This window comes from Thermoactinomyces vulgaris (assembly GCF_005886755.1).
In the GTDB taxonomy this organism is placed as follows: domain Bacteria; phylum Bacillota; class Bacilli; order Thermoactinomycetales; family Thermoactinomycetaceae; genus Thermoactinomyces; species Thermoactinomyces vulgaris.
Map to the genome: position 1 here is coordinate 1,026,779 of NZ_CP039710.1, position 461,373 is coordinate 1,488,151.

Genomic DNA, 461,373 nt, shown 5'->3' on the forward strand with positions numbered 1-461,373 from the left:
CACTGATTTTGGAGAGGGAAGTAAAAGGCGTTTCCTATGTCGATATGCTTTATGAAATATGCCCGGAGTTAAAAGAATGTCCGCCCGGCCGGTTAAAATCCAAGAGATTGCCCAAATTGAAAAATGTCATACTGCTCGATGATGAACCGGCCCCCGGGATGTTTTGCTGGAAGGACCTGATTGAAATGGGGAGGGAGGTCCGGGAGGAGGAAGTCAAAGCCCGTCAGGCATCTTTGCATCCGGATGATGTGATCAACATGCAGTACACGTCCGGCACCACCGGATTTCCAAAAGGCGTGATGCTTTCTCACCACAATATCATCAACAACGGGCGAAATATCGCAGAGTGCATGAAATTGACGGAGAAAGACCGCCTCTGTATACCGGTGCCTTTTTTTCATTGCTTCGGGTGCGTCCTGGGCACCCTAGCCGGCATCAGTGTCGGGGCGGCCCTGGTTCCCTTGATCACCTTTGACGCCGGAAAAGTGCTGGAGATTGTGGAAAAGGAAAAGTGTACAGGCCTGCACGGGGTGCCCACCATGTTTATTACCGAATTGAATCATCCGTCCTTCCGAAAGAAAAAGTACCCCCATTTGCGAACGGGGATTATGGCCGGTTCCAATTGCCCGATTGAAGTGATGCGCAAAGTGACCGAAGACATGGGGGTCCGCGAAATCACCATTGCTTACGGCCAAACGGAGTCTTCACCGGTCATCACCCAGACCCGGACGGATGACCCTTTGGACGTGCGTGTGGCCACCGTGGGAAGGCCCTTGCCGCATGTGGAAGTGAAAATCATTGACCCCGAAAGCAACAAGCCGTTGCCTCCAGGAAAGCAAGGGGAGCTTTGCACCCGGGGTTACCATGTGATGAAAGGCTATTACAAAATGCCTGAGGCGACCCGGGAAGTGATTGATGAAGAAGGATGGCTTCACACCGGTGATTTGGCAGTGGAAAATGAAGATGGAACCTACCGGATTACCGGACGTTTGAAAGATATGATCATTCGCGGGGGCGAAAATATTTATCCGCGGGAGATCGAGGAATTTCTCTATACGCATCCCAAAGTTTTGGACATTCAAATTGTGGGAGTGCCGGACGAAAAGTATGGTGAAGTTTCGGTGGCTTTCATCCGGAAGAAAGAGGGGGTCGATTGTACGGAAGAGGAAATCATTGAGTTTTGCAAAGGGAACATTGCCCGGTACAAAATCCCTTCCCAAGTCATTTTTGTGGACAAATATCCGATGACCGCCAGCGGAAAAATCCAAAAGTACAAGTTGCGGGAAGCCTTTATCCGAAAGGACTTGTCCGCCTATCAACAAGCGGGCGGCAAAGCTTGACCCTTGTCTTTTTTCCGGCTTCCCGGTACATTTAGAATGAATATCATCGGTCTGTATGGATTACAGCAAGAAATGGAGAGTCAAAAATGGAGCGAATCCCTCCGATCTTGATGGATTTTCCGCATTCTTTCGAAACCGAACGTTTATGGATTCGTTTGCCTTTGCCGGGAGACGGGGAAAAAGTGTATGAAGCCATGGTGGAAACCGAGGAGCTTTTGCGCCAATGGATGCCATGGGCGCAAACTCCCCCTTCCAAAGAACAAGCCGAAATCAATGTCAGGCAGGCACACAGCAAGTTCTTGGAGCGAACCGACTTGCGTTTCCATTTGTTTCACAAAGAGACCAAGGATTTTGTCGGGAGCAGCGGACTGCACCGGATTGACTGGAGCGTACCGAAATTTGAAATCGGTTATTGGTGCCGCAAGTCTTACATTAGACAGGGGTACATCACTGAAGCGGTCCGGGGGTTGTCCGTATTTGCTTTTGAAATTTTAAAAGCCAACCGGGTGGAGATCCGCTGTGACCAACGAAATGTACGCAGCCGGAAAGTGGCTGAACGTTTGGGGTACCGGTTGGAAGGGATCCTGCGGAATTTCCATGTGTCCCCGGATCGCCAATTGGAAAATACGTGTGTATATGCAATGATTGCTGAAGACTTCCACAGTCTTTCATTACGGAAAAGCGGCGGTGCATCAATGTAGATGCTTGCGCTGTTTTTTTTTGCATATTAATCTATAAATGACAGATTATTTTATAAAGGAGGAATATTCTTACATGAGCGATTTTTTCCCAATCCATGATGTAGACTATTTAGAGTATTACACAGGAAATGCGAGGCAAGCTGCATCTTATTTTTGCCAGACGTTTGGATTTCGTCCGGTTGCTTACAGCGGATTGGAAACCGGAAACCGCGAAACCGTTTCGTATCTGGTGGAACAAGGGAATGTGCGCTTTTTGATTACCGGGGCTTATTCTCCGGAGCATGAGATTTCCTCCTTTGTCAGGCAACACGGTGACGGAGTCAAAGATATTGCCCTTTTGGTGGACGATGTGGAAAGCGCTTTCAAAGAAGCGGTTTCCCGCGGAGGCATTGCCATCAAAGAACCGTATGAATTGAGGGATGAACAAGGGGTTTTGAAAAAAGCTGTCATCGGCACCTATGGGGACACCGTCCATACGCTTGTGGAGCGGAAAAATTACAAAGGGTTGTTTGCGCCGGGCTTTATCCCGTGTGAAATGAACCTCCCCGTGCGGAATGCCGGCATCACCGGTGTGGACCATGTGGTGGGCAATGTGGAAAAAATGGAGACATGGGTGGCTTATTATGAGAAAGTCATGGGCTTTAAGCAGTTGATTCATTTTGATGACGAGGATATCAGCACGGAGTATTCGGCGTTGATGTCCAAAGTGATGCAAAACGGATCGGGAAGAATCAAGTTCCCCATCAACGAACCGGCGGAAGGAAAGAAAAAATCACAAATCCAGGAGTTTTTGGAGTTTTATCACGGTGCGGGCGTTCAACATGTGGCGCTCCTTACCGATGACATTGTGAAAACCGTGGAAACGATGCAGAAAAACGGCGTGGAGTTTTTGGACACCCCGGATACGTATTATGAAGATTTGTTTGAACGCGTCGGCGACATTGATGAAAAGCTGGATGATTTGAAACGGCTCCGGATTTTGGTGGACCGGGATGATGAAGGATATCTGTTGCAGATCTTCACCAAACCGATTGTGGACCGTCCGACCTTGTTCTTTGAAATCATCCAGCGCAAAGGCGCCAGGGGATTTGGTGAAGGAAACTTTAAAGCTTTGTTTGAGGCGATTGAGCGGGAGCAGGCCCGGCGAGGCAACTTATAAAGAGAAAATCATGAGACCCTGAGATGACAAGACGGCTTTTCTCTGTCATAAATCCTCAATATTAAGGTCATCCTATGGAAGAATCCAATTGACCAAATTGAGGTGACACAGATGAAAGGCCGTGTTTTTTCGCTCGTTCTCTCTTTGATTTTCGCCTCTTCGGTTTTGACCGGAATGGCGCCCCGTGTCAATACAAGGGAAGGGGTCGCTTATGCGGACCGCCCTTTTTATCAGATGGATACAACCTTTTATCCGGAAAAGGATGAGTTGACGGGACATATGGTGGTCACTTTGCCGGAAAAAAGAAACGAACCGCAAAATGAAGTATATTTCAGGCTCTATCCCAATGCATTTCAAAATTGGAAGCACAAAGCCTCCAAACCGGAAAAACCGGGTTACATCCGCGTTTTTCATGTGAAAGTGGATGGCAAAAGCGTGCAGCCCGATATCAAGGAAACGGTGATGAAAGTGCAGTTGCCCCGTTCCCTTCAAGACGGACAATCCGCCCGCATTGAGATGGATTTTTTATTGCATTTGCCCCGTGGAGGGATGCGGCTGAACACTTTCAAAAACACGGCCTTTTTGGCTCAGTGGTACCCGATGCTGGCCGTCAGGGATCAACACGGATGGCATACCGAACCGTACACCACGACCGGCGATCCCTTTTACTCGGTGATGTCTGATTTTGAAGTCACTTTCCGTCTCCCCGAAGGTTACCGGGTGATTTCCACGGGAAATGACAAAAATCAACCGGTACGCTCCAAAATCACCATCAAACAGGATCAAGTCCGCGACTTTGCAGCGGTTTTGACCAAAGATTACCGGTCGGTAAGCGGAAAGTACAAAGATATTCAAGTCAACCTTTGGTATATGAACGGGATGGAGGATGTGGCCAAACCCTTGTTGGAAGCAGCGGTATCCGGAATGAAATTTTACAGTGAAAAATTCGGACCCTATCCTTATGAAGAAGTCGATGTCGTGTTGGGGGAAACCGGTGAAGGAATCGCCGGGATGGAATATCCGGGCCTGGTGACCTCCATTCCAAAAATCGGGACCAAAAAAGGGATCCAACCGGCCGTCAATGTGGTGGTGCACGAGCTGGCGCACCAGTGGTGGTACGGGGTGGTCGGCAACAACCAAGCCAAAGAACCCTGGCTGGATGAAGGGTTGACCACCTTCTCCGAGTTTTTGTATATGGAAGAGCAGATGAAAGAAGATGAACGGGAGCTTTTGAAGAAAGCATCGGAAAAAGCCGATGAAATTCATCAAACGGTGGGGATCAGTTCGGCTCAACCGTTGTATGATTACCCGGAACCGGTGTACGGTCTGATGGTGTACATTCGTCCGGCAGCCATGTTGTATGAACTGATGGACGAAATCGGAAGAGAGAAAGTCCTGGAGATCTTAAAAACCTATTATCACCGTTATCAATACAAAGTCGCCACCACCCGGGATTTTATCCGGACCGCAGGTGAAGTGGCCGGCAAAGATTTGACTCCTTTTTTCCAAAAATGGTTGTACTTCAAGGAAGCTTAAATTCGAGGGGGAAGGAACCGAAAACAACCAAGCGAAGGAAGTGATGACCCGTCACTTCCTTCTTTGCTGTCCGGAGACGGCTCAACCAAACCGGTTGCTTTTTTGTTTAAAGGGTTCGTGCTATTATTCTAAGAGGCGTAAAGGTCTAAGTTTCAAGGGGGAGGGAAGAGGTTGTCGGATGATCCAATTGTCCTGTCGGCGCGCCTTCAGAAATTGACGGAATGGATCCCTTCCGGGGCGCGGGTGGCAGACATCGGCGGAGATCATGCCTATTTGCTGATTCATCAGGCCAAGGCCGGTTGTTTGTCACATGGAATTGTGGGAGAGTTAAACAAGGGGCCGTTTGAAAATGCCCGCCGCACCATCCGCATGGCAAAGGTGGAAAAGATGGTGGAAGTCCGCCTCGGAGACGGATTGTCAGTGTTAAAGCCGGATGAAGTCGATGTGGTTGTGATCGCCGGAATGGGCGGGGCTTTGATTGCTCAGATTTTAAACGAGGGCAAAGAAAAACTGCACGGTGTGAAAAGGTTGATTTTGCAACCCAACATCGGCGGCCACAATGTCCGCAGGTGGTTGAAAGAAAACGGATTTTGCCTGGTGGATGAATCATTGGTGGAAGATGCCGGCATCTTGTATGAGGCGATGGCGGCCGAACCCGGTGAGGAGAGGATTTATCACGAAATGGGCGGGGAGTTTTCGGAATCCACCTTAATGGAAGTGGGGCCGCTGCTTTTTAAGAAAAGGCATCCGCTTTTGAAAAGAAAAGTGATGCAGGAATGGGAATCGAAACAAAAGGTGTTTCGTTCATTGAAAAACGCGAAATCGGCGCCAGCTGTCACCAAAAGAGAACAACTGGCGGAACAATTAAAAGAATGGGAGAAGGTGAAAACATGTCTGTTCGCGGAGTCGACCTGATCAAAGCGATGGAATCGTATGCCCCTTCCGCTTTGGCTGTCGAAAAAGACCGGATTGGTTTACAGGTGGGGGATCCGCAAGGGGAAGTCCGGAAAGTGCTGGTCACCCTGGATGTGAATGAAGAAGTGGTGGATGAAGCGATTCGCATCGGGGCCAATTGGATCGTGGCTCATCATGCGGTGATTTTTCATCCGTTGAAAGAAATCCGGACCGATGAGCCGGCAGGCAGAATGTTTGCCAAGTTGCTGGCACACGGCATCCATGTTTACATCGCGCACACTAATTTGGATGCGGCTGAGGGTGGAGTGAATGATGCCTTGGCCGACCGTCTCGGGCTCACCGGCACCAAGGTTCTGATCGGCTATAAACAGGATGCATTGAAAAAACTGGTCGTCACCGTGCCGGTGGCTCATCATGAAGCGGTGCTGAATGCCATCAGCAGGGCCGGGGCCGGATGGATCGGGAACTATAGCCACTGCACGTTTAATGTGGAAGGAACCGGAACCTTTTTGCCGCGCGACGGGGCCAATCCGTTTATCGGCCAAACGGGGGAACTGGAAAAGGTGAAAGAGATCCGTTTGGAGACCATCATGCCGGCATCGATCGAAAAACGGGTGCTTGAAGCCATGTTCAAAGCCCATCCATATGAGGAAGTGGCTTATGACATTTATCCGTTGGATTTGAAAGGCGAGCCGCTCGGGTTCGGACGAATCGGATCCTTGCCGGAAACGATGAAATTGGATGAATTTGCCCGTTTCGTCAAAGACGCTTTTGAATGTGACGGGGTTCGTGTGGTGGGGGACCCGGAAAAAGAAATCCGGAAAGTGGCGATTTTGGGAGGATCTGGCGGCCGTTACCTTCGCGATGTCAAACGGCAGGGGGCCGATGTTTACATCACGGGGGATGTGGATTATCATACGGCGCAAGAAGCCATGGATTTGGGAATTTCACTGGTGGATCCGGGACACCATGTTGAGCATTGGGTGGTTCCGTATGTTTGCAAGGAGCTGGAAAAACGGTTGAACCGCCAGGTTCCGGTCGAACCGTCGAAAGTGAACACCAACCCCTTTCGGTTTTGTGTTTGAGCAAGTGGAAAGAGGTTCCTGTTGATATGACCCTGCTCCATTGTTATAATTAAATTTACTGTACAAAGGAAAGTAAACAAGGCAATCGCCGGTGGTGTACCGCAAGGTCCCACGGGAGGAAAGTCCGGGCTCCACAGGGCAGGGTGCCGGCTAACGGCCGGTGGGGGCGACCCTAAGGCTAGTGCCACAGAAATGCAGACCGCCGATGGGGACGAATTTCGTCTCACAGGCAAGGGTGCAACGGTGCGGTAAGAGCGCACCAGCAGCATGGAGACATGCTGGCTAGGTAAACCCCACCCGGAGCAAGACCTGATAGGAGATCAGCATCTTTGGATGCAGCTGTGGCCCGCAGTGATCTCGGGTAGGTCGCTGAAGTTGTGTAGCAATACACAATGTAGATAGATGATTGCCACTCCAATGGGTGGGAGACGTTCAAGCCGTTGCTTGGACCACCCGGAGAACAGAACCCGGCTTATTGTTTGCTTTCCGACAAATCGCTTGAGAAAAGACGCGAACGCGTCTTTTTTTATTTTTACGGACTTTTGCGGACTTTGAATAGGAATGAAAGGGAAGGCCATGCTAAACATAGAATCTTTCAAAATGAGGTTGGTTCAGATGAACGGGGACTTTACATCTTACGAGGCTTATTTGGAGCGTTATCAGACTTTTTACGATGAAGAATTGGATGACCGCCCTCCCGTGTTGGATCGTGAGCAATTCACCCGCTTGTTTCAGTTGCTGAAAGAAAGTTACCAAACCTATGAGGAAATGCTGCGCATGGGAAAACAGGAGCAGGCGGGGCAGTATTACCGCAGTGTGATTAACGGTTTGGAAAATCAATTGGCCATCAGTGATGCTTCTGACAATTTCCGTATACAACTTCTTCATTCAATGTAACCGGCCGGGAAAAACGATGGCTTGTTTTCAAGCCATTGTTTCTCGGGTGATATTTATCGGAAAATTCACGCGAAGAGAGAGGGTTTTGGCGGGCAATTGCCGGTGTTGTGAATTTTTGCCGCGGAACAGGCCGGACCGGGGTATAAATCGCAAAACGTTGCAAAACTTAACAAAAGATGAACATGAAGGAGGATATCTATGCAGCTGTTGAAGGAACTTACCGAAGCCAACGGGGTATCCGGGTTTGAAAAAGAAGTCCGCGAAGTCATGAAAAGGGAACTGAGCAAAGAAAATGTGGAAATTCAAACCGACGGGCTCGGAGGCATTTTCGGGATTAAAAAAGGGACAAGTGACCGGCCGCGTATTTTATTGGCCGGACACCTGGATGAAGTCGGCTTTATGGTGACCGAAATCACCAAAAGCGGTTATTTGCGTTTTACTCCGCTCGGGGGATGGTGGAGTCAGGTTCTGTTGTCACAGCGTGTTTTGATCATTACGGAACAAAGAACCTTTACGGGGGTCATCGGTTCCCGGCCGCCGCATGTGTTGACACCCGAAGAAAAAGGAAAATTGATTCCGATTCGCGAAATGTTTATTGATATCGGTGCCCACAGCGATGAGCAGGTGAAAGAATGGGGGATCCGCGTCGGAGATCCGATTGTGCCGGTGTGTCCGTTTGAAATTTTGCCGGATCGCGACACCATTCTGGCTAAAGCGCTGGACAACCGTGCCGGTTGTTATCTGGCTTTGGAAGTGTTAAAACAATTAAGTATGGCGGATCATCCCAATACGGTGATTGCCGGGGCCACGGTGCAGGAAGAAGTGGGCCTCAGGGGAGCGACAACCGCCCCGCGCCTGCTGAAGCCGGACGTTGCGATTGCTCTGGATGTGGGGGTTGCGGAAGATTCCCCGGGCAGTGAAGGACAAAACAAAGCCAAGCTGGGCAAAGGCCCGTTAATCACATTTTTGGATGCGACGATGATTCCCAATCTGTCCTTGCGCAATTATGTGGTGAAAGTGGCCGAAAAACATGGAATCCCTTTCCAAATCGACACGATGACCGGGGGTGGAACCGATGCCGGACAGTTCCATCTCTACGGCAAAGGCGTTCCGTCGATCGTCATTGGTGTGGCGGCACGGTACATCCACAGCCATGTTTCCATGATCAGCAAGAGTGACTTGGATCATGCCGTCCGCTTGCTGGTGGAAGTGGTCAAAGGGTTAAATCAGGACCAATACAATGAATTCATTCAATATGTCTGACTTGTACCCATCATGGGACGGTGACTCCATACCGTCCTCCTTTTATGCTATGATGGAGAAAGATCAAAAGGAATGGGGGAAATACAGCACGGTAAAACGAAAGGATTCAGGCGGGATGGATGAAGTTCAGGGAGCTTGCCGGCCAGGATGAACCGGCGGACAAAAAGCAGTATTTTTCAGCATCGGAATTCGTAAGATATTTTTAGAATGAGACGTGTCCAAAAACGGGGTTGAGTTATGGAACAAGCATTGTATATCTTGCAGGAATACGGGTATATAGGAATCTTTCTGTTTCTGGTGTTGGGGCTGATCGGACTTCCGTTGCCCGATGAGATTATGTTAACTTTTCTTGGTTATTTGACAACCATCGGACAATTGAATTTTTACCTCACCATCCTTTGTGCGTTTCTCGGATCGGCGGGTGGAATCACCATCAGTTATTTGCTCGGCATTTGGTTGGGATACCCGTTTTTGAAAAAATACGGGCCCAAGCTTTTCATTACCCGCCGGCGATTGCGAATCACGCAGTTGCTGTTCCGTAAATACGGAAATTGGCTGTTGTTTGGCGGGTATTTCATTCCCGGCGTCCGCCATGTCTCGGCCTATCTGGCGGGGATAACCCGGATTTCTTATTGGCGTTTTGCCATACATGCCTATGCAGGCGCCGTTTGCTGGTGCACTGCTTTTATCGGTTTGGGGCATCTTCTGGGAGCCAATTGGGAATGGGGGTTTTTTCTGTTGCACAAGTATGGGACCCGGATTTTATTCATTCTGTTGCCGGTTGCTCTGGTTTTTGGCGGATGGTATTTTTGGAGTCAAAATAAATCGTTAAACACAAAATAGAAAGTGGCGAACGGTACCATCATCCCCAAAAAAGTTGGTGGTGGCTTTTCTTTATGGAATCCGGTGATTGCTTGTCAAAGGTGGAGAGATAAAGATATAGTGGAAGAGGTTAAGGAGGGATGGGGATGACGATACAAATTTTGTCGCTCATGGATGATAAACATCTGATCCAAATCTTATCCACACAGCAAGCGGCGTACCAGGTGGAAGCAGAGCGAATCCGTTCCTACAATATTCCCACACTGAAAGAAACCATTCAATCCATGCGAAAATCGAAAGAAACGTTTATCGGTATATATAAAAAAGATCAATTGGCCGGTTTTTTATCGTACATAAAAGAGAAAGACCGGATGACGATCTGCCGTCTGGCGGTTCATCCGGACTATTTTCGGCAGGGGATTGCCTCCCGGTTGTTGACGGAGGTTTTAAACCAACCCGGGATCAAAAGCTGGGTCGTGACCACGGGAAAAGAAAATGAGCCGGCCATTCGATGTTATGAAAAGCACGGATTTCAGAAGCAGGAAGAAATCATGACAAGAGAAGGGATTCCCATCGTGCGAATGTTTAAAAAAGTTGACGGGTAGATCATTCTATGTTTAGAATAAAGAAGATAACATCATATTGAAATTATCCACTAGGGGTGCACGGACGTGCTGAGAGGAACATGGTTCCAACCCTTTGAACTTGAACTGGGTCATGCCAGCGAAAGGAAGTGGGGAAGGTTCGTTATGACTTGATGATGCATAAAAACCGGTATCCCCATGGATGCCGGTTTTTTTGATGGGGGATTCGTGTATGGAATTGCATGTGATATCCAGCCCTTGTCAAACACTCAGTGGTTTGATCGAACAATGGACCCGTTTGGCTCCTTATGCCGATGCTTTTCATCTGCGCTACAAAGAAAAAAGCGAAGGGGAAATCTTGGAGATGGCCCGTCTGCTTTTGCAAGAAACCCCGATTGAGGCGAAATCGTTGATCATTAACCGGCATGCCGCTGTGGCGGAAGAATTGGGGGCAGGGGGCCTGCATCTGACCGAACATCAAGTGATTTCCCGGGAAATGTTGCAACGGTTGCAACGAAAAATGCGGGTGGGACGTTCCGTTCACTCTGTCCGCCGCGCGGTTGAAGCAAATCAGGAAGGCATGGATTATCTGATGGCAGGGCACATTTTTCCTTCCGCTTCCAAACCGGGATTGCCTCCCTTCGGGGTGGAATCGTTGCGGCGATTGGTACAAGCCTGTTCGCTGCCTGTCATTGCCATCGGCGGGATCGGACCGGCCAATGTGAATCAAATCCGACAAACGGGTGCTGAAGGAGTGGCTGTGATTTCAGCCGTCGCACATCATCCTTCCCCTGAAGAAGCGGCAAAGGAAATGAAAAGAAGGTGGGTTGATGAAGCACAGTGATGTTTTAATTATTGGCGGAGGGATCATCGGCAGTTCCATTGCTTATCACTTGGCCAAAGCAAAAGTAAAAGTCGTTATCCTTGAACAAGACCGGGCAGGCGCTCATGCCTCAAGGGCGGCCGCGGGAATGTTGGGGGCCCAGGTGGAGATGCATCATCCGGGGCCGCTGGCCGATGCTTGTTTAAAAAGCAGGTCCATGTTTCCTGAACTGGCGGAAGCATTGCGGGAGCAGACCGGGCTGGATATTGAATTGAACCGTTCCGGGTTGATCAAACCCGCCCGGTCGGAAGAGGAAGCGGCCGGTTTAAAAGAACGGATGAAATGGCAAAAAGCCATATGGCTGGATCGCAAGGAATGCCTGGAGAAGGAAAGAGGGCTGGGCGAAGAAGTGATCGGCGGCTTGTTTTTTTCTGAGGAATTTCAAGTTTCTGCCCCCCGGTTGACCCAAGCTTTGATCCGGGCTGCGCAACAGCAGGGAGCGAAATTGATCGAAGATTGCAAAGTCATTGATTTTTGCGTTGAAAACGGACGGATCCGGAAAGTGGTCACCCCGCATGAAGAATGGGCGGCGGACACGGTGGTGCTCGCTGCCGGTGCTTGGACGGGGATTGCTTCGCGGCGGTTGGGATTGAACCTGCCGGTCTATCCGGTCAAAGGCGAGTCCTTTGCCCTGAAAACCACCCGTCCTTCCCTGAAACACACGATATTCGGCAATGATGTGTACATCGTGCCAAAAGCAAACGGTGAATGGATCATTGGCGCCACCGAAAAAGAACATCAGTGGGATCCCGGCGTGACAGCCGAAGCGGTTTACCGGCTTATCGCCGATGCCTCCCGTTACTTGCCTGGTGTCAAAGAATTAAACATCAGCCGGATGTGGGCAAGCGTCCGTCCCGGAACGCCGGATAAGCTTCCTGTGATCGGCCGGCTGGAAAACATCGATCATTGCATTGTGGCCACCGGTCATTTTCGAAATGGCATTTTACTCAGCCCTTGGACCGGTCAAGTCGTGGCCCGTCTCATTTTGGGAGAAACAGAAGAAGAATGTCTCCCGTTCAGTCCCCGGAGGTTTACCGGATGAAAAGGAGGGTGTTCCGTGCAAATTCAGTTGAACGGGGAGATGCAAACGGTCCCCCCTCATCTGAAAACGGTGGATGATCTCATCAAACACTTCAAACTAAACAACAAAATTCTTGTGGTGGAACACAACCGCCATGTATTGACAAGGGAAATGCATCCCACGACCCGGTTGTCGGATGGCGATTGCATTGAAATTGTTCATTTTGTCGGAGGGGGATAAGCCGGTGTTGAAAATCGGAAAACATACTTTTCAATCGCGTTTGTTTCTCGGCACAGGGAAATTTTCCAGTTTGGATGTACAAAAAAAAGCGGTGGATGTTTCCGGAACCGAGGTGTTGACTTTTGCGGTCCGCAGAATGAATCTCTTTGATCCGGAGCAACCCAACTTTTTGGAAATGCTTGATTTGAAAAAATACAAACTGCTGCCAAATACAGCAGGGGCCACAACTGCGGAAGAAGCCGTACGGATCGCCCGTTTGGCCCGGGCCTCCAACTTGTGTGATATGATTAAAGTGGAAGTGATCGGCGATTCCAAAACCTTGTTGCCTGATCCCGTTGAAACGTTAAAAGCCACCCGGATGTTGGTGGAAGAAGGATTTACCGTTCTTTCTTACACTTTGGATGATCCGGTTTTGGCCCGCAAATTGTGGGAAGCCGGGGCCCATGCGATCATGCCCGGGGGGTCGCCGATTGGTTCGGGGCAAGGGTTATTGAATCCCCTTTATCTGAAGTGGATCATTGAGAATTCGCCGGTGCCGGTGATTATCGATGCCGGAATCGGTTCGCCGAAAGATGTTGCGGAATCCATGGAATTGGGAGCGGACGGGGTGTTGCTCAACACGGCCGTATCTCAGGCGAAAGATCCGGTCAAGATGGCAGAAGCCATGAAATATGCCATTATTGCGGGAAGAATGGGGTATGAGGCCGGAAGGATCCCAAAACGGGAATATGCCAGTGCCAGCAGTCCTTCCGAGGGATTGCCGGCCAATTAAATAACTCTTTCAACGAAAAATCCCCTGGCCGGATGAATCCGGCCAGGGGGATTTCTTCTAACTATGTACCTGATGAATGGTGGGTGAGGAAAATTTCACTTTGCTTTTTACATTCCGGTAGCGGGAGATGTTCAGCAAAATGCCCAACGACACCAACTTAAACACCAGTGCCGTTCCCCCGTAACTGATCAGCGGAAGCGGAACTCCGGTCACCGGAAGCAATGCCGTGACCACGCCCAAATTGAAAATCGTTTCGATTGCAATCAAAGTGACGATCCCTGTTGCCATCAAGGTTCCAAACTGATCCGGTGCCTGGAGGGCAACCAAGATGCCGCGTACAATGAGCAAGGCAAACAAAGCGATAATGATGAACCCTCCGATAAACCCGAGTTCTTCGGCAATGATCGAGAAGATGAAATCGGTATGGGATTCCGGAAGGTAAGCCAGTTTTTGAATGCTTCTTCCAAGTCCCACTCCCGTCAAGCCGCCGGGGCCGATGGCCATCAGTGATTGCATGATTTGATACCCGTTTCCGGTCGGATCACTTAACGGATTAAGCATCGATTGAATCCGGTCGACGCGGTAGTCTCCCAACAACATGACGCCAATGAGAACGGGAAGGCCGGATAATGCCAACAAAAAAAGATGTTTCAGCCGGGCGCCGGCGCAAAAAATGATGGTGAAACATATTCCCATGATAATCACCGTTGCGCTAAAATGAGGCTGTAACATTAAGAGTCCCAAGATCAGAAACAGGACGATCAGGGGAGGGAGCAAACCACGCCGAAATTGATGCAAGACCGGTTGCTTTTTGACCATGATGGAGGACATGTAAATGATCATCCCCAGCTTGACAAATTCCGAGGGTTGAAAAGAGATGGCCCCGTAACCCAGCCAACGTTGCGCTCCGTTTCTGACCAGACCGATCATCGGGACGAGGATTAAAAAAATGAGCGAAAGGAGCAAGATCGGGCCGACCCATTTGCGGTAGGTGTGATAGGGGATATTGGAAACCGTAAAAAATAAAATCAAGCCAATCAGGGCATAGATGGATTGCTTTTTGAAAAAGTAATAGGAATCATGGATGCCCGGATCGATATATCCATTGAAATAACTGGCGCTAAAAACCATGACAAGTCCAATTCCCAACAGCAAAAAGGTGAGAAAAATCAACCAAAAGTCTGGTTTGCCACGCTTCATAGTAAAAAATCTCCTTCTGCAAAAGGTTTTGATGTTTCATGCATTATGATAGGATGAAATCCGAGCAGAGAAAAGGAGAATGGAAATCGTGATGAACAAGAAGCACCAAATACAACAAATTGATTTTGCCACCGTGTTGATCTTCATCCTGCTTGCGGCTATTAGCATTGTTGCCATATCGAGTGCGACTTACACCGGAAACCAGGATTTTTACGAAAAACAGATCATGTGGTACATAGTCGGGTTTCTCTGTATGTTCGGTGTTCTCCTGTTTGACTATAAAATTTTGTTACAAGGGAAACTCTTGTATATTTTATACGGGATCGGCATTTTCTTAAATCTGCTCGTCATGATCCCGGGCATCGGCCAGGAAGTGAACGGTGCGCAATTGTGGATCCGGATTGGCGGTTTTTCCCTGCAGCCGTCGGAGTTGATGAAAATCTTTGTTATCTTGATATTAGCAAAAATGATGTCCCGGAAAAAAGGGGAGATGTGGGAGGATTTTCATACGCTCGGAAAGAGTTTGCTGGCTGCGGGCGTCCCGTTTCTGATCATTTTGATGCAACCCGACTTGGGTACGGCACTGATCTTGTTGGCCATCACCGCAAGCATTTTACTGGTGGGCGGCTTGCACTGGAAATGGTTGGTTGGCGGCCTGACGGTGATTGCAATCATCGTCGGCTCGGTCGTTTTTCTTTACCTGACGGATTCTCCTTTGCTCCACCTCTTGTTGGCGGATCACCAAATTGAACGGATTCAAATCTTTTTGGATCCGGCATCCGACCCGACGGGAGCGGGATATCAGGCAACCCAGGCCAAAATCGCCATTGGTTCGGGAATGCTTTTGGGAAAAGGCTATCAGCAGGGAACGCAAGCTCAGGGCAACTGGATTCCGGAGCCCCACAATGATTTCATCTTTGCGGTGATTGCCGAAGAGTTCGGCTTTTTGGGTGCCGGTTTCCTGCTTGCATGTTACTTGATGTTGCTGTACCGCTTGATTCGCATTGCATTAAAATCAGCCAATTTGTTCGGAACCTGCATCGTCAGCGGAATCGTTGGTATGTTTGCTTTCCAAATATACCAGAATATTGGAATGGCGATCGGTTTGATGCCGATTACCGGTATTCCGCTTCCGTTCATCAGTTACGGAGGCACTTCCATTGTCACGCAAATGATGGCGATCGGTTTGGCATTGAATGTAGGAATGCGTTCCAAGGCGGAACAATTGCAATTTACCATTCATTAAAGGGAGGCGAATCCATGAAAATCACTTCTTTGTCACTGGATATCCGGGAAAAGGATTTTGAAGAGTATGAGGAGACTTTGATCCAAAGAGGATGGAAAAAGGTGAAAGGCCAGCACATTTATCAAAAAACATTCGGCGAGACGGAAGTGGAAATCCGGGAACATATTGCCGCATTCAGTGCCGAAGTCACGTTGAAATTGACGGCGCGAAACGAGCAGGGAATCAAACTGGACCGGATCATCCAATTGCTGCAAGAGTTGGACAAAGCTGATCACACCCCGGATCAAGAGTAAAAAAGCCGCCCTTTTCGAGGCGGTTTTTTTGTACTTTTTTTGCTTTTTGTCCCATAGAATCATAAGGGGTTCAGGAAGAGGCGGATTTTTTCTCCGGCTTTGGCAAAAACACCTTTAAAAGCGGCGGAGTCAAAACGGTGGTGATCAAGATTACTGCGACCATGACCGGAAACAGGGAGGCCGGGAACAGCTTGTTGTTTAAACCGATGCTTGCAATGATCAGCCCGACTTCTCCCCGGGCCACCATGCCGGCACCGACGGCGAAAGAATCCTTTGCCGGGAAACCGCCCAATTTCGCCCCGATGGCACCGCCAGCCAATTTGGTCAATACCGCGATGACGGTAAACACAATGATCTGAATCAAAATGGTGGCATTGACGGACTCAATTTCGGTCATTAAGCCGATACTGACGAAGAAGACCGGCACAAAAAAGGAAAAAGAAATCGTCTCCAGTTTCGGGAACAGTTCGTCCTGAAATTTGCTCGTGCTGAGTATGAGTCCGGCAAAGTATGCACCGACAATCCCGGCCAGCCCGAACATTTCGGCAAGAAAAGCATAAACGAGCGCCACGATGATGCCGATGGTCAGGATGACTTCTGTCGTCATCATTTGGTTGGCCCATTGAAATATTTTCGGAAGCGGCTTGCGGCTCAACCAGATGAATAAAAAGAAGACGATGATTTTCACAATCAATACCGGAAGCGACGGGCTGTCGTCCCCGTTTTTTCCCACAAAGCCAATGACAATGGATAACGTGATGATTCCGAGAATGTCATCCAGGACGGCCGCACCCAAAATGGTGTTGCCCGCTTTCGATTTTAAACAGCCCAATTCGCGCAACGTCTGAACCGAAATGCTGACGCTTGTCGCCACCAATGCGGTTCCGATAAAGATGGACGTGGCAAACCGGTAATCAAACCAGAGACCGCTGGCCAGTCCGCCGAGAAACGGAAAAATCACCCCGATGACCGCCACCATGGTGGAGGCAAAAGCGGCTTTTCGGAATTCCTTTAAATTTGTTTCCAGCCCGGCCAAAAACATCAACAAAATGACACCGATTTCGGCCGCTTCTTCAATAAACGCATTCATATGGATCCAGTCGAGCACCATCGGCCCTAAAAGGATGCCGGCCAAAAGTTCCCCCAGCACGGAGGGTTGCCCCCATTTTTTGCTCAGATGCCCCATGATTTTTACTGCCAGCAGGATGATTCCCAGCTCATACAAGAAGCCGAATTGTTCCAGTTTGCCGAAGTCGAAGAATTGATCTGCTAACATGGTAACCCTCCCTGTTGTTAGGATGGATTTTTTTGTTTATAAAAATACATAGGTGCCCGCTTTTTATCGCTTAGTTTTCATTTTGGTTTTTGTTAGAATAAGAGTGGGTATAGTTATTATGTGTATACAGGCTTGAGTTGAGGAGTGAAGGGTCATTGTTTGGATTATTTCTGTTGCTGTCTTTAGCCGGTTTGGTCTTGACCTTATGGGCACAGGCCAAAGTGAGGGGAAATTATTCTAAATGGTCAAAGGTGCCTGCACGATCCGGATTGACCGGTGCAGAAGTGGCGCGGCGCATTTTGGACCAAAACGGATTGTACAATGTGGCGGTTGAACCGGTACGCGGGATGTTGACGGATCATTATGATCCGGTATCCAGAGTGGTCCGGTTGTCGGAAGGAGTATACAGCTCCAGTTCCATTGCTGCCATTTCGGTGGCCGCGCATGAGTGCGGGCATGCCATTCAACATAAAGAAGCTTATGGCGCGCTTGTCCTGCGCCATCGGATGGTTCCTGTCTTAAACATCACTTCGGGATTGGCTCCTTTCTTGTTGATGGCCGGTATTTTCTTTAAAATGACGGGCATGCTTTTGCTCGGATTGATTTTCTTTTCCGTGGCTGTTTTGTTTCACCTGGTGACATTGCCGGTTGAGTTTAATGCCAGTTCCCGGGCCAAGACGATCATGGTCAGGGAAGGATTTATTAACGGAGCCTCGGAAGAAAGAGGCGTCCGCAAAGTCTTGGGAGCGGCGGCGCTCACCTATGTGGCCGGTGCGGTTGTCGCCTTGGTGGAACTGTTGCAATATGTTGCTTTATTTTTCCTGCAACAGGACGATTAAAGAAAAAACCCTCTTCGGAGGGTTTTTTTTGTGAACGGTTGATCATCTTTTCCTGTTTTTCCCTCTTTTGCCGTCTTTATGACAGAAACCGGGTACATAGTTTGAGGGCCGGATAACAATAATAATGGCAAATCAAAAGCAAAAGGGGGGAAAACAAATGAACCGAATGGCCTTGTGGATGCGTAGCTTCATGAGTTTATGCCTGGTTTTTGTATTGAGTGCGTGTGCCACTTCCCAAGAGCAAGGAGTGGACCGGGACACGCTGAGGGATGACGTGACAAGAATTGCCAACCGAAACAACATGAACGAACGTGCACAAAACTTTACCCGGATGAATGATACGGATGACAACAACTTGGCTCGTGGTGTCCGGGTTTCGGATGAAGTGGCCGGCGAAGTGGCCGGTTTGCCGGAAGTAAAAAGTGCCGCAGCTATAGTGATGGGCAAAACGGCTTATGTGGCGGTGGTTCTGGATAAAAAACGCGGAGACGGAAAGGTGACGGACCGATTAAAAGAAAAGATCACCAAACACGCCAGAGCCGTGGATCCCACTTTGCGGGATGTGTATGTTTCCGCCAACCCGGATTTCGTCAAACAAATGAATAATTATGCCAATGACTTGCGGAACGGACGTCCGGTCAGCGGATTGATCAAAAATTTAAATGATATCATTAAGAGAACATTCCCGGAAGCCAAATAAGCCTTTTTACGGATATAGACCTCTTTTGAGGTCTGTTTTTTTTATATATAATTAGGACAAAGAAGGAAATTGAAGCAGGGAGTGTCGGTTTGTGAAAAGGTTAACGCCCATGGAGATTTTCAATAAAGATTTCAAGCAATCGTTGCGGGGTTATGACATCGAAGAAGTGAACAAATTTTTGGATCAGGTGATTGCAAGTTATGAAGATGTATTGCAGGAAAATGAATATTTGAAGGAAGAAATCAAGAAGTTGAAAAGCGGTGGAAAAAAGGTGTCCCAGGCAACGGGCCGCAATGCCGCCGTTAAAAACGATGACGTGATCAGTGACATCCTCGCCCGGTTGGATCGTTTGGAGAAAATCGTCCTTCGCTAATACATAAAAACAAGTATGAAAAATGGCTGGCATCCGTATCAGATCAAAATCAATCGGTTTCCTTCGCTTTCGTCATGGATATATATTTTTATTAAAAATAATAATCAAACCTTCTTCTAAGGAGGTTTTTTGAATATTTTGCTGAATTAAAAAATAGTTTGATGAAAAAAGGGGGGCATCGATTGAGAAAAATATTGACGATGGGGATGGCAGCCATTTTTCTTTTGGCTGTGATGCTAAGCGGTTGCAGTTCAAAAGCGGATCAAGGCGACCAAACGTTGAATTTGAATATCACCGGCGAACCGACTTCCTTGGATCCGGCGCAAGCTTTTGATGAAGATTCCCTGGATATCACCCATAATCTGTTTGTCGGGCTGATGCGCCTGGACGAAAATCATCAACCGCAGCCTGCCATTGCGGAGAAAGTGGAGACCAGTGAAGACGGACGGGTCTATACCTTTACGTTGAGGCAAACCAAATGGTCCGACGGAAGTCCGCTGACCGCCCATGACTTTGAGTTTGCTTGGAAACGGGTGTTGAACCCGGAAACGGCTTCAAAAGCGGCTTTTCTGCTTTATTTTATTAAAGGAGCGGAAGCGTACAATCAAGGAAAAGCCGGTGTGGAAGGAGTCGGAGTTCAAGCGTTGGACGATGACACGTTGCGGGTGGAGCTGGAAAAGCCGACGCCTTCTTTCCTCGAACTCACTGCCTATCCGGTTTATGCCCCGGTGAGCAGGCAGGCATATGAAAAAAATCCCGACATGTTCGAAAATACCCAAAACTATGTGAGCAACGGCGCTTACCGGTTGGCTGAATGGAAGCACAACAATTATGTGAAAATAACCAAAAACGAAAATTTTTACAAAGCCAATGAAGTCAAACTGGATGGAATTCATTTTTCGGTGATTACGGATAACCAGACCGTTTATCAAATGTTTCAAACCAAAAAATTGCATGTGGCGTCCAAAAGTTCCATCCCCGGGGAGATGTTAACCCGGCTGATCGGGGAAGAGAAAGTGAAAACCATGGAAGGAAGCGGGCTTTCCTTTTTTCGGTTTAACGTGAAAGAGAAACCGTTTACCAACAAGAAGATCCGTCAAGCGTTTGCGCTGGCGGTGGACCGCAAATTGATCACGGAACAGATTGTGGGAAGCGGGGAAGAGCCGGCATACGCTTATGTCGCTCCTTCCGTGCCGGACAATTTCCGCAAGGAAGGGGGAAATCTGATTTCGGACGGCCAGTATGAAAAGGCACGGCAACTCTTGGCTGAAGGGATGAAAGAAGAAGGATGGGACCGGTTGCCGACGGTGACGCTTATGTACAGTAATGCCACTGACAAAAACAAAAAAGTGGTGGAAGCCGTACAGGAAATGTACCGCAAACATCTGGGCGTGGAAATTCAATTGCAAGCCAAGGAGAAAAAGGTCTATTATGCCGATCAGGAAAACACCCGGTTTGTGATGAGCACCTCCAGTTTCTTGGCAGATTACAACGATGCTTATAATTACTTGGAAAGTTTCCAAACAGGTCATCCGATGAACCGAACCAATTGGAGCAATGAAAAATATGATGCGCTTCTCAAGCAGGCTTCCGAAACGGCTGATCCTGAATCAAGAAAGAAACTGCTGCATGAAGCGGAGGCGATCTTGTTTGAGGAAATGCCGGTATTCCCGCTTTACTATTACAACACGGCATATATGGAACAGCCGGGAGTCAAAGGAATCATCCGCCATCCGGTCGGCCCGAAAGATTATACGCATGCCGAAGTGAATTAAACCCTCTTGGCATCCGGAAGTCCCAAGTGGATTTTTTTTACAAAGTAATTTTGCTTGAAACACACATACTAAGGACAGATCCGGACCGTTTGGAGGGTAATGATGGAGAATCGAGACAATCAATTTCAAAAGCAAGAAGAACGTCAGGAAGAACGTATGGAAAATCGCACCTATCAGGAAAACAATCACAATCCTCAGCTGGATGAAGAGGTGGCACAGGAGGTTGCTCCCAATCCGGCTCTGGCGAAGGACAGAAGGGAGAACAATAAAAGAAAGGAAGAGGCGGGAGGATTCGGCATTGGTTTAACCGCCTTGATTCTGTCCGTTCTTTCATTTTTTGTCTGGCCGTTTGTTTTATCCATTGCCGGGATTATTGTAGGGATTTTTGCCGTTCGGAGAAGAAGTGCTTTAGGATGGTGGGCGATTGCAGTCGGGATCGTTGCCCTGATCGTCGCACTCTTTTTATTTCCGTTCCGACTACTTTTTTAATCACGTCCGGATCAGGTGAACAAGCCTTTCTGAAAAAGAAAGGCTTGTTCTTATGATAGGAATATGTTATAATTTAAAGTGAAATTAGCGGATGTAGTTCAATGGTAGAACACTAGCTTCCCAAGCTAGGAACGCGGGTTCGATTCCCGTCATCCGCTCCAGTTTATTTTCTGAACGGACTGGAAGCGCTTTTAGGAAATGCACAAAAAAGAGGGAATTATCCTGGAACCCCCTCCGAAATAAAAGCAGAGGCATTACTGTTTTCAGTAGTGCCTTTTTTATTTGATTTCAGAAAAAGTAGCCAAGGGTGCGCCCGATCGAATAAAATAATAAAAATAGCGAAGAAGGAGGGGCTTGCATGCAGGAAATACAATATATCCGTGAGCAATTTACGCGTGAAGAAGATGAAGTGCTCAAGTCGATCAGCGCCGGGTTAGAAAAACAAGGGTTCCCGCAAATATCCGTGCCGCCGGAAGTCGGAAAAATGTTACATATGCTTGTTAAGATTTCCAATGCATCCTGTATTTTGGAAATCGGTGCATTGGGGGGCTACAGCACGATCTGGATGGCCAGGGCGTTGCCGGAGCATGGGAAAATTATTTCGTTGGAGTTAAAGGAGGAGCATGCACAATTTGCCCGCGAGAATATTGCCAAGGCGGGGCTCAGTGAACAGGTTGAATTGATCGTCGGCGATGCTTTGGAAAGTTTAAATCAATTGGAGAAAGAACAAAAACGGTTTGATTTCTTTTTTATTGATGCGGACAAGCTGAATTACCCGAACTATCTGGAGAAAGCCATCCGTCTGTCAAATCCGGGGGCCGTGATCACTGCGGACAATTTATTTCTTCGCGGCCGGGTGTTTGATGAGAAAAATCAGGCGCCTTCTCCGGTGACCATGCGCCGGTTTCACCAGCAGATCGCCTCGGATGACCGCTTGGAGTCCCTGATTCTTCCACTGGGTGATGGTTTGGGCGTTTGCCGGGTAAAGGGGTCCCGTTAAAGTTAAAAAAGGAACCCGAATTTTCCGGATTCCACGGTTTCTGTCTGATTCTAATTTTTCTGTGCCGAGCCGGACTTCACAAGAAAACGAGCCATCCATTCATCTGATTTTCGGGCGATGTTCGGATATCGTTTCCGAAGTTTGAGTACGATTCGTGCTGCCCAAGGAGTGGTTTTGGAAAGCAATGCCAATCCGATAAATGTGAACAAAAATCCTTGGAGAAATGGTGCGAAAAAACCAATGATTCCCAATATTAAAAAGGTCCAACCGAGAATGTTTGTCCAAAGTGTTTTCATGTGATGTTCAAACCCCTTCAGCCCGTTAATATATTTTTAGTATATCCCAGACCTCCGGGAATCAAAATGAAGTTTTTTTGGCAAATGTAACATAAATATGACCGTGACGAAGGGGGCAAAATGATGAGTTGTTTGGAAGAAATTTTGTCATATAATGAGAGGTTTGTAAAAAATAAACAATATGAAAGTTACACCACGGACAAATATCCCAATAAACGGTTATTGATTGTTACTTGCATGGATACCCGGTTGACGGAGTTGTTGCCCAAAGCCCTGAATTTGAGAAACGGGGATGCCAAAATTCTCAAGACGGCCGGTGCATTCATATCGGAACCGTATGGAAGCCTGATGCGAAGCCTTTTGGTGGGCGTAACGCTTTTAAAAGTGGAAGAAGTGATGGTGATTGGTCATCATGACTGCGGGCTGGTCGGTTTGACGGGCGAGCGGGTGCTTGAAAAATTAAAAGAGAGAGGAATCACCGAAGAGAAAGCGGATGAAATAGAAAAACAAGGAGTGGATGCCGCGAAATGGTTGTCCGGCATTCAAAGTGTGGAAGAAGGCGTGATGGAAAGTGTCCGTTTGATCCGAAACCATCCTTTTTTTCCCCGGGATGTGTTGATCCATGGCTTAACCATCGATCCCGAAACGGGAAAATTGGAAGTGGTTGATGACGGTCGGAAAAAATAATCTTCTTCTTTTCAGCAAAAACTGATAAAATATGTGGTAATTAAAAGGAGGCACTGCTTATGGCACTGGCTACTTTTGGAGCTGGATGTTTTTGGGGGGTTGAAGAGGTGTTCCGCCAAATTCCCGGTGTGAAAAACACCACTGTGGGTTACATGGGTGGAACCACGGAAAACCCGACGTATGAAGAAGTTTGCACGGATCAAACCGGCCATGCCGAAGTGGTTCAGGTCGAGTATGATCCGGAACAAGTCACCTATGAAGATTTGCTGGATGTATTCTGGAATAATCACAATCCGACGACACTGAACCGTCAGGGCCCTGATGTGGGAACCCAGTACCGTTCGGTCATTTTTTACCATACAGATGAACAAAAGCAGGCTGCGGAAGCGTCGAAAAAACAATTGGATCAATCCGGCAAATGGAAAGATCCGATTGTGACACAGATTGAACCAGCCGGCACTTTTTGGCGTGCGGAAGAATATCATCAACGTTACTTGCAAAAACGCGGCTTAAATGCCTGCCATTTATAATCAGAGAGAAAAGGCGCTGACATCGGGCGCCTTTTTCTGTAAGGAAGTGAAGCGTGTGAAAGAAATGGTTGTCAAAGGCAAAGTCGTGGATGGTATGACCCGTTGTATCCATTACCATTCGGAGTTGGATATCATAGCGGTTAAGTTTGCCTGTTGCGGGCAATACTATCCATGCTATTTTTGTCATCAGGAAGCGGAGAATCATCCGGTCATTCGCTGGTCGGTCCGCCATCTGCATGAAAAAGCGGTCTTCTGCGGTGTGTGCCGGCATGAAATGACCCTGAAGGAGTATTTGCAGGGGACGGGAGCTTGTCCCTCTTGCCGCGCCAAGTTTAATCCGGGTTGCCGGAAACACTGGCAATATTATTTCGACAGGTCTTTGCTATCTTGTATCCGAACAGAAGTTTGAACAAAACAGGCGGATCTCCCGGCACCTGAATGGATGGCAGGTGTTTTGTTTTGTGTTAGAATGATGGAGTTATGAAAACAGGCATTCTTGTACAGCAGAAAGGAGGGGGGATCGGTGGTTTATTTGGATAACAGTGCAACGACCCAAACCGATCCGGCTGTGATTAAGGTCATGGGGGATGTCATGCGCGAAGTGTACGGAAATCCCTCTTCATTGCACGGTATCGGAGTGAAAGCCGAGCGGTTGCTGCAGCAGGCGCGCAAAGTGATTGCCGATCAACTCGGCGGATCGCCGCAGGAAATCATTTTTACTTCGGGAGGAACCGAAGCCAATAACATGGTGATTCGCGGAATTGCCGAATCTTACCGCAACCGGGGAAACCACATCATCACGAGCCAGGTTGAACATCCGTCTGTGTATGATGTTTTTCAGTACCTGAAACAAAAAGGGTGGAAAGTCACTTTTCTGCCTGTGAATGAAAAGGGGCAAGTGAGGACCGAAGACGTCAAAGCCGCTTTGACCGATGAAACGGTTCTGGTTTCCATCATGCATGTCAATAATGAGACGGGAAGCATTCAACCAGTCGGGGAAATCGGGGAATTATTAAAATCTTATCCCAAAGTGATGTTTCATGTGGATGCGGTCCAATCTTTCGGGAAGATCCCGCTGAAACCGGCCGATGCCCATATCGACTTTTTAACCATGTCCGGCCACAAGATTCACGGACCGAAAGGCATTGGTTGTTTATATAAACGGAAAAACCTGACCCTTCCGCCGCTTTTGATCGGCGGGGGACAAGAACAGGGATTTCGCTCGGGAACCGAAAATGTCCCGGCTGTTGCCGGCCTGGCCAAAGCGGTGGTGATGGCTGGCCAATCGGAGAAAGATTTTATCCAAAAATGCCAACGATGGAAAGAAATGCTCTTGGAGCGGGTGAAAGAGTTAAACGGTGTGAAAGTGAACGGAGATACGTCTTCCCGCGGTGGAGCCCCGTATATTTTAAACTTGTCTTTCCCTGGACTGAAGTCCGAGGTGGTGGTTCATGCCTTGGAAAAAGAAAAGGTTTATGTCTCCAGCAAATCAGCCTGCTCCTCGAAAAAAGAAGAGCCTTCCAGAGTGTTGAAAGCGATGGGGTTGACCGATCTGGAAGCGATCGGTTCCATCCGGATCAGCATGGGGAGGATGAACACGGACGAAGATATCCGCCGATGCGGCGATGCACTGGTGCGTGTCATCCCGGAATTACAACAAGTCATGAAGGTGCATAAAGGATGAAAAAGAACTGTATATTGTTGCGATATGGAGAGCTTGCATTAAAAGGCAAAAATAAAAAAGAATTTGAGAATCAGTTGGTGAACAACATCCGCCAAAAAGTGAAACGGTTTCCGGGCACGGTGGTGACCAAAAGTCCGGGCCGGATTTATATTGACCTGAGTGAAGAACACTTCGAGCCGGTCATTCAGGCTTGTTCGGAAATTTTCGGTCTGGTGGGGATCAGTCCCGCCATCCGGGTGGAGAAGGATTGGGAAAAAATCAAAGAGGCGGCATTGGCGCTGTTGAGTGAACAAAAGGAACGGGTGCACACGTTTAAGATCAATGCGAAACGGGCCGATAAGCAATTTCCCATCCCCTCCCAGGAGATGAATCACCGGTTGGGCGGATTTTTGCTGGCCAAGCTGCCGCATTTGAAAGTCGACGTCCACGATCCGGATCTGACATTGTTTGTGGAAGTGCGGAAAGAACATGCTTATGTATATGGCGAGGATCTCCCTGGCTTGGGCGGTTTGCCGGTTGGAGTCAGCGGAAGGGTTTTGTTGATGCTCTCCGGAGGGATCGACAGCCCGGTCGCCGGATATCTGGCGCTGAAACGGGGCGTGGAGCTGCAGGCAATTCATTTTCACAGTTATCCGTATACCAGCGAACGGGCCAAACAAAAAGTGATCGACCTGGCCAAAATCTTAACCCGTTACGGGGGACACATCCGGTTGCATGTGGTTCCGTTCACCGAGATCCAAACGGAGATCAACAAGCATTGTTATGAATCGTACAGCATCACCATTATGCGCCGCTTTATGTTCCGCATCGCGGAGCAAATCGCCAAAAAACACAAAGCGTTGGCGCTGGTGACCGGAGAAAGTCTCGGCCAGGTGGCCAGCCAGACACTGGAAAGCATGCAAACGATTAATGCCGTAACGACAATGCCCGTACTAAGGCCGCTGGTGGGGATGGATAAACAGGAAATTATGTCCATCTCCAAGCGTATAGATACTTATGAAACTTCCATTTTGCCGTATGAAGATTGTTGTACGGTTTTTCTCCCGAAAGCACCGAAAACCAAGCCTCATCTGGACGTGGCCGAAAGGCAGGAGCGTTTGCTGGATGTGGAACGGTTGATCCAAGAAGCCGTGGAAAACACGGAAATCATCGACTTGCGCCCGGAAGATGAAGAAGAATTTTCCTACTTTTAAGGTTGCGTTTGGCATGCGGTTTCCGTTCCGCATGCCAAACGGTCAAAACAAACATGACCGAAACGGGGGTCCGATGTATGATTCCATTTCAAGAGGAAGTATACCGATTGACAAAAAAATTGGTTGAACACCCCAGTATTGTCGGAACTTTCGGTGAACGGGACATGGCTTATCTGATTTATGAAATATTGCAAGAGACCCCTTATTTTCAAGAACATCCGGAGTATTTGCAGATGACGCCGACCCGGCAGGATGACCTGGAAAGATATAATGTGCTCGCTTTGCTGAAAGGCGGCAAAGAGAATGAAAGCGAAACCGTGATATTGATGGGGCACATGGATACGGTGGGAGTGGAAGATTACGGGAAGTGGATGAATCTTGCTTTTTCGCCGGAACAATTATTGGAAGAGTGGAAAAAGAGCAAACTGCCGGAAGAAGTGAAAAAAGATCTTGACACCGAAGATTACATCGGCGGACGCGGGGTGCTGGACATGAAAAGCGGGATTGCCATTCATTTGGCGATTGTCCGGTACTTTGCCCGGAACCGGCATTTATTGAATGGGAATTTGCTGTTTGTGGCCGCTTGTGATGAAGAACGGAATTCGCGCGGGATCCTGTCTGCCCTTTCCGATATCTTGAAATGGGGAAGGGAAGAAAATCTTACTTATATTGCGGCAATCAATTCGGATTACACATCGCCCCGATTTCCGGGGGATCGCGACCGCTATATTTATCTGGGGACGGTCGGTAAATTGTTGCCGGCTTTTTATATCGTGGGCAAGGAGACCCATGTGGGGCAGGCATTTGAAGGATTTGATCCCAACTTGATTGCGTCGGAGTTAACGGCGCGAATCGATTACCAAACCGATTTGTGCGATGAAATGTTTGGCGAAATTACTTTGCCCCCGGTTTCATTGAAACAAACGGACCTAAAAAAACAATATGATGTGCAAACGCCCAAAACCGCACTGGTCTACTATAATTTTTTCGTTCACAGTTGGTCGCCGAGGGATGTGCTGGAAAAGTTGAAGCAGGTGGCTATTGACGCCTTTGAATCAGCCGTCATGAAGTTTCGGGGCCGGTCGCGCCGGTATCATGAATTGAGACGCCGTCCGTACCGGGACATTGACTGGAAGCCGCGTGTTTATACATATGAGGAGTTTTACCGGAAATGCCGGGAAAAACACGGACAGGAATTCGAACAGGAAGTCTTGCGATTGACCCGTAACATGCTGAATCAGGAAAACATGGATGTCCGCGAGCATTCGCTGCGGATGGTGGAGGAGTTGTGGAAATGGGGCGGCGACGATGAACCGGCGGTGATTCTTTTTTATGCGGCTCCTTATATTCCCCGTGTGGTTTTAAATGAAAAAGATCCGCGTGATCTCCGCCTGATCCGGGCCGTAGAAAAATCGGTCAAAGAGATTGAGCCTTTGCAGGAGAAAAAGATCAAAGTGCGCAAATTTTTTCCGTACATTTCGGATATGAGCTTTGTGGCAATGAGCGATGATGAACGGGAAATTCAAACGTTTGAAAAAAACATGCCGGTGTGGGGGGCAAAATACCATATGGACATGGAGGCCATCCGGCAGCTGGATGTCCCGGTGATCAACATCGGCCCTTACGGAAAAGACGCTCACAAAAAATGGGAACGGTTGGAAATTTCCTATTCGATGCAATGGGTCCCCAACTTGACCGTGCGTGTGATACGGTATCTTTTCAATTCTGTGGATGCTTTTTGACAACGTCTCATCGGATGAAAATTTGTGTTATCGTATAAAGGAGCAGATACCGAAAAGGAGAGTCGACATGGATACGAGTTGGATGGAGCCTGCCTTATGGCTTGCTTTTTTTAATATTATCATCATCGATTTGATTTTGAGCGGGGATAACGCGGTTGTGATCGGGATGGCTGCACGCAAACTGCCGCCGGCACAAAGGAAAAAAGCGATCGTGTTCGGTGCGGGTATCGCCGTGTTGTTACGGTCCACCCTGACGGTCGTGGCCGCATATTTGTTGAACATTCCTCTGTTGATGACCGTGGGCGGAATCTTGTTGATTGGCATTGCGGTGAAATTATTGGTTGAGGAAGATGACGGAGTGGATGTCCATGCCGGGGACACTTTGAAAAGTGCCATTAAAACCATCATCATCGCTGATGTGGTGATGAGTCTGGATAATGTATTGGCAGTTGCCGGCGCTTCCCACGGGAATGTTTTTCTCGTATTGATGGGACTGGCATTGAGCATTCCGATCATCATGTGGGGAAGCAATATCATTGCCGGATTGCTGAACCGGTTTCCCTGGCTGCTCTATGTCGGAGCCGCCGTACTCGGGTACACGGGCGGACAATTGATCGTGGAAGACCCGTTCGTTCATCAATTGCTGGCCGGGCTGGATGTCTTGAACATGATCATCCCGGTGGCGCTGGCAGCGATTGTCGTTATCAGCGGCTATGCGTGGAAACATAGAACCAAAACAGTGTAAATCAAAAGCCGGCTTGTCCGTTGTTGCGGATGAGCCGGCTTTTTCCGGTTAAAAGGAGCCAATCTTTTTTGGCTGGGGAAGCAGGATTCGAACCTGCGCATCACGGAGTCAAAGTCCGTTGCCTTACCACTTGGCTATTCCCCATTGCTTTCATTCTTAGAATGGATCCATCCGGACCGTTTTATACATCGCACAAGGCATAAAAGAGAAAAAAATCGAAAACAAATAAAATCAAAAAAATGACAAAATTCAGGAGGATATTCCCTTTTAAAGGGGAAATTGTAAAAATATGTCGTTTGCATGGGGAAAGGGGTATTCAGCGTGGACATAGCTTCTTACATCAATCAATTGTTGCATCAGGCCGTGCAGCTCCGGGCAAGTGATGTCCATATTGAACCGCAACAGGATGCATTGCGCATCCGCATGCGGGTGGACGGACAATTGACGGAGACCGGAAGGGTGGATCTCTTCCATGCGACAGCGATTGTCTCAAGGATCAAAGTGATGAGCCGGTTGGATATCGGGGAAAAACGCCTTCCGCAGGACGGGGTTTTTGTTTTTGAGCGGAACAAACAACCGCTTGAGATCAGGGTATCCACCCTGCCGACGATTTACGGGGAGAAAGTGGTGATGCGGCTTCTTCGCCTTCGCGAGAATCCTTTCACCATGGAAGAGTTGGGGATGGAGAGCGACCAGCAACAAAAAGTGAGGCATCTGTTAAGCAAGAACAGCGGCCTCATGGTTGTCACCGGCCCCACTGGCTCAGGCAAAACCACGACGCTTTACACCTTGTTGCAGACATTGAATCAAAACCGGACCAACATTGTTTCTTTGGAAGATCCGGTTGAATTGCAACTGGACGGGATCAATCAAGTGCAGATCCATCCCAAATCCGGCCTCACTTATGCCTGCGCATTGCGGGCGGTGATGAGGCAAGATCCGGATGTGATCATGATCGGGGAAATCCGGGATGAGGAAGTGGCAAAGATTGCCGTGAGTGCCGCATTGACCGGCCATCTGGTTTTGACGACGTTACACACGCCCGATGCGGCGGGAGCCGTGATACGTTTGCTTGATTTGAAAGTGGAACCGTACCGCCTGGCCGCATCGCTCATTGGGGTGATTGCGCAAAGGCTCGTGCGGCGGATCTGCACCGGCTGTGGCGGTGAGGGGTGCCATCATTGCCGGCAAACCGGGTACCAGGGAAGAACGGGAATCTTTGAAGTGCTGGAGATGAGTGATGATCTGGCCGGGCAGATTGCCCGTCAAAATACATGGATGAAAATTCGCAAGACGATGAAAGATTCGGGGATGAAAACGCTGGAAGACAGGATGAAGGAGTATGTCCGTCAAGGCGAAACGACACTGGAAGAACGGGTGAGGAAGGTCGATGGGGATGTTGTGGATAAGGAAACGGTGGAATGCGGAGCAGTACATGGTGTTTAGCCAACAAATGGGACATCTGTTGGAAAGCGGAATACCATTATTGGCCTGTTTGGAATTGCTGGCGGCACAACGTTTGATCGACGAACCGGTTTATCAACGGCTGAACGGGTTGCTGCAAAAAGGGCAATCGTTGTCCGCTGCTTTGAAAAAACTCAATTTTCCGCCGATTTACATCGCCTTTGTGCGGGCGGCGGAAGAACACGGGGATTACGTATCGGGGTTTAAGCGCTGTGCTTCTTACTATGCAACTAAAGCCAATTGGCAGCGGGAAGTCAAAAAAGCATGCACTTATCCGGCGATCGTTTTTCTCCTTGCCGTTTGCGCTTTTGTCTTTATGTTTGCAGTGGTGATGCCGAGGTTTTCCCATCTGTATGCATCCATGAATATTTCCATGCCGCTGGTTACACGCCGTTTGTTTCGGGTTTATGATGCGATGCCGCAGCTTTTGGCAGGGGGGATGCTTCTCATCCTTCTGGTGGTGGCCGTGGGTTTCATCCTTCGGTTGAGCCCTTTTCCGGTCCGGGTTTGGTGGGGAGCCTGCTGGATCCGTTTGCCGTTGGTCCGGCAGATTTGCCGGTACCGGCACACTCATTTTTTGACCATTCAGCTGTCTTCTCTTTTAAAAGCCGGGGTTTCGTTGGTGGATGCCCTGCAGTTGATCCAAAAACACACACCATGGCCGGTGCTCGTTCACTACCTGAACCGGGTGAACAAAGAACTGTTGACGGGGAAATCTTTTGCTGGTGCCTTGAGCCAAAAGGGCAAATATTTCTTTTTGCCTTCTTTGCCCCGGTTGGTTGCCATTGCCGAAGAATCGGGGAAATTGGTGGAAACCTTGACCAATCTGGCGGACGGGACCGAAATGATGATCCGTTACAAGTTGGAACGGGTGGCCAAAAGCATTGAGCCTGTTTGTATTTTTGTGATCGGCCTTATGATTGCAGTCTCGGTGGTTGCTTTGTTTTTGCCGGTTGTAAAACTGGTGCAGGCGATCTGAAAAAACGAAAGGGGGAGGAACATGAATGTTCGTCGTTCGCATGGAGAAAACGGGTTTACTCTGATTGAAATGTTGGTTGTCCTGTTTATTATCGGTTTGATTTTGGCAATTGCCATTCCCAATTTGAAAGCGGCGGGATTAAAAGCACAGGAGAAAGCGGATCTGGCCAACCGGCAAATGATTGCGGCCCAAGCGGATCAGTATTTTTTGGAGTACGGGGAATATCCGACGGTTGAAGAATTGGTGAAAAGGGGTTATTTGCGTTCCATCCCTCCATGTCCGTCCGGAAACGGGAAATATGTGATCCATCCGGAACCAAATCTTCCTTTTGAACGGAGAGTCACTTGTCATGCCAAATGACGGAAAGTCGGGCGGCCAAGCGGGATGGACGCTGATCGAAGTTATTTTTGCTTTGTTTTTGTTTGGATTGTTGGCCGCTTTGTGTGTTCCCGCCGTCATGTCGCTGGGGGAGCGGGTGGAAAGAAAGCTGTTGATCGAGGAGCTTGCGACCCAACTGCAACTGGCGCAAATGGAAGCTGTCACGAGACAAGCGGAAGTGACAGTGCAGTGGGAAGCAAAGGAAGTGAAAGTGATCGAGGATGGGACGATATTAAGGAAAATGGATATCCCTCCGCCATACCGGTTGGACAGCAACTATCCGGGGCAACGGCTCACTTTCCGGGAAACGGGACAGGTGCGCGGTGGCACGGTCACTTTTTATGTAAAAGACAAGCCCGTCGGCCGCATTGTGATTCAAGTGGCTTCAGGACTGCCGATGATCGAGGTGTTCGTCAATGCCGTCTGACCGTTTCAACAGCTCAAGCGGATATTCGCTGGCCGAACTGGTCAGTGCCGGCTTTGTCCTGGGGGTGTTTGTGTTTTTTGCTTTGCCTGTGATGAAAGAAATGCGGATGCACTATGCTTCACAAATGTTGCAGATGGAGATATCAGAGGCCATGCAAAGCAAAATGGAAGAGCTTCAACATGCCGATCCAGGGCAATGCAAGGGGCAAGAAAAAGTAAAAAGCCGCAAGATCCCGCAAAAAGAAATCCTTATGCGCTGGGATTGCAAAAAGGTGCAACCTTTCTTATATCAATTGGAGTTGAAGGCTGAATGGGAAGGATTCGATGGAAAAACCGAAAACCGGCGATGGTTCACCCACCGGTTTTACCCGTGAAAAAAGAAGCCGGATTTACATATATTGAATTTTGTATTGTTTTGTCCGCTTTGATCGTTTTTCTGCCGGCCTTGTTTTTTGTGTCCTCAACCACCGAGAAAGAAATCAAAGAAATGATTCATCACTCCCGGTTGGAGATGGATTACCTGTCTTTTCTGGTATGGCTGGAAAAAGACGTCCAAAAAGGAGTTCATTTTCGGGAAACGGATGGCGTGTTATACATTGAGCAGGATCAACAAGTGATGATTCGCTACATGCTGAAAGACCGGCGCTTGATCCGAAGCGTCAAAAAGCCGGAAGACAAGGGTTTCAGGGGCACGACCATTGTTCTGAACCATGTTTATTATGCGCATTTTTTACCGGATGGAAACGGGGTGAAGTCGGATGTCGGATTGCAAAACTGGTATGCCCATCAGGAATTTCAAACGTACTTTTCAAAACGGTCACAGGAGGCAGACCCATCCCGGTGAGTGCGGCATGGCTCTGCCGGTCACCCTCATGGTCGTGACGTTTTTATTCACGCTGATCATGCTGTCGGTTTCGCAAATGGTTCAGGTGAGAAAGATGCAAACGCTGTATCAGGAAAGAGTGAAAAGCCGGTATGTGGCTGAAAGCGGGATCGCCGTCGTCCAGCAACAATTGCGGTTGAACGGGCAAAACCGGGCAGACGCGCCGGATGAAACCATGATTCAGGTGGAGGACCGGTATGTCTTGGTAAAAGTGGAAGTCAAGCCGTCCCGTGTCCATGTACAAGCCACCACGTGGGGGGAACAGGGAGTGGTGCAAACCGTGGAGGCCTTTCTCCATCCGGACACCTATGCTGTTTCGCGGTGGATCCGGTAAACCGGTATTTCCTGGTTTAAAGTTTTTTGTGCCGGGTCATGCTAAAGGCTGAGGTGATTCAATGTCATTCAGGGATTGGTTTACCTATTTGTTGGAAAGATTCATCTGGTATCTCGAAACCCCCCGGACCGAACGGAAGAAATTGAAACAATCGCGAAAAGAGCCTTGGAGTGTCCGCTGGTTTGGATTGATCCCTTTCTCGATGAAAATGACCATTGACAAACAACGAAGCAGATTGCGAGGGAAGCAAAGTGGAAAATAATTACCGGTTGATGAATTTGAAACAGGAGCCGAAGTTGTTGGAGCAAATTCAAAAATGGGAACGGGAACTTCATGAAAAGACCGGAAGCCATGTGGCCCTGATTGCTTACGAAGAAAAGCAAACGGAACAACTTCACAAAAAGGAGCGGGAGTGAAGCTCCTTTTCTTTTTGTTCTGTGTTATACTTTATAATTGAGTTTCGACCTTATTAATCGATTATAGATTTACCTACATTTAAAAGGAGCGAATCCTTGATGGTACATCGTACAAAAACCCGACCGGTAAAAGTGGGAAATATCCAAATCGGGGGAAACGACCAAGTTGTGATACAAAGCATGACCACAACCAAAACCCATGACGTCAAAGCAACCGTTGAGCAGATTCAGAAGCTGGAAGAAGCCGGATGCCAGATTGTGCGCGTGGCTTGTCCCGATCAGCGTGCGGCAGAGGCCATTCCGTTGATTAAAAAAGAAGTGAATGTCCCCCTGGTTGCGGATATTCATTTTGATTATAAGTTGGCATTAAAAGCGATTGAAGGCGGGATTGACAAAATCCGTATCAATCCGGGAAACATCGGCCGCCGCGAAAAAGTGGAAGCGGTCGTCAAAGCCGCCAAGGAACGAGGGATTCCCATTCGGATTGGTGTGAATGCCGGATCTTTGGAAAAACGCATCTTGGAGAAATACGGCTACCCGACGGCAGAAGGCATGATTGAGAGCGCATTGTACCATATCGGCATTTTGGAAGAGTTGGATTTTCATGATATTATCGTTTCGTTAAAAGCCTCGGATGTCCGGTTGGCGATTGATGCATATAAATTGGCGGCCGAAACATTTGATTATCCTTTGCATTTGGGAATCACTGAATCGGGAACGTTGTTTTCCGGAACGGTGAAAAGTTCGGCCGGTTTGGGTGCACTCTTGGCAATGGGAATCGGAAACACTATTCGGATCAGCCTGAGTGCCGATCCGGTGGAGGAAGTGAAAGTGGCCCGCGAATTGCTGAAATCGTTCGGATTGGCAGCCAATGCCGCCACTTTGATTTCTTGTCCCACCTGCGGCCGGATCGAGATCGATTTGATCTCCATTGCCAACGAGATTGAAGAGTACATTGCAAATATCCAAGCGCCCATCAAAGTGTCTGTGTTGGGATGTGCCGTAAACGGTCCGGGTGAAGCTAAAGAAGCGGATATCGGAATTGCCGGGGCCCGTGGAGAAGGATTGCTGTTCCGTCACGGCAAGATTATCCGCAAAATTCCCGAAGAGAAAATGGTTGAAGAACTTAAAAAAGAAATCGACAAGCTCGCGGAAGAGTATTATAAAAAACAAGAAGCAGAGAAACAAAACGTTCTCAATGCTTAAAGAACAGCCATCCTTAAAAAAGGATGGCTTTTTCATTGCACGGAAAACGGGTTTCCGGCATTTTTCCAATTCCATGTATAAATCCCGCTTTTTTTTGTGATACTATTGCTGATCCCAAGTTAAAGGAGGGACCTCATGAGAAAATTAGCTTTGATCTTGGTGATTATTGGCGCATTAAACTGGTTGTTGGTAGGACTTTTTCAATGGGATTTGGTATCGGCCATTTTCGGAGGCGAAGCTTTCAGGGAATCCTCCTTTCTCAGCCGCATCATTTATGCCCTGGTCGGGATTGCGGGGATTTATGCGATTCGCTTCCTCTTTGACGACCGTACAAAAGCCGAATCCCAATAACATGAGTGAAACTCCGGGCAAATCCGTCTGGAGTTTTTTCGGGGATAAAAAATTTGATTCTTTCGTAAAATCAGGAAATAAGTTAAGATCAAAAAAGAAAGGGGGAGGCAAAAATGAAACCGCTCATCGGACTGACGATGTCTTTGGAAAACGAGATCAAACAATATCTTTCCAAAGCTTACAGTGATGCGGTGTTTGAAGCCGGAGGGATCGCCCTGGTCATTCCCTATACCGTGGAAGATCACGTGATTCAACAACTGAGCTTAAAATTGGATGGATTGATTTTGACCGGGGGAGGGGATATCGATCCGACCTTGTTTGATGAAGAGCCGCATCCCGGATTGGGTGAAATCGTTCCGGACCGCGATGAGATGGAGATCGCGTTAATTGAACAGTTCATGGAGCAAAACAAGCCCATCCTGGGGATTTGTCGCGGTTGCCAGATCTTAAACATTGCGCTCGGAGGAGACATGTACCAGGACCTTGCCGCCCAAAAGCAAACCCTTTTGCAGCATGCACAGCGGGCGCCAAGGGATCATGCTTCCCACACCATTACCATTGTGGAAGATACCTTGCTCCAATCGATTTATCAAAAAGGGCTGGCCAAGGTGAACAGCTTTCACCATCAAGCGGTCCGCAATGTCGTGGAACCTTTTCGTGTTTCGGCCGTGTCTAAAGACGGGGTCATTGAAGCGTTCGAAAGCAAAGAACACCCTTTTATGATGGGAGTGCAATGGCATCCGGAGGACATGGTGAAAAGGGATGCCGATGCACACCGTCTCTTTTGTGCTTTTGTGGAGGCTTGCATCAGAAGAAAAAGGGGGGAAACCTGAATTCGACAACCTCCGGTTCCTGTGTTAATATGCGGAGTATGGTGATGATTTTATTGATTCTTGCTTGGATGATTTTAAACGGATTTGGTTTTTTGCTGATGGGATGGGATAAAGCCCAAGCCATGAAACGGAAATGGAGGGTCAGAGAAAGCGCCTTTTTTTTGCTGTCTTTTTTTGGAGGGGCCACCGGGGTTTGGATGGGGATGAAAGCTTTTCGCCATAAGACCCTGCACCGGTCTTTTCGCATCGGGGTTCCTGTGCTCTTTGCATGGAACTTGTTTTTTCTTTATGTTTTGTGGGAAATCATCTAGCCGTTTTTTCATACCCGCCTCCTTTTTGATGCAAACTATGGATCAAAAAGGGGGTTTCATTTATGAAGCGAACTAAACCGATTTTTCTCTTTATTCTTTTTTTGTCAAGCTTGTTTTTCTTTCCGGAAGCGGCATGGTCTTTTCAGGAAAAAAAGGATCCGGAAGTCCGGTTGATGGTGAGGTTTGGCGAAAACGAGTGGAGTTTGGATTTGCGTGAAATCGGTTTTGACGGGATCGACCCGACCACTTTGAATCAGGATGCGCTCATGAATCAAATCCGTGAGACTATCGAAAAAGAGGTGAATCGCAAGCCTCAACCGGCATACTACAAGGATCGCAAGGTGGTTCCTCATCAACTTGGAGTCAAGGTGGACCGCCAAAAAATCAAATTATGGTTTGACGAAATTCATGATTACATCAATCGCCCGGTTGATTTGCCCGTTCAGTGGTCCATGCCGGAACTTACCACGAAGGAACTATTGCAATTAAAAGAAAAAGTATTGGGCAGTTATACCACATTTTTTAATTACAGAAATGTAAACCGCTCGCATAATATCTATTTATCCGCCAAAGCCATCGACCATCATGTGCTGATGCCCGGGGAAACCTTTTCCTTTAACAAAGTTGTCGGAATTCGTTCCAGAGCGCGGGGATACCGGATGGCGAAGATCATCGTAAAAGGGGAATACAGCGAAGGGGTGGGCGGCGGCATTTGCCAAACTTCATCCACTCTGTTTAATGCCGTTGATATGGCGGGGCTTGAAATTGTTGAACGAAACAGCCACAGCCGCCGGGTGGCTTACGTGCCCAAAAACCGGGATGCCACCGTATCCTGGGGAGGGCCAGATTTCAAGTTTAAAAATACGCTTTCCAAACCGATTTTGATTGCAGCCGGCGTCAGGAAAGGAATGTTGACGATTCATATTTATGCTCCGAGCGATGCCCGTCATTTTCCGCGTGAAGTTCCCGAGCCTCCGAGTGAAAAAGAATCCATTCGGGAGGAAGTGAAAGAAAAAAAGGCGAATCTTGGATAAGCCGGCGACATATCTTTAATAAAAATGGGTGATTATTTGACAAAAGTTGGTGACTCGTAGATCATTCCGGGAACATTTGCTATAATCAAGTCATTGTTTCAGGCTCACCGAAGGAGGTATTGGATGAACAAGACCCTTCTCAGCAGCCTTGCGATGATTTTTCTCCTGCTGGCAGGATGTTCCGGGTCTTCCCAACAAGTGGAAGTCACGTTCAGTGACCAATCCAAAATGATCAAGCTTGAATCAAGTGATCATACTTTGGCAGAGGCGTTGGAGGGGGCTGGTTTGAATGTGGCGGAGTTGAAACGGAAATATTCGCCGAGCATTCAGTGGAACCAACCTCTTAAAGGACATAACCAAGTTCAATTGATCTGCAAATGTGAAGTCTCGCTTCAAGTCGGCGGAAAGGACATGGGAACGTTCGAGACTTCGAAGACGACCGTTGGTGATGTCTTGGAAGAAAAAAACATTCAAATTTCCGAGTGGGATGAAGTCAATCAGCCTCTGAATCAGAAAATCAAAGACGGCGTGAAAATCGTCGTGGATCGTTATGAACAGCGGATTCAGAAAAAAATAGAACTGGTGCCTTATAAAACCAAGGAAGTTGAAGATAAAGAATTGGCCAAAGGCGAAAAAGAAGTGGAGCAAGAAGGGAAAAAAGGGAAGAAAATCTACGAAGTCGCCATGATGTATAAAAACGGGGAGCCCATGGAGGAAAACGGGAAACAAGTGGTGAAGCAAAGATTGGTGGATACGGTTCAGCCTGTCGAAGAAATTGTAAAAATTGGCACGAATGAAGAATTGGCTGAAAAAGAAGACACCCAATTGGCGTCTGCCGGCACATTGACCGTTCAGGCCACTGGTTACACCCATACAGGCAGCAGAACCGCAACAGGTACATACCCGCGTCGTGGAACCATTGCCGTGGATCCGGATGTGATTCCTTTGGGAACAAAACTGTATGTTCCGGGTTACGGTTATGGAGTGGCGGAAGATACCGGAGGAGCAGTGCAAGGCCATATCATCGATTTGTTTTTTGAAACAAGAAGTGAAGCGATCCAATGGGGAAGAAGAACGGTAACGATCAAGATTTTAAAATAAAATAGAAAAAAGTGGACCTGCAATCAAAAGAATTGCAGGTTTTTTTTGTTGAATAGGGAATTATTTTTATAGCAGGGAGTTCTTCTTGGGTGAAGAGACATCGTTTCCTTCGCAATGATCTCCAAACGGCCCCGGCTACACCATCCTTCCATGAAGCATTCAAACCATCCGATCATGCCGTCACATTTTGGTTTAAATTTCCTCAGATAGAGGAATATTGTTAGTGAGAATAAAGTGATGTATGGGGGAAATGCAAGCAGATATTTGGTATATTTTGTGATATTTTCTTTGTTTTCGGTAGCTGATTGAGCTATACTTGAAAACAAGGAATCTTTCATCCGAGGTGTGACGATGGTAGGTCGGAATGAATCCTGCCCGTGCGGCAGTGGAAAAAAGTACAAAAAATGTTGTGAAAGGGTAGTGACTCTGTCTGTAGCTGAAAAAGCAAGAGAAGATCGGGAAAGTCAACTGAAGAATGATTTGCTGCATGAGTTTAATCAATGGTTCCATCGACACATGCCACCAGAAATGCAATTGGATTGGGTCGACCGTTTTAAGCAGTTGCTGAACATTCCGCCTGAAAAGCCGATTCCGCACGACATGTCCGCTTTCTTCCGATTTTGGCTGTTGTTTGATGCACCCAGCCTGAATCATAAACGTCCCGTAGAGATCTGGGCCTCCACACTTTTGAAAAAAAATCCCTACCAAAAACGACTTGCAAAAAGCTTTTGCCAATCCCGCTTTACTTGTTACGAGTTGTTGGATTTTGATGAACAAAAAGCGGTCTATCGGATGCTGACGGGCGGCGGGGAGATGACGGTGAAGCATCCGGCAGGAGAATATCCGCCGGCACCTTTGATTTTCGGGCGGTTTGTCCGAATCGGCAATCATTATGAACTGATTGGCCCTTATACATCCTTCTTGCATGAGATGAGAGGGGAGATACTTTTGCAACTAGAGAAATACAACCACTTGGAAGAAGAAAATAAGTATACGACTTGGGAGAACGGTTGGAGAGTTTTTGGTTGGTCCATTCAACGTGCAGAAGAAATGGAAAATTCAAAATCTGTTCAAACAGGGCCAAAAGTTTCAGAAGAAAAAACCTCCGGATGGCCTGTCTTGGAGGAGAAAAATGAAACGTTGCCTTTGTATGTCATGCAGCAATTTGAACAATTTTTCATTCAATATGTTTCTTCTTTCCAAAAAGGGACGCAAGCTTTGTACAGCCAATCGATCGATAAATTGTACCAATACCTGTCCTCCCGGTTCGGAAACCGGTTTCGCTGGGAGCATTTGGATGAAGAGGCGTTTATTCATTTTCTCAGTAAATGGTATTTGGATCAGGGAAAATGCACACCTCAGGGTTCCCGCGTTTTCCTCAACACACTGAAGTATTTTTTCCGCTGGTTGGAAAGCGAAAAGATGGCTCACGTTTATCCGGTGTTCCGGAAAGTTTACATTTATTTGATCCGTACCTTGCCGGTTGCGGTTGAAGTGCGTAAATGGCTTTTGGATCATGGCATTTGTCAGGCTGAAAAGAATCCGGAAACGGTTGAAGAGAAACAGGAAATGTCGATGTTTACTTTTTCTTCTTCCGGACCGGTGGTCTATCTGGAAGGGAAATGGAAACCTGTCCATCTGTCGGCGGTTCCCTCGTTTACAACAGAACAGCGTTTTTGGATCCGGGGAAAGCTTGCAAAAAATGAAACGGGTTGTTATTTTACGCAGATCGACGGGGTCTATCCGGTGGTGGTTTTTGACAATCCGGCACAACTAATAAGTCAGAAATGATAAAAAGAAGCCATAGCAAGGGGTGGCTTCTTTTTTGTATGCAAAAGAACAAAAAAGAAAATAATAAGCATATCACTCAACCAAAAGGGGGATCTTCGAATGTTCCGCTTTCTCAACCAATTATTTGGACGGGAAAAAGATCAAAAACAACAACGCAACAATCAACAAGGGCAAAATAAAAAACAGGTCGAAGAACTGATGAATGAAGTGGGTCGTGAGTTGGGTGTGAATGAAAATACGCGTTCAACCAATCAGGACCCGAAGCAATTGGCGGAACGGATGAAAGAGGAGATCAAAAAACGGAAGTAAAAGGTGTTGAGTGAGGAGAGTACCCGGTCTGAAGCGGGTACTCTTTTTTTGTACTACAAAATTCAACGGGCCTGGATTCCTTTGTCCGGATGAAAATCCTGCCCGCAGGAGGGATTGAAATGCGTTGTTTGCCCCTGGACATGCCTCCATCGAGTTTGATTTCATGCCGGACTTCGTGTTTGATGTTACAGAGGGAGTGAATCCGGATGCATTCCAATTCCAACCATGAAATGATTCACTTTACGAATTGGCGGGAGCAATGGCAGCGGCAAAAAGAAAAAGAGTTTCAAACCATGCTTCAAGAAGTGGAGCAATGGGCCCGGCGGTTGATTTCCATCCGGGAAAAGATGCGGGCTCTTTATTGGTTTCAGCGATGTACCGGTTACCAACGCACCAAAGAATCAACAGCGGACATTCTCCCCGAACAAATATTTCAGCAGTGGTTTTTGTATGACTATTTTAATGTCAAACAGGAAAGGATGGTGGAATTCGTACTGAAAGAAGCCAAGCTTCATGATTATTGGGAATATGCTTCCAAGTTGATTGCGTCTTATTATTCGTTATATGAGATGCAACAAGAAGGCCAAACGGTGAAGCTTCGCTCTTTGCTGGAAGATGCGACCGAATGCCGTGTTGAGTGGTCCGGGACGGATGGACCGGGGACAGGGTGCACATACTATGCCTTGTTGAGGCCGGTCAAGGTGGGAGTCAGGTTTTATCCATTAAAGCCGGTTGTTTTTTTGACGAAAGAGCAGGCACAAAAGATGCAGGCATGGTCTTTTGAAAAGCGGAAGAACCGGACGGTTCCGGTGCGGATCTGGATGAAAGGCGAAGGGATGGGGCTGTTTCGGTTTGTTTTTTGAATCAATGAATGGAGGGGTTTTGCATGGGGAAAGTGGATTTACATGTGCATACAACGGCTTCGGATGGCTTGTTTTCTCCCGCCGGTGTGGTGCAGCTGGCGGAGGAAGCCGGGTTGAAAGGGATCGCCATCACCGACCATGATACCGTCGAGGGAATCGAAGAAGCCCGGGCAGAAGGAAAAAAACGGGGAATTGAAGTGGTGCCCGGTGTGGAAATCAGTACAATGTGGCAGGGGAAAGAAATTCACATGCTGGGATACCATATTGATATGTATGACAACCGTCTCCTCAAAATATTAAAGAAACAGCAAGAAGCCCGGCATCAACGCAATTTGAAAATCATCGACCGTTTAAACGAATTGGGGATTCCGGTTACTTATGAGGAGGTCATCGCCAAAAAGAAAAGAAATGCCCGAAAAAATCCGGGGAGGCCGCATATTGCCGAAGTATTGATCGATAAAGGCGTCGTAAAAACGATGGACGAAGCGTTTGATCAGTATTTGGGGAAAGATGGGAAAGCTTATGCGGTGGTTGAGCGGATTTCTCCGTTTGAAGCGATTGAATGCATTCATCAAAGCGGAGGAGCAGCCGTCATTGCTCATCCCGGTCTTTATGAGCAAGACGACTTGATCCCGCTCTTGGTGGAGAAAGGATTGGATGGCATAGAGATGAACCATCCTGATCATCCGGCCGATCAAAAAAGACATTATGAGGAGTTGGCGGATCAACTGGGAGTGCTGAAAACAGCGGGCTCGGACTTTCACGGGGAGCGAAACGGTTCCATGTATCACGCGCCGCTGGGCACATGCACAACAGACATCTCCGTCATAAAGGACTTGAAAAAACATCGCCTTTATCTTTAGAAAATTTTTTCCATCCGCATGTGTAAGATCCCGGCATCTTCAAACGGGGTGCCAAAAGCGACATAACCCAACTTCTCGTAAAAGGGCAACGCGGAGACTTGCGCATACAGCAAGACTTTTTTGGCCCCTTTTTGCCGGGCGAAGGTTTCCAATGCCTCCATCAATTTCGTGCCGGCACCGGTTTTTCGGTACTCTTTTAAAACGGCCACTCTTTCCGCTTTGCCCGTATCATGGTCAATAAAACGGAGGCGGCAGGTTCCGACGGGAATGTCTTCCAGCCAGGCAAGGAAATGGACGGATTTTTCTTCCCATTCGTCCATTTCCAAGTCTTTTGGCACTTGTTGTTCCTCGATGAACACCTTGGTCCGGATCGAATAGACAAGCTCCATTTCTTTGGAGCCGGTCGCTTGTTTTACGGTGGTGTCTGCCAATTGCATACCTTCCTTTCTCAGTCCTTGGCCAGCAGGAAAGATTGATGAATGCTCCAAGAACCGTTTTCCAATTGGTACATCAAATGAAAACGGTCAATTTTTGATTCCATTTGCACATTTTTCATTCGCAAGCTTCCGTAAACATCATGCAACTCATCTTCCGCCATTTTTTGCCCGATCGTGAGATGAGGGATGTATTTGTAGGGAGCTTCGACGCTTTCAAACACCTCGCTGATTTTATTGTGCAATTTGACCAAAGGCTCTCCATTTTCAATGGCATAATAGATGGTGTTGCTGGTGGGATGAAAGTGGCTGATTTTATGGAATTTAATTTGAAACGCTTTGACTTCTTTGGCGATTCTCTCCAGATCTTGAACCGCTTTCTCGAGTTTGTCGTCAGAAAGTTCGAATTTCTCTTTTAAAGTGATATGCGGGGGAATTAAGGAATAATGCGGATCATAGCGTTTTCGTAAAGCGTTTACTTTGTCTTGGACATGTTTCTGTGGAAAGGCAACAATGCCGTAGTACATCTGAATCCCTCCTCAAAATAGTGACTCCTTTTATTATAACTTTTATTTAAGCAGAACGCATCTGTCTGCAAAGAATAAGACAGGCCGCAAAGATCCGGCCTGCCTGCTCAGAGGAGGGAATGTAGAGGTGTTGCAATGGTTGTTTTATTTTATGCGTTTCACATTGAACGGTTATGAAACCAGGCAAAAATATGCGTTTATCCAGGCATGAAAAGGAAGCGCCGCGGAAAAAATAGACATACAAGGAGGGTGTGAAAAATGACAAAGTGGATTTATTGGGCCAAATTGTTTGACAGTTCGTTTCAAGCGCGCTGCCTGGCAACACGCATGCAGGAAGATTGGTGGCTGTATGGTTACGACAGCCCGGAGGAAGTGGAAGTATTCCGCTCCAAAAAAGGGAAATACGGGGTGCGGTACATTTGGAGAAAAAAATTTTAAAAAACCCCTTGCATGTTCCAGAGAATTATTGTATATTAAAACATGTCGCTGATGACAAAGCGGAAAACGACGCGGGGTGGAGCAGTCAGGTAGCTCGTCGGGCTCATAACCCGAAGGTCGCAGGTTCAAATCCTGTCCCCGCAACCAAATGTGGAGCTGTGGTGTAGAGGCCTAACATGCCTGCCTGTCACGCAGGAGATCGCGGGTTCGAATCCCGTCAGCTCCGCCATCTTTAATGGGCCTATAGCTCAGTTGGTAGAGCAGTCGGCTCATAACCGATCGGTCACAGGTTCGAGTCCTGTTGGGCCCACCATATCACTTCCTTTTCTATTCACAAACTATTCAAAACTTGGGCAGTTAGCTCAGGGGGAGAGCGCTTCCTTGACACGGAAGAGGTCGTTGGTTCGATTCCAATACTGCCCACCAAATCGAACCCCTTCACAAAAGAAGGGGTTTTTGCTTGATAAACGGATACGCTGTGTCAGATCCGTTTCAAAATTGACGCCGGCCGGAGCCCGCTTCTTTTCATGGGGGGATTTCCATGAGGGGAGCGGGCTTTTTGTGTCTTCATCCAATCCCGGTTGTCCGGTCCGGACAAAAACTTTTGATTTCAATACGAATGAATTATCCGGAGACCAAGGTAAGGAGGGATTGGATGAAGCGATGGATCTTATGGGGGGCAACGCTTTTGTTCGCAGGGGGTGTGTTGACGGGTTGCTCCACGCAAGGACAAAAAGCGGAGCCGAAAGCGAAAAATCTCGCGGCGGTCAGTGAGGAAAAAACGGATGCCGAGGAGAAACAAGAACCGACCAAAGAGGAAAAAGTGTTTCAAACCGGTGAAACCGCGGCTGTTGACGGGCTGGAGATCACCGTCCAAAGCGCCGTTTTAAAAGACGGAAACAAATATATTCCGCCGGAGAAGGGAAAAGTGTTGGCGGTTCAATTTCAGTTGGCCAACCAGAAGGATGAACCGGTGAGTGTGGGGGTAGAAGCGTTTAATTTATATGATGAGGACGGGAACGCATTGCAAAGTTATTTTTCCTATGATGACGGGTTTATGAAGGCCGATTTGCAAAAAGGGGAGACGAAAAAAGGCGTCCTCTATTTTGATGTTCCCCAAAAAGAAAAATATGTGCTCCTTTATAAGCCTAATCTTACGGATGAAAAAGAAATCAAATTTGAAGTGGCATTGCAACACTCCTGATGACAGCTGATGATCCGGGCAGGGAGAAATGGAAGCACCGTTTGCCCGGTTTTTTTGATCCACTGTGAAAGCGGATTTATCAGCGCAAAGGAAAATGGTTTAATAGGAGTAAGTGGTCATACAGCCTGTCCGGATCAAAATGGAACGCCTGTTGTTTTGTTGCATGGGGGAGGCATCGATTCCGCCCGCCTGTCCTGGGGAGTACTGGCGCCGTTGTCAAAAAATTTCAGGTGTATGCGCCGGATCTTCCCTTGGCGATCTTTGAAAAATGCAAGCATTGGCCGCAAAGAGAACAGCCGGACAAATTCGTGCGGACTGTTACATCGTTTCTCAATCAAAAGGAATAACATTTACAATCGGGTGATTCAATGAAGTATCATTATGAAATCGAAAAGAAAGATTATCGTGATTTTGCAAGCGGACGGGTGTTGTACAATGTCCCCGGTTCCGCGCCGTTTCCCGTCCGGTTGGCAAGCGAAATTTTTTACCGGGCGCAATCGTTTTTAAATGAAGAAAAAAACGGGTTCAAGCTCTATGATCCGTGTTGTGGTTCGGGTTATCTGTTGACCGTGTTGGGTTTTTTGCATGCTTCCAAGATCCGTGAAATTGCGGCTTCGGATGATGATGAAAAAATGGTGGCGTTTGCGCGGAAAAATCTGTCCTTGCTTTCTTTTGCAGGGCTTCGTCGCAGAGAAGAAGAAATCCGGAAATACGTTAAGGAGTATGGAAAACCTTCGCATATAGAAGCGTTGGACAGTGTGCAGGTGTTAAAAGCTTATTTGAAGAAGGAACCCATCCAAATCACTTGTTTTCAAAGGGACATCACGAAGCCGGATGAAAACCCGGTCCAACGGGTCCAGGTCATCATCACCGATCTCCCATACGGGAATCTGGTTTCCTGGCGTGGAAATGATGAAAATCCGGTCCAATCCCTGTTTGAAAATCTGTGGAAAGCGATGGACTTAAACAACTCCGTCGCCGTCATTATTACCGGTCAGAAGATAAAACCGGAGCATGAGGGATTCAACCGGGTTCATCATTTTAAAGTCGGCAAACGGCATGTTTCATTTTTTAAACCGGTATCCTCATGAATTTTTTCAGCCGCTGATCAAAAAAAGCTGTCTGTGATTTCACAGACAGCTTTCGACTTCATTATTGAGAGACAGATTTTGCGGCATTGACACGGCCGTGTGCCCAATATTGGCCGGTTCCGGAGATTTGGTCAGCCGTTCCTTCGATGGCTTGACGGATTTCACTGGCACTTTTGCCTTGGGAGGCGAGCAATGCTGCCTGACCGGCAACCAGCGGTGTGGCCATGGAAGTTCCGGAAGCCGTTTGGTATCCCCCGCCGGGAACCGTGGATAAAATGTTTACCCCCGGAGCGGCTACATCAACCCAGCTTCCATAGTTCGAGAAGGAAGCGATTTTATCGTTGGAGTCGGTTGCGGCAACTGCGATGGCTTTTTCATAATAAGCCGGATAGCTGGGAGCGCTGGTGGATTCGTTCCCGGCTGCCGCCACCACAACAGCTCCTTTGCTTGCGGCATAATTCACGGCATTTTCCAATGTTGAAGCGCCTTGGGGAGATCCCAAGCTCAAGCTGATCACGTCAGCACCTTGGTCAGTGGCATGGGTGATTCCTTGTGCAACGGAATCCAGGGTGCCGGATCCGTTCGCATCCAAAACACGTTCTGCCAGAATTTTCACTTTCGGAGCCATACCGGCAATCCCGACGCCGTTGTTGGTCAAAGCAGCCGCGATTCCGGCACAGTGCGTTCCGTGCATATTTTCATCCATGGGGTCGTCATCGTTGTCAACGAAGTCTTTTCCTTTGATCACTTTTCCTTGCAGGTCGGGATGGTTGTAGTCAACCCCGGTGTCCACGATGGCCACCGTCACATTGGAAGAACCTTGGGTCACATCCCAGGCTTCTTCAGCACCGACGAGTTGAGGAGCATATTGCTCGCTGTATCTGGGATCATTCGGAGTGAAAAAGGCATGCACTTCATGGTTGGGTTCCACATATTCCACATTGGGGTTGGATTGGTATTGTTTCAGTACGTCTTCCATGTTTTGACCTTCGTTTACTTTCACCACTTGATAACCCAGTTGTTTATTGGTGGAAGTGATGGAGGCTTTTGCTTTGGCATGCAAGGCGGAAACGTCAGAAGATGTTGCGTTTTGTTTGAATTTTACGATAATTTCCTGAGGCTGTTTTTGAACCGTCTCCGCGTTGGCGTTGGATACGGTCGGAATGGACATAAACGTTCCCAATGCAAAGATGGCCGCCAGAGACAATACACGTTTCAGCAATGGGCTCATCCTTTCTATACTATACTAAAATATTTTCAGTTAGGATTCTATTTTCAATTTGTTACAAAAGTTTAACGAATTTTATTCATTATTGTAAAAATGAATTTATATTAAAAAATAATAAAAATAACCTTTCGGAAAATAGAGCGTTGCCGGAGTTCCCGTCGAAAAATGCGGAAGTGTTTTCTTGTCCGCTTGACCGAAAGACGGAAGGAATCTTCTTTTCATCGTATGAAGGCGGCGAAAGATGAGTTCCGGATTCCATCCGTGCTATAATGGGCGTGACGAATTGATGATGGGTGAAAATATGGACCAAACAAAACTCAAGATGTTGATACAAGCAGCCAAAATGTATTACCAGGAGGATTACAACCAGCAGGAAATCGCCAACCAGTTGGGGGTTTCGCGTCCGACTGTGTCGCGCCTTTTGCAACAGGCCAAAGAAGAAGGAATTGTGCGGATTGAAATCGTGGATCCTTCTCTTCGTTTGGATCAACTTGCAGCTGCTTTAAAAGAAAGATACCGGATGAAAAAAGTGTTGATTGTACCGGTTCACAACTATGACGAAAAAACGGTGAAAAAAATGCTTGGCAGGCAGGCGGCCTTGTACTTGGACCAAATCGTTGCAGACGGGGATTTGATCGGTGTTGCCTGGGGGACAACCTTGTATCAGGTTGCGCTTCATTTGAAGCACAAGCCGGTCAATCATGTGCATGTGGTGCAATTAAAAGGAGGCGTCAGTTATTCGGCGGAGCATACTTATGCCTCGGAAATCATGCAAAGGTTCGGGCAAGCTTACGGAACGATTCCGCATTATCTCCCGCTTCCCGCCATTGTCGACAAGGCGGTGGTGAAAGAAGCAATCGAAGCCGACAAGCACATTCAAAAACTGCTGAAAATGGGGAGACAGGCCAATATTGCGGTTTATACCGTCGGGGAAGCGTTGTCCGATTCCCTGTTGTTCCGGTTGGGTTATCTGAACAAGGAAGAGTTGGAACTGCTCTCCGCCAAAGCCGTCGGGGATATTTGCTCCCGTTTTTATGATGAAAACGGCAAGATTTGCGATGAACGTTTAAATCAACGAACCATCGGCATTGAATTGGACGAATTGAGAAAAAAGGAGCACTCCGTTTTGGTGGCGGGGGGATTGAATAAAGTGAAGGCGATCCGCGGGGCTTTGCAGGGACGGTATGCCAACGTGTTGATCACAGATCAGCACACGGCCCGATTGCTTCACGAACAAAGCGGCGGAGAAAACGAATGAGCGACGATACGGGGCATTCGGATTGAATGCTCTTTTTTATTTTCCGTTTCGCCGATCATAATAAGGAGAAAGAGGATTGGAAAGATGTTGGTTTTACATTTGTTAATATTTTAATTTACATATGTTCACCCCTTTGATATATTTGCTTTGAAGGCAGGAATGGAATAAGTCGGATGGCTTTGTGCGATAAAGAATGAAGGGAGTCGTTAGGAAAATGCGGATGATCGATTTGATCGAAAAGAAAAGAGATAAAAAGGCGTTGACCGAAGAAGAGATTCGGTTTTTGGTGCAAGGTTACACCCGGGGAGAGATTCCGGATTATCAAATGGCCTCCTTTTTGATGGCGGTTTATTTTCAAGGGATGACTCCTGAGGAAACCGCTCATTTTACCATGGAAATCGTCCGCTCGGGAGAGCAGATCGACTTGTCTTCCATTGAAGGGATCAAGGTGGATAAGCACAGTACCGGAGGCGTGGGGGATACCACCACATTGGTGCTGGCGCCGCTGGTGGGTTCGGTCGGTGTGCCGGTTGCCAAAATGTCCGGCCGCGGGCTGGGGCATACCGGCGGAACGATTGATAAACTTGAATCCTTTCCCGGATTTCATGTCGAGGTGGATAATGAGCAATTCATCCGGCTGGTGAATCAAAATAAAGTCGCCGTCATCGGCCAGTCCGGAAAGCTGACGCCTGCCGATAAAAAGTTGTATGCCTTGCGGGATGTGACCGGAACCGTCAATTCCATTCCGCTGATTGCCAGTTCGATCATGAGCAAAAAAATTGCTTCCGGTTCGGATGCCATCGTATTGGATGTGAAGGTGGGAGCCGGGGCTTTCATGAAGAGCATGGAAGATGCGCGGCAACTTGCCCGGACCATGGTGGAAATCGGCGGCAATGTGGGAAGAAAATCCATGGCGGTGATCTCGGATATGAGCCAACCGCTCGGTTTCGCCGTCGGAAATGCCCTCGAAGTCAAAGAAGCCATTGACACGTTGAAAGGAAAAGGGCCGAAAGATCTGGAAGAGCTTTGTTTGACGTTGGGCAGCCACATGGTTTGCCTGGCCGGCAAAGCCCAAACTCCGGAAGAAGCCCGATCATTGCTCAAAGAATCCATGAACAACGGAAAAGCGCTTGAAACCATGAAGCAATTTATCCGGGCGCAAGGCGGGGACGACCGGTATGTCGATCATCCGGAGCAGTTGCTGACCGCAAAGTATACGATGGAAGTGAAAGCGAAAGAGGACGGATATGTCTCCGAAATCACAGCCAATGAAATCGGAACGGCCGCCATGATGCTGGGAGCCGGACGGGCCACCAAAGAATCCGAAATCGATTTGGCGGTGGGATTGGTGTTAAACAAAAAGATCGGCGATTCCGTCCGCAAAGGAGAGACACTCGTCACCATTCACAGCAACCGTTCGTCGGTGACAGACGTCATTGAAAAAGTGGAACAGGCTTATGCGATCAGCCAAAAACCGGTTCAACCGCCTGCTTTGATTCACGACATTGTTCAAGGATGACAGGAGGAAGAAGAAATGGAAAAAAGTCAAATTGCCAAACTGATCGATCACACTTTGTTGAAACCGGATGCAACCAGGGAACAGATTGTCCGTCTGGCGGAAGAGGCCAAAAAATATGATTTTGCGTCCGTATGCGTCAATCCGGTTTGGGTTCCGCAGGTCTGTGAAATTTTAAAAGAGACTGATGTGAAGGTGTGTACGGTGATCGGATTCCCGCTCGGGGCAACCACACCGGAGACCAAAGCCTTCGAAACCCGCAACGCAATTGAAAACGGGGCGACGGAAGTCGATATGGTGATCAATATCGGTCTGTTAAAAAGCGGCCGGTATGAAGAAGTGGAAGAAGACATTCGTGCAGTGACCAAGGCGGCCGAAGGAAAAGCGTTGACCAAAGTGATCATTGAAACCTGTTTGTTGACGGATGAAGAAAAAGTCCGGGCATGTGAAATCGCTGCCAGAGCCGGGGCGGATTTCGTCAAAACGTCGACCGGTTTTTCAACAGGAGGAGCCACCGTGGAAGATGTCGCACTGATGCGCAAAACGGTGGGAGACGATCTGGGCGTGAAAGCATCCGGAGGCGTACGCAGCCTGGAGGATCTGATGAAAATGGTTGATGCCGGAGCCAACCGCATTGGAACCAGTTCCGGAGTCAAAATCATGGAAGCAAAATAAGCATTAAGCAGAAAGGTTGAGATCCATGGACCGTGACCAACTGATTGAGGAAGCCAAAAAAGGGATGGAACGGGCTTATGTCCCTTATTCCAAATTTAAAGTCGGCGCCGCTCTTTTGACCAAAGAGGGGAAAGTGATCCGCGGGGCCAATATTGAAAACGCTTCTTACGGACTGACCAATTGTGCCGAACGGACCGCCATCTTTAAGGCCGTTTCAGAAAACGAACGTTCTTTTTCCGCCATGGCCGTGGTGGCGGATACAGACGGGCCGGTTTCGCCTTGCGGGGCGTGCCGCCAGGTGCTTTCAGAGTTTTGCGATACGGACATGCCGGTTTATCTGTCCAATTTGAAGGGGGATGTCATGGAGACGACCGTTGGAAAACTGCTTCCCTATTCATTCTCCAAAAAAGACTTATAGATCCACGGTCTGTTGAGCCTTGCGAAGCCGGTTTCGCAAGGTATTTTTAATTAAAAGAAAATTAATAATTTTATACATATATTTATTGACATAAAATAGCGTTTTTTCTAATATTAAGAGGAGCACCCTGAATGTCGGGGGTTCATGAATTTGCTTCATTTATCGGTGTTTTGAGATCCTCAAGAAGACAGAAAAAAGGGGGAAACAATTTGAGTATACTGATTTTCAACCGATTGCCCCATTATGATGTTCCTTATAACCAATGGTTGAAGGAACTGAATGAGGATCTGTATCTCATGACAAACACCACTTATGCCAAGGATTTTACTCAATATGCCCAAGTTTTTGCTTTTGAAAATTATGATTATAATTCTGCCATTGAATTTCAAGCTTTGCAATTGTACCGCGAACATCCGTATCACACCATCATTGCAACGGCCGAGAGAGATATCCTGCGGGCAGCCAGGCTGAGGGAATATTTGGGGATTGAAGGGCAATCCTGGGAAAGTGCCATCGCGTTCCGCGATAAAGTCAAAATGAAATCCATTCTAAGCGAGGCACGCATTCGGGTTCCTCAATATGCCCGTTTGAATTCAGCCATTGATTTGTATGCGTTTATTCAGGATCATCATTATCCGGTGGTGGTGAAGCCGGTTGACGGAATGGGGTCGAGGAACACCACCGTTCTGGAGAATGACCGCGACACCATCCGGTACCTGACCAAAGGCTTGGAGCATAATCTGGAAGTGGAACAATTTATTGAGGGAGAAATGTATCATATTGATGGTTTGATTCTAAACGGCGAAATCGTTTTATGCTGGCCGTCCAAGTATTTGAATGATTGCTTGGCTTTTCACGAGGGCAAATATTTGGGAAGTTATTTGTTGTCACCGCAAAATCCGCTGACGGCGCGTATGCAAGAGTATGTTTGTTCCGTTTTGAAAGTAATGCCGACGCCTGAGCACACTTCTTTTCATGCCGAAGTGTTCCATACACCGGATGATGAATTGGTCTTGTGTGAGGTGGCTTGCCGCACCGGGGGATCCCGGATTTGCGAAGAGTATCGCCAAGCTTTCGGGGTTGATTTGACGAAATTTTCTGTACAAGCCCAGTGCGGGATACCGGTTCAGCTGCCAAAACGGTTGCAGAAAGAGAAAAAACCAAAAACCCAATTTGGTTTTGTCGGGATTCCCCCGAAATACGGCACGTTTGTAAAGGGACCCAAAGCGGAAGAATTGCCGGAATGGATCACGGAATACCGGTTGCTCGCCAAACCGGGGCAATCTTATGCCGGAGCCAGCACGAGCGTGGATTACGTCGTGACCATGGTGATTACCGGACGGACGGAACAAGAAGTGCTCAGCCGGATTGAAGAGGCGGTCGAAATGGTGAACAGAAAAACGGAGTGGAAGTAGATCAGTATCGTCTTGGATATTTTTATCCAAGACTTTTTTTATTGAATGTATGATAATGGTGGAAAAGCAAAGAGTTTGAAAAGGAGGAGTTGGATGAATCAAGATGCATGGATCACCAGCCCTTTGGGAGTGGGGGCCGTAATCACTTTACTTATTTGGTTTTGCTTTTGGCTGGATCAAAAATACCGTTTTTTCTCTTTTCTCGGAACCGCGATCCTGGTGATCACCGGCGGGGCGGTTTTGGTCAATTTGCATGTGATTCCTTCTTCTTTGGGGGAATCAAATCCCGTTTATCAATTTGCCGGAGATTACGGTGTACCGCTGTCCATTGTCCTGTTACTGTTATCCACGGATTTTCGAAATTTGCGCCGATTGGGAAAACCGGCGTTTATCGCTTTTGGCCTCGCCGCCATCGGTACCGTTTGCGGGGCAGTGTTGGGAGGGCTTTTGACGGCCGGCCGGATCGGGGAAGAGAGTTGGAAAATCACCGCCCAATTTGCGGCCAGTTACATCGGCGGCGGGATTAATTATGCGGCGGTGGGAAAAGCGCTTGAAACATCAGAAACCATGTATGCGACCGGAGCTGCCGCCGACAACATCATGACCAACGTCTGGATGGTCGCGACAGCCGTGATTCCGGTGTTATTCCGCCGCTTTTACCCTTCGGTTCAGGACAAGGGAGAGAAAGGGGAAAAAGCCGGTGAAGGTTTCTTCCAACCCAAAAAAGTGACGATTTTTGATCTGGCGGCAATGCTTGCGGTTGCCTTTTCCATCGTGGCAGTCTCCGAATGGGTCACGCCATGGATTCAGCAAGCCAGCGGCCTTGAAATTCCAAGTGTGATCTGGTATACCACATTGGCTCTGTTGTTGGCCTGGTTTACGCCGGTCTCCCGGTTGCAAGGGGGAGAGGCGATCGGGAATTATTTGCTTCATCTGTTTTTTGCCACCATGGGCGCCGGGACTATCTTGAATACATTGGTGGAAAAAGGACCGGTGGTGTTTCTATTTCTCGTTCTTGTCATCGCCATACATGCACTGATTGTTTTCGGTGTGGGGAAATGGTTCAAACTGGAAGTGGAGATGTTGGCGGTGGCCAGCCAGGCGGCCATCGGAGGGCCATCGACGGCCCTTGCGCTGGCATCGTCCAAAGGTTGGGCTTCATTAATGACTCCCGCCGTGTTAATGGGGATCTTCGGTTACGCGGTGGGCAATTATATCGGGATCATGGTGGGGAACCTCATGAGAATGATTATCTGAGATTTTTGGTTTTCGGTCAAAGGGACTCCATCCTTGGGCAGCCGGTGCGTCGCCTGTCTGTGTCTGCCCAAGGAACACCCCGTTATGTGTTGAACCACCCGCCCGTTTCCGGCCGGATCGGTTTCACCACATGATAAAACCTGTTCCACGGTCACTCCCCCTGATCCGTTAATTCATCCGTTTCGGGATCGGCCGGAGTCGGGGGGATGCTTTTGGGTTGGGGCAGGTTTTCCACTTTGTTCAGTTTCTTTTTCATGGTTTCCGTTTGCCGGCTCGCCTGGCCGATGGTTTTTCCGGCTTCTTCAATTTTTCTTTGTGCTTTGGCCAGGTAGTCTCCGAACCGGTACAAATCATTTTTTAAAATGCTGAGCCATTCCCAAGCTTCATGGGTATGCTTTTCAATTGCCAAAGTGCGAAAGCCCATTTGCAAACTGTTTAAAAAAGCGGACAATGTTGCCGGCCCGACAATGGAGACACGGTATTTGCGCTGAATGCTTTCCCATAATCCCGGACGGCGCAAGATTTCGGCATATAAACCCTCCAAAGGCAAAAATAAAATGGCAAAGTCCGTTGTTTTCGGGGGGGATATATATTTTTCGCTGATCTTTTTGGCTTCTTGTTTGACCCGGTTTTCCAGGTTTTTTCCGGCCTGGGCCATTTGATGGACATCTCCGCTTTCCTGCGCTTCCAACAGGCGCTGATAATCTGCGAGGGGAAACTTGGAGTCGATCGGAAGCAATACAAATTTCCCTTCTTCCTGTTTCGAAGGCAGTTTGATGCAAAATTCCACATTTTCCTTGCTGTTTTCTTTGACACGCACATTTTTTTCATATTGTTCTGAAGACAACATTTGTTCCAAAATATTCTCCAGTTGAATTTCGCCCAACACCCCGCGGTTTTTGACATTGGATAATATTTTCCGCAAATGGTCCACACCGGTGGCCAGATTTTGCATTTCCCCCAAGCTTTTATGTACTTGTTCCAGACGTTCGCTGACCAATTGAAAGGATTCACCAAGACGTTTTTCCAAGGTGTTGTGCAACTTTTCATCCACCGTTTTGCGCATTTCCTCCAGTTTTTTCTGGTTTTCGGTTTGGATGGCCGCCAGTTTTTCTTCGACTTGGGTCCGGAGATGATCAAATTTTTGTTCGTTCATCCGGGTCAGATCATTCAGTTGTTTGGAAAAGCTGTCCAAGAGATCTTTTTGTTGCGATGCCGATTCGCGTAGCGTGGATAAAGTGGCTTTGGTCAACGTGGTGAAAGACTGCTGCAATTCTCTCCGGTTTTCCAGTGAAGACGTATTCCACTCCTGACGGTTGTACCCCATTTCTTCCCGCACTCTTTTTTCCAATTTTTCTTGCTGGGCTTGGAGCGTTTGCAGCTGGTAAAAAAGATCGTTCCAAGGATTTTCTTTCGTTTTCGTGAGCGATTGCCGGTACAAAAAATAGAGAACCCCCCCGTTCAGAAGAAGAGAGAGGATGGCGATCAGTGTACTCACTCTGCATCCCACCTTTTTGTCTTTGGTTAAAAATTCCTTATCTTATTATAGCGATCTTTTTTTCTTTCGTCTCCGGGAGCGGAAGATCAAGGATCGGATTTGTCGTTTTTTTAGGTGTTGGAAAAAATTTAACAGTTTACCGGACCTGAATGTTTGTTTTCCACAATTGTGACCAGATTGATCCATGTTGTTCAATAAATCTTATAGAATACAAGCCGTGGAATCTTGACCCTCTCCGTATTCCTTTTTAAAATGAAAACACAGGACGAAGCGTTTTAATATAAGGAGTGAAAAATGAACAAAACGTCTTTTTTGATCATCGTAGCTTCTGTCATGACTCTGATCGTACTGATGCCACCAAGCAATAAAATATGGCTGAATCATTGGGAAATGCTGCTTCAGTCGGGAGGAATCGAAAAAGGCGTTTCTGCTGAGAAAAATCCGGAAAAACAAACCACCCTGTGTTGTTACATAAAAGAACGGTTGGAAGGGTTGGCGACGGAATGATGGATATATCCTTTTTGGAAGAGTTGCACCATGGCAATCACCAATGCTGAAAACGGGTGTTAATCTTCTCCCAAGATTAACACCTTATTTACTTTTTCTTTTTATCGTTTTTCTTCATCAGGGGTGCTGAGACAGACGGAGGTGAGGTCTGATGAAAAGTTTGACATCCTGGTTGTCCCGATCGGATCAATTTTTGATCCAACTGGTGAATTGCCATTTCAAGTGTCGTTTGTTGGATTGGCTCATGCCCCGGGTGACCCATTTGGGAGGGGCCACGGCGACCATCGTTTTTTTGTTGGGCTGGCTTCTTTTTATGCCCAAGCCGGTGAAAGGATGGGCGTTGGAGGCATTGATTGCGCTGGGGACAAGCCATTTGGCCGTCCGGTTTTTGAAAAAGTATAAGCCAAGAATCCGCCCTTATCTGAAATTAACGCATTTGCACACATTTCCAAATCCGCTGACGGATTATTCTTTTCCTTCCGGCCATACCACAGCCGCTTTTTCCATTGCCATGACGTTTGCCCTTCATTCGTCCGTCATGATGATGATTTTGATTCCATATGCCATGATCATTGGATTCTCCCGCATGTATCTGGCTTTGCATTATCCGACCGATGTGTTGATCGGAACCTTCTTGGGAAGCAGTTTTGCTTTCATCGTGGTCAATCTATTTGAGAGGATATAAAGGGAGAGAATTTCCTTTTTTTGATTCATTCTTTTTTCTTTTCAAAAAAATATGGTAGAATAAGCGTATCTAAATATTTAATTACCCCATAAAATGTTGGGGTTTTTTCTTTCTTCAGGGGATGTTTGGGTGCTTTACCCCGTCATGACATAAAAATTAGCTGAAAATTTTATATAGTGTTACATATGTGGTGAAATTTGATCAGGTGTCAGGGATGGTGAAGAACGTGGACTATATTCATCCAATTCAAATCGGGGAATTGCTCCGAAAAAGGAGAAAGGAATTGGGACTGAGGCTGGAAGATCTGGCCGACGATTTCATCTCTCCTTCCACGATCAGCAATATCGAACGGGGGATTACTTATGTCAATGAAGAAAAAGTGCGGTATATTGCGGAAAAGTTAAATGTGAATCTGGATCGGGCCCATGATTTGTTGGCCAAAGAAAAACAAGAAGAAGAGCAAATGGTTTTAAAGTTGACCGCCATCGAGAGCATGGTGGATTTGATGAATCCGGACAAGGGATTGGAACGGCTTCGCAAATTGGATGTGCCCGCCAATCATAAGCTGGCCGGCATGATTCATTATTTGCGGGGGAAAATTTATTTAAAGAAGAAAAACTGGGTGAAGGCCAAAAACTACTTTCTGGAAGCGATCCGGATCATGGAACAACGGGAAGACCGTTCCATGACCAACATCAAAGCAGCCAGTTACCATGAATTAAGCCGCATTGCTTATGAAAACAGAGAATGGAATCAAGCATTAAGCTATATCGAGGAAGGAATCAGCCACTTTAAGGAAGAGGGACAACGGAGCCATTACAAATATCTTTTGCAGGTTTCACGCATCATCTATCTGAATGAAGCCAACCGTCTGGAAGAAGCGTTGCGCCAAATCGAAAAATTCTGGAAGGAGATCAGCTGCATTGAGAGCGTTGATACTGTGTTGGAATTATACATGGTTCGCATCAAGGTGTTAATGAAGTTGAAGTTGCATGACGAGGCCATCCGGTATGCCATCCAAGGAATCGAACTGGCGCGGATCAACGGGAAAGCGGGAAAAGCGTGCAGGTTATGGCAATTGATGGGAAAGGTGTATTTGTTGATCAAAAAATGGGAAGAGGCCGAAGACTGTTTCCTGACGGTATTGAGCCTGCAGGAAAGACTGAAAAACGATCTGTTAAAAATCCGGGGGCAAACGCACCTGGGCCTCAGTTATTTGGGGCAAAACCGATGGAGCGAAGCGGAGGAAGTCTTGAAAGAAGCCGCTTTGGGTTGCGAACGATCCCGGCAGACGGAAGTGAGCCGGGAAACGTACATGGCTTTGGGCGATTGCTACCTGCAACAAGCCAGATATCAAGAAGCCATTTTGTATTATGAAAAAGCGCGGGAGTTGGCGGGAAAGGAAGGCGACCGGGAGGAGGAACACAAAATCATTTTAAAACTGGCACAGTGTTATGAACGGGTGGATCTCAACAAGTTTCAGGAGTATGTGACCGAGCTTTACAAAATCGAGATGGCCGTGGAACAAGAAAAAGAATTGTCCGTCCATTGATTGTTTTAACCGTTTTCCTCCACCTGAAGGGACAAACAGGTGGAGGAAAAAAATTATTTCCGGTTGTTGTAATACATGACCCGGCCGTTAAACAAGTGGAGTTCTCCCTTTAACTGTTTGGCAAAAAACTTGGAAAACTCATTTCCTTTGGCAAGGTCCCCGTGGGATGCATTGGCAGGAAGAACAATTTGGATATAATGGACGCCCGACGCTTCTTCCTTGCTTGTTCCAATGATTAAGCCGTTATATTTATCCGGGCTTTTGCCTTTGAGGTATAGATAAGAAATGCCGTCTTGCTCCTCGTGGCTCACCTCATAAGGAAAAGCCGCCGCTTCATAAGACCACCCCAATTGTTTTCCCGTCAGACCGGTCATTTCGCAGTAGGTGTCGAGCAATTGTTTGACCCCGTCCAAATCAATGGTTTCTTGTTTGGAACCGGGAACCAGTTTTATGTATGCGCTTTTACTCACGGCGATCGCTCCTTCATATCAATACTTCTTTCGTTATATTAACATGTGTATGAATATTTCATCAAATTGTTTGATGTTTTGTTGGCTTGATCAATAAATTTATGTTTGAGCATGATAATATACGGGTATATATTATTTATCTTCTGTATTTTAGGATTCGCGTTTGAAATGATATTCTTCTAAATTAAAGCGAGGAGGAGATAAGATGAGCCTTTATGAACGTTTGTATGACGAGGCAGAAAAGGCCAAAGTGCGATTTGTCGGTTTTATTTCGGATAACGGCCGTTATGATTATGGCATCGTCTACACCAATCTGTTCTTTGGAAAGCCGTTAGTGGTTTGTATGCAGACGGGACGCTCCTCGTTGCTTTCTTTAGAAGACGCCGAAAATTTAGATTATTTGAAAAGAATTTTCCATCTCCGATCCATGGATGAAGCGAGAGAAGTTTCGATCTTTTTGAAAAGCTGTCTCCCGGCATTGGGGAACCAGGCCGAACGGGAATATTGACAGAAAGAGCAAGTCTCCGGATTTGCTCTTTTTTAATGGAAAAATGAAGAATATGACATCCCATCCTCTCCTTTGACAAAATTAGTATATCATAATATACTATTAATACATCATAATTGAATCGTTTTCACTCTTTATGAGATGTTATTGGAGGGGGTTCCTGTGTTGGAAGTCATCGTATGCCAAACCTGCGACAAAGTGATTGCTTATGTCGAATCAGAAAAAGCAGGCACCTTGTACGGTTCCTGCCAAGGTTGCGAAGATCATCCGTCCAAATCGTCTGAAAAACAAGTGGAAGGCGTGGCTTAAAGATAAAGAAGGACAAAGGTGGGTATAAAAAAAGGCCGCATCAAGCGGCCTCTTTTTTATTCAATCACCCGGATCATTTTTACGTTCGGATCTTCCGTTCCTTTGACAGGCAATCCGGCGTGGATGTGCTCTTTGATATAGTCGATGTTTTCTTCCGTGATCCGTTCACCCGGCGCAAAAACAGGGATCCCGGGCGGATAAATCATGATGAATTCGGCACTGATTCTTCCGGCGGCTTCTTCCAGCGGAACCGACACCGTCGGGCTGTAAAACGCCTCGCGCGGCGACAAAACCAGTTCCGGAATTTCCGGGGTTTGAATGGGAACATGATTGGAACGTCCAGGCTGATAAAAATGATCGGATAAATCCTGAAGGGCATCTATTAACGGAAGAATCGTTTCTTCGCTGTCGCCCGGCGTGACCAGACACAAAATGTTGTATAAATCGCTCAATTCGACTTCAATGCGATGATGTTCCCGCAACCATTTTTCTGCATCATATCCGGTGATGCCCAAATGTTTTAAATGGATGAGCAGTTTGGTTTCATCGATGTCATATAATGCATCGCTTCCCAGCCATTCTCTCCCGATGCAATGCAGCCCGGGGATTTCATTGATCCGTTTTCGTGCCGTATCGGCCCAATATAATGTTTGTTCAATGATATCACTACCGTTTACGGCCAGATAACGGCGGGCGGTATCAAGGGATGCCAGCAAGGGATAGGAAGTGGAGGTGGTCGTCAACATGCTGATAATGGATTGCACCCGGTGGGGATTGACCAGTCCTTCCCGTAAGTTGAGCACCGAGCTTTGCGTGAGCGATCCGCCCAATTTGTGGACACTGGTTGCGGCCATGTCCGCACCGGCATCCATAGCTGACAAAGGTAACCGGTCATGAAAATGGGTGAGCACGCCGTGTGCTTCATCCACCAAGACGGGAATGCCGTGCCGGTGGACAACCTCGACAATTTCGCGCAGATTTCCGGCGATTCCGTAATAAGTGGGATTGATGACCAGCACCGCTTTGGCATCCGGATGTCGGTTCAACGCTTTTTGAACCTGACTGGCGGTGATGCCGTGGGCGATTCCCAACCGCTCATCCATTTCCGGGTGGACAAAAACCGGGTAAGCACCGGCCAGAATAATGGCTGTAATCACTGATTTGTGCACGTTTCTCGGCACAATAATTTTTTCCCCCGGATGGACGACGGACATCACCATGCTCATGATTGCTCCGCTGGTTCCCTGAACGGAAAAGAAGGTATGGTCGGCCCCGAAAGCTTCGGCAGCCAGCTCCTGAGCTTCCTTGATCGCCCCCTTGGGAAGATGCAAATCATCCAACGGCTCTATGTTAATGAGGTCGATCGACAGGATGTTCGACCCGACAAACTGGCGAAATTCCGGATCCATTCCCTGCCCTTTTTTATGGCCGGGGATGTGGAATTGCAATGGATTTTTTTGTGAGTGTTCAATCAGCTTGGAAAACAGTGGTGTTTGATATTGTCTTTGGTTCATTGCTGTTGCCTGCCTTTTCGAGTAAATCATGCACGACCGTTAGTATAACAAAAAGCATTCTTAAACAAAAGAAAAAAATCCATAAAAAAACCTGCAAAACCCTCAGGATTGCAGGCAAGAATCAAGGTCAGGAAGAAACTGCCAACCGGTACAAAGGATAAAGCGTTTGAAAGACCGATTCGCTACGTTGGATGATGTCTTTACCTTTTAGGGAAACCGCTTCATCCCGGGGGATGAGAATTCCGCACAAAAACTCGGCTTTTTTCACCTTTTCCAGCCGGTCCAGCCCTTTTTCCACATCCCAATCCTTTTTGGGAGTGGTTTCAGGAACGGTGTGATCTTCCGAAATGTGGAAGTGGTCAGGAATCGCCGGCCAGATCTCGTCCAATTGCATACGAAGGTTGCGGGCAAAACTTGGTTTGCGTCCGCATTCATAAATCAAAGCAAACCAGATGAAAAGATGCGTGTCGCGGATTCCCAGTTGAAAATGCGGATGGGCTTTATACCCGCGTTTGTTGGCGGCCCAGGCCATCCAAGTTTCATCCGGCGGATTCACGGTCCGGCGGGCATGTTTTGCAATATGCAGATAAAACGGTTCTCCGATCATTTGCTCAAGAAACGGAGTAATTTGTTCCCCGATGCTTTCAAACTTCGGCCGGATCCGTTTCTTTAACTCTCCCATGCGTTCTTCAAGGCCGTTTACTTGAAAGACAGCAAAATCTTCTTCCGTAAATGAAGGAATTGCCATCGATTTTCACCACCCTTTTCCGTTTTGATCACTATCTTACCACAAGGCAGTTCCATTCTGAAAATCATCCACTTTGTCAAGTGTCGTTCCGTTTGCAAGTTTTTAAGCATAGATTATAGAAAATCAGAACCGGAGATTTCGAAGGGACAAAACGTTTTTCCGGGCAGGTTTATTTCTTGAAAAACAGGCAATGCTGTAGCCAAGCAACAAGATGGCAGGCATCCTAAGATACCCGATTAAAAAATAAGGGGTGTAGCGGAACCATGGAGGATTTGATGAAGGCTTACCGTTGTCGGGATGCGGAAGAAAGGATCCTGGTGTTGAGAATGGAGTTGGATTATGAGCTGTTAAACCTGTACGATGCTCTCAAAGAAAACCATCCCCATAAAATCGACCAATGCAAAGCGCGACTGGAGGAAATCAGAAAAGAGATGATGATGCTGGAAGCGTTATGATCTACATCCGGACCCGCTCACGTGGGTCTCTTATTTATGGCGATAAATTATTTAAATATTATAAAAATTAAAAGGGATGAGAATTATTGATCGTGCGAAAACCGGCGAAAGAACAAACATGCCAAAGATGTATATAAGTATATATATTGTATATATTCATATTTCAATCCGCTTGATGCTTAGTTGTGTCTGTTATAAAACAATTTCGTCTATTTATCCAAGACAGGAAACGGGTCTGATTTTGTCGAAACTGTTACATGCAAGAATTTTTACAGAGATAATGCACTTTTAATTTAAGACATCCAGAAACCGATTTGGGGAGGCGTTTGAATGGAATGGAAATTGACGAGAGAACCGCTTGCTTCATTGTCTGCGGATGCGATTGTGGTTTTTCATTTTCAAAAGCGCGAATCTTTGCTGGGCGTTACCCGGGAAATCGATGAAGCACTCGGTTTTCGGATTTCCAATCTCATTTCGCTGGGGGAAATCACCGGAAAGTTCGGTGAGATTACGACTCTTCACAATTGGGGGAAAATTCCGTCCGGTCGTGTCTTTGTCGTCGGTTTGGGCAAAGAGGGCAAACTGGATTTGCCGGCGTTTAAAGATGCCGTGGCGGCCGTGGCCCGCACCGCCAAAAAGAAAGGCATTGACAGTTTGGGAATCGGTTGTCCTTCCATTGTCATTGAAAGGTACAATCCGGTTGATGTCGTACAATCGGTCGTTGAAGGCATGGAATTGGGTACTTATGAGCATCACACCTATAAACAAGAGCAATCGAAAAAGAAAATCAACGCTGTGTGGATTTCCGACGCAACGCTCCGGGAATCGGCGTTTGAAGCCGGAAAACAACGCGGCCAAATCTTTTCCAAGGCCACCAATTACGCCCGTTATCTGGTACATGAACCGGGCAACCGCATGACTCCGGACCAATTGGCCGAAGAAGCAAGACAAATCGCCGAAAAACGCAATTTGAAAGCTGATATCATCACCACCGGCCGGTTGGAGGAGCTGGGGATGTACGGGTTATTGAGTGTGGCACAAGCCGGAGCCCATGATCCGTACATGCTTGTGCTGACGTATCAAGGCGCGCCGGACAGCCAGGAAGTTCTGGGGCTGATTGGAAAAGGAATCACTTTCGACTCCGGCGGATTGCAAATTAAACCGGCACGCTTGATGGGGGAAATGAAAGACGACATGGCCGGGGGGGCAGCGGTCTTGGCGGCGATGGATGCCATCGGTGAATTGCAGCCGCACTTTAATGTATGCGCTGTCATTCCGGTGTGCGAAAACGGAGTGGGTGCGAAAGCATACCGTCCCGGCGATGTGATTTCCACTTTTAGCGGCAAAACGGTTGAAATCCAACATACCGATGCGGAAGGCAGAGTGGTGTTGGCTGATGCGATCGCTTATGCGAAACGGTTGGGAGTGACCCGGATTGTTGATGTTGCGACGTTAACCGGGGCGGTCCAAGTGGCGTTGGGCTATGAGGTGACCGGTTTGATGAGTAATGATGAGAAGTGGGCAGAGGAAGTGAAAGCAGCTGCACGCATCGCGGGGGAAAAGGTGTGGGAGCTTCCGCTGTACGAAGAATATGATGAATATCTGAAAAGCGATATTGCCGACTTGAAAAATGAAGGAGGTTTTCCGGCCGGAGCCATCCAGGGGGGCATGTTTTTAAAAGCTTTTGCCGGAGACACCCCGTTTGTCCATTTGGATATCGGCGGAACGGTTGAATCCCCCAAAGAAAAAGGGATATTCGTCAAAGGGGCAACCGGCGTGATGACGCGCACGTTGATCCAACTCGCCGTCCGGTTGGGATGAGGGCATCTTTTTTCCCGAATTGACAAGAAATGCCAAAGCGGCGTGTGGAAATCAACAGGAAAGAACGAAAGTATTGTGGGTGGAATCGGTGAGTTTGACCAAAGTGTTTGCCCACCGGGGCTTTTCGGGGGCGGCTCCGGAAAATACGTTGTCTGCCTTTGAAAAAGCCGTGGAAGCCAAGGCGGACGGCGTGGAGTTGGATGTGCATTTAAGCCGCGACGGGCATGTGATTGTGATGCATGATGAAAAAGTGGACAGGACCACCGACGGAACCGGATGGATCAAAGACATGACGCTGGCAGAGCTGAAACAACTGGATAATGGAAGTTGGTTTCATCCATCCTTTCAAAACGAACCCGTTCCCACATTGGGTGAAGTGCTGGAAAGGCTCGAAGGGGTTCCTGTTGAGATCAACATCGAGCTGAAAAACGGCATCATCCGGTATCCCGGATTGGAACAGAAAGTGATTGCAGAAGTGGAGCGGTTTCACGTGCAGGGCCGGGTCATTCTCTCTTCTTTCCGGCATGAGTCGCTGTTGGCTGTGAAACAAGCCCGTCCCGGCATGCAAACCGGTGCGCTTTACGCCTGCGGCATGGTCGATCCTTGGGTGTATGCAAAGTATCTGGGGGTGGATGCGGTTCATCCGCATCATCTGGCCGTCACCGCCGGGATGATTGACGGTTGTCACCGGCATGGAATCCGGGTCCGTCCGTATACGGTGAATGAGGAAAAAGAGATGAAACGGTTGATGGATGCCGGGGCGGACGCAGTGATCACCAACTATCCGGACCGGATGAGAAAGTTGCTATCGCCAAAGGAAAAGTGATAAAATATGAACGTGAACGGCGCCTTTACCTCAGGCGCTTTTTGTCTTTACAGGAGGAGAAGTCCATGAAAATCGGTTGTCATATCAGTGTTGCCAAAGGTTTTTACAAAGCTGCGCAAAAAGCCCGCGAATTGGGAGCGGATTCGTTTCAGGTGTTTACGAAAAATCCGCGTGGCTTACGCCCCAAAAAATTAAATCACACGGATGCCGGGCGGGGAAGGCGATTTTGTGAAGAGCACGGCATTTCGTTGGTTTGCCATACACCTTATATCACCAATTTGTCCACCCCCAAACCGGATCTTCATGAAGTGACCATTCGTTCCATCAAGGAAGATTTAATGATTGCCGAAGCTTACGGCGCTGTCGGAGCGGTGGTTCATTGCGGAAAACATGTGGGGGAAGGGGAAGAGTACGGTCGTGAAAGAATGGTGGAGACACTGAATAAAATTTTGGCGGATTATGAAGGAAACACCAAGCTGCTGCTGGAAAACACCGCCGGGCAAGGCAGCGAATTGGGACTTACGATTCAGGAGCTTGTCGACATTCGGGAAGCCACCGATGCGCCGGAGAAAATCGGATTCTGTTTTGACACATGTCACGGGTTTGCCGCCGGGATCTGGACGGAAGAAACCTTTTCAGATCTTGTGAACGAAATGGAAAAGACGAAGTATCTTGAAAATTTGGTGGCGATTCACTTTAATGACAGCAAAGCCCCGGCCGGAAGCCGGAAGGACCGGCATGAAAAAATCGGCAAAGGGGAAATCGGGGAAAAAGCCTTGTCCCTGTTTCTGAAAGAACCCCGTTTTGAAGGATTGCCCGTGGTTCTGGAAACGCCGGTGGAGGATGAACAAGAATACAGTGAAGAGATGAAATATCTCCATCAATTGAAAGGATAAAAGGGGTGTAAGATGTTGGCATGGCTCAATAACTGGTTGAATTCTTTACCGATTTCAGGCATTTATCTCGTGATTTTGGTGTTAACGGCCGTGATTTACAAAACGGCATTTGCGGTCCGGCTGCCCGTGTTAAAAACGGTGTTGGTTTACATTACTTTGGCTGTCGGCTGTTGGCTGCTCGCCCTTTTTCATCTGATGGGACTGCCCATCGTTCCCGCGCTGCTGGTCACGGTGGTGTTGATTGCAGTGACGCGGTTGCGGCTTTATCTGGTGCGAAAGAAAGAACAAGACGAAAAAATGGCATGAAATCAGGGAGAGATGACCATGCAACTCAAGGATGCTCTGTTTAACTGGCTGCAAATTCAAGTGGTTCAGGATGCAAGGCCCAGCGATCGTTCTGCACGGGACACCGTGCAGTTTTTTGAGGAAATGTTGCGGGAAGATCACCGCGTGGAAAATTTGGAAAAGAGAAAAGAAAAAGACCGGTATGTGGTTTGTTATCAGGTGGATGGAGAAGAAAAAGAGGAGATTTTCCCAAAAGACACGGCGGAACAATTGCTCCGCGACATCATGGCGGAACCAAAGTACAATCAAGTCTTTGAAGATTGATTTTTTTTCCGTTCCGTCACTTGTTTGGTGATTCGTTCGTGACATTGCGGACAAATTTGAATCCGGTGCGGATGCTTTTTGATTTTTTTCTCTGTGAGCGGGTCCGGACGGAAAACTTGGTCACACAAAATGCAAATCACTTTCATGAGGCATCTTCCTTTAACGGATCAAATAGGCTATTTTCTAGTATACTATATTTTATGAAAGCGGAAGGCAAACAAGTTTGATCAATTGATTAACAAAAGAAAAAGAAGAAAAGCAAACATGGGAAAATCCCGATGTTTGCTTTTTTATTTCAGCCGCTGTTGATCTTCCTTCGAGGGGGGGTGTTCGTTTTTCTCGGTTTCCCTGGAAGGTTGCGGAACGATACGGGCTGCGATTTCGGCCAGTTCTTCCATCACTCCTTGAACCGGACGGCCGTTTTGAAGATCTTCATTCAGTTCCCGGATCCGCTGTGTGATGTCGGGGTCCGCGGTGACCAGTGCATTGGCTCCTTGCGGATCTTCTTTCAGGGCTTGGGCCACCGTATATTTGATGGTGCCGGTTCTTCCCCGGTCCAGGGTCGGATCCAGGTCCACCCCGACAATGGTGTATTTGCCAAGCACGATGGCGGAGGCCCCTTTGACGTTCGGGACGTTTTGAGCAATGGTCACCAGGCGGTTTGCAACGGCCTGGGACGACTGGTCTTTCTTTTCGTTCGGAGCGGTCTGCCTGACTTTCACAGTTTGCGGTGACTGATTGGGTGAAGGCGATGCATTGTCCGCCGGAGGTTCATTTTTTTGCGAACAAGCCGAAAGAATCAAGACAAGGCCGGCAAGACCGCTGATGGTTTTCAGAAGTGTGTTCATCCGGTCCCACTTCCTTTCCGTATATTTGTGTTTATTTTGTCCGAAAACGGAACTTCCATGTACCGTTTTGCTGAAAAGCGCATTTTCAGTGTAGAATGAGCATAAATCCGATGAATGAGATGGGGTGAGAAGATGAAGGTGGAATCTTTTGTATTGGGGCCGGTGATGGTCAACACTTGGTTGCTTTATCTTCCGGATGAAAAACGCGGTGTGGTGATTGACCCGGGCATGGAACCGGCACCATTGGTTGAACGGATTCAGGAATTGGAACTCAAGATTGAAGCGGTGCTGTTGACGCACGCTCATTTTGACCATATCGGCGGGCTGGAAGAGGTTCGTTCATTGACCGGGGCTCCGGTCTATGTCCATGAGGCGGAAGCGGATTGGCTGACCAATCCGGATCTGAACGGCTCCTCGTTTTTCGGGTTGCCGAAAGTGCAAGCGAAACCGGCGGACCATTTGCTGAAAGGCAAAGAGGTGCTGACTTTGCTCGGAAAATCATGGGAAGTGATACATACGCCGGGCCATTCGCCGGGCAGTGTGACTTATGTGGTGGATTCCCTTTTATTGAGTGGTGATGTCTTGTTTCAAGACTCCATCGGGCGAACGGATTTGCCGGGAGGGGATCACGAGACCCTGATGCGCACCATTCACGACATCATCATGGAGTTTCCCGAAGAAACCCGTGTTTTGTGCGGACACGGACCGGAAACCACGATCGGGAGGGAACAGATGCATAATCCGTTTGTGACCGGAATGCTGTAAATAAGGTTTAAAGAATCCGGCCGTTGACATATACTTTGGACAACGAAGCAATGAGTCCATCATCAAAGGGTGTTTGCAATGAACAAGCGACAAACCGTTATTGCCGCGGTTTTGGCTGCAGCGGTGGCAGGAGCCGTCTTCATGGCCGTTGACAAACCAAAAGGAAATTCGACTTCCGTGATGAACCGGGTGGTGTGCCAAGGGGAACCCAAACCGGCACAAGGATTTTGTGCGCCCAATTTTAAGTTGCCCGTCTTATCCGGTGAAGAAGTGGAGTTATATCAAAACCAGGGGAAACCGACCGTCGTGAATTTCTGGGCTACCTGGTGCCCGCCATGCAAGGAGGAGATGCCTTATTTCCAAAAATTGCATGAAACATACGGCGAAAAGATCAATGTGATCATGGTGAATGAAACCGCGATGGAGCGCGATGAAAGCGATGTCAAACCTTATCTTGACAACCACCGGTACACGTTTCCGGTCGCCCTTGACCGGGACCGGAACGGGACGGTGGTCGGTGTGGACCAATATCAATTGTTCAGCATTCCCGCCACGTTTATCATCAATGAAAACGGAAAAATCACCCATCACTTTATGGGGGCCGTTTCGGAAAAACAGCTTTTTTCTGCGGTGCAAGAACTGATGCAATGAAAAAGGGAGGGAAGAAATCATGGTTGAGCAAGTCAGCTGGTGGTTGGCTTTTGGAGCGGGGGTGCTTTCCTTTGTCTCTCCGTGCTCTTTGCCGCTGTATCCGTCCTATCTTTCCTACATCACGGGAATTTCAGTCAACCAGCTGAAGGAAAAACGCCGGATGCGGGAAGTCATGTTGCATACCGTTTTTTTTCTTATCGGTTTTTCCATGATTTTTTATGCCATTGGATTCAGCGCAAGCTGGTTTGGCGCTTATTTTAAAGAATACCAGGATCTGATTCGGATGCTGGGGGCCGTTCTCATTGTGGCGATGGGTTTGTTTATGCTGGGGATTTTTCGGCCCGCTTTTTTAATGCGTGAGTATAAATGGCAGGTGTCCAAAAAAAATGTCAGCTATTTGGGTTCGCTGGCCGTGGGGATCGGTTTTTCCGCCGGATGGACCCCCTGCATCGGCCCGATCTTTGCCGCCATCATCACGCTTACGGCTTTGAATCCGGAAATGAGATTTGTTTATGTGACGGCTTATATTTTAGGATTTTCGATTCCATTTTTGCTGATGGCATTTTTCATGGGAAAAACCCGTTGGATTTTGCGGTATTCGGAAAAATTGATGAAGGCCGGCGGGGCATTGATGGTTTTGCTGGGGGTTTTGTTATATACTGATCAGATGACGGTTTTCACCGCCTGGCTGGCAAAAGTCACAGGTTTTCAAGGATTTTGATTTGAGGTACATTGGATTAGAAAGTCGGGTGAGGCCATGGACAAAAAAACGAGGTACTGGGTGCGGCGCATCTTGTTTCTTGTGATGGTGGTTTTAATTGGTTATGCTTTATATCAGGCCGTGACCCAGGATTCAAAAAGCGGATTGCAGGAAGGAGAACCGGCACCCAACTTTACCCTGACGACATTGGACGGGAAAACGGTGCAGCTGAGCGATTACCGGGGAAAAGCCGTTTTACTCAATTTCTGGGGGACATGGTGTGAACCTTGCCGCACAGAAATGCCGGCGCTGCAAAATGCTTATGACCAGTACAAAGACCAGGGGTTTGAGGTGTTGGCCGTCAATATTGCGGAAACCGATGTGGCTGTTTCTTCTTTTGTGGAGCAATATCAATTGAATTTTCCGGTTTTGTTGGACCGAAATCGTGAAGTCACTGAGCTTTACGGCATTGTTCCGATTCCGAGCTCTTTTTTCATTGATAAAGAGGGAAAAATCCGCAAGATTGTGGAAGGTCCCTTGAACCTTGACCAACTTCGCATTCATATTTTACCCATTTTACCAAAGGAGTGACCGGTGTGAGCAAATATCAGGATATTGAAGCCAAAGAATTAAGCAAGGCTTTTGACCCGGAGCAATATGTGGTGGTGGATGTGCGCACGGATGAAGAATATCAAGAAGGGCATATTCCCGGAGCGGCCCACATTCCATATGATGAAATGGAAAACCGTTTTCATGAATTGGAACATGCCAAAGACAAACCGATCTTGCTGGTTTGCCGGAGCGGCCGGCGGAGTGTGATCGCGGCAGAGGTTTTGTCCCAAAAAGGTTTTGAACAATTGTTTAATTTAAAAGGTGGAATGTTGGAATGGAACGGACCCGTCAGCAAAGAGTAAGCGTTGCGGAAAATATTTTGGAATTGGTGGGCCGGACCCCGATGGTCAAATTAAACCGTCTGGTTCAGCCGGACTGGGCGGATGTGTATGTGAAGCTGGAAAAATTTAATCCCGGTGGAAGCGTCAAAGACCGCACGGCGCTGAACTTGATCCTGGATGCGGAAAAACGGGGAGTCTTAAAACCGGGGGCAACCATTATTGAGCCCACCAGCGGCAACACCGGAATCGGATTGGCACTGGTCGGTGCCGCGCGCAACTATGAAACCATTTTGGTTATGCCGGACAATATGAGCCAGGAACGGATTAAACTCTTAAAAGGCTACGGGGCCAAAGTGGTGTTGACACCGGGCAGGGAAAGGATGCCCGGGGCAATTAAGAAAGCGGAAGAACTGGCCAAAGAAATTCCGAATTCCTTCATGCCTTATCAGTTCCAAAATGAGGCCAATCCGGAAGTTCACCGCAACACGACCGGACCGGAAATCTTGGAGCAGATGGAAGGAAAGATCGATGCATTTGTGGCAACGGCCGGTACGGGAGGAACCATTACGGGAACCGGAGAATATTTAAAATCTCATTTGCCGGATTTATTTATTGCGGTGGTCGAACCCGAAAACTCCCCCGTCCTGGCGGGCGGCAAACCCGGACCGCACCAAATTCCGGGGACAAGCCCCGGGTTTATCCCGCCGGTGTTGAATCAGTCCATTTATGATGAAATTTTTCATGTCAGTGATGAAGACGCCATTGAAACCACACGCAAGTTGGCCAGCCAAGAAGCCCTGCTGGTCGGCCCTTCATCAGGAGCATCGGTGTGGACGGCTCTGCAAGTGGCGAAGCGGTTGGGAAAAGGCAAGAAAGTGGTTTGCATGGCTCCGGATACCGGCGAACGGTACCTGAGCGCCAATGTGTTTGATTTCTCATAAGGGGAGCTTGTCATGAGTAATTCTCTCTTGGACGGGTTGATTCAAGAAATTGAATCGACCCGCCTCCGTGCCATCGGGTTTCCCCGGTTTATGGAACAGGCGTTGTATCATCCGGTATGGGGTTATTACGCAAAAGAACAGACCAAATTGGGGAAAAAGGGTGATTTTTTCACCAACGCGCACGTGGGTGACCTGTTTGGCAAGGTGCTCAGCCGTTTTTTTGCAGACTGGCTGAAAAGAAACCAAATCCGGTCCCGTTGGACGATTGTTGAATGGGGAGCCGGTGACGGCCGCATTGCCGAACAGTTTGCGCAAGGTTTGATGGAGCAGGGTTTTTCCCCGGAAGAGATCTCATTTTACTTAATCGAAACCAGCCCGTATCATCGCCGTTTGCTGGAAGAACGTTTCGCCTCGTCCCCGGTCGGTTTTCGGACCGTCAACCGCTTGAGCGACATTCCTGCACGGCCTTTCTCATTTATTTACAGCAACGAGCTGGTTGACGCTTTTCCGGTTCATCGGATAAAAAAAGATCAGGGCAGATGGACTGAGGCGTTTGTGACCACCATGAACCGGAAGCCTTATTTGAAGGAAAAGTGGATTCCTTTGTCTGAAGACAGTCCCGTCCGTCAACAAATGGAAAGTTGGCTTATGAAATTAAAAGAAGGCCAAGAGATGGAAATCTGTCTGGCGGCGCGTGACTGGCTGCAGGAAATTGCCGGCTGGATGGAGCAAGGAGTGCTGGTTACCATTGACTATGGCGGGACCGGCGAACAATTACTGCAAAAGGGAAAAACCATCCGCGCCTATCAAGCGCATCGGGTTTGCCATGATTTCTATTCGGATCCGGGTGAAAAGGATCTTACATATGACGTGAATTTTTCCCATTTGATCGAATGGGGCCGGGAGGCCGGGTTTACGGGGGAGCAGTTATGGTCCCAGTCCCGGTTTTTGATTGAGGCGGGCGTGTTTGACTGGCTGCCTGAATCCCCCGGGAGGGATCCGTTTGGCGAGGATGCAAAGCGGCTTCGGGCCATCAAGCAGCTCATTCATCCCGAAACCATGGGCGAAGCATTCCAAGTGCTCATCCAGACTAAATCCACTGGTGAAAAAAAATGAATGAAAGAGGATGAAAGATGATCATTAAACCGAAATTTCGCGGCTTTATCTGCACAACGGCCCATCCGGACGGTTGTGCGAAGCAAGTGCAAAATCAAATCGATTATGTCAAAAGCAGGCCCAAAATTGACGGGCCGAAAAAAGTGCTGGTTATCGGTTCTTCAACCGGTTACGGACTGGCTTCGAGGATAGTGGCGGCTTTTGGTTGCGGAGCCGACACCATCGGGGTGTTTTTTGAAAAACCCAGTGTGAAAAACCGGACGGCCACGGCAGGCTGGTACAACACGGCGGCTTTTGAGAAAGAAGCCCGTAAAGCCGGATTGGTGGCAGAGAGCATAAACGGGGATGCATTCAGCAAAGAGATCAAAGAACAAACGATCCAAAAGATCAAAAACCGTTTGGGGGGCAAAGTGGATATGGTGGTTTACAGCCTGGCGGCCCCCCGGCGAGTCCATCCGGAAACGGGAGAGACCTTCCATTCCGTTTTGAAACCGATCGGAAAACCCTTTAGCAACAAAGCGGTGGATTTCCACAGCGGAAACGTGTCCGAAATGACGATTGAACCGGCCACCGACGAAGAGGTTCATGACACCATTCAAGTCATGGGCGGGGAAGATTGGCAGATGTGGATGGACGCTTTGAAAGAAGCGGATGTGTTGGCAGAAGGCGTCACCACCATTGCCTATTCCTATATCGGTCCGGAATTGACTTTCCCCATTTACCGGGAAGGGACCGTCGGAAAAGCCAAAGACCATTTGGAAAAAACCGCTCATGAACTGGACGCAAAACTGAAAGACTTGGGCGGACGGGCATTTGTGTCTGTCAATAAAGCCCTGGTGACGCAATCCAGTGCCGCGATTCCGATTGTTCCGCTTTACATTTCCATCTTGTACAAAGTGATGAAAGAAAAAGGGTTGCACGAAGACTGCATCATGCAAATGTACCGTCTCTTTTCGGAAAGACTTTACCAAGGCGGAGAAGTGCCCGTGGATGAAAAAGGGCGCATCCGGATTGATGATTTGGAAATGATGCCGGAAGTGCAGCAGGCGGTGATGGAGCAGTGGGAGTTGATCGACAGCGCCACTTTGGAAGAAATTTCGGATATTGAAGGATATCGCCGCGATTTCTTCCAGCTGTTTGGTTTTGAAACAGAGGGCGTCGACTATGATCAAGAAGTGGATCCGGCCGTGAACATTCCAAGTATCGATGAAGCATGAAAAAGAGCCGTCAAAAAAGACGGCTCTTTTCTTTTGCTTTCACCACAAAGAAAAGAGCCGCCGGGATGAGGTTTTTTAAAGTGAAAACGCTTTGCAATCTTTTCGTAAATATTACATCATGAAAGTGGCATACCCAACCATACCGATAAAGGAAATAAACATATAACCACCAAACAGATACATATATGTTTTTTCCGTGAAACGCATGTAACCCAATACCGTGAAGAGGATGGTTTGCGCGATGAAAAGGAAGGCCGGGATGTACATTTGGCCAGCCAGGAACATGAGGGCGATCGCAAAAGCCCAGAAACCGAGAACACGAAACATGCGGTCCATGGTCCCACTCCTTTCTATGTACCCTGATACGTTGAGATCTCAGAAGACGATGACAGATTTATTATACCCTCAGTGTCATGCGGCTATCAAGCAATGAAGAAAGGATGTTCCATGATGGAGACAATTCAAGTGAAAAAAACGGGGAAAACCGGATGGATCCGTTTTCACCGGCCGGAAGTCCGAAATGCAGTGAATCAGAAGATGATGGAAGAGTTGGAGTCCGTATGGAATGAATGGGAAAAGGATGAACAATTGCAGGCGGTTGTGTTTTACGGCGATGAGAAAGCTTTTTTATCCGGAGGCGATGTGGGGGAATTTCACCAAATGACCAAAACGGAAGAAATCCGGCCCGTCATGTTGCGGATGGGAAAATGCCTGGAACGGATTTACCAGTCGCATTTGCTTTCGATTGCGGCGGTGGAGGGGCCTGCCGTGGGAGGCGGGTGTGAGTTTGCCACCAGCTGCGACCTTTGTGTGTCTTCGGATTCGGCACGGTTCGGGATGATCCAGGTGAATTTGCATATTACTTCCGGGTGGGGAGGCGCCAGCCGGTTGATGAAAAAAATCGGACCGGGACGGGCCTTGCCGGTTTTGTTGTCCGGAAAAGTGATGGAGGCAAGAGAGGCTTTTGAGACGGGACTGGTTGATCGGGTATGGGAGCGTGACCGGTTTTGGGATGAAGTCAAGCGGTTTGTTGATTCCCTGGTGAAAGGTTCTCCGGAAGTCACTGCCCGATATAAATTGCTTGCCAAAGCAGTCCGGGAGGGCAAAGACACTGCGGAGCTTTTGCATCAAGAGGCGGAAAATTGTGCCGCTTTGTGGGAAAGCGAGAGTCACCATCGGGCGGTTTCCGATTTTTTTAAGCGTACCCGCACGAAATGAACAAAGGAAAACCGTAACTTCGATTTCTTTTATTTCGCCCTGCTGGGGTATACTTCTACATTCGGATGGTAATAAAAATTAGTAGATCCATATACTATGATTTATATCAATTGCATATAGTAAGGATAAGGAAGTTGACCTTGTGTGAGAGGGGCTTAAGAGGGATAGGAGGTACGGTTTATGGCAGTGAAACGCCAGGATGCTTGGACTCCTGACGATGACATGATTTTGGCGGAAGTGACTTTAAGGCATATCCGGGAAGGAGGAACACAATTATCCGCGTTTGAGGAAGTGGCCGAGAAGTTGGGGAGAACCCCGGCTGCTTGCGGATTCCGATGGAACAGCACGGTACGCAAAAAGTACGAATCCGCCATTCAAATCGCCAAGCAACAGCGGCAAAAAAAGTTACAGGAACGGGGCAAAACCGGTTACCGTTTCCGGCCGGATTCTTTGTCTTCCGAAAACATGGTTCAGTCCATCGATAAGATCATCCGCTTTTTGCGTCAATATAAAACGGAAGTGAGTGAACTGCAAAGGCAACAACAACAATTGGAAAAGGAATTGAAGGAACGGGAAAACCAGATCCGGAAGCTGGAAAAAGAAAACCAAGAGATGAAAGAACAACTGAATGATGTAAAGAGCGATTACCGTCTTGTCAATGATGATTACCGCACCCTGGTGCAAATCATGGAGAGAGCCCGCAAGCTGGCGATTCAAGGGGATGGGGAATTGCAAGACAAGAGCCGGTTCAAACCGGGGGAAGAATCCCTGGAGCAGATCGACAAGTAAAAAAAAGACCCGCATATTGAAACATGTGGGTCTTTCCGTTTATGGGTGTGAAAATCCCTCAATCTTTTAAAGCGACCCCTTCCGGCAACCAGACATAGGGACTTTCGCCGCGGTCGCGTTCCGGGTGGTATTTGACGGGGATGAAGCCCATTTTTTTCCAAAATTCATCCGTCCGGCAGCGGGCATTGGTTTTGACCGGCAATCCCAAACTTTTGGCGTAGGAGACCAGCGCTTTTCCCATGCCTTGTCGGCGAAACGGGGGTAACACTTCCAACTTCCAAATTTCATAATAATCCTGAGCGGGTGAAAAATAGCGGTCATATTTGGCATCCACCCGGTATAAGCTGATTCTGGCCGCCAGTTTTCCATCTTGGTATATGCCGTAAAAAGGGGAATGGCTGTTGTTTTCCACCATATTCTCTTGCAGATCTTCCAACATGGATAATTCCGGAAGTCCGAACTCATGGAATTGTTGGAATTCCTCGAATGTTTTATAATTAATTTTCAATCTTTCGACTTTTAAAGCATTCATGGTTCCTGCCCCCTGAATTTTTAAGATTTTTATTCTTGTTCCCCCTATTTTACCACAAAACTTTGATTTATTTGAGAAGGAGTAAAAACCGTTTTTGTAGAACAATTTAAAATATAATCATTAATAATGATTATATTTATTTTAGAATAAAGAGGTGAATTATGTCGATAAAAAAGGTACTTGTTGCAAACCGGGGAGAAATCGCCTGCCGTATCATCCGAACGTGCCGGGAAAAAGGGTTAAAAACCGTGGCGGTCTTTTCCGAAGCGGATCAGGAAATGCCGTTTGTCCGGATGGCGGATGAAGCCGTCTGCATCGGTCCACCCCCGGTTCCCAAAAGCTATCTGAATATGGAAGCGATCTTGGATGCCGCTTTTCAAACCAAGGCGGATGCGATTCATCCGGGTTACGGCTTTTTATCGGAAAATGCCGTGTTTGCCGAAAAAGTGCAAGCCAACGGGCTGATTTGGATCGGATCGGATCCTTCCGTCATTTCGCGGATGGGCGATAAAGTCGTGGCCAGAAAAACCATGAAAAAAGCGGGAATTCCGGTCATTCCGGGCTCCGACGGTTTGTCCCGCCCGGATGACGCCGTCGCCGTGGCCGGGGAAATGGGTTATCCGGTTTTGGTCAAAGCAAGCGCCGGCGGGGGCGGAATCGGGATGCGAGTTTGTTTGAGTGAAGAAGAGCTGAAAAAGCATTTTCAATCGCTGAAAAGCCGGGCCAAGGCTTATTTTGGCCATGACGGTTTGTTTATCGAAAAAGTGATCTCTCCTGCAAGGCACATCGAAGTCCAAATTGCCGCAGACCAACACGGAAATGTGGTTCATTTGTATGAAAGAGAGTGCTCGGTGCAAAGACGGAATCAAAAAGTGATCGAAGAGGGATTATCGCCGTCCATTCATGAATCCACCCGCGAAAAATTGAGAAAAGCGGCGGTCCAAGCAGCCAAAGCGGCACAGTTTACCGGAGTGGGCACGGTTGAATTTTTGGTGGATGCATCCGAACAATTTTATTTTTTGGAAATGAACACGCGCTTGCAGGTGGAACATCCTGTCACGGAAGCCATCACCGGTGTTGATTTTGTGGACTGGCAAATCCGGCTGGCGGAAGGAAATTGCTTGCCGCTAAAGCAGGAGGAAATTTCGTGCCGGGGCCATGCCATGGAGTTTCGCATCTATGCTGAGGATCCGAAACGTTTTTTGCCTTCGCCGGGTAAAGTGACCCGACTCTCTTTTCCCGAAGGAGAAGGTGTGCGCGTGGATACGGGGATTCAGGAAGGAAACGTGGTTTCGCCCTTTTATGATCCCATGATTGCCAAGTTGATTGTAAGCGGTTGCAGTCGGGCGGAAGTGTTGGAAAAAGCCGGAGAAGCTTTGCGAAAGTGTAAGGTGGAGGGGATCCAAACCAATCTTCCGCTCTTAAAAAGCGTGTTGGAGAGCGAACTGTTTCAGCAAGGGAATTATGATACGAAATTGATCCAAAACATTTTAAAATGAGGTGAGTCAAATGGCCAAAGTGGAAGCGACCATGGCGGGAACCGTCATGCAAGTATTGGTGGCCGTGGGGGACAAAGTGGAGGCCGGACAGGATGTGGTGATTTTGGAATCGATGAAAATGGAAGTGCCGGTACAGTCGGAATATTCTGGCGTTGTCAAAGAAATCAAGGTGGAATCCGGTTCCTTTGTCAGTGACGGAGATGTTTTGATCGAGCTTTCTTAAAAACTCTGATCCGAGGTGGCGTAATCCAAGTGGATGTCAAAATTGTGGAAGTCGGCTTGAGGGACGGGTTGCAAAACGAGCCCGTCACGTTGGCAACCGAAGTGAAGCAGGAACTTATCGAGCGCTTGTTTCAATCGGGGGTAAAGCATCTGGAAGTGACTTCGTTTGTCCATCCCAAATGGATTCCCCAATTGTCCGATGCCGATCGGTTGGCTTCCGGTCTTCCCCGTTTGCCGGTGACCTATCGAGCGCTCGTTCCGAATCTGCGGGGGTTGAAGCGAGCCCTTGACACCCGCGTCGATGAGTATGCCGTGTTTTTGTCCGCGAGCGAAAGCCATAATCGGAAGAATATCAATAAAAGCATCCGGGACACGATTCCGGTTTTAAGGGAAGTGGTTCAACTCGCACACCAACATGGGAAGAGGGTGCGGGGGTACGTTTCCACCGTCTTCGGATGTCCGTATGAAGGGGATGTTCCGCTTCAAAACGTGGTTCACATTTGTGAACAGCTTCTGGATATGGGGGTTTACGAAATTTCATTGGGCGATACGATCGGGGTTGCCGCGCCTCTTGAAGTGAAAAAACGGTTGAAAGACCTTTTGACAGCGGTTCCAGCTTCGAAACTGGCCGGTCACTTCCATGACACCCGCGGGACCGGATTGGCCAACGCCTATGTTTGTCTGGAAGAAGGAATTCACACCCTGGATACTTCCTTCGGCGGCTTGGGCGGTTGTCCGTACGCACCGGGAGCGGCGGGGAATCTGGCCACCGAAGACCTGGTTTACATGCTGAAGAGGCAAGGTATCGACCCGGGAATCGATCTGGACCGGCTGTGTGAAACCAGCCTGTATGTGCAGAAGTATTTGGGAAAAACGTTGCCCTCCAAAGTGTTGCAAAGTTATGTGGCCAAGAAAAAAGAAAGCGGGGGAGGGAATGAAGATGGCACCGGTGGTCACTGAGTGGAAAGAGCATACGGCCATTGTCACGATCAACCGTCCTGAAGTACACAATGCCCTGAACATGCCGGCACTTCAGGCATTGCAGTCGGCGATTGAAACGTTGACCGATCATCCGAAGGCACGGGCCGTGATTATTACCGGAGCCGGAGAAAAAGCTTTTTGCGCGGGAGCCGACCTCAAGGAGCGCCGCACGATGGATGACAGGGAGGTTCGCCGTTTTATCCGGTTGATTCGGGATACCTTCACCCGCATCGAACAAATGCCGCAGCCCGTCATTGCCGCCATCAACGGGTTCGCTTTCGGGGGCGGGACGGAACTGGCTTTGGCCTGTGATATCCGGATTTCCGAACAACATGCGGTGATGGGGCTGACGGAAACGTCGCTCGGGATCATTCCGGGAGCAGGGGGGACACAGCGCCTTCCACGGTTGGTCGGAAAAGCAAAGGCAAAGGAATGGATATTCACGGCACAAAAAATCACCGCATCCGAAGCGGAAAAACGGGGTCTCGTCAATGAAGTGACGGAGAAAGGAAAAGCTTTGGAGACGGCTTGCCGGTTGGCCGGACGAATCGGAGAAAATGCACCGCTTGCGGTCCGGCAGGCCAAGCTGGCCATTGATCGCGGATTGGAGACTGATCTCATGACCGGGCTGGCTCTGGAAACATCGGCTTATGAAACGCTGATTCCGACAAAAGACCGGCAGGAAGGGCTCAAAGCATTTGAAGAAAAAAGAAAACCCCGCTATACCGGGGAATAAACCGGGAGGGATGGTTTGTGAAAGAATCCGTTGTCGGGCAATTGCGCAAAAACAAAGAAACCGTGCAAAAAGGGGGTGCTCCCAAATATCATGAAAAGCTGAAGCAACAAAACAAGCTTTTCGTGCGGGATCGATTGAAACGGTTGTTTGATGACGAGTTTCAATTGGAAGACGGGTTGTTTGCCAACTTCATGGCCGGTGATCTCCCGGCGGACGGTGTGGTGACGGCGATTGGAAAGGTCAACGGCCAAACGGTTTGCGTTATGGCCAATGACTCCACTGTGAAAGCCGGTTCCTGGGGAGCGCGGACCGTGGAAAAAATCATACGAATTCAGGAGACGGCCATGAAATTGAAAGTCCCCATGATTTACCTGGTGGACTCGGCCGGTGCCCGGATTACGGACCAAATTGAAATGTTTCCCGGCCGGAGGGGAGCGGGCCGCATTTTTTACAACCAGGTAAAAATGTCCGGAATGGTTCCGCAAGTCTGTCTTTTGTTCGGGCCTTCAGCGGCCGGCGGAGCTTATATCCCCGCTTTTTGCGATATTGTGATCATGGTGGACAAAAACGCGAGCATGTACTTGGGTTCCCCGCGCATGGCGGAAATGGTGATCGGGGAAAAAGTTTCCCTGGAAGAAATGGGCGGAGCGCGGATGCACTGTACCGTGAGTGGATGCGGGGATGTGCTGGTTTCGTCGGAGGAAGAAGCGATTCAATCCGCACGAAAGTATTTAAGTTATTTCCCGGCCAACTACCAGACAAGCCCGGAGCCTGTTGAAGCGAAGGAACCGTCCCCAAAGGCGCGTCCCGTTTCGGAAATTGTCCCGGATCACCAAAACACTCCTTTTGACATGATGGAAGTGATTGAAAGCCTGGTGGATGAAGGGTCGTTCTTTGAGATCAAAAGCTTGTTTGCCAAAGAATTGATCACCGGATTGTCTCGGATTGACGGGCAGGTTGTCGGGATTGTGGCAAACCAGTCAAAGGTCAAAGGCGGGGTTTTGTTTGTGGACTCGGCGGACAAAGCAACCCGTTTCATTAACTTATGTGATGCTTTCCATATTCCGTTGTTGTTTTTGGCGGACGTCCCCGGTTTCATGGTCGGGACGCAAGTGGAGCGGGCCGGGATTATCCGGCACGGAGCAAAGATGATTTCCGCCGTTTCGGAGGCGAGCGTGCCCAAAATCTCGGTCATTGTCCGGAAAGCATATGGCGCCGGATTGTATGCCATGGCCGGCCCGGCCTTTGAACCGGATTGTTGCCTGGCCCTCCCGACGGCACAAATTGCCGTGATGGGGCCGGAAGCGGCTGTCAACGCGGTGTACAGCAACAAAATCCGGGAGTTGGAAGAACCGGAGAGAACCCGTTTTGTCATGGAAAAGCGGGAAGAATACAAGCAAGACATCGATATTTACCGTCTGGCCGGCGAAATGGTGATTGACGGCATTGTGGAGCCGGATGAATTGCGGACGGAATTAAGCCGGCGCTTCGAGGCTTATGCGAGCAAACAGCTTCAATTCAGCCAACGGAAACATCCCGTTTACCCTGTATGAGAAAAAGGTTATGATAGAAAATGAAGACGTTTACGAGCCATGATCCCAATGGCTCTCTTTTTTTAGCCAAAGTGAGGGATGAAACGGTGAGAATAGCAGTATGGGGAGGCGGAGCGCTGGGATTGTTATGGTCTGCACGCCTTGCACCCCGAACCGGTCCGTTTTTGCTGGTCACCCGTACGGCCGGTCAGGCCCGGCAAGTGAACAATACGGGAATCACCTTGACAACGTTGTCGGGAGAACGGAAAAAAATCCGGGTAAAGGCCCGGCCGGCCGGTTGGATCCGGGAAGACCCCCCCTTTGATGTCATTTTGGTGATGGTGAAACAACACCATTTGCCATCGGTTATTCCCCTGTTGAAAAACGTGATTCACCCGGAAACACAGGTGTTGTTTTTTCAAAACGGATGGGGTCACCAAAAATGGTTGGAACAGTTGTCTTCCCGTTGCGAAACCTATTTGGCGGTTACGACGGAAGGCGCATTGAAAAACGGCAATCATGTGAGGCATACGGGAAAAGGAACGAGCTGGATCGGCTCTTATCCCGATGGGGATAAAAAAACGTCGCCAGCACTCAGGTCTTTGCTGGAAACAGCGGGAAAAGACCTTCTTCAATATGATGAAGACATCCGGCAAAGGCTTTGGGGGAAGTTGGCCGTCAATTGCGTGATCAATCCGATGACTGCTTGGTATGAAATCCGAAACGGTGCGTTGTTACACCCCAAATATGATGCGGAAAAAGAGGGGATTTTAACAGAAGTGGCGGAAGTGGCGTCACTGGAAGGGATTTCGCTTCCGTTCCGGCAGATGTGGGAACAAATTCATGAGGTTTGCCGGCGGACTTCCGCCAATTTTTCTTCCATGCTGCAGGATGTGAAACACCACCGGCCGACGGAAATTGATTATTTAAACGGGGCGATTGTCCGTTTGGGGGCCAAACACCAAAGAAATTTGCCCGTCAATCAACTGTGGACCGGACGGATTCGGGAGAAAGAAAAGTTCATGCTATAATGGGAAGACTGAAGACAATTATGGATAGGAGTACTGTGGGGGGATTGGTTTGTCTCGTCCCAAATCGTTGTCATTTGATACGTATATCATCAGCATGGTTTTCAGCACATTCGATTTGTTGACGGTGGTGCCCGTTTTATCTTTGATTATCCAGGAGTACCATTTGTCGATGAATTGGGCGGTGTGGGCCGTTTCACTCCATTTGGCTTTTTTTGCCTTTTCTTTGCCCATGATGGATAACTGGGTGGCTTCCAAAGGGAAAATGGAAGTATTGTGGACGGCTCTCACTTTCTTTGTGCTTGGAACCTTGCTCGCCGGATTGGCCGTGGAGTGGGTATGGTTCATGTGCGGCCGTGTCATTCAGGCCATCGGAACCGGCGGCATGGTGCCGGTTGTCTCCTCGCAAAGCCGGCGCAAACTCGGCAAAATGCCCAAAGGCAAACGCAGTTTGATCATGCTGGCATTTGCAGTCACATGGTGTTCAGTTCCCTTGGCATCCGCCGGGCTGGCAGGAGCCCTGGGATGGAAATCGGTTTTTATTTTGCATATTTTGTTTGCTTTTTTGGTGCTGTTGATATCCCAAACGTGGAAAATCGTTGATCAGCCGAACCGCAAAGGGGTCGGCGGCGAATCCATCGTATTTTTCGGGTTGATCGTCTTGTTTTTGATGATGGCCGTCACCAGCACCGATTTTTCCGGAGGGATCTCCTCAGTCTTGCATAAAGAAGTGTTGCCGCTTTGGATTGTGGCCATTGGAATGGTGGTTCCTCTGTTGATGGTTGAACGCCAGGGAAGCTATCCGTTTTTTGAACCGCATCTGTTTGCCAATTGGCGTCTGTGGATTTTATATATACAGGTCACTTTGCAAGGGTTTCTGTGGACGATTCTGACCTTGCTTCCTTTTTGGTTTGCCCGGCAGTATGAAACCGGGACATACGGCACAGCGGTCTGTTTGAGTTTGATTGTGACCGGTGCCATGATGGCGCTATCTGTCATCGGTTTTTTGTCCAATCCTGTGTATGTGCACCGTCTGGCTTATACGGCTTTTTTGCTTTCGGCCGTCACTTGTGCGGGTTTGATCTGGGTCCCGGACAGCCGGTGGATGCTTTTTGCGTTCAGTTTCTTGGGATGGTTTCTGAGCTTTGCAGTGGCTGATCCCGTTCACCGATATATGTTCAAATGGGTATCGCCCCGCCGGATCCGTTCAGGATTGATGGCTGCCGGCATGTTCAGGGCGGCCGGGGGAGCGCTGGGATTTGTGACGGCGGCCCGCTTGTTTGAACCCGGTGTGCTCATCGGTGAAGAGGTGCGCATCTTTTTGTTTGTTGCAGGAGTTTCTTTTCTGGGATTTTTGTTTAGTCTGTTTTTGGGGACAAAAAAAGTTAGCCACTATAATAATTGAAGTGATATACTTTGTAACGGTGGAGCATCAGACTTTTCTTTTAAAGAGGAGTTATATATGAGGTTACAAAAGATAGCAATGACCAAGAAATCCAGTATATTTGATGAATTTCTTCACGACCGGGAGTTTGCCGGTTCGTTTTATCAGTACCATCCTTGGCAGGAGGAAAGCATTTACGAACGCGCCCGCGATTTGAAAACATCGAAACCGGCCGTTTCGCGTCAGGAATTGGTCAGGGTGCTCCGGTCTTACCATCAGCCGGATTTGTTGCATCCCGAAGTGGAGCGAAATTTGAACCGGTTGGCCAAAGAGGACAGCATGGTCGTGATCGGGGGCCAACAGGCCGGTTTGTTGGGCGGACCGTTATATACTTTTTATAAAGCCATCACCATTATCCGGTTGGCAAAACAGGCAGAGGAACAACTGGGACAGCCGGTGATTCCCGTTTTTTGGATTGCCGGTGAGGACCATGATTTGGAGGAAGTGAACCATGTATGGGTGCAAAACGGCGAGAAAGAACCGGTGAAACACCGGTTTGCAGTGAAAGATCAGCGGAAAATCCCCATTTCCCGGCGTAGGCTGGATGAAAAACAGTACCGGGACTGGCTGGATCAATTGGCCAAGATCCTGCCGGACCGTCCTTACAAAGAAGAATGGCTGGCACAGTGCCAAAAGTGGGGAATTGGCACACGGTCATGGACCCGCTTGTTTGCCAAAGTGTTCCATCATTTTTTCGGCCCGTACGGATTGTTGTTGGTGGATTCCCATGACGAAAATCTGCGCCGGCTGGAGGTGCCGGTTTTTAAAAGCATGATCCGGCAAAGCCAAGCGATTGCCCGGGCGGTGCAGAACGCTTCCGGCCGTCTGGCTGCAAGGGGACTGGAAGTTCCGGTCGATTTAAAAAAGGATCAGGGAAATTTGTTCATTCAAGTCGATGACGAGCGGCAGCTCCTGTTTCAAAAAGGGGGGCAGTGGACCACCAAAGACGGCCTGAAAAAGTGGTCGGAAGATGAATTGATGTCATTGGTCGAACAAGAGCCTGCATTGTTCAGCAATAATGTGATCACCCGTCCGCTCATGCAGGAAGCCTTGTTCCCCACCCTTTACTTCGTGGCCGGACCCGGTGAAATTGCGTATTGGTCCCTGTTGAAAGAGGCGTTTTACGAACTCGGCCTGAAAATGCCGATTGTGATTCCGCGCGTGTTTGTCACGGTGATGGACCCGGCGTTGGAAAAACGGATGGACGAGTTTGCTTTGGGGCTTGAGGAACTGGATAACTTGAATCAGAAAAAATTGAAGTGGATTGATGAGCAACAGCCTCCGGATCTGACCGACCGGTTTCAGGAAGCGGTGGATGCCATCATAGGGCATCATGAGCAGCTGGTTGGTTATTTGCACCAAACCATCGGCATGAATATGAGGGAAATCGGAAAAAAAAATGAAGAAAAAATCAAAGCGCAAATCGATTACTTGCACCGTTTTGCCAAAAAAAGCCTGGAAGAGAAACATCGCGCATCGTTACGGAAATGGGACGAACTGATTCACGGAATTTATCCGAACGACAAACCCCAGGAAAGGGTTTACAATATGATATGGGCATGGAATGAACACGGGATGGATTGGGTTGACTTTTTGCTGCGGGCGCCTTCTTACGAAGTGCGGCTGGATGGTTCCGTCCATGTCCTGTTGATTTAGTCTTTTTCCTTTTGGAAGATAATCGTGTATAATAACCACGATTATCGGATTTACATATGGGAACAGGGGGATTTATATGTCAGCAGAAAACAGCATTGTCCGTGATATGAACCTGGCCCCGCAAGGCCGCTTGAAAATGGATTGGGCTTGGGATCATATGCCGGTGCTGAGCCGGTTGCGGGAACGGTTGAGCTCGGAAAAGCCGCTGGCCGGAAAAAAAGTGGCGATTTCCCTGCATTTGGAGGCAAAAACGGCTTGCCTGGCTGAATTGATTCGGGATGCAGGAGCGGAAGTGGCCATTACGGGAAGCAACCCGCTTTCCACCCAGGATGACATCGCCGCAGCCTTGGCTGATTCCGGCGTGACAGTGTTTGCCAAATACAACCCGTCTCCGGAAGAATATAAAGACCATTTGATCAAAACGCTTGAAACGAAACCGGATTTGATCATTGATGACGGCGGGGACCTGGTCAGCATTTTGCACTCGGAACGTCCGGACCTGTTGGAAAATGTTTTGGGCGGATGTGAAGAAACCACCACCGGGATTTTGCGTTTGCGCTCCCTGGAGAAAGAGGGGACATTAAAATTCCCGATGGTGGCGGTCAATGATGCTCATTCCAAATACTTGTTTGACAACCGGTACGGAACCGGGCAATCTGTTTGGGACGGAATCAACCGCACAACCAACCTGGTCGTTGCCGGGAAAACCGTGGTCGTTGTCGGCTACGGATGGTGCGGACGGGGTGTTGCCATGCGCGCCAAAGGCTTGGGTGCGAAAGTGATCGTCACCGAAGTGGATGCTGTCAAAGCAACGGAAGCATACATGGACGGCTTTGAAGTGATGCCGATCAAGGAGGCGGCCCGGCACGGAGACTTCTTCATCACCACCACGGGGAATAAAGGAGTCATTTCGGGTGAGCATTTCCAAGTGATGAAAAACGGAGCCATCATGGCCAATGCAGGCCACTTCAACGTCGAAATCGACGTGGAACAGTTGGAAAAAGCGGCCGTGAAACAACGCGTGGTGAGAAAAGACATCGCGGAGTATGAGATGGCTGACGGACGGAAACTTTACCTGTTGGCCGAAGGGCGTCTGGTGAATCTGGCCGCGGGAGACGGGCATCCGGCCGAAATCATGGATATGACCTTTGCCCTGCAGGCGCTTTCCCTGCTGTATGTGCATGAACATCATGGCGAATTGGGACCGAAAGTGTTGGATGTGCCTTATCAGATCGACGAGCAAGTGGCCCGCTATTTCCTGGAAGCCAATGGAGTGGCGATCGACCGCTTGACGGAAGAACAGGAAAAATATCTGGCAAGCTGGCAGTTGGATTGATTGGAGATGAAAGGAAATATACGGTTGAATCCTGCACATTGCGTGCAGGATTTTTTATATTCCGTGTGGTATAATTACCAGTGTGGTGGAGAGTGGTGGAAAGTGGTGAGGAAGGGAGGCCAGAGGGGAGGACAGCGGTATGTTCATGGGTGAATTCAGGCATAATATCGATGATAAAGGGAGATTGATCATCCCTGCGAAGTTTAGGGAATCATTGGGATCTTCTTTTGTGATCACCCGTGGCTTGGACCGCTGTTTGTTTGCTTATCCTCCTTCCGAATGGACGCAACTGGAACAAAAATTAAAAGCTCTTCCTTTTACCAAAGCGGATGCACGTAAATTTACGCGCTTCTTTTTTTCTGGAGCAAGCGAAGTGGAATTTGACAAACAAGGCAGAATCCATATTGCTCCCCATTTGCGGGAGTATGCTCGTTTGAAAAAAGAGTGTGTGATCATCGGTGTCTCCACCCGTGTTGAGATTTGGTGCAAAGAACAATGGGAAGAGTATTACTGTAACTCCGAAGAATCGTATAATGAAATCGCAGAAAGTTTGATTGATCTGGATTTGTAGCAAAGGATGAATGAAAGTGTTTAAACATGAAACGGTATTAAGAGAAGAAGCAGTCCATGGACTTTGTATCAAATCGGATGGCATCTATGTGGATTGTACGCTGGGCGGAGGGGGACACAGTCAGTTGATCGCCGAGCAACTGTCTCCATCAGGAACCCTCATCGGATTAGACCAGGACAAGCAAGCATTGGATCATGCCAAAAATAAATTAAAAGAACACACATGCAACTTGCATTTGATAAACACCAACTTTCGACATGTCAGGAAAGTTGTGAATGAACTAGGTTATGAAAAGGTCGACGGCTTGTTGTTTGATCTGGGTGTTTCATCCCCCCAGCTCGATCAGGGAGAACGGGGCTTCAGTTATCACCAGGAAGCTCCGCTCGACATGCGGATGAATCAGTCACAGGAATTAAGCGCCTTTCATGTTGTCAATGAATGGCCGGAGGAAGAATTGGCTCGCATCTTGTTTGAATATGGCGAAGAAAAATTTTCCCGGCGAATTGCCGGCGAAATTGTCCGGACGAGAAAGCAAGCACCGATTCGCACCACTTTGGATCTGGTGGACGTGATCAAGCAGGCGATTCCCGCTCCTGCACGCAGAAAGGGGCCTCATCCGGCACGTCGTTCGTTTCAGGCGATTCGGATTGCCGTCAATGATGAATTAAACGCTTTTCAAGAGGCGTTGAAAGAAAGTGTGAAATTGCTCCGCCCGCAAGGGCGCATCAGTGTGATCACCTTTCATTCTCTGGAAGACCGGATTTGTAAACAGTTTTTCAAGGAACAATCCCGGGGATGCATTTGTCCTCCTGATTTTCCTGTCTGCACGTGCGGCAGAAAACCGGAATTGAAGATGATTACAAAAAAACCCGTCCTGCCGAGTCCGGAAGAAATAGAGAGAAACCAACGGGCCCGGTCCGCAAAATTGAGGGTCGCGGAAAAAATATAAAAATGAAAGAAGCAGGTAGTGTGAGGAGGATTTATATATGAGAGCGGATCGTTTTCATGGTTCGGCTGCAAAACAGCTCCATAAGCCTTACAGAGTGGAGCGGAAGCAAAAAAGGCCAACCCCTTTTAAAGCGTTTCCGACCGGTGAAAGACTGCTTTACCTGTTCAGCGTTATTTTGTGCGTTGCTTTGGCTGTTCTGGTTTTGTCGCGTTATGCCAAAGTGTCGGAGTTAAATGTGGCGATTCAAAATACGGAACTTGAAATCGAAAAGGTGGAAAAAGAGAATCTCCAATTGGAAACAGAAGCCAACAAATTAAGAAGTGTGGAGCGTATTCGCAAATTTGCTGAACAGAAAGGATTAGAGTTGACAGCACCAAAATACTTACCTTCAACCAGCCCCTGATGCCGAAATAGACACAATATTTGTCAGAGAGATGGGAGAGGCTTGACATGGGTTCGATGTTTAAGAAGAGCAAACGGCGTTCTCTTCTGATCGGGCTCGTTTGGATCGTGGGATTCATCATTGTGATTGGAAGATTGTTTTGGCTGCAAGCGGTGGACCATAACAAATTGCTCGCGGCGGCCAAAGAAACGTGGATCAAAGAAGATGCACTTCGCCCCAAACGAGGCACTGTTTATGACCGGACCAAGCAGCAGCAATTGGCATGGGAAGTGGACGCTTATTACTTTGTCGCAGACACCCGGCAGGTGAAAAATCCTGAAAAAACCGCAAAGTATCTGGCACCGGTGTTGAAAATAAAAGAAGACGAGTTGGTCAAATTGCTGTCGAAGGATTCAGACTCTGTGGAACTCCGGTACAATGGGAAGTACAAGTATCCGGAAGAGACACTCAATCAGGTGGAATCCTTAAAAAAGGACGGGCTTATCCAAGGCATTTATGCTTTTCCCACTTTCATGAGGCAGTATAACGGAACCATGGCCGCTCATGTTTTGGGATTTTTGCGGTATGATGACACAGCCGTTGGCGGCATCGAAAAATATTACGATAAATGGCTCAGGGGAAAAGAAGGTTACATCAAATACCTGAAGGCCAGAAACGGTGTGATGGTCACGGATCAGCCGGAAAAAAACCAGCCTCCGGAGCATGGGAAAGATCTTGTCTTAACCATTGATTCGCGCATCCAACATCAAGTGGAACTGGAGTTGGACGAAGCGATCAGTGCTCATGAGGCCAAAGGGGGAACGGCGATTGTCGCTGATCCCAATACGGGAGAAATTTTGGCCATGGCATCCCGCCCGACTTTTGACCCGAACCGGTATGCCGAGACCCTGAGTGACGAAAACAGTATCAACCGGGCCGTGCAAGGACAGTTTGAACCTGGCTCCACCTTTAAGATTGTGACTTTGGCCGCGGCGATTGAAGAAGGCATATTCAATCCGGATCAAACATTCCCGTCCGGCTCGATCCGGGTGGATGACCGGGTGATCCATGATTGGAACGGAAGCGGATGGGGAAACATCACGTTTCGGGACGGAATCAAGCTGTCCAGCAATGTCGCTTTTGTCATTCTGGGGCAAAAGTTGGGCGCACAGAAATTAACGGATTACATCAACCGGTTTGGTTTCGGAAATATCACGGAGCAATACGGGAAAAAAACCGGAATCGACCTGCCGGCAGAGGGAAGGGGATACTTTTTCGGACGGAACCTGTATGCCACGGAATTGGCCACCACCTCATTCGGACAAGGGATTTCGGTCACACCGATTCAGCAAGTTGCAGCCGTGAGCGCCATTGCCAACGGCGGTGTCTGGAAGACCCCCCATATCATGAAATCGATATGGGAACCAGGGTTGAAAAAAGAAGTGAAATCTTTTCAACCCGAAAGCCGTCGGATCGTAAAAGAATCCACGGCAAAACAAGTGCGGGAGTTATTGCGTGGGGTGGTACAAAACGGAACCGGTGTCGAAGCCGATTTACCGGGCTATGGTGTGGCCGGAAAAACGGGGACGGCACAAAAACCGGATCCGGACGGGGGATACATGGAGAATCAATACATCGTATCCTTTATCGGTTTTGCCCCGTATGACAAGCCTGAAGTGGTCGTATATGTCGCCATTGATGAGCCGTCATCGTCCAAAAATGCCACCGGGGGAACAGTGGCCGCTCCGATCGCCAGGGAGATCATGAAAAAATCGCTGCAAATCAGGCAAGTACAACCAAATGACAAATTCGCCGAGACGATTAAATAAAGGGATGGAAAGACCCGCTTTTAAAGTGGGTCTTTTTTTATGGAAGAAGACAGGCTGTGTCATTTTTTTCCGGCGGATTTCATAGTTTTAGAGTAAGAGATGGGAAGGAGAGGAAGGGGAAGATGCACGGCCAACAAATCACCGTTCGAAAACGATTGTTTTCTTTGTTTTTGATTTCCGTATTTGTATTTATGGTTTTGATGGCACGGCTTGCTTACGTCCAATTGATTGCGGGCGGGGAATTGGCGGAAAAAGCCAAAGACCTGTGGAGCCGGAATATTCCTTATGAACCGAAACGGGGAAAGATATTGGACCGGAATCAAAAGAAGCTGGCATACAACATCAGTTCCCCTTCCGTCATGGCGATTCCGGCCCAAATCAAAGATCCGGCCAATACAGCAAAGCAATTGGCCCGTATTCTCCAGGCACCCGAACAAAAAATCTATGAAAAAATCACACAGCGGCAATTGATTGTTAAACTTCATCCGTGGGGGAGAAAGATTTCGGAAGAGAAAGCACGGCAAATTCAAGGGCTCAGGCTCCCGGGGATTGCCATTGCAGAAGACAGTAAACGGTATTATCCCCATGGCAGTTTTGCCGCCCATCTTTTGGGATTTACCGGGATCGACAATCAGGGGCTGGCCGGGTTGGAATTGATCTATGATGAAAAATTGAAAGGAAAAAAGGGATATGTTTCGTTCAGTGCCACCGCCAGCGGGGACAAATTGCCGGGAGGGGTGGACCGGTTTATTCCCCCTCAGGATGGTCTGGACTTGATGCTTACCCTGGATTACCAGATTCAAACCATCATCGAACGGGAATTGGATCAGGCGATGGCCCAGTATCAACCGGAAAATGCCTTGGCCATTGCCATGAACCCCAATACCGGTGAAATTCTGGGGATGAGCAGCCGTCCCACTTTTCACCCGGATCAGTATAAGGTGACCGACCCGTTGATTTATAACCGGAATCTGCCGATCTGGAAAACATATGAACCGGGATCGACTTTCAAAATTATCACTTTGGCCGCGGCACTGGAAGAAAAGAAAGTGAATTTACAGGATCACTTTCATGATCCCGGTTACATCAAGGTGGGTGGTGCCCGGTTGCGTTGTTGGAAATCGGGAGGCCATGGACATCAGACATTTTTGGAAGTGGTGGAAAACTCCTGCAACCCGGGATTTGTCACGTTGGGACAGCGGCTGGGAAAAGAAACATTGTTTTCCTATATCCGCAAGTTCGGGTTTGGGGAGAAAACCGGGATTGACCTGAATGGAGAAGCACGCGGAATTTTATTTGAGGAAAATCAAGTGGGGCCGGTTGAATTGGCAACCACGGCATTCGGACAAGGGGTTTCAGTGACCCCGATTCAACAGGTGGCTGCCGTTTCGGCCGCGATCAACGGCGGGAAGCTGATGGTTCCCCACATCGCCAAGGCATGGGTGGATCCGGAAACCGGAAAAGTGGTGGAAGAAGTCAAACCCAAAGTCAAACGGCAGGTCATTTCCGAAGCGACTTCCGCCCAAGTCCGGCAAACCTTGGAGAGTGTCGTGGCGAAGGGGACGGGACGGAAAGCGTTTGTGGATGGATACCGGGTGGGCGGAAAGACCGGAACCGCACAAAAGGTGGGACCGGATGGCAGATACTTGCAAAATAACCACATCGTCTCGTTCATCGGCTTTGCGCCGGCGGATGATCCGCAATTGGTCGTCTATGTGGCAGTCGACAATCCCAAGGGAATTCAATTCGGCGGAGTGGTTGCCGCCCCCATTGTCGGCAATATTTTGGATGACAGCTTGCGGTATTTAAAAATCCCCAAACGAACCAAACAAATCCCGCCGGAAAACGGACCGGCAGAAATCCCGATTGTCCCGGCACCCAATTTGGTCAATCAAGACATCGATGAAATTCGTTCCAGTTTATATTCCTTTCCGCTGCAAGTTTATGGAAACGGGCAAAAGGTGATTGATCAAATGCCCAAGCCCGGGCAACGTGTCAAAAAAGGAACGACCATCAAAATCTATTTGGGGGATTCATAGAAAACCCCCGATTGGCTCGTCAACCAGCGCTTCTTTGTTACTTAAATGCAAACAATTTGCAAACAAAATGCAAACATTTCTAAGGGGATTCAGTGGCTTGATTTTGCTCACTCCTTGAATTCTCGGGGGTTTATCCGGTAATTGCAGGAAAGTGCGTACTTGCCAAGGAAAGTGACAAATGATAGAAAGGAGATTAAAATAGGGTATGTGAATAGACCATGCCAGGAATACCCCTGGCATTTTCTGTTGTCTTTCTGTTGTCGAAAAGGAGGAAGAAGATGCGAATATGTGAGTTAATCCGGCCGTTAATGTTGTACAAGACGACAGGGGATCTGATGACCGAAATTCATGGCATCCAAATCGATTCCCGTCAGGTTCAGCCGGGAGACTTGTTTATTGCTCTGAGAGGGACGAAGGTGGATGCCCACCGTTTTGTCGAGCAGGCGGTGGCCAACGGCGCCGCGGCGGTCATGGTGGAAAAACCGGTTGATTTGCCGGGCATTCCCGTGATTCAAGTGCCTGACACACGCAGAGCGATGGCCGTGGTGGCTGCGAAATTTTACCACTATCCGACGCAAGAATTAAAGCTGATTGGAGTGACGGGAACAAACGGAAAGACAACCACGACTTATCTGATTGAACAGCTTCTCAGACACAAAGGTTCTCTAACCGGCGTGATCGGAACCATTCAGACAAAAATCGGAAAGAAAAAGTTTGCAACCAAAAATACAACTCCCGAAGTGACAGATTTGCAAAAAACGTTTCGAATGATGAAAGATGAGGGTTGTGAGTATTCTGTCATCGAAGTTTCATCGCATGCTTTGGACATGGGAAGAACCAGAGGTTGTCAATTTCGGATCGCTGTTTTCACGAATTTGACGCAAGATCATTTGGATTATCATGAGACGATGGAAAACTACCGCGAAGCGAAAAGTTTGCTGTTCAGTCAATTGGGAAATGCTTATGCGGAAGATTTAGAAGATAATGCGTTTGCCGTTTTCAACGCGGATGACAAAGCTTCCGGTTATTTCATGCAACGGACGCCGGCGCAGGTGATTACCTACGGCATCGAGCAGCCTGCTGACGTCACGGCGGAAAATATCCGGTTTTCATCTTCGGGAACGACCTTTACGTTAAAGACATTTCGCGGAGAAGTTCCCATCCGGTCAAGATTGGTCGGCAAATTTAATGTATATAATGTATTGGCGGCCGTTTCCGTCGCGCTGATTGAAGGCATGGACCTGAAACAGATTCAGTCGGCCTTGGCCAAAGTGGAAGGAATCAGCGGACGGTTTGAACCGGTTGATTTGGGACAGCCTTATTCGGTTCTTGTGGATTACGCCCACACACCGGACAGCCTGGAAAATGCGTTGACCACCATTCGCGAATTTGCCAAGGGTCGGGTGATTTGCATTGTGGGTTGCGGTGGGGACCGCGATCGCAGCAAGCGTCCGCTGATGGCGGAGATTGCGGTGAAAAACAGTGATTTGGCCATTTTCACCTCGGATAACCCTCGTACGGAAAATCCGGTCACGATTTTGGAAGATATGTTGGTCGGGGTGGATCAGTATCCCAAAGACCGTTATTTGGTGGTTGAAAACCGCAAGGAAGCGATTTATGAAGCGGTGGCCAAAGCCAAACCGGAAGATGTGATTTTAATTGCCGGAAAAGGTCATGAAACCTATCAGGAAATCAACGGCGTACGCCATCATTTTGATGACCGGGAAGTGGCCGCCGATGCCATTCGATCCATGTGGGCAAAGTGAGGAATGATGAAATGCAACGTACATGTCAATGGATTTTGGAAACAACCGGCGGAAGCTGGAGGGGAAGCCCTGTCGATCTTCACCGGCTGGTGTGCGGGGTGTCGACAGACACGCGGAACATCCGGGCCAATCAGCTTTATGTTCCGCTTGTTGGCAAACGTTTTGACGGGCATCAGTTTGTAAAGGATGCCGGAGAAAAAGGGGCGGCAGCCGTCTTGTGGCAGCAGGACCGGCCGTTTCCGGAGCTTCACCTCCCTGTCATTGTGGTTGAAGACACGTTGAAAGCATTGCAACAACTGGCTGCCGGATACCGCGCGGAATGTCAGGCCAAAGTCGTAGCGGTGACGGGAAGCAATGGAAAAACCACCACCAAGGATCTCATCGCATCTTTGTTGGCTGAAAAATATGCGGTGCATAAAACGAAAGGAAATCTTAATAATCATATCGGTGTGCCTTTAACCTTGTTATCGATGCCGGAGGAAACGGAAATTGCGGTGATCGAGATGGGAATGAACCATCGCGGGGAGATTTCCGTCCTTTCGAACATTGCCCGTCCGGACGTCGCGGTGATCACCAACATCGGCGAGTCCCATATCGAACATCTGGGGAGCCGGGAAGGAATTGCGAAGGCAAAATTGGAAGTTAAAGATGGACTGTCCCCGACGGGGGCACTGGTGATCGACGGAGATGAACCGTTGCTTCGGAACTTGTTGAAAGAGGAGTCCAGGCTGTTGATCAAAACCGGATGGGAAACCGATTCTGACGAATCTCCGGAACAAATAGAGGTCAGGGGAACCGAGGGGGTTTCTTTTCAATCCCGGAAAACCGGTACCCGTTTCACTTTGCCGTTATTGGGAAGGCACAATGTCAAAAACGCGTTGCTTGCCATCGAGGTGGCCCGGTATTTTAAACTTCGGGAAGAGGAGATTGTCCGTGGCCTGGCAAATGTGACCCTGACCGGCATGCGTTTGGAGACGAAGATGGCAAGAAATGGAATGTTGCTGATCGATGATGCCTACAATGCCAGTCCCACATCCATGAAAGCAGCATTGGACTTGTTGGCAGAGATTGAGCCGGAAAAAGAGAAATGGGCTCTTCTGGGAGATATGCTTGAAACCGGAGAACAAGAGGAGCATTATCATAGAGAGTTGGGGGTGTATGCCATGGAAAAAGGCATTCACCGCTTATATACGATTGGCGAACGGGGCCGGTGGATTCATGAGGGAGCTATGAAAGCAAAAGCTTGTGACAATCAAGCCCTCGTTCATTTCCATACGCCGGATGAAGCTGTAGAAACATTGCTCCGGGAAGGACATCCAGAGACCATCCTCTTAGTCAAAGCTTCACGTGCAGCGAGGCTCGATCAGATTGTCAAAAATATGACTGAAGGAGCGTAGGGGAAGAACTATGGGGAATCTAGAATTTCGATTTATTTTAATTCCACTTGCAGTTGCTTTTGGTATTGCCGTCATCCTGGGACCGATGATCATTCCGGTGTTAAAACGGTTGAAATTTGGTCAAAGCATCCGTGAGGAAGGGCCGCAAGCCCATTTGAAAAAAGCGGGAACCCCGACGATGGGCGGAGTGATTATCCTCACCGCGATTGTGTTGACGGCCGTTCCGCTCAGCAGTTTGACCTTGTTGAACAACAACGATGCCATTATTAACGCAGACCTGTTCTTTTTGGTGTTTGCGACATTGGGTTACGGAATTCTCGGCTTTTTGGATGATTATATTAAAGTGGTTATGAAACGGAATCTCGGACTGACCGCCAACCAGAAATTACTCGGTCAGCTGTTTATCGGTTTGGTTCTTTTCTGGGTGCTTTTGGAAGTGCGGACAGGCGGTCCCAACAACTATATTTTCAGCTTGGACATTCCGTTTACTGATTTGACCATTCATCTGAATTGGTTATATCTGCCTCTTCTCTTGTTAATGATGATCGGTGCTTCCAATGCCGTGAACCTGACGGATGGTTTGGATGGCTTATTGGCCGGAACAGCAGTGAGTGCGTACGGCGCTTATGCCGTGATCGGGATTTTGCAAAGCAACCCGACGGTGACGATTTTTTCCGTGGCCGTGGTCGGAGCGCTTCTGGGATTCTTGGTGTTTAATGCCAATCCGGCTAAAGTGTTTATGGGAGATACCGGTTCATTGGCTCTCGGCGGCGGCATTGCAGCGTTGGCCGTGATTACGAAAACGGAATTATTGTTACCCATTATCGGTGGAATTTTTGTGATTGAAACATTGTCTGTGATGATCCAGGTGACTTCATTTAAATTCCGTGGCAAACGGGTGTTTCGCATGAGCCCGTTACACCACCACTTTGAATTGTGCGGCTGGTCTGAGTGGCGGGTGGTGACCACCTTTTGGTTCTTCGGTCTGGTTCTCGCCGGTTTGGGTGTCTTCTTGGAGATGTGGTTGTAATGAAAAATACCGGAATTTGGGCGGGCCGCCAGGTGGTTGTTTTGGGGCTGGCCCGCAGTGGAGTTGCTGTTGCAAAATGTTTGCATGAGTTGGGCGCCAACGTGGTGGTCAATGATTTAAAACCGCGGGAAGCATGTCCCGAAGCCGAAGAATTGGAAGGAATCGGGATCCCGGTTCTTTGCGGAAGTCATCCGGATGATTTGATCCATGATGAAGTGGATTGGTTGGTGAAAAATCCGGGCATTCCTTATCATGCCAAACCGGTGGCTCAAGCATTGGAAAAGGGGATCCCCGTCATAACGGAAGTGGAGATCGCCGGACTCCTTTCCGATTCGCCGGTCATCGGAATCACGGGTTCCAACGGAAAAACCACCACCACAACCCTGGTGGGGGAAATGTTGACCAAAAGCGGAATCCAAAATCAGGTGGCCGGAAACATCGGACAAGCATTGACGGAAGCGGTCCGCTCCAACCCGGACAACGGGTGGCTGGTTGCGGAGCTCAGCAGCTTTCAGTTGAAAGGCACCCGCACATTCAAACCTGACATCGCTTGTCTCCTGAATGTTTATCCGGCGCATTTGGACTACCATTCGAATATGGAAGATTATATTGCTTCCAAAATGAAATTGTTTCAAAATCAGACGCCGGAAGACATCGCCGTCCTGAACCGGGATCATCCGGTATGTCAAGAGGCGGCCGGACAAATCAAAAGTGAGGTTTGGTGGTTCAGCCGGAAGGAGGAAGTGCCGGAAGGAGTGTTTGTCCGAGAGGGCATGGTGACCGCCCGGATCGGGGACAAAACGGAACCCGTCCTTCCGGTGAATGACATTGCCCTGCGCGGTGAATTCAACCTGGAAAATGTACTGGCGGCCACCGCGATGAGTCTGGCAGCCGGATCGGACGTGTCTGCGATCCGTGAGGTGCTGAAAAACTTTCGCGGGGTGGAGCACCGCTTGGAATTTGTGGCTGAGATCAACGGAGTCCGTTTTTACAATGATTCCAAAGCGACCAATCCGCAAGCGGCTTCCAAAGCCTTGGAATCCTTTCGTGAACCCGTCATCTGGATCGGGGGAGGATTGGACCGGGGCATCGACTTTAAAGAGTTGATCCCGGTTTTTAACAAAAGGGCGAAAGCGTTGATTGCATACGGCCAAACCAAAGAGATCCTGACCCGGCGGGGAAAGGATGCCGGGCTGAAAGATGTGTATTCCGTGGACGGTTTGGAAACGGCTGTGAAACGGGCATTTGACCTGGCCCGGCCCGGGGATGTGGTGTTGCTCTCCCCGGCATGTGCAAGCTGGGACCAGTTCACCTCTTTTGAGGAAAGGGGAAGCATATTTAAGAAGACTGTGCATAATCTTCAAGTATAAGAGCTTGCCCAAATTTTCAAGAGGTGAAAACGCCCATGAATCCAAAGAGCCAAACACCCGATATCGTCATTGTGGTTGCGATCGTTTTGCTTTTGACCATCGGTGTATTGATGGTGTACAGCGCAAGTGCCGCTTTTGCTTATCATAAATACGACGACGCGTTTTATTTCGCCAAGCGGCAATTCTTGTTTGCATCTTTGGGTGTTTTCTTGATGTTTTGGATTGCAAAACTGGACCCGGAAAAGTTTCGTGAATGGGCGAAACCAGGGATTGTGATATGTTTCATTCTGTTGTTGATCGTCTTGATCCCCGGGGTTGGAATTTTGCGTAACGGTGCAAGAAGCTGGTTGGGAATCGGGGCTTTCAGCATCCAGCCTTCCGAGTTTATGAAACTGGCCATGATTATGTTTTTGTCCCGCATATTTTCCAACCCCGACTATGACATCAAACATTTTACCCGGGGTTTTTTACCTGCACTTCTGTTGTTGGGGCTCGCTTTCGGGCTTATCATGATGCAGCCGGACCTGGGAACGGGCACCGTTTTGATGGGAGCCGGAATTATTTTGATTTTTGCTGCCGGAGCCAGAAAAAAACATTTGGCTTTCTTTTTCTTATTGGGTGTGGTCGGATTCGTCATGCTGATACTGGCTGCACCTTACCGTATTCAACGGATTGTCGCTTTTTTAAATCCGTGGCAGGATCCGCTTGGTGCGGGTTATCATTTGATCCAGTCATTATATGCCATCGGCCCCGGCGGGCTCATGGGGCTGGGGCTTGGCATGAGCAAACAAAAACACCTGTATCTTCCCGAACCGCATACGGATTTTATTTTTTCGATTTTAGCCGAAGAGTTGGGTTTTTTGGGAGCGGCCACGGTGATTTTGCTGTTTGCCGTCCTGGTATGGCGCGGCATCCGGGTGGCCATGGGTGTTCCCGACATGTTTTACAGCTTGGTGGCAACAGGGATCACGGCGATGATCATCATTCAGGCCGTGATCAATATCGGGGTTGTCTCCGGGGTTTTTCCAGTGACCGGAATCACATTGCCTTTTTTGAGTTACGGAGGTTCTTCCCTCACATTGACATTAGCAGCCGTAGGAATATTGATGAATTTATCGCGGTTTGTACGTAAATCCAAATAATCAGGAGGAAGGATCATGAAACGAATCTTGTTATCCGGTGGCGGAACCGGCGGGCATATTTACCCGGCTTTGGCAATTGCCCGGGCAGTCAGAAAAAAATTCCCGGATGTGGAAATCGCTTATATCGGTACCAGTGAAGGATTGGAATCACGAATTGTTCCCAAAGAAGGGAACATTCATTTTTATACCGTGGAAATCCAAGGGTTTAAGAGAAGCGTTTCTTGGGAAAACGTCCACACCTTGCACAAATTCATCAAAGCCGTTCGCAAATCCAAAGAATATATGCGCGAATTTGAGCCGGATGTGGTGGTGGGAACCGGCGGTTACGTCAGTGGTCCGGCTGTGTATGCGGCCCATCAGATGGGAATTCCGACCCTGATTCATGAGCAAAATGTCGTGTTGGGCTTGACCACCAAATTTTTATCGCGGTTTGTGGATGTGGTTGCCATCAGCCTGGAGGAATCGCAAAAATATTTGAGCCGTGCCAACCGCATTGTATTCACCGGCAACCCGAGGGCGACCGAAGTGGTACAAGCCAATGCCGCGAACGGGAGAAAATCTTTGGGAATCACGGATGCCCACAAACCGATTATCTTGATTTTCGGGGGAAGCCGGGGAGCCAAAGCCATTAATGAAGCGGTTCTCGAAATGATCCCCCGCATGAAAGAAATGCCGGATGTCCATTTTGTCTATGTGACTGGCGAAGTTCACTATGATAAAATTCGTGAAATGGTTGAAACCGATGATATCCCCAATCTGGATATCAAGCCGTTTATCTATAACATGCCGGATGTGCTGGCAGCCACTTATCTGGTGGTTGGACGAGCAGGGGCTTCGACGCTGGCCGAGTTGACAGCATTGGGTTTACCCTCTATTCTGATTCCGTCCCCTTATGTCACCAACAACCACCAGGAAGCCAATGCAAGATGGCTGGAGGAACAAGGGGCATCCAAAATGCTTCTGGAAAGTGAATGCACGGGCGAAAACTTGTGGCGTGAAGTGAAACGGCTGATTGAAAATAAAGAGGAACATCATGCGATGAGTGAAGCGGCCAGCCGTCTGGGGCGCCCCCATGCGGCGGAAGTATTGGTCAGCGAGTTGGAAAAAATTGCAGTTACCCATGAATGAGAAAAGTAGGGTCTCTACCAATTAGACGTTCGTCACAATCAGTACGGACCGGCATAAACTATGTTAAGCCAGTGGTTGGAGGGACTCTTTCGGGGTAGGCGAGGAGGGACGATCAAGTGGAACAAATCATACAAGAGATGAAAAGCATCGGAATTCAGGATGTGCGAGTCAATGAACCTTTGTCCCGCCATACGACGTGGAAAGTGGGAGGCCCTGCCGATCTCCTGATCTATCCGCGCAATAAGGAAGAATTGGAACAGGCGATGCAGGTGGTGTACCGGCATCAGATTCCTTGGAGAGTGATTGGCAGAGGGTCCAATCTGTTGGTGCGGGATGGTGGAATCCGGGGTGTGGTGTTCAAATTGGATGAAGGGTTTAACGAGTTGAAAGTGGATGGAACCCGGGTCACCGCCGGCGGCGGGTATTCCACCATCTTGCTGGCAACCATGACCTCCAGACAAGGGCTGACCGGATTGGAGTTTGCGGCGGGAATCCCCGGTAACGTGGGGGGCGCCGTCTACATGAATGCGGGTGCGCATGGTTCTGACATTTCTAAAGTTCTTCATTCCGCGACTGTGCTTTTGGAAACCGGTGAATGGGTGACATTGTCGAATGAAGAGATGGAATTTCGCTATCGTACTTCCGTGCTTCAAACCAAACTGAAAGGAATCGTGACCGAAGCTTCCTTCACATTGGAGTACGGTGAACGGGATGAGATCATGTCGCGGCTGACTTCTTATAAAGACCGCCGGAGAAAGACACAGCCATTACAATATCCTTGCGCTGGTAGTGTTTTCAGAAATCCGCCGGGGGATTACGCCGGCCGCCTGATCCAGGAAGCCGGTTTAAAGGGCTTTCGGATCGGGGATGCCGAAGTGTCTACCACGCATGCGAACTTTATTATCAACCGGGGTAATGCCACGGCCAAAAATGTTTTGCAATTGATCGAGCACATCATTCAAACCATTGATGAGAAATACAATATCCGTCTCGAACCGGAAGTGCAGGTGGTGGGTGAAGAGTAAACGGAGGTGACACATTGGAACGGTTTGTGATTGAAGGTGGCAAACCTCTGTCCGGATCTGTTCGTGTCCAAGGATCAAAAAATGCAACCTTACCCATCCTGGCTGCTACGGTTTTAGCCGAAGGAATTCACCAAATCGAAAACGTTCCCGGACTGACCGACATTTTTGCAATGTGTAAGATTTTGGAGTCGTTGGGGGCGGAAATCGTTCGTGAACGGTCGACGTTGTATGTGGATACACGGAACATGGAAAGACATTGCATTCCGGAACATCTAATGAGGCAAATCCGGTCATCGGTTTTTCTGATGGGGCCGTTGCTTTCACGCCTTCAGCGGGTTCGTGTGACCAAACCCGGGGGATGCAATATCGGTGCACGGCCGATTGATCTCCATCTCAAAGGGCTTGCCATGTTGGGAACGGAAATTGTGGAGACGGATGGGATCATTCAGTGCGAAGCGCCCAAACTGACCGGCACACACATCCCGTTGGAGTTTCCGAGTGTCGGCGCCACGGAAAACATCATGATGGCGGCGGTGTGTGCCGAAGGGGAGACCATCATTGAAAATGCAGCTTGTGAGCCGGAAATCGTTGAGTTGGCAACATACCTGACCAAAATGGGAGCTCAGATTGAAGGAGCCGGCACGCCCGAGATTCGGGTCATTGGGGTCGATTATTTGACAGCCGCTTCCCATCAGGTCATGTCCGACCGGATTGCCGCGGGCACTTTCGCAATTGCCTCGGCAATCACCGGGGGAAAATTGGTTATGAAAGGGATCAAGGAAGCTGAGATGGAAGGGCTCGCCGAACATCTTGAGCCATTGGGGGTTCATTTCAGTCGGGATCCGGAGGGCATCCGGGTAAAGGCGGGTTCATCCATCCGGCCGGCTTCTGAATTGGTGACAAAGCCGTTTCCCGGATTTCCGACCGATATGCAACCACAAACCATGGTCCTGCTTGCGCTGGCGGAGGGCGAAAGCCGGGTGACCGAAAACATTTTTGAACGGCGCCTGAAACATGTGCATGAATTGAAGAAAATGGGAGCGGATATGCATTTGAACGGGCGTACGGTCACGATTCGCGGGGTAAAAAGACTGAAGGGAGCGGAAGTGTTTGCATCAGATTTGCGTTCCGGAGCGGCATTGGTGATCGCCGGATTGGCGGCTTGCGGCCGGACCATTGTTCATGGCGTTCATCATATTGACCGGGGTTATGAGCCAATGGAGGAAACATTCGGACAATTGGGAGGAAATATCAAACGGATCAAGAAGGATGCTGAACAGTAGCACAGATTGTGCCGCTGTTTTTTTGTGCGAAAACCTTTCAACATCCCATATTTGTGGTAATATATAGGGAAGATTATATTTTTTGCATCTTGGTCAGTCAGGCGAAAGCAGAGGAAAGGAGTATCATTTGGTGGATGAACGCATTCCTCCCTTTCGCAATTGGATTGGCAAAAAACGGTCCCCGTCACCATGGATTTTGGCATTTATCTTTTTGTTTTTTATGGGAGCGTTGTTTGCCATATTCTTGCGATCGCCGCTGAGTAAAATCAAAGAGATTCAAGTGTCCGGAAACCAATTGGTATCAACCGAAACGATTTTAAAGAAAGCGCAGATACAGGAAGGGGTTTCTTTTTTTGGTGTCCAACCCGACGAAATCGCAAGTCAAATCCGGACCATTCCCGAAGTCCGTCACGCAGAGGTCAAAAAATCGTTTCCGGATAAAGTGACCATTTTGATTCGGGAAAAACCGGTTGTCGGTTGGTTTGAAACCAAAGATCAGAAACATCTCCCCATTTTATTGGACGGTACTATTTTACCTCACCGGCAGCTTTCATTCAAATCTGACCGGATTTTATTTAAAGGATGGGATCTTGCCCATCCCATGCTGCAACAAACAGTGAAAGAAATTGGAAAAATCCCTCCGATGATTCAACGTTCCATCAAAGAAGTCCGACCCGTTTCCAAACACCAGGATCAAGTGGAAATTTTAACCGGTTATCATCACCGCATTTTTGTGCGAGTGGAAGATCTTTCACAAAAAATGAATTACTATCCCTCGTTTTTTAAACATCCGCAAGGTACACTGTATTTGTTGGAAAGCATCTGGTTTATTCCGGATGACGGAGCGGAGCCGGCAACCTGATATGAGGTGGAAGATTGTTTAAAAAGAAAAACATGGAAATAGGAATATAAATAAAAATGTTTTGCTTTAGAGGGGATCACTCTGTGATTGTTGAATATGGTTTGTAAGAGTTTCCTCCCTTTTCCTTAATATATTTTCATTCTAAAATGGATACCCATACATTAAGACTGACTCCCGGGCAAGGAGGTGCCCAGAATTGAGCAATGAGGATTTCGTTATCACTTTGGATATTGGATCTTCACAAGTTCGTGTCATCGTAGCCGAAATCAACGCAGACGGAACACCACACATTGTGGGAGTAGGGACGGCAGAGTCACAAGGAATGAAAAAGGGAGCCATCATCAATATTGATCAAGCCGTACAATCAATACGTGAAGCGGTGGATCATGCTGAACGCATGGTTGGCATAGAGATTTCCGAGGTGTTTGTCGGAGTGTCTGGACACCATGTCTCTTTGCAGCCGAGCCATGGTGTTGTTGCTGTTTCCAGTGAAGACAGGGAGATCAGCCTTCATGACATTGACCGTGTGTTGCAAGCGGCGCGTGTGATTGCGTTGCCGCCGGAACGGGCAGTGATTGAAGTCGTTCCAAAGCAATTTATTGTTGACGGCCTCGATGATATCAAAGATCCAAACGGAATGGTCGGTGTCCGGTTGGAAGTGGATGCGATCATTGTCACCGGGACCAAGACGATATTGACCAATCTGCTTCGCTGTGTGGAGCGGGCGGACTTAAATATCGCCGGAATGGTGTTTTTGCCGCTGGCCGTCAGTGAGCTTTGCCTGTCTGATGATGAGAAAAATCTGGGTGTCGTCATGGTGGACATGGGTGGCGGAACCACGACACTGACGGTTTATCAGCACGGTCACCTTGCAGGAACTTCCGTCATTCCGATTGGTGGGGAATACATAACCAATGACATTGCGATAGGACTCAGGACACAGACCAGTTCAGCCGAGGAAGTGAAATGCAAATACGGGGTTGCCTGTAAAGAATTTGCGTTGACAGACAAGATGTTTAATGTGCAAACGATTGGAACGAGCAGAGACCGGATTGTAACCCAACTGGAGTTGGCGCAAATCATCGAACCCCGGCTGGAAGAAATGTTTCAGTTGATCCGCCAACAGGTCAAAGCCATGGGCTTTTCGGAAGAACCTGCCGGTGGTTATGTGTTGACGGGAGGAGTCATGGCAACACAGCATATCCTGCATGTTGCGCAAAACCAATTGGGCGGAGCCGTACGGATTGCCACTCCCCAAAATATTGGCGTCAAAGAACCCTCATACACCGGCGGAGTCGGCATGATTCACTACTTGCATAAACGCGGGGCTTTCCAAACCGAGTCGCATCGAACCTCCCATCACCCTCCTCGCCAGAAAAAGCAGCGTGGACCGTCGGCTTTTGAAAAAATGAAAAACTGGTTAAATGAATTCATTTAAAAAGATTTTGGTAAGCTTTTGTATTGGAGGGACAAGAATATGTTGGATTTTGATCTTGAAATGGAACAAATTGCCCAGATAAAAGTCATTGGTGTCGGTGGTGGCGGAAGCAATGCAGTCAACCGGATGATTGAGGCGGGCGTGCAAGGGGTCGAATTTATTGCCGTCAACACGGATGCACAGGCTTTAAACCGCTCCAAGGCGCCTGTCCGCCTGCAAATCGGGGAAAAATTGACCAGGGGGCTCGGAGCCGGAGCCAAACCGGAAATCGGAAAAAAAGCGGCTGAAGAAAGCCGGGAACAAATCGAAAGCGTCTTAAAGGGAGCCGACATGGTGTTTGTCACCGCCGGAATGGGTGGAGGCACCGGAACCGGAGCGGCACCGGAGATTGCCGCGGTGGCCCGTGAATTGGGGGCGCTGACTGTCGGTGTGGTCACCAAACCGTTTACTTTTGAAGGACGGAGAAGAGCGAATCAGGCGGAACAAGGGGTTGCGGCATTAAAGGAAAATGTGGACACGTTAATCGTGATTCCCAACGACCGGCTGTTGGAAATCGTTGATAAAAACACCCCGATGCTGGAAGCGTTCAGAGAAGCGGATAACGTGTTGAGACAAGGGGTTCAAGGGATTTCCGATTTGATTGCCGTCCCGGGGCTCATTAACCTTGACTTTGCGGATGTCCGCACCATTATGACGGAACGGGGTTCGGCCTTGATGGGAATCGGTTCGGCCAACGGGGAAAACCGCGCTGCCGATGCGGCCAAAAAAGCGATTTGCAGTCCTTTGCTCGAAACCTCGATCGAAGGAGCCCGCGGTGTGTTGATGAATATCACCGGAGGCACCAATTTGAGTTTGTACGAAGTATATGAAGCGGCGGATATTGTGACCCAGGCTTCCCACTCGGAAGTGAACATGATTTTCGGGGCTGTCATTAATGAAGATCTCAAAGATGAAATTTTGGTCACGGTGATTGCCACCGGCTTCGATCATGAAGAGCAAGAGAAAAAGAGCGCCAAACCGCAATCACAGGGAAAACCTTCATTTGGCGGAAGGGAAGATAACAATTTGAACCCGTTCCAACGCTTGCAAAAAGACCCTGCCCCCAAAAAACCGGATGAAGAAAGCATCATGGATCCTTACGGCAACTTGGAAGTGCCCACTTTCTTACGCAACCGCAAAAACAAATGAACGCCTGTTTGTTGCAACCGGACTCCTTCGGGATTCGGTTGCTTTTTTTGTGCATGCCGTGCGGATGGAGCCTGCATGTTGTTTCCCGGTTCGACGAAAAAAGTCAAATGGGGTTGGCAAGTTTAGACAGACTTTGAAATATAGATTAAGATATACTATTCTCACCCCGATTTGGAGAGAGAGCTTATGACAGTGTATGCGGATGTGATTTTCTTTCTCAACAGCGCAATTGATTTTTTGCTCCTTTGGCTTACTTCCGGGATCCGGAAGCAAAAGGCTGTCTGGTGGCGGTTATTGCTTTCTGCCCTTCTGGGCGGGTTTTACTCGATGTTGCATCTGTGGCCGCAATTTTCCATCGCTTACTTTTTGCCGGTGAAAATCATTGTTTCCATTTTTATGATTTGGATTGCTTTTGGTTTTAAGGATCCGGTTGCTTTTTTCAGGAATTTGGGAATGTTTTATCTTATTTGCTTTATTACGGGAGGAGCGATGGTTGCTTTTCACTATGTCATGACCGGTGACAGCCAGGTGGCCGGAGGCATTTTTTACACGGAGTCCCAACATGGTTGGGGATCCCCGGTCTCATGGGGGCTGATCATTTTCGGATTTCCGTTTGTGTGGTTGTACACCCGCTTGTCATTGCGTTCGTTGGATGAGCGGCAAATGTTTCACCAATTCACAGCCGATGTGAAAATCCGTCTGAAGGATCAAGAATTGTGTTGTGTGGGATTGGTGGACACCGGAAATCAATTGCGGGACCCGATCACCCGCGCGCCGGTGATCATGGTGGAATTGGAGCAGTTAAAACCGCTGCTTCCGGAACCTTTGTGGAAAATAGCAAAAGAGCCGGGGTTTGAAAAAGACTGGGATGAGCTGCCGGCGGATTGGATGAATCGCATTCGCCTGATTCCTTATCGGGCGGCCGGAACAAAGAATAATCTCCTGATGGCCCTCAAACCGGATTATGTCATCATTTCGCAAGGAGAAAATGAGAATAAAATCAAGAAAATTCTCATAGGTATAGATGTCGGAAGTCTTTCATCCGACGGGACTTACCAGGCGATCATTCATCCATCCTGTGTATCAGCCGTTTAAAAGAGGGGGTAAATGGGATGTTTGCCAGATGGAAAATGGCGTTTCAATTATTTTGGTATCGTATTTTAATTCATTTCGGGCTGAAGGGAGAAGAAATCTATTATATCGGAGGCAGCGAAGCCCTTCCGCCGCCGCTGAGCAAAGAAGAAGAAGCCCATTTGTTAGAACGGCTTCCAAGCGGGGATTCGGCCGTCCGGGCCATCCTGATCGAAAGAAACCTGCGCTTGGTTGTGTACATCGCAAGGAAGTTTGAAAACACCGGGATCCATATCGAGGATCTGGTTTCGATCGGAACCATCGGTTTGATTAAAGCGGTGAACACCTTTGATCCGGAGAAAAAAATCAAATTGGCCACCTATGCTTCCCGTTGTATCGAAAATGAAATTTTGATGTTTTTGCGCCGCAACAACAAAGTCCGGTCGGAAGTTTCGTTTGACGAGCCCTTAAACACGGATTGGGATGGAAATGAGTTGCTGCTGTCTGATGTATTGGGGACGGATAATGACATCATTTGCCGCGACATAGAAGAAGAAGTGGATAAAAAAATTTTGCGGACGGCATTATCGCATCTATCAGACCGGGAGCGGAAAATTATGATTTTGCGTTTTGGTCTGGATGGCGGTGAAGAAAAAACACAGAAGGATGTCGCGGATCTGTTGGGAATCTCTCAGTCCTATATTTCCCGTCTTGAAAAAAGAATTATTAAGAGATTGCGTAAAGAATTCAATAAAATGGTTTAATTTCATTTTCATTATAAATTCTCCTTCGCAGGACATACTGTAAGTTAGTTCCATCCTGAGGAGGAGAATTTTTCATGGCACGAAACAAAGTGGAAATCTGCGGTGTGGATACATCAAAACTCCCGGTCCTGAAAAACCAAGAGATGCGTGTATTGTTTCAGAAATATCAAGCCGGAGACCTTGAAGCGAGGGAAAAATTGGTCAATGGGAACCTGCGCTTGGTATTGAGTGTGATTCAGCGTTTTAACAACCGTGGAGAATGCGTGGATGATTTATTCCAAGTCGGATGTATCGGATTAATGAAAGCCATTGATAATTTTGACCTCAGCCAAAATGTTAAATTCTCAACCTATGCCGTGCCGATGATCATCGGAGAGATCCGTCGATATTTGCGGGATAACAATCCGATTCGCGTATCCCGGTCGCTGCGGGATATTGCATACAAAGCACTGCAGGTTCGCGATCAACTAACCAACCGGCATTCCAGGGAACCGACGATCTATGAGATATCGGAAGCATTAAATGTCCCAAAAGAAGATGTAGTGTTTGCACTGGACGCAATTCAAGACCCGGTTTCGTTGTTTGAACCGGTTTATCAGGATGGCGGTGATCCGATTTTTGTCATGGATCAATTAAGTGATGACAAATCCAAAGATATGCAGTGGATTGAAGAGATTGCGCTGAAAGAGGCGCTGAACCGGTTAAACGGAAGAGAAAAAATGATTTTGTCCATGCGTTTTTTCGAGGGAAAAACACAAATGGAAGTCGCGGATGAAATCGGCATTTCCCAAGCTCAGGTTTCACGCTTGGAGAAAGCAGCCATACAACAAATGAATAAATTTATTAATTAAAATAAACCGGAGCTTGCCAACGGGTGGAAATGGCAAGCTTTCTTTGTTACGGAAAAAGTTCCACTTAAAAAAGGGATGTCCCAATTACATTTTCCAGCCTGTTTACATATATATAATAAAAATGAAATGGCAAACGGAGGGCATCTTCCCATGAAAATATCCGAGTTGCAGGAAAAAGATGTGGTGAATATTGCAGACGGGCGCAAGTTGGGACAAATTTATGATTTGGAGTTGGATATGCAAAAAGGCGTGATCCAAGCCATTGTGGTTCCCGGGGAAACGAGATGGTTCGGGCTGGTTTCCGGGGGGCATGAGTGGGTGATTCCATGGCGTCACATTGTAAAAATCGGTTCGGATGTGATTTTGGTCCGGTTGGACAGCGGCCGCTCCTCCCCGATGGCACCCCCTTCCCATTCCATGTTACCGGACGGTGATGAGTACCGTTAATCGGTTTGTTCCGGTGTGAAGATATGGTAATATGGTTGGAAGGGAGGGTGTATATGGAGCCTTTTCGTTATCAACAGAAAAGTGGCGTGCCTTATTTTACGGTGGATGCATGGGAAAACGCATTTCCTCATCTGACCGTGGGTTTTAGCGCCAAAGATCACAGAGAAGATAAATTTTGCCGAAATTACGCACTTCATGTCGGTGATCAACCAAAACAAGTCGTATCCAACCGGAAAGAACTGTCTTCTGTGCTTCAGATGCCTTTTTCCGCCTGGACTTGCGGCGAACAGATCCATGGTGTCCATATCGAAACGGTGGAAGAGAAACACCGGGGATATGGAAAAGACGCGCGGAAAACCGCTTTCCAAGACACCGACGGTATGGTGACAAACGAAACCGGAATCTTGTTGGCGGCCTACTTTGCCGATTGTGTTCCGCTTTATTTTTATGCCCCCGATGTCGATTGGATCGGGATTGCGCATGCCGGTTGGAAAGGAACGGTCGGGGGAATCGGTTCAAAAATGGTCAGACGTTTGCAATCGCTTGGAGCAGATCCCGGAAAAATCCGTGTCGTGATTGGTCCGTCGATCGGCTCCTGTTGTTATGAAGTGGATGAACGGGTATACCGGCCGCTGGAAAACATATTGTCTGATGAAGAAGCCGTAAATGAAGTCGCAGTAAGTCGGGGACGGGGCCGCTGGCAACTGGATTTGAAAAAAGCCAATGCTAAAATTTTGGAAAAAGCCGGCGTCCATCCGCGACATATCCTTTTGTCCCGATTTTGTACAAGCTGTGATAAAGATTATTTTTATTCCCATCGTCGCGATCAGGGAGAAACCGGACGAATGGTTGCATACATCGGAAAGAAGGAAAGGGGATCGGAATGAACGAATTTGCTAACCGGTGGGAAAAAGTGAAACAACGAATCGAGCAGGCGTGTCAGCGTTCCGGCCGGGATCCAAAGGAGGTTCATGTGCTTGCGGTCACTAAATATTTAGATACAGAAGCGACTAAAAACATATTGGACCTGGGGTTGGAGCATGTCGGCGAAAACCGGGTGCAAAACGCCCTTCCCAAATGGGAGGAGTTAAAGGACCGGGGAACTTGGCATTTTATTGGCCATTTGCAACGGCGGAAAGCAAAAGATGTGGTTGGCAAGTTTTCCTATATCCACTCGCTGGACCGTTTTTCCCTCGCGGAAGAAATCAACAAACGGGTTTTGCAAGGCGGATATCCGCCGCAACGTTGTTTTTTGCAAGTCAATGTCTCGGGAGAAGAATCAAAATATGGAATTTCTCCTCAAGAATTAGAAGAATTTGCCCGTGAGGTGGCGAATTTAAACACCATTGACATCACCGGCCTGATGACCATGGCACCCATTGCGGACAACCCCGAAGAAGTGAGGCCTGTCTTTCGTGAATTAAAACGATTGCAAGGAAAATTACAACGGTTAAACCATCCCCGTTTGCAAGTACCTCATTTATCCATGGGCATGTCCCAAGATTTTGAAATTGCCATTGAAGAAGGAGCGACTTGGGTGCGATTGGGCTCTGTTTTGATTGGGGGTGAAAAACGGGGTGGCTAGCCTTTGTGTCGGGAGGCGATTTCCTAATGACATTCATGGATCGGATTATGGGTTTTTTCGGCGTGACCGATGAGGATTTGTACGAAGAAACGGAAGAAGAGCAAGGAACTTCCAGCCCGAAGGGACGAAACAATGTGGTTTCGCTCCATACACAAAAAAACATTCGTATGGTATTATTTGAACCGCGCGCATATGAAGAGTCGCCGGAAATTGCGGATCACTTGAAAAGCCACCGCCCTGTGGTTGTCAACCTGCAAATGGTCCGCCGCGAACAAGGGGTGCGGATCATCGACTTTTTAAGCGGTACCGTCTATGCTTTGGGAGGAAACATTCAAAAACTGGGTGAAAATATCTTTATTTGCACACCGGCGAATGTGGATATCCAGGGATCGATCACAGATCTGTTCAAAGAGGAAGAGGCAAAAAATTTGAGGTGAAGTGGAAAAAATGATTTACTCCATTGTGAACCAGTTTTTCAATATCTATTCGATTGTGCTCATCATTTATGTTTTGTCTTCGTGGTTTCCCAATTTCAGGGACACTCCGGTGGGCGTTTTTCTCGCGAAAGTTTCCGAACCGTATTTGAGCGTGTTTCGCCGCTTCATTCCACCGATCGGCGGGATGATTGACATTTCCCCCATCGTGGCGCTTTTTGTTTTGCATTTCGTAGAATTAGGCGTTTATACAATTATCGGTTGGGTGCTATAATTCTGTGATGTCAAAAGAGAATATTTTTATGCATTTTCGTCCGGAAGAACGCCCTTTTGTGGAACGTTCTTTGGACTATGTGCACCGCGCATCCGACAAAAACCAATTCGTTGTCACTCCATTTTTGGATCCGAGAGAGCAGTTTATTCTGACGTCGGTTGTCAAAAGGGAGCCGGCTCTTCTCTTCTGTCTGGATGGCGGGTATCCGGAAGCAGAGCGAAAGCGCGCTTTGATTGCTCCCGATTATTACGGGGAAAATCCGGAATGGACGGATTTGGTTTTTTACAGACTTGAAACAAAAGATTCAAAAGAACTGAAACACCGTGATGTATTGGGAGCTTTGACGGGTTTGGGAATCAAACGGAACATGCTGGGGGACATCCTGCCACACGCAAAAGGATGTGATATTATCGTTGCCGGCGAGATGGCGGAATATATTTTTTTGGGTATTGGACAAGTCGGACGCCATCGTGTTAGTATAAGGAAGATTAATCGCGCGGAACTGACTCTTCCCGAAAGAAACGGAAAGATCCGGACGGCTTCTGTGGCCTCGATGCGTGTCGATGCAGTAATATCAGAAGGTTATCGGGTCTCTAGAACAAAGGCTGCGTCCATGGTGAAAAGCGGTAAGTGCAAAGTGAATTGGAAATTAGTGGATCAACCGGATTATCCGGTGGCGCCGGGCGACTTGATTTCACTAAGAGGATTTGGACGTTTGGCTGTAGAAAGTATTGAGGGACATAGCAAAAAAGGAAGAATATGGATAAAACTGAGTGCTTATCATTGATGGGAGCCCGGATGGATTTTTGCAGGCTTTCGGAAGGACGTTTTTTCATTTTGTAGAATAAGAATGCGTGCAATTTTTTCAGGAGGTGCGAAAGATGCCATTAACACCTTTAGATATACACAATAAAGAGTTTAAAAGATCTTTCCGTGGATATGATGTTGATGAAGTGAACGATTTTCTTGACCAGATTATTAAAGATTTCGAACTGCTCACACGGGAAAAACTGGAACTGGAACAACAAGTGGAAGAGTTACAGGCAGAGATTGAGCGTTTGATGGAAGACGAGTCCATGTTCCAAACCGGGCCGCAGCAAATGCAACAACAGCAGCAAGCCGCACAACCGCCGGCGCCGGCACCGGCACCGCAACCGATGCAACGTTATCCGGAGCCTGTTCAGCATCCGTCGCCTCAAGCATTGAGCTCGATGGAACAAAGCATTCACAAGTCGATCCGTGTGGCTCAGGAAGTGGCCGAGGAAGTTCGCTTAAACGCCAAGAAAGAAGCCGAGTTGATTGTTCAGGAAGCAGAGAAAAATGCCGACCGGATCATCAACGAAGCATTGCAAAAGGCCCGTGCCATCCACAGCGAGCTGCTTGATTTGAAACAAAAAGCCACTGTCTACCGTGCACGTTTCCGCACACTGGTGCAATCGCATCTGGACATTCTGGAAAACTCCGATTGGGAATCTTTGGAAGAGTTGGAGTCCGGTTTGGAAGAGCAAGGTAAGAAACTTGAACAATATGCGGAACAGGATCAATCCCGGGAGATGTTGATGGATCAAAACACCCAGGAGTATAAAGACTTCAACACCCAGGAGTATCAGGATTTCAACACCCAGGAGTATCAGGATTTCAACACCCAAGAGTACCAAGATTTCAACACGCAGGAATTCCAGGATTTCAATAACATGAACAATGTCGAAGATAATGCCGTCATGGACGAAGTCGCCGCTTCTTCTTATTATGAAGAAGAAGAACCACGCCGCGAGTTGCGCAGAACATCCAGAAAACTGAAGAAGAAAGCCATGTTTTAATGGACACGCCGATGTTCTGGGAGATCAGTAAAAGAGAATCAGGGCTAATGGTAAAGAAAGGGAAGAGTAGATAGGTAAACTCGTGTTTGCAGCGAATTAGGGATGGTGTAAGCCTAATCCGAGTTTCTATCGAAAATCACCCTGGAACTGTCACCTGAAATTGGAGTAAGGTCGACCGCGTCATCCACGTTAAGGATGGTTGAGAGGTTTTGTCTCCAATTCAAGGATACGAAGCCAGTAGGGTGGTACCGCGGGAAACCTTCTCGTCCCTAGAGGATGCAGAAGGTTTTTTTATGTTTTTAGAAAGGATAAAGGAGTGATCACACATGCCGGACTACCGTCAAACATTAAACCTGCCGAAAACCGATTTTCCAATGCGCGGGAACTTGCCCAACCGTGAACCGGAAATGCAAAAATGGTGGGATGAGATCGACATTTATCAGCAAGTGCTGGAAAAAAGAAAAGGAGCCAATTCCTTTATTCTGCATGACGGCCCTCCTTATGCCAACGGGGATTTGCACATCGGGCATGCTCTGAACAAAATTCTCAAAGATTTCATTATCCGGTATAAATCGATGAAGGGATATTATGCTCCTTACATTCCCGGTTGGGATACCCACGGTTTGCCGATTGAGCATGCCATCGTCAGCAAGAAAAAAGTGGACCGGAAAAACGTGGATCCGGTCAAATTCCGGGAAATGTGCAAAGAGTATGCTTTATCCTTTGTCAATAAACAAAAAGAACAATTCAAACGCCTGGGGGTCCGGGGTGACTGGGACAACCCTTATATTACGTTGAAACCGGAATATGAAGCCGAACAGATCCGTGTGTTCGGGGAAATGTTGAAAAAGGGTTATATTTATCGCGGGCAAAAAGCCATTTACTGGTCCCCGTCTTCCGAGACGGCACTGGCCGAAGCGGAAATTGAATACCGTGATAAACGCTCGCCGTCCATTTATGTTTTGTTCCCGGTGAAACGGGGCAATGATGTGCTTTCGGATGACAACACCTATGTGGTGATCTGGACCACCACGCCTTGGACGATTCCCGCCAACCTGGCCGTTGCTTTGCATGAGGATTTTGAATACAACCTGGTTGAGGCGAATGGACGCAAACTGGTGGTCGCCAAAGCATTGTTGGAGAAAGTGATGGAAGAGGCCGGCATTTCCGATTACCGGGTGCTGTCAACTTTTAAAGGGAATGAGCTGGAAGGCGTCATTTGCCGGCATCCGCTGTATGACCGGGAAAGTCCCGTCATCTTTGGAGATCATGTCACTTTGGATGCAGGGACCGGTTGTGTTCATACGGCTCCGGGACACGGGGAAGAGGACTTTTATGTCGGACAAAAATACAATTTGGGAGTGCTTTGCCCGGTGGATGAGAAAGGGCGCATGACGGAGCAAGCTCCCGGCTTTGAAGGATTGTTCTATGACGATGCCAACAAAAAAGTGACGGAAAAGCTGGAGGAAGCCGGTTACTTATTAAAATTGGGCTTTATCACCCACCAATATCCCCATGACTGGCGGACCAAAAAACCGGTTATTTTCCGGGCGACCGAACAATGGTTTGCTTCGATTGACGGATTCCGTGAAGCAATGTTGGAAGAGATCCGGAAAGTCAAATGGACACCGTCCTGGGGAGAAATCCGCCTTCACAACATGATTGCCGACCGTGGAGATTGGTGTATCTCGCGGCAGCGGATTTGGGGCGTCCCTTTGCCGATCTTTTATTGCACCAAATGCGGCCATCCTCATGTGACCGATGAAACCATTGATTATATTGCCAATCTGTTTAAAGAACGGGGCTCTTCAGTCTGGTATGAAAAACCGGTTGAAGAATTGATGCCGCCAAATTCCACCTGTTCCGAATGCGGTCATGACAAGTTCCGCAAAGAAACCGATACGATGGATGTGTGGTTTGATTCCGGCAGCAGTCATCGTGCGGTTTTGGGAGGACGGGAAAACTTGCAATGGCCGGCGGACATGTATTTGGAAGGATCAGACCAATATCGAGGCTGGTTTAACTCGTCTCTGTCCACCGCCGTGGCAACCAAAGGGCAAGCTCCATATAAAGAAGTGCTGAGCCACGGATTTACCTTGGACGGAGAAGGGCGGAAAATGTCCAAGTCCCTGGGGAACGTGATTGCCCCGGCCAAAGTGATCCAACAATATGGTGCGGATATCTTGCGCCTGTGGGTGGCTTCTTCGGATTATCAGGCTGATGTGCGGATTTCGGATGCCATCTTGAAACAAACAGCCGAAGCTTACCGGAAAATCCGGAACACGTTCCGCTTTTTGCTGGGCAACTTGAACGGATTTGATCCCGATTCGGATCGTTTGGCTCTGAATGAACTGACCGAATTGGACCGTTATGCGCTCATCAAGCTGAATCGTCTGGTCGAGCGGGTGAGCAACTCTTATGATGAATATGATTTTCACCAAGTATACTATGACATCCACCATTTCTGCACGGTGTTTTTAAGCCAGTTCTACCTGGATGTGTTAAAAGACCGGCTGTATGTATTGCCCACGGATTCGGAAGTGCGCCGTTCGGCACAAACCGTGTTGTATGAAGTCTTGCTGACACTGGTGAAAATCATCAACCCCATCCTGCCGCATACGACGGAGGAAGTCTGGAAATACATTCCGGGCGATCGTGAAATCAGTGTGCAACTTTGTGATTTCCCGGTTGCAAGAGAAGATTGGTATGACGAAGCTTTAGAGAAAAAATGGGATGAATTGTTGACCATCCGCGATGTGGTCTTAAAAGCGCTGGAAGAAGCGCGGGCCGAAAAATTAATCGGAAACTCGCTGGGAGCGACTGTCGAAATCACACCGAATCCGGAAGCCGGGGAGTTGCTCAGGTCGACAGATCATTTGGATCAACTGTTTATTGTCTCCGATGTCGTCCTGAACGAAGCTTCTTCTGAAGTGACGGCGGAGGAGAAGGTGAAAGTGACGGTTCGTACGGCGGAAGGAGAAAAATGCGAGCGCTGTTGGGTGATTTCCCCGACTGTGGGTCAAGATGCCGACCATCCGCATCTGTGCTCGCGCTGTGCCACCATTGTGAAAAAATTGGGTGTCGATTTGAGCGAATAAAACAGAAAACGCAACAAATCAAAGCCCCCTTCTCAATAAAGAGAAGGGGGCTTTGGATTTGTCGTGCGTAAAATCAAGAAGAAGAGTCGGGCAACGGCTGATCCGCAAGGCCCGATTTGAACCGGGCCGCGCAAAACAGTACGATCATCATGGACAGGAAGACCATGCTGTTAATAATGTTATCCGGATTCAGCAACAGTGTGATGAAAATCACTGACAATACGGCCAGGGTGAAACCTGTCAAATACGGGTATAAAGGAATTTGGAAAAAAGGTTTTTCCTTGTATTGCTTCCGCAATTTCAACTGAGAAAGGCAAATGATGATCCAAAGCATGATGGTGGTGTAACCCGGAATTCCCATCAGATATTGAAACACGCTCTCTTCAGCCGCCATGGCGACAACCGACCCCAGAAGCAGGCTACCGGCGCACAGAATGAGGCTGTAAATGGGCACGCCGTTTTTGTTCAACCGGCTGAAAATCGCAGGGGCCTCTTTTTGTTTTGCCAACGAATACAGCACCCGGGAGCTGGAGTAAATCCCGGTGTTGGCTGCCGAGGTCACGGCGATCAGCAGGATAAAATTCATGATGTGCGCCACGCCTTTTAATTCCAAAGCGGAAAAGACGGTGACAAACGGGCTTCCTGCCTCGCCGACCTGATTCCAGGGCACCAGTCCCATGATGATAAACAATGGCAATACATAGAACAGGCAAATCCGGATAATGATATCTTTAATCACTTTGGGCAAGGATTTTTCCGGATCTTTCATTTCGGTGATGGTGAGCCCGATCATTTCGGTTCCACCATAGGAGAAGATTACAATCAAAAGGGAGGAAATCACGCCTTTCCATCCGAGGGGCAAGAAACCTCCGTGTGCCGTCAGATGGGTGAGATACGGCGGATTTTCCGTCGGAAACCATCCAAACATCAATCCGGAACCCAAAATGACAAAAGCCATCAGTGTGAACACTTTGATGCCGGTCAACCAAAATTCCACTTCTCCGAACAGGCCGACACTCAAAAGGTTTAAACCGACCAGCACCAAAGCGACCATAAAGCTGAGCAGCCAGACCGGAAGGCCGGTAAACCAGTAATGCAAAAAGGTTCCGGCGGCCACGATTTCCACGGCCATCACCAAAATCCACATGATGAAATAAATCCAACCGACCACAAATGAAACTTGGTATCCCAATGCTTTATAAATGAGTCCCCTTATGTCCAATCCTTTGTTGGCCAGCGCCATTTCCGCAAGCGATCCCATCACGATAAACAACAAAACTCCGGCGATCAGATAAGCGATCAGTACCCCGGGGCCGGCGGATTGGATCGTTTCTGCACTGCCCTGAAAAATTCCCGCTCCGATTGCGCCTCCCAAGGCAATCATTTGAACGTGGCGAGGGCGTAATTTTCTTTGCAATTGGCTCATTCGATGTTTTCACCCCACTTTATTACCCAAAAGCATAACAGTATAAAAGTGAAAAAGAAAGGGGTTTAATAAATTTGCGTTTATTCGAAATTATCAAATCGTCAACGGATGGGATACATGAAAAGGAGGTCAGGCGGAGAAGATATTGCTGACTCCATCAAACAGGAGGTGAAATGTAAAGTGGCAAATCCGGTTGTCCAACAAAGGCTGCGTCAAAAATTGGAACAGGAAAAAAGCCAAATTGAAAAACGGTTGAAACAAAACGATTCATACAGCATGGATCAAAGCATGAACGGATCGATCGGCGAATTGTCCGGTTATGATAACCACCCGGCCGATTTGGGGACGGAGATTTTCGAGCGGGGCAAAGATTTGGCCCTGAATGAAAATGATGAGCGCCGGTTGAAGGAAATTGACAAGGCGCTGGAGAGGATGAATCAGGGAACCTACGGGATCTGCAAAGTTTGCGGCCAAGAAATCGCGGAAGACCGGTTGGAAGCGGTGCCGACCACAGAGTATTGCGTGAATCACCATCCGGAGCAACATTCCTCCATCAGGCGTCCGGCGGAAGAAAAAGTGATGGATTCCGGCGGACGCAATCAGGACCAAAGTGACAAGAATTTTTACGATGGAGAAGATGCCTGGCAGGATGTGGAACAGTACGGCACTTCCAATCCCCCGGATTTTTTTGTGGAAGGAAGAAATTATAATGAGTTGATGATTGATTCGCATGAGCACCGGGGGTATGTCGACTTGACGGAAGGGTTTTCGATTACGGATTTATCCGGGAAAACGGATGAGATCACAGAAATCACCCACAATGATGCCTATGCTCAAAAAGAGCGGGAAGAACGGGAAGACGACCCGTTGTCGTAAGCTTGTGAGAAGACTCCGGCCTGTGCTACAATCGGAGGGATAAAAGGATTATCGACGGTGGGGGACAGGAGGAGGACTCTTGAGATATTATTTGATTGCGTTACTCATTCTTTTATCGGATCAAACCACAAAATGGCTCGTTGAACATAAAATGAATCTGTATGAATCGATTCCGGTGATTGACGGTTTTTTCTATCTGACCTCGCACCGGAACCGGGGAGCCGCATTTGGCATTTTGCAGGATAAAATTTGGCTGTTTGTCTCCATCACGCTGATTGTCATTGGCTTTGTGGTTTATTACTTATGGCTGGTCAAAGATGAAAAAAACCCATGGATGCCGACGGCGTTTTCCCTGATTTTGGGCGGTGCCGCCGGCAATTTGATCGACCGGATCCGGTTGGGAGAAGTGGTGGATTTCCTGCATTTCCAATTCGGTGCTTATCAATTTCCGATCTTTAATCTTGCGGATTCATCGATCGTGGTCGGCGTTTTTCTGCTCGTGGTGTTGACTTTTGCCAGTCCCGCGGCAGAAAAAGAGCCTTTAACCAAAGTGAGGGACACACAATGAACGAGTCATGGGAAAACATGGAGCATTATGAATGGACAATCGATGATTCTGCAGACGGGGAGCGGTTAGACAAATTCCTTCCCCAAAAAAATGAAGAATGGTCGCGTGCACGGGTTCAAGAATGGATCCGTGCCCAATTGGCTTGGGTGAACGGAAAAAATAAAAAAGGAAATTACCGTTTGAAGCAAGGGGATGTGGTCACCCTCAATGTCCCGCCGGTCACAGAGGCCGAAATCCGCCCGGAACCGATTCCCTTGGACATCCGTTATGAAGATGAGGATGTCATTGTGGTGAATAAACCCCGGGGGATGGTGGTGCATCCGGGACCGGGAAACAACTCGGGAACGTTGGTTCATGCGCTTTTGGCCCATTGCGGGGATGAACTGTCGGGGATTGGAGGGGTTGCCCGCCCCGGAATCGTTCATCGCATTGACAAGGACACCTCCGGGTTGTTGATGGTGGCTAAAAATGATCTGGCACACCAGTCGTTGGCGGCACAATTGAAGGAGCACTCGGTTGAGCGGGTGTATGTTGCTTTTTGCCATGGCGTGATTCCGCACGATCACGGCACAGTGGATGCCCCCATCGGAAGGGATCCCAAACACCGTCAGCGAATGGCTGTGATCTCTCAAAACAGCAAACCGGCGGTGACGCATTTTTTTGTGCGGGAACGATTTCAACAGGCGACATGGGTGGAGTGCCGGCTGGAAACGGGCCGGACGCACCAGATTCGGGTACATATGAAATATATCGGGCATCCGCTCATTGGGGATCCGGTCTACGGTCCGAAGAAAAATCCCTATGCGATTGAGGGGCAAGCCCTGCATGCACAAGTGCTCGGCTTTACGCACCCGAGAACGGGCCGGCGTATCCGTTTGGAAGCGGAGTGGCCGGAGGATATGAGAAAAATTTACAAGGCATTAAAGCAGCCGTTTTGTTGACAATCACAAAACCAACCGGTATGATACAGATAAGTGAAAAGGAACCTTTAAATCCAGTCCAGTGAGGCTGGCAAGGGCACGGAAATGTAAAAAAGGGTTGGTATGCCCTTTTTCAGGAGGTCTTTGTCTGCCGTCTGGCAAGACAAAGACTTTTTTTGTGCCGCCGAAATCAAAGAAGGGAGTTCTTGAAAGCATGGGAAAGGAAAAAGTGATCTTGGATGAAGCAGCGATTCGCCGGGCGTTAACCCGAATTGCACATGAAATTTTGGAGCGGAATAAAGGCGTGGATGACTGCGTTCTGATCGGGATTAAAACCAGAGGGATTTATCTGGCTGACCGGCTGAAAGAACGGATCCATCAGATTGAGGGAAAATCCCTTCCTTGCGGTGAGTTGGATATCACGCTTTATCGCGATGATTTGACGGAAAAAAATGATCAACCCGAAGTGCGGGAAACCAACATCCCGGACATCAACGGAAAAAAAGTGATTTTGGTCGACGATGTTTTGTTTACGGGAAGAACGGTTCGGGCCGCCATGGATGCTTTGATCGACCGGGGACGGCCGCAGATGATTCAATTGGCTGTCCTCATTGACCGCGGGCATCGCGAACTGCCGATCCGCCCCGACTATGTCGGCAAAAATGTTCCCACCTCCCGGGCGGAAGTGGTTTCGGTTTATCTCTCGGAAGTGGATGAGGGAGAAGAACGGGTCAGTATCCGACAACAAAATCAAGGATAGCATCAATCCCTTTTAAATCGGTCCAGTGAGTCCGGCAAAGGGATGCGGTTGACAAACAAGCGCTGTATTGTTTTACTGCGTCTCTTTGCGTATGGGCAAAGAGACGTTTTTTTATCCTCAACAAAGGAGTTAAGGCCAATGAGTTCACAAAAAATTGTCATGGATGTGCATGAAAAACCCAAAGCTTTGTCATGGCTCTTTCTCAGCTTTCAACATTTGTTCGCCATGTTTGGCGCCACGATGCTGGTGCCGTTGTTGACGGGGATGAATCCGGCCGTCGCACTGTTATCCAGCGGAATCGGGACGCTGGCCTATTTGATTGTGACACGGGGCAAAATCCCGGCATATCTGGGGTCTTCGTTTGCCTTCATTGTTCCGGTGATCACCATTTCCCAAGGAGGAAAGCATCTGGGTGAAGCGTTATTCGGATGTTTCCTGGTCGGGATTGCCTACGGAGTGGTGGCCCTGATTGTATACCAGTTTGGCGTGAAATGGCTGGATCATTTGCTGCCCCCGGTTGTAATCGGCTCGGTGGTGATTGTCATCGGCCTTTCGCTGGCAGGCACGGCGGTGGACATGGCCAGCAAAAAAGAAGTGATCGTGGACATGCCGCAAACCGCAAGCGGATGGGCGGCATTGGACGGAACCATTCAATCCGTCGATCCGGAAAATGAAAAGGTTCAATTGCAGGTTTATTCTTTGGAGAACTTTATCGTGGCACTTGTCACCTTGGGAATCGCCATCACGGCCAATTTAGCATTCAGCGGATTCCTTCGCTTCATCCCGATACTGCTTGGGCTGATTGGCGGATACCTGACGGCTTTGATGATGGGGATGGTGGACTTTGCCACGGTGAGGGAAGCCCCGTGGTTTGCCGCTCCTGAGTTGACGGCACCGGTCGTTTCGTGGCATGCGGCTGTGGTGATGTTGCCGGTGGTGTTGGTGGTGTTGGCCGAACACATCGGACACTTGGTGGTACAAGGAAACATCATGGGCAGAGACTTGGTGAAAGATCCCGGATTGCACCGTTCTTTGTTGGGGGATGGGCTTGCCACCAGCATCGCTGCCCTGGTCGGCGGCCCTCCGGCCACCACTTACGGGGAAAACATCGGGGTGATGGCCATGACCCGCATTTTCAGTGTCTGGGTGATCGGAGGAACGGCTGTCCTGGCTGTCATGTTCAGTTTCGTGGGAAAAATATCGGCACTCATTCAAACCATTCCCACTCCGGTGATGGGCGGCGTTTCGATCCTGTTGTTTGGTGTCATCGCCTCCAGCGGGTTGCGGATGCTGATTGAAAATCAAGTGAACCTGGATAACCGTCGCAACCTGGTGATTGCATCGGTCATTCTGGTGATCGGAGTCGGAGGGGCGTTGCTGAAATTGGCCAACATCCATCTGGAATTGGAAGGGATGGCGTTGGCAACCGTCACCGGCATTCTGCTCAATCTGGTCTTGCCTGAAAAAGATTCGCGGCAAAAAGAGTTGGCGGAAGCAGCCTGACAGACAGGAGGGATTCAGTTGACTGTGACGAAGCGAAGGTTCGCCCCCAACCATTTGTTTGATACCAAGGATTTATCCAGAAATGAAATACAAACGCTTTTGGACCGGGCGCAGTATTGGGAGGAGCATTGGCAACCGGGACATGCACCGTATCAAGGGCGGTTTGCGGCAAATCTGTTCTTTGAGCCGAGCACCCGGACCCGCTTTTCCTTTGAAGTGGCCGAAAAAAAGTTGGGAATGGAAGTGATTCATTTCTCTCCGGAAGTTTCCAGCACGGCCAAAGGAGAGTCGCTGTATGACACGGTCAAAACCTTGTCTTCGCTCGGAGTCCGTGTCGTGGTGATCCGGCACGCCGACCCCTGTGTTTTTCAGGAATTGGCCGACCGGCTGCCGGAATGCGCGCTCGTCAATGCCGGAGCCGGATGCCTGGCCCACCCGACACAAGCCTTGTTGGATTTGTACACCATGAGGAAGCATTTTAAAGAGTTGGAAGGAAAGAAAGTAGCGATGATTGGCGATATCAAGCACAGCCGGGTGGTGCGTTCCAGTCTCTGGGCGTTGTCCCGGTTTGGCATGGAGATCATGGTGAGCGGTCCGGATGGAATGCGGGATGAAGAGATTGAACAACTGGCGCCTTATGTGCCGTTTGAAGATGCTCTCCGGGAAGCTGATGTGGTGATGATGCTGCGGGTGCAGTTGGAACGGCATGACCAAACGCTGTTTTCTTCTGCACAAGCGTATTTCAGGCAATTCGGGCTGACCCGTAAACGGGCCCGGCTCATGAAGCCGGATGCCATCATCATGCATCCGGGACCGGTCAACCGGGGCGTGGAAATTGCAGATGAAATGGTTGAAGATCAGCGTTCGAAAATTTTCGAACAGATGAAAAACGGAGTTTGGGTGCGGATGGCGGCCTTGGAAAGAGCGATGGGAGGGGATTTTCGTTGCGTATCCTGCTGAAAAACGGGAACTTGTTGGATCCGGAAAGCAAAGAATTGGTGCAAAGAGATTTGTGGATTGACGGGCAAAAGATCCGGGCGATTGCCCCGGAGATCCGTCCCGATGAAGAAGTGACGGTGATTTGGGCCGACGGAAAACTGGTTTGCCCCGGGCTGATTGATATGCATGTTCATTTGCGCGAGCCCGGATTTGAGCAGAAAGAGACGATCGAATCGGGATGCCGGGCGGCGGCGCGCGGCGGATTCACAACGATTGCGCCGATGCCGAACACCAACCCTGTCACCGATTCGCCGGACAAAATTAAAGAAGTGATCAATCGCGCAAAGAAAACCGGTTTGGCCCGGGTTTTGCCTTATGGTGCCATCACCATCGGACAGCGGGGAGATGAATTGACCGATATGGCCGGCATGAAGAAAGCCGGGGCAATCGGTGTCACTGATGACGGGGTCGGCGTGCAAAGCGCCAAAATGATGAAAGAAGCGATGAAGAAAGCCGTGGCGGCAGACCTTCCGGTGGTGGCCCACTGTGAGGATGACACGCTGGCCAAAGGCGGATGCGTCCATGAAGGCGTGTTTGCAAAAAAGCACGGCCTGACGGGAATCCCTTCGTCTGCAGAAGCGGTCCATGTGGGGCGGGACATTTTGCTGGCGGAAGAGACAGGGGCGCACTACCATGTTTGCCACATCAGCACCAAAGCGTCCGTCCGGCTGGTGCGGGAGGCCAAAGCCCGCGGGCAAAAAGTGACGGCCGAAGTGACTCCGCATCATCTGTTGTTGTGTGACGAAGATATCCCCGGGCCCGATCCCAATTGGAAAATGAACCCGCCCCTCCGCTCCAAAGAAGACCGGCAAGCATTGATCGAAGGTTTGAAAGACGGTTCGATCGATTTCATTGCAACGGATCATGCCCCGCATACGGCGGAAGAAAAACAGGCGGGAATCGAACAGGCCCCGTTCGGCATTGTGGGTTTGGAAACGGCATTTCCGCTGCTTTATACGCATCTGGTCATAAAAGGTGTGATTACGTTGCACGAATTGGTGGACAAGATGACCTTGAAACCGGCGGAAGTTTTCCGGTTGCCTTACGGCCGCCTGGTGGAAGGGGGACCGGCCGATATCACGGTCATTGATCTGGACCGGGAAAAAGTGATTGATCCAAAGGACTTTGCTTCCAAAGGCCGCAACACCCCGTTTGCCGGTTGGAAATTAAAAGGGTGGCCGGTTCTGACCATCTTGAACGGAAAAGTGACATGGCAAGATGACGATTGCCTGATGTAGTGGAAAAGGAGGAGCGTCCGTGAAAGCAAGATTGCTGTTGGAAGACGGTACGTTATTGGTTGGCGAATCATTCGGGGCAGAAGGGTTTAAAAGGGGGGAAGTGGTGTTCACCACCAGCATGACCGGTTATCAGGAGATTTTAACCGACCCTTCTTATTGCGGGCAAATGGTGGTCATGACATACCCGCTGATCGGCAACTACGGGATCTCGCGCGATGACAACGAATCCCTGCGCCCTTACGCTCACGGTTTGATCGTGCGCGAGTATGCCGAATATGCCAGCAACTGGCGCAACGAATTGCCGCTGGGAACGTTTTTGAAGGAATACGGATTGATCGGAATTTCCGGAATCGACACCCGGATGCTGACCCGCAAAATCCGGATGCACGGAACGATGAAGGGAATCATCACCACCGGCGAAGAGAGTTTGGAGGAATTGAATGAACAGTTGAAGTTTCCGTTGATGCGTGACCAAGTGGCGCGTGTCAGCACCAAAAGCATTCATATTTCCCCGAACAAGGGAAAACGGGTGGTTTTGATGGATTTCGGAGCCAAACACAACATTGTGCGGGAGTTGGTGAAGCGCAACTGCGAGGTGATTACCGTTCCCTACAGTACCTCAGCCGAAGAAATCATGCGCTTCCGGCCGGACGGGGTGATGTTGTCCAACGGTCCCGGGAACCCCAAGGACGTGCCGGAGGGAATCCGAACGATCCAACAATTGATGGGGAAAGTGCCGCTGTTTGGCATTTGCATGGGCCATCAGCTGGTCGCGTTGGCCGCCGGAGCCGACACGGAAAAAATGAAGTTCGGGCATCGCGGCGGAAACCATCCGGTGAAGGAGCTGGCAACCGGACGCACCGTGATCACTTCGCAAAATCATGGGTATGCCGTCACTTCTGACTCGGTGAAAAACACCGGATTGGAAATCACGCACATTGCGTTGAACGACGGGACGGTCGAAGGGCTCCGGCACAAAACCCTGCCGGTGTTCACCGTCCAATATCATCCGGAATCGGCACCGGGCCCGCTTGATTCGGGTTATCTGTTTGACCGTTTTCTTGAGATGATGGAGTCTTTTGCACGGAAGGGAGAGACCGTCAATGCCTAAAGATTCGACCTTGAAGAAAATTTTGGTGATTGGTTCGGGGCCGATTGTGATCGGCCAGGCCGCGGAATTCGACTATGCCGGGACGCAAGCGTGTCAGGCGCTGAAAGAAGAAGGATTGGAAGTGGTTTTGGTCAACAGCAATCCGGCCACGATCATGACCGATACCAACATGGCAGACCGCGTCTATATTGAACCGCTGACTGCCGAATTTATCACGCAAGTGATTCGCAAAGAGCGTCCGGATGGTCTTTTGCCCACCCTGGGAGGGCAAACCGGCTTAAACTTGGCGGTGGAATTGGCCAAACAAGGGGTTCTAAAACGGGAAGGCGTCCGTCTTCTGGGAACCGATCTGCAAGCGATCACCCGTGCAGAGGACCGCGATTCGTTCCGGGCATTGATGCAAGAGCTGGGAGAGCCGGTTCCGGAAAGCGCAATTGTGCACACGGTCGATGAAGCGCTCCGGTTTGCCGGAGAAGCCGGCTATCCCGTGATCGTCCGGCCCGCTTACACACTGGGCGGAACCGGAGGGGGCATTGCCAAAGACGAAAAAGAATTGCAAGAGATTGTTGAAAACGGGCTCCGTTACAGCCCGATCACCCAATGCCTAATTGAACAGAGCATCGCAGGATACAAAGAAATTGAATATGAAGTGATGCGCGATGCCGCGGATAACGCCATCGTGGTGTGCAACATGGAAAACTTTGATCCGGTGGGCGTACACACCGGGGACAGCATCGTGTTTGCCCCGAGTCAGACCTTGACGGACCGGGAACACCAGATGCTCCGGAATGCGGCGTTGAAAATCATCCGCGCCCTGGATATTCGTGGCGGATGCAATATCCAGTTTGCACTCGATCCGCACAGCTTCCAATACTATGTCATTGAAGTGAATCCGCGGGTGAGTCGTTCCAGTGCGCTGGCTTCCAAAGCGACGGGATATCCGATCGCCCGGGTGGCTGCCAAAATTGCACTGGGCTACACACTGGACGAATTAAAAAATCCGGTGACCGGACAAACCAGTGCTTGTTTTGAACCGGCCATCGATTATGTGGTCTGCAAAATTCCCCGCTGGCCGTTTGACAAATTTGTCTCGGCAAACCGGGAATTGGGAACCCAGATGAAAGCAACGGGGGAAGTGATGGCCATCGGGCGGACATTGGAAGAATCGCTTTTAAAAGCGGTGCGTTCGCTGGAAATCGGGCAGGATGATTTGAACCTGCCGGGAGCCGGGGGAATTCCCGGCGACAAGTTGAGAAAACGGCTGCAAAAACCGGATGATGAGCGGCTGTTTTTGCTGGCGGAATGGTTCCGGCGCGGACACAGTCTGGAAGAAGCCCATCAACTCACCCGAATCGACCGTTTTTTCCTGCATAAAATCGGACGCATCATCCGGATGGAAAAAGAGTTGCAAGCATCCGGTTCCCTTGCCCCGGAGTTGCTCAGAAAGGCCAAGCAATTCGGGATGACGGACCTGGCGATCGGCCGCCTTACAAACCGGACGGAAAAAGAGGTTCGCGCGTTGCGGAAACAACACCACATTGTCCCGGTTTATAAAATGGTGGACACCTGCGCCGCGGAATTTGCCGCAAATACCCCGTACTATTACTCGTCTTATGAATCTGAAGACGAAGTGGCGGTAAGCAAAGCAAAAAGCATTGTGGTCCTCGGCTCGGGGCCGATCCGGATCGGTCAGGGAGTCGAGTTTGATTATGCGACCGTGCATGCGATCATGGCCATCCAAAAAGCCGGCTATGAAGCGGTGATCATCAATAACAATCCGGAGACGGTCTCGACGGATTTCAATATCTCTGACCGTCTGTACTTTGAACCTCTCTTTAAAGAAGATGTTCTCAACATCATTGAAAAAGAAAATCCGCTCGGGGTGATCGTGCAATTCGGCGGGCAAACCGCTTTGAATCTGGCGAGGGACTTGCAGGATGAAGGCATCCGGTTGTTGGGCACCTCTTTGGAGGAAATTGACCGTGCGGAAGACCGGAAAAAATTTGAACAGTTGATGAGCGACCTCCAAATTCCACAGCCTCCGGGAACGGCGGTCACTTCGGTGGACGAAGCGGTAAAAGCCGCCCGGATCCTGGGATATCCGGTGTTGGTCCGTCCGTCCTATGTGCTGGGAGGGCGTGCCATGGAAATCGTCCATAACGAAATGGAACTGCGCTCTTACATGGAGCAAGCGGTCAAAGTGAATCCGGAACATCCCGTCCTGATCGACCGTTACTTGTTGGGCAAAGAGGTCGAAGTGGATGCGATTTGCGACGGGGAAAGAGTCCTCATTCCCGGTATCATGGAACACATCGAACGGGCAGGGGTCCATTCCGGGGATTCGATTGCTGTTTATCCCCCGCAAACCCTGACCGGGGAGCAAAAAGAGCAGGTTGCCCGGATCACGGAAAAAATCGCCAAAGCGCTTCACATCAAGGGAATCATCAACATTCAATTTGTTCTGTATCAAAATGAACTGTACACCTTGGAAGTCAATCCGCGGTCATCGAGAACGGTTCCCTTCTTAAGCAAAGTCACGGGAATTCCCATGGCGCAAGTGGCCACCAAAATCATGCTCGGAGTCAATTTGCGGGAGCAAGGATATGATCAGTCCGGATTGTGGCCGGAAAGTGAGTTTATTTCAGTGAAAGTGCCGGTCTTCTCCTTTGACAAGCTGACGAAGGTGGATATCGCCCTCGGGCCGGAGATGAAATCCACCGGGGAAGTGATGGGAAAAGACCGGGATTATGCCCGGGCGGTTTACAAAGGCCTGATGGCCGCCGGCATCCAGATGCCGCGCTTTGGCACAGTGGTGGCAACCATCGGGGACAAAGAAAAAGAAGAAGCACTTCCCTTGATGAAACGTTTCTATGAGTTGGGTTACCACATTGTCGCCACCCAAGGCACGGCGGAAGTTCTGGAAAAAGCCGGCTTGCCCGTGAAGCGGTTGAACAAGTTGAAGGAAGGATCGCCCTACATTTTGGATTGGATCCGCCAGGGAAAAGCCGATTTGGTTGTAAACACTTGGACGCGGGGAAGAACGCCGGAGCGGGACGGTTTCCGAATTCGCCGGGAAGCGGTGGAACATGGCGTTGCTTGTTTGACCTCGTTGGATACGGTGCAAGCTCTTTTGGAAACCTTGGAATCGATTCAATTCCATGCGGAACCGCTCAAAAAGCCGGATTTCGCCCGAGTGTTGGTGTAAAGGAGGAAGGAGGAGGAACCATGGAAAATCCGCAAAATCGTATCTTTCTCGCGTTGGATGTTCCGGATGAGAAGCAGGCAGACCGCTTGCTTTCCCTTTGGGACCCGGGCGAACGGCCATTGATCAAAGTGGGGTATCAGCTGTTTTTCTCCGCGGGACCCCAATGGGTGGAGAAACGAAAAAATGCCGGCGATACCATCTTTTTGGATTTGAAACTTCACGACATCCCCAATACGGTGGCCAAGGGGATCGAATCGCTCAGCCGGTTGGGGGTGGATTTTGTCACCATCCATGCTTCCGGCGGCAGAAAAATGATGGAGAAAGCGCGGGAGATTGCCGAGAAACATGCCGGTGGATCCCGCCGGTTGAAATTGCTGGCGGTGACCCAGCTGACAAGCACGGATCAGAGGATGTTAAACCAGGAACTCGGCATCCCGGGGAATGTACGTGAGTCCGTGCAGAAATTGGCGTCGTTGGCCTGCGATGCCGGGATGGACGGGGTGATTTGTTCGGGGTTGGAAGCCCGGTGGGTCAAACAAGCGGCCGGACCGGGATTTTTGGCGGTGACACCCGGCATCCGCCCCCAAGGCTTTTCAAATAACGATCAGAAACGAATCGTCACTCCCCGGGAAGCTGTGTTGAACGGAGCCGATTACCTGGTGGTCGGCCGGCCGGTGACACAAGCGCCGGATCCGAAAAAAGCCTTTCAGTCCCTGGTGGAAGAGATTTGTTAAAAAAGGAGTGGAACAGATGGCTTGGTCCTTGGAAAAAGCGATGAAACGAAGAGAGGTGCTGAAAGAAGGACACTTCCTTTTGTCCTCGGGTCGCCACAGCGCCCGGTATATGCAATGTGCACAGCTTTTGATGCATCCGGATGATGCCGAAAAAACGGGACAAGCGTTGGCCAAAAAATTTGCAGGCATTTCCGTGGATCTGGTGGCCGGGCCGGCACTCGGTGGAGTCATCATCGCCCATGAGGTGGCCCGCGCCCTGAATGTGCCATGTATTTTTGCTGAGAGAAAAGACGGGGTGATGCAACTTCGGCGCGGTTTTGAAGTCGCTCCCGGCCAAAAGGTATTGGTGGTGGAAGACGTGGTGACCACCGGAGGATCGGTCAAAGAAGTGATCGGGCTCTTGGAAGAAAGAAAAGCAGACGTTGTGGGCGTCGGTTCCATTGTGGACCGGACCGGCGGGCAAAATCCGTTTCGCCAGCCTTACCTGGCTTTAAAGAAGGTGGAGATCGAAAGTTTTGACTCCAAAGATTGTCCCCTGTGCAAAAAAGGGATCCCCGTCACAAAACCGGGAAGCCGCGGAAACCGATGACGATCGCGGCCCCAAAGGCTTCGCCAAGGCGGGGCCTTTTTGTTTTGCAAGCCGGTCGGGGGAAAACCCGGAAAAAGCATGGAGCAAGAGCGTGTTCATTTTTCTCATTTCATCATCTGCTAAACCGGTCAACTGCCCAGGTGACCAAAGACCAAAATCCACCGGGGCGCTCAGGCGGCTTGATCCGGAAAAGTGATCCATGATGAAGGGGCAGGCTGCATCCTGTTATTAATTGCGTTTTGCAAAATTTAAGGAGTCAGAGGAAATCTGACTCCTTTCTTCTGTTATTTTAGGTTTTGATTGTTTAAAAGCCGCATAATCACTTCTTTTTCCGGCGTGACATAGATCGTTTGTTGATGATCGTAAGTGACAAAGCCGGGGCGGGCGCCGGCCGGTTTTTTGACATGTTTGATCTGTGTGTAATCGACCGGCACTTGGGAGGAATCCCGGGCTTTGCTGAAATAGGCGGCCAACATGGCGGCTTCCAAGAGCGTTTCGTCCCGGACCTGGCTGGCGCGAATGACGACATGCGAACCGGGAATGTCTTTGGTGTGCAGCCAGATATGGGAGGAAGCGGCCAGCTTGTGGGTTAAATAGTCGTTTTGTTTGTTGTTCTTCCCGATCAGAATCGGGGTTCCGTCACTTGCCGTCGCCTCATAAGGGACGGGAGCTTCTTTTTTACGCGGCTTGTTTTGCCGGGAAGTTTTTTTCAGCCACCCTTCTTCCGCCAATTCTTCCTGAATCTGCTCAATATCTTTTAACCCGGCATTTTCGATTTGGGTAAGGACCGATTCAAGATATTCGATGTCGGCCCGGGATTTTTCGATCTGTTCTTGGTTCCATTTTAGGGATGCTTTTAATTTGTTGTATTTTTTAAAGTATCGTTGCGCGTTTTCCGCCGGGCTGAGGGTGGGATCGAGTTCAATTGTCAGGGCCGGGGCATCCGGGTCGTAAAAATTGATCACCTCAACCGTTTTTTCCCCCCGCTTGATTTGGTGCAGGTTGGCTGTGACCAATTCTCCCAGAATGCGGTAATGGTCCGCTTTTTCTGCTTGTTTCAATTCTTTTTGCAAGATCTTGATCTTTTTCTTGTTTTTATCCACTTCGTTTTTTAACTTGCGCATCAGCTGGGAGGTTTGCTGGCGGATCCGGTCGCGTTCGGCTTTGCCGTAATAAAAATGGTCCAAAAGTTGGCTGATGGAATCCGTGCGATAGACGGTTTCTTCCATATGGGAAAGCGGCCACACGGAAAATACGGTCTTTTTCCCTGTTTGCATGATCGCGGGGGCATACTCGTGATTCTTGGCCTTCTCCATCAATCGGGAGAAAGCTTCCCACAGTTGGTCACGGCTGCCCAATCCGGCCCGGTGAATGATTTCTTTGGCAATGAGCGGGCTGATTCCGGTGAACCGCTGGACGATTTGTTTGTCCAAACGGCCTTGGTTGTAATCAAACCCGGCGATAAACCGCTCTTTTGTCACTTCCAGCGGATTTTCCTTGTTTTGCGATGGCGGTTCCGTGTAGGAAGCCCCCGGATAGATTTGCCGGTATTGGCTCATGGCATGGCTGACCCGTCGAATTCCGTCAAGGACGGTGCCTGTGTCAGGATCCACCAAAATAATATTGCTGTGCCGGCCCATGATTTCGACGACCAGCTTGCGCGAAACGAAGTCCCCCAATTCATTTTTGGCGCGAAGATGGAGGTGGACGATTCGTTCCAATCCGATTTGGTCCACGCTTTCTATGATTCCGCCGTCCAGGTGTTTCCGGACCAAACGGCAAAACATCGGAGGTTCTTTGGGATTCTCGTAAGAAGACCGGGTCAGTTGGACACGGGGATAGGCCGGATGGGCCGAAAGCAGACATTTATGATTTTTTCCTTGCGAGCGAATCACCAAAAGCAATTCAAATTCACCCGGTTGATAGATTTTGGTGATTCTGCCGCCGGCAAGTGCCTGATTGAGTTCCTTCACCACAGCCCGGGTGACCAATCCGTCATATGACATAGGTTTCATCCTTTATTCCAGTTTCAAAAGTCATCACACTTTTCCATTTTACAATATCTTGGTTCCGACGGAAATCCGATTGTCCGGTTCAGGTATGTTTGACAGCTCGTCTGAATACATTGAAAGTAATCGTTCCGGAAAAAGGAGGAAGAATCTTGGCAGAGCAAGGACGTTGGATTGACTGGGAGACAGAGGATGTTGCTTCTCACTTTCAGGTGAATCCATCCGTTGGACTCCATGACAAAGAGGCGCAAGAACGACTTAAGCAGACCGGACTCAATCAGTTGTCGGAAGGGGAAAAATCTTCCCTTTTTGCTTTGTTTGTCGATCAATTCAAGGATTTCATGGTTTTGGTTTTATTGGCGGCGACGTTGATTTCCGGATTGCTGGGAGAATACACCGATGCCGTCGCCATCATTGCAATTATCATCTTAAACGCGGGACTGGGATTTTTTCAGGAGATGCGTGCGGAAAAGTCCCTGCAGGCTTTGAAAAAATTATCGGCGCCGGTTGCCAAAGTCAAACGGGATGGGGAGTGGAAAAAAATCGAAGCTTTCCGGCTGGTTCCCGGGGATATCGTGTCGGTAGAAAGCGGGGACCGGATCCCGGCCGATGTGCGCTGGATCCATACGGAAAGCTTATACGTTGAAGAATCAGCCCTGACCGGAGAATCGGTTCCGGTTAAAAAACAAAGCGAAGCGCTCTTGCGGCAGGATGTGGCCATCGGTGACCGGAAAAACATGGGATATATGGGGACCATGGTCGTGCGGGGGAGTGGAACGGGCATTGTCGTTTCCACAGGAATGGCCACGGAGATGGGAAGAATCGCCCATTTAATCAAAACGGCCGAAGGGACGGACACTCCATTGAAGCGCCGGTTGGAGCAACTGGGAAAAGTGCTGATTGTTGTGTCCCTCATTTTGACCGCGATGGTTGTTGTGACCGGAATCATTCACGGGCATGATGTGTATCAGATGTTCCTGGCCGGGGTTTCATTGGCGGTTGCCGCCATTCCTGAAGGGTTGCCGGCGATTGTGACGATTGCGCTGGCCTTGGGTGTGCAACGGATGATCAAACGGCAGGCTATCGTCCGCAAACTTCCGTCGGTGGAAACTTTGGGCTGTGCAACGGTGATTTGCTCGGATAAAACCGGAACATTGACGCAAAACAAAATGATGGTGACCCACATTTGGGCGGATCAGGTGCTGTTTCAAGTGACCGGGAACGGTTATGCTCCCGGGGGGGACATTTTGTTGGAGCAGAAAAAAGTGGATGTCCAAAAGTGGGAGTCCTTGAAAAGGCTGATGGAGATTGCGGCCTTATGCAATAATGCGTCATTTATCCAAAAAAGTAAAAAAGGGTTGTTAAACAAAAAGAGTCAATGGGAATTGGACGGCGATCCCACGGAAGGAGCGCTGCTGGTTGTTGCGCAAAAAGCGGGATTTGACCGGAAACATTTGGACAAAAAGTGGGAACGGGTAAAAGAATTTCCTTTCGATTCCGAGCGCAAGATGATGTCGGTCTGGGTAAAACAGGCGGGGAAACATTTTCTTTTTTCCAAAGGGGCGCCGGATGTTCTGTTGAATAAATGCACCCATCTTCTGACGGATGGGAAAGTGGTGCCTTTGACGGAAGCCAAGCGCAAAAAAATCATGCAAATGAATGAGCAATTGGCAGCCAAAGCATTGCGGAATCTCGCCTTTGCCTATCGGGAAATCAAACCGGCCAACCCGGACTCAATAGATTGGCAAATGGAACAACGCTTGATTTTTGTCGGGCTGACGGGCATGATGGATCCGCCCCGTCCCGGCGTGAAAGAAGCCATCCAGCAGAGCCGGCAGGCCGGGATCAAGACGGTCATGATTACCGGGGATCATCAGGCGACGGCCGAAGCCATTGCTGCTGAGCTGGAGATCAAGCGGCCCGGCGGTTTGACACTGACCGGACAAGATCTTTACAATATGAAGGACGAAGAGTTTATCAAGATTGTCAATGATGTGGATGTGTATGCACGCGTCTCGCCCGAACATAAATTGCGGATTGTCAAAGCATTGCAGAAAAAAGGACATGTTGTCGCGATGACGGGCGACGGAGTGAATGATGCCCCGGCGATTAAAGCGGCGGATATCGGGATTGCCATGGGAGGCATGGGGACGGATGTGTCCAAGGAAGCCTCTTCGCTCATCCTGGCCGATGATAATTTTGCCACCATCGTAGCGGCCGTGGAAGAAGGCCGGAATATATACGAAAATATCCGGAAATTCATCAGTTATTTGTTGGCAAGCAATGTCGGGGAGATTTTGATCATGTTTTTGGCGATGCTGGCAAGTTTGCCTTTGCCGCTTGTACCGATCCAGATCTTGTGGGTGAATCTGGTGACGGACGGATTGCCGGCCATGGCCCTCGGAGTGGATCCGGCGGAGGAAAATGCGATGCAGCGGCCGCCGCGCGACAGCCGGGAAAGCATTTTTGCCCGCGGCGTCGGATGGAAAATTGTGACCCGCGGTCTGCTTATCGGATTTTGCTCTCTGGCCGCTTTTTGGATTTCTTATGTCGAAACGCCGGAGAATCTGGTGCGGGCACAAACGGTTGCCTTTGCCACACTGGTCTTTTCCCAGTTGATTTATGTGTTTGATTGCCGTTCGCAAGGGACGATTTTCCAACGCACGCCGCTGGATAACCCCATGTTGGTGTTGGCTGTGTTGTCTTCGGCTGTTCTCTTGCTGGGTGTGATTTATTATCCGCCGCTCGGGCCGGTCTTCCACACGGTCCCGCTCGGTCTCAGGGAATGGATCCTTGTAACGGTGACTTCCACGATGCCCGTCATTCTGGCCGGATTGCTCGATGTCCTGCGCACGGTTTTTTACCGCAAACCGATGAAAACCGTCGTACAGCGATGATGGGAAGGAGAAAAGAACGACATCATGAATTTCACGAAAATGCACGGACTTGGAAACGACTTTATTCTCATCCACCAGACCCAAAAGCCGTCTTTTGATGAATGTTCGGCGTTGGCACGGAAGATGTGTGACCGACACACGGGAGCCGGTGCGGATGGCCTGGTGGTGATGTATCCGTCCGATCAAGCGGATCTTTCCATGCGGATCTTTAATTCGGACGGATCGATGGCGGAACAATGCGGCAATGCCATGCGCTGTGTGGCCAAATATTATTATGAAAAAATTTCAAGCCGGAAAAATACGTTTGCGATCGAAACCAAAGTGGGGGTGCAACCGGTTTGGACGGATGGGAAAAACGTGAGGGTGGATATGGGGAAACCCGTTTTGGCACCAGCGGAGATTCCCGTCCGGTTGAGCGGGGAAAAAGCGGTGAACCAAACGATTGAAGCGGACGGGGTCTCATTTCGGTTTTCGGCCGTGTCCATGGGGAATCCTCATGCGGTGATTGAAGTGGAGGATTTAGACAAGTTTCCGGTCGAAAAGTGGGGACCCGTTCTGGAAAAACATGATATGTTTCCGCAAAAAGCAAACATCGAGTTTGTCACGTTCCAGTCGCCACAAGAGGTATGGATGCGTGTGTGGGAGCGGGGCGTCGGGCAAACCATGGCTTGCGGCTCCGGCGCTTGTGCGACGGTCGTGGCGGGGGTGCTTGCCGGCCGCCTTGACCGGACGGCCCGGGTAAAGCTTTTGGGAGGCGAATTGCTCATCGAATGGAATGAACAAGATCAACATGTTTATATGACGGGGCCAGCTGAATTTGTTTATGAAGGGGTATGGCTGGACTGACGCCATACCCGTGGCTGATTACTTTCGGTTGTCCCAACGGAAGGAAACGGGAGGTTCTGTTGTGGAATCTCCTGTTCTTTTTTTGCTGCGGCGCATGCGGATCCCCAAAATGATCCCGGCGACCAAACCGATGATGGCGATCAGCAAAATCACACTCCATGTATAGGGATTGGGAATGACATAAACAACATAGACAGGATTGGGCTTGGCCGGATCGATCTGCCATGTCAAGGTTTTTCCGCCGTTTTCCACGGAGGTTGCGTTATGTTCGTCCGCTTGAAGCGGAGTGGTGAGATGAAAACGGAAATTCATTTGTTCCAGAATCCATTCCGCCAGGTCTTGCCGGGGCATTTCATCCGAAAAGTCGATCACATCCCGATAAATGATCTGGGAGGTGAAAAATTGATGTTCCACGTTTAAACCGCCGTCGTCTTTTGGCCCCGATGCAGGTGCAGAGCCGGTCGGTTGCAGAGACTCAAAGGTTTTTGATGGTGGTTCCTCGATCACGCTTTGGACCCTTTTTTCGGCCACAAAGCCTTTTTGGGATCCTTCTGAAATCTCCCGCAGCTGAAATCCTTGCTGCTTCAGCCGGGTTTTGACATTGCCCAGATTGGTGAGGATCAAATCATTGGTGAGGATTTTCACTTGGTAGGTTCCGGATCCGTCGCGGTGGATGTCCACATGAATGTCGGCTTGGACACATCCGGTGAAGAACAGAAAAAAAGACAGACAGATCAGCGTCAGGATCAGATGATTTCGTCTGTGCATAACAATCCCCTTTGACTTTTTTCTGGATTATACACGGAATCATCATTTGCTTCAAATGAACCGGAACAAATCGGGGAAATGTAGAAATGGGAACGCTTTCGTTTGAACATGCTCCTTGATTGTTTTTTGAAATGACTTATCGGTTACATTAAAATGAAGATTGGTTTATTCATGGAAAAACCGTAAAACCAGGAATCGGAGAATGAGGGTGAAAAAACATGAAAAACGTGATTACGTTTGATTACACCAAAGCCAAAGCTTTTTTCAGCGGGCAGGAAATCGATCAGATGGCTCCGGCGGTCAAAATGGCGCACGAATTGCTACATACGGGCACCGGAGCCGGATCTGATTTTCTCGGTTGGCTGGAACTGCCGGAAAAATATGACCGCGAAGAGTATGAGCGGATTAAAAAGGCGGCGCAAAAAATTCAATCCGACTCGGACGCCCTGGTGGTGATCGGGATCGGCGGTTCCTATTTGGGAGCGCGTGCAGCGATTGAAATGTTGACCCATACGTTTCATAACCAATTGGCGAAAACCGGGCGAAAAGTGCCGGAAATCTATTTTGTGGGCCATCACATTGCTTCCACTTATGTGGCGGATCTGTTGGAGGTGCTGGAAGGAAAAGAAGTCAGTGTCAATGTGATTTCCAAATCCGGAACCACAACGGAACCGGCCATTGCTTTCCGGATTTTCCGTGAGTACATGGAGAAACGCTACGGAAAAGAAGAAGCCCGTCGCCGGATTTATGCCACCACCGACCGGAAAAAAGGCGCTTTGAAAAAATTGGCCGATGAAGAAGGATATGAAACATTTGTCATTCCGGACGATGTGGGCGGACGCTACTCGGTGTTGACCGCTGTCGGGCTTTTGCCGATTGCCACGGCCGGAATCGACATCGATGAAATGATGGCGGGAGCCCGGGCCGGGATGAAACGGTACGGGAATCCGGAGTTGGCGGAAAATGAGAGCTACCAATATGCATTGGTGCGAAATGCGTTGTACCGCAAAGGAAAAACCACCGAGATTCTTGTCAACTATGATCCGTCTTTGCAATATTTCAGCGAGTGGTGGAAACAGCTCTACGGGGAAAGTGAAGGAAAAGACCAAAAAGGAATTTTCCCGGCATCAGTCAATTTCACCACCGACCTGCATTCCATGGGGCAATACATTCAGGAAGGCTTGCGCAACATTTTCGAAACCGTGGTGTTTGTGGAAAAATCCCGCAAATCCGTCACCCTTCCGGAAGATGCCGGTGACTTGGACGGACTGAACTACCTGGCGGGCAAAGAACTGGATTTTGTCAATCGCAAGGCTTTTGAAGGAACCATGCTGGCCCATACGGACGGCCATGTGCCCAACCTGGTGGTCTCCGTGAGCGAGCACAGTCCGTATGCATTCGGACAACTGGTGTATTTCTTTGAAAAAGCGTGTGGAATCAGCGGGTATTTGTTGGGGGTTAATCCGTTTGACCAACCCGGGGTGGAAGCTTACAAAAAGAACATGTTTGCCTTGCTCGGAAAGCCAGGGTTCGAAAAAGAAAAAGAAGAATTGCTCAAACGGTTGAATTTCTGAAACGTTGCCACTTGGTTTGGACCCATCCGGTTTCATCCTTCCGATGAGCCGGATTTTTTTATTTGCAGGCTTTTTAAGCATGAAAACGCGAGCGGGATGGAGAACCATCCAGAAGTTGATTGACAAATCCGTTTGGAGGCGTGCGGAGCGATTTGCTCTGTTATTGCATATATTATAAATTTTATGTGATAATGAAAAAATAAGTCATTTTTATCGATCCATCACAGAGGCTATAAAGGCAGGAGGACAGATTCTATGGACGCTTTGCAAAATTTGATGGAGGAACTGGTCAATGCCAAAGGGGTTCCAGGAAATGAAAGAGGAGTCAGGCAAGTGTTCCAAAAACATTTGGAACCGTTGTCGGAGGAGATCCTGACCGACCGTCTCGGGGGACTGGCCGGGAAAAAAACGGGAGATGCCGCCGGACCCAAAATCTTGCTTGCCGGGCATCTTGATGAAATCGGTTTCATGGTTACATACATTACCGAGAAAGGCTTTTTAAAGTTTCAACCATTGGGCGGTTGGTGGGCACACAATATGTTATCCCACCGTGTGGTGGTTCAATCCCGCAAAGGCGAATACTTGGGAGTGATCGGTTCGAAACCGCCTCATGCCTTAAAAGCGGAAGAACGGAAAAAAGTCATGAACATCAAGGAAATGTTCATTGATATCGGTGCGAAAAGCCGGGCGGAAGCCGAAGAAATGGGGATTCGTCCGGGAGACAGCGTGGTTCCGGTATCCGATTTTTTCACCATGCAAGACGGAAAGATTTGGGGAGGAAAAGCGCTGGATAATCGCGCGGGTTGTGCGCTGGCCCTTGAGGTGTTGAGGCAACTGAAAGATGAGGCGCATCCCAATGTTGTCTACGGCGGAGCCACCGTGCAAGAAGAAGTCGGCGTGCGGGGAGCGGGAACGCTCGCGGAATTGGTGAAGCCCGACATTGCCTTTGCGTTGGATGTCGGGATGGCTTATGACATTCCGGGCTTTGAAGGACATCCCGGGGAAGCGGCGATGGGGGAAGGCCCGTTGATGTTTATCATGGATTATACCATGATCCCGCATACCGGATTGAGAAATTTGGTGATGGATACCGCTGAAGAGTTGGAAATTCCATTGCAGGTGGATGCTTTGATGGGCGGCGGGACCGACGGGGCAAAATTCCATTTGCACGGAACCGGATGCCCGACGGTGGTGATCGGTTTCCCCACCCGGTATGTACACAGTCATAATTCATTGATGTCCAGGCATGATTTTGAACAGGCTGCCCGGTTGTTGACGGCCGTCATCAAAAAATTGGACCAAAACACGTTGGACAGCTGGTTATAATTACCGGCGGAGATTGGCTGGATACCGTTTATCCGGCCAATCTCCGCTGAAACCGCTTACAAAAAGGATCCTGTTTGTGAAGCCATTTCCTCCAAGTTATACCAAAAATATTTTTTATTAGTTGAAAATAACAAGCAAATTAATTAATATATAAATAGTTTTATTTGAAATCATATTCGTGTTTTTTGTTCCAAAAAGGATGAATTGTTGGAAAAATGGCTAAAGTCGATCAAAGGGAGAGGTGGTTCGTTTTATTTCATCAGTGTATTTTGAAATATTCAAATAAAAAAACAATGGCGTTTTTGTGATGGTTGACCGATTTCGGGACAAAATGAAAAAAGCTGTGACGATTAGTTGATTTGATTGAAATGGACGCCCTATATACAGGAGGAGAGACAGGTGAATTTATTCCGGAAAAAAGACATTTCCAATGCACTTGCGGAGTCGCAAAAAGGAGGAAAATTAAAGCGGGACTTAGGCGCCTTTGATTTAACCATGCTTGGAATCGGGGCGGTCATCGGCACAGGCATCTTCGTGCTGACGGGAGCCGGTGCACTCAAAGCGGGTCCGGCCCTTGCCGTTTCCTTTGTCATTGCCGCCATCGCTTGTGCGTTTTCGGCACTGGCTTATGCTGAATTCGCATCGATGGCTCCGGTTTCAGGATCCGCTTATACGTACAGTTATGCAACCTTGGGAGAAATTATCGCATGGATTATCGGTTGGGATTTGGTGTTGGAATACATGTTCGCAGTCAGTTCGGTTTCGGTGGGTTGGTCGGGTTATTTCCAATCCTTGCTGGGTGGTTTTGGTATTCATTTTCCGGATGCACTGACCGCGGCACCCGGAGCGGTGGAAGGAGTCACCACCTATTTTAATTTGCCTGCATTTTTGATTGTCATGATCATTACGTTTTTGCTCTCGCGCGGAATCACGGAGTCGAAAAAGGCCAATAATATCATGGTGATCATTAAAGTGGCTGTGGTTCTGCTCTTTATCATCGTGGGGGCATTTTATGTGAAGCCGTCCAACTGGGAGCCGTTTGCCCCGTTTGGATTTGAGGGGATTTTTTCCGCAGCCGCTCTTGTATTCTTTGCTTTTATCGGGTTTGATGCGGTTGCCGCAGCTGCAGAAGAAACACGGAATCCCAAACGGGATTTGCCGATCGGTTTGTTGACCTCGCTCGGGATTTGCGCGTTGCTGTATGTGATTGTAACACTGGTGATGACGGGGATTGTTCCGTATCAGGAGTTTGCCAAAGACCTTTCTCACCCGATTTCGCTGGCCTTGCAGAAAGCGCAGCAAGATTGGTTTGCCGGTGTAATCGATCTGGGGGCAATCATGGGGATGACCACCGTGATTTTGGTAATGCTTTACGGGCAAACCCGGATTTTCTTCTCCATGTCCCGGGACGGTTTGTTGCCAAAGGCGTTTTCCTGGGTTCATCCCAAATATAAAACACCGTACACCAGCACATGGATTATCGGAACCATTGCGGCTTTTGTCGGAGCGCTTCTGCCTTTGGAGAAATTGGCGGAACTTGTGAACATCGGAACGCTCTTTGCGTTTACGGTTGTTTCGCTCGGCGTGATTATCCTGCGTTATACCCAGCCTGATTTGCCGCGTCCGTTCCGTTGCCCGGGAGTTCCGGTGATTCCGGCAATCGCCATTTTTGCCTGTTTGTTCTTGATTTCCAATCTGGCTGTCTTTACCTGGATTGCCTTTGCAGTCTGGTTTTTGGTCGGACTTATCATTTACTTCACGTATTCCCGGAGGCATTCTTTGTTAAATCAACAATAAGACAAAATAAAAAAGGCATCTTCAGTTTGCGAAGATGCCTTTTTATTTTTTTATGCAGTGATCCCCGGTTTTTCCGGTCTCAACAGCCCGGTTTTTTTCAGGAAGGACAAAATCAGATGGCCCTTGGGGAGTAGGCGGATTTCATTTTCGCCGATGGTTCGCGTCATCAACAAGAAAATGCCGTAGATGAGAACGGCCAAAATCCCCAAAACAACGCTCAGCAAGGCGTTCGATATACGCGAAATGTGCAAGGGATCAAACCATCCGGTTGTCAATGTATACAAGCCGATTAAAAAGATCCCCATCAATCCGCTGCACAGGGCCGGTTTGACAAACTGACGCGTGACATCGACGTGGATGCCGGTTTTTTTGACCACCATCCAAGTGTTTAAAAAGCAGACGATGATATATGCCAAAACCATGGAGACGGCAGAACCGGTAATGCCAAACCACGGCACGAAGACGAAATTTCCGGCCATTTTGCAAACCGCTCCGATCATCAAATGGCGAACCGGCAATTTATTGTAGCCCATTCCCTGAAGGATGCCGGAACTGGTGACCGCCAGGGTGCTGAAAATGGCGGAGAAAGCCAGAACGGACAAGGTCAGGGTTCCGCTGTCGTTTTGATACATCATGATATTTAACGGCCGGGCCAAAATGACGAGGCTGATGACGGACGGCAAGCTGACGATCAAGGTCATCAACCAGGCTTGTTTGACTTTGTGCTCGACCGCTTTCATCTCCTGTTTGGCAATATGGGCGGAGATGGTGGGAATCAGCGCCAAAGTCAACGAAGAGGAAAAGGTCGAAATCACATTGACAAAAGGTTCCCCGCGTCCGTAAATCCCGAACAGCGTGTTGGACATGCTTTCCGAATATCCCATATTCATCAATAACCGCGGGACGGTGAAGGAATCAATCAAGCCGATCAACGGCAGGACCAGGGAACCAAGTGAGATCGGCAAAGCATAAAGGACGATTTGCTTGGCCAGCCGGCCCAAGGGCTCTTTTGGTTTGGAGTCTTGCTCCGTGGTGACGGGTTCCTTTTTGAGTTTCTTTACGTCCCGGAAGTTATACCAAAGCACGACGGCCAGCCCGCCCAGCGCCCCGGCAAAAGCTCCGGAAGTGGCTCCGGCGGCGACCAGTTCTTGCGAAAATTGTGCTTCAACCATCCAGTATGTAAGACCGATCACCACACCCACGCGAACGATTTGTTCCACAACTTGCGAAATGCCGGTTGGCATCATTTGTTGATGTCCTTGGAAATATCCACGGTAAACCGCCATCACCGGAACAATCAAAATGGCCAGGGCCAAAACTTTCAAGGAAGACTCGGTCGGCGGGTTGTCAAGCAACACATGGGATATGAATTTTGCTCCGAAAAATAAAATGCAAAAGGCGACCAATCCGGTCAGGCTCAAAATGATGGAAGCCGCTTTTAATACCCGCCGGGCCCCCAAACGATCCCCTTGGGCCAGCCGTTCCGCAACAAATTTGGAAACGGTGATCGGGATTCCGGCGGAGGCGATCATGAGCAAGATCGTGTAAAATGGGAAAGATATGCGATAAAGACCAACGGTTTCGTCCCCGGCAATATTTTGAAACGGGGCCCAGAACAAAGCACCGAGAATTTTGGTGAATAACGTTGCAATGCTTAATATAACGGTTCCTTTGACGAGTTTATTTGCCATTTTCCTTCTTCCTTTAATTTTAAAATTTATATGGATTTATTCTATCAGGAATCCGTCCGGAAGCATACAATCGATTGGGCGAGAATCGTAAAATAAAATGAAATTCTGCGTCCATCCTCCGTTTGATTTCACCAGAGCAAGTTCATTATCATTAAGATGAACAATGAGATGGAGAGGGCTGGATAGATGGGTACGATAACAAATGCAGTCAGTATGACAGGATATGGACGCGGCGAAATCGAAAGGGACGGAGTCCGGATTGTCACCGAGATTCGCACGATGAACCATCGTTTCCTCGATATGGTGATCCGCATGCCAAACAGGTGGATGGTACTGGAAGATTTGATCCGGAAAAAAGTCCAGCAAGTGATCCGCAGAGGCAGAGCGGACATTTTTGTCACCATCGAAGGGATGAAGCCCCCCGAACGAAAAGCGGAAGTGGATTGGAACCTGTTGGAGAGTTTTATTTCTGCCGGCAAAACTTTAAATGAAAAATGGGGGATTGCTCCCGGATTGACCATGGCGGATTTGATCAACAAGCCGGAGCTGTGGCTGATTGAGGAAGTGAAGCCTTCGGTGGAGGAGTATGAAGAGTCCGTTTTGGCTTCGGTGGAGACGGCTTTAACGTCTTTGAAAAAAATGCGAAGACAAGAAGGCATCCATTTGAGCCGGGATCTGATGAAGAGAGTGGACTGCCTGGATGAGTATGTGGAGGAAATGGAAGAGCTCGCTCCCGAGGTGAGCCGGCATGTCGGAAACAAATTGCGGAAGCGGCTGGAGGAATGGCTGGGTCATTCTGACATTGATCCCGACCGGATCTTGACGGAAGCGGCGATCTGGGCGGAAAAAGCGGATATCACCGAAGAGTTGATCCGGTTGAAAAGCCATATGGACCAATTTCGAAAAACGTTGGAAAAAGAAGAACCAATCGGGCGGAAACTGGACTTTTTGATCCAGGAAATGAACCGGGAAGTCAACACCGTCGGCTCCAAAGCCAACTTAAAGGCGATCAGCAAGTATGTCATTGAATGCAAAAGTGAACTGGAAAAAATGAAAGAACAGGTGCAAAATATTGAGTAATACATTGATTATTAAGGGGAAACGGTCTAAAATAGCGTAGTAGGCAATCAATGGTTTAAGAAATTCAGGCTCTTTCCCAACGAATATTGAACATGGGTGAGGAGGCACTTTGATTTGGGTATTAAATTAATCAACATTGGATTTGGAAATATTGTATCTGCCAACCGTATTGTATCGATTGTCAGTCCGGATTCGGCTCCCATCAAACGGATCATTCAGGAAGCGAGGGAACGCGGTGTCCTGATTGATGCTACATATGGACGCCGGACCCGGGCGGTCATCATCACGGACAGCGACCATGTCATTTTATCCGCGGTTCAGCCGGAAACGGTGGCTCACCGTTTGGCGAACAAAGAGCAACATGAAGAAATTGTGGAGTAGGAAGGGCTTTGAGATGAAAGCAAATTATGTCAATGAAGGGCTTTTGGTTGTGATTTCCGGACCTTCCGGTGTCGGGAAAGGAACGGTTTGCAAAGCATTGCGTGAAATGATGCCCGAACTGACGTATTCGATTTCCGCAACCACCCGTTCCCCCCGTGAAGGAGAAGTGGATGGAGTCAACTATTTTTTCAAGTCCGTCCAAGAGTTTGAAAAAATGATTGAAGAAGATGAACTGATTGAATGGGCTCAATATGTGGGAAACTATTACGGCACGCCCCGGCACTTCGTCGAGGAGACACTGGCAAAAGGCCGGGATGTCGTTTTGGAAATTGAAGTGCAAGGTGCCATGCAGGTGAAGGAAAAATATCCGCAAGGCATTTTCATCTTTTTAGTTCCCCCTTCGTTTGAAGAGTTGCGTCAACGGATCATCCATCGGGGAACCGAAAGCGAATCGGTGTTGAACCTCCGGCTTGAAGCGGCAAGCGATGAATTGAAACAAATCAATCAATACGATTATGTCGTCATCAACGATGAAGTGGACAAAGCTTGCGAACGGATCCGCGCCATTGTGATGGCGGAACATTGCCGGACGGATCGGTTGAAAATCAGTGAAGACGCGTAGTGGATGGAGGGTTTGATCATGTTATATCCATCGATCGATTTATTGATGCAAAAAGCGGACAGCAAATATTCATTGGTGGTGTTGGCGGCCAAACGGGCCCGGAGCCTGTTGGAAGGTGAAAGCACGCAATTGGAGCCCAAATCCCAAAAATATGTGGGAATGGCGTTGGAAGAGATTGCAGCTGATATTCTCGTCCCGACATCACGCGAATGAAAAATAACAACCTGTACAGGTTGTTATTTTTCTATGTGGCACTCATCCTTCATTTCACCATTCATTCCCAGCGGTTGTTTGGATTGGAACAGGCGAAGGGATGTGGTGGCAGAGGGCGAAAGAGCGTATTGATCCGGTGCACCGTGTCACACGGTGCACGGCGTTTGTGGTCCCGATTGCGGACGGATCGAAGAGAGGAGGAAACATCATCGTGAAGGGAAAACGAATTGGATTGGGCATCACCGGAGGCATTGCAGCTTACAAAGCGGCGACCGTGGCAAGTCAGTTGACCCAGCGCGGAGCGGATGTCCGTGTCATCATGACCGGGTCAGCGACGAAGTTTATCACTCCTCTCACTCTGCAGGTGTTATCGCGGAACCATGTAACGGTGGACACGTTTGACGAGCACCGGCCGGAAGTGGTAAATCATATTGACTTGGCGGATCATGCCGATTTGTTCGTGATTGCTCCGGCCACGGCAAACATCATTGCCAAAATGGCTCACGGCTTGGCCGATGACATGTTGTCCACCACGTTACTTGCGACCCGGGCGCCCGTTGTTTTGGCGCCGGCAATGAATGTCAATATGTATGAAAACCAGGCAGTGCAAGAAAACATCGCGATTCTGAGAAAAAGGGGCATTTTGTTCATTGAGCCGGGCGAAGGACAACTGGCTTGCGGTTACGTCGGCAAAGGGCGCATGGCGGAACCGGAGCAGATTGTCAAATGGGTGGAGCACTTTTTCTCCAATCGCCGGCTTTTGGCGGGAAAAAAGGTTTTGATCACGGCCGGCCCCACGTTGGAACCCATTGATCCGGTCCGCTATATCTCCAACCATTCTTCGGGAAAAATGGGATTTGCCTTGGCGGAAGCGGCCCGTGAGGCAGGAGCGGAAGTGATTTTGGTCACCGGCCCGGTCTCCTTGAAAACGCCTCTCGGGGTCCGGCGGGTGGATGTCCGGCGAACGGGCGAAATGAAAGAAGCCGTCCGGAAACATTTGCCGGAGGTGGATGTGATTTTCAAGGCGGCCGCCGTTTCGGATTACCGTCCCAAAGAATTTATGGAACAAAAAATGAAAAAAACCAAAGACGAGATGACGTTAAACCTGGTCAAAACGGAAGACATCGCCAAATGGGTCGGAGCGCACAAAAAGCCGCATCAATTATTTGTGGGCTTTGCCGCCGAAACCGAAAATCTGGAAGCTTATGCAAGTGACAAATTAAAACGAAAAGGGATGGATTACATTGTGGCCAATAATGTAACCATGCCCGGAGCCGGATTTGGCAGCGACACCAATATTGTCACGGTGTATGACCGGCACGGAAAAGTTTTTTCCCTGCCCCGGATGAGTAAATTGGAGGTGGCACGGAAGTTGATGACCTTGGTTGGGGACTGGTTTGCAAATGATTGCTGAAGTGATCGTGGATGTGCCGGCTCAGGCCGCAGACCGCCCGTTTGATTATTTGATTCCAAAAGAGCTGGAACCGGATATCCGTGTGGGCAGCCGGGTCCATGTTCCTTTCGGGAACCGCAAGCTGATCGGATATGTTGTGAAAATCAAAGAGAAGGCGGAAACCAAGCGGGTGAAACCGGTTATCGAAGTGATGGATTTCATCCCGCCTCTTACGCCTGAACTGGTTGAGCTGGCCGCCATGATGGCGGAAGAATATATGTGCCACACGATTACCGCTCTGCAATCCATGGTGCCGGCGGTTTTGAAAGGAAAGTACCAAAAAGTGGTTCGTTATGCGGATAATCAGACGGACGAGATCGCAGACGATCTGTCTCTGATTGATTGCGAACCTTTTTTGACCCGGTTGAAAGAGAAAGGCGAGTGTACCTGGGATGAGGCGTTATCGCTTGGCATGAGTGCCTCCCGGTTGCGAAAACTTGCCGCCGTCGGACGGATCATTCTGGAAGAAAGAGTGGGAGACCGGGTGACCCGGAACAAGGTGACCTGGGTGTTTCCCAAAAGCCGGGAAACCCTGCTCCAAGCTTTGGAAGGATTGAGCAAAAGGGCAACGCGCCAGCGGGAAGTGCTCCGATATTTTTTGGCTCAAGAAAGCGAAATTCCGCTTCCCCGGTTGCTCAGTGAGCTTCAAGTATCCCGTTCGACGATCCAAAGCCTTGTCCAAAAAGGAATTTTGATGGAAGAGGAGCGGGAAGAATTCCGGGATCCTTATCGGCATCAACAATTTCAAAAAACCAAGCCGCTTCCTTTAACCGGCGAGCAGCAGAAGGCTTATGACGCCATGATGGAATCCATCCGTGAGAACAAGCCCCGTACCATCTTGTTGCAAGGGGTGACCGGAAGCGGAAAAACCGAAGTTTATCTTCAAGTGATTGCGGAAGTTTTGCGGCGGGGACGGGAAGCAATTGTGCTGGTTCCGGAGATCTCCCTCACCCCGCAGATGGTGGAACGGTTCAAAGGCCGCTTCGGTGATCAGGTGGCGGTTTTGCACAGCCGTCTGTCCGGCGGCGAACGGTATGATGAATGGCGAAAAATCCGCCGCGGGGAAGTGAAGGTGGCCATCGGTGCCCGGTCCGCCATTTTCGCACCGTTTCAACAGCTTGGATTGATCATTATTGATGAAGAACATGAGTCTTCCTATAAACAAGAGGAAAATCCCAAATATCACGCGCGGCATGTTGCACAGTGGCGGATTCAAAAACACGGGGCAACCTTGGTATTGGGTTCCGCCACGCCGTCGTTGGAGAGTTACAAGCAAGCTTGCGAAGGGCATTTTCACCGGGTGGAGTTAAAAGAACGGGTTCACGGACGCCCCTTTCCGGAGATGAAAGTGGTGGATATGCGAAAGGAGCTGGCCGACGGCAACCGGTCGATGTTCAGTGCATGTTTGCGGCAGGAACTGACCCGGTGCCTGGACCAAAATGAGCAGGCGGTGTTGTTTTTAAACCGGCGCGGCTTTTCCACTTTTGTCATGTGCCGGGAATGCGGCGAATCGGTGATGTGTCCCCATTGTGACATTTCGTTGACTTATCACCAGACGAACCGGACGGTGCGTTGCCATTATTGCGGATATGCGGAGCGTGTGCCGGAAGTTTGTCCGTCATGCGGCAGCAAATATATCCGCCATTTCGGTGTCGGAACGCAAAAAGTGGAGCAGGAATTGGTCCGCCATTTTCCCGGTATCCGCGTGATCCGGATGGATGTGGACACCACCAGTCGCAAAGGGGCGCACGAACAGCTCTTGAGCCAATTCGGGAGAAAGCAGGCGGATGTTTTGCTTGGAACCCAGATGATTGCCAAAGGGCTGGATTTTCCAGATGTTACATTGGTGGGGGTCATTGCGGCGGATTCGATGCTTCATTTGCCCGATTTCCGCTCGGCGGAACGCACATTTCAATTATTGACTCAGGTCAGCGGCCGGGCAGGACGGCATGAAAAGCCGGGAAAAGTGGTGATCCAAACCTATAGTGCCGATCACTACAGCATCCGGATGGCAGTCCGCCGCGAGACGGAACGTTTTTACCGGCAGGAAGCGGAAGTCCGCAAAAAACATTTTTATCCCCCTTATTGCGGATTGTTTTCTTTTTTGATCAGTCATCCGGACCGGGTGAAGGTGATGCGTGCGGGGCAAGAGCTGGCTTTTCACCTCGGAAAGGATTTTCCGTCCGATTGTGAGCTCTTGGGACCGGTACCGGCTCCCATTCCGCGGATCAAAGACCGTTACCGCATGCAAATGTTGATTAAATATCCGCCCGGCAGCCCGTCCGTTCAGTGGTTGAAACACCGGGTGAGAGAAATGCTTTATTCGATGGAGGATCCCCAATTGAAAATCAGTTTGGACCGGGATGGAATGGAATCGTTGATTCCGGCCACTGCTTTATAAAGAAAAGACAGGAAAGGAGCTTGATGATGGCAATTCGCAACATTGTTCAATACCCGGATCCGGTCTTGAAGAAAAAAGCCCGGCCGGTTCAAAAATTCAACGCACGGCTTCACAAACTGCTCGATGACATGGCAGAAACCATGTATGATGCAAAAGGTGTCGGGTTGGCGGCTCCGCAAGTCGGGATATTAAAAAGAGTGATTGTCGTCGATGTCGGGGAAGGGTTGATGGAAATCGTGAATCCCGAAATCGTTGAGAAGAAAGGGGAACAACTTGCTCCGCCGGAAGGGTGCTTGAGCATTCCCAATCTGTTGGGGGAAGTGCGGCGGGCACAATGGGTGAAAGTCACCGGGCAGGACCGGGACGGAAATCCGGTTGAAATCGAGGCGGAAGGTTATTTGGCCCGGGCATTGCAACACGAAGTGGATCATTTAAACGGTGTATTGTTTATTGATATTGCTGACCGCGTATTCCGTCCGGAGGAGGAATTGGATTGAGCAAAGCCAGAGTGTTATTTATGGGCACGCCGGATTTTGCTGTGCCCTCTTTGCGTTTGTTGCTGGAAGAGAAGGATCAGGTGGAAGTGATCGGGGTGGTGACCCAGCCGGACCGCCCCAAAGGCAGAAAAAAAGTGTTAACGCCGCCCCCGGTCAAGGTGGAAGCCATAAAACATGATCTGCCGGTGTTCCAGCCGCAAAAATTGAGATCAGAAGAAGCCATCCGTCAGGTTTTGGAACTTCAGCCGGACTTGATTGTGACCGCGGCATACGGACAAATTTTGCCGGAGCCGGTTTTAAATGCCCCCAAATACGGATGCATCAATGTTCATGCCTCGTTGTTGCCCAAATACCGGGGAGGGGCTCCGATCCACCATGCCATTATCAACGGGGAAAAGGAAACCGGGGTGACGATCATGTACATGGTCAAAGCGCTGGATGCCGGGGACATGCTCTTGCAACGGGCGATTCCGATCACCTCCGGGGATAATGTGGGGACCATGCATGATAAATTGGCAAATCTTGGCGCAGAATTATTAAAAGAAGTTCTTCCTTCCATTCTGGACGGCACGGTGCAGGCCGTTCCTCAAGATGATGAGCAGGCGACTTTTGCCCCCAATATCACCCGCGAAGATGAAAAAATCGACTGGGAACGAACTGCTCAGGAACTGGATTGTCAAATCCGCGGCTTGTGCCCGTGGCCGGTGGCCTATACATTGTGGAAGGGAAAACCGTTTAAAATTTGGAAGGCTTCGGTGGTGAATGAAGAAACCCAAGGCGAGCCCGGCACGGTAATCCGGCTTGATAACAATGGCATTGTGGTGGCCACCGGCAAAGGATTGCTGCGATTGACGGAGGTACAGCCTTCCGGAAAAAAACCCATGCCGGCCAGGCAATTTATCAACGGCCGGCAGATGAAGGCAGGAGATCGGTTCGGTGACTAAACAAAGGGAGGTCAATGCCCGGGAAACCGCTCTTTCCATTTTGGAGAAATGGGAAGAAAGACAAGCATACAGCAATTTGCTTTTGAATCAGGCGCTGCAAGCGTCCCCGTTGAATGAGAAGGACAAGCGCCTGGTGACTGAACTGGTTTATGGAACGATCCAACGGAAAAACACACTGGATTGGATTTTGAACCAGTTGGTGAAAAAAGGTGTCGGCTCTTTGGAACTCTGGGTCCGCCAATTGTTGCGGCTCGGGATTTATCAATTGCTTTATCTGGATAAGATTCCGGAGCGGGCGGCGATTTACGAAACGGTGCAAATCAGCAAAAAGAGGGGGCACCGGGGCATCAGCGGCCTGGTCAACGGGGTGTTGCGTTCTTTTTTAAGGAACCGGCACCGGTTGACACCGAAAAAGAATCCGCAAACCCTGGCGGAAAAAGCGGTTTCGTATTCCCATCCCGAGTGGATAATCGAACGGATGGAACAGGCATACGGGGAGGAAGAAACGAAAGCGGCATTGCTTTCCAATCACCATCCCCCCCGGGTGAGTGTCCGGGTGAACAGGCTGAAGATGGATCCGGATGTATTCATCAAAGAGTGGAATGCAACCGGAACCGGCCAGGCAGAGGCATCCGGAATCGCACCGGAAGGGGTCACGATTTCAGGCGGTGGAAACCCGGCGTTCACCCCGTGGTTCCGGGAAGGGTATTGCACCATTCAAGATGAAAGCTCGATGTTGGTGGCGCGAGTTTTGGCGCCGGCACCCGGAATGAAGGTGTTGGATGTCTGCGCGGCTCCCGGAGGGAAAACGACGCATTTGGCGGAATTGATGGGGAATCAGGGACACATTGTGGCCTGTGATGTCCATGACCACAAACTTTCCCTGATCCGGTCCAATGCTTCGCGACTTGGAATTGATATTATTTCCGTCCGGCAACTGGACGGGCGGAACCTGCCCGGACCCTTTCAACCGCATACGTTTGATGCCATTTTGCTCGATGCCCCCTGTTCCGGATTGGGAGTGATCCGTCGCAAACCGGATTTAAAATGGGGCAAAGAAGCGGAAAATATTGAGGCGTTGGCACAATTGCAAAAAGAGTTGCTGGATGCGGCCGCCCCGTTATTGAAACCGGGCGGGGTTCTCGTGTACAGCACCTGCACATGGGAATCGCGTGAAAATTGGGAGCAGGTAGAGTCCTTTTTAAAAAGGCATCCGGATTTTTCCGGTGACAACACCTGGAAGGAAAAATTGCCGGACCCGTTGAAAAACCGGGTCCATTCGGGGGACGGTTGGATTCAAATCCTGCCGCACGATTTTTTAAGTGATGGTTTTTTTATTTCACGGATGATCAAACATTGATAATATGTTCAGGGTGGAGTGCGCCCATGTGCCATGAATCAGCGGGAACAACATCCCGCTGATTTTTTATTTCAATCCACGATGCATGATTTCCCGGGCTTGGTGGGAAGTTATGGATGGTGATGCTTGATGAGAAGACCGAATCGTTTCTTAAAAAGGGAATGCAAAAAGAAACAGAAGTTGGAAGAACATAATGAGCAACAATTAAATAAAGCAGTAAAAGAGGAAACACCCGTCTATCCGGATTTGGACCAAAACTTGGAATTTATCAAAAATGTTCTGGGTGATTCTTCAGATTTGGTGATTCGCGAATTCACGATTGACCAACCCCGGAAGAAAGCGGCCGTGATCTTTTTTGATGAGTTAATCAATAAAGAGTTGATCCAAAATTTTTTAATCCGGCCACTGATCAAGCTGGAAAAAACCGGGGCAGAGTTGTCGGATCCGTGGAAAGCGGTTGTCAACGAAGTGGAGGCCGGAGAGACGGAAGAAGTCGATCAGATGAGAAAAGTCTTGGAAGGTGTGTTGGGAGGGGACACCGTTTTATTGGTGGATGGTTCCGAAAAAGGGTTGATTGTCGGCTCGAAAGGTTGGGCCACCCGGGGTGTCGATGAACCACGGGCGGAACAAGTGGTGCGAGGGCCCCGTGAAGGATTGAGTGAAACCCTGAATTTCAGTTTGTCCATGATCCGCCATCGTCTGCGGGATCCATCCTTGCGTGTGAAGTATATCCCGGTGGGAAAAAGGACAAAGACGACGGTTGCCGTCTTGTATATTGAAGAGATCAGCGAAAAATACATCGTGCAAGAAGTGGAAGAGCGGATCAAACGCATCAAAATCGACGGGATTTTGGAAGCTGGTTATATTGAAGAGATGATTCAGGATCAAATGTGGACGCCGTTTCCGCTGTTACAAAACACGGAAAGGCCGGACACGGTCGTCTCGCATTTGTTGGAAGGGAAAGTGGCCGTGCTGGTGGACGGAGCCCCCCAAGCGCTGATTGCCCCGGCGGTATTCAGCCAGTTTTACAACAGTCCGGAGGATTATTACGAACGTTATTTGATATCGACGTTCCTGAGGCTTATCCGTTTGCTCAGTTTGTTTATCGCATTATTGTTGCCGGCGCTTTACATTGCTTTCATTTCGTTTCATCCCGAAATGATCCCTTCCGACCTGATGCTTGCGATGGCTGCGGGGCGGGCCACCGTGCCGTTTTCGGCGATTGTGGAGGCATTGATCATGGAAATCAGTGTGGAAATTTTGCGGGAAGCAAGCATTCGCCTCCCGGGACCAATCGGGCCGACCATCGGGATTGTCGGGGCGCTGGTCATTGGAAACGCGGCGGTGACCGCCGGATTGGTTTCCCCCGCCTTTGTGATTGTGGTCGGTTTGACGACAATCAGTTCGTACGCCAATCCCAATTACAACGCAGCCATTTCGATCCGTCTGCTTCGCTTTCCGTTCATGATCGTCGCAGCGATGTTCGGGTTATTTGGCATCATGATCGGATTGATGCTTTTGCTTTTGCATCTGGTCCAGCTCCGGTCTTTTGGCGTTCCGTACATGTCTCCGTTTGCCCCCTTGAATTTGCGGGATCTCAGAGACTCCCTGATCCGCATCCCGTGGCCGTGGATGAAAAAACGACCGACCATCTATCAGCCACATAATAAAATCCGCTTGAAAGAGGGAGGGACCAAAGATGGATCGTAAAACCGCATCCAAACAAGTCATCACTTCCTATCAGGCTTTCACGCTTCTTTATTCAACCATTTTTGGAGCCGGTGTCTTGAGTTTGCCAAGGTCGGTCGGGGAATCGGCCGGAAACGATATGATTTGGGTGATCCTTTTGTCCGGGGTGGTCGTGGCGATCCTAGTGTATTTGATAACCAGACTTTGTCAGCGGTTTCCCGGAATGACACTGGTGCAGTTTGCCCCTTACATTTTGGGATCCCGAAAAAGAAAGTGGGTCGGATATGTCATCAGTTTTCCCTTTTTGTTGATGGTGGCACTTTTTTTTGTCATGGGGACGGCGTCAGTCGTGCGCATTTTTGGGGAAACCGTCGTGACGACCATGTTGCCGCGCACCCCCGTGGAAGCCGTGATGCTTATTTTCCTTTTGGCGGCGGCTATTGGTGCGGGAAGTGATCTCGGAGTGATTGCCAAATTGAACGAGTTTTTGTTCCCGATCACGTTGATCCCTTTTTTGTCCATGATATATGCCTTGTTTCAAAGCGGGGAAATCACCAACATTCTGCCACTCTTTCAACTGGATCCGATGGTCTTGCCGAAAGCGTTGATGGGAGGCGCTTTTGCTTTTGCCGGATTTCAAGTGGTGATGATTTTTTCCGGGTTTTATCAACAACCGGAGAAAATGAAAAAAGCAAATATGATTTCCATCCTCGCCATCACCATTTCGTATTGGTACTTGTGTGCCATTTCCTTAAGTGTTTTTGGAATTGACGAGGTGAATAATTTGATGTTCCCCGTCTTGGAAGTGGCCAAAGTGGTCAAGATGGAAGACATTTTATTTGAGCGGATCGAATCCGCCATTTTATCAATTTGGCTGGTTGCGGGTTATACATCGGTGGTCAATTTGTTTTCGGCTTTGGTTCAAATCATCATCGAGTATTTTCGCCTCTCCGAACGGTACCGCCGCTGGATTGCTTTTCTCGCCGTCCCGGTTTTTTTGTACTTGGCATTGATTCCGGAGAATACACAGGAAGTGGGGATTTATGCCGATCGGATCGGGCTTTATGATGCCGTCATTTCCGTCATCATTCCGGTGGTTTTGTTGTTGGTTGCCGTGATTCGCAAAAAGAAAGGAGAAGTTCGCGATGAAATTTAATCTTCTCCAAAGAAAAAGATGGGTGATCATTCTTTCAGTATTCTCACTGCTGTTGACCAGCGGATGTTGGGATGCGATCGAAATTGAAAAACGGGCCGTTGTGGTGGCATTGGCGGTGGATCAAAGCCCGTTGGGGCATAAAGTGTCAATCCAAATCCCGAACCCCCGCAAAACCGTCGGCGGCGGTGGCGGTGAAGACGATGGGGGTGGAGGCGGAGGAGCCGGAGCTGTCGAATTATTTTCGGAGGAAGGACGCACCCTCCAGGAAGCATTCATGCAAATCGAGAATGAAACCAATTTCCCTTTGTTTACGGGACACACTCAAATTTTGTTGATCGGTGAGGAGTTGGCGAAAAACGGGACCAGGGATTTGATTGAAGGATTGAGGCGAAATCAACAAATCCGGCGCCATTTGTGGCCGGTGATCATTCAAGGCGAGGCGAAGAATGCCTTGGACGTTCAGGTTCGTCTCGAAGAAATTCCCATTGATTATTTGCGGGAATCGATCGAAACCGGAATCAAAAATGGGCGTTTTCCGTCGATGGTTTTGGGGGAGTTTTTTGAGGAATTGTCCAATCCGGCCAAACGGGCACCGATCTTGAATGTTTTCCGCGTCTCCGATAACCGCTATGTTTGGAACGGAATCGGCATTTTTAAAGATGACCGCCTGCTCGGGGTTTTGAAACCGCCTTTGGTCAATGCATTGCTAAATGTCCGGGAACACAAACCCGGATGGCCGGTGATGATCGATTGCCCCCAACAACAGAAAGGGCAAATTGTGTTTTACCCCAAATCATCCTCCAGCAAAATTCACATTTCGGACAAGGAACCGGCGATCGATGTGAACGTGAGCGTGGAAGGAGAAATTACCGTCAAAGAGTGTACTTCGTATAAGCTGGATCAACCGCAAAAATACCAGATGCTCAGTAATATGGTTCAACATGAATATGATAAATCTGCGAAAAAGCTGATTGATCTGGCCCAAAAAGAGTACAATACAGATATCTTTGCCTTCGGCAAATTTGTGAATGCATACTACCCGAAACTGTATCACCGGTTGAACTGGGAAAAAGACTTTTCCAAAATACCGATCCGCATCCATTATGACGTGGACTTGCGAAGAGCCGGGTTGGAGTCGAAGTGACACAGGGGGGAGGAGAAGCCGCAATATCTGTCAGAAAGGACACAAAAATCTTCACGAGCTGTCCCTTTTCTTTCATTAGGACTATGATATAATAAGAAAAGTTTTGAACAGGCGTTCCCTGTTCAAGATGGATGGCTAGTTAGGAATTGGTGAGATCATTTATGAAACCTTTTGCATACGATTTGACTTATGAAATGTGGATGGAATGGATGAAAGAAAGGAATCAACCGGCATTCCGGGCCAAACAGGTGATGGATTGGCTTTATGTGAAACGCGTTGATTCATTCCGGGAGATGACGAATCTTCCCAAAACGTTGAGGGAAACCTTGGAGGAGCATTTTCATCTGGCACCGCTTCAAATCATCACCCGCCAGGTTTCCAAAGACGGTACGGTGAAATTCTTGTTTGGTTTGCATGACCAACATGCCATTGAGACCGTGGTCATGCGGCACAATTACGGAATCAGCGTTTGTGTGACAACCCAAGTGGGTTGCCGGTTGGGATGTACGTTTTGTGCATCCACACTGGGCGGATTGAAACGGAACCTTTCCAGTGGTGAAATTGTCGCGCAAGTGATGATGGCTCAAAAATATTTGGACCAAACGAATGAAAGAGTAAAATCGGTTGTTGTCATGGGTTCCGGTGAGCCTTTTGAAAACTACGATGCCACCATGCGTTTTGTTCGCACGATCAATGATTCGCATGGTTTAAATATCGGGCAAAGACATATTACCGTTTCCACCAGTGGAGTGGTGCCAAATATTTATCGGTTTGCCGATGAAAATTGGCAAGTGGGTTTGGCCATTTCTCTGCATGCGCCCAATCAGGAATTGCGCAAGAAATTGATGCCCATCAGCCGGAAGTACCCGCTCGCTGAACTTTTGGAAGCGTGTTGGTACTACATCAATGAGACCGGACGCCGACTCACTTTTGAATACGCCTTGATCGGCGGGAAAAACGACCAGGATGAACATGCCCACGAACTGGGGCAACTGCTTCAAGGGAAAAATTGTCTGGTCAATTTGATTCCGGTTAACTACGTTCCGGAACGCAATTACACCCGGACGCCGCGGGAACAAATTTTTGAGTTTAAACGGATTTTGGACTCATATCATATCAATACAACCATCCGCAGAGAACAAGGACATGACATTGATGCGGCATGCGGACAATTGCGGGCCAAACACAACCAGTCAAAATGAAGAATTTTTCGGGCGGCATGCAATCGATTCCCGAGGAAAACGCGAAGGTTGAGAAACGTCATTTCCTCTTTATTGCATTTCAACCAAGGGAAACTGAAAGGGAAAGGGGTAACCGGAATGGAGCTAGCTCGGCGCACAGACATCGGACGTGTGCGTGATCTGAACGAAGACAGCACAGGTCTGATTGTGACCAAATCCGGGGCTGTGATTGCCATTGTTGCGGATGGAATGGGCGGGCATCAAGCTGGAGACGTAGCCAGCAGCAAAACCGTGGAAACCATTGAACAGGTGGTCTCAGCCCAACCCTTGGATATATCTACGGATGAAAAAAGTGACTTACTTCTTCATGCAGTAGGAAAAGCGAACGAAACCGTATATAATATGGCAGCTGAGAATAACCAATATAAAGGGATGGGTACAACGGTGATCGCATCCATTGTGGACACCAAAGAAGTTGTCTTGGCCCATGTTGGGGACAGCCGGGCATATATGCTGCATAATGGCGGGCTCTATCAATTGACCGAAGATCATTCCTATGTCAATCTTTTGAAAAAACATGGGCAAATCACCGAAGAAGAAGCGGCGAATCATCCGCAACGCAATATGATCGTCCGGGCAGTCGGAACCAGTGAAGAAGTGGAAGTGGATTTGATCAATACACCGTGGAATCAGGGAGACACGTTGCTCCTTTGCTCAGACGGACTGACTACAATGGTTAGCGAGAGGGAAATCGGGCTTGTCTTATCTTCCAGAACCATGTCCTTGGATGAGAAAGCGGATCAGTTAATAAAAATGGCGTTGGACGCCGGCGGAACAGATAATATTTCCCTTATCTTACTAAGGCATACAGGAAGGTCAGCGACATCTTAATCGGGTGCAAGGAGGAACGAGGTGACCATGCAGATGGAAGGGAAGAAGCTGGGGGGACGTTATGAAATCGTCAGCCGCGTCGGCGGCGGAGGGATGGCCGTTGTATACAAAGCAAAAGATGTGCTTTTAAACAGATATGTCGCCATCAAGGTTCTGAGTGAATCCCTCAGTAATGATTCGGAATTTATACGTCGATTCAGCCGGGAAGCCCAGGCTGCTGCAAGTTTGTCTCACCCCAATATTGTCAATGTTTATGATGTGGGGCGCGATCACTTTACGCATTACATCGTGATGGAATTGGTGGAAGGTCCGACCTTGAAGCAGTACATTCAGGAGCGCGGTCCACTGCCCGTTCAGGAAGCGGCAACGATTGCCGTTCAGATTTGTGACGGATTGGCCCATGCCCATGAGAATCAGATTGTGCACCGGGACATCAAGCCCCACAATATTTTGCTCGGTCCCAACGGGCGCGCCAAAGTGACAGACTTCGGAATTGCCCGTGCCGCCAGCTCGTCCACGATCACCCAACAAGGATCGGTGATGGGGTCGGTTCATTACTTTTCACCGGAACAAGCCCGGGGCGGGGTGATTGGCGAAAAATCGGACTTATATTCGTTGGGAATCGTATTGTATGAAATGTTGACCGGAAGAATTCCGTTTGACGGGGATTCAGCCATCAGCATTGCATTGAAACATTTACAGGAAACACCTGAAGACCCCCGGAAATATAACTCGAATATTCCGGATAATGTTGCGGAAATCGTCATGCGGGCCTTGAGCAAAAATCCGGAAGACCGGTTCGAATCAGCCCGTGACATGATGAAAAGCATCCAGTATGCGGTCCAATTGACGCCTCATATGGAAGCCAATTGGGTGAATCACCAACGGAATCAAGGACAGGAAATGTTCCAGACGATTCCGTTGAATGAAGAATCGTCGAACAATGACGAACAATATGAGTCGCCGGTACAGCGTCCGGAGATTCGCTCCGGCAAAAAAGAACCGTCCCCGCAAAAGGGCCAAACGCAAGGGCTCGGGGAGCGCACGCTGACCAATCTGGAGCGGCTGAAGAATGTTTCCGGTGACAAAGAAAAAACGGTCCTGCAACGGACGGTTGTCTGGCTCGAAAATGTGCAAGCCAAGTTGCCCTGGTGGCAAAAGCTGTTATTTGGCCTCTTTACCATTGCAGTCATCGTCATGTTGAGCATCTGGGGCTTTACCACCGTTTGGGGACTGTTTACCGGGGATGGAAGTGATTCGGCCGGTAAACATCAGGAGCAATTGGTGGCCGATGATTTTGAAACATTGGATGAATTGAATGCTTTTATTAAAGAGCACGGTCTGCCAGAGGCTCAGGTTTCTTACGTATCCGGAGATTTAAATAAAATTGTGGAGCAAGAACCAAAAGCCGGAGATAAGATTGATTCTTCGACAGTGTTTAAGGTGAAAGTGGGCGCTGGCGATGTGACGGTTCCAAATTTTTTAGGTAAGTATGAATCGGCACTTCGTCAGTATAAAAATGCCAGTGATTTTAACTTTGAGCTTTGGAGATGCCCTGATTCCGGCGGGAAACCGGCTGATCATGCACAAGTGTATGATCAGGATCCCAAACCGGGCACGCCGATCGAAAAAGGGGCCACTGTGAAAGCATTCACTTATATCAAGACAATGCCTGAATGCAGAAAAATTGATTCTTGGTAAATGATGATGGAAAAAGGAGGTCTCCGATGCCCTTTGGACAAATCGTAAAAGCAATCAGCGGGTTTTACTACGTGCGCACGGATGAAGGGAAAGTGATTCAATGCCGGGCGCGTGGCGTTTTTAAATTTGAAAAGAAAAAGCTGACTCCGCTGGTTGGCGATTTGGTGGAAATCGAACAAACGGGGTTGGACGAAGGCGTGGTGACCTCCGTTCAACCCCGTTCTTCTGAATTAGTCCGTCCGCCGATCGCCAATGTGGATCAAGCGATTGTGGTGGGTTCCCTCAAACGTCCCCGTTTTCAGCCCATGCCGCTGGACCGTTTCCTGGTTCACGGGGAACGCGAAGGGTTGAAGATGGTTATTGTTTTGACTAAAAAAGACTTGGTGAAAAATGAACAAGAAATTGAAAAAATCCGGTCGGTATATGAACCGGCAGGTTATCCCGTTATTGAGACGAGCATCAAAACCGGAGAAGGAATTGATGAACTGAAACAACACCTCAAAGGAAAAGTCTCCGTTTTCGCCGGTCAATCCGGTGTCGGAAAGAGTTCTCTGTTAAATGAATTGCTGCCCGGGCAAAAGCTTGAAACCGGGAAGGTGAGTGACAAAATCGGGCGTGGGCGCCATACTACCCGGCAAGTGGAGCTGCTTTCTTTGCCGGAAGGAGGTCAAGTGGCGGATACGCCCGGTTTTAGCCAACTCCATTTCAAAGGCATGGAACCGGCTGAGCTGGGGGATTGTTTTCCCGAGATCCGCCAGCGCGCTCCGGAATGCCGGTTTCGAGGTTGCCTGCACATTAATGAACCGGATTGTGCGGTCAAAGAAGCGCTCCGTCAGGGACAGATGGACGAAAAGCGGTATCAGCACTATACACAGTTTTTGACAGAGATTAAAGAGGCATTGGAAAGGAGATATACCTGATGATTAAGATTGCCCCCTCGATATTGTCCGCGGACTTTGCCAATTTGAAAAAGGAGATTCAGGAAGTGGAAAAAGGCGGAGCCGACTGGATCCATGTGGATGTGATGGATGGGCATTTTGTGCCGAATATCACGATGGGGCCACTGGTTGTCGAAGCGATCCGCCCCCATACCGGTTTGCCCTTGGATGTCCATTTAATGATCGAAGAGCCGGACCGGTATATTGACGATTTTGTCAAAGCCGGGGCCGATTTGATCTCCGTTCATCAAGAGGCCTGCCGGCATTTGCACCGGACGGTTTCTTATGTGAAAGAACGGGGAGTGAAGGCCGGCGTGGTGATTAATCCGGCAACGCCCGTGCAAATGCTGGAACCGGTTTTGCCGGAGGTGGATCTGGTTTTATTGATGACGGTGAATCCGGGGTTCGGCGGACAACGGTTTATTCAAAATGTGTTGCCGAAAATCCGGGAGGTCCGGAAAATGTTGGACGAGCAGGGCCGGATGCATGTGGATATCGAAGTGGATGGCGGCATTCAGCCGGAAACGGCCCGCTTGGCGGTGGAGTACGGAGCCAATGTGTTGGTGGCAGGTTCGGCAATCTTCGGACAGAAGAAGCGGGCAGAGGCGATCAAAGCCATCCGGCAGGCGGCTGAAAAATAAACAAAAAGGTGGAGAAAATGGCGGGCAAAAAACTGGTCACAATGATTGAAATCGCAATGATGGCTGCAATTGCCATAGTACTTCATAAGTTGATGATTCCGTTTCATTTATGGCCCAACGGTGGTTCGGTGACCTTTTCCATGGTTCCGATTGCGGCAGTGGCTTTTCGCCGCGGGGCCAAAGCGGGGGTCATTTGCGGAGGAATCACCGGGTTGTTGTTATGGATGTTGGGAGGCACTGTGATTCATCCGGCTCAGGCCGTTCTGGACTACCCGCTTGCTTTCGGGGCCTTGGGGGTTGCCGGATGGGTCCGGATGGGTGAAGCAGCGAAAAGGCCATTGCTCTTCCTTTCTTTGGGACTTCTCTTGTCCGGCGGATTGCGGCTGACGGCCCATTTCCTGTCCGGGGTTATTTTTTTCAAAGCATTCACTCCCGCCGGCCAATCCGTCTATCTGTATTCGCTGGTGTATAACCTGTCGTACATTTTGCCGGAAGTGATCCTGACCTTCCTCATCATGGCGGGAATTTGCCGGTCGGCGCCGCAACTGATCAGAAGACAGGGATAGATGGTGAAGAGATTGGAAAAAAACAGGGTGGTTGTGATTGCCGGCGGTGATTTTACCCGTTTTGAGGCGGGACTCATTCGTCCGGAAACGGATCTGATTATTACGGCGGATGCAGGGGCCATGAGCCTGGAAGCACACGGATTGGTTCCGGATATTGCCGTGGGGGATTTTGACACCACGGGCATTGGCTATATCGAAACGTTGAAGCAAAAGGGAGTGCGGGTTATTCCGCTTCCCGCCGAAAAAGAAGTGACCGATTTACATTTTGCTCTCCTTTGCGCCATCCGGCAAAAACCGAACGAAATTTTGATCCTGGGAGCGCTGGGCGGAGACCGGGCGGACCATATGCTGGCCAACATCGGATTGTTGGAATGGTTAAAGGAAGAGGGCAAAAATGCAACCATGCTTCATCCTGCGAACCGGTTGCGGTTGCTTTCGGGACCGGGAAAGATGAGGATAGACAGCAAAGATTTTCAATATGTTTCGTTGCTTCCGGTTTCCCGGAAAGTGACCGGGATTGAGACGGACGGATTGAAATATCCGCTCAAAAAGGAAACGTTGTACCGGGGACGAACCCGGGGGATCAGCAATGAGTTGGTGAAAGTGCCGGCTTTCGTTTCGGTTGAAAAAGGGATTTGTTTGGTGGTCGAAAGCCGGGAATAAACAAAACCTGCGGTGTGCCGCAGGTTTTTCTTGTTTCGGGAAGAAAAATTCAGGCTCGTCTTTCAGGATTTTTCCGGAGGTTCTAGGTACACATTCTCATCTATAGAATATAAATAAGTTGAAAAATAGGGTATTCTTCCTTTTGTCGATCCTGGTGAATTGTTGAAATGAGGGGTGATCCTGGTGAAATTTTACACGTTTAAATTGCCGAAGTTTTTGGGCGGGATGGTAAAAGTTATCCTGGCCGCTTTTAAAAAAGATCCGCAATAAAAAAAGAAACCACAAAAAAAGCACCTCTTCACGGTGCTTTTTTCCTGGCATTATACACGGGTAACCTTGCCGGATTTCAATGCGCGGGTGCTTACGTACACGCGCTTTGGTTTTCCGTCTACAAGAATGCGGACTTTTTGGACATTGGCGCCCCATTTTCTCCGCGTTTTGCGGTGAGAATGGCTTACTTTATTTCCAGCATGCCCTTGTTTTCCGGTTACAAAACAACGACGAGCCATGTCGACACCTCCTGTTTCTCACTCGTTCCAACCGATGAAACGTTACCAACCGGTAACTTTATGGACTAAACACCTGGTCATTTTAGCATACCTCCCCGCTGCTTGCAAGGAGTTGACAGGTTCAGTATGATGAATATTATTGCTCTTTTATTCGTTATGTTAATATTGTACAATTGACCTAGCTGGAATAAGTACCTCATTTGGGAGGAATCAAAATGAGCGTTGAAATAGCCACACAACTTGGACAGATTGAAGTGACCAATGATGTGATTGCCACGGTTGCCGGGATCGCGGCAATGGATTGTTACGGATTGGTCGGCATGGCATCACGCAGTCAATTGAAAGACGGGATTACGGAATTATTGCGAAAAGAGAACTTGAGTAAGGGAATCGAAGTCCGTGAAGAAAACGGCGAGATTGTGATCGATCTGTACATCATTGTCGGCTACGGCACCAAAATTTCGGAAGTGGCGAGTAATGTGCAGTCAAAAGTGAAATACACGCTCAGTGAAATTATTGGAGTCAAAGCCAATAAAGTGAACATCTTTGTACAAGGTGTTCGACTGGTGAATGAAGAGTAAGGAGGAGCATTGTGACAAAGCAACAAATCCATACATCACAGTTTTTACAGATGATGCGGGCGGGTGCCAGGGCACTCAACAAAAACGCAGAAAAAGTGAATGCATTAAACGTCTTCCCCGTGCCTGACGGTGATACGGGAACCAACATGAGTTTAACCATCAGTTCCGGTGTCAAAGAGATGGAAAAAGCTTCTGCAACCGCCGGGACCGTTGGGGAATTGGCGCAAGCGCTCGCAAAAGGTTTGTTAATGGGAGCACGAGGAAACTCCGGCGTGATTCTTTCTCAGCTATTTCGTGGTTTTTCCAAAGCAGTGGCGGATAAGGAGTTTATTTCGTCTCACCAGCTGGCCGATGCGTTTCAGCGAGGGGTCGATACGGCTTACAAAGCAGTGATCAAGCCGGTGGAAGGAACCATTCTGACCGTGGCGCGCGAAGCGGCAGAGGCTGGAAAGAAACAGGCGCTTGCGGCCGATGATCCGTCCGTTGTGATGAATACCGTTTTAACCGAAGCAAAAAAAGCGTTATCAAAGACCCCGGAGTTCTTGCCCGTGTTAAGGCAAGCCGGGGTGGTGGATGCCGGTGGACAAGGCTTGGTCTATATTTATGAGGGAATGCTTGCCGCCTTGAGAGGGGAAGAGGACGATGCTTCCGAAGTCCTCCCGGATGATCTGTCGTCCATATCGGATCTGGCTCATGAGTCGGCGCAGTCCAAATTGGATCCGGCTGACATTCAGTTCGGATATTGCACCGAATTTATGGTGAACCTGATGACGGACCGCCGGGAAACCGAAGTCTTTGAGGAGGCGGAATTCCGACGGGCATTGGAGCAATTTGGGGATTCCATCTTGGTCGTCTCCGATGACGAGCTGGTGAAAGTCCACATTCACGCCGAATATCCCGGAGACGTGCTGAACTTTGCAATGAAATTCGGCGACCTGAAAAAAATCAAAATTGAAAATATGCGCGAGCAATATGACGATGTGGTCAACAAAACACCGGCACCGAAGGCCAAAGCGGAAGAAAAGCCGGCTGAAAAGACTCCATATGGCATTGTGGCCGTCGCGTCCGGGAAAGGAATTGCGGACATTTTCCGTTCGATGGGCGCGGATGTGGTGATTGAAGGCGGCCAAACAATGAATCCGAGCACGGAGGATTTGGTTCGTGCCGTGGAACAACTCCATGCAGAGCATGTGATTATCCTCCCGAATAATAAAAATATTATTTTAACCGCAGAACAAGTGGGAGAAGTGGTGGGCCAGCCGGTGCATGTTTTGCCGACACGCACGATTCCGCAGGGGATGGCAGCGTTGTTGTCTTTTGATGCAACCGTTTCGCCTGAAGAAAACAAGGAGAATATGACGGAAGCTTTCCAAGAAGTGAAATCGGGCGAAATCACCGTGGCTGTACGTGATTCCCAAGTGGATGGGTATCAGATTGAGCAAGGAAATTATCTTGGCATCCTGGAAGGCAAAATCGAAGTCGTCGACAAGGACTTAAAGCAAACGTCCTTGGCTTTGCTGGCTGACATGATTGAAGAGGACACGGACATTGTGACGATCTTCTATGGAGAAGCGTTGGAAGAAGCTGAGGCACAAGACCTGGTGCAAACCTTGGAAGATCAATATCCCGATGTGGAAATCGAATTGTATGACGGCGGTCAGCCGGTTTATTACTACTTGTTTGCGGTTGAGTAAGGGGAGGATCAAATGGGGAACGTTAAAATCATTACAGACAGTACGGCAGATATTCCCAAGTCACTTGCAAAAGAATTGGACATCACGGTCATCCCGATCAATGTGCATTTGGATGGGGAATCTTATCAGGACGGAATCAACATCACTCCGGATGAGTTTTATCTGAAAATGAGCCGGACGGATCAATTGCCAACCACTTCACAACCTTCTCCGCTGGATATTGTCAGCGCGTTTAAACGAGCCGTTTTTGACGGGGCCAAAGAAATCATATCTTTTCATATTTCATCGAGAATGAGCGGGACTTATCAATCTGCTTTGCTGGCAAAATCAATGGTGGAGGAAGAATATCCCGATGTCAAAATTGAAGTGGTTGACACCAAAACCGTCACCTACTGTTTGGGGGTGATTGTCGTTCTGGTGGCGCGTGCCGCCAAAGAAGGCAAGCCGTTTTCGGAACTGTTGTCCATGGCGATGAAGATCCGGCAGGAACAAAAATTGCTTGCTTTGGTCGATACCCTGGAATATTTGCATAAAGGCGGCCGGATCGGAAAAGCGGCTGCCTTTGTCGGTACCTTGTTAAACATCAAGCCCATCATTACTGTCAATGATGACGGGGAAGTGGAAGCTGTTGATAAGGCGCGGGGAAATAAAAAGGCGGTCCAAAAAGTGTTTGACGGTTTGAAAAAGAAAGCGTCGGGCCGTCCGGTTGCCTTGGCGGTGATCCATGCAGCCAAAAGAGAGCAAGCGGAACAATGGATGGCACGGGCTCAGGAACTGTTTGACATCCGGGAACAACATGTAGTGGATATCGGGCCTGCCGTGGGGACACATGCCGGGCCCGGAACCATCGGCTGCATCATTGTGCCCCTGGACCGGCTGTGAGCCGGGAAAGCAGTCTGAAGAGGTGGAGTTTATGAAATATCGGACGGTTTTTGATATTATCGGCCCGGTGATGATCGGGCCGTCCAGTTCCCATACGGCAGGTGCAGCCCGTATCGGCAGAGCGGCACGGACCATTTTCGGACGAAAACCGAGCCGGGCAGAGATTACATTGTACGGCTCCTTCGCCAAAACTTACCGCGGCCACGGGACGGATGTCGCTTTGGCAGGCGGATTGCTCGATTTTGACACTTTTGACAAGCGGATGGTGCATGCGCTTCAAATCGCCGAACAAGAAGGCATAACAATCCGCTTTCATGAATCCGATGAAATCACGGACCATCCCAACACGGCCCGGATCCGGCTGGAGGACGAAGCGGGAAGTCTGGAAATCGTTGGGGTATCCATCGGTGGCGGAAAAATGGAAATTGTGGAATTAAATGGTTTTGAACTTCGTCTGTCAGGGAACGGGCCGGTTTTGTTCGTATTGCATCAAGACAAATACGGAGCGGTCGCGCGTGTTGCCGGTGTCCTTGCCGAGCATCAAATTAACATTGCATTTATGCAGGTGTCGCGCAAGGAAAAAGGTTTGCAGGCACTGATGTCCATCGAGACGGATCAACCGGTGGACGAAAAGGTGCAAGCGGAAATTCGCGACTTGGAGGATATCCATGCTGTAACGGTTTTATAGTTTCACCACCGCCGTTTCTTCACAGATGACGGCGGTTTTCTGTGAAAAGGGGGTTTCGTTGATGAGATTTCGTACCGTGAGGGAATTGACAGAAGTGGCTCAAACCCTGAAAATCCCGATCTCCGAAGTGATGATCCGGCATGAGGAGGAAGTGATGAATCGTCCGCGGGCAGAGATCGTGGAGGAAATGGGAAAAAATCTGGATGTGATGACAGAAGCGATCGAACGGGGATTGACGGAAGAAATTCGGTCTCACAGCGGCATTACCGGTGGCGATGCGAAAAAAATCCGGGAATACCGGAAAAAAGGCGTGTTTTTATCCGGCACCACGGTTTTGGATGCGGTTTCAAAGGCCACGGCCGTGTCCGAAGTGAATGCCGCCATGGGAACGATTGTCGCAACCCCAACTGCCGGAGCTTGCGGGATTTTACCCGGAGCCATTCATGCAGCGGCTGACAAATTGCAATCGGACCGGGAAACGATGGTTCGCGCTTTATTTACAGCCGGGGCCATCGGATTTTGCATTGCCAATAATGCATGTATTTCCGGAGCCGCCGGGGGATGTCAGGCTGAAGTGGGTTCAGCGACCGCCATGGCCGCCGCCGCTGTGGTGGAGATGGCCGGAGGAACCCCTTCGATGTCGGCAGAAGCGGTTGCCATTGCGTTAAAAAACATGTTGGGGCTGGTTTGCGATCCGGTTGCCGGTTTGGTGGAAGCGCCCTGTGTGAAACGAAATGCCATGGGGGCTTCCATTGCGCTGGTTGCGGCAGATATGGCGATGGCCGGAGTGAAGAGTGTGATTCCTGCCGACGAAGTGATTGATGCCATGTACAAAATCGGCCAATCCATGCCGGCCGCCTTGAAGGAAACGGCTCTGGGAGGGCTTGCGGACACTCCGACGGGAAGGGCATTGGAACAGCGGGTTTTCGGGAATTCCGGAAAATGAAGAAACTGAAAGAGATTTCCGTGGAAGTTCTTCCCGGAGTGGGGAAACAGAAAAAAGAAGCCCTTGCCGAGTTGGGGATCCATTCGATCGCTGATTTATTGTCCTATTTCCCATATCGTTATGAAGACTATCGACTGAGCGACTTGTCTGAAGCCCGGCATGAAGAGCGGGTCACGGTGGAAGGGCAAGTTTACGGGCAACCAAGTGTTCGTTGGTACGGAAAGAAAAAATCAAGAATGACGCTGAAACTCCTGGTTCGAGGCATTCCCGTCCAAGTGGTTTGGTTTAACCAGGCGTTTTTAAAAGATAAACTGCAAGCCGGCAAAACGATTGTCGTCTCCGGAAAATGGGACCGGAACCGGATGCAACTGACAGCGGATCGCACGTGGATCAGTCCGTCGGAAATCGAAAAATATGCCGGCCGGTTTGAACCGGTTTACTCCGTCAGCGGAAAAGTCAAGGTGAACTGGCTCCGCAAATTGATTCATTCAGCCTTTCAAGCGTACGGACAGGAGATCGGGGAGATTTTGCCGCATGCATTAAGGAACAAGTACCGGTTGATTCCGCGGGCCACCGCCATGTATTATCTGCATTTTCCCAAAGGAAAAGAAGAAGGGAGACAGGCGCGGAGGCGCATGGTTTACGAAGAGCTGTTTCTGTACGAATTAAAAATCATGTGGTTGCGCCGGATCCACCGGACGAAGGGAAAAGGGCTGGCGCATGCGTTTCCGGATGAAAAAGTGGAGCAATTCATCGCCGGACTTTCCTTTCCCTTGACCGGAGCCCAACAAAGGGTGACACGCGAAATTCTCAATGATCTCCGCGAACCGGTTCAGATGAACCGCCTGCTGCAGGGGGATGTTGGTTCCGGAAAAACGGTTGTGGCCGCCATCGCGTTATATGCCAATTATTTGAGCGGGTATCAGGGGGCAATCATGGTGCCCACCGAAATTTTGGCGGAGCAACACGCTTCTTCGTTGCAGGGGTTATTGTCTCCTTGGGGGTTAAATGTGATTACGCTGACGGGAAGCATGACGGCGCGGGAAAAAAGAGAGGCGCAAGGCCAAATCAAGATGGGGCTTGCGGATGTGGTCGTGGGGACCCACGCTTTGATTCAGGAAGTGGTGGAATTCCGGAAATTGGGCTTGGTTATTACCGATGAGCAACACCGTTTCGGGGTGAAACAGCGGGCGATGTTCAGGGAAAAAGGGGAAGTGCCGGATGTGTTGCACATGACGGCAACGCCCATTCCGCGGACGCTGTCCATTACAGTGTTTGGCGAAATGGATGTTTCCACGATCGATGAGATGCCAAAGGGAAGACAACCGGTCGATACGTATTGGGTAAAAAAAGAATTGTGGCCGCGCATCGTGAATTTTATCCGGAAAGAATGCCAAAACGGGCGGCAAGCCTATGTGATTTGCCCGCTGATCGAAGAATCGGAAAAACTGGACCTGGAAAATGCGCAAGAAGTGTTTGAACAGCTTGTGACCGAGTTGGCGCCCCTTCGGGTCGGATTGTTGCACGGGCGCATGTCGCCAGCGGAAAAAGAAGAAGTGATGCGTTCGTTTGCCGAAAATGATGTGCAGGTTCTTGTATCCACCACCGTGGTGGAAGTCGGAGTCAATGTTCCCAATGCTACCGTCATGGTGATTTATGATGCCGACCGGTTCGGGCTGGCTCAGTTGCATCAGTTGCGCGGCCGTGTGGGCCGGGGAGGGGGGGCTTCCACCTGTATTCTGGTGGCCAACCCCAAATCGGAAACCGGCAATGAGCGGATGCGGATTATGACCGAAACCACGGATGGATTTGAGATTTCCCGACGCGATTTGATGCTGAGGGGGCCCGGCGATTTTTTGGGGGTGAAGCAAAGCGGGCTTCCTGATTTTAAAGTGGCGGATCTAAACCAGGATTTGACCGTTTTGGAATACGCCCGCGCCGATGCGGCGGAATATGTCAGCCGCGATGATTTTGCGACCTCGGAAGAAACCAAACCTTTATATGAATATCTGTGTGCACAAAACCTGACGGAAGTCAATTTTGACTGAAACAGGTCTGAAACCGGTCATGGATGGCCGGTTTGTTTTTTTATCACAAACTTTTTCTTGCCGAAGACATAAGATATATTGTTCGAAACCGATCCGCCGACGGGTAAAGGTGGTGGATATCACGGCAGGAGGAGTGTTTTATGAATCAGCGTGACGCTTTTTATGTGGAGCTGGCAGAGGAGATCAACCGGACAGTCGGCAGAAATGCCGTTTCTCCCCAAAAAATTAAATCCTTGATCAAACAGGCCAAACAAATTCGCAGATCTTACGGCAAGATGGGGCTTTGGGCTTTTGCCCGGGAATTGCCCTGGCAGATCTTCACCCCCCGGGAAATCGACCGTTTGCAACGTTCGCCGCGTTGGCATGAATTATCCAACCGTTTTGTGGATGCGATGGTGATGGAAGGGGTCATTACTCCGGTTGAAGCCAACATGATCCGCCGTTATTTGTAAAAAAGCATGGGCCTTTCAATCAGACGGATGCCGGGGTGTTGTCATATCGTATAGAGAAATCCGAGTGGAAAGGAGGAGAAGGATGGGAAAAAGAAATCGGGCAAAGAAAAAAGCGATTCGCAAGGCGAAGGCCCCTTCCGACAAAGTTGACAATCTGAAGGTCGAAGAAAATTGGGATGATCCCAAGCCGGAAGAAGCAGCCCCGGTGGCTGTCAACGAATGGGAAGAGGACTGGTTGTTCGGGGATTTGTTTTTGCAACCGGAAGCAGATGAGCCGGCAGAACGCAAAGACTTCGAAGAAGAAAGATAGGATCGTTTCCATGCAAAAAAAAATGGCTCGCCTCAATAGCGAGCCCCATGTTTCTTACGCATCCATGCGTAAGTCTTCAATGGGAGAGGAGAAACCGGAGGAAGAGCTTATTGGGGAAACGTAAGTCTTCTCCGCGGTTGACAGCATCGCAGCAGATGCTGTCATCATTTATGATTTCCATTTTTCGGGCGTTCATACCTCTTCTTTGAATGTTTTTTACAGATTTTCTTTTGCCGGTTCTTTATGGTAGGATAAGAAACGTAATGCATTCATAATCCATTCATAAAGTCAGGTGTAAAATGATATGCGAATCATTGCTGGAAAAGCCAAAGGAACCCGTTTGAAAATGGTTCCCGGCAAGCATGTTCGCCCGACGGCAGATCGTGTCAAAGAATCCTTGTTTCAAGTGATCGGTCCTTTTTTTGATGGCGGCATGGCCCTGGATTTGTTTGCGGGCACCGGCGCATTGGGGCTGGAAGCTTTGAGCAGGGGATTGGATAAAGCCGTTTTCATCGATTCTTCGCGGACAAGCTGTGATGTGATCCGGATGAATGCCGGTGCTTCCAAATTAAGCGATTCCGTTGAGGTTTACCGGAATGACGTCCAACGGGCGTTGCCGCTTTTAAAAAAACGCCGTTTACAATTCGATTATATTTTCTTGGATCCTCCTTATAAAAAAAATTTACTGGCTCCCACGATTGAAAAGATTTCCAAGCACGGGTTGTTAAAAGGGGATGGCTTGATTGTTGCCGAACATGAGGCGGAATGCGTTCCCCCGGAAGAGATAGGGGCTTTCCGACGTTATCGCTTGCTAAATTACCGGGATACATCGATTTCTTTATACGAATGGGGTGAGCCGAGTGAAAGTGGCAGTATATCCGGGAAGTTTTGACCCGATTACGTATGGCCATTTGGATATCATTGAGCGCGGAAAAAAAGTGTTTGACAAGATCATCGTGGCTGTCCTGATTAATTCTTCGAAAGATCCATTATTTTCAGTAGAAGAAAGAACGGAAATGATCCGGGAGGCGACCCGGCATCTTTCCAATGTCGAAGTGGACAGCTTTAACGGCCTGTTGGTCGATTACTTGAAAAAAAGAAATCCCCATGCCATCTTACGCGGCCTTCGGGCGATTTCCGATTTTGAGTATGAATTGCAGATTGCCTCCATCAACCGAAAATTAAACGACAAGGTTGAAACCTTTTTTCTGATGACAAGCAACGAACATTCCTTTATCAGCTCGTCGATGGTCAAAGAAGTGGCCCGATACGGGGCGGATGTCAAAGATTTGGTTCCCGGGACCGTGGAAAAAGCGCTCAGAAAAAAATTCAGTGAAAAATTTGCCCGCTGAAACCAGGATCAGCGGGTTTTGTTGTAACGGAAGGATTGGGCGACGGCTTTCGTTTCCTGATAAACCAGCGCCAAAAACCAAATCAGGGTGACGGTGACCGCAAAACCCTGTAAGATTCCCCAGACGGAAAAAGCCACTGGGGAGGTGACCGGGTGAAAGACGGAAAGAATGGTTGTGTCATTTTGCAGAGAATAATTGAAAAACGGAAAAATGATGATGGTGATCAGTGCCGCAAGGAACCCGTGCAGGATTTTGGCGGCAAAGTAAGGATAATACCGGATGTCTGTCCGGCTGATCATGCTGGCGATTTGGGCATGGATGGAAAGGCCGTTCCATCCGATGATCAAGCTGACAATGGCCAATTTATAAAGAATCGGGACGGACGGGTCGACGGAACTGGCAACTTGCGAACCGACGGTGATTTCAAACAACCCGGCTAAAATGGATTCGGACAGTTCCGGCGGAAATGAAAAAAAGGTCAACAGATTGGAGATGCCTTTCAATAGCGGTGCCGTGACCCCCACATAGTTGATCAGATGGGTCAACACGGAAAACATCATGATAAACCCGCCGATTAAAAGCAAGGTCTGAATGGCAGATGTGACGGATTGCCCGATGAGTTGCCCCAGTGTCCGGCCGTCTTGAATCCGGGCCCGGTGCATTGCCGCCATGGCACGGGTCAAAATAAACCCTTTCTTGATGCCGGGGGGAGGGGTCGGCGTGGCTTGTTTTTCATAAAAGCGCATGGAAAATCCGACGATAAATGCGCTGATGTAGTGGGCAACGGCCAGGATCAAGCCGACGGATTTATTTTCAAAAAAACCAACAGCCACCGCTCCGAAAATAAACAAAGGTCCGGCGGTGCTGGTAAAGGATATCAAACGCTCCCCCTCTTCTTTGGAAACCAGATTTTGTTCCCTTAAACGGGCGGTCAGTTTGGCGCCCATGGGGTTGCCGGAAATCAAGCCCACGGCCATGACAAAAGCACCGGCACCCGGAACACGGAAGATGGGGCGCATCAAAGGCTCCAACAATACGCCGAGAAAATGGACCACTCCGAAGCCCATCATCATTTCCGCCGTGATAAAAAACGGCAACAATGCAGGAAAAACGACGTCCCACCAAATATGTAATCCTCTTAATGATGATTTCACGGCTTGCTCCGGGTACATGACCAGGATCACCGCGATGAATAAAGCGACGGATGCCAGCAAAACGGTTTTTAATTGACTTCGGAGAAGGGCTGGATTCATATGCATTCTCTCCTCACAGTAGCTGCATCAATACCATGTCTACGCAACGGGATGGTGGATTAGACCGCTTTGTCCAAATGTTTCGGAAATGCAGATGAGAAAGAAAGGTGGGAAAGGGATGACCAGACCCAAAATCGGATTGGCTTTGAGTTCGGGAGGGGCCAGGGGGTTTGCCCATTTGGGCGTTTTGAAAGTCCTGAAAGAAGAGGGTATTCCCGTCGACTGTGTGGCCGGAAGCAGCATGGGAAGCATCATGGCTGTTCTTTTGGCCAACGGCCTGGATCTTGACATGTGCGAAAAACTTGCTTGTTCTTTAAAAAGAAAATATTGGCTTGATTTTACGGTTCCGCGAAAGGGATTTGTCCCGGGGGAAAAGGTGAAAGCGTTGATTCGCCTGCTTGCACATCATAAGAAATTGGAAGAATTGCAGATTCCGACCGCGATTGTGGCCACTGATCTCGTTACAGGGGAACCGGTTGTGTTTACCGAAGGGCCTGTCGATCAAGCGGTTCGGGCCAGCATTTCCATTCCGGGCATTTTTGAGCCGGTGATCCGGGGAGATCAGGTGCTGGTCGACGGAGGGGTGGCGGACCGCCTGCCCGTTTCGGTGGTGAGAAAACTGGGGGCTGATTTCGTGATCGCCGTGGATGTCATCCCGAGGGCGCCGCAAGCTGAGATCCGAAATATTTTTGATGTAATTACACAAACTTTAATTATCATGGAAAAACAAATAACCGGCCAAAAACGGTCAACCGCCGACTTTTTGATCCATCCGGATGTAGGGGACATCCAAGTGACATCTTTTTCCAGAGTGGAAGAATGCATCCGGCGGGGGGAAGAAGAAGCCAGAGCCCAAATCGACAAATTGAAAGAACGAATCCATCACTGGCAAGGAGAGAAAGCATTGAATGAATTCATGGACTAAACGGGAACGGATTCCTGTCATTGCCTTCATCGGACTGGTGGCGGTCATCGGAGCCCTGTTTCTTGTTCCCATCCCGTATTACACGATTTCGCCGGGATCGGCCGAAGATGTGAGTCCGTTGGTGAACGTAAAGGGGCATCCGCCTGATGAGCAGGGGGATTTTTATCTGACGACGGTCTCGATGAAGGAAGGGGTCCTGGTTGATTATCTGTACAGTTTCCTGTCCGGGAATGTGGATTTGATTCCCGAAGAGAAAGTGCTGGCCGAAGGCGAGTCGGACGAAGACTATGAACGCAGGCAAGCGGAAAGCATGCAAATGTCACAAAATCATGCTGTGATCGCCGCTTACCGGTATGCCGGGAAACCGGTCACGGTCCGTGTGCGGGGAATTGAAGTTTTGCGTTTGATCGACGGGTCCGGCGGGCTTGAGGAAGGGGACCTGATTACGCAGATCGACCGTCAACCGGTCCGGTCGGTGGAACAGTTGACCGGTTACCTCAGCCGGAAGAAAGCCGGGGAGAAGGTTCATGTCCGTGTCGTCCGCCAACAAACCCCCCGGGACCTTCTGGTCCGATTGACTTCCCTGCCGGCAACGAAAGGAAAAGAAAAAGCCGGCCTCGGCATTGTGCCCGTTTTAAAAACCGAAATTCAAACCGATCCTTCTGTCCGGATTGACAGTGCAAAAATCGGAGGGCCTTCAGCCGGGTTGATGTTTTCCCTGGAGGTGTTAAACCGGTTGATGCCGGAAGATTTGACCCGTGGTTACCGGATCGCGGGCACCGGCACCATCTCGCCGGACGGGCAAGTCGGGCAAATCGGGGGCATTGAGTATAAAATCACGGCGGCGGCCGAAAAAGGGGCGGAACTCTTTTTTTGCCCCGCAGACAAAACCCCTGCTGACCAAAATGAAAAGTTGGCAAAAGCGACGGTGAAAGCAAAGAAATTTCCGATGAAAGTGATCCCGGTCCGTTCTTTAAACGAGGCCGTGGAGTATTTGAAACGGTTGCCAAGTCAAAAACATTGACAGAGATTGGTTTGATATCTTATAATAACCCTGTTTTTACACAAGGAGTGGAATTATGCAGATTTCTCTGCACCAATTAAACCAGGCAAAAGATGGGCTGTTGTTTGTAGAGGATACGATTCACTTGACATTGGATGAAGAAGTATCCGGACTTGAACAATTAGCGCCGGTTGACGTGAAAGCCCGTGTGGAGATGGTTGATCCTCATTTTTTTGTTGCCAAAGGGGAATTATCAACCACCGCTGTGTTTTCTTGCGCCAAATGTTTGAGTGAATTCAAGCAGGAAATCAAAGCGAGCTTTGAAGAACATTTTACAGATGATCCGCACCGGGCCGTGGAATCCGAGGAGCAGGAAATTCATTTGGCCGATGAAAATAAACTGGATTTGACTCCGTTTATTCGGGAAGCCTTGTTGCTCCAATTTCCTTATATTCCTGTGTGCCGGGAAGATTGCAAAGGGCTGTGTCCGGAATGCGGAAAAAACCGGAACACTGAATCGTGCCGGTGCCGGGTTGAAAAAATCGACCCCCGGCTTGCGGTTCTGGGGGACTGGTTTCAAAATAATGCGTAACAGTATATGAAACTTCCCGGGCTTGTGTTACATTCTTAGAGGGGGTGAAACAAATGGCAGTACCTTTTCGGCGTACATCTAAAACGCGTAAACGCAAACGTCGTACTCATTACAAACTTTCTGTACCGGGTATGGTAAATTGCCCGCAATGCGGAGCACCCAAATTATCCCACCGCGTATGCAAAGAGTGTGGATATTATAAAGGCTCTGAAGTGGAAGGAGTCGTGAACGACTGATTCACGGGCTCCAAAGACAACAGGACTGGCGCTTTGGTTCGCCAGTCTTTTTTTGTTGTCAAATGACTCTTTTTTTTATATACTGAATTAGTACCAGGTATTAATAACTGATCATAAAAACGGGAAAGGTGGTGACTCCGTTATGCGGTTATCCAAAAAAGAACGGCAACAGCAAGTGATCCGGGCTTTTGAAGACGAACCGTTCCTGACGGATGAAGAATGTGCCAAACGATTTGGCGTGAGTATTCAAACCATCCGTTTGGACCGGTGGGAGCTGGGGATTCCGGAATTGCGCGAACGTATCAAGCACATGGCTGAGAACCATTTGGATCGTGTCCGGTCCTTGTCGTTGGATGAAGTGATCGGTGACGTGGTGGATTTGCAGCTCGACCATAGCGGAGTTTCCATCCTTGAAATAAAAAAGGAGTATGTTTTTGCCCGCAATCACATTGCGCGGGGACATATTCTGTTTGCTCAAGCCAATTCACTGGCCATCGCCGTTGCCAACGCGGAAGTCGCCCTGACCGGGGCGGCGGGAATCCGTTTTGTCAGACCGGTTTATCTGGGGGAAAAATGCATTGCCAAAGCCAAGGTCGTCAAAAAATTATCTTCCCGGTTGCAGGTGGACGTGCTGACAAAAGTGAACGGCGAAACCGTTTTTCAAGGCACATTTGATGTGTATTGCCTGGAAGATAAGGAGCTTGTTAAGGAGGAGCTTTGATGCGGATAGCAATTGATGCACATGGAGGAGATCATGCTCCGGACGCAGTGGTGGAAGGGATCAGACAGGCGAAAGAAAAATGGCCGGATTTAAAGATCATTTTAATCGGCCTGAAGGACATGGAAGATCAATTGGCCTTGGATGGCGTTGAGTTCCGGCCGGTGACGGAAAAAATCGAACCGGAAGACAAACCGACCCAAGCCGTTCGGCGGAAAAAAGATTCTTCCATCGTTGTGGGTTGCCAGATGGTCAGAAAGAAAGAGGCCGATGCGTTTATCAGCGGGGGAAACACCGGTGCGCTGATGGCGGCGGGTTTTTTCCACGTCGGCCGGTTGAAAGGAGTCGACCGTCCCGCACTGGCTCCCGTTTTTCCGACCCTCAACGGAAAAGGAATTCTCGTGTTGGATGTCGGCGCAAACCCGGAGGCCAAACCGGAGCATTTAAGGCAGTATGCGACGATGGGAAGCATTTATGCCGAAAAGGTGTTGGGTTTTGAGTCTCCGCGTGTCGGGTTGCTCAATATCGGGACCGAAGAGGGGAAAGGAACAGAACTTACCCGGGAAGCCTATGCGCTGATCGAAAAAGATTTGGCAGCCCGGTTTGTGGGAAATGTGGAAGCCCGCGACATTTTGGAAGGGCCTTGTGAAGTGCTCGTCTGTGACGGTTTTACCGGAAATGTGCTTCTGAAAAACACCGAAGGGGTGGCCAAAGCGGTTTTTGGCCGTTTGAAACAGGAACTCACGGCCAATTTGATGACAAAGTCCATGGCGGCCTTGTTGAAACCGCGCTTGAAAAAGTTTGCCCAAGCGATGGATTACAAGGAGCATGGAGGAGCTCCGCTTTTGGGGCTTAAGGGGCCCGTGATCAAAGCGCATGGTTCTTCCGATGCCAGAGCCTTTTGTAATGCCATCCGGCAAACACGCCGTTTTTTGCAACACGATGTGATTTCGCGGATGGAAGAGGAATTGTCTTAGGAAGAGAGGAGCTGGAAAATGAGGTCAGTGGGTATATTGGGAACGGGATCCTATTTGCCGGAAAAAGTGTTAACCAATGCCGATTTGGAGAAAATGGTGGATACCAATGATGAATGGATCGTAAGCCGGACAGGCATTCGTGAGCGCAGGATTGCGGCTCCGGAAGAAGCTTCTTCCGATTTATCCGTCAAAGCGGCGGAAAAAGCACTGAAAAAAGCCGGGATCCGTGCCGAGGAGCTTGACATGATCATCGTCACGACCGTGACACCGGATATGAATTTTCCGGCGACGGCTTGCTTGGTGCAAGACCGGCTCGGTGCCAAAAAAGCAGCCACGTTTGATTTGTCGGCCGCATGCACCGGTTTTATTTACGGAATATCAACAGGTGCACAGTTCATTGCAACGGGTGTATACAAATATGTGCTGGTGATCGGGGTGGAATGCCTGTCGCGCATTGTTGACTGGACCGACCGGAACACTTGTGTGTTGTTCGGCGATGGTGCCGGAGCCGCGGTGCTCGGTCCGGTGGAAGAAGGATATGGCTTCTTGTCTTTCGAATTAGGAGGAGACGGTTCGGGAGGCAATTTGTTGAATTTGCCGGCGGGAGGATCCCGTCTTCCGGCTTCTGAGAAAACCATCCGGGAGCGCCTTCATTATGTGCATATGTCCGGACGGGAAGTGTTTAAATTTGCGGTGCGCGTGATGGGAAATGCCACGGAAGAAGCACTGGCCAAAGCAGGTTTGTCAAAAGAAGACATCGATTTTCTTGTTCCTCACCAGGCGAATATTCGCATTATCGATTCTGCAGTGAAACGGCTGGGCCTGACCGAAGACAAAGTGGTTGTGAACCTGGACCGCTACGGGAACATGTCATCCGCCTCGATTCCGGTTGCTCTCGATGAAGCGGTGGAACGCGGACTGATTAAAAAAGGGGATACGATGGTTCTCTGCGGTTTTGGCGGCGGCCTGACCTGGGGGGCAACCGTTTTGAAATGGGCGTTGGATTAAAGAAGAGGGAGGAATCCGAGTGAGCAAGATCGCCTTTGTTTTTCCGGGCCAAGGTTCGCAAAAAACCGGCATGGGATTGGAAATATACAAGGCCACGGAGACCGCGAAACAAGTATTTGCCGATGCGGACAAAACGTTGGGGTATGCCTTGTCGCAACTTTGCTTTGAAGGGCCGGGAGAACAGCTTCGCTTGACGAAAAACACACAGCCTGCCATCCTCACGACAAGCATCGCCTTGTGGAAAGTGCTGGATGCGCAGTTGGACCGAAAACCGGATTTTGTAGCCGGACACAGCTTGGGGGAATATTCCGCATTGGTGGCTGCAGGCTCCCTTTCTTTTGCGGATGCCGTTCTCACTGTACATAAACGCGGAACCTACATGGAAGAAGCGGTTCCGGCCGGTGAGGGGGCAATGTCTGCCGTAATGAACCTGGATCGCGACAAACTGGTGGAAATTTGCAAAGAAGTGTCGCACGAAGGACACGTGGTGGAACCGGCAAATTTCAACTCCCCGAACCAGATTGTGATTTCCGGTCACCAAGCGGCGGTCAAAGAGGCAGGGGAAAAAGCGGTGGAAGCCGGGGCGCGCCGTGTGATTCCGCTTTCGGTCAGCGGACCGTTCCACTCTTCGCTGATGCAACCGGCCGCAGACCGTTTGGCGGACCACCTGGCATCGGTTCCGATCCGCGAGGCGAAAGTGCCGGTGGTGGCCAATGCCACGGCACGGGGAGTGACGGATTCCGAAGCGATTCAGCAACTGTTGGTGCAACAAGTGGCTTCCCCGGTTTTGTGGGAAGACAGTGTGCGATACATGCTGGAGGAAGGGGTCACCGTCTTTGTCGAGATCGGAGCCGGAAACGTATTGTCCGGACTGATCAAAAAAGTGGACCGGAAAGTCAAGACCCTCTCCGTTCAGGATCCGGAATCGTTAAAACAAGCGGTTGAAACCTTACAATCTCTCAAATAGGGAAGGAGAGACTGCGGATGTTGACAGGGAAAATTGCATTTGTGACGGGCGGTTCGCGCGGGATCGGACGAGCCGTGGCGCTGTCTTTGGCCGATGCCGGTTGCGACGTGGCCGTCTTTTACGCGGGAAACCATCAGGCTGCGGAAGAAACGGTGGCGGCCATCAAAGAAAAAGGGCGCAATGCCGTGGCGGTTCAAGTTGATGTTTCCAAAGCGGATCAAGTGGAACGCGCTTTTAAGGAAGCGGAATCCACTTTGGGGAAAGTGGATATTTTGGTGAACAATGCCGGCATCACGCGGGACAACTTATTGATGCGCATGAAAGAAGAAGACTGGGAACAGGTGATTGACACCAACTTGAAAGGAGTCTTCCTGTGCACCAAAGCTGTTGCCCGCACCATGATGAAGAAGCGGAGCGGCCGGATCATCAACATCAGTTCCATTGTCGGCATTGTCGGCAACCCGGGACAAGCCAATTACGTCGCGGCCAAATCCGGAGTGATTGGGATGACCAAAACGATTGCAAAAGAACTGGCCGGCCGCGGGATCACCGTGAATGCCGTGGCACCGGGTTACATCGATACCGACATGACCAGCCGGTTGGATGACACGATCAAGGAGCAGATGTTATCCGCCATTCCGCTGGGCCGGTTTGGCAAACCGGAAGATGTGGCGGAAGTCGTCAAGTTTTTGGCTTCCGATGCCGCCGCTTACATCACCGGTCAAACCATTCAGGTGGATGGCGGCATGGTCATGTAATCCGTTGATTGCTTGTCCACAATCAAATGCGTATAATACGAAAGGGAGGTGAAAGAAATGGCAGAAACAACGTTAGAACGAGTGAAAAAAATCATTGTGGAAAACTTAAGCGTTGAACCGAGTGAAGTAACGTTGGAAGCAAACATCAAAGAAGATCTCGGTGCAGACTCTCTCGATGTGGTGGATCTCATCATGGAACTCGAAGATGAGTTTGACATGGAGATCTCCGATGAAGAGGCTGAAAAAATCGCCACGGTCGGAGATGTCGTGGAATACATCGAAAAAAACCAACAATAAGCATTTTTTGTACTTATTCTAAAGTCCCGTATCATGCGGGACTTTACACACCTAATCGTATGAATGAGGAAAGGCGGTGGACCAGATGAACCGGGTTGTCATCACTGGTCTTGGAGTCATTTCTCCTCTGGGCAATGATATTGATACCTTTTGGAATCATTTGATTCAGGGAAAATCCGGAGTGAGTACGATCACGCGGTTTGATACTTCGGATTTTGCAGTCAAGATTGCTGCGGAAGTGAAAGATTTTAATCCATTGGATTTTATGAATAAAAAAGATGCCAAAAGAATGGACCGCTTTGTCCAATTTGCCGTGGCCGCATCCAAAATGGCTCTTGAGCATGCCGGACTGGACATGGACAAAGTGGAAAAAGAACGGGTCGGCACTTACATCGGCTCGGGAATCGGCGGACTGGAAACGTTGGAGGAACAGCACAAAGTCATGATGAAACGGGGACCGCGGCGGGTCAGTCCTTTCTTCGTTCCCATGATGATTGCCAATATGGCATCCGGTATCGTTTCCATTCAAATCGGGGCCAAGGGACCCAACAGCGCGGCCATTTCGGCATGTGCCACCGGAACGCACTGTGTCGGCGATGCTTTTAAAATTTTGCAACGCGGCGATGCAGACGTCATGATCGCGGGTGGAACCGAAGCCACCATTTTGCCGATGGCAGTTGCCGGTTTTTCAGCGATGGGGGCATTGTCCACCAACAATGAGGCTCCGGAAAAAGCCAGCCGTCCGTTTGACAGGGACCGTGACGGATTTGTCATGGGGGAAGGCGCCGGCGTGTTGGTTCTGGAAACCTTGGAACATGCACAAAAACGTGGAGCCAACATCATTGCGGAAGTTGTCGGATACGGCATGACTGCGGATGCTTATCACTTGACAAGTCCTGATCCGGAAGGGGACGGGGCAAAACGCAGCATGCTGATGGCTGTCAAAGATGCCGGACTGGAGCCGGAAGATGTGGACTACATCAATGCACACGGCACGTCCACCGATTACAATGACAAATTTGAAACCATGGCGATCAAAGGCGCATTTGGCGAGCATGCCAAACGTTTGGCCATTAGCTCGACCAAATCCATGACCGGCCATTTGCTGGGGGCAGCCGGCGGCATTGAAACCATTGCAACGGCACTCGCCATTAAAGAAGGCATTGTTCCGCCGACCATCAACTTGGAAAATCCGGATCCGGATTGTGATTTGGATTATGTTCCGAATGAAGCGCGGAAAATGCGGGTGCGTGCGGCCCTGTCCAATTCGCTCGGATTCGGGGGGCATAATGCAACCATTGCCTTGAAAGAATATCAGGAGGCATAAGGAAAAGGGGTGAAACGGAATGGATCTGGCACGATTGGAGCAAATCACCGGATTAAAGTTTCATAACCGAAAACTATTCCAACAAGCGTTCACCCATACTTCATTTACGCATGAGAAAAAGGCGACCGGCGTGCATCCGGATAATGAGCGGTTGGAATTTTTGGGGGATGCCGTTTTGGAATTGGCGGTTTCAGAGTATTTGTTTCAACGGTATCCCAAAATGAGCGAAGGAGACTTGACACGCACGAGGGCCCGTGTCGTGTGTGAAGCTTCATTGGCCTCCTTTGCCAAAGAGTTGGGATTTGGTGAACATGTCCGCTTGGGAAAAGGAGAAGAGATGACCGGAGGACGTTCACGGCCATCTCTTCTGGCTGACGTGTTCGAAGCGTTTATCGGAGCGCTCTTCTTGGACAGCGGGCTGGAGCAGGTGAAAAAGTTTTTGGAGCGCGTTGTGTTTCCAAAAGTGAATAGTGATTGGCTGAAAAACATGCTGGATGCCAAAAGTCAATTGCAGGAAGTCGTTCAGCAAGGACGGCTGGGAACTTTGGAATACCGCATTGTGGAGACAAAAGGTCCGGCTCATGACCGCCATTTTGTCGTCGAGGTGTGCTTGGACCAAAAACCTATCGGGAAAGGGACGGGCCGGTCCAAAAAAGAGGCGGAACAACGTGCTGCTTCAGAGGCGTTGGCAAGATGGAGAACTTAAGCGTATGAACCACCGCAAATATACATTACGGTGGTTTTTGTTTTTGATAAGAGGGGGGGAGAAACATGGAAGTGATTGCGCCTGTTTTTTTTCAAGTTTTTTCAATCATGGCCATCATTCTCCCTGTTTCCGGGGGGATTTTTGCTTTGTTCCTGTTGTACAGAGGGGTGAAAGCATTGGAAGGGATCCGGGACACCTTGGAAAAGTTTGCAGGTGGCCAAAACCCGAAAAATGAGGAGCACCCAGATGAACAAAACTGAAAAGGGGATAGACCTTTCCGTTTGCATCCATTATAATTGATAATAAATATCATTTTCAGCAAGCGGAAAGGGGTTTTCAACATGCCCCCTGTCAGTTATGCAGTGGATATCTTACCGACGCAATTTCATATTGTCTTTCCGGAAGAAAATGATTCCTCTTTCATGTTGCTTTCCGGGCGGGAACTGTTGAAACATGAAGTGTGCGTTCGTTTGTTGGAAGAGTGGTCGGAACGGATGAAGGTGAATTCCTTGAGCGTTGTGGCTTCTCAATTTTCCAAACATTACAGTTTTACGGTTGTGGTTCCTGCTTTGTATGCGATGAGCGCATTAAATGAACGATTGGATTTTTCGCCGGACAATGTGCGGATTCAAACCACTTGGCAACATCAGCGTTTGAACATGCAATTGCAATTGCGCGATTGGAAAGCACAACCGATGAGGGAGAAAAACCGGAAGTTTTTGCGTGAGCAATTATTGACATCATTATTTACTCATCATATTGCTCCCCTTTGGCATCAATTGCACCGTCTGACCGGCATTCCTTTATCGATTTTGTGGGAAAACCTCGCCGGATATATTTATTGGTTATATGAATCCAAATTAAAAGAAGATGACCAGGTGAATCCGTCCTTGGCCCAAGATGATTTTCATTATTTGCTTTCCGGGGCGGAGGCCGGCATGTTTCGCGAAAAAGTTCAACCCATTGGCCGTTACTATGCCGGTGCTCAGGCAAGAGTCCGAAAAACTTGTTGTTTGTATTATCTGGCCAGTGAAGATCAGGTTTGTTGCCAAAATTGTCCGCGCTTACAACAACGCGGCCCGGCAAATGGATGAAACAAGGACGATATTTCAGGAAAAGCCGCTTCGACATTTACCGGGAGGCGGCTTTTTTTTAGAGGAAATAGCGGTTAAACCGGAAAATCAAGTAATAAGCGGTCTGAAAGGAGAGGAAGGATCATGGATTTTTGTTCGTATCAGGACTTTCAAAAAGTGGAACTGAGGATCGGGCAAATTGTCAAAGTTGCTCCTTTTCCCAAAGCCAAAAAACCCGCCTACCAATTGTGGATCGATTTTGGCGAAAAGCTGGGAGTGAAAAAAAGCAGTGCCCAAGTGACAAAACGGTATCAGCCGAAAGAGCTGGAGGGCCGGAAAGTGGTCGGTCACCAATTTGCCGCCCAAGCAGATCGCCGATTTTCAATCGGAAGTGTTGGTGCTCGGAGTTGATTCGGTCCAAGGCGGGGTGACACTCTTGGACAACGATCATGAAGCTCCTTTGGGAAGCAGGGTTTATTGACAGACGGATGTTGATGAATCTGTGATCAATATGAAAAAAATCAATCCCGCCCGTTTTTTTGTGCTAAAATATATCAGTTCATCCACTTTGTAAGGGTTGTGCTCTTTCTTTACAGACATGAGAAGAGCATTATTTTTTGGGGAGAGGAGGGCTGTTTGTGTATTTAAAACGACTGGAGATGAATGGTTTTAAATCCTTTGCCGACCGGACGGAATTGGAATTTGTTCCCGGGATCACCGCCGTGGTCGGGCCGAACGGCAGCGGAAAAAGCAATGTGACCGACAGCATCCGCTGGGTACTGGGGGAACAAAGCGCCAAATCCCTGCGCGGCAATAAAATGCAGGATGTGATTTTTGCCGGCAGTGACACCCGGAAACCGGTCGGTTTTTGTGAAGTCTCGATGACGTTTGATAATTCGGATCACCGCCTGCCCCTGGATTATTCCGAAGTGACTATCACCCGGAGGGTTTACCGTTCAGGGGAAAGCGAGTATCTCTTGAATAAACAACCCTGCCGGTTGAAAGACATTCATGAGCTGTTCATGGACACCGGAATCGGGAAAGATGCCTACTCCATGATTGGGCAAGGCAAGATTGATGAAATTTTAAGCTCAAAATCCGAAGACCGCCGCATTATTTTTGAAGAGGCGGCCGGGATTGTCAAATACAAAACGAGGAAAAAAGAAGCCGAAAAAAAACTGGAGGACACCGAACAAAACCTGGCGCGCATCCATGATCTGATCCATGAAATTGAAAGCCAGGTGGAGCCTTTAAAAGAACAGGCCGATAAAGCCCAAAGATTTAAAGAATTGAAAGAAACCTTGAAAAATGTGGAGATCGGCTTATATGTACATAAAATTGAATCGTTGCACGATGAATGGGAAAAAGTGACGACGCAAGCGAAAAAATTGAAAAATACACAGGTTTCACTGGCGGCCGAAATCACAAAAAAAGAAACCGCTTTGGAAGAATTAAAACAAACACTGCACGAAGTGGAGACCCAATGGGAACAGGTCCAAACCCGTTTGATCACCATCAGCGAAGAGCTGGAAAAAGCGGAAGGACAAAAAGAAGTGCAATTGGAGCGGGTGAAAAACCGCAAAGAAAACAGACAACAATTAATTGAACGGATTTCCCTGTTGAAGGAAGAATTAAAGCGGTTGAAAAGCGAAGAAGAGCAGGCAGCCGGGGAACTGGAGCGGAAAAAACAAGAATTAAAGGAAAAGGAAAAAGAGCTTGCGGTATTTAAATTGCGACTGACGGGAGTCACCGGTGATGAGGGCGAGCAACTGCAATCATTAAATGAGAAGTGGCAGGCCCATGAGAAAAAATTGGTGGCTCTTTCCAGTGAAAAGCAATATACGAAAGATCACCTCAAACAGTTAAAAGAACGGGCCCGGTCGCTCGGTGAGACGAAAAAGCAATTGGAGAAAGAGGAAGAAGAACACGAAAAGCAATCGGAACAATTGGCCGCTTCAATCCATGAAGTGGAGCAGGCATTGAAACAGGCGGCGGATGAAGTGCGCACCCTTGCGGAAGAACGCGAACGGTTGGAAGAAGAAGAGAAAAAATGGACGGGGGAATTGCGCCAGGCCGAGCAGGTGTTTAACCGCCTCCGCTCCCAGTTGGAATGGATGAGGGAAGTGGAAGCGGAGCATCAAGGGTTTATGCAAGGGGTGAAAGAAGTTTTGCGTGCCCGTGACCGGGGCGTTCCTTCTTTGAAGGGGGTTCACGGGGCGGTGGCCGAACTCCTTCAGGTGCCGGAAGAATATGAGGCGGCGCTGGAAACCGCTTTGGGAAGTGCATTGCAACATATCGTCGTGGAAGATGAAGCCACCGGACGCGGCGGAATCCGGTATTTAAAAGAAAGAAGATTGGGACGGGCCACTTTTTTGCCGCTTTCTGTCATCAAGCCACGGAACATGGAGTCATGGGAATTGGACAGTTGCCGCCGGGTGGACGGTTTTGTGGGCGTCGGGTCCGACTTGATTCAGTATGATCCGCGTTACCAAGCATTGTTTTCTTATTTGTTGGGCAGAGTGGTTGTGACACGGACCCTGGAACAGGCCAATCAACTGGCGCGGATTTTATCTTACCGCTACCGGGTGGTGACCCTGGATGGAGACGTTGTCAATCCCGGGGGATCGATGACGGGAGGAAGCCGCAAACAAAGCAAAACCAATCTTCTGGGCCGAAACCGCCAATTGGAAGAATTGGAAACCCGTTTGAAAGATGCCGAAACAAAGGTGCGCCAAGTACAGCAGACCTTGGATGAGATCAACCGCCGCAAGCAGGAATTGGAAGACAAGTGGGAACAGGTCCGCAAACAAGGAGAAGAGCGGAGGCTGAGAGAACAGGAGCTGCGCAGCCGAGAACGCGAATGGTCTTTGGCCCGGCAAAATGTGGTGCAGAAAAAAGAAGAAATCCTGGCAGAGATCGGGCAGGTGCAAAAGCAAAAAGAAGCTTACCGTGCGCAGTTGGAAAACATCGACCGGGAAATCGCCGCGTTGCAAAAAGAGCAGGAAGCTCTTGAACAACTGCTGAAAGAGTCGCAGGAAAAAGCAAAAGAGCAGGCCCACACCCGGGAGGAAGTCAGCGAAAAAATTACGGAATTGCGCATTCAAGTGGCCCAAGTCAGCCAGGAGATCACAAACTTGGAACAAAACTTGCATCGCACGCGGAAAGAAATCAAGCGGGTCACCGGTCAAAAAGAAGCGGCCGCCGGGGAACTGGAGGCGCTCGAAGACCATCAGGAGAATAACCAGGTTCAAATGGACCGGTTGGAAGAAACCATCCGGCATCTCAAAGAAAACAAAGAGCAAGTCCAGATGCAATTGAATGAAATCCGCAAGCGGCGTGAACAGATGTTGCTCATGCGGGAGAGCCAGGAAAAAGAAGTCAGACAGATGCAACAGTCGCACCGGCAACAGGAGCAAGATTTGCATGAATTGGAAGTGCGCGGCAACCGCCTGGATGTGGAATTGAATCACCTGTTGAACAAGTTGGCGGAAGAATATGAGATCAGTTTCGAACGGGCCAAGCAACAGTATCCCGTCCCGGAAGAACCCAAACAGGCGGAAAAGGAAGTCCGTTCACTGAAAGGAAAAATCGCCGCCCTCGGCGATGTCAACCTGGGAGCGATTGAAGAGTATGAACGGTTGAAAGAACGTTACGACTTTCTGAAATCGCAAGAAACCGACTTGCTGGAAGCCAAAGAAAAACTTTTTGAGATTATCCATCAATTGGTTGAAGAAATGGGCCGGCGGTTTGAAGAAAGTTTTGAACTGATCCGCATCGAGTTTCAAGATGTGTTTGTGAAAATGTTTGGCGGCGGCCGGGCCGATTTGAAACTCAGCGAGCCGGACAATCTCTTGGAGACCGGCATTGACATTATTGCACAGCCACCCGGAAAAAAATTGCAAAACCTGAATCTGCTCTCCGGCGGGGAAAGAGCCCTTGCGGCGTTGGCACTTTTGTTTGCGGTGCTCCGGATCAAGCCGGTTCCGTTTTGTGTGCTGGATGAGGTGGACGCGGCTTTGGATGAAGCCAATCTGACGAGATACACGCAATATATGCAGGAATTTTCGGGGGAAACGCAGTTTATTATTATCACCCATCGTAAACATACCATGGAAGGTGCCGATGTGTTGTATGGAATTACCATGCAGGAATCGGGCGTATCCAAACTGGTATCGGTGAAGCTGGAAGAGTATGATGATAAAGTGGAAGTTGCCGCCACAAAGGAATAATGCAAGAGATGGGAGGAACAGTATGAGTTTTTTCCGGAAATTAAAGGATCGCGTGTCCAAAAAAACGGAGACGGTCACCCAGAAGTTTGTGACCGGATTGAGCACGAGCAGGGATCAATTTGTCGGGGCCATCTCCAACCTGTTCAGCGGACGCAGCAAAATTGACGAGGATTTGTATGAAGAATTGGAGGAAATTCTCATTGGCGCCGATGTGGGGGTCCAAACCACGATGTACTTGGTGGAGCGTCTGCGCGATGAGGTGAAAGAGCGGAAAATCAAAGACCCCGTGGAATTAAAACCGCTGTTGTCGGAATTGATCGCCGAGATTCTCACGAAGGATGAAGAGGAACAGGGATTGCGGTTTAATGAAGACGGCCTGACGGTCTTTTTGTTCGTGGGAGTCAACGGTGTCGGAAAAACCACCACGATCGGAAAACTGGCACACCGGCTTAAGAATGAAGGGAAGAAAGTGGTGTTGGCCGCGGGAGACACCTTTCGCGCCGGGGCCATTGAACAACTGGAAACCTGGGGCCGACGTGCCGGGGTGGATGTGATCAAACATCAAGCCGGTTCCGATCCGGCGGCGGTCATTTATGACGGCATTCAGGCGGCCAAGTCCCGCAAAGCGGATGTATTGCTTTGTGATACGGCCGGCCGGCTGCAAAACAAAGTGAATTTGATGGAAGAGTTGAAAAAAGTTCACCGCGTGGTGACCCGGGAGGTGCCCGGAGCGCCGCATGAGGTTTTATTGGTGCTGGATGCCACCACCGGACAAAATGCATTGGTACAAGCGAAACAATTCCGGCAAGCCGTCAATGTTTCCGGAATCGTCCTGACCAAACTGGACGGCACGGCCAAAGGCGGAATCGTGATTGCCATTGACCATGAGCTGGGATTGCCCGTGAAATTGGTCGGGCTGGGGGAACAGGCGGATGACTTGCAGGAATTTGATTCTGAACAATTTTTGCACGCCTTGCTGCAGGACATGATGGAAGAGGAAGCTTCCGAAGGCTGAAAAATTTTCTCTTGCAAGGAAAAATCCTTGACATCGCTTTGGGTCTCCGATATATTATACAACCGTAAAGGTTATTGCCTTGACGGCGTTTGGGGGGATCACTCCCGTGTTGGATCAAACTACCCAAATGAATTTGCTTTATGATTTTTACGGCACGTTGTTGACGGAAAAACAACGTTCGTTGCTTGAACTATATTATGTGGAAGACTGGTCATTGGGTGAAATCGCTGAGCATCAGGGAGTCTCCCGACAGGCAGTCTATGAGGCGATTAAGCGAGCCCAATCCACCATGCTTGATTTGGAAAAAAGTTTGGGATTGGTGAAAAGTCACCTGAAACGGCAACAATTGATCGAAACGATCAAGAGCCGGTTAGATCAAATGCCAGAAGCAGCCAAAGCAATCGGGCCGTTGATCCGGGAGTTGGAGAAGCTCGATTAATCAGCCATGTGAGGAGGGGGCCATCATGGCGTTTGAAGGTTTATCGGAAAGACTGCAATCCGTCATGCGGAAGTTGCGTGGCAAGGGGAAAGTGACTGAAGCGGATGTAAAAGAAGCGATGCGGGAAGTCCGCTTGGCATTGCTCGAAGCGGATGTGAACTTCAAAGTCGTGAAACAGTTCATCGACCGTGTGAAAGAGCGGGCGGTCGGACAAGAAGTGATGAAAAGTTTAACCCCCGGCCAGCAAGTGATCAAAGTGGTGAATGAAGAGTTGACCCGGCTGATGGGGGGAGAACAAAGCAAACTGCATCAAGCCCAGAAGTCACCGACGATCATCATGATGGTTGGATTGCAGGGTGCCGGTAAAACGACCACTTCTGGCAAATTGGCCCGCTATCTCAAAAAGCAGAATCGCCGTGCCCTCTTGGTGGCGGGAGACGTTTACCGGCCGGCGGCGATCAGACAATTGGAAGTGTTGGGGGAAAGTTTGGACACGCCCGTTTTCTCCATGGGAGATCAAGAAAGCCCCGTGGTGATCGCGGAGAAAGGCGTCCAAAAGGCCAAAGAAGAAGGCTTTGATTATGTCATCATCGATACGGCGGGGCGCCTGCACATCGATGATGAGATGATGGACGAGTTGAGGCAGATCCGCGAAAAAATTTCGCCGCATGAAATCCTGCTTGTGGTGGATGCGATGACCGGGCAGGATGCGGTCAATGTGGCAGAACACTTTCATCAGCAACTGGGGCTGACGGGTGTGGTTCTGACGAAGCTGGATGGCGACACCCGCGGAGGAGCGGCTTTATCCGTCAAAGCGGTGACCGATTGCCCGATCAAATTTGTCGGAACGGGGGAAAAAACGGATTCGCTTGAACCGTTCTTCCCGGACCGGATGGCATCCCGCATTTTGGGAATGGGCGACGTGCTGACGTTGATCGAAAAAGCCCAGTCTGCGGTGGATGAGGAAAAAGCCAAAGAGATGGAACGGAAAATGCGCACCTTGTCTTTTACTTTTGATGATTTTTTGGATCAATTGCAACAAGTGCGCAAGATGGGCCCGCTCGAGGACATGCTTTCCATGTTGCCGGGAGCGGGGGCGATGAAAGGTTTGAAAAACGTTCAAGTGGATGAAAAACAGCTGGTGAAAGTCGAAGCGATCATCCGTTCCATGACGCCACAGGAAAAATCCCATCCGGAAATCATCAATGCCAGCCGGCGCAAAAGGATTGCACAAGGCAGCGGTACCACGGTGCAAGATGTGAATCGCCTGTTGAAGCAATTTAATGACATGAAGAAAATGATGAAGCAATTCTCCCAAATGGCAAAAGGCGGGAAGAAGAGAAAACGCAGAGGTTTTCCTTTCCCCTTTATGTGATAAACATCATTCTTGACTTTGATGAGGAGGTGAAAAGTGATGGCAGTGAAAATTCGTTTGAGAAGAATGGGAGCCAAAAAAGCACCATTTTATCGTGTGGTCGTGGCTGATTCCCGCGCTCCCCGTGACGGACGTTCCATTGACGAAATCGGATACTACAATCCGATCACGGAACCGGCCACAGTGAAAATCGACGAAGAAAAAGCCCTCTCTTGGTTGGCCAAAGGTGCGCAACCTTCCGACACGGTTCGCAACCTGTTCAAAAGAGAAGGGATTCTGAAAAAAGTTCACGAACAAAAACATGGCAAATAATGAAATGGTCTTGATCCGACAGGAGGACCAAGATGAAAGAACTGAAAGAACTGATTGAATACATGGCGGCGCCACTGGTCGACCATCCGGAAGAAATCCGGGTGGATGAAGTGGAGAAAGATGATGTCATCATCTACCGATTGTCCGTCACCAAAGAGGATTTGGGAAAGGTTATCGGCAAACAGGGACGGGTTGTGCAGGCGATCCGTTCCGTGGCCAAAGCTGCTGCCTGGAAGGAGAAGAAACGGGTATGGGTGGAAATCATGAATACTTAAATGTGGGCCGGATTGTCGGAACACATGGCATTCGCGGGGAAGTTCGTGTCCAATCCAACACGGATTTTCCAGAAGTCCGTTTTGCACCCGGCAGCCGGCTGATCCTCCTTCCTCCGCAAGAAGAGGAACCGATGGTGCTGACGGTGGAAAAAAACCGCATCCATCAATCCGTTTATTTGGTCAAGTTCCGCGAATGGGACAATATCAACCAAGCCGAACCTTTCAAAGGAGGACGATTGGTGGTCCATAAAGAAGATCAGGTGCCTGTCGATGAAGAAAGTGGAGAATATTATTTCCACCAGATTGTCGGCCTGACGGCTGTCACGACCGATGGACAAGAACTGGGCCGGGTCAAAGAAATCTTGCCGCTTCCGGCCAATGATGTTTGGGTGATTCAGCCGGCCGATCAGAAAAAAGACATTTTGATTCCTTATATTTCCGAGATTGTCAAAGATGTCGATCTCAAGGAAAAACGCATCACGATTGAGTGGATGGAAGGACTGGCGTAACCTTGGCACACATTCATTTCGATGTTCTCACCCTTTTTCCCGAGATGTTTGAAGGCTTTATGCAAACCAGCATGATTGCTAGGGCTCGTGAAAAAGGTTTGATCTCAGCGAATCTGGTCAATTTTCGTGAATATGCAACAGACCGGCATCGTACGGTGGATGACACGCCGTATGGTGGCGGCGGCGGCATGGTCTTAAAACCGGAACCGCTGTTTCGTGCCGTCGATGATCTGACACAAGGCTCACCACGTCCCCCCATCCTGTTGATGTCACCGCAAGGTGAAACCTACACGCAAAAAAAGGCCGAGGAATTGGCACAGCACTCCCGGTTGATTATCCTTTGCGGTCACTATGAAGGATTTGACGAGCGAATCCGGGAGCATCTGGCCACCAAGGAAATTTCCATCGGCGATTATGTTCTGACCGGCGGAGAATTACCGGCGATGATTTTAATTGACAGCATCAGTCGTCTGGTTCCCGGAGTACTGGGGAATGAAACTTCAGCGGTGACCGATTCTTTTTCCACCGGGTTGCTGGAGTATCCCCAATACACGAGGCCGGCGGATTTCCGCGGTCTCAAAGTGCCTGAGGTGCTGTTGTCCGGGCATCATGCCAAGATTGAAAAATGGCGGCGTGAGCAGTCATTGCTTCGGACTTGGCAAAGAAGGCCCGATCTTCTGGAAAAAGTCCCATTAACCGAAGAGGATCGCCGCTTTTTAAAAAAGCTGTCGGATTAGGATGGCGAAATTGTATTCAATTAGTGGCTGTGGTAAAATATCCCCGTTCTGGTCGTTCGACGGCATTGGACGGAGAGACTGATGAAAGGAGGTTTGGATGAGATGCGTCCAATCATTCGTGAAATTACCGAAGAACAACTTCGTAAAGATATTCCTCAATTCCGTGCAGGGGACACCCTCCGTGTTCACGTGCGCGTTAAAGAAGGACAACGGGAACGGATTCAGGTGTTTGAAGGCGTTGTGATTCAACGTCGCGGCGGAGGCATTTCCGAAACATTCACCGTTCGCAAAATTTCTTACGGGATCGGTGTGGAACGTACCTTCCCGTTACATTCACCGCGCATTGAAAAAATCGAAGTGGTTCGCCGTGGTAAAGTTCGTCGCGCCAAATTGTTCTACTTGCGTGAACGCCGCGGAAAAGCCGCTCGTATTAAAGAACTTCATCAAAAATAATAAGACAGAAGAAAAAGGGCTTGAGGATCAAGCCCTTTTCTCACATTGACGAGCCAATTGGGGGAAATCCAATGACCTCATATGTCCCTCGTACAGAGAAAAACAATCAGGAATACGGGAAAGGCGGAAAAGTGCTGGATTGGGTTCGTGCATTTCTGATCGCCGTTCTTTTGGCGGTGTTGATTCGTATCTTTGTTTTTGAACCTTTTGCCGTATCCGGTCCGTCGATGGAAGAAACGATGTATACCGGAGATCTGGTTTTGGTCAATAAGTTGATTTACAAAATGAGAGAGCCTGAACGAGGAGAAATCGTTGTTTTTCACGAAAGTAAAGACAAAGATTTCATCAAACGGGTAATCGCCTTGCCGGGGGAGACGGTCGAAGCCAAAAACAATAAAATTCTGATCAACGGGAAGATCGTGGATGAACCTTATCTTTCCGACCATATGCGCACCATGGATTTTGATGAGGTGCAAGTGCCGCAAGGCAAGGTTTTTGTTCTGGGGGATAACCGGTTGAACAGCACGGACAGCCGGGTGATCGGAGCGGTTTCGATGTCTCAACTGGTGGGAAGGGCGGAATTTATTTATTGGCCCGTTTTTGAAATGAAATGGTTGTGATTTTTTCAATTGAAGGAGCCTTTTTGAAAGCTCCTTTTCCATTTGACACCGATTGGAAAAATCCCCCTGTTGGCAACAGGATAGAAGAGGTGTGACGTACATATGACCATTCAGTGGTTCCCGGGACATATGGCAAAGGCGCGCCGGCAGGTTGAAGAGAAACTGAAGTTGGTCGACATCGTGTTTGAATTGTTGGATGCGCGTTTGCCGTTATCCAGTCGAAATCCCATGATGGATGAAATTCTGAAAGACAAGCCCCGTCTCATTTTATTGACCAAATGCGATTTGGCGGATGAACAGGCGAATCAGGCTTGGATGAAATATTTTCAAGCCCGTCGGATGCCGGTGCTTCCGGTTGATGCACAAACAGGGAAAGGGGTCCAACAGATTATTCCGGCGTGTGAAAAAATCCTGGCCCCGCTGTTCCAACAAAGAGAGAAAAAAGGGATTCAGTCCCGCAAATTTCGAGCGATGGTGACCGGAATTCCCAATGTGGGAAAATCTTCGTTGATCAACCGCCTGGCCAAACGTTCCGTTGCCGAAACCGGTGACCGGCCCGGGGTGACCAAAGCACAGCAGTGGATCCGGGTCGGAAAAACCATGGAACTGTTGGACACCCCCGGGATTTTGTGGCCCAAATTTGACGATCCCGTCACCGGCTTGCGTCTGGCGGCAAGCGGCGCCATCAAAGAAACGATTTTGCCGATCGATGAAGTGGCTTTGTATGTATTAAATTATTTAAAAGACCGGTATCCGGATCGTTTGAAAAAACGGTACAAACTGGAGCAAACGGAACAAGACGGAGTCACGTTGATGGAGGAGATTGGGAAAAAACGGGGGTGTTTGTTGCGGGGCGGAGAGATTGATTATGAAAAAGTGGCTGAGCTTTTGTTGCATGAGTTGAGAGTCGGTCGTTTGGGGCGGATTTCTTTTGAATTTCCGGAGGATTGGATCGGAAAAGAGGAGATGGGAAATGCAGGGGACGATCGCGGAAATTAAGAAATGGTTGGAGAAGAAAGAGAGGCTGAGCCCGCAGGAATTGGCGGAACTTCAAAACGATTCGCGGGCGGGTGTGCAAAAATTGGCGGCCCAATATATCAGAAAACAGGAACGAAGAAAAAAAGAAGAAGAACGCTTGGAACAAATGTGGCATTACGAAAAGAAATATCGCCAACAAGGAATCCGGATGATTGCGGGGGTGGATGAAGCCGGACGGGGGCCTTTGGCCGGTCCCGTGGTGGCGGCGGCGGTGATCCTGCCGGAATCGTTTCCCGTGGAGGGGTTAAATGATTCCAAACAAATGACACCGCAAAACCGGCAACGCCTGAAGGAGCGCATTGAGTCCGAAGCGATTGCCATTGGTGTGGGAATGGCGGATGAGCTTTATATTGACCGGCACAATATTTTGCAAGCCACGTACCATGCGATGCGAAAAGCCATCGAACAATTGCCGGTGAAACCGGACATGGTGTTGGCTGACGCGGTGACCATTCCGGATCTCGGCATCCCGCAACAAGCGATCATCAAAGGAGATGCCAAAAGCCATTCGATTGCTGCTGCATCCGTCATTGCCAAAACGGTTCGTGATGAGTGGATGATGCAAATGGCCGAAAAGTATCCAGAATACGGGTTTGACCATCATATGGGATATGGAACGCCGGAACATCTCAAGGCGCTTGAAGCGTTCGGCCCTTCACCCATTCACCGGAAAAGCTTTGCGCCGGTCCGCTCGTGTATGAAAAACACCGCCCGTCTTTTGTTGCAAGGAGAATCACGATGAGAAAAGACAAAAGAAAACAGGTCGGCCGGCTTGGGGAAGAGCTGGCGGCCCGGTTTCTGTCGGAAAAAGGGTATATCATCTGGGACCGGAATTGGGCAACCCGGATGGGAGAACTGGATATCATTGCGATGAAAGACGGGCAACTGGTGATTGTGGAAGTCCGGACGACCCGGAGTGCCAAATTTGGTTACGGTCTTGAGTCGGTCGGTTTCCGAAAACAACAAAAACTGCGACGTTTGGCGGTGCTGTATGTGAGCCGGCACCGTCTGCACCATTTGCCGCTTCGTTTCGATGTCATTTCCGTATTGTGGGATGAAGAAAATCCGCAACTGAATCATATCGAAGGCGCTTTTTAAATAATGAAAACCACCACTTTTCACGGTGAAAGCGGTGGTTTTTGTCAAACAAAGAGTCAGATTAACAGATGGAACAGGCGCGGATCGTTGTTGATTTCGATAAACGGGAACCCTTTCTTTTTCATCCGCTCAATGAGTGAAGGATAATCCTCCCGGTATTTCAGTTCGATTCCCACCAGTGCCGGCCCGTTGTCTTTGTTGTTTTTCTTGGTATATTCAAAGCGGGTGATATCATCATTTTCGCCGAGGACATCATCCAAAAACTCGCGCAAAGCGCCGGCCCGTTGGGGGAAGTTGATAATGAAATAATGTTTTAACCCCTCGTAAATGAGAGAACGTTCCTTGATTTCTTGCATCCGGTCGATATCATTATTGCCGCCGCTCATGATGCAGACGACATTTTTTCCGCGAATGGCTTCCCGGTAAAAATCCAGGGCGGATATGGCCAATGCCCCGGCCGGTTCCGCAATGATGGCATTCTGATTGTATAAGTTCAAGATGGTGGTGCAAATTTTTCCTTCCGGAACCAAAACCACCTCATCGATATTTTCCCGGCAAATTTGAAAAGTGAGCTCGCCGACATGTTTCACTGCCGCTCCGTCCACAAAAGGGTCGATTTCTTTTAATTCAGTAACTTTTCCGTTCTCAAAAGACGTTTTCATCCCCGGGGCCCCGGCAGGTTCCACACCGATCACCTTGGTTTGGGGATAAACGCTTTTTATGTAAGAACTGATCCCGGCAGCCAGTCCTCCGCCGCCGATGGCGACAAAAACATAATCCGGGGGTTGGTTCAGGTCATTCAGGATTTCGATCCCGATGGTTCCCTGCCCGACAATGGTGCGGTAATCGTCAAACGGATGGATAAAAGACATGTGATGTTTTTTGGCATAAGCCACGGCTTGATGATAAGCGTCATCAAAGGTGTCCCCGGTCAAAACCACTTCTACAAATTTGCCACCGTAATGTTTGACTTGATTGATCTTTTGCCTCGGTGTGGTGGTCGGCATGAAAATTTTGCCGGGAATTTTTAAATGATTGCATGAATAGGAAACCCCCTGGGCATGGTTTCCTGCACTCGCGCAAACCACCCCTTGTTGCCGTTCTTCCTCCGGGAGGCTGATGATGGTGTGATAAGCCCCGCGGATTTTAAAGGAACGGACCACTTGCAAATCTTCCCGTTTCAAATGGATTTGACAGCCGTATTTGTCGGACAAAAGGGGATTGTGCTCCAAAGGAGTATGCCTGCAAACTTCTTTGAGCCGCTGATTGGCAATGAGGATGTCCTCCACTTTGACCCGTTCGGTTCTCAGATCCAACACTTTGCTCATCTCAACTCATCCTTTGGCTAAGAAGTATTTAATGAAGTATTTTAGCACAATCCTCTCATTTTTGGGAATATTAAACGAAAATTTTAAAGAGGAGGACAGAAAAAAGAAAAAGCGCCGATGATGCGGCGCTTTCCACCGGTTAACAATGTTTGCAACGAAGCAGAACGGCTTCACCCGGTTTCAGACAAAGACGGTGGACTTTCCGGCATCGATCCGGGTGCCCGCAGGTGACCACCGCTTTGCTGTGTCCACAATGAACTTTGACGGCTTCTCCCCGTTCCAAAACACAAGTTTTGGTATGGTGTGCATGGTGGCAGCATTTGATCAGGACGGATTGCCCGCGTCTTAAATGGACAAATTTTCTTTTTCTTTTCTCCGGATCCAGTACAACCCGCCTTCTCCGGTGATGGCATGAACATGAATGGCTCATCATCTCTTCCTCCTTGTTGGAATTTGGATCCTTCGGATCCTCTATTAAGTTATGAAAAAACAGAAAAATTCGTTTGTATTCTTGTGGAGAAAGACGAAAGAAAGCGATGGATTGTCAAAATATAGTAAAATATGAAAAAATAGAGTTGGTTTGTCGCAAAGTGAGAAACAGGGCGGGGGTGAAAAAATGTACAGCAAATTATACAGTGCCAGTTTGATGGGCATCGACGGGTTGATTGTCGAAGTGGAAGTGGATATCAGCAACGGGCTTCCTGTCTTTGATATTGTCGGGTTGCCGGATTCTTCCGTTCGCGAGTCCAAAGAACGTGTCCGGGCTGCGTTAAAAAACAGCGGGGTTTCGTTTCCGCTGCAGCGGATCACCACCAACCTAGCCCCGGCTGACGTGAAAAAGGAAGGGGCCGGATTTGACCTGGCGATTGCCATTGGTGTGTTGGCGGCCAGCGGTCAATTGGAAGGGAAGCAACTGGATCGCTTGTTATTGATCGGCGAGTTGTCATTGGAAGGAGGGCTTCGCCCTTTGAGTGGGGTGTTGCCGATGGTTATGGCAGCCAAAAAAGCGGGTTTTACGGAAGTGATTCTGCCAAGCCGGAATGCGGGGGAAGGGGCACTGGTGGACGGGATGAAAATCGTGCCGGTGGATTCCTTGAAGCAGGCGATCGGTTATTTGCGCCAAGAATGGAGCCCTCCGGAAGTGTCCGGCGAAACAGAAGAAGAACCGGAACATTTTTTGGCTGACTTTTCGGATGTCCAAGGGCAGGCCCATGTGAAAAGGGCCATGGAAGTGGCCGCTGCCGGAGGGCATAACCTGATGTTGATCGGTCCGCCCGGTTCAGGCAAAACCATGCTGGCCAAAAGAATTCCCACCATTCTGCCGCCGATGGATTTGGAAGAGTCCTTGGAAGTGACGAAAATATACAGCATTGCCGGATATATCAAGGAAAAGGGAAGATTGATCCGCTTTCGCCCGTTCCGGTCTCCCCACCATACGATTTCCAGCGCCGGTTTGATCGGTGGCGGAGCCGTTCCCAGGCCGGGAGAACCTAGCTTGATGAAACAACACTAAGACAGTTCATAATCCGTTATGATGGCCTTGCTATTATTGCCAGACCCTTCTTTATTCACCACAATCCGCTTAAAAATCGAGTGAAGCAATTCTTTTCTTTCGCCTCTGGTAGCATGTTCCCAAACCTTGCTTATATCCTTTATCGCTTGTTGAAATTCTTCTTTTGATATATGGGCGACAGGTAAGCGCTGAGAAATCATTAATAATTCTTCTTTTAATTGTTTCTCCCGTTCACCATCTTCTTTTGTTCGTTCCCTCAGTTCATCCAGCGTGATGACATCGGCAGCAAATGCCTCTTGCCACTTTTTCCGCCTCTTTTTAATTTGTTCGATTTCCTTTTCAATTCGTTCCATTTCTTTTTTAGGATCATTGTCTGTTGGCTCAGGCGGTTCCGGTATTTCTTCTATGATCATTTCTAGTGAATTGAATAATGCTTTTTCTATTTTTGTTTCAGAAATGCCGGGAGCATCACATATTCCGGTGTTGTATCTGCCAGCGCATCGATAATAGAACACGTGGCCGCTGGCCGTCCAACTCATGTGGTGTTGATGACACATGGGCGGGTGACGGGTGCCCTCGATGCCATCAATGGGGTGACGTATAGCGGTTATTGGAAGGCGACCCACAATCTTGAGATTGAAGGATATGAACTGCTTACCAAAGAGACGTTGGCCGAAGCTCGCATCAATGAATTCCACCACGCTTGCGGGCAATTGGGGGTTCCTGTTGAGAACCGCCACATTGAATATCTGGACGATCCCACGACGGGGGAAACATTGACCTATGACGAAGCCAAAGCGGTCATCGAAAAATATATCGATCTGTATCCAGACGCTGACCACTATACCCTGAGCTATCATGACATCCACCCAGACCATGCCGCGGTAGGGCAAGCCCTCTTGGATCTGTACAATGACGGACGTATCCAATACAATGTTCGATTCATCATCAGTATGGCGACGCGGACGGACTATGAAAACCGCGGGGCAGCAATTCCAGACGGTGGATGGAAGGATGTGCCCACGGACGACACAATCAAACAGAAGGCCATCAACGCTTGCCGCTGTTACGCTGCCTGGGCGCCGAGTCTTGGAGCGTATGCGGTTGGCTATCACTCGGTTGCCGGACAGTTTGACAAATTCACGGCGAATTCGTTTCACTATCTCCATTTAGCGAATCAATGAAGGATGTGATCAAATTGGAAGCTGCCAATATCATTAAAACCTCAATCGCTTTTGCGGGTGGGGCGTTCTCATATTTGATTGGAGGATGGGATATGTCCACAAAAGCCCTGCTCATCTTTGTTATGATTGACTATGCGACAGGGATCATTGCGGCAACATCGGAGAAACGGCTAAACAGCCGTGTGGGTTTGCAAGGGATAGCGCGAAAAGTGGGTATTTTTTGTGTGGTGGCCGTGGCTCATATGGCGGATCAAATCTTAGGTGGCGGTAACGTCTTTAGGGACGGAGCCGTCACTTTCTATTTGGTCAATGAGATTCTTTCTATTTTGGAAAACGCGGGGAAAGCCGGAGTTCCTTTACCTGATGGGATGAGGGAAGCGGTTCAAGCTCTCCGCGAAAAATCTAACAACAAAAACAACTACCTCAAGGAGCGTGATCACTGATGGCATACTTGATCGCATTGTGTGATGGTCATGGTCAAGAAACACCTGGAAAACGCACGCCGCCGATTCCGCGATTGGGCGGTCGAGTCATCAAGGAAAATGAATTCAATCGCGAAGTAGTGAAGTTTTTGGATGTGGAGCTGCGCCGCTGTGGGTTCCGCACTCTCTTGGTCGCACCAACCGATGCTGACACGCCATTGAGCGAACGGACTAGAAAAGCAAACAGCGCCGGGGCACATCTCTATGTGAGCTGCCATTACAATGCCGGAGGTGGGGAAGGTCTTGAAACCTTCCACTACCCCAGAAGCACCAAGAGCCAGAAAGCTGCCCAAATCATCCATCGCCACTTGATGGCATCCGGCGTAAAGCGTAAAGACCGCGGCGTGAAAACCGCCAACTTCCATGTCCTGCGTGAAACCCGCATGTCTGCCGTATTGATTGAGTATGGTTTCATGGATGATCCGGGATTGGACGAAGCGGCGCAAATGATCGATCCGAAAGTGCAGAAAGCCTTTGCGGTCGCGACGGCCAAAGGAATTTGCGAGTATTTCGGCGTGCGCTATGTTCCCGAGACCCAGCCGCAACCGAAACCGATGTATCGTATCTTTGCAGATGGAAAATTCGTTGTAGATACTGCTTATGTCTCGAAAATCACACAAGCTGTCGAAGATGCTGTAAACAAGCAAGTGAAGAAGATTGAAATGTTTCAACGAGATTAAGTGTGATTCGAATTACTCCCGTTGACAATTGTGCGATCGAATAGCACATTGAAGAAAAATAAATCAGAAATAGCTGGCCACTACGGCTGGCTATCTTCTAATAAAGAAAGAAGAAAATCCTTGTTACACAAGCGCAGAATGGTAAGGAGCGATCGGATTGAATTGGCCTCAGATCATTATTTTGACTCTTGGTATTTTTTTTATGTTATACGGTTTTATCTATAATGAAAAAAAACATAGGAAAACTAGAAAGTACGGTTATACTTTTGGCGATATCTTATTGGCTTTGTTAAAAGAATTGCCTTGGTATTTTACAAGTATCTTCTCAATTGTGATTGGGCTCGTATTAATTATTGTTGCGATTTTCATTATCACAAACTAAGAACATTGTTCAAAATTTATGGGCCTCCCTTCGGGGATGGCCCTTTTTTTATTTGCTCAAACAAACATTCGCAAGCAGAAAGGAAGGGGATTATCGTCAGAGTCTGCGTCTAAAAGCAAAAAGACTCACACAGGGTGATCGGAGAGGGTCTTAACCTAATGTTTTTTAATGGGCATTTGCAATCCGCTCGATAAGATTTCTTGTGTAACGGAAAAGTCTGTGAACCTCCAATATATACAATAACCATAGGAGGTTTTGTGGTTGGAGCTTCTCATGGGAGAAAAGTGGGCAAGCGGAAGAAAGTATCGTGACATGACCGAACAACTAGAATGGGGGAAAGCTAAAGAAAAACCCCGACCCAAAGTCATACGCATCGGTTAAGCGCCGACTTTTCTGACCGAGGTAATTTACACGGGATTTCGTACTAGATTCATTTCATTTTAGTTCAATCAAAAACCCCCGCTTAACTGAACAGTGGTTCATTCGATTATGTTTCCAAATTCAAGCGTTTCAGATCTTCCAATGTTTGCTTAATGTTTGAAGCCAGATTCTTCTTTTCCTCTTCTGGCAACCACTTTTCCAAATTCTTGTCAATCGTGAATTCCATTAGTTCCTTTTGAATTTCTCCTAAGTAGTGAACGGCTCGATTTCCATGTTTCATCAGCCAACGAGCCAACTCAACCTTGATCATGATCTCTTTGCTGGAAGTATGACTGTAATCTCTTAATCGCTCCAAGATGTAGGTGACCAATTTTTCGACCCTTTGGCCTCCTGCGTCATATTTCATCACTTCGTTCGTTATTTTTTCCTTAAACCACTCGCGATCAAATTTTTCCAAGGCTTCATCCTGGATATCAATTGGAGGTATATCACGAAGAATTCGCGCAGAATTTCGAGGCCACTCAGAAGACCCACACATGAGAAAATTTTCTCTGTAACTAATTCTCCCGCCCCTTTCATACAATTTTATGATTGGTTCATACAGATCATAAAATTTAAGGGCTACGGGCTCCTCTTGGTCTAACAAGTAAGCCCATTCCAGATAAAACGTACAAACTGAATATGCAGTCCCATATATTTCGTTTAATTCCGTGCAGTATTCTTCAATATCTATAGGCAAATTAGCGTCTATTGCATCAGATGCACTAAAAACCGCAATTCTTCGATCAGGATTTTTATTAATAAAATCCAAAAACTGATTACCTCTTCGGATATATTCCTTAAGTAATAATTCATGTGAAGGCCTATATACATCTTCATAATCCCAATTAATCATACGAATTCGACTTCTCGCAGCTTCAAAGAATTTCCCCATTTTCTCCCACCTCAAAATATCAATCTTAAATTTGGTTTAAATCCTGGAAAATCTCCTGGTTGGGCTGGAGCCAGATCATGAGCACCTGGTGGGTTTTTGGTAAACCCTTTACCAGGCTCAAAAGACTGAATATCCCGATAAGGCATCCCTTCTTGCATCATTTTGCTTTCTGCCAGTTCATGATCAGCCAATTGTCGGAACCAAGCTTTTTCATCTGGTGTCAGTTCCCTTTTCAGAGCTTGTTCCCACCCATATGCAATGTGAATATCTGGATTAAAATATCCTTTGTAATAATACTTCCCGTTCTCTTCTGCCAAGTTGACATGTTCCGTCAAAAACAAGTGTGATTTTAATTGTTTTGCCTCTTCTACACTAAGTCCTGTATTTTTAGCAAATGTATCGATCTCCTCCTTATCCAATCCGGTCGACCTTAATCTTTCATAGGTCTTCAGCGCGATCTCTTCCTGTTTAAATTCAGGAAACCATTCAGGTTTAGGGCCCCTGGGATCAATTTGCTTAGGTGTTTTGACTTCAATCGTATATTTTTCCACATTGGGAGTCTCTGGTCCTTTGGATCCACTACCTTTACCATTCGATGCAAACTTCTGTAACCAAGCACCGAACTGGGTATCTTCTATCTTGGTTTGGCCAAATTTTATCGAAGGGAATGGTAGGTTGCTACCTGCGGATGCTAAAACTTGCATCTTGACAGTCGGCAAACTGATTTTGTTAATGCTGGTCACAATCGAATCAAAGTTATTTGAGAAGAGCCATCCTCCGTATGAAAGCAGCCCGCCGACACCAATTGCGATTAACGTATTTTTAACGTTGATTTTTCCTGTTTTAAAAAAATCAAATACGCTTTGCTCAACTCCCGCGCCCACAGATCCTTTAACTACAGTAGGCAGCCACGGGATTTTGCTGCCGAGCCAAGTTACGAAACGGGCACCGCCGATCAGCTCTCCAAAAAGTCCCCCGATTCCTCCGGCAATGCATCCAAACAATGTATCGGTCAGCATCTCCATGCTCATAAATTCATTGCCCGAAAGCCATGAAGTGAGTCCGCCAAAACCCCCACCAAGTAATATTCCATAACCAACGAAGGATAGAATTTGGGGGGAGATCGTAAAAGACAAAATGGTGAGTGATGATCCGGCTGCAATTAAGGCAGCTGCTGTTGAAATTAACCAAACGGCAAAAACAACCAATACGATGATTAATAGCAGCACAATGATTTTTTTGTAATTCGCTTTGATCCAATCCCAAGCGGCGGCGAGGGTATCCACGACCACTTCGGTGATCTTGGACAACACGCCCACAAACCAATCCCTCAGGGCGGACGTTTTTTCCTTCGTCCATTCCCATGAGTCGGAGATCTTGTCCGTTGTCCATTCCCACGCGCTTTTGAATGGCTGGGTGACTTTGTCCAAGAAACCTTGTTTTTCCTCAACGGATGGTGGAGAGGGAAGTTCCTGCTTTTGGGGTGGGGTTTGCTTGAACTGATCGAATTGATCGTTTACCTCTGGAACGTCAAAGCCACCTGTGGCATGTACCGTTCCAACACCCAAAATACCCAATCCCACGTAAGCGATCAACAAGATGATAAGGGTTCGATAGAATTGACGCATAGGTTACGCTTGGGAACAAGCACCGATTGGCTTCGTTACCCAAGGCGACTTCTCCTCCCTTCATTAAATTAATTTGGAAGAAAAATAGGACAGGAATGGCAGAAGCCAACACTGTCCCAAAACCTATTGACTCATCTACTTTTGGTATTATAGTTGGATTCTTTTTTTAATTTCAAGTTTTTTAGTCTAGATTATAACTGGAAAATTTGTTACATTTAGAAATTGATCTTCGTAATACTACAGTTAAACTGGTTGGCGAATGGCTTTGTGTTGATAAAGTGTTATTGATGAACATATTTATACCTACTTGGATTTATTGGTTCTAATAAAGTCAATAATTTCTATTTTTTCTTGCCTCGCTAATTCGGATAACAATTGGAGATTGAATTCATCTGTTATGTTTTTCTTATAAATAAGGATGGCGTCTACTTCGTGTATCATATTTATGATTTCAAATAGTCCGTCGCTAGAATTTAAATTCTCAACTACACCCGTTACTAATTCCCAATTTTGTTTCTTAACATATTCAATGAGTTCGTTTATAATAATTTCTACATTTTTTTGTTGCTGACAATAAATAACCACTCTCTTCATCCTATCACCCAATTAGATTACACGTCACAAACCCTTTATACAATTTACCATATAGTAGGGTTTTCATAAAATTGTTATGTTATAATAGACCAAGCAGTGTTTTGGAGGGTATAGTATGTTCACATTTATAGATTTGTTTGCAGGTATTGGAGGTATAAGAATCGCATTTGAAAGGGTAGGAGGACGTTGTGTATTTTCATCCGAGTGGGATGTTAAAGCACAAGAAACTTATTATGCTAACTTTGGCGAGAAACCTGCTGGTGATATTCGCGAAGTTCATGATCAGATTCCTGAACATGATATTTTATTGGCAGGCTTCCCTTGTCAACCATTTTCGATTGCAGGTGTTTCAAAAAAGAAATCACTGGGTCAAGCGCATGGATTTGCAGATGAAACACAAGGTACATTGTTTTTTGAAATTGCCAAAATTATTCACAATAAGAAACCTAAAGCATTTTTTCTTGAAAATGTAAAAAATCTGCGTTCACATGACAAGGGTAGGACATTTCGTATTATTATGAATGTGCTTGAAAATGAATTAGGTTATACAGTCTATCATGAAGTATTGGATGCAAAAGGTCTAGTCCCTCAACATCGTGAAAGGATTTACATAGTTGGTTTTAGGGAACCAATTCATTTTGAATTTCCGAAATTACCAAAAGAGGGGCCATCTATTAAATCAATTCTGGAACCAGAGGTTGATGAAAAATATACACTATCTGATAAGCTTTGGTCATATTTGCAATCATATGCTGAAAAACACCGTGCAAAAGGCAACGGATTTGGCTATGGACTCGTAAATTTGGATAGCTACTCTAGAACTTTATCTGCTCGTTATTATAAAGATGGTTCGGAAATATTGATTCCTCAGGAGGGAAAGAATCCTAGGAGGCTTACTCCAAGAGAATGCGCCAGATTGCAAGGTTTTCCGGAAGATTTTAAAATAGTGGTATCAGATACTGCTGCATATAAGCAGTTTGGGAATTCAGTAGCTGTACCAGTTGTTGAAAAAATAGCAAAAAACATGATAGATGCTTTACAAAAAAACATTAACATTATAAAAGACAGAAAGGAAAAAGAACATAATGCATAATGTTAATGTTGCTATTGAAACGGCTGAAAAATTCGGCCGATTTTTTTGCAAATTTTTAGCATTAAACGATGTAGGATTAAATCCTAGAAGTCATCAGGAAGGAATATACATACCAAAAAAAGCCGCCCCTCTTTTTTTCGATAAAGAGGGGCGGAAAGGTGAAAATAAAGACAGATTAATTAACATTTTTTTAGAAGGCGATTATCCACCGATACAAGCAAGGGTTATTTGGTATGGGCGTGAAACAAGAAAGGAATACAGGATTACAAGATTTTGGGCTCATTCTCCGTTTGACAGAGCAGAAGAATTGGGAAATCTTTTTATAATGGTAAGAGCATCTGAAGATGACTATTATGTATTTATTTTGAAAAAAGAAGAAGATATAGAAACATTCCTGAATACTTTTTCAATATCACTAACTCAAAACAATGCTGTATTTGGTGTAGATGAAAACGAAGAAACTCAGTTAGAAAAGAAAATAAATTCATTTGCTAGTTTGTTTACTGAGTTTCCACCTACTATTGAAGTTGCATTAAAGTCAAGGGAGTTTTATCGTGAAAGGCGTGATGATCCAGATAAAACATTGATAAAATGGGTTGAAATCGAATACAAAATATTTAATGCATTAGAGAAAGTCATATATAAGAAAGAATTAACGACACCTTTTTATGATATTGATCAACTGATTTCATTTGCAAATACTTTATTAAATCGTCGTAAAAGTCGGGCCGGGAAATCACTAGAACATCATATTGATTACATTCTTAGGCAATATAAAATACCTTTTGATCATCCAGGCAAAACTGAAGGAAATAAAAGACCAGATTTTATTTTTCCATCTAATGATGCTTATGCAAATATCATGTTTGATGAGAAAAAACTTACTTTTCTAGGAGCTAAAACAACCTGTAAGGATAGATGGAGACAAATTCTTAATGAAGCTGATAGAATTCCAGTGAAACATTTACTAACTTTGCAACAAGGTATTAGTAAAAATCAGTTAGAGGAAATGAAGGCGGAGAAGGTTCAATTAGTAGTACCCAAATATTTGCATGGCAATTATCCTATCGAATATAGAAGTTATTTAATTGATTTTAAAACATTTATTGAACAGATGAGGGAGAAATACGAAGTCTAATATGTAGATATTGTCTACTATCTATTACTTAAACTTAGCTAATTATCTTCCTAAATAAGTCGTCGACCTCCAGTAGTGCAAAAATCCTTGGGGATCGACGACAATAATTTTTTAGTTTTATCAAGGGTTTGGAGATTTTCTTTCATTTTGGTATAAAAAAGGGTAAAATGAGAAACGTAGAGTTTTTGCGGAGTTTAGGGGTTTATAAACTACCTATAAGGTATTGAAACTGTACCCAGATTTCGTGGCTTCCCTTGCCCTGACGCTGTTTATGAACTACCTATAAGGTATTGAAACAATGACTCCGATTCGATCCGCCCGGTCGCATTGTCCAGGTTTACGAACTACCTATAAGGTATTGAAACCAAAAGGTTCTCCATCATATTCCGAAACCGCCATTTGGTTTATGAACTACCTATAAGGTATTGAAACTGACAAACTCAAAAAAGGCAACCATCACGCTTTTGCAGCGTTTATGAAATACCTATAAGGTATGAAACATCTCTCTAAAGCCTCCAAAATATTCTTTCGCTTTCTGTTTATGAACTACCTATAAGGTACTGAAACCCCATCGCTAAGTTTAGAGGAGCTATACTAAACGGCGTTTATGAATTATCTATGAGGCATTGAAGAACCATCAAATAAATGAAAGCAGCCCATTAGGTTTTTGGGCTGCTTTTTAATATGTTCAAGTATCGATTCAAAGTGTCCATATTCTCGCTAGTCGGTTTCACTTAAAGCCAGAAGTATTTTACTTAATCAAATAAGTCGCTTCATCGAGGAGGGAATGAGAATTGATTTTGGAAAAAAGTATAGGTAAGAGTCGGACTTGCAGCAAAAATGATGTTCGGCTTTTTAAACGTCCGTTGTTCTTTGTGTTGTTTCATAATGCTTAGTGAGATCAGCTTGTCGCACCAGGGTGTTCTTTTCCTGGATGAATTGCCGGAGTTTTCCAAAACGGTGCTGGAAGTGCTCAGGCAGCCCTTGGAAGACGGGACCGTCACCTTGGGAAGGGCAAGAGCGGTTTACACTTATCCGGCGGAATTTATGCTGGTCGCTTCCATGAACCCGTGTCCATGCGGTTTTTTTGGTTATGAAGAGGATCGCAGTTGCACCTGCACCCCGCACCAAGTGCAGCGATACCGGTCCAAAATTTCCGGTCCCTTGCTGGATCGGATCGACATTCACATCGAGGTACCGAAGGTGGATTTTCAAACATTGAGCAAAGGGGAAAGCGGAGAATCCTCCGCTTCCATCCGAAAACGGGTAAACCAGGCGCGAAAAAGACAGCAGGAACGTTTCCGGGGAAGCGAAACGAAAACCAACAGCACCATGAGCACAGCCGATATCCGCAAATACTGCAAGTTGGATCCGGCGTCGCTCCGGCTGATGAAGCAGGCTTTTGAAACCCTCGGTTTGAGTGCCCGGGCACATGACCGTATCCTCAAGGTGGCCCGCACCATTGCCGACTTGGCAGGAGAAGAAAACATCGGGCCTGCCCATATTGCCGAAGCGATCCAGTACCGGAGCCTGGACCGGAAGTTTTGGGAGTGATTTATCTTAGACAAAGGGATTATGCGAAAAAAAAGGCTTATCGCGTGTCCGGGGATTATCAGTGAACAACGAATGACGGCGGGCTTCCCAAGCCGAATTCTCAAAAACTCGTGTGCCTCAGTTCGATGAACGTCGGATGGAGAGCGGAGTTGGGTGTCTGTTTTGACACACTCTCCGCTTGTTAATCAAAGCGGCTCCATATCAAAGCAAACTCACAAGCAATTCAAGCCGGCTGGGGTGCCACCTCATGTTGCAACATCATAAAAATCCTGCTCTACCATCCAGGAGCACAAAAGTGGTTTGATGGATTTGGCCAATATAAATATGGAATGGAAATAAAGCAGAGAGGAATGAATCATGCAGATACCACCAGAAATGCAATTGGCACCGGAGATCAGGGCAGCATTGGAGAAGATTGATTTTATTAACAGGTACAAAAATATGTCTGCGAAATATGACTTTGACGAAGAATTTGATTATGATAATGAATTGGGTTATCCGGCCCGTAACGATAAAAGGGAAAATTTCTTTCAAATTGTGGAGGAATACCCTCCTTTTCAATTTAAATTCAATATTTCTCTCAGCTATGCTCTTTTGGATTTTATCCGGTGGTCCGAATGGATGGGGAGTTGCTGATTGGTGATCCATGGGACTAGGTTAAAGCAGTTATTGGATGGTACAGACGAACGTTTCAGAGCAGCCGGATTCCGCAATTATGATGATTTAAGGGAAATATTGAAAGAAGCATTTGAGATGGATGAGGATTTCAAACGGACTTTAATGTAAATGCTCTGATCCGGAAAGAGGATTTTGTTGGGCGATAAAGAGCTATATCGCCCTTTTTTGGTTCTTTTATATCTTAGCGTTTGGATTTCACAAACCCATCATCTTCAGCGGGAAAGATAAAAATTGAGGAGGAAAATTTTTTGGAGAAAAAAGGATATGTATCCATGTTCATTGGTGACGTAAGTTCGTTTGAAGAGCTGGAAAGCTATGTGATGCAAAGTTATACAGAGGACGGGGATTGGGTTAATTCGCAATTTGAAAAGGATTTTAGCATTGAATATTACGATGAAGATTTTTTAGAAGTGGAGTTTTACAATGAACCATCAAATGATTTGAGAGTTATTCTTAAGGGGTTTTCATATGATGAAAAGATAATTCCTGGATTTATCGGGATTTGCGGTGAGTATCTGGATCAAGAAGTGAATTCAGTTATTTTACTTTATAACTTTGCCTATGATGGAACCGTAAAAGAAACAAATCGGTTTCGGTTTTTGGGGGCGTTACCATATATGTAAATGAATAATGTTCCCATTTAAAGCATTGTGATTCCGTTTACAGGGACAACCCCAACACCATGGATCACTTCACATGGAAAGGAATTCAAAAGGCGTTAACCTTGGATGTGAAATAACAATTTTCCTGGCGGGTAAGATATGCCACGAAGTTGCTGAAATATGGTCTTTCGGGTAACGATTTGGGATCAGAAGGAGTAAGAGACTTGGATGAAGAGGATCCCACTGAAAAGTGGATTAAAGAAGTTTGTGATTTGACTGTTCATTGAAACCCATAATCAACTTTTACCCTTTTGCAATGGTTAGAACTTAAAAGGCTTAGAGGATTATTGGGAATTATTAGAAGAAGATGTCTTTCAGGATATCACCATCGATTTATGGTTATGAAGAATTAGTTGTTGTGTCGTTTGGTATAGAAGAGTCAAATTACGCAATCCGGTACCTCAAGCCTCTTATTGACTGGTACCATTAGCTCTGGGGTTGATCGACCTGTTAGATTATAGAAAATTTTTTCAATTCGCTTTCGGGGCCGCTTTGGGGAGGTGTCGGTCGGGTTTATTGCCGCTTGGTTAGGCATTCCCTCCTTTTCCTATCCGGTTGTGTTGGCGGGACCATGCTTTTTTGTCTGCGGGGGTGGTCCTGCTGGGGGTCATCAGCGGTTTGATCACCAGTATGTTGACCCCTTTTTTGCCGGTGATCATTAAAAACAGCGGATTCTCCATTACCAGTGTCGGGGTCCTCATGGCGGTGATCACGTTGGTTTGGGTGATCGTCTCTCTTTTTATTAGTGGAGAAAAAATCCATCACAGAAAAGTCCTGTTGTTTACCGGATCCCAAATTTTGACCGGTGTGGTGGTTTTGCTTTTGATGGTGAAATTCCCGCCCCTTGTGGTCATTGCCATTTTGGTTTTACGATCCGTTTTTTTATCCGTCTCAATCCGCTTTTTTCGTCGGAGATGCACTCGGGGGATCGGTGGGAGGATGGCTGTACAGTTATCACATGAATGTTGCCATTCTCGTTTGCGGGGGGCTGACTTTGCTGAATGCGCTGTTGGTGCCTTTGTTGTTTGCAATCGTCAAAGCCAAAGAAAAACACCGGCTGGTTCATGATCAGTCTTTTCATAAGAATGTGTGAACTCCATGAAACCGCACAAATGTTGCGGGAGCCGGGTGCACCTTCAGACGTGAAAAACATATGATAAAAAGAGACACCAGCACGGTGTCTCTTTTTGAGAGAAGAAAAAAGGGTGTTGAGAATGTGATCTATGTGAGTTGTCCGTCCATACAGAGATGGTTGTCTTCGATGTTCAGAATGGATCTCTTATGTGATGTTGCTGAAAACGGTACTTTGCAAGTGCCGCTGCGATATTTCCACAGCGATGGCAGCAATCAATATCTGTCCGTATTTCAGAATCAGTAAGAGAGATCGGCAGTGGACCAGGTTTTGCATTTGGGGCAGCGGACCATGCTGCCGGGAAGTGCTTTGCACACTTCGGTTTTACATTTGTGGCAAATCACTGTGACGAGCTGGTCTTTTTTTGAGTGCATGCTGCTTCCCCCCAATCGGGAACGTGACTCCTAACATCGATTGTACATATTTTTATCAATTTGTAAATAATATTATAATTTTTCAGTAACCTGGTGGGGGGTTCGTAATTGGGTTTTACATTCGGTAAAATAAAACAGGCAATTTGATTTTAAAAGAAAAACAAATAGGCTGTCCAAAACGGTCGGCCCATTTAAGGAGGGGTGATGAAATGGATGAGAAGTTGATCCGGGTGTTGCTTCATGCGAGCATCTGGTTTGCTCCGATTTTGGTGCCGTTGATTGTGTTTTTGTTTGGAAGTGACCGGGAATTAAAAAGATTGGCTTTGCAAGCGGTGGTTTTTCATGGTTCCGTTTTGTCGCTGTTATGGATTTCTACAAATTTATTGTGGATTCTGATCGGGTTCCCGTTCATCGTGGTTTTCGGACTGGCGGCTTTGTTTGTCCCGTTGACGGGCATTATTCGTGCGTTGCAAAATCGTCCGTTTCAATATCCGATCATTAAGAAGTGGATTTAAATTTTCTTTACCGAATTTGATTTTTAATCGGGAGTGTGGTAATTTAGAAAAGAAGTACAAATGGAAATATATACAGTTGGATCATGAAAAAAGGAGTAGGAATGGTGAGGAGTTTCAAAAAGCTGTCGATTTTGGGTTTGTTGGTTGCGTTGCTCATGGCTGCCGGCTGTGGAAATGATGAGAAAGTGGAAGTGCCGAAAAAATCCGTCACCGTGATTGACGGGGACACGATTAAAATCAAGTTGAAAAATAAAGAGGAGACCGTCCGGTTGCTGTTGGTGGACACGCCGGAAACCAATCATCCTCAGCTGGGAAAACAACCGCTCGGAGAGGAAGCCACAGCATTTACCAAGCAATTGATCGAAAAAGCCAATCAAATTGAATTGGAAAAGGAAGAGAACAAAAGAGACAAGTACGGGCGTTTCCTTGCCTATGTCCATGTGGACGGCAAACTGTTGCAGGAAGAGTTGGTGAAAAACGGTTTTGCCCGGGTGGCCTATGTGGATGATCCAAAAGCCAAGTATCTGGAAGACCTGAACCAGGCCCAAAAAGAGGCGGAACGTAAGAAAGCCGGCATTTGGCAATGGGATTCGTATGTCCAGAAAAACGGATTTAAAGTTGAATCTTTACAAGATGAAACCAATATTTTTGTTGCAAGCAAAAACAGCGATGTTTATCACCCGATCGGATGTGAAGCGGTGAAAGACATCAAACCGGACAATATCATTTATTATTATTCCGAGCAGGATGCAATGAAAGACAAGCGCAAACGCAGTCAGGTGAAAGAATGCTGGGATCGGTATCATGAATTGATGATGGGAAGGTGATAAAAAGTGTTGAAAGATCTGATGGCCCGGTTTGGCAAAGGGGCTGCAAAGGTGGATTTGGTGCTGGATGAGAGCCGGTTCCAATTGGGGGACACAGTGGAAGGAAAATTGCTCATTCATGGTGGCGAGGTTGAACAAAAGATCAACAAGATTGATGTGAAGCTGGAAGTCATCATCCGGCACGGGGATACGGATCATGTTCATACCATCACATCGATTCCTTTTTATGAATCATTTACCATCCGCCCCGGCGAAACCAGGGAATTTCCGTTTGCATATCAATTGCCTTATGACCTTTTGATTTCAGGAAACTACGTCACCTATTATTTTCACACTGATTTGGATATTGCCGGCGGGGTGGATCAAAAGGATCGCGATTACATAGAAATCCTTTGTCCCGCGCCATTGCAAAAAGTGCTCGACGCTTTGGGCCAATTGGGTTTCAGGGAAAAGCATGACTCCCGGGAGTTTAACGGACGGGTGCAGGAATTTGAACTTTTCCCGACCGGTTTCTTGCAGGGGCAAGCGGAAGAATTGGAGTTTGTCGCCGCCGTTCAGCCGGACGGAATCAGGTTGTTGCTGGAACTGGAACTTTACTCTTCTTTTGGAGGCAAACAAGAGATCAAGCGGGAAGTTTTCATTTCCAATGAAGAATTGGAGCCTGAGTCTGAGTTGGTCGGGCGGTTGCAGCAAATTTTGAGCGAAATGGCGGAGGCCCAAGGTGGATATCATGGAAGCTTTTCTCATGAACCGGTTTACCATGAACACAGTCACGGTCACAGCCACAGTCAAGGTTCTTCCGGGTTGGCCGGAGCCATTGGCGGCTTTGCTGCCGGCATGATCGGCGGGATGATCATGAATGAAGTGATTGATGGATTGATGGATGATGACGATGATGACGACGATGATGAAGCATTGGAAGCATTGGAAGATTTCTTTGAAGATGAAGATTAATCCAAAAAGTGGTGAATGACCCGATGGTTATTCATCACTTTTTTTATTTTCGGGCGGTTCACAGTGGAAGAAATCGAAAGAAAGAATATTATAAAATGATAATGATAGAATTTAAGATTAACAGATTCCAATTGGAGTAGAAGGGTTTATTTTTTGTTATGAAGAATTAATTCTAATGGAGAATGAATTATCTGAATATTGTGGTTGTCAATCTGTTTCAGGGGGAATGTCGATGAGCGTGTATGTTGTGATTGACCCGGGGCACGGCGGGAAAGACCCGGGAGCAAGTGCCCATGGATTGGCGGAAAAAGACGTGGTTCTTCAAATTTCCAAAAAAATGAATGATTATTTTGGGGAGTATAAAGGGGTTACTGTTTCCCTGACCCGTTGGGATGACCGTTATCTGGATTTGAATGAGCGGTCCGATTTTGCCAATGCAAGAAACTGTGATCTCTTTTTATCAATTCATATCAATTCGGCCAGCTCTTCGCAAGCAGAGGGATTCGAAACGTATATTCACCCCAATGCCGCTTCCAAAACCAAGAATTATCAAAATCAACTGCATTCGACCATCACCAATTATTTATCCCAATACCAAATAAAGGACCGGGGAAAAAAGCAAGCAGACTTTGCGGTGCTTCGCAATACAAAGATGGCGGCCATATTGATTGAAAATCTCTTTGTCACCAATGAAAGGGAAAATCAATTATTAAAAGACGGCAAGTTTATTGATGGTTTGGCCCAATCCATTGTGGAAGGGGTTGCCCGTATTTACGGATTGGAAAAGAAAAAAACGGAACCGAAACCAATGTACCGCATTACGGTGAATGGAAAAGTGGTCTATGACACAGCGTATGAGTCTAAAATCACGGAAGCCATTCTCGAGGCGGTAAGAAAAGGAGCCGATGAAATCCAATTGAACAAATTGAATTAAAGAAAGGGAAGGAGGATGTATTCCTCCTTCTTATATTTTATTCACCATATCCAAGCGGTATTCTGAATAAAAATAACTATATTTATTTTGCATATATAAGATCTTTTATAATAAAATATTTTAAAATATTGAAAGAGAAAAGAGATCCATTGGACAAGGCTTCGGATGAAGGATGGAGCAATTGTTCAGACAGGGGGGTAGTGGAGGTGTACCGGATGAAGAAATTGTTGAAAAATATGACTTTTCAAGTTCTGTCAGCCATTTTTATCGGGATCTTGCTGGGAGTCTTTGTTCCGGATGTAGCCAAAATGATGAAACCATTGGGAGAAATGTTTATCAACATGGTAAAAATGGTGATTGCACCGTTAATATTTTTTACCATCGTGCTTGGCATTGCCAAAATGGGAGACATGAAAAAAGTGGGCAGGGTCGGGGGAAAAGCGCTGATCTATTTTGAAATCGTTACCACTTTTGCTTTGGTTATCGGACTGATTGTTGCCAATTTGGTGGAACCCGGTGAAGGAGTGAACCTTCAAGCAACCCAAGCCGAAAGCGACCAAGTGAGTGAATACGCCCAAGAAGGGGAAAAAATGAAGCTGTCCGATTTCATCATTCATATCATTCCGTCCAATGCAGTGGAAGCTTTCGCGAAGGGGGATATTTTGCAAGTTGTTTTCTTTGCGGTTTTGTTCGGGTTTGCCCTGGTTTCGCTGGGAGAGACGGGAAAGCCTGTGATTGATCTGTTTGACCGGATTTCCAATGTATTCTTTAAAATCGTCAACATCGTGATGAAAGCGGCTCCGGCGGGGGCATTCGGGGCGATGGCTTTTACCATCGGAAATTATGGTTTGGCGACGTTGGTTCCGCTTGGTAAATTGATGTTGTCGGTTTATGCAACCATGTTTTTGTTTGTGTTCGTGATCCTGAACCTGATTTGCAAAATGTACGGTTTCAGTCTCCTGAAATATTTAAAATTTATTAAGGAAGAATTGTTGATTGTGCTCGGCACTTCTTCGTCGGAATCGGTCCTGCCGCAAATGATGAAAAAAATGGAGAAGGCAGGGTGTTCCAAATCGGTGGTCGGCTTGGTCATGCCGACCGGCTATTCCTTTAATTTGGACGGAACCAGCATTTATTTGACCATGGCGGTTGTGTTTTTGGCACAGGTCAGCGGAGTGGATTTGACCCTGACCCAAGAGCTGACCATCCTGGCCATTTTGATGTTGACGTCCAAAGGTGCCGCCACCGTAACCGGGGGAGGATTCATTGTTTTGGCTTCCACCCTGAGTGCCATGCAAGTGATTCCCATGGAAGGGTTGGCGCTGTTGTTGGGAGTGGACCGGTTCATGTCTGAAGCACGGGCCATCGTCAATATGATCGGAAACGGGATTGCCACCTTGGTGGTGGCCAAAAGTGAAAAAGAGTATCATCCGGACGGAGAATATAATTTGGAATGACAGAAAAACCACACCTTTAAAAGGTGTGGTTTTTTATTAAAACCCGTCAGAAGAGAGGGAATCAGGGGATGTCGGATCGAATGTGCCGTTTTTGGCCCGGGACAATATCTCGATGCGGACGTTAATTTGTTTTTCGGCAAAGCGCCGGAGTTTTTTCATATCCACTCCCAGCGGGCTGACACCTTCCTGGTATCGGGATACGATTTCCAAACCGTATGGCGCCAGTTCTTCCATTTTTTTGACGAACTGGTCAAACAGGGAAGGTTTTTCGTGAATCAACCGCTGCAAGAGATAGGTTCCATAGCTGATGTGGCGCGATTCGTCCAATTTCAAATAACCGATTCCTTCCATCAATCCCGGCATCAAACCGGATTTGTCCAGCCCTTCATGGAAACTGGTATAACCGGTTTCCGCCAACACGCCTTCCACAAACATGTTGTAAATGGTGGCGGCATCCACAATCGCTTCGGGCGAAGCATCATGCAACAAGCGGTTCAAGGATTCCGGAAGCATTTCGTTGAAAATTTTGCGGTATGCGGGGGAATGGTATCGGGAAAGATCGCCGGTTTCCCCGATAGCATTGAGAAACAGTCGGAAAAATTCGGTATGTTTGGCTTCATCGAATAAAAATGTCGTCAGATACAATTCCTCTTCCAAACGCCCTTCTTTGGCGATGACCATGATCAGAGGCAGCAAATCAATGGTGACCGCTTCTTCTCCGGCCAAAAAACTGGACGACCGTGCCCGGATTTCTTCTTTTTGTTGTTCGGTCATCTGTTCCCAATCTTTTTTGTCTTTTGAAAAATCGATGGATTCCGGGTTCCATGTTCCTGCACGTTTGGCTTTTTGATAAAGCTGATATGGAAATGAATCAAACCGGAGACCTCCCGGACGGGTTGACTGAAATTCTTTGCGCATGTGTTGCATCGCCTCCTCCGCATTTCAAGTGTTGATGGATTGGTCAAAAACTTCACGAACGATCCTTAAGATGGTCTCATCAGGAATCGGATAAATTCCTGCCGGATCCTGTTTCACCAGCGAGACCAATTCCTGCTCGAGTTCAGGGGTGAAATGCCAATCAGCAAATGTATCCGGCAATCCCACGTTTTTTCGGAATTCTCTCAGGAACCCGGTGACTGCATCGATCGCCGGTGGAATTCCGATGATTTTGGAAAATGACTCGATTCGCGGCTGATAGAATGAGGGCAGGCCTTCCATGACAGTGGGCAACAAGACCGCATTGGCCAGCCCGTGCGGAATCCCGAACCGGGCGCCGAGGGCGTGGGACAAATTGTGAACGGGGACGGCCGTCAACGAGAAACAAAAAGCAATAATGGCCATTGAACTGGCAATCAGCATTTGTTCACGGGCTTCGAGATTGTTTCCATCTTCCACCGCCACAGGAAGGTGTTTTAAGATCATTTGCATGGCTTGGATGGCAAAAGCATCCGTATACGGATGAGCGGTCGGTGAAAAAAAGGCTTCCACTGCATGGGTGAGTGCATCCATTCCGGTTGCAGCTGTCATTTCAGGCGGCAGACTGACGGTCAGCTCCGGATCGAGAATCGCAATATCGGCAGCGATATAGGGATGAAACAGATTGGCTTTTTTCTGATATTTCTCATGAAAGATGACAGCCACCGGAGAAACTTCGGATCCCGTGCCGGCCGTGGTCGGGATGGCGATATGCGGAATCGGAATGGGTTTTGCTTCCGGCAGGGTTATTTGTTCAACCGGTTTAAGGGATTCGTGAATATCTTGTTTTCCCAAATGCAAAAGCCATTTGACCCCTTTGACGGTATCCAGGACACTCCCGCCTCCCAAAGCGATGAGTGCATCAGCTTGGCGGTCACGGAAAAATTGGGCCGCACGATTGATTTTTTCTCCCTTGGCGTCTTGCTCGATTTCATCGAATATTCCGACCAATTGCACCGGTTTGACCGTCTGGTCCAGGAGCTTTTTGATTTTTTCCGTGATGCCGGCTTGGGTTAAACCTTTGTCAGTGAAAAGGACCACCCGTTTTCCTCCCAGTCCGTGCACGAATTCAGCCAAACGGGAACAAGTCCCTGAACCGCTGTGGACTTGGGAATGGAGAAAAAATTGGAAGGAAGAAAAAGTCATTTTTTCACCCCTGTATATGTTATATTGATAAAAACAAATGAATATTTACAAGGATCGGTCGGCCTGTGGCTTATAAAAGCAACCTCCCTATTTTATTATACAATGTTTTCTTTTTTGAAAGCGATTAATATTAATAAGATTCTAATTGTCTTACATTAATATTTGTGAGATATTTAGAAATATATTTGTTTAGATTATAATGTTTGTAATGGAGAGGTTAGACTTTTTTTCGCGAAAGGAGTACAGGTATGAAGCATTTTTCGAAAGTTTTAGTAGCCAATCGTGGCGAAATTGCTACCCGGATTTTTCGCGCTTGCACCGAACTGGGGATTCGCACGGTCGCTGTCTACACCGAGCAGGACAGCTTATCCCTCCATCGTTACAAAGCGGATGAAGCTTATCTGATCGGCGAGGGAAAAGGCCCGATTGAAGCGTATTTGGATATTGATGCCATTTTGGAAGTAGCAAAACGCCATGATGTGGATGCTATTCATCCCGGTTACGGCTTTTTGGCGGAAAATACCGAATTTGCCAAACGGTGCGAAGAAGAGGGGATTGTATTTATCGGTCCGTCCCCGGAGCATATCAAAATGTTTGGCGATAAGGTGGAAGCCCGTGACATGGCTGTTAAAGCCGGGATTCCGGTCATTCCTGGTACCCCTGATCCGATTCAGTCACTAAAAGAAGCGCAAGAGTTTACAGAAAAGCACGGATTTCCGGTCATCATCAAAGCAGCTTCCGGTGGAGGCGGCCGCGGGATGCGGATTGTCCGCAAGGCGGAAGAATTGAAAGACGCGGTCGAACGTGCCCGGTCCGAAGCGAAATCCGCTTTTGGAAATGCCGCGGTTTATATCGAGAAATATTTGGAAAATCCGAAACATATCGAAGTGCAAATTTTGGCAGACTCTTACGGGAATGTCATTCATCTTTATGACCGGGATTGTTCCATCCAACGCCGCCATCAAAAAGTGATTGAAGTGGCGCCGAGTGTGTCGTTGGATGAGAATTTGCGCGAACAGATTTGCGAAGCGGCTTTGAACCTGATGAAAAAAGCCGGTTACATCAATGCCGGAACGGTTGAATTTTTGGTCACCGGCGATCAAAAGTTTTACTTTATCGAGGTGAATCCGCGGGTGCAGGTGGAGCACACCATTACGGAATTAATCACCGGTGTGGACATCGTGCAATCCCAAATCCGGATTGCGGAAGGATATGCTTTAACCGATCCGGAAGTGGGCGTGCCGGCGCAGTCGGAAATCACCACCCGCGGGTATGCGATTCAATGCCGTGTGACCACCGAGGATCCGGAGCGCGATTTCCTGCCGGAAACGGGAAAATTGCTTGCGTACCGGTCCGGAGGCGGATTTGGCATTCGTTTGGATTCCGGTAACGCGTATCCCGGGGCTGTCATAACACCGCACTATGATTCCTTGCTGGTGAAAGTTTCTTCTTGGGCGATGACTTATGAACAAGCAGCCCAAAAAATGTTGCGCACGTTGAGGGAATTCCGGGTTCGCGGAGTGAAAACCAATATTCCGTTTATGGAAAATGTGGTGCAACATCCGGTGTTTTTAAGTGGGAAATATGATACTTCGTTCATTGACACAACACCGGAATTGTTTGAGTTTCCAAAGCGGAGAGACCGTGGAACCAAATTATTGAATTATATCGGTCAGACGGTTGTCAACGGGTATCCGGGATTGCCCAAAGACAAAAAGCCCAATTTTCCCGAACCACGTGTGCCCGTTGTTCCTTATGACCGGGAATATCCGTGCGGAACGAAACAAATTTTGGACGAGCAGGGAGCCGAAGGACTGATTGACTGGATTAAAAACAGCGAGCGCCTTTTAGTGACGGATACGACCTTTCGCGATGCCCATCAGTCTTTGTTTGCAACCAGAATGCGCACCTATGATTTGTTAAAAATCGCTGAAGCGACGGGAAAACTGGCTCCGGGATTATTCTCGCTGGAGATGTGGGGAGGAGCCACTTTTGATACGGCAATGCGCTTTTTAAATGAAGATCCTTGGGAAAGGTTGCACTTACTTCGTGAACGGATTCCCAATATTTTATTTCAAATGCTGTTCAGAGGCGCCAATGCGGTGGGTTACACCAACTATCCCGATAATGTGATCCGGAAGTTTGTGCAACTGGCTGCAAAGAGCGGCATTGACGTTTTCCGGATTTTTGACAGCTTAAACTGGATTGAAGGCATGAGGGTGGCAATCGATGCCGTGCGTGAAACCGGGAAAGTTGCCGAAGCGACCATATGTTACACCGGGGATATCACGGATCCGTCCCGCAACAAATACTCGCTGAAATATTATGTGGATCTGGCCAAAGAGTTGGAAAAAGCGGGGGCGCAAATCCTGGCGATCAAAGATATGGCCGGATTGTTGAAACCATTTGCGGCATATCAGCTGGTCAAAGCATTAAAAGAAGAGATCGGCATTCCGATTCATTTGCATACGCATGATACCAGCGGGGTGCAGATGTCGACGCTGATCAAGGCTTATGAAGCCGGGGTGGACATTGTGGATACCGCCATCAGTTCCATGTCCGGATTCACTTCACAGCCCAGCCTGAATGGTTTGGTTGCCGCATTGCGCGGTGATAAGAGAGAAACCGGATTGGATTTGCAGGAGATCCAAAAGCTCTCGGATTACTGGGAAGATGTGCGGGCTTATTATGCCGGTTTTGAAAGTGACATCAAATCGCCGACCGCCGAGGTGTATGTTCATGAAATGCCGGGCGGACAATATTCCAACTTGCGCCAGCAGGCGAATGCGGTCGGTCTGGGCGATCGCTGGGAAGAAGTGAAAAAAGCTTATGCCACGGTAAACAAAATGTTTGGAGACATTGTCAAAGTCACTCCTTCTTCCAAAGTGGTCGGGGACATGGCCCTGTTTATGGTGCAAAACAACCTGTCGGAACAGGATGTTTATGAAAAAGGCCACCGTTATGACTTCCCGGAATCGGTCATTCAGTTTTTCCAAGGATATTTGGGACAACCGCCGGGGGGATTCCCGGAAAAGTTGCGGGATATTATCTTAAAAGGCCGCGAATATTTCACTTGCCGGCCGGGCGAATTGTTGGAGCCGGTTGATTTCGGGGAAGTCCAAAAAGAGCTGGAAGAAAAAACCGGCCGGACGGTCAATGAGTACGATGTGATGAGTTACATCATGTATCCGAAAGTGTTCTTGGACAAAGAAAAGAAAACCAAGGAATTCGGGGATCTCTCCGTGTTGGATACACCCACGTTTTTCTACGGGCTCCGTTACGGGGAAGAGATCAAAGTGGAGATCGAAACGGGTAAAACCTTGATCGTCAAATTGATTACAGTCGGGCCGTTGGCTCCGGACGGGACACGGACGGTGTATTATGAATTAAACGGACAACCGCGTGAAGTGAACATTCGCGATTTGTCAGCCAAAGCAACGGTCGATTCGCGCCGCAAAGCGGATCCGGATGTGGAAGGCCATGTGGGAGCCACGATGCCGGGGCATGTGGTGAAAATCCTGGTTGAGAAAGGGGACAAGGTGAAGAAAGGAGAACACCTTGTCGTCACCGAGGCCATGAAGATGGAAACGACGATCCAGGCGCCGTTTGACGGTGTGGTCAAGGAAATTCATGTGAAAAATGGAGATGCCATCGAGACCGGGGACTTATTGATTGAAATGGAGTAGAGATTGACAAACCGGCCGGATGTCATGTATATAAATGTATAAAACTTGCATATCAAAGTGCGATGACAGAGTGAATCAATCCGGAGCGATGCACAGAGAGCGGGTTTCGCGGCTGGAAAAACCCGTCATTTAACCGGATTGTCCCGCCTCTGGAGCGATCCGTGAAAAGCGGATTCGGTGGCATGGCCGTTATCCAGTAAAGGGGATGCGTCTTACGGTGGATGTGGGACGCATCAATGAAGGTGGTACCGCGAAAAAGCCTTTCGTCCTTCAGGGATGAAAGGCTTTTTTTGTTTAGAGGGAGGAAGAAGCATGGGAAAAAAGCGTGTTGTGGTGAAAGTCGGCTCCAGCAGCCTGACGGAAGCAGGCGGCGTCCTGTCAGAGAAAAAAATCAATCCATTGGTCGGGCAAATCGCCGCCCTGATCCGGCAAGGAATGGAAGTGATCCTTGTGTCGTCCGGTGCGGTTGCCGCCGGGATCGGACGGTTGGGATGGACCCCGGCTTCGATTACCATTCCGGAAAAGCAGGCGGCTGCCGCTGTGGGCCAAAGCGCACTCATGGATACGTACCAGAAATACTTTCAACAACATGGTCTTCCGGTGACCCAATTGTTGCTCACACGCTTGGATTTGGAAGACCGGAAACGGTTTATTCACATTCGCAATACCATCGAAACGTTGTTGAAAAAGGGGATTGTACCCATTGTTAATGAAAATGACACGGTGGCCGTTGATGAAATTCGCGTGGGGGATAACGATACTTTGAGCAGTCTGGTGGCCATTGTGGCCCAAGCAGACCTTTTGGTGATGCTGACAGACATTGACGGTTTGTATACCAAAGATCCCCGAAAAGATCCCGAGGCCGAAAAAATTGAGGAAGTGCATGTCATCACCAAGGAATTGGAAGAGATTGCCGGGGGTTCCGGAAGCATCGTGGGAACCGGCGGAATGCGGACCAAAATGACCGCGGCCAAAATCGCGGTCCAATCCGGAATGAAGGTGGTGATTGCGTCCGGCAAAGAACCGGATGTATTAAGAAAAATTGTGCAAGGGGAAAAAGTGGGAACCTGTTTCCATCCGCACAGCCGCTTGCCGAGCAAAAAATCATGGTTGGCGTTCAGTACCCGTGTCAAGGGGAAAATCACGGTGGATTCCGGTGCGAAAGAGGCGCTGGTCCGGTTTAACAAAAGCCTTCTGTTGGGCGGAGTGATCCGTGTCAGCGGAACTTTTTTGGAAGGAGCCGTCGTGGAAATTTGCGATCCGTCCGGCCGCTCTATCGGCAAAGGGATCTCCAGCTTTTCCAGTGCCGACCTCAATCTCTTGCTGGAACGGAAAGCTTGGAATCAGGGAAATGAACGGATTCATGAAGTGGTTCACCGGGATATGATGGTGATTTTGAAGGAGGAGGAGCTAGTCTTATGATGACGGTTGATTTGCAAGACATGGTGAAAAAGAAAACATGCAAAGCCAAACAGGCTTCACGGAAGTTGACGATGGTTTCCGCCCGGGAAAAAAACGAAGCATTGATGCGCATGGGCGAGAAATTGTGGCAGATGCGGGAACGGATTTTTGAAGCCAATCAAAAAGATTTGGATGCCGCCATCCAAAACGGATTGTCCAAAGCGAAACAGGACCGGCTGCTGTTGAATGAGAAACGCCTTGCCGACATGATTGAGGGGCTGAACGTATTGGTCCAAAGCAGCGATCCGGTCGGCGAAGTGATGGAAACCCATTGCCGCCCGAACGGATTGAAAGTGGATAAAGTGCGCGTTCCGTTCGGGGTGATTGCCATCATTTACGAATCACGTCCCAATGTCACCGTGGATGCCGCCGGTCTGGCATTGAAAGCCGGCAATGCCATTGTCCTTCGCGGGGGGAAAGAAGCAATCTTCTCCAATCAGGCACTGGTTCGGGTCATGTGTGAAGGGCTGGCGGAAACACAGATTCCGGTTGATGCCATTCAATTGATTGAGCGGACCGAGCGGGACACGATTGATTATTTGATCCGGGACAAAGAATCGGTCGACTTGGTGATTCCGCGCGGGGGAGCCGGATTGATTCAACGGGTCGTGCAAAATGCCCATGTGCCGGTCATTGAAACCGGTGTGGGAAATTGCCACATCTATGTGCATGCTTCCGCGGATTTAAAGATGGCCCGGTCGGTGGTGGTCAATGCCAAAACCCAACGGCCTTCGGTTTGCAATGCCATGGAAACCCTATTGGTCGATCAGGGCATTGCGGAGGAATTTTTGCCTTTTTTGGCCCGGGAGTTGGCGGCCCGGGGGGTGCAGGTGAAAGGATGTGAACAAACCTGCCGCATTTTGCAAAATGAATCTTCGCTGAAAATCGAACCGGCCGCAGAAGAAGATTACGACACCGAGTTTTTGGATTTGATCCTGGCTGTGAAAGTGGTTCGGGGAACCGGGGAAGCGCTCCGGCACATTGAACGGTTTGGGACGGGCCATTCCGAAGCCATCATTGCCGAAGATCAAAAAGCGGCGGATGCCTTTTTGACACAAGTGGATGCGGCGGCCGTGTATCATAATGCTTCCACCCGTTTTACCGACGGGGCTGAGTTTGGATTCGGCGCCGAAATGGGGATTTCCACCCAGAAGTTGCATGCACGGGGCCCCATGGGATTGAAAGAGCTTACCAGTTACAAGTATGTGATCCGGGGAACCGGCCAGGTCCGGGAATAAATAAAGAAAGGGAATGGCAAGCGTTGCCGCTTTGCCATTCCCTTCTTGATTACATACTAGGTAGCATCCAGTGATGGAGAAAACTCAGCTTTTCCCCATACTGTTGTGTCGCCCAAAACAAAAGTCCGGTCAGAATCGAGATGATCGGAATGATTTTAAACGAGAATTTGAGGATGGGCGTTAATTTTAAGTCGTTGAGCACTTTGTATATGATCAACATGACGCCGATGCCCTGTTTTTTCATGTATTTGCGATAGCCGACGGCATAGAACCAAATAATATGTAAGGCAATCAACGCAATGATCCACCACATCACCGGCGCCCCGACTTGATTGTACAGCCAGCTGCCCACCAACGGCCCCCAACTCAATCCGATCTGGGCCAGATTGGCGGCTCCGTAATAGGCACCGCGAAACCGGTCATTGCTCAACTGGTCAATCATTTGGCTGCTTACCGGGAAAATGAAAATCTCCCCGATGGTGAATAAAATGGTTCCGCTGATAAAGATCAATTCCCGGTCTCCCAGCGAAAGCGAGGCATATCCCGCGGAAAACAGCAGGACCCCCAGCAAAATACTGCTCAACGGGTTTCTCTGTTCCGCCCAGTTGGTGATAAAGGGCTGGAACAAGATGACAATGGCTGCATTGATCATTAACAAGAAGGAATAGATTCGTTCCCCGTTCACGATTTCGTTGGTCAGAAACATCGGCAAGCTTGTTTCCAATTGTGCATAAATGCCGTAAAAGATCATACTGCCTATGATGTAGTATCCCAATGTTTGGTCTTTTCTCATGAGATGCAAGCATTCGGACAACTGAACCTTGCCTTCATCCCTGGAATGTCGGATTTTCTCCTTGTACTTGAGCAAAAACCCGATTTGCATTAGGGAGTAAAGAGCATATAACAAACCGGTAAGGACAAAGGTGTAAGGACCGATCGACTGGAACAAAAAAGTCCCCAGCAAAGGACCGATCACCATGCCGATATTGATGGCCATATAACGGTAACTGAATACTTTCAGTCGTTTTCTTTGTACGGTTAAGTCCGCCATTAACGCTTGGGAAGTGGGTTCAAAAAAAGCGCGCCACAAGCCGTGGAAAAAACTCAACAGGATAAACGTGACATACCCCTGTGCCAATACGAACCCGAAAAAACAAAAGGTCCAAGCAACCAAAGAAATGACGATAATAAACCCGCGACCAAACAAGTCAGACAGATAACCGCCAACAAATCCCCCTAATGCCGCACCCAATCCCATCACTCCGAGGATGATCCCGACCTGCATCGGGGTGAACTGGATGTGATGGGTTAAATAAAACACCAAAAATGGCAGGCTCATAAAAGAGGCAGTTCTGGTAAAACCGGTTCCAAAAAGAAGAAACAGAACCATTGGATGCATTCGTTCTTGTTGATGCCGTTCTCTTCTCGACATCAAAACGGGTTGATGGTTTGTAATGAGACACCACCTCTTTGACGGGGATCAATCGTTCAACAAAATGATGCTCATGCTACACTAGTAAAAACAAAAACAGGAAGAAAACATCCCATCTCCATCTTAACGGTTATTTTGAAAATTACAATATATAAATTTTGAAGTTCCTTTTAAATAGCTCGCCGATTTTTCTATTAACACCCTGTTTTGAAATAATTTAGGTGATTAGACTATAAAATATATAATATTATTATATAAAAAACAATTTATTAATAAAATAGAATATTTTCAAACATAATTTCGCGGGAATTTGGCGGTTTCGGATTTGGTTGAGTTTGTATTCATTTTTTATTAGAATTTATTCATACAGTTTTTGAATTGTTGAGTTGATCAAAGAAGAGACAGGTGGTTGAGGAGAGTATGAGCAGAGAACCAGTCGGAGCGAAGGAAGATGTGTTGCAGAGAGAGTTGACGCCCGGGCAGTTGACGATGATCGGCCTGGGAAGCGCCATCGGCACCGGACTGTTTATCGGTTCCAGTTTGGCCATTCATTATGCCGGACCTGGTGTCATTGTGAGTTATGCTCTTATTTCTGTAATCGTGTTTATGATGGTGTTTTGTCTTGCAAAATTGTCCATGGAACATCCGACGACGGGATCATTCGGGATTCATGCCGAGAAATATCTCCATCCGTGGTTGGGTTATCTGGTCCGGTATACGTATTGGGCGGCCAATGCCATTGCCATCGGAGGCGAAGCGACGGCTGTCGGGATTTACATGCAGTATTGGTTTCCCGAAGTGCCCCGGTGGATCTTTGTGGTTGCTTTTTCACTGATGATTATTTTGATCAATGCCTTGTCCGTCAAAAATTTCGGCATGTTTGAATTCGGGTTTTCCACGGTCAAGGTGACCGCATTGTCGGTCTTTATTGTTTTGGGGTTGCTACTCATTTTTGCTGAACCGGCTGAAAGCATGAACCGGCTGGCCGGTGACGGACAATTTGCTCCTCAGGGATGGTTTGGGATTTGGATGGGAATGGTGATGGCCTCCTTCAGTTTCATGGGAACAGAAATTGTTGCCGTCACGGCCGGAGAAGCCAAAGAACCCCGTCGGGCCTTGTCCAAAACCATGAAATGGATGGCCCTTCGATTGATTCTTTTTTATTTGCTGTCCATGGCCGTGATGCTGGCTTTGATTCCCTGGCAACAAATTGGCGGGGAACAGTTGGAACAAAGCCCGTTTGTTAAGATGTTGCAGCTTTTGAACATTCCCTATGCCGCCGGCTTGATGAATTTTATTGTGTTGACGGCCGCTTTGTCGACCATGAATGCCAATTTGTATGCTTGTACGCGGATGATGTTTTCGTTGGCCAAAAGTGAGTTTGCGCCCGAAAAGTTGGGGAAGGTCACCCGAAAAGGAGTGCCGGTCCCGGCATTGATCATTTCGTCCTTTGGACTGATGATTGCCATCTTGCTCAATGTGACGGACGCGAAAGCCTATCAAACGTTGTTTGGCATCGCGATTTTCGGCGGGATCTTCACTTGGATGATCATCTTTTTAACCTATTTCCGCTATCAATGGTTAAAAACGGCACGTTTTTCACCGGTTGCCACCATTGGGTTTGTCGTGCTGCTTTTGGTATTCATCACCATGTTTTTGCATCCGGCGTGGAAATACGCGATTTATATCGGGGTGTTTTGGGTGATGATTTTAAGCGTCTTTTACGGGCTTCAGAGATGGCGGAAAGCGAAAAAACAGGAATAAGCGGAATCAGACTTTCATAATTTATAGCGGGTGATGCCGAATTTTGGCATGACCTGCTCTTTTTGTTTGAAGCGGAAAGATAGGATCCGGAAGAACCGGTGGAGAATGGAATAAAAAGGGAAACGAACAAAGATGGAGGTGAACCGATTGCCTGAGCCCCGAGTAATTCGGAAATCATCTGAAAATTGCTATCATTTGGAGGATTTCCCCCGCCTTCCCGATGAAACCGATGATATCGGGAGATTTCGGCGGGCCATTCATGCAATGCCTTCCGGATCCCGGCTCATGGTTCCGCCCGGCCGTTATTTTTTGGAGGAGATTTGCATTCGCAAACCGATTTCCATCTGTTTTGACAAAAAGGCGGTCGTGGAACCTGTGCACGTCAATGCCCCTTATATTTTGAAATGGGAGGGCGGGACGGGTTACCATGATTATTGCCTCGCCCATGACCTGAAAAGAGGGGACCGGAGTTTTTGGATTTTGCAAACCCCGTGGGATATCAAAGCCGGAGACATGATTGCATTGACAGATGATTCCACGAGATGGTCGGACGGTCAAAAAAATGTGAATGTGGAAATCCATGAAATCAAAAGCATTCATCCGTCAGAACAAGAATTGCTCCAGGACGGCCTGAATGAAAAAAGTTGGGCCGGTCCGGTTTGGAATCACCAAAGCACGTTGGGCAGGAATGCTTCTTTTGCCTGGGATCCCGGGGAATCTGCTTTAAAAATGGAATTAAAACCGGTGACGGAACCGGGATATGTTTCCTTCGAACAGAAGGTTTTCGGGATCCAGGAAGGCGAACGGTATAATTTGCAGTTGATTTGCCGGGTGAAGACAAGCCGGTCGGTCACGGGAAGCTGTTATGTTGCTTGGTATGACAGACGGGATCAATTTCTTTCCCGCTCAAAAGTGAAGGAATTTGACCCGTTACATTGGCAGAGAATCGTGAACGGGAATCTGAAGGCGCCTTCCGGTGCGGCAGCGGCGCGGGTGATTGTTTCCGTCCATGCGTTAAAGCCGGGGGATTGCGGTACGCTTTGGGTAAAAGGGGTATCCTTTAAAAGCGCAGTGACCCGGATGGTCTTGAAAGACCGGGTCCGCCTCCCCAAGCGTGCTTCCGGCCAAAAAAATGTTTACAAGATCAACCCGCTCCGGTCCGTCTGCGTGGAAAATTTTTGTTATCGCTTAAAAGAAGGTTCCAGTAAAGGGTTTGGTATTTTGGCCTTCAATATGCATGGGTTTTTCGTCCGGGGATTGAAAGGGGAAAGAGGGGCGGAATCGGCCATTCAAGTGCAGCGCAGCATGGATGTGACCGTGGAGGATTTTGATTTGAGGGATCCGCAGGTGGTGGGATCCGGTCAAGGTTACGGGATCCAATTCTACGGCGGAAACCGGAAGATTGTGGTCCGGAACGGATATACCCGGCGGATGCGCCACAGTGTGGATTTAGAAGGGACTTTTGATGCATGGGTGGAGAATGTGGTGGACGAAAAAGGAAAAGGGGCTTCATTCATGATCTCGCATAACGGCTGGTGTTCGGATATCACGTTTATCCACTGTCGGTCCGTCGACTCCGGTTCGTCGGGATTTGTTGCGGAAGCCCAAGGGGTGAAAGATCCTTTCTCTTTGAAGCATCACAATATCCGGATTCTCCATTGCGAATGGCAACGCACACGCCGTCTCGCCGATCCCGTTTGCTATGGATTCGGCATTTGGCTGAAAGCGCCGGCGACCGGGAAAATCATGCATTTTAAGGCGATGTGCGGAAATGGCGAAAACCCCACGGCTCTTCAGGACAACGGGGCGATTCGGTTACTCCCTGTCGGCAATGACCTTTTGGTCAAGCACGTGACAGGCGAAGGATTGAGGCGGGGGGTGTTGATCGCCTTCCCGTCGGCCGTTCCGGAGCAGGAATACCCGGGGAAAATGGTGTTTCGCGACATCTGTTTGCGAAATTGCCGTACCGGCTTTTTGATCAATGACGGTGAGGGAAAAAGGGTGTTTCTTTATGATTTGAAGTTGGATCAAATCGATTCCTGGTTGTTTGAAGGAAACGGGCGGGGCAGTTACGAACAATTTGTGTTGGACGGATTGAAGGTGGTGCGTTCCGGCAAAGCCGGATTGATGCAGTCCAGGCCGCAGCCGGTCCAAGGTTCGGTGCTGCAGGGAAAGATTGCCCGCATTGTGTCGGATCAAAGGGGGGCGTTTTGTTCGCTGAAAAAAAATTGGGCGCTGTCTTTAACCGACTGTTTGTTAAAAGGAGACGGGGAGACCATTTGGTTTTCAGGAAAAATCAAAAACTCCTGCGCCCGGGGGATTCCGGACGGGATTGTGGAGGGGCAGCGGTTAAAATTGGTTTCGTCCTCTCCGGATACGTTTACGGTGTTTTCGGACAACATTGCGGGGGGCAAGGGGCGCGGCATCACCCTGTCTCCCGACAAGCCGTCCGTTCTGTTGGTCTGGCAGGAGAAAAAGTGGATTCCTGTTCAATAAAATTGAGAAAAAATATGTTAATATTTTATGGTGTCTGTTTGGGGTATGGATCAAAGAATCAGAATTAGAAAGTGTGAGTGAAAATCAAAACAAAGCAAAAAACCGTAGATTTGGACAAATTGGAAGAGACGAGCAAGAATCCCATGGTGAAGGAGTACGGCGTGACTTGGACGTTATACAAATGTGAGACATGTAAATATTTAGAAGCGCATGGTAAAAGTTTTCGTTGCAGTCACCGCAAAGGACGCCACTATCCCAGTTGGGATGCTTGCGGCTTATATCGTCCGCGCTCTTAAAACTCTCGCAAAAAGCGAGAGTTTTTCCTTATAAGTAATCCATGACAATTTGTGCGCCATGGATGGCGGAGCCGGGTTTTCCGACAAGGGTTGCATTGGTCTGCATTTCTTGGAGGGGATCCGGGTGTTCGATCAAATAGGTGAGTTGTTTGGGTAAATGTTGCGGTTGGTCTTCCCGGATGGCCACTTGCTTGTTCAGCAAAAAACGGCTGTTTTTTTCTTCCTGGCCGGGGATCGGTTTGCAGATGACCATGGGGAGTCCGGTGGCCAAGGCTTCTGAACTCGTCATTCCGCCTGGTTTGGTGACGATGAAATCCGATGCGCACATAAAATCAACCATGTTATGCACAAACGGGAAGAGATGGACATGGGAGAGGTTTTTCAGTTCCCGGGATAATTCCTTATATAACGGTTGATTGTTTCCGGTGATGATGAGCAATTGATAATCTTGTCTCAAAGCCATGTTTTTTAATGCGTCCAGACAAGAGTAAAACGGCCCGATTCCGCTTCCGCCGCCCATCAGCAAGATCGTAAAGCGGTCGGGAGAAACGCCGATCTGTTTTCGCGCTTCCTTTTTCTCTTTTTGTTCCGTGAAAAAAGCCGGGTTGATGGGAATGCCTGTGCTGTAGAGATCGGCCTGGCTTCCTTTTTTTCGGATCTTCAGCCCGATTTCTTCATGTGCGGTAATATAAAAATCAACTGCGGGATGAATCCAGAAGCTGTGAACATCAAAGTCGGTCACCACGCCACCCAACCGAAAGCGGCTGCAGGAAGTATGGCTTTTCAAGTAGGCGCAGGCGCTCAAGCAAAAGGCATGCGTACAGATGATCACCTGTGGTTTTAATCCCTCGATGAGAGTCCGGAGTTTATGAGCCACAAATTTTCCCATCGGGTCCCGAAACAGTTTGCTGAACCGGGAATCCCATTGATAGCAAGCGCCCCAGAGGTTCGGGGCATAGCGCAACGTCTGCAAATAGCTTTTTTTGATCAATGATTTCAACTGCTTGCTGATCATTGGCAGGATGGAAACGATTTGAACTTCACTGCTTGGATATTCAAGTTCAATCCCTTTCTTTAATGAGCTGGCGGCGCTGTAGTGACCATAACCGGCAACGGTTTCGGTTAAAATGAGGATTTTGTCCATGGCTCAGTCACTCTCCAAATCCGTTTTAATCCTTCTTTCAACATTAATACCCGCTGAGCAAGCAAAGTCCTTTCCGTCTGAAAAAAATTATCCGGACCGGCAGGCGGCATCCGGGTCCGAATCCGCGTATATAAAACGGTCGGATCCCGGAAGGGGCGGGGCGACGCCCGTTGCAGAGATCTTTCCGACGGGGTGGTCCGGACCCGAAATATGTTATTACCTTTATCTGTATTGATTAAACCCGTGCATCATTGGGTATTGGGCAAAAGCGGCCGGGGATGTGACGATGAACGCAATCATGTGTTCTATTTTCTCTTTAACATAGAAAATTATTCAAATAGAAAGAAAGCCGGGGCATAAAAAAAGAACCCTGCATGGTTCATGGATGCAGGGTTCTTTGCGGGCTTTTAATCCAACAAAAAGTTTTTGACTTTTTTCAAAAATCCTTCTTCCTGTTCACTCACGTTGAGTGTTTTCCATTCGGAAGGGGTGGCATATTTGACCTGCATTTGGAGCATCTTTTTGTTGGAGCCGTCTTTATTCATGATGTAAAAAGAGCTGGAGTCTTTCTCTTTTTCATTTTCTTCGTTGATGGTGAACAAAATTTGTTTCCCGTCTTCCGACCAAACGGCCCCGGAAGCGGCTTTGTCAAGATCCGCCGTGATGTTTCGGGCCTGTTTGGTGGCCAGATTCATGACATAAATGTCGGTTTGTCCGTTTTGGCTTTTTTCAAACAAAACCGATTTTCCATCGGGTGAAAAATGCGGGGAATACTCAGAGGATTCCTGATCATTTTGGCCGGTTAAAGGCGAAATCTGGCTGCCGTCGGCGTTCATGATGAAAAGGCCGGTATTCCCGTCTTTATCCGTGGAATGGAAAACGATTTTTTTCCCATCCGGAGACCAGTCCGGGCTGGAATGAAAGACTCCGTCTTCGGCTTCGGTAAGCTGTGTCACTTTTTTGGTTTCCAACTCGATGGTGTATAAGTTTCCGTCGCTCCTTGCAAAGACAATTTTTTCCCCGTCGGGAGAAAAGCGTGGGGAAGAATCGAAATGGGGAAATTTGCTGCGGGTGAGACGGACTGCGTTTTTCCCGCTGCTGTCGGCAACATAGACGCTGTCATGCTTAATATAAGTAATCATGTCACCGGAAGGAGAGACATCGACGGAATTTCCCGAAGTGATCCGTTTGGTTTGCAAAGTTTCAGGGTTGAATTGATAAATGCTCTGCGTATGTAAACCGCCACTGAACAAAATGGTGCCGGGTTGTGTTTCTTGATTGGCATAAACCGGCAGAGCAAGAGAGGTGGAAAGAATGAGTGCCCCCATCACCCCTGTTACTTTTTTGGAAATTTTTTTCATGGATTCTCTCCTTTCTGGTACCGCATTTAAAAATTATTATAAAGGATTTTTTTATGTTTGCGGATGTTTGTTGCAAAATTTACAAATATTTTTTCTCATATTTTCATTTTGTTTTCATAGAGAAAAATTTTGTTTGATTTCTGTCTATGCATTCGCTAGACTGTGTAAAGAAATTGGAAAGAAAAAGGAGGATATGCATCGGAAACCGGATGCAGGATGAACATGAAAACGTTCGTGATTTCAGGTCTCAAACCGGAATTTTTTCGGGATATTGAACTGATTGCTCAATTGTTTTTTGAAAAAGTCCGTGTCATCGACAGGGACGAAGAACAAAACGGTGATTATTTTCTGGCTTTTTCCATCCATGAAGGAAAGCCGGTGGAAGTAAACATCCGGCTCGAAGATTTAAAGAGCCGCCAATGCCATGAATCTTTTCACCAACGCGAAGTGGAAGCGGAAGTGGAAGGAAAGGAATATGTGAAACGGGTCCGGCAAGCGGTGAAATATGTGTTTTTGGAAGTCATGGAAAAAGCGACCGGAATTGATCAGCCTTGGGGGATCCTGACGGGCATCCGTCCGGTCAAATTGTTCCATTCATTTTTGCAACAAGGCTTTTCCGAAGAAGAAGCGGCGCAAAAATTGCAAAAAGATTATTTGCTGCATCCGGAAAAGACGGAGATTCTGGCGGAAATTGCCCGGCGCCAAAAAAGCGTTTTGCCCGATTTATATGATCTGGACCGGGAAGTCAGCATATATATCGGCATCCCGTTTTGTCCGACCAAATGCGCGTATTGCACATTTCCCGCTTATGCCATTCAAGGGAGAAACGGAACCGTCGAAGATTTTTTGGCAGGTCTTCATGAAGAAATCAAAGCGGTTGGCAAGTGGTTGGAAGAAAAACAGTTGAAGGTAACCACCATTTACTTTGGCGGGGGGACGCCGACGTCCATATCCGTCCCGCAAATGGATGGTCTCTTCCGGCTGTTGAAAAAGCACATCCCGCATTATGAAAACGTGCGTGAGTTGAATGTGGAAGCCGGGCGGCCGGACACGTTGGATGAAGCGATGCTGGATCTTTTGAAATCTTGGAACGTGGACCGGATCAGCATTAACCCGCAAAGTTTCAAAGAGGAAACCTTGAAATGGATCGGCCGGCACCATACAGTGAAAGAAACCTTGGACAAATACCGGCTCGCACGGGAGAAAGGATTTACAAACATCAATATGGATTTGATCATCGGGCTCCCGGGAGAAGATATACAAACGTTCCGGGAAACCCTGAAGACCATGGGGGAATTGAAACCGGAATCGGTGACCGTTCACACCCTTTCCTTCAAAAGAGGTTCGGTGATGACGCAAAACAAAGACAAATATCAAGTGGCCGGGCGCGAAGAAACGAGAACCATGGTGAAGTTGGCGCGGGAGTGGGCCAAAGCCTCCGGATATGTTCCGTACTATTTGTACAGGCAAAAAAATATCCTGGGAAACCAGGAAAATGTCGGGTATGCATTGCCCGGGCAGGAAAATATGTACAACATTATCATTATGGAAGAACGGCAAACGATCATCGGATTGGGATGCGGGGCCGTCAGCAAAATCGTTTCTCCGCATACGGGACGGATCACGCGTTTTTCCAATCCCAAAGAACCCAAGGCCTATATTGATTCCTTTGCCCGCTATCTGGATCAAAAGATCCGTCACTTGGATGAAATCTACGGTCAAACCGGTTCCCTTTAATGGCGGAGGCGAAGAGGGTGTCCCGCCCTCTTTGGCCTTCTGAATCATTCGCAGATCAAACAGGAAAGCCAACGATAAACCCCTTGGCAGTCGGTACCCCGTTTAAATTCCAATTCATAGGTTTTCCCTTTGGTCCTGATTTCCAAGACATGTGCGCGGTTCCAGAACCCTTTGACATACAGCCCGATGCTGTCGATGCGTGAATACGGGATGGAAAGAATCCCTTTTTCCCTTCCGAAGAGGGTCCGGTCGATCAAGACGATCCGCCGGGTGGTCAGGACAACCATATCGAGCAGCAACCCGTAAGTATATATGGTTTCTTCACCCTCATACAGCCATTTTTGTATTTGTTCCCAATGCTTTGCGGAATTTTCAACACGGTTTTTTTCCATCTTTCCAGCATCCTCCCCTTCATTCATCATAGCCGGAATTTTTCCATTTCAACCGGTACGACGCCTGATAAAAAAAGATCCACCTTTTTAAGATGGATCGGACTCTTCGGGTTTTCCGCGATTCATTCCTCTTTCCGGTTTAAACCGGCCACTTTGACACCCAGGACGGCCAACAGGATCCCGATGACGGGAACTGTATAATTGAAAATCGCGTAGGGAGCATATTGAAAGGTGTTCACGCCCAAGGTGGAGGTGATGAAAACACCGCAAGTGTTCCATGGCACCAGTGCGGATGTGACCGTGCCCCCGTCTTCCAGCGCACGGGACAGGTTTTTGGAATGAAGGTTTCTTTTTTTGTAAGCGCTTGCAAACATGCGGCTCGGAAGCAGAATGGAAATATATTGTTCCGCGGCGGTGACATTGGTGACAAAGCTTGAAAGAATGGTGGTTGGAATCAGGCTTTTTGCCGATTTGGCCAATTTCAGGATTTGATTGACAAGGGCTTTTTGCATGCCGGTGGATTCCATGATTCCCCCGAATGTCATGGCCACAATGGTCAGGGAGACGGTATACATCATGCTCTCGATTCCGCCGCGGTTAAACAATTCATCGACCCATGCCTGTCCCGATTCAATGGTGTAGCCGTCATACATGGCCCGGATCGCATCGCCGGCCGGATCTCCCTGGACAAAGACCTGGCAGATGAATCCCGACAAAACCCCCACCGCCAAAGCAGGCAACGCCGGAACTTTTTTGGCCACCAGAAAAATGACCAGCATGGGAACCAATAAGAGCCAGGGCGAAATGACAAAATGTTTTTCCAAAGTGGAAATCATGGTCTGGATATTTCCATCCTGGATGTTGTGGGCGCTGAACTGCATTCCTGCAAAAAAATAGAAGGACAGCGCGATGACAAGTCCCGGAATGGTGGTGTAAAACATATGCCGGATATGTTCGAACAAATCGGTTTCCGTCACCCCCGAAGCCAAATTGGTTGTATCGGAAAGTGGGGACATTTTATCGCCGAAATAGGCTCCGGATATGATGGCTCCCGCCACGAAAGGGGCCGGAATGCCCATGCTGATCCCGATTCCCATGCCGGCGACGCCGATGGTCCCCATCGTGGACCAGGAACTGCCGATCGCAAGGGACACGACACAACAGATCAAACAGATGCTGACCAGAAAGAGGGAAGGGGTCATGATCTTCAGTCCGTAATAAATCAAAGAGGCGATAATTCCCCCGCCGATCCAAGTGGCGATGATCAGTCCGACCAGAATGATAATTAACATGGCGGGTAAAGCCAGGCGGATGCCTTGATACATCCCTTCCTCCATATTCTTCCATGAATGGCCGTGAAAGTGTGCGACCAGTCCGGCCGTGATGGTGCCGACGATCAGCGGGATGTGGGGGGTTCCTTCAAACCGGATGATCGTAACGGCCATGGTGACGATCATCACCAGAAGCGGGAACAATGCCCAAAGAAACGGAATATCCTGTTGCTTGGAATGCTTCATAAACTTCCTCCTTTGTTTCGCCTTGGATAAATGTTGATTTTTGGGGAATATCTATTAGTTTATAATAAATTAATTCAGAAATAAAATTTAGTTACGATCATTTAGCCAAGTCTTTTTTTTGTGGAAACGAAAAATATTGCATCAAAATCCACGCGTAAAAAAAAGAGGGCGGTTGCCCTCTCGTGTCGGATGGAAGCGCAGTTGCGCTGGTTATAAGAGGTTGCTGGTGGAGTTGCCGCTTCCACCGCAGATGGTTTGTGCATCTCCCAAGTTAATCGGGATTTGCAGGTTCAAGTTGATGAGACCGGCACTTTGAGCTCCGGTGGTGGCTCCGTTATTCACCCGGGCTTGGCATCCGCCGCGGCGGCGTCTGCGACGGTGTGGCACAACCACTACAACTTTCTTTCTTCTCGTGCAGCAGGACATACCGCGTCACCCCCTTTCACAAGGATTGCCGGACAAAGACGGGTCGGGAGAAGTGGATGTCAAATCAGGAAGGGAAGGGGGAGATGAACTCCCCCGGCATCATTCATCAGAGGAGATTGCTGGTCGAGTTACCTCTGCCGCCGCTGAAGGCCTGAGCATCTCCTAAGTTAATGGGTACTTGCACGTTCAGGTTGAGCAAGCCGGCACTTTGTGCACCGGTCCGGGGAGCGTTGTTGACGGATGCGCGTGCGCTGAAGGACCGGCGGCGTCTGCGGCGGGCTACAACGACCACGACTTTCTTTCTTGCATGGCAATGCATAAGCCTTGCACCTCCTTTCAGGGAAAATGATCACATTGGATTCGGATTACTCTTTCTTTTCAGAATCCGCAGCGGATTGCTTGGAGGAGAATTGTTGTTTGATTTGCTGTTCAATTTGCTTTTTTTGTTCTTCCGTCACCGGAACTTTTTTCGCGATGACATTGACCAGATTGGGAGCCAGGGATTGCATCAGGGATGCGCCGGTTGTCGTTCCTCCGTTTCCGTTGCCGATGAGGATCGACATCAACAGGTTGACGAGTGCCGTGATGAAATCAATGAGGATGCCTGTTGCATTCGCTACGGCTACTCTGGCAGATCCGGTGAGGGCTCCGGGCAAAGTCAGGATATAATTGAGAAAATCAATCGCGGTTTGTTGCGCTTCCACTTGTTGGGATTGCGGGACATTTTCCCGGATGGCTTCGTCCAAAATGGCGCGGATTTGTTCCAACTCTTCGGGGGTAAAGGAGTTTTTACTCATCCTGTTTCACCTCCTTTCAATGGGGTTCACAGAACTTACACGGCATTGGATACCGAGTTTTGGTCACTTTCATTCAACGATGTGGAATCACCTACATTGACGGGGATTTGGACGATGATATTAATCAGACCGCTGATCGCGCCATCGATGGTCGCGGCGTTGTTGACGGAGCTGTCTGCGGAGGAAGGGCGTGTCGGACGTCTTCGTTTTTTGCGGGGGGAAACGTTTTTTAGCAGAAGCAGTCTGCGGCAGTGCCTGCACAAAGTCGGTTTTTTCTTCCTTTTCCGGAGTTTCTTTCGCCGTCTATAACAGGTCATTGTTTGCGCCTCCTCTCGTCCGGGAGGGCGCCGATTTGTTTCGGTGCAAGACATCTTGTTGGATGAGTTGCTTTATCTTGTTTTTGGTCCCTGGTTGGAACACTTCTGCCAAATTGATTAAATTCTGCAGTTTTGGGGGGAGTTTTTCATCATCCAGACTTTTGATCAATAAGTTGTATATTTTCATTCTCATGATTTGTTCCATTTGTCCCGAAAGTTGATCGAGGTGTTTCCGGTTGCCATTCAATGACGACACCTCCTTGTTTTCAACTGGCATTCTTTGAAGTTACTATAGTATATTATTTGCTCGCAAAAAGGTGATTATATATTTTATAAATAGTTTAGTATCTTGGTAGAAAATAAAGCCGCCTTCCATTCGGAAAGCGGCTTTTCATCAGCCGGGGGTTTCCGTGAAATATTCCGGAAATTCCCGCATAAATGTTTGTACGACTTCCGGATATTCGTTTTCGGCGATTTCGAAGATTTCCTCCCCTGAATATTCAAAAAAGAACAGGGATTTGTCGGGATGATCCGGGTCATAATACATGGCCATGGTTCGCTGTTGATGGGTGAAAGTGGCGCCCAAAACCGCCAGGAATGTCCTTCCTTCCACTTCCAGCCGTTGGAAGAAAAGCGGTTCCAACTCTTGCAGAATCAAATCGCTGTAGGTTTCCCCCGGATAACGCAAGACCATTTCGTCTTCTTTTTCTTCTTCAATAATATAGATTTCTCTTTTTCGTTCTTTTTTCCACAACAGCAGCAAATGCTTGATTTCTTGATGGATGAAAACATATTGATAAGGCGTTTGAAAGCGGATGTTCAATGATTTTCTCCCCTGTTTTAAAATCGTACTCTTTTTATATTAAAACACGGACGAGCCTTAAAACAATGGACTGGCTTGAAGAAAAGGCCTGCGGAAATGCGGTTGCTAGAATCCGGCAGGCAACAGTATAATACCAACGTAAGGATTTATGAAAGGGACCATGATTGGGAAAAATGGAATGGGAGAAGGAGGGAAATCCATGAACACGTCCGGCAAGGAAACGCCCCGTAACCAGGAAAATGATTTTATTGACGCCGTGAAAGGTGCATTGGGAGCCGCCGGGGTTTTCTTATTGATCTTTATTATTTTAACTGCGATTGACTTATTGCGGTAAAATTTTTAAAAACGGGAGGGTCTGAGGCGGAATCCTCTCGTTTTTTTGTCGGGAACCGGAAGTGCCCGGTTTGCTCCCGGTTGGCAAAAGCAAAACCGTGAGATATACTTCAGAATGTGGCCAAACATTAAAAAAAGATTTTCTGTCTGACTGGTACCCGGTTATGTAAGGGGATACAGAAGGATGGAATACATAAATCATGAACCAGGGTTTGGCGTGTTTTTTGTGGTTATGACCAAGGATTGGGGGATTGCGGAATGAATGTTCATGAGTATCAAGGAAAGCAAATCCTGAAAAAATATGGCGTTCAGGTTCCGAACGGCTTTGTCGCGTTCACAGCCGATGAAGCGGTGGAAGCTGCGAAAAAGCTGGAAGGAGACCTGTGGGTTGTCAAAGCGCAAATTCATGCCGGGGGCCGCGGAAAAGCCGGTGGCGTGAAATTGGCCAAAAGTTTGGAAGAAGTCCGTCAATATGCGGATGAATTGCTCGGGAAGACGCTGGTGACCCATCAAACCGGTCCGGAAGGAAAAGAAGTCAAACGATTGTTAATTGAAGAAGGACTCCCAATTGAAAAAGAATATTATGTTGGAGTGGTGATTGACCGGTCCACCCAACGTGTCGTCATGATGGCTTCCGAAGAAGGAGGAACCGAGATCGAAGAAGTGGCCGCCAAAACTCCGGAGAAAATCTTTAAGGAAGTGATTGATCCGGCGGTTGGAATGATGCCGTTCCAAGCGCGCCGTTTGGCTTATTCGATCAACATCCCGCAAGAGAAAGTCAATAAAGCGGTAAAATTTATGTTGGGCCTTTATCAGGCGTTTGTCGACAATGATTGTTCCCTGGCGGAAATCAACCCGCTCATTACAACGAAAGACGGACGTGTCATGGCATTGGACGCGAAATTGAATTTTGATTCGAATGCATTGTTCCGCCATCCTGATATTTTAGAAATGCGCGACTTGGATGAAGAAGATCCGAAAGAGGTTGAAGCTTCCAAATACGATCTGAACTATATTGCACTCGATGGAAATATCGGCTGCATGGTGAATGGAGCCGGCTTAGCCATGGCCACCATGGACATCATCAAACATTATAACGGAGAACCTGCCAACTTCCTGGATGTCGGGGGCGGCGCAACCGCGGACAAAGTGCGGGAAGCTTTTAAAATTATTTTGTCGGATGAAAATGTCAAAGGAATCTTTGTCAATATTTTCGGCGGAATCATGAAATGTGACGTGATCGCCAGCGGAGTGGTGGAAGCGGCAAAACAAATCAAACTGGACCGGCCGTTGGTGGTTCGTCTGGAAGGCACCAACGTCGAACTCGGCAAGAAAATCCTGCAGGAATCCGGCCTGGAAATTGTAGCAGCCGATTCTTTGGCGGATGGCGCGCAAAAAATCGTGGAACTGGTGAAGTAAGATTTTGATGACAGATCGCCCGAGAAAGGTGGGAGTTTTAGATGAGTATTTTTGTAAATAAGGATACAAAAGTGATCATCCAGGGAATTACAGGGTCAACCGGATTGTTTCATACCAAACAGGCGATTGAGTACGGGACACAAGTGGTCGGCGGTGTCACCCCGGGGAAAGGGGGACAGGAGATCGAAGGAGTTCCCGTTTTCAACACGGTGCAGGAAGCCGTGGAAGCGACCGGGGCCAATGCTTCTGCGATTTATGTGCCTCCGGCCTTTGCAGCCGATGCCATCATGGAAGCGGTGGATGCCGGATTGGAGTTGGTCGTGTGCATCACCGAAGGCATCCCGGTATTGGACATGGTGAAAGTAAGACGGTACATGGAGGGGAAAAAGACACGCCTGATCGGCCCGAACTGTCCGGGTGTCATCACTCCGGGCGAGTGCAAAATCGGAATTATGCCGGGATACATTCATGTTCCCGGACATGTCGGGATCGTATCGCGGAGCGGAACGCTCACCTATGAAGCCGTCCATCAATTGAGCACACGCGGGATCGGCCAATCGACGGCAGTCGGCATCGGGGGCGATCCGATCAACGGGACAAACTTCATTGATTGTTTGAAAGCTTTTGAAGAAGATCCGGACACCAAAGCGGTGATCATGATCGGGGAAATCGGCGGTACGGCAGAAGAAGAAGCGGCCGAATGGATCAAAGCCCATATGACAAAACCGGTGGTCGGCTTTATCGGCGGACAAACCGCACCTCCCGGAAAACGCATGGGACACGCGGGTGCGATTATCTCCGGAGGAAAAGGAACCGCTGCCGAAAAAATTGCCACGTTGGAACGCTGTGGCGTAAAAGTGGCGGAAACACCGGCTGTCATCGGCGAAACCCTTGTGAAAGTCTTGGAGGAAAAAGGGTTGTTGGACGAAGTGACGGCAAAGTGATGAATGAAGGGAACCTTTTAGGTTCCCTTTTTTTATTGGGAAGGGCCGCGGCAGTGATGGTTTTTGGGGAAATCAGGATCCGGCGGAAGGAGAAATGGCGGGGAAATGGTACTTTGTAATATTGGAAAAAAGACCTGAACGCATCACAGGTGTCGACTTTAAGAAGATATTCATTTTCTTGCAAAAGAGGTGTTGGCCGTTGCATGCTTACTCTTGGCTGATCGCATTGGATCACATTCAGTCGGTGGGATGGCACACCATTCATTCATTGATTCAAGCGGGATGGAAACCGCAAGAGCCCGTGCCGGACGATTTATTGAACCGGTTGACGCGGTCCCAGGTGAGGCAAATAGTGATCAGGAAGGTGAAAAGCGAATTAACTTCCGCGTTGGTTGAAAAAGTGATGCGAAACCTGGGAAAAATGCAGATTCAGACCGTGACGTTTTTTGATCCGGCCTATCCTTCTTTGTTGAAAGAGATTGCCCAACCGCCGTGGGTGTTATATATTCGTGGGGATTCATCTTTGTTGGCGCAAAAATCGCTTGCCGTGGTTGGAACAAGAAAACCGACGCCTTACGGACTCCGGGCAACGCGGGAGCTGGTGACGCCGTTGGCGGAACGTGGGTGGACTATCGTCAGCGGGATGGCCAACGGAATCGACGGAGAGGCACACCGGTCCGCACTGCGGGTGGGAGGCAAAACCATTGCCGTTTTGGGGACGGGGGTGGATGTCATTTATCCCAAAAATCATCGCCGGCTTTATGAGCAGTTGGTGGAGCACGGGGCGGTAATTTCCGAAATGCCTCCCGGCACCCGGCCCCATCCCGGGGTCTTTCCCAGACGGAACCGGATTATCAGCGGCCTTTCGTACGGAACGCTGGTGGTGGAAGCTGCGGAAAAATCGGGGTCTTTGATCACTGCCGGGTTCAGCATGGAGCAAGGAAGGGAAGTTTTTGCGGTTCCGGGGATGATGACTTCCGTCCAAAGCCAGGGAACATTAAAACTGATCCAGGACGGGGCAAAATGCGTGCGCCAGCCGTCAGATATCCTGGAAGAGCTGGAGGGACTCCCTTTGACCGGCACCCTTCCGGACGGTTTGCATAATTTGAGTCCGATTGACTTAAATGATATAGAAGAGCAAATCTACGGACAAATTCCGTTGGATGAACCAATCCACATCAATCAGTTGTTGGAGCGGTTTGATCAACAAAGGGCTCCGGGAGAAATCCATCAGGCACTGGTCACCTTGGAGATGAAGCAGGTGATTGCCTCCCTTCCCGGAGCCCGGTATATCCGCAAGTGATGCAACAAAGCATCTTCAAACCAAGTGTCCGGAAGTTGAACACTTTGGTCACAATTTGGTATTGTATCAAATACGAGTGCAAATAAGAGAAGTGGCAAGAATGAGGGGAGGGCCATAGATGGCCGATTCACTAGTGATTGTTGAATCACCGGCTAAAGCCAAAACCATAAAAAAATATTTGGGAAGCAAATACATCGTGAAAGCTTCCATGGGACATGTGCGGGATTTGCCCAAAAGCCAGATGGGCGTCAATGTGGAAAAACAGTTTGAACCCAAATATATCACCGTCCGCGGAAAAGGGGATATCTTAAAAGAATTGCGTGATGCCAAGAAAAAAGTGGAAAAGGTCTATCTGGCGGCGGACCCGGACCGGGAAGGTGAAGCGATTGCCTGGCATCTGGCACACAGTTTGAATGTTCCGCTGGAGCAAAAATGCCGGGTCGTTTTCAATGAAATCACCAAACAAGCCGTCAAAGAAGCATTCAAGCATCCCCGGGAAATCAACATGGACTTGGTGAATGCCCAACAGGCGAGGCGGATTTTGGATCGGCTGGTGGGTTATAACATCAGCCCGCTGTTGTGGAAGAAGGTGAAAAAAGGCTTGAGTGCCGGACGGGTCCAATCGGTGGCGGTCAAGTTGATCATCGACCGGGAAAATGAAATCCGGGAGTTCAAACCAGAAGAGTACTGGACCGTGACGGCCGTTCTGTTAAGCGGCGAAGAGCCTTTTGAAGCCAAATTTTACGGTTACGGAAAAAAGAAAACGAAGTTGGGTTCCAAAGAAGATGTGGATCAACTGCTTGAAGCAATCAAGGGAAAGCGCTTCGTTGTCGAAGAGGTGAAAACCAGCGAACGCAGACGAAATCCGGCCGGCCCGTTTATCACGAGCACGTTGCAGCAGGAAGCCGCCCGGAAGCTCGGTTTTCGCGCCCAGAAGACGATGGCGGTCGCCCAGCAGTTATATGAAGGGGTGGACATTGGCAAACAAGGAACGGTGGGGCTGATCACCTATATGCGGACGGATTCCACCCGGATTTCGAAAACGGCCCAAAGCGAAGCGCGCGAATACATCACCGAAACATTTGGAGCGGAATACTTGCCGAAAACACCGCACTCGCACAAACAGAAATCGGGCGCGCAAGATGCCCACGAAGCGATTCGTCCGACCTCTGTCTTCCGGGTTCCGTCAGAAATCAAAAGTTATTTGTCCCGGGACCAATACCGGTTGTACAAATTGATTTGGGACCGTTTTGTGTCTTCTCAAATGGCGCCGGCCGTTTTTGATGCGGTTTCGGCAAATATTCGGGTCGGGGAAGCGTTGTTTAAGGCAAGCGGATCCAAAGTCAAGTTCCCGGGATTTATGAAAGTGTATGTGGAAGGCGAGGATCAGAAGAAAAAGGAAGAAGACAAGTTTTTGCCGGAGCTCGCCAAGGGGCAGGTGTTAAAGCGGAAGTCCGTTGAGCCCAAACAACATTTCACCCAACCTCCGCCCCGTTATACCGAAGCCAGCCTCGTCAAAGAGCTGGAAGATAAAGGGATTGGGCGCCCGAGTACTTACGCCCCGATTTTGGATACCATCCAGAAACGGGGATATGTCCTTCTGGAAGATAAACGTTTTGTTCCTTCCGAACTGGGGGAAATTGTGATTGATTTAATGCAGCAGTTTTTCCCGGAAATCTTAAATGTGGAGTTTACGGCCAATCTGGAAGAAGACCTGGACAAGGTGGAGGAAGGAAAAGCCGATTGGATTGAAATTTTGGACCGGTTTTATCATCCGTTTCAAAAACAGTTGTCCGTGGCGGAAAAAGAGATGGAAGAAGTGGAAATCCAAGACGAAGTGTCCGGGGAAGTCTGTGAAAAGTGTGGCAGCCCGATGGTATACAAGTTCGGCCGCTACGGGAAGTTTTTGGCTTGTTCCGCTTTTCCGGATTGCCGCAATACCAAACCGATTGTCAAATCGACCGGGGTCCCGTGCCCCAAATGCAAAGAAGGGGAAATCGTTGAACGGAAGAGCAAAAAATCCCGACTGTTTTACGGATGCAGCCGATACCCGGAATGCGATTTTGTTTCGTGGGACCGGCCGGTTCCCCGTCCATGCCCGAAGTGCGGGAACCTGATGGTGGAGAAAAAAGCAAAGAAAAAGCAGACCATGATTCGTTGTACCGTTTGTGATTATGAAGAAGAAAAAAATTGACGGAGGGGACGTAAAAAGATGACACAAGTGACTGTTGTGGGAGCGGGGTTGGCAGGAAGCGAAGCCGCTTGGCAAATCGCCGAGCGCGGAATCAAAGTGAAATTGTATGAAATGAGGCCCGTGAAAATGACACCCGCCCATCGCGGGGGGCAATTTGCCGAATTGGTGTGCAGCAACTCGTTGAGAAGCGCATCGTTGACCAATGCGGTGGGCGTGTTAAAAGAAGAAATGCGCCGCCTCCATTCCATTGTGATGAAAGCGGCAGACCGGCATGCGGTTCCGGCCGGCGGAGCGCTTGCCGTGGACCGGGAAAGTTTTTCGGAGGAAATCACCCAAACGCTTTCCCGCCATCCCAACATTGAAATTTATCATGAAGAAATCACCGAATTGCCCGAGGGGCCGACCGTGATCGCCACCGGTCCGCTCACATCCAAGACGCTGTCGGAAAAACTGAAGGCTTTGACCGGCGAGGAATATTTGTACTTTTATGATGCAGCGGCTCCCATTGTCGAAAAAGATTCAATCGATATGGAAAAAGTTTTTGTCCAGTCCCGTTATGATAAAGGGGAAGCCGCTTATATCAACTGTCCCATGACGGAAGAAGAGTTTGACCGTTTTTATGAGGCGTTGATTCAAGCGGAGACAGCGCCCTTGAAGGATTTTGAAAAAGAAATTTTCTTTGAGGGATGCATGCCGGTTGAAGTGCTCGCCAAAAGAGGGAAAAAAACATTGTTGTTCGGTCCCATGAAGCCGGTCGGGTTAACCGATCCGCGGACCGGAAAACAGCCGTTTGCCGTCGTGCAACTGCGGCAGGACAACAGTGCCGGCACCCTTTACAATATTGTCGGCTTCCAAACCCATTTGAAATGGGGGCCGCAAAAAGAAGTCATCCGGATGATTCCCGGTTTGGAAAATGCCGAGATCGTCCGGTACGGGGTGATGCACCGGAACACATTTATCAATTCACCCAAACTTCTTCTTCCCACCTATCAATTCAGGAAAAATGACCAACTGTTCTTTGCCGGCCAAATGACCGGAGTGGAAGGTTATGTGGAGTCGGCGGCGTCCGGTCTCATTGCGGGCATCAATGCCGCCCGTCTGGTAAAGGGGGAAGAACTGACGGTTCCGCCCCGGACGACAGCCATTGGAAGCCTGGCTCATTATATCACCCATACCGATCCGAAACATTTTCAGCCGATGAATGCAAACTTCGGATTATTTGAAGCTTTGCCCAAACGGATCCGCAACAAGAAAGAGCGGGCGGAAAAATACGCTGAACGCGCTTTGGAAAGTATTGAGGAATTTCGCAAACAAGTCCCCGTCTCTTCTTGATGCGGCATTTTCAAACGATCATGCATGATTGACGGGAAATTTCGATTGGCCCGGAAAAAGGGGGAACCAAGATTGGGAGATTTTCATGCAACGACCATCTTTGCCATACAGCATGAAGGAAAAGCGGCCATGGCCGGAGACGGTCAGGTGACTTTTGGCAATCAAATGATCATGAAACACGGCGCGAAAAAAGTGCGCCGCTTGTATCACGGAAAAGTGGTGGCCGGTTTTGCCGGATCCGTCGCGGATGCGATGACGCTGTTTGAGAAGTTTGAAAGGAAGCTGGAAGAATACCATGGGAACCTGGCGAGGGCAGCGGTGGAACTGGCCAAGGAATGGCGTTCCGATAAGGTTTTGCGGAAACTGGAAGCCATGATGATCGTGATGAACGTGGAGAAATTGTTTTTGATCTCCGGTACCGGTGAAGTGATCGAGCCGGATGACGGGATGTTGGCGATCGGTTCGGGAGGAAGCTTTGCATTGTCTGCCGGCAGGGCGTTGAAACGGTATGCGCCCCATCTGTCCGCAAAAGAAATGGCTGAAGCCGCATTAACCATTGCCAGCGAAGTTTGCGTGTTTACCAACAATCAAATTCTGGTTGAGGAGGTCTCATGATGGCGCCCGTGTACAACCCTCGAGAAAAATGGACTCCCCGGCAAATTGTTGCAGAATTGGATAAGTACATCATCGGGCAGAATGAAGCAAAACGCGCCGTTGCGATCGCTCTCCGGAACCGTTACCGCCGCACGCTGTTGCCGGATGAACTGAAAGATGAAGTGGTTCCCAAAAACATTTTGATGATTGGCCCGACAGGGGTGGGAAAAACCGAGATTGCCCGCAGGCTGGCGAAGTTGGTCGGTGCGCCTTTCGTCAAACTGGAAGCCACCAAATTCACCGAAGTGGGTTATGTCGGCCGGGATGTGGAATCCATGGTCCGCGATTTGGTGGAGACCGGGGTTCGCATGGTGAAAAAAGAAAAGTTGGAAAGTGTGAAGAATGAGGCGCGTGCCATGGCCAATGACCGGATTGTCGAAATTCTGGCCCCCGGCAAAAAGGCCGCGCCAACTTTTAAAAATCCGATTGAGTTTCTATTCCAACAAAATCAATCCTCCCCCCCGGCCAGTCAGACGCAACAGGATGAAAGCAAGCTGAAAGAAGACCGGCGAATCCTCAAGGAGAAGTTATTGCGCGGAGAACTGGAAGACCGCGTGATCGAAATCGAAGTGGAAGAGCAGGCTCCGGCCATGTTTGACATGTTTGCCGGAACCGGCGCGGAACAAATGGGAATGAACATGCAGGAGATGCTCGGGCATTTGATGCCGAAGAAAACCAAAAAGCGGAGAGTCACGGTGAAAGAGGCCCGCGAAATATTAACCCAGCAGGAAGGGCAAAAATTAATCGACATGGACCAAGTCACCCAGGAAGCTTTGGAACGGGTGGAGCAATCGGGAATCATCTTTTTGGATGAAATTGATAAAGTGGCCGGGAAGGACGGACATGGCCCGGATGTCTCCCGTGAAGGCGTGCAGCGCGACATTTTGCCGATCGTGGAGGGTTCGACGGTGATGACCAAATACGGGCCGGTGAAAACCGATCACATTTTGTTTATCGCCGCAGGGGCGTTTCATGTGTCCAAACCGTCGGATCTGATTCCCGAACTTCAGGGCCGCTTCCCGATCCGTGTCGAACTGAGCGATTTGACGGCCGATGATTTTGTAAGGATTTTAACCGAGCCCAAAAGCGCGCTGATCAAACAGTACACGGCGTTGTTGGAAACAGAGGGCATCCGGGTGACCTTCACCGATGAAGCCATCCGTGAGATTGCCCGCTTGTCGGCGGAAGTGAACAGCGCGACGGAAAATATCGGAGCCCGCCGTCTCCACACCGTTTTGGAGCGGTTGCTGGAGGAATTGTCCTTTGAGGCGCCTGAAATCGGAGCCGGCGAAATCAAGATCACACCGGAATATGTGAGAGAACGATTGCAAGATATAGTGAAAGACCGTGATTTGAGCCAGTATATATTATAAAGAAGGAAATTCGGCGTTTTTTTCGAATTGACGTGTCACGGGAGTTTTTTTCTTGCGATGGCTTTGATGAATATGGTATATTCATCAATGGTGTAAAACACACGTCAAGGAAAGCAGGCAGTGGTGCCATGTGAAAGTGGTTTCTGCTTGCGATGACTTTGGCGGAGGAATAACCAATAAGGAGGATTTTTTAAATGGCAGTTGTATCAATGAAACAATTATTGGAAGCTGGGGTTCATTTCGGTCATCAAACACGTCGTTGGAACCCGAAAATGAAAAAGTACATTTTCACGGAACGCAACGGCATTTATATCATTGATTTGCAAAAAACCGTGAAAATGATGGAGCAGGCTTACAATTTCGTTCGTGACCTGGCTGCAAATGACGGAAACATTTTGTTTGTTGGAACGAAAAAACAAGCACAAGAAGCTGTAAAAGAAGAAGCCACCCGTTCCAACATGTTTTATGTCAACCACCGTTGGTTGGGAGGAACCCTGACGAACTTCCAAACCATCCGCAAACGCATCGAACGCCTTCATGAATTGGAACGCATGGAAGAAGACGGCACCTTTGATGTATTGCCGAAAAAAGAAGTGGTTCTGCTGAAAAAAGAGCAGGCAAAATTGGAAAAATTCCTTGGCGGGATCAAATACATGAAAAAATTGCCGGATGCCATTTTTGTGATTGATCCGCGCAAAGAACGGATTGCGGTTGCTGAAGCCCGCAAGTTGAACATCCCGATCATTGCCATTGTGGATACCAACTGTGATCCGGATGAAATCGACTATGTCATTCCGGGGAACGACGATGCCATCCGTGCGGTTCGTCTTTTCACCGGAAAAATCGCCGATGCCATTCTGGAAGGAAAACAAGGGGAACAACAGCAACAACAGCAACCGAGCGAAACAACAACGGCTTCCTGACCGGAAAATGAAGAGGGTGGCATGACAGGGCTCATGCCGGCCCCCTCTTTTTATACGCTATACCAAAAAAGGAGGAGCATTCATGGCAATCAGCGCACAACAAGTAAAAGAACTGCGTCAAAAAACAGGCGCGGGAATGATGGATTGTAAAAAAGCTTTAACCGAAACCAACGGAGACATGGAAAAAGCGATCGAATATCTCCGTGAAAAAGGAATCGCCAAAGCGGCCAAAAAATCAGACCGCATCGCAGCGGAAGGGGTTGTTGAATCCTACATACATGCCGGAGGCCGGATCGGTGTTCTGGTGGAAGTGAACTGTGAAACCGATTTCGTTGCGAAAAACGAAGACTTTAAAAACTTTGTCCGGGATATCGCCATGCAAATTGCCGCAATGAATCCGCAATATGTACGCAGCGAAGAAATTCCGGAAAGCGTTGTGGAAAAAGAACGGGAAATTTTAAAACAACAAGCGCTTCAAGAAGGCAAACCGGAACACATTGTTGACAAAATGGTGGAAGGACGTTTGCAAAAACATTTCAAAGACATTTGCCTTTTGGATCAACCTTTTGTCAAAGACCCGGATAAAACCATCGATCAACTGGTAAAAGAAATGATCGCCAAGATCGGTGAAAACATCAATATCCGTCGTTTTGTGCGTTACGAAATGGGCGAAGGTCTCGAAAAACGTGAAGATAACTTTGCGGAAGAGGTTATGTCCCAAGTCAAGAAAGGTTGACAAATTACATGGGAACACGAACTTGGTGTTCCCATTTTTTTAGAAGTTCTTTGAACAAACTGGACAAGTTGTATGATTTGAAGGAAAATTCATCTATATTGATTGATTTTGTACGAACGGAGGAAAACGATGAGTACTCCCAAATATAAGCGAGTTATCTTAAAATTAAGTGGTGAAGCCTTGGCCGGAGAGCGGGGTTATGGAATTGATGCTAACGTGATCCAATCGCTGGCCAAACAAATCAAAGAAGTGGTCGAACTCGGTGTGGAAGTGGCTGTGGTTGTGGGAGGCGGCAATATTTGGCGCGGCATTCAGGGATCATCCCGCGGAATTGACCGGGCCACTGCCGATTACATGGGAATGCTCGCCACGGTGATGAACTCGTTGGCATTGCAAGATGCGTTGGAAAGCATCGATGTGCCGACCCGTGTGCAAACCGCCATTGAAATGCGACAAGTCGCCGAGCCGTATATCCGCCGGCGCGCCATTCGCCACTTGGAAAAAGGCCGGGTTGTGATCTTTGCCGGCGGAAACGGCAATCCGTTTTTCTCGACGGATACGACCTCGGCGCTCAGAGCGGCTGAGATCGAAGCAGAAGTCATTTTGATGGCCAAAAACAATGTGGATGGCGTTTACACTGCAGATCCCAAGAAAGAGCCGACCGCCAAAAAATATGATACGCTGACTTATCTGGAAATCTTGAACAAAGGCTTGAAAGTAATGGATTCCACAGCTTCGTCCTTGTGTATGGATAACGACATTCCGCTCATTGTTTTTAATATCTCCGAAGAAGGAAACATTCGGCGTGTGCTTTTGGGAGAGCAAATCGGAACATTGGTAAAAGGGAGTGTGTAAGCATATGGATGAAGTAAAAAAGCAAGCTCAGGAGAAGATGGAAAAGGCACTGCAAGTCTTAAAAAAAGATTTGGTTTCAATTCGTGCCGGACGGGCCAATCCTTCATTGTTGGATAAAGTGGTCGTGGAATATTACGGTTCGGAAATGCCCGTGAACCAAGTCGCCAATATTTCCACTCCGGATCCCCGCACCTTGCTGATCCAACCGTGGGACAAATCGGTATTGCCGGAAATTGAACGCGGGATTTTAAAATCCGAGCTTGGGTTGAACCCCAACAATGACGGTTCCGTGATCCGCATCACCATCCCGGCTTTGACAGAAGAACGGCGCAACGAATTGGTCAAACTGGTCCGTAAAACAGGCGAAGATGCCAAAGTGGCGATTCGCAACATCCGTCGTGATGCCAACGACACATTGAAAAAAATGGAGAAAAACGGGGAGATTCCGGAAGACACCCTGCGCCGTGGCCAAGATGAAGTCCAAAAACTGACGGATCAATATATTAAAAAAGTGGATGATGTGGTTGCGGACAAAGAGAAAGAAATTCTGGAAATCTGAGGAATGATCTCATCGGGTGAAAACCCCTTCTTCACAGAGGGGGTTTTCTGGCTAAATCAGGAAATTGTTGGAGGAAAAAGGTTGATTCGTACCTAAGATATTTTGAGACCTATTTGCGGAGGAATGTTCTATGATCAAATCCATGAAGCGTTTGATGGGATCCAAGGGGAATGAAACTTCATCCGCCGAAGATTTGTTAGAAAAGATCAAAAAAGCGCCCATGCCCAAGCATGTGGCGATTATCACCGACGGAAACGGACGCTGGGCCAAAAAAAGGGGAATGCCGCGCACGGCCGGTCATGCCGCGGGAATGAAACGGATCCGCGAAATTATCCGGGCCGCCGATGATCTGGGGGTTGAAGTATTAACCTTTTACTCCTTCTCAACGGAAAACTGGAAAAGACCCAAAGACGAAGTGGAGTATCTGATGAAGCTGCCCATGGAGTTTTTGAAAACCGATTTGCAAGAGTTGATGAAGCGAAACGTCAAGGTCCGGATTTTGGGCGGGATCAGCAAGACACCGGATTATACGCAAAAAGCGTTGATGGAGTTTGAGGAAAAAACCAAAGACAATACCGGGTTGATATTGAATTTTGCCATTAACTACGGGGCAAGAAGCGAGATCATAGAGGCTGTTCACCGGATTATAGAAGACATTGAAAATGGTCATATTGATAAAGGAGAAGTCAATGAAGAATTGATGAGCGAGTATCTGTTGACCAAAGGATTGCCGGATCCCGATCTGGTTATCCGGACAAGTGGTGAAATCCGGGTGAGCAACTTCTTGTTATGGCAGCTTGCATACAGTGAGTTGTGGTTTACGGATGTGTTGTGGCCTGATTTCTCGTCGGAATGTTTTTACCAGGCGATCGAAGATTTCCAGCATCGTTCAAGACGCTTCGGGGCGGTGTAAATAGACAGGGGAAATAGCGATGAAACAGAGAATTATTACAGGTACATTGGGCGCTGTGATTTTTCTGGGATTGATGAGCCAAGCCTGGTTATATACAATTTGCTTGCTTGTTTTAGGAATTGTGGCCTTTATTGAATATGCAAAAATGAAAAATATTTCGCCTCGCACCCCGCAAATTTTTATCGGGGTTGCTGTGATCTTGATGGTTTTTTTGAGTGTGCTTGCCAATCAACCCAACTTCTCCGGATTCGCTTTTTTGCAAGGAATCACACCGGTCATCCTGGGGCTGATTCTGTATTTTTTGTGGATGGTCTTCAGCCGGAACCAATTTGATCTGTTTCAAATGGCTTATTTGTTTGTGGGTGCCATATACATAGGATATGGATTTTCCTATATGATGGTGACGATTTGGCAAGAGAACGGTTTGGCTTGGTCCTTGTTGATCATTTTGGCCACTTGGGCAAATGATACCGGCGCTTATTTTATCGGCAAGCGATGGGGAAAGCAGAAGCTGATGCCGGAAATCAGCCCGAATAAAACCATTGAAGGATCTCTTGGCGGAATTTTGTGCGGAACTCTTTTGAGCATCATCATCTTTTTCATTTTTCCCGATCTGGGCAATCTGTTGTTTGCCGTGGCCATTGGCGTATTGATCACCATCGTCGGTCAAATCGGGGATCTCATCGAATCGGCATGGAAAAGAAGCACGGGTGTCAAAGACTCGGGTTCACTTTTGCCGGGGCATGGCGGATTTTTGGATCGTTTTGACAGTTTGCTGTTCACGTTTATCATTTTACACTTTGTTCAACTTCTGTGATGATTGAAAGGGGCTATGGAATGTTAGAAAAGGTGGCTATTCTCGGTTCCACTGGGTCCATTGGAACAAGCACACTGGCGGTAATCAGAGAGCACCCTGAACAATTTGAAGTGGTCGCTTTGGCGGCCGGGAACAATGCAAATTTGATGATACAACAAGTGAAGGAATTTCAGCCCCGGTTGGTGTCCATGGCCACCCGGGAAGCGGCTGAAGCCGTGAAGCGGGAAGTGGGGGACGAGGTTCGTGTCATGTGGGGAGACGAAGGCTTGAAGGAGGTTGCAGCAAGTCCGGACTCCACCTATCTTGTCTCCGCTTTGGTCGGAAGCAAAGGCTTGGTCCCGACCCTGGAAGCCATTCGGGCAGGAAAAAAGATTGGATTGGCGAATAAAGAGACCCTGGTCACAGCCGGCCATATTGTGACAGCGGAAGCCAAAAAACATCAAGTGCCGTTGTTGCCGATCGACAGCGAGCATTCTGCACTTTTTCAATGTCTTCATGGTGAGCGGATGGATGATGTGGAAAGGGTGATCATCACAGCGTCCGGGGGGGCGTTTCGTGATTGGAGCCGGGAAGAATTGGTTGATGCAACTGTGGAACAAGCGTTAAATCATCCGAACTGGGCAATGGGAAACAAGATCACCATTGACAGTGCCACGATGATGAACAAAGGATTTGAAGTGATTGAAGCGCACTGGTTATTTGATTTTCCTTATGAGAAAATAGATGTAGTCCTTCATCCGCAGAGTGTCATCCATTCGATGGTTGAATTTAAAGACGGTGCAGTGATGGCTCAATTGGGCACCCCGGACATGAGGGTTCCGATTCAATATGCTTTGTCTTACCCCAAACGGATGCAACTGACGACAAAACGCTTGGATTTTGTTCAATTATCCCGGCTCGATTTCAAAGAAATGGATTTCAAACGGTATCCTTGTTTGAAAATGGCTTATGATGCCGGGAAAACCGGGGGAACGGTGCCTGCTGTGTTAAATGCAGCGAATGAAGTGGCGGTGCAAACCTTTTTACAAGGAAAATGTACTTTTTTGGCCATTGAAGAGATTATCGAGCGGACGCTGGATGCACATCAGGCGGTCAGCAATCCGTCGTTGGAAGAAATTGAAGAAGCAGACAGATGGGCCCGCCAATTTGCACAAGACGGTCTTGTTCCGTTGGCTTAGATTTAAGGCGTGTGATCAACCAGGGTGGTGATGAATAGTCCATGCAAACCATAGTGATATTTGTGTTGGTCCTGAGTTTACTTGTCTTTGTACATGAACTGGGACATTTTATCTTTGCAAAACGTGCAGGGATTCTGGTGCGGGAATTTGCCATCGGTTTCGGGCCGAAACTTTTTGCAACCAAACGAGGGGAAACGCTTTATTCCATCCGGATTTTGCCCTTGGGCGGTTATGTCCGCATGGCTGGTGAAGATGCGGAGATGGTTGAAATCAAAACGGGGACGATGGTTTATGCGACCCAAACTCCGGAGGGGAAACTGAACCATTTGTACCTGTATGATCCGCAAGGGTTGGAAACAGAGTCTCTGATTGTCGGAAGGCTTGTGAAAGCGGATTTGGAAAGACAGCTGTATGTGGTGCTGGAAGATTCCGATGAAAATGAAGCAAAATATTTCCTGGATCCGCAAGCCAATATTCATTACGGTGAAAAAACGGAACTGCAAATTGCGCCGTATGACCGCCAGTTTGGCTCCAAAACTGCCGGACAAAAGGCGATGACCATTTTTGCCGGCCCGCTGTTTAATATTGCGTTGACCATTATTCTGTTTGCCATCTACACATTTGTAACCGGAATCGAAGATCGGTTGCCGGTTGATCAGGCCATTCCGGATTCACCGGCAGCCAAGGCCGGGATCCGGGAAAATGATTTGATTGTGGCCATTAACGGCAAAAAAGTGAATACCATGGATTCGTTGCGGTATGAGTTGTTGGAATCCAAAGGGGAAACGGTGACCATTACGGTGGACAGAAACGGACAAAAACTGGATTTTCCGGTGACACCGCAAAAAAGCGGGGAAGTCTACCAAATCGGGGTTTATTTTAATGTCAATGAGATGAAAAGAGACGCCACCCTTTGGGAAGCAGCCATTGACGGGTTCAGGCAGACGTATGATTGGTCTGTCATGATCATGGACGGATTCGGGAAGTTGGTGACCGGACAGCTGGGTCTGAAAAGTTTGGGCGGGCCTGTCCAGATGGGTTCCATCACCGGTGAGGCGGCTAAGGCCGGATATGAATCACTCATCCGTTGGACCGCTCTTTTGAGCCTGAATCTGGGGATTTTTAATCTGTTGCCGATCCCGGCTTTGGATGGAAGCCGTCTGGTTTTCATCGGGATCGAGGCGGTTCGCGGCCGTCCGATCAGTCCGAACAAGGAAAGTCTGGTTCACTTTATTGGGTTCGCTTTACTGATGATGTTGATGCTCGTGGTGACTTTTAATGACATAAAAAAAGTGTTCTTCACTTGATAAAGCGGAAACCCGGCTCTGATCGATGGGCCGGTTTTCCTTTTTTGTGGCGGATGGATCTTTTTTATTTCAATGGTTTTATGTATGATAAAAAACAATGGCATTTTTTGAAAAGAGAGGGATGAATATGCGGCAAAACAATATGATGGCTCCGACACTTCGGACGGTCGGGGAAGCAGAAATGATCAGTCACCAGCTGTTGCTGCGCGGAGGATTCATCCGGCAATTAGCTGCGGGGATATATACTTTCCTGCCTTTGGGATACCGGGTTTTACATAAGGTGGAACAAATTGTGCGCGAAGAGATGGATCGCATTGGAGGTCAAGAGTTGTTGTTGCCGACACTGCATCCGGCTGAATTATGGCAGGAGTCCGGCCGTTGGGACACTTACGGGCCCGACTTGTTTACGATGCAAGACCGGCATGACCGGCCTTTTGCGATCGGACCCACCCATGAGGAAGTGATCACCGATTTGTTGCGTGGAGAAATCAATTCCTATAAAAAACTCCCGATGATTTTATACCAGATCCAAAACAAATTTCGGGATGAAAAACGCCCGCGTTCCGGCTTGTTGAGAGGGCGGGAGTTTATTATGAAAGATGCCTATTCGTTTCATTCGGATCAGGACTCGCTGAATGATACCTATGAAAAGATGTATCAGGCATACAAAAACATTTTCACCCGCATCGGTTTGGAATTTCGGGCGGTGGAAGCCGACTCCGGTGCCATCGGCGGCAAAGGCACCCATGAGTTTATGGCTTTGGCGGACGCAGGGGAAGATACAGTGGTCATCTGTGAATCCTGTGATTACTCTGCCAATGTGGAAATGGCCGAAGTGGCCGGGGAAGAAAACACTACCGATGTTGCTTCCGTGGAAGAAATGGAAAAAGTGCACACTCCGCAAAAGCGCACCATTGAAGAGGTTGCAACATATTTGGATGTGCCGGTTTCAAAGCTTGCCAAAAGCCTTGTCTTTTTGGTGGACGGGGAACCTGTGCTCGTTTTGGTGCGGGGAGATCATGAAGTGAATGATGTCAAGGTGAAAAATCTGTTGAATGCCGCGGTTTGTGAGCTGGCCGATGATCAAACCGTACAGGAAATCGCAGGGGCTCCTGCCGGGTTCGTTGGACCGGTGGGCTTGAAGAAAAAAGTGAAAGTGTTGGCGGATCAGGCTGTGATGAATCAGAGTGAACTGATTGTCGGAGCCAATGAAGCCGATCATCATTTCATTCATGTTCAACCTGTGCGAGATTTTGAAGTGGATGTGACCGGCGATTTGAGAAATATCCAGGAAGGCGACAGATGCCCCCGTTGCGGTGGTGCGATTTCTCTGCGCCGCGGGATAGAAGTGGGGCATGTGTTCAAGTTGGGAACCCGCTACAGCGTGGCAATGAAGGCCGGATTTTTGGATGAAAACGGCAAAGAACAGCCGTTTATTATGGGATGTTACGGCATCGGCATCTCCCGCGCGGTTGCATCCGTTGTGGAGCAGAATCATGATGAACAGGGAATCATTTGGCCCGCTTCCATTGCCCCTTATACGGTTCACCTGATTGCGGTGAATATGAAAAATGAAGTACAGGCCAAAACCGCGGAGAAGTTGTACCAAGAATTATTGGAAGCCGGATATGAAGTATTGTTTGATGACCGTAAAGAACGGGCGGGTGTCAAATTTAAAGACGCGGATTTGTTCGGAATTCCGGTTCGGATTACCGTCGGAGCCAAAGCCGGGGATGGTCTGGTGGAGATGAAACTTCGCCGCTCGGGAGATGCGCAGGATGTAGCCGTTGAAAATGTGATCCGCGATTTACCGGAGTGGATCAAACGGGCGGACAATCCATCGTAATTCCTCCAAGGATTTTACAACCCTTCTTTTCTGCATGAGAAGAAGGGTTTTTTGTTTGTTTATTGTGGGAATAAATGGTTTTATAAAAAAGGGTTGCATTTTGTTTGTGGCCGTGATATATTATTTCTTGTCGCCGCGAGGCGGTTGACAAAAAGAAAAAACGACGCACCTTGAAAATGAGATATGGAAGAAGCAAGACGAGGTTGAAGAGGCTCGTTTGACGAGAATCTTCACACGTCGCTTGTCAAGTTGCAATCACCGGGAGAAGTAATCTCCAAGAGAGCCAGTAGGGTAAGCTACTAAGGGCACACGGTGGATGCCTTGGCGCCAGGAGCCGATGAAGGACGGGACGAACACCGATATGCCCCGGGGAGCTGTAAGTGAGCGTTGATCCGGGGATGTCCGAATGGGGGAACCCGCCAGCTTGAAGAGCTGGCACCGCCATCTGAATCCATAGGATGGACGGGGGCATACCAGGGGAACTGAAACATCTTAGTACCCTGAGGAAGAGAAAGCAAACGCGATTCCCTGAGTAGCGGCGAGCGAAACGGGAACAGCCCAAACCGGTTGGCTTTGCCAACCGGGGTTGTAGGACGTCTCACACGGAGTCACAAAGGTGACGGATAGATGAAGTGGTTCTGGAAAGGCCCGCCAAAGAAGGTAACAGCCCTGTAATCGAAATCGGTCACCCTCCGAGACGGATCCTGAGTACCGCGGGACACGTGAAACCCCGTGGGAAGCAGGGAGGACCACCTCCCAAGGCTAAATACTCCCTGGCGACCGATAGTGAACCAGTACCGTGAGGGAAAGGTGAAAAGCACCCCGGGAGGGGAGTGAAAGAGAACCTGAAACCGTGTGCTTACAATCAGTCGGAGTCCTTTTAAAGGGATGACGGCGTGCCTTTTGTAGAATGAACCGGCGAGTGACGGTTGCGTGCGAGGTTAAGGTGAGAAGCCGGAGCCGCAGCGAAAGCGAGTCTGAACAGGGCGAATGAGTACGTGCCCGTCGACCCGAAACCGGGTGATCTACCCATGTCCAGGGTGAAGTTCCGGTAACACGGAATGGAGGCCCGAACCTGTTGGTGTTGAAAAACCATAGGATGAGGTGTGGGTAGGGGTGAAATGCCAATCGAACCCGGAGATAGCTGGTTCTCCCCGAAATAGCTTTAGGGCTAGCCTCGGAGAGGAGTCGTGGAGGTAGAGCACTGATTGGGCTAGGGGCCCCCACAGGGTTACCGAACTCAGTTAAACTCCGAATGCCACAGACTTGTCCTCCGGGAGTCAGACTACGAGTGCTAAGATCCGTGGTCAAGAGGGAAACAGCCCAGACCGCCAGCTAAGGTCCCAAAGTAACCGTTAAGTGGCAAAGGATGTGGAGTTGCCCAGACAACCAGGATGTTGGCTTAGAAGCAGCCATCATTCAAAGAGTGCGTAATAGCTCACTGGTCAAGTGACTCTGCGCCGAAAATGTAACGGGGCTAAACGGTTCACCGAAGCTGCGGATGTCCTTCGGACATGGTAGGGGAGCGTTCCAAACAGCAGCGAAGCTGCTTCGTGAGAAGCGGTGGAGCGTTTGGAAGTGAGAATGCCGGTATGAGTAGCGAAAAGAAGGGTGAGAATCCCTTCCACCGAAAGCCTAAGGTTTCCTGAGGAAGGTTCGTCCGCTCAGGGTTAGTCGGGACCTAAGCCGAGGCCGAAAGGCGTAGGCGATGGATAACAGGTTGAGATTCCTGTACCACCTTGTTCCGTTGACGACGGGGGGACGCAGGAGGGTAGAGAATCGCGCGACTGGTTGTGCGCGTCCAAGCAGTGAGGCTGAAGAGACAGGCAAATCCGTCTCTTCTTAAGGCCAGGCTGTGATGGCGAGGGAAGTTTCAGTACCGAAGTTCTTGATCTCACACTGCCAAGAAAAGCCTCTAAGGAGGAACAAGGTGCCCGTACCGCAAACCGACACAGGTAGGCGAGGAGAGAATCCTAAGGTGCTCGGGAGAACTCTCGTTAAGGAACTCGGCAAAATGACCCCGTAACTTCGGGAGAAGGGGTGCCCCGTTAGGGTCTTCGGGCCCGAGGGGGCCGCAGTGAAGAGGCCCAGGCGACTGTTTAGCAAAAACACAGGTCTCTGCAAAGCCGCAAGGCGAAGTATAGGGGCTGACGCCTGCCCGGTGCTGGAAGGTTAAGGGGAAGAGTTAGCTCACGCGAAGCTCTGAACCGAAGCCCCAGTAAACGGCGGCCGTAACTATAACGGTCCTAAGGTAGCGAAATTCCTTGTCGGGTAAGTTCCGACCCGCACGAAAGGCGTAACGATCTGGGCGCTGTCTCAACGAGAGACCCGGTGAAATTGTACTACCAGTGAAGATGCTGGTTACCCGCGACAAGACGGAAAGACCCCGTGGAGCTTTACTGCAGCCTGATATTGAATCCGGGTACGGCTTGTACAGGATAGGTGGGAGTCTGCGAAGCCGGAGCGCCAGCTTCGGTGGAGACACCGGTGGGATACCACTCTGGCCGTATCGGGGTTCTAACTCGCCGCCGTCATCCGGCGGGAGGACCGTGTCAGGTGGGCAGTTTGACTGGGGCGGTCGCCTCCTAAAAGGTAACGGAGGCGCTCCAAGGTTCCCTCAGCGCGGTTGGAAATCGCGCCCTCAGAGTGCAAAGGCAGAAGGGAGCTTGACTGCGAGACCTACAAGTCGAGCAGGGACGAAAGTCGGACTTAGTGATCCGGTGGTTCCGTGTGGATGGGCCATCGCTCAACGGATAAAAGCTACCCCGGGGATAACAGGCTTATCTCCCCCAAGAGTCCACATCGACGGGGAGGTTTGGCACCTCGATGTCGGCTCATCGCATCCTGGGGCTGAAGTAGGTCCCAAGGGTTGGGCTGTTCGCCCATTAAAGCGGTACGCGAGCTGGGTTCAGAACGTCGTGAGACAGTTCGGTCCCTATCTGTCGCGGGCGCAGGAAATTTGAGAGGAGCTGTCCTTAGTACGAGAGGACCGGGATGGACGCACCTCTGGTGTACCAGTTGTTCCGCCAGGAGCACCGCTGGGTAGCCAAGTGCGGAAGGGATAAGCGCTGAAAGCATCTAAGCGCGAAGCCCCCCTCAAGATGAGATTTCCCATTCCCTTCGTGGAAGTAAGACCCCTTGTAGATGACAAGGTAGATCGGTCCGGGGTGTAAGCACAGCAATGTGTTCAGCTGACGGATACGAATCGGTCGAGGGCTTTCCCTACTTACTTCTCACGGTTGCATTGCTTCTTCCATCCTCATTTTCAGGGTGTGTCCATGACACCTTTGTCTGGTGACCATAGCGGAGGGGATCCACCCGTTCCCATCCCGAACACGGAAGTTAAGCCCTCCAGCGCCGATGGTACTTGGGGATGACCCCTGGGAGAGTAGGTCGTTGCCAGGCAACAATATCCCTTACCCCTCTTAAGCAACATGCTTAAGAGGGGTTTTTGATATTCTTTTGAATCCATTTGAAACCGTACGTATTAGGAAAACATCAAGGTTATCTCTATTTTTTCTTAAGAAATTATCAATATAATACTAAAAAACAGCTCGTTCCTTTTCGGTAGACTTAATGCCGTAGGAACGAGCTGTTTTATGTGAAATGCCAGGTAGAGGAATGACTGTTCCATAGCCGCATAAATGTCACGACTTAAAAAGGATCTGTTTATCTCCTCAGGATAGTTATGAATACATGGGGAATTTCAACTGAAGGCCATCCTTGGATGAAAGGCGTATGTGGATCGTCAGGTTGTTATCACGACAACATAAAGAGAAACAAAAGAAAAGGATTAGATAATCAGTTGTCATGGAGAGAAAAATGATTGACGGAAAAGAGGTGAAAGAATGAAAAAGATCGGCATCACCATTTATGGATGCGAAAGAGATGAGGCTGAGGTTTTCAAAGAACTTTCTCCACGTTTTGGTGTCATCCCTACCATTACAAGCTCTGCCGTCTCAGAAACCAATGCAACATTGTCCCGGGGAAATCAATGCATCAGTGTTGGACACAAATCTGAGATTTCCAAACGCGTTCTAATCGCATTAAAGGATTGCGGCGTTAAGTATATCTCAACTCGAAGCATTGGTTGCAACCATATCGACATTCAGGCAGCAGAAAGTTTGGGAATCACTGTCGGAAACGTGAGATATTCACCGGATAGTGTTGCCGATTATACGTTGATGTTGATGCTGATGGCTATACGCAAAGCCAAATCCGTTATGAGTCGTGTGGAAAAGCATGATTTCAGATTGGATCATGTCCGTGGCAAAGAGCTGCGTGACATGACTGTTGGTGTATTGGGAACCGGTCGTATAGGCAAAGCCGTGATTGAGCGGCTGCACGGGTTTGGATGTCGTATACTGGCGTATGGTCACAGCCAAGAGGTGGCGGCAAATTATGTGTCCTTCAATGAGTTGCTGCAAAATAGCGACCTGATTACCATTCATGTACCACTTAACGCGGACACATACCATATGATCGGTCGCGAACAGATTAATGCCATGAAGCAAGGCGCATTTCTAATTAATACAGCGCGGGGAGCGCTTCTGGATACCAATGCTCTGATTCAAGCGTTGGAGAATGGTAAGTTGGGCGGAGCAGCGTTGGATGTGTTGGAAGGTGAGGAAGGATTTTTCTATTTTGATCATTCACGAAAATCAATAGATCATCCATTCATACTTAAGCTGCAAAAGATGCCGAATGTGATCATCACGCCGCATACGGCGTACTACACGGAACGGGCATTGTATGAAACCGTTGAAAAGACAATATTAAATTGTTTGGAATTTGAGAGGAGAGAGGCACTTGTCTAGATTAAAGATCGCCGTCTTGTTTGGCGGATGCTCAGAGGAACATGATGTGTCGGTAAAATCTGCGGTCGAGATTGCCAACAACATTGACACGGAAAAATACGAGCCCATTTACATTGGAATCACCCGATCCGGAACTTGGAAAATGTGCGAAAAACCTGGTGTGGAATGGGAAAGTGGCAATTGCTGTTCCGCCGTGCTGTCGCCGGATAAAAAAATGCATGGATTGCTTGTACAAAAGAACAATGAATATGAAATTCAACACGTAGATGCAGCATTTTCGGTTTTGCACGGCAAGTCGGGTGAGGATGGATCGATACAAGGTCTTTTTGAATTGTCCGGAATCCCGTATGTGGGCTGTGATATTCAAAGCTCAGCAATTTGTATGGATAAATCGCTGACATATATCATAGCCAAAAATGCTGGCATCGCTACTCCGGAATTCAGGGTGATCCATAAGGATGATCTGTTGGATGCGGATGTTTTGTCCTATCCTGTTTTTGTCAAGCCGGCACGTTCCGGTTCATCCTACGGTGTAAAAAAAGTCTATTGTGCGGACGAATTAAACGATGCCATTCAATTGGCTGGAGAATATGACAGCAAAATCCTGATTGAGCAAGCTGTAATGGGATATGAGGTTGGTTGTGCCGTACTGGGAAACGGTTCCGAGCTGATGGTTGGCGAGGTGGATCAAATCACGCTGCAATACGGTATCTTTCGTATTCATCAGGAAGCCGAGCCGGAGAAAGGTTCTGAAAATGCAGTGATAACCATTCCGGCAGACTTGTCGGTAGAAGATCGGGAACGGATTCGTGAAACGGCAAAAAAAATATACAGAGTGCTTGGGTGCAGAGGTCTTGCCCGTGTTGACATGTTCTTACAAAACAACGGCCGCATTGTCCTAAACGAAGTCAATACCTTGCCCGGATTCACATCGTACAGCCGGTATCCCCGTATGATGGATGCTGCTGGCATCAAACTTCCGGAATTGATTGACCGTCTGATCGAATTGGCATTAAAGAGGTGATAAGTATGGAAAAAGGATTTATATTTTTGGATGAAATTTTGTACGGAGTTCGCTGGGATGCCAAATATGCTACATGGGATAATTTCACAGGGAAACCGGTAGACGGATATGAAGTTAATCGCATCGTGGGAACTTATGACTTAGCCCTTGCGTTGCGAAAGGCACAAAAACAAGCAGAAGCTCTCGGGTATGGTTTGCTGTTGTGGGACGGCTATCGGCCCCAAAGGGCGGTGGAATGCTTTTTACGTTGGTCCGAACTACCGGAAGACAATCTTACCAAAGAAAGATATTATCCGAATATCGAGCGATCCGAATTAATCACAAAGGGATATGTTGCGCCATTATCAAGCCACAGCCGTGGAAGTGCAATTGATCTTACGCTTTATCGGTTGGATACCGGTGAACTTGTCCCCATGGGAAGCAGTTTCGATTTTACGGATGAACGCTCACATCACACCTCAAAAAAAATTTCAAGCAATGAAGCGAAAAACCGCCGGTTGTTACGTTCAATCATGGAAAACAGCGGATTTGAAGCTTACGAATATGAATGGTGGCACTACGTATTAAGAAACGAACCTTACCCTGATACGTATTTTGATTTCCCCATTGTCGGGAACCATCAAAAAGAGGACTAAATTGGGGTTCATCAATGAAATTCCGGTTGCGCAAGGGTTTTTTACATCCTTGATGTGTTTTTGCAAACAATGGATTTCTGATTTTATATCCATTGTCTTACTTTAAGATATACGTCTAATCGTATATGAATTAAAATATAGTGGGACAATAACAGATAAATGAATTTCAACATAGTCATCAGCCGGGGTTTCAGTAAACAGGAAAATCAAACTGTTTATATGTGTTGAGAGGAGAATGGGTTGGTAACTGTGAGTGATAAAATACTTGTTGTGGATGATGAACGTGAAATTGCTGATTTGGTTGAGTTATACCTGAAAAATGAGATTATACCGTTTTCAAATGCTACACTGCCAAAGAAGCGTTGAAATGTATCGATGAGACTGACCTGGATCTTGCCATATTGGACATCATGCTTCCTGGCACAAGCGGCCTTGAAATCTGCCAAAAAATCAGGGACAATCACAATTACCCCATTATCCTGCTGACCGCAAAAGATGCGGAAGTGGACAAGGTGACGGGTCTTACGATCGGTGCAGACGATTATATCACAAAGCCCTTTCGCCCGCTTGAGTTAATTGCACGCGTCAAAGCGCAGTTGCGCCGATACAAAAAATACAATGGAGTAACAGAGCAAAAAGAAAATGTTATAGTTCATGCCGGCATTGTCATGAATATAGACACGCATGAGTGCTTTTTGAACGAGAAACCGTTATCCCTCACCCCTACTGAGTTTTCAATCCTGCGCATTCTTTGTGAAAACAAAGGAAAGGTGGTTAGTTCTGAGCAGTTGTTTCATGAGATATGGGGAGACGAATACTTCAGCAAGAGCAGCAATACCATCACCGTGCATATCCGGCATTTGCGCAAAAAAATGAATGACTCCATTGATAATCCGAAATATATCAAAACCGTATGGGGAGTTGGTTATAAAATTTGAGTGAGAAAAATAACGATTATTACAAATTAAAACGCAAACTATTCCTGTATATCCTTGTAATTGTGATCGCTGCAATTGTATTTGTTTTTTATTTGCGTGAACTCATGCGGTGGAGAACCGGGGAGTGGATCGTACGTTTTTTGGAAAACAGTTTTTACTTAGAGCGTCAGGACGCGATGTTAATATATCAATATACCATACGGAACAATATTACCATCATTATGTATGTGACGATTGCTGTTACGGTTCTGATTCTGTGCCGTATCATGCTGTCGAAATTCGCGAAATACTTCAACGAGATAAATAACGGCATTGATATACTTATCCAAAAAGAGGATAAACAAATTGAACTTTCTCCGGAAATGGAGTTTTTGGAACAGAAACTGAACACATTAAAACTGACACTGGAAAAGCGGGAGCAGGAGGCGAAGCTTGCCGAACAAAGGAAAAATGACTTTGTCATGTACTTGGCACATGATATTAAAACTCCCCTGACATCCATTATCGGTTATTTGAGCCTGCTTGATGAGGCGTCAGACATGCCGGCAGAGCAACAGGAAAAGTATATTCGTATTACATTGGACAAAGCCATTCACCTCGAACGGTTAATCGACGAGTTTTTTGAGATCACGCGATATAATCTCCAAACGATTAAACTTGAAAAAAAGCACATTGACCTGTACTACATGCTGGTGCAAATAACCGATGAATTTTACCCCCAGCTGGCCGTGAATGGAAAACAGGTTGTTATTCATGCTCCGGACGATTTGACGGTATACGCCGATCCCGATAAACTTGCCAGGGTCTTTAACAACATTTTGAAAAACGCCGTGGCATACAGTGAGGACAACAGCGTCATTGACATTACCGCGGGTCGATGCGGGGATATGGTTTCGATCGAGTTTAAAAATGCCGGGAGTATTCCTAAAAGTAAACTGGATGCCATATTTGACAAATTCTATCGGATTGATGACGCCCGCTCCTCCGGCAAAGGGGGAGCGGGACTTGGATTGGCGATTGCAAAAGAAATCGTGACTTTACACGGCGGGCGCCTTTATGCAGACAGTGATAAAACACATACTTCATTTACGGTGGAGCTCCCCGCCATGCCAAGGCAGACTTAAGAAAACATTAAGGAAATTCCCGTGTTTTCTTAAGAAATGATCAACGAAACATTAAAAAAACGACTCGTTCCTTCAGGTAGACTTCATACTGAGGGTACGAGATTTTTTTTGAATCAAAAAATGGTTTTATCGGTTGAAAATCACAGCATTTTTGATCGTTCTGAGGAAAACAATAGAAAAATACGAATCAGGAGGAGAAACATTGGGAAGTAAAAAGTTTACATTCGGATTATTCACTGTTTATGTATTTGTGCTTGTGTGGTTGGTTCTTTTTAAATTACAGTTTTCTCTTGATTATATAGAAAGAGTGCGGGTCATTAATTTGATTCCGTTTCATCAGTCTCTTTTTTCTGAGGTATATAGCAATATAAGAATTTTTATACCCTTGGGTATTTATATTTGCATGTTGAAAAGTGAGTGGGCTTTTTCGAAAAAAGTGTCAGCCATCGTTGGTTTTACTTTGTCATTTGAAATCATTCAATTTGTTTTGGCGATTGGAAGAAGTGATTTGACGGATATCTTGGCCAATACGCTCGGGGGTGTCATCGGTATTGGAATTTATCAGCTGATATTCAAGCTTCTCAAACACAGAACAAATATTTTTATAAATTTGTTTTCCTTGTGTGTAACATCCTTTGTTATGTATTTCATTATCTTTATATTCAAAAGGCCCATCTAGCTCTCATAAAGCCTGAAAAAGATGCCAAATCAGGTGCCTTTCTCAGGCTTTTTTCATTTCTTCCATTAAATATCTGTTATCCAAAACTCCATCGTTCCTTTTTTGGTATAAATCCATCTTGTTTTCCCGTTTTTTTTTACCGGCAAAAATACAAATGGATCCGTCTGGTTCCGTCAGCTGAAAGGAAAACAGACAATGGGAGAACGATAAAGAGGAAAAAGCGGTGAATCATCCGGTGGGTGCAAAGCATTTTAAAAACAAAAATTCCACTGGAAGATGATTGCCTGCGCTCGGTGAAGATCCGGAGGGTTTAAAATATAAATAAAGTGGTGGGAATATGAAAAAATTTTACGATCCCCCGGATGAAGTTGATAGAGTAAACCATCATGCAGGATTTGTGTTTTCTCAGGAAATACTCTGTGAACGAACATCCTGCTATTTTTGGTTAAAAACAAAATCGTGGTTATGTTTTTAAAATTATACTAATATAACCGTAAATTTTTTAATTTATCATTAAAAAACCTGTTTAAAAGATCGATTTTAGGGAAATAAATAACGAAGCAAGATTGGAGGGGAAGTTTTGAACTACCAAATTGAAGTGAAAAATCTCACGAAGATCTTTGGCAAATCAACGAAGAAAGCTTTGAAAATGCTGAAGGAAGGAAAAGGAAAAGAAGAAATTTTCAAGGCGACCGGAGCCACGGTGGGTGTGAACCAAGCAAACTTCGCCGTGGAAAGCGGAGAAATTTTCGTGATCATGGGATTGTCCGGAAGCGGAAAATCGACGCTTCTCCGGATGTTGAACCGTCTGGTTGAACCGACCTCGGGGCAGGTTTTTATCGACAATGAAAACATTGTCGAAATGAATGCGGAGCAATTGCGGGAACTGCGGCGGAAAAAAATCAGCATGGTCTTTCAGAAATTCGCTTTGTTTCCCCATCGCACAGTGATTGAAAATGTTGAGTTCGGGTTGGAGATTCAAGGGATTTCTGCCGCCGAACGAAGAGCGAAAGCCATGGAAAGCCTGAAGTTGGTCGGTTTGGAAAGCTGGGCTGACAGTTATCCCAACCAATTGAGCGGCGGAATGCAGCAACGGGTCGGGTTGGCCAGGGCGCTGGCGAACGATCCGGAGATTTTGCTGATGGACGAAGCTTTCAGTGCACTGGATCCCTTGATTCGCAAAGAGATGCAGGAAGAGCTTGTCGATCTGCAACGGTCGATGAATAAAACCGTTATATTTATCACACATGATTTGGATGAAGCGTTGCGCATCGGAGACCGGATCGTGTTGATGCGCCATGGGGAAATTGTGCAAATCGGGACGCCTGAAGAGATCTTGACCAACCCTGCCGATGCCTATGTGGAACGGTTTGTGGAAGATGTCAACCTGGGGAAAGTCCTGACCGCCGAAACGGTGATGCGCAAGGCGGAAACCATCGTTCTCGGAAAAGATGGAATCCGTGTGGCAGGAAAGAAAATGCGGGACAAAGGCATTCCCACGCTGGTGGTGGTTGACCGCAAGCGTTATTTAAAAGGGATGGTCACCGCCGATCAGGTAAAAGAAGCCTTCAAAAAAGAAAAGAAAGTGGAAGATATTTTGGTGAAAGATGTTGTGAAAGTAAAAAAAGACACTCCTTTGCAATCGATTGTATCCGAAATGGGACAACAAGCGGATTCCACCATCCCAGCCGTTGTTGTTGATGACGAGGATCGTGTGCTGGGGATTGTGGGGCGTGGTGCCGTCTGGGCGGCACTTACCGGGCAAGGAGGGGATAGCGAATGAATTTGCCGAAACTCCCTCTTGCCGACTGGGTCGATGCGTTGATTAAATGGATGCAAGAATATTTTGCGCCCTTATTTCATTTTATTCAAGGCATTATTACACCGATCACCGATTTCTTTGAACGGGTTCTATCGGTCACGCCACCATTGGTGACCATCTTGTTGCTGACCTTACTGGTGTGGTTGTTAAGCCGGCTGAGGATTGCCGTCTTTGCACTGGTGGGCTTTTTGCTGATCTATGATCTGGGATTATGGGAAACCAGCGTGGAAACCCTCGCTCTGGTCTTGACATCGACGCTGATTTCGATCATCATCGGAATCCCGCTCGGATTATGGGCCGGGCGAAGTGACCGGGTCAAACAAATTGTCACCCCGGTGCTCGATTTCATGCAGACGATGCCGGCATTTGTTTATTTGATTCCTGCGGTCTTTTTCTTTGCCTTGGGGGCTGTGCCTGCGGTGATTGCTTCGGTGGTGTTTGCCATGCCGCCGACCATCCGCATGACCAGTCTGGGATTGCGCCAGGTGTCCAAAGAGTTGAAAGAAGCGGCCAATGCTTTTGGCTCCACTTCTTGGCAACGCTTGGTCAAAGTGGAGATTCCGCTCGCGAAACCGACTATCCTGGCCGGAATCAACCAAACCATCATGCTTTCCTTATCCATGGTGGTCATCAGTTCCATGATTGGAGCCGGAGGGCTTGGTGAGATCGTGCTTGAATCGATCTCCCGGTTGCAAGTCGGTTTGGGATTTGAAGCCGGGCTGGCGATTGTCATCATCGCGATTGTGTTGGACCGGATGACGCAAAATCTGGGAAAAACAAAAACAGCTCCTTCCGGTGGAAACGGGAAGAAAAAATTCCCGGTCCGCAAATGGATGTCTGTTGTGGCGATCCTGGTGTTTTTGGGCATGGTGATTGCCGCATATGCTGATTTCGGAGGCGGCAAAGAGAAAGTGACATTGGCATACGTCAGTTGGGAATCGGAAATCGCCAGCACCAATGTCGTGAAAAAAGTCCTGGAGAAACAAGGATTTGAAGTTGATCTGGTGGAAACCCAGGCAACCCCGATGTGGCAGGGCGTGGCCCAGGGAGATGTGGATGCTCATGTGGCGGGTTGGTTCCCGGTGACATCCAAAGTGATTGCTGACCAATTCAAAGGGCAATATGTGGATCTGGGCCCCAATTTGGAAGGAGCGCGGGTCGGACTGGTGGTTCCTTCGTATGTCAAAGCCAATTCAATTACAGAGCTGAATCAATATAAAGATCAATTCAAAGGAAGGATTGTCGGAATCGACCCCGGGGCTTCCATGATGCAAACAACGGAAAAAGTGATTGATGAATACGGATTGGATTTTCAATTGATCAATGGTTCGGATGCCACCATGTCCGCTGAATTGTCCAAAGCCATTCAGAAAAAGGAATGGATTGTGGTGACCGGATGGCAGCCTCACTGGAAATTTGCCGATTTCGACCTGAAGTTTTTGGAAGACCCGAAAAAAATGTTTGGCGGGGAAGAAGCCATCCACACGATCGTCCGGAAAGGCTTGAAAGAAGACAAGCCGGAGGTGTACCGGATCCTCGATCGTTTCCATTGGACGAAAGAAGATATGGAAGAAGTGATGTCCGATATCCACAATGGCATGAGCCCTGACAAAGCAGCAGAAAAATGGGTCGAAAATCATCCGGACAAAGTCAAAGAGTGGACACAGGGAGAATGAGGCACAAAGTGAGAGAAGAAAACTCTTCTCTCACTTTTTTTTAAGGTGTTGCATTTTCTTCAGCGCGCATTTTCTTTTCATATGCTTTGAAGAACGGATAGTAAATGAATCCGGACAGCAAAATATTGACAAAAACCAGGAGAATGGCCCGCCAATCTCCCCCGGTGGCCACATAAGCGCCAAACGGGGCGGGAAGGGTCCACGGAGCCAATATGGAAATGCGTTGGATCCAGTCCAAGGAGAAAGCGAGATAAGTGGTGACGGTACAGGCAACCGGTGCGAGAATGGCCGGAATCACAAGGAGGGGATTCATGACGATGGGTACGCCGAAAATGACCGGTTCGTTGATGTTAAACAAGCTGGGGACAATGGAAAAACGGCCGACTTGCCTCAGGTAAGAAGATTTGGAAAATAAGAGCAACAAACAGAGTGAGAGCGTGGTTCCCGAACCGCCGATCCAGACAAACCATTGATAAAACGGTTCCACGATCATGTTGGGCAACGGCTGTCCGGATGCCGCCGCGGCCGCATTTTCATCCAACAGCGCAAACCAGATGGGTTGCAAAACGGTTCCCACCACCGCCACCCCGTGGATCCCGGCACACCACAGCAGCATGATGAAAACAACCGGAATCACGGCGCCCAAGAAAGTGTTCCCTGCAAAATAAACCAAGGGCGAAAAGAGTTTGAGCAACACATTGTGCAAGTCGATTTCCAGCCAGACGCGAATGATCCACATTAGCAAAATAATGCATGCCGCCGGAATCAATGCTTCAAATGACCGGGACACGGAGGAAGGAACGGATTCGTGCATCTTGATGGAGAAACCTGATTTTTTCAACCAGTGCATGGTTTCCACGGCGATGAACATGGCGATGATCGACATGAACAATCCGGAGCCGCCCATTTTGCTGACGGGAAGCAACCATCCCAGTGCTTCGTTTTCCGGAAGGAGATGATCCAGGTTAACGGGAAGGGTCGCCATGATAAACGTGGCGGCACTGAGCAATCCGCCGGTGATTCCATCCAGATCATAAGAACGGGCCAGGCTGTACCCCATGCTGAACGAGGCATACAACGCCATCAACCCCAAAGTCAGCCGGTAAGGAATCAAAATGTCTTCCGCGTAAGGTTTGACCATGGCTTCGAGCGAAGGAACGGGAGGTGAGGCAATGATTAAAAAGAGGGAACCGATGATGATGAGAGGAAGCGTTGCGATAATTCCGTCGCGAATGGCCCTTAAATGACGCAATTCCGAGAGTTTGGCGAAAGGAGGCATCCATTTTGTTTCAATCCAGTTTAAAAACCGCTCCATGGTCGTCCTCCTTTTGAAAAAGGATGATATCCAAATGGTTATAAATATTATAACATATATATATCAGAATATTTTTTCTCTTTTGTTTTTAAAACTGTCGTGGCTTGTCTTTTCGGAAAAGGAGGTGGTTGCTTTCATTGATATGAGCGGCGGGGTCCGGGTTGGTGGCCTTGGCAGACAAGATGATATGAAATAATTTGTAAAATATATGGATAGACTTTTTTTATCAATTCTAGTAGATTAAAGGTAAATAAAGCGATGAACTGGAAAAAAGAGGTTATTTTGTGTTGTTAAAAAGGAGAGGATTCGGGATGAAAGTGTTGATTGTGTGTGCAGGAGGCATGTCCAGCGCGATTGTTTTGAAAGCAATTCAGTTGGAAGCTGAAAAACAAGGGCTGCCACTCACCTTGAAAGCGATCGGTGCCCATGAACTGGAAAATGAATTGCCCGATTATGACATGGCACTGGTTGCCCCGCAAATCCGCCACCGGTTTGTTTCGCTTTCTGATATCGGAAAAAAGCTCAATAAAAAGGTGCAACTCATCCCTTCCACGGGATATACGCCGATGGGAGCCCCGAGTGTGATCGAAATGATAAAAAAGGAGTTATCGTAAATTGGAACAAGAAATTTTTGAAATCATATTGCACGCCGGAAACGCGCGCGGACTTGCTTTTGAGTCGTTGGAAGCGGCAGAAGATTTTGATTTTGAAAGAGCGGAGCAGTTGATTCAAGAAGCGGATAATGAGTTGGCGGTTGCGCATCAATTGCAAACAAAGCTGATCCAGGCGGAACTGAATGGAACCCTGAAGGAAAAAACGTTATTATTGATTCATGCACAGGATCATTTGATGACGGCGATGAGTGAGCAAAAATTGATTGAACGGATGATCCGGATCATCAAAAAGCTGAAAGCATGAAAAGGTGGGGAAATCATTGAAACGATTGGGGATCTCTTTATATCCCGGGCGCACCACGTTTGAGAAGGACCGGGCTTATTTGGAAACAGCAGCAAAATACGGATTTTCCCGGGTGTTTACGTGTTTCATTTCACTGAATGAGCAAGACGGTGCCAAGCGGGAACAATTGAAACAAACGATTGCGTATGCAAAACAGCTGGGAATGGAAGTTTATATCGATGTCAATCCGCGCGTTTTTTCCAACCTCGGGGTCCGGGCGGATGATTTGTCTTTATTTCATGACTGGGGGGTTGCCGGAATCCGGCTGGATCTGGGCTTTTCTGGGCAAGAAGAGGCCATGATGACTTACAATCCTTACGGCATCAAGATCGAGATCAACATGAGCCAGGGAACCCGTTCCATCGACCAGATTCTCAGTTACCAACCCAACAAAGAGCAACTGACCGGTTGCCACAACTTTTATCCTCACCGGTATACCGGGTTGTCCTATGATCATTTCGCCCGGACCAGTTCCGCTTTTAAAGCCTTGGGGATTCAAACGGCTGCCTTTGTCAGTTCACAAAGTGCCACCCTGGGGCCGAGAGAGATCGCGGAAGGATTGTGTACCTTGGAAATGCACCGGGAACTGCCAATCGAAATTCAGGCCAAACACTTCTTTATGACCGGGTGGATTGATGACGTGATCATCGGCAATGCCTATGCGTCGGAAGAAGAGTTGAAAAAGCTCAGCCAAATTACTCCGGAAATTCCGGCGTTTACGGTGAACATGTCTGAAGATGCCACGCCTTTGGAGAAAAAAATTGTGTTTGAGGAATCCCATGTATACCGGGGCGATGTTTCCGAATACATGATCCGTTCCACTGGGAGTCGCGTAAAATATAAACAAGCTTCTTTTCCCCCGCATAACACCCAGGAAATCCGCCGGGGGGATGTTTTGATTGACAACGATCATTACGGCCAATACAAAGGAGAACTGCAAATTGCCTTAAAACCGATGAAAAATGACGGCCGGACCAATGTGGTGGGCCGGATTGAAGAACAAGAATTGTTTTTGCTGGATTATTTGAAACCTTGGAGCCCGTTTCGGTTTGAGCGTTCCTGAGGAATAATTCGAAACAAGAAGGTGTCAAGCATGGAGCATTTCAACAATCAGAAAATATTGCCAGCAGCCAATAATATCAAGGAATTTGAAAAGCTGATGGAAACAGACTTTGAATATGTCATTCTGTTAAACAGCCACATTGCTCAGCTGACAGCTTTAATGAAATTGGCACGGCGCCATCAAAAGAAAGTGCTGTTGCATGTTGATCTGGTTCAGGGGTTGAGAAGTGATGAATACGGTGCGGAATATCTGTGCCAAAAAGTCAAACCGGCCGGATTGATCTCCACGCGGACGCCGGTGATCCAAATGGCCAAAAAAAGATCGTTGATTGCGATTCAACGCATTTTTCTGTTGGATTCGCATGCTTTAAACACCAGCTACCGGCTGATTCAATCGTTCCAGCCGGATTACATTGAAGTCTTGCCCGGAATCATCCCCCATATCATCCGGGAAATTTCCGACAATACCAACGTACCGATTCTGGCCGGGGGCTTGATCCGGACCGTGGAGGAAGCCCGGGAAGCATTACAGGCCGGAGCCGTTGCGATCACGACCTCTGAACAGAAGATATGGAATAAAATTAATTAAAAAGAAATTGATTTATAAAAAACATTAATTTATAATAAGTATGAAATCGTTTTCGCGAATAAAAAGTTAATCAGGCATACCAGTGATGAGACAGGGAGAATCACGACGTCCTTTTTTCTAACGGTTGTGGAAAAAGGTTCTTAGTGATTCTTTTTGTTTTTTTTGGGCATCTCGGGGAAAGGAGCGTATGGATTGGATGACACCGTTTACGGCTGAACTCATTGGAACCATGATCCTGATTGTTTTTGGAGGCGGTGTGTGCGCCGGAGTCAATTTGAAGAAGACATTTTCCCATGACTCCGGTTGGATTGTCATTGTGTTTGGATGGGGTTTTGCGGTGATGTTGGGTGCCTATGTGGCAGGGGACATCAGCGGTGCCCATTTGAATCCGGCATTGACCATCGGTCTGGCAGTGGCCGGCAAGTTCCTTTGGAGCCAGGTACTGTCCTATATCGCGGCTCAGATGATCGGTGCCTTTTTGGGAGCGGTGATTGTCTGGCTTTTCTATTATCCGCATTGGGAACAAACGGAGGACCCCGCCGCAAAGTTGTCTGTTTTTTCCACTGCCCCGGCCGTTCCGAATTTCTTTTTTAATTTGATTAGTGAGATGATTGGGACATTTTTCTTGGTTTTTATTTTGCTGGTCATGGGCGCAGAAGGAATGGCGTTTGCTGACGGGTTAAAAAACCTGATTGTCGGCTTTTTGATTGTGGCGATCGGAATCTCACTCGGAGGGGCCACGGGTTATGCGATTAACCCGGCTCGTGATTTTGGCCCCCGTCTGGCCCATTTTCTTTTGCCGATTCCCGGAAAAGGGGATTCCAATTGGGGATATGCGTGGGTGCCGGTAGTCGGACCGGTGATTGGCGGAATCGTTGCCGCATGGGCTTATCAGATTCTCTTTTAGAGATTAAATGAGGTGATTGGAAAGTGACGAAAAAATATGTATTGGCGATCGATCAGGGAACAACCAGTTCCCGGGCAATTTTGTTTGACCGGCAGGGCAAAATGGTTCACATGGCCCAAAAAGAATTCCAACAATATTTTCCTCATCCCGGCTGGGTGGAACATGACGCCATGGAGATTTGGAGTTCGGTCCAAAGTGTGATTGCCGAACTGTTGGCGAAATCATCCGTGTCCGCTTCTGATATTGCTGCCATTGGCATCACCAATCAGCGGGAAACGACGGTGGTCTGGGACAAAAAAACAGGAAACCCGGTCTATCCGGCGATCGTTTGGCAATCGAGGCAAACGGCCTCCATCTGCGAAGAATTGAATCAAAAAGGATATACCGACTTATTCCGGAAGAAAACCGGTCTTCTCATTGATCCTTATTTTTCCGGGACCAAGGTCAAGTGGATTTTGGATCATGTCAAAGGGGCGCGGGAAAAAGCGGAAAGAGGAGACTTGCTGTTTGGCACCATTGACACGTGGCTGGTCTGGAAGTTGTCAGGCGGACGGGCGCATGTGACGGACTATTCCAATGCTTCCCGGACATTGATGTATAATATTTATGATTTAAAATGGGATCCGGATTTGCTCTCCATTTTGGACATTCCGGGGAAGATGCTGCCGGAAGTGCGTTCCTCTTCGGAAGTGTATACGGTGACGGAAAAATCCTTGTTCTTTGGAGAGGAAGTGCCTGTATCCGGTATTGCCGGGGATCAACAGGCCGCCCTTTTCGGACAGGCGTGTTTTGAACCGGGAATGGCCAAAAACACTTATGGAACCGGTTGCTTCATGTTGATGCACACGGGGGAAAATGCTGTGCCCTCCAAGCACGGGCTGCTGACCACGATTGCCTGGGGTTTGGACGGCAAAGTGGAGTATGCGCTGGAGGGAAGTATTTTTGTTTCCGGATCCGCCATCCAATGGTTGCGGGACGGATTAAAGCTGATCGATGAAGCCGGAGAAAGTGAAGCCATGGCCAATGAAGTGGATTCGACCGGAGGCGTTTATGTGGTTCCGGCATTTGTGGGGTTGGGAACGCCTTACTGGGATTCCGATGCCCGGGGGGCTGTCTTCGGACTGACAAGGGGAACCACCCGGGCGCATTTTGTCAGGGCCACGCTGGAGTCGTTGGCTTACCAAACCAAAGATGTGCTCAATGTCATGGAGGAAGATTCGCAAATCCGGCTGAAAAAACTTCGTGTGGACGGCGGGGCTTCCGTTAATAACTTTTTGATGCAGTTCCAAAGCGATTTGTTGGATGTTCCTGTCGAAAGACCGCTTGTCCTTGAAACCACGGCCTTGGGAGCGGCTTACCTGGCGGGCCTTTCTGTCGGCTTTTGGAAAAGCAAAAAGGAAATTGCTGAAAATTGGGTGATCGATCGTGCGTTCCAATCCAATATGGATGACAAAACCCGGACCCGGTGGTATAATAATTGGAGAAAAGCGGTTGAAGCAACCCGTGCATTTAAAACAGCGGATTAATTTGGATATAAGTTAATAGACGGATGAGATCTGGAGAACAGCCTTGAAACTCCTTTGCCGTATCGGGCACAGGGGTTTTTACGGCTGTTATTTTTTTAAAAGGAGGAAATAACCGTGAGCGGAGCTTTTTCTGTGTTGAACCGGGAACAAAAAATCAAGGATGTCCTTTCCCGGGAAATAGACCTTTTGGTGATTGGCGGGGGGATTACCGGCGCGGGCATTGCGTTGGATGCAAAGACTCGCGGTTTAAACACTGTCTTGATCGAGATGCAGGATTTTGCGGCAGGGACGTCGAGCCGTTCCACCAAATTGGTGCACGGAGGATTGCGGTATTTAAAACAATTGGAAGTCCGTTTGGTGAAGGAAGTGGGGAGAGAGCGGGCGATTGTTTATGAGAATGGCCCGCATGTGACCCGGCCCGAATGGATGTTGTTGCCGGTCATCAAAGGCGGGACGTACGGAAAATTGGCCAGTTCCATTGGGATTTGGCTCTACGATTATCTGGCAGGGGTGAAAAAGAGTGAGCGCCGGCAGATGTTGAACCGGGAAGAAACGCTTGAAAAAGAACCCTTGTTGCGAAAAGAAGGATTAAAGGGAAGCGCTTATTATGTGGAGTACCGGACTGATGATGCGCGCCTGACATTGGAAGTTTTGAAAAAAGCCGTCGAATACGGGGTGGATGCTTTCAATTACATGAAAGCCGAGAAATTGCTGTATCAAGACGGAAAGTTGGTTGGCGTTCAAGTGCGGGATTTGTTGAATGGGGAAATTTATCAAATTTACGCTAAAAAAATTGTCAATGCAACCGGGCCGTGGTGCGATGAAATTCGTGAAAAAGACGGGTCCAAAAAAGGGAAAACCTTGCATTGGACCAAAGGTGTTCACTTGGTGGTGAATCAGGGACGGTTCCCGTTGCGGCAAGCCGTTTACTTTGACACCCCGGATGGGAGAATGGTTTTTGCCATTCCACGGGACGGGAAAACATACATTGGCACGACGGACACGAATTATTCCGGCGATTTGGCTCACCCGCGGGTGACGGAAGAAGACAGGGATTATCTGTTGAATGCAGCCAACTTTATGTTTCCCGACATCCGTCTGACAAAAGATGATGTCGAATCCAGTTGGGCGGGGATCCGTCCGCTGATTCATGAAGAAGGAAAGTCTCCTTCTGAGATTTCGCGAAAGGATGAGATTTTTCGTTCCCCGTCCGGATTGATTACCATTGCGGGCGGGAAGTTGACTGGTTACCGGAAAATGGCGGAAAGAACCGTTGATTTGGTGGCGAAGGAATTGACGGAAGAAGCGGGTTATCAGTTGAAACCCTGCCATACCGACCGCATCCGCATTTCCGGAGGGGATGTCGGTGGTTCCGATCAATGGCAAGGCTTTTTGGAATCGAAGAAAAAGGCCGGGGAAGCGATCGGTTTATCTGCTCAGGCGGCAGAAGAACTTGTTCAACGTTATGGCAGCAACGTGGATCAGGTTTATTGTTATGTGGAGGAAGGAAAAGAGGCGGCTTCCCGATACCAATTGGCTCCGGAAGTTTACGGGATGCTCAAATACGGGATTTTGGAAGAGTCTGTGGCGACTCCTGCCGACTTTTTCATTCGCAGGACCGGCAGTTTGTTGTTCCAAATTGACTGGGTGCATCAATGGAAAGAATCCGTGCTTCAAATGATGAAAGATGAGTTTGGCTGGACGGAGGATGAAGTGAAGAAATATCACGATCAATTGCAAAAAGAATTGGAGGCGGCCACCACAGCGGTTGAAAGGGAATAAGGGCGAGGCTTCCGGATTTCTTTTTCCTTTTCGGGCGAAGCAGGAGATTGCTTCGCCCGTGATTTCAATGGATTCGAATAGTTTTATTTAGAACGGAAATTTTTTTATTTTTTTGTTGACAAAACCCCATCAAGGTGTTAGGATAGTATCTGTCGCCGCAAGAGAGCGGCACAAACAAAGTGAAATGAAGTGTTCCTTGAAAACTGAAGAGTGAAGACATGACTCGTTAATTCTTGAGAGTTCACATCAAACTTTTTTGGAGAGTTTGATCCTGGCTCAGGATGAACGCTGGCGGCGTGCCTAATACATGCAAGTCGAGCGGGAGAATCATCCTTCGGGATGAGGATCCAGCGGCGAACGGGTGAGTAACACGTGGGCAACCTGCCCGCAAGACCGGGATAACTCCGGGAAACCGGGGCTAATACCGGATAGGCCATTTCCCCGCATGGGGAAATGGGGAAAGGCGGCTTCGGCTGTCACTTGCGGATGGGCCCGCGGCGCATTAGCTGGTTGGTGAGGTAACGGCTCACCAAGGCGACGATGCGTAGCCGACCTGAGAGGGTGATCGGCCACACTGGGACTGAGACACGGCCCAGACTCCTACGGGAGGCAGCAGTAGGGAATTTTCCGCAATGGGCGAAAGCCTGACGGAGCAACGCCGCGTGAGTGAGGACGGCCTTCGGGTTGTAAAACTCTGTTCTTGAGGAAGAATTCCTTCCAGGCGAACAGCCTGGAAGGTTGACGGTACTCAAGGAGAAAGCCCCGGCTAACTACGTGCCAGCAGCCGCGGTAATACGTAGGGGGCGAGCGTTATCCGGAATTATTGGGCGTAAAGCGCGCGCAGGCGGCTGATTAAGTCAGGTGTGAAAGGCTGCGGCTCAACCGCAGAGCGGCACCTGAAACTGGTCAGCTTGAGTGCAGGAGAGGGGAGCGGAATTCCCGGTGTAGCGGTGGAATGCGTAGAGATCGGGAGGAACACCAGTGGCGAAGGCGGCTCTCTGGCCTGTAACTGACGCTGAGGCGCGAAAGCGTGGGGAGCAAACAGGATTAGATACCCTGGTAGTCCACGCCGTAAACGATGAGTGCTAGGTGTTGGGGGGCTACGCCCCTCAGTGCCGAAGGTAACCCATTAAGCACTCCGCCTGGGGAGTACGGCCGCAAGGCTGAAACTCAAAGGAATTGACGGGGGCCCGCACAAGCGGTGGAGCATGTGGTTTAATTCGAAGCAACGCGAAGAACCTTACCAGGGCTTGACATCCCGCTGACCCCTCCAGAGATGGAGGTTTCCTTCGGGACAGCGGTGACAGGTGGTGCATGGTTGTCGTCAGCTCGTGTCGTGAGATGTTGGGTTCAGTCCCGCAACGAGCGCAACCCTTGTCGTTAGTTGCCAGCATTTCGGATGGGCACTCTAACGAGACAGCCGGTGAAAGCCGGAGGAAGGTGGGGATGACGTCAAATCATCATGCCCCTTATGTCCTGGGCTACACACGTGCTACAATGGCTGGTACAAAGGGCAGCGAACCCGCGAGGGGGAGCCAATCCCAAAAAGCCGGTCTCAGTTCGGATCGCAGGCTGCAACTCGCCTGCGTGAAGCCGGAATCGCTAGTAATCGCGGATCAGCATGCCGCGGTGAATACGTTCCCGGGCCTTGTACACACCGCCCGTCACACCACGAGAGTTTGCAACACCCGAAGTCGGTGAGGCAACCTTTTAGGAGCCAGCCGCCGAAGGTGGGGCAGATGATTGGGGTGAAGTCGTAACAAGGTATCCCTACCGGAAGGTGGGGATGGATCACCTCCTTTCTAAGGAGCTCATTTCGAGCAAAAATGTTTCAAAGAGTCATGTCTCACACTCTTTAGTTTTCAGGGAATACTGGAAAAATCCCCGCAGACCACGGTCTGCGGGGATTTTTGTTTGCGACGGTTGCATTTTGAAACAAAAAAGGGAAGATACCCCCTGAAACGGGGTATGCTAAAATGAAAAGATGCCGGGAAAATGATTGGAAGATGAGGTGTTTCAAATGGTCAGGAGGGCAAGAAGAGAAAGAAAAGAACAAGAAGAACAGAAAAAAAAGTTATCCCCGCGTCAATATCACGTCACTCAGGAAAATGGAACCGAACCTCCTTTTCAAAATGAATACTGGGATCATGAAGAAGAAGGAATCTATGTGGATGTGGTTTCGGGTGAACCGCTTTTCAGTTCATTGGACAAATTTGATGCCGGATGCGGTTGGCCCAGTTTTACCAAGCCGATTCACGAAGATCAGATTGTGGAAAAGGAAGATTACAGCCACAACATGATCCGTACCGAAGTGAGGAGCCGGGAAGGAGACTCTCATTTGGGGCATGTGTTTAATGACGGGCCGCTGCCGACAGGGCTCCGCTATTGCATCAACTCGGCGGCTTTAAGGTTTATCCCGAAAAAAGATTTGGAAAAAGAAGGTTATGGGGAATATCTGTCCCTGTTTGATAAAAAGGATTCATGACAAAGAGAAAAGCGTTTGCCGGGTCGGCAAACGCTTTTTTTATGGCAGGCATTAAGATTGGGCCAGAAGTTTTTCCAATTCATCCAGTTTCTCCTCAAAAACGTTCAGGGCTTGCTGAATCGGTTCCGGTGAAGTCATGTCGACGCCGGCTTTTTTCAATACTTCAATGGGATAGTCGGAACTTCCGGCTTTCAAGAAGGAAAGATAACGGGAGACGGCCGGTTTTCCTTCGCGCAGAATTTGTCCGGACAATGCCGCCGCGGCACTGAATCCTGTCGCATATTGGTAAACATAATAGTTGTAATAGAAGTGGGGGATGCGTGCCCATTCCAAACCGATTTCCGGATCGCTTATCATGTCGTTGCCGTGATACTTTTTGTTCAAATCATAGTACAACGAGGTGAGCAGTTCCGGTGTCAGCGCTTCTTTTGCCTGTGCTTTTTGATGAATGAGATGTTCAAATTCGGCAAACATGGTTTGGCGGAAAACTGTTGCCCGGAAGCCGTCGAGATAATGGTTCAAGAGATACAGACGCTTTTGTTTGTCGTCGGTTTGTTTGAGCAAATAATCATTGAGCAAGGCTTCATTGCAAGTCGATGCCACTTCCGCAACAAAAATGGAATAGTTGCCATAGACAAACGGTTGGTTTCTGTTGGTGTAATAACTGTGGAGGGAGTGCCCCAGTTCATGTACCAGTGTGAACAAGCTGTCAATGCTGTCCTGCCAGTTCATCAGGATGTAGGGGGCCGTTCCGTAAGCTCCTGAAGAATAGGCGCCGCTTCGTTTTCCTTTGTTCTCATAAACATCGATCCACCGATTGTCAAAAGCCTCTTTCAGGATGGATACATATTCCTTGCCCATGACACTTAACGCATCGAGCACAATTTTTTGTGCATCCGGGTAGGAAATTTTAAAAGAAGATTCTTCCACCAACGGGGTGTAAATGTCGTACATGTGCATTTCTTCCAAGCCCAGTGCTTTTTTGCGGATGCGCATATACCGGTGCAGCAAGGGCAAATTTTGGTTGACGGTATCCACCAATTGATCATAGACGGTTTCAGGTATGCTGTTCCGGCTTAAAGCGGCATGCCGTGCCGAATCATAGCCGCGGACTTCTGCATAAAAATTATTTTTCTTGATGGCCCCGCTTAAGGTGCTGGCAAAAGTGTTTTTATATTTGTCGTATGTGGAGTATACGGCATGAAACGCGTCTTTTCTGACGCGGCGGTCCGGGCTTTCCATCAATTTCGTGTACCGGCCGTGTGTCACTTTGACTTCTTCCCCGTTTTCATCCCGGATCGAGGGAAACTCCATGTCTGCATTGTTCAGCATGCCGAAGGTGTTGGCGGAGGCCCCCAGGACTTCACCGGCTTGGGCTAGGAGTTTTTCTTCTTTTTCCGATAAAACATAGGGACGCTTTTTGTTCAACTCTTCCAGAGCGTGTTTGTATACCTGCAATTCTTCGTTTTCTTCCAAAAAACGCGTGATTTTCTCTTCGGGGATGGAAAGGATCTCCGGAGTGATGAAGGACAAGGCTCCGGAAACTTCCGTATACAAACTTTTTGCGCGGTCATTGAGGGCTTGATAAAAGGATTGGGTGGTGTCCTGATCAAACCGCATATGCGCATATGTATAAAGTTTGTCAAGTTTGTAGAGCAATTGATCCTGGAATTTCAGCGCTTTTAACAAATCCTCAGCAGACCGTCCGAGCTTCCCTTTGAACCGGCTGATCTCAGGGATCATTTGTTTGATGTTTTGATATTCTTCTTCCCATTTCTCATCGTTTTCAAAAATATCTTCAAGACGCCATTTATATTCATCCGGAATTTCTGAGCGAAGAGGAAGTTTGGATGAGGATTGGGTCATGATTATACCTCCTTAATCAGTTCTGTATTCTCCATTATACTACTCGGCCGGGGAATTCAGAAACCATTCCTTTTATTGGGTTGTGTATAATTTTTTTATTAATTTGCATAATATTGGGGTGATCATCATGAAAGGGAGGTACAAGAAGTGAGCAATCTGGAGCGTTTCAGAAGCCGGAGAAATCTTCATAACCCGGTACATCCTTTGTCACAAATCCATTCGGAAATCAACCGCACATTTGAACGTTTTTTTGAAAATCCGATCTGGAATGAGTCGATGCCAAAAATGCCCGCCATCAACATGAAAGAGGAAGGGAACCAGTATGTCATCGAGGCGGAAATGCCCGGCCTCAGGGATGAAGATGTTGAAATAGAGGTGCACGGCGGACAATTAACGATCAAAGGGGAACGGAAACAAGAATCGAAAAAAGAAGGAGAGCACATGTATATTGAAGAGAGGAGTTATGGTTCGTTTTACCGGACCGTCACCCTTCCGCAGGATGCCAACTTGGATCATATCACAGCCGATTATGAAAACGGGCTTCTCATAATCACGATTCCGAAGGATCCGGAAAAAGAACCGAAGAGAATTAAAATCAACCGGAAACCTTCTTCATGATCGTGCGGGAAAAATGAAAAAAACCAACGGGGCCGTATGGGACACGGCCCTTTTTTTTTTGGAAAGAAGCCGGCACCGGGTTCCTCCTAATTTTTCCCGGATGGAGATGTGAGTAATCAGAGAAGGATGATCGCATACTATCACCAAATCCATTTCAATTTCAGGAAGGTGTAAGGATTATGCAAAATGTTGAAAACATGGAAAACGTTCTTTCCTACATTCATTCCGAGCTGAACCGCATTGAAACGATGGCGGGTACATTGGCCACAATTGAACAGGACCATTACCGGAAGCTGACGAATTTCGATCATCGCAAATTGGTGGATATTGCGGTCGAAGAACAGAATGCCGCCCGTCAGTTGGGAACGGTCAAGCAAATGTGCTTGTCGATGGCGCAAAAAATTGAAGAACTTCAAAATTCGTTGGGGCAGGGTGAAGCCAAGGAGCGTGTCCATCGTGCTGAAGTTCATTGAAAGGATGATCCGGTCCGCCATTGACCGGTCTGTCGATCAAGCGTTGACCAGGATGATCCGGGACCAATATACCGAGAATTTGTTTGAAATGGTGCCGGCCTCGAAAAAGGTGGGGGTGACCAACCTCATGGAAATCACCATGAGGGCCAATCAGGGCACACCCATCTCCCGACCCTTGGGAACCCCTGTTCCTATGTCCCCGTGGGAAAAAATCTTGTTCAATCCGGTTCACCTGTTCCGCTTTCCCACTCCGGAAAACGTCGGAATCAACACTTCGGTCACGATTGGACAGCGGGCCAAAAAACCATTGACGATTTCCATTCCGATCATGATTGCAGGCATGTCCTTCGGCGGTGCGTTAAGCAAAAAAACCAAAATTGCCCTCGCCAAAGCTGCCACCAAGGTGGGGACTGCGACCAATTCGGGGGAAGCGGGGCTCATGAAAGAGGAAAGGGAAGCGGCCGGTTTGTTTATCGGACAGTATAACCGGGGCGGATGGATGAACGATCCGAAAAAGTACAAAGCCTTGGATGCGATCGAGATTCAACTGGGGCAGGGGGCCCAAGGATCCGCTTCGCAGCGGACGGCCGCCCATAACATCGGCGAGGACTTCAGGGAAGTTTATGAGTTGCAACCCGGGGAAGATGCGGTGATTCATTCCCGGCTGCCCGGGGTCAATGGCAAGGAAGAGTTTGTCCAACTGGTCCGCAGACTGAAAGAGGAAACCGGGGTGCCGGTGGGACTGAAAATTGCTGCGACGCATCATCTTGAAAAAGAGTTGCAAATCGCCGTGGAAGCCGGAGTGGATTTTGTCACCGTTGACGGAGCCGAAGGCGGAACGCACGGGGGTGCACCCACTTTGCAGGATGATGTCGGATTGCCCACCCTCTTTGCCATTACAAGAGCATCCGAATTTCTTGCCCGAAAAAAGGTGAAACAGGATATTCAACTGATTGCCACAGGAGGATTGGTCACTCCCGGACGAATGCTGAAAGCCATCGCCTTGGGAGCCGATTGTGTGTATATCGGAACGGCGGCCTTGATGGCCTTGGCCAGCGAACAAATGGTTAATTCCGTACCCTTTGAACCTCCCACCAGCTTGTTGGTTTATTCGGGGAAAATGACCGACCAATTGGATGTGGACCAGGCGGCCATGAATCTGGTCCGTTATTTGAATGCTTGCGTGCGGGAAATGGAGCTCGTTTTGATATCGCTTGGAAAAACGGCTGTTGCCGATTTGACCAAATCGGATTTATGTACCATGGATCCTTTTATTGCCAAAGCAACGGGCATTGAGTTGGGCTATGTTGCCCCCGAAGACCAATCCCGCTTTTTTGAAGAAACCAACCCCTTGTTTTCCGTTCCACGGGACCGGGAGTTTGAAACCGGGCCGTTTGTCAGCCATTGAGAGATAAAAAATGCATCCCGGGGATACCGGCTTTTTCTGCCCCGGTCCCCGGGAAGAGGGACAAAAGCGGTTCATTAAGGAAAAAGGAGCCGGCAAAGGCAATTGCTTCTTTTTTGGTGATTGTGTTATAATCACTTTGGCTATACTTATTGTAGATACATCTTGCGAGTGCAAAGAGTGGGTGGAAGCCCACTCTTTGCGTTTTGTTGCAGGTGTTTGAATTAGCCAAATAAGGAGGGTTGGCTTTGAGCCGACAAATTACAGAAGCCGTACAACAACTTGCCCGGCCGATTGTGGAAAAAGAAGGTTTGGAACTGGTCGATATCGAGTATAAAAAAGAAGGGCCAAATTGGTTTTTGCGCATTTTCATCGACCGGGAAGACGGGGGAGTTGATTTGGATGATTGCACCCGGATCAGTGAGATAGTGGGGGGAAAGCTGGACGAAGAAGACCCGGTGCCAGGGGCGTATATTCTGGAAGTGTCATCACCGGGTGCGGAAAGGCCGCTGACCAAGGAGAAGGATTTCCAAAAAGCTGTCGGTAAAAATGTATATATTACCACGTACGAACCCATTGAAGGCCAAAAAGTGTTTGAAGGGGTTTTGCACCAATTTGACGGTACCACCCTTACGGTCCATGAGAAGAAGAAGACATTTGAGATTCCACTCGAGAAGGTGGCCAAAGCACGATTAAGCGTCGTTTTTTAACGCGAAGGGAGGATTAGGCCGATGAATGCCGAGTTCATCGAGGCCCTTGATCAATTAGAAAAAGAAAAAGGGATCAGTAAAGATATTTTGATTGAAGCGATTGAAGCTGCATTGATATCTGGATATAAGCGCAACTTTCATTCTGCACAAAACGTACGGGTAGATGTGAACAGACAGACCGGACAGGTGCGTGTGTTTGCCCGCAAAACCGTCGTGGATGAAGTCGTCGACACCCGCTTGGAAATTTCATTGGATGCGGCCCGGGAAATCGACCCCAATTATCAATTGGACGATATTGTGGAGATCGAAGTCACGCCGGCAGACTTTGGCCGGATTGCGGCTCAAACAGCGAAGCAGGTGGTGACGCAACGGATCCGGGAAGCGGAACGGTCAGCCATTTACGAAGATTTTGTTGACCGGGAAGAAGACATTGTCACCGGAATTGTGCAAAGAGCCGACAACCGTTACTATTACGTGGACCTTGGCCGGGTGGAAGCCTTGCTGCCCCACAATGAAGTCATCGCCGGAGAGCGGTTCAGCCACGGGGATCGCGTGAAGGTTTACATTACCCGGGTGGAAAAATCGACGAAAGGTCCGCAGATTTTCTTGTCCCGCACCCATCCCGGACTGTTGAAAAGGTTGTTTGAGTTGGAAGTTCCCGAAATTTATGATGGCGTTGTGGAAATTAAATCGATTGCCCGTGAAGCGGGTCAACGTTCCAAAATTGCCGTGGCTTCGCACAATCCGGATGTGGATCCGGTCGGAGCCTGTGTGGGTCACCGCGGATCCCGCGTGCAAACGGTGGTCAATGAACTGCGCGGTGAAAAAATCGATATCGTCCGTTGGTCTGACCGCATGGATGAATTGATTGCCAATGCGCTCAGCCCGTCCAAAGTGATTTCCGTCACCATTTATGAAGAAGAAAAAATGGCCCGGGTGATTGTTCCCGATCACCAATTGTCTCTGGCGATCGGAAAAGAAGGACAAAACGCACGGCTGGCTGCAAAGCTCACCAATTGGAAGATTGACATCAAAAGCGAATCGGAAGCCGAAGAATTGGAAGAAGAAGCTGAAGATGAAATTTTGGATGAAGTCGAAATTCCGGATGAAGATGCTTTATTCAATACCGATGGCAGTGAAGGGACCGAATAATTTCTTCCAAGGGGAGGGTTTTTGGCATAAGATGAAACGGCGAAAGGTACCGATGCGTAAATGTGTGGCATCACAAGAAATGTTTCCGAAAAAGGAACTGATCCGGATCGTGAGAACGCCGGAAAACGAACTGGTCATCGACCCGACCGGAAAGAAATCCGGGCGCGGAGCGTATTTGTGCGCAAAGATGGAATACATCGATTTGGCACAAAAAAAGAAAGCATTGGATCGCGCCCTCAAAGTGCAAGTTCCAACCGAATTGTATGATCAACTTCGTGATTATGTAAGAGAGCATCAGGGGAATGAATAAGTTTTTGCAACTGCTGGGGCTTGCGATGAGGGCCGGAAAAGTCGTTTCCGGAGAAGAATTGGTGATCCGGGAAATTCGCTCGGGAAAAGCGCAGTTGGTGATTCTGGCCGAAGATGCAAAAAAAAACACGGAAAAAAAGGTCAGTGACAAATGTGATTCTTACAACGTTCCTTTGTTGCGATACGGTGCCCGAAAAGAGTTGGGAAATGCGATTGGAAAAGAGACACGCGTGGTCATTGCAATCACGGACCGGGGGTTTGCCCGGTCATTCATGAAGCTCGGCAGTAAGTAACGGGGGTGAATGGATTTGGCGAAAATGCGTGTATATGAATACGCGAAAAAAGTGAATAAGAGTAGTAAAGAAATATTGCACAGTCTGAAAGACTTAGGCATTCAAGTGAATAACCATATGAGTGTGTTGGATGAAGGAATGATACAAAAATTGGATCAACGTTTAAATCAACAAGAAAAATCTGCAAAAATACAAGATCGTCCGAAAAGCGAAGAAAACAAGAAAGCGCCGTCCAACGGAAATCATCGGAATAAACAAGAATCTTCCGCTCACAACAAAAAGCGTGCCTCTTCCGGATCAAACCGCAACAGGGGCGCCCGCGGGCAGGAAGAGCGGAAAGCAAACCATGAGACAAGCCAGCAGGATAAGCGCCAACGCAAAGGAAAGAAAGGAAAGGCCTTCCAGAAAGGAAAAGACGGCGCCCGCCGGGATAATGTGAACCGGAAAGGAAAAGGCCGTCAAAAAGGCGAGAAAAAGAAAGAGGCCAAAGAAAAACAAGCTCCGGTACTGCCAAAGGAAATCACCGTTTCCGGTCCCATGACCGTTGGGGATTTTGCCAAGCTGTTGCGCAGGGAATCTTCCGCTGTCATTAAAAAGCTGATCACGCTTGGAATCATGGCCACCATCAATCAGGAAATTGATGTGGAAACGATGGCCATCTTGGCAGAAGAATTTGACGTTACCATCCAAGTCAAAGAAGAAGTGGATGAAAGCAACTTTGAAGAGATCGAAGAAACGGACGCACCGGAGGATTTGGTTGAACGCCCGCCGGTGGTTACGATCATGGGACACGTGGACCATGGAAAAACCACGCTGCTTGACAAAATCCGCCAAAGTAAAATCACGGAAGAAGAAGCCGGAGGAATCACACAACACATCGGTGCTTATCAGATCGAAGCCAATGACAAAAAAATCACCTTTTTGGATACGCCGGGGCATGCTGCATTCACCACCATGCGTGCGCGGGGAGCCCAAGTGACGGATATCACGATTTTGGTGGTCGCCGCCGATGACGGCGTCATGCCGCAAACGGTCGAAGCCATCAACCATGCCAAAGCAGCCGATGTCCCGATTATTGTTGCCGTCAACAAGATGGATAAACCCGAGGCAAATCCGGACCGGGTGAAACAACAATTGACCGAATACGGATTGGTTCCGGAAGAATGGGGCGGGGACACCATTTTTGTCCCGGTATCGGCCTTGACAGGAGACGGCATTGACGAATTGCTGGAAATGATTCTGTTGGTGGCCGAAGTTCAGGAACTGAAAGCCAATCCGGATAAACGCGCCCGCGGGGTGGTCATTGAGGCGGAACTGGACAAAGGCCGCGGAGCTGTTGCCACCGTGCTGGTGCAAAACGGTACGCTGCATGTCGGAGATCCGGTGGTGGCCGGAAATTACTTTGGTAAAATTCGTGCCATGATCAACGATCAAGGGCGTCGTGTCAAAACGGCACCGCCATCGACACCGGTCGAAATTCTGGGGCTTTCTGATGTGCCGAATGCCGGCGATGCGTTCATGGTGTTTGAGGATGAGAAAAAAGCGCGTTCCATCGCCGAGAAACGCCAGACGAAACAAAAAGAACAAGAACGCGGAGCCCATTCCCGTGTATCGCTGGATGATTTGTTCAAACAAATTAAAGAAGGCGAAGTCAAAGAATTAAATGTTATTATTAAAGCAGACGTCCATGGTTCTGCAGAAGCCATGAAACACTCGCTTGAAAAAATTGATGTCGAAGGCGCACGCGTAAAAATCATCCATGCGGCTGTCGGAGCCATCACGGAATCGGACATCATTTTGGCTTCTGCCTCAAATGCCATTGTGATCGGGTTTAATGTCCGTCCCGAACCCAATGCCCGGGAGATGGCCAAACAGGAGAAAGTGGACATCCGCTTACACCGGGTCATTTATAAAGCGATTGAGGAAATCGAAGCGGCCATGAAAGGTCTTTTGGATCCCGAATATGAAGAGGTCATGGCAGGCATTGCAGAAGTTCGCCAAATCTTTAAAGTCTCCCGGATCGGAACCATTGCCGGTTGTTATGTCATCGAAGGGAAAGTGGTTCGTGACGGAAAAGCCCGGGTGATTCGTGACGGTGTCGTGATCCATGAAGGTGAAATTGACACGCTGAAACGTTACAAAGATGATGCCAAAGAAGTGGCACAAGGGTATGAATGCGGGATTACCTTGCAAAACTATAATGACATCAAAGAAGGAGACCAAATCGAAGTTTACACCATCCAGGAAGTGGAGCGGAAGTAACGTGCACATCGGTGTACTGGAGTTTAAGGGGCGGGTGATCGCCTCTTTCTCCCTCAAAGACAAACGCAGGGTGATTCAAAGCGTCCAGGCAAAAATCAGGAACCGGTTTAACCTTTCCATTGCAGAAGTGGCGGATCAAGACGATCGTCAGTTTGTTTCGCTTGCAGTCGTGGGGGTCGGAAGCAACCGGATGGTGGTGGAAAAAGAACTGGAACAAGCCCTTCGGCTGCTTGAACAAACGGATGGTTTGGAGATCATTGCGGCAGATATCACATTTTAGGTTGACGAGGAGGTTTGATCCGTGGCACGGATACGTAACAGTCGTGTGGGTGAACAGATCAAAAAGGAATTAAGCCAACTTATCCAGCAAGAGTTAAAAGATCCCCGTATCGGATTTGTGACGGTGACTGGTGTCGAAATGAGCGGAGATCTGCAAATTGCCAAAGTTTACATCAGCGTGATGGGAAGCAAGGAGCAAAAACAAGAAACTTTGACCGGACTGGAAAAAGCCAAAGGTTACCTTCGTTCTGAAATCGGGCATCGTGTTTCGTTGCGTCATGTTCCCGAACTCATTTTTTCGATTGATCAATCCCTTGATTACAGTGAAAACATTGAACGTCTGCTGCGGGATGTTCATGCACGGGAGAATGAGAAACAATGAGCCGTTTTGATGAGCTGCTTGCTTTTTTGGAAAAGGCCGACCGGATTTTGGTGGTATCTCATCTTCACCCGGATGGGGATGCGATCAGTTCCACTTTGGCGATGGGATATATGTTAAAACAATCCGGCAAGCAAGTGACGATGGTCAACGAAGACCCGGTTCCCCGGAAATTTTCTTTTCTGCCCGGAGTGGAAGAGATTCAGCCGGCGGAACAGGTTTCCGGCTCCTTCCAATATGTGATTGCTTTGGATTGCGCCGACAAAGAGCGGATGGGCGCCTGCCGTTTCCTGATCCGGGATGATGCGGTGATCGTCAACCTGGACCATCATGCGACCAATGACCGGTTTGGGGATATCAACATTGTGGTTCCGGAAGCGGCGGCAACCGTGGAAATTATTTTTGATTGGGCGGAAGAAAACAACTTCCCCATTTGCGAACCACTGGCGGCATGCCTTTACACCGGTTTGTTGACCGACACGGGGGGATTCCGCTATTCCAATACTTCCCCGAAAGTGTTGAGACAAGCCGCCAAGTTGGTGGAGACCGGCATCGAAGCGCATAAGATTGCCGACCGGGCTTTGGAAACCGTAACCATGGAGCAGTTAAAATTGCTGCAAGGGGCTTTGTCCACCTTGCAGAAATCAGACGACGGACTCATTGCATGGATGTTTTTAAGCAAAGAGGAAATGGAAAAAGCGGCGAATTCGTACGAAGCTTTGGATGGCATCGTCAATTATGCGCGAAATATTTACGGGGTGGATGTCGGCATTTTGTACCGGGAAGAGGATGACGGAACCATCAAAGTCAGTTTCCGTTCCAGAGAACAGGTTGATGTGGGCCGGGTGGCCAAGGAATTTGGCGGAGGCGGCCATGCCCGTGCGGCGGGATGCAGCATGCCCGGGACACTCCGCGAAGTTCACGAGCGCGTTTTCAAAGCAGTTCAGTCCAGGTTGAAGCAGGGGTGTGAAGTTTAAATGGGGTGCCATGGGATTTTGCCCGTTTTTAAACCAAAAAACTATACATCCCATGATATTGTCGCCATCGTCCGCCGCTTGACAAAGCAAAAAAAGGCTGGTCATACAGGCACGCTGGATCCGGAAGTGGAAGGCGTGCTGCCTGTTTGTCTGGGACAAGCCACCCGGTTGGTGGAATATTTGCAGGACCGCCCCAAGCGTTATCAAGGAACCTTGAAATTGGGGATTGCCACCGAAACGGAAGATCAGACCGGCGCCGTCATTGCAGAGGCCGAACGGGTGGAACCGGTGGAGCCGGCACAAGTGGAGGAGGTTTTCTCCCGGTTTGTCGGGGAGATTACGCAGGTTCCACCCATGTATTCGGCCGTGAAAGTGAACGGACGCCGTTTATATGAGTGGGCCCGCGAAGGAAAGGAGATCGACCGGCCGAAAAGGAAGGTCCACATTTATGAATTAAAATGGACGGGGATGACGCCGGGGGAATATCCGGAAATTCATTTTGAAGTTCTTTGTTCCAAAGGGACTTATATCCGCACCTTGTGTGTGGACATCGGAAAAGCTTTGGGGTATCCGGCGCATATGGCTTCTCTGGTGCGGGTGCAAAGTGGCCCGTTTCACCTGGAAGATTGTTACACGTTGGATGAGTTGAAGCAAATCGGGGAGCAAGATGCTTGGGAAAATCATGTCACCCGGTTGGATGAGGGGATTTCGTTCATGCCCGGCATGATGGTGAATCATGAAGATCTTCAAAAAGTTTATGATGGTTGGAAAATAGAGATTCCTGTTGATGATCAATTGTTCAATGAGAATCAACTGGTTCGTGTGTATACGGACACCGGTGTTTTTTGCGCTGTATACCGGGTGATTGAAAAGGGCTTGGCGAAACCAGAAAAAGTATTTCGGGATGTGGAGTAGATGGAAACGATACATTTAACCTATCCGATGATCGATCAACCAACCGATCAGGAACCGATTGCACTGGCGATTGGTTTTTTTGACGGTGTCCATTTGGGGCATCAAGCCGTGATCCGAAAGGCGATGGATTTGGCCCGGGAACTAAAGGCGGTTCCGGCGGTCATGACTTTTGATCCGCATCCACGGGAAGTGTTGGGGCAAGAGGCGATTCACCGTTATCTGACCCCGTATCCCGACAAGTTGGAGCAGTTTGCCCGTTTGGGGGTCAGGAAAGTTTATGTTGTCCGGTTTGACCGGAATTTCGCTTCTTTGTCAAAAGAAGAATTTGTCACCGACATATTATTGCCGCTTGGTGTCAAAGGCGTGGTGACAGGGTACAATTTTACGTTTGGACACAAAGCGGAGGGGAAAGCAGAAGACCTGACCGAATTGGGAAAAGGGCATTTCGTCACCGAAATCGTCTCTTTGATCCAACAGGATCAGGGAGTGATCAGCAGCACCAGGTTGCGGCGGGCGTTGGCCGAAGGGGATGTCAAAACCGCCCGGGACATCCTGGGGCGCCCGTATTCGCTGCAAGGAGAGGTGGTCCGGGGAGATCAGCGGGGGCGGTTGATGGGGTTTCCCACAGCCAATCTGGACCTGAAGGCTCCGTATTTTGTTCCCGCCCGAGGCGTCTATGTGGTCAAAGCAACCATTGATGAGGTTTCTTCCTATGGCATCATGAATATCGGAGTGCGTCCCACTTTTAAAAGCGATCAACCGAGTGAAAGGTTGGAAGTGCACCTGCTCGGGCAATCCGGCAACTATTACGGCAAGAAATGCAAAGTGGAGTTTTATCATTTCTTGCGCGAAGAGAAAAAGTTTCCGAGAGTGGAGGCGTTAATTCAGCAGATTGAAAAAGACCGGCAAGAAGCAGAGCGTTGGTTGAAGTTATTTGCACAATAAGGTTTGTTGTACTCATCTTTTTCTTATGGTATACTGATTCGGTAACAACCCTGGCTCGGATCACCGATGCCTCGACGGTGTTCTGGGTTATGGGCGATTGAGCAAAAGGAGGATTTTTCGATGGCATTAACCAATGAACGCAAAAGAGAAATCATCAATGAATTTAAAACACACGATAATGACACGGGTTCCCCCGAAGTGCAAATCGCGATTTTGACTCATCGGATCAATGAGTTAAACGAGCACTTAAAAGATCATAAAAAAGATCATCATTCTCGCCGTGGTCTTTTGAAAATGGTTGGTCAACGCCGGAACTTGTTGAACTACTTGAAGAAGAAAGACATTGTTCGTTATCGTGAACTGATCAAAAAACTCGGATTGCGTCGATAAGAAAAGCGGGGCGGCATGCCCCGCTTTTTTATCATCTCATCTTTTAAAAGAGAAGTGGAAGGAACATACTGTAAATGTGGAGAAGTATGCTATATTTGTGTTTTTGAGAGGAGGAAATGATTGAAGATGGAACCTCAAACATTTGAGACAGATCTGGCTGGACGAAAATTAAAGCTGGAAATCGGAAAATATGCCAATCAAGCCAATGGTGCGGTGATGGTGAGATATGGAGACACTTCGGTGCTGGCTACCGCGGTTGCATCCAAGGAGCCGAAAGACACGGACTTTTTTCCGTTGACGGTAAATTATGAAGAACGTTTGTATGCGGTTGGGAAAATCCCGGGAGGCTTTATCAAGCGTGAAGGCCGCCCGAGCGACAAAGCCATTTTGGCTTCCAGGCTCATTGACCGCCCCATTCGCCCGCTGTTTGATGAAGGGTTTCGCAATGAAGTGCAAGTGGTGACCACTGTCATGTCGGTGGATCAGGATTGCTCTTCGGAAATTGCCGCCATGATCGGCGCATCCGTGGCACTTTCCATTTCGGACATTCCTTTCAAAGGACCCATCGGAGGCGTGGTGGTTGGCCGGGTTGATGGTCAATTGGTCATTAATCCGACGGTGGAACAAATGGAAAAATCCGATCTGCATCTGGTGGTGGCTGGTACGAAACACGGGGTGAACATGGTGGAAGCGGGTTCGGATGAAGTGCCGGAAGAAACGATGCTGGAAGCGATTTTGTTTGGCCACGAAGTGATCAAGGAGCTGGTGGCTTTTCAGGAACAGATCGTGGAAAAAGTGGGACTGCCCAAAATGGAGCCCGAATTGCATCAGGTCGATCCCGGACTGGAAAAACGCGTGCGGGAACTTGCTACCGATTCTTTGATCCAAGCCGTTCAGGTCATTGACAAACAAGAGCGCCAGGATGCGATCGATCAGGTGAAGGAAGAAGTCTTGGCACAGATGGCCGGGGAACTGACGGAAGAAGAATGGGCCGAGCAAGAAAAAGACATGAATACCGTCTTGGATCAAATCGTGAAAGAAGAAGTGCGCCGGTTGATATTGGAAGAGGGCAAACGTCCGGATGGACGGGCTGTCGATGAAATCCGCCCGCTTTCCAGCGAAATTGATGTCCTGCCGCGGACACACGGTTCCGGATTGTTCCGACGCGGACAAACCCAGGTGTTAAGCGTTTGTACGTTGGGGGCACTCGGCGATGTGCAAATCCTGGATGGTTTGGATTTGGAGGAATCCAAACGCTTTATGCACCACTATAATTTCCCTCCGTTCAGCGTCGGTGAAGCAAGACCGATCCGGTCACCGGGACGCCGGGAAATCGGACACGGGGCTTTGGGGGAAAGAGCACTCGAACCGGTGATTCCTTCCGAAGATGTTTTCCCGTACACCATCCGGTTGGTCTCCGAAGTGCTTGAGTCCAACGGTTCCACTTCGCAAGCAAGTATTTGCGCGTCGACGCTTGCCTTGATGAATGCGGGGGTTCCGATCAAAGCACCCGTTGCAGGCATCGCGATGGGACTGGTCAAAGAAGAGGATAATGTTGTCGTGTTAACCGATATCCAAGGCATGGAAGACCATCTTGGAGATATGGATTTTAAAGTGGCCGGTACACGAAAAGGAGTTACCGCCCTTCAAATGGATATCAAAATCGAAGACATTGACCGGAACATTCTCCAAAGAGCATTGGAACAAGCGCGGAAAGCCAGAATGGTGATCCTGGACAACATGGAAGCCACCATCAAGGAACCGCGAAAACAATTGTCCCCATATGCTCCGAAGATTACCACCTTACGGATTCATCCGGATAAAATCCGTGATGTGATCGGACCGAGCGGACGAGTCATCAATAAAATCATCGAAGAAACCGGAGTCAAAATCGATATCGAACAAGATGGCCGCATTTTCATCGCTTCTCCGGAAACGGAACAAAACGAACGGGCGAAAAAAATCATCGAAGATTTGGTTCGTGAAGTGGTGGTTGGCGAAACGTATCTCGGAACGGTCAAACGGATTGAAAAATACGGAGCATTTGTGGAAATCATTCCGGGCAAAGAAGGACTTGTTCATATCTCTCAACTGGATTTAAACCGGGTCGGAAAAGTCAGCGACGTGGTGAAAGTCGGAGACTCGATCATGGTAAAAGTGACGGAGATTGATGACCAAGGACGGATTAATTTGTCCCGCAAAGCTGTGTTAAAAGATGAAGCAGCGAAGAAAAAAGAAAAAATTTAAAGGAAGAGGCAAAGGAAAAGAGTCAGAGCGAATCTGCCTCTTTTTTATATTTATACGACGGTCATAGGGAGTTGTCCGGGAGCATATGGTAGGAAGGAAAGGAGGCGGCAAACTTTGTTTCCCGTTCGTATGGCGACACTGTTCTTATCGGTTTGTTTTATTGTTTTGCTGGTCCAACTTCCCACCATTGAAGCTTATGTGACGGCCGTGAAGAGCGGAGCGGAGGTGTCGGTGATCTCTTCCGGCTTCAAGACAGACTCCCCGATTGTCGAAAAGATCAAAAAAGAGGCGCCCAAACATCAGATTGCCCCCATCGATGCACGGCTGGATCCGGTTTGGAAAGCCATTCCGGGGCTGAACGGGCGAAAAGTCGACCTGGAAGCAACGATCGAAAGCACACTCAAGCAAAAAGACAAGCACCGGATTCATTGGGTGTATCAGGAAATTCCCCCGAAAATACAACTGGAAGATCTGGGACAGGCACCGGTTTACCGGGGGAACGAAAAAAAACCGGCGGCCGCGCTGATGGTGAATGTGGCTTGGGGAACGGAATACATACCGGAAATGCTCAAGATTTTCAAACAGGAAAAGGTGAAAGCGACCTTTTTTTTGGATGGTTCCTGGCTGAAAAAGAATCCCGAAATGGCCAGGCAGTTGGTGAAAGAAGGGCATGAAGTGGGAAATCATGCTTATTCCCATCCTTTGATGAGCCGGATCGGCACCGGGCAAATCGAAGCCGAGATCGGAAAGACGGAGTCTTTGATCCAAGAAACCTTACAGGTCAAAAGCAGGTGGTTTGCCCCGCCGGCCGGCGATTTTGACAACCGCGTATTAAAAATAGCCGAACAATTTCAAATGAAAACCATATTATGGACATTGGATACCGTCGATTGGAAAAAGTCCGTTTCGCCGGAGATGATGGTGAACAAGGTGGAAAAAGGGATTGCACCCGGCACCTTGTTGTTGACTCATCCGACGGACCGGACGGTCAAAGCGTTGCCGGGGATGATCCGTGCAGGGAAAAACAAGGGCTTGAAGTGGATGACGGTCAGCGAAATGCTCTCTTCAAAACGAGTGGATTCCATTGAGCAATGATTTATGATTTGATATAGTAGTGTTGCTTTTTTGTAGTTTATCAGAGAATTAAGGAGGATCTTATTTGATCGTTAAACATACGCTGGAGAATGGTGTTCGGTTGGTTGCTGAAAAAATCCCCCACGTCCGTTCAGTCGCTTTGGGGATTTGGGTGGGAACCGGTTCTGAAAATGAATCGCTTGCCAATAACGGGATTTCCCATTTTATCGAACACATGATGTTTAAAGGAACCAAAACGCGCACCGCGAAACAGGTTGCGGAATCCTTTGACGCAATCGGCGGACACGTGAATGCCTTCACCTCCAAAGAAATCACTTGTTATTATGCCAAAGTGCTGGATGAACATTTTTTAACGGCACTGGATGTATTATCGGATATGTTTTTTGAATCGGTGTTTGATGAAGGCGAGATCGAAAAAGAGAAAAAAGTGGTCTTGGAGGAAATTTACATGGTGGAAGACACGCCGGATGACCTGGTTCATGACATGCTTTCCGAAGTGTCGTCAGGCGGCCACCCCTTGGGATACCCTGTATTGGGCAATGCCGAAACCGTGACCGGTTTCCGCCGGGAGGATTTGTTCCGCTATAAAAATCAATTTTATGTCCCTTCCAATGTCGTGATTGCCATTGCCGGCAATTTGCCGGATGATTACAAGGAAAGGGTCGAGGAAGCTTTTTCCGGCCATCAGGGCGAGATGCCGGTACGAAGCAGGGAGGTTCCGGTTTTTACGCCGGATGTCAAAGTGAAACAAAAAGAAACCGAACAAACCCATTTATGTTTCGGATTGCCGGGACTGGCCGTCGGTGATGAAGATTTTTACACATTGGTTTTGTTGAATAATGTGCTTGGCGGCAACATGAGCTCCCGTTTGTTCCAGGAAATCCGCGAAGAGCGCGGGCTTGCCTATTCGGTGTTTTCTTATCATTCCGCCCATCGTGACACCGGCCTTTTTGCCATCTATGCCGGAACGAAACACGGGCAGGAGAATGAAGTGGTTGAATACATTTATCAAATTTTGGATGATCTCAAAACCAAAGGATTGACGACGGACGAATTGCACAAAGCCAAAGAACAATTGAAAGGGAGCTTAATGCTCGGACTGGAAAGCACCAACAACCGCATGAGCCGGTTGGGGCGCAATGAATTGTTGTTAAATCGTCAGTTCACTTTGGATGAAATCATCGAAAAGGTGGATAGAATCACTTTGGATGGCGTGAATCGTCTGGCGCGGAAAATTTTTTCATCACCCATGTCGTTGGCGCTGATTTCGCCAGACGGAAAAATCCCTTCCAGTTTTAGGAGGAACTCCATTGCATAATGTCAAAGTTTTTCACATGCCAGGAAACGAAGATCTGCCTCTTCCAGTGAAAATGTCGACGGGTTCCAGTGGTTTTGACCTCCATGCCGCAGTGATGGATCCAGTGGAAATCAAACCGGGCCGGTGGAAGTTGATTCCTTCCGGAATTGCCTTGTCGATGCCGGCAGGGCTGGAGGCCCAAGTGCGTCCGAGAAGCGGTCTTGCTTTAAAACACGGAATCACCGTGCTCAACACACCAGGGACAATCGATGCAGATTACCGTGGAGAAATCGGGGTGATTTTGCTGAACCTGGGGGAACGGCCTTTTCGGGTTGAGCGGGGAGACCGTATTGCACAGTTGGTGTTTATGCAAGTCCCTGCGGTTTCCCTCAAAGTTACGGATTCGTTGGATGAAACGGAACGTGGGTCTGGAGGCTTTGGTCATACGGGTAAATAGGAGAGGTGATCTTCATGTCCGAGCGGCATCGGATCAGAAGGTTACAGGAGGAAATGGAACATCTCCGCAAGGAATTGTACCAATTGGTGAACGGTGAACCCGAACGATTGATGGATGCCCGTGTTTTGCCTTTATCCGAGCAATTGGATGTACTGATTTTGGAAATGCAAAGGATCCGATTGGAACATCGTTAAATAAAGAGGATGAACGCCAAATCCGAAAGTCCGGCAAAGCCTGCCGGGCTTTTTGTTTTTTATAAAAGTGTTGACTGAATCATATGGATAAAGGGAGAGAAAAAATGGAACGTCGGGGGGGAAGGATGTTGCGCTGGAGTGAACTGGCAGAAAAGGAATGCATCGATTTGGTGGGAGGAGAACGGTTGGGGGATTTGTTGCATGCAGACATGTCGTTTGATCCGCAAACCGGAAAAATCCATGCCATCTTGTTACCGACGGAATCTTCCTGGTTTAAAAAGAAGCACAGGTTTATGGAATTGACGTGGAGCATGATCCGGAAAGTCGGGCCGGAAATGTTGATCGTGGATTCGTTGGACCGGAAATCTTCCAAAAAACAATTTTGACAGAAGGGAACCGAATTTCATTTTTTTTCATATGATGCAAACAGATGTTGATCATGGTAAGGATTCTTCCGGGGAAAGGAGTGAAGAAAATGCTGACAGGCAAACATGTTGTCTTCCTCGGTGGAGATGCACGGCAATTAGAGGTGATTAAAAGCTGTACAGAGATGGGAGCCCGGGTTTCATTGGTCGGATTTGACAATTTGCAAAGTCCGGTCAGCGGGGCTTCGTTAAAGGAGCTTTCGTCTGATTTGTTAGAGACGGCGGATGTTTTGGTGCTCCCGATCATTGGGACCGATGAAAAAGGGCAAATCAGCAGTGTTTTTACGTCCAAAAAATTGTTTCTGACCCCGGAGTTGTTTCAATCTCTTCCAAAACATTGCCTCGTTTTTGCCGGGATGGCCAAGGAGTATTTGCGAAAGTTGTGCCGGGATTTCGGGCTTCAACTTATTGAACTCTTAAACCGGGATGATGTGGCCATTTACAACTCCATCCCGACAGTGGAAGGTGCGCTGATGATGGCCATCCAACACACCGACATCACCATTCACGGTTCCGAAAGCATTGTGCTGGGCATGGGAAGATGCGGATTGTCGCTGGCCCGTGTGCTTCATGCGATTGGAGCCCGGGTGAAAGTCGGGGTGAGAAGTTCCGAGCATAAAGCCCGCGCATTTGAAATGGGGATTCAGGCGTTTGATACATCCGAATTAAAAGACCATGTGAAAAATGCGGATTTGATTTTTAACACCGTTCCGTCCTTGATCATTGATTCAACCGTTTTGGCCAACGTGCCTCATGATGTGGTCATCATTGATCTGGCATCCAAACCGGGAGGCGTGGATTATCCGTTCGCTGAAAAAAGAGGAATCAAAGCCATCTTGGCACCCAGTCTGCCGGGAATCGTGGCTCCGAAAACAGCCGGACAAATTTTGGCGGAGACCATCACCCGGATCATGAAAAATGAGTTATTCAGGGAGGGAACCGTTCAGTGAATTTTCAAAACTTGACGATCGGCTTCGGCATGACGGCATCCCACTGTACGCATGATGAAGTGCTCCCGCAAATGAAAAGATTGGTGGAACTGGGGGCAAACGTGATTCCGGTGATTTCCCATACGGTGGCGACGGTGGACAGCCGGTTCGGCACCGCGGAAGATTGGAAGAAAAAAATTAAAGAAATCACCGGTCGGACCCCGTTGATGACCATACCGGAAGTGGAACCGTTCGGTCCTGAAAAAAGTTTGGATTGTTATGTGATTGCTCCCTGCACCGGCAATTCCCTGGCGAAACTTGCCAATGCATTGACAGACAGCCCGGTTTTGATGGCGGCAAAAGCGCAAATGCGCAATCACCGGCCGGTGGTGGTGGCCATTTCCACGAACGACGCACTCGGCTTAAATGCCGTCAACCTGGCAAAATTGCTGGCAGCCAAAGACATTTATTTTGTTCCGTTTGGCCAAGATGCTCCCGAAAAAAAACCCAAGTCCATGGTCGCACGAATGGAATTGATCCCGGAAACCTGTCTTGCCGCCATCGAAGGGAAACAGTTGCAACCATTAATAGTTGAAAAATACCGCGACTTGACTTCATAATAGAAAAGAGCTCGGATAGATGATTCATTCGTCCCCCGTTGATGAGATACAGGGGGCTCACTTCATATGGGAGGGGACTTCATGAGTGCAAAGAAATATCATGTCGCAGTGGTAGGAGCAACCGGAGCTGTCGGGCAAGAAATATTGAACACCCTCGATGCAAGAAATTTTCCTGTCGAAGAATTGCGCTTGCTTTCTTCCAAACGTTCCGCAGGCAAAAAAATCACATTCCGCGGTCGGGAAATCACGGTTCAGGAAGCAGTGCCGGAAGCATTTGAAGGCGTCGATTTCGCTTTATTCAGCGCCGGCGGCAGTGTGAGCAAGGCATTGGCAAAAGAAGCGGTGAAACGCGGGGCGGTTGTTGTGGATAATACCAACGCCTTTCGAATGGATCCGGAAGTCCCGTTGGTGGTTCCGGAAGTGAATCCGGAAGCGTTGGATCAGCATAAAGGAATTATTGCTAATCCCAACTGTTCCACCATTCAAATGGTTGTTGCATTAAAACCGTTGGCGGATCGGTACGGAATCGAAAGAATCATTGTCTCGACATACCAAGCCGTCTCCGGTGCGGGATGGAAAGCGATCAACGAATTGGAAGAACAGACGAAAGCCGCGATGGCCGGTGAAGAAGTCCAAAAAAATGTTCTTCCCGTGGGCAAACTTGACAAACATTATCAGCAAGCGTTCAATGTGATTCCGCAAGTGGATGTGGCGGAAGAAAACGGATTTACACTTGAAGAAATGAAAATGGTGCGCGAAACGAAAAAAATCTTCGCGGATGATTCCATCGGCGTGACCGCCACTTGTGTACGGGTCCCGGTTGTACGGGGGCACAGTGAATCGGTTTATGTGGAATTAAAATCGGATTATGATCTTGATGAAGTCCGAACCCTCTTAAATGATGCACCGGGTGTGGTGGTGCAGGATGCGATTGAGGAGCAGATTTATCCCATGCCGTTGGATGCATCCGGCCGGACGGAAGTGTTTGTCGGACGTCTCCGTCGCGATTTGACCCATCCGCGCGCGCTCAATATGTGGGTGGTTTCGGATAATCTTTTGAAAGGAGCCGCAACCAACACGGTTCAAATTGCAGAAACTTTGATTGAAAGAGAATGATCATAAAGAGAAGGGATAGGCATGAGCATTATTGTACAGAAGTTCGGAGGAACCTCCGTGGCAACCGCTGAACGGCGTCAACGTGTCCTTCGTCATATTTCCAACGAGCTGGAGAAAGGAAACAAACTGGTTGTCGTTGTTTCAGCGATGGGAAGAAAAGGGGAACCATACGCAACCGATACATTGCTCGGTTTGATTGATCAATATGATCAGCAGATCCTTCCCCGTGAAAAAGATTTGTTGTTAAGCTGTGGAGAGATCATCTCTGCAGCTACCCTGTCCAGCATGCTGACCCAGGCAGGGATCCGGAGCTGTGTATTGACCGGTGGACAAGCGGGGATCATTACGAACGATCAGCATACCAATGCCCAGATTATCACTGTCAATCCCAAACGCATTTTGCATGAACTGGAAAACAACCGGGTCGTTGTCGTGGCCGGTTTCCAAGGGCAAACAACCGATGGGGAAATCACCACATTGGGACGCGGCGGCAGCGATACCACCGCAACGGCGTTGGGAGCGGCTCTTGATGCCGAATATGTAGATATTTTTACAGATGTAGAAGGGATTATGACGGCTGATCCAAGAATTGTCGAGGATGCCGCCCAATTGGAGCAGGTCACCTATGTTGAAATGTGCAATCTCGCTTTTCAAGGAGCCAAGGTGATTCATCCCCGGGCCGTGGAGATTGCCATGCAAAACAGCACCCCGATTCGGATCCGTTCGACCATGTCAGATCATCCGGGAACGTTGGTGACACACCGGAGCGAAATTGACCGGTTGGTTCGGGAAGTGCGGGAAAACACCATCATCGGGGTGACCCAGATGCCCAATGTGACTCAGGTGAAAATCCGGCTGAGACAAGGGCAATACCATACACAGTTGAAAGTTTTCAAAGCGATGGCGGATCATGGGATCAGTGTCGATTTTATCAGCGTCAACCCGAGCGAAATTGCCTATACGGTTTATGATGATCTGGCGGATCAGGCGGAACAAATATTATATGATCTGGGACTGGAACCGGAATTATCCAGAGGTTGCAGCAAGGTATCCGTTGTCGGTGCAGGCATCGCCGGCGTTCCGGGCGTGATGGCCAAAATTTCGGAAGCACTGACGGAAGAGGATATTCAAGTGTTGCAATCAGCGGATTCCCATACGACCATTTGGGTGCTGGTCCATGGAAAAGACATGGAGAAAGCTGTGCGTGCTTTGCATAAAAAATTTCATCTGAATAAACTCTACTGTTCATAAAGGAGGGAAGTGAGGATGTTGTTTGGCCGATTAATCACGGCGCTGTTTACGCCGTTTACCGAAGAAAACGAGATTGATTGGCCCTGTTTGGAAGCCAATATCGAGCGTTTGATCGAGGACGGGAATGATTCAATTGTTGTTTCCGGAACGACCGGAGAGTCTCCCACCCTGACCCTCTCCGAAAAGCTGGAATTATATCGTTTTGCCAAAGAAAAAGCAAACGGCCGGATCAAAGTGATCGCAGGGACCGGAAGCAATAACACCCTGCAAAGCCTGGAATTGACCAAGAAAGCGGAGGAAATCGGCGTCGACGGGGTGATGCTGGTCGCCCCCTATTACAACAAACCGTCGCAGGAAGGGTTGTATCAGCATTTCAAAACGATTGCCGAATCGACTTCACTGCCGGTGATGCTGTACAATGTCCCCGGACGCACCAGTGTCAATATGACGGCTGAAACCATGGCCCGGCTCGCTCAATTGGATAATGTGGTCGCTATCAAAGAGGCAAGCGGGGATCTCAATCAAATCGGGCGGCTGATTTCGGCGGTTCCCGGCGATGTGGCGGTATACAGCGGAGATGACGGGCTCACTTTGCCGATTTTGTCAATTGGCGGAGCCGGGGTTGTCAGTGTGGCCAGCCACCTGGTCAGCCGGGAAATGAAAGAAATGATGGAAGCTTTCTTCTCGGGGGATGTGAAGAAAGCGCAAAGCTTGCACATTCGTCTGCTTCCTGTCTTCCACGGCGTGTTTTTGACGACGAGCCCGGCACCATTGAAATATGCGATGTCGCAAAAAGGCTGGTCGAAACCTTACGTGCGCCTTCCGATTGTGGAATTGTCGGAAGAAGAAAAAAGGAAAACGGATGAATGGTTGAAAGAACTGTGACGGGAACGGACCTGCCTGTGAAAAAACAGGCAGGTTTTTTGTTTGTCATTGACTTTTTTCAACAAAAGATCCGGTTGCATATCCATTTTTTCATCGTATATAATAAGGGACAAGTGGTAATTGTGCGGTTTCAGTTAAAGACAACAGAATATAGGAGGTAAACAGTTTGACAAAAAACCAGCGAGGCAAATTATCCATTTTTGCACTCGGTGGGTTGGATGAAATCGGAAAAAACATGTATGTGGTGCAGTATGAGAACGACATTGTTGTGATTGATGCGGGCTTGATGTTCCCGGAAGAGGAAATGCTGGGAATCGATATCGTGATACCTGACATCACATACTTGGTTGAGAATAAGGATAAAGTACGCGGGATTCTTTTGACGCATGGTCATGAGGACCATATCGGCGGGTTGCCGTATATTTTGCGTCAGCTCAATGTTCCCGTCTACGCCACGAAATTGACGATGGGACTGGTTGAGCATAAATTGCGCGAGGCTCATCTGTTAAATGACACGAGACGGTACATCATCAACGGTAAATCGGAAATCAAACTGGGTTCTACACTGAAAGCGACCTTTTTTTATACAAATCACAGTATTCCTGATTCCGTCGGTATTTGCATTCATACACCGGAAGGAGCCGTTGTTCACACGGGAGATTTTAAATTTGACATGACCCCGGTGAATGGACACGCTGCGGATATCCATAAAATGGCTGAGATTGGAAGAAAAGGGGTATTGTGTTTATTATCTGACAGCACCAATGCGGAGCGCAGCGGATTTACCGGATCGGAAAGTTCGGTCGGTGAAGGGATTAACGAAGTTTTCCGTAAAGCAAAGCAACGGGTGATTGTAGCTACTTTTGCGTCCAATATTCACCGCATCCAGCAAGTGGTGAACGCATGCCATATGTACGGTCGAAAGCTGGCTGTGGTGGGACGCAGCATGGTCAATGTGGTCAATATTGCATCGGAGTTGGGGTATTTGCATGTGCCCTCTGATTTGATCATTGACCCGGATGAGATCAATCGTTTGCCTGCCAATCGGGTGGCGGTGATTTCCACAGGAAGTCAGGGGGAATCGATGTCAGCGCTGACACGCATGGCGAACGCATCTCATCGCAAAGTGGAAATTTTACCCGGTGATACCGTGATCATTGCCGCCACACCCATTCCGGGCAACGAAAAATTGATCGGCCGCACCGTCGATCAATTATTCCGGATTGGGGCGGATGTTGTGTATAGCACGACTTCGCATGTACACGTCTCGGGGCATGGGTCTCAGGAAGACCTGAAGCTCATGCTGAATTTAATGAAACCCAAATACTTTATTCCGATTCATGGTGAGTATCGTATGTTGCGTGCTCACGCCCAACTTGCCGAATCTGTAGGAGTAAGCCCGGAAAACATTTTTATCTGTGACAACGGAGATATGGTTGAAATTTCAGGTGGTCGTGCCCGATACGGGCCCAAGGTTCAGACCGGGAAAGTATTGGTTGACGGTTTGGGCGTTGGTGATGTTGGCAATATTGTATTAAGAGACCGCAAATTACTATCTCAGGACGGAATTTTGGTCGTGGTGCTGACCTTAAGCAAAGAAAACGGCACCATCGTATCAGGGCCGGATATCATTTCGCGAGGCTTTGTTTATGTTCGGGAATCCGAACAGTTATTGGATGAAGCGAACCGGATTGTGGCATTGACCATGGAAAAATGCATGAGAGAACATGTCAGCGAATGGGCTTCGCTCAAAACGAGCATCCGGGATGCATTAAGCAAATTTCTGTTTGAGCGGACCCGTCGTCGTCCGATGATTTTGCCAATTATCATGGAAGTTTAACCGGAGCTAAACCGCACAGAAAACCGCAGCTTTTGAATTTTCAAGGCTGCGGTTTTTTTATCATGTGAAAGAGAAACCGTCTGGTCGAAGTTCATTTATTGTGGATGGGGCGGCAAGCCTTTTTGAAAAATAAACGGGTTGAAAGAAGGGGACGAATGAAATTTGTTTTGATATTCGGGCCGCAGGCCGTCGGCAAAATGACAGTCGGTCAAGAGCTGGAAAAAATCACAAAACTGAAGCTTTTTCATAATCATATGACACTGGAGTTGCTTTATCCGTTTTTTGGCTTTGGTCCTGAAACATGGAGATTATCGGACCGGTTTCGCCAAGAGATCTTTGAAGCGGCGTTGGAAAGTGATTTATACGGAATCATTTTCACGTATGTCTGGGCGTTTGATCAACAAAGAGACTGGGATTATGTTGATCACATTTGTTCCATTTTCGAATCCAAGGGCGGGATTGTTTATTTTGTGGAACTGGAAGCGGATCTTGAAGTAAGGCTTGAACGGAAGAAAACGCCCCACAGACTTGAACAGAAACCGTCGAAAAAAAATATAACCCAATCGGAACTTGATTTAAAACAGACTGCTGAAAAACATCGTCTGAACTCTCTGAAAGGAGAGATCAGAAAGAAAAACTACATTAGAATAAACAATCCAAATTTGGAAGCTGAAAAAGTCGCCAAAATGATTAAAGACAAGTTTCGGTTATGAGCATGATGCAGCTTTCTTTTCAAAGTATATTTTTATCGGGAGATGATCCCAAAAAGCATCCCGGTTTTCTTATGCAAAAACCGGGATGCTGAAGCCGGTTATTAGCCTATTATTCTTTGATATGGATAAAATTGTCAATCCGGTCGACCGGAACTTGGCGTGTTCCGTAGCCGTGACGGATGTCCCAGTTATACTCTTCGACCGTTACCGTTTTCTGGTCGCTGCTCACTTCGGCGACAAAGGCCACATGGTTGAGGTTTCCTTTGTTCCATTGGGCAACGGCTCCGACTTTTGGAGTACGGGTCACTTTGTAACCGATCTGTCTTGCGTTTTCATCCCAATGCCTGCCGTCTCCCCAATGTCCTTTTTTCCCGTTGGGACCGGTCATGTCATTGGTGAACGGAATCCCGAGATTGTTATTGATGCGCCAAGCGACAAAGGAGACGCATTCCCTGTAATAAAAACCCCATGGGTCCACATCGCCGGGATTGTTGTTCTTAAAAGGGTAATCATCGATCATTTCGTGCTTGGGTTCCGGTTCCGTGTCGGGATCGGGTTCCGGTTCCGGGGAAGGTGCGGGTTCTTTGTCTGAATTTCCTTTTTTGAATTGGAAGCTGATATTGACAGATCCTGAACCGGAGGCGATCAGTTCAACGTGCCAGTCTTTGTCGTCTTCCGGGGATTGTGGCGGGTTGGGCGGTTCTTCCGGCGGGGGGTTGTCCGATCCTTTTTTGCTTTTCAGTGCTTTGAGCGATTTGGCTCTATCCATATCCACGTCCCCCATGATTCCCGAAACACTCCCTTTGTCCGTATACTGCCAGCAGGTGATTTCTTCCCAGCCGCCTGTTGAGGGCAACTTTGGATTGTCCACTCTCCAATGCGCCAACCATAACGGCATGTCCTTCAAACGGTTGTTAAAGCCGTTAAACCGGTTGATATAATCGGGGAAAGTATATAACAGAACTTGTTCGCCCGTTTCTTTTTTGACATGCTCAGCGAAGGCAAGCACCCAATCGGCGATTTCGTCCGCTGTCATATCGGTGTTTTTTTCTTCCAGGTCGAGAACAGGCATGAGATCCAGTTGGTGTTGTTTCAGTTTATCAACAAAGTTCTGCGCTTCTTTCTCTGCTTTTCCTCTTAACAACTTGGCGTAATGATAAGCACCCGCTTGGATTCCTGCGGCCTGCGCCCCTTTTACATTATTGGAGAATTGTGAATCGGTGAATGTTTCTCCCTCGGAGGCTTTGATGAAAGCGAATTGAATGTTTTGAGGATCTTCTTTGACTTTCTGCCAATCAATGACCGATTGATGATGGGAAACATCAATCCCGGTGACACTGCCAAATTGATCAGACATGCCATCCACCCCTTAAAGATGATGATCAAAGTCCCCCGGGTTCCGGTTGAAAAACGGTTTTGGATGTGGCGGTTGAACCCCCCTTTTTTTCATATTCCACATTTAATTATACCAAAAATAGAGAAAATTCTATATATTTTTATATTCGTTCGGCGCCGGAATATGGGGAATTTTGTTTGGAAGTGCCGGCCGATGCGATCTTTAATCATTAAAAATTGGTGAACTTATTCAAACGGATTATGTAAAAGGGATGAGATTTGATATAATATCCATCAATTCTTGTGATTGATGTTCGATTGGGAGGGTAAAAATTGCTGCAAGAACCAGATTTGATGAACTCACTCGTCATACCAGTGGCTGTTGAATTGTTGATTTTCATTATCAAGGCATTGGTGGTGACACTGTTTGCCGGTTTCTTTGTAAAACGATACCTGGCACCGCTGGTAAGAAAGGATCAAAAACCGGCTGAGCCGCGTGTTCCGGCCGGTGAGGACAAGGAAAGCAATGAAGAAGAAGTGTATGACAAAAAAGAAAGCTGATTAACGGAGTGAATAAAAAACCGTATCCTGTTCAAGGATAACGGTTTTTTTATTTTGCGCGGCTAAGAAAAAACGGCTTTTTGCTATGAACCGGCGGATGTCACTTTCAAGCCGACGATTCCGGTCAGAATCAGGAACAAAAAAAATAAACGCATCCAGTCATGGGGTTCATCAAACAAAAAGATCCCCATCACTGCCGTGCCCAAAGCGCCGATCCCTGTCCAGACCGCATAGGCGGTGCCGATGGGCAGAGCTTTGAGGGCGAGGGACAAAAAATAAAAACTGAAGATCATTCCCGCAATGGTGACAAGGGATGGAAACCACCGGGTGAATCCTTGAGTGTATTTAAGTCCGATGGCCCATACCACTTCAAAGATTCCGGCGATGATCAAATAAGCCCATGCCATGGAATCTCCTCCTCCCGTCAAAACGGAATGTCTGGATTCATACTCAATTAGTATAACAATTTTCAAATCAAAAGCAATCTCTTTCGATATCCGGAGTGCAATGAGAAATTTGTATGAATCAGGAAGGAGAATTCAAAGTGATGGAAAAGAATTAGTATGATATTTCATAATTCCCAAATGCTGTATATTTAAAAATATAAGTATACCATTTTTTTAAAGGATACATACCTCGGTATTATAAGTGAAATACCTGCATCTTATCCTAAAAAACATTTTTTATTAATATAATTTTATATTATATTTTGTAATTTCATGATTGTCTCATTGACAAGAGGTGGATGTTTGGATAAAATGAGTTTTGCCTTTTTAAAATAATTGAAATAGATTATAAGTTTTATATAAATTGGAGGTTAATCATGACAAAGGCAAATGTTAAGGAACGATGGAGTGAGCACAGGAAGTATTATGATGAATGGTTAAGCGGCTATGACGGGGGCGTGTTCATTCCCGCCAGGAAAACATGGGCCGGCAAAGAAAACATGGGGGACAAGACCGAAGCAACGGAGCATTATGAAATCAGACTGAGCCGGTCCGTCACGGAAAGTTTTTATGCGTTATCCAGAAGGTATCAAGGGGCTTTGTCTTCGTTGCTTCAAGGGGTATGGGGCAGTTTGTTGTTGAGATACAGCGGAGAGAAAGAAGTTTTGTTTGCATTTGCCGACCATTCCGGAAAGAAGGTTTCTGCTTGCGATCCGGAAATCCGATTGCTCCGTGTCAAAGATGATTTTCAAACCTTTCACCAGCTCTTTCAACATTTATCTGAAACGAATGTCCATTCTGATTTTTATTTATTTCCGCTTTCCAAGTTTCATGAAGCGACGGGGATGGAAGAAAAAGCCTTGGACCATCTGGTGGTGGTCGCTGACCGTTCCTATTCCAAGCACGATTTTGAATACCAAAAATGGATCAAAAAATATAAAAGCCACGTTTATGAAATCAAAAAGCATTCGCCCTGGCTTGGATTGATTGTCACCTTTATTCCTGCCAAATACCTGACCATCCGGATATCATATGATCCGAACCGGTATGATGGCGGGTTGGTCCAAGCGACCGGTCATCATCTGAAACAAATCATTGAAAGTGTCACCAGCCAGCCCCGTTTGGAAATTTCCAAGCTGCAAATTGTAACGGCACAAGAAAAGAAATTGTTGAAAAAGTTTAATGAAACAACCCGGGCGTTTTCGGACGGCCAAACGGTACACTGGCTGATTGAGCAGAGGGTCATGAAGTCGCCGAACCGGACCGCCGTTGAATTCAAAGGGGTCAGCCTGACTTATCAGGAGTTGAACAGGCGTGCGGATCTGTTGGCGATGGCATTAAGGGATCACGGGATTGAAAAAGGGGATATTGTGGCCATCATGGTCCCGCCTTCTTTGGAAATGATCGTGGGGGTTTTGGGGATTTTGAAAACCGGAGCCGCTTATTTGCCGGTGGACCCCAATTATCCCCCGGAGCGGGTTTCGTATATGTTAAGCGACAGCCATGCCAAAATGTTACTGTCTTTGAAAACGGCGTCCGGCGATTTGGCGGCGGATGTCCCGGTATTTGATTTGGCGGGAATGGATTGGAGTGTAACCAGGGAAGTGCGCCCCTTGCCATCGACGGTCCGGCCCGATGATTTGGCTTATGTGATTTATACATCGGGTTCCACTGGAAAACCCAAAGGTGTGATGATCGAACATTCTTCCTTGGTTAACTTGGTTTATTGGCATAATCAACAATTTCACATCACCGAAAAAGACCGGTGCACCAAATATGCCGGTTTTGGATTTGATGCTTCCGTGTGGGAGATTTTCCCGCCGTTGGTGGCCGGGGCGACGTTATATGTCATTGAAGAGGAATTGCGTTACGACATCCGGCAGCTCAATGATTTTATGCAGGAAAAAGGCGTAACGGTAAGTTTTCTGCCGACGCAGGTGGCAGAGCAATTTATGGAGCTCAAAAACCATTGCTTAAAAACCCTGCTGGTCGGTGGAGACCGGCTGCAAAAAGTGGTTCCGCAAACGTATCAAATCGTGAATAACTACGGGCCGACGGAAAACACCGTTGTCACCACCAGCGGGACCGTCCGTCACGGCGAACCGGTCATGATTGGAAAACCCATTGCCAATCACCGTGTTTATGTCTTGGATCAAAATCACGAGTTGCAACCGATTGGCGTCCCCGGGGAGTTATGCATCAGCGGGGCCGGTTTGGCACGCGGTTATTTGAACCGGGACGACCTGACATGGGAAAAGTTTGTCCCCAATCCCCATGAACCTGGTGAAATCATGTACAAAACCGGCGATTTGGTCCGTTGGCTTCCGGACGGGAGGCTCGAGTTTTTGGGGCGGTTGGATGATCAGGTGAAGATCCGTGGATTCAGGATTGAGCTGGGGGAAATCACACAACGCCTCATGGAATATCCTTTGATTCAAGATGCATTGGTCTTGGTGCAAAAGGATGAATACGGCGAAAATCGGCTGGTCGGCTATTTCACGGCGCGGGAAGGATGGGAGGAAGAAGACATCCGCAAACACTTGGCGCAGGAATTGCCCGACTTCATGATTCCATCCCATCTGATTCATTTGGAAGCTTTTCCGCTGACTCCCAACGGAAAAGTGGATAAAACAGCCTTGCCGTTGCCGGAAGCGGAGGTCGCCGCCACCCGGGAGATGGTGAAAACCACCGATGAGACTGAACAAACGTTGATCCGGCTTTGGAGAGAGATTTTGCACGTGGAGCCCGGAACCGGGGACCATTTCTTCCATTTGGGAGGGGATTCCCTCAAGTTAATGCGCTTGGTGTCAAGAATCCGGGAAGAGTTTCAGATTCAGCTTTCGATTCAGGCTTTGTTTGAAAATCCGGTTTTACGGGAAATGGCCGTTCAAATCCGGAAAGCGGAAGGGAGAATCCCGGATGAATGGGAGGGGGCAGAGGAAAAAGAGTATTATCCGGTGTCTTCCGTCCAAAAACGCTTGTATGCAGTGGAACAGATGGAAAACATCGGCACCACTTACCACACACCGGTGCTGTTGGAATGGAAGGGAAATGTTGACACAAAGCGGTTAAAATCGGCGGTGGAACAATTGGTTCAGCGGCATGAGGCGTTGCGGACTTCTTTTCACTGGGTGGATGAAGAACTGGTGCAGAAAGTTCATGCCGAAGCAGAGATAACGTGGGAGATGTTCCACGCGGATTCGGAGGAAGAAGTCAAACGGATTGCCGCAGATTTTATCAGGCCGTTCGACTTGGGACAAGCTCCTTTGCTTCGTGCTGCCCTGATTCATGCCAAAGAGAGCTGTTACCTGTTGTTGGATATGCACCACATCGTTTCGGACGGAATCTCGGTGGAAGAAATCTTGTACCGTGAACTGGGTGCGCTGTATCAAGGACAGGAGCTTCCGCCGCTTTCCAAACAATACAAGGATTATGCCTTGTGGCAACAACAATGGCTCGGTTCGGAAGAGTGCCTTCGCCGCAAAGAGTATTGGCTCAAGCAGCTGGAAGGAGAGATTCCGATCCTTGAATTGCCGGCCGATTATCCGAGGCCCCCGGTTCAGGAGTTTGCCGGAGATAAAGTTTCTTTTGAAGTGAAACCGGCATTGGTGGAACGCCTGAAGCAAATCGGGCAAAGAGAAAATGCCACCTTGTTTATGATGCTGTTTTCGGCATACAAGGTGTTGATTTCCAAACTGTCAGGACAAGAAGACATCATTGTCGGAATCCCGGTGGCCGGACGTGCAAAATCCTGGATGGAACCGGTTTTCGGAATGTTTGTCAATACCTTGCCGCTTCGTTCACAGCCCAAAAAGGAACTTTCTTTTGCCGGTTACATGCAACAAGTCAGAACCCGGGTGCTGGGAGCTTATGAAAACGGCGATTATCCGTTGGAAGAAATCATCGGGGCGTTGCAATTGGATCGGGACCGGAGCCGCAATCCGCTCTTTGACACCGCGTTTGTTTTGCAAAACATGGAGGAAGCCGCCGTCCGGATTCCCGGAGCGGACGTGAAAAGTGTGCCGTTGCCCTGGAAACAATCGATGTTTGACATGACATGGGAAGCAAAGGAAGAAGCTGACACCGTCCGCTTTCATGTGGAGTATTGCACGCGTCTTTTTGAACGGAAAACGATTCAACGATATATCCGATCCTTTTTATACATTTTGGAACAAATCGCCAAGGATCCGGGGCAGTGCCTAGCAGACGTGGAATTGCTCCCGCCGGAAGACCGCCATCAGCTTGTCACCGAATTTAATCGGACGGATGCTCCTTATCCCGGAACGAAGACCATTCAGCAGTTGTTTGAGGAGCAAGTGATGAAAACGCCGGATCGGCCGGCGGTCAAAATGGGCGATCAAGTCCTGACTTATCAAGCGTTGAATGCAGAAGCCAACCGGATGGCCCGTTGGTTGCGGAAACAAGGGGTCACCAGGGGAAGTGTCGTCGGTTTGATGGTGAACCGTTCCCCCTTGATGATGGTCAGCCTGTTGGCGATTGTAAAGGCGGGAGGAACTTATTTGCCGATTGATCCCGAATATCCGGATGAGCGGATCCGGTTTATGCTGGAAGACAGTCAGGCATCCATGTTGTTGGTGGAACCCGGGATTTCCGCTCCCGTTTCTTATCAAGGGACGGTGGCCGGATTGTCTCCGGACGTTTGGAAAGATGAGGATCCCGGAAATTTGCCGAATATCAACGCCCCGGAAGACGTCCTGTATATCATCTACACTTCCGGTTCCACGGGTACGCCCAAAGGCATCGAAACCATGCACTATAACGTGATCCGGACCATGTTTAATAACGGATATATCGAAATGGATCCTTCGGATCGCGTGTTGCAATTGTCCAATTATGCTTTCGACGGATCGACTTTTGACATTTACATTTCGTTGTTGCACGGAGCGCAACTCACCTTGGTCTCCAAAGAAGCTTTATTGGATTTGAATCAATTATCCCGGCTGATCCGGGAAGAACAAATCACGGTCACTTTTATCACGACGGCGTTGTTTAACACCCTGGTTGACTTGGATTTGGAATGTTTGCGAAACGTCCGGAAAATTTTGTTTGGCGGGGAAAAAGTCTCCTTTTCCCATGTGAAAAGAGCGGTGGAGTTTTTGGGTGAGGACCGCGTTGTTCATGTGTACGGGCCGACAGAAACCACCGTGTTCGCTACCTATTGTCCGGTTGGGTTCAAGCATATCGAGCGGGGAATTATTCCGATCGGGAAACCTCTCCATAACACCCGGCTTTATGTGCTGAATTCCGAGAACCAATTGCAGCCGGTCGGGGTGCCCGGCGAACTGTGCATCAGCGGAGACGGGGTGGCCAAAGGATATTTGAACCGCCCCGAACTGACGGAAGAGCGGTTTGTACGGGAGCCTTTCGCACCGTACGGGCGCATGTACAAAACCGGCGATTTGGTGCGTTGGTTGCCGGATGGCACGATTGAGTATTTGGACCGTTTGGATGATCAGGTCAAAATCCGGGGACATCGCATTGAATTGGGCGAGATCCAACGGAAGTTGCTGGAGGAAGAAGCGGTCCGGGAAGCCTTTGTGATGATGGACCGGGATGGAAAAGGGCAATCTTACTTATGCGCTTATTGCGTGGCCGAAGGTGAAATCGATGTTTCCAAACTGCGGCAAAACTTGCAGAAAAAACTGCCGGATTACATGGTGCCCGGATATTTTGTCCAAATGGATTCGCTGCCGTTAAATGCCAATGGGAAAGTCGACAAACGCGCATTGCCAAAACCGGATTTGCGCAAGGCAGTTTCGGCCGGATATGTGGAGCCTTCAACGGAAACCGAAGCCTTGTTGGCCGAAGTGTGGAAGGAAGTTTTGGGGGCCGAACGGGTCGGAATCCATGACAATTTCTTTGAGCTGGGCGGTGATTCAATCAAGGCGATCCGGATTGCGGCCCGGTTGAACCAGCAGCAAATGAAACTGGAAACCAAGCAGTTGTTCCGTCATCCCACGATCGCGGAACTCGCTCCTTCTATCCGGCGCGGTGTCTCCCGGATGGAGGAAGAGGAAGTGGTTTCCGGCGACGTCCGGTTGACTCCGATTCAAAAATGGTTCTTCTCCCTTCAATCCGAGGAGCCGCACCACTTTAACCAAGCCATGATGCTCTTCTCCGGTGAAGGATGGAACCCGGCTTGGGTCGGTCAGGCATTCCAGGGGTTGGTCCGGCATCATGATGCGCTCCGGATGACGTATGATTTCACAAACGGTGAAATTAAACAGACGAATCAACCCTTGGAACATCAGGCGTTTACCTTGGATGTATTCGATTTGACCGGATCGGAACCGGCAAACATCGAAGCATATGCGAACAAGCTGCAGAAGGGGATCGATCTAAAAAACGGCCCGCTGGTCCGGTTGGGGGTTTTTCACACCCGTGAAGGGGATTACTTGCTGATGGTGATTCATCATTTGGTGGTGGACGGCGTCTCCTGGCGCATTCTGTTGGAAGATTTCCAAACGGCTTATGATCTGGCATCCAAACATGAGGAGATCCGGTTGCCCCAAAAAACCAGTTCCTTTAAAACTTGGGCAAAACAACTCTTTCAATTTGCAAACAGTAAAAAGATGTTGAAAGAAAAAAGTTATTGGAAGCGGGTTTGTTCACAAACCGTGCCGGCTTTGCCCAAAGATGAGGAATGGACCGGGGAAAAACTCCATCGGGACATGCGGGAGATCGAATTGGAGCTGGATGAAGAGCTCACCAGGAAACTGCTGACCCAAGCACATCAGGCTTATCACACGGAAATGAACGACCTGTTGTTGACCGGACTTGCGTTGGCTGTTCATGAATGGACGGGACAATCGAAAGTGGCGCTTCATCTGGAAGGACATGGCCGGGAAGAATTGTTTGACGGTGTGGATTTAAACCGGACAGTGGGTTGGTTTACCACCATGTATCCCGTTGTTTTCGAGCTGAATGAGACGGAGTTGTCCCGTGTGATTCCAAGCGTCAAGGAAACGTTGCGCCATGTTCCGGAAAAGGGAATCGGTTACGGAATCCTGCGTTATCTGACCTCTTTGGACCACAAACAAGACTTGTCCTTTGCGCTCGAACCGGAGATCAGCTTTAACTATCTCGGGCAGTTTGAAAAAGAAGGATTGGGATTTGGCTCCATATCCACTGGAGACTGGTTCAGCCCGCTGACGCCGGAACCGCATGTGCTTACGTTTAACAGTATGGTGGCAGACGGCAAATTCAAAGTCCGGGTGGGATACAATCACCGTTTCTTCCGCAGGGAAACCATTGAGACGGTGGGACGCCGCTTTTTGGAACATTTGACCCGGTGTGTCCGTCACTGTTTAAAGCAAGCTGAACCGGTTCGCACACCAAGTGATTTCAGCGCCAGGGATCTGTCGATTCGTGAACTGGAACAGATTTGTTCGGTGTTGGATCCGAAGAACATTCATGATATTTATCCGCTCTCTTCTTTGCAAAAAGGGATTTTGTTTCATGCGATCCAAACACGGATCCAATATTTTGAGCAGTTTTACATCGATTTGGACGGAGAAGTGGACTTTGCCGCTTTTGAAAAGAGCTTGGATGATTTGGTTCAAAAGCATGATGTGTTGCGAACGGTTTTCTTGTACCAAAAATTGAATCAACCGTTCCAGACCGTGTTGAAAGAGGTTGAAGTTCCGTTCCGGTTTGTGGATTTAAGCCATCAATCCAAAGAGGAACAAGAAGCTTTCTTAACCCGGTTTAAACGGGAGGACCGGAAAAAAGGGTTTGCCACCTTGCATGAGCCGTTGATCCGCTTTGCGTTGTTCAAATTGGGCGATCGACGTTACCACTTTGTGTGGAGTTTTCACCACATCTTGTTTGACGGCTGGTGCATCGGCCTGTTGTTGGAAGATTGGCTGGACATGTACCGGGCGCGGATGAAGCATGCCACGCTCAAAGTGGAAAAAATGGCTCCTTACCGGGATTATATCCGGTGGCTGGAAGAACAAGACCATGAAGAAGCCAAAGCGTTCTGGAGAGATTATTTGCACGGTTATGAACAGACAGCCAGCGTTTTGAGCAAAGGCATCGGGAGGAAGACCGATTTTGAACTGGAAAAGAAAGAGGTCAGTTTCCGCCTTCCCCGCCATTTGAGCGACCGGTTGTCGATGTTGGCGCAAAAATATCATGTGACACCGAGTACGTTCTTCCAGGCGATCTGGGGAGTGTTGTTGCAGAAATACAACAATACGGATGATGTTGTGTTCGGAACCGTGGTATCCGGAAGGCCGTCGGACCTGCCGCAAGTGGAAAAAATGGTCGGGCTGTTTATCAATACGGTCCCGGTGCGGATCCGCCGGCAGGAAAACGAACCGTTCTCCGAATTGTTGGTGCGGACCCAACGCGAAATTCTGGAGGCGGAAAAAGCCCATTATGCGTCGTTGGCGGAGATTCAGGCCAACACCCCATTGTTTAATCAGCTGTTCGATCACATTATGGCCTTTGAAAACTATCCGCTGGACATGGAGGCTTTAAAAAGCAAAGAGAAAGATCTCGGATTTTCCATCGCCGGTTTGGATGCGTTTGAACAGGACAGCTATGGGTTGGGATTGATCATTTACCCCGGGGACGAATGGTTGATCAAGCTGAAGTATGATACGGAAGTGTATACAGAGTCCGACATGCAGCATGTGATTTTGCATCTGCAAACCTTGATGGAACAAATCATGGAGAATCCGGAAACGCCTTTGGACCGGTTGGAAATTGTCTCGGAAAAAGAGAAACAGCAATTGCTTGTGGACTTTAACCGCACAAAGACGGACTATCCGAAACAAGCCGTGATTCAGCAGTTGTTCGAACAACAGGTGAATAAAACCCCCGATCACCCGGCGCTGGTTTACAAAGAAGAAGTCTGGACTTACAAAAAGTTGAATGAACAAGCCAACCAACTGGCGAGAAATCTCCGCAACAAAGGAATCGGCCGCGAACAGATTGTCGGGATCATGATGAACCGGTCGCCGGAGTTGATCGTCTCCATTTTGGCGGTATTAAAAGCCGGTGGCGCATATCTCCCCGTGGATCCGGATTATCCGGCCGGGCGAATTCAGTATATGTTGGAGGACAGCCAGGCCAAATTGTTGTTGGTGCAGCCGGGATTGCAAGTGCCGGCCGGTTACCGGGGGAATGTTTTGGTGATCAGCCCGTCACTGATGAGGGGAGACGCCTCCGATTTGCCGGTCATCAACCAGCCGGGCGATCTGGCTTACATGATCTATACCTCCGGCTCGACGGGAAAACCCAAAGGGGTGATGATTGAGCACCGCAACCTTTGCAATCTGGTGCAAATTGCCCAACCTTACGAGATCCGTGAGCACAGCCGTGTTTTACAGTTTGCATCCATCAGTTTTGATGCATCGGTTGCCGAAATCTTCCCCACCTTAACCGTCGGGGCGACCCTGTATCTGGAAGAAAAAATGGTGCTCTTGAATGACCTGGTGAAATATTTGAAAGAAAAAAGGATCAGCAATGTTACATTGCCGCCGTCGGTATTGCAGTCCGTCCCGCATGAAGAATTGCCGGATCTGGAAACGATCATCAGTGCAGGCGAAGCATGCAGCCCGGGGGTGGCTGGTAAATGGGGAGCCGGCCGCACATTTATCAATGCCTACGGGCCGACGGAAGCGACGGTATGCACGACCTACGCCAAGCTTGACGGTTCTTCGGATAAAACACCGATTGGAAAGCCTTTTTTCAATCAGCAGGTGTACATTGTCAACAAAGACCATCAACTGCAGCCGGTCGGGGTTCCCGGTGAACTTTGCATCAGCGGGGAAGGGCTGGCCAGAGGTTACTGGAACCGTCCGGAGTTAACTGCGGAAAAGTTTGTGGAAAATCCGTTTGTCCCCGGGACGAAAATGTATAAGACGGGGGACATGGCAAGGTGGCTGGCGGATGGAAACATCGAGTATCTGGGCCGGTTTGATGAACAGGTGAAAATTCGCGGACACCGGGTGGAACTGGGCGAAATTACAGACCGGTTGCTGAAACACCCGAGTGTGGAGAAAGCCGCGGTGGTGGCGCAGACCAATGAAAACGGGACGTCGTATTTGTGTGCTTACTTCACGGCCAAGGATTCCTGGTCGGTTCCGGAATTGCGCCGGTATATGATGGAAGAGTTGCCTGAGTACATGGTTCCTGCGTTTTTTGTGGAACTGGAACAACTCCCGCTGACCCCCAATGGAAAAATTGACAAGAAAGCGTTGCCCAAACCGGACGGGATGGTTCAAACCGGTAAGAAACACACCTCACCCACCAATGAAGCGGAGAAAAAGCTGGTTCAAATCTGGAAAGAAGTGCTCGGTTTGGAAAGGATCGGGATTCATGATGACTTCTTTGAACTGGGCGGGGATTCGATCAAAGCCATTCAGATTGTATCCCGGTTGCATCAATGGGATTACAAACTGAAAATCAACGACCTGTTCGACCATCCCACCATTTATGAACTGGCACCGTATGTACAAACGGTCGAATCGGCGGATGATGAGGGGATCGTCGAGGGGGAAGTCCCGCTGACCCCGATCCAGCATTGGTTCTTCGAGCAGGAGTTTATGAATGCCCATCATTGGAATCAATCGATGATGCTTTATCATCCGGATGGCTGGCAAAAAGACCAGGTGCATCAAGCTTTCTCCAAGCTGGTGGAACATCATGACGCGCTGAGAATGCGCTTTGAGCAGGATGGCGAAAAATGGGTGCAGATCAACCGGGGTTTGGCAGAAGGGGAGTCTTTCAACCTTTATGAATTTGATTTGCGGCATGTCAACGATCCGGAATCGCACATTAAGTCCATGGCCAATGAATTGCAGCGGAACCATGATTTCAACCAGGGCAAATTGATCCAATTGGGATTGTTTAAAACCTGCCAAGGGGATCATTTGTTGATCATTCTTCACCATTTGCTGGTGGACGGTGTGTCGTGGCGTATTCTGCTGGAGGATTTTGCAACCGCCTATCAACAGGTTTCCGCAAACCAGGAGGTTGTTTTGCCCAAGAAAACCACATCTTTTAAAAAATGGAGCAAAAAGTTAACCGACTATGCCGATTCACCACAAGCCTTGTCCGAACTGAATTATTGGAAGCAGGTGGAAAATACGGATGTTCCGGCCCTGCCGAGGGATTTCACCCTGCCGACAGAGCGGCGCCTCATGGATCACGCCACCATCAAAGTGGAACTGACCGAAGAAGAAACGAAACAATTGCTTACCGAAGTGCACCATGCATACCATACCGAAATCAATGACCTGTTGTTGACCGCACTGGTCTTGGCTGTCCGCAAGTGGACGGGGCAGGAACGGGTGGCCGTCAATCTGGAAGGGCACGGCCGGGAAGAGATTGTGCAAGATGTGGATTTAAGCCGCACCATCGGTTGGTTTACGACGGCGTTTCCGGTTGTTTTTGATCTGGATACAGACCATGAAGGGGATGCCATCAAGCAGGTGAAAGAGCAATTGCGGAAGATTCCCAATAAAGGAATTGGTTACGGGATTTTGAAATACCTGACTTCCCCCGTAAAAAAAGAAGGGATGACCTGGAACCTGAAACCGGAGATCAGTTTCAACTATTTGGGGCAGTTCGATCAGGAAAATGAAGACCAAGGGTTCCAAATGTCCCCGATGCCGACGGGCGATGAGTTCAGTCCGTTGTCGACCAGCCCTTATCTGCTGAATATTTACGGTAAAGTGATGGATCAACGATTGGAGATGAACTTCCAGTATCATCAGCATGTTTACCGTTTCGAAACCGTGGCCCGTTTGGCGGAAGAGTTTGTTCGTCAGTTGCGCCGGCTCATCGGGCATTGCGTATCCAAAGAAGAAGAAGAATGGACCCCCAGTGACTTTAGTTCCAAAGATTTGACGTTTGAGGAGCTGGAGGATATTTCCGACTTGCTTTCCGATTTGTAAACGCCATGCCAAGAGTCCTTTGCACGAAGGGCTCTTGGCTTAACATCCTTGTCTGACTATTGGAGGAGATCGGTTATGGATAAAAAACAGGTGGACATCTATTCTTTGTCTCCCATGCAAGAGGCCATGCTGTTTCACTCGTTATATGACCAGGGGAATTCTTATTTCAAACAATTGTTGATCCAGGTGGAGGGGGATTTTGATCCCGGACTGTTTGAAAAGAGTTTAAATGTTTTGATTGAACGATATGACATTTTCCGGACTGTGTTTATTTATAAAAAGCTGAAAAAACCACGTCAGGTGGTTTTGCAAGAGCGCGAAGCAAAGATTCAGTATCAGGATTTTTCCCATCTTCCGGAAGATGAGCGGAATCAAAAGGTTGAAGCATGGATCCGAAAAGATCAAACCAAACCGTTTGATTTGTCCAAAGATTTGTTATTGCGTGTTTCCGTGTTGAAAACAGGGTCCCAACAGTATCAAATCGTGTTCAGCAGCCACCACATCCTTTTGGACGGATGGTGCATGGGGATCGTGTTTGAAGATTTGTTCGAAATTTATGGGAAGCTGAAAAATCACGAGCCCGTTCCCCACAAAAAAGTGACGCAATATCGTGAATTGATCCGTTGGCTGGAAAAGCAGGATCCCAAAGAAACAGAACAATATTGGAAACAGTATTTGGCCGGGTATGAAGGACATGCCAAAATTCCGGGAGCGAAGACCGCCCGCGGCGATGATTACAAGTTGGAGGAAGTCCGTTGTTCACTGGATGAAACGTTGACCAGGCAATTCAATCAATTTGCCCGTGAACATCATCTCACCCTGAACAATGTATTCCAAACAATCTGGGGATTGATGTTGCAACGGTACAATCACACGGACGATGTGGTGTTCGGTTCCGTGGTCTCCGGAAGGAACAAAGACATTCCCCGGATCCAGGAGATCGTCGGTTTGTTCATCAACACCATTCCCGTGCGGGTCAAAGCAAGTGGCGATGACCGTTTTACAGACCTGGCCAAACAAGTTCAACAAGCGGCGCTGGCCTCGGAGCCGTATGATTATGCTTCGTTGACCGATATTCAGAAAGCGGCGCAATGCGGCGATTCATTGGTTGACCATATTGTTGTGTTTGAAAACTATGTGTTTGATTCGAATATTTTCCATAAATACCGGCATCAATTGGGGTTTGTCGTGACGGATGCCAAGAGCACGTTTGAAAAAACCAACTATGACTTTAATGTGATTGTGGTGCCCTGTGAGAAATTCACCATTTTGTTTCAATACAACGGACATGTTTACCAAAGAGAAGACGTGGAATCCTGTTTCCGCCACTTTGAACGGATTGTCCGCCAAGTCATTGGAAATCCGGATTGCCGCTTGAAAGACATTGAACTGGTTTCCCCTTCGGAAAAGCAGCAGTGGTTTGCATGGAATCAAACGGATGCGGATTATCCGCGCGATAAAACCGTTCAGGAGATTTTTGAAGAACAGGCGGAAAAATCCCCGCAGCAAATCGCCTTGAAATTCCGGGGAAATACGATGACTTACAAAGAGTTGAATGAACAAGCCAATCAGCTGGCGAGAGTGTTGAGGAAACAAGGCGTCCGGCGCGGGGACATTGTCGGATTGATGACGGAACGCTCCTTTGAAATGATGATCGGCATGCTGGCGGCCGTCAAAGCCGGTGGGGCTTATATGCCGATTGATCCGGAATATCCCGCTGGACGGAAGGAATTTATGCTGGAAGATGCCGGTGCTCCGGTTCTCATGGTGCAGCCGGGACTGAAAGTGCCTGCCGGTTATAAAGGGCGAGTGGTTGAACTGGCTCCCGGCGAATGGGCGGGGGAGGAAAAAAGCAACCCGGAGAATGTCAATCAGCCGGATGATCTTCTTTACGTCATGTATACTTCCGGATCGACCGGCAAGCCCAAAGGCATTTTGACCATGCATTACAATGTGATGCGGACGGTCATCAACAACGGGTACATACAGGTGCATGCCGGGGACCGGCTGTTGCAGTTGTCAAACTATTGTTTTGACGGATCCACGTTTGATATCTACAATGCCTTGTTGAACGGAGCGACGCTGGTTTTGGTGCCCAAAGAGGCTTCCAAAGACTTTGCGGAGCTGACCAAATTGATCCGAGAGGAAGAGATTACCGTCGCCTTTATGACCACTTCCCTGTTTAACACGGTTGTGGATTTGGATCTTGATTGTTTAAAGAGCTTGCGCAAAATTGTCTTTGGCGGGGAAAAGGCTTCGGTCAAACATGTTCAAAAGGCAGTGCAAGCACTGGGCGGAAACCGACTGATCAACGGGTACGGACCGACGGAAACCACGGTTTTTGCCGCGACTTATTCCATTGATCCGTCAGTGTTGGCCACCCATCGTGTACCGATTGGAAAGCCGCTGAACAACACCAAGCTGTATGTGTTGGACCCATGGGGAAATCTTCAACCGCCCGGCATTCCCGGTGAACTTTGCGTCAGTGGCGACGGAGTGGCCAAAGCGTATTTAAACCGTCCCGAATTAAATGAAACCCGCTTTGTTCCGGATCCGTTCCATCCCGGTCAACGCATGTACCGCACCGGGGATTTGGTTCGCCTGTTGCCGGATGGCCATTTGGAATATTTGGAGCGGATGGATAATCAGGTGAAAATCCGGGGACACCGCATTGAGACCGGTGAAGTGGAAAAGAGGTTGTTTGCCCATCCCGATGTGCTGAATGCGGTGGTTTTGGCCGATAAAGATCAGAACGGGCATTCCTATTTGTGTGCTTATGTTGTGTTGAAAAAGGATGTTTCACCTTCTGCATTGCGTGAGCACATGACCAAAGCGTTGCCGGAATACATGATCCCCGATTACTTTGTAAAATTGGATCAACTTCCGTTTACGCCCAATGGAAAAGTGGACTTGCGGGCGCTTCCCAAACCGGCCGAAGCGTTGGAGAACAAAAGGGATTATGTTGCCCCCACGAACCCCGTGGAAGAAAAGCTGGTAAAAGTCTGGCAGGAAGTTTTGGATGCGGACCAAGTCGGGATTCATGACAACTTCTTTGACCTGGGGGGACACTCCCTGAAAGCGATGATGCTTTCTTCGCGGGTGAGCAAGGAATTGAATGCAGACTTGCCGCTAAGAGAGATTTTTGCCCGGCCGACGGTGCAGCAACAAGCGGCCTTTTTGCAGAATAAGGGCAAAAAAGAATACACCGGGATTGCCCCGGCACCGGAGATGAAGGATTATCCGGTGACTTCCGCGCAGAAGCGCTTATATATGGTCAGCCAACTGGAAGGAAGCGGCACCAGTTACAATATGCCTTATGTATTCCGGATTCACGGCGATTTGTCCGTTCCCGGTTTAAAGAGCGTCTTGCAATCTTTGGTGGACCGGCATGAATCGTTGAGAACGTCTTTCCACATGATTAACGGGGAATTAAGGCAGAAAATTCATCCCGATGCCCGATTGGTCGTCGAGCAGTACCAAGCCGGCGGGAAACGGCAAGAAAAACGTGTCATTCAAGAATTTATCCGCCCGTTTGATTTGCAAAAGGCGCCGTTGATGCGTGCCGGGGTGTTGGAACGTACGGACACCCGCGAGAAGTATCTGTTATTGGATTTTCATCATATCGTGGCTGATGGTGTTTCGATCCGGCAATGGTTTTCCGATTTTTCGCGGCGGATGCAAGGTGAAGAGTTGCCTTCGCTTCCATTGCAATACAAGGATTATGCTTATTGGCAACAACATGAGAAACAAAAAGACCGTTGGAAAAAACATGAGGAGTACTGGTTGAATGAACTTTCCGGCGAGTTGCCCGTTTTGCAATTGCCGACCGACTTTCCGCGCCCGAAAGTTCAGCGTTTTGACGGGGATCAGCTTCCTTTTGAAATGGATGCGGGATTGTCGGATCAATTAAGGCAGCTGGCCGATGAGCAGAATGCAACGATGTATATGGTGTTGTTTGCCGCTTATCATGTCCTGCTCTCCAAGTACGCGGGGCAAGAGGATTTGATTGTCGGGTCCCCCATCGCCGGAAGGCCGCATGCGGACCTGGAGACCATGGTGGGCATGTTTGCCAACACGCTGGCGGTCCGAACCCGGCCGACACCGGATGTATCGTTTGCCCGGTTTCTCGCGCAATTGAAAGAACAAATCCTGGAGATGGCAGAGCATCAGGATTATCCCTTTGAAGAACTGGTGGAAAAATTGGGGGCAGAACGGGATTTAAGCCGGAATCCTCTTTTTGACACCATGTTTTCTTTGCAAAAGAATGAATTGCCGGCCCTTCAGTTCCGGGATTTTTCGCTGGAACTGGTTGAATGGGATTGGAAAAAATCCAAGTTTGATATGAGCTGGATCCTGATTGAAGATGAGAAAATCAAAGGGATCGTGGAATTTGCCACGCATCTGTTCAAGCCGGAAACGGTAAAAAGAATGGTTCGCCATTATCTTCATATTTTGAAGCAAATCACGGAGAATCCGGACCTTCGCCTGTCTGACATCAAATTGATCACGCCGGATGAAGAGCATCAGGTGTTAAACAATTTCAATGCGTATCGTCTGGAGTATCCGCGGGGAAGAACGATTCCGTCCTGGTTTGAAGAACGGGTGGAAAAGCAACCGGACCGGGTGGCGGTGGTTTGCGGCGAAGAACGGTGGACTTATGAAGAGTTAAACCGGCAGGCCAACCGCCTGGCCCATGCATTGAGGAAGAAAGGGATCGGCCGCGAGCAACTGGTCGGCATCCTGATGTCCCCGTCCAAAGAGATGATGGCGGCGGTTCTCGGTGTCTTGAAAGCAGGGGCGGCGTACGTTCCGATCGATCCGCAATATCCGGCGGACCGGATCCAATATATGTTGAAAGACAGCGGGGCTTCCCTGCTTCTTACGGATCGTCCGGCCGTTCCCGGCAGTTCCGGCGTGGAAGTTTGGGATATGAAAACCAAAGATTTCCGGGGCGAATCCGATGACAACCCCGCACCGGTGAACAAAGAACGGGATTTGGCCTACGTGATCTATACGTCCGGTTCCACCGGAAAACCCAAAGGCGTGATGGTGGAACACGCCTCCCTGATCAATTTGTGCGAGTGGCATATCCGTGAATTTCAGGTGACACCGGAAGATAAGAGCATCAAATACGCAGGGGTCGGATTTGATGCCTCGGTATGGGAGATTTTCCCGACTTGGATGGCGGGAGCGTCGCTTCACATCATTGAAGAGGCCATGCGTTATGATCTGGAGGCACTGAACCGGTACATGGAGGAACAAGGGATCACGGTTGCTTTTCTGCCGACGCCGGTGGCGGAGCAATTTATGCAGCTGGAAAACCGCAGCCTGAGAGTGTTGCTGACCGGAGGGGACCGGTTGGGCCGGGTGTTGCCGCAGAACTACACGGTGGTCAACAATTACGGTCCGACGGAGAACACGGTGGTGACGACGAGCACCCCGGTGCGTCCGGATGAACCCGTCACGATTGGAAAACCGGTGGCCAATAACCAAGTGTATGTGTTGAATGAACATCAGCAATTGCAGCCAATCGGCGTGCCGGGCGAGCTGTGCGTCAGCGGGGAAAGTCTGGCCCGGGGATATTTGAACCGGCCGGAGCTGACGGCGGAGAAGTTTGTGCCCAACCCTTATGTGCCGGGGCAAAAGATGTACCGGACCGGAGACCTGGTGCGGTGGCTGCCGGACGGGCGCTTGGAGTTTCTGGGGCGGATGGATGAACAGGTGAAAATCCGCGGTTACCGCATTGAGCCCGGGGAAATCGCCAACCGTTTGTTGGAGCATGCTTCCGTCCGGGAGGCCTTTGTCACCGTGCAGCTGAATCCTTCTCAAGAACCGGAGTTATGCGCATATTTCGCAGCGTCGTCTCCTTGTTCCGCGGAAGAATTACGGGAGCATTTAAGTTTGAAATTGCCTGACTATATGGTTCCGGTTCACTTTATCGAAATGGAGAAACTCCCCTTGACCCGAAACGGCAAAGTGGACAAAAAAGCATTGCCGTTGCCGGAAGCCGACACAACCCGAAGCAAGGATGACGCACCGGCCACTCCCGCCGAGGAGCAGTTGATCGAAATCTTGAAGGAGATTCTCCATACCGAACAAATCGGAGTCCATGACAGCTTCTTTGAAAAAGGCGGCAACTCCCTCAAAGGGATGATGTTGTCGGCGCAAGTCCACAAGAGGATGCATACGGAACTGCCTTTGCGGGAGATTTTTGCCCGTCCCGTGGTCAAGGAGATGGCCGCATACATCGAAAATCAAAAAACGGCTGAACATGTCACCATCGCTCCGGCACCCAAACAAGCTTATTATCCGGTTTCATCCGCACAGAAACGGTTGTATGTGGTCGGGCAACTGGAAGGAATGGGCACCGGTTACAACATGCCCCATGCCTTTTCCATCCGAGGAAATTTGCCGGTTTCCCGTCTCGAAGAAGCATTCCGGGCACTGGTGGAACGGCACGAATCCTTGCGTACTTCGTTTCATCTCATTGATGGCGAATTGATGCAAAAAATTCACACCGATGTGGAGGTCCGGGTGGAGTGTTATCAAGCCCAAGACCGTCCGGATGTGAAACAAAAAATTCAACAGTTCATCCGTCCGTTTGATTTGGAGAAAGCTCCGTTGATCCGGGTCGGAATGATCGAACATGCCAAGGAAGAAGAACAGATCTTGGTCATCGACATGCATCACATCATTTCCGACGGTGTCTCGATGAACATCCTGTTTCAGGATTTGATGAAATGCCTGCAGGGAGAAACGTTGCCGCCGGTGTCCCTGCAATACAAGGATTATGCCGTCTGGCAACAAAAGGAAAAACAAAAGGATACATGGAAAAAACACGAGCAGTATTGGATGAATGAACTTTCCGGCGAACTTCCGGTTCTGGATTTGCCCACGGATTACCCGCGACCTTCCGTACAACGGTTTGACGGGGACCATATGACTTTCGAAATCGAGCACCGATTAACCCGGAAATTGAAACGGCTTGTGGATGAGAAAAAAGCGACTCCGTATATGGCACTCTTGGCCGCGTACAATTTGCTGTTGGCGAAATACACCGGCAAAAACGACATCATTGTCGGCTCGCCGATTGCCGGAAGATCGTATGCCGGTTTGGAGTCCATGGTGGGGATGTTTGCCAATACGCTTGTGGTTCGCAACCGGATTGATTTGCAACTTCCGTTCACAGTCTTTTTGGAACAGGTGAAGGAACGCGTCCTGCAAATGTATGAGCATCAGGATTATCCGTTTGAGGAATTGGTGGAAAAGTTGGATACCCAGCGCGATTTGAGCCGCAATCCCCTTTTTGACACCATGTTTGCCATGCAGAATATCGACATGCCGGTTTTTAAACTGCAAGGATTGAAAATTCGCCAAGGGGAGATTGAATGGAAAAAATCGAAATTTGATTTGAGCTGGATGATGGCGGAAGATGAGGAAACATTCAAAGGGGTTGTCGAATACAGCACTTGCCTGTTCAAGCCCGGGACCATCCGGCGTATGATTGGCCACTTTGTTCATATTCTCGAACAGATTGTGGATGATCCCGGAATTCGGCTGTGCGAGATTGAGCTTCCCACGTTGGAAGAGAAATGGGAGATATTGCAATCCTTTAACCAAACCCGTCTGGAGTATCCGCGGGGAAGAACGATTCCGTCCTGGTTTGAAGAACGGGTGGAAAAGCAACCGGACCGGGTGGCGGTGGTTTGCGGCGAAGAACGATGGACTTATGAAGAGTTGAACCGGCAGGCCAACCGCCTGGCCCATGCGCTGAGGAAGAAAGGGATCGGCCGCGAGCAACTGGTCGGCATCCTGATGTCCCCGTCCAAAGAGATGATGGCGGCGGTTCTCGGTGTCTTGAAAGCAGGGGCGGCGTACGTTCCGATTGATCCGCAATATCCGGCGGACCGGATCCAATATATGTTGAAAGACAGCGGGGCTTCCCTGCTTCTTACGGATCGTCCGGCCGTTCCCGGCAGTTCCGGCGTGGAAGTTTGGGATATGAAAACCAAAGATTTCCGGGGCGAATCCGATGACAACCCCGCACCGGTGAACAAAGAACGGGATTTGGCCTACGTGATCTATACGTCCGGTTCCACCGGAAAACCCAAAGGCGTGATGGTGGAACACGCCTCCCTGATCAATTTGTGCGAGTGGCATATCCGTGAATTTCAGGTGACACCGGAAGATAAGAGCATCAAATACGCAGGGGTCGGATTTGATGCCTCGGTATGGGAGATTTTCCCGACTTGGATGGCGGGAGCGTCGCTTCACATCATTGAAGAGGCCATGCGTTATGATCTGGAGGCACTGAACCGGTACATGGAGGAACAAGGGATCACGGTTGCTTTTCTGCCGACGCCGGTGGCGGAGCAATTTATGCAGCTGGAAAACCGCAGCCTGAGAGTGTTGCTGACCGGAGGGGACCGGTTGGGCCGGGTGTTGCCGCAGAACTACACGGTGGTCAACAATTACGGTCCGACGGAGAACACGGTGGTGACGACGAGCACCCCGGTGCGTCCGGATGAACCCGTCACGATTGGAAAACCGGTGGCCAATAACCAAGTGTATGTGTTGAATGAACATCAGCAATTGCAGCCAATCGGCGTGCCGGGCGAGCTGTGCGTCAGCGGGGAAAGTCTGGCCCGGGGATATTTGAACCGGCCGGAGCTGACGGCGGAGAAGTTTGTGCCCAACCCTTACGTGCCGGGGCAAAAGATGTACCGGACCGGAGACCTGGTGCGGTGGCTGCCGGACGGGCGCTTGGAGTTTCTGGGGCGGATGGATGAACAGGTGAAAATCCGCGGTTACCGCATTGAGCCCGGGGAAGTGGCCGACAAGTTGTTAAGTTACCCGACCGTGAAAGAAGCCGTGGTGGTGGCGCAAACCGACGAACAAAATCAGTTGCATTTGTGTGCATATTTCACGGCATCGGAGTCCTGTTCCATTCCTGCATTGCGGCAGTACCTGGGGAAAGAATTGCCTGATTACATGATTCCGGCTTACTTCATGCAGATGGAGCAACTGCCGTTGAATGCCAACGGTAAAGTGGACAAAAACATGCTTCCCAAACCCAAACAGATGCAAACCGGCGTGGAATATGCGGCGCCCCGCAATGAAAAGGAACGCATCCTGGCGGAGCTGTGGCAGGAAATTTTGCATCTGGACCGGGTGGGGATCCATGATCAGTTTTTTGAGCTTGGTGGCGATTCCATCAAAGCGATGCAAATTGCTTCCCGCTTGAAACCGTACCGGCTGAAAATGAGATTGAAAGATTTGTTCCAACATCCGACCATTGAAGAATTGGCACCGCATGTTTTCCCCATCGATGAAGACCGGGAAGATGAAGTGGTGACGGGGGAAGTTGCGCTGACCCCGATTCAGCGTTGGATGTTTGAGCAGACGGATTATCCGGATCAATGGAACATGGCCATTGTCCTGTACCGGAAACAAGGATGGGATGCCGACGTGTTAAAACCGGTTTTCCATGCATTGGTGACCCATCACGACGCCTTGAGGATGTCGTTTAAGCGGGAAGATCACCAGGTGAAGGCATGGAACCGGGATGTGGAAGGGGAATTTTTCTCCATCCACGAGTTTGATGTCAACAGCGAAGACCTTTCGGAAGTGATGAAAAGAGAAGCCAACCGTTTGCATCAATCGCTTCGCATCCATGGCGGGCCGTTGATCCGCCTGGGGATTTTCCATACCGGCGAAGGGGATTACTTGCTGATCATTATCCACCATTTGGTGATGGATGCCGTTTCCTGGAGGGTGCTGTCCGAAGATCTCCATACTGCGTACCGGCAACAATTGGACGGGGAACCCTTGGCTTTGCCGCAAAAAACGACTTCGTTTCAATCATGGAGCCATCAATTGCAAGAGTTTGCGAACAGTCCGGCGTTGCTTGCTGAAATTCCGTATTGGAAAGCGACCGACCGCCTCCAGGTTCCAAAACTTCCGGTCGATAAAAAAGAAACGTCGGATTATGCCAATCAGCATATCGGCATCGTTTGGGGACGCCTCCCGAAAGAGGAAACCGGTGACTTGTTGTCCGGGGCGCATCGCGCTTACCAGACGGAGATGAATGATTTGTTGTTGTCGGGCTTGGTGATGACCTTGAACAGTTGGACCCATGGCAAGGTGGCGGTCCAATTGGAAGGGCACGGCCGGGAGGAAGTGATTGACGGGGTGGATTTGACCAGGACCGTCGGATGGTTTACATCTATGTATCCGGTCGTGTTTGAACAAGATTCCAAAAATCCGGCCGAAGTCATTCCGTATGTGAAAGAAGTCTTGCGGCGGGTTCCCAATAAAGGAATCGGATACGGGATTCTCAAATATTTAACCCGTCCCGAAAACAAACAAGATCTTTCGTTCCGGCTCAAACCTGAGATCAACTTCAACTATCAAGGGGAGTTTGTCCGGGATGTGGAGAAGGAGGACATCCAAATCGTGTCCCTGCCGGTGGGAGAAGGGGTTCATCCCCTGGCTCAGTGGCCGTATAAACTGGATTTCAGTTTGTTTGTTGAAAACGGGGAACTGGTCACGCTGATTCGCTACCACCAAACGCTGTATCATCGGGAGACGATTGAACAACTGAAAAACCTCTATCTCCATCATCTGAAAAGAATTGTGGACTTTTGCCGGGAAGAAGTCTTGGTGAAATAAAGAAAATACATCCTGTCTGGGTGTCCAGGCAGGATGTATTGTCATTTACAGAGCCGGAGTTGGCGTCGGTTCGGCAAAATCGTTGCCATATTTTTGGTCGATAAATTCGCGGATTTTTTGATCAGACGTTCCGGATTTTTTCATTTGTATGGATTCTTTGGCAATCTCCAGACAAACCCCGCAAGTGGTGGCATGGGAATCCCATGTGATTTGGTCTTTGGATTGTTGGTGGATAAAGCAATCAAGATTATTGCGATGCCCCACACTTTGTCCGCATCCGCAGAAACACGGGATCCGGGCCAGCAAATCACGGTGTTTGGAGACTTCTTGATAAGTTTGAGCCACCTCCGCGGGATGATCCCGCAAAAAAGAGGGTAATTCATGGGGCGCGGTGGTCTCCCGGACATCTCCCGTTACATGGGAGGATTCACCGGGACCGGCCTCCTGATGCGGATCCGGCTGGCAACCGGCTGTAAATGACAAGCCAAACAGAAACAGAAAGACGGAAAAAAATCGAATCGTTTTTTGATGCATGATCATATGCCCCCCCCTTTTTCCCCACTCATCATAGCAGAAAAAAATGATTTGGTGTGGAGAAGGGGAAATCCGTTTCAAAAAGATAAAAAAAGAGACCGTGTAAACGGTCTCATAGATCCGGGGAACAAAATGATAAAACCACTTGATTGAGATAGCTTGCGTAAGCCAGAGTGGCTATCTCATTTATTATTATAAAGCAATTTGTGAGTTTTTGTTAAGGAAATAAAAGGGAGAAAAAACTTTATTTGGGTGACTTATTCCGTTTTTTAAGTGTTTTATTTTTTTAGATATAATGAAGTGTGAAAAACCATTCTTTACCCGATGGATTATCTGAATGATCCGGCTTGAAAAAGTGGCGATTTTTGCAAAAGGGAGATGAGAGAAAGTTGAAAAAATTGATCAATCATCCTGATGAGGTAGTGGATGAAATGTTGGAGGGCATGGTGGCCGCGTATCCAAAGAGATTGTCCAGGATTCCGGATTATTCCGTCATCGTCCGCAATGAAGCGCCTGTTCAAGGAAAAGTGGGGTTGGTCAGCGGCGGCGGTTCCGGGCATGAACCGGCTCATGCCGGGTATGTGGGAAAAGGCATGCTGGATGCCGCCGTGCTTGGCGAGGTGTTTACCTCCCCCGCGCCCGATCAGATCTTAAGAGCGATCCAGGCAGCCGACGGAGGCAAGGGTGTCTTGTTGATCATCAAAAATTATGCCGGGGACGTCATGAATTTTGAGATGGCGGCAGATATGGCGATAATGGGAGGAATCCCCGTGAAATGCGTGGTGGTCAACGATGATGTGGCCGTTGATGATCCGTCCCGGAGAAGGGGAATTGCCGGAACGGTTTTCGTCCATAAAATTGCCGGAGCTTGGGCCGAAGCGGGGGCGGGTTTGGAGGAGGTTCACCGGATTGCGGAAAAAACCGTGCGAAATATGCGGAGCATGGGAGTGGCTTTAACCGCCTGCACGGTGCCAGCCGTCGGAAAGCCAGGCTTTGAGATCCAAGAGGATGAAATGGAAATCGGAATGGGGATTCATGGGGAACCCGGCATCCAAAGAACGGATCACTTGTCCGCAGATGAAACTGCTGGTGTGTTGTTGGATGCCATTTTTAAGGATTTGCCACTCCAAAAAGGGGACGAGGTTGCGGTCATGTTGAATGGTTTGGGGGCGACGCCGCTGATGGAGTTGTATATTTTGAACAGGAAAGTATCGGAATATTTACAAGATAAGGGGATCCGTGTGTTCTCCACCAGTGTCGGCGAATACATGACTTCGTTGGAGATGGCCGGTTGTTCACTCACCCTCTTGAAACTGGATGATGAATTAAAAAAAGGATTGAAAGAACCATCCGACACCGTATCATGGGTTCAAGCCGAAGGAGGAAGATAAGATGGAATGGACGGTTTTGCAGGTGAAGCATTGGTTATCGGATTTAAGCCGGATCATGCAAGAAAAAAAGGAAGAGCTTTCCCGGTATGATCAGGCGATTGGAGACGGGGATCACGGTGTGAATATGGCTCGCGGCTTTAAGGAAGTGGAGAAGGTCCTGGCGCAAGAACATGATCCTCACGATATCGGGTGGTGGTTCCAAACGGTTTCCCGGATTCTGTTAAGCAAAGTGGGCGGGGCATCCGGCCCGTTGTACGGCACTGTTTTTCTGAAAATGGCTTCGGTTTGCAAAGGAAAAAGCGTGTTGACGCATGAAGAATGGGTAACGGCTTTTTCCGAGGCTCGTCAGGGATTAAAAATGAGAGGAAAAGCGGAGCCCGGCGACAAGACCATGTTGGATGTCTGGGAACCCGTTGTCCGGTACATGGAACAGGCGAAAGAGCAAATCTCCTGGCAAATGGTCAAAGACATTGCCGAACAATCCATGATCGACACCCGGGCGATGGTGGCAAAGAAAGGGCGTGCTTCTTACCTTGGGGAACGCTCGAGAGGTCACTTGGATCCGGGGGCGGTGTCTTCTTATTACTTCTTTTGGACATGGGCAGAACAACCTTGGAAGGGGGACGGACAATGAGCTGTGTCGGATTGGTGCTGGTCTCGCACAGTGAAAAGCTTGTTGAAGGATTGGCGGAATTTCTCTCGCAAATACAAAAAGGCGTACCGGTCGCCATTGCCGGCGGAACGGATGATGGAGAGCTGGGAACCAGCCCGTTTAAGATCAAAGAAGCCATCGAACGCGTTTATTCAGATTGCGGCGTTTTGGTTTTATTTGATATCGGAAGTGCGGCTATGTCCGTCGAAATGGCCATCGAGATGTTGGGGGACGAAAAGAAGATACGCGTGGCGGACGCGCCGTTGGTGGAAGGTGCCTATGCCGCCGCCGTGGAAGCTTCGGTCCGAAGCGATTTGGATAAAGTGGCGGCATCGGCGCAAAAAGCAAGAAATTGGCGCAAATAGGAACATAAAATTCTCCCGGGTTCCTCACAATAAAAAAAGAGAGATGCGCATACTAACTCGTAGTCCATACAAAAGGAGTGAACCCGGTGAAAGAGGATCGAAATGTCCGACCCGATACAGAATCGAATGAAAAAAAGAAGAATGCTGCCGCCCAGATGATCCAGCAGTTGGGGCAAACCAATGTGCCTCAACTGGAAAGCAATATTTTTTGTTTGAGCATCATCGGGCAAATCGAAGGCCATCTGGTGATGCCTCCCCAAAATAAAACGACGAAATATGAACATGTGATTCCGCAGATCGTCGCGGTGGAACAAAACCCGAAGATTGAAGGAATGGTGATTGTTTTAAATACCGTGGGCGGTGATGTGGAAGCCGGTTTGGCCATTGCGGAAATGATTGCGACGATGCGAAAGCCGACGGTTTCGATTGTTCTCGGGGGAGGCCACAGCATCGGGGTTCCCATTGCGGTTGCGGCGGATAAATCCTTCATAGCCGAAACAGCCACCATGACGATTCATCCGGTCCGTCTGAGCGGATTGGTCATCGGCGTGCCCCAAACCTTTGAATATATGGAAAAAATGCAAGATCGGGTGATTCATTTCATTTCCACCCATTCGAACATCACGGAAGAAAAGATCCGTGAGCTCATGTTCCAGACCGGGGATCTGGCCCGGGACATTGGAACCAATGTGATTGGAAAAGATGCGGTGAAATACGGATTGATTGATGAAGTGGGCGGCATTTCCGAAGCGCTTGCCGAATTGAACAAAATGGTGGAGGCCAACAAGCAAAAGGAGATTTTGCAATGATTTACTATTCCACGATCCCGATCGAAATGGCTTTTTACCGCCCGGATGAGTTGAAGCTGAAACAAATTCAAGTGGATGGCGTGAAGATGATTGTCCATGAAGGAGAGGAAGGAGAAGCGACCATTGTCCAAGTGCTGAGCGGAGATCCCGGTCATTTTTTGGATCCTCGTTTTCAGCCGGGAAACACCATCAAAAACGTTCCGACCGTGACAGAGTAAACTGCCGGCCATTGCCGGCAGTTTTTTTGGAGCCGGAAGAAGAACAAAAAGAAAAAATCTTTAAAATCCGGTAGGAGACTTTATGTTGTTTTGGGAAATAAATATCGATAAGATAATACCGACTGGTTATCATTTCCATTATTTACTTTCGGAACGGATGGGTTGAAAAGGTGGTTTCAATGACAAAAAAGAGAAATAAGAAAAAACAGTCGATTGGAACAAAAAAAGAAATTTTGTTTGAGATTTACGGCATTGTCTTATTGGCGTTGTCTTTGGTGACGATTGCCAGTTATGGAGCCATTGGCAGAAATTTGACGTATCTGGCCCGTTTTGTGGTGGGGACATGGGATTTTATCATTCCGCTTTTGGGAATGGGATTGTCCGTGTATGTGATGGCGCATCACCGGTGGCCGGATCATTGGTCGTCGAGGTGGACGGGAGTCGCTTTGGTGTTCATGGCGCTGATCACTTTTAATCATTACTTGACCTTTCACACCATTCAAACGGACAAGGGAATCATTGATCAGACATGGTACATGTTGTTGGAGGAAAGAAATTCAGCGGTTCCACTGGATGTCGGCAGCGGGATGCTGGGGGCTTTTTCCTATGCTTTGCTCCATTTTTTATTCGATGACACTGGCGCTTTGATTGTGCTGGCTGCCGTCGTGTGTTGCGGTTTTTTGCTGATCGCCGACTTTTCATTTACCAAAGCTGCGCTGATCTCTAAGGCCGTTTACAAAAAAGCAAAACAGAAGGGAAAAGATTGCCTGATCGATTGGATCAGGCAATATGACCGCCGCCGGAAGCGGCCATCGAAGCAAAGACGTGTGCAGAAAAAAACCGTCCCTGATGTGGAAGTGAGCAAAGAGCCCATCGATCCGGTGGTTTATGACTTTGAAGATGTGGCTTACCAAGACAGCCGGGAGCAACCGGAGGACGGGGAAAAGCCGGTCCATGAACAAATGAAATTGAAATTGCAGCCGTCGGAGCCGGATAGGAAACGACCGAAACAACCCGAACAGGAAGAAGGTTCCGACGAGCCGATTGAAGTCCATTTTCAATCGCAACAAAAGATGGATCACTATGTATTGCCACCGGCCACCTTGTTGAATCCGACAAAGAAAAGGCAGGGCCGGGAGCAGGAAAACGTCCATGAAAAAGCAAAAACGCTGCAGGACAAACTGGAAAGCTTCGGAGTCAAAGCAACGGTGGGGGAAATCCACCGGGGACCGGCTGTCACCCGTTATGAAATCCGTCCGGAAAAAGGGGTGAAAGTGAGCCGGATTGTCAACCTGGCGGATGACATTGCCCTGGCGCTGGCGGCCAAGGATATCCGGATTGAAGCCCCGATCCCGGGAAAATCGGCGGTCGGGATCGAAATCCCCAATTCCAAAGTCGCGCTGGTGGGGTTAAGAGATGTATTGGAGAGTGCGGAATATTTGGGATCGCAATCCAAGTTGAGCATTGCCCTGGGGCGTGATGTGTACGGCAAACCCATTGTGGATAATCTGGCCAAGATGCCGCATCTGCTGGTGGCGGGTGCAACCGGATCGGGAAAAAGCGTTTGCATCAACGGGATCATTGTCAGCCTGCTGTACAAAGCGCGTCCGGACGAAGTGAAATTGATGATGATTGATCCCAAAATGGTTGAATTGAATGTATACAACGGAATTCCCCATTTATTGATTCCGGTTGTCACGGAGCCGCGCAAAGCGGCCATGGCATTGAAAAAAGTGGTGGCGGAAATGGAAAAGCGCTATGAATTGTTTGCCAAGCACGGGGCCCGCGACATCGAACGCTTCAATCAATTGGTGAAAGAAAAGGGATTGGAAGATACAGACCCTCTCCCTTACATTGTTGTCATTGTGGATGAGTTGGCGGATTTGATGATGGTCGCCCCGGCCGATGTGGAAGATGCGATTTGCCGGCTGGCGCAGATGGCCAGGGCTGCCGGGATTCATTTGATCATCGCCACTCAGCGTCCATCGGTCGATGTGATTACCGGCGTGATCAAGTCCAATATCCCGACCCGGATTGCTTTTGCCGTTTCATCTCAGGCCGATTCCCGCACCATCCTGGACATGGGGGGAGCCGAGAAATTGCTCGGACGCGGGGATATGTTGTATCTGCCGACGGGAGCATCCAAACCGACCCGGATCCAAGGGGCTTTCCTTTCGGATGAAGAAGTGGAGCGGGTGGTGAAATTTGTCAAGGAACAACAAGAACCGGATTACCAGGAAGAAATGATTCCCCAATCCCCTGACAAAAATAAATCATCCGTCGACGACGAATTGTTTCCGCAAGCGAAAAAACTGGTCATTGAAGCGCAAACAGCCTCTGTGTCTTTGTTGCAGCGCCGGTTGCGGATCGGTTACACCAGGGCGGCCCGCCTGATTGACATGCTGGAGGCCAAAGGGATTGTCGGCCCTTATGAAGGGAGCAAGCCCCGCGAAGTGTTGGTTTCATCCTTTGACAATGAAACCGGGGAGAGAAAAAAAGAAGCTGTGAAGTAGTCGCGAAGAGGGAAGCCGCCGAGTTTTCAAAGAAAAGAATTTTTTTGCCGGGCAGACGATCATAATAAATGGTGAACATTTCTAACCGGTGCCGTATTCGTCTATAATAGGGGTAATTGACTTGATGAAAAAAGAGGTGAATACTTTGGGTTTTGCTCAGTTTGAAACAGGCTCGATCGGGAATATCCGTGTCCATGTTTGTAACAGCGAAAAGTTTAAAACCACGACGCTGATGGCATTTATTCAACAGGAGTTGTCCCCGGAAACCGTAACCAAAACCGCATTGCTCCCTCAAGTGTTGCAGAGGGGGACACAGTCCCATCCGACCACCCTTTCCTTCCGTCAGAAATTGGATGAGTTGTATGGGGCCATTTTGTTCGGGGATGTATTCAAGCGGGGAGAACGGCATATCATGCAATTTGGCATGGAACTGGCCAATGAACAATATCTCAAGGAATCCCCTTCCCTGCTTGCGGAAGGAATCCGGTTTTTCAGCGAGGTGTTATTAAAACCGGCGCTGGAAAATCAAGCATTCAAGCCGTCCTATGTGGAAGCGGAAAAGAAAAATTTAAAACAGAAAATTGAAAGCTTAAAAGACGATAAAATCCGCTATGCTTCCCATCGCCTGATTGAGGCCATGTGTCAGGGAGAGCCGTATGCGTTGTTTAACCATGGACGTCTCGAAGACTTGCCAAACATTGACCCGACATCGTTGTATACATATTATCAAGAGGTCTTGTCCGATTGCCCGGTGGATTTTTATTGCGTGGGCAATGTATCGGTGGACGAAGTGCTGAAATTGCTTGAAAAAGAATTTTCGTCCATTGCGGACAAAACGCGGAAAACGGTACAGACAAAAACGGCTTCCCTTCCGGTGAAGGAAGAACGGATCGTGACCGAACGGATGAATGTCAAACAAGGGAAATTGAACATCGGTTGCCGGACCCAAACCACAATAAAAGATCCGGATTATCCGGCGCTCATGATGTATAACGGCATCCTGGGCGGCTTCCCGCATTCCAAGCTGTTCAGGAATGTGCGCGAAAAAGCGAGCCTCGCTTACTATTGTTCTTCCCGCTTGGAAAGTCATAAAGGCCTGTTGCTCATTCAATCCGGAATTGAAATCGCCAACTATGAGCAAGCGGTTCAAATCATCAAAGAGCAGTTGGAGGAAATCCGGCAAGGAAACATCAGCGATCAGGAACTGGAGCAGACCAAGGCGACGTTGTCCAACCAGCTGCGCTCTCAAATGGACCGGTCTTATGAGATGATCCATTTCCATTACCAATCCGTTTTGAACGGAAAAGATTTGCCGCTGGAAAAATTATTGGAGCAAGTGAATGCGGTGCAAAAGGAAGACGTGCAAAAAATAGCGGAGAAAATCCGGTTGGATGTGATTTATTTCTTACGGGACCGGGGAGGGAATGAACATGCAAAAAGTGGAGTTTGATCAAATTCAAGAATCTCTGTTCTTTGAAGAGCTTCCCAACGGCTTGAGTGTTTATGTCCTGCCGAAGAAGAATTTCTTTAAAACGTACGCCACGTTTACAACCAAATACGGATCCATTGACAACACCTTCCGGGTAAAGGGGAAAGAAAAGCATGAGGTTCCCGACGGAATTGCGCATTTCTTGGAACACAAAATGTTTGAGCAGGCATCGGGGGAAGACGTGTTCCAGGAGTTTTCGCGGCAGGGGGCTTCGGCCAATGCGTTTACCAGCTTTACCCGGACGGCCTATTTGTTTTCCAGCACGGGCCAGGTGGAAAAAAACCTGACAACCTTGCTTGATTTTGTGCAATCGCCGTATTTCACGGAGCAAAATGTGGAGAAAGAAAAAGGGATCATCGGACAGGAAATCCGGATGTACGATGACAACCCGGACTGGCGTGCTTATTTTGGCTTGTTTGAAGCCATGTATCACCATCACCCCGTTAAGATTGACATCGCCGGAACCGTGGAGTCCATATCGAAGATTACCAAAGACTTGTTGTACACTTGCTATGAAACTTTTTACCATCCGAACAACATGGTCCTGTTCATTGTCGGGCCGGTGGATCCGGAAGCCATCATCCAATTGGTGAAAGAAAACCAAAAGAACAAGTCTTTCCCGGATCAGCCGGAGATTGAACGCTTTTTCCCGGATGAGCCAGAGGAGGTGGCCGAAGCCTTCAAGGAAATCGAGTTGAGTGTCGGGATTTCCAAATGCATGTTTGGATTTAAAGAAAAAGCGGACAAGGTGAACGTAAAGGGAAACGAGTTTCTCAAACAAGAAATGGCCACCCAGATCGCTTTGGAAGCATTGCTCGGCCCGGCTTCCAACTTGTATCAATCCCTGTATGACGACGGATTGATTGATGACGGGTTCGGGACGGATTATACCCTGGACAGGGGATTCGGGTTGTCCATCATCGGAGGGGATACGCCGGATCCCGATCAGTTGCTTGAGCGGATCAAAAAGGAATTGCCACCCTTGATTGAAAAGGGATTGGACCAGGAAACTTTTGAACGGATTCGCAAAAAGAAGATCGGTGCGAATTTGCGCTATTTGAATTCTCCGGAATGGATTGCCAACCAATTTACCGGTTACCGGTTTCATGATGCCGATTTATTTAATCTGGTTCCGTGTTTGGAGGCTTTGACGTTAGAAGAGGTGAACCGCCGCATGCAGGAACACATGCAGTGGGACCGGTTTGCCGTTTCCATCGTGCGGCCGTCCCAAGATTAAAGTTACAAATCATAACCGTGAAAGCGTCCTTTTTCAAAAGGGCGCTTTTGTTTGAAAGGATGGAAAACATGCAAGCGTTAAAAGGAAAAACCGCCTGGATCATTGGAGGCAGCGGGGGAATCGGGCGGGACATTTGCATCGAACTGGCCGGATTGGGTGCAAACATTGCCGCCGGTTATCATTCCCGGCGGGAGGAAGTGCAAAAAGTTGTCATGGAATGCAAAGAAAAAGGGGTTCCGGCTTTTGCCTTTCCGGTGGATTTAAGGACCCGTTCTTCTGTCGATGAGGCTTACCGGCAAATTTGCATGTATTTGTCTCCGCCGGATATCGTGATTCATGCGGCGGGTACGTCCAAATGGGGATTGATTCAGGATTTTTCGGATCATGACTATGAATTGCTGATGGATGTTCATGTGCGGGGTGCTTTTTATCTGGCACAAATCGCGCTTCCCCGCATGATCCGCAAAAAAGATGGACGGATTATTTTGGTCTCTTCCATATGGGGGCAGACCGGCGGTGCGGGGGAAGTGTTGTATTCCGCCGCCAAGGGAGCGCAAATCAGCATGGCCAAGGCCCTGGCGAAAGAAGTGGCGCCAAGCGGCATTACGGTGAATGCTATTGCGCCCGGAGCCATTGACACTCCTTTGTTGGATCGGCAATTGCCCGGGGAAGAGAAGCATTCGTTGGCGGAGGACATTCCGGCCGGCCGTTTGGGAAGTCCGGAGGAAGTGGCATCGCTGGCCGCTTTTTTATGTCTTCCCCAAGCTTCCTATATCACCGGGCAAGTCTTTGCTGTTAATGGCGGTTGGTATACATAAAATGAAATCATTCGATTCATATTAGAAGTAGATCCATGTATCAGATAAAAGGAGGAAAAAGAAATGTCTGTTTTAGACAATTTTCAGGACTGGAAAGAGTTTTTGCATAACCGTGTGGACCAAGCCCGCCAGCTGGGGATGAGTGACCAGGATATCAAAGAATTGGCCCATCAACTCGGGGATTATCTGGCCAAGGATGTGGATCCGCAAAACACCCAGGAACGTGTTTTAAAAGATCTTTGGAGTGTGGCGGATGAAAACGAGCAACAAACGATCGCCAATTTAATGTTCAAAATGGTGAACGATGGAAACAGATGAATGTTTGTTTTTATTTTAAAACACCCAAAAACGGGTGTTTTATTTTTTTGATAAATTCAATTCTCAATGTAATACTTTTTTGGCACTTTGCGGTTATGCTATACTAATTAACATATTAATCTTTTGAGTTTGGCGTTTGAAACGGGAGAGGGTGGGGTGCTTTCATGGATCACCAGGAATGGTATCTGGAATATCAGATTCATAAAAATCGCCCTGGTTTAATGGGGGATTTGGCATCCATATTGGGAATGCTTGGCATCAATATCGTCACGATTAACGGGGTGGAGAAAAACCGGCGGGGTTTACTGCTCCGTTCTGATGATAAAGAAAAGATTGAGGCGTTAAGGGGAATTTTGACAAGAGTTGATAACATCACCATTACGGCTTTGCGCCCTCCTCAACTGGTGGACCGGATGGCGGTCAGACACGGCCGTTACCTGGAACGGTGTGTGGCCGATGAAAGAACGTATCGATTCACAAGGGAAGAGCTGGGGCTTTTGGTGGATTTCATGGCACATCTTTTTAAAAAAGAAGGGGCTCAGTTAATCGGTATCCGGGGCATGCCCAGAGTCGGGAAAACGGAGTCCGTGGTGGCTGCCAGTGTTTGTGCCAATAAGCGCTGGACATTTGTTTCGTCCACATTGTTAAAACAGACGGTCCGCAGCCAATTGGCCCAGGATGAACTTTCAGGCCAAAACGTGTATATTATTGACGGGATCGTTTCCACGCTCCGCTCGACCGAACGCCATGACATGCTGGTTCGGGAAATTTTGCGTATGGACGCAACCAAAGTAATTGAACATCCGGATGTGTTTATCAGGGAAACAGAGTATACATTGGATGATTTTGATTATATCATTGAACTCCGGAATCATCCGGATGAAGTGATTTCGTATGATCGATTGGATGAAAATCATGGATTTTAAACGTGGCAAAAGCTTTGCTGCAAGGGGAGGGATCAAAAATGTCGGGGATTGGAGACTATTTGAAACAGGTGCGGCAGCAACGGGGGTATTCTCTGGAAGAAGTAAACAGAATTACGAATATTCACATAAAATATTTGCATGCGCTTGAAAATGACCGTTTTGATCTGCTGCCAAGCCCTTTTTATGCCAAGGCTTTTTTGAGAACTTACGCGAAAAGCCTCGGCGTGGATACGAAACCATTGTTGGACCATTTTGACAAGTTGATGAAAATGCGTCCCAATCAGGAACAGTCCAAAGCCGTCACGCCCCCCAAACCGGCATCCCGGACAAAAATGTTGCCGAAATCAAGCGGGAATTTTCTTCCTCCGAAAGGACAAGCGCAAAGTCCGAGACCAAGCGGGGTGTTGAGCGGGAGTCCGTTCCGCCAGCCAAACAACCCGGAGCCTGAACCGGCCAAACAATCTTTGTCTTCCGCGCCGAATCCCGGATTGAATTTTCGTCCCGCAAACCAGCAGAATCAGCTTCCGCCGGTTCCGGAAGTAACGAAATCCCCGGAACCACCGGTTGAGCCGCAACCAATGAAACACCCGGAACCGTCAACCCAAACACCCGTACCTCAAACGACGCTGTCTCTGCCTCCGCTTGAAGCCACGCAACAGCATCTGTTAACACCGCGCCGGGTTGCCATGGAATTGAAAAAACAACAAATGAAAGAGAAAAAAGAAAATGTCAAAAAGAAAAAACATACGATGATTGCCATGGTTGTCGGTGCTTTGTTATTGTTAAGCGGAGGAGTGTATGTTTATCTCCATGGTCATCAGACTTCCCAGCCCGAAAAACGCAATGCAGCGGAATATCCTGCCGGAAACGGGCAAATGGTGGATGTCAATGCCGCTTCGCAAAATTTGCCCACTTTGGAGGAAGGGGAAGAATCCTCGGATCCTTATGTCGGACAAGAGTATTTGATCAAAAATGTCGATAAATTAAATGTTGTGTTAAAAGGGAGAAGTGGGGAATCAACGGTTTTGTATGCCCCTACTCCGAAGGATCAGCCCAAAAAATTGACATTGCGTGTGGGGCAAGAAGTCACACTGGATACAGCCGGAAAAAACTATGTTTGGTTCCGATTGGGAACGCCATCTAATGTAGAAATCCTTGTGAATGATCAACAAATTAATACAGATGCGCAAGATGCTGAAAAAAGTTATGTGGTGAAAGTCAGTAAGCCGTGAAGTTAGTTGGGGGAGGGTGCTTCGTTGTCCGTGGAAATCGGGAGGAGACTGAGAAGGGCGCGTGAGGCGTCGGGCTTGACTTTGGAAGAAGTGGAGAGACGGACCAGAATTTCCAAAAGGGATTTGTTGGCGATGGAACAGGGGCGGTTTCATTTTCACCCCAATCCCGCGTTTGTTCGTTCCTGTGTCCGGGCATATGCAACGGTTGTGGGAGAAAATCCGCAACCGATGTTAAATTTGTTGCAACAGGCACAAGAAAGGACGACGCGCAGGGAACCAACAGTCCGAAGAAATCTTCCGGACGGGCAGGGAAATGGTAGAGAGCTGTCCCGGTCCCGCCGCCGGTCAAACGGATACGGACGTTCTCAATCCCATAAGAAACCGGATTATCCTCAGCAGGATCATCCCCCTCAAAGGCAGGTTTACCGACGATCGGAGAGAGAGGGGATGGAGACGGAATCCGGGGAAGGTGTATACAGCCGCCGGAGCCGCCGGCAGGCTTCCAAAAAGAAAACGTCCGTTTTTGGTAAAATCTACTCGTATTTTTTATTATCGGGTGCAATTTTATTGGTGATTGCAACCATATGTTTTTTATGGTTCCGATGGAGCAATGCCTGATCGGAGAGGCGGTTTCCCGGTTTGGACAGGCCGGGGGACGCCGGTTTTTAAATATAAGAATATACTGAATTTTAACGAGGGGTTTTTCACCGGAAAAATTGACGGTTTTTAAAAAAAGTTTTAATTTCGGACGGCAACAAGAGGGACTGTAGAAGAAGGCGTTTTTGACACATTTCGGAGACCATGGTATGCTTGAAACAAATTGTTGTTTCTATACAGCGCCGTCAAGATCATTGTTTTTTTATATATATTTACAACAACTCTCAGGCTCTTTTTTGTTTATGGGATGTTGTTTCAAAGAAAAAGAATAGATTTTGATTTCGGTAAAGAGTATGATAGAAGACGGTGTTTCAACTAACGATAAAAATGTTTACAACCAATCGAAAAGTGCTGGGAAAACAGCAAACACCATGAAAAAACCGATAATTTAACGGGTTGCTGAGCAGCATGTCTTTTGTTGTCAAAAGCGTATTGTTCAAACAGCCTTTCAGGAGGTGGCTGGGGTGTCTGTCGAAATTGGCTCATATCTTCGACAAGCCCGAGAAGCGATTGGAATGTCCCTCGAAGAACTGCAAGAAAAAACAAGGATCCAAAAATCATTTTTAATTGCGATCGAAAATGGTGAATTCGATAAATTGCCGAGCCCTTTTTATGTGCGGACATATCTGCGTTCTTATGCCAATTGTGTAAAAATCGAACCGCATCATATTTTGCGTCAATACCGAAAGATGGAACAAGCGGAGAGATTAACCGGGGTACATAAAGCGGTCAATCCGAATGATTTTAATCAAAATCAGCAGACGCAAAAGTTACCGCCGCTTGAAAAATACCAGCAAACGGGCAAAATGCCTGCCGTCAATCCAAGTCCATCAACGCAAAACACAATGCGCATGAGAACGTTGCCGATGAATAACCAGACCAAGGGACGGATCGATGCCCAAACGGCGCTGACGGCTTCCAAGACCATGCCCAACCGGGTGAGCGATCAGGTGAAAGCGCGCCGGGACATGGGTTATCAGCAAGCGGGCATTCTGAATAAGGATAAAGATCAGACGGCTCAGGGAAACGTTGGCGGAATCAATCCGAAAAAAGAATTGTATCCGACGGTTTCACGGAAAAACCAGCACGGACAAACCAGACCGAACCAAAGTTTGTTGCTTTCAAACACCGGGACGGTGCCGCGTGTGTCCGGGCCGTTGAACCGGGTTTCGGATCAGGCAACCCGAAATTCCGGACCGGTGCCCCGGGTTACGGGTGCGATGAAAAAGCTGGATTTAAACAATGTCCCGATTCCATCGGTTTTGCCGGACGACTTGGAAAACGGATCTCAGAAAAAAGAAGGGGAGCGTCAACGGTTGAGTCGCGTTGAACGCTTAAGTCGCAGTGCGTCCAAAAGCCGGAAATCTTTCAAAATATCCGGTTTGAAGCTTAAAAGCCCCATTGCGATGGCGGTTGCCGGTTTAATCTTGTGTGTCCCCCTGGGATGGGCGATTTTGTCGTTTACAGGGGATGATTCCCAACCGGATTCCAACCCGGCTTCACAAACCGCCAATGACCAAACGCTTGAGATTCCGCCTGAGAAAAAAGGAAAACTGCAATTGGCGCAGCAGGATGTGAATGTGGTGCACTATCGTCTCCAGGATACCGATCAAATCGTGGTGATGGTTCATGCTGCCGGTGGAAAATCGCGGGTTGAGCTCAGAACCGATCTTCCTTCCGAGGGCGGAAGTGATCATTTGATTAAAGATGTGACGTTGCCCAAGGACGAAAAATGGAGCTACAAATATACATATGAAGGCAATCGGGACTTTTATGTCGGATTGAGCGCTCCGGAAGATGCGATTGTTTACGTCAACGGACAAGTCGTGAAATCGGCACGGTATATTCACGTCCGCAGAGTCGATTGATTTTTTTTTTTGGAAGCAAGTGCTTGCCCGGCACTTGCTTTTTTGACGTTCATATTCTTCTGGGCTATACTGTAAAAGTTAGAATTGAACAGAACAATCAACGGGAGGGACACGGCAGATGTCCAAGCCTTTTGAAGAATTAAAAAAGGCCAGGGAACAGAAGCAGCTGAGTTTGGAAGAAGCAGCGGAAAAAACCCGGATTGATGAAAAATATCTTGCAGCTTTGGAAAATGCTGAATTTTCCGGGCTTCCGGATCCTCTTTATGTGAGGGGTTTTATCCGCAGGTATTCGAAACTGTTGGGAATCGATGCAAAGCCGATGTTGGATGCATATAAAAAGTGGGAACAAGAAGAGCGTCCCGAAGAGTCCCGGCCGGTCACCACGCTTCCGTCCCGAAGCAGCCGGACACAAGAATCATCCGAACCGAAAAAGAAATGGATTGCCAAGTGGCCGAACGCTCTCTTGGTTTCTTCCATCGCCGTTTTATTGATCGCAGCCGGTGTGGTTACATGGCTGGTTCTGGATCAAGACTCATCCGACGCAGAAACGGTTCAGCTGGAGGAACCGCAAACGGAAACGGCGGATCCGGAGGCCAAACCGGAACCCAAAGAACGTCCGCAGGTGGAATTGATTCAACCGGCTGAAAAAGGAGAACAAGGCGATGTGTACGGTGTTTCAAAAGCCGAAAAAGTGACGGTGAAAGTGGTGGCGGACAAATCAACTGAAATCCAGATCCGTTCGGGGGGACCCACGGGGAAAGTGATTGCTTCCAAAGCATTGTCCCCGAACCAGGCGGAAGAATTTTCCGACCCGGAGTGGATTTCTTTGCGGGTCGATCATCCCCATTATGTTAAACTCTATGTCAACGGGGTTTATATTGACACCTCTTCACAGCAGCAAGTTTCATTGTACCAATTCAAAAAGAAAGAAAGCACGGATGATGAATAAAAGCGGTTCAGCAGAGAGGATCCCTCTTCCTCTCTGCTTTTTTTGACACGCGTCAGATGCTTGGTTTATACTTACGAAAGAATTAAACGAGGAAGGTATGGGTTTAATATTAAAGGATGGATGCGTTTATACTAGAAAAATAAAGTTGATTGACAAAAGACGAAAAACGGCTTTACAAGATGGTGCCAACCAGGGCATCTTCAAAAGCGACGGCATTCCCTTCTTGGAAAATGCGAAACGCCGGAAATGAATGGTGCGGTGTTTCCGCTGCTCCCGTGCGTGCGGGGCTTTGAAAATCCTCTTCCTAAATTCATGATGATTGTGTGAATGCGGATGAAATTTTTACATCAAAATGGTTATTGCCAGGGAGGTTGGATAGGATGAACCTGGCCAACAAGATTACATTGGCTCGTATTTTTTTAGTCCCCATTGTGATGATCTTTTTGTTGTTTCGCTTTGACATCGGAGAAATCCATGTGGGAGCGGCGAAGTTGACCGCGGGCGAATTGATCGCCACGTTTATTTTTATTTTGGCTGCCGTTACGGACGGGGTGGACGGATACATAGCAAGACGGAAAAAAATGGTGACCAATTTGGGGAAATTTCTTGATCCGTTGGCTGATAAACTGTTGGTGACAACAGCCTTGATCTCATTGGTGGAGTTGCAACGACTGGAGGCGTGGATGGCCATTGTGATCATCAGCCGGGAATTTGCCGTGACCGGCCTCCGGATGATTGCGGTCACCGAAGGCCATGTGATTGCAGCCAGTCCATTAGGAAAACTGAAGACCATCATACAAATTGTGGCGATTGTTTCATTGATGCTCAACAATGTTCCGTTCTCAACCATTTCATTTCCGTTTTCCATGATCGCCACCTGGCTGGCCGTGATCATCACGGTCATTTCCGGAGTGGATTACTTTTACAAAAACCGCAAGATCGTTTCATTGACCAATACACAGTAGTGTCGTCCGGGATTTGGCTAAAGAGAAAGGAAAGATAAAATGCAATCAGAAATCATTACGGTTGGTTCTGAGTTGTTGGCGGGAGAAACGGTGGATTTGCATTCTTCTTATTTGTCCCGGGAACTCCATTCATTGGGGATTGATGTTCAATTTCACACATCGGTCGGGGATGATGCACAAAAGCTGCATGACGTGATTTCACTCGCACGCACGCGATCGCAGTTGATTTTCCTCTGTGGCGGGCTGGGGCCCACCATGGATGACTTGACCAAAGAAACCGTTTCGGAAGTGACGGGGGTTCCGTTGGTTGAGGATCCGGAGGTGAAACGCCGTCTGGAGAAGTATTTTGAAGGACGGATGAAGGTGGTCCCCGCAAATAATTACAAGCAGACTTATGTTTTTTCCGGCGGTGTTGTTTTCCAAAACCATCATGGAACGGCTCCCGGTTTGGCTCTGCAGGTGGACGGGATCACTTATGTTCTGTTGCCGGGTCCTCCGGGGGAATTGGTGCCGATGTTTGAAGAGCAGGTGCGTCCTTTCCTCATGCGCGAAGTGATTCAGGAGGGGCAGGTGATTCTTGCGGAATCCCTTTCTTTTTTTGGATTGGGCGAATCGCTTTTGGAGGAGAAGATTGCCGATTTGATCCGGCAACAGGATAATCCCGTTTTGGCCACCTATGCCAAAGAATCGGGGGTTGTTTTGAGAATCACGGCTTGGGCGCCGGGCGAAGCGGAGGCACGTCAGCTGATTGACCGGCAAAAAGCGAAAGTTTTAACCCGGATCGGGGAATATTGTTACAGCGAACAGGGTGAGACGCTGGAAGAAGTGGTGGTGGCCGGGTTGATTCGCCATCAGAAAACAGTGGCGGTGGCGGAAAGTTGCACCGGCGGAAAACTGGCTCATCTTTTGACTTCCGTGTCGGGAAGCAGCCGGGCGTTTAAAGGCGGATGGGTGACCTATACCAATGAAGTCAAAGAAAAAATCGCCTCGGTGCCGGCGGAATGTTTGAATCAATATGGTGCAATCAGTGCACAAACGGCAGAAATCATGGCCCAAAACACGTTGGAGCGTTTTGATTCGGATTTCGCACTCGGGGTCACAGGGGTCGCCGGGCCGGATCCGGCGGAAGCAAAACCGGTGGGAACGGTATTTATCGGATTGGCCGAAAAAGGACAGCCGGTGCGGGTTTATCAGTTCGCTTTGAAAGGATCGCGCAGGCGTATACAACTGTTGGCGGCGAATTATGCCTTATTTGTTCTTGAGCAATGTTTAAAGAAAGGTGAAACAACAAGATGAATCGTTTTGATCAGTTTCAATTAAGCAATGAAATATTAAACGGAATACACGATATCGGATTTGAAGAACCTTCTCCGATACAAGCGGAGTGTATTCCGGCCGTGCTCCGGGGGGAAGATGTGATCGGGCAGGCGCAGACCGGAACCGGAAAAACCGCGGCGTTCGGCATTCCCATTTTGGAGCGGGTGAATCCGAAACAGCCGCATGTCCAAAGCATCATTTTGGCCCCGACCCGTGAGTTGGCGATTCAAGTGTCGGAAGAATTGCGGAAAATCGGGCGCAAAAAACGGGTGAAAACATTGCCGGTGTATGGCGGGCAATCGATCGGGCGCCAAATCAAGGCGCTGCAACAAGGGGTTCATGTGGTGATCGGGACTCCCGGCCGGCTGTTGGACCATTTGAGACGCGGCACGATCGATCCTTCCCATGTTGAAACCGTGGTGTTGGATGAAGCGGATGAAATGCTGGACATGGGATTTATTGATGACATTGAGCAAGTGTTCCGCTTCATGCCGAAACATCATCAATTGTTGCTTTTTTCGGCCACCATGCCTTCGGCCATTCGCCAATTGGCGAAAAAGTACATGCGCAAGCCGAAGTATATCACCGTCAACCGGGGCGAAGTGACGGTGCCGGTGATCCGCCAGATTTATTATCGCGTGTTGGACAGTTACAAGGTGGATGCCCTGTGCCGGATTCTTGACAGTGAAGAAGTGGATTTGGCGATTATTTTTTGCCGTACGAAAAAAGGCGTGGATGAATTGACGGATTCCTTGCAGGGACGAGGCTATCTGGCCGGCGGACTGCACGGGGATCTGGCCCAGCAACAGCGGGATCGCGTGATGCAATCCTTCCGCAGCGGGGAAATTGAACTTTTGGTGGCAACCGATGTGGCCGCCCGCGGCATTGATGTGGGGAGTGTTTCCCATGTGATCAATTACGACATCCCTCAAGACGTGGAAAGTTACGTGCACCGGATTGGAAGAACGGGCAGAGCCGGACGCAAAGGGGTGGCTCTCACGCTGGTCACCCCCAGGGAAATGAAACAGCTTCGCACGATTGAACAGGAAACGGGCACCAAATTGAAGGCCCGGGAACTGCCCACGTTGGAGGAGGTCGCGGCGAAGCAGCAAGAAAGCTGGATAGCGCAGATTGAAAATACCATCCGTTCCGATGTGGACATGACATTGTTTGAGGAAATGACCGGGGAATTGTCGAAGAAATTTTCCATGGAAAAAGTGGTGGCGGCTTCGTTGTATCTCGCTTTTTCCGACCGGTTTGTCAAGAGCATTGACAACACTTACCATTTCGGGGAAACGGGGGCATCGCCAGGAATGGTCCGCTTTTTTATCAATGTGGGGCGAAATGCCAACCTGCATCCGCAGGAGTTGGCCAAAGCGATTTCGGAGAATGCGGGGATCAGCTTGAGGCAAGTGGGGAAAATCAACATCTACGACCGCTTTTCTTTTGTGGAGGTTCCAGAGGATGTTGCGCCTTTTGTTTATGAGGCGTTCCGGCAATCCAAAATCAACGGTTCCCGGGTCAATATGGAGCCGGCCCGTCCCCGCAACCGTTCATAAAGGGCAAAAAAACCAAAAGAGCTCTTACTTTGTGGATCAACCACAAAGTAAGAGCTCTTTTTTCAGTCGGGAATGCCCAAAGCGATTTTGGCATATCGGGACATCCGGCTTTTGTCCCACGGGGGGTTCCAAACGATTTCCACGTCCACTTTATTGACGCCTTCCACATTTTTCAACGCTTGTTCCACTTCCTGCTGGATGATGCCGGCCAAAGGGCAACCCATGGCTGTCAACGTCATGGTGACCTTGACATTTCCTTCATCATCGATATCTATGTCATAGACCAGCCCCAGATTGACAATGTCAATATTTAACTCCGGGTCATTGACTTGTTCCAGTTGTTCCATGATTTGTTCTTTCATCTGTTCCTTTTGCAATGCGCCTCACTCCTTTTTTGCTTCTACCTATAACGTAACACACTTTTTTTTGCATTACACGAGGATTTCCAAAAAAAGAGTCGAATAAATGTTCGTAAATGATCTTGGCAGATGAAGAAAAACACGATATGATGTTCATATGATTTAATGGGGAAAAAGAGGAGGAACGATACATGTCCGATCGACGACAAGCGTTGGAAATGGCATTGAGACAGATAGAAAAGCAGTTTGGCAAAGGCTCGATCATGAAAATGGGAGACCAGGCCACCCGCCAGGTGGAGACCATTTCAAGCGGCGCGCTGGCCCTTGACATTGCTTTGGGAGTGGGCGGATATCCCCGCGGAAGGATCATTGAAATTTACGGGCCGGAATCTTCCGGGAAAACCACGGTGGCTTTGCACGCCATTGCAGAGGTGCAAAAAAAAGGCGGACAAGCCGCGTTTATTGATGCAGAGCATGCACTTGACCCCGTATATGCCGAAAAACTGGGAGTGAACATTTCGGAGTTGTTGTTGTCACAGCCGGATACCGGGGAGCAAGCGTTGGAAATTGCCGAAGCCCTCGTTCGCAGCGGTGCCGTCGATATCATTGTGGTTGACTCGGTGGCGGCACTGGTGCCCAAAGCGGAAATTGAAGGGGAAATGGGAGACTCTCACGTCGGGTTGCAAGCCCGGTTGATGTCTCAGGCACTGCGCAAGCTTTCCGGAGCGATCAATAAATCCAAAACCATTGCCATCTTTATTAACCAAATCCGTGAAAAAGTGGGCGTCATGTTTGGAAACCCGGAAACGACACCGGGCGGACGCGCACTGAAATTCTACTCCAGTGTACGCCTGGAAGTCCGCCGCGCTGAAACCATCAAGCAAGGAAGCGACATGGTCGGAAACCGCACGAGAATCAAAGTGGTGAAAAACAAAGTGGCACCTCCTTTTAAACAGGCGGATGTCGACATCATGTTCGGAGAGGGCATCTCCAAAGAAGGAAGTGTCTTGGACATCGCTTCGGAACTGGACATTGTCAATAAGAGCGGGGCATGGTATTCCTTCGAAGGAGACCGCTTGGGGCAAGGACGCGAAAATGCCAAACAATTTTTGAAAGAGCATGCGGATGTCTGCCTCAATATCGAAAACCGGATCCGGTCCCATTACAACTTGCCCGTCATTCAGGCAAGTGAACCGGAAGAGGCAAAAGACACAAAAAAGAAGAAAAGTAAAGCGGACAAAACGGAAGAACTTGCTTGAAAACCGGTTCTGAAGAATGGATGAGGCAAGTGGGAGAGAGAAAAAAAATCACCCGGATTGAAAAGCCGTATCTTAACAAGCCGCGATATCATATCTATGTGGATGGAGAGTTTCTCCTCTCCATCCATGAAGATATTTTGGTGAAGTACCGGCTTCACAAAGGCATGGAGCTGGATGAAAGCGAAATTCATGAGTGGCTTGAGGCGGAAGAATACAACAAGGTGAAGCAAAAGGCTTTGCATTATTTATCTTACAAGCCCCGTACAACGCATGAAGTCAAAATGTATTTGGGCCGCAAAGGTTTTGAACGCGAAACCGTCGAACAAGTCATTTTGGAGTTGGAAAAAAGCGGATTTTTAAATGACTTGGAATTTGCCAAAGCCTGGGTGAATGAGCGGCAACATCATAAAGGATACGGAAAAAGGCGTTTGAAACAGGAGCTGTTGAACAAAGGAATGGACCCGGCGGTCGTTGATGAGGCATTGATTCATATCGGGGAGGAAGATGAGCGCCAGTTGGCAATATCCATTGCTGAAAGGCGCTATTTGCGTTTATGCCACGAGTCTTGGCCCCGGATCGAACGCCGCCTGGGCAATTACCTCGTCAGGCAGGGATTTTCCATGGGCGTGGTGTATGAGGTGTTGAATCTTTTCCGGGCCCGTCACGAAGAAGAGAAGGGGAATGGTCCATGAAAATATTGTATATGACCGATACACATATCCGTGGGACATCACCACGAAGCCGTACCGACGATTTCCAGCAGGCGATTCGCGAAAAGATTGAAGAAGTGATTGACATCGCCGAAAGAGAGCGGGTCGATCTGGTCTTGCACGGCGGGGATTTGTTTGACCGCCCCAATCTTTCCCCCGCCATTGTCCGGGAATTCGCCGGGCTGTTTCGCCGTTTTCCGGCCCCCATTTTCGCGGTTGCGGGGAATCATGATATTTACGGACATAATCCCGCAACGGTGGAGCGGACGATGCTGGGGTTGCTCGATGCCTTCGGTGCCATCCGGTTGGTGAACGAAGGGGAACGGATCAAATGGGAGAAAGACGGCATCACCGTTCAGATCAGCGCCCAACCTTTCCATTATGATTTGGACAAACGAAAGCGGCATCTCGATTATACAGTGCCAAATGAATGCGGAGCCGAATATTGCGTGCATATGGTTCACGGCATGTTGGTGGACAGGGCTCTTCCGGACAGCATCCCGCACACGGCGGTTCACGAAGTCTGGAGCGATTCCGTCGATGTTCTGTTGACTGGGCATTATCATGCAGGCTTTCCCGTACAGCACCGGAATGGAAAATATATTGTCAATCCCGGCGCGTTGGCCCGTATCAACAACCACCGGTCGGAAATCAAACGGATGCCCCAAGTCGCCCTTCTGGAATTGAACAAAGAGGGCATCGATGTCCGGCTGGTTCCGCTTCAATGCGCCAAGCGGGGGGAAGAAATTTTGGACCGGTCCTACATTGAAAAAGAAGAATTCCGCGAAAAACAGCTGGGCGAATTCATCCGTGAAGTCAAATCGGTGACCGATTTTCAATCCATCAACATCATGGATATCCTCTTTGAAATGTCCAAGTTGCATGACATCGGGGATGTTGTCACTTTGGAAGCCCAGCGGAGGATTGCGATTGAACAAGAAGCAGAAAGGGAGAGCAGCCATTGAATGGTTTTAAAAAGCTCGTGATTGAAAATTTCCAGTCCCATCAGTATACCGAAATTGATTTCACCGACGGGCTCAATGTGTTTGTGGGACCGTCTGACAGCGGGAAAAGCGCGATTTTGCGCGCATTGAAGTGGGTGTTGTTTAACACTCCGCGGGGAACGGATTTTATCCGGACCGGGGCCAAAGAGTGCCGCGTTCGTCTGGTGTTGACGGACGGGACGGCGATCGAGAGAATCCGCAGCCGTTCGGTCAACCGGTATGTGCTCAATACACCGGACGGAAAGGAACAAATCTTTGAAGGATTTGGAAACTCCGTGCCGGAGGAAATCTCCGACGTGCACCGGATCGTTCCGGTTGAGCTGGACCAAAAAGAGTTGCTGTTGAATTTCGGCACACAATTGGAGAGCCCTTTTTTGCTTTTTGAATCGAATCAAAACAAAGCGAAAACCATCGGCCGGATCAGCGGTGCCCATTTAATCGACAAAGCCTTGAAAAAAACGAGCACCGACCGGCTGGCTTTAAGTGGAACGATCCGCCAGCTGGAACAGGAAAAAGAGCGGTTGGATGAAAAATTAAAGCCGTATGAGAACCTGCAGCAGTTGGAAGCCGATTTTCAAGTGGCGGAACGGGCTTTTCTTGACGTGCAAGAAAAAAAGCGGCTGCAAGCGTCTTTGGAAGCAAAACTGGAAAGCTTGATCGAGATACGGCGGGGAAAAGAAGTGTGGCAGGAAAAAGTTGCGGCATTAAAACGGTTGCCGGATGCCGAACAGCAGCTGCTTCACTTGGAGTATCAAAAAGCGATGCTTTCCCGGTTGATTCGTTTAAACGAAAAGTGGATCCGGCTTCAACAGGAAAAAGAGCGCACGCTGGAAACGGTCAAGCTGGGTGAACACATTCCGGAAGCGGAAAGGCGGCTTGCCGGTTTGTCTAGGAGCCAAAAAAGGTTTGAGCAACTGCTCCGGCTCCAAAACAAGCGGAATCAGATCAAAGAGAAAAAAGCCGGGCTTGAAACCTTTGTGCTCAGGCTTAAAAACGTGCCGCAAGGCATGCGGGAGTTAGAGAAACTGGCCGAAAAGCACGAGCGTTTCAAAGTGCTCCAGCCTTTAAAACGACGGAAAGAAAAGAATGCAAGGGAACTTAAGTACTGGCGGCAGGTGCAAAAGCAAAACCAAGAAGCCTTAGAGGTGTTGGAAAAAGTGGTGCCGAACATAGAAGAGAAAGAAGCGCTGATGAAGAAACTGGACGATTTGCACCGAAGCCGGCTGGATTGCCAAAAACGGATTGCCACCGGAAAAAAATACATCCAGGAAAAAGAACAGGAAATTTTGCGTTGCACCCGGGAATGGATCCGGCTGTTAAAAAAGATCGGAAAGTGTCCGACCTGCGGAACGCCCATCGGCCACTCTGTTTTGCAACATATCATGGAAGAGTATCAAGGAGGAATTTCTCGTGCAGCAGCTGGAAGAGAAGATTAAACAACTCAAAGCGCAACTGGAAGATGCCAAAAGCAAATTGACGGTTGCCAAAGCCCGTCTGGAAGATTTGGAAAAGCAGGAAGAGGAGATTGTCAAAGAAGCCAGGGAGCTGGGAGTGGAACCGGAAGATTTGCCCGGGGAGATTGAGCGGCTGGAAAAAGAGATTGAGGAAGGCATTGAAAAGGCATGGAGCTATTTGCCCAAGGAGTTGAGAGAATGAGATGAAAGACACATCACTTGAGGAATTGCAACAGGCTTTGAAAGAAGCAAGAGATGAACTGTTGCGCCGAAAAGCGGAAAAAGAGCTGCATTTGCGTCAGTTGAATGAGACGGAAACCCGGTTGAAAGAAAGCGTGGAGCACCGTGATCTGTTGGACCGGGTGCGTCTTTTGTTCCAACTGTCATCAGACTATGCCCGCCAACAGGCAAAGCAACAATTGGAAACGCTGGTGACCAATGCCTTGAAGTATGTCTTCGGTTCGACGTTTCGTTTTCAAATTGAGCTCTCGGATCATGGCGGAAATCCGACGGCGGAATTTTATGTGGTTTCGAAGTGGGATGAACAGGAAGTGAAAAACCGTCCACAGGATGCCCGCGGCGGCGGTGTCGTCGACATTGTCTCATTGGCGCTCAGGATTGCGCTCATGGAAACGATCAAGCCCCGTGTCCAAGGGCCGATTATTTTGGATGAACCCGGAAAACATGTGAGTGAAGATTATATCGTCCCCATGATTGAGTTTTTAAAATCGGTCGGGGAAACGTTCGGCCGGCAAATCATTCTTGTCACGCACAATACGCATCTGACGGAATCGGCCGATTCGGCCTATTACGTGCGGTTGTCATCCGGTAAGTCGGAAGTGGAGCGCAGCCGGAATCTTGACAACAATACTGTATAAATAATACAATTTAGTTGTATCTTTGCCTTTTTTAACGGTGGAAGATACCTTCTGACGAAGTAAGTTTGGAATAGAAACCTGAAGGAATTTGAAAATGTTTGCTGGTTTTCCAGCCTTGACCTGGTATAGCAAAAAATGAGTGAGGACGAGCGTGAGAAGACCGAGTTCATCGGTCTTATTTTGTAAACAGAAACAGAGGAGGTGAGCGGTGAATCCAATGGTGTTTAACGGATTGGACATCGTTCTGATGTTTGCCTCTCTCGGTGTCGGAATCGGTGCGGGTTATTGGATACGCAAAATGACGGCGGAAGCCCGGATCGGCAGTGCGGAGAAGGAAGCTGCCGAGATTCTGGAAAAGGCGAACAAAGAAGCCGAAGCCAACAAAAAAGAAAAAATCTTTGAAGCCAGGGATGAAATCCATCAATTGCGCACCGAAGCGGAAAAAGAGATTCGTGAGCAGAGGAATGAATTACAGCGGATTGAGCGTCGTCTTGACCAAAAAGAAGAAACACTGGAACGAAAACAATTAAATTTGGAATCGCGTGAGGAAGAACTGGCCAAACGCGAGAAATATATTGATGAACGTCAGCGGGAGATTGACCGGCTATACCAGGAACAGCTCAAAGAGATGGAACGGATTTCCGGACTTACCACGGAAGAAGCGCGTCAGTTGATTCTGGCTAAAGTCGAGAATGAGATGAAACACGAAACGGCTCAAATCATGAAAGAGATGGAACAACAGGCGATTGATGAAGGAGACCGGCGTGCACGGAAAATCTTGTCTTTAGCCATTCAACGTTGCGCGGCGGATCATGTTGCGGAAACGACCGTATCCGTAGTGAATTTACCCAATGATGAGATGAAAGGCCGCATTATCGGGCGTGAAGGCCGGAATATCCGGACGTTGGAAACGTTGACGGGAATTGACCTGATCATTGATGATACGCCGGAAGCCGTGATTTTGTCCGGATTTGACCCCATTCGCCGTGAAGTGGCGCGGGTGGCGTTGGAAAAACTGGTGGCTGACGGAAGGATTCACCCGGCCCGGATTGAAGAGATGGTGGAAAAATCCCGCCGGGATGTGGACGAACGGATTCGTGAATATGGAGAGCAGGCCACCTTTGAAACCGGCGTGCACGGATTGCATCCGGATCTGATTAAGATCATCGGCAGGTTAAAATTCCGTACCAGTTATGGGCAAAACGTTTTGAAGCACTCCATGGAGGTTGCGCATCTGGCTGGTTTGTTGGCCGCGGAATTGGGTGAAGACATTCATCTGGCGAAACGGGCCGGCTTGCTTCATGACATCGGAAAAGCCATTGACCACGAAATCGAGGGTTCCCATGTGGATATTGGCGTCGAATTGGCGAAAAAATATAAAGAACATCCCGTGGTGATCAACAGCATTGCTTCTCATCACGGAGACTGTGAAGCGACGAGTGTGATTGCTGTCTTGGTCAGAGCGGCGGATGCGCTTTCGGCGGCCAGACCCGGAGCCCGGCGGGAAACATTGGAGGCATATATCAAGCGCTTGGAGAAATTGGAAGAGATTTGCGATTCCTTCGACGGCGTGGAAAAATCATATGCAATTCAAGCAGGGCGTGAATGTCGGATCATCGTGAAGCCGGATGAAGTCGATGATGCGGAAGCCGTCCGTTTATCCCGAGAAATTACCAAACAGATCGAAAGTCAATTGGATTACCCCGGCCATATTAAGGTGACGGTGATTCGAGAGACAAGATCGGTCGAATATGCGAAATAAAGTGGCCTTGCGGCCGCTTTATTTTTTCAAGCATCTTAGCGGAGTTGGAGGCTATTTGTACTGATGAGAATTTTAATGATCGGTGATATTGTTGGACAAGTTGGGCGACAAGCGGTCGCCAATTATTTGCCTAAATTAAACCAAATGTACTCGCCCGATGTGATTGTGGCAAACGGGGAAAATGCCGCGGGCAACGGACGGGGAATTCAACGGGACATCCTGAGGGAACTGATGGATCTGGGAATCCATTGTGTCACATTGGGAAATCATGCTTGGGCGCAGTCCGAGGTGTTTGATTTTATCGATGAGGAGCCGTTTTTAATCCGTCCCGCCAATTATCCGCCGGGGACGCCCGGGAAAGGCCATGTTTTACTGACGGTAAAAGGCGTAAAAGTGGTTGTGGTCAATCTGATGGGGAGAGCGTATATGGGACCATTGGATTGTCCGTTCAGAAAAATGGATGAAATTTTGAGCCGGATTTCAGGAACCCCGTATATATTGGTCGATTTTCATGCGGAAACCACGTCGGAAAAACAAGCATTGGCATGTTACCTGGATGGGAAAGTTTCCGCGGTGATCGGGACGCACACGCATGTGCAAACGGCAGATGAACGAATTTTGCCAAAAGGAACGGGTTATTTGACGGATGTGGGGATGGTCGGCCCGTATGACAGCGTGATCGGGATGAAAAAAGAGGAAGTCGTGAAGCGGTTTATCACACAAATGCCTGTTCGCTTTTCTGTTGCAAAAGGAAGAGAACAATTTAATGCTGTATTGATCGATTTGGACAAACAAACCAAAAAAGCCACGAAATTAACGAGGATTCGTATTGATGCGGAGCATCCGCTTATCGGTTGAAATAGAATAAATTTATTTATGATTTTTTACTCCTATCTATGCAAATTGGAAGGAATTTTTACTTGCGAGTCGAATAGGATAGTAGTGGATTCACTCCAACCATCGAGGAGGTACCTACATGGAAGTATTAAAAGTTTCAGCAAAATCTAATCCGAATTCTGTTGCTGGTGCACTCGCCGGAGTCTTGCGTGAACGTGGTCAAGCAGAGATGCAAGCAATTGGCGCAGGGGCGCTGAATCAAGCTGTAAAAGCGGTTGCGATTGCACGAGGATTCGTGGCGCCTAGTGGGATTGATCTGATTTGTATTCCTGCTTTTACCGATATTATGATCGATGGTGAAGAACGGACCGCGATCAAACTGATTGTGGAACCTCGTTAGGGAAATTGGTCGATATATTCAAAAAAACCTGTTTATTTATATAGACAGGTTTTTTTAAATGGAAGGGTGAACAAGATGCAATGGATGGATGGGCATTGCGATGTGTTAAGCAAAATGTGGCGAAATTTGAAAGACCATTCTTTTTATGACCCCCGCTCCCGGTTGGACAGTTCTTATCACCATCTGAAAGAAGCCTTGGTGGCTTTGCAGGTTTTTGCGATATGGGTACCTGATTCGGTACCCAGAGAAAACCGGTTGTCAGTCGCATTGAAACAAGTGGATTTGTTTTATGAACAGATTATCAGGAAAGAAGAAGCGGTTCATTTTGTCGGTTCGAAACAAGCGTTAAAAAAATGTGCCCCGGATCGGATGGGGGCACTGTTGGCGATGGAAGGGGCCGACGCCTTGCATGGAGAACTTGCCTTCCTGCGGCTGTTTTTCCGCCTCGGTGTGCGCCAGTTGGGGTTGACTTGGAACCATGCCAATGAAGTGGCGGACGGCATTGAAGAGGAACGGAACGGAGGATTGACGAACTTCGGAAAAAAAGTGATCACCGAGATGGAAAGGCTGGGCATGATTTTGGATGTTTCCCATTTGTCGGTGCGAGGGTTTTGGGAAGTGATGGAGTCTGATTTGCCGGTGCTTGCTTCTCACTCCAATTGCCGGAAAATCGCCCCTCATCCGCGGAATCTGGAAGATGAACAAATCCAGGCGCTGATCCGAAAAGGCGGATTGATCGGGATCACCTTTGTTCCATCGTTTACATATCCTTGTGAAAAGGAAGCCACCATCGATCATCTTTTGTTACATATCGAACATGTATGCAGCCTGGGAGGCGAACGGAATCTTTGTTTTGGATCGGATTTTGACGGGATCCGTTTGAAAATTAAAAATTTACATAATTACAGGGATATATACTGGTTGAAAGAAGCGCTTTTGCGCCGTTACCCTGAGTCATTGGTGAGGAAATGGGCATGGGAAAATGCCTGTGCTTTTTACTTAAATCATTTACCGTCATAAAGCCGAAAAAAGTTTAGCAAAAATGATCTTTTTTTTACTTAGGTCTTTTTTTGCAACATTAAAAGAAAAATTGGAAAGATAGAGAACTTAAAACGGTTGCTTTTTATACCATACAGGTCTAGAATGATACATGAAAATGCTATCACTCAGCACAAAGTTGGCTTTATTCCTTTCTTTGTGAAGAGTTGATATCTTTCATAGTTATTTTAATATTGTGTAGTGTGTGGCAGTATTAAAGGAGATGAGTTCATTGGTTAAGCAGCTTTCGTGGAAAGTGGGCGGACAACAAGGGGAAGGTATTGACAGTGCAGGAGAGATTTTGTCAACAGCTTTAAATCGAAAAGGGTATTATTTATACGGGTACAGACATTTTTCTTCACGAATTAAAGGTGGTCACTCCAACACCAAGATTCGTATCAGCATAAACCCAATCCGCTCCATTTCCGACGAGCTGGATATACTTGTTGCATTTGACCAAGAATCCATTGACTTGAATGCTCATGAATTGGTTGTGGGCGGGGTCATCTTGGCCGATGCCAAGTTTAATCCAACCGTTCCGGAAGGAGTAAACGCAAACCTTCTTGCGATTCCGTTTACCAAGATTGCCGAAGAAATCGGAATGTCCCAAATGAAAAACATGGTGGCTGTCGGGGCCTCGGCTGCATTGTTGGGCATTCCGGCGGATGCTTTTAAAGAAGTGATTGAAGAAAGGTTCGCACGGAAAGGCCAAAAAGTGGTAGATAGGAATATGGAAGCGATTACAAGAGGGTTCGAGCATGCGGAAGGCGAACTTGGTGATGGAATAACAAGATTTCGCTTGGAACCTTCTGACGGGAAAAAGCGGTTATATATGATCGGAAATGACGCCATTGCACTGGGGGCGATTGCAGCGGGAGCCCGGTTGATGGCTGCATATCCGATTACCCCATCTTCAGAAATCATGGAGTATTTGATCAAAAAACTTCCGAAATTTGGTGGTTCGGTAGTTCAAACAGAAGACGAGCTTGCAGCGATCACCATGGTGATCGGGGCCAACTATGGTGGTGTTCGTGCTCTCACGGCTTCAGCAGGGCCTGGATTGTCACTGATGACCGAAGCGATTGGGCTGGCCGGGATGACCGAAACGCCGGCGGTGATCGTGAACACGCAGCGTGGCGGGCCCAGTACCGGTCTTCCGACCAAACAGGAACAAAGTGACTTATTGTCCATGCTGTTCAGCACCCACGGTGAAATCCCGAAAATTGTCATTGCTCCGAGCACAGCCGAAGAATGCTTCTACGATACCATTCAGGCGTTCAATCTGGCGGAACAGTATCAATGCCCGGTGATTATCCTGTCGGATTTGGCGATGTCGCTCGGGAAACAAACCGTTGAGCCGCTGGAATACGACCGGATTGAAATTAAACGCGGAAAGCTGGTTTCCTGGGATGAAGAGCTTCCGGAGTTGGAGCCTTCCCAATTATTTTTGCGTTATGAACTGACTGAGGATGGCATTTCCAGAAGGGTTCTTCCAGGACAGAAAAACGGATTGCACCATGTGACCGGAGTGGAGCATGACGAAACCGGACGTCCGTCGGAAAAACCGTTAAACCGCAAAAAAATGATGGAAAAACGGCTCATGAAACTGAAAAACGGCATCGATTTTGACACCCCGGTTTACCTGGATGCTCCGCACGATGATGCCGATCTTTTGGTTATCGGATTCAACTCGACCCGCGGCACGATTTCCGAAGCGAAAGAGCGCGCAGAAGCAGAAGGCTTGAAAATCAACCATGCACACATTCGCCAATTGTTGCCGTTCCCGACGGAAATCATCCGGGAGCAAATGAACAGAGCGAAAAAAGTATTGGTTGTTGAAAACAACGCTACCGGACAATTAACCAATGTCATCAAAATGTATGTAGGAATGGCTGAAAAACTGGTTCACTTTGGAAAATATGACGGAAACCCATTCCTGCCTTCTGAAATTTATCATCAATGTAAGGAGCTGTTGGTCCATGGCCACGTTTAAAGATTTTCGCAATAAAGTAAAACCCAACTGGTGTCCCGGTTGCGGTGACTTTTCCGTGTTGGCCGCCATGCAGCGCGCTTTCGCCAATACCGGTTTGGAGCCGCATGAAGTAGCCGTTGTTTCAGGGATTGGTTGTTCCGGACGGATCTCCGGATATATTAATGCGTATGGATTTCACGGTGTCCATGGCCGAGCGCTGCCGATTGCACAAGGGTTGAAACTGGCTAACCGCGATTTAACGGTGGTTGCAGCCGGCGGGGATGGAGACGGATTTGCCATTGGGATGTCGCACACCATCCATGCCATTCGCCGGAATGTGGATATCACCTATATTGTCATGGATAACCAGGTATACGGATTAACCAAAGGCCAAACTTCTCCACGAAGCGAAAAAGGATTTAAAACCAAAAGCACGCCGCAAGGTGCCATTGAAGCACCCATTCATCCAATGGAAATGGCGCTGACAGCAGGAGCCGGTTTTGTGGCTCAATCAGTTTCCAGTGACCTGAAACAATTAACCCGTGTGATCGAAGAAGGGATCAAGCATAAAGGATTTTCCTTTATCAATGTTTACAGCCCTTGTGTAACGTACAACAAAATCAACACGTATGACTTTTTCAAACAAAATCTGGTCAGCTTGGATGATGATCCGGATTATGATTCATCCGACCGACAAATGGCCATGCAAAAACTGATGGAACATCAAGGATTGGTCACAGGAATCATCTACCAAAACAAAGAGCAACCCTCCTATGAATCCGTGATCAGAGGCTTTAAAGAAGAGCCGTTGGCAAAACAAGAGCTGAAAATTTCCGAACAAGACTTCGAAGAATTGGTTGCCGAATTTGCATAAAGTAAAAAAGCTGTGCAGACTAATGTCTGTACAGCTTTTTTTGTGGAATGGACGGAGAGAGTTTGTTGTGATAATGGAATGCGAAGGAGGATGCCTGATGAGATGGACGGTGCTTGGTTGCCATTCCCCTTATCCGGCGCCGGGAGGTGGGACTCCCGGTTATCTGTTGGAGGCGGAAGGGAAAAAAATCCTGATTGATTGCGGCAGCGGCATACTGGCCTGGCTGGTCGAACGGATCGCCATCGAAGCGTTGGATGCCGTTTTGTTGTCGCATTTGCATCATGACCATATCGTTGATTTTTTTGTTTTGCAGTACGCGGTCATGACCGCCCGAAAACAAGGGAAAAGGAAACACCCCCTTGCGGTCTGGTCACCGGAGAAACCGGCCGGTTGGTTTGAAAAGTTGCGTTATAAAACAGAGATTGACCGAAACGGGATCCGGGAAGGGATGAAAATTCATTTGGGCGGGCGGTTGACCGTGCAATTTTTCCGCACCGATCATGCCGTCCCTTGTTTTGCCATGCGGATCCATGACGGTAAACGCACCATCTTGTACGGGGCAGACAGTGGCCCGGAGACGGATTGGGAAAAGATGGGGAAAAGCCCTGACCTGTTTGTTTGTGAAGCAAGCTTTTTACATAAAGATTTGCCGGATCAACCAACAGGGCATCTGTCGGCCAGACAAGCCGGGCTTGCTGCCGGCCGGCTCAAGGCCAAGCAGTTGATCTTGACCCATTTGTATCCCGGGTATGATCCGGATCACCTGAAGGAGGAAGCCATGGCGGTGTTTGACGGTGTTTGCCAAACCGCTTATTCCGGCATGACGGTCGATTTGTAGCTTTTGTTTGGGCCGGTCATCCATTATCATGGAGAGACAAGCACGGTTTTGAATCAGCCGATGGAAAGAGGGGAGAGCGTTTGCAGAAACTGAAGGAGTATATTGTCAAAGAGGGATTGGTGCTGTCCGATGACATCTTAAAGGTGGATGCATTTTTGAATCATCAAATCGATCCTTTTTTGATCAGGGAAGTCGGGGAAGAGTTTGCCAGGCGTTTCCAAGATGAATCCGTCACTAAAATTTTAACCATTGAGTCGTCGGGCATTGCGCCGGCTGTCATGACCGGATTGGCATTGCACGTTCCCGTGGTTTTCGCCCGGAAGAAAAAATCGCTGACATTGAAGGATTCCTATTATGAAGCCAAAGTTTTTTCATACACCAAACAAGAGACGACTTCCGTGGTGGTGGCGAAAAAGTTCTTAACCCCAAAGGACCGGGTATTGGTGATTGATGACTTTCTGGCCAATGGACAAGCGGCAGAAGGTTTGATTCAAGTGGTCCGCATGGCAGGGGCCCGGTTGGCCGGATTGGGGGCGGTGATTGAAAAATCTTTTCAGCCCGGCGGCTCCAATCTTCGCAAGCAGGGAATTCGAGTGGAATCGCTGGTGGAAATTGCATCTTTGGCTGATGGAAAAGTTCATTTCAAAGAAAACTGAGGGTCAAGCCGGATTTCTCTTTATGAGGGAGATCCGGCTTGATTGATTGGTGTTTTGAAATAAACAAGTTTGCAACACAAACAATTCGCTAAAATTCATTTTCCCCGGCTGGGAAATTCGCAACAACATGTTATAATGGGGGAGAATCATCCGAGGATCTTTATTGAACACATGTCACTCATCGTGTATAATGAGAAAATTGCAGTATTCGTGTTCAGCCTTCGAAATCATGGATTTATTCATTATAGAAGCAATCTCACCAGAAAGGGTGGATGAAATGGAACGAAAAGAGAAAGATTACAGCCAATATTTTGTTGCACCCGATCTGAAAGCCGCCAAAAGGCGGGGGAAGTCGGGTGTGGAAGTGATACAATTTGATCAGATTCCCGAAAATATGCGTGGTGTCGGCGCAGGAAAGAAATATTTGATTCAAACTTACGGATGCCAAATGAATGTTCATGACAGCGAAACGATCGCCGGAATTCTGGAACAAATGGGCTATGAACGGACAGAACGGGAAGATCGAGCGGATATTATTTTGCTGAATACGTGTGCCATTCGCGAAAATGCAGAAGATAAAGTGTTTGGCGAATTGGGACGCCTCAAACACCTGAAGTTGGAAAACCCGGATTTAATCCTCGGGGTTTGCGGTTGCATGTCCCAGGAAGAAGTGGTCGTCAACCGGATCTTAAAAAGTTATCAGCATGTGGATTTAATCTTTGGCACACACAATATCCACCGTTTGCCGGTCTTGTTGCAAAACGCCTTATTCAGCAAGGAAATGGTTGTGGAAGTATGGTCCAAAGAGGGCGATGTGGTTGAAAACATGCCCAAGAAGCGTGAAGACGGACTGCGTGCCTGGGTCAACATTATGTACGGATGCGACAAATTCTGCACGTACTGTATTGTTCCTTATACACGGGGGAAAGAACGCAGCCGCCGTCCCGAAGACGTGTTAAATGAGATTCGCGAACTGGCGCGCAAAGGCTATCAGGAAGTGACTTTGCTCGGACAAAACGTGAATGCTTACGGAAAAGATTTCACCGATATCAATTACCGGTTTGGCGACTTGATGGATGATGTCCGTAAAATCGGCATTCCGCGTGTCCGGTTTACGACAAGCCACCCGCGCGATTTTGATGACCATCTGATCGAAGTTTTGGCCAAACGCGGAAATCTGGTCGAGCACATTCATCTGCCGGTTCAATCCGGAAGCTCGCAAATTTTGAAATTGATGGCGCGCAAATATACCCGGGAGTCTTACCTTGAATTGGTCCGCAAAATTAAAGAAGCCATCCCGGATGTGGTGTTGACCACGGACATTATTGTGGGATTCCCCGGAGAAACCGAAGAACAATTTGAAGAAACGCTGTCCCTTGTCCGGGAAGTGGAGTTTGATTCGGCGTTTACGTTTATTTACTCACCGCGTGAGGGAACGCCGGCCGCCAAAATGAAAGATGACGTGCCAATGGAAGTGAAAAAAGAACGACTGCAACGTTTGAACGATCTGCAAAACGAAATCAGCCGCCGGAAAAATGAAGCTCTCCGCGGCCAAGTGGTGGAAGTTTTGGTGGAAGGCACAAGCAAGAAAAATCCGGATGTGTTATCGGGACGGACCCGTACCAACAAGCTGGTGAATTTCACGGGACCGAAGCATCTGATCGGGAAATTTGCCCATGTCCGGATCGATGAACCGCAAACCTGGACGTTAAAAGGAGTTTGGGTGGAAGAGGAACCTCTGACGAAAGTGGGAGGGTAAAATGTACACTTCGTTTGAAAACCATCCCGTGTTGGTGCAAGCCCGGCAATTTGCGGACTTGATTTTAAAAAGCGAAGAAATCCAACGGTTTCGTGCCGCGGAAGAGCAGGTGAAAAAAAGCAAGACCGTCCAAAATTATATTGACACCATCAAGCGAAAGCAAAAAGAATTGGTCCATGCCAAGCATTATCAGAAAACCAAATATGCCCGCATCTTGGAAAAAGAACTGGAACAGTTGAATCAGGAACTGGAGAACCTCCCCATCATCCGGGAGTATCAGCAGACGCAAGTGGGTGTGAATGATCTTTTGCAAACCATCCAGCAAGTGATTGGCACCACTGTTTCCAAAAAAGTTTCCGTTGAAACCGGTGGTGAAATCCGGCAGGGATGTGGAAGTGGCGGGCCTTGTGGTTGTTCGCGGTAAAAAAATTTTCCCCCGGGATGATTTCCCGGGGGTTTTTTTGCACCCTAGACAGTTGCCCTGCATACACTTGTTATTGAATGATGCTTGGAGGAGGGAAGTATGGTGTCATATCCAGATAGAGCCATGGAATACCGACAAATTATTACCAAGGCTGTATGCGGAAAAGGACGCAGATTTTTACAGTCCACGCACACAGTGAAGCCGCCGGAAAATATCCATACGATCTTGGGGGCATGGGTGATTAATCATCAGTACGAATGCACAAAAGTAGGAGAAGCCGTGGAAGTCAGCGGCAAGTACGATGTGAATATCTGGTATTCCACCAAAGGGAACACCAAAACCGATGTGATTAAAGAAACCGTTTATTACACCGAGCAAGTCCCGCTTAGCTATTATGACCGCAACACCCGTGACTCCACCGTTACCGTCAGTGCCACGGTGACGCAGGCTCCCAACTGTGTGGAAGCTTCCATCGCTTCACACACGGACGGAATCGCAGATGGCATTGTCGTCCGGGTTGAAAAAGAATTTGCGGTTGAAATGGTTGGGCAAACGAAGATTTGCGTACCGGTCTATCCGTTAGAATATGCAGAAACTGATGAAAAAGATTTGGCGGGAAGCTATGAAGAACATGTGGATGAAGATTCTTTTGATGAACTGGATCCGGATCTGATCATTGATGACCTGGAAGATTGATTAACGGATATTCCTCGGGAACTGCTGGCACCCAGTCAGCAGTTTATTTTTTGTTTTTGGATCCGAAACAACATTTAACCAATTGAGAAGCCGAGACATAACATAGATCATAATGCTCTTGACGGAAAGTGGGATGCACAGAAAGGGGAAAGGTTATGGGAGCCGTCACCCTTCCATATATGGATTTTAACAATCAGCAATCAATCAAAAATCTTTTGATTGAACAACAAGGAAGACTCGCCTCAACCATTCATCTGGAAAAGAGCGGATCGGTGGCCGTGTCTGAGCCGGTTTTGATTTTAAATGATGAAAGACATGTCCAAAGGACAAAAAATCCTTCGGCTTGCCACCGGATCTTAAGGATGCACGGGGTTCCCGTGCATTCCCATCATCATCTGGTCTTGCGGGAGTACATGGTCGCTGTTTTCCAAACCAATGTGTTGGCGGTTTATTGTTCCCGTCAACAGGGGGCTTGGCTGGCGGAGCAAAAGAGGAATTGGAAAAACAGTTTCCGGCGGGTCTCTTTGCAGGATCCGTCGAGGGAAGTGCGGAAAATCAAAGAATGGGCCGTCCGGGCTTTGTATGCGTTGGGATTGGATTACGGACTGGTGCGACTGGCCGTGGGGCCCAACCGGAAATATTTTGTCCGGCAGGTGGTATGTGATCCCAAGTTAAACAAAGAAATGAAACAAAGCTTCGTGAAAGCCGTACAGCAATATGTGAAAGAGTGTGTAAATCTTCCGGCCATTCCTTGGAACCAGGTGGTGCTGGGAGCCGATCCGGAGTTTATCATGGAAGGAAGGTCCGGGGGATTGCTGATGGCATCCCGATATTTCCCAGTGAAAGGGAGGGTCGGGTGCGATGCGATCTGGATGAACCAAAACCGTTCCTTAAAGCCGCTTGTGGAGATCCGGCCGGAGCCGACTCCGGATCCGCGCGCACTGGCCATCAACATCTTTAAAGGGTTGTTGTACGCAGCCAAAAAAACAGGGCGCGCCCCGGCAAAATGGCTGGCCGGCGCATTGCCGCACCATGCTTTCCCGTTGGGAGGGCATATCCACTTCAGCGGTGTTCAACCAAACTTTAAATTGTTGCGGGCTTTGGACAACTATTTGGCGTTATTTTTGGCAATCGTGGAAGATCCGCAGGGGATCGGGCGCCGTCCCAAGTACGGGTTTTTGGGGGATTTTCGATATCAGGACCACGGCGGGTTTGAATACCGGACGTTACCCAGTTGGCTGATTTCCCCCACCCTGACCAAAGGGGTCTTTGTCGTGGCCAAGTTGATTGCCATCCACTACCGGTATTTCAATTATTATCCGCTGGACGAGGAAGACGTCCAAGAAGCGTATTATCAGGGGGATAAAGAGGTGTTGGCCAAGTGGTTGCCCGTGTTGTGGAGCGAATTGAAGAAGTGCCCTTATTATGGGCGGCATAAGGAATATCTGGATAAATTCTACAAATACCTGACTTCGGGATCGACTTGGAATGAATCGCAAGATATTCGAAAAGTGTGGAAACTGCCGCCTTACCAGAAGAAAAAATAATGGAAAAGTGGGACGGTGCCTCGATTCATGTTAAAATATTGCAGTGAAAAATATTGTAACGGAGGCAGAGAACTTTGGCAAAATATACTCCGATGATTCAGCAATACTTGTCGATCAAGGCACAATATCCGGATGCCTTCTTATTTTTTCGTTTAGGCGATTTTTACGAGATGTTTGTGCGCCCATAAGGACTTATAGGGAATCTGCCCTTGGCAAGGCAGTGGGTGAGGGACGCGGAAAACACCCATCATCGACCAACTGATCCGGAGGGGAAACCCGAAGGGGAGTGTAGCATGTTGGTAAAGTCACGAGTCACGAAGCTGCCATCGTGCGACTGAGTGGCGAGATGAAAGGTTGTGAATGAGGATGAAAGCTGGATTGCTTGAATGACAGCCCGAGCCGGTTGATCGTAGCCCATGGCGGAAGGCAGCTGTATACGCCATGCAGCCGTGATGATTCGCAGAAAGACATGGCGGTCATCGGTGCGTCCTGCGGCTGGGCAGCCTCTGTCAGAGGAAAAGGGCGAACGTCACATCCGACATCACAACGTGCCTGTCTCTATAAGTCTAAATGGGGATCACCTGAGTCGGAATGCCTGCCTGTCGGGCTATGGCCGCAAGGGCCTGAATATCCGATATGGTGACGGAGCCCCCGTAGTAGTCTGAGCCGGGGAAAGCCCGGCACACGGCGAAGGGGGGCAGCTTGCTCGGGTTCCATACGACAAAGGAAGAAGCGTGAGGCTTTATGAGAAATCCTGAGTACGTATTGAACAGTCTGGCCGCGAAGTCCGGCGATTCAACCTATTTATTCCAAAGGATTTACCGAAATTTGTATAACCCGCGGTTTTATCAAAAGGCATATCAGGAACTGATCCGCCGGTTCCCTCAGGTAAGACACCGGAAACTCCTTCCCGGACAGCTGGAATCCCTGATGAAGGAATTGAAAAACGAAACCTATCAGCCGGCACCCTTTCCCGGCGCCGGGGAGACGGAACCGCTTCGGGATTGCTTGGTGGCATGGATTGTCCGCATGCTTCTCGAGGCGATCTATGAGGGTTCTTTTTCGGACTTGTCCCATGGTTATCGTTCTCACCGAAGCTGCCATACCGCTTTGTTGCAAGTAAAGAAAAATTTTTCCGGTGTCAAATGGTTGCTGCACGGAAGCCTGCATTCTTTTTTCCCTTCCATTTCTTTTGAAGTGCTGCGTTCCCTTCTGAGAAAAAGGATTGAGGATGAAAAATTCATCCGGCTCATCAACAAGTTTTTGCGGGCAGGATGGTTAGAGGATTGGCAATTCCACCGCACCTGCAGCGGGGCTCCCGTGGGCGGATGGATCAGCCCGGTTTTGGCCAATATTTATTTCCATGCGTTGGACCGGCATGTGGAAACGCTGATCCATGAGTTTTCCAAAGGAAAGAAGCGCAGGAGGAATCCGGCTTACGAGAAGCTTCTTGCCCGTATCAAACAGGTGGAACAAAGAAAAAGGGATGCAGAAAGCGAAGCGGAAAAAGAGAATTTGAACCGGCTGCAACAACAATGGACGGAACGGTTGAAACAAATCCCCCGGGAAGATCCGTGGGATCCGGCTTTTAAACGGCTCGTGTATACGCGTTATGCCGGGGAGATCTTATTGGGGGTGATCGGTTCCAAGAAGGAATCCTCAGCCATCGGGGATGAGGTTGTCCGGTTTATAAAACAGGAATTGAATCTTCCTTTTTCCCGCGAAGCACTTATTTTAAAACATGCCAAAAAACATACGCGTTTTCTCGGATACGACATCACCGTCAAAGAACAGTGCAAACTGCTTTTTCCAAAAGATGTCCGGATCAAAAGACTGCATCAATTCGGGGCGGTGAAAGAACAAAACGGCAAGCTGAAGCCGGTACATAAGAAGGAACTGGTTCCTCTTTCCGATGCGGAGATTCTGCGCGTTTATAACCGGGAGATCCGGCGCATGTACCATTATTACCAATTGGCGGAGAATGTCGGCACTTTGTCACGGTATGCCTATTTGCTGAGATACAGCATGTATAAAACATTGGCCATGAAATACAAGTGTTCCGTGCATCAACTCTTGAAGAAGTATATGCATGCGGGGACCTTTCAGGTGCCGGTTGAAACCGGAGACGGGGAAAAAGCGGTTGCCACATTCCATGACGAAGGGTTTAAGCGCAAGGAAGACCCCGTCTTACATAGCGACGTCGACCGGGTGGATGGATCCGGACCGCCGGACCAAGGCCGGATTTGAGCAAGCGGAGAGCCGTATACGCCGAGAGGTGTACGTACGGTTCGGAGAGGGGTTCAGAGAAACCTGCCGTCAGAAGGCGGCAAGGCGCTTTGTTCCTACTCTACTTCGAAGATGCCGAAAAAGCAGCCGAAGAGCTGGAGATTACATTGACCAGCCGGGATGGTGGCAGTGAACGCATTCCCATGTGCGGGGTTCCTTATCATTCGGCTCACACTTATGTGGAAAAATTGATTGATCAGGGATATAAAGTGGCCATCTGTGAGCAGGTGGAAGATCCTTCCGCTGCCAAAGGGGTGGTCAAGCGGGAAGTGGTTCGCGTGATCACGCCCGGGACCATCATGGAAGAAAATATGCTGGTCGACCAGGAAAATAATTTTTTGGTGACGCTGACCGGAAGCGAAAACCAAATGGCATTGGCGGCAGTGGATTTGTCCACGGGAGAGTGCCACATTACGGAGATGAGCGGTTCGCTGGACGCGATTTTGGATGAAATTTCTTCGTATCGGCCGAAAGAAATCGTGTTGGATGAATCCTTGGCAGATCAAGCGGCGGTAAAAGAACAGATTCAATCCCACTTAAAATGTTTGATCACGCCGCATGGCATGGATGCCGGTTCCGAAAAGAAACTGTCCGAAGAGTTGCCGGCGCAGTTTCCGCAATACCCCGAGCTGTGCGATACCCCGTTTTTGCGAAAAGTGGTCGCCTTGTTATTCTCTTATCTGAAACAAACGCAAAAGCGGGCTCTGCATCATTTGCAGCGGTTGCACCGGTATGACGCCAGGCAGTATATGATGTTGGATGAAGCGGCGAGAAGAAACCTGGAATTGACGGCAACGCTTGGCGAAGGAAAGAAAAAAGGTTCGCTATTGTGGCTGTTGGATCAAACGGCCACCGCAATGGGGAGCCGGTTGTTGAAAAAATGGCTGGACAAGCCGCTTCTGTCACTGGAAGAGATCACCCGGCGCCAAAATATGGTGGAAGCGTTGCTTTCCGACTTTTTGTTGCTGGATGAAGTGCGGGACCGGATGAAACAAGTTTATGATTTGGAGCGGCTGGCGGCGCGCATTTCTTACGGATCGGCCAATGCGCGGGATTTAAACAGTGTGAAAAGATCGCTTTCCATCATTCCCGAACTGAAAGAGAAATTGTTGCAATCCGACTCCCGGCCGCTGAAGGAATTGGCGGAAAAAATGGATGAGTTGGCGGATGTAAAAAGCCTCATCGACGAAGCGTTGGTGGAAGAAGCGCCGGTTTCCGTCAAGGAAGGCGGCATCATCCGCGAAGGCTTCCATGAAGAATTGGACCAATTGCGGAAGATCCAGAAAGACGGGAAAAGCTGGATTGCCGAGCTGGAGCAGAAAGAAAGAGACACGACGGGAATCAAGTCGCTAAAAATCCGTTATAACCGCGTGTTCGGCTATTATATCGAGGTTACCAAGTCCAATCTGCATCTGGTTCCCAAAGACCGGTACCACCGCAAGCAAACGCTTGCCAATTCGGAACGGTATATCACGCCGGAATTAAAAGAACGGGAACAGCTCATCTTAAATGCTTCGGAAAAATCAGTGGAACTGGAATATGAACTGTTTACAAAGGTCCGGGATCAGGTGGCGGACCAGGTTCAACGATTGCAATCTCTGGCCGAACGGGTGGCCGAGTTGGATGTATTGCACGCCTTTGCGCTGATTGCCCAAAAGTATCAATATGTCCGTCCGAAAGTGCATACAGGCAGTCAGCTGAAAATCAAAGCAGGCCGCCATCCGGTCGTCGAAGCCGTTACCAATACGGGGGAATTTGTGGCCAATGATGCGGAGTTGGATCAGGAAGACCGCCAAGTCTTATTGGTGACGGGGCCGAACATGGCCGGAAAAAGCACGTACATGAGACAAGTGGCTTTGATTGTGATTTTAAGCCAGATCGGAAGTTTCGTTCCGGCGGAAGAAGCGGAAATTTCCATTGTGGACCGCGTGTTTACCCGGATCGGGGCGGCGGATGATTTGACCGGCGGGCGGAGCACGTTTATGGTGGAGATGTCTGAAACCTGCCATGCCCTGAAGGAGGCCACCCGGAGGAGCTTGATCCTGCTGGACGAAGTGGGACGAGGAACATCCACTTATGACGGGATGGCTCTCGCGCATGCCATCGTGGAATACATTCATGACCATGTGGGAGCCAAGACGCTGTTTTCCACCCATTATCATGAGTTGACAAAACTGGAGGAATCATTGTCCCGGTTGAAGAATGTGCATGCCCAATGCATTGAGCGGAACGGAAAGGTGGTCTTTTTGCACCGGATTGTCCCGGGAGGGGCGGATCGCAGTTACGGGATTCAGGTGGCCGAGCTGGCCGGGCTGCCGAAAGAAGTGATCACAAGAGCCAAACAGTTGTTGACCGAATTGGAAAAAGGCACACCCGCACCTTCAAACACCGGTGCTTCCCCGGATTCGTCGGGGCAGTTGTCCTTGTTCGATCCGTTGGAAATTCAACCGGCAACCAGGGAGACGGCCGCTTCGTCTTTGACCTCCGAAGAACAAGAAGTTTTGGAGGCCGTCCGCAAGTGGGATTTAATGAATAAGACCCCGTTTGAATGCATGCAGTTTTTGCATGAGATCAAACAAAAATTAAATTAAACAATATGGAAAAGGAGGGGAGTGGATCATGGGCAACATTCAAGTGCTGGATGAACATTTGACGAACCAAATTGCCGCGGGAGAAGTGGTGGAACGGCCGGCGTCGGTTGTCAAAGAGTTGGTGGAAAACTCCATCGATGCCGGCGCCACCCGGGTGCAGGTCATGATAGAAGAAGGCGGGATTTCTTTTATTCAGGTGTCGGATAATGGTTCTGGCATGGACCGGGAAGATGCCGTGTTGGCCTTTTCCCGCCATGCCACCAGCAAAATCAAGCGGGAACGGGATCTGTATTCCATCCGGACACTCGGCTTTCGGGGAGAAGCTTTGCCGAGCATTGCTTCGGTTGCCAGAGTGGAATTGGTGACCACGAAGGACCCTTCACAGCTTGCGACCAAAGTGAAAATCGCCGGAGGCGACATCGAAGCGGTGGAGGAAACTTCCCGTTCCAAGGGAACCGATGTGATGGTCCGGGATTTGTTTTATAACACGCCCGCCCGTTTAAAATATTTGAAAACAGTCAATACCGAAGTCAGCCATGTTGCCGATGTTTTGGGAAGGTTGGCCTTTGCCCATCCGGAAATTTCTTTCTCCCTGACCCATAACCGGAGGAAGTTGTTTCAGACCGCGGGAGACGGGAACTTGAAGCATGTACTCCTTTCCATCTACGGGAAACAGGTGGCCGGACAGGCGGTTTCGATCGAAGGAAGCGACATGGACTTCCGGGTTTACGGATGGATCACCAAACCGGAAATCACCCGCTCCAACCGGTCTTATTTGACCATCATCTTAAACGGGCGCTATGTGCGTTCCCTGCCGATCACCCAAGCCATTTTGCGTGCTTACGGCACCTTGTTGCCGACGGGAAGGTTCCCGGTCGGGGTTTTGCATTTGGAGATGGATGCGCAATTGTTGGATGTCAATGTTCACCCTTCCAAGTTGGAAGCAAGGCTCAGCAAGGAAAAAGAATGTTGCCGGCTGGTTGAAGAAACGGTGCGGCAAGCCTTGCAAAAAGAGCGGTTGGTTGCGACACCCAAAGCGGAATCAGCGGTGAAAAAACCGGAGTATAAGCAGGAAACTTTCCAGTGGAACCAAGCGAAAAGACCTGCCGTGAATCCATATCCGTCCGACCGTCCCGATCCGTCATGGAAACTGCGCGAAAGCCCGATGTCGCTGGTCAAGAAAGAGGAGCCGGTCAAGAAAGAGGAAGAGAAGGAAACGGATCCGGCACCGGTCTTTCCGGATCCTTCCCCGTCCCAAAGCAAACCGGAGCCCAAAGATTCAAAATATCAATCCGCCTTGAGCGCATGGTCGGAACAGAATACGCCCCGGGGAGAAGAAAAGGCGACCCTTTCCGCTCCGCCGGTTTCAGAAGAAGCAGCGGCGGAAGAGCCGGAAGCGGAAGCAAACGGGGAAGACCGATTGCCGTTCATGACTCCGTTGGCACAGGTCCACGGCACTTATATCGTGGCGCAATCGGAAGACGGATTTTTTTTGTTGGATCAGCATGCGGCACATGAGCGCATTTATTACGAGATTTATTCCAAAAAGTTGGGGGAAGCAAATCATCACCAGTATTCCCTTTTGATTCCCATGACGATCGAGTGCACGCCGGCCGAAGCCGAAATATTAAACATGCATTTGGATTATCTGAATCAGTGGGGCCTGGAAATGGAGCCTTTTGGCGGAACCACGTTTGTGATCCGCGCTTACCCCGCGTGGTTTCCGAAAGAAGATCCCCAGCAATTGATTCACGAGATCATTGACTGGCTGAAAGAAAACGGGAAAGTGGAGACTGCTCAACTGAGGGATGCAACTGCCAAAATGATGTCATGCAAAGCGGCGATCAAAGCCAACCGCTATTTGCTGAAAGAGGAGATGGAAGAATTGTTAAACCAGTTGAGCCGTTGTGAAAATCCGTTTACTTGTCCGCACGGACGGCCCATTTTTGTTCATTTTTCAACTTATGAATTGGAAAAAATGTTTAAAAGGGTGATGTAATTTTGTTTGTCACAACATCTTTTCACCCGGGAGACCAGGAAACAAACGAAGCAAAAGAATTGGCCCGTGCATGGAAGGTGCCGTTCGTCCGGCGCGGGCGCCGGTCTCTTCAAGCGCTTTTCGAGCAGACGGCATCGGATCAGGTGGTCATTGTCAGCAAAGAGGGATGGCGCTATGAAGACAAAAAAGGCCATTCCTTCTTTTTTCATCCCAACATGTCGGCCCTTCGCATCAAACATTTGGCTTCCGGGCAGCCGGACAGCATGGTTTCGGTGGCCGGATTGAAAGAAGGGGATTTTGTCCTGGATTGTACCTTGGGGATGGGGGCGGATTCCATCGTGGCCAGTTATGTGGTCGGGGAAAAAGGCCGGGTTGTGGCGCTGGAGAGTGAGCCGGTCATCGCGGCGATCGCCGGACACGGCCTTCAAACATACCGGACCGGGCGCAAAGCGTTGAATGAAGCGATGCGGAGGGTTGAAATTGTTCAGGCCCGCTATCAGACCTACTTAAAACAATTGGAGGATCAATCCTTTGATGTGGTGATGTTTGACCCGATGTTCCGGGAAACGGTGAAACAGTCGTCAGCCATGCAAATGTTAAAACCCCTGGCCAACCCGGAACCCTTGGATCCGGAGTCGGTGCAAGAAGCCGTGCGGGTGGCCAGGAGGGTTGTTTTGTTAAAAGAGCGGCCGAAAAGCGGGGAGTTTGAACGGCTGGGCTTTACGATTGTTAAAGCTTCATCCAATTACGCCTGGGGTGTGATCCGGAAAGGAGGTCACCGGTGAAGGAAAAGCTTGTTGTCATTGTCGGACCGACGGCGGTCGGAAAAACCGGTTTGAGCGTACGGTTGGCCAAACGGGTTCATGGCGAAATTATTTCCGGCGATTCCATGCAGGTTTACCGGGGGATGGACATCGGGACAGCCAAAATCATGCCGGAGGAGATGGAGGGGGTTCCCCATCATCTCATTGACATTCTCCCGCCGGATCAAAATTTCTCGGTTCAGGAATATCAACAGCTGGCACGGGAAAAAATCAGCGAGATCAACCGGCGCGGGCATCTGCCCATGCTGGTGGGGGGAACCGGTTTGTACATCGAAGCGGTGGTCCATGATTATCTGATGCCCCATGTCAAAGAGGATCCAAAGCTGCGCGAAGAATTGCATGCGTTTGCCCGGCGGGAAGGCAACGAAGCGTTGCACCGGCGGTTGGAAGAAGTGGACCCGGTCCAGGCCAAAAAATTGCATCCCAATGATCTCAGACGTATGATTCGGGCTTTGGAAGTTTATCATGTTACTGGAAAGCCGTTTTCCGAGCTGAAAGGAAAAGGAACTTCGCCTTATGACGTGTTGTGGATCGGGCTGACGATGCCGCGGGAACAATTGTACGAGCGGATCAATCGGCGGGTGGACGAGATGATCCAAAAAGGCCTGGTGGATGAAGTGAAAAAACTGTGGGAGCAAGGATACGGGCTTCATTTGACTTCCATGCAGGCAATCGGGTATAAAGAGATTGTAAGTTATTTGAAAAACGAAATCACTTTGGATGAAGCGATTCATCTCATCAAGCGCGGATCGCGAAAATACGCGAAACGACAGCTCTCCTGGTTTCGGCGTTTAAAAGAAATTCATTGGTTTGATGTGACAAATTCCCAATCTTTTCGAGAAATTGAAGAACTGGTGGCAGGAAAGTTTCCTTTGGCCAGAGAATAAAGTACAATAACGTTAAATGTAAATACATAGGAGGTACGGGTTTTGAAACAAACAATCAATATTCAAGATACATTCCTCAACCAAATCCGTAAAGAATCAGTACCAGTGACCATTTATTTGGTGAACGGGTTTCAATTGCGCGGCGTGATCCGCGGCTTTGACAATTTCACCATTGTGATTGACAGTGACGGCAAGCAACAAATGGTATATAAGCATGCGATCTCCACGTTCACCCCTGCACGTCCCGTTTCTTTGATGCCCGCCAGTGAAGAAAGAGAAAGCTGAGTTGTTCGTTTGACTTGTTTTGCTGCTGACCAAACCGGCCGGCAGCTTTTTTTATTGCCGCAGGTTTGACAGAGTCCGTAAAGGGGCCGGACGGCTCTTGTCACCATCAAACCCTGAAAATGCCGTATTCAACTGATTTTTCACCAAAAAATGGGCGGATGCGTATACTGGGATCAGCGAATAAGGACGAAGAGGTGAAACGATGAGCAGAAGGGTGATGACAGTAAACGCCAAGCATCAGATTCATGTTGTTTTTGACCATCCGGAAAGAAAACCCGCGCTTTCGTCGCGGGTGGAGCCGTTGAAACCGGCTTGTCCGGGCGGTGAACCGGGGCCTTTGCAGGAGTGTTTTGAACAATTGGACCGGCTGGTGGGGATGGATAAGATCAAGGAGTTCATCAAAGAGATTTATGCATGGCTGGAAATCGGGAAACAGAGGAGAGCGGCCGGTTTAAGCGCCGAACAACAAGTGTTGCACATGATTTTTTCCGGGAGTCCGGGGACGGGGAAAACCACGGTTGCACGGATTTTAGGCCGGTTATTAAAGGAAATGGGCGTGCTGTCCAAAGGGCATTTGATCGAAGTGGAACGGGCGGATCTGGTGGGCGAGTATATCGGCCATACGGCGCAAAAAACAAGAGAACATGTGCGAAGGGCGTTGGGCGGTGTTTTGTTTATTGACGAAGCTTATTCGCTCGCGCGGGGCGGGGAAAAAGATTTCGGCAAAGAAGCCGTTGATACAATGGTCAAATCAATGGAAGACTATAAAAATGACTTCATATTAATTTTGGCGGGGTATCCCAATGAAATGGACGCATTTTTGCGTTTGAATCCCGGCCTTCCTTCCCGCTTTCCGATTCATCTTCATTTTCCGGATTTCAAATTGGATGAATTGATGAAGATAGCCGGGCAGATGCTTCAAGAGCGGGAGTATTTCTTATCCCGGCCGGCCAAAGATAAATTGCGAAACCACTTGCAAAAACAACTCCACGTTGCCAAGGCCGGTTTTGGAAATGCCCGGTACGTCCGCAATTTAATTGAAAAATCGATCCGGAATCAAGCGGTGCGCCTGATGAAAAAATCGCATGTGACCAGAGAGGAATTAATGACGTTAAGAAGTGAGGATTTGCGGTTTGACGATATGAAAAACGGTTCATGGTATAATGAAAAAATGCCTTATCAGTATTTGGGATAAGAAAGGGTTGAGTGCGTATTCAGGAGTTGGAAGGAAAAGAGAAAGCGATTTTGGTGGGGTGCGGCACGAAAAAACAGGAATGGTCCTTGCGCTCCACCTTGGAAGAGTTAAAGAGTCTGGCGGAAACGGCGCAAGCGGTTCCCGTCAGCCAGGTGCTTCAATTCAGGGACCGGATTGACCCGGCTTGGTATATCGGGCGGGGAAAAGCAGAAGAAATCGCCCGTATGGTGGAAGAAAACGAAGCGGACCTGGTTATCTTTGACCAGGAGCTTTCCCCTGCGCAGCTTCGAAACCTGGAGGGGTTGATGCCTTGCAAAGTGATTGACCGCACGCAATTAATTTTGGATATTTTTGCGCAGCGGGCCCGGACCAAAGAAGGAAAAATCCAAGTGGAACTGGCGCAGTTGAAATATTTGCTGCCCCGCCTGGCCGGAAAAGGGAAAGAAATGTCCCGTCTGGGCGGCGGCATTGGAACCCGCGGTCCCGGTGAAAAGAAACTGGAAACGGATCGCCGTCACATCCGCCGCCAAATCAGTGTTCTGACCAAACAGCTTGAGGAAATTAAAAAACACCGCCGGTTGCATCAGGAACGCCGGAAAAAGAACGGCATCCCGCAGGTGGCGTTGGTGGGATACACCAATGCCGGAAAATCGACATTGTTAAATCAACTGACGGGTGCGGGCGTGCTGTCCGAAAACCGGTTGTTTGCCACATTGGATCCGACATCCCGCCAGCTTGTGCTTCCCTCTGGCAAGGAAGTGATCCTTACCGATACCGTCGGTTTTATCCGGCAACTGCCGCACCATTTGATCGCCGCTTTCCGCTCGACGTTGGAACAGGTGAAAGAAGCGGACTTGTTGTTGCATGTGGTGGATGCTTCCCACCCGGAAGCAGAAGAGCAGGTGGAGGCCGTGGAGCAGGTGTTGGCTGATCTGAATGCGGCGGACATTCCGGTTTTAATGGTCTGGAACAAAGCGGACCGGCTGGAGCGGGAACTGCCCGAAGGATGGGATCCGGAACACCTTATGATCTCTGCGTTCAACGAACAAGATCTGGACCGGTTGAAAGCACGTGTGGAGCAGGCATTGCAACAAGAGATGATCATCGGTCAGGTGGAAATCCCGGTCATGAGGGGTGACTGGATTTCTCTGTTGCATCATAAAGCGGAAATGATAGAATCAAATACGGATGATTTGATGATGGTCATAAAGTTTCGTCTTTCTCCCGCTGATTTTGAACAGTTGCCCGGGGAGTTGAAAAGCCGGATTCAAATCCAATAAACGAGTAACAGGAATGATGACTGTGTTTGAAACTTTGAAACATGGAGCATGGATTGAAGAAAAAGTCCAAACTGCAGAGAAAAAGATTGAACCGGTGCTTAAAAAGATCGGTCAAAATGCCGATTTCATGCAGTGGAAGGTGCTGGAAGCCTTTCGGGAAATGAAAGTAAGTGAAATTCACCTTCATTCTTCAACCGGTTATGGGTATGATGATCTGGGCAGAGAAACGTTCGAAGCGGTATTTGCCCGGGTTTTCGGCGCAGAAAAAGCTTTGGTCCGTCCAAACATCATTTCCGGCACCCATGCCATTGCCGCTTGTTTGTACGGGGTGTTGCGTCCGGGGGATGAGCTGATCTATTTGACGGGCCGTCCTTATGACACGTTGCATCAGGTGATCGGTTCATGCAAAGACGGTTCCGGTTCACTCAGGGATTACGGCATTGAATACCGGGAGATCCCGCTTGCGGAAGGAAACCGGATTGATTGGGCCGCCTTTCGTCAAGCGGTCGGCCCGAAAACCAGGATGGTTGCCATCCAGCGGTCCCGGGGTTATGCCGACCGTCCGTCTTTTTCCATCCGGGAGATTGAAACGATGATCCGGAAAATCCGGGAAATCTGTCCGCAGGCGGTTGTTTTTGTGGACAATTGTTACGGGGAGTTTGTCGAGTCCAAAGAACCGACTGCAGTCGGAGCGGATCTTGTTGCCGGGTCTTTAATCAAAAATCCGGGCGGAGGGATTGCGAAGTCCGGGGGATACATCGCCGGAGCGGAAAAATGGGTGGAAAGAGCCGGATCCCGGCTGGTGGCTCCCGGCATCGGGATCGAAGGGGGAGCAACCCACGGCTATATGCACGATTATTATCAAGGATTGTTTTTGGCTCCACACGTGGTTGCCGAAGCATTGAAAGGAGCTGTTTTTGCCGCGGCATTTCTGGAGGAAGCCGGTTTTCAAACCACACCGGGATGGGAAGAGCCGCGCACGGATATCATTCAGCAAGTGTATCTGGGAACGCCGGAGTTGCTGGTGGCTTTTTGCCAGGGGATTCAATCGGCTTCGCCCGTTGATGCGCATATTTTGCCGGTGCCTTCCCTGATGCCGGGCTATGAGGACGAAGTGGTCATGGCGGCCGGAACGTTTGTGCAAGGCGCCAGCATCGAGTTGTCGGCGGACGGGCCCCTCCGTGCACCGTACATTGCTTACATGCAGGGAGGCCTCACCTATTCGCATGTGAAGATCGGTATGGCAAAAGCCATGGATTTCATGTTGGAAACCGGACAGATGCATGGGAAATTGCAGGTGTGAAGGGAGAGCTTGTTATATGGACATGCTTTGGTGGGCAATTATTATTTTGCTCTTTATTCTTGCTTATGTCGGCCTGGTTGCTCCCGCTTTGCCGGATGCCCCGCTGATGATTGCAGGGTTTGCGGTTTATCACTTTTTGATCGATTCCGAACCGTTGGGGTTCGGGTTTTGGATTACCACGTTGATCCTTGCCATCTTGCTGATTCTGGTTGATTATTTTTCCAGCAGTGTGGCGGTGAAAAAATACGGCGGCAACGCGGCTTCCGTCACCGCCGCGATTGTGGGGGTCGTTCTTTTCCCGTTTATCATGGGGCCGGTCGGCGTGATTGTCGGACCTTTTTTGTGTGTGTTTGTACTCGAATTGCTGCTTAAAAAATCTTTTTCCAAAGCACTTTATATCGCCTATGGGACCTTGGTCGGTTTTTTGGGCGGGATTTTGATGAAATTGATTGTCATGACCGGATTGATTATCTGGTTTTTGGTGTTGGTGTTGTTTTGATGAAAAATCGTTCTTCCTCCGGGGAGAACGATTTTTTTATACCCGCCTGAAATGATGTCAGAAAACCTGACATGTATTGACTAAAAAAGCTGACATGAATAAAATAGGATTATGAGGTAACAATCCCGAAAATGAAGGGAGCGTTTCCCATGGATTTTCGTGATGAAAAAAGACGGAACATGCCGCTTTTTTCGATGGGGATCGTGACGAAACTGACGGAGCTGAGTCCGAGACAAATCCGTTATTACGAACAACAAGGCTTGATCCGTCCCCAGAGAACCAAAGGGAACCAACGATTGTTTTCTTTCAATGATGTTGATCGGTTGCTGAAAATCAAGTCCTATCTGGAAAAAGGGGTCAACATCGCGGGAATCCGGGAACTCTTCAGTCAGTCTGAACGGGTTCAGGAAGCGGAGAAAGAAGAGCGTAAGGCAAGAAAAGAGCTGTCGGAAAAAGAATTGAGACGCCTCTTGAAAAGACAGATCATCCAACCCGGGCGTCCCGGGCGGCTTCCGCTTAATTACGGGGAGTTGAGCCGTTTTTTCCGACACTGAACAATTTTTCAGAAGGGAGAACGAACTGTGGCGAAGCATACCAAAGAAGACATTATGCGAATTGTGGAGAAGGAAAATGTCGCTTACATCCGTCTGATTTTTACCGACTTGCAGGGAACCATTAAAAATGTGGAAATTCCACGGAGCCAATTGGAAAAAGCATTGGACAACAAAATGATGTTTGACGGTTCCTCCATTGAAGGGTTTGTGCGAATCGAGGAGTCGGATATGCTGCTTTATCCGGATTTGGATTCATTCGTGATTTACCCGTGGGGAAATGACGTGAACGGCAGCAAAGTGGCCGGGATTATGTGTGATATCTACAATCCCGACGGAACGCCTTTTGAAGGGGATCCCCGTGGCATCTTAAAACGTGTTCTCAAAGAAGCCGAAGAAATGGGATTCACCTCTTTCAACGTGGGAACCGAACCGGAATTTTTCCTGTTCAAAACCGATGAAAACGGAGAGCCCACACTCAATTTAAATGACAAAGGCGGATACTTTGATTTGGCTCCGGTGGATCTCGGGGAAAACTGCCGTCGCGATATCGTGTTGACGCTGGACAAAATGGGCTTTGAGGTTGAAGCTTCCCACCATGAAGTGGCACCCGGGCAGCATGAAATCGACTTCAAATATGCGGATGCGGTGACAACGGCCGATCATATCCAATCATTTAAGCTGGTGGTCAAAAACGTGGCACGCCGCTATGGATTGCATGCGACCTTTATGCCCAAGCCGCTTTATGGTGTCAGCGGTTCCGGTATGCACTGCCATATGTCGCTGTTCCGCGGCAAGGAGAATGTTTTTTATGATCCTTCCGATGAATTGGGCCTGAGTGAAACCGCCCGGCATTTCCTGGCGGGGATTTTAAAGCATGCCCGTGCATTTACAGCGATCACCAACCCGATTGTCAACTCTTACAAACGGCTGGTTCCGGGTTATGAAGCGCCTTGTTACGTCGCATGGTCGCCGAAAAACCGCAGTCCCTTGGTGCGGATTCCTTCTTCCCGCGGGTTGAGCACACGTATTGAGGTTCGTTCCCCCGACCCTGCGGCCAATCCTTACCTGGCTTTGGCGGTGATGTTAAAAGCCGGATTGGACGGAATCAAAAATCAGCTCCCGCTTCCGGAACAAACGGACCGGAACATTTATGTCATGGATGAACAAGAACGGCGTGAAGCCGGCATCGAAGATCTGCCGTCCAGCTTGAAAGAAGCCTTGATTGAATTGCAAAGTAATCCGGTCATGGTGGAAGCATTGGGTGAACACGCGCTTTCGCACTTTTTGGAAGCCAAGGAAATTGAATGGGATATGTTCCGGACCAATGTCCATCCTTGGGAACGCGAACAATATATGCATTTGTATTGACCGAAAGCCCCCGGTGGAACCCGGGGGCATAACAACATTTTTTTCTTCATTTTCGGAATAGTATATCGGGGATGTATCCGGAAATGAAGGGAGAGAAACGGTGAACAAAATCAAAAATCTTCTGTTCTTGTCGTTGGCTTTTACGTTGTGTCTGGCAGGGGCACCGGTGACGGCAAAAGCATCTGGAAATCAGGCGGGAGCCCTGGCTTGTACGTTTCAAGGGGCTTGGCTGGAAGATGCCAATTGCACTGCCAACCGGTCCACGGTGTACACCGTCGGAAACGGCGCGCTTCGCACAGCCAGCGGTGCCGGAAATTTCACATGGGCCTATCCGGCTTCCAACAGTTTGGACAGGGCGTTCAGAGTTTGTGTTTACGATGAGGATTATCAGTTGGAAACCCAATGTTCCCCTTGGTGGTGATTTTTTCGTTTTCCGGCACCTGTTCCACCCGCGGGCAGGTGCTTTTTTTGTCGGCTCCTTGCCAAGCGGCGGGGCATAAGATTGTGCTATAATGAAAAAAATTGGAATGAAGCGAGCTGAAAGCCCTTGATCGATCTTCGCAAAATGTTTCATGGAAAAAATCTGACGGAATTGGATAAACAAATTTTGCAATACATCATTGAACATATCGACACCGTCTTGCAAATGGGCGTCCGCAAGGTGGCCAAAGCCAATTACACTTCGCCCGCCACAGTCATCCGTTTGGCCAAAAAGTTGGGTTATACCGGGTTTGTCGATATGTATTACCAGCTTCTGCCGCAAGTGAAAAAGATGGAAGTCCGGCCGGGCGGGAGAATGAAAGAATTTCCGGAAATCCGTCCGCAAGATTTTTTTCAGTTCAACACCATGGACGATATTGAACGGTTTATCGATCGGGTGCTTCATTTGCGGAAAAAATTGATTTTTATTTATGCCACCGGATTTTCTGCGATCGCGGCGGAATATTTGTATAAAAAGCTGTTGGTGTTGGGAAAGAAGACGATTATTGCCAGCGGGACGGACTCCGTCGGGGTGTTTGAAAACAATTTGGAAGACATCGGGGCGTTGGTGGCGATTTCCAAATCCGGCGAAACCCAGCTGGTGATTGATAAACTGCAGGCGGCCAGAGAACATCAAATCTTTACCGTGTCGTTCACCAAAGAAACGGAGAACCGGGCAGCCGAACTTTCGGATCTCAATTTTAAAATCGTGGATAATTATGAGCTGGATGACCGGAATATGTTGCCAAACATCTTTTTTCCCCGGTTGCTGATGCTGTTTGAACTGATTTTCAAAGAGTATTTCGACCGGATGTCACCCAAAGGCGGATGAAACGTGTTTCAACTTGTGAAACACGTTTTTTTCGTTTGTCAAAACATATACAAGAAAGCGCTTTCGCTATAAACTGGAGACAAGTCCGAACCACTGAACTGGAGGTGTCACCATGAAGGCAAAGCTGATGGAAGCCATGCAACGGTTTTCCAAAGCGATGTTTATCCCCGTCTTGATTTTGCCGATTGCGGGGATATTGATCGCACTTGGAAATTTGTTGACCAATCCCAAACTCTTGGAAACCGTTCCTTTGATGAATAACCCGGTGACAACCGGATTTGGCTCCATATTGGCCGGATCCCTGGTTTCCATTCTGGGCAATCTGGGGCTTATTTTCTGTGTGGGAATCACGGTCGGCCTGGCCCGGAAAGAAAAGCCGGTCGCAGGATTCACCGCCTTGCTGGGTTATTTGGTCTTTGTTCACGCGATGAATAAGTTTATGGAATTGAGCGGATTGTTGGTGGAGGCGGAATCGCTGCAAGGAACGGGGCAAACCCTGGTTTTGGGCGTGCAAATTCTGGATATGGGCGTTTTTTTGGGAATCATTCTCGGAATTGTAACCGCTTTTATTCATAACCGGTGGATCGATACGGAATTCAAAGGCGCTTTTCAAATTTACGGCGGATCCCGTTTCGTCTTTATCCTCCTGATTCCGGCGGTGGTGTTGCTGGCCGGGGTCTTGATGTACATCTGGCCTTTTTTCCAAAGCGGGATCAACAGCTTGGGGACGCTGATTCAACGGAGCGGGAGTTTTGGGATCTTTTTGTACGGGGCATTGGAACGCTTGCTCATCCCGACCGGATTGCATCACCTGGTATATACCCCGTTTTTGTACACTTCACTGGGGGGAGTGGCCGAAGTCGGCGGACAAATTTACGAAGGAGCCCGGAACATTTATTATGCGGAGATCGCCAATCCGGGGGTTACCCGGCTTTCGGAGAGCGTGATCTGGGATGCGCGGGGCATTTCCAAGATGTTTGGGTTGATCGGGGCGTGCCTGGCGATGTACCACACGGCCAAACCTGAAAACAAAGCCAAGGCCAAAGCGGTGTTGCTTCCGGCGGCGTTTACTTCCTTCATTGCCGGGGTGACCGAACCCATCGAATTTTCCTTTATGTTTGTCGCGCCGTTGTTGTTTGCGGTGCATGCCGTATTCAGCGGGCTCAGCATGGTGGTTCTCAACCTGCTGGATGTGCGCGCCATCGGGCCCAACGGGATGATTGACTTTTTGCTTTACAATCTTCCGCTGGGTATCCAGAAAACCAGTTGGCCAATGTATGTGTTGGTTGGACTGATGTTCTTTGTCATTTATTACGTGGTTTTCCGTTTCCTGATCGTCAAATTCAATTTTCAAACGATCGGCCGGGAAGAAAAAGGACAAGAAGTCCGGCTCTATTCCAAAAAAGATTACCAGGAGAAAAAGAAACAAACCCAAACCGTAGGACAAGCTTCAAAGGAAACATCCGATGTGGCCGGTGTCATTGTCCGCGCGCTCGGCGGGGCGGAAAACATCCAAGCGGTGACCAATTGTTACACACGTCTCCGGCTGACATTGGTTCATCCGGAAAAGGTGGATGAAACGGTTTTGAAAAATGAAACCGGTGCCAGCGGAGTGATTATTCGCGACCAAAACGTGCAGGTGGTTTACGGATTGCAGGTGACAAACATCCGGAAAGCCGTGGACCGGTATTTGGGACGCGCCGGTCAAGAATGACTCACAGAAAGGAAGAGATGGTGATGAAAAAGTTTTCCATTGTGATTGCAGGCGGAGGAAGCACTTATACACCGGGAATCGTCATGATGCTGTTGGATCATTTGGAAACGTTTCCAATCCGGAAATTGAAATTATACGATAACGACGAAAAGCGGCAACACATGATCGGGGAAGCCTTGAAAATCGTGTTGAACGAACGTGCGCCGGAGATCGAGTACACTTACACCACCGATCCGGAAGAAGCATTCACGGACATCGATTTCTGTTTTGCCCACATCCGGGTCGGGAAATATGAAATGCGCGAGCTGGATGAAAAAATTCCGCTCAAACACGGGGTGGTCGGCCAGGAAACGTGCGGCCCCGGAGGCATTGCTTATGGCATGCGCAGCATCGGACCGATGATTGAATTAATCGATTGGATGGAAAAATACTCCCCGGATGCGTGGATGTTAAACTACTCCAATCCGGCCGCCATCGTGGCCGAAGCCTGCCGGATTCTCCGCCCGAATGCCAAAGTGCTGAACATTTGCGACATGCCGGTGGGAACCCTCCGGAGAATGTCCCAGATTATCGGCAAAACGCCGAAAGAGTTGGATGTTCGTTATTTCGGGTTGAATCACTTCGGTTGGTGGACCAGCGTCAAAGACAAGGAAGGCAATGAATACCTGCCGCAAATCCGCGAATATGTGAAAGAAAACGGGTATTTGACCCAGATCGAAGTCGATACCCAGCACATGGATCCCAGCTGGCAGGAAACGCATAAAAAAGCGAAAGATTTGTTGGCGGTCGACCCGCGGTTTTTGCCCAACACGTATTTAAAATATTATTTCTATCCCGATGAAGTGGTTGAAAGTTCCAACCCCAAATACACGCGGGCCAATGAAGTGATGGACGGGAGGGAGAAGAAAGTCTTTTCCACCGCCAGAGAAATCATTGAAAAAGGGACGGCGGCAGGAAGTGAATTTGCCATCGGCAGCCATGCAACCTTCATCGTCGATCTGGCCCGGGCCATTGCATTTAACACCCATGAGCGGATGATTATGATTGTCGAAAATAACGGTGCCATTGCCAACTTTGATGATGATGCCATGGTTGAGGTCCCGTGCATTGTCGGCTCCGACGGCCCGGAACCGCTCAGCCAGGGAAAAATTCCCGAATTCCAAAGAGCTTTGATGCTTCAACAAGTTACCGTGGAAAAAATGGTGGTGCAAGCCTACATCGAAGGCAGTTACCAAAAATTGTGGCAGGCTTTGACCCTGTCCAAAACCGTCCCCAGTGCCAAAGTGGCGAAAAAAGTGCTGGATGACCTGATTGAGGTCAACCGGGGATACTGGCCGGAATTAAAATGACGTTTGGCCCGGATTTTGGATCCAAGCCTGAAAAGGCTTGGATGTTTTTTGTTTTGAAACAAACGCTGATGCGAAAGGGATGGCGATTTTCAAAGAGAGAACGGACGGAAGCAGCCGAAGCGGCAACGTCCGTTCTCATAATGCGTTTCAACTTTCTTGACATTGCAAATAAGTTTGCAACACAAACGAAATTCAAACAGAATGATTGATGACAAGCGGGGGAAGGTGCCGGGGATGAAGAGGCGGAGTTGAGGAAACCGCCGGGGATGTGTATGATAGCATGTATGTACAAACAGGAATGAGAAAGGGGAGGGCCATGGAAAGAAACCGGGCAGAGATCAAAGCGATTGCACTGGACATGGACGGGACGATGTTAAATGTAAACAGTCAGGTGGAGCCGGAATTGGTTGATCTGTTCAGACAACTCAAGCAAAAGGGGATCCGGATTTTTGTCGCGACCGGACGGACCTTTCCCGAAGTCCGGCGGGTTCTTCCGGAACATCTGGAAATCGACGGGGTGGTGACAGCCAACGGGGCGGTGACTTATATCGGGGACCGGATCATTTCCCGCCGCACTTTGGATCCGTCCGTCGTGAGAGAAGCCGTTTTTCAAGCCGGACAAAAGAACATCTATTATGAAGTTCACACGGCAGAAGGCGTCCGTTTTGCTCTGGCAAAAGAGAAAGAGCGGATGATGGAGGAAGTGTTCCGGGAAAAGCCTGACACATTGTTTGCAAATGAATGGCTCTCCCGGAAAGCCGCTTTAAAAGAAAAAATGGTTTGGCTGGATCATTTGGTGGATGAAGATATCGTCAAAATTTATTTTTTCAGCATGGAACCGGAGAATATCCGGAAATGGCGAAATGAATTGGAGCAGATGAAAAATCGCACGCCGTTTACCCTTTTGTCTTCTTCCAAGCATAATTGTGAAATCATGGCTGACCAGGTTTCGAAGGCATACGGGTTGAACTTGGTGTTAAAAGAATATCAACTTGCGCCTGCCCATTTGATGGTCGTTGGCGACAGCGAAAATGACCTCTCGATGTTTGCATTGGCATCCCGTGCGGTGGCCATGCAAAACGCAGCGGATGAAATCAAAGAGAATGCGGATGAAGTGACAGAACTTCCGTATGACGAGAATGGATTATACCATTTTCTGCGAAAAGAATTTTTCGGTTCGTAAGCGCAGAGGGTTGCCGGCAGGAAAAGCTGCCGGCAACTTTTTGTATGTGGAGCTGTTTTTATGCGGTTTCCGGACAATAAAAAAGGGCGGCTTAAGGGCCGTCCGTTTTTTATGATCATAAACTGCAACGGGGGTTGGAGCCGATTTTAAACACCAGCAGGCTCGCATCCTGAAGCGCTTCAATGTCATGCTTTTCAAAGGGTTTCAAATGCAGCAACGATCCTTCTTTCATATGGTGCCGATTCTCTTCCACACCAAAGAGGACTTCCCCGCTTGCCACATAAACAATCACATCGGTATTGGCATGATGGCGGGGGACGGTTTCCCCGGCTTTGATTTGCAGATTGATCGCCATTCCTTGATCAAAGTCGAGTACTTTGTTGCGAGTGACTCCTTTATCAATCGGTCCTTCTTTTTTGATTTCAACCAAAGACACAGGCGGAGCCTCCTTCTTTCAAAACTTAATTTGAGTATGGCATAGATTCGGGGCATGTGATGTGATATATCTCACAAAAAAGATCACGAGAGTTTGTCTTGCAGGGTTTTCAAGTCCAGAATTTTGATTCCTTTCCGGCTCACATCAATCAAGTTCTCCTTTTTTAACTGGTTTAACACCCGGTTGACGGATTCCCGCGACAATCCCAGCATATTGGCAAAATCCTGGTGGGTTAAAGGCAGGGAAATGAAGATGCTTTTGTCTTTGGAGACGCCGTATTCATCGACGAGCCTCAGCAAAGTCATGACCACTTTGTGATAAACATCGCCGGAAATGACTTCCTGAAGGCGCCTTTGCAGTTGCAAAATTTTAACGGCCATGATTTTCATGACGGATTTGGCGATTTGGGGATTGGCATCCAGCAGGCGGTCAAAGTCATGGATAGGGATCGCCAGGAGTTTGCTGTTTTGGATGGTTTGTGCTGTTCCGGGGTAGGGGGAGTCGTCAAAAAAACCCACGTGAGGAAACATATCGCCTTTTTGGAGGATCGAAATCACTTGTTCGTTTCCTTGATTGTCCACTTTGGTGACTTTAATGACTCCCGACTCGATGAAGTAAACCGTTGTTCTTGGTTGCGCTTCCATAAAAATGGTGGAATGTTTGGGGTATTCCTTCAAGGAGGTGATTTGTGCGATTTTCTCCAGCTCTTGGTTGTTCAGGTCCCGGAAGAGAGGCACCCGTTTCAAGATTTCAACCTTGCGGTTCATAGTTACCGCCTCCAGAAATGAAAATAAATGGTGTTTAATTTCATTCAAAGGGATGCGTTCCCCGTTCGTCAACAACAAAGCGTTTTCGGTTCTGTCAACGTTCTGTGAACACCTGCATTTTTGTGATCCAGATCACATTTTGTTCATATGACAATGTTTATAATGTTTAATAAATCATTTTATATAATTTGTTATTTTTTATGTTGTCGGGATGAAGAAAAACACACGACAAGGAAGCATGAATGGTTGCCTAAAATAAAAGGGGATTTTTGCTGGAGGAGGCTTTTTATAAATGCTGGATGCAAAAACGATGGAAATCATTAAAACAACGGCTCCGGTACTGAAAGAAAACAGTGTAGCGATCGGAAAACGGTTTTATGAATTATTGTTCACCCGTCATCCGGAGTTGCTCCATATTTTTAACCACAGTAACCAAAAACGCGGTTTGCAGCAACGTTCCTTGGCGCATTCCGTCTATGTGAGCGGGGAGCATATCGACCGTTTGGAGGACATCCAACCACTCATCATGAAAATCGCCCATAAACACCGGGCGCTCGGGGTCAAACCGGAACAATATCCTGTGGTGGGCGAAACGCTGATTGAGGCTGTCAAAGATGTGTTGGGGGACGGAGCGACGGATGAGATTATCCAGGCTTGGGTGAAGGCCTATGATTACATCGCCAATCAATTCATCGGAATCGAACAAAAGTTGTATGAACAAACGGAATCGGAAGAAGGCAATTGGGAAGGTTTCCGGGAATTTGTGGTGGTGAAAAAAGTGAAGGAGAGCGAGGTGATCACCTCCTTCTATTTAAAACCCAAAGACAATAAGCCCCTTGCTTCATTCCGTCCCGGACAGTATCTGACCATCCGGGCAAAGATTCCGGGTGAAAAATACATGCATCACCGCCATTACAGTTTGTCCGATGCTCCCGGAAAGGACACCTACCGGATCAGCGTGAAACGGGAAGATGTCCGGGATGGAAATCCTCCCGGCGTGGTTTCCACCTGGTTGCATGAACAGGTGCAGGAAGGGGATGTGCTTGAATTCAGTTCGCCGGCTGGTGATTTTGTTTTGGATACCGAATCCACGAACCCGGTCGTGTTGATCAGCGGAGGTGTCGGGTTCACTCCCCTCATGAGCATGTTGAACACCTTGGTGGAAAAACAGCCGGACCGGGATGTAACCTGCATTCATGCGGCCATAAACGGCAAACACCATGCAATGAAAGAGCATGTGGCCCGTTTGGCGGCAACTTGTGATCGGCTGAAATCTTATGTGATTTATGAATCGCCGACCGAAGAGGACCGAGCGGAAAAATCCTTTGACAAAGAGGGATGGATTGACAAAAAGTGGCTGGAGTCCGTGGTGGACCATACCGGTGCCGATTTTTATTTGTGCGGTCCGGTTCCGTTTATGGAAGTTGTTTATTCGGCGCTCCGAGAGATGAATGTGGATGAAAGCCGCATTCATTATGAAGCTTTTCGCCCGCTTGACACCATAGATGCCGGTTCATGACGGGAAAATGAAAACCACCCGATACGGGTGGTTTTTTTGTTTGCAGAGCTTATAAGCCGTGGCAAAGAAAAGAAATTGACAAAGTGTCAAACATTTTGTCGCCATTTTGTGAACGACATCCGTTATGTGATGTGAATCACAAAAGCGGCGCAACGCCCCGTTTAAAGTGAAGGTGTAACAAAAAAATGAAATACAGGCAGGAGGAATTCATACCAGAGACACAAGGACATGAATCATTTTTATGAACCCTTCATTTGTGATGTTTGTCACAAAATCTGGAGAATTGGACTCATCAGCCAGTGACATTCCAAGTGTTATGGGAGGGAGAATTGTTGAAGAAATTGCGGGCATCCAACAGACTGAGAAAGCTTTTGCCGGTACCGGGATTTGTTCTCATTTTATTGCTGACAGGATGCGATGACCGTTATGTCATGTTTAATCCGTCCGGACCGGTCGCCATGACTCTGTATGATCTGATCAAGTTGTCCGTTCTCATGCTGTCTTTGATTGTGATCCCGGTGATGCTGTTCTTCTTCTATGTGGTTTACCGGTATCGGGACAAACCGGGGAATAAAGCTTCCTACCGTCCGGAGTGGGATGACAGCAAAATCATGGAGATCATCTGGTGGACCATTCCGGTGGTGATTGTCGCCATCTTGAGTGTGGCAACGGTTCGGGACACATATGGATTGACGAAAAAACCTTCACCGAACAAGCCGATCACCATTGAAGTGGTTTCATTGGACTGGAAATGGCTTTTCTTGTATCCGGAACAAAACATTGCCACGGTGAACCATGCACCCGTTCCGGCAGGGGTTCCGGTTCAATTTGTGCTCACTTCAGATGCCCCCATGAACTCCTTCTGGGTTCCGGAATTGGGCGGGCAATTGTACACCATGCCGGGAATGGAGATGCCGCTTTGGTTGCAAGCCGACAAACCCGGTGTGTATGAAGGAAAAGGAGCCAACTTTACCGGAAAAGGCTTTGCCCACATGAATTTTGAAGTGATTGCCAAACCGCAGGCGGAATTCGATGCATGGGCAGAAAGCGTGAAGAAATCCGCACCTGCTTTCACAGGAGAAAAATATGATCAATTGAAACAGCCGGGTTTGGCAAAAGAGCAGTCGTACTCGTCTTATCCGCCCAAACTTTACAAACAAATCGTGGATAAAAACGGAGGAATCTATTGGGACAAACATGATATGGACGTTCGCCATGAACCTGTTCATGAATAACGGAAAGGTGGGATCCAACAGTGATTCAGCAAATCGTTGATTACCTGAAAAACGCCCACCCCATGATTCAAATGTCAGCGGTTGCTTCCTTGGTTGTTCTGCTCGGGATCATCTTTGTGCTGACATATTTTAAAAAGTGGGGCTGGTTGTGGCGCGAATGGCTGACCACGGTGGACCATAAAAAAATCGGGGTGATGTATCTGATCTGCGCCCTGATCATGTTGTTCCGCGGTGGCGTGGATGCGCTGTTGATGCGGATTCAGCTGGCGGCGCCCAATATGCACTTTCTCGATCCGCAACATTATAACGAAATTTTTTCCACACACGGAACGATCATGATCTTGTTTGTGGCCATGCCGATGATCTTTGCCATGATGAACATTGCGGTTCCCCTTCAAATCGGGGCACGCGATGTCGCATTTCCTTTCTTGAACGCACTCAGTTTCTGGTTGTTTTTCTTCGGTGCGATGCTGTTTAATCTTTCCTTTATTCTGGGCGGTGCGCCGGACGCCGGATGGGTGGCTTATCCGCCGTTATCCGAAGTGGATTTCAGTCCGGGCCCCGGAATCAACTACTACCTGATGTCGCTCCAGATCTCAGGAATCGGAAGCATTGCAACCGGTGTCAACTTTATCGTCACGATCCTGAAAATGCGGGCACCCGGCATGACCTTGATGAAAATGCCACTGTTTCCCTGGTCGGTTCTCGGGTCTTGCATCATCATTATTTTCGCTTTCCCGGCCTTGACCGTGGCTTTGGCGCTTCTCGGGTTGGACCGGATTTTTGATACCCATTTCTTTACGATGGATGGCGGCGGGAACCCGATGATGTATATCAACCTGTTCTGGATTTGGGGTCACCCGGAAGTATACATTGCCATCCTGCCGGTTTACGGAATTTTGTCGGAAGTGATCAGCACCTTCAGCAAGAAACGCATTTTTGGTTACAAATCGATGGTGATGTCGCTGATGCTTATCAGCGTGATCAGTTACTTCGTCTGGGCACACCATTACTTTGTGATGGGGGCCGGCCCCGGAGTCAACAGTTTCTTTGCCGTCGCTTCCATGGCGGTCGGAATTCCGACGGGTGTGAAGGTGTTTAACTGGCTGTTTACGATGTTCAGAGGACGCATCCGGCTGACCCTGCCGATGATGTGGGCACTTGCTTTCATTCCTTGCTTTGTCGTGGGCGGGGCAACCGGAATCATGCTGGCGATGGCACCGGCGGATTATCAGTTCCACAACAGTTATTTCCTCATTGCCCACTTCCATCAAGTCTTGATCGGAGGAGCCGTCTTCGGACTGTTGGCCGGAATGTATTACTGGTGGCCGAAAGTGTTTGGCTTCAAATTAAACGAGAAGCTTGGAAAATGGGGGTTCTGGTTCTTTAACATCGGCTTTTATGTCTGCTTCATGCCGCAATACGCTTTGGGATTCATGGGCATGACCCGGCGCGTGTACACTTACCCGGCTGAATCGGGTTGGGGAGATCTCAACTTTGTCTCCACCATCGGTGCCTTTATGATGGGAGCCGGTTTCTTGTTCATCGGTGCTCAAATTGTCTACAGCTTGTTCCATAAAGAGTTGGACACAACCGGAGATCCGTGGGACGGCCGCACCCTCGAATGGTCGATTCCTTCCCCTGCACCGCATTACAACTTTGCCCAAATCCCGGAAGTGGGCAGTTTTGACGCCTGGTGGGAGAAAAAACGGGGCAACCGGGACAGTTTGAAAACCGGTTCAAAACTCAAACCGATCCACATGCCGAAAAATACGCCCATTCCGTTCCTCATGTCGATCGCCTTCTTTATCGGCGGATTCGGATTGGTGTTCAGTCAATTCACCATTGCGGTCATCGGGTTGATCGGGATCATTGCATGTATGTTGTGGCGCTCGTTGGAAAAGGATGAGGGTTATTTCATTCCCGTCGATGAAATCAAAAAAGCGACTGCCAAGGGGGTGTCGTAAATGGGAGCGACGGAACAACAAGCTGTTTTGGATCACCAAGCGCATGACCATGAACATCACGAGGATCAAGACCGTTATGTTCTGGGCTTTTGGGTGTTCCTTGCGTCGGATTTGGTGCTATTTGCCAGCATCATCGCCACTTATTTTGTCTTGCGTACGCATACCGACGGGGGCCCGTCCGCGGCCGAACTGTTTGAAATTCCGCTGTTCACGCTGGAAACCATCCTGCTTTTGACCAGCAGTTTCACCTGTGGTTTGGCGATGCACGCGATGAAAAACCACCGGTTGAATGCCATGATCGGGTGGATCGCCGCCACGATCGCCTTGGGATTGGCGTTTGTCGGGATTGAGGCCAGTGAGTTTGTCAAATACGCTGCCGAAGGGGCCACCATGCAGCGGAGCGCGTTTTTGTCCGGATTTTATACACTGCTTGGAACCCACGGACTTCACGTATGTCTGGGCATGGGTTGGCTTGCCTCTGTGATGGTTCAGCTGAAGCGCCAATCCATCAATCCGGCCACGGCAAGGAAATTCACAAACGCGGGACTCTACTGGCACTTCTTGGATGTGGTGTGGATCCTGATCTTCACGCTGGTTTATCTGGTGGGGGTGATTGAATGAAAAAAACAAGCAGTTTCCCCTGGTCTCATGTGATCGGATTTATCGGATCGATCGTGCTCACACTTTTGGCCATCGGGGTTGCCGTCCGTTCCCCGCTTTCCATGGTTGGGACCTTGACGGTCTTGCTGGTGTTGGCCGCCTTGCAAATTTTGATTCAGTTGGTTTTCTTTATGCACATCAATGAAAAAAAAGGGCCGGCTTATCATACCATCGCCATTTCGCTGGGATTTGTGTTTACGTTTGCCGTGATAGCCGGATCCATTTGGGTGATGACCTTCAGTTACTTTTAATAAGGGGTGAGGAAAATGCCGGCTCCATCGGTTCATGCGGTTTCATCAGACACCCGGTTGCTTCCTGCGGTGATCAATAAGGTCAAGGCGTATGTGGCCTTGACCAAACCGCGGATTGTACTCCTGATGGTTTTTTCGGCGCTTTGTTCCGCCATCGTTGCCGAGGGGGGATGGCCGGAGGTTTGGACCTTGGTTCATATGTCGGTCGGTTTGGCGTTGTGTGCCGCGGGGGCATCCGCTTTTAACATGTGGTACGACCGTGACATGGATCAACTGATGGAACGCACCATTCAACGTCCGCTTCCCACCGGGCGGATCCGTCCGCAATCCGCGCTTTGGTTCGGATTGGGTCTGGGATTGTTGTCCCTGATTTGGTTGGCCGTTTTCGTCAACGGGCTTTCCGCACTCTTGGCGCTGGCCGGCTACTTGTATTACACCGTGATCTACACGGTGTGGTTGAAACGGAGAACACCGCTCAACATTGTCATCGGGGGCGGAGCCGGCGCTCTTCCCCCGATGGTGGGATGCGCTGCGGTGACGGGGGAAATCGGTTGGACGGCCGTTTGGCTGTTTGCCATAATCTTCGTTTGGACGCCGCCTCATTTTTGGCCGCTGGCCATGGTGAGAAATGAGGAGTATCGCTTGGCGCACGTTCCCATGATGCCGGCAGTCCGGGGTTTTCGTGTCACAAAACGGCAATGTTTGGTTTATACGGTGCTTCTTTTGCCTGTTTCTTTGGGATTGGCGATGACCGGAGCGGTTGGTGGTTTTTATCTGGTCACGGCCGTCTTTGCCGGGTTGGCTTTTTTGGCGGCTCAGATTCGGATGTGGCGTGAACCGGATGACGAGATCCTGTGGGCGAGACGGGCTTTTCGGGCTTCATTGGTTTATTTGACGGTTTTGTTTGCTGCCATGGCCATGGATGTATTGATATAAAATTTCTCCTTTTTTTCTAAGAAGGGAGGGAGAGGATGCAAACGGCAACCATTTTCCGCCATCGGAAAAAACTTTATCCGTTGGCGCTCATCACGCTGATCGGGTTGTTTTTGGTCAATCTCATCGGTTTTGTCGACACCAAGACAGGGTCCACTTTTGGTTGTGGCGAAGAATGGCCCCTCTGTAACGGGGAATGGATTCCAAGCGAATGGGATAAGCATGTTGCCATTGAATACACCCACCGGGTGAGTGTCCTGGTTGACATGATCCTCTTAATCGTGTTGACCGTCCTCTCCTGGACACGATACCGGGACCGGAAAGCGATGCGAATCATTATCGGCATTTGTTTTTCGGGATTTATCGGGGAGTCGGTATTGGGCGCGTTGACGGTTCTTTTTGACAACCCGCCGTGGGTGTTGGCTTTTCATATGGGGATGGCTCTCACTTCGGTGGTGGGATTGTTTTTGTGGACGGGATGGTTGTACCGAAACGAGGTGGACCCGTCACGCCACCAAAAGGAAGCGGATCCGGCCGGGATGAAAAAGCTGGGACAATGGGCCTGGTTCGCGGTGATATATTTCTTCTTCGTGGTGTACTTCGGGGCGTATGTCTCATTTACCGGTTCCGGTTCTTTCTTTCAAGGATGGCCGGTGCCGACGGAACCTTATGAAATCGCCCGGCATGCGCTGGTGATTGACTGGGTTCACCGCCTTTCAGGTTTTGTCCTTCTTTTGATGATCCTCCGGCTGAGCGTGTTGGCTTACCGGATGCGTCAGGAAAGAAAGGATTTGTGGGGCATCTGCCGGGCCATGTTAATCCTGATCGTCTTGCAGTTTTTAAGTGGCGGTTTGTTGATTTACACCGGACTGAGCCTGGCGGCCTTCCTGCTTCATGTTACCTTTCCCAGCCTGATCATTTGCCTGTTGAGTTGGCTGGCTTTTAAAACCGTGCCACAGAGAAGAAACAGACTATGAAAGATTGGCAAGAGTAAGGCCACCTTATCATGGTGGCCTGTTTTTATTTGGGGAAAATCATCTTTCTCTTTCCATCGCATCCCGCTTGGTCCGGTGAACCGTGCCGAACGGATGCTCCGGCGGGGCGTAAATGCTGTAGAGTTTCAAAGGCTGATATCCCGTATTGATAATGTTGTGCCATGTGCCGGCCGGAACCATGATGGCATCATCTTCAAACACGGCTCTTTGGAAATTTAACCGGTCTCTTTGCGGTCCCATTTGCACCCAGCCCTGGCCTTCTTCAATGCGCAAGAACTGGTCTACATTGCGGTGGACTTCCAGGCCGATATCTTCCCCGGGGTTAATGCTCATCAAAGTCACCTGCAAATGATCTCCCGTCCAGATGGCCGTGCGAAACGTTTGGTTTTGTTCAGCCGCTTGTTCGATATTGATGACAAAAGGTTTTTTTCCCTGATCTTCGAACCGGACCCTGTTGGGGTTGGACGGATCAGGCATTTGAGCATAATAAGGATACGGATAAGGAGGATACATGTAGTGATACACGTTGCTCATCCCTTTCAAAGGTATTCATGCTTTTTTCAAAGGTGATTTCACATTATACATATGGGGATCCGTGGGCAGATGTTCCGTGTTTTTGAAATCAAAGAGTGAACGCAAAAGAAAAAGACCTCGTGATGTGAGGTCTTTTTTTGTCAAAATGTTTCAAATTAAATACAAAATGATTAAAATGATAAGCAAAACACTATCCAGGATACTAGCCAAAATATAGGCCGATTTGGGTTCCCAATTCAACTTTTTTCCAAAAGTGATAGCCCCGAATAGGAAGATCGATGACAGTACGGCGTAGATCAAAATTAAATATAGGATTTCTATCTTTATCCCTCCGTTTCTTTTACAGATTGGATCAGCAATGAAACCAGTTCCCAAAGAGTTATTCGTAAAAGGATCGGGTTTTTTTGTCAAAATATTTTCTGTTTGGGAAGAAAACCATTTTGTTCATTTTTTTGGGAGGGACTTTCGGGATGTTTATGGTGCATGGTTTACTGACTTGTTTGTTTTTCTTTTGCTAAACTGAAAGTGGCAGAATTTGCGATTGTTCACGGAACAGGGTTGTATTCATTATTTACAAAAAATACGGAATAGGAAAAATGCGGTTCGGCAATAGTTCGATTTAATCACAGGTTTGGGAGGCGGAAAGATGAAAGTGGATTTTGGCCTGACTGCCGGCGATTACCGAAAGTACCGGGCGGGTTATCCGGATGAATTATATGACCGTCTTAAAAAGTACGGAGTGGGTCTCAAGGGACAATCCGTGCTGGATCTCGGGACCGGAACCGGGTATCTCGCCCGGAAATTTGCCAAGCAAGGGGCCCGGGTAACCGGAATAGACATTTCCAAAGAGCTGATCAAAGAAGCCCGGGAGCTGGATGAACAAGAAGGGGTCCATTCCCGATATGTGATCGCCCGGGCAGAGGCGTTGCCTTTTTCGGATTCCGAATTTGATGTGGTGACCGCCGGGCAGTGCTGGCACTGGTTTCAAGCGGATCAAGTGTTAAAAGAAGTGCGCCGTGTTTTGCGCCCGCACGGAAAACTGGCGATCATCCACCTGGATTGGCTGCCGCTGAAAGGAAATATTGTGGAAAAAACGGAAAAGCTCATCTTGTCGTATAATCCGGATTGGCAAGGGGCTGGGGGAACGGGGGTTTATCAGGCGTGGTTCACGCAAGTGGCGATCGGCGGATTTTCCGGTATCGAGTCTTTCACGTTTGATCTTATGATTCCATACAGCCAAGAGGCGTGGCGGGGGCGGATCCGGGCAAGCGCAGGGGTGGGGGCCAGTCTCCCGCCGGATGCAATCGCCAGGTTTGACCATGAGTTCAAAGAGTTCCTGGAAAAGAATTATGAGGAGACACTTAAGATACCACATCGCGTTTTTTGTTTGGTTTGCACACCGAAGGAGGAACCATGATGGTTTGCATGGGAAGAAGAGCTTTCCTGTGGGGAAGCTCTTTTTTGTTTTGTGATCTTATTCACAAAGAGAAATCGTTTTTTTGGCTAAGATGAAGCTGGAAGGGATGTGATGGGATGAAGGCATGGGCAAAACCAAGGGATTACAACGTGAATCCGTTTATTGTGATATGGGAAGTCACCCGGGCTTGTGCGTTGAAATGTTTGCATTGCCGCGCGGAGGCCCAGTACCGCCGGGATCCGAGAGAGCTCTCGTTTGAAGAGGGAAAACATTTAATTGATGAGATTGCGATGATGGATTCGCCTTTGTTGGTCTTTACGGGCGGCGATCCATTTATGCGCCCGGATTTGTTTGAATTGGCAATATATGCCATTGAAGAAAAGAACTTACCCGTTTCCATCACCCCCAGCGCCACCCCCAGGGTGACCCGCCGGGCGGTGGAAAAAGCCAAAGAAGCCAAATTGTCCCGCTGGGCCTTCAGCCTGGATGGTTCATGTGCCGAGATCCATGATTTTTTCCGGGGAACCAAAGGATCTTATGATTTGACCATTAGAGGAATTCAATATCTGAAAGAATTGGGGATTCCGCTTCAAATCAATACCACTGTTTCCAAATACAATCTGGAAGATTTGCCGGAGATTGCGGACACAGTCAAAGAGATGGAAGCGGTGTTATGGAGTGTCTTCTTCCTGGTCCCCACCGGGAGGGGATTAAAAAAAGACATGATTTCCCCCGAGGAGCATGAATCGGTGATGAAATGGCTGTACGAGCTCAAAAAAACGATGCCTTATGATATCAAAGTGACGGAAGCGCCGCACCATCGCCGTGTCTTTTTACAGGAGTCCCGGCGACAGCAGGAAACGGGCGTTTCACAAGCAGGCAAACGAAAAGATGTTTTGGGAAGAGCGCCGAAAGCCGTGAATGACGGAGACGGATTTGTGTTTATCAGTCATATCGGCGAAGTGTATCCCAGCGGTTTTTTGCCGGTGGTTTGCGGGAATGTCCGGAGGGAACCGTTGTGGAAAATTTACCGCGAGTCGCCCGTCATGCAAAACTTGCGGGATAAATCGAAGCTGAAAGGTAAATGCGGGGTTTGTGAATTCAAGGAGATTTGCGGAGGGTCCAGGTCACGGGCTTATGCGTTGACCGGGGATTATCTGGAGAGCGATCCCTCCTGCAGTTACATTCCGGCAGCGTTTCGGCCGGAAACATGAAAAAACCAAAGAAAAAGGGACTTCCAAGGTCGGAAGTCCCTTTCTTTTTTACCGGGTTACCCGGATGATTCCTTTGGCGCCTTTGGAAGCTTGCCGGAGCTGATGGCTGATGAAAGGATAGTTTCCTTCTTCCGTGACGGTTAGTTCGATCACGGCGCCCGCGCTCGGCGAAAGTTGCACGGTTTGCAGACCATGTAGCCGGTTGCGGGGATTTCCGTCCAAATATACGGTATCCAGGGTGGTGCCGATCACATGGAAGGAAGAAACTTCATTCGGCCCGGCGTTGAGCACATACAACCGAATCCGTTCGCCGGCTTTTGCATGGAGCGGTTGTTCTTTCAAAGCATAATCGTTGCCGTTGAACACATTGTATTCCGGCATGCCGTTGGTCATGGCACCAAAGTCATTTTCTTGATACCATTCGCTTTGGACGATGACATATTCGCGGTCGATCGTTGCATCGGTCGGATAGCCGTTTTTGGGCTCAACGATGATCATGCCGAACATTCCGTTGGCAACATGTTGCAGGACCGGGTCGGTTCCGCAGTGGTACATGAAGGCGCCGGGGGTATCGGCGGAATAGGTGAAGGTGTTTTGCTGACGGGGCATCACGTTTGCAAATTTTTTGTCGGGGGCGGCATGGACGGCATGAAAGTCCATCGAATGCGGCAGGTTCGGATCTTTGTTTTTTAAGGTGAAGAAAAGTGTGTCCCCTTCTTTGACCCGGATCACCGGGCCGGGAACGGTGCCGTTAAAAGTCCAGGCGTTGTAAGTCACGCCTTTGGAGATTTCGACGTCCGTCACTTGTGCGGTCATTTCAATACGGACTTTTTTCCCGTCCCGGGTGATTTTCGGCGGGACCGGCGATGCGTTCTCCCGTTGTACGGCAGGTTCGGTTTTCTCCGGGGGTGTTTCCGGTTCTTCTTTTGGCACAATGGAACAACCGGACAGGACAAGCGATGAAATCACAAGAACAGAGAGAAAGTTTATAGTTTTCATTGATGATCACCACGTATTCTTTGGTCGTGTCAAATTCTGCAAATGTGCATTATTTCACAAATAAGTCGTTGAGACTGCCGGGATTCCCGGATTTTTGGCGGGATGTTTCTTTTGGTGCCCCGGGAGGGGCGGGCGGCGTTTGCCGGAAGACAAACGCTGCAGTGATGTGTTGATGAAGGGCGGGTCAAAAGCCAAGCCATTCTCTTCCTTCCGGGGAAATTTTCTCCGGTGTCCACGGGGGATCCCAAACCACGTCCACTTCCACGCTTTCCACGGACGGCAATGAACTTAATGCGGCTTTTACCCCGTTGACGATGGTGTCATGAAGCGGGCATCCGGGGGTGGTCAGGGTCATCTCGATGAAAATATGGCCGTTTTTGATGTCCATTCGGTAAATCAGCCCGAGATCCACCACATTGACGCCCAACTCGGGATCATAAACTTCTTTCAGTCTTTCGATGACGGTTTCACGGGTTAAACACATGCTTTTTCCTCCTTTGACCTGAAAGTGAAGACGTTGCCGATGGTGGAGATGGCATACAGGCTGGAAAGCGAAAACAGAAGGAATCCGGCTTGAAAAAGAAAGGTGGATGATGTGACAATCCCGGGCACCGTTCCCAAAAAGGCAAAGCCCACAACATAAAGTGCCCGTTTCAATTTCTTCTCCTGAATCATTTCAGAAAGAAGCGGGACTTTGTTCTTTCCGACTTGGTTGCCGTATTGAAAGGTCCACCATAAAAAAGGCACGATTTTTGACAAATAACCGATGATCGTCAGGTAGACCCATCCCCATAAACCGATCCAGACGGTCAGGATGAAAAAGGACGGTTGGGAAACGAAAAAGGAACCAACGGCAAACCCAAGAAGACAGAGCGCCGTCAATAAATTGACTCTCAAGGTGAAATGAATGCCGGCTCCCGGATTTTTCTTGATCCCGGCTTGGCGGATCTGGTGCAATGCGTAAACGTAAAGGCAAAAAGCCACGGCCAAGAGCATGATGGAAAACCGGCTCCACGGTCCAATCCCCGTCAGGTTGCTTAAAGCCCCGCCGGCCACGGCCAGATTGAAGAGAATGAATGTCCGGTTTTGCCATTGGACCGGATGGTTGTGAGAGATGGAAAACATCGGCAACAGTTTATAACTGAAACCGATAATCAGATTGCCGAACCACCCGGCAACTCCGAGCCAGATATGGGTGTAAAGAAGCTGGTCATGGCTTACACCCAACTTCCCAAGGGTAAAATCAAAACCCATGAACATGCCGCTTGAAGCGGTCAAGATCAGGCAAACCAGCGCACTTCCCGCATGAAGGGTGACCGGATTCCATTGCCCGGCCCGAAGCAGCGTGATGCCGATGTTGAGAACAAAAAGCAATATGGCCAGAAACAGGAGCGTGCCAAAAACGGCAATCCAGCGGGGGTTAAAAAAGAAAAAGCCGAAGATCAAGCCGGTATGGCCGACCAGATAAAATACATAATGGAGTCCCCCCATTCTTTGGCTGAAGAGTGATTGGTTGAGAACCACCGGAACCAGTTGGTACACCGCTCCCATGGCAATCATGGATGCCCACCCCAGGACGAAGAGATGCGTCAATCCCCATCCGTACGGGGAGCGGGGTGCCGTCACATGAATGTCAGACTGGAACAAAACCGCTGTGATGAAAAACGCGGTCATTTCCAAGATCCCCGTAATGATAAAGCACAGCGGGATTTTCAGTGATGACGAATCGGCATGGATCTTCATCCCTTTCACTTCCTGTCCGTCCGGGGCTTGAAAATGGTAACCTCTGCGGAACCATCCTCTTTTTGTTCCACTTCACAGGTGAAGCCGAGCCGGTCCAACTCTTCCAACAGATACACGGGAACCCGGTCGTTGTGAATGATCACTTGATCACCGGGTGCGGCTTTTTCCAATTGATTCAGGGTCCGGACCATCGGTTCCGGAGGTTGAAGTCCCCGGTTGTCCAAGCGGTAAACCTGAGGTTCAATGTTTTCCCCGGTTTGGGGCCGCGGTTCCGCCTTTTCCTCGATCGTTTTCCCGTTTTTCTTATAAAAAAGACAAGTCCAGTGATCCGGGGCCAGCTTGGTGGCATCACACCGAAAACCTTTCATTTTTAACATCCGGATTAATGGAACGGGTTTGAAGGTTGTATGCAAAAGCAACTGTTCTTCCTCTTTCAATGAGGCCACAGCGCCCATGATTTTTTGAAAAGGCTCAGTTTTTTTCCTTAAGTCCTCACGGACATCCAATTCCACGACGGGTTGATTCGGTTGTTTCATCAGTGAATCCCTCCTTTGGTTCCCACTATATAGAAGGACGGTCCGGGAGGTTGTGACCAAAATCACATCAAAATCCGGGTTTTGTTTTTCCGGGGAAAAGTGGGAAATATCACAGAAATTCCGGAAGAAGCGGACTAAAATAAATGCGGAATCCGATCAATAAAAGGAGGGTAAAGCATTGGAACATTCCTTTGCGGCAACCGTCGATGCAAGAGAATATGAACCGAAGGACAAGCACCGGATTATTTTTGAAACCTTTGACGGGTTACAGCCCGGACAAGCGATGTTGTTATACAACGACCACGATCCGAAACCACTCTATTATCAGTTTCAAATGGAAAGGCCGGAGACTTTCGGGTGGGAGTATTTGGAGGAAGGCCCGGAGGTCTGGCGTGTGGCGATCAGCAAAAAAGGTTGACATTTCATATTTCCATCCTTCTTGATGATGTGCCAAAGGGGATCACTGCTTGAAGCGTGATCCCCTTTCAAGCAGATGTCACCCCGCTTTTAAAAATAATCACGGCTCCGGTCGCATAAAGAACGAGGATCAGTGCCGTCAACAGCAGTTGAACCGGTACGAGGTTAAATCCGCTGATTTCCACCAAGTAATTAAAAAAATCATACAAGTCGGGCGTGATTTCGATGAAGGCAATGGTATACAAGGCCAGAGCGGCATTTTTGGCAAATTTCTTTTGCGCTTCCTCTTTGCGCTGTTCAGCCCGGCGCATTTCTTCATTGGAGAGAAGTTCAATCCATGAATCGAGTTTTTCGCTCAACGCTTCCAACAATTGATGGATACGGCTTGTCTCGCTTAATCCGTCGACCATGGGTTTAAACCGCTCGGGCAAACGGGATTCGTCCGTATATTGGATGATCAGAGGGATATCATCGATTTCCACTTTTAAATTGATGCATTGATCGATGGACAAATTCAGTTGTTTGAATTCATCTTTTTCAATAGGCAGCCATTGATCCAGGCAATACAAGTAGAACCAGTAATGTTGCAAATTCAATTCAATCAATTCATAAATCTCTTTGTCTGAATCATCAAATTCTCCAAAGATGATGACGGCGGCCCAACTCATAAAAATCATGAGCTGCTTCCGGTCATCGTAGTCCACGGGTGTCGAGTGGATGTTTTCCAGGTATTCCAACACTTTCTCTTTTTTTGCATTCATTTTTGAAAGTTCATTGGAATCATCATAACCGATTAAATCCGGTTTTAAAATGGCGGGAATCCCTTTTTGCAAAAAGCGGGGCAGACGGTCAAAGCGGGAGGTGTCCACATTGCCTTGAAGCGGGCTGAAAAAAACCATGGTCATGACGTAAGAAAGTCCGTTGTATTCCCAACCCGAGGAAGCGCTGGGTCGAAGCTCTTTCTTGTGTTTTCTTACCAACTCCCTCAACTCTTTGGTAATGACATAGATGACGGGAGAAATGTCATGGGTCCAATTGAGAATTTTTTGGTGGGATTTTTTCCTTTTTTCCAGATACCTCGCGGCAAAGGTCATGTTTCCGATGTAAATTTGCGGTTTGGAATAGTATTTAAACAGCCCGATTCCGGTTTGAAAAATATATAAAAATAATTGATCGGTGATTTTGGTGCAGATACATTTTTCATACAAAATCACTTTTTCCCTTTTCGTCAACGGGGATACTTGAAAATTTTTGGACAGATAAGCGCTGATTTCTTCGAATAATTCCGGGGAAAGCCGGGCGCCGAGATCAAACGGGATGTATCGGACCGGTTCTGACAAAATTTGATAGAAAGTCAAGTCCGCTCCCCCTTTCATTTAGTTATAAAAATAAACAAAAATTGCATAATATTACCTTTGTTTATTAATTATAAATAGAATTATATAAAAGATTCAACGGATGATTTTAAAATAAAACAACATGACACAGAAAAATCCCTGCTGCATGTAGAAACAGCAGGGAGACGGGGTGGTTATACATCTTTTGTTTTCTCAGCATAAGGAAGGCGTTTTCCCGTCAGGGACCATCCGGTTTTCAGCCCCAGGACAAACCAGCCGAGGACAAGTGCACCGATGGCAAAGAGGGTGTCTCCGATGGTCCGGAGCCAGACAAAGGTGTGAATGATCCCCTGCGACATGAATTGGGCGGAACGGGCGTACCAGGTTCCGTGTTCGACGCTGGCCCATGTTTGCATCAGGCCGATGGGGAGCAGGCTTAAAAGAACCATGAGCGCCAGTCCAATGTTGATGGTCCAAAACGAGAACGACAACGCTTTGGTCTTCCAAATCGATGGTTGGGTCAAACCGCGCAAACAGAAGAGCATCAATCCGATCCCGAGCATGCCGTACACACCGAACAAAGCGGTATGCCCGTGTACGGAGGTGGTGTTCAAACCTTGCATGTAATAAAGGGCGATCGGGGGATTGATAAAAAACCCGAACAATCCGGCACCGGTCAGGTTCCAGAAAGCAACGGCAATGAAGTAGTATATGGGCCATCGATAGGCTTGCACCCAGGGGCGGACCCGGGTGAGGGTTAAATTTTGATACGCTTCAAACCCGATCAGCACGAGCGGAACGACCTCAAGGGCACTGAAGGTTGCACCCAACGCCAAAACCCCGATCGGCGTTCCGCTGAAATACAGGTGGTGGAATGTGCCGATAATCCCGCCGAACAAGAAAACAATGGTAGAAAATAAAACGGAAGCGGTTGCGGTGGCTGTTCTCAAAAGTCCCATGCGAGTGAACAGGAAGGCGATGACAACGGTCGCAAACACTTCAAAAAATCCTTCCACCCACAGATGGACCACCCACCAGCGCCAGTATTCGGCGATGGCCAAATGCGTGTGTTGACCCCACATCAGGGCGGGGATGTAAAACAAGGGAATGGCGGTGGATGCAATCATGAACAAAATGAGCAAATGTCTGTCGTTTTGTTTCTTTTTCAGTGCCGGCCAAATTGCCCGCAACATCAAAAACAACCAAAGGAAAAGTCCGATGGTCAAAAATAACTGCCAAAACCTTCCCAGATCGGTATACTCATATCCCTGATGACCGAACCAGAAGTTGGACTTCAGCCCGAACCGTTCTTGAACAGCATACCACTGTCCGGCCATTGAGCCGATGACAATGATCACTAAGCAGACAAATAAAATGTTGACTAACAGACGTTGGTGTTTCGGTTCACGGCCGGAGACCGCCGGGGCCACAAACAAGCCGGTGGCGATCCAAGCCGTGGCAATCCAGAAGATGGCCAGTTGGGTATGCCATGTGCGGGTGATGGAATAGGGAATCCATTCGGCAATGGGAATCCCGTAAAAACCGCTTCCTTCAATCTGGTAATGCGCGGTGACGGCTCCCAACGCCACTTGAATCACCCATAATATACCGACCACCCAGAAATATTTCAGCGTTGCTTTCATGGATGGAGTGGGAGACAAGGCAAGCAAAGGATCTTTCTCGGGAAAATGATCTTCCGATCCAATTTCATCGTGTTGTTGCGTGGCATAATACCAAGCCAGAGCGCCTACGCCGGCCAGCAACAGGACGAAGCTGACCACCGACCAGAGTACCATTTCCCCGGTGGGATGATTGCCGATGAGGGGTTCATGCGGCCAGTTATTGGTGTAAGTAATGTCACTTCCCGGACGGTTCGTCGCACATGCCCAGGTTGACCAGAATAAAAAGGCGTTTAAGGATTTCATCCGCCCGGGATTTTTGACGGTCCCTTCGGGAATGGCATATTTTTCGCGCAAATCATCCAGTTTCGGATCGCTGCCAAACAATGATGAATAGTGCCGGCTGATGTGGGAAACCGCCTCGGCGCGCAAAGGGGAAATGACGAGATTGCCGGTTTCCGGTTGATAGGTGTTGGTTCTGATTTCTTTTTTCAATTGGGCTTGAAGCATGGCTTTTTTCTCATCGTCCAGTTGCTGATACGGTTTTTTGAATTGATCCGCGGCATATCGGTTTAACATCCACACGGCTTCCCGGTGCAGCCAATCCGCATTCCAATCCGGGGCCACATAAGCGCCGTGTCCCCAGATGGTTCCCAATTCCTGGCCGCCGATGGATTGCCAAACGTTTTGCCCTTCTTTGATATCTTTTTCGGTGAATAAAACCTTGCCGGTTGTGGTCACGACCTTTTTGGGAACCGGGGGCATGGTTTGATAAATTCTTCCCCCGTAATATCCCAAAATGGCGAATGAAATCAGAATCACCAGTCCAAGACCGGTCCAAAGCCGGGAATATCGCATGTCAAAATCCTCCTGATCCGTTTTTAAGCTGGTACTATTTTTTGGAAACCAAGCATTTTTATTCAAAAACAAAAGAAGAAAAAGAACGGAAGGGAAGACAGAATCTGGACATTTTATGAAGAAAATCGGGAAACGCTTGGCAAAAAAATATATTGTGATATCATTAACAATGTGCAGAGGCAAACACTCTTTCGCTATGTTTTCATCAGGAAAATATTGGGATGGATGTTCAGGGAATATATAATCTGTTATTGCCGTTTTACTTATGTGAAAGAGTTGGTTTGGGTAAAAACTTAGTAAAGAGGTTTGCAGTATTGAACCATAAAGAGGTAGATAAATATGGGTCAAATGAATGATGTCTTTTTGAGAGCTTGTCGGAAAGAGGACACCCCTTATGTTCCTGTCTGGTATATGCGCCAAGCAGGAAGGTACCAGCCGGAGTACCGGGAAATCCGCCGGAAATATTCTTTTTTTGAGATGAGCGAAAATCCCGAGGTTTGTGCGAAAGTAACCTCGCTTCCGGTCGAACAGCTGGGCGTGGATGCCGCCATTTTGTTCGCGGATATTATGACGCCGCTGAAACATATCGGGGTGGAAGTTGCCATTCAACCGGGAACCGGTCCCGTGATTTCCAACCCGGTCCGGGGGGAAGAGGAGATCGGCCGTTTGGGAGAGCTGGATCCAAAGACGCATGTGCCTTACATTTTAGAAGCGGTTCAGATTTTAAATGAGCAGCTTTCCGTTCCTTTGATCGGTTTTGCCGGTGCGCCGTTTACGCTTGCCAGTTACATGGTGGAAGGCGGACCTTCCAAAAATTATCACAAAACGAAAGCATTGATGTATTCGGCACCTTCTGCTTGGGATCAGTTGATGGCGAAACTCGGCGACATGACCGTGAATTACCTGAAAGGACAAATTGAAGCAGGTGCCCATGCCGTACAAGTGTTTGACTCCTGGGTCGGTGCCTTGAACCAACAGGACTACCAAACCTATGTGGCTCCGGTCATGCAGCGGATCTTCCGTAAATTAAAGGAAGAAACTGATGTTCCCGTCATCTATTTCGGAGTCGGAGCCGGTCATCTCCTGGAGGCATGGAATCAACTGCCGGTGGATGTGATCGGTCTGGATTGGCGGACGCCGATCCGTTTTGCCAGGGAACAAGGGGTCGAAAAAGCTTTGCAAGGAAATCTTGACCCGTCGATTCTCATGGGTCCTTGGGAATTGATCGAAGAAAGGGCCAAAGAAATTTTGGATCAGGGAATGAAACAGCCGGGCTATATTTTTAATCTGGGCCACGGTGTGTTTCCGGATGTTCGTGTGGAAACGCTTCAAAAATTGACTGAATTTGTCCATCAATATACAAGAAGGTGATGACCATCGCTAAGAAAACCGGTTTGCTCGTCATGGCGTATGGAACCCCGAGAAGTCCTGAGGAAATCGAACCTTATTACACCCATATCCGCCACGGCAGAAAGCCGCCTGCCGAACTGTTGGAAGATCTGAAACAGCGATATGAAATGATCGGCGGGGTGTCCCCGCTGGCACGCATTACGGAAGAACAAATGAAAGCTTTGGAAGAGGAGTTAAATTCCAGGTCTACGGACCGGACTTTTCAAGCGTACTTGGGATTAAAACACACGTACCCGTTCATTGAAGAGGCGGTCCGGAAAATGAAAGAGGATCAGATTGAGGAAGCGGTCAGCATTGTGCTGGCACCGCACTATTCCACTCTCAGCATTCAAACTTACAATGACCGCGCAAACCAGGAAGCCGAAAAACTGGGCGGCCCGAAGATCAAAACGGTGGACAGTTGGCATGACCATCCGGGATTTATCCGTTTATGGGCAAAACGGGTTCAAGAAACTTTGTCGTCCATCCCGGAAGAAGAGCGTGACCAAACGGTGGTGATTTTCACGGCGCACAGCCTGCCGGAGAAGATTCTTAAAACGGGGGATCCCTATCCGGAACAATTGGCGGAAACCGCCAAGCTGATTGCCGAAGAAGCGAAAATTCCACACTATGCGGTGGGCTGGCAAAGCGCGGGCCGGACGCCGGAGCCTTGGCTGGGAACGGATGTGCTGGATTTGACCCGGGAATTGTACGAACAAAAAGGATATCGTTCGTTTGTCTATTGCCCGGTCGGCTTTGTGGCGGATCATTTGGAAGTGCTTTATGACAACGATATTGAGTGCAAACAATTGACGGATGAGTTGAACGCCAACTATTACCGTCCGCCGATGCCCAATGTCGATCCGGAATTTATCCGTTGCCTTGCCGATGTGGTGGAGAAGCGCCTGACCACTTGAGGAGGAGATTTGTCATGAACGTGCAAACACCACATGTCGTCATAGCCGGAGCAGGGATGACCGGTTTGTCCGCGGCTTATTATTTACAAAAAACATTAAAAGAGAAGGGGCAAAAGTGGCAAATCACTTTGTTGGAAGCTTCCGGCCGTCTGGGCGGAAAAGTGAAAACGTTGGTCCGGGACGGCTTTGTCATGGAGCAGGGGCCCGACTCCTTTTTGGAGCGAAAGAAAAGCGCGTTCGAATTGGCCAAAGATTTGGGGCTCGAAGATCAATTGGTCCGGAATCAAACCGGACAAGCATATATCTTGCACAAGGATGAGTTGTTGCCGATTCCGGAAGGGGCAGTGATGGGAGTCCCGACCCGGATCATGCCGTTTGCCCTCACTCCTTTGGTGTCCCCGGCCGGCAAAGTCCGTGCCGCGGCCGACCTGGTTCTTCCCCGTTCCAATGTGGCGGAAGGAGCTGACCGGTCCGTGGGGTCGTTTTTCCGCCACCGCCTGGGAAGCGAAGTGGTGGACCGGATCATCGAACCTCTGCTATCGGGGATTTATGCAGGCGACATTGACCAGATGAGCTTGATGTCCACCTTCCCGCAATATGCTGAGATGGAGAAAAAATACCGCAGCATGATCCTGGGAATGAAATCGATGCGTCCGCCGAAAGCCAAATCCGACAAACCCAAAGGCGCGTTTCTCACGTTGAAAAACGGGCTTCAATCCATGGTCGAAGAATTGGAAGCACAATTGCAGGAAGTCCGGGTGATCAAAGGAGAACAATTGAAGCGGGTGGAAAAACAGGAGCAAAAGTACCGGTTGTATTTGGAGCAAGGAGAGCCCTTGGAAGCGGATGCGGTGATTTTGGCATTGCCGCATGAAGTGAACCGGGAAATGTTGGGGCAAGCTGATTTTTTGAAGCCGCTGAATGACCGGCCCACTTCAGTGGCGACGGTGCTGCTGGCTTTTTCGGAGGAAGAAGCCCCCAAAACCAAAGAAGGAACCGGCTTTTTGATTCCGCGTGTCGAGCCTTACACCATCACCGCCTGCACGTGGACGCACAAAAAGTGGCCGCACACCACCCCGCCGGGCAAAGCGTTGCTTCGTTGTTATGTGGGGCGTGCCGGCGATGAAGAGATCGTGTACAAGTCGGATGAGGAAATTGTTGAGGTGGTTCTCTCCGATCTGAAACGGATCACCGCCTTTCACGGAGAGCCCGAGTTCACTCATGTGACACGTTGGAAGAAGGCCATGCCGCAATTTGTCGTCGGTTTTCCGGATTGGTTGAAGCAATTAAAGGAACAGATGTCCATCCATTATCCGGGCATTTTCATGGCAGGATCCAGTTATGGTGCATCCGGGATTCCCGATTGCATCAGCCACGGAAAAAAAGCCGTCCGAGATGTGATAGAATATTTATCAGCTTGATCAGATGAGGAGTGAAAAAAGATGGCGCAAGCAGTGGAAACGTATGAAGGCTGGTATGCTTTTCATGATTTTCGCTCAATCGACTGGAATCAATGGAGATCACTCAGTGCCGGCGAAAGAGAAGAAGCGGTGCGCGAGCTGAATGAAATCCTGAAGCAATATGAATCCGTTGAAGAAAATAAACAAGGAAGCTTTGCCTTATTTGCCATTTCCGGTACCAAAGCGGATTTGTTGTTTGTTCATTTCCGTCCCACGTTGGAAGAATTGACCGAAGTCAAAAATCAATTTAACAAAACGCGTTTTGCGGGAGTCACCACCACCCCTTATTCTTATATTTCCGTTGTGGAACTCGGCGCTTACACCATTCCGCCCCATGTCGATCCGGAAACGGATCCGTCGGTGCAAAGACGCTTAAAACCGATGATGCCCAAATCCGGTTATGTCTGCTTCTATCCGATGAACAAAAAAAGAGACGGGGAAGACAACTGGTACATGCTCTCCATGGAAGACCGGAGAGAAATGATGAAAAGCCACGGCATGATCGGCCGTTCTTATGCCGGGAAAGTGCGGCAAATCATTACCGGTTCGGTCGGTTTCGATGATTGGGAATGGGGTGTCACCTTATTCGGCGAAGACCCGTTGCAATTCAAAAAGCTTGTCTACGAAATGCGTTTTGACGAAGCGAGCGCACGTTTCGGTGAATTTGGCCCGTTTTACGTGGGAAATTACTTGACACAGGAAGATTTGAACGCTTTGCTGTTGGAAGGTTTAAACGGATAAACCCGACCCGCTTGATCTTGTTATAAGGATGATGGACAAAGAGGTCCGTCATCCTTTTTTTGATGATGAAATGACTTCGGCCGCAATGGGTGGTTATGATAGAATAAAAAAGAATTTCTCTAAAAGGTGGTACGGATGAAGAAAGCAGACAAGTCCGCCTCCTGAATTTACACCCGATAAAAATTCAGGAGGCGGATTCAATGAACTTTCATAAAGTGAATTGGAATGAATGGGAAAGAAAAAAAACATTTCATCATTTTTTGAACCAACAAACGACATTCAGCATGACCACGGAAATAGATATCACTGCTTTGTATGCAAGGATCAAACAAAAGGGATTTAAATTTTACCCTGTGTTTCTTTACGTGGTGACCCGCGTGGTCAATTCACATCCTGCTTTCCGAATGGGTTACAACCATAAGCGGGAATTTGGCTGTTGGGATCAATTACATCCGCTGTACACGATTTTCGACCGGGAGTCGGAAATGTTTTCGGGCATTTGGACAATGGCAGAAGGAGATTTCAAAGCATTTTACCGTTTATACCTGACTGATGTGGAGCGATATGGCGGTTCGGGAAAATTGTTTCCCAAAACACCGATCCCGGAAAACGCTTTTTCTGTTTCGATGATTCCATGGACTTCCTTTACAGGGTTTAACTTGAATATCCATAATCAGCGGGATTATCTTCTGCCGATTGTCACGGCGGGAAAATGGATTCGTCACGGCCGTTCCATCCGCTTGCCGGTGGCATTGCAAGTTCATCATGCGGTATGTGATGGATATCATGCGGGGATGTTTATGAACGCCGTTCAGGAATGGGCGGATCATCCGGAGGAATGGCTTTGATCTTTTCCAAAAAAGCCGGCTGTACTTTTCACAGCCGGTTTTTTTCGTCCTGAATTCCGGGCACACAGAAGAGTTTTACAGAGGGGGATTTTCCACGCCCAAACGGATCCAATCTTCTTTGGGCGGACCATAAACGCCAAAAGGTTTTAATCCGGCTTGCCGGATCAGAACCGTCAATTGGCCGCGATGATGGATTGTGTGTTTGATGAGTCCCATTAAAATTTGGGCATTGGTCTCTTCTCTTCCGAAAGCGGTTTGCACTTCTTTTAATGTCTCGTCATTCCACTGTTCTGAAATGGCTTTGGCGGCATTGGCGCTTACGTTTTTAAAGGTTTCGGCGATTTCTTTGGCCGATGGCGGAACTTGATCGGCATTTTCCACTGGATCGATTTTCAAGCCGAATTCAGACAAATATTCCGGGATGCAGGTGGTTAAATGCCACGCGATTCTCCCCAGTGTGCGGCCTCCGGGATAAACTTGTTGTTTCAAGGAGGCATCGGTCAGCCCGTCCAACACGTTTTGTGTCAAGACGGCTTCTCTGTTCCATTCTTTGATGAAGTCTGAAACGGTTACGTACATCCAATCATTCCTCCATTGTTGATTGACTGCTGTTATTATTTATCTGCCAACCATGATATATTATGATGGTGACAACCCTTGTCACCGTTCCACAGAATTTGGAGGTTTTCATGTCCAAGGCGAGAAGATTGAATGAAATGATCATGATGGTGAACCGGAAAAAAAGATTTACCGTCCGGGAACTGGCACAGGAATTCGGGGTTTCCAAACGGACCATTTTGCGGGATTTGCAAGAGTTGAGTGCGATGGGGGTGCCGTTGTACTCCGAGACCGGGCCGAACGGAGGGTATCGGGTCTTAAAGGAGAGAGTGCTTCCTCTCATTGCTTTTACCGGGGAAGAAGTGATGGCCGTCTTTTTTGCCATTCACGCATTGAGGCATTATCTCTCACTTCCTTTTGATGTGGAGTATGAATCCGTCATCAAGAAGTTTTATTTAAATCTCTCCGGAGACCTGCGGGACACCATTGACAATCTGAAAGACCGGATGGACTTTGTCACTGTCCATCAACAAGAAGAGATCCCTTTTTTGAAACCACTGCTGAAAGCCGCGGTTCAACAGGAAGTGTTAAACATCCGGTATCAAACGGGTGAAAAAACCAGCTGTCGGAAAATTCAACCGATCGGGGTTTATGCAAGAGACGGAAAATGGTATTGCCCGGCTTATTGCTTTTTGAGAAAAGATTACCGGGTTTTCCGGTGTGACCGGATTCAATCGGTGGAACATGACGAAAACACAAAGCCGGTCGATTTATCGGGGATCCGTTTGAAAAATCGTTTTTCGCTGATGAACCGGAAGCGGGAAATGATGGAAATGGTTGTGGAGCTCACCCAAGACGGAACAGAAAAATTTCAACCGGTTCAGTGGCCGGATCTGTCGTTGGAAAAACGGGAAGATGGCTCAGGTTTGATCACCGGGAGAATCGCCAAAGACGATCTCCCTTTTTTCGCAGACTATTTTCTTAAATACGGCGAGCATGCCCTGGTCAAGAAGCCGCTTGCCTTAAAAAAGCTTCTGAAAGAAAGATTGGCAAAAACGCTTGAACAATACCGCCCGCTTTAGGTTCTTGCGGGCGTTGACGCCTGAGAGGACGGATGCAGCGAAGGGCACGTTGTGTGGAAAGAAGGGGTTGCTTGCTCTCACATTGACTCCTTAAAATAAGCGGATGTATAATAAAATTCAATGTGATTCTTATCGGATGGAGGGTACACAGGTGTTGACGACAATTAAAGAAATAGCCGGCCATGTGGGAAAAGAAGTCAAATTGGGCGGATGGCTTTACAATAAACGTTCGAGCGGAAAAATCCAATTTTTGCAGCTTCGGGACGGAACCGGATTCATTCAGGGGGTTCTGGTCAAAAGTCAAGTGGCTCCGGAAGTGTGGGACGCTGCCAAACAATTGACACAAGAAAGCTCATTGTACATATGGGGAACCGTACGGGAAGATGAACGGGCACCCGGCGGTTTTGAGTTGGATGTGACCAATCTCGAAGTGATTCAGGTGGCGGAAGAATATCCGATTGCGAAAAAGGAACACGGGGTGGATTTTTTGTTGGACCATCGCCATTTATGGATCCGTTCCCCCCGGCAACGTGCCATTTTGACCATTCGGGCCGAAATCATCAAAGCCTTGCAACAATACTTGAATGATGAAGGCTTTACATTGGTGGATCCACCGGTTTTGACGCCGTCTTCCTGCGAAGGAACCACCAACCTGTTTCACACCAAGTATTTCGATGAAGACGCCTACTTGACGCAAAGCGGCCAGTTGTACATGGAAGCCGCCGCGATGACGTTGCGAAAAGTTTATTCATTCGGCCCGACGTTCCGTGCGGAAAAATCCAAAACCAGACGCCATCTGATTGAATTTTGGATGATCGAGCCGGAAATGGCCTTTGTGGAACATGAAGAAAGCCTGAAAATCCAAGAGAATATGGTTGCCCATGTTGTCCGGCATGTGTTGGACAACTGCGAAGCGGAATTAAAAACATTGGGCCGGGATATCAGCCGCCTGGAAAAAGTGACGGCTCCGTTCCCGCGCATCACTTATGATGAAGCCGTGGAACTTCTTCACAAAGAAGGATTTTCCGATTTTGAATGGGGGGAAGACTTCGGGGCGCCCCATGAAACCAAAATCGCCGAAAGCTTTGAGAAACCGGTCTTTATCACACATTATCCGACAGAGATCAAGGCTTTCTATATGAAGCACGATCCGAACCGGCCGGAAGTGGTTTTGTGTGCGGATTTGATTGCTCCCGAAGGCTATGGGGAAATCATTGGCGGAAGCCAGCGGATTGATGATCCGGAACTGATGCGCCAACGCTACGAAGAACATAATTTGCCGAAAGAAGCTTATCAGTGGTATATGGATTTGAGAAAATACGGTAGCGTCCCCCATTCCGGATTCGGCTTGGGATTGGAAAGAACGGTGGCCTGGATTTGCGGATTGGATCATGTCCGGGAAACCATCCCGTTCCCGCGGATGCTCAATCGGTTATATCCATAGAAAAGGATAAAGCATCGGTTTTTTCTGACCGGTGCTTTTATCCATTTTTCAAGTCTGTTTCACCAAAGTGGATCATGGTATAGTGGAGGATAAGAGAGGTGTGAAAGAGCATGGACCGGAAGGAAACGGTGCAAGCGGCAATGGTTCATCTCCTGAAACAAGGATTCGTGTCTTTGCCCGTTCTTTTGTTTACGGAGTATAAACGGCTCGGATTGACGGAAACCGAAGCCATGTTGCTGATTCATCTTTATATTTTTCAAGAAAAAGAAAACAAGACGTTCCCGACCGTGGCAGAATTGGAAGAGCGCATGAGCCTCAGCCAACATCAAATCGTGGACTTGATTCAGCGCCTGTTACATGGCGGATTTATAAGGATTGAAGAAGGTCACGAACACGGGATCCGGAGTGAAAGTTACGAGTTGACCCCGCTTTTTCAACAATTGGTCTCATCGTATCTGGATCATAAACAGAAGAAACCGGAATCGGACGGTGAAACATATCAGCAAATATTCCGCGTGTTTGAACTGGAATTCGGACGGGCCCTGTCTCCGATGGAATGCCAGATGTTGTCCCAATGGATTGATGAGGACGGCTATTCAAAGGAGATCATCGAAGCCGCTCTCCGGGAAGCCGTTTTTTGCGGGAAAGTGAATTTTCGTTATATTGACCGGATTTTGCTGGAATGGCATAAAAACAATGTGCGCACGGCGGATGAGGCGGCCGAGTATTCTCGCAAATTCAGGCAAAAAGGAAGCTTATACCAGACCAATGTGAAGGAAAAACCGGTTCTGAGCGAAAATGGTTTTTCTTTTTACAACTGGGTGAATCAAGAGTAGCGGAAGAAACCTTCTTCCGTTCTTTTTTTGCCCGGATGGCGAAATGGAATTTTATATGTAATTAATTTATATTGAAATAATATTTCACATCAGATATAATGAAAGCGCATTCAAGGAAGTCTTGATTTGGAGGGTATAACATGGAAGAAGAGCTGAGTCGTCTGACGACCGAGTCCCGAAATGAACGAAGCAAACAGATTGACAAAATGGATACGATAGAGATTTTAAGACTGATCAATGCTGAAGATCAAAAAGTTGCTCAAGCCGTCAAGGAGGTGATTCCGGACATTCAGGTGGCGGTGGAGTATGTTTGCAATTCTTTTTCCCGCGGAGGGCGTCTGATTTACATGGGAGCCGGAACCAGCGGACGGTTGGGGGTTCTCGATGCCGTTGAGTGCCCGCCCACCTTCAGCACGTCTCCGGAACAGGTTGTCGGTTTGATGGCGGGGGGCGAAAAAGCCTTTGTGAAAGCCGTTGAAGGGGCGGAAGATAACGAAAAACTGGGGGAAGAAGATTTAAAGGCGATTGGCTTGACGGAAAAGGACACAGTCATCGGCATCGCCGCCAGCGGAAGAACCCCATATGTGATTGGAGCGCTCCGGTATGCGCGAAGCATCGGAGCCCACACGGTGGCCCTTTCCAGCAATTCCGGTGCACGTATCAGCCAGGTGGCTGGTCATGCCATTGAAGTCATTGTGGGTCCCGAGGTGTTGACGGGTTCGACCCGGATGAAAGCAGGAACGGCCCACAAAATGATTTTAAACATGATTTCCACCACTGCGATGATACGCATGGGAAAAGTGTACGAAAATCTGATGGTGGATGTCAAAATCAGCAATTACAAATTGCAGAAACGGGCCGTCAACATCATCCGCACCATTACCGGCTTGTCTGACCGGGAAGCGGAAGACTTGCTCCGGCGTGCCCAAAATGAAGTGAAAACGGCCATTGTGATGGATTTGTCTGAAACCGGCTACGAAGAAGCCAAAAGATTGCTTGAAAAGTCCAGAGGGCATGTCCGCAAAGCGATTGCGCTCGGGATTCGGTCCCGTTAACAGGAGGGGAGGAGGGTGTCTGCAGGAGGACTTCATCGTTTGCGTTTGATGTTGGATCAATTGACGGTTGCCGAGCGGAAAATCGCCGAATATATTTTGGCTCATCCACAGGAAGCGGTTCACGAGACAGCGGCCGGATTGGGGAAACGGACGGGCACAAGCGGAGCGACGGTGGTCCGTTTATGCAAGTCCCTGCAATTAAACGGATTTCAAGATTTAAAAATGCGAATCGCCGGCGATCTGGCCAAGCCCGAAGAGAGCGGCTACCGGGATATCAGGCCCGAAGAGCCGGCCGGGTTGATTTTGCAAAAGATGACCAGTAACAGTGTGCAAAGTTTGCGCGACACGGCCGAGGTTCTTGACTTGAAAGAGTTGGAAAGAGCGGTGGATGCTTTATTAAAGGCAAACCAAGTCCACTTTTTCGGAGTGGGGGCTTCCCACATCATCGCTTTGGATGCCAGGCAAAAGTGGCTTCGAATCAACAAAGGGGTGACTGCTTTCTCCGACTTGCATCTGGTTGCCACCCAAATTGCCAATGCCCGGCCCGAGGATGTGGTGTTTGCCATTTCATATTCGGGGGAGACCCCGGAAGTTGTGAGGATTTTGCGCTTGGCCAAAGAGTATGGAGTCAAAACCATCAGCTTGACCAAATATGGTTCGTCCACTGTGGCCGATCTTTCAGAAATCCGCTTGCATATCGCTCCTTCCGGTGAAGCCGTTTTTCGCAGCGGGGCGACTTCCTCCCGGATTGCGCAACTTCATGTGATTGATATTTTGTTTTTGGCGATGGCCGGAAAAGAGTATGATCAAACGGTTCGTTTGTTGGATAAAACCCGGAAAGCCACCCGGCGGCTGAAGGAAATTTAACCCAGGAAGGAGAATTGGGATGGGAAAAGACAACAGCGTGCTTGCGCAAGAGATTTTGCAGCATTTGGGGGGAGCCTCCAATATCGCTTCTTACACCCACTGCATGACGCGGCTTCGCGTCAAACCCAAAAATGAAAGCCTTGTCAATAAAGAGGCATTGAAGGAAATCGAAGGCGTCATCGGTGTGGTGGAGGAAGAAACGCTGCAAATTATATTGGGGCCCGGCAAAGTGGCCAAGGTATACGAGGAATTCAAAATATTAATGAAAAACACGGGCGAATGGGATTTAAACGAACAAGCGAAGCAAAAAAGGGAAGAAATCAAGGAGAAAAACAAAACGCCGTTTAAGCTGTTTTTAAGAAGAATCGCCAACATTTTCATCCCCTTGATTCCGGCTCTGGTGGCTTCAGGGCTCATTACGGGGGTTACGAAAAGTGTGGTGCAGGCCGGTTGGATTGCGGAAACTTCCATGATCGCAACCGTCTTGACCGTGATGGGATCCGGCCTGTTTTCATTCCTGGGGATTTTGGTCGGGTTAAATGCCGCCAAAGAGTTCGGAGGTTCCCCGGCTTTGGGCGCGTTAGCCGGCATTTTGGTGATCAACCCCGAAATTGCAAACATCAGTTTGTTCGGAGAAGAATTGGTGCCGGGGCGCGGCGGTCTGATCGGTGTCATGTTTGCGGCCATTTTTATCGCTTTTTTGGAACAACGGATCCGCCGCCTCGTCCCGCAAGCGCTGGATATCATTGTTACACCGACACTGGCCTTGCTGATTACCGGAATCATCACCTATGTGGTCTTTATGCCGATTGGCGGTATGATTTCCGACGGAATTACCAAAGGCTTGCTGGCCATCTTGGATACCGGCGGAGTGATTGCCGGATTTGTGTTGGGAGCCACCTTCCTCCCGTTGGTGGTTACCGGTTTACACCAAGGCTTGACACCGGTTCATCTGGAACTGATCCAATCCATCGGCAACGACCCGTTGCTCCCCATTCTGGCCATGGGAGGCGCGGGGCAAGTCGGGGCGGCCTTTGCCATCTATGTGAAAACAAAGAAGAAAAGGTTGAAAAGGGCAATTGGCGGGGCTCTTCCGGCCGGCTTGCTCGGCATCGGGGAACCGCTTATTTTCGGGGTGACCTTGCCTTTGGGAAGGCCCTTTTTGACAGCATGTCTGGGAGCAGGCGTGGGCGGAGCTTTTCAAGCCGTGTTTAAAGTGGCCACCATTGCCATCGGGGTTTCCGGCCTGCCGCTCACCTTTTTGGTGCTGCCCGGCCAAATCCTTTTGTATATAACCGGATTGGTATTATCTTATGCGGCAGGGTTTTTGTTCACCTATTGGTTTGGTTTCCGCGATGAAATGGCCGGCGGATTTGAATGATCCCGTCAAAAATACAGCTCCGAAGCGGGCTGTATTTTTTCTTGCCATCGGTTGCTGTATAGATTGCATCTTCCTTTCGGATACTAAACAGGACAATCAAGAATTTGCGGAGGAAGATTTCAAATGAGCTGGTATTTGGTTGTGGTCAAAACTTTTTTTACGGTTGTGGTCCTTTTGGTGCTTACGAGATTGATCGGAAAAAGACAAGTTTCCCAACTTTCCCTGTTTGAATACATCACGGGTATCACCTTGGGAAGCATCGCGGCATATATTCCGTTGGAATCGGAACCGAACTCATGGTATTTGGGGGCGCTTTCCCTGTTGGTGTGGTTGATCATGGCACTCGGCATCGAATATTTGGGGATCAAAAGCCAAAAAATAAGAAAGTGGATTGTCGGGACGGAAACGGTGTTGATCAAACAGGGAAAGGTGTTGGAGGAAAATTTAAAGAAAGAGCGGATGACGGCGATTGAATTGATGAGCAAATTGCGGGCGAAAAATATTTTCAACTTGTCGGAAGTGGAGTTTGCCATCATTGAGCCGGACGGATCGGTCAATGTGATGCTGAAAAAAGAGCATCAACCGCTTACGGCCAACATGCTTCATCTTCCTGTGGATCATGAACGGGAACCCGAAATGGTCGTTATCGACGGCCGGATTGAAAAAGAAGTGTTGTCGAGCATCGGGAAAAACGAAAAATGGTTATTGAAAGAACTGGAAAAACAAGGGTTGAAATTGGAAGATGTGTTTTTGGCCCAGGTGGATTCGTCCGGAAAATTGTGGACCGACCTTTATCAAGACCGGTCTTCTTCCCGTCCCCGGCCCCACTGGCGGGCAAACCTCATACAGGCATTGGAAAAATGTGAAGCCGAGTTAAAAAAGTCGGGACAATTGGCCGGGGATCCGGATGAGAAACAAATGTACCTGAACACCGCCCGCAATCTCAAGGAGATCACCAAAGACATCCAGTCCCGTTTCTTATCGCCATCATGAGAATCATTGCATTTTCTGTTGGATTTCTATTATTATTTTTACAGGCCCATTTATAAAAAAAGAGGTGCAAACCATTGGAACAATTTACATTTTATAACCCAACCCAAGTGTTCTTTGGCAAAGGCACTTTGTCAGCGATCAAAGAACAAATCCCCCGTTACGGCAAAAAAGTATTGTTGGTTTACGGGGGCGGAAGCATTAAAAGAAACGGGATCTATGATCAGATCATGAAATATTTGCAAGAGATCGGGGCAGAAGTCCTGGAATTGTCCGGGGTAGAACCCAATCCGCGCCTGTCCACGGTACATAAAGGCGTGGAATTGTGCAAGAAAGAAAAGGTGGACTTTTTATTGGCGGCCGGTGGCGGCAGTGTGATTGACGCCACCAAAGCCATTTCTGCCGGAGCCAAATTTGACGGGGATGTGTGGGACATCATCACCAAAAAAGCCGTTCCCAAAGATGCCCTGCCGTTTGGAACGGTTTTGACCTTGTCGGCGACCGGTTCGGAAATGAACAGCGGTTCGGTGATCACCAATTGGGAAACCCAGGAAAAGCTCGGCTGGGGACATCCGTTGGTCTTTCCGAAGTTTTCGGTTCTCGATCCGGTTCATACCTTTACGGTTCCCAAAGATCAAACCGTTTACGGAATTGTGGACATGATGTCCCATGCGCTGGAACATTATTTCAGTCCTGCCCCCAACGTTCCTTACAACGAACGAATGGTGGAAGGATTGCTGTCAACGGTTATCGAGACGGCACCCAAGCTGCTTGAGGACCTGGAAAATTATGAAGCCAGAGAGACGATCATGTTTTGTGGAATGATGGCATTAAACGGAGTCGTAAACCAGGGGATGCGAGGCGATTGGGGAACGCATGGAATCGAGCATGCTGTTTCCGCCGTTTATGATATCCCGCATGGCGGAGGTTTGGCAATTTTATTCCCCAACTGGATCCGGTATAATCTGGATGTGACCGAAGCCAAAATGAAGCAATTGGCGATTCGTGTGTTCGGTGTGGATCCCGAAGGAAAATCGGACCGTGAAATCGCTGAAGAAGGAATTGACCGGCTGCGGGAATTCTGGAGTTCCATCGGAGCCCCCAGCCGTCTGGCTGATTACGGAATCGATGATTCCAAACTGGAACTGATGGCAGAAAAAGCGGTGGCTCACGGTTCGTTGGGGCGGATGAAAAAATTAACCAAAGAAGATGTTTATGAGATTTATAAAATGTCATTATAAGGGCAAAGGCCGGACAAAACCGGCCTTTGTCAAAGCATGTTTTGTAAGCGCTTTAGCACAGGGAGTGTGATTTTAAGTTTTGCTAAAAAATGGTTTGTTGACAGCTGGGAATAAAAGTTTTTATAATGCATTGTACTGTTAAATTATAATCTATAAATAATAAATATACTGAAAATGCACAGAAGAAAAAAAGTTTGCCTGTGCATTTCAAAATACGGCAATGGTTGCAACAGAACAAAAAGGAGACATCTTCAATGCTTAAGAACACCAAATTACTCACAATCGGTTTGATGTTGTTTTCATTATTTTTTGGCGCCGGAAATTTAATTTTTCCGCCGTTGTTGGGACAAGGGGCTGGAGACCAGTTCTTCACGGCGATGCTTGGTTTTGCGGTCACAGGAATCGGCCTTCCATTGTTGGCCGTGATCGCAGTCGGTTTGTCTGACGGCGGTCTGCAAGCGATCGGAAGCCGCGTCCATCCGGTTTTTGGCCTGATTTTAAGTTTGGTTGTATATTTGTCCATTGGTCCTTTCTTTGGAATTCCCCGGACCGGAACGGTTTCTTTTGAAATGGGCTTGTCTTTCCTGCCGGATGCCATCCGGGAAGCGGTATGGGCTTTGCCTGTTTTTACAATTATTTATTTTCTGATTACATTGTTGATCAGTTTGAACCCTTCCAAAGTCATTGATCGTGTCGGAAAGATCCTGACCCCGGTCTTGTTGACATTGATTGTCGTGCTCTTTCTCCAAAGCTTGTTTCACCCGGTTGGAGATTTGGGAACCCCGACGGATGTTTATGCGCAATTTCCTTTTTTCCAGGGGTTTCTTGACGGCTACTTAACCTTGGATGCGCTGAGTGCATTGGTGTTTGGGGGAATGGTGGTGGCAGCCATTCGCGATGACGGAATCACTGACCGGAAGAAGGTGGCCGCCACGACATTGAAAGCCGGTTTGATAGCGGTTACTTGTCTGGCTTTTGTGTATTTTTCACTGGCTTATATGGGAGCCACCAGCCAGCAGTTGGGGATGATGGATAACGGTGGTGAAATTTTAACGGCGATTGCTTTTGAACTTTTTGGCCCATACGGTTCCGTCCTCCTGGGGGTCGTTGTTTTGCTCGCTTGTTTGACGACTTCGGCCGGGCTTTCGACATCCTGTGCGCAATTTTTAAACCGGGTTTTCCCAAAACTTTCCTATAAAAAATGGTTGTTGGTTGTAACCGTATTCAGTGCCTTTGTTGCCAATGTCGGATTAACCCAGTTGATTGCGATTTCCGTGCCGGTTCTCAGCATGATTTATCCGGCGGTGATCGTCTTGATCTTATTGTCTTTCCTGCACTCATTCTTTCATGGTTATCGTGCGGTGTATGCCGGAGGAATTGCAGGCGCCTTAATTATCAGTGTTTTGGATACGCTTACCGGTACATTCGGATTCGATTTTTCATGGCTTGTGGTTTTTCCGCTTTATGACCAGGGAATCGGCTGGCTGGTGCCGGCTGTGATCGGAAGCTTGCTGGGATATGTCATTGGAAAAGCATCCGAAAAAAAAGCTGCCCTTACGTAAGGAAAGGGCGGCTTTTTGCCGTTACAGCCTTTTTAATTGCTTGACGAGCTTTTCGAAATGGAGGGAACGGGAGGCTTTAAAATAGATGACTGCATTTTTCGGGGTTTTTGCCAAGTGGTGCAATGCTTGCCGGAAATCTTTACAAATCAGTACCCTTTTGCGGCTCATTCCATTGGCGATGGCAGATTGGGCAATGATTGCCCCGCGTTTGCCCAAGGTGATGAGTTGCGTCAACCCCAAGCGCGCCGCATATTTCCCTGATTGCATGTGAGCTTGATGCGAATATTCCCCGAGCTCCAGCATGTCGCCTAATACGGCAATCTTGGGGCGGGATCCGCTGACATTTTTCAGGACGTCCAATCCGGCTTTCAGTGCTGTGGGATTGGCGTTCCAAGCATCATTGATCAGGATGCGCCCGGATTTTGTGCGAATGAATTCCAAGCGCATTTTCGGCGCTTTAAAGGTGGCGAGCCCTTTTTGAATTTCCGGAATCGTGGCTCCATAAGCCCAGGCAACCCCGATGGCGGTCAGGGCGTTATAAACATTGTGTGTGCCGAAGACAGGGATCCGGACGGGGAACTGGCGTCCCTGAAGCACGGCGTCAAAGACCATCCCGTTTCGGGTGTAACGGATGTTTTTCCCCCGGATGTGGGCCGGATTGCGGATGCCGAAGGTAAGGATTTTTCCCTGGAATCGGTTGGTTTTCAGTTTTCTTGACCGCGGGTCGTCCGCATTTAAGATCAAGGTTCCGTTTTTGCGGACACCATCCACCATTTCCTGTTTGGCTTTTACGATGAGATGAAGTCCGCCCAAGCTGCCCGCATGCGCTTCTCCGACATTGGTGACGGCACCGATCTCGGGCCGGACGATTTGGCATTGTTTGCGGATGTTATTGAGCGATTTCATTCCCATTTCCAAGAGGAGCAATTTTTCTTTGCCGGTTAACCGGGTCAGATATGTTGGCAAAAAAGAAAAAGTGTTCAGGTTGCGGTGGGTTTTCACCATCGGTGCACGATATTTCAAAATGGAAGCCACCATTTCGGTCGTGGTCGTTTTGCCCGCACTTCCCGTGATGCCGATCACTCTGGCCGGGCATTGTTTCCAGTTCCAAAGACCGGCTTTAAAAAAAGCCTGATAAGCATCTTTCACCCGGATGATCGAAGTGCCCGGCGGGATTCCCCGGGCAAAAAGGTGAGCGGGGAGCACGACGGCGAGCGGGCGGATCCGTTGAATGGCCGGCAGTTGCTTTTCGTGCCACCGGATTTTGCGGGTGTAAAAGTACACTTGGTGCGGTTTCAATTGTTTTGGATTTCCAAAATTGAGGGACTGGACGATTTTTGACGGGGAACCTGCAGTCAATCTTCCGCCCATGATTTGGGCCAGTTTGTTTAATTGGATTGCTTTCATGTATATATCCTCCCATGGCGAGACGATCTCATGGATCCATGTGTGATTATCCTATTCAGGAGGCAATAAACCGGCTTGGATGAAAGCCCATAAAAAGAAACCGGTCATTTTTGCCGCATATTTTGAGGACAAAAAAAGCAGCGCCTTTTCATGGCACTGCTTTTTGAAGATAAGTTATTCATTGGTGGAGACGACAGGCTTTTTGCTCATCTTCACCCGGGTGTCGCCCATGAACAGAATGGCTATGGCTGCCAGCACGATGGGGATCAAAGCCAGGGCAAAGATATGGGTGATCGATGAAGACATGGCGTCCACGATTTTATCCAGAATGAAATCGGGAATCGCGGCGCGGGCACCAGGCTCAAAGAGCCCTTGCGGGTCGTTGAGGTCAAAGGATGGCCCGTGTCCTCCCTGCATCCCGCCAAAATCCAATTGATCGGTAAAAAAGCGGTTTTGCAGGGAGCCGAATAAGGTGATCCCGATGGTCATGCCAAGAGAGCGGAAGAATGAATTGGTTGAATTTGCCGAACCGCGGTGTTTGGCATCCATGTTGTGCACTGATGCAATGGGCAACAACGAAAAAGAAAATCCGACCCCAAATCCGGCGATGACCATGTAGATGGTGACCAGCCAACGTGCCGTTTCGGGCGTCATGGTACTGAGCAAGGTCATTCCGGCGGCATAAGCAATGATCGAGAGGATCATCAAATTACGATAACTGGTCTTGGTTTGGAAGATGCCGCCGATCGCGCTTCCGACAACCGACCCGAGCATCATCGGGGTCAGGATCAGTCCCGCATTGGTGGCGGACCCGCCGTACACCGCTTGCACAAAGATCGGGATATATACGGTCAACACGACAAAAGTGGCGCCATATAAGAAAACGGCGATTTGGCTGGCGGCAAATAACCGGCGCTTAAACATCCAGAAGGAAATAATCGGTTCTTTTGCTTTGGTTTCAACGTACAAGAACGCAAGAAAAAAGACCGCAAAGATGACAAATAAACTGATGATGGGAAGGGAGTTCCAAGCATACTCTTTACCTCCCAGTTCGAGGGCAAACATGAGGCTGACGACGGCAGTCACCAGGGTGACGGCTCCCCACCAGTCAATGGATTGTTTTTCATGTTTATTCGACTCTTTGTAAGCCGTGAGAATCAGAACAAGGGAAATGATCCCGATGGGTAAATTGACATAAAAAATCCAATGCCAGCTGATGTAATCGGTAATATAAGCACCGAGCAGTGGACCTGCGACACTGGATGAACCAAAAACCGCCCCGAGCAATCCGGTCATTTTCCCTCTTTGTTCCGGTGGAAAGATGTCAAAAACAATGGTAAAGGCAATGGGCATCAAGGCGCCGCCGCCGATTCCCTGGATGGCCCGGTAAATGCTTAACTGGACAATGCTTTGTGCGGTTCCGCAAAGTGCCGAACCGATCAAGAAGATGGTAAGACCGAAGATAAAAAAACGTTTTCGCCCGTACATGTCCGACAGTTTTCCGAAGATGGGCATTCCGGCCATATATGTGACCATGTAAGCGGAGGTGACCCAAACGAATTGGTCCAATCCCCCCAATTCCCCGACGATCGTCCCCATGGCTGTCGCGACAATGGTATTGTCCATGGCCGACATGAAGATCGCCAGCAGTAAAGATGCGACGACAAGTTGAAAGTTGCTTTTTTTTGAGTCCATGATGTTCCTCCTTTGTTGTGGCACACAACAACATTATAATCCCAACCGGTTATTTAATATAAGTAATATTTAACATACGAAATAATGATGAAAATTTCTGTGAAAGACAAAGGGTTTTGCATCGGAAAGATTGGTTTTATTAAAAATAAAAAGGTTACCAACTATTTTTAACAGATGGCAACCTTTTCACAATAATTATGACAATTCTAAATTATGTATTTAAACAGCAGGGGGCTCGCCGCAACAAAGTTTGTGGGACCGCATATTTTCACCTCGCTTGATCATTTTCTATTACTTTATTTGCGATGTGTGTTTAAAATCCTGCTAATCTGATAAATTTTTTAAGCTGATTTCTCCGCGGATTCGCAAAATCGCTTCAGTCAGACCGTGGTAGGATGCGGATTTTTCGTTGAGCAATTCCGATAACCCGCACTTTTCCGCGCATTTTTTGCAGACTTTGACCCCGTCTTCAAAAAGCCCCTCGGGATCTTCAACGATGCGTATATGTAAACGGTGTGTTTTTTTGTAACAAAGAGAGCAGTTGTCCATCACTTCAGTCAGATGGGGTTGAGGAGCATAATTTAATAATTTTTGCAAAATCTTTTCTTCTTTATCCGCAATGGATTGGATTTTTGCTTTCCATTGTGAATTCACGGTCCATCTCCCTTCTTGAATCAGAAATCTTCATTCAAAATTCTATCGCTTTCGTCACTATTATACAACCGATTTTAACCAAATTTTTTTAAAAAACCGGTTCTTTGCCCGGGATAATGTTTGAGGTTTTTAAATTTATTTTTGAGATGTTTTTTCTTTAATATTTTTGGCGAACTCCGTAGCCGGAAATCCGTTTCACCGGCGCGCCGGTGGCATCGGATGTTCATTCATGATGACAATGACATCATGTCGGAGAAAGTTTTTATAAAGGCGGAAGGATGCATGAGAAAAGAAATCAGAGGGATATTATAGACAGGGTGATTCAGATGAAAAAATTTTTAATTGTGATGTTTTCCGTACTGATTGCGTTGACGGGATGTGCCAAAAACCAAGGAAGTCCGGAGCATGATGCCACTCCCCGGCAAGTGGTGGACCAAAACGGTCAACCCGGGAATGAGCCCATTTCAAGCCGGGGAAGGGTCTTGCCGGATGAAAGAGGAGAAAATGAGCTGAATCTGAAAGGAAAAACCAAACGCATCGAAAGCATCGGCTTTTTGGAAGCCACTTCCCCGGATCAGGCGGTGGAGGATGCATTGGAAGCGGTCCGCGATTTAACCTACGTAGCCTTTTTCAGCTACCAGGTTCGACCGGATGGGAGTTTAATCCCCCTGAAGGATGAAAAACCGCTTCGGGCCATTCAAAACAAGGCCGTTCCGATGCTGGTGCTGACCAATTTTGCTGACGGAAATTTCCAACCCGATTTGGCTCATCAAATTTTTACAAACCGGCAATCCCTCAACCGGTTGATGAATCAAGTCGAACAGGTGATGAAGGAAAAAGGGTACAAGGCGATCAACATCGATTTTGAACACATTTACGAAAAAGATCGTGAGCTGTACCACGGTTTTTTGGAAACCTTTATACCCCGGATGAAAAAACACGGATATGTGGTATCGACTGCCTTGGCTCCCAAAAGCAGTGACGAACAGGCCGGAGCTTGGCATGGGGCGCATGATTATGCGTTTCACGGGAAGATTGCCGACTTTGTGATCTTAATGACGTATGAGTGGGGATGGACCGGCGGACCTCCGATGGCTGTGGCTCCACTTCCCCAGGTTCGGAAAGTGGTGGATTATGCTGTCCAAAAAATTCCACCGGAAAAAATTGTGATGGGAGCACCGCTCTACGGTTATGACTGGACGCTCCCCTATAAAAAAGGAGGCCCCCCGGCGAAACGGATTGCTCCGCATGAAGCCGAAACATTTGCCAAAAAACGAGGGTTGAAGGTGGAGTATAACAACCGGGATGAAGCTCCTTACTTTTACTACCGGGATGAACAAGGGAAAAAGCATGTGATTTGGTATGAAAATGAACAAAGCATGCAGGCGAAGTATAATCTGATTAAAGAATACGGTCTCCGGGGTGTCAGCTATTGGGTGTTGGGTGAGGATTTCCCGGAGAACTGGAAGCTTCTGCGCCAAAATTTCAAGATCAACAAATATTGATGTGAAGCTCCGTGAAAGCAGCTTGGATGGGAAATCCGGGCTGCTTGTTGCTTCCCGGGAGTTTGAAAATTTGTCAAAGGGAAGGTTCCTTGACAAGAATCAGATCTGACAAAATGGAAGGAAAATGGAGCCACCGGTTGAATACGGTGGGGGGGTATCCTATAATAAAGATGTAAGAAGATGTAAAAAACTTTGTAGCAGGAGGAACAGATAAAATGAAGGAACAAATTCGCGTTGCCGGAATGTCCTGTGAGCATTGTGTCCAATCGATCGAGGAAGCATTAAAACGAATCGGGGTTGCAGCCAAAGTTGATTTGTCCAAAGGAATGGTCGATGTGGATTTTGATGAACAGACGGCCGATTTGGACAAAATCAAGCAGACCATTGAAGATCAAGGGTTTGATGTCCTTTCATAAATTGCATCACAGCAGGAGGCGTTTTCGTTGTCCAGTGAACTCAGCTCGATTCGGTTGCCGGTGGAAGGGATGTCTTGTGCGGCCTGTGCCAACCGGATCGAAAAACGTCTTTCAAAGTTAAACGGTGTCGATTCGGTCCATGTTCACTTGGGCATGGAAGAAGCCCATATCGTTTATGACCCGAAGCAAGTCCGGTTGCCGGAGATGGAGAAGATCATCCAAGATCTCGGCTACCGCGTTCCCAAAGAAGAAGTGGATATGGAGATTACCGGGATGACCTGTGCCGCCTGTGCCAGCCGGATTGAAAAAGTGTTGAACCGGATCCCGGAAGTTGCCAATGCTTCCGTCAACCTGGCAACTGAATCGGCGCGGGTCGCTTATTACCCGGGAACCTTGGCCGTATCCGACGTGGTGCAACGGGTGGAACGGTTGGGATTCGGGGCAAAGCCGAAAAGTGCGGAGTCAGGGAAGCGGAAAGAGGAAGAATGGAAGAAAAAAAGAGTCCGGTTTTATGCAGCGTTGGCATTTTCCATCCCGCTTCTGTGGACCATGGCCGCCCATTTCTCTTTTTTTCATTGGATCCCGGTTCCGTCTGTTCTCATGAACCCTTGGGTCCAATGGATTTTGGCCACACCGGTGCAATTTGTGATCGGGGCTCCGTTTTACCGCGGAGCATGGAAGGCACTGCGCAACCGCAGCGCCAATATGGATGTGCTGGTGGCACTCGGCACCTCGGCGGCCTATTTTTACAGTTTGTATGTAATGTTGACTCAACCGGCTTCCCGCATTCATGAGCAGGGATTGTACTTTGAAACCAGTGCCGTTTTAATCACACTCATTTTGCTTGGCAAATTGCTGGAATCCCGGGCCAAAGGAAAAGCCTCGGATGCCATATCCAAGTTGATGCGGTTGAAAGCCAAAAAAGCATTGGTCTTGAAAGACGGCAAGGAGGTAGCCGTCCCGGTGGAAGAAGTCAAGCCGGGGGATCTGATTCTTGTGAAGCCGGGCGAGCAGATCCCGGTGGACGGAGAGGTGGTCAAGGGCCGGTCATCCGTCGATGAATCCATGTTGACCGGTGAAAGCATCCCGGTGGAAAAACAGTCGGGTGACCCGGTGATCGGCGCCACCATCAACGGGCAAGGACGGCTTCTTTTCCGGGCAACCAAAGTCGGGGAAGAGACGGCGCTGGCACAAATTATCCGGGTGGTTCAGGAAGCGCAAGGCTCCAAGGCGCCGATCCAACGGATTGCAGACCGGATTTCGGGGGTTTTTGTTCCCGTTGTTTTGGGAATCAGCGTGCTTACGTTTATGCTTTGGTTTTTCGGTCTGGAGCCGGGGCAATTTCAAGGCGCCTTGGAGAAAGCGATGGCCGTGTTGGTGATAGCCTGTCCTTGTGCCTTGGGGCTGGCCACGCCCGTTTCGATTATGGCCGGTTCCGGCCGGGCTGCGGAATGGGGCATTTTGTTTAAAGGCGGCGAACATTTGGAAAAGGCGCAGCAAATCACGATGGTTTTGTTTGATAAAACCGGAACGATCACCCACGGGAAACCCGAATTGACCGATACCATCATCTTTCATCCGGAAGAGAGAGAAAACGTTTTGCGCCGGGCCGGTTCGGCGGAAAAAAATTCCGAGCACCCGTTGGCGCAGGCCATTGTGAACGGGATTGCGAAAGAAGGAGTGACATTGCAAGATCCCGACTCCTTTGAAGCATTACCCGGCCACGGGGTCAAAGCCGTGCTGGACGGACAGGAAGTTTTGCTGGGAACCCGCCGGTTGATGGCACAAAACGGAATTCAAACGGATTCAATTGAGGAGGAATTGGTCCGGCTCGAAAAACAAGGGAAAACAGCCGTGATCATCGCAATAGACCAAGAATGCGCCGGGATTTTGGCCGTTGCCGACACGGTGAAAGAAACTTCCCGCACAGCGATCCAAAAGTTGAAACAAATGGGGCTAAAAGTGGGGATGATCACGGGAGATAATGAACGGACGGCCCGTGCCATCGCCAAACAGGTCGGCATTGAGGATGTTTCGGCCGAAGTGTTGCCGGAAGGAAAGGCCGAAGTGGTTTATCAGTGGCAGAGACAAGGGGAAAAAGTGGCGATGGTCGGGGACGGAATCAATGATGCGCCGGCTCTCGCGGCGGCCGATCTGGGCATTGCAATGGGAAACGGAACCGATGTCGCGATGGAAACCGCAGATGTCACCTTGATGCGCGGGAATCTTGAGCAGGTGGCCGATGCGCTTTGGATGAGCCGGAAAACCATGGCCAATATCAAACAAAATCTGTTCTGGGCTTTGGCGTACAACAGCTTGGGAATTCCCGTCGCCGCGGCCGGATTTCTGGCTCCCTGGCTTGCAGGGGCGGCGATGGCTTTCAGTTCGGTCTCCGTGGTGTTGAATGCCCTCCGGTTGCAACGGGTCAAATCTTTGTCATAAGTTGTCCAGTCCATCGGAAAGATGGGCTGTTTTTTATGAATTAATTTGGTGAATTTTCATTTTTTATATTATGATTGAAATAGATTCTATTAACAAAAAATAATAATGCAGCTGTTTGGAGGGGTTTAAATGGAAGAAAAAACCGTTGTCCTGACCATACAAGACGGCGTCGGCCTGATCCGGCTGAACCGTCCCCAAGTGTATAATGCCATCAACCGACAATTGGCCGAAGAATTGACAGCAACTTTGCAAAAGGTAAACGAAGATCCGAAAGTACGGGCCGTGGTTTTGACCGGGGAAGGAAAAGCGTTTTGCTCGGGACAAGATTTGAATGACCGGTCAGCCATTGTCACCAAGGGGGATGAAATTTCACTGGGCGAGAGTGTGCGTTCCCGTTATAATCCTTTGATTCAAGCCATCATGGATCTGAAAAAACCCGTTATTGCCGCGGTAAATGGCGTGGCGGCCGGGGCCGGTTGCAGTTTGGCGCTGGCTTGCGACCTGCGTGTGATCACTCCCCGTACCTGTTTTGTCGAAGCATTTGTCAGGATTGGATTGGCACCCGACAGCGGTTCCAGCTACTTTTTGCCCCGGTTGGTCGGGCTGGGAAGGGCATTGGAGATCGCGATGACCGGACGGGATGTGGAAGCGGAAGAAGCCGTCCGGATCGGGTTGGCCAACCAATTGGCGGAGGAAGACAAATTGCTGGATGAGGCGATGGCACTGGCCAAGCAGTTGGCGCAAGGCCCCACGGTGGCCATCGGATTAACGAAAAAAGCGATTTACCGCGGGATGGAAACGACGATCGAAGAAGCGCTGGAATATGAAGCTGTGGTTCAGGAACAAGCCGGGAAAACCAAAGACTTCCTGGAAGGCATACAAGCTTTCGCCGAAAAAAGAAAACCGAATTATCGCGGAGAATAGCATCCTTTTCAAACAAAAGCCGGTTTTGTTGATAAATCGGCTTTTTGTGTTTACCATCTAAAGAACGGTTAAAGACTTTGGCACCACTTTGACCGTGATGGGGGTTTCATCCAGAATTTCGCCATCCACATGGGCCAGACAAGAGCCTTGCGGCGTGATGGTGAATTCTTTGCCGCGGTGAAAAATCACGGATTTGTGCCGGGTGTGTTTGCCGGAATAAGCCGTCGGGAACAGGCGGAGAAACTCAAAGGAGCTGAGGTTTTGAATGCAACAGAGATCCAGCAGGCCATCATTTTTTTCCGCTTGGGGGCATATTTTGATTCCGCCGGCAAAGTTCGGGATGTTTGATACCGCAATCAGCCAGACATGTTCGTAATCATAGCGCACACCATCCACGGTCAGGGTGACGGGCTGCGGGGTGTACGAACGGAAGACTTTCAAAGCCTCCAGGCCGTAAGTCAAGCGCCCGAACCACTGCTTTTCCCATCTTTTCAGGCGAACCGCATTGGCCACTTTGGCATCAAATCCCGCGCCGCCGAAGCTGATCAGGCAACGGTTGTTCATTTTGGCGGTGTCCACTTGGTAGGTTTGGTGCCGCAAAATTCGTTTTAATGCAAATTCCGGATCCAGGGGGATCTGATGCCCCAAGGCAAAATCATTTCCGGTTCCTGCCGGGATATAACCCATGGGGATATGGGTCCCGATGAGCCCGCTTCCCACTTCATTTACGGTGCCGTCCCCACCGACGGCGACAACGGCTTTGACCGGGTGATGTTGTTTGATGTCATTGACAATCCGGGTGGCATCTCCCGCTTCTTGTGTGAAGACTGCCTGGTACTCCACCCCCAGTTCATTTAATCTGCGATGGATATAAGACCATACTGTTTTCCCCCGTCCATTGCCGGCCAGTTGGTTGACCACGAAAAAATACATGGTGGCACTCCCCCTTAAAATTCAGATATGGAATGAGATGGTCTTTTGTGCGGGTTTTGGTCCAGTTGCCGGTAAATCCGCCGGGTGGCCCAAAAATAAAGGGAGGGAAACCATTTGCGCAATTGAAGCGCCCATTTTAACTTTCCGGGAATCACCACGGTTTTGGGGCGCTTCATTATTTTTAAGGCACAACGGGCGACTTCCTCAGCCTCCAACATTTGGCCGGCGATCAGGGGAGGAAAATGGCGGCGGGGATCTTCTCCCCTGAAAAAAGGCGTCATGACCGGTCCAGGGCAAAGAACCCCCACCTGAATCACCGGTGCGTACTCCAATTTCAGAGCTTCGGAAAAGCCGATCAAGGCAAATTTGCTTGCACAATATCCGGCGAGGTTTGGAATGCCGGTCAATCCGGCCAGAGAAGCGATGTTGATGATTCGTCCGTGGCCGGCGCGCAGCATGTGCGGCAAGACGTGACGAACCATGCGGACGGCGCCCAAATAATTGGTTTCCATCATCCCCCGGTAGTCATCCGGCGAAACATCCAAAAATCCGCCAAAACACCCATAGCCGGCGTTATTGATCAACACGTCAATGCGGCCGTAAGTTTGGATGATTTCCTCCACGACCTGTTTGACTTCCGCTTCTTTAGTGATGTCACAGGAATAATAAGATCCCCGGTTGAGTTCGCGATGGATTTCTTTTAGACGGGAGGATCTCCTTCCGAGCAGAATCGGGACATATCCCTGGTCCGGCAACTTTCGGGCAATGGCTTCTCCGATTCCGCTGGTTGCGCCGGTCACCAGAACAACGGGGTTTTTCATTCCATTTCCTCCTTTTAACTCATCGGAACCTGCGGAATGATTTTGCCTTCAATCCGTTCAAAAATATCGTCAATGTCTCTTCCGGTAATGGTCAAGCCGTGGTTTTTCAACCCGATCACGGCCCGGGAAGGATCTTCTGCTTCCCGGATCAAGCCGGCAACCGCTTCGGCCAGCTGTACGGTTCCGCATGGATAATTGATTTCCGTGGAAGGGACTCCTTCCATCCAGGCGTGAATATGCACAATGGCTCCGACTTCAGGGTGCTCGTTATAAATCATCCAATGCTCGATGGCATCGACCGAAACGCGGTTGGGCTTGATATTGGAAGGAACGCTCAATTCCATGGCCGACTGGTCTTCATCATACCCTTTCACCAGCAAAATATCCTTTCCGATCCGGCTCAGGTTTCCTTTGTTGACGCCGCTGGCGCTCATCCAGAATTCATTTTTGTCCCGCCGGGCACTCAAGTTGCCGTAACTGAGCCCGCCGATGCCGTATAAACGCTTGATATGGCGGAATTCTCTGGGAGGCAATAATTCCTGGATCGGAAACGGCGCGGGAAGCAGATTCATTTCATCCAGTTTTTTGCCCGCACGGGAGATGCTTTCGCTGGTTTCATCCCCTTCCCACAGGTCTTCGGGAAGATCGGGGTGAAAAATATTGTTGATGACCAGACGGGAAGTGGCCAAAGGACGCAAGCGTTCGAAAACTTCTTGGAAATATTGGTCATCCTCTTCGGGACGGGAGACGGCATAACATCCCTGTTCCAGGGTGATGAAATGCGTGGACGACACGGGACGGGAACGATCAATGAAAATCATCAGGTTTCCCAGTGAACGGATCAAGATCGGATAACCGGTTTTCAGGATATTGGACACGGGCTCATCAACCTCGGTGATGGACACGACAAACGTTCCGTTTCCTTTGCGGCGAAAAGGTTTCGGACGGTTTGGATCCACGAAATTCAACACCAGTTGAAGTTGCGGAAAATCGGTCGGCACCCGTTGAAAACCGTGTTTTTCCATCTCTTGTTGGATGCCTTCGGCAAAGCGTTTTAAATCCGGTGTTCTTTCATAATCTCCAAACAATGCGAAGTGAATCATTGTGCTAAAACCCTCCTTTGATACAAGACCTAGTTTCCCGAAGGATTTGGAAAAATATACATCTTGGCGCCGGGTCTTTCCGGGGATTGATTCAGAAAGTTGAACCGCAGGACCGGAAAAAATGGTATGTTAAATTTCGAGGATTCCTTACTGGGGAGGATTGTTTATGCATACCATCCGAAATATTTATTGCATCGGCAGAAACTACCGGTTGCACGCGAAAGAGTTGGGCAATGAAGTGCCGGAGGCCCCGTTGGTTTTTTTAAAGCCGACCCATTCACTGGCCAAAGCGGACGGAAGGGTTCTTTCGCTTCCGGGAACCAAAGGGGAAGTGCATTATGAAGCGGAGTGGGTTTTAAGGATTTCCCGCCCGGTTGCGTCAGGGACACCCGTGGATGAAGTGGTGAGTCACATGGGGCTCGGCATCGATTTTACCTTGCGGGATGTACAGAGTGGGTTAAAGAAAAAAGGGCATCCCTGGCTTCCAGCGAAAGGGTTTCCTAATGCAGCGGTGTTGACGGATTTGAAACCGTTCCCGGGGCTTGCAGCATGCGCATCGAAATCGTTTTCGTTGTTTAAAAATCAAGAAAGAGTGCAAAAGGGAACCATTGATGACATGGTTTTTTCCCCGCAACAATTGGTGGATTACTGCGCGGCACACTTTGGGCTGGGCGAAGGAGACATTATTTTTACCGGTACGCCGGCTGGTGTGGGGAAGGTGGAGAATAACGATCATTTCAGGCTGGATTGGGAAAACGAACCATGGGGAGAATGCCAAATCCGGTTGAAATAAAAAGGAAACCGCCTTGCTCCAAGGCGGTTTTTTCAACGTGAAAACAAGTCAGTTTCCGTTTTTTTGCAGCCACTTTTGTTCAGCCCGTGCAAAGTTGGCGGGGCCGTCATGCTCCAAGGCATCATAAACGAATTCATACGCATGGGAATCAAAGGCGATGCCGAGGTGAGCCGCCAGATCAGCCGGCACTTGATCCTGAATCGTAATATTGGACACCTGTTCTTCGGGGCCATCCAAAAAGGCGGAGGTGTAGGGAACGACAATTTCATCGTATTTGGTGCTGATCACGGTGTACGAAACATCTCCCGGGGTTTCATCGCCGGCGTTTAAATCATTCAGGAAGTCAGAGCCGGCTTTTTGTTGATCGCATGCCGTGCACCCCAAAAGTCCCGGAAGAATCATAATGGGTTCAATGCCGAGAACCCCGATGGTCCCGTGGTTGGATGGAGCCAGTCCAATCAGGTCTTCGACTTTTTCCGCACCGCCAAGGTATTTGATGTAGTAGCGCGGCATCATGCCTCCCTGGCTGTGCCCGACAATGGAAACTTTCTCCGCGCCGGTTTGCTCCAACACCTGATCGACAAACGCTTTCAATTCTTCAGCAGATTTTTCAATCGGTCCGGTACTGAAGCCGAGATGGGTGATGCCGTAGTTTAAAGCATACACGCAATAACCTTTCTTCGCCAAAAGGGGTGACAGTTTGCTCCAGTTAAATGCCATGCTTTCAAAAGTGCCCGGCACCAAGATGACCGGATAAGGATGTTCCTCGCTCGGCTTGCAATCGGGAAGATTGGCGCCGGGAGGTGACAAAGCGGCTTCGCGCAGGATGTCTTCATCCGTTTGGGCATGGGCGGATGAGATCCCAAAGAGACAAGGAGCCAACGCTAACGATGAAATAATGAATATTCTGAAAATAAATCGGAAGGCAGACATCGTCTCTCCCCCTTCTGTGGATTGTTAATACTTATCTATATTAAATTTTATCTCACTGAAACAAATCAGGGAAGGGGAGAGAGATAAAAAATCAGATTATTCAATCATTTTTTGCAGCATGGTTCCTTGGAAGATTGGAACCATTTCATTTTCGGGGCGATTCACCGGGAACGGGGACAAAGTCGAAGATTTCTCCGCTTTTAAAGGTGTTTGCCAACTGGCGGAGCCAGGCATAATACCGTTTGGCATTGGACAGTTTTTCAAGGTCTTGTTCCGCTTGTTTTTTCTCTTCATCTTTGACCCCGGAATCATGAAGCAGTTTTGTCAGCTTTTCTTCACTGGCACGAAGCGCTTTCTCATTCAGCTCAATTTCTGTTTCCCACAGGTGGACGAAAAACTCGATAAAAGACCGGAACTGGTCTTGTTCGGCCTGGTACAAATCTTTCCGGACGCCTTTGATCCATTTTTTTTGCACCAGTTTTAAACGGGATAATTCCCGTACCCCCGTACTCATGCTTGTTTTGCTCATGCCGGTGCGCTGGCGCATTTCATCCAGTGTCATCGGTTCCTGATGGAAAAACATGATGCCGAACAGCCGGCCCATGGAGGGACTGAGTCCGTACATCCGCATCGTTTCAGCCAATGATTCGATGTAATCGCTTCTTGCCTCTTCCAATTGATCCATCGCACATTCCTCCAATCGCTTGCGTGTCCTTTTGTTTAATCCAATCATCCGAAGCAGGTGCCCACATCTTAAACATAAGGAATGATTTTGTCAAACAAAAGGGAAGGTTGCGGAAGAAAAAAATTCATGTTAACGTAATTTATATACAGTTTGTACAGAAAAAACTGTACAAAAGGAAATTGATGGTTAAAGGGGGAGGGGAAATGTTCAAGCGCATGTTCATCGGCGGAAAGTGGACCGAAGCCGTCACGGGGGGAGTGCGGTCCATTTTCAATCCGTTTAACCAGGAAGTGATCGGAGAAGTGCCGGAAGGCGGGCGCGAAGATGCGAAAAGAGCCATCCAAGCCGCCCGTCAGGCGTTTGATAAAGGAAGCTGGCCGGATACGCCGGCTGCTGAACGGGGAGAGAAGTTGTTCCGGCTGGCGGAGGAGATACAAAGGAACAAACCGGAACTGGCCCGGTTGGAAACGTTGAATACCGGAAAGACACTGACGGAAAGTGAGGCAGATATGGACGATATCGCCAACGTGTTCCGGTATTACGCGGGGCTGGCGGATAAGGACGGGGGAGAAATGCTGTTTCCTCCGGCCAAGCATGCCGAAAGCAAAGTGGTTCGTGAACCGGTCGGCGTTTGCGGAATGATCACCCCTTGGAATTATCCGTTGCTACAGGCGGCTTGGAAGCTGGCTCCGGCTTTGGCTGCCGGTTGCACGATGGTGTTGAAACCGAGTGAACTGACTCCGCTGACCACGTTGAAGTTGGCGGAATTGATCGAAAAGGCGGGCATTCCTGAAGGTGTGGTAAACATCGTGACCGGACCGGGGGAAACCGTGGGGGCCGAACTGTCCGAATCGCCGGACGTGGACCTGATTTCGTTTACCGGCGGAATCGAAACCGGCAGAGCCATCATGCAAGCTGCCGCAAGCAATATGAAGAAAATCACTTTGGAATTGGGAGGAAAAAACCCGAACATCGTTTTTGCCGACAGCGACTTTGAGGCGGCGGTGGATTATGCGCTGAACGCGGTCTTTTTCCATGCCGGACAGGTGTGCTCGGCCGGGGCCCGGCTGCTGATCGAAGAAACGTGGCATGATGCCTTTGTCGGGGAACTGGTGAAAAGAGCCAAGCAAATCCGGTTGGGCAACGGGTTGGATCCAAAAACACAAATGGGACCGCTCATTTCAGCCGAACACCGGGCCAAAGTGGAGAAATATATCGGGATCGGGCAAAAGGAAGGAGCCGTTTTGTTAACAGGCGGAAAACGGCCTGCATCAAAGGAACTGGCCGGCGGCTTTTTTGTGGAACCGACGGTGTTTGACCATTGCACAAGTTCCATGCGCATTGTACAGGATGAAGTCTTCGGCCCGGTTTTGACGGTGGAAACTTTCCGTACGGAAGAAGAGGCGGTGGCTTTGGCCAATGACACCCGTTACGGGTTGGCCGGGGCGGTGTGGACCGGCGATATGAACCGGGCGGAAAGAGTGAGCCGGGCATTAAGGATGGGAACGGTTTGGATCAATGATTTTCATCCGTACTTCCCGCAAGCGCCCTGGGGTGGATATAAACAGTCGGGAATCGGAAGGGAACTGGGGAAAACGGGATTGGAAGAATATACGGAACAAAAGCATATTTACAAAAATTTGCAACCTGCCCCCATGCGTTGGTTCGGATAAAAAAGACAGGAGGGAAGCACCATGCTGCGAACGGAACAAATGTTGGAGAAGAAAGAGTTTGTCATGCCCACCAAAGTGATTTCGGGCATCGGCGTCTTAAAGCACGTGGGAGAGGAAGCGAAGGCGTTGGGCATCCGGAAAGCGATGATCGTCACCGACCAAGGTCTTTACCGGAATGGACTGATCCAACCAGTTGCCGAACGGTTCAAACAAGCCGGCATTGATGTTCATGTGTTTCATGAAATCGCGGGTGAACCGGACACCTGTTTAATCGCATTGGGAGCGAAAACGTTTCAGGAGCAAAAATGTGACGGATTGGTTGCGGTGGGCGGCGGAAGTTCCATGGATACCGCCAAAGCGATCGGAGTGGAAGCCGTTCACGGAGAACCGGTGATCCGGTTTGAAGCTTCGGAACGGGGCAAGCCACTGGAAAAACGGATCCCGCCGCTGGTGACTATCCCGACCACGGCCGGCACCGGAAGTGAGGTCACGCAATGGGCCGTGATCAAAGACCCCGAACGGCAAATTAAATTTAATGTGGGAGGACCTTTGATCCCTGCCCATCTTGCGGTGATTGATCCGGAACTGCACCTGACGATGCCCAAAACGATTACGGCGGCCACCGGGATTGATGCCTTATCCCATGCCATCGAGTGTTACACCATGAATCAATCGCAACCGTTGACGGACGCAGTGGCATTGATGGCCATTGAGTATGTGGCCAAATACATTCGCCGGGCATATGCCAACGGTCACGACATCGAGGCGCGTTATCACATGGCCCAAGCGGTGATGTTGGCGGGCCTTTCGTATGGAAGTGATTCAGCGGGAGCGGCCCACGCGATGGCCCAAACATTGGGAGGCATGGTGCCGGTCATGCATGGACAATGTGTTTCGGCCATCCTTCCGGCCGTGATGGAATATAACTGGATGGGAGCTCCGCAGAAATTTGCCCGGATCGCCCAAGCGATGGGGGTTGATATCCGGGGCATGAGCACCGGGGAGGCGGCAAAGGCCGCGGTGAAAGAAGTGGATCGTCTTGTCCGTGATTTAAACATTCCGTCTCTTCAAGAACAAGGGGCAGATCCCGGACAAATCGACCGCTATGCCGAAGCGGCACTGGAAGACCCGCAAACCTTCGGCAACCCGCGTGATTTGGATCTGGATGCTTACCGCTGGATTTACCGTCGCGCGTTCGGGTTGGAAAAATCTGTTTTATAAATCAAATACACCCCTGGTGATTCGTTACCAGGGGTGTTTGTTATTTTTAAATCGATCTGGAGAGGACATATTCCACGACGGAGATAATCTCCTTTTTTTGCTGTTCGTCCAACACCCTCCCTTTCCACAGAGCTGTTTCGTTTTCGGAGGACAAGATTTGCCAGATGTCGCATGGGTTGCTGTCCCCGTTTGTGTTTTTCTGTAACAAGTCTTCATACCCGCTGGCCCGCATCAAATCTTCAAAGGGGTATTGGTATGCATCGGCCAATTTTTTCAATACATGGGCCGAAGGTTTGATCGGTTTGCCTGTGGCGCGGCGGATGCCAAGTTCCAAATCCCGGATGTAGGTGTGGGAAAGTCCGGTTTTTTCCGAAACATCACGCAATGTTCTTTTGCCGCGGAGTTTTTTCAGTAAAATCCCCAATTCGCTGCGCATGGTTGAATTCGTTTCCTTTCTGAACAGGGAATATTCCACTTTCATTATAAGGGAAACCGGGCTTGAAAATAAAAACTGATGGCCGCTGAAACCGTGAAGAAGGGATCAGATTGGGGAGTGGGAGAGGGAAAGGGCATGATCCTGAAGTGCAGAATGAAAAAAAGGGGCTTAAAGGGCGGTAAATCCCTTGCCGGACACCCAAGGTTACAAAAGTTTGGTTTTGTAACGGTATAAATCAGAAGCAAAAAACGCGAAAACCCTTGATTTATCTATGGTTTTGGCGTTTTTTCATTTACGCAGGGCATGGGAGGGGGTCTTTTGTAAACTCGGTACAACAAAACATCGCCTGAAAAAACGGCCTTCTTATTTTGGTTTTAAGGGTGGTTTATTTTCACATCCATCCAATGAGTCGAAAAAGGGGGATGGGCGCTGTATGACCCCTTGGAGTCCGTCTCACGCGTTTGTCAATGATTTCCACGAAAAAACCGGACAAATGCGTCCGGTTTTTTCAGAAAATATTATTCTTTGCTCACGGTTTCCAACGCCATGATGATCATGTCGTTAAAAGTGGTTTGCCGTTCTTCGGCGGTGGTTTCCTCTCCGGTGAAGATGTGGTCGCTGACCGTTAAAATCGAGAGGGCTTGCGCTTGGTGTTTGGCAGCCAGGGTGTAAAGGGCGGTGGTTTCCATCTCGACGGCCAGAACGCCGTGTTCTCCCAGTTTTTTCACCATATCCATGTTGTCCCGGTAGAAGACATCGGACGTCAAAATATTTCCGACGCGAACGGATAACCCTCTTTCCACCCCGGTGTCATACGCTTTTTTGAGCAATTCAAAATCGGCGCACGGGGCGAAATCAAAACCGGGGAAAGTTTGCCGGTTCATGTTGGAATCCGTGCAGGATGTCATGGCGATAATCACATCACGGACCCGGATGTCTTTTTGGATTCCGCCGCAGGTTCCGACGCGGATCAATTGCTTGACGCCGTATTCCCGGATCAGCTCATTGACATAAATGGAGATGGAAGGCACCCCCATGCCGGTTCCTTGTACCGAGACGCGGGTTCCTTTGTATGTACCGGTAAAGCCGAGCATGCCGCGAACCTCGTTGTAACAGGTGACATCTTCCAGGAACGTTTCCGCAATATATTTGGCACGAAGGGGATCGCCGGGCAAAAGGATTTTTTCGGCAATCTCTCCTTGTTTGGCTCCAATGTGAACACTCATGTTGACACCGTTTCCGTCAATTCCGGATCCGGTGTTCACCTCCTTTATTCTCGATCTAAATATAACTATAACAGGAGAAAGAGGCATTTGAAAGAAAAAGGACTTGTGAATTGCATACAGATTTAATATATAAACAAGTTTGCTTTGCAAACAAAATAAAACCACAAAAGCGATCCGTGCCCCAGACGAAATCTTTTTTCAATCAAAGGATGGCATCCGGCCGGTTGATATAAAATGATAATATGGGAATGAACCTTTTTTTAGCGATGCAGTTTTTGGAGGGGTACAGATGAACGAAGTGATCAAAACGATAATGAACCATCGCTCCATTCGTCGATATGAAGACCGTCCTTTGACGGAGGAACAAATCCGGACCATTGTGGAAGCGGCCCAATCTGCTTCGACGTCCAGTTATATCCAAGCATACACGATCATTGGCGTTAAAGATCCGGCCAAAAAGAAAAAGCTGGCGGAGTTGGCGGGAAACCAACCTTATGTGGAGAAAAACGGCCATTTGCTGATTTTCTGCGCGGATTTGCACCGGCATGATTTAATCGCGGAGATGGAAGAGGCCGATTTGACCACCAGTCTGGAAAGCACCGAGAAATTCATGGTGGCCGTGGTCGATGCGGCACTGGCGGCCCAAAACGCAGCCATCGCCGCGGAATCGATGGGCTTGGGCATTTGTTATATCGGAGGGCTTCGCAACAACCTGGAAGAGGTGACGAAGCTGCTCAACACCCCCCGGCGGGTTTTGCCGCTTTTTGGCATGACGATTGGTTATCCTTTGCACGAATCATCGAAAAAACCCCGCTTGCCCTTGGAACACGTTTATCATGAAGAAGAATATGAGCAGGATGAACAGCGCTTGAAAGAACAACTGAAAGAATACAACGAAACGGTCCAATCCTACTATATCGAGCGCACCGGAGGAAAACGGGAGGACACTTGGACGGGACAAATGGCGCAAATGCTCTCCCATCCGCGAAGAATGTACATGAAAGAATTTGTGGAGAAAAAAGGCTTTAACAAACAATAACGGTGAAGACCAAAATGGCTTGAGTGCATGGAGGGTGCTCAAGTCATTTTGGTTTCATCGCTGAACAACAACCGGGCCATGTAATATTCATCCGCATACCGGTCCTGGATAAACAAGGATTTTTTTCGCATCCCCTCGATTTGGAACCCCATTTTTTTATAAAAGTAGACGGCTTTCAGATTGGGACGCAGGATGGAGATTTCCAACCGCTTAATATCTTGTTCCCGGGCCCACTGAATGGCTTTTTCCAGCAACCGGGTGCCCACCCGTTGGTTTTGGTACTTTTTCAAAACCCCTGTCTCCGGACGCGCGGTATGCCGGTTGTGCGGATCATCTCCACGCCGGATGGCAACATGGCCCGTCAACTTTCCGTCCGTTTCCGCTACGAAAACGTGCCGGTTGCCGTCGCTGATCTTGCCCGGGTCCGCATCGCCACAAGGAAACAAAAGGTACGGACTTTCCTCATTCAATTGGTTCAACAGCCGAAGGTAAGCCTCATGATCCTCCGGGCAAATTTCGCGTATCTGCAAGCGCCTCCCCCCCCTCTTAAGCACAGATCCTTGTCTCCCAACCATCATATGATCGTCTTACCCGGTTAATTCGAGTCTGTGGTGAAACCTATTTCCATTTTGAGTTGGTGACTGGTTGGACGATGATCCTTTGTGGCCGGCAGGGGAGCTGTTGCAGGAAAACCAGCCGGAATTGAGTTAATAACGGTTTGAAATTTTTCAGGTGGGTTAAGGCTGATTATCAGGTGGAGGTTTATTCCGATTGTGTCAATGCAGCAATGCATGCTTCCCGTATTTCCCACACTTTTCTTCAGTCCTTAATGGGTACACTCGGGGATGTCACCCAGTGTTTCAAATAATCTTGATGAAACCGGTTTTTTCCTCCCCGATTCCTTCGGGTGTAATCTCTTTTTCAACCAAAAATGATAGGGGGGTCCCATTTGTTTGACCGGTCAGACGCGTGAAATCCAAATACTGTCCCTCAAACCGCAAATAACAATTTGCTTCCGGGAGCTCCTTAAGGCCGTAACGTTCCAACACCTTGCCGACACCGGGGGTGTTGTCCTCATTCATCAAATAAATGCCGATCATCAACCGGACGGGCATGTTGTTTTCCTCCGCCAACATGGCCAACAGCGCGTGCTTCATACTACAGGTCCCTTTCCCCTCGCGCAAGACCGATCGCGCATCTGCCCGGTTGGCATTTCGCCCGTAAGGCAACGCCTGCAAATAACAGGCGGCTTCTTGGAACGTTTGAACACCCAAAGACTGAAACGCTTGGGACATTTCTCCTGCCGGTTGCAGACAAAAATCCAAACGTTGTTTAGCTATTCATTTCCTCACCCTCACAAATAAGATCCATTTGATTTAATCATACTTTTTCGATATTCATTCTAAAAAGTTCCTTGAATAAAAATATTCTCGTTAACCTGATAGGGATAAATTGGAACGAAGTGATCTAAATCATCGCTTGATCCGGAAATGCGAGGATTGTCCGTTTTCCGTTTGTTGATTTTCTGTGCAGGGGCATTGTCATGAATTGATCAGGGAGATGAGAGGGGGAAGAGATTTGACCGCCAGTCTGGAAAGCACCGGGGAATTTTTGGCAACCGTAGCAAAGAATCCTGAACGTAGTTTTGAATTTAACATACCGTCCGATCTTTAGTCTCTGAGATGGGTCAGTTTCTCTTAAGGTGCAGCAATGAGTAAAGCAAATGGACATTAAAAAAGGAGCCGTTTGCGGCTCTTTTTTTAGTTAAGAGGTTCCACAATGGATGCAATTAAACAGATTCTTTCGTTCCCGTTCCTAAAAGGGGACGTGAGTTTCAATTCCACAATGGATACAATCAAACCCCTTGCGTAAACACCAGTTATATCAAGCACTTTAAGTGTATCAAAAATCAAGATTTGCAGCAAACCACCGGTTGTGTCCGGCAAAGTTTCATGCGGAGGGCGATTGATGTTTAAAGAAGCTGCCAGACGAACGGGCAGCTTCTTTAAAATCAAAGGTTTGATATGTTCTGCTGTCTCAGCCGGATAAAAACTTTCCGCCACACCACCCATGAAGCAGCTCCCAGGATCACTGAGGTGAGAATGCTTCCTTCAATCCCGAAAGGGCCGCCGTGGAACCATTCGGGGCCGTGTGTCGTCGCGTGAAGAAGCGGGAAGGACAGGCTTTGTCCGCTCACAGCCAATCCGAAAACCGAGCCTTGTGCCCAGTTCCAAACAGAGTGAATGGCGCAAATTCCCCACAGGCTTCCTTCGTTTAAAACGTGACCGACGGCAAACAAGCCGAACAGACTGATGTTCAAGAAAGAAATCACGTTGATCCCGTCATTTAACAAATGCATGGCGGCAAAGAACAGAAAGGAGGTGCCCACCGCAATCCAGAATGGTGCGCGCATGGCCATGACCGGGAACAACCAACCGCGGACCACGATTTCTTCCGTTGCGCCCTGGATGATGAAGGTGATCATGGAAAGCAGTAAAATGAGAAGCGCGGGGAGATGGATTTTCGTGATCTCAAAGGTCAGAGAGCCAGTGATCCAAAGGAGGAACACAGGGGCGGAAATGAGCAAAAAACCCCACATCCACCCGGTTATGTACTTTTTAAAAGCCCTCTCTTTCGTAAAGCCGATGCTGGAGACCGGCCGTTTCTCCACCAACCGGACCCAGGCGAAAGTGAACAGTGCGGTTCCGCTGAAGGAAACGATCAGTTCCAAATGAAACCAAACACTTTGCATCAGCGGGGAAACAGGGGGCGGAAACAAAATGAGAAAGAAGATCCCGAGCCCACCGAAAAAAAGGAAAGAAAAGGCGATGACCGGGGCCAAAACCGGATGAATTTTTCTTTCGCCGGTTGCGGCCAGTTTTAACAGGGTAAACGTTTGGAAGTTCATAATCGGTCCTTTCGAAAAGTAAAGTTTTCAATATAATCTATCATATATGAAAACGACAACAAAAACCATCGGTGATCCTTTTTCTGTCTAATCGGTCAAAAAAAGTGTATACTAGTAGGGGATAGAAGAGAAGATTTTTTCTGACAACTGGGGGACTATCAGTGTTTAAAAAACAAAAGACGAGTTTGTATTCCAAAACGTTGATGGATATTACATCCTTGATCGTGGAGGCGGCTGAGCTGTTTCGCGAAAATGTGGAAAACCTTGAACAACGGGAGCAATATGGAGAGAGAATCAAACGCCTCGAGTCCAAAGGGGATGAATTTGTCCAGCTTTTGATTTCCCAATTGAACAAAGAATACTTCCCGCCGATGGACCGGGAAGATATTTTCCAATTGGTGGCCAAATTGGATGACATTTTGGATGGCATTGAGGCTTGTGCCGAACGTTCGTTGTATATCGAGAAGACGACACCGCAGCTGATCCGGTTTGCGGATATTTTGGTGCAAACGGCCAAAATTTTGCAGGAAGCATTCACCTCATTAAACGACCGCCGGTTCGAAGCGCTTCATAAGGCGACCATTGAAGTCAATTCCTTGGAAAGTGAAGCGGATCAATTGTTGCGGGACAGTCTGAGCGAATTGTTTTTTGATCCGAAAGATGTGGTCTTGCTGATCAAAATGAAGGATATCTATGAGCGGCTGGAAAAAACAACCGATGACGCCGAAGACATTGCGGATGTTTTTGAAAGCATGATCATTAAATACGCATAAGGAACGGATAAAAAAACACCGGCTTTACGGCCGGTGTTTTTTATATAAACAGGCGGACAATTTGGGTGATGGTGAAGGTGACGGCAACCGCGATGGCGGTGGGAATCAGTGCGGCCAGGAGAGACCATTTGACGCTTTTGGTTTCTTTATAAATGGTGAACAAAGTGGTCCCGCACGGATAATGAAGCAGGGAAAAAAGCATCATATTGAGTGCCGTCAGCCATGTCCATCCGTGGTCGAGCAGGATTTGTTTCAGATCGGCCAACTGATCAACTTCCACCATGGAGCCGGTTGCTAAATAACCCATGAGCAGGATGGGAAGAACCACTTCATTTGCCGGCAATCCGAGGATAAAGGCGAGCAAAATGAAACCATCCAGTCCCAGCGCATGTGCAAACGGGTCCAAAAAGCGGGCGGCATGTTCCAGAATGCTGGCCGAACCCATATCGATATTGGCCAGGATCCAGGTGATCAAGCTGGCCGGTGCGGCGATGATGACGGCCCGTTTTAACACAAACAAGGATTTATCCATGGTGGCCCGGTAAATGGTGTTCCAAAATTTCGGCCGCCTGAACGGCGGGAGTTCCAACGTGTAATGTGTGGGAACCCCGCGAAGTGCGGTTTTGGACAAGGTCCATGACACAAAGAGCGTGACGACAATGCCGAACAAAACCAGTCCCATCACCACGGCGGCGGTGACCATGGTGCCGATGCCGGAGCTGAAACCGGCTGCCATGAATAGTGATGCCAAAAGGATCAGAAGGGGCCACCGGCCATTGCAGGGAACAAAATTGTTGGTCAAAATGGCCAGCAAACGTTCCCTCGGGGATTCAATGATCCGGGTGGAAACGATGGCCGCTGCATTGCATCCAAATCCCATGGCCATGGTGAGGGCTTGCTTGCCGTGGCCGCCGGATTTTTGGAAGACCCGGTCCATATTGAAAGCCACTCTGGGCAGAAATCCGAAGTTCTCCAACAGTGCAAACACAGGAAAGAAGATGGCCATCGGCGGCAACATGACGCTCACCACCCAAGTGGTTCCCCGATAAAGCCCGAACACCAAAAGATCATGAAGCCAAACGGGGGAGCCCAAAGCCTGAAGGACTTGGGAAAGAACCGGTTCCCCCGCGCCGAACAGACGGGCCAGGGCTTGGGAGGGAAGATTCGCTCCCCAGATGGTCATATAAATAATCAAGCCCAAGATGGCCAGCATGATCGGAAATCCCCAAGTCCGGGAAGTCAAAATCCGATCCAGTCTGGCGTGGGAGGGGGGGATCCGGTGTTGCCGGGTGTAGCGAACGCTTTCCTCGCACAGTTGATGTGAGTTTTGATAAATCCGGCTGACAATCTCGTCGCGGATATTTTCGCTTCGTAAGGATTTGCTCTGTTCCATCAAATGATCCAATTCGCCCAGAGGAAATGCGGATGAATTTGCCATGATCCTTTCCTCCTTTTGTTTAGCCGTGAGCACGGGTGGCGCGGGCAGGTGGCTGTTTTCGGGCAAATTTTTGTTTTAACACCCGAAGCAAAGACTCATCGCCCTCCAACAAGCGCAAAGCGAGCCAGCGGGCGGGGAGGGAGTCGCCGAATATTTCTTTGATTTTCGGTTCGATGCGTTGGATATGTCTTTCAATATTCTCGCTGTACTCAATCCGGTAAGGTCGGGTGATGATTTGTCCGCTTACCATCTTGTGCAAGGTGTCAAGCAACCGGGTGATGCCTTCACCGTTGCGGGCGGACATTTTGACCACCGGAATGCCCAGTTTGGACGCGATTTTTTGGTCATCGATGACAATGCCTTGCTTGGAAGCCTCGTCGATCAGGTTAATGCACAAAATGACCCGTTCGGTCATCTCCAAAACTTGCAAGGCCAAATTCATGTTCCGCTCTAATGAAGTGGCATCGACGACGACCATGGTCACATCGGGTTGTTCGAAAATGATATAATCGCGGGCCACTTCTTCATCGGCGGAGTTTGAGAACAGGGAATATGTTCCGGGCAAATCGATCAAGCGATAGTCGTTTCCTTTATGGTGAAAGGTTCCTTCGGCAAGTGACACGGTTTTTCCCGGCCAATTTCCGGTATGCTGGTTGAGTCCGGTCAGGGCATTAAAAAGAGTGCTTTTTCCCGTGTTTGGATTTCCGGCCAGTGCAATCCGGTATTCACTCATTGGTTTCATCTCCCAATTTTTCACCCCATATTTTTTGGCTCTCTTCTTTTCGGAGTGCGATGGTGGATTGGCTCACCCGATAGGCGACCGGATCGCCCAAAGGACTTTGATACAACACTTCGACCAACGCCCCCGGAATGAAGCCGAGATCCAGCAGTCTGCGCCGGAGGACGCCTTCCACACGGATTTCCCGGATGCGGAAACGATCCCCCGGCTTTGTATCAAAAAGAGTATGATGATTCATTTTTTCACACCTGCTCTTTTTTTCTATTGAGACAAATTTGTTGGTTTAGGGCAACATTTAATTTAAAGAAAATCAATTATACTATATAAAGTATATATAACTGTAGATATAAAATCAATATGGTTTTGCAAGATATGTATCGTCTTTCACGCCGTTTGTCAGGAGGTTTGCGTTTGGTGCGATTCGAGTGATACCATTTTATGTGGTATGATGACAATGTGTGTCACATCCCTTTCACTTTTGTGAAGATTATCCATAAGGGATTTCATGGTAAGATAAAATACGGAAACAGGCTCTTGTTCAGAATGGAGGGATTCCGTGTCTGCGTCACAAATTTTATTCCAAATCTTTTCGTATCCCAGCAATTGGAACTATCAATTGAATCTGCTTTTCATCCTGATTGCGGTGGTTTATTTGTTGATCACCGGTCCCTTGCGGCATCGGTTCAAAGATGCAACTGAGGTGAAAGGATCGAAGAAAGCGGTGTTTCTGACCGGCTTGATTGTTTATTATTTTGCCGTGGGAAGCCCGCTGGCCCTTTTGACGCATGAGTTGTTTACCATGCATATGCTGCAAATGGCTTTGATGTTTTTTGTGGTTTCACCTCTTTTGTTGATCGGGATTCCGGTTTATTTATATCGTGCTGTTTTTCGCATCAAGCCGTTGAAAGCGGTGTTTTCGTTTTTGTCCCGTCCGTTGTTGACGGTGTTCCTTTTTAACGGTTTGTTGTCGTTGTACCATGTGCCGGCGGTTTTTGATACGATCATGAACAGCGAGGCGTTGCACGTGATCTCGCACACGCTCCTGATGGTTGCGTCCCTTTTCATGTGGTGGTCGATTGTATCGCCGGTGCCGGAAATGGATACCTTAAGAGACAGGCATTTAATCAAAATTGCGTTGATTCTCGGGGGGACGGTCTTGATCACTCCGGCTTGTGCACTGATTATTTTCACGGATACGGTTTTATTTGAAAGATTTCAAGAGACCTCCCAAATGCTGCCGCTGTTTGCTCCGCTGATCGACCAGCAATTGGGCGGGGTCATCATGAAAATCATCCAGGAGATTTCCTTTATGGCGGCCATCGGCACCGTTTTGGCCGGCTGGTTTAAAAGCGAACGGAAAAAAGACCAGGAAGATTTGATGCAAATTGAAAAGGAGCGGCAACTCAGATTCTCCGAAAATCAAGTGTGAAGGTGTGAAACATGAAGAAGATCCGAATTGCAGGTTTGATCGCGGGAAGTGCCATCTTGCTGGCTGCCTGCGGATCAAACGGAATTGGGCCCAATCAAAGCGGACAAGTGACGGAAGGGCCGGAAAAAGTGTATATGCAGCACTGCGCCAATTGTCACGGTGAACAATTGCAAGGAGGGTACGGCCCGGCACTCAAAGAAGCGGGAAAAAAATATTCTGAAGCTGAAATCTTGACCATTATTCAAAAGGGAAAAGGAAGCATGCCTTCGCAAGGCTTTATCAATGAAGAAGACCAAAAACAGCTGGCCAAGTGGCTGTCGGAGCAATAGGGACAACGTGTCTTTCATCAACCTGTCAGGGGTTGATGTTTTTTTATGCGCAGATGGAAGCCGGATGAATATAATGGTACGGAATGACAAGAAAGAGCAAAGGTCGATCGCAATGGAAGAAAAAAAGAATTCCTTGTTGATCCGGTTTCCCTCTTCGATTCCTTCCGCATACATGGCGCAGTTTCCGGCCGGACAAGGGATCCCGGCAGCCGACAGTCGGGAAGCATGGTCCTTGATCAGCCGGGAGCCGGAGTGGACGAAGGTGGAATTGGTGAATCCCCCGGCGGCGGTGTTAAAGCGGTTGCTGGAGGAAGGCCGGAATCCTCAAAACATCGTCTTGTATTATGATCATTTGCCCCAAGCGGAAGAGGGAACGTTTCTCCGTTCTTTCCATGTCCGGGTTCCGTCGCTTTGTTTTTATTATTTCTTCCGGCAACGGGAGGTGGACGTGGAGCTGATTCATCCACAGCCGGTTGAACCGCTGAAAGGCTCCGGGGACGGGGAAGAGGCCCCAAAAGACTTGAAGATGAAAAACAAAGTATGCTTGTGGATCGATGACCGGTTGGTTGCCCCGCGTTATCGCAAAGGATTGGCGCTGACGGTTTTGAAAGTGCTCAAGCAGTCGGATGATCTTGAAGTGATTTGGGCCGGGCCGCACCGGGAGGATTTTGATCAGCGGATCCGGGTGGTTCCTCCGGAAGAAGCAGACCGGAAACATCTTTGGCTGGCGGCAGATATCGTGGTGACATTGAGCCCGGTTGCCCAGTCGATGGCCCCGCTTCATGTCCGGTGTTTGGCGAATCAAAAAGCGGTGATCACGGATGACCGGGGGGATCATGGGGAGTGGGTGAATCATGCATTGACCGGCTTCTTATTGAGTCAAAAAGGAATGTTTCCGGAGTTGCGCAGGTATTTGCTGCGGTTGTTGCATCAGCGGGATATGCTGATGCGCTTTCAGCAAAACGGACCGCTTATGGTTGAAAAGGTGCTGAAGAAAAGATGAAACCCGAAGTCAGTTTGATCATTCCCCACCAAAACGATTGGAAACGCATGCGGGTTTGTCTGGAAGGGATTTTGGCGTATACCCATGCGGAATATGAAGTGATCATCGTGGATCATGCCCCGGGGAAGATCCCGGAAAAATTCCTGCAACGCCCTCCGTTTACGGTCATTCAACATCAACCGGATTTGGGGCGGGCCGCTTCACTCAACTTGGGAATGGAAAGGGCGAGGGGAGAGTACATTGTCTGGCTGAGCCCTTATGCCGTTCCTTCACACCGTTGGTTGGCACAGCTGCTTGCCGTTTTCAAAGCGAGGGAGTGGACGGGGATGGCGGGGCCAGTTACCAATCGCGGAAATGCCAAGCAAAAATTAAGCATTCCCTTTAAAACCATCTCCAAAATTCACCGGTTTTCCAACCAATTTAACCACAGCAATCCCACGAGGTGGAAAGAGACCGAGGTGTTGTCGGGATTTTGTGTGTTGTTCCCGCGGAGGCTGGTGGATGAAATCGGATGGCTGGATGAACGGTTTGGAGATGGTATCCACGCGGAGGCGGATTATTGCCGGCGGGTGCGGAGAGCGGGGTATTCTTTGATCATCGCCGCCGATACGTATGTTCATCAGCTGGCAAAAAAACCGTTGAGCAAAGAAGAAGTGCGGGATCAGATCAAAATCCGCAAACAAAACCAGAAATATTATGAGTACAAGTGGTTTTATTTACAAGATCACAATGGAGGCCAATCAACGCTTCATCCGTAAAATACAAACCTTGGCTGGTTTGTATTTTTTTTATCGGGTTATATATATTTCGGGGTTTGCAATCAGCCGGAAAATGGCTGCTGGACAGGCTGTGTCGAAAGGGGGATCGGGGGATGATTGGTGTTTTCATGGTCGTGATCGTGTTATTGGGCGGAATTCTTTATCTTTTTCTGAGTCCGAAGGTTCCGTCCATCAGTCCGGATGATTTGAAGAAGGTCATGGAAAACAACCATAACATATTAATCATTGATGTCCGCGAAAAACGGGAATATGAGTCCGGACACATCCCCGGAGCAGTCCATGTTCCGTTGCGCCAGCTGGAACGTCTCAAAAAAGAGGCAGATCAACAAGAAAACGGCGGGGGAGTGTATATCTACTGCCGCTGCGGTTCCCGCAGTGCGATTGCCGTGCGTGAATTACGGAAGCTCGGGTGCCGGAATGTGTACCTGCTCCGGGGCGGGCTCATAAATTGGAACGGTCCGGTCCAAAAAGCTGAGGAAAAAACAGATGAATAAAGGGGCGAGTCTGCGGGAGGGGTGTATGATGGAGGAAGACACAGTCCGATATTCCGTGATTTCAGCCAGGCAGACTTTGATATTGGCGTGGTGAATTGATGTGGATTGCGGAGGGATGCATTGCAGTTATTTAAAACTTGTTTGTAACACAAACTATCTGTTGAAACAAAATTTTTATTGAAACATTTACCGGTCGTTTGTGAGGTTTTAAAAACACTGGTTAAATTGAAAAACCTCTGGTTGTGAAAACCAGAGGTTGATATTCTAAAGAATCGTTTACCACCAGGAGCTGCATTGATATGATGTATCACTGAGGATACATACGCGGAAGCGGCGGTTCGGGTCGCTGGATGCCGGATATGCCCAAGTGGTAATGGTGGATGTTCCGGAAGTGATATAATCATACGTGCCAATGGTTTGTCCGCCATCAAAGCTGACATCAAAGAAAAGGGTATAGCCGGGGCTGGAAGTCGTGAGCCTTCCCCAACCGTATTGTTGTCCGTTGTAGTAGCCCACTCTTAATTCCGCATTACTGATGGTGCGGACGGTTGACCGGTTTGTCGTGCAATCAGGGTCCGAAAGCCAGCCATTGTAAATTTCACACGCTTGCGCTCCAACGTCTGCCGCATGCGATACTGCCGGCACTCCCAAAAATCCCATCACCGCCACCATGGCAATCGCAAACAGTCGTTTCAATCCAAACGCCCCCCGTTAAATTATACTGAAAATTCAAAACACACTTATAATTATAATCTTTATCGGATGGATTGTATAGCATAATTTTCAAATTTCTGAAAAAATGTCAAAAAAGGTTGCGTCAGCCGCCATATTAAAAGAGCGTCTGTTTACTTCAACGCGGTTGGATTTTCCGGACCATGTCATTGAACCGGAAGCGAAATCGATTATACTATACAAAGATGTAAAGATTTTCTAAGGAGGATATGATCATGAATCATTTAATGAATGGCAAAAATGTTGTCATCATGGGGGTGGCGAACCAAAGGAGTTTGGCGTGGGGGGTTACCAAATCCCTGCAAGCCGCGGGGGCTAATTTGATCTTTACATACCGGAAAGAACGTTCTTATCAAAAGCTGACTTCTCTGTTGTCAGAGGCTGGAATCGATCCTTTGCTCATTGTTCCGTGTGATGTTTCCGACGATGCCAGTATTGAAAACGCCTTTTCCGAAATCGAACAAAAAGTCGGGACAATCCACGGCTTGGTTCACTCGATTGCATTTGCCGACAAGGATGAGTTGTGCGGGGAGTATGTGGAAACTTCCCGTGACGGGTACCTGATGGCGCAAGAGATGAGCGCATATTCACTGGTTGCAGTGGCCCGGGAAGCAAAAAAACTCATGAGTGACGGTGGGAGCATTGTGACGCAGTCCTATCTCGGGGCCGAGCGGGTCGTGAAAAACTATAACGTGATGGGCGTTGCCAAAGCGGCATTGGAAGCCAGCGTAAGGTACTTGGCAGAGGATCTGGGGAAATATAACATCCGGGTGAATGCCGTTTCCTCCGGGCCGATCCGGACCCTTTCCGCAAAAGGCGTTTCCGGTTTCAACGACCTGATGGGGATCATTGCCGAAAAAGCGCCGCTGAGAAGAAACGTGGATCAAAGCGAAGTCGGGGATGCCACATTATTTTTCTTAAGCCCCTTGTCCAGAGGGATTACCGGGGAAGTGCTCCATGTCGATGCGGGTTATCATATCATCGGGGTATAGACGGATTTGCGGTTAAAAGTTAACCGTGTCATATCAATTAAAACCAGTTTGCGATGCAAACAACATAAAAATACCCAAATCTTCTTTTATAAGAAGAAAACCTACAAACCGGCTGTCCATCGGCACAGGAAAGCCGGTTTGTTTTTTGGAAAAAAGATTAACCGGCAGAGACTCCACCGTCAACAATCAGGATGTGTCCCGTTACATAGCCGGCTTCGTCGGAGCACAACCAAGTTACAGACCGGGCGATGTCATCCGGGTCACCGATCCGGTGGAGGGGGATTTTGGATTCATATTGGTTTGGGGTTAATCCTGTTTGCTTGAAGACTTGTTCCAGCATCGGGGTGCGAACCGCTCCCGGGCAGATGGCGTTGATCCGGATGTTGGATTGGGCATATTCCAAGGCGGCAGATTTGGTTAAACTGATCACTCCGCTTTTGCTTGCCGAATAAACGGCTGCGTTCGGATGGCCAACCAATCCGTTGATGGAAGAGATGTTTACAATGGTTCCGGATCCTTGTTTTCGCATCTGGCGGATCTGATGTTTCATGCAAAGCCAGATTCCCTTCAGATTGATTGCCATGGTGCGGTCAAAATCTTTTTCCGTGGTGTCGGCCAGAGGTGCCAATTTCCCGCCGGTACCCGCCGCATTGCATGCGAAGTCCAAGCGCCCGAAGCGCTCCATGGTTGTTTGGATCATTTTCCGGACTTGCTTGTCTTGCGAAACGTCGGCTTGAACCGCAAGGGATTCTCCGCCCAAACCCCTGATCATTTCTTGTGTTTCCTCAATGTTCTCTTTCGTCCGCCCGACGACCACGACTTTTGCGCCTTTTTTGGCAAAAGCCAGGGAGGTGGCTCTTCCGATTCCCGACCCCCCGCCGGTCACCATGGCCACTTTTCCGGCAAATGGTTTCATCTGTTCATCCCCTTGAAAAAACAAATGATTAGCAATTATAAAAATCGTTATACTGATTGTATCTTATCATGTATGAAAAAACCTGAATGAAAAAAGTACCCTTTTTGGATCCAGGAAAAAGAGCAAAACTGCCTTATACTCATTCACAGGAAAGAGAGGGGACGGATTTGGTGAAAGACGATTGGCATAATCCGGAGTTTGCGCTTTACTGGGATCAAACCGCTTTGGCAGAAAACCCGACCCGGAAGGAACAGATGGATCTGCTCATCTTTCTGCTTGAGCAAAAACTTTCTTAAACGCAACCCTTCTGGATCTGGGGATCGGATCGGGACTGATCGAGGAGAAATTGTTGGTCCGGAGGCCGGATATCACGGTTATCGGAATCGATGCTTCCAAAGCGATGCTGGACTTGGCCCGACCACGGTTGGATCCGGCGCGTTGCCAATTGATTCAGCATGATATGGGCGACACCGATACACTTGCCGTTCCAATGGTGCAAGCAGTCATAAGCGTTCAGATGCTTCACCAACTGCCGCATGACAAACAAAAGGCAGTGTACCGCTTCGTCCATCAACATCTTGAGCCAGGGGGGGCTGTTCCTGATCATGGACCGCATCCAATTGCCGGATGAGGCTTTGCATCCCGACTGCGCGGACATGTGGGACTGGCTTGAACGGAAAACGGATTATCCCGGCGGAACAACGGGGGAGGAATTTCTTGATAAATTCCAACACAAACATGATCACCCGGCAGGATTGGAAGAGCATCTTCGTTGGCTGCGTGAGTCCGGATTTACCGGTGCCTGTTTGCATTTAGCTTTAAATCGCGCCTTGTGGGTCAGGGTGAAAGTGTGAGAAAAGCATTGGAGAAGGAAGGACGAAGTTCCGCATGGATTGCAGAGAAGGCATCACAGACGAACGGTTACCGAATCGTTTTGGCCTCAGACAGAAAATCATGAAGAAACCATCGGATTAATTCCAAACAAGTTTGTAACACAAATAAACCAAAACGCTTTTCTTTCTGCAATCTGCAAGTTAAATGCTCACGCAACCGATCAAGTCGGACAATCCCATGATATATGAAAAGCAATGAACATCTTGCCGGGAAAATTGACTGTTCACCTGACAATGAAACGCCCGCCATGTAAAAAAGGACTTGGGAAAGTATCCAAGTCCTTTAAAAATGCCTAAAGAATAAGTAACACAGAATTCATGATCTACGACCCGCTCTGCCAGAAGGAAAAAGATATGGAAAGAAAGATATGGAAAGAATGAATGTAAATACGAAAGTTATGGCGATTGCAGGTCCTGTAATGGAAGAAGTTGAGCAAATGGAAAAACAATTCAGGCAGGTTACCAGATGAAGAAGAGAGTTAAAAAAAGAAAGGCAAAATAGAAGTTCAATTCACTTTATGAAATAAAAAAACACACCAAAAGAACCCAATAAAGCTTTATTGGGTTCTTTTTGAATAATTAAAAA

General features: G+C 48.6%; 440 protein-coding genes, 6 tRNA genes, 3 rRNA genes, 1 other RNA gene, 4 pseudogenes, 1 riboswitch and 1 other annotated feature (2 of these 456 only partly in view). Of the genes and pseudogenes, 378 read left to right on the forward strand and 76 right to left on the reverse strand.

Going from position 1 to position 461,373, the window contains the following annotated elements; genetic code table 11:
• The 15 genes from FA954_RS05305 to FA954_RS05375 form a co-directional block, all read left to right on the forward strand.
• Positions 1 to 1,340 carry the 3' portion of an AMP-binding protein gene (locus FA954_RS05305; protein WP_037994691.1) on the forward strand. The gene continues 316 nt to the left of window position 1, outside the view, so 1,340 of the gene's 1,656 nt are visible here — the last part of the coding sequence; the start codon falls outside the window, past its left edge; its stop codon occupies positions 1,338 to 1,340.
• 86 nt (positions 1,341 to 1,426) lie between these two features.
• Entirely contained in the window at positions 1,427 to 2,041 is a 615-nt protein-coding gene (locus FA954_RS05310) for a GNAT family N-acetyltransferase (protein WP_342353659.1), read from the forward strand.
• A gap of 37 nt (positions 2,042 to 2,078) precedes the next feature.
• On the forward strand, positions 2,079 to 3,200 hold the full coding sequence (hppD, locus tag FA954_RS05315) for a 4-hydroxyphenylpyruvate dioxygenase (RefSeq protein ID WP_037994498.1): 1,122 nt from the start codon (positions 2,079 to 2,081) through the stop codon (positions 3,198 to 3,200).
• Between the two features lie 111 nt (positions 3,201 to 3,311).
• Positions 3,312 to 4,736 carry a M1 family metallopeptidase gene (locus tag FA954_RS05320; protein ID WP_037994496.1) on the forward strand — a complete coding sequence of 475 codons (1,425 nt, stop codon included), beginning with the start codon at positions 3,312 to 3,314 and terminating at the stop codon, positions 4,734 to 4,736.
• Positions 4,737 to 4,907: 171 nt separating this feature from the next.
• Complete coding sequence (locus tag FA954_RS05325; protein ID WP_037994494.1) at positions 4,908 to 5,651, forward strand: tRNA (adenine(22)-N(1))-methyltransferase; 744 nt, start codon at positions 4,908 to 4,910, stop codon at positions 5,649 to 5,651.
• Positions 5,627 to 6,736: a Nif3-like dinuclear metal center hexameric protein gene (locus FA954_RS05330; RefSeq protein ID WP_037994492.1), complete on the forward strand. Its 1,110-nt coding sequence runs from the start codon at positions 5,627 to 5,629 to the stop codon at positions 6,734 to 6,736. Before FA954_RS05325 ends, FA954_RS05330 begins: the two co-directional genes overlap by 25 nt.
• A 69-nt stretch (positions 6,737 to 6,805) precedes the next feature.
• Positions 6,806 to 7,226, forward strand: an RNA gene (gene rnpB, locus FA954_RS05335) — RNase P RNA component class A.
• Positions 7,227 to 7,351: 125 nt separating this feature from the next.
• Positions 7,352 to 7,633, forward strand: coding sequence for a hypothetical protein (locus FA954_RS05340; RefSeq protein ID WP_037994490.1), 282 nt, complete (start codon positions 7,352 to 7,354; stop codon positions 7,631 to 7,633).
• 198 nt (positions 7,634 to 7,831) lie between these two features.
• On the forward strand, positions 7,832 to 8,896 hold the full coding sequence (locus FA954_RS05345) for a M42 family metallopeptidase (protein ID WP_037994489.1): 1,065 nt from the start codon (positions 7,832 to 7,834) through the stop codon (positions 8,894 to 8,896).
• A gap of 237 nt (positions 8,897 to 9,133) precedes the next feature.
• Positions 9,134 to 9,739 (forward strand): DedA family protein, encoded by a 606-nt coding sequence (locus tag FA954_RS05350; protein WP_037994486.1) that lies wholly within the window; start codon positions 9,134 to 9,136, stop codon positions 9,737 to 9,739.
• A gap of 125 nt (positions 9,740 to 9,864) precedes the next feature.
• A complete protein-coding gene (locus tag FA954_RS05355) occupies positions 9,865 to 10,323 on the forward strand; it encodes a GNAT family N-acetyltransferase (protein WP_037994485.1) in 459 nt (152 codons plus the stop codon).
• Between the two features lie 42 nt (positions 10,324 to 10,365).
• A riboswitch (TPP riboswitch) is annotated at positions 10,366 to 10,467 on the forward strand.
• Between the two features lie 67 nt (positions 10,468 to 10,534).
• Positions 10,535 to 11,146 (forward strand): thiamine phosphate synthase, encoded by a 612-nt coding sequence (locus FA954_RS05360; protein ID WP_062843148.1) that lies wholly within the window; start codon positions 10,535 to 10,537, stop codon positions 11,144 to 11,146.
• Complete coding sequence (thiO, locus tag FA954_RS05365) at positions 11,133 to 12,227, forward strand: glycine oxidase ThiO (protein ID WP_138614916.1); 1,095 nt, start codon at positions 11,133 to 11,135, stop codon at positions 12,225 to 12,227. The genes FA954_RS05360 and thiO overlap by 14 nt, the downstream gene beginning before the upstream one ends.
• A 15-nt stretch (positions 12,228 to 12,242) precedes the next feature.
• Positions 12,243 to 12,446 (forward strand): sulfur carrier protein ThiS, encoded by a 204-nt coding sequence (gene thiS, locus FA954_RS05370; RefSeq protein ID WP_037994479.1) that lies wholly within the window; start codon positions 12,243 to 12,245, stop codon positions 12,444 to 12,446.
• A 4-nt stretch (positions 12,447 to 12,450) separates the two neighbouring features.
• The gene (locus FA954_RS05375) at positions 12,451 to 13,218 is read left to right on the forward strand and encodes a thiazole synthase (protein ID WP_037994477.1); all 768 of its coding nucleotides are present in this window, start codon (positions 12,451 to 12,453) and stop codon (positions 13,216 to 13,218) included.
• 57 nt (positions 13,219 to 13,275) lie between these two features.
• Here the strand turns inward: FA954_RS05375 and ftsW are convergent, their stop codons facing one another.
• A complete protein-coding gene (gene ftsW / locus FA954_RS05380) occupies positions 13,276 to 14,418 on the reverse strand; it encodes a putative lipid II flippase FtsW (RefSeq protein WP_049720336.1) in 1,143 nt (380 codons plus the stop codon).
• A 91-nt stretch (positions 14,419 to 14,509) separates the two neighbouring features.
• Here ftsW and rodA point away from each other — a divergent pair, with 91 nt between their 5' ends.
• Together rodA and FA954_RS05390 are read left to right on the forward strand one after the other, a co-directional pair.
• On the forward strand, positions 14,510 to 15,664 hold the full coding sequence (gene rodA / locus FA954_RS05385; protein ID WP_037994684.1) for a rod shape-determining protein RodA: 1,155 nt from the start codon (positions 14,510 to 14,512) through the stop codon (positions 15,662 to 15,664).
• Between the two features lie 14 nt (positions 15,665 to 15,678).
• Positions 15,679 to 15,957, forward strand: a complete 279-nt coding sequence (locus FA954_RS05390) for a hypothetical protein (protein ID WP_037994475.1) — start codon at positions 15,679 to 15,681, stop codon at positions 15,955 to 15,957.
• Between the two features lie 70 nt (positions 15,958 to 16,027).
• On the opposite strand, the gene FA954_RS05395 is transcribed toward FA954_RS05390, so the two are convergent.
• Positions 16,028 to 17,233 (reverse strand): cation:proton antiporter, encoded by a 1,206-nt coding sequence (locus tag FA954_RS05395; protein ID WP_049720334.1) that lies wholly within the window; start codon positions 17,231 to 17,233, stop codon positions 16,028 to 16,030.
• A 155-nt stretch (positions 17,234 to 17,388) separates the two neighbouring features.
• On the opposite strand from FA954_RS05395, the gene FA954_RS05400 reads away from it, so the two are divergent.
• The 7 genes from FA954_RS05400 (at position 17,389) to FA954_RS05430 (ending at position 22,409) form a co-directional block, all read left to right on the forward strand.
• Positions 17,389 to 18,072, forward strand: coding sequence for a zinc metallopeptidase (locus FA954_RS05400; protein WP_049720333.1), 684 nt, complete (start codon positions 17,389 to 17,391; stop codon positions 18,070 to 18,072).
• Between the two features lie 157 nt (positions 18,073 to 18,229).
• A complete protein-coding gene (locus tag FA954_RS05405; protein WP_052186848.1) occupies positions 18,230 to 18,772 on the forward strand; it encodes a YhcN/YlaJ family sporulation lipoprotein in 543 nt (180 codons plus the stop codon).
• A 91-nt stretch (positions 18,773 to 18,863) separates the two neighbouring features.
• The gene (locus FA954_RS05410; RefSeq protein WP_049720331.1) at positions 18,864 to 19,145 is read left to right on the forward strand and encodes a DivIVA domain-containing protein; all 282 of its coding nucleotides are present in this window, start codon (positions 18,864 to 18,866) and stop codon (positions 19,143 to 19,145) included.
• Positions 19,146 to 19,327: 182 nt separating this feature from the next.
• Positions 19,328 to 20,920 carry a peptide ABC transporter substrate-binding protein gene (locus FA954_RS05415; protein WP_175413174.1) on the forward strand — a complete coding sequence of 531 codons (1,593 nt, stop codon included), beginning with the start codon at positions 19,328 to 19,330 and terminating at the stop codon, positions 20,918 to 20,920.
• Positions 20,921 to 21,022: 102 nt separating this feature from the next.
• Complete coding sequence (locus FA954_RS05420; RefSeq protein WP_049720329.1) at positions 21,023 to 21,409, forward strand: DUF308 domain-containing protein; 387 nt, start codon at positions 21,023 to 21,025, stop codon at positions 21,407 to 21,409.
• An 87-nt stretch (positions 21,410 to 21,496) separates the two neighbouring features.
• Positions 21,497 to 21,570: transfer RNA gene (locus FA954_RS05425), tRNA-Gly, on the forward strand.
• A gap of 197 nt (positions 21,571 to 21,767) precedes the next feature.
• Positions 21,768 to 22,409: an O-methyltransferase gene (locus FA954_RS05430; RefSeq protein WP_037997167.1), complete on the forward strand. Its 642-nt coding sequence runs from the start codon at positions 21,768 to 21,770 to the stop codon at positions 22,407 to 22,409.
• A 50-nt stretch (positions 22,410 to 22,459) separates the two neighbouring features.
• Here FA954_RS05430 and FA954_RS14080 read toward each other — a convergent pair whose 3' ends face one another.
• Positions 22,460 to 22,705 carry a PGPGW domain-containing protein gene (locus FA954_RS14080; RefSeq protein WP_037997165.1) on the reverse strand — a complete coding sequence of 82 codons (246 nt, stop codon included), beginning with the start codon at positions 22,703 to 22,705 and terminating at the stop codon, positions 22,460 to 22,462.
• A 123-nt stretch (positions 22,706 to 22,828) separates the two neighbouring features.
• Between FA954_RS14080 and FA954_RS05440 the strand changes: the two genes are divergently transcribed.
• The 7 genes from FA954_RS05440 (at position 22,829) to FA954_RS05470 (ending at position 29,286) form a co-directional block, all read left to right on the forward strand.
• Positions 22,829 to 23,392: a beta-class carbonic anhydrase gene (locus FA954_RS05440; protein WP_037997162.1), complete on the forward strand. Its 564-nt coding sequence runs from the start codon at positions 22,829 to 22,831 to the stop codon at positions 23,390 to 23,392.
• A gap of 59 nt (positions 23,393 to 23,451) precedes the next feature.
• Positions 23,452 to 23,922: a peptide-methionine (S)-S-oxide reductase MsrA gene (msrA, locus tag FA954_RS05445; RefSeq protein WP_037997160.1), complete on the forward strand. Its 471-nt coding sequence runs from the start codon at positions 23,452 to 23,454 to the stop codon at positions 23,920 to 23,922.
• A 64-nt stretch (positions 23,923 to 23,986) separates the two neighbouring features.
• Positions 23,987 to 24,331, forward strand: coding sequence for a CHY zinc finger protein (locus FA954_RS05450; protein ID WP_037997175.1), 345 nt, complete (start codon positions 23,987 to 23,989; stop codon positions 24,329 to 24,331).
• Between the two features lie 114 nt (positions 24,332 to 24,445).
• The gene (locus FA954_RS05455; protein ID WP_037997157.1) at positions 24,446 to 25,606 is read left to right on the forward strand and encodes a cysteine desulfurase family protein; all 1,161 of its coding nucleotides are present in this window, start codon (positions 24,446 to 24,448) and stop codon (positions 25,604 to 25,606) included.
• On the forward strand, positions 25,603 to 26,799 hold the full coding sequence (gene thiI / locus FA954_RS05460) for a tRNA uracil 4-sulfurtransferase ThiI (RefSeq protein WP_037997154.1): 1,197 nt from the start codon (positions 25,603 to 25,605) through the stop codon (positions 26,797 to 26,799). The genes FA954_RS05455 and thiI overlap by 4 nt, the downstream gene beginning before the upstream one ends.
• A 77-nt stretch (positions 26,800 to 26,876) precedes the next feature.
• The gene (locus FA954_RS05465) at positions 26,877 to 28,541 is read left to right on the forward strand and encodes a M20/M25/M40 family metallo-hydrolase (RefSeq protein ID WP_049720405.1); all 1,665 of its coding nucleotides are present in this window, start codon (positions 26,877 to 26,879) and stop codon (positions 28,539 to 28,541) included.
• A gap of 67 nt (positions 28,542 to 28,608) precedes the next feature.
• Positions 28,609 to 29,286 carry a TerC family protein gene (locus FA954_RS05470; protein WP_231564635.1) on the forward strand — a complete coding sequence of 226 codons (678 nt, stop codon included), beginning with the start codon at positions 28,609 to 28,611 and terminating at the stop codon, positions 29,284 to 29,286.
• Between the two features lie 69 nt (positions 29,287 to 29,355).
• On the opposite strand, the gene FA954_RS05475 is transcribed toward FA954_RS05470, so the two are convergent.
• A tRNA-Gln gene (locus FA954_RS05475) sits at positions 29,356 to 29,430 on the reverse strand.
• A gap of 177 nt (positions 29,431 to 29,607) precedes the next feature.
• On the opposite strand from FA954_RS05475, the gene FA954_RS05480 reads away from it, so the two are divergent.
• The 19 genes from FA954_RS05480 (at position 29,608) to FA954_RS05565 (ending at position 42,828) form a co-directional block, all read left to right on the forward strand.
• Positions 29,608 to 30,732: a GspE/PulE family protein gene (locus FA954_RS05480; protein ID WP_165489735.1), complete on the forward strand. Its 1,125-nt coding sequence runs from the start codon at positions 29,608 to 29,610 to the stop codon at positions 30,730 to 30,732.
• Positions 30,683 to 31,729: a type II secretion system F family protein gene (locus FA954_RS05485; protein ID WP_175413175.1), complete on the forward strand. Its 1,047-nt coding sequence runs from the start codon at positions 30,683 to 30,685 to the stop codon at positions 31,727 to 31,729. Before FA954_RS05480 ends, FA954_RS05485 begins: the two co-directional genes overlap by 50 nt.
• A gap of 21 nt (positions 31,730 to 31,750) precedes the next feature.
• Positions 31,751 to 32,089, forward strand: coding sequence for a competence type IV pilus major pilin ComGC (locus FA954_RS05490; protein WP_049720324.1), 339 nt, complete (start codon positions 31,751 to 31,753; stop codon positions 32,087 to 32,089).
• A complete protein-coding gene (locus FA954_RS05495) occupies positions 32,079 to 32,534 on the forward strand; it encodes a GspH/FimT family pseudopilin (RefSeq protein ID WP_037995095.1) in 456 nt (151 codons plus the stop codon). The genes FA954_RS05490 and FA954_RS05495 overlap by 11 nt, the downstream gene beginning before the upstream one ends.
• Complete coding sequence (locus FA954_RS05500; RefSeq protein WP_037995093.1) at positions 32,524 to 32,907, forward strand: hypothetical protein; 384 nt, start codon at positions 32,524 to 32,526, stop codon at positions 32,905 to 32,907. The genes FA954_RS05495 and FA954_RS05500 overlap by 11 nt, the downstream gene beginning before the upstream one ends.
• Entirely contained in the window at positions 32,844 to 33,377 is a 534-nt protein-coding gene (locus FA954_RS05505) for a hypothetical protein (protein ID WP_138614918.1), read from the forward strand. Before FA954_RS05500 ends, FA954_RS05505 begins: the two co-directional genes overlap by 64 nt.
• Positions 33,378 to 33,384: 7 nt before the next feature.
• Complete coding sequence (locus FA954_RS05510) at positions 33,385 to 33,750, forward strand: hypothetical protein (RefSeq protein ID WP_037995089.1); 366 nt, start codon at positions 33,385 to 33,387, stop codon at positions 33,748 to 33,750.
• A gap of 61 nt (positions 33,751 to 33,811) precedes the next feature.
• The gene (locus FA954_RS14085; protein ID WP_037995087.1) at positions 33,812 to 34,012 is read left to right on the forward strand and encodes a YqzE family protein; all 201 of its coding nucleotides are present in this window, start codon (positions 33,812 to 33,814) and stop codon (positions 34,010 to 34,012) included.
• Positions 34,002 to 34,166, forward strand: a complete 165-nt coding sequence (locus FA954_RS13650; RefSeq protein ID WP_156097725.1) for a hypothetical protein — start codon at positions 34,002 to 34,004, stop codon at positions 34,164 to 34,166. The genes FA954_RS14085 and FA954_RS13650 overlap by 11 nt, the downstream gene beginning before the upstream one ends.
• Before the next feature lie 99 nt (positions 34,167 to 34,265).
• Entirely contained in the window at positions 34,266 to 35,372 is a 1,107-nt protein-coding gene (gene ispG / locus FA954_RS05520) for a flavodoxin-dependent (E)-4-hydroxy-3-methylbut-2-enyl-diphosphate synthase (protein ID WP_037995084.1), read from the forward strand.
• A 135-nt stretch (positions 35,373 to 35,507) separates the two neighbouring features.
• The gene (locus FA954_RS05525) at positions 35,508 to 35,723 is read left to right on the forward strand and encodes a DUF378 domain-containing protein (protein ID WP_037995082.1); all 216 of its coding nucleotides are present in this window, start codon (positions 35,508 to 35,510) and stop codon (positions 35,721 to 35,723) included.
• A 113-nt stretch (positions 35,724 to 35,836) separates the two neighbouring features.
• Positions 35,837 to 36,556 carry a gamma-glutamyl-gamma-aminobutyrate hydrolase family protein gene (locus FA954_RS05530; RefSeq protein WP_037995080.1) on the forward strand — a complete coding sequence of 240 codons (720 nt, stop codon included), beginning with the start codon at positions 35,837 to 35,839 and terminating at the stop codon, positions 36,554 to 36,556.
• Between the two features lie 44 nt (positions 36,557 to 36,600).
• On the forward strand, positions 36,601 to 36,867 hold the full coding sequence (locus FA954_RS05535; protein WP_049720320.1) for a DUF1294 domain-containing protein: 267 nt from the start codon (positions 36,601 to 36,603) through the stop codon (positions 36,865 to 36,867).
• 62 nt (positions 36,868 to 36,929) lie between these two features.
• Positions 36,930 to 37,901, forward strand: a complete 972-nt coding sequence (locus tag FA954_RS05540) for a VanW family protein (RefSeq protein ID WP_062843149.1) — start codon at positions 36,930 to 36,932, stop codon at positions 37,899 to 37,901.
• Positions 37,902 to 38,024: 123 nt separating this feature from the next.
• Positions 38,025 to 39,002, forward strand: a complete 978-nt coding sequence (locus FA954_RS05545) for a 3D domain-containing protein (protein WP_049720318.1) — start codon at positions 38,025 to 38,027, stop codon at positions 39,000 to 39,002.
• 420 nt (positions 39,003 to 39,422) lie between these two features.
• Positions 39,423 to 40,793 (forward strand): hypothetical protein, encoded by a 1,371-nt coding sequence (locus FA954_RS13655; RefSeq protein WP_175413155.1) that lies wholly within the window; start codon positions 39,423 to 39,425, stop codon positions 40,791 to 40,793.
• A 99-nt stretch (positions 40,794 to 40,892) separates the two neighbouring features.
• On the forward strand, positions 40,893 to 41,102 hold the full coding sequence (locus tag FA954_RS05555) for a hypothetical protein (RefSeq protein WP_037995073.1): 210 nt from the start codon (positions 40,893 to 40,895) through the stop codon (positions 41,100 to 41,102).
• 206 nt (positions 41,103 to 41,308) lie between these two features.
• Positions 41,309 to 41,965, forward strand: coding sequence for a hypothetical protein (locus FA954_RS05560; RefSeq protein WP_037995071.1), 657 nt, complete (start codon positions 41,309 to 41,311; stop codon positions 41,963 to 41,965).
• A gap of 23 nt (positions 41,966 to 41,988) precedes the next feature.
• Positions 41,989 to 42,828, forward strand: a complete 840-nt coding sequence (locus FA954_RS05565) for a PHP domain-containing protein (RefSeq protein WP_037995070.1) — start codon at positions 41,989 to 41,991, stop codon at positions 42,826 to 42,828.
• Here the strand turns inward: FA954_RS05565 and FA954_RS05570 are convergent.
• Positions 42,825 to 43,259, reverse strand: a complete 435-nt coding sequence (locus FA954_RS05570; protein WP_049720314.1) for a GNAT family N-acetyltransferase — start codon at positions 43,257 to 43,259, stop codon at positions 42,825 to 42,827. The two genes, FA954_RS05565 and FA954_RS05570, sit on opposite strands and share 4 nt — an antisense overlap.
• A 17-nt stretch (positions 43,260 to 43,276) precedes the next feature.
• Complete coding sequence (locus FA954_RS05575; protein ID WP_037995065.1) at positions 43,277 to 43,789, reverse strand: 2'-5' RNA ligase family protein; 513 nt, start codon at positions 43,787 to 43,789, stop codon at positions 43,277 to 43,279.
• Positions 43,790 to 44,047: 258 nt separating this feature from the next.
• On the opposite strand from FA954_RS05575, the gene FA954_RS05580 reads away from it, so the two are divergent.
• The 7 genes from FA954_RS05580 to FA954_RS05615 all read left to right on the forward strand — a co-directional run bounded on the left by FA954_RS05580 (position 44,048) and on the right by FA954_RS05615 (position 46,522).
• Positions 44,048 to 44,227, forward strand: coding sequence for a hypothetical protein (locus tag FA954_RS05580; protein WP_037995063.1), 180 nt, complete (start codon positions 44,048 to 44,050; stop codon positions 44,225 to 44,227).
• A 70-nt stretch (positions 44,228 to 44,297) separates the two neighbouring features.
• Positions 44,298 to 44,374, forward strand: a tRNA-Met gene (locus FA954_RS05585).
• Positions 44,375 to 44,379: 5 nt separating this feature from the next.
• Positions 44,380 to 44,456: transfer RNA gene (locus FA954_RS05590), tRNA-Asp, on the forward strand.
• An 8-nt stretch (positions 44,457 to 44,464) separates the two neighbouring features.
• A tRNA-Ile gene (locus tag FA954_RS05595) sits at positions 44,465 to 44,540 on the forward strand.
• Between the two features lie 38 nt (positions 44,541 to 44,578).
• Positions 44,579 to 44,653: transfer RNA gene (locus FA954_RS05600), tRNA-Val, on the forward strand.
• Between the two features lie 229 nt (positions 44,654 to 44,882).
• Positions 44,883 to 45,431: a DUF4352 domain-containing protein gene (locus FA954_RS05605; RefSeq protein ID WP_052186680.1), complete on the forward strand. Its 549-nt coding sequence runs from the start codon at positions 44,883 to 44,885 to the stop codon at positions 45,429 to 45,431.
• A 368-nt stretch (positions 45,432 to 45,799) separates the two neighbouring features.
• Positions 45,800 to 46,522 (forward strand): hypothetical protein, encoded by a 723-nt coding sequence (locus FA954_RS05615; protein WP_037995059.1) that lies wholly within the window; start codon positions 45,800 to 45,802, stop codon positions 46,520 to 46,522.
• Between the two features lie 61 nt (positions 46,523 to 46,583).
• On the opposite strand, the gene FA954_RS05620 is transcribed toward FA954_RS05615, so the two are convergent.
• Positions 46,584 to 47,693 carry a S8 family peptidase gene (locus FA954_RS05620; RefSeq protein ID WP_425329141.1) on the reverse strand — a complete coding sequence of 370 codons (1,110 nt, stop codon included), beginning with the start codon at positions 47,691 to 47,693 and terminating at the stop codon, positions 46,584 to 46,586.
• Positions 47,694 to 48,051: 358 nt separating this feature from the next.
• Here FA954_RS05620 and FA954_RS05625 point away from each other — a divergent pair, with 358 nt between their 5' ends.
• The 6 genes from FA954_RS05625 to FA954_RS05650 all read left to right on the forward strand — a co-directional run bounded on the left by FA954_RS05625 (position 48,052) and on the right by FA954_RS05650 (position 54,289).
• Positions 48,052 to 49,008 carry a DNA-binding transcriptional repressor DeoR gene (locus FA954_RS05625; protein WP_037995166.1) on the forward strand — a complete coding sequence of 319 codons (957 nt, stop codon included), beginning with the start codon at positions 48,052 to 48,054 and terminating at the stop codon, positions 49,006 to 49,008.
• A gap of 214 nt (positions 49,009 to 49,222) precedes the next feature.
• Positions 49,223 to 50,527 carry a pyrimidine-nucleoside phosphorylase gene (locus tag FA954_RS05630; protein ID WP_037995053.1) on the forward strand — a complete coding sequence of 435 codons (1,305 nt, stop codon included), beginning with the start codon at positions 49,223 to 49,225 and terminating at the stop codon, positions 50,525 to 50,527.
• Between the two features lie 15 nt (positions 50,528 to 50,542).
• Positions 50,543 to 51,199, forward strand: coding sequence for a deoxyribose-phosphate aldolase (gene deoC / locus FA954_RS05635; protein ID WP_037995051.1), 657 nt, complete (start codon positions 50,543 to 50,545; stop codon positions 51,197 to 51,199).
• 25 nt (positions 51,200 to 51,224) lie between these two features.
• Positions 51,225 to 51,617, forward strand: coding sequence for a cytidine deaminase (locus FA954_RS05640; RefSeq protein ID WP_037995049.1), 393 nt, complete (start codon positions 51,225 to 51,227; stop codon positions 51,615 to 51,617).
• A 209-nt stretch (positions 51,618 to 51,826) separates the two neighbouring features.
• Complete coding sequence (locus FA954_RS05645; protein WP_069201540.1) at positions 51,827 to 53,032, forward strand: ATP-grasp domain-containing protein; 1,206 nt, start codon at positions 51,827 to 51,829, stop codon at positions 53,030 to 53,032.
• Between the two features lie 93 nt (positions 53,033 to 53,125).
• Entirely contained in the window at positions 53,126 to 54,289 is a 1,164-nt protein-coding gene (locus FA954_RS05650) for a DUF819 family protein (protein WP_037995047.1), read from the forward strand.
• Positions 54,290 to 54,440: 151 nt separating this feature from the next.
• On the opposite strand, the gene FA954_RS05655 is transcribed toward FA954_RS05650, so the two are convergent.
• Positions 54,441 to 55,787: a DNA recombination protein RmuC gene (locus tag FA954_RS05655; RefSeq protein WP_052186679.1), complete on the reverse strand. Its 1,347-nt coding sequence runs from the start codon at positions 55,785 to 55,787 to the stop codon at positions 54,441 to 54,443.
• A 294-nt stretch (positions 55,788 to 56,081) separates the two neighbouring features.
• Between FA954_RS05655 and FA954_RS05660 the strand changes: the two genes are divergently transcribed.
• From FA954_RS05660 to FA954_RS05670, 3 genes are all read left to right on the forward strand, one after another.
• Positions 56,082 to 56,294: a hypothetical protein gene (locus FA954_RS05660; RefSeq protein ID WP_049720307.1), complete on the forward strand. Its 213-nt coding sequence runs from the start codon at positions 56,082 to 56,084 to the stop codon at positions 56,292 to 56,294.
• A 151-nt stretch (positions 56,295 to 56,445) separates the two neighbouring features.
• Entirely contained in the window at positions 56,446 to 56,979 is a 534-nt protein-coding gene (locus FA954_RS05665; protein ID WP_037995045.1) for a phosphatase PAP2 family protein, read from the forward strand.
• 217 nt (positions 56,980 to 57,196) lie between these two features.
• Complete coding sequence (locus tag FA954_RS05670) at positions 57,197 to 58,531, forward strand: helix-turn-helix domain-containing protein (RefSeq protein ID WP_165489737.1); 1,335 nt, start codon at positions 57,197 to 57,199, stop codon at positions 58,529 to 58,531.
• A gap of 53 nt (positions 58,532 to 58,584) precedes the next feature.
• Here FA954_RS05670 and FA954_RS05675 read toward each other — a convergent pair whose 3' ends face one another.
• On the reverse strand, positions 58,585 to 59,001 hold the full coding sequence (locus FA954_RS05675) for a DUF1885 family protein (RefSeq protein WP_037995041.1): 417 nt from the start codon (positions 58,999 to 59,001) through the stop codon (positions 58,585 to 58,587).
• 205 nt (positions 59,002 to 59,206) lie between these two features.
• Between FA954_RS05675 and FA954_RS05680 the strand changes: the two genes are divergently transcribed.
• Positions 59,207 to 59,509, forward strand: a complete 303-nt coding sequence (locus FA954_RS05680; protein ID WP_037995039.1) for a DUF3055 domain-containing protein — start codon at positions 59,207 to 59,209, stop codon at positions 59,507 to 59,509.
• A 165-nt stretch (positions 59,510 to 59,674) separates the two neighbouring features.
• Positions 59,675 to 59,818, forward strand: a complete 144-nt coding sequence (locus tag FA954_RS05685; protein ID WP_121874250.1) for a GapA-binding peptide SR1P — start codon at positions 59,675 to 59,677, stop codon at positions 59,816 to 59,818.
• A 56-nt stretch (positions 59,819 to 59,874) separates the two neighbouring features.
• Here the strand turns inward: FA954_RS05685 and FA954_RS05690 are convergent, their stop codons facing one another.
• Complete coding sequence (locus FA954_RS05690) at positions 59,875 to 61,332, reverse strand: aminotransferase class I/II-fold pyridoxal phosphate-dependent enzyme (RefSeq protein WP_037995036.1); 1,458 nt, start codon at positions 61,330 to 61,332, stop codon at positions 59,875 to 59,877.
• Positions 61,333 to 61,459: 127 nt separating this feature from the next.
• Positions 61,460 to 62,080 carry a YktB family protein gene (locus FA954_RS05695; RefSeq protein ID WP_037995034.1) on the reverse strand — a complete coding sequence of 207 codons (621 nt, stop codon included), beginning with the start codon at positions 62,078 to 62,080 and terminating at the stop codon, positions 61,460 to 61,462.
• A gap of 275 nt (positions 62,081 to 62,355) precedes the next feature.
• Between FA954_RS05695 and FA954_RS05700 the strand changes: the two genes are divergently transcribed.
• From FA954_RS05700 to FA954_RS05725, 6 genes are all read left to right on the forward strand, one after another.
• On the forward strand, positions 62,356 to 62,535 hold the full coding sequence (locus tag FA954_RS05700; RefSeq protein WP_231564588.1) for a hypothetical protein: 180 nt from the start codon (positions 62,356 to 62,358) through the stop codon (positions 62,533 to 62,535).
• 330 nt (positions 62,536 to 62,865) lie between these two features.
• Positions 62,866 to 64,356: a leucyl aminopeptidase gene (locus FA954_RS05705; protein ID WP_037995031.1), complete on the forward strand. Its 1,491-nt coding sequence runs from the start codon at positions 62,866 to 62,868 to the stop codon at positions 64,354 to 64,356.
• Positions 64,357 to 64,444: 88 nt separating this feature from the next.
• Positions 64,445 to 65,182 (forward strand): glycerophosphodiester phosphodiesterase, encoded by a 738-nt coding sequence (locus FA954_RS05710; protein WP_052186683.1) that lies wholly within the window; start codon positions 64,445 to 64,447, stop codon positions 65,180 to 65,182.
• A gap of 65 nt (positions 65,183 to 65,247) precedes the next feature.
• Entirely contained in the window at positions 65,248 to 66,078 is an 831-nt protein-coding gene (locus FA954_RS05715) for a deoxyribonuclease IV (protein WP_037995029.1), read from the forward strand.
• A gap of 15 nt (positions 66,079 to 66,093) precedes the next feature.
• A complete protein-coding gene (locus FA954_RS05720) occupies positions 66,094 to 66,384 on the forward strand; it encodes a YlaH-like family protein (RefSeq protein WP_170151240.1) in 291 nt (96 codons plus the stop codon).
• Positions 66,385 to 66,402: 18 nt separating this feature from the next.
• Positions 66,403 to 66,687, forward strand: coding sequence for a hypothetical protein (locus FA954_RS05725; RefSeq protein WP_037995025.1), 285 nt, complete (start codon positions 66,403 to 66,405; stop codon positions 66,685 to 66,687).
• Here FA954_RS05725 and FA954_RS05730 read toward each other — a convergent pair.
• Both FA954_RS05730 and FA954_RS05735 read right to left on the reverse strand, forming a co-directional pair.
• Complete coding sequence (locus FA954_RS05730; RefSeq protein WP_082240649.1) at positions 66,669 to 66,833, reverse strand: DUF2197 domain-containing protein; 165 nt, start codon at positions 66,831 to 66,833, stop codon at positions 66,669 to 66,671. The two genes, FA954_RS05725 and FA954_RS05730, sit on opposite strands and share 19 nt — an antisense overlap.
• Before the next feature lie 144 nt (positions 66,834 to 66,977).
• Entirely contained in the window at positions 66,978 to 67,535 is a 558-nt protein-coding gene (locus FA954_RS05735) for a YhcN/YlaJ family sporulation lipoprotein (RefSeq protein WP_082240648.1), read from the reverse strand.
• 132 nt (positions 67,536 to 67,667) lie between these two features.
• Here FA954_RS05735 and FA954_RS05740 point away from each other — a divergent pair, with 132 nt between their 5' ends.
• From FA954_RS05740 to fabV, 8 genes are all read left to right on the forward strand, one after another.
• A complete protein-coding gene (locus tag FA954_RS05740; protein ID WP_082240647.1) occupies positions 67,668 to 68,300 on the forward strand; it encodes an MBL fold metallo-hydrolase in 633 nt (210 codons plus the stop codon).
• A 78-nt stretch (positions 68,301 to 68,378) separates the two neighbouring features.
• The gene (locus tag FA954_RS05745) at positions 68,379 to 68,951 is read left to right on the forward strand and encodes a TlpA family protein disulfide reductase (RefSeq protein ID WP_049720304.1); all 573 of its coding nucleotides are present in this window, start codon (positions 68,379 to 68,381) and stop codon (positions 68,949 to 68,951) included.
• A gap of 16 nt (positions 68,952 to 68,967) precedes the next feature.
• Positions 68,968 to 69,672 (forward strand): cytochrome c biogenesis CcdA family protein, encoded by a 705-nt coding sequence (locus FA954_RS05750; RefSeq protein ID WP_369792448.1) that lies wholly within the window; start codon positions 68,968 to 68,970, stop codon positions 69,670 to 69,672.
• Positions 69,673 to 69,708: 36 nt separating this feature from the next.
• Positions 69,709 to 70,242, forward strand: a complete 534-nt coding sequence (gene resA, locus FA954_RS05755) for a thiol-disulfide oxidoreductase ResA (protein WP_037995019.1) — start codon at positions 69,709 to 69,711, stop codon at positions 70,240 to 70,242.
• 5 nt (positions 70,243 to 70,247) lie between these two features.
• The gene (locus FA954_RS05760; protein WP_049720302.1) at positions 70,248 to 70,565 is read left to right on the forward strand and encodes a rhodanese-like domain-containing protein; all 318 of its coding nucleotides are present in this window, start codon (positions 70,248 to 70,250) and stop codon (positions 70,563 to 70,565) included.
• Positions 70,538 to 71,485, forward strand: a complete 948-nt coding sequence (cysK, locus tag FA954_RS05765) for a cysteine synthase A (RefSeq protein ID WP_037995014.1) — start codon at positions 70,538 to 70,540, stop codon at positions 71,483 to 71,485. Before FA954_RS05760 ends, cysK begins: the two co-directional genes overlap by 28 nt.
• 12 nt (positions 71,486 to 71,497) lie before the next feature.
• The gene (locus tag FA954_RS05770) at positions 71,498 to 72,601 is read left to right on the forward strand and encodes a class I SAM-dependent methyltransferase (protein ID WP_037995011.1); all 1,104 of its coding nucleotides are present in this window, start codon (positions 71,498 to 71,500) and stop codon (positions 72,599 to 72,601) included.
• A 17-nt stretch (positions 72,602 to 72,618) separates the two neighbouring features.
• Entirely contained in the window at positions 72,619 to 73,818 is a 1,200-nt protein-coding gene (fabV, locus tag FA954_RS05775) for an enoyl-ACP reductase FabV (protein ID WP_037995008.1), read from the forward strand.
• A gap of 111 nt (positions 73,819 to 73,929) precedes the next feature.
• On the opposite strand, the gene FA954_RS05780 is transcribed toward fabV, so the two are convergent.
• Positions 73,930 to 74,154 carry a DUF2626 family protein gene (locus FA954_RS05780; protein ID WP_037995005.1) on the reverse strand — a complete coding sequence of 75 codons (225 nt, stop codon included), beginning with the start codon at positions 74,152 to 74,154 and terminating at the stop codon, positions 73,930 to 73,932.
• A 114-nt stretch (positions 74,155 to 74,268) separates the two neighbouring features.
• On the opposite strand from FA954_RS05780, the gene FA954_RS05785 reads away from it, so the two are divergent.
• Positions 74,269 to 75,036: an enoyl-CoA hydratase/isomerase family protein gene (locus FA954_RS05785; protein WP_037995002.1), complete on the forward strand. Its 768-nt coding sequence runs from the start codon at positions 74,269 to 74,271 to the stop codon at positions 75,034 to 75,036.
• Positions 75,037 to 75,216: 180 nt separating this feature from the next.
• Complete coding sequence (locus tag FA954_RS05790) at positions 75,217 to 75,825, forward strand: RsfA family transcriptional regulator (RefSeq protein WP_037995000.1); 609 nt, start codon at positions 75,217 to 75,219, stop codon at positions 75,823 to 75,825.
• Positions 75,826 to 75,883: 58 nt separating this feature from the next.
• Here the strand turns inward: FA954_RS05790 and FA954_RS05795 are convergent, their stop codons facing one another.
• The gene (locus tag FA954_RS05795) at positions 75,884 to 76,357 is read right to left on the reverse strand and encodes an N-acetyltransferase (RefSeq protein WP_037994997.1); all 474 of its coding nucleotides are present in this window, start codon (positions 76,355 to 76,357) and stop codon (positions 75,884 to 75,886) included.
• A gap of 167 nt (positions 76,358 to 76,524) precedes the next feature.
• Here FA954_RS05795 and FA954_RS05800 point away from each other — a divergent pair, with 167 nt between their 5' ends.
• From FA954_RS05800 to ileS, 36 genes are all read left to right on the forward strand, one after another.
• Positions 76,525 to 77,856: an acetyl-CoA carboxylase biotin carboxylase subunit gene (locus FA954_RS05800; RefSeq protein WP_037995151.1), complete on the forward strand. Its 1,332-nt coding sequence runs from the start codon at positions 76,525 to 76,527 to the stop codon at positions 77,854 to 77,856.
• 10 nt (positions 77,857 to 77,866) lie between these two features.
• Positions 77,867 to 78,079 carry an acetyl-CoA carboxylase biotin carboxyl carrier protein subunit gene (locus FA954_RS05805; RefSeq protein ID WP_037994995.1) on the forward strand — a complete coding sequence of 71 codons (213 nt, stop codon included), beginning with the start codon at positions 77,867 to 77,869 and terminating at the stop codon, positions 78,077 to 78,079.
• Positions 78,080 to 78,108: 29 nt separating this feature from the next.
• Complete coding sequence (locus tag FA954_RS05810; RefSeq protein WP_037994992.1) at positions 78,109 to 79,038, forward strand: hydroxymethylglutaryl-CoA lyase; 930 nt, start codon at positions 78,109 to 78,111, stop codon at positions 79,036 to 79,038.
• On the forward strand, positions 79,019 to 79,795 hold the full coding sequence (locus FA954_RS05815; RefSeq protein ID WP_052186678.1) for an enoyl-CoA hydratase: 777 nt from the start codon (positions 79,019 to 79,021) through the stop codon (positions 79,793 to 79,795). Before FA954_RS05810 ends, FA954_RS05815 begins: the two co-directional genes overlap by 20 nt.
• 17 nt (positions 79,796 to 79,812) lie before the next feature.
• The gene (locus FA954_RS05820) at positions 79,813 to 81,348 is read left to right on the forward strand and encodes an acyl-CoA carboxylase subunit beta (protein ID WP_037994990.1); all 1,536 of its coding nucleotides are present in this window, start codon (positions 79,813 to 79,815) and stop codon (positions 81,346 to 81,348) included.
• Between the two features lie 20 nt (positions 81,349 to 81,368).
• Entirely contained in the window at positions 81,369 to 82,358 is a 990-nt protein-coding gene (locus FA954_RS05825; RefSeq protein WP_082240645.1) for a ketopantoate reductase family protein, read from the forward strand.
• 49 nt (positions 82,359 to 82,407) lie between these two features.
• Complete coding sequence (locus FA954_RS05830; RefSeq protein ID WP_037994986.1) at positions 82,408 to 83,760, forward strand: MFS transporter; 1,353 nt, start codon at positions 82,408 to 82,410, stop codon at positions 83,758 to 83,760.
• A 57-nt stretch (positions 83,761 to 83,817) separates the two neighbouring features.
• Positions 83,818 to 85,455 (forward strand): bacillithiol biosynthesis cysteine-adding enzyme BshC, encoded by a 1,638-nt coding sequence (gene bshC / locus FA954_RS05835; RefSeq protein ID WP_082240644.1) that lies wholly within the window; start codon positions 83,818 to 83,820, stop codon positions 85,453 to 85,455.
• A gap of 76 nt (positions 85,456 to 85,531) precedes the next feature.
• Positions 85,532 to 86,791, forward strand: coding sequence for an adenosylhomocysteinase (locus tag FA954_RS05840; protein WP_037994981.1), 1,260 nt, complete (start codon positions 85,532 to 85,534; stop codon positions 86,789 to 86,791).
• A 139-nt stretch (positions 86,792 to 86,930) separates the two neighbouring features.
• Positions 86,931 to 87,362 (forward strand): division/cell wall cluster transcriptional repressor MraZ, encoded by a 432-nt coding sequence (gene mraZ, locus FA954_RS05845; protein WP_037994980.1) that lies wholly within the window; start codon positions 86,931 to 86,933, stop codon positions 87,360 to 87,362.
• A 10-nt stretch (positions 87,363 to 87,372) separates the two neighbouring features.
• Positions 87,373 to 88,311 (forward strand): 16S rRNA (cytosine(1402)-N(4))-methyltransferase RsmH, encoded by a 939-nt coding sequence (gene rsmH / locus FA954_RS05850; protein ID WP_175413176.1) that lies wholly within the window; start codon positions 87,373 to 87,375, stop codon positions 88,309 to 88,311.
• 37 nt (positions 88,312 to 88,348) lie between these two features.
• Positions 88,349 to 88,714, forward strand: a complete 366-nt coding sequence (ftsL, locus tag FA954_RS05855; protein ID WP_049720293.1) for a cell division protein FtsL — start codon at positions 88,349 to 88,351, stop codon at positions 88,712 to 88,714.
• A gap of 47 nt (positions 88,715 to 88,761) precedes the next feature.
• Positions 88,762 to 90,522 (forward strand): peptidoglycan D,D-transpeptidase FtsI family protein, encoded by a 1,761-nt coding sequence (locus FA954_RS05860; RefSeq protein ID WP_049720292.1) that lies wholly within the window; start codon positions 88,762 to 88,764, stop codon positions 90,520 to 90,522.
• A 122-nt stretch (positions 90,523 to 90,644) separates the two neighbouring features.
• Positions 90,645 to 92,561, forward strand: coding sequence for a stage V sporulation protein D (locus FA954_RS05865; protein WP_138614921.1), 1,917 nt, complete (start codon positions 90,645 to 90,647; stop codon positions 92,559 to 92,561).
• A gap of 278 nt (positions 92,562 to 92,839) precedes the next feature.
• The gene (locus tag FA954_RS05870) at positions 92,840 to 94,327 is read left to right on the forward strand and encodes a UDP-N-acetylmuramoyl-L-alanyl-D-glutamate--2,6-diaminopimelate ligase (protein WP_037994976.1); all 1,488 of its coding nucleotides are present in this window, start codon (positions 92,840 to 92,842) and stop codon (positions 94,325 to 94,327) included.
• 11 nt (positions 94,328 to 94,338) lie between these two features.
• Positions 94,339 to 95,724, forward strand: a complete 1,386-nt coding sequence (locus FA954_RS05875) for a UDP-N-acetylmuramoyl-tripeptide--D-alanyl-D-alanine ligase (protein WP_037995142.1) — start codon at positions 94,339 to 94,341, stop codon at positions 95,722 to 95,724.
• A gap of 10 nt (positions 95,725 to 95,734) precedes the next feature.
• The gene (gene mraY / locus FA954_RS05880) at positions 95,735 to 96,754 is read left to right on the forward strand and encodes a phospho-N-acetylmuramoyl-pentapeptide-transferase (RefSeq protein WP_037994974.1); all 1,020 of its coding nucleotides are present in this window, start codon (positions 95,735 to 95,737) and stop codon (positions 96,752 to 96,754) included.
• Positions 96,754 to 98,124, forward strand: coding sequence for a UDP-N-acetylmuramoyl-L-alanine--D-glutamate ligase (murD, locus tag FA954_RS05885; RefSeq protein WP_037994971.1), 1,371 nt, complete (start codon positions 96,754 to 96,756; stop codon positions 98,122 to 98,124). Before mraY ends, murD begins: the two co-directional genes overlap by 1 nt.
• 35 nt (positions 98,125 to 98,159) lie before the next feature.
• A complete protein-coding gene (gene spoVE / locus FA954_RS05890) occupies positions 98,160 to 99,266 on the forward strand; it encodes a stage V sporulation protein E (RefSeq protein WP_037994969.1) in 1,107 nt (368 codons plus the stop codon).
• A gap of 15 nt (positions 99,267 to 99,281) precedes the next feature.
• Positions 99,282 to 100,394 (forward strand): undecaprenyldiphospho-muramoylpentapeptide beta-N-acetylglucosaminyltransferase, encoded by a 1,113-nt coding sequence (gene murG / locus FA954_RS05895; RefSeq protein WP_037994966.1) that lies wholly within the window; start codon positions 99,282 to 99,284, stop codon positions 100,392 to 100,394.
• A 116-nt stretch (positions 100,395 to 100,510) separates the two neighbouring features.
• Positions 100,511 to 101,419, forward strand: coding sequence for a UDP-N-acetylmuramate dehydrogenase (gene murB, locus FA954_RS05900; RefSeq protein ID WP_037994964.1), 909 nt, complete (start codon positions 100,511 to 100,513; stop codon positions 101,417 to 101,419).
• Positions 101,420 to 101,433: 14 nt separating this feature from the next.
• The gene (murA, locus tag FA954_RS05905; protein WP_037994961.1) at positions 101,434 to 102,702 is read left to right on the forward strand and encodes a UDP-N-acetylglucosamine 1-carboxyvinyltransferase; all 1,269 of its coding nucleotides are present in this window, start codon (positions 101,434 to 101,436) and stop codon (positions 102,700 to 102,702) included.
• A gap of 130 nt (positions 102,703 to 102,832) precedes the next feature.
• Positions 102,833 to 103,564, forward strand: a complete 732-nt coding sequence (locus FA954_RS05910) for a cell division protein FtsQ/DivIB (protein WP_049720288.1) — start codon at positions 102,833 to 102,835, stop codon at positions 103,562 to 103,564.
• Positions 103,565 to 103,760: 196 nt separating this feature from the next.
• Positions 103,761 to 105,002 (forward strand): cell division protein FtsA, encoded by a 1,242-nt coding sequence (gene ftsA, locus FA954_RS05915; RefSeq protein WP_037994956.1) that lies wholly within the window; start codon positions 103,761 to 103,763, stop codon positions 105,000 to 105,002.
• 39 nt (positions 105,003 to 105,041) lie between these two features.
• Positions 105,042 to 106,190 carry a cell division protein FtsZ gene (ftsZ, locus tag FA954_RS05920; RefSeq protein ID WP_037994954.1) on the forward strand — a complete coding sequence of 383 codons (1,149 nt, stop codon included), beginning with the start codon at positions 105,042 to 105,044 and terminating at the stop codon, positions 106,188 to 106,190.
• A gap of 186 nt (positions 106,191 to 106,376) precedes the next feature.
• Positions 106,377 to 107,285, forward strand: coding sequence for a sigma-E processing peptidase SpoIIGA (gene spoIIGA / locus FA954_RS05925; protein ID WP_037994953.1), 909 nt, complete (start codon positions 106,377 to 106,379; stop codon positions 107,283 to 107,285).
• Between the two features lie 17 nt (positions 107,286 to 107,302).
• Entirely contained in the window at positions 107,303 to 108,025 is a 723-nt protein-coding gene (gene sigE, locus FA954_RS05930; RefSeq protein WP_037994951.1) for an RNA polymerase sporulation sigma factor SigE, read from the forward strand.
• A gap of 74 nt (positions 108,026 to 108,099) precedes the next feature.
• Positions 108,100 to 108,876: an RNA polymerase sporulation sigma factor SigG gene (sigG, locus tag FA954_RS05935; protein ID WP_037994949.1), complete on the forward strand. Its 777-nt coding sequence runs from the start codon at positions 108,100 to 108,102 to the stop codon at positions 108,874 to 108,876.
• Between the two features lie 150 nt (positions 108,877 to 109,026).
• Positions 109,027 to 109,323, forward strand: coding sequence for a YlmC/YmxH family sporulation protein (locus FA954_RS05940; protein WP_049720287.1), 297 nt, complete (start codon positions 109,027 to 109,029; stop codon positions 109,321 to 109,323).
• A gap of 53 nt (positions 109,324 to 109,376) precedes the next feature.
• Entirely contained in the window at positions 109,377 to 110,210 is an 834-nt protein-coding gene (gene pgeF / locus FA954_RS05945) for a peptidoglycan editing factor PgeF (protein ID WP_037994946.1), read from the forward strand.
• Entirely contained in the window at positions 110,207 to 110,908 is a 702-nt protein-coding gene (locus tag FA954_RS05950) for a YggS family pyridoxal phosphate-dependent enzyme (RefSeq protein WP_037994944.1), read from the forward strand. Before pgeF ends, FA954_RS05950 begins: the two co-directional genes overlap by 4 nt.
• A gap of 26 nt (positions 110,909 to 110,934) precedes the next feature.
• Positions 110,935 to 111,345 (forward strand): cell division protein SepF, encoded by a 411-nt coding sequence (locus FA954_RS05955; RefSeq protein WP_037994942.1) that lies wholly within the window; start codon positions 110,935 to 110,937, stop codon positions 111,343 to 111,345.
• Between the two features lie 10 nt (positions 111,346 to 111,355).
• The gene (locus FA954_RS05960; RefSeq protein ID WP_037995137.1) at positions 111,356 to 111,616 is read left to right on the forward strand and encodes a YggT family protein; all 261 of its coding nucleotides are present in this window, start codon (positions 111,356 to 111,358) and stop codon (positions 111,614 to 111,616) included.
• Between the two features lie 28 nt (positions 111,617 to 111,644).
• Positions 111,645 to 112,403, forward strand: a complete 759-nt coding sequence (locus FA954_RS05965) for a YlmH family RNA-binding protein (RefSeq protein WP_175413177.1) — start codon at positions 111,645 to 111,647, stop codon at positions 112,401 to 112,403.
• A gap of 94 nt (positions 112,404 to 112,497) precedes the next feature.
• On the forward strand, positions 112,498 to 113,436 hold the full coding sequence (locus tag FA954_RS14090; RefSeq protein WP_062843158.1) for a DivIVA domain-containing protein: 939 nt from the start codon (positions 112,498 to 112,500) through the stop codon (positions 113,434 to 113,436).
• A 44-nt stretch (positions 113,437 to 113,480) separates the two neighbouring features.
• Positions 113,481 to 113,710, forward strand: a binding site (T-box leader).
• A gap of 52 nt (positions 113,711 to 113,762) precedes the next feature.
• Positions 113,763 to 116,534 (forward strand): isoleucine--tRNA ligase, encoded by a 2,772-nt coding sequence (gene ileS, locus FA954_RS05975; RefSeq protein WP_037994938.1) that lies wholly within the window; start codon positions 113,763 to 113,765, stop codon positions 116,532 to 116,534.
• A 73-nt stretch (positions 116,535 to 116,607) separates the two neighbouring features.
• On the opposite strand, the gene FA954_RS05980 is transcribed toward ileS, so the two are convergent.
• The gene (locus tag FA954_RS05980; protein WP_049720283.1) at positions 116,608 to 117,960 is read right to left on the reverse strand and encodes an amino acid permease; all 1,353 of its coding nucleotides are present in this window, start codon (positions 117,958 to 117,960) and stop codon (positions 116,608 to 116,610) included.
• Positions 117,961 to 118,077: 117 nt separating this feature from the next.
• Between FA954_RS05980 and FA954_RS05985 the strand changes: the two genes are divergently transcribed.
• The 11 genes from FA954_RS05985 (at position 118,078) to pyrE (ending at position 130,463) form a co-directional block, all read left to right on the forward strand.
• On the forward strand, positions 118,078 to 118,836 hold the full coding sequence (locus FA954_RS05985; protein WP_049720282.1) for a TraR/DksA C4-type zinc finger protein: 759 nt from the start codon (positions 118,078 to 118,080) through the stop codon (positions 118,834 to 118,836).
• A 79-nt stretch (positions 118,837 to 118,915) separates the two neighbouring features.
• Positions 118,916 to 119,404 (forward strand): signal peptidase II, encoded by a 489-nt coding sequence (lspA, locus tag FA954_RS05990; RefSeq protein ID WP_062843159.1) that lies wholly within the window; start codon positions 118,916 to 118,918, stop codon positions 119,402 to 119,404.
• 17 nt (positions 119,405 to 119,421) lie between these two features.
• Positions 119,422 to 120,345, forward strand: a complete 924-nt coding sequence (locus FA954_RS05995) for an RluA family pseudouridine synthase (protein WP_121874252.1) — start codon at positions 119,422 to 119,424, stop codon at positions 120,343 to 120,345.
• Between the two features lie 193 nt (positions 120,346 to 120,538).
• Positions 120,539 to 121,084: a bifunctional pyr operon transcriptional regulator/uracil phosphoribosyltransferase PyrR gene (gene pyrR, locus FA954_RS06000; protein WP_037995129.1), complete on the forward strand. Its 546-nt coding sequence runs from the start codon at positions 120,539 to 120,541 to the stop codon at positions 121,082 to 121,084.
• Positions 121,085 to 121,222: 138 nt separating this feature from the next.
• Positions 121,223 to 122,587: a uracil permease gene (gene uraA, locus FA954_RS06005; RefSeq protein ID WP_037994932.1), complete on the forward strand. Its 1,365-nt coding sequence runs from the start codon at positions 121,223 to 121,225 to the stop codon at positions 122,585 to 122,587.
• An 18-nt stretch (positions 122,588 to 122,605) separates the two neighbouring features.
• Positions 122,606 to 123,547, forward strand: coding sequence for an aspartate carbamoyltransferase catalytic subunit (locus tag FA954_RS06010; RefSeq protein ID WP_206760016.1), 942 nt, complete (start codon positions 122,606 to 122,608; stop codon positions 123,545 to 123,547).
• Positions 123,532 to 124,824 carry a dihydroorotase gene (locus FA954_RS06015; protein WP_037994930.1) on the forward strand — a complete coding sequence of 431 codons (1,293 nt, stop codon included), beginning with the start codon at positions 123,532 to 123,534 and terminating at the stop codon, positions 124,822 to 124,824. Before FA954_RS06010 ends, FA954_RS06015 begins: the two co-directional genes overlap by 16 nt.
• A gap of 19 nt (positions 124,825 to 124,843) precedes the next feature.
• On the forward strand, positions 124,844 to 125,935 hold the full coding sequence (carA, locus tag FA954_RS06020) for a glutamine-hydrolyzing carbamoyl-phosphate synthase small subunit (protein WP_049720279.1): 1,092 nt from the start codon (positions 124,844 to 124,846) through the stop codon (positions 125,933 to 125,935).
• Positions 125,928 to 129,140, forward strand: coding sequence for a carbamoyl-phosphate synthase large subunit (gene carB, locus FA954_RS06025; RefSeq protein ID WP_138614923.1), 3,213 nt, complete (start codon positions 125,928 to 125,930; stop codon positions 129,138 to 129,140). Before carA ends, carB begins: the two co-directional genes overlap by 8 nt.
• A 20-nt stretch (positions 129,141 to 129,160) precedes the next feature.
• Complete coding sequence (gene pyrF / locus FA954_RS06030) at positions 129,161 to 129,874, forward strand: orotidine-5'-phosphate decarboxylase (RefSeq protein WP_037994925.1); 714 nt, start codon at positions 129,161 to 129,163, stop codon at positions 129,872 to 129,874.
• Positions 129,875 to 129,890: 16 nt separating this feature from the next.
• A complete protein-coding gene (pyrE, locus tag FA954_RS06035) occupies positions 129,891 to 130,463 on the forward strand; it encodes an orotate phosphoribosyltransferase (RefSeq protein WP_037994923.1) in 573 nt (190 codons plus the stop codon).
• Positions 130,464 to 130,747: 284 nt separating this feature from the next.
• On the opposite strand, the gene FA954_RS06040 is transcribed toward pyrE, so the two are convergent.
• On the reverse strand, positions 130,748 to 132,469 hold the full coding sequence (locus FA954_RS06040) for an Rqc2 family fibronectin-binding protein (RefSeq protein WP_037994920.1): 1,722 nt from the start codon (positions 132,467 to 132,469) through the stop codon (positions 130,748 to 130,750).
• A gap of 155 nt (positions 132,470 to 132,624) precedes the next feature.
• Between FA954_RS06040 and FA954_RS06045 the strand changes: the two genes are divergently transcribed.
• Both FA954_RS06045 and dapF read left to right on the forward strand, forming a co-directional pair.
• Positions 132,625 to 135,369: a calcium-translocating P-type ATPase, SERCA-type gene (locus FA954_RS06045; RefSeq protein WP_232357324.1), complete on the forward strand. Its 2,745-nt coding sequence runs from the start codon at positions 132,625 to 132,627 to the stop codon at positions 135,367 to 135,369.
• Between the two features lie 24 nt (positions 135,370 to 135,393).
• Positions 135,394 to 136,215: a diaminopimelate epimerase gene (dapF, locus tag FA954_RS06050; RefSeq protein ID WP_037994918.1), complete on the forward strand. Its 822-nt coding sequence runs from the start codon at positions 135,394 to 135,396 to the stop codon at positions 136,213 to 136,215.
• A gap of 18 nt (positions 136,216 to 136,233) precedes the next feature.
• Here dapF and FA954_RS06055 read toward each other — a convergent pair whose 3' ends face one another.
• A complete protein-coding gene (locus FA954_RS06055; protein ID WP_062843163.1) occupies positions 136,234 to 136,983 on the reverse strand; it encodes a DUF3153 domain-containing protein in 750 nt (249 codons plus the stop codon).
• 218 nt (positions 136,984 to 137,201) lie between these two features.
• Between FA954_RS06055 and FA954_RS06060 the strand changes: the two genes are divergently transcribed.
• From FA954_RS06060 to bcaP, 3 genes are all read left to right on the forward strand, one after another.
• A complete protein-coding gene (locus FA954_RS06060) occupies positions 137,202 to 138,557 on the forward strand; it encodes a glucose-6-phosphate isomerase (RefSeq protein ID WP_037994913.1) in 1,356 nt (451 codons plus the stop codon).
• A gap of 255 nt (positions 138,558 to 138,812) precedes the next feature.
• Positions 138,813 to 139,883: a M42 family metallopeptidase gene (locus FA954_RS06065; protein WP_062843164.1), complete on the forward strand. Its 1,071-nt coding sequence runs from the start codon at positions 138,813 to 138,815 to the stop codon at positions 139,881 to 139,883.
• 399 nt (positions 139,884 to 140,282) lie between these two features.
• Positions 140,283 to 141,680, forward strand: a complete 1,398-nt coding sequence (gene bcaP / locus FA954_RS06070; RefSeq protein WP_082240642.1) for a branched-chain amino acid transporter BcaP — start codon at positions 140,283 to 140,285, stop codon at positions 141,678 to 141,680.
• A gap of 50 nt (positions 141,681 to 141,730) precedes the next feature.
• Here bcaP and FA954_RS06075 read toward each other — a convergent pair whose 3' ends face one another.
• Complete coding sequence (locus FA954_RS06075; RefSeq protein WP_037994909.1) at positions 141,731 to 143,371, reverse strand: putative polysaccharide biosynthesis protein; 1,641 nt, start codon at positions 143,369 to 143,371, stop codon at positions 141,731 to 141,733.
• Positions 143,372 to 143,557: 186 nt separating this feature from the next.
• Here FA954_RS06075 and FA954_RS06080 point away from each other — a divergent pair, with 186 nt between their 5' ends.
• The 20 genes from FA954_RS06080 to spoVM all read left to right on the forward strand — a co-directional run bounded on the left by FA954_RS06080 (position 143,558) and on the right by spoVM (position 163,162).
• On the forward strand, positions 143,558 to 144,451 hold the full coding sequence (locus FA954_RS06080) for a YicC/YloC family endoribonuclease (protein WP_037994906.1): 894 nt from the start codon (positions 143,558 to 143,560) through the stop codon (positions 144,449 to 144,451).
• 114 nt (positions 144,452 to 144,565) lie between these two features.
• Complete coding sequence (gene remA / locus FA954_RS06085; protein WP_037994904.1) at positions 144,566 to 144,832, forward strand: extracellular matrix/biofilm regulator RemA; 267 nt, start codon at positions 144,566 to 144,568, stop codon at positions 144,830 to 144,832.
• A 13-nt stretch (positions 144,833 to 144,845) separates the two neighbouring features.
• Positions 144,846 to 145,454, forward strand: a complete 609-nt coding sequence (gene gmk / locus FA954_RS06090) for a guanylate kinase (protein WP_062843165.1) — start codon at positions 144,846 to 144,848, stop codon at positions 145,452 to 145,454.
• 18 nt (positions 145,455 to 145,472) lie between these two features.
• Positions 145,473 to 145,667, forward strand: a complete 195-nt coding sequence (gene rpoZ / locus FA954_RS06095; protein ID WP_037994899.1) for a DNA-directed RNA polymerase subunit omega — start codon at positions 145,473 to 145,475, stop codon at positions 145,665 to 145,667.
• Positions 145,668 to 145,875: 208 nt separating this feature from the next.
• Complete coding sequence (gene coaBC, locus FA954_RS06100; RefSeq protein WP_062843197.1) at positions 145,876 to 147,081, forward strand: bifunctional phosphopantothenoylcysteine decarboxylase/phosphopantothenate--cysteine ligase CoaBC; 1,206 nt, start codon at positions 145,876 to 145,878, stop codon at positions 147,079 to 147,081.
• Positions 147,071 to 149,521 carry a primosomal protein N' gene (priA, locus tag FA954_RS06105; RefSeq protein WP_037994898.1) on the forward strand — a complete coding sequence of 817 codons (2,451 nt, stop codon included), beginning with the start codon at positions 147,071 to 147,073 and terminating at the stop codon, positions 149,519 to 149,521. The genes coaBC and priA overlap by 11 nt, the downstream gene beginning before the upstream one ends.
• Positions 149,522 to 149,547: 26 nt before the next feature.
• Positions 149,548 to 150,018 (forward strand): peptide deformylase, encoded by a 471-nt coding sequence (gene def / locus FA954_RS06110; RefSeq protein ID WP_037995118.1) that lies wholly within the window; start codon positions 149,548 to 149,550, stop codon positions 150,016 to 150,018.
• 20 nt (positions 150,019 to 150,038) lie between these two features.
• On the forward strand, positions 150,039 to 150,962 hold the full coding sequence (fmt, locus tag FA954_RS06115; protein ID WP_037995116.1) for a methionyl-tRNA formyltransferase: 924 nt from the start codon (positions 150,039 to 150,041) through the stop codon (positions 150,960 to 150,962).
• Positions 150,955 to 152,322 (forward strand): 16S rRNA (cytosine(967)-C(5))-methyltransferase RsmB, encoded by a 1,368-nt coding sequence (gene rsmB, locus FA954_RS06120; protein WP_037994896.1) that lies wholly within the window; start codon positions 150,955 to 150,957, stop codon positions 152,320 to 152,322. The genes fmt and rsmB overlap by 8 nt, the downstream gene beginning before the upstream one ends.
• Before the next feature lie 129 nt (positions 152,323 to 152,451).
• Positions 152,452 to 154,032 carry a spore germination protein gene (locus tag FA954_RS06125; RefSeq protein WP_049720274.1) on the forward strand — a complete coding sequence of 527 codons (1,581 nt, stop codon included), beginning with the start codon at positions 152,452 to 152,454 and terminating at the stop codon, positions 154,030 to 154,032.
• Positions 154,022 to 155,167, forward strand: coding sequence for a GerAB/ArcD/ProY family transporter (locus tag FA954_RS06130; protein ID WP_037994891.1), 1,146 nt, complete (start codon positions 154,022 to 154,024; stop codon positions 155,165 to 155,167). The genes FA954_RS06125 and FA954_RS06130 overlap by 11 nt, the downstream gene beginning before the upstream one ends.
• Complete coding sequence (locus FA954_RS06135; RefSeq protein WP_037994889.1) at positions 155,157 to 156,311, forward strand: Ger(x)C family spore germination protein; 1,155 nt, start codon at positions 155,157 to 155,159, stop codon at positions 156,309 to 156,311. The genes FA954_RS06130 and FA954_RS06135 overlap by 11 nt, the downstream gene beginning before the upstream one ends.
• Before the next feature lie 161 nt (positions 156,312 to 156,472).
• Positions 156,473 to 157,513 carry a dual-specificity RNA methyltransferase RlmN gene (gene rlmN, locus FA954_RS06140; protein ID WP_037994886.1) on the forward strand — a complete coding sequence of 347 codons (1,041 nt, stop codon included), beginning with the start codon at positions 156,473 to 156,475 and terminating at the stop codon, positions 157,511 to 157,513.
• A gap of 117 nt (positions 157,514 to 157,630) precedes the next feature.
• Positions 157,631 to 158,383, forward strand: a complete 753-nt coding sequence (locus FA954_RS06145; RefSeq protein WP_037995113.1) for a Stp1/IreP family PP2C-type Ser/Thr phosphatase — start codon at positions 157,631 to 157,633, stop codon at positions 158,381 to 158,383.
• Positions 158,384 to 158,416: 33 nt separating this feature from the next.
• The gene (gene pknB / locus FA954_RS06150) at positions 158,417 to 160,084 is read left to right on the forward strand and encodes a Stk1 family PASTA domain-containing Ser/Thr kinase (RefSeq protein WP_082240658.1); all 1,668 of its coding nucleotides are present in this window, start codon (positions 158,417 to 158,419) and stop codon (positions 160,082 to 160,084) included.
• Positions 160,085 to 160,110: 26 nt separating this feature from the next.
• Entirely contained in the window at positions 160,111 to 161,004 is an 894-nt protein-coding gene (gene rsgA / locus FA954_RS06155; protein ID WP_037994884.1) for a ribosome small subunit-dependent GTPase A, read from the forward strand.
• A complete protein-coding gene (rpe, locus tag FA954_RS06160) occupies positions 161,004 to 161,663 on the forward strand; it encodes a ribulose-phosphate 3-epimerase (RefSeq protein ID WP_037994881.1) in 660 nt (219 codons plus the stop codon). The genes rsgA and rpe overlap by 1 nt, the downstream gene beginning before the upstream one ends.
• Positions 161,664 to 161,680: 17 nt before the next feature.
• A complete protein-coding gene (gene thiT / locus FA954_RS06165) occupies positions 161,681 to 162,229 on the forward strand; it encodes an energy-coupled thiamine transporter ThiT (RefSeq protein WP_037994880.1) in 549 nt (182 codons plus the stop codon).
• Positions 162,230 to 162,892: a thiamine diphosphokinase gene (locus FA954_RS06170; RefSeq protein ID WP_037994878.1), complete on the forward strand. Its 663-nt coding sequence runs from the start codon at positions 162,230 to 162,232 to the stop codon at positions 162,890 to 162,892.
• Between the two features lie 183 nt (positions 162,893 to 163,075).
• Positions 163,076 to 163,162 (forward strand): stage V sporulation protein SpoVM, encoded by an 87-nt coding sequence (spoVM, locus tag FA954_RS06175; RefSeq protein WP_037994876.1) that lies wholly within the window; start codon positions 163,076 to 163,078, stop codon positions 163,160 to 163,162.
• A gap of 50 nt (positions 163,163 to 163,212) precedes the next feature.
• Here spoVM and rpmB read toward each other — a convergent pair whose 3' ends face one another.
• Complete coding sequence (gene rpmB, locus FA954_RS06180; protein WP_037994875.1) at positions 163,213 to 163,401, reverse strand: 50S ribosomal protein L28; 189 nt, start codon at positions 163,399 to 163,401, stop codon at positions 163,213 to 163,215.
• A 215-nt stretch (positions 163,402 to 163,616) separates the two neighbouring features.
• On the opposite strand from rpmB, the gene FA954_RS06185 reads away from it, so the two are divergent.
• The 10 genes from FA954_RS06185 to coaD all read left to right on the forward strand — a co-directional run bounded on the left by FA954_RS06185 (position 163,617) and on the right by coaD (position 172,354).
• Positions 163,617 to 163,982: an Asp23/Gls24 family envelope stress response protein gene (locus tag FA954_RS06185; RefSeq protein ID WP_037994873.1), complete on the forward strand. Its 366-nt coding sequence runs from the start codon at positions 163,617 to 163,619 to the stop codon at positions 163,980 to 163,982.
• 11 nt (positions 163,983 to 163,993) lie between these two features.
• The gene (locus FA954_RS06190; protein ID WP_037994871.1) at positions 163,994 to 165,676 is read left to right on the forward strand and encodes a DAK2 domain-containing protein; all 1,683 of its coding nucleotides are present in this window, start codon (positions 163,994 to 163,996) and stop codon (positions 165,674 to 165,676) included.
• A 12-nt stretch (positions 165,677 to 165,688) separates the two neighbouring features.
• Positions 165,689 to 166,558, forward strand: a complete 870-nt coding sequence (locus FA954_RS06195; protein WP_037994869.1) for a DegV family protein — start codon at positions 165,689 to 165,691, stop codon at positions 166,556 to 166,558.
• A 31-nt stretch (positions 166,559 to 166,589) separates the two neighbouring features.
• Positions 166,590 to 167,246 carry an L-serine ammonia-lyase, iron-sulfur-dependent subunit beta gene (sdaAB, locus tag FA954_RS06200; protein ID WP_037994867.1) on the forward strand — a complete coding sequence of 219 codons (657 nt, stop codon included), beginning with the start codon at positions 166,590 to 166,592 and terminating at the stop codon, positions 167,244 to 167,246.
• 61 nt (positions 167,247 to 167,307) lie between these two features.
• Positions 167,308 to 168,192, forward strand: coding sequence for an L-serine ammonia-lyase, iron-sulfur-dependent, subunit alpha (sdaAA, locus tag FA954_RS06205; RefSeq protein ID WP_037994864.1), 885 nt, complete (start codon positions 167,308 to 167,310; stop codon positions 168,190 to 168,192).
• The gene (gene recG, locus FA954_RS06210) at positions 168,189 to 170,240 is read left to right on the forward strand and encodes an ATP-dependent DNA helicase RecG (protein WP_037994861.1); all 2,052 of its coding nucleotides are present in this window, start codon (positions 168,189 to 168,191) and stop codon (positions 170,238 to 170,240) included. The genes sdaAA and recG overlap by 4 nt, the downstream gene beginning before the upstream one ends.
• Positions 170,241 to 170,380: 140 nt before the next feature.
• The gene (locus tag FA954_RS06215) at positions 170,381 to 170,692 is read left to right on the forward strand and encodes a hypothetical protein (RefSeq protein ID WP_049720268.1); all 312 of its coding nucleotides are present in this window, start codon (positions 170,381 to 170,383) and stop codon (positions 170,690 to 170,692) included.
• A gap of 82 nt (positions 170,693 to 170,774) precedes the next feature.
• Positions 170,775 to 171,002 carry a hypothetical protein gene (locus FA954_RS06220; protein ID WP_037994859.1) on the forward strand — a complete coding sequence of 76 codons (228 nt, stop codon included), beginning with the start codon at positions 170,775 to 170,777 and terminating at the stop codon, positions 171,000 to 171,002.
• A 304-nt stretch (positions 171,003 to 171,306) separates the two neighbouring features.
• The gene (gene rsmD, locus FA954_RS06225) at positions 171,307 to 171,894 is read left to right on the forward strand and encodes a 16S rRNA (guanine(966)-N(2))-methyltransferase RsmD (RefSeq protein ID WP_037994856.1); all 588 of its coding nucleotides are present in this window, start codon (positions 171,307 to 171,309) and stop codon (positions 171,892 to 171,894) included.
• Entirely contained in the window at positions 171,863 to 172,354 is a 492-nt protein-coding gene (coaD, locus tag FA954_RS06230) for a pantetheine-phosphate adenylyltransferase (RefSeq protein ID WP_037994855.1), read from the forward strand. The genes rsmD and coaD overlap by 32 nt, the downstream gene beginning before the upstream one ends.
• Positions 172,355 to 172,362: 8 nt before the next feature.
• On the opposite strand, the gene ylbJ is transcribed toward coaD, so the two are convergent.
• Complete coding sequence (ylbJ, locus tag FA954_RS06235) at positions 172,363 to 173,607, reverse strand: sporulation integral membrane protein YlbJ (RefSeq protein WP_037994853.1); 1,245 nt, start codon at positions 173,605 to 173,607, stop codon at positions 172,363 to 172,365.
• 118 nt (positions 173,608 to 173,725) lie between these two features.
• Between ylbJ and FA954_RS06240 the strand changes: the two genes are divergently transcribed.
• The 28 genes from FA954_RS06240 (at position 173,726) to FA954_RS06375 (ending at position 196,294) form a co-directional block, all read left to right on the forward strand.
• Positions 173,726 to 174,532 (forward strand): patatin-like phospholipase family protein, encoded by an 807-nt coding sequence (locus tag FA954_RS06240; protein ID WP_037994851.1) that lies wholly within the window; start codon positions 173,726 to 173,728, stop codon positions 174,530 to 174,532.
• Positions 174,516 to 175,556, forward strand: a complete 1,041-nt coding sequence (locus FA954_RS06245) for a SepM family pheromone-processing serine protease (protein ID WP_052186677.1) — start codon at positions 174,516 to 174,518, stop codon at positions 175,554 to 175,556. The genes FA954_RS06240 and FA954_RS06245 overlap by 17 nt, the downstream gene beginning before the upstream one ends.
• 55 nt (positions 175,557 to 175,611) lie before the next feature.
• Complete coding sequence (locus FA954_RS06250; protein ID WP_138614924.1) at positions 175,612 to 176,127, forward strand: YceD family protein; 516 nt, start codon at positions 175,612 to 175,614, stop codon at positions 176,125 to 176,127.
• A 53-nt stretch (positions 176,128 to 176,180) separates the two neighbouring features.
• Entirely contained in the window at positions 176,181 to 176,363 is a 183-nt protein-coding gene (rpmF, locus tag FA954_RS06255) for a 50S ribosomal protein L32 (protein WP_082240639.1), read from the forward strand.
• Between the two features lie 142 nt (positions 176,364 to 176,505).
• Entirely contained in the window at positions 176,506 to 177,084 is a 579-nt protein-coding gene (gene fapR, locus FA954_RS06260; protein WP_037994849.1) for a transcription factor FapR, read from the forward strand.
• Positions 177,084 to 178,058, forward strand: coding sequence for a phosphate acyltransferase PlsX (plsX, locus tag FA954_RS06265; RefSeq protein WP_037994847.1), 975 nt, complete (start codon positions 177,084 to 177,086; stop codon positions 178,056 to 178,058). The genes fapR and plsX overlap by 1 nt, the downstream gene beginning before the upstream one ends.
• Before the next feature lie 18 nt (positions 178,059 to 178,076).
• A complete protein-coding gene (locus FA954_RS06270) occupies positions 178,077 to 179,066 on the forward strand; it encodes a beta-ketoacyl-ACP synthase III (protein ID WP_037994845.1) in 990 nt (329 codons plus the stop codon).
• A gap of 19 nt (positions 179,067 to 179,085) precedes the next feature.
• The gene (gene fabD / locus FA954_RS06275; RefSeq protein ID WP_049720263.1) at positions 179,086 to 180,033 is read left to right on the forward strand and encodes an ACP S-malonyltransferase; all 948 of its coding nucleotides are present in this window, start codon (positions 179,086 to 179,088) and stop codon (positions 180,031 to 180,033) included.
• Positions 180,034 to 180,050: 17 nt separating this feature from the next.
• Positions 180,051 to 180,791 (forward strand): 3-oxoacyl-[acyl-carrier-protein] reductase, encoded by a 741-nt coding sequence (gene fabG, locus FA954_RS06280; RefSeq protein ID WP_037994841.1) that lies wholly within the window; start codon positions 180,051 to 180,053, stop codon positions 180,789 to 180,791.
• A gap of 57 nt (positions 180,792 to 180,848) precedes the next feature.
• Entirely contained in the window at positions 180,849 to 181,088 is a 240-nt protein-coding gene (gene acpP / locus FA954_RS06285; protein ID WP_037994838.1) for an acyl carrier protein, read from the forward strand.
• 85 nt (positions 181,089 to 181,173) lie between these two features.
• Positions 181,174 to 182,415, forward strand: a complete 1,242-nt coding sequence (gene fabF, locus FA954_RS06290) for a beta-ketoacyl-ACP synthase II (protein ID WP_037995103.1) — start codon at positions 181,174 to 181,176, stop codon at positions 182,413 to 182,415.
• A 19-nt stretch (positions 182,416 to 182,434) separates the two neighbouring features.
• On the forward strand, positions 182,435 to 183,121 hold the full coding sequence (rnc, locus tag FA954_RS06295; protein ID WP_049720261.1) for a ribonuclease III: 687 nt from the start codon (positions 182,435 to 182,437) through the stop codon (positions 183,119 to 183,121).
• A gap of 65 nt (positions 183,122 to 183,186) precedes the next feature.
• Positions 183,187 to 183,381 (forward strand): DUF8066 domain-containing protein, encoded by a 195-nt coding sequence (locus FA954_RS06300; RefSeq protein ID WP_037994836.1) that lies wholly within the window; start codon positions 183,187 to 183,189, stop codon positions 183,379 to 183,381.
• An 81-nt stretch (positions 183,382 to 183,462) separates the two neighbouring features.
• Positions 183,463 to 184,215: a siderophore-iron reductase FhuF gene (gene fhuF, locus FA954_RS06305; RefSeq protein ID WP_062843173.1), complete on the forward strand. Its 753-nt coding sequence runs from the start codon at positions 183,463 to 183,465 to the stop codon at positions 184,213 to 184,215.
• Positions 184,216 to 184,338: 123 nt separating this feature from the next.
• Complete coding sequence (locus tag FA954_RS06310) at positions 184,339 to 184,605, forward strand: hypothetical protein (RefSeq protein WP_369792446.1); 267 nt, start codon at positions 184,339 to 184,341, stop codon at positions 184,603 to 184,605.
• Positions 184,606 to 184,832: 227 nt separating this feature from the next.
• On the forward strand, positions 184,833 to 188,423 hold the full coding sequence (smc, locus tag FA954_RS06315) for a chromosome segregation protein SMC (protein ID WP_037994832.1): 3,591 nt from the start codon (positions 184,833 to 184,835) through the stop codon (positions 188,421 to 188,423).
• Positions 188,424 to 188,445: 22 nt separating this feature from the next.
• Entirely contained in the window at positions 188,446 to 189,438 is a 993-nt protein-coding gene (gene ftsY / locus FA954_RS06320; protein WP_121874234.1) for a signal recognition particle-docking protein FtsY, read from the forward strand.
• 106 nt (positions 189,439 to 189,544) lie between these two features.
• Positions 189,545 to 189,877 carry a YlxM family DNA-binding protein gene (gene ylxM, locus FA954_RS06325; protein WP_037995188.1) on the forward strand — a complete coding sequence of 111 codons (333 nt, stop codon included), beginning with the start codon at positions 189,545 to 189,547 and terminating at the stop codon, positions 189,875 to 189,877.
• Between the two features lie 25 nt (positions 189,878 to 189,902).
• Complete coding sequence (gene ffh / locus FA954_RS06330; protein ID WP_062843176.1) at positions 189,903 to 191,252, forward strand: signal recognition particle protein; 1,350 nt, start codon at positions 189,903 to 189,905, stop codon at positions 191,250 to 191,252.
• A 39-nt stretch (positions 191,253 to 191,291) separates the two neighbouring features.
• The gene (gene rpsP / locus FA954_RS06335; RefSeq protein WP_037997307.1) at positions 191,292 to 191,564 is read left to right on the forward strand and encodes a 30S ribosomal protein S16; all 273 of its coding nucleotides are present in this window, start codon (positions 191,292 to 191,294) and stop codon (positions 191,562 to 191,564) included.
• A 41-nt stretch (positions 191,565 to 191,605) separates the two neighbouring features.
• Positions 191,606 to 191,839, forward strand: coding sequence for a KH domain-containing protein (locus FA954_RS06340; protein ID WP_037997324.1), 234 nt, complete (start codon positions 191,606 to 191,608; stop codon positions 191,837 to 191,839).
• Positions 191,815 to 192,348, forward strand: a complete 534-nt coding sequence (rimM, locus tag FA954_RS06345; RefSeq protein ID WP_037997305.1) for a ribosome maturation factor RimM — start codon at positions 191,815 to 191,817, stop codon at positions 192,346 to 192,348. Before FA954_RS06340 ends, rimM begins: the two co-directional genes overlap by 25 nt.
• Positions 192,349 to 192,359: 11 nt before the next feature.
• Positions 192,360 to 193,085 (forward strand): tRNA (guanosine(37)-N1)-methyltransferase TrmD, encoded by a 726-nt coding sequence (gene trmD, locus FA954_RS06350; protein WP_082240754.1) that lies wholly within the window; start codon positions 192,360 to 192,362, stop codon positions 193,083 to 193,085.
• A gap of 102 nt (positions 193,086 to 193,187) precedes the next feature.
• Positions 193,188 to 193,538 carry a 50S ribosomal protein L19 gene (rplS, locus tag FA954_RS06355; RefSeq protein ID WP_037997320.1) on the forward strand — a complete coding sequence of 117 codons (351 nt, stop codon included), beginning with the start codon at positions 193,188 to 193,190 and terminating at the stop codon, positions 193,536 to 193,538.
• A gap of 71 nt (positions 193,539 to 193,609) precedes the next feature.
• Positions 193,610 to 194,158, forward strand: a complete 549-nt coding sequence (gene lepB / locus FA954_RS06360; RefSeq protein ID WP_062843177.1) for a signal peptidase I — start codon at positions 193,610 to 193,612, stop codon at positions 194,156 to 194,158.
• 102 nt (positions 194,159 to 194,260) lie between these two features.
• Positions 194,261 to 195,157, forward strand: a complete 897-nt coding sequence (gene ylqF, locus FA954_RS06365; RefSeq protein WP_138614925.1) for a ribosome biogenesis GTPase YlqF — start codon at positions 194,261 to 194,263, stop codon at positions 195,155 to 195,157.
• A complete protein-coding gene (locus tag FA954_RS06370; RefSeq protein ID WP_121874236.1) occupies positions 195,132 to 195,938 on the forward strand; it encodes a ribonuclease HII in 807 nt (268 codons plus the stop codon). Before ylqF ends, FA954_RS06370 begins: the two co-directional genes overlap by 26 nt.
• A complete protein-coding gene (locus FA954_RS06375) occupies positions 195,935 to 196,294 on the forward strand; it encodes a YraN family protein (protein WP_121874237.1) in 360 nt (119 codons plus the stop codon). Before FA954_RS06370 ends, FA954_RS06375 begins: the two co-directional genes overlap by 4 nt.
• A gap of 56 nt (positions 196,295 to 196,350) precedes the next feature.
• Here the strand turns inward: FA954_RS06375 and ilvA are convergent, their stop codons facing one another.
• Positions 196,351 to 197,622: a threonine ammonia-lyase IlvA gene (gene ilvA / locus FA954_RS06380; protein ID WP_121874238.1), complete on the reverse strand. Its 1,272-nt coding sequence runs from the start codon at positions 197,620 to 197,622 to the stop codon at positions 196,351 to 196,353.
• A gap of 139 nt (positions 197,623 to 197,761) precedes the next feature.
• A complete protein-coding gene (locus FA954_RS06385) occupies positions 197,762 to 198,052 on the reverse strand; it encodes a hypothetical protein (protein WP_037997292.1) in 291 nt (96 codons plus the stop codon).
• 186 nt (positions 198,053 to 198,238) lie between these two features.
• Here FA954_RS06385 and FA954_RS06390 point away from each other — a divergent pair, with 186 nt between their 5' ends.
• Positions 198,239 to 199,135 carry a YifB family Mg chelatase-like AAA ATPase gene (locus tag FA954_RS06390; RefSeq protein WP_138614926.1) on the forward strand — a complete coding sequence of 299 codons (897 nt, stop codon included), beginning with the start codon at positions 198,239 to 198,241 and terminating at the stop codon, positions 199,133 to 199,135.
• Here the strand turns inward: FA954_RS06390 and FA954_RS06395 are convergent.
• Entirely contained in the window at positions 199,132 to 199,674 is a 543-nt protein-coding gene (locus tag FA954_RS06395; RefSeq protein WP_138614927.1) for a recombinase zinc ribbon domain-containing protein, read from the reverse strand. The two genes, FA954_RS06390 and FA954_RS06395, sit on opposite strands and share 4 nt — an antisense overlap.
• 3 nt (positions 199,675 to 199,677) lie before the next feature.
• On the opposite strand from FA954_RS06395, the gene FA954_RS06400 reads away from it, so the two are divergent.
• From FA954_RS06400 to FA954_RS06410, 3 genes are read left to right on the forward strand one after another with little or no spacing between them, the layout of a single operon-like run.
• Positions 199,678 to 200,319 (forward strand): PIG-L family deacetylase, encoded by a 642-nt coding sequence (locus tag FA954_RS06400; protein ID WP_244932713.1) that lies wholly within the window; start codon positions 199,678 to 199,680, stop codon positions 200,317 to 200,319.
• A 14-nt stretch (positions 200,320 to 200,333) separates the two neighbouring features.
• Positions 200,334 to 200,762 carry a phage holin family protein gene (locus FA954_RS06405; protein ID WP_138614929.1) on the forward strand — a complete coding sequence of 143 codons (429 nt, stop codon included), beginning with the start codon at positions 200,334 to 200,336 and terminating at the stop codon, positions 200,760 to 200,762.
• Positions 200,762 to 201,481 (forward strand): N-acetylmuramoyl-L-alanine amidase family protein, encoded by a 720-nt coding sequence (locus FA954_RS06410; protein WP_138614930.1) that lies wholly within the window; start codon positions 200,762 to 200,764, stop codon positions 201,479 to 201,481. The genes FA954_RS06405 and FA954_RS06410 overlap by 1 nt, the downstream gene beginning before the upstream one ends.
• Positions 201,482 to 202,350: 869 nt before the next feature.
• Here the strand turns inward: FA954_RS06410 and FA954_RS06415 are convergent.
• From FA954_RS06415 to FA954_RS06430, 3 genes are all read right to left on the reverse strand, one after another.
• Complete coding sequence (locus tag FA954_RS06415; RefSeq protein ID WP_138614931.1) at positions 202,351 to 203,178, reverse strand: hypothetical protein; 828 nt, start codon at positions 203,176 to 203,178, stop codon at positions 202,351 to 202,353.
• An 11-nt stretch (positions 203,179 to 203,189) separates the two neighbouring features.
• On the reverse strand, positions 203,190 to 204,746 hold the full coding sequence (locus tag FA954_RS13815) for a hypothetical protein (RefSeq protein ID WP_217496815.1): 1,557 nt from the start codon (positions 204,744 to 204,746) through the stop codon (positions 203,190 to 203,192).
• Positions 204,747 to 205,109: 363 nt separating this feature from the next.
• Positions 205,110 to 205,391, reverse strand: coding sequence for a hypothetical protein (locus FA954_RS06430; RefSeq protein ID WP_175413179.1), 282 nt, complete (start codon positions 205,389 to 205,391; stop codon positions 205,110 to 205,112).
• A 124-nt stretch (positions 205,392 to 205,515) separates the two neighbouring features.
• Between FA954_RS06430 and dcm the strand changes: the two genes are divergently transcribed.
• From dcm to FA954_RS06460, 7 genes are all read left to right on the forward strand, one after another.
• On the forward strand, positions 205,516 to 206,493 hold the full coding sequence (gene dcm / locus FA954_RS06435; protein WP_138614935.1) for a DNA (cytosine-5-)-methyltransferase: 978 nt from the start codon (positions 205,516 to 205,518) through the stop codon (positions 206,491 to 206,493).
• Entirely contained in the window at positions 206,486 to 207,631 is a 1,146-nt protein-coding gene (locus FA954_RS06440; RefSeq protein ID WP_138614936.1) for a type II restriction endonuclease, read from the forward strand. Before dcm ends, FA954_RS06440 begins: the two co-directional genes overlap by 8 nt.
• Positions 207,632 to 208,519: 888 nt before the next feature.
• A complete protein-coding gene (locus tag FA954_RS06445; RefSeq protein ID WP_236533743.1) occupies positions 208,520 to 209,185 on the forward strand; it encodes a YifB family Mg chelatase-like AAA ATPase in 666 nt (221 codons plus the stop codon).
• A 357-nt stretch (positions 209,186 to 209,542) separates the two neighbouring features.
• On the forward strand, positions 209,543 to 209,821 hold the full coding sequence (locus FA954_RS06450; RefSeq protein WP_138614938.1) for a hypothetical protein: 279 nt from the start codon (positions 209,543 to 209,545) through the stop codon (positions 209,819 to 209,821).
• Positions 209,822 to 209,824: 3 nt separating this feature from the next.
• Positions 209,825 to 209,971, forward strand: coding sequence for a hypothetical protein (locus FA954_RS13660; RefSeq protein WP_156097753.1), 147 nt, complete (start codon positions 209,825 to 209,827; stop codon positions 209,969 to 209,971).
• Positions 209,972 to 210,111: 140 nt separating this feature from the next.
• Complete coding sequence (locus FA954_RS06455) at positions 210,112 to 210,486, forward strand: immunity 22 family protein (protein ID WP_037997288.1); 375 nt, start codon at positions 210,112 to 210,114, stop codon at positions 210,484 to 210,486.
• An 883-nt stretch (positions 210,487 to 211,369) separates the two neighbouring features.
• Positions 211,370 to 211,618, forward strand: a complete 249-nt coding sequence (locus tag FA954_RS06460) for a hypothetical protein (protein WP_037997286.1) — start codon at positions 211,370 to 211,372, stop codon at positions 211,616 to 211,618.
• A 278-nt stretch (positions 211,619 to 211,896) separates the two neighbouring features.
• Here the strand turns inward: FA954_RS06460 and FA954_RS13965 are convergent, their stop codons facing one another.
• A complete protein-coding gene (locus tag FA954_RS13965; protein WP_255347204.1) occupies positions 211,897 to 212,031 on the reverse strand; it encodes a hypothetical protein in 135 nt (44 codons plus the stop codon).
• A gap of 209 nt (positions 212,032 to 212,240) precedes the next feature.
• Between FA954_RS13965 and FA954_RS06465 the strand changes: the two genes are divergently transcribed.
• From FA954_RS06465 to FA954_RS06485, 5 genes are all read left to right on the forward strand, one after another.
• A complete protein-coding gene (locus tag FA954_RS06465; protein ID WP_037997284.1) occupies positions 212,241 to 212,546 on the forward strand; it encodes a DUF4870 domain-containing protein in 306 nt (101 codons plus the stop codon).
• A 104-nt stretch (positions 212,547 to 212,650) separates the two neighbouring features.
• Complete coding sequence (locus FA954_RS06470) at positions 212,651 to 213,373, forward strand: thermonuclease family protein (RefSeq protein WP_165489738.1); 723 nt, start codon at positions 212,651 to 212,653, stop codon at positions 213,371 to 213,373.
• A 6-nt stretch (positions 213,374 to 213,379) separates the two neighbouring features.
• A complete protein-coding gene (locus FA954_RS06475) occupies positions 213,380 to 214,327 on the forward strand; it encodes a sporulation protein (protein WP_037997281.1) in 948 nt (315 codons plus the stop codon).
• Positions 214,328 to 214,559: 232 nt separating this feature from the next.
• The gene (locus FA954_RS06480) at positions 214,560 to 215,261 is read left to right on the forward strand and encodes an N-acetylmuramoyl-L-alanine amidase family protein (RefSeq protein WP_037997279.1); all 702 of its coding nucleotides are present in this window, start codon (positions 214,560 to 214,562) and stop codon (positions 215,259 to 215,261) included.
• 215 nt (positions 215,262 to 215,476) lie between these two features.
• Entirely contained in the window at positions 215,477 to 216,718 is a 1,242-nt protein-coding gene (locus FA954_RS06485; protein ID WP_037997315.1) for a dicarboxylate/amino acid:cation symporter, read from the forward strand.
• Between the two features lie 36 nt (positions 216,719 to 216,754).
• On the opposite strand, the gene FA954_RS06490 is transcribed toward FA954_RS06485, so the two are convergent.
• Together FA954_RS06490 and FA954_RS06495 are read right to left on the reverse strand one after the other, a co-directional pair.
• Positions 216,755 to 217,636: a R2-like ligand-binding oxidase gene (locus FA954_RS06490; RefSeq protein WP_037997276.1), complete on the reverse strand. Its 882-nt coding sequence runs from the start codon at positions 217,634 to 217,636 to the stop codon at positions 216,755 to 216,757.
• A gap of 24 nt (positions 217,637 to 217,660) precedes the next feature.
• Positions 217,661 to 218,839, reverse strand: coding sequence for an iron-containing alcohol dehydrogenase (locus FA954_RS06495; protein WP_037997274.1), 1,179 nt, complete (start codon positions 218,837 to 218,839; stop codon positions 217,661 to 217,663).
• Between the two features lie 248 nt (positions 218,840 to 219,087).
• Between FA954_RS06495 and pyc the strand changes: the two genes are divergently transcribed.
• The 3 genes from pyc to FA954_RS06510 all read left to right on the forward strand — a co-directional run bounded on the left by pyc (position 219,088) and on the right by FA954_RS06510 (position 225,224).
• The gene (gene pyc / locus FA954_RS06500; protein ID WP_062843183.1) at positions 219,088 to 222,525 is read left to right on the forward strand and encodes a pyruvate carboxylase; all 3,438 of its coding nucleotides are present in this window, start codon (positions 219,088 to 219,090) and stop codon (positions 222,523 to 222,525) included.
• A 312-nt stretch (positions 222,526 to 222,837) separates the two neighbouring features.
• Positions 222,838 to 223,947 carry a glutamate 5-kinase gene (gene proB / locus FA954_RS06505; protein ID WP_138614939.1) on the forward strand — a complete coding sequence of 370 codons (1,110 nt, stop codon included), beginning with the start codon at positions 222,838 to 222,840 and terminating at the stop codon, positions 223,945 to 223,947.
• Positions 223,944 to 225,224 (forward strand): glutamate-5-semialdehyde dehydrogenase, encoded by a 1,281-nt coding sequence (locus FA954_RS06510; RefSeq protein WP_232357325.1) that lies wholly within the window; start codon positions 223,944 to 223,946, stop codon positions 225,222 to 225,224. Before proB ends, FA954_RS06510 begins: the two co-directional genes overlap by 4 nt.
• Before the next feature lie 49 nt (positions 225,225 to 225,273).
• Here the strand turns inward: FA954_RS06510 and FA954_RS06515 are convergent, their stop codons facing one another.
• A complete protein-coding gene (locus FA954_RS06515; RefSeq protein ID WP_231564638.1) occupies positions 225,274 to 226,545 on the reverse strand; it encodes an MDR family MFS transporter in 1,272 nt (423 codons plus the stop codon).
• A 531-nt stretch (positions 226,546 to 227,076) separates the two neighbouring features.
• Here FA954_RS06515 and FA954_RS06520 point away from each other — a divergent pair.
• Together FA954_RS06520 and FA954_RS06525 are read left to right on the forward strand one after the other, a co-directional pair.
• Positions 227,077 to 228,420, forward strand: a complete 1,344-nt coding sequence (locus tag FA954_RS06520; protein ID WP_037997265.1) for an amino acid permease — start codon at positions 227,077 to 227,079, stop codon at positions 228,418 to 228,420.
• Positions 228,421 to 228,567: 147 nt separating this feature from the next.
• Positions 228,568 to 230,916, forward strand: coding sequence for a hypothetical protein (locus tag FA954_RS06525; protein WP_049720243.1), 2,349 nt, complete (start codon positions 228,568 to 228,570; stop codon positions 230,914 to 230,916).
• Between the two features lie 324 nt (positions 230,917 to 231,240).
• Here FA954_RS06525 and FA954_RS06530 read toward each other — a convergent pair whose 3' ends face one another.
• The gene (locus tag FA954_RS06530; protein ID WP_049720242.1) at positions 231,241 to 232,356 is read right to left on the reverse strand and encodes an MGDG synthase family glycosyltransferase; all 1,116 of its coding nucleotides are present in this window, start codon (positions 232,354 to 232,356) and stop codon (positions 231,241 to 231,243) included.
• Positions 232,357 to 232,763: 407 nt separating this feature from the next.
• The gene (locus tag FA954_RS06535; RefSeq protein WP_049720241.1) at positions 232,764 to 233,717 is read right to left on the reverse strand and encodes a DPP IV N-terminal domain-containing protein; all 954 of its coding nucleotides are present in this window, start codon (positions 233,715 to 233,717) and stop codon (positions 232,764 to 232,766) included.
• A 222-nt stretch (positions 233,718 to 233,939) separates the two neighbouring features.
• Between FA954_RS06535 and FA954_RS06540 the strand changes: the two genes are divergently transcribed.
• Positions 233,940 to 235,454: a coproporphyrinogen III oxidase gene (locus FA954_RS06540; RefSeq protein WP_037997309.1), complete on the forward strand. Its 1,515-nt coding sequence runs from the start codon at positions 233,940 to 233,942 to the stop codon at positions 235,452 to 235,454.
• A gap of 44 nt (positions 235,455 to 235,498) precedes the next feature.
• Here FA954_RS06540 and FA954_RS06545 read toward each other — a convergent pair whose 3' ends face one another.
• From FA954_RS06545 to FA954_RS06575, 7 genes are all read right to left on the reverse strand, one after another.
• Positions 235,499 to 235,846, reverse strand: a complete 348-nt coding sequence (locus tag FA954_RS06545; RefSeq protein ID WP_170151242.1) for a PH domain-containing protein — start codon at positions 235,844 to 235,846, stop codon at positions 235,499 to 235,501.
• A 122-nt stretch (positions 235,847 to 235,968) separates the two neighbouring features.
• Positions 235,969 to 237,363 carry a Na+/H+ antiporter NhaC gene (gene nhaC, locus FA954_RS06550; protein WP_121874241.1) on the reverse strand — a complete coding sequence of 465 codons (1,395 nt, stop codon included), beginning with the start codon at positions 237,361 to 237,363 and terminating at the stop codon, positions 235,969 to 235,971.
• 210 nt (positions 237,364 to 237,573) lie between these two features.
• On the reverse strand, positions 237,574 to 237,789 hold the full coding sequence (locus FA954_RS06555) for a hypothetical protein (RefSeq protein ID WP_037997249.1): 216 nt from the start codon (positions 237,787 to 237,789) through the stop codon (positions 237,574 to 237,576).
• 365 nt (positions 237,790 to 238,154) lie between these two features.
• Positions 238,155 to 238,586 carry a hypothetical protein gene (locus FA954_RS06560; protein ID WP_037997244.1) on the reverse strand — a complete coding sequence of 144 codons (432 nt, stop codon included), beginning with the start codon at positions 238,584 to 238,586 and terminating at the stop codon, positions 238,155 to 238,157.
• 35 nt (positions 238,587 to 238,621) lie between these two features.
• Entirely contained in the window at positions 238,622 to 238,903 is a 282-nt protein-coding gene (locus FA954_RS06565) for a hypothetical protein (protein WP_037997241.1), read from the reverse strand.
• Positions 238,890 to 239,150: a hypothetical protein gene (locus FA954_RS06570; RefSeq protein WP_037997239.1), complete on the reverse strand. Its 261-nt coding sequence runs from the start codon at positions 239,148 to 239,150 to the stop codon at positions 238,890 to 238,892. Before FA954_RS06570 ends, FA954_RS06565 begins: the two co-directional genes overlap by 14 nt.
• A gap of 147 nt (positions 239,151 to 239,297) precedes the next feature.
• Positions 239,298 to 239,726 (reverse strand): hypothetical protein, encoded by a 429-nt coding sequence (locus tag FA954_RS06575; RefSeq protein ID WP_037997237.1) that lies wholly within the window; start codon positions 239,724 to 239,726, stop codon positions 239,298 to 239,300.
• Positions 239,727 to 239,925: 199 nt separating this feature from the next.
• On the opposite strand from FA954_RS06575, the gene FA954_RS13970 reads away from it, so the two are divergent.
• The 27 genes and pseudogenes from FA954_RS13970 to FA954_RS06705 all read left to right on the forward strand — a co-directional run bounded on the left by FA954_RS13970 (position 239,926) and on the right by FA954_RS06705 (position 271,127).
• Positions 239,926 to 240,060, forward strand: a complete 135-nt coding sequence (locus tag FA954_RS13970) for a hypothetical protein (RefSeq protein ID WP_255347202.1) — start codon at positions 239,926 to 239,928, stop codon at positions 240,058 to 240,060.
• Between the two features lie 257 nt (positions 240,061 to 240,317).
• On the forward strand, positions 240,318 to 241,478 hold the full coding sequence (sucC, locus tag FA954_RS06580) for an ADP-forming succinate--CoA ligase subunit beta (RefSeq protein WP_037997232.1): 1,161 nt from the start codon (positions 240,318 to 240,320) through the stop codon (positions 241,476 to 241,478).
• A gap of 41 nt (positions 241,479 to 241,519) precedes the next feature.
• The gene (sucD, locus tag FA954_RS06585; protein ID WP_037997229.1) at positions 241,520 to 242,422 is read left to right on the forward strand and encodes a succinate--CoA ligase subunit alpha; all 903 of its coding nucleotides are present in this window, start codon (positions 241,520 to 241,522) and stop codon (positions 242,420 to 242,422) included.
• A 199-nt stretch (positions 242,423 to 242,621) separates the two neighbouring features.
• On the forward strand, positions 242,622 to 243,725 hold the full coding sequence (gene dprA, locus FA954_RS06590) for a DNA-processing protein DprA (protein WP_049720238.1): 1,104 nt from the start codon (positions 242,622 to 242,624) through the stop codon (positions 243,723 to 243,725).
• A 118-nt stretch (positions 243,726 to 243,843) separates the two neighbouring features.
• On the forward strand, positions 243,844 to 245,919 hold the full coding sequence (gene topA, locus FA954_RS06595; protein ID WP_037997223.1) for a type I DNA topoisomerase: 2,076 nt from the start codon (positions 243,844 to 243,846) through the stop codon (positions 245,917 to 245,919).
• Positions 245,920 to 245,937: 18 nt separating this feature from the next.
• Complete coding sequence (gene trmFO / locus FA954_RS06600; RefSeq protein WP_037997220.1) at positions 245,938 to 247,251, forward strand: FADH(2)-oxidizing methylenetetrahydrofolate--tRNA-(uracil(54)-C(5))-methyltransferase TrmFO; 1,314 nt, start codon at positions 245,938 to 245,940, stop codon at positions 247,249 to 247,251.
• 72 nt (positions 247,252 to 247,323) lie between these two features.
• Positions 247,324 to 247,866, forward strand: a complete 543-nt coding sequence (hslV, locus tag FA954_RS06605; protein WP_037997217.1) for an ATP-dependent protease subunit HslV — start codon at positions 247,324 to 247,326, stop codon at positions 247,864 to 247,866.
• The gene (hslU, locus tag FA954_RS06610) at positions 247,866 to 249,278 is read left to right on the forward strand and encodes an ATP-dependent protease ATPase subunit HslU (protein ID WP_138614940.1); all 1,413 of its coding nucleotides are present in this window, start codon (positions 247,866 to 247,868) and stop codon (positions 249,276 to 249,278) included. Before hslV ends, hslU begins: the two co-directional genes overlap by 1 nt.
• A gap of 194 nt (positions 249,279 to 249,472) precedes the next feature.
• Positions 249,473 to 250,201 carry a 30S ribosomal protein S2 gene (rpsB, locus tag FA954_RS06615; protein ID WP_037997210.1) on the forward strand — a complete coding sequence of 243 codons (729 nt, stop codon included), beginning with the start codon at positions 249,473 to 249,475 and terminating at the stop codon, positions 250,199 to 250,201.
• An 82-nt stretch (positions 250,202 to 250,283) separates the two neighbouring features.
• Positions 250,284 to 250,937: a translation elongation factor Ts gene (gene tsf, locus FA954_RS06620; protein ID WP_049720233.1), complete on the forward strand. Its 654-nt coding sequence runs from the start codon at positions 250,284 to 250,286 to the stop codon at positions 250,935 to 250,937.
• Between the two features lie 129 nt (positions 250,938 to 251,066).
• Positions 251,067 to 251,792, forward strand: coding sequence for a UMP kinase (gene pyrH / locus FA954_RS06625; RefSeq protein ID WP_037997206.1), 726 nt, complete (start codon positions 251,067 to 251,069; stop codon positions 251,790 to 251,792).
• Positions 251,793 to 251,796: 4 nt separating this feature from the next.
• Positions 251,797 to 252,351, forward strand: coding sequence for a ribosome recycling factor (frr, locus tag FA954_RS06630; RefSeq protein WP_037997203.1), 555 nt, complete (start codon positions 251,797 to 251,799; stop codon positions 252,349 to 252,351).
• Positions 252,352 to 252,481: 130 nt separating this feature from the next.
• The gene (locus FA954_RS06635) at positions 252,482 to 253,264 is read left to right on the forward strand and encodes an undecaprenyl pyrophosphate synthase (RefSeq protein ID WP_037997201.1); all 783 of its coding nucleotides are present in this window, start codon (positions 252,482 to 252,484) and stop codon (positions 253,262 to 253,264) included.
• Between the two features lie 19 nt (positions 253,265 to 253,283).
• Positions 253,284 to 254,081, forward strand: a complete 798-nt coding sequence (locus FA954_RS06640) for a phosphatidate cytidylyltransferase (RefSeq protein WP_037997197.1) — start codon at positions 253,284 to 253,286, stop codon at positions 254,079 to 254,081.
• 20 nt (positions 254,082 to 254,101) lie between these two features.
• Positions 254,102 to 255,259, forward strand: coding sequence for a 1-deoxy-D-xylulose-5-phosphate reductoisomerase (locus FA954_RS06645; RefSeq protein ID WP_037997195.1), 1,158 nt, complete (start codon positions 254,102 to 254,104; stop codon positions 255,257 to 255,259).
• 41 nt (positions 255,260 to 255,300) lie between these two features.
• Positions 255,301 to 256,566 (forward strand): RIP metalloprotease RseP, encoded by a 1,266-nt coding sequence (gene rseP / locus FA954_RS06650; RefSeq protein ID WP_138614941.1) that lies wholly within the window; start codon positions 255,301 to 255,303, stop codon positions 256,564 to 256,566.
• Positions 256,567 to 256,693: 127 nt separating this feature from the next.
• On the forward strand, positions 256,694 to 258,412 hold the full coding sequence (locus FA954_RS06655; RefSeq protein WP_037997191.1) for a proline--tRNA ligase: 1,719 nt from the start codon (positions 256,694 to 256,696) through the stop codon (positions 258,410 to 258,412).
• A 289-nt stretch (positions 258,413 to 258,701) separates the two neighbouring features.
• Positions 258,702 to 261,637 (forward strand): 23S ribosomal RNA (locus FA954_RS06660).
• 65 nt (positions 261,638 to 261,702) lie between these two features.
• A 5S ribosomal RNA gene (gene rrf / locus FA954_RS06665) occupies positions 261,703 to 261,817 on the forward strand.
• A 443-nt stretch (positions 261,818 to 262,260) separates the two neighbouring features.
• Positions 262,261 to 263,229: a D-lactate dehydrogenase VanH gene (vanH, locus tag FA954_RS06670; protein WP_037997109.1), complete on the forward strand. Its 969-nt coding sequence runs from the start codon at positions 262,261 to 262,263 to the stop codon at positions 263,227 to 263,229.
• Positions 263,222 to 264,253 (forward strand): D-alanine--(R)-lactate ligase, encoded by a 1,032-nt coding sequence (gene vanA / locus FA954_RS06675; RefSeq protein WP_037997108.1) that lies wholly within the window; start codon positions 263,222 to 263,224, stop codon positions 264,251 to 264,253. The genes vanH and vanA overlap by 8 nt, the downstream gene beginning before the upstream one ends.
• A gap of 5 nt (positions 264,254 to 264,258) precedes the next feature.
• On the forward strand, positions 264,259 to 264,888 hold the full coding sequence (gene vanX, locus FA954_RS06680) for a D-Ala-D-Ala dipeptidase VanX (protein ID WP_138614942.1): 630 nt from the start codon (positions 264,259 to 264,261) through the stop codon (positions 264,886 to 264,888).
• Between the two features lie 249 nt (positions 264,889 to 265,137).
• A pseudogene (gene vanR, locus FA954_RS06685) lies at positions 265,138 to 265,826 on the forward strand (VanR-ABDEGLN family response regulator transcription factor).
• Positions 265,823 to 266,950 (forward strand): vancomycin resistance histidine kinase VanS, encoded by a 1,128-nt coding sequence (gene vanS / locus FA954_RS06690; RefSeq protein WP_037997104.1) that lies wholly within the window; start codon positions 265,823 to 265,825, stop codon positions 266,948 to 266,950. The pseudogene vanR and the gene vanS overlap by 4 nt, the downstream one beginning before the upstream one ends.
• 202 nt (positions 266,951 to 267,152) lie before the next feature.
• A complete protein-coding gene (locus tag FA954_RS06695) occupies positions 267,153 to 267,629 on the forward strand; it encodes a VanZ family protein (RefSeq protein ID WP_037997103.1) in 477 nt (158 codons plus the stop codon).
• Positions 267,630 to 268,209: 580 nt separating this feature from the next.
• Positions 268,210 to 269,412: a quaternary amine ABC transporter ATP-binding protein gene (locus tag FA954_RS06700; protein ID WP_037997101.1), complete on the forward strand. Its 1,203-nt coding sequence runs from the start codon at positions 268,210 to 268,212 to the stop codon at positions 269,410 to 269,412.
• Positions 269,409 to 271,127 (forward strand): ABC transporter permease/substrate binding protein, encoded by a 1,719-nt coding sequence (locus tag FA954_RS06705; RefSeq protein ID WP_037997100.1) that lies wholly within the window; start codon positions 269,409 to 269,411, stop codon positions 271,125 to 271,127. The genes FA954_RS06700 and FA954_RS06705 overlap by 4 nt, the downstream gene beginning before the upstream one ends.
• Positions 271,128 to 271,167: 40 nt before the next feature.
• Here the strand turns inward: FA954_RS06705 and FA954_RS06710 are convergent, their stop codons facing one another.
• The gene (locus tag FA954_RS06710) at positions 271,168 to 272,442 is read right to left on the reverse strand and encodes a PTS sugar transporter subunit IIC (RefSeq protein WP_037997099.1); all 1,275 of its coding nucleotides are present in this window, start codon (positions 272,440 to 272,442) and stop codon (positions 271,168 to 271,170) included.
• Positions 272,443 to 272,753: 311 nt separating this feature from the next.
• Here FA954_RS06710 and FA954_RS06715 point away from each other — a divergent pair, with 311 nt between their 5' ends.
• From FA954_RS06715 to msrB, 9 genes and pseudogenes are all read left to right on the forward strand, one after another.
• Positions 272,754 to 273,056 (forward strand): PTS sugar transporter subunit IIB, encoded by a 303-nt coding sequence (locus FA954_RS06715; protein WP_037997097.1) that lies wholly within the window; start codon positions 272,754 to 272,756, stop codon positions 273,054 to 273,056.
• Between the two features lies 1 nt (position 273,057).
• Positions 273,058 to 273,360, forward strand: coding sequence for a PTS lactose/cellobiose transporter subunit IIA (locus FA954_RS06720; protein ID WP_037997095.1), 303 nt, complete (start codon positions 273,058 to 273,060; stop codon positions 273,358 to 273,360).
• A gap of 16 nt (positions 273,361 to 273,376) precedes the next feature.
• Entirely contained in the window at positions 273,377 to 274,462 is a 1,086-nt protein-coding gene (locus tag FA954_RS06725; protein ID WP_037997092.1) for a DUF871 domain-containing protein, read from the forward strand.
• A 30-nt stretch (positions 274,463 to 274,492) separates the two neighbouring features.
• Entirely contained in the window at positions 274,493 to 275,050 is a 558-nt protein-coding gene (locus FA954_RS06730; RefSeq protein ID WP_037997090.1) for a glycerol-3-phosphate responsive antiterminator, read from the forward strand.
• A gap of 196 nt (positions 275,051 to 275,246) precedes the next feature.
• A pseudogene (locus tag FA954_RS06735) lies at positions 275,247 to 275,954 on the forward strand (MIP/aquaporin family protein); the annotation flags it as partial.
• Positions 275,955 to 275,980: 26 nt separating this feature from the next.
• Entirely contained in the window at positions 275,981 to 277,483 is a 1,503-nt protein-coding gene (gene glpK, locus FA954_RS06740; protein ID WP_037997089.1) for a glycerol kinase GlpK, read from the forward strand.
• A gap of 114 nt (positions 277,484 to 277,597) precedes the next feature.
• Entirely contained in the window at positions 277,598 to 279,265 is a 1,668-nt protein-coding gene (locus FA954_RS06745; RefSeq protein ID WP_049720226.1) for a glycerol-3-phosphate dehydrogenase/oxidase, read from the forward strand.
• A 253-nt stretch (positions 279,266 to 279,518) separates the two neighbouring features.
• A 16S ribosomal RNA gene (locus tag FA954_RS06750) occupies positions 279,519 to 281,067 on the forward strand.
• A 218-nt stretch (positions 281,068 to 281,285) separates the two neighbouring features.
• Complete coding sequence (gene msrB / locus FA954_RS06755) at positions 281,286 to 281,750, forward strand: peptide-methionine (R)-S-oxide reductase MsrB (RefSeq protein WP_138614943.1); 465 nt, start codon at positions 281,286 to 281,288, stop codon at positions 281,748 to 281,750.
• Between the two features lie 51 nt (positions 281,751 to 281,801).
• Here the strand turns inward: msrB and pepF are convergent, their stop codons facing one another.
• Positions 281,802 to 283,619, reverse strand: a complete 1,818-nt coding sequence (gene pepF, locus FA954_RS06760; RefSeq protein ID WP_175413224.1) for an oligoendopeptidase F — start codon at positions 283,617 to 283,619, stop codon at positions 281,802 to 281,804.
• 144 nt (positions 283,620 to 283,763) lie between these two features.
• Between pepF and FA954_RS06765 the strand changes: the two genes are divergently transcribed.
• The 27 genes from FA954_RS06765 to FA954_RS06895 all read left to right on the forward strand — a co-directional run bounded on the left by FA954_RS06765 (position 283,764) and on the right by FA954_RS06895 (position 307,792).
• Entirely contained in the window at positions 283,764 to 284,234 is a 471-nt protein-coding gene (locus FA954_RS06765) for an Hsp20/alpha crystallin family protein (protein WP_049720220.1), read from the forward strand.
• A 179-nt stretch (positions 284,235 to 284,413) separates the two neighbouring features.
• Entirely contained in the window at positions 284,414 to 284,707 is a 294-nt protein-coding gene (locus tag FA954_RS06770) for a hypothetical protein (protein ID WP_037996415.1), read from the forward strand.
• Positions 284,691 to 286,115, forward strand: coding sequence for an FMN-binding glutamate synthase family protein (locus FA954_RS06775; protein WP_037996418.1), 1,425 nt, complete (start codon positions 284,691 to 284,693; stop codon positions 286,113 to 286,115). The genes FA954_RS06770 and FA954_RS06775 overlap by 17 nt, the downstream gene beginning before the upstream one ends.
• A gap of 245 nt (positions 286,116 to 286,360) precedes the next feature.
• Positions 286,361 to 286,822, forward strand: coding sequence for a ribosome maturation factor RimP (gene rimP / locus FA954_RS06780; RefSeq protein WP_037996420.1), 462 nt, complete (start codon positions 286,361 to 286,363; stop codon positions 286,820 to 286,822).
• Positions 286,823 to 286,843: 21 nt separating this feature from the next.
• Entirely contained in the window at positions 286,844 to 287,974 is a 1,131-nt protein-coding gene (gene nusA, locus FA954_RS06785; protein WP_037996421.1) for a transcription termination factor NusA, read from the forward strand.
• Between the two features lie 31 nt (positions 287,975 to 288,005).
• Positions 288,006 to 288,284, forward strand: a complete 279-nt coding sequence (gene rnpM / locus FA954_RS06790) for an RNase P modulator RnpM (RefSeq protein WP_037996423.1) — start codon at positions 288,006 to 288,008, stop codon at positions 288,282 to 288,284.
• Positions 288,277 to 288,576, forward strand: a complete 300-nt coding sequence (locus FA954_RS06795) for a YlxQ family RNA-binding protein (RefSeq protein WP_037996425.1) — start codon at positions 288,277 to 288,279, stop codon at positions 288,574 to 288,576. The genes rnpM and FA954_RS06795 overlap by 8 nt, the downstream gene beginning before the upstream one ends.
• Before the next feature lie 15 nt (positions 288,577 to 288,591).
• Entirely contained in the window at positions 288,592 to 290,838 is a 2,247-nt protein-coding gene (gene infB, locus FA954_RS06800; protein ID WP_037996495.1) for a translation initiation factor IF-2, read from the forward strand.
• 1 nt (position 290,839) lies between these two features.
• The gene (locus FA954_RS06805; RefSeq protein ID WP_049720217.1) at positions 290,840 to 291,118 is read left to right on the forward strand and encodes a DUF503 domain-containing protein; all 279 of its coding nucleotides are present in this window, start codon (positions 290,840 to 290,842) and stop codon (positions 291,116 to 291,118) included.
• A gap of 21 nt (positions 291,119 to 291,139) precedes the next feature.
• Positions 291,140 to 291,499, forward strand: a complete 360-nt coding sequence (gene rbfA, locus FA954_RS06810; RefSeq protein ID WP_037996427.1) for a 30S ribosome-binding factor RbfA — start codon at positions 291,140 to 291,142, stop codon at positions 291,497 to 291,499.
• Complete coding sequence (locus FA954_RS06815) at positions 291,496 to 292,473, forward strand: DHH family phosphoesterase (protein ID WP_037996429.1); 978 nt, start codon at positions 291,496 to 291,498, stop codon at positions 292,471 to 292,473. Before rbfA ends, FA954_RS06815 begins: the two co-directional genes overlap by 4 nt.
• The gene (truB, locus tag FA954_RS06820; RefSeq protein WP_037996431.1) at positions 292,474 to 293,388 is read left to right on the forward strand and encodes a tRNA pseudouridine(55) synthase TruB; all 915 of its coding nucleotides are present in this window, start codon (positions 292,474 to 292,476) and stop codon (positions 293,386 to 293,388) included.
• Entirely contained in the window at positions 293,389 to 294,333 is a 945-nt protein-coding gene (locus FA954_RS06825; protein ID WP_138614944.1) for a bifunctional riboflavin kinase/FAD synthetase, read from the forward strand.
• A 120-nt stretch (positions 294,334 to 294,453) separates the two neighbouring features.
• Complete coding sequence (gene rpsO, locus FA954_RS06830; RefSeq protein WP_037996435.1) at positions 294,454 to 294,723, forward strand: 30S ribosomal protein S15; 270 nt, start codon at positions 294,454 to 294,456, stop codon at positions 294,721 to 294,723.
• A 126-nt stretch (positions 294,724 to 294,849) separates the two neighbouring features.
• The gene (gene pnp / locus FA954_RS06835) at positions 294,850 to 296,970 is read left to right on the forward strand and encodes a polyribonucleotide nucleotidyltransferase (protein ID WP_082813564.1); all 2,121 of its coding nucleotides are present in this window, start codon (positions 294,850 to 294,852) and stop codon (positions 296,968 to 296,970) included.
• 114 nt (positions 296,971 to 297,084) lie between these two features.
• Positions 297,085 to 298,065, forward strand: a complete 981-nt coding sequence (locus FA954_RS06840; RefSeq protein ID WP_231564621.1) for a polysaccharide deacetylase family protein — start codon at positions 297,085 to 297,087, stop codon at positions 298,063 to 298,065.
• Positions 298,066 to 298,129: 64 nt separating this feature from the next.
• The gene (locus FA954_RS06845; RefSeq protein WP_037996440.1) at positions 298,130 to 299,383 is read left to right on the forward strand and encodes a M16 family metallopeptidase; all 1,254 of its coding nucleotides are present in this window, start codon (positions 298,130 to 298,132) and stop codon (positions 299,381 to 299,383) included.
• Positions 299,376 to 299,819: a dUTP diphosphatase gene (gene dut, locus FA954_RS06850; RefSeq protein WP_037996441.1), complete on the forward strand. Its 444-nt coding sequence runs from the start codon at positions 299,376 to 299,378 to the stop codon at positions 299,817 to 299,819. Before FA954_RS06845 ends, dut begins: the two co-directional genes overlap by 8 nt.
• Positions 299,820 to 299,833: 14 nt before the next feature.
• Entirely contained in the window at positions 299,834 to 300,013 is a 180-nt protein-coding gene (locus tag FA954_RS06855) for an aspartyl-phosphate phosphatase Spo0E family protein (RefSeq protein WP_037996443.1), read from the forward strand.
• A 125-nt stretch (positions 300,014 to 300,138) separates the two neighbouring features.
• Positions 300,139 to 300,399 carry a YlmC/YmxH family sporulation protein gene (locus FA954_RS06860; protein WP_231564622.1) on the forward strand — a complete coding sequence of 87 codons (261 nt, stop codon included), beginning with the start codon at positions 300,139 to 300,141 and terminating at the stop codon, positions 300,397 to 300,399.
• 89 nt (positions 300,400 to 300,488) lie between these two features.
• A complete protein-coding gene (gene dpsA / locus FA954_RS06865) occupies positions 300,489 to 301,388 on the forward strand; it encodes a dipicolinate synthase subunit DpsA (RefSeq protein ID WP_121874434.1) in 900 nt (299 codons plus the stop codon).
• A gap of 29 nt (positions 301,389 to 301,417) precedes the next feature.
• Positions 301,418 to 301,987 (forward strand): dipicolinate synthase subunit B, encoded by a 570-nt coding sequence (locus FA954_RS06870; protein ID WP_206760044.1) that lies wholly within the window; start codon positions 301,418 to 301,420, stop codon positions 301,985 to 301,987.
• 81 nt (positions 301,988 to 302,068) lie between these two features.
• Positions 302,069 to 303,103: an aspartate-semialdehyde dehydrogenase gene (locus FA954_RS06875; RefSeq protein WP_037996505.1), complete on the forward strand. Its 1,035-nt coding sequence runs from the start codon at positions 302,069 to 302,071 to the stop codon at positions 303,101 to 303,103.
• A gap of 21 nt (positions 303,104 to 303,124) precedes the next feature.
• On the forward strand, positions 303,125 to 304,354 hold the full coding sequence (gene dapG / locus FA954_RS06880; protein WP_037996446.1) for an aspartate kinase: 1,230 nt from the start codon (positions 303,125 to 303,127) through the stop codon (positions 304,352 to 304,354).
• Positions 304,355 to 304,369: 15 nt separating this feature from the next.
• A complete protein-coding gene (gene dapA, locus FA954_RS06885; RefSeq protein ID WP_037996447.1) occupies positions 304,370 to 305,239 on the forward strand; it encodes a 4-hydroxy-tetrahydrodipicolinate synthase in 870 nt (289 codons plus the stop codon).
• Positions 305,240 to 305,474: 235 nt separating this feature from the next.
• Positions 305,475 to 307,079 (forward strand): ribonuclease J, encoded by a 1,605-nt coding sequence (locus tag FA954_RS06890; RefSeq protein WP_231564625.1) that lies wholly within the window; start codon positions 305,475 to 305,477, stop codon positions 307,077 to 307,079.
• Between the two features lie 155 nt (positions 307,080 to 307,234).
• On the forward strand, positions 307,235 to 307,792 hold the full coding sequence (locus FA954_RS06895) for an AAA family ATPase (protein WP_037996506.1): 558 nt from the start codon (positions 307,235 to 307,237) through the stop codon (positions 307,790 to 307,792).
• A 109-nt stretch (positions 307,793 to 307,901) separates the two neighbouring features.
• On the opposite strand, the gene FA954_RS06900 is transcribed toward FA954_RS06895, so the two are convergent.
• Positions 307,902 to 309,149: a GH25 family lysozyme gene (locus FA954_RS06900; RefSeq protein ID WP_052186787.1), complete on the reverse strand. Its 1,248-nt coding sequence runs from the start codon at positions 309,147 to 309,149 to the stop codon at positions 307,902 to 307,904.
• A 311-nt stretch (positions 309,150 to 309,460) separates the two neighbouring features.
• On the opposite strand from FA954_RS06900, the gene FA954_RS06905 reads away from it, so the two are divergent.
• Positions 309,461 to 309,688 (forward strand): hypothetical protein, encoded by a 228-nt coding sequence (locus FA954_RS06905; protein ID WP_037996451.1) that lies wholly within the window; start codon positions 309,461 to 309,463, stop codon positions 309,686 to 309,688.
• An 83-nt stretch (positions 309,689 to 309,771) separates the two neighbouring features.
• On the opposite strand, the gene sugE is transcribed toward FA954_RS06905, so the two are convergent.
• Positions 309,772 to 310,095: a quaternary ammonium compound efflux SMR transporter SugE gene (gene sugE, locus FA954_RS06910; RefSeq protein WP_037996453.1), complete on the reverse strand. Its 324-nt coding sequence runs from the start codon at positions 310,093 to 310,095 to the stop codon at positions 309,772 to 309,774.
• A 416-nt stretch (positions 310,096 to 310,511) separates the two neighbouring features.
• Between sugE and FA954_RS06915 the strand changes: the two genes are divergently transcribed.
• Positions 310,512 to 322,064, forward strand: coding sequence for a non-ribosomal peptide synthetase (locus FA954_RS06915; protein WP_138614945.1), 11,553 nt, complete (start codon positions 310,512 to 310,514; stop codon positions 322,062 to 322,064).
• 75 nt (positions 322,065 to 322,139) lie between these two features.
• The gene (locus FA954_RS06920) at positions 322,140 to 332,735 is read left to right on the forward strand and encodes a non-ribosomal peptide synthetase (protein WP_138614946.1); all 10,596 of its coding nucleotides are present in this window, start codon (positions 322,140 to 322,142) and stop codon (positions 332,733 to 332,735) included.
• Positions 332,736 to 332,780: 45 nt separating this feature from the next.
• On the opposite strand, the gene FA954_RS06925 is transcribed toward FA954_RS06920, so the two are convergent.
• Positions 332,781 to 333,275 (reverse strand): PCYCGC motif-containing (lipo)protein, encoded by a 495-nt coding sequence (locus FA954_RS06925; protein WP_121874394.1) that lies wholly within the window; start codon positions 333,273 to 333,275, stop codon positions 332,781 to 332,783.
• A gap of 383 nt (positions 333,276 to 333,658) precedes the next feature.
• Between FA954_RS06925 and dhaK the strand changes: the two genes are divergently transcribed.
• From dhaK to FA954_RS07015, 18 genes are all read left to right on the forward strand, one after another.
• The gene (gene dhaK / locus FA954_RS06930; RefSeq protein WP_037996514.1) at positions 333,659 to 334,660 is read left to right on the forward strand and encodes a dihydroxyacetone kinase subunit DhaK; all 1,002 of its coding nucleotides are present in this window, start codon (positions 333,659 to 333,661) and stop codon (positions 334,658 to 334,660) included.
• 1 nt (position 334,661) lies between these two features.
• The gene (gene dhaL, locus FA954_RS06935; RefSeq protein WP_037996459.1) at positions 334,662 to 335,294 is read left to right on the forward strand and encodes a dihydroxyacetone kinase subunit DhaL; all 633 of its coding nucleotides are present in this window, start codon (positions 334,662 to 334,664) and stop codon (positions 335,292 to 335,294) included.
• Entirely contained in the window at positions 335,291 to 335,677 is a 387-nt protein-coding gene (gene dhaM, locus FA954_RS06940; RefSeq protein WP_037996461.1) for a dihydroxyacetone kinase phosphoryl donor subunit DhaM, read from the forward strand. Before dhaL ends, dhaM begins: the two co-directional genes overlap by 4 nt.
• Positions 335,678 to 335,763: 86 nt before the next feature.
• The gene (locus FA954_RS06945; protein WP_037996464.1) at positions 335,764 to 336,486 is read left to right on the forward strand and encodes a ClpP family protease; all 723 of its coding nucleotides are present in this window, start codon (positions 335,764 to 335,766) and stop codon (positions 336,484 to 336,486) included.
• Positions 336,483 to 336,704 carry a YlzJ-like family protein gene (locus FA954_RS06950; protein WP_037996465.1) on the forward strand — a complete coding sequence of 74 codons (222 nt, stop codon included), beginning with the start codon at positions 336,483 to 336,485 and terminating at the stop codon, positions 336,702 to 336,704. Before FA954_RS06945 ends, FA954_RS06950 begins: the two co-directional genes overlap by 4 nt.
• Before the next feature lie 179 nt (positions 336,705 to 336,883).
• Positions 336,884 to 339,217, forward strand: coding sequence for an FtsK/SpoIIIE family DNA translocase (locus FA954_RS06955; RefSeq protein ID WP_037996468.1), 2,334 nt, complete (start codon positions 336,884 to 336,886; stop codon positions 339,215 to 339,217).
• 124 nt (positions 339,218 to 339,341) lie between these two features.
• Complete coding sequence (gene yfmF, locus FA954_RS06960) at positions 339,342 to 340,667, forward strand: EF-P 5-aminopentanol modification-associated protein YfmF (RefSeq protein WP_037996470.1); 1,326 nt, start codon at positions 339,342 to 339,344, stop codon at positions 340,665 to 340,667.
• Positions 340,648 to 341,943, forward strand: coding sequence for an EF-P 5-aminopentanol modification-associated protein YfmH (gene yfmH / locus FA954_RS06965; protein WP_037996473.1), 1,296 nt, complete (start codon positions 340,648 to 340,650; stop codon positions 341,941 to 341,943). The genes yfmF and yfmH overlap by 20 nt, the downstream gene beginning before the upstream one ends.
• Before the next feature lie 68 nt (positions 341,944 to 342,011).
• Positions 342,012 to 342,761 (forward strand): elongation factor P 5-aminopentanone reductase, encoded by a 750-nt coding sequence (ymfI, locus tag FA954_RS06970; RefSeq protein ID WP_037996516.1) that lies wholly within the window; start codon positions 342,012 to 342,014, stop codon positions 342,759 to 342,761.
• Between the two features lie 63 nt (positions 342,762 to 342,824).
• Complete coding sequence (locus tag FA954_RS06975; protein ID WP_037996476.1) at positions 342,825 to 343,079, forward strand: DUF3243 domain-containing protein; 255 nt, start codon at positions 342,825 to 342,827, stop codon at positions 343,077 to 343,079.
• A gap of 164 nt (positions 343,080 to 343,243) precedes the next feature.
• Positions 343,244 to 344,005, forward strand: a complete 762-nt coding sequence (locus FA954_RS06980; protein WP_037996478.1) for a DUF3388 domain-containing protein — start codon at positions 343,244 to 343,246, stop codon at positions 344,003 to 344,005.
• Between the two features lie 38 nt (positions 344,006 to 344,043).
• Positions 344,044 to 345,237, forward strand: coding sequence for a helix-turn-helix domain-containing protein (locus FA954_RS06985; RefSeq protein ID WP_138614947.1), 1,194 nt, complete (start codon positions 344,044 to 344,046; stop codon positions 345,235 to 345,237).
• Between the two features lie 30 nt (positions 345,238 to 345,267).
• Complete coding sequence (locus FA954_RS06990) at positions 345,268 to 345,855, forward strand: helix-turn-helix domain-containing protein (RefSeq protein ID WP_231855202.1); 588 nt, start codon at positions 345,268 to 345,270, stop codon at positions 345,853 to 345,855.
• A gap of 503 nt (positions 345,856 to 346,358) precedes the next feature.
• Entirely contained in the window at positions 346,359 to 347,762 is a 1,404-nt protein-coding gene (locus FA954_RS06995; protein WP_037996901.1) for a helix-turn-helix domain-containing protein, read from the forward strand.
• A 118-nt stretch (positions 347,763 to 347,880) separates the two neighbouring features.
• On the forward strand, positions 347,881 to 348,711 hold the full coding sequence (locus FA954_RS07000; protein WP_037996899.1) for a helix-turn-helix domain-containing protein: 831 nt from the start codon (positions 347,881 to 347,883) through the stop codon (positions 348,709 to 348,711).
• 380 nt (positions 348,712 to 349,091) lie between these two features.
• Entirely contained in the window at positions 349,092 to 349,676 is a 585-nt protein-coding gene (gene pgsA / locus FA954_RS07005; protein ID WP_037996897.1) for a CDP-diacylglycerol--glycerol-3-phosphate 3-phosphatidyltransferase, read from the forward strand.
• Positions 349,677 to 349,715: 39 nt separating this feature from the next.
• Positions 349,716 to 350,972, forward strand: a complete 1,257-nt coding sequence (locus FA954_RS07010; protein WP_037996896.1) for a competence/damage-inducible protein A — start codon at positions 349,716 to 349,718, stop codon at positions 350,970 to 350,972.
• The gene (locus FA954_RS07015) at positions 350,969 to 352,552 is read left to right on the forward strand and encodes a DEAD/DEAH box helicase (RefSeq protein ID WP_037996894.1); all 1,584 of its coding nucleotides are present in this window, start codon (positions 350,969 to 350,971) and stop codon (positions 352,550 to 352,552) included. Before FA954_RS07010 ends, FA954_RS07015 begins: the two co-directional genes overlap by 4 nt.
• A gap of 62 nt (positions 352,553 to 352,614) precedes the next feature.
• On the opposite strand, the gene FA954_RS07020 is transcribed toward FA954_RS07015, so the two are convergent.
• Entirely contained in the window at positions 352,615 to 352,914 is a 300-nt protein-coding gene (locus FA954_RS07020) for a metal-sulfur cluster assembly factor (protein WP_037996939.1), read from the reverse strand.
• A gap of 188 nt (positions 352,915 to 353,102) precedes the next feature.
• Here FA954_RS07020 and recA point away from each other — a divergent pair, with 188 nt between their 5' ends.
• The 36 genes and pseudogenes from recA (at position 353,103) to FA954_RS07200 (ending at position 391,648) form a co-directional block, all read left to right on the forward strand.
• Positions 353,103 to 354,170: a recombinase RecA gene (gene recA, locus FA954_RS07025; protein WP_037996892.1), complete on the forward strand. Its 1,068-nt coding sequence runs from the start codon at positions 353,103 to 353,105 to the stop codon at positions 354,168 to 354,170.
• Positions 354,167 to 354,862: a RecX family transcriptional regulator gene (locus tag FA954_RS07030; protein WP_037996890.1), complete on the forward strand. Its 696-nt coding sequence runs from the start codon at positions 354,167 to 354,169 to the stop codon at positions 354,860 to 354,862. The genes recA and FA954_RS07030 overlap by 4 nt, the downstream gene beginning before the upstream one ends.
• The gene (locus FA954_RS07035) at positions 354,859 to 355,845 is read left to right on the forward strand and encodes a metallophosphoesterase family protein (RefSeq protein WP_037996886.1); all 987 of its coding nucleotides are present in this window, start codon (positions 354,859 to 354,861) and stop codon (positions 355,843 to 355,845) included. Before FA954_RS07030 ends, FA954_RS07035 begins: the two co-directional genes overlap by 4 nt.
• Positions 355,842 to 357,320, forward strand: a complete 1,479-nt coding sequence (locus FA954_RS07040; protein ID WP_052186828.1) for an AAA family ATPase — start codon at positions 355,842 to 355,844, stop codon at positions 357,318 to 357,320. The genes FA954_RS07035 and FA954_RS07040 overlap by 4 nt, the downstream gene beginning before the upstream one ends.
• A complete protein-coding gene (locus FA954_RS07045) occupies positions 357,295 to 357,540 on the forward strand; it encodes a hypothetical protein (RefSeq protein WP_037996885.1) in 246 nt (81 codons plus the stop codon). The genes FA954_RS07040 and FA954_RS07045 overlap by 26 nt, the downstream gene beginning before the upstream one ends.
• A gap of 1 nt (position 357,541) precedes the next feature.
• Positions 357,542 to 358,216 (forward strand): ATPase, encoded by a 675-nt coding sequence (locus tag FA954_RS07050; RefSeq protein WP_037996881.1) that lies wholly within the window; start codon positions 357,542 to 357,544, stop codon positions 358,214 to 358,216.
• 217 nt (positions 358,217 to 358,433) lie between these two features.
• Positions 358,434 to 359,978, forward strand: a complete 1,545-nt coding sequence (gene rny / locus FA954_RS07055; protein WP_037996936.1) for a ribonuclease Y — start codon at positions 358,434 to 358,436, stop codon at positions 359,976 to 359,978.
• A 63-nt stretch (positions 359,979 to 360,041) separates the two neighbouring features.
• Positions 360,042 to 360,836 carry a TIGR00282 family metallophosphoesterase gene (locus tag FA954_RS07060; RefSeq protein WP_037996880.1) on the forward strand — a complete coding sequence of 265 codons (795 nt, stop codon included), beginning with the start codon at positions 360,042 to 360,044 and terminating at the stop codon, positions 360,834 to 360,836.
• Between the two features lie 118 nt (positions 360,837 to 360,954).
• Entirely contained in the window at positions 360,955 to 361,215 is a 261-nt protein-coding gene (locus tag FA954_RS07065) for a stage V sporulation protein S (protein WP_037996879.1), read from the forward strand.
• 75 nt (positions 361,216 to 361,290) lie between these two features.
• On the forward strand, positions 361,291 to 362,235 hold the full coding sequence (locus FA954_RS07070; protein WP_037996878.1) for a dipeptidase: 945 nt from the start codon (positions 361,291 to 361,293) through the stop codon (positions 362,233 to 362,235).
• A 250-nt stretch (positions 362,236 to 362,485) separates the two neighbouring features.
• Complete coding sequence (locus FA954_RS07075; RefSeq protein ID WP_037996875.1) at positions 362,486 to 364,246, forward strand: 2-oxoacid:acceptor oxidoreductase subunit alpha; 1,761 nt, start codon at positions 362,486 to 362,488, stop codon at positions 364,244 to 364,246.
• Complete coding sequence (locus FA954_RS07080) at positions 364,233 to 365,099, forward strand: 2-oxoacid:ferredoxin oxidoreductase subunit beta (protein WP_037996873.1); 867 nt, start codon at positions 364,233 to 364,235, stop codon at positions 365,097 to 365,099. The genes FA954_RS07075 and FA954_RS07080 overlap by 14 nt, the downstream gene beginning before the upstream one ends.
• Positions 365,100 to 365,196: 97 nt before the next feature.
• Positions 365,197 to 365,937: an MBL fold metallo-hydrolase gene (locus FA954_RS07085; protein WP_170151260.1), complete on the forward strand. Its 741-nt coding sequence runs from the start codon at positions 365,197 to 365,199 to the stop codon at positions 365,935 to 365,937.
• 80 nt (positions 365,938 to 366,017) lie between these two features.
• The gene (locus FA954_RS07090; protein WP_049720192.1) at positions 366,018 to 366,593 is read left to right on the forward strand and encodes a xanthine phosphoribosyltransferase; all 576 of its coding nucleotides are present in this window, start codon (positions 366,018 to 366,020) and stop codon (positions 366,591 to 366,593) included.
• 277 nt (positions 366,594 to 366,870) lie between these two features.
• Complete coding sequence (gene miaB / locus FA954_RS07095; RefSeq protein ID WP_037996866.1) at positions 366,871 to 368,352, forward strand: tRNA (N6-isopentenyl adenosine(37)-C2)-methylthiotransferase MiaB; 1,482 nt, start codon at positions 366,871 to 366,873, stop codon at positions 368,350 to 368,352.
• A 1-nt stretch (position 368,353) separates the two neighbouring features.
• A complete protein-coding gene (locus FA954_RS07100; protein ID WP_049720190.1) occupies positions 368,354 to 368,776 on the forward strand; it encodes a YlbF/YmcA family competence regulator in 423 nt (140 codons plus the stop codon).
• A gap of 99 nt (positions 368,777 to 368,875) precedes the next feature.
• The gene (gene cotE / locus FA954_RS07105; RefSeq protein WP_037996865.1) at positions 368,876 to 369,472 is read left to right on the forward strand and encodes an outer spore coat protein CotE; all 597 of its coding nucleotides are present in this window, start codon (positions 368,876 to 368,878) and stop codon (positions 369,470 to 369,472) included.
• Between the two features lie 155 nt (positions 369,473 to 369,627).
• Positions 369,628 to 371,019, forward strand: coding sequence for a putative amidoligase domain-containing protein (locus FA954_RS07110; RefSeq protein WP_052186827.1), 1,392 nt, complete (start codon positions 369,628 to 369,630; stop codon positions 371,017 to 371,019).
• A 74-nt stretch (positions 371,020 to 371,093) separates the two neighbouring features.
• Positions 371,094 to 371,195, forward strand: a pseudogene (locus tag FA954_RS14095) (MutS N-terminal domain-containing protein); the annotation flags it as partial.
• Between the two features lie 568 nt (positions 371,196 to 371,763).
• Positions 371,764 to 373,266: a reverse transcriptase/maturase family protein gene (locus FA954_RS07120; RefSeq protein ID WP_062843326.1), complete on the forward strand. Its 1,503-nt coding sequence runs from the start codon at positions 371,764 to 371,766 to the stop codon at positions 373,264 to 373,266.
• A gap of 89 nt (positions 373,267 to 373,355) precedes the next feature.
• The gene (gene mutS / locus FA954_RS07125; protein WP_244932699.1) at positions 373,356 to 375,896 is read left to right on the forward strand and encodes a DNA mismatch repair protein MutS; all 2,541 of its coding nucleotides are present in this window, start codon (positions 373,356 to 373,358) and stop codon (positions 375,894 to 375,896) included.
• 28 nt (positions 375,897 to 375,924) lie between these two features.
• A complete protein-coding gene (gene mutL, locus FA954_RS07130) occupies positions 375,925 to 377,895 on the forward strand; it encodes a DNA mismatch repair endonuclease MutL (protein WP_037996862.1) in 1,971 nt (656 codons plus the stop codon).
• 2 nt (positions 377,896 to 377,897) lie between these two features.
• A complete protein-coding gene (locus FA954_RS07135) occupies positions 377,898 to 378,680 on the forward strand; it encodes a class I SAM-dependent methyltransferase (RefSeq protein WP_037996860.1) in 783 nt (260 codons plus the stop codon).
• Complete coding sequence (gene miaA, locus FA954_RS07140) at positions 378,677 to 379,606, forward strand: tRNA (adenosine(37)-N6)-dimethylallyltransferase MiaA (RefSeq protein WP_037996858.1); 930 nt, start codon at positions 378,677 to 378,679, stop codon at positions 379,604 to 379,606. The genes FA954_RS07135 and miaA overlap by 4 nt, the downstream gene beginning before the upstream one ends.
• Before the next feature lie 42 nt (positions 379,607 to 379,648).
• Entirely contained in the window at positions 379,649 to 379,891 is a 243-nt protein-coding gene (hfq, locus tag FA954_RS07145) for an RNA chaperone Hfq (protein ID WP_037996856.1), read from the forward strand.
• A 202-nt stretch (positions 379,892 to 380,093) separates the two neighbouring features.
• On the forward strand, positions 380,094 to 381,086 hold the full coding sequence (gene spoVK, locus FA954_RS07150; protein WP_138614949.1) for a stage V sporulation protein K: 993 nt from the start codon (positions 380,094 to 380,096) through the stop codon (positions 381,084 to 381,086).
• Between the two features lie 11 nt (positions 381,087 to 381,097).
• Positions 381,098 to 382,366 (forward strand): GTPase HflX, encoded by a 1,269-nt coding sequence (hflX, locus tag FA954_RS07155; protein WP_236533589.1) that lies wholly within the window; start codon positions 381,098 to 381,100, stop codon positions 382,364 to 382,366.
• Positions 382,367 to 382,388: 22 nt separating this feature from the next.
• Complete coding sequence (locus tag FA954_RS07160) at positions 382,389 to 383,669, forward strand: methionine gamma-lyase family protein (protein WP_037996853.1); 1,281 nt, start codon at positions 382,389 to 382,391, stop codon at positions 383,667 to 383,669.
• A 16-nt stretch (positions 383,670 to 383,685) separates the two neighbouring features.
• The gene (locus FA954_RS07165) at positions 383,686 to 384,168 is read left to right on the forward strand and encodes a DUF456 domain-containing protein (protein ID WP_037996851.1); all 483 of its coding nucleotides are present in this window, start codon (positions 383,686 to 383,688) and stop codon (positions 384,166 to 384,168) included.
• A gap of 149 nt (positions 384,169 to 384,317) precedes the next feature.
• On the forward strand, positions 384,318 to 384,722 hold the full coding sequence (locus FA954_RS07170; protein WP_121874403.1) for a MerR family transcriptional regulator: 405 nt from the start codon (positions 384,318 to 384,320) through the stop codon (positions 384,720 to 384,722).
• Positions 384,723 to 384,749: 27 nt separating this feature from the next.
• A complete protein-coding gene (glnA, locus tag FA954_RS07175) occupies positions 384,750 to 386,090 on the forward strand; it encodes a type I glutamate--ammonia ligase (RefSeq protein WP_037996843.1) in 1,341 nt (446 codons plus the stop codon).
• 100 nt (positions 386,091 to 386,190) lie between these two features.
• Entirely contained in the window at positions 386,191 to 386,511 is a 321-nt protein-coding gene (locus tag FA954_RS07180) for a hypothetical protein (RefSeq protein ID WP_037996841.1), read from the forward strand.
• A gap of 126 nt (positions 386,512 to 386,637) precedes the next feature.
• Positions 386,638 to 387,402 (forward strand): MurR/RpiR family transcriptional regulator, encoded by a 765-nt coding sequence (locus FA954_RS07185; protein ID WP_049720183.1) that lies wholly within the window; start codon positions 386,638 to 386,640, stop codon positions 387,400 to 387,402.
• A gap of 112 nt (positions 387,403 to 387,514) precedes the next feature.
• Positions 387,515 to 389,116, forward strand: a complete 1,602-nt coding sequence (locus FA954_RS07190) for a PTS transporter subunit EIIC (RefSeq protein ID WP_037996839.1) — start codon at positions 387,515 to 387,517, stop codon at positions 389,114 to 389,116.
• 17 nt (positions 389,117 to 389,133) lie between these two features.
• Positions 389,134 to 390,465, forward strand: coding sequence for a 6-phospho-alpha-glucosidase (locus FA954_RS07195; RefSeq protein WP_217496816.1), 1,332 nt, complete (start codon positions 389,134 to 389,136; stop codon positions 390,463 to 390,465).
• Positions 390,466 to 390,781: 316 nt separating this feature from the next.
• Complete coding sequence (locus tag FA954_RS07200; RefSeq protein WP_062843329.1) at positions 390,782 to 391,648, forward strand: HAD family hydrolase; 867 nt, start codon at positions 390,782 to 390,784, stop codon at positions 391,646 to 391,648.
• A gap of 115 nt (positions 391,649 to 391,763) precedes the next feature.
• Here FA954_RS07200 and FA954_RS07205 read toward each other — a convergent pair whose 3' ends face one another.
• Together FA954_RS07205 and FA954_RS07210 are read right to left on the reverse strand one after the other, a co-directional pair.
• Positions 391,764 to 392,084, reverse strand: a complete 321-nt coding sequence (locus FA954_RS07205; RefSeq protein ID WP_049720180.1) for a cupin domain-containing protein — start codon at positions 392,082 to 392,084, stop codon at positions 391,764 to 391,766.
• Positions 392,085 to 392,167: 83 nt separating this feature from the next.
• Positions 392,168 to 392,851 (reverse strand): Crp/Fnr family transcriptional regulator, encoded by a 684-nt coding sequence (locus tag FA954_RS07210; RefSeq protein WP_037996828.1) that lies wholly within the window; start codon positions 392,849 to 392,851, stop codon positions 392,168 to 392,170.
• Between the two features lie 292 nt (positions 392,852 to 393,143).
• Here FA954_RS07210 and hmpA point away from each other — a divergent pair, with 292 nt between their 5' ends.
• The 7 genes from hmpA (at position 393,144) to FA954_RS07245 (ending at position 400,393) form a co-directional block, all read left to right on the forward strand.
• Positions 393,144 to 394,370, forward strand: coding sequence for an NO-inducible flavohemoprotein (gene hmpA / locus FA954_RS07215; RefSeq protein WP_037996825.1), 1,227 nt, complete (start codon positions 393,144 to 393,146; stop codon positions 394,368 to 394,370).
• A 332-nt stretch (positions 394,371 to 394,702) separates the two neighbouring features.
• Complete coding sequence (locus tag FA954_RS07220) at positions 394,703 to 395,605, forward strand: ubiquinol oxidase subunit II (RefSeq protein ID WP_037996822.1); 903 nt, start codon at positions 394,703 to 394,705, stop codon at positions 395,603 to 395,605.
• Positions 395,606 to 395,667: 62 nt separating this feature from the next.
• Positions 395,668 to 397,572 carry a cbb3-type cytochrome c oxidase subunit I gene (locus FA954_RS07225; protein ID WP_049720204.1) on the forward strand — a complete coding sequence of 635 codons (1,905 nt, stop codon included), beginning with the start codon at positions 395,668 to 395,670 and terminating at the stop codon, positions 397,570 to 397,572.
• The gene (locus FA954_RS07230; protein WP_049720179.1) at positions 397,573 to 398,193 is read left to right on the forward strand and encodes a cytochrome (ubi)quinol oxidase subunit III; all 621 of its coding nucleotides are present in this window, start codon (positions 397,573 to 397,575) and stop codon (positions 398,191 to 398,193) included. It abuts the gene before it with no gap.
• A complete protein-coding gene (locus FA954_RS07235) occupies positions 398,190 to 398,483 on the forward strand; it encodes a cytochrome C oxidase subunit IV family protein (RefSeq protein WP_062843331.1) in 294 nt (97 codons plus the stop codon). Before FA954_RS07230 ends, FA954_RS07235 begins: the two co-directional genes overlap by 4 nt.
• Positions 398,484 to 398,498: 15 nt before the next feature.
• Entirely contained in the window at positions 398,499 to 399,419 is a 921-nt protein-coding gene (locus FA954_RS07240) for a heme o synthase (protein WP_138614950.1), read from the forward strand.
• Positions 399,420 to 399,454: 35 nt separating this feature from the next.
• The gene (locus FA954_RS07245) at positions 399,455 to 400,393 is read left to right on the forward strand and encodes a COX15/CtaA family protein (protein ID WP_049720178.1); all 939 of its coding nucleotides are present in this window, start codon (positions 399,455 to 399,457) and stop codon (positions 400,391 to 400,393) included.
• A gap of 57 nt (positions 400,394 to 400,450) precedes the next feature.
• On the opposite strand, the gene FA954_RS07250 is transcribed toward FA954_RS07245, so the two are convergent.
• Positions 400,451 to 400,888, reverse strand: a complete 438-nt coding sequence (locus FA954_RS07250) for a cupin domain-containing protein (RefSeq protein WP_049720202.1) — start codon at positions 400,886 to 400,888, stop codon at positions 400,451 to 400,453.
• Between the two features lie 703 nt (positions 400,889 to 401,591).
• Between FA954_RS07250 and FA954_RS07255 the strand changes: the two genes are divergently transcribed.
• Together FA954_RS07255 and FA954_RS07260 are read left to right on the forward strand one after the other, a co-directional pair.
• On the forward strand, positions 401,592 to 402,362 hold the full coding sequence (locus FA954_RS07255) for a methyltransferase domain-containing protein (RefSeq protein WP_138614951.1): 771 nt from the start codon (positions 401,592 to 401,594) through the stop codon (positions 402,360 to 402,362).
• Positions 402,363 to 402,478: 116 nt separating this feature from the next.
• Positions 402,479 to 403,576, forward strand: a complete 1,098-nt coding sequence (locus FA954_RS07260; RefSeq protein ID WP_138614952.1) for a TIGR04053 family radical SAM/SPASM domain-containing protein — start codon at positions 402,479 to 402,481, stop codon at positions 403,574 to 403,576.
• Positions 403,577 to 403,624: 48 nt separating this feature from the next.
• On the opposite strand, the gene FA954_RS07265 is transcribed toward FA954_RS07260, so the two are convergent.
• The 4 genes from FA954_RS07265 to FA954_RS07280 form a co-directional block, all read right to left on the reverse strand.
• A complete protein-coding gene (locus tag FA954_RS07265) occupies positions 403,625 to 404,575 on the reverse strand; it encodes a multicopper oxidase domain-containing protein (protein WP_138614953.1) in 951 nt (316 codons plus the stop codon).
• Positions 404,576 to 404,759: 184 nt separating this feature from the next.
• Complete coding sequence (locus tag FA954_RS07270) at positions 404,760 to 405,059, reverse strand: metal-sulfur cluster assembly factor (RefSeq protein ID WP_049720174.1); 300 nt, start codon at positions 405,057 to 405,059, stop codon at positions 404,760 to 404,762.
• Positions 405,050 to 406,318 (reverse strand): hypothetical protein, encoded by a 1,269-nt coding sequence (locus tag FA954_RS07275; protein ID WP_121874412.1) that lies wholly within the window; start codon positions 406,316 to 406,318, stop codon positions 405,050 to 405,052. Before FA954_RS07275 ends, FA954_RS07270 begins: the two co-directional genes overlap by 10 nt.
• 5 nt (positions 406,319 to 406,323) lie before the next feature.
• Positions 406,324 to 406,854, reverse strand: a complete 531-nt coding sequence (locus FA954_RS07280) for a DUF2249 domain-containing protein (RefSeq protein ID WP_049720172.1) — start codon at positions 406,852 to 406,854, stop codon at positions 406,324 to 406,326.
• A gap of 178 nt (positions 406,855 to 407,032) precedes the next feature.
• On the opposite strand from FA954_RS07280, the gene FA954_RS07285 reads away from it, so the two are divergent.
• Complete coding sequence (locus FA954_RS07285; RefSeq protein WP_037996800.1) at positions 407,033 to 407,272, forward strand: DUF2249 domain-containing protein; 240 nt, start codon at positions 407,033 to 407,035, stop codon at positions 407,270 to 407,272.
• A 67-nt stretch (positions 407,273 to 407,339) separates the two neighbouring features.
• On the opposite strand, the gene FA954_RS07290 is transcribed toward FA954_RS07285, so the two are convergent.
• Complete coding sequence (locus FA954_RS07290; protein ID WP_049720171.1) at positions 407,340 to 408,629, reverse strand: hypothetical protein; 1,290 nt, start codon at positions 408,627 to 408,629, stop codon at positions 407,340 to 407,342.
• Positions 408,630 to 408,802: 173 nt separating this feature from the next.
• Positions 408,803 to 411,085, reverse strand: coding sequence for a nitric-oxide reductase large subunit (locus FA954_RS07295; RefSeq protein ID WP_138614954.1), 2,283 nt, complete (start codon positions 411,083 to 411,085; stop codon positions 408,803 to 408,805).
• 339 nt (positions 411,086 to 411,424) lie between these two features.
• Between FA954_RS07295 and hemE the strand changes: the two genes are divergently transcribed.
• The 5 genes and pseudogenes from hemE to catA form a co-directional block, all read left to right on the forward strand.
• Positions 411,425 to 412,456 carry a uroporphyrinogen decarboxylase gene (gene hemE, locus FA954_RS07300; protein WP_037996082.1) on the forward strand — a complete coding sequence of 344 codons (1,032 nt, stop codon included), beginning with the start codon at positions 411,425 to 411,427 and terminating at the stop codon, positions 412,454 to 412,456.
• Positions 412,456 to 413,391 carry a ferrochelatase gene (gene hemH / locus FA954_RS07305; RefSeq protein ID WP_138614955.1) on the forward strand — a complete coding sequence of 312 codons (936 nt, stop codon included), beginning with the start codon at positions 412,456 to 412,458 and terminating at the stop codon, positions 413,389 to 413,391. Before hemE ends, hemH begins: the two co-directional genes overlap by 1 nt.
• A gap of 14 nt (positions 413,392 to 413,405) precedes the next feature.
• Complete coding sequence (gene hemY / locus FA954_RS07310; RefSeq protein ID WP_138614956.1) at positions 413,406 to 414,812, forward strand: protoporphyrinogen oxidase; 1,407 nt, start codon at positions 413,406 to 413,408, stop codon at positions 414,810 to 414,812.
• 21 nt (positions 414,813 to 414,833) lie between these two features.
• The gene (gene hemQ, locus FA954_RS07315; RefSeq protein WP_062843337.1) at positions 414,834 to 415,592 is read left to right on the forward strand and encodes a hydrogen peroxide-dependent heme synthase; all 759 of its coding nucleotides are present in this window, start codon (positions 414,834 to 414,836) and stop codon (positions 415,590 to 415,592) included.
• Between the two features lie 200 nt (positions 415,593 to 415,792).
• Positions 415,793 to 416,482: pseudogene (gene catA / locus FA954_RS07320) on the forward strand (type A chloramphenicol O-acetyltransferase); the annotation flags it as partial.
• 33 nt (positions 416,483 to 416,515) lie between these two features.
• On the opposite strand, the gene FA954_RS07325 reads toward catA, so the two are convergent.
• The gene (locus tag FA954_RS07325) at positions 416,516 to 417,019 is read right to left on the reverse strand and encodes a DinB family protein (RefSeq protein ID WP_138614958.1); all 504 of its coding nucleotides are present in this window, start codon (positions 417,017 to 417,019) and stop codon (positions 416,516 to 416,518) included.
• 110 nt (positions 417,020 to 417,129) lie between these two features.
• Between FA954_RS07325 and FA954_RS07330 the strand changes: the two genes are divergently transcribed.
• The 9 genes from FA954_RS07330 (at position 417,130) to brnQ (ending at position 427,456) form a co-directional block, all read left to right on the forward strand.
• Complete coding sequence (locus tag FA954_RS07330; protein WP_138614959.1) at positions 417,130 to 418,080, forward strand: helix-turn-helix transcriptional regulator; 951 nt, start codon at positions 417,130 to 417,132, stop codon at positions 418,078 to 418,080.
• 136 nt (positions 418,081 to 418,216) lie between these two features.
• A complete protein-coding gene (gene asnS, locus FA954_RS07335) occupies positions 418,217 to 419,524 on the forward strand; it encodes an asparagine--tRNA ligase (protein ID WP_138614960.1) in 1,308 nt (435 codons plus the stop codon).
• Positions 419,525 to 419,634: 110 nt separating this feature from the next.
• The gene (locus FA954_RS07340) at positions 419,635 to 420,360 is read left to right on the forward strand and encodes a DnaD domain-containing protein (protein ID WP_037996068.1); all 726 of its coding nucleotides are present in this window, start codon (positions 419,635 to 419,637) and stop codon (positions 420,358 to 420,360) included.
• Positions 420,361 to 420,500: 140 nt separating this feature from the next.
• Complete coding sequence (murQ, locus tag FA954_RS07345; RefSeq protein WP_037996066.1) at positions 420,501 to 421,415, forward strand: N-acetylmuramic acid 6-phosphate etherase; 915 nt, start codon at positions 420,501 to 420,503, stop codon at positions 421,413 to 421,415.
• Between the two features lie 15 nt (positions 421,416 to 421,430).
• The gene (locus tag FA954_RS07350; RefSeq protein WP_049720165.1) at positions 421,431 to 422,282 is read left to right on the forward strand and encodes a MurR/RpiR family transcriptional regulator; all 852 of its coding nucleotides are present in this window, start codon (positions 421,431 to 421,433) and stop codon (positions 422,280 to 422,282) included.
• A gap of 19 nt (positions 422,283 to 422,301) precedes the next feature.
• The gene (locus FA954_RS07355) at positions 422,302 to 423,663 is read left to right on the forward strand and encodes a PTS transporter subunit EIIC (RefSeq protein ID WP_049720164.1); all 1,362 of its coding nucleotides are present in this window, start codon (positions 422,302 to 422,304) and stop codon (positions 423,661 to 423,663) included.
• A gap of 123 nt (positions 423,664 to 423,786) precedes the next feature.
• Positions 423,787 to 424,656, forward strand: a complete 870-nt coding sequence (locus FA954_RS07360; RefSeq protein ID WP_037996062.1) for a DUF421 domain-containing protein — start codon at positions 423,787 to 423,789, stop codon at positions 424,654 to 424,656.
• A gap of 74 nt (positions 424,657 to 424,730) precedes the next feature.
• Positions 424,731 to 425,894 (forward strand): iron-containing alcohol dehydrogenase, encoded by a 1,164-nt coding sequence (locus FA954_RS07365; RefSeq protein WP_037996061.1) that lies wholly within the window; start codon positions 424,731 to 424,733, stop codon positions 425,892 to 425,894.
• Between the two features lie 254 nt (positions 425,895 to 426,148).
• Positions 426,149 to 427,456: a branched-chain amino acid transport system II carrier protein gene (gene brnQ, locus FA954_RS07370; protein WP_037996060.1), complete on the forward strand. Its 1,308-nt coding sequence runs from the start codon at positions 426,149 to 426,151 to the stop codon at positions 427,454 to 427,456.
• Positions 427,457 to 427,477: 21 nt separating this feature from the next.
• Here the strand turns inward: brnQ and FA954_RS07375 are convergent, their stop codons facing one another.
• The 3 genes from FA954_RS07375 to FA954_RS07385 all read right to left on the reverse strand — a co-directional run bounded on the left by FA954_RS07375 (position 427,478) and on the right by FA954_RS07385 (position 431,212).
• On the reverse strand, positions 427,478 to 428,863 hold the full coding sequence (locus tag FA954_RS07375) for a UDP-N-acetylmuramoyl-tripeptide--D-alanyl-D-alanine ligase (RefSeq protein ID WP_049720161.1): 1,386 nt from the start codon (positions 428,861 to 428,863) through the stop codon (positions 427,478 to 427,480).
• Positions 428,864 to 429,037: 174 nt separating this feature from the next.
• Entirely contained in the window at positions 429,038 to 430,558 is a 1,521-nt protein-coding gene (locus tag FA954_RS07380) for an MDR family MFS transporter (RefSeq protein ID WP_138614961.1), read from the reverse strand.
• Positions 430,559 to 430,882: 324 nt separating this feature from the next.
• Positions 430,883 to 431,212 carry a hypothetical protein gene (locus FA954_RS07385; protein ID WP_037996056.1) on the reverse strand — a complete coding sequence of 110 codons (330 nt, stop codon included), beginning with the start codon at positions 431,210 to 431,212 and terminating at the stop codon, positions 430,883 to 430,885.
• Positions 431,213 to 431,538: 326 nt separating this feature from the next.
• On the opposite strand from FA954_RS07385, the gene FA954_RS07390 reads away from it, so the two are divergent.
• From FA954_RS07390 to FA954_RS07405, 4 genes are all read left to right on the forward strand, one after another.
• A complete protein-coding gene (locus FA954_RS07390; RefSeq protein ID WP_049720160.1) occupies positions 431,539 to 432,717 on the forward strand; it encodes a glycosyl hydrolase family 18 protein in 1,179 nt (392 codons plus the stop codon).
• Positions 432,718 to 432,932: 215 nt separating this feature from the next.
• A complete protein-coding gene (locus FA954_RS07395) occupies positions 432,933 to 433,133 on the forward strand; it encodes a copper ion binding protein (RefSeq protein ID WP_138614962.1) in 201 nt (66 codons plus the stop codon).
• 69 nt (positions 433,134 to 433,202) lie between these two features.
• On the forward strand, positions 433,203 to 435,575 hold the full coding sequence (locus tag FA954_RS07400) for a heavy metal translocating P-type ATPase (protein ID WP_082240696.1): 2,373 nt from the start codon (positions 433,203 to 433,205) through the stop codon (positions 435,573 to 435,575).
• Positions 435,576 to 435,704: 129 nt separating this feature from the next.
• Positions 435,705 to 436,499, forward strand: a complete 795-nt coding sequence (locus tag FA954_RS07405) for an enoyl-CoA hydratase/isomerase family protein (protein ID WP_138614963.1) — start codon at positions 435,705 to 435,707, stop codon at positions 436,497 to 436,499.
• Positions 436,500 to 436,556: 57 nt separating this feature from the next.
• On the opposite strand, the gene FA954_RS07410 is transcribed toward FA954_RS07405, so the two are convergent.
• From FA954_RS07410 to FA954_RS07420, 3 genes are read right to left on the reverse strand one after another with little or no spacing between them, the layout of a single operon-like run.
• On the reverse strand, positions 436,557 to 437,432 hold the full coding sequence (locus FA954_RS07410) for a diacylglycerol/lipid kinase family protein (RefSeq protein WP_037996051.1): 876 nt from the start codon (positions 437,430 to 437,432) through the stop codon (positions 436,557 to 436,559).
• A gap of 14 nt (positions 437,433 to 437,446) precedes the next feature.
• Positions 437,447 to 438,253 (reverse strand): SDR family NAD(P)-dependent oxidoreductase, encoded by an 807-nt coding sequence (locus FA954_RS07415; protein ID WP_049720158.1) that lies wholly within the window; start codon positions 438,251 to 438,253, stop codon positions 437,447 to 437,449.
• Between the two features lie 14 nt (positions 438,254 to 438,267).
• Complete coding sequence (locus FA954_RS07420) at positions 438,268 to 439,356, reverse strand: class II aldolase/adducin family protein (RefSeq protein ID WP_037996050.1); 1,089 nt, start codon at positions 439,354 to 439,356, stop codon at positions 438,268 to 438,270.
• Positions 439,357 to 439,522: 166 nt separating this feature from the next.
• Here FA954_RS07420 and FA954_RS07425 point away from each other — a divergent pair, with 166 nt between their 5' ends.
• A complete protein-coding gene (locus tag FA954_RS07425) occupies positions 439,523 to 440,149 on the forward strand; it encodes a fumarylacetoacetate hydrolase family protein (protein ID WP_049720157.1) in 627 nt (208 codons plus the stop codon).
• A gap of 48 nt (positions 440,150 to 440,197) precedes the next feature.
• Here the strand turns inward: FA954_RS07425 and FA954_RS07430 are convergent, their stop codons facing one another.
• Both FA954_RS07430 and cudC read right to left on the reverse strand, forming a co-directional pair.
• Positions 440,198 to 441,082, reverse strand: a complete 885-nt coding sequence (locus FA954_RS07430; protein ID WP_052186746.1) for an alpha/beta fold hydrolase — start codon at positions 441,080 to 441,082, stop codon at positions 440,198 to 440,200.
• A gap of 145 nt (positions 441,083 to 441,227) precedes the next feature.
• Positions 441,228 to 441,767: a choline uptake/conversion transcriptional regulator CudC gene (gene cudC, locus FA954_RS07435; RefSeq protein ID WP_037996046.1), complete on the reverse strand. Its 540-nt coding sequence runs from the start codon at positions 441,765 to 441,767 to the stop codon at positions 441,228 to 441,230.
• 203 nt (positions 441,768 to 441,970) lie between these two features.
• Here cudC and betB point away from each other — a divergent pair, with 203 nt between their 5' ends.
• Together betB and FA954_RS07445 are read left to right on the forward strand one after the other, a co-directional pair.
• A complete protein-coding gene (betB, locus tag FA954_RS07440) occupies positions 441,971 to 443,440 on the forward strand; it encodes a betaine-aldehyde dehydrogenase (protein WP_049720155.1) in 1,470 nt (489 codons plus the stop codon).
• A 21-nt stretch (positions 443,441 to 443,461) separates the two neighbouring features.
• The gene (locus tag FA954_RS07445; RefSeq protein ID WP_138614964.1) at positions 443,462 to 444,661 is read left to right on the forward strand and encodes a choline dehydrogenase; all 1,200 of its coding nucleotides are present in this window, start codon (positions 443,462 to 443,464) and stop codon (positions 444,659 to 444,661) included.
• Positions 444,662 to 444,707: 46 nt separating this feature from the next.
• On the opposite strand, the gene FA954_RS07450 is transcribed toward FA954_RS07445, so the two are convergent.
• Positions 444,708 to 445,142, reverse strand: a complete 435-nt coding sequence (locus FA954_RS07450; protein WP_052186744.1) for a helix-turn-helix domain-containing protein — start codon at positions 445,140 to 445,142, stop codon at positions 444,708 to 444,710.
• A gap of 473 nt (positions 445,143 to 445,615) precedes the next feature.
• Entirely contained in the window at positions 445,616 to 446,323 is a 708-nt protein-coding gene (deoD, locus tag FA954_RS07455; RefSeq protein WP_037996043.1) for a purine-nucleoside phosphorylase, read from the reverse strand.
• Between the two features lie 289 nt (positions 446,324 to 446,612).
• On the opposite strand from deoD, the gene nfsA reads away from it, so the two are divergent.
• Positions 446,613 to 447,362: an oxygen-insensitive NADPH nitroreductase gene (gene nfsA / locus FA954_RS07460; RefSeq protein WP_037996041.1), complete on the forward strand. Its 750-nt coding sequence runs from the start codon at positions 446,613 to 446,615 to the stop codon at positions 447,360 to 447,362.
• Positions 447,363 to 447,400: 38 nt separating this feature from the next.
• Here nfsA and FA954_RS07465 read toward each other — a convergent pair whose 3' ends face one another.
• The 4 genes from FA954_RS07465 to FA954_RS07480 all read right to left on the reverse strand — a co-directional run bounded on the left by FA954_RS07465 (position 447,401) and on the right by FA954_RS07480 (position 450,270).
• Positions 447,401 to 447,892 carry a GNAT family N-acetyltransferase gene (locus tag FA954_RS07465; protein WP_037996039.1) on the reverse strand — a complete coding sequence of 164 codons (492 nt, stop codon included), beginning with the start codon at positions 447,890 to 447,892 and terminating at the stop codon, positions 447,401 to 447,403.
• 330 nt (positions 447,893 to 448,222) lie between these two features.
• Positions 448,223 to 448,657 (reverse strand): transglutaminase domain-containing protein, encoded by a 435-nt coding sequence (locus tag FA954_RS07470; RefSeq protein WP_052186742.1) that lies wholly within the window; start codon positions 448,655 to 448,657, stop codon positions 448,223 to 448,225.
• A gap of 465 nt (positions 448,658 to 449,122) precedes the next feature.
• Positions 449,123 to 449,434, reverse strand: a complete 312-nt coding sequence (locus FA954_RS07475; RefSeq protein WP_037996036.1) for a hypothetical protein — start codon at positions 449,432 to 449,434, stop codon at positions 449,123 to 449,125.
• The gene (locus FA954_RS07480; protein WP_049720151.1) at positions 449,374 to 450,270 is read right to left on the reverse strand and encodes a CPBP family intramembrane glutamic endopeptidase; all 897 of its coding nucleotides are present in this window, start codon (positions 450,268 to 450,270) and stop codon (positions 449,374 to 449,376) included. Before FA954_RS07480 ends, FA954_RS07475 begins: the two co-directional genes overlap by 61 nt.
• Positions 450,271 to 450,431: 161 nt before the next feature.
• Here FA954_RS07480 and FA954_RS07485 point away from each other — a divergent pair, with 161 nt between their 5' ends.
• Positions 450,432 to 451,043 (forward strand): DUF47 domain-containing protein, encoded by a 612-nt coding sequence (locus tag FA954_RS07485; protein WP_037996035.1) that lies wholly within the window; start codon positions 450,432 to 450,434, stop codon positions 451,041 to 451,043.
• A gap of 40 nt (positions 451,044 to 451,083) precedes the next feature.
• Here the strand turns inward: FA954_RS07485 and FA954_RS07490 are convergent, their stop codons facing one another.
• From FA954_RS07490 to FA954_RS07500, 3 genes are read right to left on the reverse strand one after another with little or no spacing between them, the layout of a single operon-like run.
• Positions 451,084 to 452,481: a nucleoside recognition domain-containing protein gene (locus tag FA954_RS07490; RefSeq protein WP_037996034.1), complete on the reverse strand. Its 1,398-nt coding sequence runs from the start codon at positions 452,479 to 452,481 to the stop codon at positions 451,084 to 451,086.
• A gap of 19 nt (positions 452,482 to 452,500) precedes the next feature.
• On the reverse strand, positions 452,501 to 453,214 hold the full coding sequence (locus tag FA954_RS07495) for a FeoB small GTPase domain-containing protein (protein ID WP_037996032.1): 714 nt from the start codon (positions 453,212 to 453,214) through the stop codon (positions 452,501 to 452,503).
• On the reverse strand, positions 453,207 to 453,458 hold the full coding sequence (locus tag FA954_RS07500; protein ID WP_037996031.1) for a FeoA family protein: 252 nt from the start codon (positions 453,456 to 453,458) through the stop codon (positions 453,207 to 453,209). The genes FA954_RS07495 and FA954_RS07500 overlap by 8 nt, the downstream gene beginning before the upstream one ends.
• Positions 453,459 to 453,776: 318 nt before the next feature.
• Between FA954_RS07500 and FA954_RS07505 the strand changes: the two genes are divergently transcribed.
• The 5 genes from FA954_RS07505 (at position 453,777) to FA954_RS07525 (ending at position 457,254) form a co-directional block, all read left to right on the forward strand.
• The gene (locus FA954_RS07505) at positions 453,777 to 454,649 is read left to right on the forward strand and encodes a cytochrome c oxidase assembly protein (protein WP_049720148.1); all 873 of its coding nucleotides are present in this window, start codon (positions 453,777 to 453,779) and stop codon (positions 454,647 to 454,649) included.
• Between the two features lie 11 nt (positions 454,650 to 454,660).
• On the forward strand, positions 454,661 to 454,978 hold the full coding sequence (locus FA954_RS07510; RefSeq protein ID WP_037996028.1) for a c-type cytochrome: 318 nt from the start codon (positions 454,661 to 454,663) through the stop codon (positions 454,976 to 454,978).
• Between the two features lie 64 nt (positions 454,979 to 455,042).
• The gene (locus FA954_RS07515; RefSeq protein ID WP_131470927.1) at positions 455,043 to 455,981 is read left to right on the forward strand and encodes a hypothetical protein; all 939 of its coding nucleotides are present in this window, start codon (positions 455,043 to 455,045) and stop codon (positions 455,979 to 455,981) included.
• The gene (locus FA954_RS07520; RefSeq protein WP_049720147.1) at positions 455,978 to 456,739 is read left to right on the forward strand and encodes a glycosyltransferase family 2 protein; all 762 of its coding nucleotides are present in this window, start codon (positions 455,978 to 455,980) and stop codon (positions 456,737 to 456,739) included. The genes FA954_RS07515 and FA954_RS07520 overlap by 4 nt, the downstream gene beginning before the upstream one ends.
• 113 nt (positions 456,740 to 456,852) lie before the next feature.
• The gene (locus tag FA954_RS07525) at positions 456,853 to 457,254 is read left to right on the forward strand and encodes a rhodanese-like domain-containing protein (protein WP_062843046.1); all 402 of its coding nucleotides are present in this window, start codon (positions 456,853 to 456,855) and stop codon (positions 457,252 to 457,254) included.
• A gap of 276 nt (positions 457,255 to 457,530) precedes the next feature.
• Here FA954_RS07525 and FA954_RS07530 read toward each other — a convergent pair whose 3' ends face one another.
• Positions 457,531 to 457,950, reverse strand: coding sequence for a hypothetical protein (locus FA954_RS07530; RefSeq protein WP_049720145.1), 420 nt, complete (start codon positions 457,948 to 457,950; stop codon positions 457,531 to 457,533).
• A 251-nt stretch (positions 457,951 to 458,201) separates the two neighbouring features.
• Here FA954_RS07530 and fabI point away from each other — a divergent pair, with 251 nt between their 5' ends.
• Positions 458,202 to 458,978 carry an enoyl-ACP reductase FabI gene (gene fabI, locus FA954_RS07535; RefSeq protein ID WP_037996020.1) on the forward strand — a complete coding sequence of 259 codons (777 nt, stop codon included), beginning with the start codon at positions 458,202 to 458,204 and terminating at the stop codon, positions 458,976 to 458,978.
• 157 nt (positions 458,979 to 459,135) lie between these two features.
• On the opposite strand, the gene FA954_RS07540 is transcribed toward fabI, so the two are convergent.
• Positions 459,136 to 459,894, reverse strand: coding sequence for a glucose 1-dehydrogenase (locus FA954_RS07540; RefSeq protein ID WP_138614966.1), 759 nt, complete (start codon positions 459,892 to 459,894; stop codon positions 459,136 to 459,138).
• Between the two features lie 170 nt (positions 459,895 to 460,064).
• Between FA954_RS07540 and FA954_RS13975 the strand changes: the two genes are divergently transcribed.
• From FA954_RS13975 to FA954_RS07550, 3 genes are read left to right on the forward strand one after another with little or no spacing between them, the layout of a single operon-like run.
• Positions 460,065 to 460,190 (forward strand): hypothetical protein, encoded by a 126-nt coding sequence (locus tag FA954_RS13975; protein ID WP_255347193.1) that lies wholly within the window; start codon positions 460,065 to 460,067, stop codon positions 460,188 to 460,190.
• A gap of 53 nt (positions 460,191 to 460,243) precedes the next feature.
• Positions 460,244 to 460,525 (forward strand): class I SAM-dependent methyltransferase, encoded by a 282-nt coding sequence (locus FA954_RS14100; protein WP_425329136.1) that lies wholly within the window; start codon positions 460,244 to 460,246, stop codon positions 460,523 to 460,525.
• Positions 460,500 to 460,748 carry a hypothetical protein gene (locus FA954_RS07550; RefSeq protein WP_037996011.1) on the forward strand — a complete coding sequence of 83 codons (249 nt, stop codon included), beginning with the start codon at positions 460,500 to 460,502 and terminating at the stop codon, positions 460,746 to 460,748. Before FA954_RS14100 ends, FA954_RS07550 begins: the two co-directional genes overlap by 26 nt.
• A 618-nt stretch (positions 460,749 to 461,366) precedes the next feature.
• On the opposite strand, the gene FA954_RS07555 is transcribed toward FA954_RS07550, so the two are convergent.
• Positions 461,367 to 461,373: the end of a hypothetical protein gene (locus FA954_RS07555; RefSeq protein WP_037996010.1), read on the reverse strand. Its footprint extends 434 nt past the window's final position; 7 of the gene's 441 nt are visible here — the last part of the coding sequence; the start codon falls outside the window, past its right edge; the stop codon is at positions 461,367 to 461,369.

Bases quoted from the DNA above. Each gene is read 5' to 3' on its own strand.
- FA954_RS05310 (WP_342353659.1), top strand. From the start codon at position 1,427: ATGGAGCGAATCCCTCCGATCTTGATGGATTTTCCGCATTCTTTCGAA.
- hppD (WP_037994498.1), top strand. From the start codon at position 2,079: ATGACAGATTATTTTATAAAGGAGGAATATTCTTACATGAGCGATTTT.
- FA954_RS05320 (WP_037994496.1), top strand. From the start codon at position 3,312: ATGAAAGGCCGTGTTTTTTCGCTCGTTCTCTCTTTGATTTTCGCCTCT.
- FA954_RS05330 (WP_037994492.1), top strand. From the start codon at position 5,627: ATGTCTGTTCGCGGAGTCGACCTGATCAAAGCGATGGAATCGTATGCC.
- FA954_RS05340 (WP_037994490.1), top strand. From the start codon at position 7,352: ATGAACGGGGACTTTACATCTTACGAGGCTTATTTGGAGCGTTATCAG.
- FA954_RS05345 (WP_037994489.1), top strand. From the start codon at position 7,832: ATGCAGCTGTTGAAGGAACTTACCGAAGCCAACGGGGTATCCGGGTTT.
- FA954_RS05350 (WP_037994486.1), top strand. From the start codon at position 9,134: ATGGAACAAGCATTGTATATCTTGCAGGAATACGGGTATATAGGAATC.
- FA954_RS05355 (WP_037994485.1), top strand. From the start codon at position 9,865: ATGACGATACAAATTTTGTCGCTCATGGATGATAAACATCTGATCCAA.
- FA954_RS05360 (WP_062843148.1), top strand. From the start codon at position 10,535: ATGGAATTGCATGTGATATCCAGCCCTTGTCAAACACTCAGTGGTTTG.
- thiO (WP_138614916.1), top strand. From the start codon at position 11,133: ATGAAGCACAGTGATGTTTTAATTATTGGCGGAGGGATCATCGGCAGT.
- ftsW (WP_049720336.1), bottom strand. From the start codon at position 14,418: ATGAAGCGTGGCAAACCAGACTTTTGGTTGATTTTTCTCACCTTTTTG.
- rodA (WP_037994684.1), top strand. From the start codon at position 14,510: ATGAACAAGAAGCACCAAATACAACAAATTGATTTTGCCACCGTGTTG.
- FA954_RS05390 (WP_037994475.1), top strand. From the start codon at position 15,679: ATGAAAATCACTTCTTTGTCACTGGATATCCGGGAAAAGGATTTTGAA.
- FA954_RS05395 (WP_049720334.1), bottom strand. From the start codon at position 17,233: ATGTTAGCAGATCAATTCTTCGACTTCGGCAAACTGGAACAATTCGGC.
- FA954_RS05405 (WP_052186848.1), top strand. From the start codon at position 18,230: ATGAACCGAATGGCCTTGTGGATGCGTAGCTTCATGAGTTTATGCCTG.
- FA954_RS05420 (WP_049720329.1), top strand. From the start codon at position 21,023: ATGGAGAATCGAGACAATCAATTTCAAAAGCAAGAAGAACGTCAGGAA.
- FA954_RS05430 (WP_037997167.1), top strand. From the start codon at position 21,768: ATGCAGGAAATACAATATATCCGTGAGCAATTTACGCGTGAAGAAGAT.
- FA954_RS14080 (WP_037997165.1), bottom strand. From the start codon at position 22,705: ATGAAAACACTTTGGACAAACATTCTCGGTTGGACCTTTTTAATATTG.
- FA954_RS05440 (WP_037997162.1), top strand. From the start codon at position 22,829: ATGAGTTGTTTGGAAGAAATTTTGTCATATAATGAGAGGTTTGTAAAA.
- msrA (WP_037997160.1), top strand. From the start codon at position 23,452: ATGGCACTGGCTACTTTTGGAGCTGGATGTTTTTGGGGGGTTGAAGAG.
- FA954_RS05450 (WP_037997175.1), top strand. From the start codon at position 23,987: ATGGTTGTCAAAGGCAAAGTCGTGGATGGTATGACCCGTTGTATCCAT.
- thiI (WP_037997154.1), top strand. From the start codon at position 25,603: ATGAAAAAGAACTGTATATTGTTGCGATATGGAGAGCTTGCATTAAAA.
- FA954_RS05465 (WP_049720405.1), top strand. From the start codon at position 26,877: ATGATTCCATTTCAAGAGGAAGTATACCGATTGACAAAAAAATTGGTT.
- FA954_RS05470 (WP_231564635.1), top strand. From the start codon at position 28,609: ATGGATACGAGTTGGATGGAGCCTGCCTTATGGCTTGCTTTTTTTAAT.
- FA954_RS05485 (WP_175413175.1), top strand. From the start codon at position 30,683: ATGTTGTGGATAAGGAAACGGTGGAATGCGGAGCAGTACATGGTGTTT.
- FA954_RS05490 (WP_049720324.1), top strand. From the start codon at position 31,751: ATGAATGTTCGTCGTTCGCATGGAGAAAACGGGTTTACTCTGATTGAA.
- FA954_RS05495 (WP_037995095.1), top strand. From the start codon at position 32,079: ATGCCAAATGACGGAAAGTCGGGCGGCCAAGCGGGATGGACGCTGATC.
- FA954_RS05500 (WP_037995093.1), top strand. From the start codon at position 32,524: ATGCCGTCTGACCGTTTCAACAGCTCAAGCGGATATTCGCTGGCCGAA.
- FA954_RS05505 (WP_138614918.1), top strand. From the start codon at position 32,844: ATGGGAAGGATTCGATGGAAAAACCGAAAACCGGCGATGGTTCACCCA.
- FA954_RS05510 (WP_037995089.1), top strand. From the start codon at position 33,385: ATGGCTCTGCCGGTCACCCTCATGGTCGTGACGTTTTTATTCACGCTG.
- FA954_RS14085 (WP_037995087.1), top strand. From the start codon at position 33,812: ATGTCATTCAGGGATTGGTTTACCTATTTGTTGGAAAGATTCATCTGG.
- ispG (WP_037995084.1), top strand. From the start codon at position 34,266: ATGGTACATCGTACAAAAACCCGACCGGTAAAAGTGGGAAATATCCAA.
- FA954_RS05525 (WP_037995082.1), top strand. From the start codon at position 35,508: ATGAGAAAATTAGCTTTGATCTTGGTGATTATTGGCGCATTAAACTGG.
- FA954_RS05530 (WP_037995080.1), top strand. From the start codon at position 35,837: ATGAAACCGCTCATCGGACTGACGATGTCTTTGGAAAACGAGATCAAA.
- FA954_RS05535 (WP_049720320.1), top strand. From the start codon at position 36,601: ATGATTTTATTGATTCTTGCTTGGATGATTTTAAACGGATTTGGTTTT.
- FA954_RS05540 (WP_062843149.1), top strand. From the start codon at position 36,930: ATGAAGCGAACTAAACCGATTTTTCTCTTTATTCTTTTTTTGTCAAGC.
- FA954_RS05545 (WP_049720318.1), top strand. From the start codon at position 38,025: ATGAACAAGACCCTTCTCAGCAGCCTTGCGATGATTTTTCTCCTGCTG.
- FA954_RS05555 (WP_037995073.1), top strand. From the start codon at position 40,893: ATGTTCCGCTTTCTCAACCAATTATTTGGACGGGAAAAAGATCAAAAA.
- FA954_RS05560 (WP_037995071.1), top strand. From the start codon at position 41,309: ATGCATTCCAATTCCAACCATGAAATGATTCACTTTACGAATTGGCGG.
- FA954_RS05565 (WP_037995070.1), top strand. From the start codon at position 41,989: ATGGGGAAAGTGGATTTACATGTGCATACAACGGCTTCGGATGGCTTG.
- FA954_RS05575 (WP_037995065.1), bottom strand. From the start codon at position 43,789: ATGTACTACGGCATTGTTGCCTTTCCACAGAAACATGTCCAAGACAAA.
- FA954_RS05580 (WP_037995063.1), top strand. From the start codon at position 44,048: ATGACAAAGTGGATTTATTGGGCCAAATTGTTTGACAGTTCGTTTCAA.
- FA954_RS05605 (WP_052186680.1), top strand. From the start codon at position 44,883: ATGAAGCGATGGATCTTATGGGGGGCAACGCTTTTGTTCGCAGGGGGT.
- FA954_RS05615 (WP_037995059.1), top strand. From the start codon at position 45,800: ATGAAGTATCATTATGAAATCGAAAAGAAAGATTATCGTGATTTTGCA.
- FA954_RS05620 (WP_425329141.1), bottom strand. From the start codon at position 47,693: ATGTCCATTCCGACCGTATCCAACGCCAACGCGGAGACGGTTCAAAAA.
- FA954_RS05625 (WP_037995166.1), top strand. From the start codon at position 48,052: ATGGACCAAACAAAACTCAAGATGTTGATACAAGCAGCCAAAATGTAT.
- FA954_RS05630 (WP_037995053.1), top strand. From the start codon at position 49,223: ATGCGGATGATCGATTTGATCGAAAAGAAAAGAGATAAAAAGGCGTTG.
- deoC (WP_037995051.1), top strand. From the start codon at position 50,543: ATGGAAAAAAGTCAAATTGCCAAACTGATCGATCACACTTTGTTGAAA.
- FA954_RS05640 (WP_037995049.1), top strand. From the start codon at position 51,225: ATGGACCGTGACCAACTGATTGAGGAAGCCAAAAAAGGGATGGAACGG.
- FA954_RS05650 (WP_037995047.1), top strand. From the start codon at position 53,126: ATGAATCAAGATGCATGGATCACCAGCCCTTTGGGAGTGGGGGCCGTA.
- FA954_RS05660 (WP_049720307.1), top strand. From the start codon at position 56,082: ATGAACAAAACGTCTTTTTTGATCATCGTAGCTTCTGTCATGACTCTG.
- FA954_RS05665 (WP_037995045.1), top strand. From the start codon at position 56,446: ATGAAAAGTTTGACATCCTGGTTGTCCCGATCGGATCAATTTTTGATC.
- FA954_RS05680 (WP_037995039.1), top strand. From the start codon at position 59,207: ATGAGCCTTTATGAACGTTTGTATGACGAGGCAGAAAAGGCCAAAGTG.
- FA954_RS05690 (WP_037995036.1), bottom strand. From the start codon at position 61,332: ATGAACCAAAGACAATATCAAACACCACTGTTTTCCAAGCTGATTGAA.
- FA954_RS05695 (WP_037995034.1), bottom strand. From the start codon at position 62,080: ATGGCAATTCCTTCATTTACGGAAGAAGATTTTGCTGTCTTTCAAGTA.
- FA954_RS05700 (WP_231564588.1), top strand. From the start codon at position 62,356: ATGAAGGCTTACCGTTGTCGGGATGCGGAAGAAAGGATCCTGGTGTTG.
- FA954_RS05705 (WP_037995031.1), top strand. From the start codon at position 62,866: ATGGAATGGAAATTGACGAGAGAACCGCTTGCTTCATTGTCTGCGGAT.
- FA954_RS05715 (WP_037995029.1), top strand. From the start codon at position 65,248: ATGAAAATCGGTTGTCATATCAGTGTTGCCAAAGGTTTTTACAAAGCT.
- FA954_RS05725 (WP_037995025.1), top strand. From the start codon at position 66,403: ATGCAACTCAAGGATGCTCTGTTTAACTGGCTGCAAATTCAAGTGGTT.
- FA954_RS05730 (WP_082240649.1), bottom strand. From the start codon at position 66,833: ATGAAAGTGATTTGCATTTTGTGTGACCAAGTTTTCCGTCCGGACCCG.
- FA954_RS05735 (WP_082240648.1), bottom strand. From the start codon at position 67,535: ATGAACACACTTCTGAAAACCATCAGCGGTCTTGCCGGCCTTGTCTTG.
- FA954_RS05740 (WP_082240647.1), top strand. From the start codon at position 67,668: ATGAAGGTGGAATCTTTTGTATTGGGGCCGGTGATGGTCAACACTTGG.
- FA954_RS05745 (WP_049720304.1), top strand. From the start codon at position 68,379: ATGAACAAGCGACAAACCGTTATTGCCGCGGTTTTGGCTGCAGCGGTG.
- resA (WP_037995019.1), top strand. From the start codon at position 69,709: ATGGACAAAAAAACGAGGTACTGGGTGCGGCGCATCTTGTTTCTTGTG.
- cysK (WP_037995014.1), top strand. From the start codon at position 70,538: ATGGAACGGACCCGTCAGCAAAGAGTAAGCGTTGCGGAAAATATTTTG.
- FA954_RS05770 (WP_037995011.1), top strand. From the start codon at position 71,498: ATGAGTAATTCTCTCTTGGACGGGTTGATTCAAGAAATTGAATCGACC.
- fabV (WP_037995008.1), top strand. From the start codon at position 72,619: ATGATCATTAAACCGAAATTTCGCGGCTTTATCTGCACAACGGCCCAT.
- FA954_RS05780 (WP_037995005.1), bottom strand. From the start codon at position 74,154: ATGGACCGCATGTTTCGTGTTCTCGGTTTCTGGGCTTTTGCGATCGCC.
- FA954_RS05785 (WP_037995002.1), top strand. From the start codon at position 74,269: ATGGAGACAATTCAAGTGAAAAAAACGGGGAAAACCGGATGGATCCGT.
- FA954_RS05790 (WP_037995000.1), top strand. From the start codon at position 75,217: ATGGCAGTGAAACGCCAGGATGCTTGGACTCCTGACGATGACATGATT.
- FA954_RS05795 (WP_037994997.1), bottom strand. From the start codon at position 76,357: ATGAATGCTTTAAAAGTCGAAAGATTGAAAATTAATTATAAAACATTC.
- FA954_RS05805 (WP_037994995.1), top strand. From the start codon at position 77,867: ATGGCCAAAGTGGAAGCGACCATGGCGGGAACCGTCATGCAAGTATTG.
- FA954_RS05815 (WP_052186678.1), top strand. From the start codon at position 79,019: ATGGCACCGGTGGTCACTGAGTGGAAAGAGCATACGGCCATTGTCACG.
- FA954_RS05825 (WP_082240645.1), top strand. From the start codon at position 81,369: ATGAAGACGTTTACGAGCCATGATCCCAATGGCTCTCTTTTTTTAGCC.
- bshC (WP_082240644.1), top strand. From the start codon at position 83,818: ATGAGGTTACAAAAGATAGCAATGACCAAGAAATCCAGTATATTTGAT.
- FA954_RS05840 (WP_037994981.1), top strand. From the start codon at position 85,532: ATGTCAGCAGAAAACAGCATTGTCCGTGATATGAACCTGGCCCCGCAA.
- mraZ (WP_037994980.1), top strand. From the start codon at position 86,931: ATGTTCATGGGTGAATTCAGGCATAATATCGATGATAAAGGGAGATTG.
- rsmH (WP_175413176.1), top strand. From the start codon at position 87,373: ATGAAAGTGTTTAAACATGAAACGGTATTAAGAGAAGAAGCAGTCCAT.
- ftsL (WP_049720293.1), top strand. From the start codon at position 88,349: ATGAGAGCGGATCGTTTTCATGGTTCGGCTGCAAAACAGCTCCATAAG.
- FA954_RS05860 (WP_049720292.1), top strand. From the start codon at position 88,762: ATGGGTTCGATGTTTAAGAAGAGCAAACGGCGTTCTCTTCTGATCGGG.
- FA954_RS05865 (WP_138614921.1), top strand. From the start codon at position 90,645: ATGCACGGCCAACAAATCACCGTTCGAAAACGATTGTTTTCTTTGTTT.
- FA954_RS05870 (WP_037994976.1), top strand. From the start codon at position 92,840: ATGCGAATATGTGAGTTAATCCGGCCGTTAATGTTGTACAAGACGACA.
- FA954_RS05875 (WP_037995142.1), top strand. From the start codon at position 94,339: ATGCAACGTACATGTCAATGGATTTTGGAAACAACCGGCGGAAGCTGG.
- mraY (WP_037994974.1), top strand. From the start codon at position 95,735: ATGGGGAATCTAGAATTTCGATTTATTTTAATTCCACTTGCAGTTGCT.
- murD (WP_037994971.1), top strand. From the start codon at position 96,754: ATGAAAAATACCGGAATTTGGGCGGGCCGCCAGGTGGTTGTTTTGGGG.
- spoVE (WP_037994969.1), top strand. From the start codon at position 98,160: ATGAATCCAAAGAGCCAAACACCCGATATCGTCATTGTGGTTGCGATC.
- murG (WP_037994966.1), top strand. From the start codon at position 99,282: ATGAAACGAATCTTGTTATCCGGTGGCGGAACCGGCGGGCATATTTAC.
- ftsZ (WP_037994954.1), top strand. From the start codon at position 105,042: ATGTTGGATTTTGATCTTGAAATGGAACAAATTGCCCAGATAAAAGTC.
- spoIIGA (WP_037994953.1), top strand. From the start codon at position 106,377: ATGACAGTGTATGCGGATGTGATTTTCTTTCTCAACAGCGCAATTGAT.
- sigE (WP_037994951.1), top strand. From the start codon at position 107,303: ATGTTTGCCAGATGGAAAATGGCGTTTCAATTATTTTGGTATCGTATT.
- sigG (WP_037994949.1), top strand. From the start codon at position 108,100: ATGGCACGAAACAAAGTGGAAATCTGCGGTGTGGATACATCAAAACTC.
- FA954_RS05940 (WP_049720287.1), top strand. From the start codon at position 109,027: ATGAAAATATCCGAGTTGCAGGAAAAAGATGTGGTGAATATTGCAGAC.
- pgeF (WP_037994946.1), top strand. From the start codon at position 109,377: ATGGAGCCTTTTCGTTATCAACAGAAAAGTGGCGTGCCTTATTTTACG.
- FA954_RS05950 (WP_037994944.1), top strand. From the start codon at position 110,207: ATGAACGAATTTGCTAACCGGTGGGAAAAAGTGAAACAACGAATCGAG.
- FA954_RS05955 (WP_037994942.1), top strand. From the start codon at position 110,935: ATGACATTCATGGATCGGATTATGGGTTTTTTCGGCGTGACCGATGAG.
- FA954_RS05960 (WP_037995137.1), top strand. From the start codon at position 111,356: ATGATTTACTCCATTGTGAACCAGTTTTTCAATATCTATTCGATTGTG.
- FA954_RS05965 (WP_175413177.1), top strand. From the start codon at position 111,645: ATGCATTTTCGTCCGGAAGAACGCCCTTTTGTGGAACGTTCTTTGGAC.
- FA954_RS14090 (WP_062843158.1), top strand. From the start codon at position 112,498: ATGCCATTAACACCTTTAGATATACACAATAAAGAGTTTAAAAGATCT.
- ileS (WP_037994938.1), top strand. From the start codon at position 113,763: ATGCCGGACTACCGTCAAACATTAAACCTGCCGAAAACCGATTTTCCA.
- FA954_RS05980 (WP_049720283.1), bottom strand. From the start codon at position 117,960: ATGAGCCAATTGCAAAGAAAATTACGCCCTCGCCACGTTCAAATGATT.
- FA954_RS05985 (WP_049720282.1), top strand. From the start codon at position 118,078: ATGAAAAGGAGGTCAGGCGGAGAAGATATTGCTGACTCCATCAAACAG.
- FA954_RS05995 (WP_121874252.1), top strand. From the start codon at position 119,422: ATGGAGCATTATGAATGGACAATCGATGATTCTGCAGACGGGGAGCGG.
- pyrR (WP_037995129.1), top strand. From the start codon at position 120,539: ATGGGAAAGGAAAAAGTGATCTTGGATGAAGCAGCGATTCGCCGGGCG.
- uraA (WP_037994932.1), top strand. From the start codon at position 121,223: ATGAGTTCACAAAAAATTGTCATGGATGTGCATGAAAAACCCAAAGCT.
- carB (WP_138614923.1), top strand. From the start codon at position 125,928: ATGCCTAAAGATTCGACCTTGAAGAAAATTTTGGTGATTGGTTCGGGG.
- pyrF (WP_037994925.1), top strand. From the start codon at position 129,161: ATGGAAAATCCGCAAAATCGTATCTTTCTCGCGTTGGATGTTCCGGAT.
- pyrE (WP_037994923.1), top strand. From the start codon at position 129,891: ATGGCTTGGTCCTTGGAAAAAGCGATGAAACGAAGAGAGGTGCTGAAA.
- FA954_RS06040 (WP_037994920.1), bottom strand. From the start codon at position 132,469: ATGTCATATGACGGATTGGTCACCCGGGCTGTGGTGAAGGAACTCAAT.
- dapF (WP_037994918.1), top strand. From the start codon at position 135,394: ATGAATTTCACGAAAATGCACGGACTTGGAAACGACTTTATTCTCATC.
- FA954_RS06055 (WP_062843163.1), bottom strand. From the start codon at position 136,983: ATGCACAGACGAAATCATCTGATCCTGACGCTGATCTGTCTGTCTTTT.
- FA954_RS06060 (WP_037994913.1), top strand. From the start codon at position 137,202: ATGAAAAACGTGATTACGTTTGATTACACCAAAGCCAAAGCTTTTTTC.
- FA954_RS06065 (WP_062843164.1), top strand. From the start codon at position 138,813: ATGGACGCTTTGCAAAATTTGATGGAGGAACTGGTCAATGCCAAAGGG.
- FA954_RS06075 (WP_037994909.1), bottom strand. From the start codon at position 143,371: ATGGCAAATAAACTCGTCAAAGGAACCGTTATATTAAGCATTGCAACG.
- FA954_RS06080 (WP_037994906.1), top strand. From the start codon at position 143,558: ATGGGTACGATAACAAATGCAGTCAGTATGACAGGATATGGACGCGGC.
- gmk (WP_062843165.1), top strand. From the start codon at position 144,846: ATGAAAGCAAATTATGTCAATGAAGGGCTTTTGGTTGTGATTTCCGGA.
- rpoZ (WP_037994899.1), top strand. From the start codon at position 145,473: ATGTTATATCCATCGATCGATTTATTGATGCAAAAAGCGGACAGCAAA.
- priA (WP_037994898.1), top strand. From the start codon at position 147,071: ATGATTGCTGAAGTGATCGTGGATGTGCCGGCTCAGGCCGCAGACCGC.
- def (WP_037995118.1), top strand. From the start codon at position 149,548: ATGGCAATTCGCAACATTGTTCAATACCCGGATCCGGTCTTGAAGAAA.
- fmt (WP_037995116.1), top strand. From the start codon at position 150,039: ATGGGCACGCCGGATTTTGCTGTGCCCTCTTTGCGTTTGTTGCTGGAA.
- FA954_RS06125 (WP_049720274.1), top strand. From the start codon at position 152,452: ATGAGAAGACCGAATCGTTTCTTAAAAAGGGAATGCAAAAAGAAACAG.
- FA954_RS06130 (WP_037994891.1), top strand. From the start codon at position 154,022: ATGGATCGTAAAACCGCATCCAAACAAGTCATCACTTCCTATCAGGCT.
- FA954_RS06135 (WP_037994889.1), top strand. From the start codon at position 155,157: ATGAAATTTAATCTTCTCCAAAGAAAAAGATGGGTGATCATTCTTTCA.
- rlmN (WP_037994886.1), top strand. From the start codon at position 156,473: ATGAAACCTTTTGCATACGATTTGACTTATGAAATGTGGATGGAATGG.
- FA954_RS06145 (WP_037995113.1), top strand. From the start codon at position 157,631: ATGGAGCTAGCTCGGCGCACAGACATCGGACGTGTGCGTGATCTGAAC.
- pknB (WP_082240658.1), top strand. From the start codon at position 158,417: ATGGAAGGGAAGAAGCTGGGGGGACGTTATGAAATCGTCAGCCGCGTC.
- rsgA (WP_037994884.1), top strand. From the start codon at position 160,111: ATGCCCTTTGGACAAATCGTAAAAGCAATCAGCGGGTTTTACTACGTG.
- rpe (WP_037994881.1), top strand. From the start codon at position 161,004: ATGATTAAGATTGCCCCCTCGATATTGTCCGCGGACTTTGCCAATTTG.
- thiT (WP_037994880.1), top strand. From the start codon at position 161,681: ATGGCGGGCAAAAAACTGGTCACAATGATTGAAATCGCAATGATGGCT.
- FA954_RS06170 (WP_037994878.1), top strand. From the start codon at position 162,230: ATGGTGAAGAGATTGGAAAAAAACAGGGTGGTTGTGATTGCCGGCGGT.
- rpmB (WP_037994875.1), bottom strand. From the start codon at position 163,401: ATGGCTCGTCGTTGTTTTGTAACCGGAAAACAAGGGCATGCTGGAAAT.
- FA954_RS06185 (WP_037994873.1), top strand. From the start codon at position 163,617: ATGAGCGTTGAAATAGCCACACAACTTGGACAGATTGAAGTGACCAAT.
- FA954_RS06195 (WP_037994869.1), top strand. From the start codon at position 165,689: ATGGGGAACGTTAAAATCATTACAGACAGTACGGCAGATATTCCCAAG.
- sdaAB (WP_037994867.1), top strand. From the start codon at position 166,590: ATGAAATATCGGACGGTTTTTGATATTATCGGCCCGGTGATGATCGGG.
- sdaAA (WP_037994864.1), top strand. From the start codon at position 167,308: ATGAGATTTCGTACCGTGAGGGAATTGACAGAAGTGGCTCAAACCCTG.
- recG (WP_037994861.1), top strand. From the start codon at position 168,189: ATGAAGAAACTGAAAGAGATTTCCGTGGAAGTTCTTCCCGGAGTGGGG.
- FA954_RS06215 (WP_049720268.1), top strand. From the start codon at position 170,381: ATGAATCAGCGTGACGCTTTTTATGTGGAGCTGGCAGAGGAGATCAAC.
- FA954_RS06220 (WP_037994859.1), top strand. From the start codon at position 170,775: ATGGGAAAAAGAAATCGGGCAAAGAAAAAAGCGATTCGCAAGGCGAAG.
- rsmD (WP_037994856.1), top strand. From the start codon at position 171,307: ATGCGAATCATTGCTGGAAAAGCCAAAGGAACCCGTTTGAAAATGGTT.
- ylbJ (WP_037994853.1), bottom strand. From the start codon at position 173,607: ATGAATCCAGCCCTTCTCCGAAGTCAATTAAAAACCGTTTTGCTGGCA.
- FA954_RS06240 (WP_037994851.1), top strand. From the start codon at position 173,726: ATGACCAGACCCAAAATCGGATTGGCTTTGAGTTCGGGAGGGGCCAGG.
- FA954_RS06245 (WP_052186677.1), top strand. From the start codon at position 174,516: ATGAATTCATGGACTAAACGGGAACGGATTCCTGTCATTGCCTTCATC.
- FA954_RS06250 (WP_138614924.1), top strand. From the start codon at position 175,612: ATGCAGATTTCTCTGCACCAATTAAACCAGGCAAAAGATGGGCTGTTG.
- rpmF (WP_082240639.1), top strand. From the start codon at position 176,181: ATGGCAGTACCTTTTCGGCGTACATCTAAAACGCGTAAACGCAAACGT.
- fapR (WP_037994849.1), top strand. From the start codon at position 176,506: ATGCGGTTATCCAAAAAAGAACGGCAACAGCAAGTGATCCGGGCTTTT.
- plsX (WP_037994847.1), top strand. From the start codon at position 177,084: ATGCGGATAGCAATTGATGCACATGGAGGAGATCATGCTCCGGACGCA.
- FA954_RS06270 (WP_037994845.1), top strand. From the start codon at position 178,077: ATGAGGTCAGTGGGTATATTGGGAACGGGATCCTATTTGCCGGAAAAA.
- fabG (WP_037994841.1), top strand. From the start codon at position 180,051: ATGTTGACAGGGAAAATTGCATTTGTGACGGGCGGTTCGCGCGGGATC.
- acpP (WP_037994838.1), top strand. From the start codon at position 180,849: ATGGCAGAAACAACGTTAGAACGAGTGAAAAAAATCATTGTGGAAAAC.
- fabF (WP_037995103.1), top strand. From the start codon at position 181,174: ATGAACCGGGTTGTCATCACTGGTCTTGGAGTCATTTCTCCTCTGGGC.
- rnc (WP_049720261.1), top strand. From the start codon at position 182,435: ATGGATCTGGCACGATTGGAGCAAATCACCGGATTAAAGTTTCATAAC.
- FA954_RS06300 (WP_037994836.1), top strand. From the start codon at position 183,187: ATGGAAGTGATTGCGCCTGTTTTTTTTCAAGTTTTTTCAATCATGGCC.
- fhuF (WP_062843173.1), top strand. From the start codon at position 183,463: ATGCCCCCTGTCAGTTATGCAGTGGATATCTTACCGACGCAATTTCAT.
- FA954_RS06310 (WP_369792446.1), top strand. From the start codon at position 184,339: ATGGATTTTTGTTCGTATCAGGACTTTCAAAAAGTGGAACTGAGGATC.
- ftsY (WP_121874234.1), top strand. From the start codon at position 188,446: ATGAGTTTTTTCCGGAAATTAAAGGATCGCGTGTCCAAAAAAACGGAG.
- ffh (WP_062843176.1), top strand. From the start codon at position 189,903: ATGGCGTTTGAAGGTTTATCGGAAAGACTGCAATCCGTCATGCGGAAG.
- rpsP (WP_037997307.1), top strand. From the start codon at position 191,292: ATGGCAGTGAAAATTCGTTTGAGAAGAATGGGAGCCAAAAAAGCACCA.
- rimM (WP_037997305.1), top strand. From the start codon at position 191,815: ATGGGTGGAAATCATGAATACTTAAATGTGGGCCGGATTGTCGGAACA.
- rplS (WP_037997320.1), top strand. From the start codon at position 193,188: ATGCGTCCAATCATTCGTGAAATTACCGAAGAACAACTTCGTAAAGAT.
- lepB (WP_062843177.1), top strand. From the start codon at position 193,610: ATGACCTCATATGTCCCTCGTACAGAGAAAAACAATCAGGAATACGGG.
- ylqF (WP_138614925.1), top strand. From the start codon at position 194,261: ATGACCATTCAGTGGTTCCCGGGACATATGGCAAAGGCGCGCCGGCAG.
- FA954_RS06370 (WP_121874236.1), top strand. From the start codon at position 195,132: ATGCAGGGGACGATCGCGGAAATTAAGAAATGGTTGGAGAAGAAAGAG.
- FA954_RS06375 (WP_121874237.1), top strand. From the start codon at position 195,935: ATGAGAAAAGACAAAAGAAAACAGGTCGGCCGGCTTGGGGAAGAGCTG.
- ilvA (WP_121874238.1), bottom strand. From the start codon at position 197,622: ATGAGCAAAGTGTTGGATCTGAGAACCGAACGGGTCAAAGTGGAGGAC.
- FA954_RS06385 (WP_037997292.1), bottom strand. From the start codon at position 198,052: ATGAGCCATTCATGTTCATGCCATCACCGGAGAAGGCGGGTTGTACTG.
- FA954_RS06390 (WP_138614926.1), top strand. From the start codon at position 198,239: ATGTACAGCAAATTATACAGTGCCAGTTTGATGGGCATCGACGGGTTG.
- FA954_RS06395 (WP_138614927.1), bottom strand. From the start codon at position 199,674: ATGAGTTGGACGGCCAGCGGCCACGTGTTCTATTATCGATGCGCTGGC.
- FA954_RS06410 (WP_138614930.1), top strand. From the start codon at position 200,762: ATGGCATACTTGATCGCATTGTGTGATGGTCATGGTCAAGAAACACCT.
- FA954_RS06415 (WP_138614931.1), bottom strand. From the start codon at position 203,178: ATGGGGAAATTCTTTGAAGCTGCGAGAAGTCGAATTCGTATGATTAAT.
- dcm (WP_138614935.1), top strand. From the start codon at position 205,516: ATGTTCACATTTATAGATTTGTTTGCAGGTATTGGAGGTATAAGAATC.
- FA954_RS06440 (WP_138614936.1), top strand. From the start codon at position 206,486: ATGCATAATGTTAATGTTGCTATTGAAACGGCTGAAAAATTCGGCCGA.
- FA954_RS06445 (WP_236533743.1), top strand. From the start codon at position 208,520: ATGCTTAGTGAGATCAGCTTGTCGCACCAGGGTGTTCTTTTCCTGGAT.
- FA954_RS06450 (WP_138614938.1), top strand. From the start codon at position 209,543: ATGCAGATACCACCAGAAATGCAATTGGCACCGGAGATCAGGGCAGCA.
- FA954_RS13965 (WP_255347204.1), bottom strand. From the start codon at position 212,031: ATGCACTCAAAAAAAGACCAGCTCGTCACAGTGATTTGCCACAAATGT.
- FA954_RS06465 (WP_037997284.1), top strand. From the start codon at position 212,241: ATGGATGAGAAGTTGATCCGGGTGTTGCTTCATGCGAGCATCTGGTTT.
- FA954_RS06480 (WP_037997279.1), top strand. From the start codon at position 214,560: ATGAGCGTGTATGTTGTGATTGACCCGGGGCACGGCGGGAAAGACCCG.
- FA954_RS06485 (WP_037997315.1), top strand. From the start codon at position 215,477: ATGAAGAAATTGTTGAAAAATATGACTTTTCAAGTTCTGTCAGCCATT.
- FA954_RS06490 (WP_037997276.1), bottom strand. From the start codon at position 217,636: ATGCGCAAAGAATTTCAGTCAACCCGTCCGGGAGGTCTCCGGTTTGAT.
- FA954_RS06495 (WP_037997274.1), bottom strand. From the start codon at position 218,839: ATGACTTTTTCTTCCTTCCAATTTTTTCTCCATTCCCAAGTCCACAGC.
- pyc (WP_062843183.1), top strand. From the start codon at position 219,088: ATGAAGCATTTTTCGAAAGTTTTAGTAGCCAATCGTGGCGAAATTGCT.
- proB (WP_138614939.1), top strand. From the start codon at position 222,838: ATGGGAAAAAAGCGTGTTGTGGTGAAAGTCGGCTCCAGCAGCCTGACG.
- FA954_RS06510 (WP_232357325.1), top strand. From the start codon at position 223,944: ATGATGACGGTTGATTTGCAAGACATGGTGAAAAAGAAAACATGCAAA.
- FA954_RS06520 (WP_037997265.1), top strand. From the start codon at position 227,077: ATGAGCAGAGAACCAGTCGGAGCGAAGGAAGATGTGTTGCAGAGAGAG.
- FA954_RS06530 (WP_049720242.1), bottom strand. From the start codon at position 232,356: ATGGACAAAATCCTCATTTTAACCGAAACCGTTGCCGGTTATGGTCAC.
- FA954_RS06535 (WP_049720241.1), bottom strand. From the start codon at position 233,717: ATGAAAAAAATTTCCAAAAAAGTAACAGGGGTGATGGGGGCACTCATT.
- FA954_RS06540 (WP_037997309.1), top strand. From the start codon at position 233,940: ATGAAAACGTTCGTGATTTCAGGTCTCAAACCGGAATTTTTTCGGGAT.
- FA954_RS06545 (WP_170151242.1), bottom strand. From the start codon at position 235,846: ATGGAAAAAAACCGTGTTGAAAATTCCGCAAAGCATTGGGAACAAATA.
- nhaC (WP_121874241.1), bottom strand. From the start codon at position 237,363: ATGAAGCATTCCAAGCAACAGGATATTCCGTTTCTTTGGGCATTGTTC.
- FA954_RS06555 (WP_037997249.1), bottom strand. From the start codon at position 237,789: ATGTCCTGCTGCACGAGAAGAAAGAAAGTTGTAGTGGTTGTGCCACAC.
- FA954_RS06560 (WP_037997244.1), bottom strand. From the start codon at position 238,586: ATGAGTAAAAACTCCTTTACCCCCGAAGAGTTGGAACAAATCCGCGCC.
- FA954_RS06565 (WP_037997241.1), bottom strand. From the start codon at position 238,903: ATGACCTGTTATAGACGGCGAAAGAAACTCCGGAAAAGGAAGAAAAAA.
- FA954_RS13970 (WP_255347202.1), top strand. From the start codon at position 239,926: ATGAACACGTCCGGCAAGGAAACGCCCCGTAACCAGGAAAATGATTTT.
- sucC (WP_037997232.1), top strand. From the start codon at position 240,318: ATGAATGTTCATGAGTATCAAGGAAAGCAAATCCTGAAAAAATATGGC.
- sucD (WP_037997229.1), top strand. From the start codon at position 241,520: ATGAGTATTTTTGTAAATAAGGATACAAAAGTGATCATCCAGGGAATT.
- topA (WP_037997223.1), top strand. From the start codon at position 243,844: ATGGCCGATTCACTAGTGATTGTTGAATCACCGGCTAAAGCCAAAACC.
- trmFO (WP_037997220.1), top strand. From the start codon at position 245,938: ATGACACAAGTGACTGTTGTGGGAGCGGGGTTGGCAGGAAGCGAAGCC.
- hslU (WP_138614940.1), top strand. From the start codon at position 247,866: ATGGCGCCCGTGTACAACCCTCGAGAAAAATGGACTCCCCGGCAAATT.
- rpsB (WP_037997210.1), top strand. From the start codon at position 249,473: ATGGCAGTTGTATCAATGAAACAATTATTGGAAGCTGGGGTTCATTTC.
- tsf (WP_049720233.1), top strand. From the start codon at position 250,284: ATGGCAATCAGCGCACAACAAGTAAAAGAACTGCGTCAAAAAACAGGC.
- pyrH (WP_037997206.1), top strand. From the start codon at position 251,067: ATGAGTACTCCCAAATATAAGCGAGTTATCTTAAAATTAAGTGGTGAA.
- frr (WP_037997203.1), top strand. From the start codon at position 251,797: ATGGATGAAGTAAAAAAGCAAGCTCAGGAGAAGATGGAAAAGGCACTG.
- FA954_RS06635 (WP_037997201.1), top strand. From the start codon at position 252,482: ATGATCAAATCCATGAAGCGTTTGATGGGATCCAAGGGGAATGAAACT.
- FA954_RS06640 (WP_037997197.1), top strand. From the start codon at position 253,284: ATGAAACAGAGAATTATTACAGGTACATTGGGCGCTGTGATTTTTCTG.
- FA954_RS06645 (WP_037997195.1), top strand. From the start codon at position 254,102: ATGTTAGAAAAGGTGGCTATTCTCGGTTCCACTGGGTCCATTGGAACA.
- rseP (WP_138614941.1), top strand. From the start codon at position 255,301: ATGCAAACCATAGTGATATTTGTGTTGGTCCTGAGTTTACTTGTCTTT.
- FA954_RS06655 (WP_037997191.1), top strand. From the start codon at position 256,694: ATGCGGCAAAACAATATGATGGCTCCGACACTTCGGACGGTCGGGGAA.
- vanH (WP_037997109.1), top strand. From the start codon at position 262,261: ATGAAAAAGATCGGCATCACCATTTATGGATGCGAAAGAGATGAGGCT.
- vanX (WP_138614942.1), top strand. From the start codon at position 264,259: ATGGAAAAAGGATTTATATTTTTGGATGAAATTTTGTACGGAGTTCGC.
- FA954_RS06705 (WP_037997100.1), top strand. From the start codon at position 269,409: ATGAATTTGCCGAAACTCCCTCTTGCCGACTGGGTCGATGCGTTGATT.
- FA954_RS06710 (WP_037997099.1), bottom strand. From the start codon at position 272,442: ATGGAGCGGTTTTTAAACTGGATTGAAACAAAATGGATGCCTCCTTTC.
- FA954_RS06715 (WP_037997097.1), top strand. From the start codon at position 272,754: ATGAAAGTGTTGATTGTGTGTGCAGGAGGCATGTCCAGCGCGATTGTT.
- FA954_RS06730 (WP_037997090.1), top strand. From the start codon at position 274,493: ATGGAGCATTTCAACAATCAGAAAATATTGCCAGCAGCCAATAATATC.
- msrB (WP_138614943.1), top strand. From the start codon at position 281,286: ATGGTCAGGAGGGCAAGAAGAGAAAGAAAAGAACAAGAAGAACAGAAA.
- FA954_RS06770 (WP_037996415.1), top strand. From the start codon at position 284,414: ATGCAAAATGTTGAAAACATGGAAAACGTTCTTTCCTACATTCATTCC.
- nusA (WP_037996421.1), top strand. From the start codon at position 286,844: ATGAATGCCGAGTTCATCGAGGCCCTTGATCAATTAGAAAAAGAAAAA.
- rnpM (WP_037996423.1), top strand. From the start codon at position 288,006: ATGAAACGGCGAAAGGTACCGATGCGTAAATGTGTGGCATCACAAGAA.
- FA954_RS06795 (WP_037996425.1), top strand. From the start codon at position 288,277: ATGAATAAGTTTTTGCAACTGCTGGGGCTTGCGATGAGGGCCGGAAAA.
- FA954_RS06815 (WP_037996429.1), top strand. From the start codon at position 291,496: ATGAGCCGTTTTGATGAGCTGCTTGCTTTTTTGGAAAAGGCCGACCGG.
- truB (WP_037996431.1), top strand. From the start codon at position 292,474: ATGGGGTGCCATGGGATTTTGCCCGTTTTTAAACCAAAAAACTATACA.
- FA954_RS06825 (WP_138614944.1), top strand. From the start codon at position 293,389: ATGGAAACGATACATTTAACCTATCCGATGATCGATCAACCAACCGAT.
- rpsO (WP_037996435.1), top strand. From the start codon at position 294,454: ATGGCATTAACCAATGAACGCAAAAGAGAAATCATCAATGAATTTAAA.
- pnp (WP_082813564.1), top strand. From the start codon at position 294,850: ATGGAACCTCAAACATTTGAGACAGATCTGGCTGGACGAAAATTAAAG.
- FA954_RS06855 (WP_037996443.1), top strand. From the start codon at position 299,834: ATGTCCGAGCGGCATCGGATCAGAAGGTTACAGGAGGAAATGGAACAT.
- FA954_RS06860 (WP_231564622.1), top strand. From the start codon at position 300,139: ATGTTGCGCTGGAGTGAACTGGCAGAAAAGGAATGCATCGATTTGGTG.
- dpsA (WP_121874434.1), top strand. From the start codon at position 300,489: ATGCTGACAGGCAAACATGTTGTCTTCCTCGGTGGAGATGCACGGCAA.
- FA954_RS06870 (WP_206760044.1), top strand. From the start codon at position 301,418: ATGACGGCATCCCACTGTACGCATGATGAAGTGCTCCCGCAAATGAAA.
- FA954_RS06875 (WP_037996505.1), top strand. From the start codon at position 302,069: ATGAGTGCAAAGAAATATCATGTCGCAGTGGTAGGAGCAACCGGAGCT.
- dapG (WP_037996446.1), top strand. From the start codon at position 303,125: ATGAGCATTATTGTACAGAAGTTCGGAGGAACCTCCGTGGCAACCGCT.
- dapA (WP_037996447.1), top strand. From the start codon at position 304,370: ATGTTGTTTGGCCGATTAATCACGGCGCTGTTTACGCCGTTTACCGAA.
- FA954_RS06890 (WP_231564625.1), top strand. From the start codon at position 305,475: ATGTATGTGGTGCAGTATGAGAACGACATTGTTGTGATTGATGCGGGC.
- FA954_RS06895 (WP_037996506.1), top strand. From the start codon at position 307,235: ATGAAATTTGTTTTGATATTCGGGCCGCAGGCCGTCGGCAAAATGACA.
- FA954_RS06900 (WP_052186787.1), bottom strand. From the start codon at position 309,149: ATGTCTGATCAATTTGGCAGTGTCACCGGGATTGATGTTTCCCATCAT.
- sugE (WP_037996453.1), bottom strand. From the start codon at position 310,095: ATGGCATGGGCTTATTTGATCATCGCCGGAATCTTTGAAGTGGTATGG.
- FA954_RS06915 (WP_138614945.1), top strand. From the start codon at position 310,512: ATGACAAAGGCAAATGTTAAGGAACGATGGAGTGAGCACAGGAAGTAT.
- FA954_RS06920 (WP_138614946.1), top strand. From the start codon at position 322,140: ATGGATAAAAAACAGGTGGACATCTATTCTTTGTCTCCCATGCAAGAG.
- FA954_RS06925 (WP_121874394.1), bottom strand. From the start codon at position 333,275: ATGATCATGCATCAAAAAACGATTCGATTTTTTTCCGTCTTTCTGTTT.
- dhaL (WP_037996459.1), top strand. From the start codon at position 334,662: ATGGAATGGACGGTTTTGCAGGTGAAGCATTGGTTATCGGATTTAAGC.
- dhaM (WP_037996461.1), top strand. From the start codon at position 335,291: ATGAGCTGTGTCGGATTGGTGCTGGTCTCGCACAGTGAAAAGCTTGTT.
- FA954_RS06950 (WP_037996465.1), top strand. From the start codon at position 336,483: ATGATTTACTATTCCACGATCCCGATCGAAATGGCTTTTTACCGCCCG.
- FA954_RS06955 (WP_037996468.1), top strand. From the start codon at position 336,884: ATGACAAAAAAGAGAAATAAGAAAAAACAGTCGATTGGAACAAAAAAA.
- yfmF (WP_037996470.1), top strand. From the start codon at position 339,342: ATGAAAAAAGAGGTGAATACTTTGGGTTTTGCTCAGTTTGAAACAGGC.
- yfmH (WP_037996473.1), top strand. From the start codon at position 340,648: ATGCAAAAAGTGGAGTTTGATCAAATTCAAGAATCTCTGTTCTTTGAA.
- ymfI (WP_037996516.1), top strand. From the start codon at position 342,012: ATGCAAGCGTTAAAAGGAAAAACCGCCTGGATCATTGGAGGCAGCGGG.
- FA954_RS06975 (WP_037996476.1), top strand. From the start codon at position 342,825: ATGTCTGTTTTAGACAATTTTCAGGACTGGAAAGAGTTTTTGCATAAC.
- FA954_RS06980 (WP_037996478.1), top strand. From the start codon at position 343,244: ATGGATCACCAGGAATGGTATCTGGAATATCAGATTCATAAAAATCGC.
- FA954_RS06985 (WP_138614947.1), top strand. From the start codon at position 344,044: ATGTCGGGGATTGGAGACTATTTGAAACAGGTGCGGCAGCAACGGGGG.
- FA954_RS07000 (WP_037996899.1), top strand. From the start codon at position 347,881: ATGTCCAAGCCTTTTGAAGAATTAAAAAAGGCCAGGGAACAGAAGCAG.
- pgsA (WP_037996897.1), top strand. From the start codon at position 349,092: ATGAACCTGGCCAACAAGATTACATTGGCTCGTATTTTTTTAGTCCCC.
- FA954_RS07010 (WP_037996896.1), top strand. From the start codon at position 349,716: ATGCAATCAGAAATCATTACGGTTGGTTCTGAGTTGTTGGCGGGAGAA.
- FA954_RS07015 (WP_037996894.1), top strand. From the start codon at position 350,969: ATGAATCGTTTTGATCAGTTTCAATTAAGCAATGAAATATTAAACGGA.
- FA954_RS07020 (WP_037996939.1), bottom strand. From the start codon at position 352,914: ATGAAAGAACAAATCATGGAACAACTGGAACAAGTCAATGACCCGGAG.
- recA (WP_037996892.1), top strand. From the start codon at position 353,103: ATGTCCGATCGACGACAAGCGTTGGAAATGGCATTGAGACAGATAGAA.
- FA954_RS07035 (WP_037996886.1), top strand. From the start codon at position 354,859: ATGAAAATATTGTATATGACCGATACACATATCCGTGGGACATCACCA.
- FA954_RS07050 (WP_037996881.1), top strand. From the start codon at position 357,542: ATGAAAGACACATCACTTGAGGAATTGCAACAGGCTTTGAAAGAAGCA.
- rny (WP_037996936.1), top strand. From the start codon at position 358,434: ATGGTGTTTAACGGATTGGACATCGTTCTGATGTTTGCCTCTCTCGGT.
- FA954_RS07060 (WP_037996880.1), top strand. From the start codon at position 360,042: ATGAGAATTTTAATGATCGGTGATATTGTTGGACAAGTTGGGCGACAA.
- FA954_RS07065 (WP_037996879.1), top strand. From the start codon at position 360,955: ATGGAAGTATTAAAAGTTTCAGCAAAATCTAATCCGAATTCTGTTGCT.
- FA954_RS07070 (WP_037996878.1), top strand. From the start codon at position 361,291: ATGCAATGGATGGATGGGCATTGCGATGTGTTAAGCAAAATGTGGCGA.
- FA954_RS07080 (WP_037996873.1), top strand. From the start codon at position 364,233: ATGGCCACGTTTAAAGATTTTCGCAATAAAGTAAAACCCAACTGGTGT.
- FA954_RS07085 (WP_170151260.1), top strand. From the start codon at position 365,197: ATGAGATGGACGGTGCTTGGTTGCCATTCCCCTTATCCGGCGCCGGGA.
- miaB (WP_037996866.1), top strand. From the start codon at position 366,871: ATGGAACGAAAAGAGAAAGATTACAGCCAATATTTTGTTGCACCCGAT.
- FA954_RS07100 (WP_049720190.1), top strand. From the start codon at position 368,354: ATGTACACTTCGTTTGAAAACCATCCCGTGTTGGTGCAAGCCCGGCAA.
- cotE (WP_037996865.1), top strand. From the start codon at position 368,876: ATGGTGTCATATCCAGATAGAGCCATGGAATACCGACAAATTATTACC.
- FA954_RS07110 (WP_052186827.1), top strand. From the start codon at position 369,628: ATGGGAGCCGTCACCCTTCCATATATGGATTTTAACAATCAGCAATCA.
- FA954_RS07120 (WP_062843326.1), top strand. From the start codon at position 371,764: ATGAGAAATCCTGAGTACGTATTGAACAGTCTGGCCGCGAAGTCCGGC.
- mutL (WP_037996862.1), top strand. From the start codon at position 375,925: ATGGGCAACATTCAAGTGCTGGATGAACATTTGACGAACCAAATTGCC.
- spoVK (WP_138614949.1), top strand. From the start codon at position 380,094: ATGAGCAGAAGGGTGATGACAGTAAACGCCAAGCATCAGATTCATGTT.
- FA954_RS07165 (WP_037996851.1), top strand. From the start codon at position 383,686: ATGGACATGCTTTGGTGGGCAATTATTATTTTGCTCTTTATTCTTGCT.
- FA954_RS07170 (WP_121874403.1), top strand. From the start codon at position 384,318: ATGGATTTTCGTGATGAAAAAAGACGGAACATGCCGCTTTTTTCGATG.
- FA954_RS07190 (WP_037996839.1), top strand. From the start codon at position 387,515: ATGAAGGCAAAGCTGATGGAAGCCATGCAACGGTTTTCCAAAGCGATG.
- FA954_RS07195 (WP_217496816.1), top strand. From the start codon at position 389,134: ATGGTGATGAAAAAGTTTTCCATTGTGATTGCAGGCGGAGGAAGCACT.
- FA954_RS07200 (WP_062843329.1), top strand. From the start codon at position 390,782: ATGGAAAGAAACCGGGCAGAGATCAAAGCGATTGCACTGGACATGGAC.
- FA954_RS07210 (WP_037996828.1), bottom strand. From the start codon at position 392,851: ATGAACCGCAAGGTTGAAATCTTGAAACGGGTGCCTCTCTTCCGGGAC.
- hmpA (WP_037996825.1), top strand. From the start codon at position 393,144: ATGCTGGATGCAAAAACGATGGAAATCATTAAAACAACGGCTCCGGTA.
- FA954_RS07225 (WP_049720204.1), top strand. From the start codon at position 395,668: ATGATTCAAATGTCAGCGGTTGCTTCCTTGGTTGTTCTGCTCGGGATC.
- FA954_RS07230 (WP_049720179.1), top strand. From the start codon at position 397,573: ATGGGAGCGACGGAACAACAAGCTGTTTTGGATCACCAAGCGCATGAC.
- FA954_RS07235 (WP_062843331.1), top strand. From the start codon at position 398,190: ATGAAAAAAACAAGCAGTTTCCCCTGGTCTCATGTGATCGGATTTATC.
- FA954_RS07240 (WP_138614950.1), top strand. From the start codon at position 398,499: ATGCCGGCTCCATCGGTTCATGCGGTTTCATCAGACACCCGGTTGCTT.
- FA954_RS07245 (WP_049720178.1), top strand. From the start codon at position 399,455: ATGCAAACGGCAACCATTTTCCGCCATCGGAAAAAACTTTATCCGTTG.
- FA954_RS07250 (WP_049720202.1), bottom strand. From the start codon at position 400,888: ATGCCTGATCCGTCCAACCCCAACAGGGTCCGGTTCGAAGATCAGGGA.
- FA954_RS07255 (WP_138614951.1), top strand. From the start codon at position 401,592: ATGAAAGTGGATTTTGGCCTGACTGCCGGCGATTACCGAAAGTACCGG.
- FA954_RS07260 (WP_138614952.1), top strand. From the start codon at position 402,479: ATGAAGGCATGGGCAAAACCAAGGGATTACAACGTGAATCCGTTTATT.
- FA954_RS07265 (WP_138614953.1), bottom strand. From the start codon at position 404,575: ATGAAAACTATAAACTTTCTCTCTGTTCTTGTGATTTCATCGCTTGTC.
- FA954_RS07270 (WP_049720174.1), bottom strand. From the start codon at position 405,059: ATGTGTTTAACCCGTGAAACCGTCATCGAAAGACTGAAAGAAGTTTAT.
- FA954_RS07275 (WP_121874412.1), bottom strand. From the start codon at position 406,318: ATGAAGATCCATGCCGATTCGTCATCACTGAAAATCCCGCTGTGCTTT.
- FA954_RS07280 (WP_049720172.1), bottom strand. From the start codon at position 406,854: ATGAAACAACCGAATCAACCCGTCGTGGAATTGGATGTCCGTGAGGAC.
- FA954_RS07295 (WP_138614954.1), bottom strand. From the start codon at position 411,085: ATGCGATATTCCCGGCTTTGGACCGGTCTTGGACTGGTGATTCTGATT.
- hemE (WP_037996082.1), top strand. From the start codon at position 411,425: ATGGGTCAAATGAATGATGTCTTTTTGAGAGCTTGTCGGAAAGAGGAC.
- hemH (WP_138614955.1), top strand. From the start codon at position 412,456: ATGACCATCGCTAAGAAAACCGGTTTGCTCGTCATGGCGTATGGAACC.
- hemY (WP_138614956.1), top strand. From the start codon at position 413,406: ATGAACGTGCAAACACCACATGTCGTCATAGCCGGAGCAGGGATGACC.
- hemQ (WP_062843337.1), top strand. From the start codon at position 414,834: ATGGCGCAAGCAGTGGAAACGTATGAAGGCTGGTATGCTTTTCATGAT.
- FA954_RS07325 (WP_138614958.1), bottom strand. From the start codon at position 417,019: ATGTACGTAACCGTTTCAGACTTCATCAAAGAATGGAACAGAGAAGCC.
- FA954_RS07330 (WP_138614959.1), top strand. From the start codon at position 417,130: ATGTCCAAGGCGAGAAGATTGAATGAAATGATCATGATGGTGAACCGG.
- asnS (WP_138614960.1), top strand. From the start codon at position 418,217: ATGGAGGGTACACAGGTGTTGACGACAATTAAAGAAATAGCCGGCCAT.
- FA954_RS07340 (WP_037996068.1), top strand. From the start codon at position 419,635: ATGGACCGGAAGGAAACGGTGCAAGCGGCAATGGTTCATCTCCTGAAA.
- murQ (WP_037996066.1), top strand. From the start codon at position 420,501: ATGGAAGAAGAGCTGAGTCGTCTGACGACCGAGTCCCGAAATGAACGA.
- FA954_RS07355 (WP_049720164.1), top strand. From the start codon at position 422,302: ATGGGAAAAGACAACAGCGTGCTTGCGCAAGAGATTTTGCAGCATTTG.
- FA954_RS07360 (WP_037996062.1), top strand. From the start codon at position 423,787: ATGAGCTGGTATTTGGTTGTGGTCAAAACTTTTTTTACGGTTGTGGTC.
- brnQ (WP_037996060.1), top strand. From the start codon at position 426,149: ATGCTTAAGAACACCAAATTACTCACAATCGGTTTGATGTTGTTTTCA.
- FA954_RS07375 (WP_049720161.1), bottom strand. From the start codon at position 428,863: ATGAAAGCAATCCAATTAAACAAACTGGCCCAAATCATGGGCGGAAGA.
- FA954_RS07380 (WP_138614961.1), bottom strand. From the start codon at position 430,558: ATGGACTCAAAAAAAAGCAACTTTCAACTTGTCGTCGCATCTTTACTG.
- FA954_RS07390 (WP_049720160.1), top strand. From the start codon at position 431,539: ATGAAAAAATTTTTAATTGTGATGTTTTCCGTACTGATTGCGTTGACG.
- FA954_RS07395 (WP_138614962.1), top strand. From the start codon at position 432,933: ATGAAGGAACAAATTCGCGTTGCCGGAATGTCCTGTGAGCATTGTGTC.
- FA954_RS07400 (WP_082240696.1), top strand. From the start codon at position 433,203: ATGTCTTGTGCGGCCTGTGCCAACCGGATCGAAAAACGTCTTTCAAAG.
- FA954_RS07405 (WP_138614963.1), top strand. From the start codon at position 435,705: ATGGAAGAAAAAACCGTTGTCCTGACCATACAAGACGGCGTCGGCCTG.
- FA954_RS07410 (WP_037996051.1), bottom strand. From the start codon at position 437,432: ATGTATTTTTTCGTGGTCAACCAACTGGCCGGCAATGGACGGGGGAAA.
- FA954_RS07415 (WP_049720158.1), bottom strand. From the start codon at position 438,253: ATGAAAAACCCCGTTGTTCTGGTGACCGGCGCAACCAGCGGAATCGGA.
- FA954_RS07420 (WP_037996050.1), bottom strand. From the start codon at position 439,356: ATGATTCACTTCGCATTGTTTGGAGATTATGAAAGAACACCGGATTTA.
- FA954_RS07425 (WP_049720157.1), top strand. From the start codon at position 439,523: ATGCATACCATCCGAAATATTTATTGCATCGGCAGAAACTACCGGTTG.
- FA954_RS07430 (WP_052186746.1), bottom strand. From the start codon at position 441,082: ATGTCTGCCTTCCGATTTATTTTCAGAATATTCATTATTTCATCGTTA.
- cudC (WP_037996046.1), bottom strand. From the start codon at position 441,767: ATGGATCAATTGGAAGAGGCAAGAAGCGATTACATCGAATCATTGGCT.
- betB (WP_049720155.1), top strand. From the start codon at position 441,971: ATGTTCAAGCGCATGTTCATCGGCGGAAAGTGGACCGAAGCCGTCACG.
- FA954_RS07445 (WP_138614964.1), top strand. From the start codon at position 443,462: ATGCTGCGAACGGAACAAATGTTGGAGAAGAAAGAGTTTGTCATGCCC.
- FA954_RS07450 (WP_052186744.1), bottom strand. From the start codon at position 445,142: ATGAAAGTGGAATATTCCCTGTTCAGAAAGGAAACGAATTCAACCATG.
- deoD (WP_037996043.1), bottom strand. From the start codon at position 446,323: ATGAGTGTTCACATTGGAGCCAAACAAGGAGAGATTGCCGAAAAAATC.
- nfsA (WP_037996041.1), top strand. From the start codon at position 446,613: ATGAACGAAGTGATCAAAACGATAATGAACCATCGCTCCATTCGTCGA.
- FA954_RS07470 (WP_052186742.1), bottom strand. From the start codon at position 448,657: ATGTCCCAAGCGTTTCAGTCTTTGGGTGTTCAAACGTTCCAAGAAGCC.
- FA954_RS07475 (WP_037996036.1), bottom strand. From the start codon at position 449,434: ATGGGTGGTGTGGCGGAAAGTTTTTATCCGGCTGAGACAGCAGAACAT.
- FA954_RS07480 (WP_049720151.1), bottom strand. From the start codon at position 450,270: ATGAACTTCCAAACGTTTACCCTGTTAAAACTGGCCGCAACCGGCGAA.
- FA954_RS07490 (WP_037996034.1), bottom strand. From the start codon at position 452,481: ATGGCAAATTCATCCGCATTTCCTCTGGGCGAATTGGATCATTTGATG.
- FA954_RS07495 (WP_037996032.1), bottom strand. From the start codon at position 453,214: ATGAGTGAATACCGGATTGCACTGGCCGGAAATCCAAACACGGGAAAA.
- FA954_RS07500 (WP_037996031.1), bottom strand. From the start codon at position 453,458: ATGAATCATCATACTCTTTTTGATACAAAGCCGGGGGATCGTTTCCGC.
- FA954_RS07510 (WP_037996028.1), top strand. From the start codon at position 454,661: ATGAAGAAGATCCGAATTGCAGGTTTGATCGCGGGAAGTGCCATCTTG.
- FA954_RS07515 (WP_131470927.1), top strand. From the start codon at position 455,043: ATGAATATAATGGTACGGAATGACAAGAAAGAGCAAAGGTCGATCGCA.
- FA954_RS07520 (WP_049720147.1), top strand. From the start codon at position 455,978: ATGAAACCCGAAGTCAGTTTGATCATTCCCCACCAAAACGATTGGAAA.
- FA954_RS07525 (WP_062843046.1), top strand. From the start codon at position 456,853: ATGATTGGTGTTTTCATGGTCGTGATCGTGTTATTGGGCGGAATTCTT.
- fabI (WP_037996020.1), top strand. From the start codon at position 458,202: ATGAATCATTTAATGAATGGCAAAAATGTTGTCATCATGGGGGTGGCG.
- FA954_RS07540 (WP_138614966.1), bottom strand. From the start codon at position 459,894: ATGAAACCATTTGCCGGAAAAGTGGCCATGGTGACCGGCGGGGGGTCG.
- FA954_RS07550 (WP_037996011.1), top strand. From the start codon at position 460,500: ATGGACCGCATCCAATTGCCGGATGAGGCTTTGCATCCCGACTGCGCG.